Source organism: Streptomyces lasalocidi (genome assembly GCF_005280215.1).
GTDB lineage: Bacteria > Actinomycetota > Actinomycetes > Streptomycetales > Streptomycetaceae > Streptomyces > Streptomyces longwoodensis.
In genome coordinates this window covers 6331374-6790009 of record NZ_SZNQ01000001.1, presented here as the reverse complement: position 1 = coordinate 6790009, position 458636 = coordinate 6331374, and the positions used below count along the sequence as shown (strand labels likewise).

The window sequence follows — 458636 nt, the reverse complement described above, 5'->3', positions numbered from 1 at the left end:
CCAGATGACCTTGCCGCCGCTCGCGGTGTGCTCGACGTCGCACACCCCGCCGGCCTCCCGGGTGGTCTCGCGGACCAGCAGCAGGCCCCGGCCGCCGGTGGCGCTGTGCGGGTTCTCCAGCGCGGTCGGGCGGTAGGGGTGGTTGTCCTCCACCGACACCCGCACCCACTCCGCCCCGACGGCCACCTCCACGGCCAGCGTGGGCGAGAGCAGGGCCGCGTGGCGCACGGCGTTGGTCACCAGTTCGGAGACGATCAGCAGCAGCGCCTGCACCAGGTCGTCCGGGGCGGGCACCCCCTGACGGTGCAGCAGGTCCCGTACGGCGTGCCGCGCCTGGGGCACCGAGGCGTCCACGGCGGGGGCGGTGAACCGCCAGACGCCCTCGTACGGCAGCGGCCGGGGCACCGGGTCGCCCGCCGGACCGAGGGGTCCGCCCGTGCCGTCCTCCGGGCGTGGGCCGGGCCCTCGCCCCTGGTTGTCCATCGTCAGGTCGCCGCCCTCGCGCTCGGTTGTCACCACGTCTGAAGTGTTGGGAACGAGCCCCCGGCCCCCACCCGACTGAACACAAGTCAGCGGGTATCGAGCGTTTCCGATCTGCCCTGTCCGACCCGGTCGTTCCGGTGACTGCTTCTGTTCCCGGCGGGCGGTGTTCGCGATCTATTGCGGTGGTACGGGTTTGACGTGGGCGTCGCCCGGCCCGTCCGTGGGGTGGGTGTCCCCGGCGAGCCGCTCGGAGACCATGCCGACGATGCGCCGCCCGCCGTAGCCGGTGGCGACCAGGCCCAGGCCGTCGAACAGCAGGGCGAGGGAGAAGAAGGTGCCGATGACGTACTGGCTGCTGCTCGGCCAGTTCGCCAGCACCAGCACGCCGAGCAGCAGGTCGAAGGCGCCCAGCACCAGCGTCCAGCCGAAGTGGGTGCCGCGCACGACCAGGCTGCCCACCAGCCGGAACACCCCGGCGGACAGGAACAGTAGGGCGGCGAACATGCTGAGCGCGGCGGCCGTCGCGTCCGGGCGGCGCACGACGACCACGCCCGCGGCGATGTTCAGCGCGGCCACGATGACGCCGAGCCAGAAGAAGTTGGTGCCGCGCGCCTGGATCGCGTGCAGCAGGCCGACGAGGCCGCCGATGAGCAGCAGCCAGCCGAACAGCAGCATCGACGTGAGCGTGGCCACACCGGCGTAGACGAGCCCGACGAGGCCCGCGATCACCAGGACTGCGCCGAGCACGGCGAGCCAGCCGAAGCCCCGCTTGAGCTGGTTCGTCGTTTCCCCGTGCGGGGTTGCCGCGGTCATGGCGCACCTCCTGGCGTCGTCCTGCCCCTGCGGGTCCCCTGCCCCGCGGTGTCGTAACGCTCACATCGCCCGCCGTGATCGTCACCGCCCCTCGGCGGCTAGCATCCGGCCCATGGAGCCCCAGTTGCTGCACGGTGTCGCCGACTCGGTCGCCACCGTCGTCATCCACCACCCCGCCAAGCGCAATGCCATGACCGCCGGGATGTGGCGTGCGCTGCCGCCGCTGCTGGACGTCCTCGCCGCCGATCCCGGCGTACGGGCGCTGGTGCTGACCGGGGAGGGCGGCACGTTCTGCGCGGGGGCGGACATCTCCTCGCTCCAGGGATCGCCGGACGAGGCGCAGCGCCTGGCGCAGCGGGCCGAGGAGGCGCTGGCCGCGTTCCCCAAGCCGACCCTCGCGGCGGTCCGGGGCCACTGCGTGGGCGGTGGGGCGCAGTTGGCGGCGGCCTGCGACCTGCGGTTCGCCGAGGAGGGCGCGCTGTTCGGGGTGACGCCCGCGAAGCTCGGGCTGGTGTACCCGGCCGCGGCCACCCGGCGCCTGGTGACGCTGGTGGGTCCGGCGACCGCGAAGTACCTGCTGTTCTCGGGCGAGTTGATCGACACGCCGCGCGCGTTGCGCACCGGCCTGGTCGACGAGGTGCTGCCCGAGGGTGAACTCGGCAAGCGGGTCGCCGAGTTCACCCGTGTCCTGGTCTCGCGCTCGCAGTTGACGCAGGCCGCGGCGAAGGAGTTCGCCGACGGCCGCACCGACCGCGACGCCCACTGGGCCGACCAGGCCCGCGGCAGCGGTGACCCCGCGGAGGGCGTCACCGCGTTCCTCCAGCGGCGCGGGCCGCGCTTCACCTGGACGGTGCCGGGTCCCGGGTCAGCGTGAAGCGGCTGCGCGCGCGCATCCGTTCCACCAGGTGGGCGGGCGCCTTGTGCGGGGAGCCCGCGTCGTAGGGCGGCTGCGGGTCGTACTCGGTGAGCAGTTGGACCGCCCGGGCGTGCTCGTCGCCGGCGATCCGGCCGAGCAGGGTCAGGCCCATGTCGATGCCGGCGGAGACGCCGGCCGCGGTGACGTACTTGCCGTCGGTGACGACCCGTTCGCCGGTGGGTTCGGCGCCGTGGGCGCGCAGCGCGTCCAGGGCGAGCCAGTGGGAGGTGGCCCGGCGGCCCTGAAGCAGTCCGGCGGCGGCCAGCAGCAGCGAACCGGTGCACACCGAGGTCGTCCAGGTGCTGGTGGCGTCGGCGGTGCGCAGCCAGTCCAGCAGCGGGGCGTGCGTCATCAGCTCGGACTGCCCGGGGCCGCCCGGCACGACCACGATGCCGGGACGCGGCACCTCGGCGAGCGTCCGGTCGGCGGTCAGCGCCAGCGCCCCGGTGTCGGTGCGGACGGGGCCGGTCTCCTCGGCGACGAAGACGGTCTCGGCGTCCGGGAGGCGGCCCAGGGTCTCGTAGGGGCCGACGGCGTCGAGGGCGGTGAAGCCGTCGTAGAGCACGATCGCGATCTGCATGGGTGTCCCTTCCAAGGGGTGGCGTACGGGTCGGGTCAGTGGACGGAGGCGGGGCGGAAGCGGCGGCGGTACTCCGCCGGGGGCGTGCCGAGCGCCTTGACGAAGGCGCGGCGCATGGCCTCGGGGGTGCCGTAGCCGCTGGCGCGGGAGATCTCCTCGACGCCGTCGGCGGTGTCCTCCAGGAGCCGGCGCGCGTGCTCCAGGCGGACCCGGTCGACGTAGCGGCCGGGGGTCGTGCCGGTCTCGTCGCGGAAGGCGCGGGCGAAGTGGCGCGGGGAGAGGCGGGCGCGGGCGGCGAGCGCCTCCACGGACAGGTCGTCGGCGGGGTGCTCGGTGATCCAGCGCTGCACCTCCCTCAGGGGGTCGCGGCGGGCGGTCTGCGCGGCGAGCTGGGCGCTGAACTGGGCCTGGTTGCCCGGCCTGCGCAGGAACACCACCAGGTGGCGGGCGACGGTCAGGGCGGTGTCCCGGTCCAGGTCCTCCTCGACCAGGGCCAGCGCGAGGTCGATGCCCGCGGTGACGCCGGCCGAGGTGGAGACGTGGCCGTCACGGACGTAGACGGGGTCCGGCTCGACCGTGACGGACGGGTGGTCGCGGGCCAGCTTGGCGCAGTAGCTCCAGTGGGTGGTGACCCGGCGGCCGTCCAGCAGCCCCGCCCCGGCCAGCAGGATCGCCCCCGTGCAGACCGAGACCAGGCGCCGGGCCCGGGGGCCGTGCGCCCGCAGCCACGCGGTCAGCTGCGGGTCGGGGGCGCGGGTGCCCTCCCCGCCGGGCACCAGCAGGGTGTGCGGGTCGCGGGCCCCGGTCAGCGAGCCGTCGGGCACCAGGGTCAGCCCGCTGGAGGTGCGCACCGGAGCGCCGTCCAGGGAGGCGGTGCGGATGCGGTACGTCCCCGGGGTCTGCCGCTCGGCGCCCGCGAAGACCTCCAGGGGGCCGGTGACGTCGAGGCTCTGCACGCCGTCGAAGAGGACGAGGAGCACGGTTCGCTGGGGCATGCCCCGATTCTTCGGGCGGGGCGGTCATGGCCGCAATGACGGGTTCCCCACCTTTCCTGCCGTCGCCGCCGGGGCGTGGCGGCACCGGGGGCATGTCCGGCCCGGCGCGCGGTATGCGTAAAGGAGTACCGACCCACGGGAAGCCACGCAGAGAGGAAGTCCCATGTTCCGTGCGATCGCCGACGTCCTGCGCCAGATCGGCGGCGCGGTGGCCACCGTCGTCACGCTGCCCTTCCGGGCCCTGGGCCGCCTGTTCGGCGGCGCCTCGGACTCGACCCGCGGCCGCCGCGCCTAGGCCGGGCACGGCCTGGCGCCCGGCCCCTCGGACCGCCCGGCGCAAGGACCCGGCGCGGTCCGCCGCGCCGGGTCCGTGGCCTGGTCACGGGCTGTCGGTGGCGCCTGCCACAATTGCCGCGCAACCCCAGTGGAGAAGGCGGTACGGGATCGTGACGACACCCGGGTCCAGCGCAGGGTCCATCGAAGGCAGGATCGCCGAGGAGCTCGGCGTCAGGGAGCGGCAGGTCAAGGCCGCCGTCGAGCTGCTCGACAGCGGTTCGACGGTGCCCTTCATCGCCCGCTACCGCAAGGAAGCGACCGAGATGCTCGACGACGCGCAGCTGCGCACGCTCGAGGAGCGGCTGCGCTACCTGCGGGAGCTGGAGGACCGGCGGTCCGCGATCCTGGAGTCGGTGCGCGAGCAGGGCAAGCTCACCGACGAGCTCGAGGCGCGGATCCGTGGCGCGGAGACCAAGGCGCGCCTGGAGGACATCTACCTGCCGTACAAGCCGAAGCGGCGGACCAAGGCGCAGATCGCGCGCGAGGCGGGCCTGGAGCCGCTCGCCGAGGGGCTGCTCGGCGACCCGGGCGTGGACCCGGCGGCGGCCGCCACCGCGTTCGTCGACGCGGACAAGGGCGTCGCCGACGCGCAGGCGGCCCTGGACGGCGCGCGGGCGATCCTCACCGAGCGGTTCTCCGAGGACGCGGATCTCATCGGCGAGCTGCGCGAGCGCATGTGGGGGCGTGGCCGGCTCGCCGCGAAGGTCCGCGAGGGCAAGGAGGAGGCGGGCGCCAAGTTCGCCGACTACTTCGACTTCTCCGAGCCGTTCACCGCGCTGCCCTCGCACCGCGTCCTGGCGATGCTGCGGGGCGAGAAGGAAGAGGTCCTCGACCTCGTCCTGGAGCCAGAGGAGCCCACGGACGGGCCGTCGTCGTACGAGGGGATCGTCGCGCACCGCTTCGGGATCGCCGACCGGGGCCGGCCGGGCGACAAGTGGCTGCGGGACACGGTCCGCTGGGCCTGGCGCACCCGCATCCTGGTGCACCTCGGCATCGACCTGCGGCTGCGGCTGCGCACCGCCGCCGAGGACGAGGCCGTGAACGTCTTCGCGGCGAACCTGCGCGACCTGCTGCTGGCCGCCCCGGCGGGCACGCGCGCGACGCTCGGCCTGGACCCGGGCTTCCGCACCGGCGTGAAGGTCGCCGTGGTCGACGCGACCGGCAAGGTCGTCGCGACCGACGTCATCCACCCCCACGTCCCGGCCAACCGGTGGGACGAGGCGATCGCCAAGCTGGCCCGGCTGGCCGCGGAGCACGCGGTCGAGCTGGTCGCCATCGGCAACGGCACCGCGTCCCGCGAGACCGACAAGCTCGCCGGTGACCTCATCGCCAGGCACCCGGAGCTGAACCTCACCAAGGTGATGGTCTCCGAGGCCGGCGCGTCGGTGTACTCGGCGTCCGCGTTCGCCTCCCAGGAGCTGCCCGGCCTCGACGTGTCGCTGCGCGGCGCGGTGTCCATCGCGCGGCGCCTGCAGGACCCGCTGGCCGAGCTGGTGAAGATCGACCCCAAGTCGATCGGTGTCGGCCAGTACCAGCACGACCTGTCCGAGGTGAAGCTGTCGCGCTCGCTGGACGCGGTGGTGGAGGACTGCGTGAACGGCGTGGGCGTGGACGTCAACACCGCCTCGGCGCCGCTGCTCGCCCGGGTCTCCGGCATCACCTCGGGCCTCGCCGAGAACATCGTGGCGCACCGCGACGCCAACGGCCCGTTCCGCTCGCGCGCACAGCTGAAGAAGGTGCCCCGGCTCGGCCCCAAGGCGTACGAGCAGTGCGCGGGCTTCCTGCGCATCCGCGGCGGCGACGACCCGCTGGACGCCTCCAGCGTGCACCCCGAGGCGTACCCGGTGGTGCGCCGCATGGTGAAGACCACCGGCCAGGAGGTGGCCTCCCTCGTCGGCAACACCGGGGTGCTGCGCTCCCTGCGGGCCACGGACTTCGTGGACGAGACGTTCGGCCTGCCGACCGTGACGGACATCCTCAAGGAGCTGGAGAAGCCGGGGCGCGACCCGCGGCCGGCGTTCAAGACGGCCACCTTCAAGGAGGGCGTCGAGAAGATCTCCGACCTGTCGTCCGGGATGGTCCTGGAGGGCGTGGTGACGAACGTCGCCGCGTTCGGGGCGTTCGTCGACGTCGGCGTGCACCAGGACGGCCTGGTCCACGTCTCCGCGATGTCGAAGACGTTCGTGAAGGACCCGCGGGACGTGGTCAAGCCGGGCGACATCGTGAAGGTGAAGGTCCTCGACGTCGACATCCCGCGCAAGCGGATCTCGCTGACGCTGCGGCTGGACGACGAGGCCGCGCCACAGGGTCCGGCCGCGGGCGGCGAGCGTCCGCGGCGCGGTGGCGGCCGGCCCCCGCAGCAGCGGCAAGGCGGCGGCCGGGGCGGTTCGGGCTCCGGCTCCCGTCAGGCGCCCGCGGCCCCGGCCGGCGGCGCGATGGCCGACGCCCTGCGCCGGGCGGGCCTGCTCGACCCGAAGAAGGGCCGGGGCTGACACCCGCCGATGGGTCCGGGTCACGGCCCGGACCCGTCGGCGTCGCGCCCGTACAGTGGCCGTATGACCATCTCGCGCGTACTGACCTGGGACGTCACGGCGAGCAACGGGTACGAGACGGCCTGGGCGGAGGTCGGCGACGGTGAACTGCGGGCCCGGGGCCGGGCGGTGGGGACCGTGCCGGAGCCGTACTGGGTCACCTACGAGCTGGAGACGGGCCCCGGCTTCGTCACCCGCCGGCTGCGGGTCACGGTGGACACCGCGGCCCGCACCCGCTCCCTGGACCTGCGGCGCGGCGACGGGGGCGGCTGGACGGCCGACGGGGAACGGCTCCCCGGCTTCGACGCCGCCCTCGACTGCGACCTGGGGCGGTGCCCCCTCACCAACACCATGCCGGTCCTGCGGCACGGGCTGCACCGGCGCCCCGGCGAACGGCGGCTGCTGATGGCCTGGGTGTCCGTGCCGGCCCTGACGGTACGGCCGTCGTGGCAGACGTACACCCACCTCGGCGGCGCGGACCGCGGCACCCGGGTGCGGTTCGCCTCGGGCGACTTCCGTAGCGACGTGGTGTTCGACGCGGACGGGTTCGTGCGCGACTACCCGGACCTGGCGGCACGGCTCGACTGAGCGCGCGGCCGGGCTGAGTTGCGTGACCCGGCCGGGAAGCCGGGACGGGCTCCTCAGCGCTCGGTCACCTTGCCGTCGGCCACCTCCAGGCGGCGGGTCACGTGGACCGCGTCCAGCATGCGGCGGTCGTGGGTGACCAGCAGCAGGGTGCCGTCGTAGGCGTCGAGGGCGGACTCCAGCTGCTCGATGGCCGGCAGGTCGAGGTGGTTGGTGGGCTCGTCGAGGACGAGCAGGTTGACGCCCCGGCCCTGGAGCAACGCCAGCGCGGCCCGCGTGCGTTCACCGGGTGACAGACTGGCCGCGGGGCGCAGCACGTGGTCCGACTTCAGACCGAACTTGGCCAGCAGGGTGCGCACCTCGGCCGGTTCGGTGTCGGGGACGGCCTCCTGGAACGCGTCCAGCAGCGCGTCGGGGCCGTGGAACAGGGCGCGGGCCTGGTCCACCTCGCCCACCAGGACGCCCGAGCCGAGCGCGGCGTGACCGGCGTCCAGCGGGAGGCGGCCGAGCAGGGCGGCCAGCAGGGTGGACTTGCCGGCGCCGTTGGCCCCGGTCACCGCGATCCGGTCGGCCCAGTCGACCTGGAGGGACACCGGGCCGAACGTGAAGGCGCCGCGCCGCACTTCGGCGTCCCGCAGGGTCGCCACGACCGCGCCCGAGCGGGGGGCGGCGGCGATCTCCATGCGCAGTTCCCACTCCTTGCGCGGCTCCTCGACGACCTCCAGGCGCTCGATCATGCGCTGGGTCTGCCGGGCCTTGGCGGCCTGCTTCTCGCTGGCCTCGCTGCGGAACTTGCGGCCGATCTTGTCGTTGTCGTTGCCGGCCTTGCGGCGGGCGTTCTTCACGCCCTTGTCCATCCAGGACCGCTGCGTCTGGGCCCGGTCCTGGAGCGCGGAGCGCTTGTCGGCGTACTCCTCGTAGTCGTCGCGGGCGTGCCGGCGGGCGACCTCCCGCTCCTCCAGGTAGGCGGCGTAGCCGCCGCCGTAGAGGTTGACCGCCTGCTGGGCCAGGTCGAGTTCGAGGACCTTGGTGACCGTGCGGGTGAGGAACTCGCGGTCGTGGCTGACGACGACGGTGCCGGCGCGCAGCCCGGTCACGAACCGCTCCAGGCGCTCCAGGCCGTCCAGGTCGAGGTCGTTGGTGGGCTCGTCGAGCAGGAAGACGTCGTAGCGGGACAGCAGCAGTGAGGCGAGGCCCGCGCGGGCCGCCTGGCCGCCGGACAGGGCGGTCATCGGCTGGTCCAGGTCCACCCGCAGGCCGAGCGCGTCGGCGGTCTCCTCGGCCCGTTCGTCGAGGTCGGCGCCGCCGAGGCCGAGCCAGCGCTCCAGGCTCGTCGCGTAGGCGTCGTCGGCGCCCGGGGTGCCGTCCACCAGGCCCTGGGTGGCCTCGTCCATGGCGCGCTGGGCGGCGGCCACGCCGGTGCGCCGGGCGAGGAACTCGCGCACGGTCTCCCCCGGCCGCCGCTCCGGCTCCTGCGGCAGGTGCCCGACGGCCGCCGTGGGCGGGGAGAGCCGCAGCTCGCCCTCCTCGGGCGCGGACAGCCCGGCGAGCAGCCGCAGCAGGGTGGACTTCCCGGCGCCGTTGGCGCCGACCAGCCCGATCACGTCGCCGGGGGCGACGACCAGGTCGAGCCCGGAGAAGAGCGAGCGGTCGCCGTGGCCGGCGGCGAGGTTCTTGGCGACGAGGGTGGCGGTCACAGACGGTAGATCCTAGTGGGAGTCCCGACGGGCGGGGCACGTGGCCGGCAGGAGGCAGCGGCGATGAGCGGCGGAGTGATCGTGGTGGGCGGCGGGGTCATCGGGCTGACGACGGCCGTCGTGCTCGCCGAGCGCGGCCACCGGGTGCGGGTGTGGACCCGGGAGCCGGCCGAGCGGACCACGTCCGCGGTGGCCGGCGGCCTGTGGTGGCCGTACCACATCGAGCCGGTGGAGTCCGCGCGGGCGTGGGCGCTGCGCTCGCTGGAGGTGTACGAGGAGCTGGCCGCGCGGCCGTCACGGACGGGCGTTCGGCTGGTCGAGGGGGTGCTCGGCGAGACGGACCCGGCCGAGGTGGAGGCGTGGGCGGCCGGCCGGCTGCCCGGGCTGCGGGCGGCCACCGCCGCGGAGTACCCGCGCGACGGTGGCCTGTGGGCGCGGCTGCCCCTCGTCGACATGCCGGCGCACCTGCCGTGGCTGCGGGAGCGGCTGGTGGCGGCGGGCGGCACGGTGGAGGTGCGCGCGGTGGGCGACCTCGCCGAGGCGGACGCCCCGGTGGTGGTGAACTGCTCCGGCCTGGGCGCCCGAGAGCTGGCCGCCGACCCGGCGGTGCGGCCCGTGCGCGGGCAGCTGGTCGTCGTGGAGAACCCGGGGATCGGCACCTGGCTGGTCTCCACCGACGCGGACGGCGAGCCGACGTACCTGCTGCCGCAGCCGGGCCGGCTGCTGCTGGGCGGGACCGCCGAGGAGGACGCGTGGTCGACGGACCCGGACCCGGCGGTGGCCGAGGCGATCGTCCGGCGGTGCGCGGCCCTGCGCCCTGAGGTGGCGGGCGCGCGGGTGCTGGGGCACCGGGTGGGCCTGCGGCCCGCGCGGCCCGCGGTACGGCTGGAGCGCGGGACCCTGCCGGACGGGCGTCCGGTGGTGCACCACTACGGCCACGGCGGGGCCGGGGTGACGGTGGCGTGGGGCTGCGCCGAGGAGGCGGCCGGGCTGGTGGGCCCGGCCGCCTCCTAGGGAGTGTGGACCCGGCGGCTTTTCCCGGCCGGTGACCGGGCCGCCTCCTGGGACGCGCGTCCTACGGCACGCGGGGAGCGGTGCGCGGGTCCGCCACGCCGCTCGGCGCGACGGGTGCGGCCTGCTGCTTGCCCGACGTGGCGCGGGCGAAGGCGGCCGGGCCGCCGACCAGCGGGACGCGGGCCGAGGTGCGGGCCAGGTCCAGGGTGAGGGTGGGCCGGTCGGCGGGCGGGTCGATGAGGTCGCGGTCGGTGCCCGCGACGACCAGGGCGAGCCGGTGGCCCTTCGGCACCACGTGGTCGGTGGCCGCGAGGTCGACGGTCAGGGTGTACGCCCGGCCCGGCGTGAGCGGGACGCCGTGTCCGGGGTTGCCGGAGGTGCCGAGGTCGGCCCAGCCCCGGCTGACCACGGTGGCGCCGACGTCGACGGTCTTCGCCGCGGCCTCCTTGAAGCAGGCGCTGTCGCCCGGGGTGCTCGCGCCCCAGCAGGTGCGGTCGGTGAGGGTGGTGATGCCCTCGCCGCTCGCCGCGTAGTCGCGGATCGTGTCGGGGCCGACGTCGACCAGGACGGCCGAGAGGTGGGCGGTCGCCGTGGTGGGCGTGGCGGTGACGGTGACGCTCGGGGAACCGGCGAGGCGCAGGTCCCGGGTGAGCGGCGCGGTCAGGAAGCCGGCCTTCTCCGGGGTGGACCGGTCGAGGTGGGCGGCCCAGTCGGTCTCGTCGAGCGCCGGGTCGTCCGTGAAGGTCTCGGTGCCCGGTGCGCGGTGCAGGCCGAGGGTGCCGACGCCGGCCTCGCCGCCCGGGGCGGGGCGCAGGGTGGTGGCGGTGGTGCCGCGCGGCGGCCAGGTGGCGGAGGTGACCCACTGGTCGGGGTGGCGCTCGACGTCCGCCATCGGCTCGCGGTCGACGCCGTTGTCGTAGCCGAGCAGTTCGTGGTCGAACCAGCGGTGCAGGGTGTCGACCCAGGCGGCGCGGCGGAAGTCGAACGGGTCGACGTGGCCGGTCTGGGAGAGCCAGATCTTGCGCCGCACGCCGTGGTCGGCGAGGGCGTCCCACCACTGGCCGAGGTGCTTGGTGCGCACGTTGAGGTCCTGCATGCCGTGCACCAGGAAGACGCTGGCCCGGACCTTCGCGGCGTCCTTGACGTAGTCGCGCTCGGCCCACAGGGCGGTGAGGTCGCCGGTGCGCGGGGCGCCGTCGACGAGGCGCTGCTGCACGGCGGCGCAGCGGGCGCGGGCCTCGGGGCTGTCGACGTAGTCGGAGAGCCACTCGGGGCCGGAGTCGTACAGCGGGGCGCCCTGCTGGAAGTAGTAGTCGTACCAGGAGGAGATGGCGCTGATCGGCACGACGGTGCGCAGTCCGCGGACGCCGGTGGCGGCGACGCCGTTGGCGATGGTGCCGTCCCAGCTCTTGCCGATCATGCCGGTGCGGCCGTCGGTCCAGGTGGCGCGGGCCCGTTCGGTGCCGGTGCGCGTCGTGTACGCGCGGGCGCGGCCGTTCAGCCAGTCGACGACGGCCTTCGCGGACAGCACGTCGGAGCGGCCGCCGACGTCGACGCAGCCGTCGGAGCGGTTGGTGCCGGCGAGGTCGACGCCGACGACGGCGTAGCCGCGCGGTACGAAGTAGTTGTCGTAGAACAGCGGCATCTGCACGACGTGGCCGTCGGCGTCGTAGGTCTTCTTCTGGCTCTCGTTGCCGCGTCCGCAGCAGGAGTAGTAGGGGCTGGCGTCCATGATGACGGGCACCTTGCGGCCCTGTGCGGCGGGTTCGCGGGGGCGCACGATGTCGACGGCGACGCGGTCGGTGCGCCCGTCGCCGTCGCCGTCGAGGCCGGTGTCCACCCAGACGGCCTCGCGGACCGCGTCGGCGTAGGAGTAGCGGGGCAGGCTCTCGCGGGTGCGGGCGGTTCCCGCCGCGCTCGCGGTCGCCGGGGTGAGGAAGGCCGCCAGGAGGAGGGTGACGGCGGCGGTCGCGAGCGGTCTCCAGATCGTGAAGCGCGTGCGTGTCGGCATGCGCGGGACGCTACCGCCGTCAACTCCCGCGCAGAAGAGGGCATCCGGTGGGGCGCCGTGGGTCCGCCGTGGCCGGATCGCACCCCTGTGGGGGGTGGGCTCGTGACGGCCGAATGGCGATCGTGTGACAGGGGCGGCCGTGGACAGCCGGCGCGCACGGGGAGTCAATAGGCTTCGAACGGATCTGCTGTTCCGACGACTTGGAGCATTCGTGCACCGCAGACTCATCGCACCGGGCGCGCTGGCCGCGGCTTCCGTACTGCTGGCGATCCCGGCGTCGGCCGCGAGCTTCACCCCCGGCGCGCCGGGCATCGGCGACCCCTACTACCCGGCCTACGGCAACGGCGGCTACGACGTCCAGCACTACGACCTGCGGCTGAAGTACCAGCCCGCGACGGACGAGTTGGAGGGCACCGCGACCCTCCTGGCGAAGACCACGCAGGACCTGTCCCGCTTCGACCTGGACTTCCTGCTCGACGTGAGCGAGGTGCGGGTCAACGGCGTGGCGGCCGCCTTCTCCACCTCGGGCGAGCACGAGCTGGTGGTCACGCCGAAGTCGCCGCTGCCCAAGGGCACGGCCCTGACGGTCGTGGTGCGCTACCACGGGGTGCCCTCGTCCAAGCAGGCGTACGGCTTCACCAGTTGGCACCGCACCCCGGACGGCGGGATCGGCGCCAACGAGCCCGAGTCGGCCTGGTGGTGGTTCCCGAGCAACGACCACCCGCTCGACAAGGCGACCTACGACGTCTCCGTGCTCGTCCCGGACGGCACCCAGGCGATCTCCAACGGCACGCTGCAGTCGACGAGTTCGAAGCTGGGCTGGACGCGGTACAACTGGCGCGAGAACAAGCCGCAGACCACCTACCTCACCACGCTCGCCGTGGGCCGGTTCGACGTGACGACCGGCACCTCCGAGGGCGGCGTCCCGGTCATCAACGCGTACAGCAAGGACCTGGGCGACAACGACGGCGCGGCGCGCGCCAGCGTGGAGCGCACCGGGGAGATCGTCGACTGGCTCAGCGGCTACTTCGGGCCGTACCCGTTCAGCAGTGCCGGCGGCTACGTCCCGAACACCACGACCGGCTACGCGCTGGAGACGCAGACCCGCGTCTACTACAGCCCGCGGCAGTTCGCGAACGGCGCCAACACCTCGGTGGTCGTGCACGAGCTGGCCCACCAGTGGTACGGCGACAGCGTGTCGGTCAAGGGCTGGAAGGACATCTGGATCAACGAGGGCTTCGCGCGGTACGCGCAGTGGCTGTGGTCCGAGCACGAGGGCGAGGGCACGGCGCAGGAGCTCGCCGACTACGTGTACGCCTCGCACCCGGCCGACGACGCGTTCTGGACCGTGAAGCCCGGTGACCCGGGTCCGGAGAACCAGTTCGACGGCGCGGTCTACGACCGGGGCGCGCTGGCCATCCAGGCGCTGCGCAACGCGATCGGCGACGACGCGTTCTTCGCGGTCCTCAAGGGCTGGCCGCAGAAGTACGCCTACGGCAACGCGTCCGTGGCCGACTTCCAGCGGTACGCCGAGCAGGTGTCCGGCAAGCCGCTGGCCGCACTGTTCGACACCTGGCTGTTCCAGCCGTCGAAGCCGGCCGCGCCCGCGGCGCGCGCGGCGTCCGTCGCGCCGTCGGCCCGGGGGGCGGCGCCGGTGCAGCCGAAGTCCTACAAGCGGATCGCGGCGACGAACGACGTGCACGGCGCCGTCCGGTAGCGGCGCACGGAACGACCGGAGGGGTGGTCCGGGGAGCACGTCCCCGGACCACCCCTCCGGCATGGGTCCTGCTACCGGGTGAGGTCGGTCAGCTCCTCGTTCTCGGTGCGGGTGACCCGGCGGCGCACCCCGAACCAGCCCACGACCAGCGCGAGGGCGATCACGGGGATCAGCAGCAGGGTCTTGCGGCCCACCTCCGGGTCGTTGCCCATCATGCCGAGGCAGGCCAGGAGGAAGGCGATCGTGGCGATCTCCGTGACGGGGCTGCCGAACAGGCGGAAGTGCGGCCGGGTGACCTGGCCGGCCCGGGCGCGGCGGACGAACACCAGGTGGCAGACCATGATGATCACCCAGGTGCTGATGATGCCGAGCGAGGCGACGTTCAGCACGATCTCGAAGGCCTGACCGGGCACGAGGTAGTTCAGGCCGACGCCGAGCACACAGACCGCGCAGGTCAGCAGGATGCCGCCGTAGGGCACCTGGCTGCGGTTCATCCGGGCGGTGAACCGGGGCGCGGAGCCCGCCGTGGCCATGGAGCGCAGGATGCGGCCCGTGGAGTACAGGCCCGAGTTGAGGGACGACATCGCGGCGGTCAGGACCACCAGGTTCATCACGTCGCCGGCGCCGTCGACGCCGATCTTCGACAGCACGGTGACGAAGGGGCTCTCGTCGGCCGAGTACACCGAGCCGGGCAGGAGCAGCGCGAGCAGGACGACCGAGCCGACGTAGAACAGGCCGACGCGCCACATGATCGAGTTCACCGCGCGCGGGACGATCTTCTCCGGCTCGGCGGTCTCGCCCGCGGCGACGCCGACCAGCTCCAGCGCGGCGTAGGCGAAGATCACGCCCTGCATGACCAGGACGACCGGCATCACGCCGTGCGGCAGGACGCCGCCGTGGTCGGTGATCACGCTCATGCCGGGCGTGGTGCCGCCGACGTCGTGCTGCGTGGCCAGCAGGAAGATGCCGACCAGCATGAAGGCGACGAGCGTGGCCACCTTGACGATCGCGAACCAGAACTCCATCTCGCCGAAGATCTTCACCGAGATCAGGTTCACCGCGAGGACCACGGCGAGCGCGATCAGCGCCAGCAGCCACTGCGGCACGGGCGTGAACAGGCTCCAGTAGTGCGTGTAGAGCGCGATCGCGGTGATGTCGGCGATACCGGTGGTCGACCAGTTCAGGAAGTACATCCAGCCCGCGACGTAGGCGCCCTTCTCGCCGAGGAACTCGCGCGCGTACGACACGAAGGACCCGGACGAGGGCCGGTACAGCACGAGCTCGCCGAGCGCCCGGACGACGAAGAAGGCGAACACGCCGCAGACCAGGTAGGCCAGCGCGAGCGCCGGTCCCGCGGTGTGCAGGCGTCCTCCGGCGCCCAGGAAGAGTCCGGTGCCGATCGCGCCGCCGATGGCGATCATGTTGACGTGGCGGTGCTTGAGGTCCTTGCTGTAGCCGGCGTCGCCCGCGTCCGCGGGCGACGTGGCCGTCTGCGCGGGGGCAGCGGCCGGGGCCGTGTGCACGGCGTCCTTGCTCACGGGTCGTTCCACTCTCTGGTGTGCCCGGGCGGGTCACGCCCGGGTCCGTACAGTCGCGGCCCGCGGCACCCTGTGGGGGCACAGACCAAGGCAGCATTTTCCCAGACCTCGTGCCCCGCTCGCGGTGGCTCATGTCACAGAGCGTCGCTTCTCACACGCGGGGCGACGCCGTCACCAGGAGTGTCACAGCACCGGTGGGACAGCGATACTGCTGCACATGACGATCGAGACCGAGGAGCCGGCCCTCACCGTCGACGAGCTGGCCGCCCGCGCGGGCATCACCGTGCGCACGGTCCGCTTCTACGGCACCAAGGGCCTGCTCCCGCCGCCGGTGATCGGTCCGCGCCGGGTCGGCCACTACGGCCCCGCGCACCTGGCGCGTCTCGAACTGATCGAGGAGCTCCAGCGGCAGGGCATGACGCTCGCGGCGATCGAGCGGTACCTGCGCCGGCTGCCGCCGGACCTGACCGCGCACGACCTGGCCGTGCACCGTGCGGTGGTGGCGTCCTGGGCGCCGGAGGCGGCCGAGACCGTCGGGCGCGCGGAGCTGCACCGGCGGGCGGGGCGGGAGCTGACCGACGCGGAGGTGGCCCGGCTCGCCGCCATGGACGTGCTCACGCCCGACGGCGCCTCCTACCGCGTGGACGCCGGCCTGCTGCGGCTGGGCGTGGAGCTGCTGGACGTGCCGCTGTCGCAGGAGGTCGTCCTGGCGGCGCGGGAGGTGCTGCTGGAGCACTCCCGGGCGGCGGCGCAGGAGCTGTCCCGGCTGCTGCGGGACGCCGTCGCCGAACGCGCCGCCGAGGACGTGCGCTCGCTCTCCGCCCACATGCACCCGCTGGTGGTGCAGGCCCTGCTGACGACCTTCCAGCGGTCGCTGCGGCAGGAGCTGCGCGGCTGGCTGACGGAGTGAGCGGGCGGGCCCTAGGGAGTGTCTCCGGCCTGACCGACGAGACACTCCCTGAGCGGCGGGGTGCCGGGTCAGCAGCGCGGCACGGGTTTGCTGTAGGTCGTGCCGCTGGGCGTGGAGACGTAGTGGTCGCTGACGTAGTGGCCGTTGTCGAGCCGGTCCCAGACCTTGGTGCCGCCGACCGCCGTCCCGGACTTCTGGCAGGTCACCCAGGCCAGGGCACCGTTCGGCGCGGTGCCGAGCGCGGTGTACGAGGTGCCGGGTCCGGAGCGCTCGGTCACCCCGGTGGCCGAGGCGATCTGGTAGGGGTAGGCGCAGCGCGGCAGCGGTGGGCTCCAGCTGGTCGCGGAGGGCGTGTCGACGTAGTGGTCGGCCACGTAGGCGCCGGTGCTCAGCTTGTCCCAGACGGTCGAGGTGCCGACCTTCGGTCCGCTGGTCTGGCACACCGCCCGGACCGTGGCGCCCCGGGCGTACGACGTCACGGCCGTCGCGGTCGTGGTGGGCCCGGAGCGGGCGGTGACGGCGGCGGTGGTCCGGTACGGGTACGCGACCGTGGCGACGGGAGTGTCGAGCCGGTCGGTGTCGATGTTGACGCGCACCCCGCCGTAGGTCTCGTCGTGGCCGCCGCGGAACTGCTTGGCGCGCTGGTGGACCGCCCACTTGCCGTCGGCGACGCCGGCCCAGCCCTTGAGCGAGTCGACCGCGTCGTATCGGGCGACCCACAGGGCGTCGGGGCGGGCGTAGCCGGTGGAGGTATAGACGTCGGCGAGCTGCTTGGCGCCGAGATTGAGATTCATGTACACGCCGGACAGCCAGCCGAGGCGGTGCAGCTCCCTGGTCCAGCCGGAGAGGTAGCTCAGCACGCTGGTGCGGCAGGCGGCGTTCGTCTGGGAGTAGTTCTCGATGTCGTTGTACAGGGCGCTGCCCGGGAGCATGCCGAGCGCCTTGGCGGCGGTGACCGCCTGGGTGGCGGCGGCGGTGCCCTGGGAGCGTGCGGTGGTGGCGCTGATGCTGATCTTCGCGTCGCTCGCGCGGGCGCCGCAGTACGGTTGCAGGCCCTTGTGGATGGGCAGCAGGCGCCACTTCAGCGCGGACACGGAGGCCACCCAGGAGGCGGTCAGCTGCGGTTGCGCGCAGGTGCGGTTGACGCCGGAGAGGTACACGCCGAGGGCGCGGTACGGCGAGGCGGACCAGGCGCGGATCGTGGTGAGCGGTGGCGCCGTGCAGGCGTCGAAGGCGAGCCCGGAGTACCGGGTGGCGGTCGCGCCGGCCGGATAGGCGGCCGTGGTGGCCGGTTCGGCGGCGGCGACCGGGGCGATGGCCAGGACGGCGGCGACCGCGAGCGCGGCGGCCGAGGCCCAGGTGAGGAGCGCGGTGCGGGATCTGGCGGGACGTGAGTCGGGAAGTGGGTCCGGACGTGATGGCATGACGGCCCCCGAGCCGTGTGGGCTGAAATGCCCTCAGATTGGCGCTGTGTCCGGGTTTTGACAAGCCTTCGGGCGGGCGTGTCGCACAGCCGTCGGGGGCGGGCCGTCCGGTCCCGCCCCCGAGGGGTCGTCACATCGGGGCCTCAGTCGGTGAAGGTCTCGCCCTTCTCCGCCTTCTCGACGAGCAGCGCGGGCGGGGTGAACCGGTCGCCGTAGCGCTCGGCCAGCTCCCGTGCGCGGGCGACGAAGGCGGGCAGCCCCTTCGCCTCCCCGGTGGCGGGCTCGTAGCCGTTGACGTACTGCAGCACGCCGCCGGTCCAGCCGGGGAAGCCGATGCCGAGGATCGAGCCGATGTTGGCGTCGGCGACCGAGGTGAGCACGCCCTCCTCCAGCAGCCGGACGGTGTCCAGGGCCTCGGCGAAGAGCATGCGCTCCTGCATGTCGCGGAACGGGATCTCGTGTCCCGACCGGGTGAAGTGCTCGCGCAGGCCCGGCCACAGGCGGGTGCGCCGGCCGTCCTCGTAGTCGTAGAAGCCGGCGCCGCCGCTGCGGCCGGTGCGGCCGAACTCGTCGATCATGCGGTCGATGACCGCCTCGGCGGGGTGCGCGGTCCAGGTGCCGCCGGCCTCCTCCACCGCCCGCTTCGACTCGGCCCGGATCTTGCGCGGCAGGGTGAGCGTCAGTTCGTCCATCAGGGACAGCACCTTGGCCGGGTAGCCGGCCTGGGCCGCCGCCTGCTCGACGGAGGCGGGCTCGACGCCCTCGCCGACCATCGCCACGCCCTCGTTGATGAAGTGGCCGATGACGCGGGAGGTGAAGAAGCCGCGCGAGTCGTTGACGACGATCGGCGTCTTCTTGATCTGCCGCACCAGGTCGAAGGCGCGGGCCAGCGCCTCCTCGCCGGTGCGCTCGCCCTTGATGATCTCGACCAGCGGCATCTTGTCGACCGGCGAGAAGAAGTGCAGCCCGATGAAGTCGGCCTGCCGCTCGACGCCCTCGGCGAGCGTGGTGATGGGCAGCGTGGAGGTGTTGGAGCACAGCAGCGCGTCGGGCGCGACGACGGACTCGATCTCCTGGAACACCTTGTGCTTGAGCGCGGTGTCCTCGAACACGGCCTCGATGACCGCGTCGCAGCCCGCCAGGTCGGTGACGTCGGCCGTGGGCGTGATGCGGGCCAGCAGCGCGTCGGCCTTCTCCCGCGTCGTACGGCCCTTGGCGACGGCCTTGGCGCACAGCGTCTCGGAGTAGCCCTTGCCCTTGACGGCGGACTCCAGGGAGACGTCCTTGAGGACGACGTCGAGGCCGGCGCGGGCGCAGGAGTACGCGATGCCGGCGCCCATCATGCCGGCGCCGAGGACGGCGACCCTGCGGACCGTGCGGGGCTCGACGCCCTGCGGGCGGTTGGCGCCGGAGTTGACGGCCTGGAGGTCGAAGAAGAACGCCTGGATCATGTTCTTCGAGGTCTGCCCGGCGGCGAGTTCGACGAAGTAGCGGGCCTCGATGACCTGCGCGGTGTCGAAGTCGACCTGGGCGCCCTCGACGGCGGCGGCGAGGATGCGGGCCGGGGCCGGGTAGGGGGCGCCGGACGTCTGCTTGCGCAGGGTGGCCGGGAACGCGGGCAGGTTGGCGGCGAACTTCGGGTTCGCCGGGGTGCCGCCGGGGATGCGGTAGCCGGGGCGGTCCCAGGGCTGCTGGGACTCGGGGTGGGCCTCGATGAAGGCGCGGGCCCGCTCCAGCAGTTCCTCGCGGGAGTCGACGACCTCGTCGACCAGGCCGTTCTCCAGGGCGCGCCGCGGGGCGTACTGGGTGCCCTGGAGCAGCACCTTCAGCAGGGCGTCGGTGATGCCGAGGAGGCGGACGGTGCGGACCACGCCGCCGCCCCCGGGGAGCAGGCCGAGGGTGACCTCGGGGCAGCCGATCCTGGCGCCGGGGGCGTCCAGGGCGATGCGGTGGTGGCAGGCGAGGGCGAGTTCGTAGCCGCCGCCCAGCGCGGCGCCGTTGAGCGCGGCGACGACCGGCTTGCCCAGGGTCTCGATGCGGCGCAGGTGACGCTTGATCTCCAGGCCGCCCTCGAACAGCTCCTGGGCCGTCTCGGGGGTGACCCGGATGAGGTCGCGCAGGTCGCCGCCGGCGAAGAAGGTCTTCTTGGCGGAGGTGAGGATGACGCCGCGGACGGTGTCCTTCTCGGCCTCCAGGCGGTCGGCGACCGCGGCGAGGGAGGCGCGGAAGGCGGCGTTCATGGTGTTGGCGGACTGGTTCGGGTCGTCGAGGACGAGGGTGACGACGCCGGTGCGGTCCTGTTCCCAGCGGATGGTCGTGGGCTGAGTGCTCATGCGAGGGTGCTCCGTGTGATCCGTCGGGAGGGTGGTCAGATGCGCTCGACGATCGTCGCGATGCCCATGCCGCCGCCCACGCAGAGGGTGGCGAGGCCGTAGCGCTTGTCCTGGCGCTCCAGTTCGTCGACGAGGGTGCCGAGGATCATCGCGCCGGTCGCGCCGAGGGGGTGGCCGAGGGCGATCGCGCCGCCGTTGACGTTGACCTTGTCCAGGGACAGGCCCATGTCCTTCACGAAGCGCAGCACGACCGCGGCGAACGCCTCGTTGATCTCGACGAGGTCGATGTCGTCGATGGTCAGCCCGGCCTTGGCGAGCGCCTTGCGGGTGGCGGGCGCGGGGCCGGTGAGCATGATGGTCGGCTCGGAGCCGGAGACGGCCGCGGAGACGATGCGGGCGCGCGGGGTGAGGCCGTGGCGCTCGCCGACCTCCCGGGAGCCGATGGCGACGAGGGCGGCGCCGTCGACGATGCCGGAGGAGTTGCCCGCGTGGTGGACGTGGTCGATCCGCTCCACCCAGTGGTACTTCTGCAGGGCCACGGCGTCGAAGCCGCCGAGCTCGCCGATGTCGGCGAAGGAGGGCTTGAGCTTCGCCAGGGAGTCGGCGGTGGTGCCGGGCCGCAGGTGCTCGTCGTGGTCGAGGACCACCAGGCCGGCCCGGTCGCGCACGGGCACCACCGAGCGCTGGAAGCGGCCGTCCTTCCAGGCGGTGGCCGCCCGCTCCTGCGACAGGGCGGCGTACTCGTCGACGTCCCGGCGGGAGAAGCCCTCGATGGTGGCGATCAGGTCGGCGCCGATGCCCTGGGGCACGAAGTTCACGGCGAGGTTCGTCATCGGGTCGTTGAACCAGGCGCCGCCGTCGGAGGCCATGGGGACGCGGGACATGGACTCCACGCCGCCGGCGAGGATCAGGTCCTCCCAGCCCGAGCGGATCTTCGCGGCGGCCAGGTTGACGGCCTCCAGGCCCGAGGCGCAGAAGCGGTTCTCCTGGACGCCGGCGACCGTGTCCGGCAGGCCGGCGGCGATCGCGGCGATGCGGGCGATGTCGGAGCCCTGGTCGCCCACCGGGCCGACGACGCCGAGCACGATGTCGTCGACGGCCGCCGGGTCCAGGCCGGGGAAGCGGTCGCGCAGCTCGTGGATGAGGCCGACGACCAGGTCGATGGGCTTGGTGCCGTGCAGGGCGCCGTTGGCCTTGCCCCGCCCGCGCGGGGTGCGGATCGCGTCGTACACGTACGCTTCGGTGCTCACTGGGGGGCCTTTCCATGAGGGCTGCGGAGCAGGGGGCTTAGGTGGGTGCGGGGCTCGGTGGCGTCGGCGGGGGCCAGCAGGCCGGGTACGTCCCAGTCGCGGGCCACGGCCTCGGTGTCGGCGCCGGGCCGGGCGGGGCCGGTGCGCACGGTGGTGGGGGTCGCGGAGAAGCGGGGCGCGGGGGCCGGCTGGGTGAGGCCGCCGTGGTCGGTGAAGGTGCCGCGGGCGGCCAGGTGCGGGTGGTGCGGGGCCTCCCGCAGGGTCAGCACGGGCGCCACGCACGCGTCGGTGCCCTCGAAGCGGGCCGCCCACTCGTCGCGGGTACGGCTGCGGAAGCGCTCAGCGACGGCCGCGCGCAGCTCCTCCCAGCGGGCCGGGTCCCCGTGGGCGTCGGCGAAGCCGTCCAGGCCGAGGACGCCCAGGAACTCGGCGTAGAACTGCGGCTCCAGGGCGCCGACGGCCAGGTGGCGGCCGTCGGCGGTCTCGTAGGTGCCGTAGTACGGGCAGCCGCCGTCCAAGAGGTTGGCCCGGCGCCGGTCCTGCCAGGCGCCGGCGGCGAGCATGCCGTGCAGCAGGGCGGACAGGTGGGCGGTGCCGTCCACGATGGCGGCGTCCACGACCTGCCCGGTGCCGTGCACGCGCGCGTGGTGCAGCGCGGCGAGGACGCCGACGACCAGGTAGAGGGAGCCGCCCGCGAAGTCGCCGAGGAGGTTGGCGGGCACGGCCGGGGGCCGGTCGGGGTCGCCGATCAGGCCGAGGGTGCCGGTGAGGGCGATGTAGGCCACGTCGTGTCCGGCGCGCGGGGCGAGCGGGCCGTCCTGCCCCCAGCCGGTCATGCGGCCGTAGACCAGCCGGGGGTTGCGGGCGTGGCAGTTACCGGGGCCGACGCCGAGGCGCTCGGCGACGCCGGGGCGGTAGCCCTCGATCAGGACGTCGGCGCGCTCGGCGAGGTCGAGGACGCGGGCGGGCCCGTCGGGGGCCTTGAGGTCGACCACCACGGAGCGCTTGTTGCGGTTGGTGACGTCGTGCGCGGGGTCGAGGGCGAGTCCCGGGCCGCCGGGGCGGTCCACCCGCACCACGTCGGCGCCGAGGTCGGCCAGGAGCATGGCCGCGAAGGGGCCGGGGCCGATCCCGGCGAGTTCGACCACGCGCACGCCGCTGAGCGGGCCGTGCCCGGACGTCCGTGCCGTTGTCATCCAGCCCCCTTGCTGTGACACGACTGCTGTAACACCAGTGATGTTAGGAACGTGGCCCCGAGGACACAAGAAGTGAGCAAGCAAGCGCTTGGACAGCCTACGCCCGGGGGCCGCTCGGCGCCCCTCCGAAGGCGCCGGGCGACGGGCGCGGGGGCTCGTCGTCACCCCCGTTGCCCCCTCACGCTAGCCTCGGCCACCGACAGCGGCGCGGGCCGCGCGACCGAGGGGTGTCATGAGCAGGATGAAAAAGACGGACCGTCCCTACGACATCGTGCTGTTCGGGGCCACGGGCTTCGTGGGACGGCTCATCGCGCGCTACCTGGCCGACCACGCGCCCGAGGAGGTGCGCTGGGCGATCGCCGGGCGCAGCGAGGAGAAGCTCCAGCGGCTGCGCGAGGCGCTGCCCGGCGGTGCGCGGATCGGGGTGCTGCGGGCGGACGTCGCGGACCCGGCCTCCCTGCGCTCCCTCGCCGGGCACGCGCGGGTGGTGGCCACGACCGTCGGGCCGTACGTGCTCCACGGGGAGGACCTGGTCGCGGCCTGCGCCGACCTCGGCACCGACTACCTGGACCTCACCGGGGAGCCGGAGTTCGTGGACCTGGTGTACGTGCGGCACGACGCACGCGCGCGGGAGACCGGGGCGCGGCTGCTGCACGCGTGCGGGTTCGACTCGGTGCCGCACGACCTGGGCGTGTACTACACCGTGCGGCAGCTCCCGGAGGGCGTGCCGCTGACCGTGGACGGGTTCGTGACGGCGGACGCCGAGTTCTCGGGCGGCACGTTCGCCTCCGCGCTGGGCCAGTTCGCCCGCGGGCGGCAGATGGTCGCGGCGGCCCGGGACCGCGCCCGGCACGAGCCGCGCCTGGTGGGCCGGCGGGTGACCGCGCCGGTCGGCGCGCCCCGGTTCGCGCCGGAGGTGGGCGCGTGGGCGCTGCCGCTGCCCACGATCGACCCGCAGGTGGTGCGCCGCTCCGCGCAGGCGCTGCGCCGCTACGGCCCGGACTTCCGCTATCGCCAGTACGCGGCCGTGCGCCGGCTGCCCGTGGCGCTGGGCGCGGTGGCCGCCGTCGGCGCGCTCGCGGCGGCCGCGCAGGTGCCGGCCGCCCGGCGCCGGCTGTCGGACCGGCTGCGCCCCGGTGACGGGCCGAGCGCCGAACGGCGGGCGCGCAGCTGGTTCTCCGTGCGGTTCGTCGGCGAGGGCGGCGGCCGGCGGGTGTACACGGAGGTCTCGGGCGGCGACCCGGGCTACGACGAGACGGCCAAGATGTTCGCGGAGGCCGCCCTGTCCCTCGCCCAGGACCCGCTGCCCGAGACGTCCGGCCAGGTCACCACGGCGGTGGCGATGGGTGACGCCCTGACCGACCGCTTGGTGCGCGCGGGCGTCCGCTTCCGCGTGGCGGCCGTCCGCTGAGGGGCCGCCGACGGGACCGGCACCGTCACAGGGGCCAGGCGACCAGCGTGTAGACCATCCCCACGATCCAGCCCAGCCCCGCCAGCACCCCGAGGACCAGCGCCACGTTCACGGCGCGTTCCACGGGGCGGTGCGGATCGGTGAGGGGCTTGGCGGCGCGGTGAGTCGTCATGCCCCCACCTTCCCGCCGACCGGGCACGGGAACATCCGTACGGGTACTCAGTCCGCGTACTCAGACGGCGAGTTAGGTCCGGTACGGCGTCAGTCCTGGTGCGGCGTCAGTCCTGGTGCGGCGTCAGTCCTGGTGCGGCGGGGCGGGGTGCTCCGCGCCGGGGCCGACCGCCTCCCGCAGGGCCCGCCGGCAGAGGGCGTCGGCCCTGCGGGTCGTCTCGGGGAGGCGGTACGCCGGGGTCAGGGCGAGGGTGTGGGCGCAGGCCGTGGGGAGGGTCGTGCGGTGGCCCACCGAGACGAAGACCGGCTTGACGCCGGTGCGGGTGCGCAGGGCGCGGCCCACTTCCTCCGTGTCCGCGAGGAGGGGGGCCGACGCGCCGCGCTCGGCGGCGGGGGCGTCGTAGGTGAAGGTGAACGGGTTCTTCGCCACGCCGATCGTGGGCAGGCCGGTCAGGACGCCCAGGTGGCTGGCCAGGCCGAAGCGGCGGGGGTGGGCGAGGCCGTAGCCGTCGCAGACCACCAGACCCGGCGGGCGGGGCAGGGCGTCGAGCGCGGCGAGCACGGTGGGGATCTCACGGAACGCCAGCAGGCCGGGCACATACGGGAAGGAGATCCGGCCGACCGCGGTGGCCTCGGCGACGACGTCGAGGGTCGCCGCGTCGAGGACGACGGCGGCGGCCGCGACCACGTCGCGTGCGTCGTCGTAGGCGACGTCCACGCCCGTCACGTGGCCGGTGCCGGGCGGCGGTCCCGGTTCGTCGAGCACCACCCGGGCCCGCAGCTCGTCCTGGACGGCGCGGGCCTCGTCCTCGGTCGTGGGCCAGTCGGCGGGGATCGGAACGGTCGTCATGGTGCACCGAGCGTACGGGGGCCGCACCCACGCGCGCGGGGCCGGGGGTAGGCTCGCGATCATGTTCGTGCTGGAGCTGACCTACACCGCCCCGCTCGACGCCGTCGACGCCGTCCTCGGCGCCCACGTGGCGTGGCTGGACGAGCAGTACGCGCGCGGGGTCTTCCTCGCGTCGGGACGCAAGAACCCCCGCGACGGCGGGGTGATCCTCGCCGTCGCGGAGGACCGGGCGCGCATCGAGGAGATCACCGCGGGCGACCCCTTCGTGACCGCCGGGGTGTGCGCGTACCGCGTCACGGAGTTCGTCGCGACGAAGACGTCCCCGGAGCTGGCGCGGTACCAGGAGCCGGCCGGCTGACCGGCGGGCCCGTCAGTCCTTGCCCAGGGCGCGCTGGAGCTGGTCCTTGTTCATGTCCGAGCGGCCCTTGACGTTCTTCTTCTTGGCCTCCTCGTACAGCTGGTCGTACGTGGGCCCCTGGGAGCCCTTGCCCGACCGCTGACCGCCGCGCTTGCCGGAGGACATGTCCTCCGTGGAGGTGCGACTGGCCGTCTTGGACTCACCGGACCGGGCGCGTTCCTTGTTCACCGTGCGGGCCGCGATCTCCTCGGCCCGTCCGGTGCTCTCCCCACGGTCCTGCGCGCTCTTCTTGATGTGCTCGTACTGACGTTCCCGCTTGGGGCTGGAACCAGCAGGCATGGCGTTCGCTCCTTTCGCCTCCGGCCACCGGGTACCCGCCCCACGGGATTTGTCGCCTCCCCGTCGCCTCCCCGTCGCCTGCCCGCCGTCTGCCGGGGGCTCAGCGCTCCAGCCGGGCCACCCGGCCGTGCTCCCCGGCGGCCCAGCACACCGGGTCCGGGGCGCAGTCCACGGTGTCGTACGAGCCGGTGTCCAGGGCGCGCCAGGTGCGGCCGCCGTCGGTCGTCAGGTCGGTGCCGGTGGGGCCGACCGCGAGCGCGGCGACGCGGCTGTGCGGCAGCCAGGCGACACCGGAGCGGTAGGCCGGCGGCGGCGTCGCGGCGGGCCGCCAGGGGCGGCCCCCGTCGGCGGTGGGGGCGGCGGCCCGCGGGGAGGGCTGGTCGGCGCGGTAGTCGCCGCCGACGGCCAGCCCGTGCGCGCGGTCCCGGAAGGCGAGCGCGAAGACGCCGCGCGCCGGGTCGCCCGCGGGCACCGGGGTCGCGGCGGCGGTCCAGGTCAGACCGCGGTCGGCGGAGTGCAGCACACGCGCGTGGGCGGCGCCCCCGGTGGCCAGCCACACGTCGCGCGGCCCCGACGCGACCAGGCACTGCCCGCTCGCCGCGAACCCCGCCTCGCCCTCCAGGGCCGCCGGCATCCCCGCGTCGGGCAGGACGGACCAGGAGCGGCCGCCGTCACCGGTGGACAGGACGCGGAACTTCCCGTCCACCGGGTCGCTCAGGGCGAGGCCGTGGCGGCGGTCGAAGAACGTCAGGCAGTCGTAGAACGCGCGCGTGTCGGTGTTGCGGAACGACTCGGTCCAGGTGCCGCCGCCGTCGTCGGTGCGGTAGACCCGGGACGCCTCGCCCTCGCCGATGGCCAGCACGACGGCGTGCCGCGCGTCGAACGCCTCCACGTCCCGGAACTGCAGGTCCTCGGCGCCGGGGGGCGAGACGTCGCGCCAGGTCCCGCCGCCGTCCGTGGTGCGCAGCACCGTGCCGCCGGTCCCGGCGACCCACGCGGTGTCCCGGCCGACGGCGGCCAGGCCCCGGAACCGGACGTCCGGGGCGCCGGTGTCCTTCAGCTGCCAGTGCGGCGCCGGCCGGCCCGCCGGTGCGTGGGCCTGTGCGGGAACGGCGGTGAGCGCCACGAGGGCCGCCGCGCAGGCCGCTCCCACGGCCGCGATCCGCCCCGTCCGTCCGCCCGGTCCCCTCGTCGTCCCGCGTCGCGTACTCCCCAAGCGCCTCATGGCGGGCGAAGCTAGCCCACCGCCCGGACGGCGTCCAGAGGCCCTCCCCGGCCCGGCGGGCCGCCCTGCGGGCGGAGCACCGGCACGCGGCGCGGGGAGAGCTGGATCACTCGTGTGCATGAAGGCGGTGACCGAGGTCACTCTCACCACGTGTGCACGGATCGGCCGGTTCCGACGTCTCTCCCAGTGCCGGCCTCACCCGACCGGAGTTCGTCCCGCCGTCACGAGGGAGCAAGGCGTTGTCCACCGTCATCGAGCAGCCCGTGGAGGCGCGCCTGGTCGCCGCCGCGCCACGGATGCAGCACATCCCCGCCACCCTGCACTACGACCGCACCGACCCCTTCGCCGTGCGCATGACCTTCCCGGCCGGGGCCACCCTGGAGGGCGTCGACGTGTGCTGGACCTTCGCCCGCGAACTGCTCGCCGCGGGCCTGACCCGCGCCGAGGGCCAGGGCGACGTCCGGGTGCGGCCGTACGGGTACGACCGCACCGTGCTGGAGTTCCACGCGCCGGAGGGCACCGCGATCGTGCACGTGCACTCCTCGGACGTCCGCAGCTTCCTCGCCGCGAGCGGCGAGCTCGTGCCGGTCGGCCACGAACACCTCCAGCTCGACCTCGACCACGACCTCGCGGAGCTGATGCGGGACGCCTGCTGAGGCCGGCCCCGAGCCGACGCCCGCCGGGCGCTAACGCCCGCCCGCGAACAGGGTGTTGAGCTCGCCGTAGTCGAGTCCGCCGGCGAGCGACCCGTACGTCCCCGCGTCCAGCAGCTCCCGCGCGGCGCGGCGGACCAGGGCGTGGGCCGCCTGGGCGATGCCCGAGCCGACGCTCACGCGCGCGACGCCGAGTCCGGCCAGCTCCGCCACGGGCGGCGCGCCGGGCCCCGCCATGACGTTCAGGGGCGCCCGGACGCCCTCCACGAGCAGCCTCACCGTCCCCGGGTCGACGGCCCCGGGGACGAACACGCCGTCGGCGCCCGCCGCGACGAAGGCGGCGGCCCGTTCCAGGGTGAGGTCCACTCCCCCGGCCCCGCGCAGGAACGTGTCGATGCGGGCGTTGACGAACAGCGGCACACCCTGCGCGTCGGCGGCGGCGCGGGCGGCCGCAATGCGCTCGGCCTGCTCCGCGACCGGCCGCAGCGGCGCGTCGCCCTCGTGCAGGGCGTCCTCGATGTTGATGCCGACGGCGCCCGCCGCGAGCACCGCGCGGACGGTGTCGGCCACGCCCGCGGGGTCCGTCGCGTACCCGCTCTCGACGTCCGCGCTGACGGGCACCCGCACCGCCGCGACGACGTCCGCCACGGCACGCAGGGCGGCCTCGCGGCCGAGCCGGTCGCCGTCGGCCGCGCCGAGGGCCCAGGCCAGTCCGGCGCTGGTGGTGGCCACGGCGGCGGCGCCGGCGTCCTCGACGAGACGGGCGCTCGCGGCGTCCCAGGCGTTCGGCAGGACGAGCGGCCGTCCCGGCACGTGCAGGGCGCGGAAGGCCAGGGCGCGGTCGCGCAGGAGGCTGTGCTCGGGGTGCGTCATGCCGCCACTCAAGCAGCCGGGACCCGGGCGTAGCTGGCAGGAATCCGACCTGTGCGTGCCGCGCCGTAATCCGGTTGACCCCGGCCGCCGGGGCTCCTACCGTGGACGAGGTCCTGTTGCCGCCGATTGGAGAAGGACGTTGCTCCTCTGAGGTCATGAGACACCGCCGCACGCCCGTCGGGTGTGCGTGCCGCGTGCGACCTCGGCGTGTCGAGCCGTCCTCGTGCAACAGGGCCGGAGCAGGCCTCCTTCCCCTGTCCCCGGGTGGATCCTCCCGTGCCCCGCCGTCCTGCGGTCGCCCCCCCCCGGTGTCTCGATACGCGTTGCCCTGACCGCACTCCGCAACCGCGAGGCCCCACTTGACGCATACCGCTCATTCCATCGCCTGCACCTCCCTCTCCTTCGCCTGGCCCGACGGCACCACCGTCCTCGACGGGCTGGACGTCTCCTTCGGTCCCGGACGCACCGGGCTCGTCGGCGTCAACGGATCGGGGAAGTCCACCCTGCTGAAGCTGATCGCCGGGGAACTGACCCCCGTCGACGGCTCCGTCCGGGTCGCCGGGGACATCGGCCACCTCCCGCAGAACGTCACGCTCGACACCCGGCTGCGCGTCGACCAGGCCCTCGGCATCGCCGAGCGGCGGGCCGCGCTGCACGCCATCGAGGGCGGCGACGTGCGCCCGGAGCACTTCGAGGCCGTCGGCGACGACTGGGACGTGGAGGAACGCGCCCTGGCCACCCTCGGCGAACTCGGCCTCGGCCACATCGGCCTCGACCGCACGGTCGGCGAGGTCTCCGGCGGCGAGTCCGTGCTGCTGCGGCTGGCCGCGCTGCTGCTGCGCCGGCCCGACGTGCTGCTCCTGGACGAGCCCACCAACAACCTCGACCTGTACGCGCGACGGCGGCTGTACGCGGCCGTGGCGTCCTGGCCCGGCGTGCTCGTCGTGGTCAGCCACGACCGCGAACTCCTCGACCTGGTCGACCAGATCGCCGACCTGCGCGGCGGGGAGGTCGTCTGGTACGGCGGCAACTACACCGCCTACGAGGAGGCCCTCGCCGTCGAGCAGGAGGCGGCCGAGCGCATGGTGCGCGTCGCCGAGGCCGACGTGCGCCGGCAGAAGCGCGAACTCACCGACGCCCAGGTCAAGCTGGCCCGCCGCAAGCGGTACGGGCAGAAGATGTGGGAGCAGAAGCGCGAGCCCAAGATCGTGATGGGGGCGCGCAAGCGGGCGGCGCAGGAGTCCGCCGGCAAGCACCGCATCCTGCACGAGGAACGGCTCGCCGAGGCCCGCGATCGGCTCGACGAGGCCGTGGACGCCGTACGGGACGACGACGAGATCCGTGTCGAACTGCCGTACACCGCCGTGCCGCCGGGGCGCGGCGTCCTCTCCCTGCGCGAACTGCGGCTCGCGTACGGCACACCCGTGACGGTCTCCCTCGACCTGCACGGACCCGAGCGGGTCGCGCTGGTCGGGCGCAACGGCGCCGGCAAGACGACGCTGCTGCGCACCGTCGCCGGCGAGCTGGCCCCGGCGGCCGGCGAGGCGCACGCGCACGTGCCGCTGCGGTTCCTGCCGCAGCGGCTGGACGTCCTCGACGACACGCTGACGGTCGCCGAGAACGTGGCCCGGTTCGCGCCGGGCGCCACCAACAACCGTGTCCGCGCCCGGCTGGCCCACTTCCTGTTCCGCGGCGCGCGCGCCGACCAGCGGGCCGGGACGCTGTCCGGCGGGGAGCGGTTCCGGGCGGCGCTGGCGGCGCTGATGCTCGCCGAGCCCGCGCCCCAGCTGCTGATGCTGGACGAGCCGACGAACAACCTGGACATGGCGAGCGTGCGCCGGCTCACCTCGGCGCTGGAGTCGTACGAGGGGGCGCTGGTCGTGGCCAGTCACGACCTGCCGTTCCTGGAGTCGATCGGCATCACCCGGTGGCTGCTGCTCGACGGGGAGCTGCGGGAGACCTCGTGGGAGGAGCTGACGGAGGCGGAGTAGGCGGGGGTTTGGTCCTGGTGCCCCGGGGCTGCATGATGGCGGACCGGCGCGGCGCGAGCGGCGCCGCCCGGCCCACCGCCGGCACCCGCACCACGGGACGACGCGAGAAACACCAGTAACACCAGAAACACGGAACGACACGGAAGACACGGACGTGCCCAGCAAGAAGGCCCTCATCCGCCGCCCCGGCCCGCGCCTCGCCGAAGGGCTGGTCACGCACGTCGAGCGGGCGGACGTCGACGTGGACCTCGCCGTCGAGCAGTGGGAGGCGTACGCGCAGGCGCTGCGCGCGCACGGCTGGGAGACCGTCGAGGTCGAGCCCGCCGACGACTGCCCGGACGCGGTGTTCGTCGAGGACGCCGTGGTGGTGTTCCGCAATGTCGCCCTGATCACCCGGCCCGGCGCCGAGTCCCGTCGGGGGGAGACAGCGGGCGTCGAGGAGGCCGTGGCGCGCCTGGGCTGCTCGGTGAACTGGATCTGGGAGCCGGGCACGCTGGACGGCGGTGACGTGCTGAAGGTCGGCGACACGGTGTACGTCGGCCGGGGCGGGCGGACCGACGCGGCCGGGGTGCAGCAGTTGCGCGCCGCGTTCGAGCCGCTGGGCGCGCGCGTGGTGGCCGTCCCGGTGAGCCGGGTGCTGCACCTGAAGTCGGCCGTGACGGCGCTGCCCGACGGCACGGTGATCGGGCACATCCCGAAGGTCGACCGGCCGTCGCTGTTCCCGCGCTTCCTGTCGGTGCCGGAGGAGTCGGGCGCGCACGTGGTGCTGCTCGGCGGCGACCGGCTGCTGATGGCGGCGAGCGCCCCGCGCACGGCCGAACTGCTCACCGACCTCGGTTTCGGGGTGGTCGTGGTGGACATCAGCGAGTTCGAGAAGCTGGAGGGCTGTGTGACGTGCCTCTCGGTGCGGCTGCGGGAGCTGTACGCCTGACGGGGAACCCGGTGTCTCCGTCAGGTCCCGGACCTGCGCGAACCTGAGGCTTTTGGGGGGATCCGTCCCGGCCACGCCCGACCCGCCGGTGCCGCTCCGGCCGGGCTGATCAGCGGTCTTTACGGCGGCCTTAACCTACGGCTTCGTAACCTACGGGTACGTAGCCTACGCTTTCGTAAGTTCGGCACCGCTCGCCGGACCGTTCCGTTCTGTTCCCGCGTCCCCTGGAGTTCCCGTGACGATCACTTCCCCGCACCTCGGCAGCGCCGCCGGCTGGACCGACGCCCGGCTGCTGTACGCCTTGGAGGAAGTGGTCGAGAAGGAACTCAACCGGCACCTGACGGTCGCCAAGGACTGGATGCCCCACGAGTACGTGCCGTGGAGCGACGCCCGCAACTTCCCCGGCTTCTTCGAGGACGGCGAGGCCTGGCGGAAGGACCAGTCGAAGGTCACCGAGATCGGCCGGATCGCGCTGGTGGTGAACCTCCTCACCGAGGACAACCTGCCCAGCTACCACCACGAGATCGCCAGCCTCTTCGGCCGCGAGGGCGCCTGGGGCACCTGGGTGCACCGCTGGACGGCCGAGGAGGGCCGGCACGGCATCGTGATGCGCGACTACCTGCTCGCCTCGCGCGCGGTGGACCCGGACCAGCTGGAGCAGTTCCGGATGGCCCACATGAGCGAGGGCTTCGAGTCCGACAACCGGCACTCGATGCTGCACTCGGTCGCCTACGTCGCCTTCCAGGAGCTCGCGACCCGCATCTCCCACCGCAACACCGGCCACCAGTCGGGCGACCCGGTCTGCGACCGCATGCTCGCGCGCATCGCGACCGACGAGAACCTGCACATGGTGTTCTACCGCAACCTGCTCAAGGCCGCCTTCGAGCTCGCCCCCGACCTGACGATGCAGGCGGTGCGGGACGTGGTGGTCGACTTCCGCATGCCGGGCCACGGCATCCCTGGCTTCGAGCGGGCGGCCGCGCAGATGGCCATCGGCGAGGTCTACAACCTGCGCATCCACCACGACGACGTCCTGCAGCCCGTGCTGCGCTTCCTGAAGGTCATGGACATCGACGGCCTCGGCCCCGAGGGCCAGCAGGCCCAGGACGAGCTGGGCCTGTTCCTGGGCGGCCTGGACGCGGAGGCCGCGAAGTTCGACGAGCGCCTGGCGGCCCGCAAGGCCCGGATGGCGGCGCGGGCGGCGGGCTGAGCGAGGGGGCGGGAACGGCTCGCGCCGCGGTCCCGGGCGCACGCGCTGCGTGCGCGGAGGAGTCGGGAGTCAGGAGGGGGTGCGCCTCAGGTGGAGGCGTTCCTTCTCGGACAGGCCGCCCCAGACGCCGAAGCGCTCGTCGTGGGTGAGGGCGTACTCGAGGCAGGCGGAGCGGATCGGGCACAGGCCGCAGATCCGCTTCGCGTCACGCACCGAGCTGCCGGGCTCGGGGAAGAAGAAGTCCGCCCCGGTCTGCGCGCACAGCGCCTCCCGCTGCCAGGTGAGGTCGGGCGTGGTGATGGTGTCGGTGAACATGCCCAGGAGCGTGCCGGTCGCCGAAAAACGTTCACTCAACGACTGATCAACGCGGGCGGACAGGGCCCGGCCGTCCCGATGATGACCCCGCGCGGCGCCCCGGCGCACGGCGGCGCGCGGGGAAAACCGCGCAGCGGGCGCCGGCCCGGTGGCCGGCCGTGCGGACCGGCCCGGACGGGCGGTTCGGCGGCGCTTGTCGGTGGCGGGTGCCAGACTCGGCAGTACAGGCAACGGGATCCCTCGAAGGAGGGCGCAGATGCTCACCATCCGTGATGTCACCGGCTCGCCGAACTGGCTCGACGTCGGCACCCCCGACATCGACGGCGCCGCTTCCTTCTACGGCGGTCTGTTCGGCTGGGAGTACCGCCCCGGCCCGCCCGAGGCGGGCGGGTACGGCTTCTTCCAGCTCGCCGGGCGAACCGTGGCGGGCGGCATGCAGACCTCCGCCGAGCAGGGGCCGCCGTCCTGGACCGTGTACTTCCTGACCTCGGACGCCGATGCCACGGCGCGGGCGGCCGAGGACGCCCACGGCAAGGTGCTGACCGGGCCGCTGGACGTGCTGGACCGGGGGCGCATGGCGATCCTCGCCGACAAGGCGGACGTGCCGTTCGGCATCTGGCAGCCGGGCCGGACCAAGGGGCTGGACCTGGTCCAGGAGCCGGGCTCGCTGTGCTGGATCGAGCTGTACACGGCCGACCTGCCCATGGCCGCCTACTTCTACCGCGCGGCCCTCGGTCTGGAGACCTACGGCGTCGACTTCCCCGGCGGCACGTACACCACCCTGCTGCCGGGCGGGCAGGGCGAGGACGCCATGTTCGGCGGCATCGTCCCGCTGTCCGAGGACCCGCTGGAGGCGGAGGCCGGGGCCTCCTGGCTGCCGTACTTCGAGGTCGAGGACACCGACGCCGTGGTCGCCACCGCGCGGGACCTCGGCGGCACGGTCCGCAGCCCCGCCACGGACCTCCCGGGCGTCGGCCGCGTCGCCCGGCTCGCCGACCCCTACGGCGCCCGCTTCGCGGTGATCAGGAGCGCGCCCCGGCAGCCGGGGCAGGACGGCCCCGAGGGGGCGTGAGGGTCGACGGCAGCAGCGGCGGCCGCAAGGCCAGGTGGGTCGAGGCGGGGCCAGGCAGCGTCTCGTCGATCACGTCCGGAGCCAGACGAGTGCGTACAGGGCCGGGCCGCCGCTGAGAAGCCCCTGTGGGTCTGGGCGGATCAATACATATCAGCTCATGCCGCCTCCTACTGGATCGTCCTACCAGCCGGCCCGAACGCCGTCCGCGCGGTCCGGAAGGGCGCCCTCGCCCCGGCCGACGGGCCCGCCGACGGGCTGCGCACTGCCGTCCCAGCGCTCCAGTCCCACTCCGCCGGGCTCGCCGAAAAGGTTTTGACGCGCGGTGCGCTGTTCGCCGAAGGTGAGCCGGACGTTCGACGCGGGTCGTCCGAGCCGCTGTGCCGACGGCGGCCGCCTCGCGGTAGGGGAGTTGTGCATGATTGTCGTGTCGGCTGCTTCGGGAGCTTTCGGCAGGCTGGTCATCGACCGGCTGCTGGAACGGTGCCCCGCCGACCAAGTCACAGCCGCGGTGCGTGACCCGGGCAAGGCCGCGGATCTCGCCGACCGCGGAGTGACGATCCGTACAGCTGACTACGACGTGCCGAAGACGCTGCGTACGGCGTTCGAGAGCGCCAGCCGGCTGCTGCTGATCTCCTCTCCCGAGCTGGACCCCGTCCGGCGTGCCGCTCAGCACCGGGCGGCTGTCGACGCAGCACGCGATGCCGAGGTGGGCTCGATCGTCTACACCAGTTTCCTTGGAGCCGGCACCCAGGCTGACGGCGTCACCGCGGCTCATCACGCCACCGAGCGCCACCTGGCGGCGAGCGGGCTGCCCCACACACTGCTGCGTCACCCCTTTTACAGCGAGGCGTTCCTCCACCCGGGCCTGCGCGATGCCGTCGCTTCGGGCGAGCTGGCCGACGGCACCGGCGGACGCGGCATCAACACCGCCCTGCGCCGTGACCTCGCCGAGGCCGCGGCCCGTGTGCTGACCGAGGACGGCCACCTCGGCCGCGCCTACGACTTCACCGGCAGCTTGTGGACCTACGAGGACCTCGCCCACGCACTGAGCCGTTCCGGAGGCAGGCCCGTCGTGCGCCGGGACCGGCCCGACCGCGCGCCCGGCGCCCAGGGCTGGCTGGAGGAACAGGTCCGGAGCGGCGCTCTGGAGCAGCAGACCGGCGATCTGCCGCAGGTTCTCGGCCGCCCGGCCACCACCCTCGACGAGGCCGTCGCCGCCGTTCTTGCTCCGCACGCGTAGCTCAACCATGACGACTCCGGGACCCCGCCGCACACGTACGTCACGGAGCGCGCCCGCAGTACACCTGCGCCACGCGAACGCCCGCAAGTAGGCGAACGCGTGGACACCGACGGGGTGTGGTGGTGCCGGCCCGGGAACGAGCGCACCTCGAAGTCCCGCACGCACTCTCCCCTGGAGATTGCTCGGCAAGCGATCAGGCCCCACCGGAAGTTGGGTAGCTTGGATCGGCACGAACGTCCGTGCACGTGACGTGTGGTGACGCTCCGACCTGGGGGTGGGTTTGTGGTGAAGTGGGGCAGGCGCAAGGCGAAGGAAACGTCGGACACCGGGGATCGCCCGTCACCACCGGCTGACACCGCGGCAGCTGAACAGGCGGGCCGACGGGGGGACGCCGCCGAGGCCGTGAGCCGCTACGGAGCTGCGGTCGCCGAAGCGGCGCGACAATACGGGCCCGAGGCCGTCGAGACACTGGCGGTGCGCCATCAATTGGCGCACTGGACAGGAGAGTCCGGGCATCCCGAGCAGGCGGTGGAGCTGTTCGCCCGGTTGCTGGCGGACCGGGAGAGGCTCCAGGGACCGCACCACCCGGACTCCGAACTCGCCCGGCACCAGTTGGCGCACTGGTACGGCAGGGCCGGCCGGTTCCAGGAGGCCGTGAACCGCTACGAGATCATGCGACGGGTGGCCGTACAACAGGGCCGCCCCGAGACGGCATTGTCCATGATGTGCGAGGTCGGGTACTGGCAGCATCAGGCAGGTGACACCGCGGCCGCGCTGCGTACCTTCGCCGAGATGCTGCGCGGCGCACAGCAGGAACTCGGGCCGACACACCACCTGACCGGGATCGCCCGCCAACGCTATGCGGAACTCGCCGCAGGTCTGCCGTTCGGCAACGAGGGCGGTCACGACGGTCTGCAGAACCTCATCGCAGCAGCGGCAGAAGTTGAGGCCTCCGGTGACTTCCGCCGGGCCGGGCGCCTGTACGGCCAGATAGCGGCCCAGTCCGAGGACCTTTACGGACACGCCAGTGCGCAGACTCTCTCCGCGCTCGTCGCGCAGGCCAAGGCCGCGGTGAACGCGGGGGACCACGCGGAGGCGGCCGAACGCTTCGACGCGGTCCTCGCCTGCATGGCCCTGCAGGGACGCGGGCCGGGAACTCGCGAGCACGACATCCTTCTCGGCCAGCGCGAAGAGCTCGCCCGCAGCGCCGCGCACGTCACCTTCCGCATCGGGCAGCACACCGGAACGCTGTTGGGGCAGAAGGTGCAGGCCGCGCCCCAGACGGCGTGCGGTGTCCTGGCACGCCGGCCGGAAACCGCGCACGCCACGTGTGTCGCCGTCGTCCTCGACGAGACGGACAGCCGTGCGCCGGCCCAGATCCCCGCGGAGCAGTGGTCGGCGGTGATACGTCACCTGGCGAAGCAGCGGTGGGAAGCCACGGCGGTGTACTTCGCCCGCCCGGACCGTCGGCCCAGGGCCGCGGAGGCCCAGCTGTGCCGGCGTCTGGGGCTGCTGGGGGTGTACGTGTCGTGCATGGATTCCTCGAACGTCCAGGTCGAGGCCTACGCTTTCACCGGTTCCGAACCGGTGTACGCCCCCGTGGTCGTCGTACCGGAAGAGTCGGCTGCTCCGGAGCAGGCAACCGCACGGCTCGCAGCCGGTGGTGTGACGTTCCACCCGGGAGCCGAGGCGTTCGGGCAGTGGCGGGAGGTGGGCCGGGTGCGGCCCGCCACGGACACGGAGGGACCGTCCGCGTTCGGCGGGTACGACGTACTGGAGCGAGTGGGCCGGGGCGGCTTCGGCGACGTCTACCTCTGCCAGGACCCCGACGGGGTGATGGTTGCGGTGAAGACCCTGCACGCCCGGTACGCGAACGTTCCCAGCGTCAGACAGGGCTTCGCCCATGAGGTGCAGGCGGCCCAACGGGTCAGCGGACGGTTCACCGTGCCGGTGATCGCCGCCGACCCCGACGGCGACACGCCGTGGATGGCCGTGCCGTACGTGGCCGCCCCCTCGCTCCAGGAACTCCTCGAGCAGAGCGGCAGGCTCGACGAGCCGACCGTACGAGGACTGGGAGCCGGCATAGCGGCCGCTCTGAGCGCCATCCACGCGCAAGGGATCGTCCACCTCGATCTGAAACCGGGCAACGTCCTGCTCACGGCGGACGGGCCGCGCGTCATCGACTTCGGCATCGCACAGATCGAGCGGCTCACCGAGCCGCGTCGCGGCTTCGCCGGAACCTACACCTACGCGTCGCCCGAACAGCTGCGCGAGCAGCCTGTGTTCACCGCGGCCAGCGACGTGTTCTCCCTGGGAACCGTGCTGGCCCGACTGGCGCTGGGGCGCAGTCCCTGGGGCGGGGACACGGCGACCGCCGTCGCCAACATCCGGGCCGGCGCACCGGATCTGGACGGCCTGCCCTCCGCACTGCACGATGTGGTGCGCTCGTGCCTGCAGCTCGATCCGGCACGGAGGCCGACGCCTCACGAGGTGGCCGAGGCCCTGCAACCCGGAGTGGCAGACGGCGATCTCGGCCCTCTCCCCCTCTCGCAGGAGGCCCAGGAGCTCGTCGCCGCGTATGCCACGATGCCGGCCACCCGCTTTTACGAGACGCTCGCCGACACGAGGGCGAGGGCTGCTGCCGAGGGCGACGTGGCCCCGACGCGCGCGCTGTCGACCGGCGCGCTCACGGCGCCTGTCGCCGACAGCCTGGAAGGCGAGGGTGTCCGGCGTGCAATGCCCCTCCGCGACACGGCACCTGCACGTAGCACCGCCGCAGAGCTCGAAGCGCGGATCCATGCGTGGGAGCAGGAGGCCGAGAACCGGGAGATGGCGCAGACGCGTCACGAGTGTGGCGAGTTCATGCAAGAGGCGCGTACCCTCCTCGGCGCGGCGCACCCCCTGACGCTGCGACTGCGCGTCTCACACGCCATGCTCGGCTGCGACCAGCCCGGCGGGGTGGCCAACGCCGAACGGGTGGTCGGGGAGGCGGTCAAACACCTCGGTGAAGCGCATCCCACCGTGCGGGACGCGCGCGTACTGCTGGAGATGCTGAAATCGACCGGAGGAACGTGAGCTCCCGCGTCTGTGAGCACGGGTACGCAGGCGCTGAGTGCGCCCATGGCCCTTCTCGAGGTGAATGACCAGACCGGGCGGGAGTCAACAACGCCGGCGATCGCCTCACCTTGCAGCCTACGACGTCGTGATCCGTTGGACAGGCCCTGGGCAGCGTCTTGTCGATCGTGTCTGGGCTGCCACGGCCCGAACCGCTCCGGCAGATCCCTCCACGGCAGCCCGGTGCGGAACGTGGACACGATGCCCTCCAGCACCTGGCAGTGGTCCCGCCACCTTCCCCGAGCCAAGCCCGCAGGCCGCACTCACGCGGCGTCAGTCATCTCCCCATCCCTCACGACCAGCCCAATGATCGGAAAGACACTGCCTAGGCCGACGCGCGGCGGACCAGGGTGGTCGGCAGGACCACGCCGGCCCCGGCGTCGTCGGGATCGTCGGGCGCGGTGGGCGTGCCGCCCGGGCCGTCCTCGTCGGTCGCGCCCTGGCCGGTGCCGGGGCGGTCCAGGCGGCGCAGCAGCAGGCGGGCCATCAGCCGGCCCATCTCCTCGATGTCCTGCCGCACCGTCGTCAGCGGCGGGTCCGTCTGCTCGGCGACCGGCAGCATGTCGTCGAAACCGACGACGGCGACGTCCTCGGGCACCCGCAGCCCGCGCTCGCGCAGCACCCGCAGCGCCCCGGCCGCGGTGAGGTCGTTCGCGGCGAACAGCGCGTCCAGTGCGGGCCGGCGGTCGAGGAGGTCGCGCATCGCGCGCTCCCCTCCGGCCGGGGTGAAGTCGCTCTCGGCGACCAGCTCCGGGTCGGTGTCGCCCATGACGTCGCGGTAGCCGTCCAGCCGGTCGGCCGCGGAGGTCTGGTCGAGGGGGCCGGTGATGTGGGCGATCCGGGTGCGGCCGAGCGAGGCCAGGTGGCGCACGGCGTCCCGGGCCCCGCCGCGGTTGTCGCTGTCGACGTAGACCGTGGGCCCGGTGTCGGCGGCGCGGCCGTCGCTCCAGCCGGGCCTGCCGCCGAAGACGGTGGGGACGCCCGCGCCCTGGATCAGACCGGGCAGCGGGTCGTCGAGGTGCAGCGAGAAGACCAGCGCGCCGTCGACGTGTCCCCCGGCGAGGTAGCGGGCCACGCGTGCGTGGTCGTCGCGGCCCTCGGTGAGCAGCAGCACCAGCTGGTTGTCGTGCGCGGTGAGCTCCTTGCTGATGCCGCGCAGCTGGAGCGCGAAGAAGGGGTCGGCGAAGACCCGGGCCTCCGGCTCGGCGATGACGACGGCGACCGCGTCGTGGCGGCGCGTGACCAGGCTGCGGGCGGCCTGGTTGGGGACGTACCCCAGTTCCTCCACGGCCCGCCGCACCCGCTCCACCAGGGGTTCGCGCACCCCGTCGCCGCCGTTGACGACCCGCGACACGGTCGCCCGTGAGACACCGGCCCGCGCGGCCACGGCCTCCAGGGTCGGTCGTGGGGCGGTGTCGGTCACGGTGGAACTCCTCGTCGGCGGCTGCCGCTCAGGATAGCTCCGGAGGGGTGCCGGTTCCGGCCGAGGGCGGGGGCCGGGGCGCCGCGCCGGGGAGCCTCCGCCGACACGGGCGCCGACGCCGGGGCCCGCGGGCCGCCGCCCCCGTCAGCCGTGCCCCCCGTGGTCGTGCGGCTCGTACCCCGGGATCGTCCCGTCCGGCTTCTTCACCAGGAACAGGCCCACCATCCCCATGTCGGAGTGGCTCTGGACGTGGCAGTGGTACATCCAGGCACCGGCGCCCACCCCCTCCCCCGCGACCACCTGGAAGCCGAAGGAGTCGGCGGGGCCGACGATCTTGTTGTCGATCACCCGGCTGGGGTCGTCGGGGCCGGTCAGCAGGCCGGTGCGGTTGTCGGCCCAGCGGTGACCGTGCAGGTGGAAGGTGTGGTAGTACTCGCCGTGGGTGATCATCACGAACTCGACGCGGTCGCCCGTGGTCGCCTCGAAGTCGGGTCCGCCGTGGGCCGGGCGGTTGTTGATGAGCATGTCGTTGAAGACGATGGTGTACGTCCTGTCCGGCAGGACGTCGCCCTTGCGCCGGACGATCACCGGGCCGTAGAGCCCCTTGCGGATGCCGCCGGTGCCGTGCTCGGTGCCCACCACGTGGTCGTGGTAGTGCCAGTAGCCCGCGCTGCCCGCCCGCCAGGTGCCGTCCTCGCGGCGGCCCGGGGCGTGGGTGCGCCAGGTGTACGTGCGGGTGCCGCCCGGCTCGACGTCGCTGCCGGTGTGCCGGGTGCCGTCGTTGGTGATCTCGTAGTCCAGGCCGTGCACGTGCAGGCTCACGGGTACGTCCATCGTGTTCTCGAACGCGACGTGCAGGGTGTCGCCCTCGTTCAACTCGATCAGCGGGCCGGGGACGGTCGCCGCACCCTTCTCCAGGCCGTAGCCCATCTGCCCGTCCGGCAGCTTCTCGGCGTAGAGCCTGAGGTGCTTCACCTGGCCGCCGGCCGGAGCCGTGCGCACGGGCCCGTCGGCCGCGGAGGCGTCGGCGCCGGCCGCCGAGGACACCAGGGGTGCCACGGGTAAGGAGGCCGCGGCGACCGCGCCGCCCGCGAGCAGACGTCGGTTGAAGGTGCGTCGGTCCATGCCGAACTCTCCATCCGTTGGGGGAGGCTGGGGAGGCGTGGGCGGTGTTCGCCCGAGTGAAGGTACCGGCCCAGCCGTCGTTCATCCACACTCAGGACAAAGTCAGCCGGATCGCGTCCGTACCCCTTGGCGGGCGTGGCAAAGGGGTCTAGGTTCCATGGCGCTGCTGCCGAGACCGAGGAGGTGCCCATGCACTTACGAGGGTTGAGCGCGAGAAGACGAACCTGGGCGGTCACCGCGACCGCCGCGGTCGCCGCCGGACTGCTGTCCGCCCCGGCGGCCACTGCGAGGCCGGCGCCCGAACCACCCCTGACAACGATGTCCATCCCGTCGCCGCCCGGCTCCGCGGACGTACGGGTGCTGCTGTTCCACGGGTCCGCGGCGGAGGGCGAGGAGTCGCCGCTGGTGAACGCCGGCATCGAGGCCATCGAGCGGATCGGCCTCACCGGCCCGGCCGACCAGCGCTTCACGGTGGAGGCCACGGGCGACCCCGCCGTCTTCACCCGCGCCGACCGGCTCGGCCGGTTCAACGCCGTGGTCTTCCTGACCGGCGGCGGGGACGTGCTGGACCCGGAGCAGGAGGCCGGTCTGGAGACGTACATGGAGGCCGGCGGGGGCTTCGTCGGCATCCACGACGCGGCGCGCGCGGAACCGTACTCGGACTGGTTCACCGGGCTGATCGGTGCCCGTCCGTCACCCTCGAGCCCCACGGCCGTACAGCGGGCGGTCGTCGAGGTCGGGGACCGGCGGCATCCGGCCACCCAGGACCTGCCCCCGCAGTGGAAGCGGCCCGACCAGTGGCCGAACTGGGTGAAGAACCCGTCCGGGGACGTGCACACGGTCGCCCGGGTACGGGAGTCGACCTACCGGCCGGGGACGGGCGCGAACGGCTGGGACCATCCGATCAGCTGGTGCCGCGACTACGACGGCGGCCGCTCCTTCTACACCGGCATGGGCGGCACGGTGTCCTCGTACGACGAGAGCGACTTCCGCGTGCACCTGCGCGGCGCCCTGCTGTGGACGACGCGGCTGGTGCAGGCGGACTGCAAGGCGACCATCGCCGGCAACTACACGGCGCAGCGGCTCACCCCGCCCAACCAGCCGGGCCGCAACGACCAGATCGGCGAGCCGCACGGCCTGGTCACCGCACCCGACGGACGGGTGCTGTACATCGGCCGCGGCGGTGCCGACGCCTCGCAGCCGGTAGTCACCGACTGGAACGACCCCGCCGTCGGCAGGGGCACGGGGCAGATCCACGTCTACGACCCGCGGACCGGGAAGGTCACCCTGGCCGGGGAGTTGACGGTCTTCGGCAACAAGGGCGGCGGCGACGAGCTGGTCAAGGTGGAGGAGGGGCTGCTCGGCATCGAGCTGGACCCGGGCTTCGAGCGCAACGGCTGGGTGTACCTGCACTACACGCCCCACGCGCGGATCGACCGCGAGACGCGGATGGCCGAGCGGCGCGTCTCCCGCTTCACGCTCGACCTCGCGACGAACCGGCTCGACCCGGGCAGCGAGAAGGTGCTGCTGGCCTGGCCGGTGCAGATCCACAGCTGCTGCCACGCGGGCGGCGGGATGGCCTGGGACTCCCGGGGCAACCTGTACATCGCCACCGGGGACAACAACTCCAGCGGCTTCAGCGACGGTTACTCGGGCAACAACCCGCAGCCGAACTACAAGGGCGTGTCCTTCGCGGACGCGCGCCGCACCGCCGGCAACACCCACAACCTCAACGGCAAGATATTGCGCATCCACCCGGAGCCCGACGGGACGTACACGCTGCCGGAGGGCAACCTCTTCACGGGCCGGGAGACCGCGGAGGGCGGCGGCAAGACGCGCGGCGAGATCTACGTGATGGGCGTGCGCAACCCGGCGCGCATCTTCGTCGACAAGTCGACCGACGTCCTCTACGCGGGCTGGGTCGGCCCGGACGCCTCGGCGCCCTCCCCCGTCTGGGGCCCGGCCAAGTACGACACCTTCGCCGTCATCACCCGGGCGGGCAACCGGGGCTGGCCGTACTGCATGGGCAACAAGCAGCCCTACCGGGACCGCAACCTGCCCGACCCGTCGCGACCGCTCGGCTGGTACGACTGCGACCACCCGAAGAACGAGTCCCCGAACAACGACGGCCTGGTGAACCTGCCGCCGGTGACGGGCAACAACATCTGGTACTCGCCGCAGGGCGGCGGCCCGGACTACCCACGCGACGCCAACGGGGTGCCCACGTACCGGCCGGCGGACGCCACCTACCGGCTGCCGTGGCTCAAGGGCGGCGGCCAGGCCGCGATGAACGGCCCGGTCTACCGCTACGACGCCGCTGCGGGCCCGGCCAAGTGGCCGGCGTACTGGGACGGCAAGTGGTTCGTCGGCGACTTCTACGACGCGGACCAGCCGCGCAACGCCGTCCTCATGGACCCGGCGACCCAGGGCGACGGCGGCCTGCCGGTGCACGCGGAGTCGCTGAAGCGGATCGTGCCGGTCGGCAACGACGGCATCAAGAACCTCATGGACTGGAAGTTCGGCCCCGACGGCTCCCTGTACGTCCTGGACTACGGGCGCGGGTTCTTCACCTCCGACGCCAAGTCGGCGCTGTGGCGAATCACTTATACGGGCGGCGGTCCGACACCGGCCGCCGGCCTACTGGCGAGGGGAGCGGGACAGTGAGGGGTCACCGAAGAGTCCTGACGGCCCTGCTGGCCGGTCTCCTGCTGCTGCTCGGCCTGCCCGCGGCCGCCCAGGCGGGCCCGGAGACCCTCGGCGCGCCGGCGCCGGGGGTTCCCGCCGCGGCCCAGCAGGTCCTCACCTGGACGGCGGGCGACGACATCACCCGGTACGCGTCGGTGCCCGCGACGGCCGTCGCGGGTCCGGCGACGATCGTCTTCGAGAACAGCGCGGCCACCGGCAACACCACGGGCATGCCGCACACGTTGACGTTCGTGACCAGCGACCCCGAGTTCAACGGCGACGTGCAGCTCAACATCCTGGCCAACCCGAACGACGACCGGGGCGGGCGCCACACCGCCGAGGTCACGCTGAGTCCGGGCCGCTACCTCTACCACTGCACGATCCCCGGCCACGGACAGATGCAGGGCGTCCTCGTGGTGACCGAGGGCGGCGGCGAGGACACCACGGCGCCCGAGACGTCGGCGGCGGTGACCGGCTCGCGCAACGCGCAGGGCGCATACGTCGGTTCGGCTTCCGTCGCGCTCACCGCGACCGACGCGGGCGGCTCCGGCGTGGACCGCGTGGAGTACGCGCTCGACGCCGCGGACACCTGGCAGCCGTACACCGCGCCGGTCGTCGTCGACACGGTCGGCTCCCACACGCTGCGCCACCGGGCCTTCGACAAGGCGGGCAACGCCTCCGCGGAGAAGGGCGTGACGTTCACCGTCGTCGCCCCGCCCTCGGACGACACCACGGCGCCGGAGACCTCGGCGACCGTGACGGGCGAGCGGGACGCCGGCGGTGCCTACCTCGACATGGCGACGGTCACCGTGTCCGCCTCGGACACCGGGTCCGGCGTCAACACCGTGGAGTACGCGGTCGACAGCGGCTCCTGGCAGCCGTACACCCAGCCGGTGATGGTCCACCAGGTCGGCGCGCACACCGTGCGGTACCGGGCCACCGACAAGGCGGGCAACGCCTCCGCCGAGAAGAGCGTCGCCTTCACCGTGGTGGCCACGCCGCCGCGGGACACCGTGCCGCCGGTGACGGGCGCGACCGTGGAGGGCACGCGCGACTCCGACGGGGCGTACGTCGGCAGCGCGCGGGTCACGGTGGCCGCGACCGACAGCGGCGGGTCTGGGGTCGACCGGATCGAGTACGCACTCGACGGCGGCCCCTACCTCGCGTACGGCGGACCGCTGGTGGTCGACCGGGCCGGGGCCCACACGGTCGCGTACCGGGCCACCGACAAGGCCGGCAACACCTCCGCGGCACGCACGGTCGGCTTCACCGTGGTGGCCGGCGGCGGGGTCCCCGCGCCGCCCTGCCCCGAGCACGACGAGCGGCTGACGGTCGTGGTCGGCACGGTCGACTCGGGCGTGCGCAACCGGGTCACCGACAACCGGTGCCGGATCGGCGAACTCGTCGAGGACGAGAAGGAGTGGACGTCCCAGGCGCTGTTCCTCAAGCACGTCACGACCGTCCTGGACCGGCTGCTGCGCGAGGGCGCGCTCGACCAGCGCGAGTACGACGCCGTCCAGGACACGGCCCGCAGGTCCGGCATCGGCACGCCGGGCCACACCGAGGGCTACCGCACGATCCTGGACGCCACCCCGGAGTCCTTCGCCCGCTGGGAGCAGGTGGGCGGCGGCTCGTTCGCGCGGAACGCCGACGGCTCGATCACCAGCGGCACCACCGCGCCCGGCCTGGGCATGCTGTGGTACCCGAAGCGCAAGTACGGCGACTTCTCGCTCAAGCTCCAGTGGCGGGACGACGCGCCGGGCACCGGCAACGCCAACTCCGGCGTCTTCGTGCGGTTCCCCTGGGTCCACGACCACCCGGAGGAGCCGCGGCCCGAGTGGGTCGCCATCAAGTACGGGCACGAGGTGCAGGTGTTCGACCAGCCCGACGGTGACGCGTACAAGACCGGTTCCCTCTACGGATTCGACCGCGTGGGCCTGGCCGGCGCGGGCGTGACCCAGAAGGGCACCTGGAACGACTACGAGGTCCGCGTGGTCGGCCAGCACTACTCGGTCCACCGCAACGGCGTGCTGATCAACGAGTTCGACAACCTCGGCGGGCAGGAGTTCAGTCCGCCGCGCTCGGACGACCCGGGCACGGACGGGCGGCGCTTCGCCTCCGGCTACGTCGGGCTCCAGGTGCACAGCACGTCGGACGTGGTGTCGTACCGGGACGTACGGATCAAGGAGCTGTAGACGCGAGCGAGTTGTGCTCAGGAGTCCTTCTTTGCCCGGCTCGGCTGGACCCGCCGGGGCTCGCCCGGCATCTTCGGGTACTCCGGCGGGTACGGCAGGTCGCCCAGGCCGTGGTCGTGCTCGTCGCGGCGGGCCAGGTCGAGCAGGGACTCCAGCGAGTAGCGGTGGTCGTCCATGTCCGCGTGCACGTCGCCGAGTTCGGCGAAGCGCGCGGGCATGGTCGCGAGGTCGAAGTCCTGCGGGTGGGCGACGCCGACCTCCTCCCAGCGCAGCGGCGCGGAGACGGGGGCGTGCGGGCGGGGGCGCACGGAGTAGGCGGAGGCGATCGTGCGGTCGCGGGCCGTCTGGTTGTAGTCGATGAAGATCCGCTCGCCCCGCTCCTCCTTCCACCACTTGATGGTGACCCGCTCCGGCATGCGGCGTTCCATCTCCCGGCCGACGGCGATGGCGGCACGGCGGACCTGGGTGAAGGTCCAGCGCGGTTCGATGGGCACGAAGACGTGCAGGCCCCGGCCGCCGGAGGTCTTGGGAAAGCCGCGCAGCCCGCCGAACTCGTCCAGCACCGCCCGCAGTTCGTGGGCGGCGCGAGCGGCGTCGTCGTAGTCGGTGCCGGGCTGAGGGTCGAGGTCGATGCGCAGTTCGTCGGGGTGGTCGACGTCGTCGCGGCGCACCGGCCAGGGGTGGAAGGTGAGCGTGCCGAACTGGGCGGCCCACACGACCGCGCCCACCTCGGTGGGGCACATCTCGTCGGCGCTGCGCCCGCTGGGGAAGGTGATGTGCGCGGTGGGGATCCAGTCGGGCATGTTCTTCGGCGCCCGCTTCTGGAAGAAGTTCTCCCCGCCCACGCCCTCGGGGTAGCGCTCCAGGGTGGTCGGCCGGTCGCGCAGGGCGCGCAGGATGCCGGGGCCGACGGCGAGGTAGTAGCGGGCGAGGTCCAGCTTGGTGAAACCGCGCTCGGGGAAGAAGACCTTGTCCGGGCTGGACAGCCGTACGGTCCGGCCGCCGACCTCCAGTTCCACCGCGTCACCCATGCGAGCCACGGTAGGCGTACCCCGCATACCTCGCACATCGGGCGCAGACGGACGTACGGGCGCAGAATCGACGCATGGATCTGCCGGTGATGCCCCCTGTCCTGCCGATGCTCGCCAAGGCGGTCGCGTCGATCCCCGCGGACATGCAGTACGAGGCGAAGTGGGACGGCTTCCGCGCGATCGTGTTCCGCGACGGGGACGAGGTCGAGCTCGGCAGCCGCACCGGCAAGACGCTGACCAGGTACTTCCCCGAGCTGGTGACGGCGGTGCGGGAGCGGTTGCCCGAGCGGTGCGTGGTGGACGGGGAGATCGTGATCGCCCGGGAGGGGCACCTGGACTTCGATGCGCTGACCGAGCGGATCCACCCGGCCGACTCGCGGGTGCGGACGCTGGCGGAGCGCACGCCGGCGTCCCTCGTCGTGTTCGACCTCCTCGCCCTCGGGGACGAGTCGCTGATGACCGCCCCGCTGACCGAGCGGCGGGAGCGGCTGGAGCGGGAGCTGTCGGGGGTGACGGCCCCCGTGCACCTGGCGCCCGCGACCACCGACATCGAGGTGGCGCGGCGCTGGTTCGAGGAGTACGAGGGGGCGGGCCTGGACGGGGTGATCGCCAAGCCGCTGACCGTGCGCTACCGGCCGGACGAGCGCGCCATGTTCAAGGTCAAGCACGAGCGCACCGCGGACGTCGTGGTCGCCGGGTACCGGCTGCACAAGAGCGGGCCGGTGGTGGGCTCGCTGCTGCTCGGCCTGTACGACGACCGGGGCACGCTCCAGCACGTGGGCGTGTCCGCCGCCTTCACCATGAAGCGGCGGGCGGAGCTGGTCGAGGAGCTGGAGCCGCTGCGCCTGGACGACGTCTCGGGGCACCCGTGGGCGGCCTGGTCCGAGGAGTCCGCGCACGAGACGGCGCGCCTGCCGGGGGCGCCGAGCCGCTGGTCGGGCCGCAAGGACCTGTCGTGGGTGCCGCTGGCACCGGAACGGGTGGCCGAGGTGGCGTACGACCACATGGAGAACGGGCAGCGGTTCCGGCACACCGCCCGCTTCCGCCGCTGGCGCCCGGACCGGACCCCCGAGAGCTGCACCTACGCGCAGCTGGAGGAGCCGGTCCGGTACGACCTCGCGGAGATCCTGGGCACCTGAGCGCCCCGGGCGGCGCGGGGACTCAGGGCTGCATCAGCACCTTGACCGCGCTGTCCTGCTTGCGCTGGAACATCTCGTAGGCCTGCGGGGCCTCGGACAACGGCACCCGGTGGGTGGCGAAGTCGTCGACGCCGAGCGGGTCCTCGTCGGTGAGGTACGGGATGATGTCGTCGGCCCAGCGGCGGACGTTGGCCTGGCCCATCCGCAGCTGGATCTGCTTGTCGAACATGGTCAGCAGCGGCAGGGGGTCCGCCATGCCGCCGTAGACACCGGAGAGCGAGATGGTGCCGCCGCGGCGCACCAGTTCGATGGCGGTGTACAGGGCGGCGAGCCGGTCGACGCTGAAGCGTTCGGCCATCGGGCCGCTCAGCTTGCGCGGCATGACGGCGGCGGCGTTCTGCACCAGCTTGGCGATCGCGCTGCCGTGGGCCTCGGTGCCGACCGCGTCGATGACGGCGTCCGGGCCGCGGCCGTCGGTCTCGTCGCGGATCGCCTCGACCAGTTCCTTCTCACTGTCGAACGACCTGAGGTCGTACGTCTCCACGCCCCGCGCGCGCATCCTGCTCAGCCGCTCGGGCACCAGATCGACGCCGAACACCCGTCCGGCGCCGCGCAGTTGGGCGATGCGGCAGGCCATGTCGCCGATCGGTCCGAGGCCGAGCACGGCGACGCTGCCGCCCTGGGGGACGTCCGCGTAGGCGACCGCCTGCCAGGCGGTGGGCAGGACGTCGGACAGGTAGACGAACCGGTCGTCGGGCGGGCCCTCGGGCACCTTGATCGGGCCGAACTGGGCCTGCGGGACGCGCAGGTACTCGGCCTGGGCGCCCGGCACCGCGCCGTACAGGCGGGTGTAGCCGAACAGGGGCGCGCCCATGCCCTGGCTCCTGACCTGCGTGGTCTCGCACTGGGTGGGCAGTCCGGTCAGGCACATCCAGCAGGTGCCGCACGCGATCTGGAACGGCACCACCACCCGGTCACCGACCGCCAGGTCCGGCACCCCCGCGCCCACCTCCTCGACGATGCCCATGGGCTCGTGGCCGAGGATGTCGCCGGGGGTCATGAACGGCGTGAGCACCTCGTACAGGTGCAGATCGGATCCGCACAGCCCCGAGGAGGTGATGCGGATGATCGCGTCCGTCGGCTCCTCGATCTTCGGGTCGGGCACCTCCTCCACCCGTACGTCCCGCTTTCCCTGCCAGGTCACTGCCTTCATCGCGCCGTGCTCCCTCCACCGAGTCGGGGTCCGGATCACCGGATGCCGGGTGTCGCCGGGTACCCGCGGGCCCGGCCGCCGAACCGCGGCGGGCGCCGGCCGTGACCGCGCGCGCCGCGTCGGCACGCGGGGGCACGCGTGCGCCACGGATGCACAGCGCGGACGGCCCGGACAGCGCGGACGGCGTGCACGGCCGGTGAGCGATCACGACTGATCCGGTATGGCCAGGAACCGTCGCCCGAGCGCACAATCGACACCACGACCAACGGGGTGACGCCGGTGGACCAGGCACACGGACCGCGCACGCGGCGGGGCACGTTCGGGCCGGCCCTGCTGGCCGCGGCGGTGGCCCTCGGCCTGGCGGCCGGCTGCACCAGTTCCCGGGACGAGCCCGGCGGCGGCCGCTCCCCCGCCTCCAGCAACTCCGCGTCCAGCAGCCCCTCGCCGCGCACGCCCCCGCCCGGCCCGGTCCTGGCCGTGAAGATCGACAACGCGCCCGCCGCCCGGCCCCCGACCGGCCTGGACGCCGCCGACGTCGTCTACGCCGAGCAGGTCGAGGGCGGCCTGAGCCGGCTGATGGCGCTCTACGCGACGAAGCTGCCGCCCGCCGTCGGGCCCGTGCGCAGCGCCCGGGAGTCCGATCTGGAGCTGCTGCGCCAGTTCACCCGGCCGGTGCTGGCGTTCTCGGGCGCGCAGGGCAAGCTGCTGCCGCTGATCGACCGGGCCCCGCTGACCGCGGTGACCCCCGAGGAGTCCTCCGGCGCCTTCTACCGGGACGCGGACCGCGCCGCCCCGCACGACCTGTTCCTGCGGCCGAAGGACCTGGTCCCGTCACCGCCCGGCGCGGCCGCGCTGACCACCGGCTTCCGCTACGGTGCCGCGCCGCCCGGCGGCACCCCCGAGAAGGCCCGGAGCGTGCGCTTCCCGGCGGCGCGGTTCACCTTCACCTGGTCGCCGGACCGGGCCCGCTGGCTGGTGGCCATGGACGGCCGGGCGAGCGTCACCACCGGCGGACAGCGGGTGGCCGCGGCCACGGTGGTGGTGCAGTACGTGACGGTCCGCGGCTCCCGCTTCCACGACTTCCTCGGCAACACCACCCCGTACACCCAGACCGTCGGCTCGGGACGGGCCACGGTGCTGCGCGACGGCCGGGCCTTCGACGCGCGCTGGGAGCGTCCGGCGGCCGCGGACGGCACCCGGTTCACGACGGCGGACGGCGCGGCGATGACGTTCGCGCCGGGGCAGGTGTGGGTGGTGTTCGCGGCGGCGCCGGGCGGGGCGGTCCGGGACGGTTCCCGCTAGGGGGTGTCTCGTCGATCAGGCCGGGCTCGCGGCGTCTGGCACCGCGCCTCGCCGCGTTGTCGTCAGTCGCCGATGCTCCGCATCGACTCCCTCCTCCGCCTTGCGATGCACGGCACCAGACGCCGCTCCCTGATCCGGCCTGACCGACGAGACACCCCCTAGGACCTGGCCCTTCGACCTGTGTGCGGGATGGAGTGGGGATCAGACCTCGACGGAGGCGCATGCGGGCGCAGGCGCGCCGGTCACGTCGTCCGCGGGCTTGCGCAGACCGAAGGCGCTGATCAGGGCCGCGCCGAGTGCGGCGATCAGCGGTACGAACAGGGCCGCCTTGTGACCGTCGAGGAGTCACCCTGGACGACACGATCCAGGCGCTGGTGACCTGGACCGCGCAACACCAGGGGGATCGTGAAGGCCCGCGCCGCGTACGACCGGCGCGCGGAGGCCGAACAGGTTTCCTGAGGCGGGGCGGCCCGGCGCGGGAAGGCGTGACCGCGCCGGTCACCGGTGTTCCAGCGCCCCCAGTCCCGCCAGTGCTCGCTCCGCCTGGGCCGCGACGGCGTCGGCGCCGCACGAACGGGCCAGGGTCAGGCCCCGGTTGAGCTCCGCCGGCGACCGGGACAGGACGCCGTACTCGACGCGGGCCGCCGCGTGTTCGTACTGGCAGGGCGACGCCTCCAGGTAGGCCACCGCCTGGGCGGCCAGCCCGACCGCGCGCCGCCCGGTCTCCAGCGCGGCGGCACAGCGCAGCGCCTCGCCGATCGCGGTGTCGGTGCCGAACCGCTCGGCCTGCCGGCGGGCGTCGGCGGCGAGCCGCCCGGCGCGCTCGGGGTCCTCGACGGCGAGGGCCCGGGCCAGGTCGACGGCCCAGGGCACCACCACCGGGTTGAGGTGGCCGCGGGCGGCGGCCGCCTTCTCCGCCTCCTGCAGTTCGTCGATCCCCTCCTGGACGCGGCCGACGGCGAGCAGCAGCCGGCCGCGCACCGAGCGCGGGTCGGGCAGCACGATCGTGGACGGGTACGGCGGGGCGAAGCCCGACTGCTCGGCGACCTGCCAGGCCTCGTCGACGTGGCCGCGCGCGATCAGCGTGTCGACCAGGTTGCAGGTCGCCGACCAGTACAACGGCAGTCCGCGGCCGACGTGTTCGGCCAGTCGCAGCGCCTCGCGCAGGGACTTCTCGGCCGCCCGCAGCCGGCCGCGCCTGCGGTGTCCGAGGCCCACGTAGGCGTGGGCCAGGGCGAGGTGGCCGCCGCCCCAGCCGGCCGAGTCGTAGGCGCGCAGCGCGTCGGTGAACAGGGCCTCGGCGCGGTCCAGCCGGTCGGCGTAGGCGTAGGAGCTGGCCAGCATCATCGGCAGCTCCAGGCCCCACTCCTTGTCGGTCCAGTCGAGGCCGGGCGCCAGGCGGCCGTTGACGAGGGCCCGGTCGCACAGTTCGACGACCTCCTCGGCGCTCTCGCCGTGGGGCATGGCGTCGAAGCCGCGCAGGATCAGCAGCGCCCGCTCGGCGTTGTCACGGCCGGTGCAGGTGGCGGCCAGTTCGGCGAGCCGCTCGGAGCGGCCGGGGCCGCTGTTCTCACCGGCGTACAGGCCCTCCCACATGAACTGCACGGCCTGCAGCCGCATCCGCGCCGGTCCGGGCCCCAGGCGGGCGGCCTCCGCCTCGACGGTGCGGACGGCCTCCGCCAACTGGTCGTTGTGCAGCAGCGCCTGGGACAGGCGGTGCACGGCGTCGACCCGTTCGGGTCCGTCCAGGCCGGGCATGGACAGCGCGGCCCTGAGGTGGGCGATGGTCCGGGAGGGCGCGGTGAGCAGGGTGGCGCAGCCGAGTTCGAAGAGCACGCGGGCGTGGACGTCGGGCGGGGGCGGCTCGGCGAGGGCGCGTTCCAGGCAGCGCAGGGCCGCGTCGGGGGCGCCGACGGCGAGGTGTTCGGCGGCGGCCTCGCGCAGTTGGGCGACGAGTTCCTCGTCGCCGTCGGGGTGGACCTGGAGCAGGTGCCGGGACGCGGCGGCCAGGCCCTTGCCCGCGTCGGTGACGACCTGCGCGGCGATGCCGTGCATCGCGCGACACAGCGCGTCGGGCACGGAGTTGTAGACGGCGCTGGCGATCAGCGGGTGCACGAACACGAGGTCGCCGTCGTCGACCGGGCCGGCCGCGAGGTCGGGGGTGGTGAGGATGCGGGCGCCCTGCAGGAGTCGGGCGCAGCGGTGGGCGTCGTCGAGGCCCATGCCGGCCAGCAGGGCCACCTGCTCGACGGTGATCCCGGCGCCGAGGATGGCGGCCGCCCAGGCGAACCGGGTCGCGTCCACGCCGAGCCCCTCCAGGCGGGCGACGAGTCCGCCGCCGCGGGCCGACTTGTTGAGCGGGCGCAGTTCGGGCGCGGACGCCTCGGTCGGCTCCAGCTCGCTGTCCTGCACCTTGGCGAGGAGTTCGACGGTGTCGTACGGGTTGCCGCCGGTGACCGCCCAGACCTCGCGGCAGAACGGGGCGTCGGCGTGCTCGCCGACCGTGGCGCGGGTGAGCCCGGCGACCGCGTCGGGGGTGAGCGCGCTCAGGGCGGCCACGGACCGGCCGGCGACGGCCGAGACCGCATCGATGTGCCGGGCGCGCTCGCCCGCGGCCTCGCCGTTGCGGCAGGCGAGGACGACCAGGACGGACAGGTCGTCCAGGCGCTGCGCGAAGGCGGACAGCCAGCGCAGGGTCTCCAGGTCGGCCCAGTGCGCGTCGTCGATGAGCAGCACCAGCGGCCACTCGCGCCGGGCCAGCCGTCGTACGGCGGCGACCAGGCCGTCGGTGACGCCCTGCGGGTCGGGCGCCTGCTCGCCGGGGTCCGCTATGCCGAGGGCGGGACCGGCGATGTCGTACCAGTCGCCCAGGTACTCGCGGGCCTCCTCGGGGAGCATCGACAGCAGTGCGGGCTGGAGCAGTTGCCGGACGACGTTGAAGGGGACGGACTTCAGGGTCTCGCCGCCGCGCGCGGACCACACGGTGCAGTGGTGGGCCTCGGCGACGCGGTGGGTCTCGGCCAGCAAGGCGGTCTTGCCGAGGCCCGCGTCGCCGCGGAACACCAGCAGGCGGCCCGAGGACGACCGGTCGGTGCGCAGCTCCCGGACCGCCTGTGCGATGGCCGCGACCTCCGTGTCGCGCTCCCACAGGGAACCCGGGGCGGCCCCCGCGGGCCGTACCTCCGTCATCCCGCTACCTCCCCGCATCGCCCGAACGACGTACAGAACCCGAGGGTAGCCGCCCGGGGGTCCGGGCGGAGCACGGTCCGGCGAGGAGGTGCCTCGACGGGTGACATCGGCGCGGGCCGGCGGGGCCGGGGCCTGCGCGGGACCGCCGGCGTCGTCAACGCGGCGCGCGTGGCGCGGAATTGACGACCGGTCCGCCGTCCGGCACACCGGCGGCCGGAGCGCCGCCGCCGTCCGCCGGGCCGCGCCGACCGGCCCTCTCATCCGTCTTTCACCGACGCCTCATACGGTGGGGGCATGACGCAGGTGACTCCCCCCGGGTGGTACCCCGACCCCGGGCAGACAAGTGACGGTCCCGCCACCGAGCGCTGGTGGGACGGCAGGGCGTGGACGGACCGGACCCGCCCCGCGGGCGCGGCCGCCGCATGGGGTCCGCCGGCGCAGGTGCCGGCCGCGGGCGCCGCCCCCGACCACCCCACGGTCACGGCGTACCCGGTCCATCCGGGGTACCCCGCCCAGCCCGTGGGACCGGCCCCGAAGCGCGGACTGCGCACCGCCATAGCCGTGGCCGTCGCCGTGGCGGTGCTGGCGAGCATCGGGGTCGGCGTGTACGCGCTGACCAAGGACGACGGCGGGGGCTCCGGGCCCGGCACCGCGCAAGGACCGGGCGGCCAGGGAGGACCCGGCGGCCCGGGCGGTCCGTTCGGCGACCCGGGCGGATCCGGCGGGTCGGGCGGATCCGGCGGGTCGGGCGGCGACGGCGGTCCGGGGGGCGACGGCGGTTCGGGCGGCTCCGGGGGCGCGTCGCCCTCTCCGAAGGGGTCCGAGGCGCCGAAGCTCAAGAGCGGATCGGTGCCGGACGCGGTGAACGGGATCAGCATCCCGATCCCGGACGGCTGGACCGGGCAGCAGGTCGGGGCCGGCGCCCAGGTGACGTCGGACACGACGTACGACTGCCCCGGCGACACCGCCAAGTCCTGCACCAAGGGCGGCGTCTACTCCGCACCTGCCGAGCTGCTGAAGACGGCCGGCAGCACCGCCGAGCAGGTGGCCAAGGCGGACATCGCCGCCAACGCCGAGGAGTCCTACGGCGGCACCACCTACGGGAAGATCACCTCGCACCAGGTGCTCGCCTCCAAGGCCGTGACGGTGGCCGGGCAGAAGGGCTACCTGGTGCGCTGGAAGGCGGTCACCAGCAAGGGCGCCGACGGCTACGTCGAGTCGCTGGCGTTCCCCGCCCCCGCCGACAGCAGCCGGCTGGTGGTGCTGCGGTTCGGTCTCGACGCCGACCAGGAGGTGTCGGTCATCGACACGATCACCCGGGGCATCAAGGTGTCGAAGGGCGGGGGCGACGGCCGGACCGTCTGACGGCCGCCCGCCGGCCACCGGTCCCCGGCCGGAAAGGGTCCGGCCGGAAAGGGTCCGGCCGGGTGGGGTTCCCCTCCGCTCAAAAGGGAGCCCCACCCGGCCGGGTGGTGCGCGCCGCCCCCGTCCCCACGGTGCGGCGCGAGCAGGTCACCGTCCAGTCATCCCATGGACGGCGACCCGGTCTGGGTGAGGCCGAGCGCGGGGAGCACCGCGGCCTCCACGAACCGCTCCAGGAAGTCGGCGTCGGCGTACTTCCCGTCGAGCACGGGGCGCACGCGCAGGACGCCGTAGAACTGGGCGGGCACGAACTCCAGCGCCGGGTGGTCGGGCGGCACCTCGCCGCGTTCGACCCCGCGCCGCAGGATCTCCTTCAGGGCCGCGACCTCCGGCTCGACGAGCGCGTCGCGCAGCGCCCGCTGGAGCTCCGGGTCCTGCATGACCGCGTGGCCGAGGGCCTGGAGCAACTGGGTGTCGTTGCCGGCCCACTGGCCGCCCGCGCGCGCGGCCTCGCGCAGGTCGCCGGCCAGGCTGCCGGTGTCGATGCCGGCGAACCGCACCTGGCGGCAGGAGCGCAGGGCGGCGGCGACGAACTGCGGCTTGGTCTTCCACTGCCGGTAGAGCGTGGACTTGCTGCACCGGGTGGTGGACGCGACGCCCTCCATGGTGACGGCGTCGTACCCGCACTCGCGGATCTGGTCGAGGACGGCGTCGAAGAACTCCTGCTCACGCTCGGGCGTGAGCTTGGAGCGGCGCGACGCGGCGACCGAGTCCGGTCCGTCCGCGGCCTGCGACGTCATCGGTCTGTCTCCTCGCTGCTCGTCCGGTCCCGACCGGCGGCGGTCGCGCCGGTCGTCGTGCGTGCCTCCAGTGTGGCGCACATCAATCGATACGCCAGTGTACCGGTACCCGATCGTATCGGTACACTGGCGTATCGGTACGATCTCGTATCGATGATGCGGCACCACCGCACGCACCACCACACGCACCACGTCAGCGAAGGGGCCGGGGGATGAATGCCCGCACCGAGCCTGCCGCAGCGGAGTCCCACGCGACACCGCGGCCGCCCATAGTCCGAGAGCTCCTGCTGGTCGCGGGGCTCTTCCTCGTCTACAAGGCCGGCCGCGGGCTCGCGACCGGGCACACCGGCGAGGCGTACCGCAACGCCCATGACGTGTGGGACGCCGAACGATGGCTCCACCTGCCCGGCGAGGGTTCGCTGCAGTCGCTCCTGCTGCACGGCGACGCACTGGTGCACGGCGCGAACACCTACTACGCCCTGGTCCACTTCCCGGCCACGGCGGCCTTCCTGGTCTGGCTCTACCTGCGCCGCCCGGCCCACTACGTCTGGGCCCGCCGGGTCCTGGCCGCGGTCACCGCCGCGGCGCTGGTGCTGCACCTGACGTTCCCGCTCGCCCCGCCGCGGATGCTCGCCGGGGCGGGCCTGGTCGACACCGCGCGCGTGTACGGCCCCTCGGTGTACGGGCCGCCGCAGAGCGACCACCTGTCCAACCAGTTCGCGGCGATGCCGTCGCTGCACTTCGGCTGGGCCCTGATGGTGGCGATCGGGCTCGTCGTCGCCACCCGTTCCCGGTGGCGCTGGCTGTGGCTGCTGCACCCGCTGCTGACCCTGACCGTGATCGTGGGCACCGCCAACCACTACTGGCTCGACGCGCTCGTGGCGGGTGCCCTGCTGGGCCTCGCCCTCGCCGTGATCCGCCCGCCGCACCGCGCGGCGGCCGGCGTCGACGTCCCCCCGCGGACCCCCGAGCCGGCGGGCGCGCAGCCGGCCGAGGGGCGGACGCTCGTGGGGGCGGGGCGATGAGCGCCATGACGGTCGCCGTCGTCCTGTCGCTGTTCTCCGCCGTCGCCTACGCGGCCGCCGCGGTCGCCCAGGAGCGCCTGGCCTCCCGCTCCCCCGGCGCCGGCCTGGTCCGGATGCTGGCCAGCGGCGCGTGGTGGTGGTCGGTGGTGCTCAACGCCTGCGCCGCGCTGCTGCACGTGGTCGCGCTCAAGTACGGTCCGCTGACCGTGGTGCAGCCGCTGGGCGCGCTCACCCTGGTCGCGGCCGTGCCGCTGGGCGCCCGGGTCGCGGGCCGGCGGGTCGGCGCGGCCGAGTGGCGCGGCACTGCGTACACCCTGCTGGGCCTCGCCGTGATCCTGGTCGCGGCCTCGGGTCCGGCGCCCGACGACGTGCTGAGCGTGCCCGAGGCGATCGCGGTCGCGGGCACCACGGCCGCGCTGATCGGCCTGCTGGCCCGGCCCGGCGCGCGGCCCGGACTGCGGCACGCGACCGCGTCCGGCTTCGCCTCCGGCGTGGCCTCGGCGCTCACCCAGACGGTCACGGTGGCCGCCACGGACCGCTCCGGGTCGGTGCTGAGCCTCCAAGTGGTCGGCGTGGCGCTGCTGGTGGCCGCGTTCGCCGCGGGCGGGCTGCTGCTGTCGCAGACGGCGTACCGGGACGGGCTCGGTGCCCCGCTGGCCGTGGTCACGCTCGCCAACCCGCTGGCCGCCGCGGTGATCGGCCTGTCCCTGCTCGGCGAGCGGCTGCGCGGTGGCCCGACCGGCGTGCTGCTGGCCCTGGCCGGTGCGGCGTTCGCGTCGTGGGGCGTGGTGCTGCTGTCGCGTACGGCGCCGGAGCCGGTGCCGGACGGGGCGCGTGCCGTCGGGGCGGCCGGCGGGGGCGTGCTCGCCGCGGAGGACCGGACGGCCGCCGGCCTCGACGAGGAGCACCCCGTCGCCGCCGTGCTGGCGCTCGACGCCCGGTCCGCCCCGCCCGACCACGTGCCGATGCCCCGGCCCGCGACCGGACCGGGGCACCTCACACCGCTGTAGGCGGGGCCCCTCGCATTACCGGGGGCCCGGTCCTAGGGGGTGTCTTGCCGATCAGGCCGGATCAGGGAGCGGCGTCTGGCGCCGTGCATCGCAAGGCGGAGGAGGGCGGCGATGCGGAGCGGTGGGGGCCCCTCCCGCTCGAGCGGAGCCGAGAGTGGGGGAAACCGACGACAACGCGGCGAGGTGCGGTGCCAGGCGCCGCGAGCCCGGCGTGATCGGCAAGACACCCCCTAGGGCTCAGCCGAGGCCGCGGGAGTCCTGCTTGAGCGCGGTGTCGACGGTCAGGGCCGTGGCGACGACGAGGCTCAGCAGCGGTTCGGGCAGCTGGTAGTGGATCTGCAGGACGTAGTTGTCCGCGGTCGTGAACAGCGTCTTGGCGAGGCCTTCCCAGGTCTTGGTGATCCGGGCGACCTCGTTGTCCGCGTGGTCGACGATCGCGAAGTTCCAGGCCCGCCAGTTCTCCGCCTTGATCGCGCCGACCTGCTGTCCGTTCGCGGTCATCGCGAAGTTGATCTTCCCGAAGACGTTCTGCTGGACGATCTCGCCGACCGGCTGTCCGTCCGGCCGCTCCACGATCACCCGCGACTTCAGGAACTTCGCGGGCCGCGTCAGCCGCAGCACCGGCCGGCCGTGGGCGTCGCGGATCTCCAGCTTGTGCGTCAGGTACTGGTCGATGCTCGCGAGGAAGCGCACGACCTTGCGCAGGGCGCTCTGGCCGACCTGGACGACCGAGCCGAGCTGGTTGCCGTGCTGGTCCATGACCGTGTACTCGTTGGTCAGCTCGATCAGCTTGGCCTTCTGGTTCACCACCAGCACCGGCTCGCTGAACAGGCTGCCGCCGCCGGGGCCGCCCGCGGCGACCCCAGCCTGCTGCTGGACCTGGCGCTGCACCCGCGGGTCGGGCGCGGCGGGCTGGGCCGGGACGTGCGGCGCGGCCGGGGGCTGCGCGGGCGCGGCCTGCGCCTGCTGGTCGGCGTGGGTGTGGTCGGTCCACCGGGCGCCGTCCCAATAGCGCAGCGTCCGGGCGGCGCCGTGCGGGTCCGGGTACCAACCAGCAGGTGTGTTCGATTGCGTGGTCACCGGGGCACACTACCCCGGCCCGGCCGGATCTCCAGCGTGCTCCTCACTCGGTCACGATCGCGGGGTCGCTGACGCCCGGCCGGCCGTTCTCGACGTGTCCGGCGAAGCGCCGCACGAAGGTCGACTCGGCGTCGGAGGTGACGGTCAGGTCGTACCACCGCTTGCTCGCGGTGAGGTCGACGACCCGCTTCAGCACGTCCCCGGGCCGCACCCGGACCGTGGTACGGCGGCCCCGGTAGCCGTCCGTCACCGTCAACCGGGCCGTCTCCTTGCCCTTGTTGGTGAAGGTCAGCTCGACGTCGTCGCCGACGTGCCGTGCGACGACCTCGGCGCCCGCGGACCTGTTCGCCCCGGCGAAGGCGCGCACGAAGCCGTTGGGGCCGTGCACCGTCAAGTCGTACGCGCCGCCCGAGTAGGCGGAGTTCCAGGTGTCCGAGACGGTGCGGCCGGCCCCGGTGGTGTAACTCCACGGGCCGTCGGTGCGGTTGCCGGAGGTGACCAGGAAGGCGGCACCGGCGTGCGGGCCGGAGGCGAAGGTGAGGGTGAGCTTGCCGGCCGCGGCGTCGACGGTGGCGTCCACGGAGGGGACGTACCGCAGCGCCCGGGCGGGCCGCAGTCCGCGCTCCTGCTTGGGCAGCACGCCGTGCGCGGGCGGGGTGGGCACGTAGTCGGGGTGGCGCAGGCGGTCCGGCGGCCGGTAGCCGTCGGTGTCGGGCAGGGAGACCGGCCGGGTGTCGCCGCGGGAGAAGTCGAAGGCCGCGGTCAGGTCGCCGCAGACGGTGCGGCGCCACGGGGAGATGTTCGGCTCGTGCACGCCGAACCGGCGCTCCATGAACCGGATGATCGAGGTGTGGTCGAACGTCTCGGAGCAGACCCAGCCGCCCTTGCTCCAGGGTGAGACGACGAGCATCGGCACGCGCTGCCCGAGCCCGTAGGGGCCGGCGACGTGACCGGAGTCGCCCGCGAAGACGTCCGGGCCGACGTCGACCGTGGAGCGGCCCTGCGCCGCGGAGGCCGGCGGGAAGGGCGGGACGAGGTGGTCGAAGAAGCCGTCGTTCTCGTCGTACGTGATGAACAGGGCGGTCTTCGCCCACACGGCCGGGTCGGCGGTGAGCGCCTCGATGACCTGGGCGATGTACCAGGCGCCGTAGTTGGCGGGCCAGTTGGGGTGCTCGGTGAAGGCCTCGGGGGCGACGATCCAGGAGATCTGCGGCAGCCGGCCGCCGGTGACGTCGGCCTTCAGCCGCTCGAAGAAGCCCTCGCCGGTGCGGGCGTCGGTGCCGGTGCGGGCCTTGTCGTAGAGGGGGTCGCCGGGGCGGGCGTTCTGGTACTGGGTGAAGTACAGCAGCGAGTTGTCGCCGTAGTTGCCGCGGTAGGCGTCGGGGATCCAGCCCCAGGAGCCGTGGGCGTCGAGTCCGTCGCCGACGTCCTGGTAGATCCTCCACGACACCCCGGCCTCCTCCAGCCGCTCGGGGTAGGTCGTCCAGCTGTAGCCCGCCTCGTCGTTGCCGAGGACGGGCCCGCCGCCCTTGCCGTCGTTGCCGGTGTAACCCGTCCACATGTAGTAGCGGTTGGGGTCGGTGGAGCCGATGAACGAGCAGTGGTAGGCGTCGCAGATGGTGAAGGTGTCCGCGAGGGCGTAGTGGAACGGGATGTCGCGCCGCTCCAGGTACGCCATCGTCGTGGAGCCCTTCGAGGGCACCCACTTGTCGTACCGGCCCCCGTTGAAGGCGGCGTGTCCGTCGTTCCAGCCGTGCGGAAGGTCCTGGAGGAAGGCGAGGCCCAGGTCGTCCAGGTCGGGGCGGAAGGGCAGGACGTCCTTGGTGCCGTCGGACTGGTGCCACACCGAGGTGCCGTCGGGGCGCGTGACCGGGCGCGGGTCGCCGAAGCCGCGGACGCCCCTGAGGCGGCCGAAGTAGTGGTCGAAGGAACGGTTCTCCTGCATCAGGACGACGATGTGCTCGACGTCCTCGATCGACCCGGTGCGGTGGTTGGCCGGCAGGGCGGCGGCGCGCTCGATGCTGGCGTTGAGCGCGGTGAACGCCGTGGTGGCGCCCGCGAGCTGGAGGAATCGACGCCGGTTGACTTCGGGCATGGCTGGTGGACCTCTCGTCCTGGCGGGCTGCGAACCGACCGGGTTCTGACGGGATGCGCGCGCAAGGAGTGTTCCAGCGGCACCGAACGCCACGGAAGGGTGCGGTGGCGCGCGCGTGAAGACCGGCGGTACGCGAGGGGTGCGGAGCGACGGGATCCGGTCCGGTCGGGGGCACTGGGTCGCAGGTGCGGCGGTCGGTGGGACCGCCGTGGACGAGGGGAACATACGATGACGCGCCGGACGCCGCCCCGAACGGCCATGGGGCGGCTCCGGTGACACGGTGACGGTTCCGGCGGTCGGGCCGACCAGGACGACCGCCGGAACCGCTCCTCCCGCTCAGGAGGTGAGGTAGGCCTCCACCTCGCTGAACTGGCCCGCCGGCCAGCCGGTGTTGCCGGTGACCGTCAGGCGCAGGTGGCGCAGGTTCGTGCTCGCGGGCAGGGTGACGGTCGCCGTGTTGCCGGTCGCCGGGTCGAAGCGGTAGCCCTGTGCGCCGACGACCGTGCTGAAGGACGACCCGTCGGTGCTGCCGAGGACGGTGACCGTCTCGGTGCGGGCGCCCCACGCGGAGGACGGCGGCAGCTTCAGCACCAGCCGCCGGACGGCGTAGGTGGAGCCGAGGTCGACGGTGAGGGACTGGGGGAAGGCGTTGTTGGCGGATTCCCAGTAGCTGTTCGCGTCGCCGTCGACCGCCTTGCCGGGCGTGTAGACGTCCTGCGAGCCGGTGGCGGTGGCCGGCCGGCCCTTGGCGAGGTTGCGGTTCGGGTCGGGCTGGGGGTTGCTCTGGCCGGGCTGCGGCCAGGTCGAGCAGTCCGACCAGGTGCTGCTCCAGCCGGAGTTGCCGCCGCCGTCGGTGAGCGTGAAGGCGCCGGAGTTGGCCGGGTAGGGGCAGTTGTAGACGCCGGCCGCGCCGACCTGGGTGGCGGTCACGTCGCGGAAGGTCGCGGCGCCCTGGGCCTCGGCCTGCACGACGACCGTACCGGTGTTGCGGACGGTGGCGCCGCTCACGGTGACCCCGCGCACGGGGTAGCCCTGTCCCCCGCCGGAGACGAACTCGAAGGCGCTGTACGGGCTGTCGGTGACGGTGGTGTTGGTGATGTTCACCGTCGCGTTGATCGCGCTGTCGTAGGAGTCGACGCGCAGCGCGCCCATCGGGTGGTTCCAGTTGGGGTTGATCGCGCCGGTGCGCACGAGGGTGTTGCCGTCGACCGTGATGGTGCCGGCCAGCGGGGAGAACGGGTCGAGGAACTTCTGGTTGGAGATGGCGATGCCGCTGCCGAGGGCGTTGGTGTCGGAGACCAGGTTGTTGCGCACCGCGATGTCGGTGCCGCCGTAGACGGCGATGCCGTTGGCCAGGTTGGGCTGGGTGATGGTGTTGTTGTCGAAGCTGCTGTTGGTGTCGGGCGCGTACAGCGACCACATGGCGAGCGCGTCGTCGCCCTGGTTGCGCAGGAAGTTGTTGCGGACCCGGACGCCACGGGCGTTGCCGTTGAGGTTGAGGCCGTCGGCGGTGGTGTCGAGGATGCGGTTGTTCTCCACGACCAGGTTGTCGTTGTTGCCGGTCAGCCAGAGCCCGACCTTGAGGTGCTGGATCCACATCCCGGAGACCGAGGAGCCCGGGCCGAGCGAGCCGTTGACGAAGTTGTCGGGGTTGGAGTCGACGCGTTCGGTGACCTCGCCGATCACCGCGAAGTCCCTGATGCGGACGTTGCCGGCCGAGCTGGACTGGTCGATGAAGCGGGAGGTGTGCACGACGGAGTACCAGCTGCCGGCGCCCTGGAGGGTGACGTTCTGGACGCCGCTGAGGGACGACGTGATCCGGTAGTCGCCCGGCGGGATCCACACGGTGCCGCCCTGGGCGGCGGCGATCGCGTCGCGGAAGGCCTGGGTGGAGTCGCCCTGGCCGCTCGGGTCGGCGCCCCTGGAGGTGACGGAGACGGACCCGGCGGGCTGGCCCGCGGCGGCGGCGACCTGTTCGAAGTCGGCGACGTCGACGGTGACCTGGGTGCCGGTGGACTCCACGGCGACCTTGTCGCCCGGCTGGACGGTCTGCCCGAGCAGCAGGCGGGCGTTGTCGTAGAAGTGGTGGGTGCGCGAGCCCGCGATCCAGCCCGTGTCGACGTAGGAGTACTTCGAGGTGACGGCAAGGGTCCTGCTCAGCCGGGTGCCGTTGACGTAGACGTTGAGGGTGCCGGACTGGCCGTCCGGGACGCTGTAGGCGAGGTTCAGCGCGTTGGCCGTGCGCGGCACGGTGAACTCGACGCGCTGCCCGGCGGTGATGCGTACGGCCTGCCGCCCGGACGCCTCCGACGCGAGGGAGCCCTGGGTGTGGTCGGGCCCGATGCGGGTGCCGGTGGTGGTGGCGGACTCGGCCTCCACCGAGGTGAACGGCAGGGTGGCGCCGGCCGCCGCCTGCGCGGGCACCGAGCCGAGCGCGACGAGGGTGCCGGCCGCGAGGGCGACGGCCGCACCGGCGGACGTGAGGGCTGTCATGCGCCTGACATTCGAACGCGGGGAGTCATGAGGGGAGCGGGGCATGTGCTGGTCCCTTCGGGGTGGGGGTACGGACGCGCACGGGTGCGAGGGGTGGGATCGGGAAGGGGGTGGCCGCGACGGGCGACGCATACTCAAGCACCGGCGACAGGAGTCCGCAAGATGTCGCGTGAACTTTGTAATTTGCCGACAGTGAGCGGATGGTCGTGGACGCCCAGGCGCCAGGGGGCACACCGGCTCCGCCTATGTCGGGGACTTGCGCAAGGCGACGCATCGGGACCACAACACCGACGCAAGAAGCGCAAACGGCTTGCGCGGAGGGAGGGGTGCTCACCGGACGGCAGGCGCCGACCTAGGCGCCGTCGGCGACCTGAACGCCGACGGTGCCCGGTCAGCTTCCGGTGGCGGGCACCACCGTCAGGTGGCTCGCGCGACGGCGCGGGCGGCGGGCCCCCCGCCGGGCGGGGGCGGGGCGGGTCTCGCGCAGGACCAGGGTCAGCCGCGTGCAGCCCAGGGCCCGCAGGGCCGGCGGCGTCTCCTCGACGACCCGGCACTCGGTGGCGCCCCAGCGCGGATCGGGGTGCACCAGCGGGCGGACGGCGCCGTCGTGCTCCACGGCCGCGGCGCCGACCGCGCGGATCCAGTGCGGCAGGCCCTGCCGGTAGGCGGCCTCCATGATCGGGTCCTGCGCGATCTCCCGGCGGATCGCCTGGAGCCCGTGGTCGTGACCGTGCGTCTCCACCGCGGTCGCGAACTGCGCGAGCGCCGGCAGGAACCAGCTCGACTCGAACGCCCCGAGGACCCCGGCGGCGTCCGGGTGGAAGAGGACGAACCGGAGGAAGTTGTCGCCCGGCATGGCCGTCGGGTGGGGACCGACCTCGCGGAAAAGTGACTCGAAAGCGGTGTTCGCCAGGACGACGTCCCAGCGCTGGTCGAGCACGAGGGAGGGGAAGGGGACGGCCTCCAGCAGCGCGGCGTAGTCCTGGAGGTACGCCTCGGCCTCGGGGCTCACGGGGACGAGCCGCGGCGCGGGCCGCTGCTCACCTGCCTGATATGCCATCGGGAGGTCACCCCTCTTGCCTGATGCGGCCTTCTCGCGGCGCCCCGATCCTGCTGCCCCGACGCAAGGCATGTCAACTATCGTGGCATTCGACGCTTGTTGACGGCTGAAATTGGCCACAGTTGTGGCGAGACCTGGCTGTGGGTCGGGAACACCCGTTACTCTCCGGGCAGTTCACGGCGGCCGTCCGCGCCTGGCGCGTGCCGGTGAGCGGGTGGTGAGAGACGTAGGAGACCTGTCGGTGACGGATGACCTTGAGGTTCCGGACGCCACGGCGACGGCTTCGCTGTCGGCCGTCGTCACCCGTGTCACCGCGCTCGCCGACCGGCTCGGCGTGCCCCACGCGGAGGTCTTCGACACCGGCCGGCTGTCCGTCGCCTCCGGTGTGCCGGAGTCCGTGGTGAAGGCCCTGCTGAGCGGCCGGCCCGCCGGACAGCCCGACGTGCAGGCGCGCTTCCTGCAGCGGCTGGACCTGCTGCGCCGCACCCGGCTCAAGCCCAACGGGCGCAAGTACACCCAACAGGAGATCGCCGACGGCGCCGGCATGTCGCGCCAGCAGGCGGGCGCCCTCATCAACGGCGACCGCCGCCCCACCATGGAGCACTGCGACGCCCTCCAGCGCTTCTTCCGGGTGCACGCCGGCTTCCTCACCGCCGAGGACCCCGAGGCGCTGGCCGGCGCCCTGCAGCACACCGAACAGGAGCTGCTGCAGCGGCTGGCGGAGCGCGAGGGGGCCCCGGACGACCCGCTGGAGCGGCTGCTCCAGGACCACGGCGTGCGCGGGATCGCCTGGCGGGCCGCCCAACTGCCCACCGACCAGCACCGCGACAAGGTCGCCGAGTGGCTGGACATGCTCCTGGAGAGCGTGAAGCGGCCCGAGACGTGATCCGGGGGAGGACCGTGGGCATCGGCAAGGACATGCGCCGCCTGTGCGACGAGCTGGTCGCGGAGCTGGACCTGCCCGCGCCGGCACCCCCGGAGGCGCTCTACGGCGCGCTGTGCGCCGCGATGAGCCGGCGCCGCGGCCGCCCGGTCCACTTCCGTACGGCCGCCTTCCCGGCCGGCACCGCGAGCGGGCTGTGGCTCGACCTGACCGACCGGGACCTGGTCGTCGTCGAGGAACGCACCGCTCCCGACCACCAGTTGGTGATCCTCGGCCACGAGCTGTGGCACATGAAGGCCGGCCACCACGGGCACGACCTCGGGGGCGCCACGGTCGCCGCGCGCGGGGCCGACTTGGCCGACGAGGGCGCCCCAGGAGGACACCTGGAGGAACTGGCGGAGACCGTGCGCCGGGTCGCCGCCCGCACCCGCTTCGACCGGGCCGACGAGAAGGAGGCCGAGAGCTTCGGCCTGCTCCTCGCCAGCAAGTGCCGCACCTGGCTCACGGACTCGGCCCCGCGCGAGCGCGGCCGGCGCGACCACCTCGCGGGACGGATCGAGGCGTCGCTGGGGTACTTGGGCTGACGGCCCGGCGGCCCCTCGCCCCGGCGGCCGTTCGCCCCGGCCCCCCGTCCGCCACCCGGAGCCGCCGCACCCCCGCCTGCGCTCTGTTGCCCCCCTCACCTGCGGTTTCCGTCCGGTGGTGGCTGCGTCGGGCGGGTGAACCGACGCGTGCGCGAGGGGCATTGTCAGTGGGGGGCGGCAAGCTGGGGGTGCGCCGTCGTGCCGCGGCGTACGCGCCGTCCGGGCGCGTGGGAGCCGATGCCGACGCGGGGAGAGCCGACCGATGCCCACTGCCGTACTGACCGACCGCGAGCGGACCGCCGTCCAGGCCTACCTGCGCCTGCTGCACACGGTACGCGCCGCGTTCGGGGACACCCATGACGAGACCCAGGGGGGCGGCCGTACCGAGGCGTCCGACCCGCCCCAGTACCGACTGCCCCCCGTGGTGCCGCCCTCGGTGCTCGCGGAGGCCGAACAGGCACTGGAGCGAGCGGGCCTGACGGGCAACGAGGAGGCGTTCTTCCGGCTGCTGGGGAGCTGGTGCCCGGAGGGGTGACGGGGCAGGCGCTCAGGGCCGGGAGCACCTGGGCGCGCCCGTTGAGACGGGGGCGGTATCCGCTCGGCTAGCCGTGCGGCACGGTGATCGCCGTGGCGACCAGGCCCCGTCGGACCGTCCAGCGGCCCTCGAAGCGGTCGACGCGGTGGCCGCCGACCACCGGGCCGGGGACCAGCAGGCGGGCCCGCAGCGTGCCGTGCGGGGGGAGGCCGGGGGCCGCGCCGGGCGCCGGCGTGAGCTCTATGTCGGCCTCGGAGAAGTCCAGCCAGAGCCGGGTGAGCGGGAACCACGCCTTGTAGACGGACTCCTTGGCGCTGAACAGCAGCCGGTCCCAGTGGACCTCGGGCCGCTCGGCCGCCAGCCGGTCCAGCCGCTCGGCCTCGGCGGGCAGCGCCACGGCGGACAGGACGCCCTCCGGGAGCCGGTCGTGCGGTTCGGCGTCGATGCCGAGCGAAGCGAGGTCGGCGGCGCGCACCAGCGCGGCGGCGCAGTAGCCCTCGCAGTGGGTCATGCTGCCGGTCAGCCCCTGCGGCCAGGTCGGGGCGCCCCGCTCCCCCGGCAGCACGGGCTGCGGCGGCACGCCCAGCTTCTCCATGGCGCGCCGGGCGCAGGAGCGGACCTGGGCGAACTCGCGGCGCCGCTTGGCGACCGCCCGCGCCACCAGCGCCTCCTCCTCGGGGTAGAGCGCCGCCTCGGCGGGCACGCCGTCGACCTCACCGCCGTACGCCTCCACGGCGACGACGGACTCCGGCAGCAGGTCCTCGATCACGCGCGACCGCCGTCCGTGCGAGCGGCGTCCGGACCGTCCGCGGGGCCCCGGTCCGGTGTGTGGGGCAGGATGCGGCGCAGCCGTCCGGGCGGGCCGGGGCGCTTGCGCCACTCGCGGGGGTAGCCCACCGACACCTCCTCGAAGCGGATGCCCTCGTGCCAGGTGGTGCGCGGGATGTGCAGGTGGCCGTAGACCATGGCGGCGACGCGGAAGCGGCGGTGCCAGTCGGCGGTGAGCCGGGTGCCGCACCACATGGCGAACTCCGGGTACCAGAGCACCTCGGTCGGGTGCCGGTCCAGCGGGTAGTGGTTGACGAGCACGGTGGGCAGGTCGGCGGGCAGCGCGGCCAGCCGGGCCTCGGTCTGGGCGACCCGGGCCCGGCACCAGTCGTCGCGGGTCGGGTACGGGTCGGGGTGCAGCAGGTACTCGTCGTTGCACACCACGCCGGTGCCGTGCGCGTACGCCAGCCCCTCCTCCTTGGTGGCGCAGCCCGCCGGGAGGAACGAGTAGTCGTAGAGCAGGAACAGCGGGGCGACGGCGACGGGTCCGCCGGGGCCCTCCCAGATCGGGTACGGGTCCTCGGGCGTCGTGACGCCCAGGTCGCGGCAGACGTCGACCAGGTGGGCGTAGCGCTCGGTGCCGCGCAGGGTGACGGGGTCCTTGGGGTGGGTCCACAACTCGTGGTTGCCCGGCGCCCAGACGACCTTGCGGAAGCGGCTCGCGAGGGTCTTCAGCGCCCACCTGATGTCGGACACGGTCTCGGCGACGTCCCCCGCCACCAGCAGCCAGTCCTCGTCCGATCCCGGGCGCATCTCCTCGACCAGGGCCCGGTTCTCCGGATAGCCGATGTGCAGGTCACTGATGGCCAGCAGTTGTCCGGCGCCCACGCCCGTCGACCCCACCTCGCGCTCCCCCGCAGACGATCCCAGGCGCCCCGTGCGGGCACACGCATACCACCACGACAACACATCCACGGGCCCCGCCACAAGAGTGGATCAGGCCGGTACCCGGCGGGACGCCGCACCAAACGGCGGGTGGGACGCCGGGCCGATCCGTAACACACGCGTTGCACGCACACCGCTCGGGAAGTCGTATGATCGCCCCGACACCACCGCCTCCCGCTTCCTTCCCGCAGGCGGTTCGGTGCACCTCCACTTCCCCCTGCCCGGGCCGGGCCTGCTTCGCCCTGCCCGCCGACCGTGAAAGGCGGCCTGCATGGTCTCTCGCGTACGCGTCTGGCTCAACCGCACGTACGCGGAGAACGTGTTCTTCATGGATCAGCTGCGGAGGAATCCCAGCGATCGTGCGGTCGAGATCCACGCCACGCACGGCGACCCGGACTCGCCGGTGCTGGCCGCCGCGGACACCGCCGAACTGGAGCCGGAGGGCCTGTCCCCCGCCGCCTACGTCGAGTACGCGCTCGACCAGTGCCGGCGCCGCTCCGTCGACGTGTTCGTGCCCCGGCTGCACCAGGCGGCGATCGTCGCGCACCGCGCGGAGTTCGCCGCGGCCGGCACGGCCCTGCTCGCTCCCCCGCCGGAGGCCGTCGCGCTGTTCGAGGACAAGGTGATCGCCTACGAGGCCGTGCAGGCGATCGGGGTGCCGGTGCCGCCGTGGTGGCGGGTCCGGACCGTGGACGAACTGGTGGACGCAGTCGAGGAACTGGAGGGCGCCGGGCACAAGGCGTGCTTCAAGCCCGCGTCGGGCGCGGGCGGGGTGGGCTTCCGGGTGGTCACCCGCACCCCCTTCTCGCTCACCCACCTGACCGGCTTCCCCAGCCCGCACGTCCCGCTCGACCTGGTCGTCGAGGCGCTGCGGTCGGCCGACGAGCCGGTGAACTGGATCGTGATGCCGCGCCTGGAGCAGCCCGAGGTGTCGGTGGACTGCCTCACCGGCCGCGACAACGTGCTCCGGATGGCGATCGGCCGCACCAAGAACGGTCGCCGGCGCGGGTTCACGCTGCACGAGCAGTGGCTGGAGCCGGCCCGCCGCATTGCCGAGGGCTTCGGACTGCACCACCTGTCCAACATCCAGTTCCGGATGTACGGCGACCGCCCGGTCCTGATGGACGTCAACACCCGGCCGGCCGGCGGACTGCACCAGCTCGCCCTGTGCGGCGTCAACGCCCCCTGGGCCGCTGTGCAGTTGGCGCTCGGTGAGGATCCCGGCACCGTCGAGCCGCCGTTCCTCGGGCAGGACTACACCGTGGTCTCGGGCGCGCGCCCGCTGCGCCCGGTGACGCTGCCGCAGCAGCGGACGGCGGAGACCGGGACCCTGCTGCCCGCGGTGCCCGCGCCGGCCGACGCCGTGGAACCGGCCGCCCAGGCGCCGCTGCCGCTCTGATCCCGAGTACGGCTCAAAATACGCTTCTTCGGCACTTCGCCCACCGGTATGGACCAATCCCGTCGTGACGCTTGACACCGAGATTGGTCCATACCACTTTGGTTGCGCACCACTCGGCACGGCCCCCCGTGCCACCTCGCACTTCCGTGCACTCCCGAACCACCCCACTGTCTCCAGGGAGATCGCGTGCGCTCCATACCCCCTAGACGCCCCGTGCGCCGGATCCTCGGCCTGCTCGGCGCGGCCGCTCTCGCCGTCGGCGGCGCCGTGGCGCTGCCCGGCACCGCCCAGGCGGCCAACGTCCTGTCCAACCCCGGCTTCGAGTCGGGCGGTCTGTCCCCCTGGTCCTGCACCGGAAACCTCGGCTCGGTCGTCTCCTCCCCCGTGCACGGCGGCTCCAAGGCCCTCGCCGGAGCCGTCACGTCGAGCGACATCGCCCAGTGCAGCCAGACCGTCGCCGTCAAGCCCAACACCACCTACGCACTGACCGGTTGGGTGCGCGGCTCCTACGTCTACCTGGGCGTCGACGGCGGTGCCTCGACCTGGACGTCGTCGCCGTCGGCGTACAGCCAGCTGTCGGTGTCCTTCACCACCGGCGCCTCGCAGACCAGCGCGAAGATCTACGTGCACGGCTGGTACGCCCAGGGCACCTACTACGCCGACGACATCAGCCTCGACGGGCCCGGCGGGGGCGGCAGTTCCGACACCCAGGCGCCGACCGCGCCCACCGGTCTGACCTCCACCGGCAAGACCTCCTCCAGCGTCTCGCTGTCCTGGGGCGCGGCCTCGGACAACGTGGGCGTCACGGCGTACGACGTCTACAGCGGCTCGAACCAGGTGCTGAGCGTGTCCGGGACCAGCGCCACGGTCAGCGGGCTGTCGCCGAGCACGAACTACACGTTCTCCGTGAAGGCCCGCGACGCCGCCGGCAACACCTCCCCGGCGTCCAACTCCGTGACCGTGACGACCAACGCGGGCACGGGCGGCGGCACCGGCTTCAAGCAGGCGGCCCCCTACCTCTACGAGGGCTGGGGCGACCCGCCGAACCCGGCGACGGTGATGAGCGCCACCGGCATCAAGTGGTTCACCATGGCCTTCGTGCTCGACTCCGGCGGCTGCACCCCCTCCTGGGACGGCAGCCGGCCGCTGACCGGCGGCGTCGACCAGACGGCCATCAACCAGATCCGCTCGGCCGGCGGTGACATCGTCCCGTCGTTCGGCGGCTGGTCGGGCAGCAAGCTCGGCGCCAACTGCTCCTCCGCGAGCGCCCTCGCCGGAGCCATCCAGAAGGTGATCGACGCCTACGGCCTGAAGGCCATCGACTTCGACATCGAGAACACCGACGAGTTCGAGAACGAGGCCGTCCAGGCGAAGATCCTTACCGCGCTGAAGACGGTCAAGACCAACAACCCCGGTCTGCGGACCATCGTCACCTTCGGCACCTCGACGACCGGCCCGTCCTACTACGGCAACCGGCTCATCGAGCAGGCCAAGTCGCTGAACGCCGACATCGACGTCTTCACCATCATGCCGTTCGACTTCGGCGGCGGCGCGGACATGTACGGCAACACCGTCAACGCGGCGGAGGGGCTGAAGAACAAGCTGAAGTCCACCTTCGGCTGGGACGACGCCACCGCCTACGCGCACATCGGCATCTCCGGCATGAACGGCCTGTCCGACCAGCAGGAGAACACCACCACCGCGATCTGGACCCAGATCCGCGACTGGGCCAACGCGCACCACATCGCCCGGCTCACCTTCTGGTCCGTCAACCGTGACCGGCCCTGCCCGGGCGGCGGGGTGACCTCCAACTGCTCCGGCATCAGCCAGAACAACTGGCAGTTCACCTCCATCACGGCCGGCTTCACCGGCTGAGCCGGACCCCCTTCCCCGCACGGCGGTTCCCCCGGTCCCAGGGCCGGGGGAACTTTTTTTCGCGGAAGGTGTATCAGGGGCCGGGGCCGGTGCTCATAGGAGTGAAGAACACGGGGGAACCACGGGGGAACAGGTCCACGGGGGGCCTACGGGGGAACCACGGGGGACCAGGGGGAAGCACCACCCGGGGGGAACGGGGGACCGGGTCGGTCGGTCGCTGTCACGGGGAGCGACCGGCCGGCCCGGAGGTGCGTCCGCCTCCGGGCCGGCGCCGCACACCCCGCCCGGTCAGCCCTCGTCGGCGCGACGCAGGCGCAGCGTGAGGATCTGGAACGGGCGCAGGGCGATCGGGACCCCGCCGTCCTCCCCGGTCGTGACGTCCGCGCCGGTCTCGGCCTCGGGCAGCGGGCGCTCCAGCAGGTCGGTGACCTCGACGCCCGCGAGCGGGAACCCGGTGCGCAGGACGCCCCGGGCGCGGCCGCCGCGCGACTCGTAGAGCCGCACGACGACGTCTCCGGACCGGTCGTCGGCCAGCTTGACCGCCTCGACCGTCACCCCGTCCCCGTCCACCGAGACCACCGGTGCGGGGGCACCGGCCGCCTCGGCCACCCGCAGCGGCAGGTTGAGCGCGTAGCCCTCGGCGACGGCCTCCGCGATGCTCGCCCCGGGCAGCAGCGCGTACGTGAAGCGGTGGCGCCCCTGGTCGGCGCCCGGGTCCGGGATGCGCGGGGCGCGTACCAGGCTGAGCCGGACGGTGGTGGTCGTGCCGCCGTCCTCGCGGACCGTGCGGGAGACGTCGTGGCCGTACGTCGAGTCGTTCAGGACGGCGACGCCGTAGCCGGGTTCGCCGACGTGCACCCAGCGGTGCCCGGAGACCTCGAAACGGGCCGCCTCCCAGGTGGTGTTGGTGTGGGTGGGGCGCTGGACGTGGCCGAACTGGATCTCGGCGGAGGAGTGCGCGGCGCGCACGTCCACCGGGAAGGCCGCCTTGAGGATCTTCTCGGCCTCGTGCCAGTCGAGGTCGGTCTCCACGTCGATGCGGGGGCTGCCCGCGCGGACGGTGACCGTCTGGGTGATCCGGGAGCCCTTGCCGAAGGCGCGCTCCACGCGGACGGCGCCGACCAGCGGGTCCTGCTCGACGACGGTGACCGACTCGGCGTCCCGCAGGTCGGTGCAGCGGTTGCGGTAGTGCTTGTCGATGTCCCAGGCGTCCCAGTGGTTGGGCAGGTCGGTGTGCAGGCGCAGCAGGTTGCCGGCGCCGGCGAGGACCTCGCGCCCGGCCCGCAGGTCGTACACCGACGACAGGGTGCCGTCGTCGGCCACCCGCACGCGGACGAGCCCGTTGTCGAGCACCCGCCCGCCGTCCGTGACCGTGACGGTCACCGGCTGCGGCGGTTCGGCGTCGGTCAGCGGCGCGCTGCCGCTCGCGGGCACCTCGACGTATGTCAGAGCGCCGTCCGGGGTGCGGACCACCTCGGCGCGGTCGTACGGGCTGGTGTTGAACACCCGCGGGCCGCCCGCGCCGAGCGCCGCCAGCGCCTCGTCCGTCAGTGCCCGCAACTCCCCCGCGACGCGGGCGTACTCGGCCTCGGCCTCGCGGTGCACCCAGGCGATCGAGGAGCCGGGCAGGATGTCGTGGAACTGGTGCAGCAGGACCGTCTTCCACAGCCGGTCCAGCCTGTCGTACGGGTAGGCGTGGTCCGGGGCGTGCAGTGCGGCCGTGGTCGCCCACAACTCCGCTTCGCGCAGCAGGTGTTCGCTGCGCCGGTTGCCCTGCTTGGTGCGGGCCTGGGAGGTGTAGGTGGCGCGGTGCAGCTCCAGGTACAGCTCGCCGACCCACACGGGGGCGTCTGGGTACTCGGCGCGGGCCTTGGCGAAGAAGGCGTCGGGGTGCTCGATGTCGACCTTGGCGGAGCCCTCCAGGTCCCTCAGGCGGCGGGCTCGTTCCATGATCTCGCGGGTGGGGCCACCACCGCCGTCGCCCCAGCCGAAGGGCGCCAACGAGCGGTGGGCGGCGCCCTTCTCGGCGTAGTTGCGCACCGCGCGGGCCATCTCCTCACCACTGAAAGTGGCGTTGTAGGTGTCGACCGGCGGGAAGTGGGTGAAGATCCGGGTGCCGTCGATGCCCTCCCACCAGAAGGTGTGGTGGGGGAACCTGTTGGTCTGGTTCCAGGAGATCTTCTGGGTGAGGAACCACTCGTTGCCGGCGAGCCTGGCGAGCTGCGGGTAGGCGGCGGTGTAGCCGAAGGAGTCCGGCAGCCACACGCCCTTGGTCTCGATGCCGAAGTGCTCGAGGAAGAAGCGCTTGCCGTGGACCAGTTGGCGGGCGAGGGCCTCGCCGCCGGGCAGGTTGCCGTCGGCCTCCACCCACATGCCGCCGACCGGCGCCCACTGGCCCTTCTCGACCGACTCCCGGATGCGGGCCCACACCTGGGGGTAGTGGTCGCGCACCCACTCGTACTGCTGGGCCTGGGAGCAGGCGAAGACGAACTCCGGGTACTCCTCGGCGAGCGAGGTGACGTTGGAGAAGGTGCGGGAGGTCTTGCGCCGGGTCTCGCGGATCGGCCACAGCCACGCCGAGTCGATGTGCGCGTGGCCGACGCCGGAGACGACGTGCGCGCCGGCGTGGGCGGGCTTGGCCAGCACCGGCCGCAGGGACTCCCGCACGGCGGCCGCGGAGCCGGCCACGTCGTCCAGGTCGAGCAGGTCCATCGCGCGGTCCAGGGCGTGCATGATCTCGTGCCGGCGCGGGTCGTGCTCGCCCAGCTCCAGCATCAGTTCGCGCAGCACCTGCACGTCGAGGTCGAGGTGCCAGACGTCCTCGTCGAGGATGGCGAGGTCGGCCCGGCGGAAGGTGTACAGCGGGCGGTCGCCTGCCGTGAGCACGTCGCCGAGCGGGGTCGGCGCGGTGAAGCCGTTCGCCAGGATGTCGGGGTTGGAGGCCGCCTCCACCAGGTAGTCGACCGTCTCGCCGCCGGCCGCCGGGTGGGCGACCGGGACGTACTGGTTGAGCGGGTTGACCGCCTTCAGCGGGGTCCCGTCGGTGAGGTGGACCAGGGCCTCGGCCTGGCTGCCGGGCCAGTCGCCCACGAAGCCGAGGTCGATGACCGTCTCGACGCGCCGGCCGGCCCACTCGGCGGGCACGGTGCCGCGCATCCGGAACCAGGTGGTGCCCCACGGCGGTCCCCAGGGGGTGTCCATGGCGAACGGCTCGTAGGACGCGGCGGCGGCCTCCTCGAAGGGCACCGGCTCGCCCGGCGCCTGCCAGGCCCGCACCTCCAGGGGGACGGCGGCGGCGTGGATCGCGGGCTTGATGCGCTGCTGGTGGAGGCGCTCCACGCGCTGCTCGATCCGGCGGCGTTCGTCGTGCATGAGAGGTCTCCTGGGAGGTGGCGGCGGAGCGCCTCGGACGGGGAAGCGCTGTCCGGCGGGGCTTACTTCAGGTAGTCCAGCCCGGGGTGGACCGCCCGGTAGCCCTCGACCAGGCGGCGGGCGACGTTCACCGAGTCGACGAGCGGGTGCAGCGCGAACGCCTTCACCGCCGTGGCACGGGAGCCGGACTCGGCGGCGGCGAGCACCTCGCGCTCCACGGCCTTGACGGAACAGACCAGCCCGATGGCGTGGCCGGGCAGCGGTTCGACGGCGACCGGGTGGGCGCCGCTCGCGTCGACCAGGCAGGGCACCTCGATCACGGCGTCCGGGTCCAGGGCGGCCAGGGTGTGCCGGTTGCGCACGTTGAGGATGAGCGTGGTGCGCTCGTCGCGGGCGATGGCCCGCATCAGGGCGAGCGCGACCTTCTCGTAGCCGCCGGAGAGGTCGTCGGCGTCGCGCTCGCCGGCGCCGGCCGTCTCGCGGTTCTCGGCCATGTAGGTGGCCTCGCGCTCGGCGCGGGTGCGGTCCCACAGCTCCAGGGCGCTGGTGCCCCGGTTCCCGACCTCCGCGTAGAAGCGGGCCTGCTGGTCGCGCAGGAACGCGCCGCGGGTGCGCTCGGCCTGCTGGTAGGAGTGCACCGCCTCGCGGTTGAAGTAGTAGTAGTGCAGGTACTCGTTGGGGATCGCGCCGAGCGAGCGCAGCCAGTCGGCGCCGAAGAGCTTGCCCTCCTCGAAGGAGCCGAGCAGGGCCGGGTCGGCGAGCAGCCGCGGCAGTTCGTCCCGGCCCGCCACGCGCAGGCCGCGCACCCAGCCGAGGTGGTTGAGGCCGACGTAGTCGATCCACGCCTGCTTCGGGTCGGCGCCGAGCACCCGGGCGATGCGGCGGCCGAGGCCGACCGGGGAGTCGCAGATGCCGATGACGCGGTCGCCGAGGTGGCGGGACATGGCCTCGGTGACGAGGCCTGCGGGGTTGGTGAAGTTGATGACCCAGGCGTCGGGGGCGAGGCGGGCGACCCGCCGGGCGATGTCCACGGCGACGGGCACGGTCCGCAGGCCGTAGGCGATGCCCCCGGCACCGACCGTCTCCTGACCGAGCACGCCCTCCGCGAGGGCCACCCGCTCGTCGTCGGCGCGGCCCTCCAGGCCCCCGACGCGGATCGCGGAGAAGACGAAGTCGGCCCCGCGCAGGGCCTCGTCGAGGTCGGTGGTCGCCGTGACCCGGGGGGCGTCGCCCGTGGCCGAGGCCTGATCGGCCAGGACCCGGGCGACCGCGTGCAGCCGGCCGGCGTCGAGGTCGTGCAGCACGACCTCGGTCACCCGGCCCTCGCCGCGGTCGGTCAGCAGCGCCCCGTACACGAGCGGCACCCGGAACCCGCCGCCGCCCAGAATCGTCAGTCTCACGCCTGCACCTTTCCTGCCACGACCACCTCGACGCCCGCCTCCTCCAGGGAGGACCGGGTCGCCGCGTGCACCGGGGCGTTCGTCACCAGCACGTCCAGGTCCTCGGGACCGGACACCTTCCCGTCCCGGTACCCGGGCACTTCTTCGCCGCGTCCGCGAGTGCGGCGAGGGCGGCGCGCGCCGCTGTCGCGTCTGCCTCCGCCACGCGCGCCTCGGCCACCTCACGCCCTCGGCGGCCTGGGCGGCCTCGGCGACCTCGGCGGAGGGCAGGTCACCCTGTCCTCGTCCTGCCGACACGGCGCGAACACTACTCGTCACCTCCCTCGCCCCCACTCACTCCAACCCGAGGCTACGCAAGCGACCCGCTGCACCGGTCGACGTGACCGGGCCGGCCAGCGCGGACGGGCAACGGCGCAACAGCGCGCTCGCCGGCCCCTGGGCCGCCATCACGCCATCAGGTCCACCCCGGGCCTTCAGGGCGGCTTCATCCGCGAGTCGCGGGACCACGGCATCGTCCGGCGGGTGAGCGACGGAGGACCGGCCGGCCGCGCGGGGGCCCGACTGCACGGGGGCCGGGCCACCGCGCCGGTGCGCGTCGCGCTGTTCCGGCACGAGGGTGTGGTCGTCTCCAACCACCAGCACCTCCGGGGCCTGGAGTGGCTCACGGGCGAGTGGGAGCTGTGCCTCGCCGACGGCGGCACCCTCACCGCGCCCGCCGACCTGCCCGCCCTCGCCCCGGGCGAGACCCGGGTGGTGCCGCTGCCGTTCGAGGTGCCCCGGGACGGCGGCGAGGCGTGGCTGACGCTGCGGGTCCGCACCGCCGAGGACCTGCCCCGGGCGCCGCGCGGCACGGAGGTGTGCACGCCCCGGGTGCGGCTGCGCGGCCCGACGGTCACCGAGGACCCCAGCAGGGGGTGGAACAGGAGGTCGTAGGCGTCGACCTCCACGGATCCGGCGACGACCGCCTTCCCCGTCCGTTCACTCCGAAGGGGCAACGCCGCGCGGCCGTCAGGAGGTCGTCGGTCCGCTGTTGTCGCTCAGTACGGGGGCGCTGCGGATGAGGCGCAGTGCCGTGGTGAGCAGGAGGCCGCCGACGACGTTGCCGAGCACCGCCCAGGCGAGCCACTTCAGCCAGTCGGGGTAGCCGTAGGGCGCGCTGTCGGTGTGCAGGCCCGCGAAGGCGATGAGGGAGTCCAGCACCGAGTGCCACAGCCCGAGCCCGGCCAGTGCGAACGCGGTGACAACCGACGCGGTGATCTTCGCGGTCATCGACTCGCTGCCGTGGTGCATCCGGGTCATGAGCGTGATGACGCCGCCGCCCAGCACGGCGAGGCAGAAGGTGCCCAGGGTGTAGCCCCCGTCGACGAACTTCGCCCCCGTGGCGGCCGCGGTGCCGTGCAGCTCCGGGAAGGCCTGCATCACCAGCCACATGAACACCCATCCGCCGATCAGGTTCATCACCAGGACCGTTCCCCACATCCGCAGCAGGTCCAGCCAGGTGGCCGCGCCCGCGACGACCGTGGCGACCGGCACGAGGAACCCCTCCGTGAAGAGTTCGCTGTGCCCGAGCAGCAGGGCGATGAGCCCGGTGGAGAAGGCCAGTCCGGCCAGGAGTTCGCTGCCGGTCTCGTGCCGCACGAACAGCAGTACCATGACGCCGACACCGACGTCGATCCCGCCCAGCAGCGAGGTGGCGACCAGCGACGTCCAGGTGCGGTGCAGCCGTGGCCGGCCCTCGGCCACGATCCGTTCCGCCGCTTCGGCGACCCTCCGCTCGCCGGGTCCCTGCATGATCTGGTCGTCCGGGTCCATGGGGTCCTCCGGTCCTGGGCGTCACCGCGGGAACGTGCCCTTCGATTCTCGGTGGCGAAGGGCACGCCCGCCGCTCAGCCGCGCGGGACGGCCGGGGCGCCCCTTAGGGGGTGAAGACCTCGTCGAGGCGGTCGATGGCGCCGTCGGCGCCCAGGTGGTACTTGAAGACGAGCCCGGAGTTCGGGTTCGCCTCCAGCCAGTCGAGGAACTCCTGCACGCCGATGTGCTGGTTCTCGGTGCTCTCCACGATGGGGTTGGTCACCGTGACGTAGGCGGCCTGGTCCATCGGGATGAACGTCTCCTTGCCGACCGTCTCGAACGGCGGACCGTCGGAATCGGGCGATCCGCAGCCCCAGTTGCCGTGCTTGACGATCAGGCTGAGGGAGCCCCCTTCCGGGGTGTAGCGGTAGACCGCGACCTCGTCGGGCGAGATCGGCATCTTGTGGTCACAGCCGTCGTCGTCCGCGCCCGACCCCGCGGCGATGGGTGACGAGGTCGGGGCCGATCCCGGGGACTTGGCGGCGCCGCCGCCCGAGCCCGAAGTCGCCGCGCCGGCCGGCTTCTTGCTCGCCGCGGCGGATGCCGTCCCCTTGCCGCCACTGCCCGCCGTCCCGGTCGGGCTCGTGCCGGCGCCTCCCACCTTCGTCGGGCTCGCGCTCGTGTCCGCGCCCGCGTCCGTGCCCGCACCCGCCACGTCGTCGCCATTGCAGCCGGTGAGGACCAGCGCCCCCACCGCACAGGCGGCCAGTGCGGCCGCCCGGACGGCGCCCGGTCTACGGCGGCTCTTCTTCGGCGTCACGTTCATGATGGGTCCCCCCTGTGTCCCGGTACTGGTGTCCCAGTACCGGTGTGTCTCGACAGCTCGCCGCAAAGGACGACTTCCGGCCGTCGTCAGTTGCACGCCACGTGAGGTGTTCACGCCCCACGCGGCCATTCGACGGACATCGCCACGTACCGCAGGTCGCCTTCGCGTCCCACCGTGGCCTGTTTTCGCCCGCTGACCCTAGCGTGACGGCGCGGTCGTGTGGGGCGGGGAGCGGTCTTGTTCCACCCTGGGGGCCGCCAAGGGCACCGCGAGTGACGCGTGCGGGCAGGCCTCGGGAGAGTGTCAGGTCCATCATGCCTGCTCGGGGCGGGTTCCGGTAGGACGAAGGGCACGCCCCGACGGCCTTGTTGCGGGTGGTGGCGGGACCGCAGACTCGTCGTCATCCTCCCTCCGGCCCAGGTGCCGGCATCCGCCATCGGCTGCCGGCGCGTTCGCCGTGCTGTTCCGCCCTGGGACATGCGCCGGCCGGAGGGGGCGGGGACGAAGGGGATCGATGGACCAGGACATGGTGTTGCTGGCGAAGGTCAGGCTGCTCGGCGCCAACCGGCGAGTGGTACGGGGAACCGAGGGGCTGTGGGCCTACCGTCTGCTGACGCGGGTCGAGCCCGAGGTGTACGGATCGAAACTGGCGTACGTCCTGGTGGAGGAGAGCGGCTCACCCCTGGTGCGGGACGTGCCCGAGCGCCGACTGGCGCTGCTCGACGAGGCGGTGGAGGTGGCTGAGGCCTTGGACCCGGCGAACCCCTACCGGGAGAAGGTGCTGCGCAGGGCGCTGGCGGCGAAGGCCCGACTGGGGAAGTAGCCGAAGGGGCGGTCCGGCCGGGACCGGGGTCCCCGCCCGCGCAGCGGCCCCGCAGACAGGAGGTGCAGGGTTCCCCTGCTGGGTCTGCGGGGCCGGTGCAGGGCTCAGGTACCCCGCGGTGCGTCCGATACGCCCGATCCCTCCCGACGGGCGCGACGGAGTCCTTGCACGCGAGGGGCCCGGCCGTCTCCGGCCGGGCCCCTCACTCCGCACGATGCACGCGTGGCGCGCTCCTCGCGCCGGGCGTCGTCCCGCTACCAGCGGTACCAACGGCCCCTGCGGCCGCCACCGTCCGCGGAACGGACGACGAAGCCGAGCAGCCACACGACCAGGACGAACACCGCGATCCACCACAGGGCCTTCAGCGCGAACCCCGCGCCGAAGAGGATCAGCGCCAGCAGCAGTACCAGAAGCAAGGGAACCATCGTCATCAACCTCCTGGCCCACCAATGCCCTTGCCTGCGCACCACAAGCACGCAGGACACGGGTTAGTTGTCCGGGATCCCGGGCAGGTGCGGTCGGCCTCCGGCCGGCGCTCAGCGGTCGGTCACGCAGTGGGTCCGCGCCGTTCCCGGTCTACTTGCCGCCGGCGTCGGCGGGTTGGAAGGTGACGTCGATCCAGTCGTTGTCCGTCAGGCCGAGGCCGTCCCAGAAGGTGCCGTCGGCCAGGTCGATGCCGGCCGGGTTGGCGACCCTGCGGCCGAACTCGTCGAGGCCGCCGTTGTAGCCGGACTGGTAGGCCGCCTGCGACTCGGGAGTCCCCTGCGGCAGGTCGTACCACGTCTGACGCTGCGTGGACGGGTTCCAGTAGTCGTCCCGGGTGTTCCAGGGTCCGACGTCCCAGACGGGGGCCGTCTCGCACCGGCCGGTGCGGGCGTAGCACAGCCTTACCTGGTACTCGGTGCCGCCCTTGGAGGCCAGCATCCGCCGCGACGGCAGGGCCACGAAGTGGTCGCGGGACTGGATGACGTGGCCGTTGGCGGTGGTCTGCCCGGTCAGGCCCTCGCGGGTGGCGAAGAGCCGGTACGTCGCGGGCGCCGTGCCGGTCGTGTCCTCGGACGGCCGGGTGTCGGAACGGTCCGGTTCGGCGTGCACGGTGACGTCCGAGACGACCGGGGAGGCGGTGGCGCTGCCGAGCAGGGTGAGCCGCACCTGGAGGACGGAGACGACTTCCGGCAGCCGCAGCCGGCCGTCGGCGTCGGGGGTGCTCCACTGCGTCCACCGGCCCGGGTGGGCGCTGCCGCGCACCTCGGTGACCAGCTGCGTGCCCGGGGGCACTTGGGCCTGGCGGCTGACGGTGAAGACGTTCGCCTCGCGGCCGAGGCTCTGGGCCGGCGCGGTGTACACGGCGTACGCCTTGCCCGGGGCGGACCGGGTGCGCGCCCGGCGGTCGGCGATGGTGAGACCGTCCGCGTGGTGGCCGGTGTTGTGCTGGTCGGCCGTGGCGGCGTCGAGGTCCACGCGCCAGTCGTCCGCCGGCTGCGTGGCGGCGGGGGGTGCGCCGGGGCCGTCGGTGGCCCCGGCGGTGGCGGGCGGGAGGCCGCCGACGACGAGCAGGGCGCACAGTCCGCGTATGAGTCTGCGGGTGGTGGAGGGCACGAGGGATCTCCCCAATCGGGCTTCGCGGGAACGGATGGCTCTGATCGAAGCCCTACCGGGCGGGGTCGCGCGCTGCCATCCCGGGGCGTTCCGGATGCCGCCGTCCGGGTCATCACGGCTGCTCCTTGGGCCGTCCGCGCCACGGCCCCGGAGACGAACTGCCGTGCGTCTGCTACGACGCGTGGGAGGGCGGCCGACGGACTTGCACGACGGGAGGCATACCCGTGTCGTCCCGGGGCACCAGCACACCGACGGCTCGGCTCCCCCTCCGAGCGTTCCGGCCCCGCCACCTCCCCCCGTGGCGGGGCCACCCCCTTTTCCACGCCTTCCCCCCAGCACATGCGGACGGTCCCCGTCCTTCCAAGAGGGCGGGGACCGTCTGCGGCGGACGCAACAGGCACTGCGGTCAACCGGGTTGCCGACTGCCGTGCGGCGCGCCTGGAGCGCTCCGCGGGTGCTCCGCGGTTAAGGACACGCCAAGATCAGCGTTGCGCCACGCGAGTGACCGACGGGGACCGGCCTGAACACAGAGTGAAGCCGCGGGCATGACAAGTTCTGGGGGAGGTGTCCTCCTTGCCCCATCCTCAGGCCCAAGTGGTGGGCCCGGCACCGTGAGCCGTGAGCCGTTGACGCAGGGCGGAGCCAGTGGCCACGATGTCGCGGGATGACGACTGATGAGCTGGATGAGGGCGTGTCCGTGGCGATGACGGTGCGGCAGTGGCATCTCGTCGACGGTGGCGTGGACAACGAGGTCTCGATCGCGGCGGTGGACGGCCGCGAGGACACCGTCGAGGTCGGGAGAGCTGTCCGCGAGGCCGGCTGGATCCAGGTGGCGGGCTGGTCGGCCGAGGTGCCCGGGTCCGGCGGATGGCCCCCGGACGACGAACGGGCCACCGTGACATTGACCCGCGAGCAGTGGCGGTTCGTGGTCCGCGTCCTCGATGGGTGGGAGAGCGTCGAGGACGCCGAGGACGACGAGGAGTCCTGGCCGGAACTCCGGGAGGTCATCGTCGCGGGTGTGGGAGACGCGTCGGCGTAACGGGCAACGGTCCGCTCACCGGCAACCCCCGCTCCCCCGTCACGGGTTCATCCCGTCAGGGGCAGGCACTCCGTGAGCAGGTCCAGGACGTCGTGCCAGGCACGTTGTGCGTGGCGGGGGTGGTGGCCGACGCCGGGGAGCGGGCTCTGGTCGGCCTGCGGGTGGTGGAAGGCGTGCAGGGCGCCGCCGTAGACCACGAGGCGCCAGTCGACGCCCGCTGCCTGCAGGTCGGCGGTGAACGCCTCCCGTTGGGCGGCCGGTACGATCGGGTCCTCCGAACCGACCCCGGCCCACACCGGGCAGCGGATGCGGGCCGAGTCCCCCGGTCGGCCGGTGGTGAGCCCGTTGACCGTGGCGATCGCGCGCAAGTCGACGCCGGCCCGGCCGAGTTCCAGGCCGACGACGCCTCCGGTGCCGTAGCCGATGGCCGCGATCCGGTCGGGGTCGGTCCACGGCTCGGCGCACAGCACGTCGAGCGCCGCGCGGCCGATCTCCCTCAGCCGGTCGGGATCGGCGAGCAGCGGCAGGCAGCGCGCCAGCATCTCCTCCGGGTCGGCGAACCAGCGTCCGCCGTGCAGGTCGAAGGCCAGCGCCACGTACCCCGACTCGGCCAGCGCGTCGGCACGGCGCCGGTCGACGTCACTCAGCCCCGGCCCCTCGGGCCCGATCAGGACCCCCGGTGCGCGGCCGTCCCCGGCCGGGACCGCCAGGTGCCCGATCATGGTCAGTCCGTCGGCCGGGTACTCCACCGTGCGCGTCGTCACCGTCGTCACCGTCGTCATGCGAGCGACCGTAGCGATCGTCGGGACTGGCGGCACCGGTGTTCTGCCACGGGCAGAGCGCCGGTGTGTACGACGCCGGAGGGACCGCCTCCCGGTCGTCGGAGCGGGCGTGACTACAGGCCGCGGTGGGCCGCCCACAGCCTTCCGGCGTGGCCGGCCGCGTCGGCCACCAGGGCTGCCAGTTCCGGTTCGTCGGGGACCGGGAACGAGACGTAGGCGCCCCGCCCACCGGCGACCGGACGGCCGTACGCCTTCACGGCGAGGTGTCCGTCCGGGAGCAGCCGGACGTTGAGCGTGGTCAGTTGGAACTCCTCGCCACGGCGGGTGTCCGTCCAGCGGAGCGCCTGCGGGACGGTGACGTTGATCGCCAGTGCACTTACTTCCGGTGGATCCAGGTCGCCGCTCATGGACGGATCCTCTCACCCGGGCGCCGGCTCCCCCCGGGTGCCGGTGGCGGCCGTCAGGCGGTCAGGCCCAGTCGCGGGCCGCCCCCGTCGTGCAGGCGCCGGAAGAAGGCCAGCACGCCCGCGGAGCCGCCGGCCCAGGTGGCACTCGACCGGGCCAGGCCGGTGTCCGGGAACACGGGCCGGGACCAACTGCCGCCGCTGCGGCTCAGGATGAGCAGCGCGACGGCCCCGGCCGCCTCCCGGAACTCCTCGGACGCGGACGCCTCCGCGACGTCGATCATCAACTCGCCCACCCCGGCCAGTCCGCAGCACTGCGTGACCAGCGGCATCCGTGGTGCCAGTGCGGCGCAGGTGCGTGCGGCCCGCTGGGCGAGGTCGAGGTACCGGGGTTCGCCGAGGCGTTCGGCGGCCCGGACGAGTACGGTCCCGATGCCGGCCAGGCCCCGGCACCACGAGCCGTAGCGGCGGGTCGCCCCCGGCTCGGTGGCCGCCGCGACGATGTCCGGCGTCACGGCGGCCAGGCGTGCGGCGGCCTGTTCGGAGCGGCTGATCGCGTCGGGGTCCCCGGTCACGCCGCCGTACTCCAGCAGGAAACAGGTGACGCCCGCCTCGCCGTGGGCCAGTCCCTCGCCGAGTGCGGCCCTGCCGGCCGTGTCCGCGCCGGTGGCGGTCAGCCGGGCGGTGCCCGAGGCCAGCAGCCGGTCGCATTCGGCGGCAAGCGTGAGGTGCCGGTCCGCGGCATGCCGGTGACCTGCCCGAAGGGCGTGTCGGGCGAGCAGCAGCTGTCCGAGGCCGATCCCGGCGGCGCCCGCGATCAGGTCCGCCTCCGGCGGGCCGCCGTCCGGGGTGCGCTCCGGCAGGTCGGGGTGTCCGGGCCCCGCACCGACGTCCGTGACCGCGCCCGCACCTCCCGCCGACCCCGCCTCGGCGAGGAAGAGTTCGACGCCGGTGCGCCCCGTGTAGAACCCGGGCGGCAGGTTCCTCGCCTGGTCGGCCGTCCACCGCGCCAACGCCGAGACGGTCGCGCGCACTTCGGGCCGGTGCGCGTGGTGGAGGAGTTCGAGTCCCAGTCCCGAGCTGCCGCCGTAGACGTCGATCGAGGTGGGGACGGCCAGCTGGGCGGCCCGTACCGGGTCCACGATCGCCTGCGCCTCGGCGACGCAGAAGGCGGCCGTGTGCTCGACGACCTCCTCCAGCAGGTCGTCGTCGATCCGGGGACGCGCGGCCCGGCGGGCGGTGGTGACCGTGCCGCTGCGCAGGCGGTCGGCGGCGGCGGTCCGGACGGCCGGGTCGAGGTCCATGAGGCCGGTGACGCAGGACCGGATGTTCCGGTGGGCGCGGCCGGGCAGTGCCGCGGCCAGGCAGGCCAGGGTCCGGTCCCGGTTGACCCGGTGGTCGGCGTCGATGATCACCGGGTCCAGGCCGGTCGCGGCGAAGAAGAGGGTCGCGCCGAGGGCGTAGTGGTCGTCGGCGGGGGCGGCCGGTCCGGTGGCGGGCAGGACCGGCTCGCTGTACCCGGGGGTCGCCCCGCCCGGGCCCGCGCCGTCCAGTTCGCTGATCCCGAAGTCGATGAGGTGGCAGTGGCCGGGGCCGGAGTCGTCGAGCACGACGTTGTCGGGCTTGAGGTCGCGGACGACCACGTTCCGGTCGTGGATCGCGTCGAGGACGTGCAGGAGCCGGGACGCCAGGAGGGACAGGGCGCGCCCCGGCCGTGGGTCGTCGTCCCGGAAGGGGCCGTCGCGCAGGACCTCCCTGCGCAGGTCGCGGTCGCCGCAACTGGTCATCACCAGGTACTCGTCCGACCGGTGGGCGAAGTAGTCCAGTGCGCGGGGCACGCCGGTGACGCCGTCGAGCGCGGTGAGGACCGTGCGCTCGTTGCGCAGCCGGTGGCGGGCGTCGGTACCGGCTTCGTCCTCGCCCACGAAGGCCCTCGCCTGTTTGACCACCACCGGCCGCCCGAGGGTGCGGTCGAACGCGCGGTAGACGTTGCCCCGGGGTGAGCGCGTGATGCCGGCCGTGACCCGGTAGCGGCCACCGCCGAAGTCGCGGGCCGACGGCTCGTCGGCGGGCCCGGCGTCGTTCGTGAAGGGGTCCTCGGCCCAGGGCGGGCACCGGTAGCGGCCGACGGCCAGGCCGTCGTAGACCTGGCCGTCCGGCCCGGTCATGACGGATTCGAGCCGCCCGCTCCGGCCGGTGCGGTAGTCGCCCGTGAAGGGGCCGTAGCGGTAGTAGACCGGGGCGCGCGGGTCGACCCTGCGGTCGCTGACGATCCGCGGGCCCGGCCGGTCCCGCAGGACGGCGGCGAGTTCCCGGGCGACCTCGACCACGGTGCCGGCCAAGGGGTAGACGGTGATGGCCTTGCCCACGGCTCCGGGGCTCACCGCCCCGGAGTTGAGGCGGCGCAACGTGTCCGCGTCACGGACGAACTTGGCGTGGCAGACGTGCCGGTACAGCACCGGCAGGACGAGCCGGACCACCTCGTCGAGGTCGCCCGGGCGCGCCGAGACGTGCAGTTTCCAGCCGTGTTCCATCGCCGGCATCCGCGGATCGTTCAGGTACGACCAGGTGTCGTCGGACCCACCGCTGCGGCCGGCGAGGGACACGGTCACCGCTAGGAGTTCAGATCACAGGCGAAGCGGGTCGTGGCGGTCACCCAGGGGTCGGCGAGACACGCCGTGGGCTCGCGGTCCTCGCGGTCGTCGTCCTCGAACACGATCGCCTCGTCGTCGATCTCGAGCGGACCTTCGTCGCGGAACCGGTCGGCTTCCGGAAGATGCTGCACGGCTACGGGCATTGAGCGCCTCCATGGTCGGTCGTGCGCTGAGGAGTGGGACATGGCCGACGGGGGCGGCGGACCCCTGGCCAAGGACTCGCTGGACCAAGGTAGGGAGGGGGTCGAGTCACTGACAAGAGGTCAGATGACATTGGTCATGGGCGAGTTGGACCTGTCCGAGAACCGACTGTCGGCACCCGGCGGCCGATATTCGGCGTGGCAGGTACATGGCGGACGAGGAGAGGTGGGGCATAGCATCGCAGCGCCCCGGAGGGGCGGTCCACGCTGTCCGGCCCCCCACCGGACGCCCACGCCGCTCCTTCGCGCGCCCGGCCCCGCCGGGGCCGGACTCCCCCCACGGATGAAGGAGCAGCAATGCCCCTCGGCACTTGGCTCAGAGCAGGTACGTCCGCCGCGGCACTCGTCCTCGGCATGGCGGGCACCGCGACCGCCGCCCCCGCACCCGCCAGTACGGCGTCCACCGCACAGGCGGCGGTGGTCACCCTCCGCTACGACGACAGCCGCGCCGTCGGCTGGGAGTCCGCGATCGCGGCCGGAGTCGCCTCGTGGAACGCGAACGTGAGCAGCGTCCGCCTGGTGGAAGCGGCGCCCGGCTCCGCGGCCGAGATCGTGATCGTCGCCACCACGGGCTGGCCGCAGGCCACGCTCGGCCCCGTCCGTCCGGGCCGCCAGGTCCGGGTCGAACTCGGCAGCCAGGCAGTGGACCAGGGCTACAACAAGACCCGGATCGCCGCCCACGAGCTGGGGCACAGCCTCGGCCTGCCGGACACCAAGCCCGGCCCGTGCTCCCAGCTGATGTCGGGGTCGAGCGCCGGCACCGCCTGCACCAACGCCACACCGAACACCACCGAGCGCTCCCGCGTGCAGTCCACCTACGCGAGCGCCCTCGCCGCACTCGCGCCCACGAACGGACGCACCCTCGTCGACGCGCCCTGACCGCACGGCCGTCGAACGGACGCACGCCCCGGGGACCGCGAGCAGGCCCCCGGGGCCGTGGTGACCGTCGCGCCCGGCGCGGCGTGCCGCGCCGCAGGGCCGGGGCCCGGCGCGGCGGTGCCGGGGCCCAGGTCCGCGGCGAAGGACTTCTGGACGAAGGCCCCCGTGACCGCCCGCCGGTGGGTACTCGTCGATCATGACGCAGCACGGGCAGGCACTTCTGTACGTCACGCACGACCGGGCCGGGACGTCCGCGGTGCGCAGCATGGGCACGGCGGAACTCGGCGCCGGGGGCGTTCCCGTGGTGCTGGTGCCGGGGCTGGGCGCGCCCGGTTACCTGCTGCGGACGCTGGAGCGGTGCGCCCGGTCGGGTCCGGCGCGGCTGCTGGACGTCCCCGGTCACCGGGACCCCGCCGGGCGCGTCTGCGGGGACACGCTGGGGGCGCTCGCGGACACGGTGGCCCGGTGGCTGACGGACGTGCCCGGCGGGCCCGTGGTGCTGGCCGGGCATTCCACCGGCGCCCAGGTGGCCCTGCACGCCGCCGCGCTGCGCCCCGGACGCGTACGGGCCCTCGTCCTGATGGCTCCGACGTTCCCGCCCCGTCTGCGCCGTTTCGGCCCGCTGTTGGGCGCGGCGTTTCACACGGCCGTCCAGGAGGCGCCCGGTGTCGTACCGGCCGTGTTGCCGTCCTACCTCGCGGCCGGGCCCCGGCGGTTGCTGGCCTGTGCGCGCTCCGCGCAGGCGGACGCCCCCGAGGAGGTGCTGTCCCGGGTGACCTGCCCGGTGACCGTGGTGGGGGCCGAGCACGATGTCCTCAGCCCGCCCGGATGGATGCGGTACCTGGCCGGGCGGGCCGCCCGGGGCCGCGCCGTGGTCGTGCGCGGAGCGCACGCGTTCCCGCACCGTCACCCGGACGCCACGGCGGAGGTGCTGAACGGCGCGCGGTACGCGCCCCTCTGATGCCCCCCTCCGGTCGGCCGCTGAGCTGCTTCCCCGGTCGCGGGGAGGCGGGCGGTCGCACGCCGAGGGGGCCCGGCCGTGTCCGGCCGGGCCCCCTTCACGTGTCATGCGTGGCGCGCTCGTCGCGCCGGACGTCTTGCCTTTACCAGCGGTACCAGCGGCCCTTACGGCCTCCACCGTCCGCGGAACGGACGACGAAGCCGAGCAGCCACACGACCAGGACGAACACCGCGATCCACCAGAGCGCCTTCAGGGCGAAGCCCGCACCGAAGAGGATCAGGGCCAGCAGCAGAACCAGAAGCAAGGGAACCATCGTTATCAACCTCCTGGCCATCGCATGCCCTTACTTCGGCCCTACAAGCACACAAAATACGAGTTAGTTCCACGAGGTACGGGGCATATGCAGCCGGCCCGCTGAGCAGCGTTCCCCGGGTCCCGCCCCGCACGCACCCCGTCGGACGGTCAGCCGTCAGGGCGTCAGTTCGACGGTGCGCGACGGCTGCGGAGCGGGTCGCAGGACGCCGGCCGCGACGACGGCGGTCACGCAGAACAGGGAGAGCAGCAGGAAGGTGTGGTTGAGCGCCACGAGGTGGGTCGACCAGCCGATGACGGCGGGCCCCGCCAGCATGCCGATGTACCCCAGCCCGGCCACCCGGGAGACGTTGGTGCCCGCCGCCGCGGGGTCGGCGTGCCCGGCGGCGCTGAACAGCTGCGGGACGCAGCCCGACAGGCCCAGGCCGAACAGCGCCCAGCCGGCCAACGCGGCCCAGATCCAGGGGGACAGGGCGGCGACCGTGATGCCGACCGCGGCCAGCGCCGCACCGTTGCGGAGCACCGCGACCGGACCGAAGCGCCCGGAGATCCGGTCCGCCAGCAGCCGGCCGATGGTCATGGTGGAGGCGTACGTGCCGTAGGCGAGGGCGGCGGTGCTCTCCGGCGCGCCCAGCACGGTCTTGAGGTGCAGGACGCTCCAGTCGTTGGCGGCCCCCTCGCACAGCATGACCAGCAGGGCCAGGACGGCCAGGAGCCAGATGCGGCCGGGGACGGGCCGCTTCGACCGTTCCGGCCCCGCTGACCGGCTCTCGGTGCGGACCGGGGCGTCGGTCGCCACGGCGGGCAGGAGGCCGCGCGCCGCCGCCAGCGCGACGACGACACCCACGGCGGCGGCGACGCCCAGGGTCGTGGCCGGGGACCAGCCGATGCGGGTGAACGCGGCACCGGCGAGCGCCGCGAGGACGCCACCGACGGAGAACGTGGCGTGGAAGGCCGACATGACGGGCCGTTCGTAGGCCTTCTCGACCTGGACGGCGTGGGCGTTCATGCTGACGTCGAGGGTGCCGTTGCCGAAGCCGAAGAGCAGGAGCGCGGCCCCGAGGACCCATGGTTCCCGCGCCAGGCCGGGCAGCACGAGGGTGGCGCTGCACAACACCCCGGCCAGGGGGACGACGGTGCGGGTGCCGAGCCGGTCGGACAGGCGCCCCCCGACCTGCATGCCCACGAAGGCACCGGCCCCCAGCAGCACGAGGAACCCGCCCAGGGTGGCGTGGGAGATGCCGACGCGCTCCTCGACCGCCGGGATCTGCACCACCCACATGCCGAGCAGCGTGCCGTTGAGCACGAAATAGACAACCGTCACAGCACGGGCGACGCGCAGCGCTCTTTCCATGCACCCACCCTAACGAGCACCGTGCATGTTCGAAACAGCAGTACACGCACACTCATCATGTTTGCTTGAAGTGGTGTTGAATCACCCCATGAACACCGTCGAACGTCATCGGCTGATCACCCAGGCCGTCCAGGAGGCGGGCCGGGCGACCGTCACCGAGCTCGCGGAGCTGACGGCCGCCTCGGAGATGACCATCCGGCGGGACCTGGACCACCTGGCCGCCCAGGGCGTCCTGGAACGCTTCCGCGGCGGCGCGCGCACGCTCCTGCTGCGCGGCGAGGAGCCCCCCTTCTCGCTGCGCGCCCACGAGGCCGTCGAGGCCAAGCGCCGGATCGCGGCGGAGGTCGTCTCCCTCGTCTCCGACGGTGAGACGGTGCTGCTGGACAGCGGCACGACCTGCCTGGAGGTCGCCCGGCTGCTGCGGGGACGGCAGGTCACCGTGATGCCCCTGTCCCTGCAGGCGATCCACGTGCTCAGCGACGCGCCCGAACCCACCTCCCTCCTCGTGCCGGGCGGCCGGCCGCGCGCCGCCGAGGGGGCCCTCATCGGGCCGCTGACCCTCGCGTCCCTGTCGGCACTGCGCTTCGACACCGCCGTCCTCGGCTGCTGCGGCCTGAGCGCGGGCGACGGCCTGACCGCCTACGACCTCGACGAAGCGGTGGTGAAGAAGGCCGCCATCGCCTCGGCCCGCCGGGTCGTCGCCGCCGCCGACGGCAGCAAACTCGGCCGCACCGCCCAGGCCCACGTCGGCCCCCCGACCTCGGTGGACGTCCTCGTCACCGACGCCGACGCACCCTCCGACGAGATCACCGCGCTGCGGGACCACGGCATCACGCTGAAGCTCGTCTGAGCCGCACGGTCGGGGCGCCACCCGACGGCACCGGGACCACGCCGGACACCGTCAGTCGGGCACGCAGCGAGCCCGGCACCGACACCCCTGCTCGGGCCCGGCCCGGTGGGAGACGTGGACCGCGCAGCCGGTAGCGTCGCCGCGACACCGGCGTCACCGAAGGAGGCACCCGCTCGTGGACCTGGGCATCGTCGGGCAGGCCGTCGGGCTGTTCGCCGTCACCAACATCGACGACCTCGTGGTGCTGGCGTTGTTCTTCGCCCAGGGGGCCGACCACCGCGGCTCGGCCCGGCGTGTGGTGCTGGGCCAGTACCTGGGGTTCGCCGCGATCCTCGCGGTGGCGGTGGCCGCCGCTTTCGGGGCGACCTTCCTCCCCGAGACGGCCCTCCCCTACCTCGGGCTGCTGCCGCTCGCCCTCGGCCTCAAGGCCGCCTGGCGGGCGTGGCGGGACCGCCGTTACGGCGGCCCGGAGGAAGAGGACGAGCGGTCCGGGGCGGGCGGTCCCGGCCCGCTGGAGGTCGCCGCCGTCACGTTCGCCAACGGCGGCGACAACATCGGCGTCTACGTGCCGGTGTTCGCCACGGCCGGCACCGGCGGGATGAGCGTGTACGCCGTGGTCTTCCTCGCGCTGGTGGGGGTGTGGTGCGCCGCCGGCCGGTACTTCGCCACCCGCCCCGTCGTCGCCGCGGCCCTCGCCCGGTGGGGACACGTCCTGCTGCCCCTGGTGCTGGTCACCATCGGCCTGCTCATCCTCGTCGAGGGCGGCGCCTTCGGCCTGTGAGACCCCGGGCGCGGCGGGCCCGTTCGGCGGCGCCCGTCCCCGTCAGCTGTCGGCGGCGGTCAGCCGCGGACGTGCAGTGCGAACCCCGTGCGGCCGGTGGGCTCCAGGCCCTCCTTCAGCTGCAGTGAGGGGATCTCGTAGTCGCCGGCGTTCTGGCGCCGGAACGCGATCGGCTCGGTCGACTCCAGGGTGAGCAGGCGCTGTTGCCACGCCTTGGCGACGTCCGGGTAGGCCTCGTCGGTGATGCGGTCGGTGCCGTACAGCACGAACGGCGGGAGCACCTCGATGCCCGGGTAGTAGAGGATGCCGTGCTGGATCGGGAACAGCAGGTCGTCGATGGGGCCGTTGATCCCGCGAGCGGCGTAGTGCGACTCAGGGCCGCCGGTGGTGACCGACAGCAGGGCCCTCCGGCCCGCGAGGGTGCCCTCGCCGAAGCGGTCACCGTAGTGCGTGTCGCTGTGCTCGCCGACGCCGTAGGCGAAGTGGTAGGTGAAGACCCGGTCCACCCAGCCCTTGAGGATCGCGGGCATCGAGTACCACCACAGCGGGAACTGGAAGATGATCGTGTCGGCCCACAGCAGCTTCTCCTGCTCGGCGCGGACGTCCGGGGTGAGCGCCCCGGCGTCGAAGGCGCGGCCCGAGTCCCGGGCGACCTGCAACGGACGCGAGGCGTGCGGGCCGTAGTCCTCGGCGTCGACGACCGCCTTCCAGTTCATCGCGTACAGGTCGCTCACCCGCACCTCGTGCCCGGCGCCCTCCAGCGTGGACACCGCGAGGTCCTTCAGTGAGCCGTTCAGGGACCGCGGCTCCGGGTGGGCGTGGACGATCAGCGTCTTCATGGCAACTCCTTCGGATCGGACGCCCCCGATCCTGGACGCCACGGCGCCCGGCGTTCAGGGGCCGCCGTTCCGTCGGACGGGACTTCCTGGTAACGGCAGGACCACCTTCACGGGCGACGCCGCGGCCATACTGGGGACATGGACGATCTCGCGGGCTTCCTGCGGACCCGGCGCTCCCGCGTCGACCCGGCGGCCGTCGGCATCCCCACCGACAGCCGACGCCGGGTCCAGGGGCTGCGCCGCGAGGAGGTCGCGCACCTGTCGGGGGTCAGCGTCGACTACTACGTCCGACTGGAGCAGGGCCGCGCGACCCAGCCCTCCGACCAGGTCCTCGACGCCCTCGCGCGGGTCCTCGACCTCGACGAGACCGAACGCGAGCACCTGCACCGGCTCGCCTGCCAGCGCCGCCGCGCGAAGGTGCCGGGCGGGCGGGTCCGCCCCGAACTGCTGCGCGTCCTGGACCTGGTGGCCGACGGTCCCGCGCTGATCACGAACCACCGCCTCGACGTGCTCGCCGCCAACCGCCTCGCCGGGCTCCTCTACGGCCGGCCGGTGCCGGGCCTGAACACCGCACGGCACCTCTTCCTGGAGGAGGCCGAGCGCGGTCTCTACGCGGACTGGGAGACCTGCACCCTCGACGTGGTCGGGCACCTGCGCCTGGCCGCGGGGAAGTACCCCGAGGATCCCCGTCTGGCCTCCCTCGTCGGCGAGTTGGCGATGGGCAGCGAGCGCTTCCGCCGCCTGTGGGCCCGCGCGGACGTGCGCGCCCGCACCTACGGGCGCAAGGCGTACCGGCACCCGCTGGTCGGACTGCTGGAACTGCACCAGGAGAACTTCGCCCTGCCGAACGAGGCGGGCATGGAACTGGTCGTGCTGTCCGCGCCCCCCGGCAGCCCCGCCGAGGACGGGCTGCGCCTGCTCGCGAGCCTGGGCACGGCCGACGAAGCCAACACGGCCGACAGGACCGACACGACCGACGCGTCCGGCGCGCCCGCGCACCTGCACCCGGACCCGCACCCCCATCCCCACCCCCACCCCCACCCCCACCCGCAGTCCACGTGAAGGCACCGCCCCGCGAGTGACGCCCGCGACGGCGCCGCGGTGCCGCAACGGGTCGATACGGCACTTCATCGGGTGAACTCGCCCCGCCCTCATGCACTTTCCTTGTTTCAAGTCTTGACGACCGGCCCGTCGGGGAGCACATTGGCGTCGCTTTGAGAGCGCTCTCAATTCGCTCTCCGAGCCACCCGCGCACCTCACCCGTACCGGGAGGCACTCCCCATGTCCACAAGCCCCCGCACCCCCAGACGGCGGCGCGTCCTCGTCGCCGTGCTGTCCACGCTCGGCCTCGCGGCCGCCGTCGCGACCGGCGTCACGCCGTCCGCCAACGCCTCGGCGCCCACCCCGCCCTCGGGCTGGACGCAGGTCTTCCTCGACGACTTCAACGGCGCCGCCGGCACCGGTATCAACACCTCCAACTGGCAGTACGACCTGGGCACGTCGTACCCGGGCGGCGCCGCCAACTGGGGCACCGGCGAGGTCGAGACGATGACCAACAGCACCAGCAACGTCGCGCTCGACGGCAGCGGCAACCTGAAGATCACGCCGCTGCGCGACTCCTCGGGCCGCTGGACCTCGGGCCGCATCGAGACGGTCCGCACGGACTTCCAGCCCCCGGCCGGCGGCAAGCTCCGCGTCGAGGGCCGCATCCAGATGCCCAACGTCACCGGCACCGCCGCCGAGGGCTACTGGCCGGCGTTCTGGATGCTGGGCGCGCCCTACCGCGGCAACTACCAGAACTGGCCGTCCGTCGGCGAGATGGACATCATGGAGAACGTCCAGGGCCTCAACCGCGTCTGGGCGACCCTGCACTGCGGCACCAACCCCGGCGGCCCGTGCAACGAGACGACCGGCATCGGCAACAACGTCGCCTGCCCGAACACCACCTGCCAGTCCGGCTTCCACACCTACGCCATGGAGTGGGACCGCTCGGTGAGCCCGGAGGCGCTGCGCTTCTACGTCGACGGCGTCAACTACCACACGGTGACGGCCAACCAGGTGGACGCCACGACCTGGGCCAACGCCACCAACCACGGCTACTTCGTCATCCTGAACGTGGCGATGGGCGGCGGCTTCCCGGACGCGTTCGGCGGCGGCCTGGACAACGACACCCAGCCGGGCCACCCGATGGTCGTGGACTACGTGCAGGTGCTCCAGTCCGGCGGTGGTGGGAGCGGTACCACCCCTCCCCCGTCGGGCAACCGTGACGCCTACGGCACGATCCAGGCCGAGTCCTACGACAGCCAGTCCGGCCTGAGCACCGAGACCACCAGCGACAGCGGCGGCGGCCAGGACGTCGGCTGGGCGGCCAACGGCGACTGGGCCCTGTACAAGGGCGTCAACTTCGGCTCCAGCGCGGCACGGCAGTTCTCCGCCCGGGTCGCGAGCGGCGCCGCGAGCGGTGTCAGCGGTCTGGTCGAGGTGCGCCTGGACAGCCGCAGCAACGCGCCCATCGGCAGCTTCGCCGTGGGCAACACCGGTGGCTGGCAGACCTGGAAGACGGTCCCGGCCAACATCAGCGGGGTGACCGGTACGCACGACGTGTACCTGACGTTCAGCAGCGGCCAGCCGGCCGACTTCGTGAACGTCAACTGGCTCACCTTCGGCCACTGACGTCCCGCGGCCGACGTCGGGCCACCGACGCAGCGCCCCTCCCCGCGCCCTCCCCGCGCACCCCCGCACAGCGAACGGGCCCCGCTCATCGAGCGGGGCCCGTTCCGCGCGTGCGCGGGCCGTTGCGGCGGGGGGCGAGGGGGTGCCCTCAGCGCATCTCCGCGCGGAACTGCGCCGGCGTCAGATCCGTGTGCTGCTGGAAGAACTTGGAGAAGTTCGCCGGGTCGGGGAAGCCGACCGCCGCGCCGACCCGGCCGATCGGCAGGTCGCTGTGCGCGAGCAGACGCTTGGCCTCCAGTACCACCCGCCGGTCGATGAACGCCTTGGGGGTCAGCCCGGTCGCGGCGCGTACGGCGCGCACCAGGGTGCGCCGGGAGTAACCGAGCGCGTCGGCGTAGGCGCTGACGCTGTGGTTGGTGGGGAAGTCCTCCTCCACGGCCTCGCGGAAGAGGCTGAAGGTGGTGTCGGCGCGGCGCTCGGCCTCGGCGGAACTGGCCGCGAGGTGCGCTAGGCGCAGCAGCAGGGCCGTCAGGGCGTGCCGCAGGACGGCCGTGTGCAGGCTCAGCGGGAGGGTGGCGGTGTCCTCGTACTCCCGTTGCAGGTGGGCCAGGGCGGCCCGCAGTGCGGTGAGCTGGTCGGCGTCGGGGCGCAGCAGCGGCGGGAGGTCGTAGCGGTACAGGCCGGTCGCCTCGACGGTGGCGCGTGGCAGGAAGCCGGGTTGCATGGTCAGGACGGTTCCGCGGTACACGCTCCTGGAGAAGCGGTGCACCTGTCCGGGCCGGATCCAGAGCAGGTCCCCGGCGGTCGCCTCGTACTCGGCGAAGTCGACCATGTGCCGGACGGGTCCCGCGGAGAACAGCATGACGACGTGGAAGTCGATCCGGTGGACGCGGTCCGGTGCCGCGTCGGCGGCGCGCCAGGTGCGGCCGGTGCCCATCGGGCCGACGTGCATGCCGACGCCGCCGACGCTGAGGTCGGCCGGGAAGGGGAAGGTCCTGATCTCACCGTCAGGCGCGAGGCCGCCGGGCCGGGCCATCTCACGGGAGCCCGGCCTGTCCGCCATGTCCGCCATATCTGTTTCACGCTGCTTTCACGCCGCTCGTACCGCCCCGCACGGGCTCGGGCCGCCGTGCGGCCGGGGTCCGGGGGCGGGGGTGTCCCACTTTCACCACAGGCTGACACACCCCGACCTACCGAACGAAAAGTCTGACTTTTAAGGTCGAACGCGTCTGACCAGCAAGACGCACTGTTCCGCAACCTTTTGAAGGGGACTGCCTCCAGATGAGCACGCAGACGCCCGACACCCTGGAGTGGACCGATATCGACCGGCGTGCCGTCGACACCGCACGGGTGCTGGCGGCGGACGCCGTCCAGCAGGTCGGCAACGGCCACCCGGGGACGGCGATGAGTCTGGCCCCGGCCGCGTACACGCTCTTTCAGAAGGTGATGCGGCACGACCCGGCGGACCCGGAGTGGACCGGCCGTGACCGCTTCGTCCTCTCCCCCGGCCACACCTCGCTGACGCTGTACACGCAGCTGTACCTCGCGGGCTACGAGTTGGAGCTCGACGACCTCAAGGCGTTCCGCACCCACGGCTCCAAGACCCCCGGCCACCCCGAGTACGGGCACACCGCCGGCGTGGAGACCACCACCGGGCCGCTCGGCCAGGGCGCCGCCAACGCCGTCGGCATGGCGATGGCCGCCCGTTACGAGCGCGGCCTGTTCGACCCGGAGGCCCCGGCCGGCGAGTCACCGTTCGACCACATGATCTGGGCGATCGTCTCCGACGGAGACCTCCAGGAGGGCGTCTCCGGCGAGGCGTCGTCGCTGGCCGGCCACCAGAAGCTGGGCAACCTGGTCTTCCTCTACGACGACAACCACATCTCCATCGAGGGCGACACCGCCACCGCCTTCTCCGAGGACGTCCTCAAGCGGTACGAGGCGTACGGCTGGCACACCCAGCGCATCGAGCCCGCCGAGAACGGCGACATCGACGTGCACGCCCTGTACGCGGCCCTCACGGCGGCCAGGGCGGAGACCGGCCGCCCCTCGATCATCGCGATGCGCACGATCATCGCCTGGCCCGCCCCGAACGCGCAGAACACCGAGGCCGCCCACGGCTCCGCGCTCGGCGCGGACGAGGTCGCCGCCACCAAGCGCGTCCTCGGCTTCGACCCGGAGCGGTCCTTCGAGGTGGCCGACGAGGTGCTGGCCCACACCCGCCGGGCCCTGGACCGGGGCGCCGAGGCGCACGCGGCCTGGGACAAGCAGCTCGCCGGGTGGCGGGACGGCGAGTCCGAGCGCGCCCGCCTCTTCGACCGGGTCGTGGCCGGTCAGCTGCCCGAGGGCTGGGAGGAGTCCCTGCCGGTCTTCGAGGAGGGCGGGTCCGTCGCCACCCGGGCCGCCTCCGGCAAGGTCCTCCAGGCGCTCGGCCCGGTCCTGCCCGAGCTGTGGGGCGGCTCCGCCGACCTGGCCGGCTCGAACAACACCACCATCGACAAGTCCAGCTCCTTCCTGCCGGAGGGCAACCCGCTGCCCGAGGCGAGCCCGTACGGCCGTACGGTCCACTTCGGCATCCGCGAGTTCTCCATGGCCGCGGAGATGAACGGCGTCGCCCTGCACGGCAACACCCGGATCTACGGCGGCACCTTCCTGACGTTCTCCGACTACATGCGCAACGCGGTGCGCATGTCGGCGCTGATGCAGCTGCCGGTGACGTACGTGTGGACGCACGACTCCATCGGCCTCGGCGAGGACGGCCCGACGCACCAGCCGGTCGAGCACCTGGCCGCACTGCGGGCCATTCCGGGCCTGAACGTCGTCCGCCCGGCGGACGCCAACGAGACCGCGGCCGCCTGGGCCGAGATCCTGAAGAGGCACGCCACGCACCCGGCCCCGCACGGGCTCGCGCTGACCCGCCAGGGCGTGCCGACGTACGCGCCGAACCCGGACGCGGCCAAGGGCGGCTACGTGCTGCGCGAGTCGTCCACCGAGACCCCGGAGGTGATCATCGTCGCCACCGGTTCCGAGGTGCAGCTGGCGGTCGCCGCCCGCGAGCTGCTGGAGGCCGAGGGGACCGGCACGCGCGTGGTGTCGATGCCGTCGGTGGAGTGGTTCGAGGAGCAGCCGCGCGCCTACCGCGAGAGCGTCCTGCCGCCCGCCGTCCGGGCCCGCGTCGCGGTCGAGGCCGGGATCGGCCTGACCTGGTACCGCTACGTCGGCGACGCCGGCCGCATCGTGTCGCTGGAGCACTTCGGTGCCTCCGCCGACGCCAAGACCCTGTTCGCCGAGTACGGCTTCACCCCCGAGAACGTCGCCGCCGCGGCCCGGGAATCCCTGGCCGCCACCCGCGGTTGATCCGACCGCCGAAAGAAGATGATCACAGTGACCGAATCCACCGCGCCGAGCGCGGGGCCCCTGGAGCGGCTGTCCGCCGAGGGCGTGTCGATCTGGCTCGACGACCTGTCGCGCCGGCGCATCGAGAGCGGCAACCTCGCCGAGCTCGTCCGCACCGGCCACGTCGTCGGCGTCACCACCAACCCGTCGATCTTCCAGGCGGCCATCGGCTCCGGTGAGGGCTACGAGGAGCAGCTGGCCGACCTGGCGGCGCGCCGGGTCACCGTCGACGAGGCCGTCCGCATGATGACGACCGCCGACGTGCGGGCCGCCGCCGACGTGCTGCGCCCGGTGTACGACGCGACCGGCGGCCGGGACGGCCGGGTCTCCATCGAGGTCGACCCGCGCCTGGCGCACGACACCCGGGCCACGGTCGCCGAGGCCAAGCAGCTGGCCTGGCTGGTGGACCGCCCCAACGTGATGGTCAAGATCCCCGCGACGAAGGCGGGCCTGCCGGCGATCACCGAGGTCATCGGCCTCGGCATCAGCGTCAACGTCACGCTGATCTTCTCGCTGGAGCGCTACGGCCAGGTCATGGACGCCTACCTGGCCGGTCTGGAGAAGGCCGCCGCCCGGGGCCTGGACCTGTCCACGATCCACTCGGTGGCCTCGTTCTTCGTCTCCCGCGTGGACAGCGAGATCGACAAGCGGCTCACCGTCCTCGGCAGCGAGGAGGCCCTGGCGCTCAAGGGCCGTGCGGCCCTGGCGAACGCCCGCCTGGCCTACGCGGCGTACGAGGAGGTCTTCTCCGGGCCGCGCTGGCTCGCGCTCGCCGGGGCGAGGGCCACCAAGCAGCGCCCGCTGTGGGCGTCCACCGGGGTGAAGGACCCCGCCTACAAGGACACCCTGTACGTGGACGAGCTGGTCGCGCCCGGCACCGTCAACACGATGCCGGAGGCCACCCTGAACGCGGTCGCCGACCACGGTGTCATCAGCGGTGACACCGTCACCGGCGGTTACGCGCAGGCCCGCGCCGACCTCGCGGCCGTCGAGCGCCTCGGCATCTCCTACGACGAGGTGGTGCGGCGGCTGGAGGACGAGGGCGTCGCCAAGTTCGAGGCGGCCTGGCAGGAGCTGCTGGACGCGGTCACGAAGTCACTCGACAGCAAGGGAGTTGACGCGGAATGACCACCCCCGTGTGGACCAACCCGCTCCGGGACGCGCGCGACCGGCGGCTGCCGAGGATCGCCGGCCCGTCGGGGCTCGTGATCTTCGGGGTCACGGGTGACCTGTCCCGCAAGAAGCTGATGCCGGCCGTGTACGACCTGGCCAACCGGGGTCTGCTGCCGCCGGGCTTCTCGCTGGTCGGCTTCGCCCGCCGCGACTGGGCGGACCAGGACTTCGCGCAGGTCGTGCACGACGCGGTGCGTGAGCACGCGCGCACCGAGTTCCGCGAGGAGGTCTGGCAGCAGCTCGCCGAGGGCATGCGGTTCGTCCCCGGCGACTTCGACGACGACACCGCCTTCAAGCAGCTGCGCGACGCGGTCGAGGAACTGGACTCCTCGCGCGGCACCGGCGGCAACTTCGCGTTCTACCTCTCCGTGCCGCCGAAGTTCTTCCCCAAGGTCGTCGAGCAGCTGAAGAAGCACGGCCTGGCCAAGGGGCCGGAGGGCTCCTGGCGGCGGGCGGTCATCGAGAAGCCGTTCGGCCACGACCTGGCCAGCGCCCAGCAGCTGAACGCCATCGTGCACGACGTGTTCGCGCCCGACCAGGTGTTCCGCATCGACCACTACCTGGGCAAGGAGACCGTCCAGAACATCCTGGCGCTGCGGTTCGCCAACACGATGTTCGAGCCGATCTGGAACCGGTCGTACGTCGACCACATCCAGATCACCATGGCGGAGGACATCGGCATCGGCGGCCGGGCGGGCTACTACGACGGCATCGGCTCGGCCCGGGACGTCATCCAGAACCACCTGCTGCAGCTGATGGCGCTCACCGCGATGGAGGAGCCGGCCTCGTTCGACGCGTCCTCCCTGCTCACCGAGAAGCTGAAGGTGCTCAAGGCGGTGAAGCTGCCCGAGGAGCTGGGCCGGCACACGGTGCGCGGCCAGTACGCGGCCGGCTGGCAGGGCGGCGCCCAGGTGCCCGGCTACCTGGAGGAGGAGGGCATCGACCCGGCCTCCACGACCGACACCTACGCCGCCGTCCGGCTGAACGTGGACAACCGCCGCTGGGCGGGCGTGCCCTTCTACCTGCGCACCGGCAAGCGCCTGGGGCGGCGGGTCACGGAGATCGCGGTGGTCTTCCAGCGCGCCCCGCACTCGCCGTTCGACTCGACGGCCACCGAGGAGCTGGGCTCCAACGCCATCGTCATCCGGGTCCAGCCGGACGAGGGCATCACCGTCCGCTTCGGCTCGAAGGTGCCGGGCACGTCCATGGAGATCCGGGACGTGACGATGGACTTCGCGTACGGCGAGTCGTTCACCGAGTCCAGTCCCGAGGCGTACGAGCGCCTCATCCTGGACGTGCTGCTCGGCGACGCCAACCTGTTCCCGCGCCACCAGGAAGTGGAAGAGTCCTGGAAGATCCTCGACCCGATCGAGGAGTACTGGGCGACGCACGGCAGGCCGGCCCAGTACGCGTCGGGCAGCTGGGGACCCGAGGAAGCGGACGAGATGCTCGCACGAGACGGACGGAGCTGGCGCAGGCCATGAAGATCGACCTGACCGACACCACGGCAAGCAAGATCAACAAGGCGTTGGTGCAGGGCCGCCGTGCCATCGGCACCCCGGCCGTGGGCATGGTCCTGACGATGGTCATCGTCACGGACGAGGAGAACGCCTACGACGCCCTCAAGGCGGCCGAGGAGGCCTCGCACGAGCACCCCTCGCGCACCCTGGTCGTCATCAAGCGGCACGCCCGCACCTCCCGCGAGCGCACCGGGTCGCGGCTGGACGCCGAGGTCCGGGTGGGCTCCGAGGCGGGCACCGGGGAGACGGTGGTGCTGCGCACCTACGGCGAGGTGTCCGACCACGCCGACTCGGTGGTGCTGCCGCTGCTGCTGCCGGACGCCCCGGTCGTCGTGTGGTGGCCGGTGGACGCGCCCGAGGTGCCCTCCAAGGACCCGCTGGGCGCCCTCGCGCAGCGCAGGATCACCGACCTGTACGCGGTGGACGACCCGCTGCGCACCCTTCAGGACCGGGCCCGCTCCTACGCCCCCGGCGACACCGACCTCGCGTGGACGCGGCTCACCCCGTGGCGCTCGATGCTGGCCGCGGCCCTGGACCAGGCCCGGGTGCCGGTCGTCTCCGCCGCGGTGGAGGCCGAGGCGGAGAACCCGGCCGCCGAGCTGCTGGCCCGCTGGCTGGAGGCGCGGCTGCGGGTGCCGGTGGACCGGGTGGTCTCCGAGGGCCCGGTCGTCACCGCCGTACGGCTGGGCACCGCCGACGGCGAGGTCGTGATCGACCGGCCGGAGGGCCCGCTGGCCACGCTGTCCCTGCCGGGCCAGCCGTCGCGCACCCTCGCGCTGAAGGTGCGCTCCACCTCCGAACTCATCGCCGAGGAGCTGCGCCGCCTCGACGCCGACGAGATGTACGCCGTCGCCCTGCGCGGCGAGGCCCACGAGGAGACCCCCGCCCATGTCTGAGACCCCGTTGCTCACGCGCCGGCCCGAGTGGGCCGCCCTGGAGGACCACCGCGCGCACTGGCAGCCGCACCTGCGCGAGCTGTTCGCGGCGGACCCCGGGCGCGCGGAGCGCTACGTGGTGCGCGTCGGTGACCTGCGCATCGACTACTCCAAGCACCTGATCACCGACGAGACGCTGTCGCTGCTGCAGGAACTGGCCACCGCCACCGACGTGTTCGGGCTGCGGGACGCGATGTTCCGCGGTGAGAAGATCAACATCACCGAGGGTCGGGCGGTGCTGCACACCGCGCTGCGGGCCCCGGCGGGCGCGGTGGTGGAGGTGGACGGCGAGAACGTCGTCCCGGCCGTGCACGCGGTGCTGGACCGGATGGCCGACTTCGCGCAGCGGGTGCGCTCCGGGGAGTGGACCGGGCACACCGGCCGGCGGATCAGGAACGTCGTCAACATCGGCATCGGCGGCTCCGACCTCGGCCCGGCGATGGCCTACGAGGTGCTGCGCCCGTACACCGACCGGGAGTTGACGGTCCGGTTCGTGTCCAACGTGGACGGGGCGGACCTGCACGAGGCGACCCGTGACCTGGACCCGGCGGAGACGCTGTTCATCGTCGCCTCCAAGACGTTCACCACCATCGAGACGATCACCAACGCCACCTCGGCGCGCACCTGGCTCCTGGAGGGCCTGGGCGGCGACGAAAAGGCGGTCGCCAAGCACTTCGTGGCGCTGTCGACGAACTCCGAGAAGGTCACCGAGTTCGGCATCGACACGGCCAACATGTTCGAGTTCTGGGACTGGGTCGGCGGCCGGTACTCCTTCGACTCGGCGATCGGCCTGTCGCTGATGATCGCGATCGGCGCGGACCGGTTCCGGGAGATGCTCGACGGGTTCCGCATCGTCGACGACCACTTCCGCACCGCCCCGGCCGAGGCCAACGCCCCGCTGCTGCTGGGCCTGCTGGGCGTCTGGTACGGCAACTTCTTCGACGCCCAGTCGCACGCGGTGCTGCCCTACAGCCACTACCTGTCCAAGTTCACCGCCTACCTCCAGCAGCTGGACATGGAGTCCAACGGCAAGTCGGTGGACCGCGAGGGCCGCCCGGTGCAGTGGCAGACCGGACCGGTCGTCTGGGGCACCCCCGGCACCAACGGACAGCACGCCTACTACCAGCTCATCCACCAGGGCACCAAGCTCATCCCCGCCGACCTGATCGGCTTCGCCCGCCCGGTCGACGAGCTGGGCGACACCTTGAAGGCGCAGCACGACCTGCTGATGGCCAACCTGTTCGCGCAGGGCCAGGCCCTCGCGTTCGGCAAGACCGCCGACGAGGTCCGCGCCGAGGGCGTGGCCGAGGAGCAGGTCGCCCACCGCACCTTCAAGGGCAACCACCCGACCACGACCATCCTGGCCACCGCGCTGACCCCGTCGGTGCTCGGCCAGCTCATCGCGCTGTACGAGCACAAGGTGTTCGTCCAGGGCGCGATCTGGGACATCGACTCCTTCGACCAGTGGGGCGTGGAGCTGGGCAAGGTCCTCGCCAAGCGCGTCGAACCCGCCCTCACCGAGGGCGCCGACGTCCCCGGCCTGGACGCCTCCACCGCCGCCCTCGTGGCCGCCTACCGCGAACTCAGGAAGTGATCACGGACATGCAGCTCGGACTGATCGGTCTCGGCAAGATGGGCGGCAACATGCGCGAGCGGATCCGCCGCGCGGGCCACACCGTCATCGGCTACGACCGCAACCCCGACGTCTCGGACGTGGCGAGCCTCGCCGAACTCGTCGACAAGCTCGAAGCACCCCGCACCGTCTGGGTGATGGTGCCGGCCGGCGCCGCCACCCAGTCCGTCATCGACGAGCTGGGCGGCCTGCTGGAGAGCGGCGACACGGTCGTCGACGGCGGCAACTCCCGCTGGACGGACGACGAGAAGCACGCCGCGGAGCTCGGCGAGCGGGGCGTCGGCTTCGTCGACGCGGGCGTCTCCGGCGGTGTGTGGGGCCTGAAGAACGGCTACGCGCTCATGGTCGGCGGCGAGAAGGAGCACGTCGACCGGCTCCAGCCGATCTTCGACGCGCTCAAGCCGGAGGGCCCCTACGGCTACGTCCACGCGGGCAAGGTCGGCGCGGGCCACTTCTCCAAGATGGTCCACAACGGCATCGAGTACGCGATGATGCAAGCCTACGCCGAGGGCTGGGAACTGCTGGAGAAGATCGACTCCGTGGAGAACGTCCGCGAGGTCTTCCGCTCCTGGCAGGAGGGCACCGTCATCCGCTCCTGGCTCCTCGACCTCGCCGTCAACGCCCTCGACGACGACGAGCACCTCGACCGGCTGCGCGGCTACGCCGAGGACTCCGGTGAGGGGCGCTGGACGGTGGAGGCCGCCATCGACAACGCCGTGCCGCTGCCCGCGATCACCGCCTCCCTCTTCGCGCGGTTCGCCTCCCGCCAGGAGGACTCCCCGCAGATGAAGATGGTCGCCGCGCTGCGCAACCAGTTCGGCGGACACGCCGTCGAGTCGGCCAAGGAGTAGCACCGCCGGGGGACCCCGATCGGGGTCCCCCACGCCAAGGCGCGGGCCGCGCGCGGGCGTTGACAGGAGCGGCCCCGCCGGGTCGGATGGCCGCTGATGGAGAGCGACGAACTGACCCCGGCCGAACGGCGTGTCCGTGCGGCGTTCGCCACGGGCACACCGGTCGACCTGAGGGAGTCCCCCGGCGACGACCCCTCCCGCGACGGCCCGCTGTGGGGACCGGAGCGCACCGTGCGCGGCGAGGTGCTGCGCGCCCTGCTGCTGGACGCCCCGCCCCCGGGCGGTGGGATCCCGGCGCTGGACCTCGCGGGCGCCCGCGTCACCGGCCGGCTCGACCTGCAGTACGCGACGGTCGAGCACCCGGTACGGCTGCGCCACTGCCACTTCGCCGAGCCGCTGCGCTGCTACGCCGCCCGGCTGCGCGAACTCAACCTGAGCGAGTCCGCGCTGCCGGGCCTCGTCGCCCACGCCGTCCACGTCGAGGGCGTGCTCCGGCTGACCCGGACCCGCTGCACCGGGGTCGTGCGGCTCGGCGGGACACGCGTCGACGGCAGCCTGTACCTGGAGGGCGCGCAGGTCCTCGCACCCGACGCCGAGGAGCCGGTGCTCCAGCTCAACCAGGCGGTGATCGGCGCCGACGTGTGGGCCCCGGGGCTGCGCACCCACGGGTGGGTCCGGCTGAGCGGCGCCACCGTCGCCGGGTCCGTCAACCTGACCGACGCCCGGCTGACCGGCACCGGGGAGGCCGCCGTGGACGCCGAGGGCCTCGCCGTCGAGGGGCAGGTGCTGCTGCGGTCCGCCGAGGTGCACGGCTGGTTCGGGCTGCGCGGCGCCCGGATCGGGGGCCGCCTGGACCTGTCGTACTGCCGTCTGGTCAACCCCGGCGGGCCGGGGCTGCGGGCCGGCAGCGCCACGCTCGGTGAGCTGTGGCTGCGCAAGGCACCGCCGATGGAGGGCACCCTGAACCTGCGCCGGGCGCGGATCGGGATGCTGCTGCTGGAGCCGGGGTCGGTGCCCGCCGAGGTGATGGTCGCGGACCTCTCCTACACCTCCCTCGCGCCGCACGAGCCCGCCGGACGCCGGCTGCCCCTGCTGGCCCGGGACCGTGACGGGTACATCCCGCAGGCCTACGAGGAGCTGACCGCCGCGTACCGCCGGATCGGCGACGAAGGCGCCGCGCGGCTCGTGCAGCTGGCCAAGCAGCGCCGGCACCGCTCCACCCTGCCCTGGTACGGGCGGCTGTGGGGGCACGTCCAGGACGCCACCGTCGGCTACGGCTTCCGGCCGCTGCGGGCGCTGGGCTGGCTGCTGTCGCTGCTCGCGGTCGGCTCGGTCGCGTTCGCCGCGCACCACCCGCCGCCCCTGAAGGCGGGTGAGGGACCGCCGTTCAACCCGGTGTTCTTCACCCTGGACCTGCTGCTGCCGGTGATCTCCTTCGGCCAGGAGGGCGCCTTCGCCCCGGCCGGCGGGTACCAGTGGCTGTCGTACGTCCTCGTCCTGACCGGCTGGATCCTCGCCACGGCGGTCGTCGCGGGCGTGACCCGCGCCGTCAGCCGCCCCTGACCGCGTCCGTCCGGCTCAGCCCGCGGCCGCCGCGCCGTCCAGCAGGGGGGCCAGCTCCGCCACGACCGTCGTCAGGGCCCGGCTGTCCTGTTCGGCGCGGGCGATGAGGATCGCGCCCTCCAGGGCGCTGATCATGAGCGTGGCCAGGGAGGCCGCGCGGGCGGCGGGGACGCCCATGTCGGTCAGGGCCGCGGCGACCGGGGCGGTCCACGTGGCGAACGCCGTGGCCGCGGCCCGGCGGGTGTCCGCGTCCGTGGCCGCGCACTCCGTGGTCGCGGCGGCCACCGGGCAGCCCGTGCCGTACCCGTCGGCCTCGTACTCCTCGGTCCACTGCCGGACCATCGCCGCGAACAGCCCCGAGGGGGTGGGCGTCCCGGTACGGGACAGCTCGGCCAGGAAGCGGGCGACGCGGCGGCCGGCGTACCGTCCGGCCCAGCCGACCGCCTCCCCCACCAACTGCCGCTTGCCGCCGGGGAAGTAGTGCTGGAGCGAGCCGCGGGGGGCGCCGGCGTGCTCGGCGACCTCCCGCATGCCGGTCGCGGCGACGCCGTCGCGCCGGATGAGCTGGGCGGCGCTGAAGACCATCCGCTCGCGCGGTCCGCGTTCCGACGACCCGGGCATACGACCTCCTCGCACTCGCCGCCATCCTATGACCGGCGTCATAGAGGGCGCTACTATGACCACGGTCATAGCGGCCCGGGGACGAAGGCCCGGGGCGCCCGGAGCGGAAGGCGGACCCGCCGTGCACGTCGGTTTCCTCGGTCTCGGTGTGATGGGCACGCCCATGGCCCTGCGGTTCGCCCACGCCGGCACCCCCCTGCTGGTCTGGAACCGGACCCCCGCCCGCGCCGAACCGCTGCGCGCGGCCGGCGCCGAGGTGGCCGCCGACGCCGCCGAGGTGTTCGCGCGCACGGAGGTGGCGTTCCTGATGCTGGCCGACGAGGCCGCCGTGGACGCGGTACTGGCCCGTGACACGGCGGAGTTCGCCGGGCGGGTGCGGGGGCGGACGGTCGTCCACATGGGCACCACCTCGCCCGAGTACTCCGGCGCGCTGGCCGCCGACGTCCACGCGGCCGGCGGGAGGTACGTCGAGGCCCCCGTCTCCGGCTCCCGGGTGCCCGCGCAGCAGGGGCAGTTGGTCGCGATGCTGGCCGGCGACGACGACGCGGTCGCGGCCGTGCGGCCGCTGCTCGCGCCGCTGTGCCGGGAGACGTTCGTGTGCGGCCCGGCGCCCGGCGCGCTGCTGATGAAGCTCGCGGTGAACCTGTTCCTGATCACCCAGGTCACCGGCCTCACCGAGGCGTTCCACTTCGCGGACCGGCAGGGCCTGGACCGGGGGCTGTTCCTGGACGTCCTGGACGCGGGCCCGATGGCCAGCGCGGTCTCCCGGATGAAGGCGCCCAAGCTGCTGCACGGCGACTTCGCGGTGCAGGCGGCGGCCCTGGACGTCCTGAAGAACAACCGTCTGATCGCGGAGTCCGCCCGCGCCGCCCGCCTCGCCTCCCCGCTCCTGGACACCTGTCACGCCCTGTTCGAGGAGACGGTGAAGCTGGGCCACGGCGACGCGGACATGGTGGCCGTCCTGCACGCCCTGGAGGCCCGCACCGCCGGGACCCGCCCCTGACCGGGGGCCGGTTCAGCCCTGGTTCGCGCCCCGCGGGATGCCGTACGCCCGCTCGACGCGCAGCCGGACCACCAGGCGGCGGTCGCGGACCATCGCGGCGCGGTAGTCGTCCCAGTCCGGGTGCTCGCCGAGGACGTCCCGGTACAGGCGCACCAGCTCCTCCACCGTGTCGTCGTAGGGGTCCCGGGCCACCGGCGAGAGCTCCGCGGTGCCCTCGGCGACCGTGTAGGCGCGGTGGTCGGGCGCGGAGACGTGGTACGACGCGCGGGGGTCGCGGCGCAGGTTGCGGGTCTTGGCCCGGTCGTCGGTCACGGAGATCCGCAGGACCCCCTCGTCCGGGTCGTAGTGGTGGCTCACGTTCGACAACTGCGGCCGCCCGTCGCGCTTGAGGGTGACCAGTACGCCGTTGCGCCCGTCGGAGAGCAGCGCGAGCAGTGCGTGGTGCGTCGTGTCCTGAGTCATGTGGGGAGAACCCGCGCGGCGGCGGCGCGCATTCCTGCACCACCGCTGAAACGGTTCCGCGGCCGCGATCACTGCGCCACGATGACGTCTGAGGGGCGTCCGCGCGGGGTACGACGGATCGCACCTCGAGGAACGGGACCGGAGGAGAACGATGGCACGTCTGCGGCAAGAGGTGGACCCGAGCGAGGCCGGGCTGGACGAGAAGGCGCTGGACCGCCTGGACCGGCACCTCGCCCGGGAGGTCGACGAGGGCCGGCTGCCCGGCTTCCTCGTGGCCGTCGCGCGCGGCGGCCGCGTCGCCCACCTCACCACGCACGGACACCGTGACGTCGCCGCGGGGCTGCCGGTGGAGCCGGACACCCTGTGGCGGATCTACTCCATGACCAAGCCCGTCACCACCGTCGCCGCGCTGACCCTGGTCGAGGAGGGCCGGCTCTCGCTGGACGACCCGGTCGCCGACCACCTGCCGGCCTTCGCCGAGCCGCGCGTGTACGTCGGCGGCTCGGGGCCCGACCTGGTGACCCGGCCGGCCGACGGACCGGTCCTGGTCCGGCATCTGCTCACCCACACCGCGGGCCTGACCTTCGCCTTCTACCACTGCCACCCGGTGGACGCGCTGTACCGGGAGGCCGGCCTGGACTCCTCGGTCGCGCCGGGCGAGGACCTGGCCGGCACGGTCGACGTGTACGCCTCGCTGCCGCTGCAGTTCGAGCCGGGCACCCAGTGGAACTACTCGGTCGCCACCAACGTCCTCGGCCGGCTCCTGGAGGTGGTGGCGGGACAGCCGCTGGACGACGTGATCGCCGAGCGGGTGCTGCGCCCGCTCGGCATGACCGACGCCGGGTTCTGCGTCGACGACGCGCGGGCGGACCGGCTGTCGGAGCTGTACGGCGAGACCGAGGACGGCGGCATCACGCCGGTCGCGGGGCTGCCCCTGCGCGACGGCCGGCCGCGCTTCCTGTCCGGCAGCGGCGGCCTGGTGGCGAGCGCCCACGACGTGCACCGCTTCATGGAACTCCTGCGGCGGCGGGGGGAGGTGGACGGAGTGCGGCTGCTGTCGCCGGGCACGGTCGACCTGATGACCCGCAACCACCTCCCGGACGGCGCCGACCTCAGGTCCTTCGGCAGCCGCCCGGCCCACGACGAGCCCGGCAACGACGGCGTCGGCTTCGGCCTCGGCGTCTCCGTGGTCGTCGACCCGTCCCGCACCCGGGCCCCGGCCGGGCTCGGCACCTATGGCTGGAGCGGCGTGGCGACCACGACCTTCTGGGTCGACCCGACCCGCGACCTCACGGTCCAGTTCATGACCCAGGTCCGCCCCCGCTCCTCCCACCCGCTCTACCAGGACCTCAAGCGCCTGGTCCACGAGGCGGTCGTCGACTGAGGCGAGGGGCCTCCCGGCGGCGTGAGCCTGCTCCAGCACCGCTTCGACGAGGCTGGAGCAGGCGGCAGGGGTGCCGCCCGGCGCGCGTGGCCGGGCGGGGCGGTCAGGACCAGTGGGCCACCGCGTCCAGGTGGGGCAGGTGGTGGTCCATGCGCTCCCGCTTGGTGCGCAGGTAGGTGATGTTGTTCTCGCACGGCGGGATCAGCAGCGGCACCGTCTCCGTCACCTGGATGCCCTGGTCGGTGAGCGCCTCGCGCTTGCGGGGGTTGTTCGACATCAGCCGCACCGAGCGCACGCCCAGGTCACGCAGGATCTCCGCGGCCACGCCGTAGTCGCGGGCGTCCACCGGCAGGCCCAGCGCCAGGTTCGCCTCGACCGTGTCCAGGCCCTCCGCCTGCAGGGCCATCGCGCGCAGCTTGGCCAGCAGTCCTATCCCCCGGCCCTCGTGACCGCGCAGGTAGACGACGATGCCGCTGCCCTCCGCGACGACCGCCCGCAGCGCGGCGGCGAGTTGGTCGCCGCACTCGCAGTGCTGCGAACCGAAGGCGTCCCCAGTGAGGCATTCGGAGTGCAGCCGGGTGAGCACGTCCTCGCTGCCGATGTCCCCGTACACCAGGGCGACTTGTTCGTCACCGCGGTCGTGGTCCAGGTAACCGACCGCCTGGAACTTCCCGTAGACGGTCGGCAGCGGGGCGTTCACCACCCGTTCCGCGCCCGTGCGCTGGGGTGCCTTCGTGCCGAGTACGCCGATTTTTTCTGTCATGATCTGGTTCCTAAGCGTCAGACGGAGGGCCGGGAAGAGATGAGTGGTTCGCGGATGCGGTCGGTGGCGTACGGTCCGCTGCCGGCGGACACCACCGAGGACGTACGGGCGCTCGGGGCGGGCGCGGCACCGCGGGTCGCGGTCCTGCCGGTCGGCAGCTTCGAGCAGCACGGCCCGTACCTGCCGCTCGCCACCGACACCCTCGTCGCCTGTGCCGTCGCCGGGGAGATCGCCGGAGCGTACCCGGTGCACCTCCTTCCGCCCGTGACCATCGCCTGCTCGCACGAGCACGCGGCCTGGCCGGGAACCGTCAGCATTTCCTCCGTGACCCTTCACGCGGTGGTACGGGACATCGCGGCGTCACTGCGCCGCTCGGGCGTCGAGGCCCTGGTGGTGGTCAACGGGCACGGCGGGAACTACGTGCTCGGCAACGTCGTCCAGGAGGCTTCCGCCCGCGGCGAGCGGATGGCGCTGTTCCCGGCCCCGGAGGACTGGGAGACGGCGTGCGGGCGGGCCGGGGTGGTCACGTCCCTGCTCACCGACATGCACGCCGGGGAGATCGAGACGTCGATCCTGCTGCACGCCCACCCGGACGTGGTCCGGCCCGGGTACGAATCCGCCGACTTCGTCGCGGACGACCGCCGCCACCTGCTCACCACGGGAATGTCCGCCTATACCGATTCGGGCGTCATCGGCCGTCCTTCCCTGGGGTCCGCGGACAAGGGGAAGGACATCCTGGCGAGCCTGGCGGATTCCTTCGGCGCGTACTTCTCGCTGCTGACCGAGGGAGCGGAGTCCGCGGGGGGCGAGCGCGGATAACGGGCCTCGGGGGCGGGGCCGGGAACCGGTACCGCAACGGCCTCGGGGGTCACCTCGTGCCGGGGTGCCGTCGTCGCGGCGGTCCGCGTCCGCAGGCCCGCGTACCAGCGGGCGGCCAGGACGACGGCGCCCGGCAGCGCGGCCACGAAGCTCAGCACGCCGTACACGACGGCCACCGACAGTCCGGTGCCCGCGCCGAGTCCGGCCGCGCCGAACGCCCAGGCGGTGACCCCCTCGCGGGGTCCGAACCCGCCGACGTTCAGCGGGACGCCCATCGCGAGCAGCGCGAGCACGGCCAGCGGCAGCAGCGACAGCACCGGAGCGCCGGACCCGGCGACCCGGGCCGCGACGACGAACACCGCCACGTGCCCGGCCAGTACGACCAGCGACGACAGCGCGACGCCCGGACCGTTGCGGCGGGACAGCAGGCCCTCGCGTGCCTCGGCGAGCGCCGCCCGCAGCCGATGGCCCCCGGTGGGCGCGGGCGCGGCACGGTTCATGCGCAGGGCGACCAGCACGGCGAGCGCGCCGACGCCGGCCAGGGCGGCGAGCGGGACGACGTGCCGTACGTCCGCCCTGACCGGTGACGGCACGGTCAGCAGCACCGCGGCGCCCACGACGGCGAGGGCGATCTGCCCCGCGGCGCGCTCCAGGACGACGGTGCGCACCCCGCGGCCCACGTCGCCCTCGCTCTGCCCGTGCCGCACGGCCCGGTGGACGTCGCCGAGGATGCCGCCGGGCAGGGCCGCGTTGAGGAACAGCGCCCGGTAGTAGTCGGCGACGGCCGCGCCGAGCGGCAGCCGGATCCGCAGCCCGCGCGCCACCAGCGCCCAGCGCCAGGCGCTGAACACCGTCGTCACGAGCCCAATGCCGAGCCCGAGGAGCAGGGCCGTCGCGTCGACGCGCTCCAGTCCGTCCAGGAGGACGCCGGTGCCCATGCGCCACAGCAGCACGGCCATGATGACGACACCGGTGACCGTGCCGAGGTGCCGCCGCAGGACGGGCAGTACGCGCGGGGCCGTCGGGCTCGCCCCCGCGGTCGCCTCCCGCACGTCCGTTGGGTGCGTCTGCGAAGTCGCCGCCGACGGCGTCGTGTTCCGCGTGGCCGCGGTCATCGGTGGCCGCCCGTCGGGCGGGGCAGGGCGAGGAGGTCGCTGTGGTGGACGGTGACGTGGAGGTCGCCCGCGGCGCACGCGGCCAGGCGGGCGGCGAGGTAGCGCTCGGCGCGGGCGGCGAGTTCGGGGCGTTGCTCCACGGCGGCGCCGACCCAGCCGCGCAGCCACTGCGCCGTCAGGGCCGCCTCGGCGGGGCCGAGCCGCCAGGGGCTCGGCTGGATCTTGACCGTGGCGCCCCGGTCGGCGAACGCCTCGGCGGCCACGGTGACCGCGTCCGGGCCGAGCAGCCCGTCCCGCCGCTGGTGCGCGTTGAACGCCGCGGCGATCTCCTCGTCCAGCGGGTCGGCCGGGGCCAGTTCGACGCGGCCGGCGACGGAGAGGGTGAGCAGGGCCGGGCAGCCGGCGCCCGCGCAGGCGGCGGCCAGGGTCCCGACCTCCTCGCGGGTGAGGACGTCCAGCAGGGCCGAGGCGGTCACCAGGGACGCGCCGGCCAGCGCGTCCGGGGTGAGCCGGGCGACGTCACCGCGCCGGGTCTCCACGGTGACCCGGCTGCCGTCGGCGGCGGCGCGCGGGGAGGCCACGGCGGCGAAGTGCAGCAGGTAGGGGTCGCGGTCGTGCAGCACCCAGTGCTGGGCGCCGTCCAGGCGCGGGGCGAGCCAGCGGCCCATCGAGCCGGTGCCGCAGCCCAGGTCGTGCACGACGGCCCCGCCGGTGCGGCCGGGCAGGTTGGCGAGCCGGATGCGCAGCGGGTCCAGCAGGTCCAGGGCGCGCGCGGACGCGTCGGCGCCCTCGCGCAGCTGGAGCCACTCGGGCGCGTAGCGCGGCGGCTCGTCGGGGCCGGTCTCGCGCAGCCGTACGGTGGGCTGTTCGGGGCCGACGGGTCCGGCCCCCGGGATCACGGACCCCGGGTCGGTGGGCCGGGCCGGTGCCGCCGCGGACCGCGGGTCCGTCGGTCCGGCCGGTGCCGCCGCCGTCCCGGGGCCGGTCCGCGCGTCCGACACCACCGTGGGCCCCGGGCCGGCCGGCCCGTCCGGCGTCACCGCGGGCCCCGGGTGCCTGTGGCCGTCCTGTGTCACCGCGTCCACCTCCGTCAGGTTCCCGGCGCCCCGCGGCCCGGGCTGCGACGGTATGCGCCCGCCTCCCGCTCGTCGCGCGAGGTCCGCCGGTGTCGCCGTCGTCCTCCTCATGCGGCCCTCCGGGGTTCGCCGGGGAGCCGGCCGAGGACGCCGGCCAGGCTGCGGGCGGTGGACGCCCAGCCGTTCAGGGCCGAGCGGCGGCCGCGGGCGGCGGCCTTGAGCCGGCGCCGTACATCGGGTTCGCCGAACCAGCCGCGCAGTTCCGCCGCCAGCGCCGCCGGGTCCTCCGGCGGGACCAGGATGCCGGGCACGCCCCCGTCGGGGGCCCGGCCGACCGCCTCGGGCAGCCCGCCGACGTCGGTGGCGAGCACGGGGATGCCGCGCGCCAGGGCCTCGGTGACGGCCATGCCGTACGTCTCGGCGTAGGAGGTGAGGACCATCAGGTCGGCGGACGCGTAGCTGGCGTCGAGGTCGGCGCCGGACCGGGGGCCCGCCAGGTGGAGCCGGTCGGCGAGACCGTGCTCGTCGATCAGCCGCCGCAGGTGGGCGACGTACTCCGGGTCCTGGTCGAGCCCGCCGACGCACACGCAGCTCCACGGAAGGTCGCGCACCGCGGCCAGCGCCTCGACCAGCCGGTGCTGTCCCTTGCGCGGGGTCACGGCGGCCACGCACAGCAGGCGGGAGACGCCGTCGGTGCCGGAGGCGAGGGGCGCGATGTCGGCGCCGGGGGCGGCGACGTGGACGCGGTCGGGGGCCAGGCCGTGGTGGGAGACGAGGCGGCGGACCGCCCAGTCGCTGGTGCCGACGACCGCGGTGACCGCGCGCAGGACGGTCCGCTCGCGGGCGTCGAGGTCGGCGGCGACCTCGGGCGCGAGGCCCGTCTCGTCGCCGAGGGGCAGGTGGACGAGGACCGCGAGGCGCAGCCGTGCGGCCTCGGGGACGACGACCTCCGGGACGCCGCAGGCGACCAGTCCGTCGAGCAGGACCGCGGTGCCGTCGGGCAGGTCGGCGAGCGTGCGGGCGAGCGCGGCCCGGGCGTCGGCGCCGGGGCGGGGCCAGTCGCCGTCCACGAGGTGGCCGCGCACCTGCCAGCCGAAGCCGGGCAGGTCCAGGCAGACGCGTCGGTCGTAGGCGTTGCCGCCGCTCGGCCGGGACGGGTCGGCGACGCCGCCCGGCATCACGAAGTGCACGGTGCGCAGGGACATGGGGATGATCCCCCCGTTCGTCGGGGCGGCGGCCTGGGCGGGGACGTGGTCCAGCCGCTTCGGCGCGCGCAGGGTCGTCTCGGTCACAGGGCACGCTCGTAACTCGCCCACGCGACGTGCGACTCGTGGAGCGTGACGCTCAGGCCCGCGACGCCCCGGGCGCCCTCGCCCAGCGCGCCCTGGTGGATGCGCTCGGCGAGCCGGTCCGCGATGACCTTGGCCAGGAACTCGGTGGACGTGTTGATCCCGGCGAAGTCGGGTTCGTCGTCGAGGTTGCGGTAGTTGAGCTCGCTGACGACCGCGCCGAGTTCCTGGGTGGCCAGGCCGATGTCGACGACGATGTTGTCGGCGTCCAGCTGTTCCCGGCGGAAGGTGGCGTCCACGAGGAACGTCGCTCCGTGCAGGCGCTGCGCGGGTCCGAAGACCTCACCGCGGAAGCTGTGGGCGATCATGATGTGATCGCGGACGGTGACACTGAACAACGGACGACCCTCCAGGTGCGGCGCGTCTGGTCCGCCGGCCATCACCGCCGGCGGATGCCGTGTAGTACGGCTCATCGCTTCCCCGTGTTCAGCCGCTCCGCACTCTTTTCTCAGGTCAGGCGGTGCGGCGTCGCCCGGGGTCAGTCGTCGGACGGGTAGCGCACGCGGTGGCAGAGCGCGGGGATCTCCCCCGAGGCCAGCTTCGGCAGGACCGCGGGCAGTTCCTCGAAGGCGGACTCGCCGGTGACGAGGGCGTCCAGCGCCGGGTCGGCGAGCAGGTCGAGGGCGAGGGCGAGCCGGTCGGCGTAGCTGCGGCGGGCGCGGGCCGGGGAGACGGTGCCGACCTGGCTGCTGCGCACGGTCAGCCGCCGCGAGTGGAAGGCCTCGCCGAGCGGCAGGCTCACCCTGCGGTCGCCGTACCAGCTCAGTTCGACGACGGTGCCCTCGGCGGCGAGCAGCTCCAGCGAGCGGGTCAGGCCCTGTTCGGTGGCGCTGGCGTGGACGACGAGGTCGCAGTCACCGCGCGCGTCCCCGGGCAGGGCGAAGTCCACGCCGAGGGCCTCGGCGGTCTTCGCGCGGGACGGGTCGGCGTCCACCAACTGCGTGCGCACACCGGGGAAGCGGGCGAGCAGCGCGGCCACCGAGCAGCCGACCATGCCGCCGCCGACCACCGCGATCCGGTCGCCGACCAGCGGGGCCGCGTCCCAGAGCGCGTTCACCGCGGTCTCCACGGTGCCGGCCAGTACGGCCCGTGCGGCGGGCACGGCGTCCGGTACGACGGTGACGGCCTCGGCGGGGACGACGTACCGCGTCTGGTGCGGGTACAGGCAGAACACCGTGCGCCCGACGAGGGCGGCGGGCCCCTCCTCGACGACGCCGACGCTGAGGTAGCCGTACTTCACCGGGCCGGGGAAGTCGCCCTCCTGGAAGGGCGCCCGCATCACGGAGCGCTGGTTCTCGGGCACCCCGCCGCGGAAGACGAGGGTCTCGGTGCCGCGGCTGACCCCCGAGTACAGGGCGCGCACCAGCACCTCGCCCTCACCGGGTGCGGCGACCGGGGTGTCGCGGATCTCCCCCTCGCCCGGACCGGCGACCCAGAACGCGCGTGCGCTGCGCTTCATCCACGTCCTCCTGAACGATCTCCTGAACGATCGGCGACGTCTCCACGTACCGAGGTGTGCACAGGCCGCGCACAGTACGCGGCGCTGATCGACTTGTCACACGGCCGGAGGGTGTGCGGTGGCCCTGAACAACACGTACGACGCGAGGCTGGTCCAGCAGGAGACCGCTGTGGGAGCGGGCGCGCAGATCCTGTTGCTGGCCCTGCTCGGCTCGGCGACCGGCCTGGGAATCGCCGGCTGGCTGGCCGGGCTGGCCTTCGCGGTCGCCGGCTGGGCGGTGCTCTCGCGGGCGCTGCACCGTTCCCGGCTGCGCTCCTTCGGCCCCGCCAACCGGGTCACCCTCGGCCGGGCCACCCTGGTCGGCGGGGTGACGGCGCTGGTCGCGGACTCCTTCGCGGGCCGCCCGCCGGTGGCGCTGCTGGTGGTCCTCACCGCGGTGGCGCTGGTCCTCGACGGCGTCGACGGCAAGGTCGCGCGCCGCACCGGCACCTCGACGGCGCTGGGCGCCCGCTTCGACATGGAGGTGGACGCGTTCCTGATCCTGGTGCTCAGCGTGTACGTCTCCACGCAGTTGGGCCCGTGGGTGCTGCTGATCGGCGGGATGCGGTACGCGTTCGTCGCCGCGGCGCGGCTCGCGCCCTGGCTGAACGCGCCGCTGCCCCCGTCCGTGGCCCGCAAGACGGTCGCCGCGCTCCAGGGCATCTGCCTGCTGCTGGCCGGCTCCGAACTGCTGCCCCACCTCGCGGACTTCGGGATCGTGCTGCTCGCCCTGGGCTCCCTGCTCTGGTCGTTCGGCCGGGACGTGCTGTGGCTGTGGCGCACCTCGCGGGTGGCGCGGCGGGTGCCGGTGGCACGGATGCGCGAACTGGTGCCGGCCGGACGCTGAGGACGGGCGGCCGTCGGCCGCCTCAGGCGAGGAAGCGCTCGACGGTCGCGACGAACGCCGCCGGATCGTCCAGCCACGGGTGGTGGGACGCCCCGGCCTGTACGACCAGTTCGGCCGCGGGGAACAGCCCGGCGACCTCGGCCATGGCAGCGGGCGGCGCGGCGACGTCGGTCTCCCCGGCCAGGACCAGGACGGGCGCGGTGCAGCGGGCGAGCGCGGCGCGGGTCACGTCCGGCGCGAAGGCACCCTCACCGGCGAAGACGGGGATCGCGTCGTGGTTCTTCTCCACGGCGTCGGCGGCCTGCAGGGCCTGCGCGGCCTCGTCCCAACGGCCGTACCAGAAGGGGTTGATGACCTCCCACGCCTCAGGGGTCGCCCGCCCCTGGGTGATGCCCTCCAGCGCGCCGTGGGCCACGTCGAACCAGGGCTCGTCCTTGCGCAGCCGGGCGGCGGCGAGCCGGTCCTCCGGTGCGATGTCGACACCGACCGCCATGACACTGGGCGTCACCAGCACGAGCCGCGCGACCCGCCCGGGGTGCCGTTCGAGGTAGCGCAGGGCGAGGTTGGCCCCGGCGGAGTGCCCCAGCAGGTCGACCCGTTCGGCGCCGAGCGCCCCGCGCAGCGCCTCCACGTCATCCACGAGCCGGTCGCACCGGTACGACGACGCGTCCCGGGGGCGCTCCGACCCGCCCGTCCCCCGCAGGTCGAGCCGCACGAGCGGTCGCCGCGCGGCCAGTCCTCCGAGGTCGCCGAGGTAGGAGGAGGCCCGCATGGGCCCGCCGGGGAGGCAGACGAGCGGCGGCGCGTCCGCTCCCTCCCCCGCGTCTCCCAGGAGGTGGTAGGCGAGCCGGGTGCCGTCGGGGGCGGTGAAGGTGGGCATGGGGGCAGCGTGGCAGCGGCGGCCGCCGGACGCCAACCGGTTTCCGTACGGCCGCCGTCGGGCCGGAGGTCACCGGCTGACGCCGGGCCTGCCGCTCAGAGGCCGGCGCGTGCGAGCAGCAGGGGCAGGGCGGCCGGCTTCACCTTCTGTACCGAGCGGACCTGGCCCAGGCCGAGTTCGTCGCGGCCCACCGGGGTGCGGTACAGCGCCTGCGTCCCCTCGGCGAGCAGCGTCACCGGGACCAGGTAGGAGACGTCGGGGTCGTCGGGGTCCGCCCGCGGCTCCTCGTCGACCTCGCCCACGGCGGCGATCGCCGCGTCGGGGCTGGTGAAGAAGAACCAGACGCGGTCCCCGGGCACCATGCGGTTGCGCCGGCTGAGCCAGAACTCCGCCTCCGGATCCTCCAGCGCGAGCTTGAGGATCTTCTCCTTGTCACACGGCTCCTGGTCCAGGACGTCCCTGTGCGGGTTGAGGATGTAGATCCAGTCCGCCACGGTTTCCCCCTAGATCAGGACCACTTCGACCAGGACATGCGCCGCACGGCGCACCAACGCACAGTGCGGCGGCCCATGTTGCCAGGCCGACGCCCCTCGTGCGTACACATTTTCGCGCACGGCTCCTGACGGCGCCGCTCCGGGGTGCACCCCGCCGCTTCCGCTTCCCCGTCCGTCCGTCCCAGGGGCGGACGGACGGGTGATCCCCTGGCTCACCGCCGAGGCCCCCGCCTACCCCTTCCACAAGAGCTGCTGCGGTGGCCCCGGGTACCGCCCGCGCACCCTGCGGGAGGTGCGCGAGCGGTTGGCGTACGCCCGGCGGACGGGGGAGCCCTACGGGCGGGCGCTCACCCGTCCCGAGGTGCCCTGAGGGCCCGGAGACACTCGCGGGTGCCGGTCACCGCTTCTGTTCCACCCGCACCCAGTCCACCTCGGCCTGCACTCCCCCGCCCGCGATGCGGTCCACGCTGGACTGGGGCAGGCCCCAGTACGGGGTGGTGGCCTTGTTCCAGCCGGCCGGGTAGGCGCCGCCGAGGGCGAGGTTGAGGATGACGTACTGGTTGTGGTCGTAGACCCACTGGCCGCGGGTCGATTCCAGCACCGTGCGGGAGGTCTCCTGGACCAGGCGGTCGTCGACGTAGAAGCGCAGGGCCGTCGGGGTCCACTCCACCGCGTAGGTGTGCCACTGGTCGGCGCGGCCGCCGTTCGGGTAGGTCTGGCGGGCGCCGATGTTGCCGTCGGCGGAGTAGCCGGGGCCGTGCAGGGCGCTGCTGGTCCAGTCGGCGTAGCCGATGTTCTCCATGATGTCGGTCTCGCCGGAGGCGGGCCAGGACACCGACGGGTCGTCGACGTTGGAGCCGAGGAGCCAGAACGCGGGCCAGAAGCCGTCGCCGACCGGGAGCTTCATGCGCGCGCTCACCCGGCCGTAGGTGAAGTCGAACTTGGTGTGGGTGTCGATGCGGCCGGAGGTGAAGTCGTAGGTGCCGCCGCCCGCCTGGGTGCAGCCCTTGCAGTACTTGGCGCGCAGGATCAGGCTGCCGTTCTCCGTGCGGATGGTGTCCGGGGAGTCGACGTACGCCTGGGACTCGCCGTTGACCGGGCCCATTTCGGTGCCGGTGCGTACCACGCGCCACTTGGAGCGGTCGAGCGAGCCGGTCGTGAAGTCGTCGAAGAACGTGGTCTGGTAGGTGCCCTGCTGCTCGCCGGGCAGGGCCGGGTAGGCCGCCGCCGCGCTGCCGCCGGTGCCCCAGACCTGGAACTCGTAGAGCGAGTAGCCGAACTGGGCCGTCGCGGGCGCCGGGTTGTAGAACGAGCGGCGTTCCTTGCCGAGCATGCGGACGTAGCGGCCGGTGGCGGGTGACGGCAGGCGGACCGTGTCGTGCCGGCCGACCGCGTCCCCGGGGGACTTCACGTCGGCGCGGCGGGCGGCGACCTCGGACGCCGAGGGCTGGTACACCGTGCGCCAGGTGCGGTTGTCGTCGGAGACCTGGAGCTGGTAGTCGACGGCGTAGGCCGCTTCCCAGTAAAGGTCGACCGTGTCGATCGTCGAGGCCGCGCCCAGGTCGACCGAGACCCAGCGGTCCGCGTTCCAGTCGCTCGACCAACGGCTCGCGTCGTCCTTGAGGTTGGCCGGCCAGCCGCCGTCGGTGACGAACGCCGGGGAGACGCCCGCATGTTGGTAGAGGTTGGAGTAGGCGGGGTGGTTCAGGGCGAGGTTGGCGCGGGTCGTGGAGGCCGGGGCGGGCTCGCCGCCGTAGACCCGGAAGGACCACAGCGAGTAGCCGTAGGGCGTGGCGCGCTGGACGCCGCGCAGGCGGACGTAGCGGCCCGTCACGTCCTGCGGGTAGGTGTGGGCGGTCACCGTGCCGCCGGTGCCCGCGGTCTCGGTGTAGAACGGCGTCCAGTCCGTGCCGTTCTTCGAGACCTCCAGGACGTAGCGCTTGCCGTAGGCGGCCTCCCAGTCCAGGACCACCCGGTCGACGCGGATCGTCGTGCCGAGGTCCAGGCGGATCCAGGCGTCGTCGGCGAAGTTGCTGGACCAGCGGGTGGAGGCGTTGCCGTCGAAGGCGAGGCCGGGGGCGGTACCGGCGTTCTCGCTGCCGGAGGCGGTGACGGCCGCGGGGGTGGCGGCGTAGGCGGCGGCCGCGCGGTCGGTGTCCCAGGTGGCCGCGGCGGCGGTGGGCGCGGCGGCGGCCGGGGTGGTCAGGGCGGGGCCCGCGGCGAGCAGGGTGAGGGCGGCCAGGGCGGTCAGGAGGACGCGCGGGGTGCGTGGCGCGCGGGGGGTGCAGGGGATGCGGGTGGTCATGCGGCTCTCCTCTGGGTGGGGTGAGGCACAGCAAGCAAGTGACGCGTTCATGACATGCAAGGGGTGGTGCGGGGAGGGAGGGAGAGGTGTGCGGGGGTCCCTGGGGACGGACCCCCGCACGGGTCGTGGTGGGTGCCGGATCCCGTACCGGCGCCCACCACGACCGTGGCCCGGACGGCTGTCACCGTCCGGCCGCCGGGCTCGGGCGGTCGTCCACCGCCCGGTCGGCCGGGCTCGAGCGGCCCTCACCGCCCGGTCGGCCGGACGCGACCGGGTGTCACCGCCCGGCCAGGGCCTACGCGGCCTTCGCCGCCCGGTCCCGGTGGCTGCGGATGATGTCGGCGTACCGGTGGCCCGTGCCCTTGATCGTGCGGGCCTGGGTGCGGTAGTCGACGTGGACCAGGCCGAAGCGCTTGTCGTAGCCGTACGCCCATTCGAAGTTGTCCAGCAGCGACCAGGCGAAGTAGCCGGCCAGCGGGGCACCCCGGCGGGCCGCCGACGCGCACGCGGCCAGGTGGCCGACCAGGTACTCCTGGCGCTCGGGGTCGTCGATCGTGCCGTCGGGGCGGACGACGTCCGGGTACGCCGAGCCGTTCTCGGTGACGTACAGCCGGCGCGCGCCGTAGTCGTCGGTCAGGCGCATCAGCAGCGTCTCGATGCCGCTCGCGTCCACCTCCCAGTCCATGCCGGTGCGCGGGACGCCGGAGCGGCGCACGGAACGGACGTACGGGGCCGGGCCGTCGGGGTCGTCGGCGACCGTCTGCGGGAAGTAGTAGTTCAGGCCCAGCCAGTCCAGCGGCGCGGCCATGGTCTCCAGGTCGCCCGGCTGCTCGGGGAGGTCCACGCCGTACAACTCGCGCATGTCGGCCGGGAAGCCGCGGCCGTGCACCGGGTCGAGCCACCAGCGGTTGGTGTGGCCGTCCATGCGGTGCGCGGCGGCGACGTCCTCGGGACGGTCGGAGGCGGCGTGGACGGTGGAGAGGTTGTTGACGATGCCGACCTCGGCGTCCGGGACCGCCGCGCGCAGCGCCTGCGCGGCGAGGCCGTGGCCCAGCAGCAGGTGGTACGAGGCGCGCACGGCCGCCGTGAGGTCGGTCAGGCCGGGGGCCATCAGGCCTTCGAGGTGGCCGATCCAGGCGGAGCACAGGGGCTCGTTGAGCGTGGCCCAGTGGCTCACGCGGTCGCCCAGCCGCTCGGCGACGACGGCGGCGTACGCCGCGAAGTGCTCGGCGGTGTCCCGCTCGGGCCAGCCGCCGCGGTCCTGGAGTGCCTGCGGGAGGTCCCAGTGGTAGAGCGTGACGGACGGGGTGATGCCCGCCGCGAGCAGCCCGTCGACCAACTGGTCGTAGAAGTCCAGGCCCTTGGGGTTGGGCGGGCCGTCGCCGCCGGGCACCACCCGCGGCCAGGCGACCGACAGCCGGTAGGCGTTGGCGCCCAGCCGGCGCATCAGCGCGATGTCCTCGCGCCAGCGGTGGTAGTGGTCGCAGGCCACGTCGCCGTGGTCGCCGCCCGCGGTCTTGCCCGGGGTGTGCGAGAAGGTGTCCCAGATCGACGGCGCACGGCCGTCCTCGGCCACGGCCCCCTCGATCTGGTACGCCGATGTGGCCGTGCCCCACAGGAAGTCGTGCGGGAGTGCGTCGAGGTCGATGGTCACGGGAGTCCCTTCACAGCGAGGAGAGTCGGTCACTTCACGGCTCCGGCCGTCAGCCCGGCGACGAGGTAGCGCTGGAGCAGCAGGAAGCCGGCGACCACGGGCACGCTCACCACGAGCGAGGCGGCCATGATCTGGTTCCAGTACACGTCGTTGAGCGTGGAGTAGCCCTGGAGGCCGACCGCGAGGGTGCGGGTGGTGTCGTTGGTCATGACGGAGGCGAAGAGCACTTCGCCCCAGGCGGTCATGAAGGCGTAGACGGCGACGGCGACGATGCCGGGGATCGCGGCCGGCACGACGATGCGGAACAGCGCGCCGAGCGGCCCGCAGCCGTCCACCAGCGCCGCCTCGTCCAGGTCGCGCGGCACCGAGTCGAAGTACCCGATCAGCATCCAGATGGAGAACGGCAGCGAGAAGGTCAGGTACGTGAGGATCAGTCCGCCGCGCGAGCCGAACAGCGCGATGCCGGTGGCGTTGCCGATGTTGACGTAGAGGAGGAACAGCGGGAGGAGGAAGAGGATGCCGGGGAACATCTGCGTCGACAGCACGGTGACCGTGAAGACCCGCTTGCCGCGGAACTGGTAGCGGCTCACCGCGTAGGCGCTGAAGACGGCGATGACGACGGAGCACACGGTCGCCGCGCCCGCCACGATCAGCGAGTTGACGAAGTACCGCGCCAGCGGGACCGTCGACCAGATGTCGATGTACGGGCGGATGGTCAGGCTGCTCGGCAGCCAGCGGAACCGGCCGGTCACGTCGGCGAGCGGCTTGAGCGAGCTGGAGACCATCACGTACACCGGCACCAGGACGAAGCCGGTGAGCAGCGTGAGGAAGATCCGCCGCGACCAGAGGAACGAACGCGGCAAGGCCATCGGGGACTTGGCCACGGGCGGGCTAGACATCGGCGGCCCTCCGTCCGCGCGAGGTGACGGCGAGGTAGACGCCCGTCACGAGGAGCAGGAACAGCAGGAGCAGCACGGACATCGCCGAGCCGGTGCCGAAGTTCCAGGTGACGAAGGACGCCTGGTAGATGTGGACCGAGATGAGGTCCGCGGCCTCCGGGGCGGCCTTGCCGAACAGCACGTACGGCGTGTTGAAGTCGTTGAACGTCCACAGGAACAGCACGAGCACCAGGACCTGGTTGACCGGGCGCAGCGAGGGCAGGGTGATCCGGCGGATCTGCTGCCACACCCCGGCGCCGTCCAGCGCCGCGGCCTCGTACAGCTCGCGGGGGATGTTCTGCAGGCCGGCCATGACGATGAGGAAGGCGAACGGCCAGCCCTTCCACACCGAGACGGTCAGCAGCGCCCAGAAGCTGTTGTCGCCGATCAGCCAGAAGGACGGCTTGTCGGTGAGGTGCAGCTGGTCGTGCAGGACGTGGTTCACCAGCCCGTTGTCGTGCTGGAACATGAACACCCAGGTGATGACGGCCGCGTAGACCGGCAGCGCGTAGGGCACCAGGAACAGCGCGCGCAGCAGGCCGCGGCCGCGGAAGGTGTCCTGCATGAAGATCGCGGCGGCCGTGCCGATCAGCCAGCACAGGCCGACCGAGAGCAGGGTGAAGCCGACGGTGACGAAGAAGGAGTGGAGCAGCGCCTCCCCGACGGGGGCGTCGAAGTCCACCGACATGCGGTAGTTGTCGAAGCCGGACCAGGGCGCGGTGCCCCAGTCGCGGATGTAGAACTGGGTGAGTTCCTTGAAGCTCATCACGATGCCGATGACCATCGGCACCAGGTGGACGAGGAGTTCGAGGATCAGGGCGGGCAGCAGGAGCAGGTAGGGCAGTCCGATGCGGCGGATCCGCCCGGTGCGGCGGCGGGGGCCGCTCGCCGCACCGGGGGAGCTCTTGCGCACGGGGTGCTCGACCGCCTCCGGGGTGGTGGTGGTCATCGTGCTCACTTCGTCGGCATCTGCTGCTGGGCCTTCTGGAGCTTGGCCTTGACCGACTCCGTAGTCACCGTCCGGCCGGCGGCGACGTCGGCGAACAGCTCCTTGACGGCCGTGCCGACCGCGGTCTCGAACTGCGACTCGTCGGCGACCTGGGGAAGGGGCGCGGCGCTCTGCGCGAGGGTGTTCTTCAGCACCGCGTTGGCCTGGTTGTTGAAGGCGGCGTCCGCCTGGGCGCCCTTGACCGGCGGGATGGAGCTGTAGGCGGTGTTGAGGATCTTCTGCTCGGCGTCGCTGGTCATGAACTTCACGAACTTCGTGGCGCCGTCGAGGTTGCCGCTGTTCTTGAACACGGCGAGGTTGATGCCGGCGACCATGGAGTTGACCTGGGTGCCGGTGCCGGGGGTGCCGGACTGCACGGGGACGGGCGCGATGCCGTAGTCGGACTCGCTCAGGCCCTGCGACTTGAGGTTGGCGGCGGCGGACTGCCACAGCAGCATCGCGGTCTTGCCCTTGGCGAAGTCGCTGACCGACTGGTTCTGCGCGTACTCGGCGTTGCCCTTCGGGATGGCCTTGTCCTTGGCCATCAGGTCCACGTACTGCTTGACGCCCGCGACGGCGGCGTCGGAGGTGAAGTCGGGCTTGCCCTCGGGGGTGAAGAAGTCGGCGCCGTGCTGCTTGGCGAAGACGAAGACGTGGTGGATGTTCTCCGACACGTTCGCGCCCTCGGCGCCGATCACCTGCTTGCCCTTGGCCTGGATCTTCTTGCCGTCGGCGACCAGCTCGGACCAGGTGGCCGGGGGCTGGGTGATGCCCGCGTCGGCGAAGATCTGCTTGTTGTAGTAGAGGGCGTAGGCCATCGAGTACAGCGGGACGGCGGCCGGGTCCTTGCCCTGGGCGCCGGTGGAGCCGAGCGCGGAGTCCACGAAGCGGTCCTTGCCGCCGATCTTGGCGAAGTTGGCGGCGTCCCAGGGCAGCAGCGCGCCGGTCGCCTGCAGCGAGGCGGACCAGGTGTTGCCGATGTTCAGCACGTCCGGGCCCTGGCCGGAGGTGGTGGCGGTGAGGATCCGGTTGAGCAGGTCGGACCAGGGGACGACCTCCAGCTTGACCTTGATGCCGGTCTGCTTCTGGAACTTGTCGAGCTCCGGCTGGAGGACCTTCTTGTCGATCTCGATGCTGGCGCCCTGGTTGGAGGCCCAGTAGGTCAGCGTCTTGGGGTTGCTGTCGGATCCGCCCCCGTTCGACGATCCTCCTCCGCAGGCCGAGGCGGCGAGCGCGAGGGACAGGGTGACGGCGCCTATGGCCGCGGCTCGGATGGTGCGCATGGCTGGTGGTGTCCCTTCCCGGGGTCCCGTCATGGCTTAATTTAGGACGTGAGTTAAACCCCCGGAAGCAGAAGCGTCAAGGGTTTGGGCAGCAGGAGAGGAAGTCGTGACCCACATCTTGACGTGTCCGTTCACGCAGTGAAGCATCAGCGGCCGAGAGAGCGCTCTCAAGACCCTGTCCCCTTCTGTTCCCGAAGGTTCCCCGCACCTTTGGTTCCTGAAGGTTCCTGTTTCGTTCCCCGACCAGGAGAGCCGCCCCATGCCCGCTGTTCCCCCGCAGTCCCCCGACGCCGGCCGGCCCGCCGCCGGACGGCGCGCCCTCGGCCGCAGGACCGTGCTCGGCGCCGCCGCGGCGTCCGTGCCGGCCCTCGCCGCCCTGTCCACGCCGGCGGCGGCCACCCCCGCCCGCGCCTCCCGCCCGCTGCGCGGCGGCGGTGACCTCGGGCCGAACGTCCTGGTCTTCGACCCCTCGACGCCCGGCATCCAGGACCGCCTGGACGCGGTGTTCGCCGAGCAGGAGTCGGCGCAGTTCGGCACCGGCCGCTACGCGCTGCTGTTCAAGCCGGGCACCTACCAGGGCCTCACCGCCCGCCTCGGCTTCTACACCTCGATCGCGGGCCTCGGACTCTCCCCCGACGACACGACCATCAACGGGGACGTGACGGTCGACGCCGGGTGGTTCGGCGGCAACGCCACGCAGAACTTCTGGCGCTCGGCGGAGAACCTCGCGCTGGTCCCGGCCGACGGCACCAACCGGTGGGCGGTCGCCCAGGCGGCCCCGTTCCGCCGCATGCACGTGCGCGGCGGCCTCAACCTGGCGCCGAGCGGCTACGGCTGGGCGAGCGGCGGCTACATCGCGGACAGCCGCATCGAGGGCCAGGTCGGCCCGTACTCCCAGCAGCAGTGGTACACCCGGGACAGCGCGATCGGCAGCTGGCTCAACGGCGTGTGGAACATGGTCTTCTCGGGCGTCGAGGGGGCGCCCGCGCAGGGCTTCCCGAACCCGCCGTACACCACGCTCCAGACCACGCCCGTCTCCCGGGAGAAGCCGTTCCTGTACGTCGGCCGCGACGGGTACCGGGTCTTCCTGCCCGCCCTGCGCCGCAACGCGCGCGGGGTCTCCTGGGGCCACGGCACCCCGCGCGGCACGTCCCTGCCGCTGTCCCGCTTCTACGTCGCCCGCCCCGGCGACGACGCGGCCACGCTGAACCGGGCGCTCGCCCAGGGACTGCACCTGCTGCTGACGCCGGGCATCTACCGCCTGGACCGGCCGATCCGGGTGAACCGGCCCGACACCGTGGTGCTGGGCCTCGGTTACGCGACCCTGATCCCGGACCACGGCGCCACGGCGCTGAAGGTGGCCGACGTCGACGGCGTCCGGCTGGCCGGCTTCCTGATCGACGCCGGACCCGTCACCTCCGACACCCTGCTGGAGGTCGGGCCGAAGGGCGCCCACCGGGACCACTCCGCCAACCCGACCACCGTGCAGGACGTGTTCGTGCGGATCGGCGGTGCGGGCCCCGGCCGGGCCACCACCAGCATGGTGATCAACAGCCGGCACACCATCGTCGACCACACCTGGGTCTGGCGGGCCGACCACGGCGAGGGCGTCGGCTGGGAGACCAACCGCGCCGACTACGGCGTGGTCGTCCACGGCGACGACGTGCTGTGCACGGGCCTGTTCGTCGAGCACTTCAACAAGTACGACGTCCAGTGGTACGGCGAGCGCGGACGCACGATCTTCTTCCAGAACGAGAAGGCGTACGACGCCCCGAACCAGGCCGCGATCCAGAACGGCGCGGTCAACGGCTACGCCGCCTACAAGGTCGGCGACCACGTCCGCACCCACGAGGCGTGGGGGCTGGGCAGCTACTGCTTCTACAACGTCGACCCGACGATCGTGCAGCACCACGGCTTCGCCGCGCCCGAGCGGCCCGGCGTGAAGTTCCACGACCTGCTGGTGATCTCCCTGGGCGGCCAGGGCCAGTACGCGCACGTCATCAACGACACCGGGGCGCCCACCTCGGGCACCTCGACCGTGCCGTCCACGGTGGTGTCGTACCCGTGAGGCGGGGTCGCGCCCCGCACGCGAGCGCGTGCGGGGCGCGACGTCGCCCTCGGCGCCCGTCGCCTACCGGCCGGCCGGCACCGCGGGGGCCGGGGCGTACCCGGTGGGCCGGGCCGTGAACGTGCCCCGGCCCTGGGTGCGGCCGCGCAACCGGGCGGCGTAGCCGAACAGTTCGGCCAGCGGCACGGTCGCGGTGACCACCGCGGCGCCGGCCCGCACCACCGAGCCGGTGACCCGGCCGCGCCGGGCCGCCAGGTCGCCGAGGACCGCGCCGACGGCGTCCTCGGGCACGGTGACCGTGACCTCGGCGACCGGCTCCAGCAGGACCATCGCGCAGGAGCGCAGGGCCTGTCGGAGCCCGAAGCGGCCCGCCGCGCGGAACGCGGTGTCCGAGGAGTCCTTCACGTGGGTCGCCCCGTCGGTGAGGGTGACCCGCAGCCCGGTGACCCGGTGGCCGCCGAGCGGCCCCTCGGCGAGGGCGTCCCGGCAGCCGGCCTCCACGGCACGGACGTACTCCTGCGGCACCCGTCCGCCGACCACGGCGCTGCGGAAGGCGAACTCCTCCTCCCACGGCTCCACATCGAGCACCACGTGCGCGAACTGACCGGCCCCGCCGTCCTGTTTGACGTGCCGGTACGTCACCCCGGTCACCCCGCGCCCGACCGTCTCCCGGTACGTGACCCGCGGCCGGCCGACGGCGACCTCCAGCCCGAGGGTGCGGCGCACCTTCTCCACCGCCACCTCCAGGTGCAGCTCCCCCATGCCGGACAGGACCGTCTGCCCGGTCTCGTCGTCGGTGCGCACCACCAGCGAGGGGTCCTCCTCGGTGAGCCGGGCGAGCGCGGGCGCCAGCCGGCCGGCGTCGGCCCGGCGGCGCGCCTCCACGGCCACCGACACGACCGGCTCGGCGACCCCGGGCGGTTCCAGCACGACCGGGGCGTCCGGCGCGCACAGGGTGGTCCCCGCACGCGCCGACCGCAGCCCGACGACGGCCACGATGTCCCCGGCCACCGCCCGCTCCAGCGGGACGTGCCGGTCGGCCTGGACCCGCAGGACGCGGCCGACGCGCTCGGTGCGGCGGGCGGTCGGGTCCCACACGGTGTCTCCCTTCTCCAGCGTGCCCGCGTACACGCGCAGGTAGGTCAGGCGGCCCGTCGGGGTGGCGTTCACCTTGAAGGCGAGCGCGGCGAACGGGGCGCCGGGGTCGGCCGGCCGCCGCTCCTCGGCGCCGTCGTGACGGCCCCGCACGGGCGGTACGTCCTGGGGCGACGGCAGGTAGGCGACCACGGCGTCCAGCAGCAGCTCCACGCCGCGGTCGCGGTAGGCGGAGCCGCACAGCACGACCACGCCGTCCCCGCTGCGGGTGAGGTCCCGCAGGGCGCCCGTGAGCGTCGCGGCGGAGAGCGTCTCCCGGTCGCAGAACTCCTCCAGCGCCGCCGGATGGCGTTCGGCGACGCTCTCCTCCAGCAGGCGGCGCCTGCGCAGCGCCTCCTCCCGCAGCGCGTCCGGCACGGGACCCTCGGTCGCCGAAGCGTCGCCCCCGGCGCGGACCAGGGCGCGCATCCGCACGAGGTCCACGACGCCGACGAAGCCCTCCTCCGCCCCGATCGGCAGGTGCACGACCAGCGGGGCCGGGTGCAGCCGTTCCCGCAGGGAGGCGACGGCCGCGTCGAGGTCGGCGCCCGCCCGGTCCATCTTGTTGACGAACGCGATCCTGGGCACGCCGTGCCGGTCGGCCTGCCGCCACACGGACTCGCTCTGCGGTTCCACGCCCGCGACCGCGTCGAACACCGCCACGGCGCCGTCGAGCACCCGCAGCGCGCGCTCCACCTCGTCGGCGAAGTCGACATGCCCCGGGGTGTCGATCAGGTTGATGCGGTGTCCGGCCCAGTCGCAGCTCACCGCGGCGGCGAAGATGGTGATGCCGCGGTCGCGCTCCTGCGGGTCGAAGTCGGTGACGGTGGTGCCGTCGTGGACCTCGCCACGCCGGTGCGTGGTGCCGGTGGCGAACAGGATCCGCTCGGTGAGGGTGGTCTTGCCGGCGTCGACGTGGGCGAGGATGCCCAGGTTGCGGACGGCGGACAGGCGGGTGGACGGGGTGGTGGGCAGGGCGGGAGTGCGCATGGCCCTCGGCCTTTCGGGGTGATCCGGGAGTACGGGCTGCGCGATGCGCCCCGGCGCAACCACCCCGAGCCGTGCGGCGGACGCCGACACACCGGACGTCCGGCCTGCTCACGTCGGTTCGCGGCAGGCCCCGTTCGGGGGCTGGGGGTACGTCAGGGCATCCGGTGCCGGCCGCGCCGCGGGCACCGGACGGCCCAGGACACGAGGATCACCTCGGACCGCTGACGGGGAGCGAGGACGGCACTGTGCGCACGCATGGCCGGGCTCCCCTCGATCGTCACGGTACAGCGCGACCCCCCGTCGTGGGCGGCGCGATGGGGTGAGTGTAGGGAGGAACGGGCGTGCTGGGCGCGGGAATTTCCTCCGTCAGGCGTGCGGGGCGGCGTAGAAGGTGCGGCGCACCCGGCGCAGCCACGCCTCCGCCGGGGCCTCGTCGGGGGCGTCCGGCAGGGCGCTGCGGGTCTCGGCGAACGCCGTCTCGAAGCGTCGTAGCAGCGGCTCGGCGGCCCCGGGGTCGGCGGCGACCTGCTCGCCGAAGCGGTGGTAGGCGTCCGGGTCGTCCACCCGGATGGTCAACTCCCCGGTGCGGTACAGCTCGAAGCCCTGCTCGCACAGCCGCCTGAGGTGGCGGGCGTGCTTGGCGGTGCGTCCACGGGTCTGCGGCGGGGCCTGCGGCGGGAGCGGACCGGCGCTGCGCGAGACGAGCTTGCGGAACTGCTGGGTGGCGTAGCCCAGGTAGGCGTCGCGGACCCGGCCGGCGCTCAGGAAGGACGTGCGGATGCCGATGAGTTCCTCGCCGAGCGGGGTGCGGACCTCGTACAACGCGTCGGGCAGCCAGACGAGTTCCATGACCGTCGGGTTGCCGCCGAGGGCGAGGCGGCACCACTTGGCCGCCTCGTGCAGGGTGCGGTCCGGGGCGGTGCTGACGTGGGACTCGGCCGGCCGGTGCAGGCCGTGCAGGTCCTCGGTGGGCGCGGCGAACAGGCCGAGGCGGTCCACGTCGGAGCCCGCGCGAGCGAGTCCGTAGGCGGTCGAGCCGACGATGCCGGACAGCAGGACGTTGGTGACGGACATGGTGCTCCCCCTTGGTGCGGCCCGGCCATGATGCCGCGTCGGACGGGTCGGTCACCCGGAATTTCCAGGTCGTCGCAGGTCAGCCCTGCTCGGCGCCACCCGCCCCGCGAAGCTTTGGCCATACCCTCACCTCCATCGCAAGACCGTCCCGCTGTGATCCTTGTCGCCGATGTGTGGAGCGTGCGGAGAACCCCGCCTGGGCAGCCTGCCCGTGCGTGAGAGGTCGGTGTCGTTCCTGTGGGGGAATCCGTGAGTGTGTGCGTCATCGGTGCGGGCCTGTCCGGGCTGGCGGCGGCACGCGCCCTCAAGGCGCGGGGCGTGGAGTTCGTGTGCCTGGAGAAGTCGCCCGGGGTCGGCGGCATCTGGCGGGCGCCCGGCGCGGGTGAGCGCGGCCCGGGTTACCTGTCGCTGCACCTCAACTCCACGAAACAGCTGACCGGTTACGCCGACCACCCGATGCCGGCCGCCTACCCGGTCTACCCGCGCCACAGCGACATGGCCGCCTACCTGCGGGCCTACGCCGAGTGGGCCGGCGTGCTCGACCACATCGAGCTGGAGACCACCGTGGAGTCCGTGCGGCCGACGGCCGACGGCGCCTGGACGGTGGTCAGCCGGTCCGCGGACGGCGCGCGCACGGCCCGCGTCTTCCGCCAGGTGGTCGTCGCCTCGGGACACAACACCGAACCGTTCCTGCCGGCCCCGCCCCCGGGCGCGGAGACCTTCGAGGGAACGATCCTGCACGCCTACGACTACCGCGACGGCAGCGACTGGGCGGGCCGGCGGGTCGTCGTCGTGGGGCTCGGCGCCTCGGCGGTCGACATCGCCGCGGACCTCTCGCGGTACGCCGGGCGGACCCTGCTGTCGGTGCGCCGCGGGCTGCACATCCTGCCCAAGCAGCTCTTCGGCGTGCCCCTGGACGAGGTGGCCGAGGCCCCGTGGTGGACCGCCATGTCGCTGGCCGAACAGCGCCGCTTCATCGAGCAGGCGCTGCTGGTGGCCCGCGGCAAGCTCTCCGACTACGGGCTTCCCGAGCCCGACCATCCGGTGTTCGCCTCGGCCGTGACGCTCTCGGACGAGATCCTCAGCCGGATCCGCCACGGCGGTGTCGTGCCCAGGCCGGCGATCGACCGGCTCGACGGCGACCGCGTGCACTTCACCGACGGCAGCTCCGAGCGCGCCGACGCCGTCGTCTACTGCACGGGGTACCGCATGGCGTTCCCCTTCCTGCCCGACGGGTGCCCGCTCGGCCCCGAGGGCGCGGTCGAGCTGTACAAGCGGGTCGTCGCGCCCGACCACCCGGGGCTCTCCTTCATCGGGCTGGTCCGTCCGCACGGGTCGATCACCCGGCTCGTGGAGGCCCAGGCGGACTGGGTGGCGCGGCTGGCGACGGGCGAGGCGGTGCTGCCCGAGCCGGAGGTCATGCGCAAGGAGATCGCCACCTACCTGGGCGGCATCGCTGGGCAGTACGGTCGGCGTGAGGGCGCGTCGATCCAAGTCAACTTCGCCCCGTACCTGGAGGAGTTGCGCGAGCTGTGAGCCGACGGCCGGGACACCCGGCCGAGGGGTGCGGCCCCGGGGCGTGCCCGCCGGGCCCCCTGTGCGTACGGCCGGGGTGAGGCCGCGAGGGGAGCGCGACGACGACGTCGGCGTGCGACTCCCCTCGGATCCCTGCCCGGCCGGGGCGGCCTAGCGCACAGTCCGGGCGACCGCGGACCGGCCGAGCCGCGAGGGGGCGGGGGGACGGACGTGGTACGCCTCGGAGGAGAGGTACGTCGTCACCCGGGGCGGGTGCCCGGCCTGGTGGGCGGCGGACAGGTAGGCGACGAGGCCCACGCCGTCCTCGGGGCGGCGCGCGGTCAGGGCCCGGGTGGCCTCGTACAGGACGCCGTCGTCGATGCCGTGGCGGCCGAGCAGGGCCGTGGCGCGGGCCAGCGCCTCGCCGTCGTGCGCCGCGTAGTCCCGGACCGGCACGTGGAGGGTGAAGCCGCTGGGCCGTCCGGTGGCCGTCTCGGTGAAGGCGTGGCAGGACTGGACGGGGCGGCGGGCGAGCCGTTCGCCCCGTCCGGGGTCCGCCTCGTCACCGGGGGCGAGTCCGGCCGCGATGTGGAAAAACGTTTCCGTCTCCTCGCCCGGGGGGCCCGCGACGGTCCGGGACAGGGCTGCGGCCTCGGAGGCCGAGAGGTCCTGGTGGGCGAGGTAGACCTTCGCCCGCGGGGCGTCCCAGTCGCCGAGGTCCAGGGCGAAGAACAGGTGCCGGTCGGCCCCGGGCAGCGAGTCGAACGCCCGCTCGTGCCCGAGCCGCGCCAGTGCCTCCCGTACGGTGTCGGCGGCGCGATCGGCGCCGCGGGCCGCCGGGTTCAGGTACGCCTTGACCCGGGGCACGCCGCCGGGCCGCAGCTCGAGCGCGCACCACAGGGCCAGCGGCCCCTCGGGTACGGCCGGGAAGAACAGGTCCTCCAGTTCGTCGAGCCGGTCGGTCGGGAAGGCCCAGCGCCGCGCCGTCTCCCGCAGGAACCGCAGCCCGGTACGGCCGTTGTGGGCCAGGGTGCCTGCGCCGCACCCCGGCTCCAGCAGCACCCGCAGGGTCGGGGCGGCGTCCGGTACGAAGGACAGCGAGAACTCGACCGGCGTGTGGTCGTCGGAGAGGAAGGTCGGCTGGGCCGGCGGCAGGTCCAGCGGCCGCTCGGCCGCCGGGCCGAGGGCTTCGAGCAGGACGCGCGCGTACGCGGCGGCGTCGCTGCCGCCGAGGCCGACGACCTCGCACAGCCGCAGCAGCTGCCGCGCGGTGTGGCCGCCGAGCGAGCCGGCCTCGGGGAGCGCGGGCGTGCCGCCGCCGGGGGCTCTCACCAGACCTCCCGCCGGGGCACGGGCCGGGGCGAGCCCGCGACCCGGGGGCGGACAAGAAGATACCCGCCGTCGTGGGCGGGTATCGGGGGGAGCACGACGAGGGGCCTGGGTATGTGCACGGCGTCGGTGGAAACGGGGTCCACGACACCTCCTTCGACTCATGAGCAACACGGACGGGCCGCGTTGCTCACTACCCAAGAGGTTGAAACGTCATGCGACGGTGGAGAGTTGGTGGATGTTGCGTGAATCACCTGGTGAGCCAGTTGAGGAACTGGCTCCACATACCTCCGCGTTCGGTCCTGCCGTCCGTCGCGGCGGCCGGCTGCGGGCGCGTGACGGTCTCGGCCGGGGCGGCGGCCGGGGACCGGCGCGCGAGGTCGACCGGGGTGAACCGGGCGGGCAGGGTGGTCAGTCCGCGGTTGAACGGGCCGGGCCGCCAGGTCAGGCTGTCCGCGGGCACCGCGAGCTCCACGTCGGGCAGCTGGTTGAGCAGGTTCTCCACGGCGGTCACGGTGATCTGCCGGGCGGGCTCCTTGGAAGGGCAGGCGTGCGGGCCCGCGCTCCACGCGAGGTGCGCCCGGTTGCTGCCGGCCTGCCGGGCGGCGGTCAGCGCCGGGCCGGTGTTGGCGGCGGCGAAGCTGACCAGCACCAGGTCGCCGGCCTGCAGCCGGGTCCCGCCGAAGTCCATGTCGGCCACCGGGTAGTGCGGGGCCAGGTTGGACATGGGCGGGTTCTCCCACAGCGTGTCGTCGATCGCCTCGTCGATCAGCCCGCCCTGGTGGGCGTACGCGTCGTGGGTGAGCAGCCGGTGCAGGGTGTTGCCGATGAGGTTGCGCAGCGGTTCGTTGCCGCCCACCATCAGCAGCGCGACCTGGTGGACCATCTCCTCGTCGGTGAGCTGCGCCGGGTGCTGCATCAGCCACGTGGTGACGTCGTCGCCGGGCCGCGAGCGCTTGAGCGCGACCAGTTCGCCGACGGCCGCGAACAGCACGCCCATCGCCTTCTCGGCGTTGACGCCGTCGAACATGCCGGCGATGCCGAACACCACGCGGTCGCCGATGTCGGCGGGCACGCCGAACAGCTCGTTGAAGACGAACAGCGGCAGCTGCTTGGCGTAGTCGCCCAGCAGGTCGGCCGAACCGCGGCTGCCGAACTGGGAGATGAGGAAGTCGGAGACGCGCGCCGTGGCCTGGCTGACCTTGCGGGAGTCCACCTTGGCCATGCTGTCGGTGATCGCCTGCCGCAGCCTCAGGTGCTCCGCGCCGTCGGTGAACATGGCGTTGGGCCGGTACGCCAGCACCGGCGCGACCGGGCTGTCCGGCGGGACCTTGCCCTCGCCCAGGGCGCGCCAGCGGCGGGCGTCCTTGCGGAAGGAGGCGGAGTCCTGCAGCAGGTGCAGCGCGGTCGCGTAGTCGGTGACGAGGGTGGCCTCGACACCGGGGGCGAGCTCGACGGGCGCGGTGGGGCCGTAGTGGCGCAGGTAGGCGTAGTACGCCTGGGGGTCCGCGGCGAACTCGGCGCCGTACAGGGGCACTCGGGCACCGGAGTGGTGCGCCGGGCACCCCGGCGGGGGCACGGGGGTGGAGTGGTCGTCCAAGGGGGTGGCTCCTAGTGGGCGCGGTCCTGCAGGTGGCGGACGAGGGTGATGAGTGCTTCGGCGGAGGATCTCTCGTCGCGCGCGTCGCAGGTGACGATGGGGGTGTCGTCGAGGAGGTCCAGGGCCTCGCGCAGGGCGGACTCGTCGCGGGACGTGCTGCCGTCGAACCGGTTGACGGCGATGGCGTAGTCGAGGCCGTACTGCTCGATCAGGTCGATCACCGCGAAGGAGTCGGCCAGCCGCTCGGGGTCGACGAGCACCAGCGCGCCGAGCGCGCCGCGGGCCATGTCCTCCCACATCTGCACGAAGCGCTGCTGGCCGGGCGTGCCGAACAGGTAGAGCACGACGCGGTCGCTGATGGTGAGCCGGCCGAAGTCCATGGCGACCGTGGTGGTGGTCTTGCCCTGGACGCCCTTGAGGTCGTCGACGGACTCGGCGGCCCGGGTCATCGTCTCCTCGGTGGACAGCGGCTCGATCTCGGAGATCGCCCCGATGAACGTGGTCTTGCCGACCGCGAAGTGGCCGACCACGAGGATCTTGACGGCGGTCTGGGTGGCGCCGCCGCGGACGTACGCCGCCTCATCCAAACTTGGCCCTGAGACCATTCAGCACCTCCTCCAGGATGTCCCGGTCGGCGAGGGGAGCCCGCTGCACGGGCGGACGGGTGATGAGGTAGCCGCCCTCGGTGAGGGCCGCGAGGAGGATCTTCACCACGCCGAGCGGCAGCTGGGTGTGGCCCGCGATCTCGGCGACCGAGAGGTAGCCGGCCGAGCACAGCTCCAGCAGGTTCTGCTCCTCCGGTGACAGACGGGTCGGCCGTTGCCGGTGGTCGGCCGTCGCCGTGACCAGGGTGATCAGCGACAGCTGGTCCTCGGCGGGCAGCCCGCGCCCCTTGGTGATGACGTACGGACGCACTAATTCGGGCGTCTGCGGCTCCAGTTCGTCGTAGCCGGTCATGACCGCGTGCCCAGGTTCTCGCGCGGCGGCGTGGTGAGCGCCTTGCCGAGCTGGCCGACGAGCTGCTGCATGCGGAAGGTGATGTCCGCCATGTCGACGTCCGGGGAGGCGGACACGCCCAGGTAGGCGCCCTCACCGGCGGAGATCAGGAACACCCAGCCGCCGTCGAACTCCACGAGCGTCTGCCGCCACTGCTGGTTGACGCCCTCGCAGAAGAACCCCAGGGAGCGGCTGAGCGACTGCACCCCGCTCATCGCGGCGGCCACCCGGTCGGCGTTGTCCTTGTCGAAGTCCTTGGTGCGGGCCATCAGCAGGCCGTCCGCGGAGATCAGCACCGCGTGCAGGGCCCCGGGAATCTCCAGGGCGCTGTCCAGCATCCATGACAGATCGTTCACGAGATCTCATGCCCTTCACTGCTCGCACCACGGGTGCTGCTCGTCATGTCGGTGTCCGCCGGGGTGGCCCGGCCCGACTGCGTACCCCGCTGGAAGGCACCCATGATCGCCGCCGACTCCGCGCCGCTGCGCCGGGAGGTGCCGGCCGGGGCGGTGGGGGGCAGGGAGGGCGCGGGCGCGGCCGACGGCGTGCTCGGCACGACCGCCATGGGGCGCTTGCGGCGCCGCTTGGGCAGGCCGTCCGCGGTGGTGGTGCCGCCCAGGGCCGGTTCGGGACCGCCGAGGCCCGCCGTGGTGGTGACCGTGGGCAGGACCGGAGCGGGCTCCCGCTGCTCGGGCGCGCTGGTGAGCAGGTCGTGGGGCAGCAGCAGCACCGCGCGCACACCGCCGTACGGGGACGTGGAGTCGACGGAGACCTCGAAGCCGAAGCGCTCGGCGAGCACGCCGATCACCGCGAACCCGAACTGCGGCGGGTTGCCGAGGCCGGCGACGCCGGAGACGCGCTCGGTGGACAGCAGCTTCTCGGCGCGGACGCGCTCCTCGTCGTTCATGCCGACACCGGCGTCGTCGACGACGATGCAGATGCCCTTGGGCACGGTGCGGATGTTGATCTCCACGACCGTGTCGGGGCTGGAGTAGCTGGTGGCGTTGTCGAGCAGCTCGGCGAGGGCCAGCGCCACGGGCTCCACCGCACGGCTGGTGATGCCGAAGTCGACCTGGGAGAGGATCTCCACCCGACGGTAGTGGCGGATCCTGCCCTGTGCGCTGCGCACCACGTCGTAGACCGAGGCCACCTCGCGCTGCCGGCCGAGCCAGCCGTCGCAGAGCACGGCGATGGACTGGGCGCGGCGGCCGAACTGGGAGTTGGTGTGGTCGATCTCCAGCAGGTCCTGGAGGATGACCGACTCGCCGTACTTGGTCTGCAGCCGTGACACGATCAACTGCTGTTCGGCGGCGAGGCCCTGCAGGGTCCGCATGGCCGACTTCAGCACGGTCTTGGTCGCGTCGTCGGCGCGCTCCTGGGCCGCCTGGACCGACCGGGTGTACTGGTTCTCCAGCTCGGAGTAGTGGGAGCGGAGGCCGGCGATCTCCTGCCTTAGGGCGCGTGCCGCCCTGCGCTGGCGTACCACGAGCGCAATGGCGGCGATGGCGGCGGCAAGGAGAATCCCGGCCACCGGGTCCGGTATGTAATGCGTCATAAGACTCTCTTCAGGCGACTGACGGCCAGTTGCTGAATTTCCGTCAACGCGGGTGGACCGGCGGACCGCCCGCACCGGGGTCACCGCCCGGACCGTCCCCAGGAGTCGGGGATGTCGTCGTGCACCCATCCGCCCGCTCTACAAACGAGCGTGATCGTATCACCGCACGAACCGCTCACTGACCGTCAATACCCGTGCGGGGATGAACATTGACGGTCAGTCAGCTGAGATCGGCCTTACACACCGACAACGCAACCGATAAACGGGATTCCGCCGTATTGGGTCCTTATTCGGGCACGCTTCACCATGTCCTGAAAACGCCCGGCTGGGTCATTTCAGCGCGTCGGCCTCCAGGTCCTGCCCGACGACCAGGGTGACGGAGCCGGCCTGCGCGGAGGCGTCCTGCCCGGAGCCCGCCTTGGGCAGCCAGCCGGCCAGCACCGCGGCCTGCCGCTCCTGCCCGGCGGGGTACGACACCGTCGTCGTGGCCGACGTGCGGGGCGCGTTGCCCGTGCCGACGACGGTGAAGCCGGCCGCCCGCAGCTTCTCCGCGACGGCGGCGGCCCGCCCCTGCACACCGGTGGCGTTGAGGACCCGGACGCGCACGGCGGAGGCGTACACCGGGTTCTTCGTCCGCGCCGTCAACTGCTCCTTGCTGACTTCCCTGTCCCGGGCCAGCGAGGTGAACAGGTCACTGGCCTGCGGGTACTGCCAGACCACGTTGGCCTTGTCGGTCGGGACGTCCGCCTCGCGCGGGTAGTTGGGCACGGTGAGGAAGGCCAGCCGGTCGCTGGGGACGCCCTTGAGCTCGTCGGCCAGGCCGTACAGCGGCTGGATGCCGGCGAGGTCGGGGTCGGTGGTCAGCGACTTGGTCGCCGACTGCAGGAAACCGTAGAGGGCATTGGGGCTGGTGAGCTTGGACTTGGCCTTCTTCGCGAGGGCGTCCATGAACTCCTGCTGGCGGCCGATGCGGCCGATGTCGGAGCCGTCGCCCACGCCGTAGCGGGCGCGGACGTAGCCGAGCGCCTTCTCCCCCGCGACCGTCTGGCAGCCCGCGTCCAGGTCGAGCTTCGCCTTCTCGTCGTGGATGGCCTGCTTGGGGCAGACCTCGATGCCGCCCAGGGAGTCGACCATCCCCTTGAAGCCCTGGAAGTCCACCGACATGAAGTGGTCGATGCGCAGGCCCGTGTTGGCCTCGACGGTCTTGATGGTGCAGGCGGCGGCCGAGGCGACCTCGCCGGTGCTGCCGCCGAGCGCGAACGCCTCGTTGATCTTGAAGTGGTGGGGGTCGGAGGTGCTGCCGTCACCCTTGGCGCAGGCCGGGATCCGGACCCAGGAGTCGCGCGGGAAGGACACGACCGTGGCCCACTTCCGGTTGGCCGGCACGTGCAGCACCATCAGGGTGTCCGACTGCATGGTGGTCAGGTCCTTGCCGTACTTGGCGTTGGCGCCCTCACGGCTGTCGGACCCGACGACCAGGATGTTCTTCGACCCCGGGCTGAGGTTCTCCGGACGGTCGCCGCCGAGCTTGTCGTCGACGTCGGCGGAGGTGATGTTGTTGTTGAGGTCCTCGTAGATCCACGCGCCGACACCGCCCACGACGAGCAGCACGAGCGCGCTGACCCCGGCGCCCCACACGACGATCCGGCCGCGTCGGGTGAGCCGGGTACCGCCGGCGGCCCGTGCGCCCGCGGACCGTCCCGCCGCGGGGCCGCGCCCGGCACCCCGGCCGCGCCGGCCGTCGGCCGACCCGCGGTCGGCCCGTCCGGCGCCGCCCTGGCCGCCGCGCCCGCGCCCACCGGCGCTGCGCCCGGCACCGCCCTGTCCGGTCCCGGACGCGCCCGACCTCCGCCTGCCCGATCCGCCCACCCGCGCTCGCCCTCCGCCTCGGCCGTGTCGCCCCTGCACCTGCCCGGCCCCTGCGGCCCGGTCCCCGCCGAACGACCCGTCTCACCTGTCCGACGTCCCCGGGCTCCCGGAGGACCCCTGGTGACATACGTCCGGACCACCCGGACGTCTCACCTTCCTCAGACAGCGGTACGGGCCCCCTCGGTTGCCTGTGTCGCACACATACCCGGAAAGCTCCCGGTCATCGGGGACGGCGGGAGCAAGATCGAAAGCCTTCGATTCTCCCGGGCGGGAGCGCGGGGCCAGGGGTCAGGGGGCCGAGGGTCAGCCTCCGGGGACGCCGTGTGCGGCCCGCTCGACGGCGCCCTCCCCGTCCCTGCCCCCGGCGCCGTCCCCACCCCCGCCGTCGTCGGGCTCCCACCGCAGCAGGTCCCCCGGCTGGCACTCCAGCACCTCGCACAGCGCGGCGAGGGTCGTGAAGCGTACGGCCTTGGCACGGCCGTTCTTCAGGACCGCCAGGTTGGCGGGGGTGATCCCGACGCGTTCGGCCAGTTCCCCCACGGACATCTTCCGCCGGGCGAGCATCACGTCGATGTCGACGGCGATCGGCATCAGATCACCTCGGCCAGCTCGGCCCGCATGCGCGACGCCTCGACGTCTCGCGCGACGGCCTGGGCGAGGAGCACCCGCAGCACCAGCACGATCAGCGCGACCCCGAGGACGGCCAGTCCGGCGCCGCCGATCAGCAGGACGACACCGGGCGCGACGGCCTCACCCGGGGCGAGGACCACGCCGAGTGCGAAGACCAGCAGGGCGGCGGCCACGACGGCGCCGATCACGACATGGACGTACCGGAAGGCGGCGTACGAGAAGACGGTGCCCCGCCGCGCCATCGTCACCAGCCGCCAGACGCAGACCAGGACGGTCTGCACGGTGAGCATGCCGAGGACGACGATCGCGAGGACCGCCCGCACCTGCCCGGCGTCCGCCTCGACGTCGTCCAGGTCGGCACCGAGCAGGGGAACCATCACCGTCTGCACGAACAGGGTGCCCACGAGCAGCGCCGCCAGGACGGCACGCAGGGCGAGCACGGTCAGTCGGCCCATCACCTCTCACCTCTCCTCTCATCGAGTAACGATGGGAATCTATCGAAAATCGATAGCCATGGGAAGCGGGACACCGGGGACGCGGGGTGTCAGGGTCAACGGCGGGGTGGATCCACGGCGAACGAAAAAAGACCCCTGCGAACAGGGGCCTCTCCGTGGTGTCCGAGGGGGGACTTGAACCCCCACGCCCGATAAAGGGCACTAGCACCTCAAGCTAGCGCGTCTGCCATTCCGCCACCCGGACCAGGTGTGTGCCGCACGGGGCGGACCCCGCGGCGACACACACCACAATAGCAAGCTTTCGGAGCGGGTCTCACCCAAGTATGCGCAGGCAGGAGGCGCGTGGGGTGCTCCTACACCCTCGTCACCGTTCGTGTCGCCCGCGTCACCGGCGGCGCAGTGCGGCCAGGTTGCGGTAGCCGGTGGCCGCGTGCCGCAGGGACTGGGCCGGGTCGGTGGGGCTCGGCGCGTTGTCCTGCTCGACCATCGGGTGGTGGTGGGTGCGGTGGCCGACGCGGGAGAAGAACGTCGTGTAGTCGATGTCACCCGTGCCGAACGGCACCATGTCGTAGCCCATCCCGTTGGTGGTGTCGACGACGCCGTCCTTGGCGTGGAACAGCGGGTAGCGCCGGTCGTGGCGCCGGACCAGTCCCGCGGGGTCGAAGACGCGGGTGCGGGTGGAGCCGTCGTGGGCGGTGTAGGTGCGGAACTTGTACTGGGCGACGTGCGCCCAGAAGACGTCCATCTCGAGCCAGACCAGGCGGGGGTCGGTGATGGACAGGAAGTACTCCAGCTTGCGGATGCCGGAGCTGCGGGTGGGGCGGCCCTGGTCGTCGAGCGGGCCGCCGTCCAGGAGGAAGCCGTACGCCGCGTCGTGGTTGTGGGTGTAGAGCTTGAGGCCGGCGCGGCGGGCGATCTCACCGAGGGCGTGCCACTTGTCGGCGGCGACGTCCCAGTCGTCCTTGTGGGAGCTGCTCGTGGGGTCGCCGCCGGTGCCCACGTGGGGCATGCCGAGGATGTTGGCGATCTCCAGGTGCTTCTGGAAGGTGTCGAGGTCGGCGGTGGTCAGCGGCCAGCTGCCGGGGATGAAGCCGTGGTTGCCCTGGGCGCGCAGGCCGAAGTCGTCGAGCCAGCGGCGCAGCAGCCGGGCCCCGGCGACGGACTCCAGGTTCGCGCCGCCGGGGGCGCCCGCGTGCTGGCCGTAGCCGGCGAACTCGACCTGCCGGTAGCCGAAGCGGGCCAGCTGCTCGAGGACGGCGCGGAAGCCGGAGGGCAGCGTGGTGGAGGCCGGGTCGCGGCCGATGGCGTCGCGGACGGTGTAGAGGATGATGCCGCGCTTGTCGGCGGGGACGAGGGTGTGGCCCTTGCCGGGTGCGGCGTCGGGCCGCGGGGCCGCCGCCACGGGGCCCGTGCCGAGGACGGGGGCGGCGATCGCGCCGGCCGCGACGGCGGTGCAGGTGCTCAGGAAGCGGCGGCGGCCGATGCCGAGGCTGCGGCGCAGCCGGTCGTCGGGGGTGGGGTGTGTGTCGTGTGTGTCGTTCACGGATGCCTTTCCGTGGAGGGATCCCCGCCGAGGCCGGCGAGGTGGAGCAGGAGCGACTTCACGTCGGTGGCCGCCACGCGGTCGCCGACGGCGTGGGGGGTGGAGCACAACAGGAGCGGCCCGTCGTCGTCGCTCGTGGGGAGGCGGCCGTGGCTGCCCCGGATCGGTGAGGGGTCGAGGGGCACGACGGCCATCCGGTAGCGCAGGCCGAGCTTCTTGCGGGCCAGCGCGGTGGCCGCCTTGACCTTCACGTAGGGGTCCTGCGGGTCCATGAACAGCTCGACCGGGTCGTAGCCGGGCTTGCGGTGGATCTCCACCAGCCGGGCGAAGTCGGGCGCGCGGGCGTCGTCGAGCCAGTAGTAGTACGTGAACCAGGCGTCGGGCTCGGCGACGGCGACCAGTTCGCCGGAGCGGGGGTGGTCCAGGTGGTGGGCCTTCTTGCCCTCGTCGTCGAGGAGTTCGGCGAGGCCGGGCAGGCCTTCGAGGGCGGCGCGGGTGGCGGGCAGGTCCTCGGGGCGGCGGACGTAGACGTGGGCGATCTGGTGGTCGGCGACGGCGAAGGCCCGGGAGGTCATCGGGTCCAGGTACTCCATGCCGTCCTGGGTGTGCACCTCGAGCAGTCCGGCGCGGCGCAGGGCGCGGTTGATGTCGACGGGGCGGCTGACGTCGGTGATGCCGTACTCGGACAGCGCGACGACGGTGCGTCCCTCGGCGCGGGCGTCCGCCAGCAACGGGGCCAGGGCGGTGTCCAGTTCGGCGGCGGCCCGGGCCGAGCGGGGGTCGCCGGGGCCGTGGCGCTGGAGGTCGTAGTCGAGGTGCGGGAGGTAGCAGAGCGTCAGGTCGGGGCGGCGGGTGCGCTGGATGTGCCGGGTGACGTCGATGATCCAGCGGCTGGAGGCGATCCCTGCGCCGGGTCCCCAGAACTGGAACAGCGGGAACGTGCCGAACTTCTCGGTGAGTTCGTCGTGCAGCTCGGGCGGGCGGGTGTAGCAGTCGGGTTCCTTGCGGCCGTCGGCGTAGTAGACGGGGCGCGGGGTGACCGTGAGGTCGGTGTCGGCGCCCATGGCGTACCACCAGCAGATGTTGGCGACCGTGTAGCCGGGGTGGGCGCGGCGGGCGGCGTCCCAGAGCTTGTCGCCGGCGACCAGGCCGTTGTGCTGGCGCCACAGCAGGACGTCGCCGAGTTCGCGGAAGTACCAGCCGTTGCCGACGATGCCGTGTTCGGAGGGCTGGGCGCCGGTCAGGAAGGTGGACTGGGCGGCGCAGGTGACGGCGGGCAGCACGGTGCCGAGGTGGGCGCGGGAGCCGGCGGCGCCGAGGGCCCGGAGGTTGGGCATGTGGGCGAGCAGGCGCGGGGTGAGGCCGACCACGTCAAGGACGAGGAGCGGGGTGGGGGCGGTCATGGCAGCTCCTTCAGGCCGAGGTCGGTCAGCAGGTCGCGGGCGAGGGCGAGTTCGGCGGCGATGCCGTCGGTGAGCTGGGCCCGGTTGCGGGGGCGCTGGGCCGGCGGGAGGGCCTGCCAGGTGTAGGTCTCGACCTCGAGGTGGCGGGTGCGCGGGTGGGGTCCGCCGACGAGGCGGGCCAGGGCGTCGCGCAGGACGTCGTGGGTGGCGGTGAGCGGAGCGGCGGGTGCCGCGTGCAGCGGGACGTGGAAGTGGGCGCGCCACGGGGCGGCGGTGGGCAGGGCGTCGCCGTCGAGGGCCTCGCCGAGGTCGTCGGTGCCGCGCAGGCGTCCGGCGTCGACCGTGCGGGTCTGGTGCAGGAAGCGGGGCTCGGCGAAGGCGGCCAGGGCGGTCCGCACCTCGGGCCGGTCGGGCCGGTCGGCGTGCAGGGCGGCCGACAGCTGGGACTTGACGACCGGGACGCGGGCCTCGGCGAGGGCGTCCAGGGCGCCGGCGGGGTCCTCGAAGGAGGTCGCGAGGTGGCAGGTGTCGACGCAGACCCCGATGCGGGGGTGGTCGACGGCGGTGAGCGGGGCGAGGGCGTCGCCGGTGGTCTCCACGACGCAGCCGGGCTCCGGTTCCAGTCCGACGCGCACGGAGCGGCCGGTCAGCTCCGCGAGCGCGTCGAGGCGCTCGGCGAGCGTCACCAGGGCGCGGTGCCCGGCTTCCGCGCGGTCGTCGGTCCAGGCGGTGCGCCAGCCGAGCGGCAGGGTGGAGACGCTGCCTTCGGTGACGTCGTCGGGGAGCAGCCCGGCGAGGATCCGGGCGAGCGCGGTGGTGTACTCCAGGCGCTCGGTGTCGGCCCAGTCCGGCCGGTAGACGCGGTACTTGACCTCGTCGGCGCCGAACCCCTCGTAGGGGAAGCCGTTGAGGGTGACGACCTCCAGGCCGCGCCGGTCCAGCTCGCCGCGCAGGGCGCGCAGGGCGGCCGGGTCGGTGTCGAGGGTGCGGGCGGCGTCGCGGGCGAGCCACAGGCCGATGCCGAGGCGGTCGCGGCCGAGCCGGCGGCGCACCGGCTCGCAGTGGTCGCGGAGTTGGGCGAGGACGCCGTCGAGCGTCTCGGCCGGGTGGACGTTGGTGCAGTAGGCCAGGTGGACGGTCGTTCCGTCGGGGTGGCGGAAGCGCATCGCTCACTCCCCGCCGCGCAGGACCGAGTTGCCCTCGTGGGTGGCGTCGGGCGCGGTGACCTCCAGGTCGAGGCGGCCGCTGAGGCCGTAGAAGGCGACGGGGTTGCGCCACAGGACCTGGTCGACGTCGTCCTCGGTGAAGCCCTCGGTGAGCATCAGGTCGGCGACCTTGCGGGTCTTGAGGGGGTCGCTGCGGCCCCAGTCGGCGGCGGAGTTGACCAGCACCCGCTCGGGTCCGTACGCGCGCAGGATGGCGACCATGCGCCGCTCGTCCATCTTGGTGTCGGGGTACACCGAGAAGCCGAGCCAGCACCCGCTGTCCTTGGCCTCCTTCACGGTCGTCTCGTTGAGGTGGTCGACCAGGACGCGGTCCAGGGGCAGGGCGGACTCGCGGACCACGTCGAGGGTGCGGCGCAGACCGGTGAGCTTGTCGCGGTGCGGGGTGTGCACCAGGGCGGGCAGTCCGTGCTCGGCGGCGAGCTGGAGCTGGACGGCGAACGCCTTGTCCTCGGCCGGGGTCATCGCGTCGTAGCCGATCTCGCCGACGGCCACCACGCGGTCCTTGACGAGGTAGCGGGGCAGTTCGTCGAGGACGGGCGTGCAGCGCGGGTCGTTGGCCTCCTTGGGGTTGAGGGCGAGGGTGCAGTGGTGGGCGATGCCGTACTGGGCGGCGCGGAAGGGCTCCCAGCCGAGCAGCGCGTCGAAGTAGTCGAGGAAGGAGGCCGGCGAGGTGCGGGGCTGGCCGAGCCAGAACGCCGGCTCGACCACGGCGCGCACCCCGGCGGCGTGCATCGCCTCGTAGTCGTCGGTGGTCCGCGACGTCATGTGGATGTGCGGGTCGAAGATGCGCATCAGGAGTCCTTGCCGTGGGGGTGGTCCGTGCTGCGGTGGTCGGCGGCCGGGGAAGCGGCCGGGGAAGCGGCCGGGGAAGCGGCCGGGGAAGGGGCCGAGGAGGGGGCCGGTGCGGCGCCGGTCAGGGCGAGCACGTGCCGCAGGTCCGCGGGGACGGCCCGGCCGGCGGCGGTGCGCTCGGCGGCGTAGTCGGTCAGCATCCGGGCGAGTTCGCCGTCGCCGCGGGCGCGGTCGGCGACGCGGGCCACCGCGTCGACCGGGACGCCGGTGAACAGGCACTTCAGGACCGCGTGCCGCCAGGCGTGGGCGTCGAGGTGGCGGGCGGCGTAGGGGCCGACGGCGGCGGCGACCAGCCGGGTGTCGTTGGTGCGCAGGGCGTCCTCGACCAGGGGCAGGGCGTCGGGGCCCGGCACCAGGTGGGGCAGGGCGTGCAGGACGGCCCGGCGTTCGTCGGCGGTGCCCTGGTAGTAGACCCGGGTGAGGGCGGCGGCGTCGGCGCGGGCCGCGTGCAGCAGCAGGACCCGTACGGCGTCGGCGTGGCGGCTGCCGCAGCGGCGCCCGGCCTCGGCGAGGCGCAGTTCCCACACGGAGATCGGCCCGTGGGTGCCGGGGTGCGCGGCGGCCTCCTGGAGGGCGCGGTGGAACCAGGCGCGGGCGTCCTCGCCGAGACCGGCGTCGAGGTCGGCGCGCAGCACGTCCAGGGAGGCGGGTGGCGCGCCGACGGAGCGCAGGGGGGTCATACGGTGCTCCCTTCTGGGGTGGCGGAGCGGGGCGCGGGGGTGTCGGCCGTCGCTCGGCGCAGGAACGGCAGGGACCGCTCGGCGTGGTGCGGTCCGGCGTGCGAGTGGCGGGGCAGTTCGACGACGGTCAGGCCCCGGTAGCCGATGTCGGCGAGGGCCGCGAGCACGGGCGGGAAGTCGATCTCGCCCTCGCCGAACGGCAGGTGGTCGTGGACGCCGCGGCGCATGTCCTCGATCTGCGCGTGCCGCAGCCAGGGCGCGGCGGCGCGCACGCAGTCGGCGGGCGGGAGCGGTTCGAGGCACTGGCAGTGGCCGATGTCGAGGGTGAGGCCGAGCGGGGCCGGGTCGCCGAGCAGGCCGCGCAGGTGGTGGAAGTCGGCGAGGGTGGCGAGGAGGTGGCCGGGCTCGGGCTCGACGGCAAGGGGCACGCCCGCGGTGGCGGCGGCGTCCAGCACGGGGGCCAGTGAGGCGGCGAGGCGGTCCCAGGCCGTGTCCCGGTCCGTCCCGGGCGGGACGATCCCGCTGAAGCAGTGCACCGCGTGCGCCCCGAGGTCGGCGGCCACCCGGACGGCCCGCAGCAGCAGGTCGGTCCGGCGCCGCCGGTCCTCGGGCGCGGCGTCCAGGAGCGTGGGGCCGTGCTTGCGGCGCGGGTCCAGGACGTAGCGGGCCCCGGTCTCCACGGTCACCTCCAGACCCAGCGCGGCCAGCCGGTGCGCGAGGCGCCGGGTGCGGGCGGCGAGGTCGGGGGCGTACGGGTCGAGGTGCATGTGGTCGAGGGTCAGGCCGACGCCGTCGTACCCGAGGTCGGCGAGCAGGCCCAGCGCGTCGTCGAGCCGCAGGTCGGCGAGGCCGTTGGTGCCGTACCCGAAGCGCAGGGCACGGGGGTCGGCCGGGGCGGTCATGTGACGCTCACCCGCCTCGCGAAGGCGCGGGCGAGCGGGGCCAGGGCCGCCGTGCACAGGGCCGCGGCGGGGGCGCCGGAGCGGGCGGTGAGGGCGGCCTGCAGGGGGATGGTCGCCCGGATGCCGGCGCCCACGGCGCGCTGGGTGAGCGGCGCGGAGGGGTTGAGGGCGGCGTGCAGGTAGGGGCGGGCGGTGGTCAGGGCGTACCCGGCGGCGAGGGCCCGCGGCAGGGGCCCGGCGAGCGCCGGGGCCTGCGGCCGGTCCGCGGTGCGGCGGTGCAGGCGCCAGGTCAGCGCGCCCGTGGTGGCGAGGGCGGCCAGCGGGGCGAGCGGGCTGCCGCCGCCGGTCTCCTGGCGGGACACGGTGGTGACCGCGAGGGTGTGGGCGCCCAGCAGGGCCGCCGGGGGCAGGGCCGGGCGGACCTGTCCCGCGGTGGCGGCCGCGCCGAGCAGCAGGTCCAGCCCGCGGGCGGCCGCCATCGCGACCGGGCCGGCCGGTGTGCGCTTGAGGCCCAGGTCGTACGACCAGACGGTGGCCGCCAGCGGCACGGCGACCGTGAGCGCCGGCCGGCCCGCACCGGCGGCCAGGGCGAGCCCGGCGGCGGTGAAGGCACCGGCGGCGCCCAGCGCGGCGGCGGGGCGGATCCGCCCGGACGGCAGCGGGCGGTGGGGACGCTCGGCGGCGTCCTCCTCCCGGTCGGCCCAGTCGTTGAGGGCCATGCCGGCCTCGTACAGGCACAGCGAGGAGGCGATGCCCAGCAGGGTGCGCCCGGTGGGGCGCGTGCCCAGGGCGGCGGCCCCGGCGAGCGCGTCGCCGGGGACGGTGAACAGGGCGGGCAGCCGCAGCAGTTCCGCCCAGGCGCGCGACCGGCTCATCGCGTCTCACCCAACTGGCGGGCGAAATCGACCAGTTCGGCGTACTGCGCGGCGAGCGCGGCCGGTGCCGTGCCGACCGGGTCCTTGAAGAAGAACGCCAGCTCGCCCAGCGGGCCCGACCGGCCGGTCTCGTGCGCGCGGGCCACCAGCCGGGCCAGGTCGAGGACCAGGGGTGCCGCGAGGGCCGAGTCGCAGCCCTGCCAGGTGGTCTGCAGGACCATGCGGGTGCCGAGGAACCCGTCGAAGGCGATGTGGTCCCAGGCGGTCTTCCAGTCGCCGAGGGCCGGCACGTCGTCGATGTGGACCTCGCCCTCGGGGACGGTGCCGAGGGTGTCGGCGAGGACGCGCTCCTTGCCCGCGTTCTTGGCGGCGGCCGCCGCCGGGTCGGCGAGCGCGGCGCCGTCGCCGCCGCCGAGCAGGTTGGTGCCGGACCAGGCGCGCACCGCGAGCGCCCGCTGGGCGAACATCGGCCCGAGCGCGGCCCGCAGCAGCGTCTGCCCGGTCTTGCCGTCGCGCCCGGCGTACGGCAGTCCGCCGGCCGCGGCCCGTCCGGCGAGCGCGGGGTGGTGCAGGCCGGTCGAGGGGGTGAAGTTGACGTAGGGGCAGCCGGCGCGCAGGGCGGCCGCCGCGTAGAGGGAGCTGGGCGGCAGGTCGTCGCCGGTCGCGACCGGCTCGGTGGAGGCGACGTTGACCACGACCGCGCGGGCCAGGTCGTTGCGCCGGACGAAGCCGCGCAGGTCCTCGGTGAAGGCGGCGATCAGTTCCTCGGCGGTGCGGGTGTCACCGGGCAGCGGCCCGCCGGTGGTGATCTCCCGGTCGGCGGCGGCGAGTTCGGCGGCGACGGCCACGGGCAGCCGGTGCGGCATCACCCCGCCTGCGGCGAGTTGTTCGGCGCGCTTGGGCAGGGGGCAGTCGGTGGTGTCGTGGCCGCCGAAGACGAGGGACGACAGGGCGGGCAGGCCGCTGTCGGCGAACTCCGGGCCCTCGGTGACCAGGCCCGTCGGCGGGTGCAGGCCCGCGGTCAGTGCGGCGCAGCCCGCGACCACGGTGGTGGCGACGGAGCCGCGGGCTCCGATCAGCCAGACGCCGACGCGCGGGGAACGGGCGGGGGGCGCGGACATGGGCAGCCTCCTTGTCGTACGCGGACACCGGGATGGGGTGAGGAATGACGCGATACTTTCCGCGGCGGCTGGTGCGCGGGTGGGGCGCGGGTCGTGCGGAGCGACAACGGGTCGCGGACCGGTGGAGTCCGCCTGGAGTGGCCGGGGAGGACGGCGGGCGGGAGTCCGGCGTCTCCCGCCCGCCGCCGGTCAGCGGCCCCGGCCGGGCAGTTCCTTGATCCGCACGTCGCGGAGGGGCACCCCGTCACCGGCCCCGTGGTCCTGCAGACCGATGTGCCCGTCGGTGAGGCTGCGGGCCGCGGGGTGCGGTCAGGTGGAGAAGGCCGCGTCGAACGAGGCCGACGGCGGCTCGAAGTCGTACGCCTTGAGGTGCCTGAGTGCCTCGGGGGCGCCCTGGACGCGGTCCATGCCGGCGTCCTCCCACTCCACGGAGACCGGTCCGCGGTAGTCGATGGAGCGCAGCATCCGGAAGACGTCCTCCCAGGGCACGTCGCCGTGTCCGGCGGAGACGAAGTCCCAGCCGCGGCGCGGGTCGCCCCAGGGCAGGTGGGAGCCGAGGCGGCCGTTGCGCCCGTCGAGCCGCTTGCGGGCCTCCTTGCAGTCGACGTGGTAGATCCGGTCGCGGAAGTCCCACAGGAAGCCGACCGGGTCGAGGTCCTGCCACACGAAGTGCGAGGGGTCGAAGTTGAGTCCGAAGGCCGGCCGGCGGTCGACGGCGTCCAGGGCGCGCACGGTCGTCCAGTAGTCGTAGGCGATCTCGCTCGGGTGGACCTCGTGGGCGAAGCGCACGCCCTCCGCGTCGAACACGTCGAGGATCGGGTTCCAGCGCTCGGCGAAGTCCTCGTAGCCGCGGTCGATCATCGACTCGGGGGCGGGCGGGAACATCGCGACCAGGTGCCAGATGGCGGAGCCGGTGAAGCCGACGACGGTGTCGACGCCGAGGGCGGCCGCGGCGCGGGCGGTGTCGCGCATCCGGTCGGCGGCGCGCCGCCGCACCCCCTCGGGGTCGCCGTCGCCCCACACGTCGGCGGGCAGGATCGCCCGGTGCCGCTCGTCGATGAGGGCGTCGCAGACGGCCTGGCCGACCAGGTGGTTGGAGACGGCCCAGCACTTCAGGCCGTACTTGTCGAGCAGTTGGTGGCGGGAGTCGACGTAGCCGGGGTCGGCGAGGGCCTTGTCGACCTCGAAGTGGTCGCCCCAGCAGGCGAGTTCCAGGCCGTCGTAGCCGAAGTCGCGGGCCAGCCGGCAGACCTCCTCCAGCGGCAGGTCGGCCCACTGTCCGGTGAACAGGGTGAACGGGCGCGGCATGGGTGTGCCTCCTCAGTCCGCGATCGGGGTGTAGACGGAGTTCTTCTCGGCGCTCTCCTCCACGGCGGCCAGCACGCGCTGCACCTGGAGCCCGTCGGCGAAGGACGGGTCGGGGCGGCGGCCCTCGGCGACGGCGTGGACGAGGTCGCGGGCCTGGTGGACGAAGGTGTGCTCGTAGCCGAGGCCGTGGCCCGGCGGCCACCAGGCGTCGAGGTAGGGGTGGTCGGGTTCCGTGACGAGGATGCGGCGGAAGCCCGCCTCGGCGCCCGGGTCGGTGCCGTCGTGGAACCACAGCTCGTTCAGCCGCTCCAGGTCGAAGGCGAGGGAGCCGCGCTCGCCGTTGAGTTCGAGGCGCAGGGCGTTCTTGCGCCCCGTGGCGTACCGGGTGGCCTCGAAGGAGGCGAGGGCGCCGGAGGCGAAGCGGCCGGTGAACAGGGCGGCGTCGTCGACGGTGACCGTGCCGGTGCCGGTGCCGGTGCCGGTGTCCGTGCCGGTGCCGGTGTCCGTGCCGCCCGCCGGGACGGCGCTCAGGCCGCTGCCGCCGGTCCCGCCGGGCAGCGGGCGTTCCCGTACGAACGTCTCGGTCAGCGCGGACACCCCGGCCAGCCGCTCCCCGGCCAGGTGCTGGGCGAGGTCGACGATGTGCGCGCCGAGGTCGCCGAGCGAGCCGGAGCCGGCCAGTTCCCTGCGCAGCCGCCAGGTCAGGGGGAACTCCGGGTCCACGAGCCAGTCCTGGAGGTAGGTCACCCGCACGTGCCGCAGGGTGCCGAGCCGGCCGGCGGCGACCATCCGCCGGGCCAGCGCCGTGGCGGGCACCCGGCGGTAGTTGAAGCCGACCATCGCGATCTGCCCGCGCCCGTACGCCTCTTCGGCGGCCCGGGTCATCGCCTCGGCCTCGGCGACGGTGTTGGCGAGGGGCTTCTCGCACAGCACGTGCTTGCCGGCCGCGAGGGCGGCGAGGGCGATCTCGGCGTGGCTGTCGCCGGGGGTGCAGATGTCGACGAGGTCGACGTCGTCCCGGGCGATCAGCGCCCGCCAGGCGGTCTCGGTGTCCGCCCAGCCGTGCCGGTCGGCCGCGGCGCGCACGGCGGCCCGGTCCCGTCCGCAGACCACCGACAGCACCGGCCGGCGGGGCAGGTCGAACACCCGGCCCGCGGTGCGCCAGCCCTGGGAGTGCGCGGCACCCATGAACGCGTACCCGACCATGCCGACGCGCAGCGCAGGCCGGCCGGCCGGGGCCGGTGACGGCGTGGTCCGCCCGGGCGGGCCCGCCGGTGCGGTCCCCGCCGCCGCGCTGTCCGGCGGTGCGGTGTCCGCCTCCGGTTCCGCTGGCTGCTGCGGCTGTTCCATGCGGTGCTCCTCCTCTTCGTGGTGGCGCGGTGGCGGTGCGGGGCGGGGCGCCTCAGCGGAAGCCGGTGGGCATGTACTGGTCGACGTTGTCCTTGTCGACGACGGCCGAGTAGAGGGTGATCGACGAGGGGATCTCGAATTCGGCGAGCCCGCCGACGCCCTTGCCCTGGCCGAGCGCGCGGGCGAGGTCGATCGCCGAGGCGGCCATGGTCGGCGGGTACAGCACGGTCGCCTTGAGGACGCCGTTGTCCTGCTTGATGGCCTGGAAGGCGGACAGGGCGCCGGCCCCGCCGACCATCAGGAAGTCGTCCCGGCCGGCCTGTTCGATGGCGCGCAGCGCGCCCACGCCCTGGTCGTCGTCGTGGTTCCACAGGGCGTCGAACTTCGGCTGGGCCTGGAGGAGTTGCGCCATCTTGGCCTGGCCGGACTCGACGGTGAACTCGGCCGCCTGGCGGGCCACCTTGCGGATGTTGGGGTAGTTCTTCAGGGCGTCGTCGAAGCCCTGGGTGCGCTGCTTGGTGAGCTCCAGGTTGTCCAGTCCGGCGAGTTCGATGACGCGGGCGCCGGACTTCCCCTTGAGCTTCTCGCCGATGTAGTGGCCGGCGCTGAGGCCCATGCCGTAGTTGTCGCCGCCGATCCAGCACCGGTACGCCTGCGGGGTGTTGAAGATCCGGTCCAGGTTGACGACCGGGATGCCGGCGCGCATCGCCTTCAGGCCGACCTGGGTGAGGGCCTTGCCGTCGGCGGGCAGCACGACCAGCACGTCGACCTTCTTGTTGATGAGGGTCTCGATCTGGCCGATCTGCTGGGCGGTGTCGTTGGAGCCCTCGGTGAGCTCCAGGCTCACGTCGGCGTACTTCTTCGCCCGCTTCTCGGCGTTGTCGTTGATGGCGTTGAGCCAGCCGTGGTCGGCCTGGGGGCCGGCGAAGCCGATGGTGACGTGCTTGCCGGGCTTGTCGTCCGCGGCCGGCCGGGTGTCGGCGGCGGCCGACGACTCGTCCTTGGTGTCGTTGCTGGTGCAACCGGCCAGGAGTGCGCCGGCCGAGACGGCGGCGGTCCCGAAGAGCAGTCCTCTGCGACTGGTGGGGTGCGACATGGCGGGGAACCCTTTCCTCAGGTCGTGCTCGCGGTACGGCGCTGGACCAGCACGGCGGCGACGATGATCGCGCCCTTGGCGATCTGCTGGACGTCGCTCTGCAGGTTGTTCAGGGCGAAGATGTTGGTGATCGTGGTGAAGATCAGGACACCGAGCACGGAGCCGGTGATGGTGCCGCGGCCCCCGCTGAGCAGGGTGCCGCCGATGATCGCGGCGGCGATGGCGTCGAGCTCGTAGAGGTTGCCGTTGGTGTTCTGGCCCGAGCCGGACAGGACGATGAGCAGGAAGGCGGCGATGCCGCAGCACAGTCCGGACAGCAGGTAGAGGTACAGGCGCTGGCGGCGGACGTCGATGCCGGCCAGCCGGGCCGCCTCGGCGTTGCCGCCGACCGCGACGGTGCGCCGGCCGAAGGTGGTCCGGTTGAGCACCAGCCAGCCGAGGACCGTCACGAGTGCGAAGACCAGGACGAGCGGGGGGATGCCGAGGACGTAGGAGTCGCGCTCGCCGAGGGACAGGACGCCGTCGACGGTGACGATCTGGGTGCGGCCGTCGGTGATCTGCAGGGCCAGTCCGCGCGCCGAGGCCAGCATGGCGAGGGTGGCGATGAACGGCACCATCCCGCCGTACGCGATCAGCAGGCCGTTGACGAGGCCGCAGCCGAGGCCGACGAGGACCGCGGTGAACAGGATGCCGCCGAAGCCGTACTCCTGGGTGGCGACGGTGGTGGCCCACACGGAGGCCAGGGCGACGATCGCGCCGACGGACAGGTCGATGCCGCCGGAGGTGATGACGAACGTCATCCCGACGGTGACCACGCCGATCACCGACGCCTGGGTGAGCACCAGTTGCAGGTTGCGGATGTCGAGGAACTCGTCGGGCCTGGTGACCCCGCCGATGACGACGAGGGCGGCGAGCACGCCGAGCAGGGAGAGGGTGCGGACGTCGGCGCGGGCCCACAGGCCGCGCCAGGCGGGGGTGCGGCCGGCCGGGGCGAGGGTGTCGGCGCTGTCCCGCGGCGGGGAGGCGTGCTGCGTCATGACGCCGGGCTTCCTTCCATGACGAGGTCGAGGACGCGGTGTTCGTCGAGTGCGGGGGCGGGAGCGGTGTGCACCACCCGTCCCTCGCGGAGCACCAGCACGCGGTCGGCGAGGCCGAGGACCTCGGGGACCTCGCTGGAGACCAGCAGGACGGCGAGTCCTTCGTCCGCCAGGCGGCGGACCACCGCATACAGTTCGGCGCGGGCGCCGACGTCGACGCCGCGGGTGGGTTCGTCGAGCAGCAGCACCCGGCAGCCGCGCAGCAGCCAGCGGGCCAGGACGGCCTTCTGCTGGTTGCCGCCGGACAGGGTGCGCACGGGGACGGCCGGGTTGTCGGGCCGCAGCGACAGTTCGCGGGTGGCGGCGCGGGCGGCGGCCCGCTCGGCGCCGCGGTCGATCCAGCCGGCCCGGCCGAAGCGGGCGAGGGAGGAGACCGACACGTTGCGGGTGACGGACTCCAGCATCAGCAGCGCCTGGGCCTTGCGTTCCTCGGGGGCGAGGCCGAGTCCGGCGCGGACGGCGGCCCGTACGCTGCCGGGGCGCAGCGGCCGGCCGTCGACGAGCACCTGCCCGGCGGTGGGCCTGCGCGCGCCGTACACCGTCTCCAGGATCTCGGACCGCCCCGACCCGACGAGTCCCGCGAGTCCGACGATCTCCCCGGCGCGCACCTCGAGGTCCAGGGGCTCGAACTCGCCGTCCCGGGCCAGGCCGCGCACCTCGAGGACGGGTGTGCCGCCGGTACCGGGCGGCGGGGCCGGCCGCTCGGGGAAGACGTACTCGACGGTGCGGCCCGTCATCAGCGCGACGACCTCGCGGGTCGGCGTCGACCTGGCGGGCAGGCCGCCCGCCACCGCGCGTCCGTCCTTCAGCACGGTCACCCGGTCGCCGATGCGGCGGATCTCCTCCAGCCGGTGCGAGATGTACACGACGGCCACGCCGTCCGCGGTCAGGCCGCCGACGATGCGGAACAGGTTGTCGACCTCGTCGGGGTCGAGCGCGGCGGACGGCTCGTCCATCACGATGAGCCGCACGTCGTGCGACAACGCCCGCGCCATGGACACGATCTGTTGCTGGGCCGCCGACAACTCCCCTACCAGGCGCCCTGGTTCGATCTCCGGGTGCCCGAGCCGCCGCAGCAGCCGGCCGGTGGCCTCCCTGGCGGCCCGGCCGCGGACGATGAACCCCGCGGTCGTCGGCTCGTGGCCCAGGTGGACGTTCTCGGCCACCGACAGGTGCTCCACCAGGTCGAGTTCCTGGTAGATGGTGGCGATGCCGAGGCGCATGGCGGCGATCGGGGAGCGCAGGGTGACCGGCTCGCCGCGCCAGCGGATGACGCCGTCGTCCGGCTGGTGGGCGCCGGCCAGCACCTTGATGAGGGTGGACTTGCCGGCTCCGTTCTGGCCGAGCAGGCAGTGCACCTCGCCGGCCTGGACGTCGAGGTCGACGCCGTCCAGGGCCCGGACGCCGGGGAAGGACTTGGTGATGCCGGACATGCTGAGCAGCGGTGGTTCGGGTGCCATGTGGGTTCCCCTCGGCGGGCGTACGGGCCGGTTCAGGGTGTGCTCGCCCTCCCGACGGCGGTGGCGCGGGAGCGACCGGGCGGGGGCGGGCGGAGGGCGGTGGGTCCGGGGCGGGGGAGGCGGACTGGGCTGGGCGGGGCAGGGCTGGACTGAGCTGAGCTGAGCTGGGTTGTGCCGAGCGATGGTGCTGAGCGAGGTCGTGCCGAGCAGGGCAGGCCGAGGTCTGCGCCCGTGCGCCGGGCCGGGCCGGTGGCGCCGGTTACCGGGTCACGCGGGTGAGAACAGGTGGTCGCTGATCAGCCGGGCCCCGCCGATCACACCGGCGGTGGGGCCCAACTCCCCCAGGACGATGGGCAGGTTGCCGGTCGCCAGCGGCAACGACTGGCGGTAGACCTGGGTGCGGATCGCGGCGAGCAGGGTGTGGCCGAGGCCGGTCACCCCACCGCCGATCACCACCAGGCCGGGGTTGAAGAAGGAGACGAGCGCGGCGATGACCTGGCCCGTGCGGGCGCCGCCCTCGCGGATCAGGTCGAGGCAGGTGGCGTCGCCCGCGGCGGCCGCGGCGGCGACGTCGACGGCGGTGAGCGCGCCGTGCGTCTCCAGCCGTACCGCGAGCTCCGGCGACAGGCCCTGCTGGGCCGCCTCCACCGCGTCGCGGGCCAGGGCCGCGCCGCTGAAGTGGGCTTCCAGGCAGCCCCGGTTGCCGCAGGCGCAGGGACGCCCGTCGGGTACGGCCTGGATGTGCCCGATGTCGCCCGCGCTGCCGGTGGTGCCGCGGTGGACGTGACCGCCCACGACGATCCCGCAGCCGATACCGGTGCCGATCTTGACGCACAGGAAGTCGGCGACGGTCCGGGCGACTCCGGCGTGCTGCTCCCCCATCGCCATGAGGTTCACGTCGTTGTCGACCATGACCGGGCAGCCGAGTTCCTGGCTGAGCGCCTCCCGCACGGGGAAGCCGTCCCAGCCGGGCATGATCGGCGGGGCGACGGGGACGCCCTCGGGGAAGCGGACGGGTCCGGGGACGCCGATGCCGGCGCCGTCGAACCCTTCGGCCAGTCCGGTCGCCCGCAGCTTGGCGGCCATGGACAGGACCTGCTCGAAGACCGCGACCGGTCCCTCGCGCACGTCCAGGGGCTGGTTGAGGTGACCGAGGATCTCCAGCTCGGCGTTGGTGACGGCGACGTCGACCGAGGTCGCGCCGATGTCGACGCCGAGGAAGCGCAGGTCCGGGTTGAGCCGGACGTTGTGGGAGCGGCGGCCGCCGCGCGAGGCGGCGAGCCCGTCCGCCACCACCAGGCCCGTCTCCAGCAGGCGGTCCACCTCCACGGCCAGCTTGGACCGCGAGAGGTCGACCTGGTCGCCCAGCTGGGCACGGGAGTTGGGACCGCCGTCCCGCAACAGCTTGAGCAGGCGGGCCTGGTGCGCGTTCGCCGGTCGTGCCGTCATGCGTCTCACGCGCCCCTCCCCGCCTGGATCCGGCCACCGCTGTCGGGCTTTCGAAGGGAACGTAGCAGCGGCTGCCGAACCTGGGAAGAAGGTGTGCGGGGATTGCCGCAGACTTCTTCCACTCGCAGGACAAAGAGCGCGGTGGCGGGGTCGTGATCCGGCCGGTACGCCAAGTCAAGCTGGAGTCGGGCGACTTGGCCTACCCTGAGGTCCTCGCGTGCCGTGGCGACCGGGGGGAGCTCATGACGACACCGCAGACGGCGACGGGTGCCACGGAGTCCGGGTCCGACTACGCCATGGGCCTCGCGAACCGTTCCTACGCCTGGTACCAGCGGGCCGCGATGAGGGCCCGCCGCTACTACCGGATCACCGAGAGCCTCCAACTGCTGGTCTCCGCCGCGATTCCGGTGGCCGCCGTGCTCGCGCCGGACGAGGCGCGGGTACCGGCGCTGCTCGGCGGGGTCGTGGTGGTCCTGACCGGTCTGCGCTCGGTCTTCCACTGGCAGGACGACTACCTCAGGTTCAGCCAGGCCCGCGAGGCGATCGAGGCGGAGCGCAGGCTGTACCGCACGGGCGCCGCGCCCTACGACGACGAGGGCACCCGCGAGCGGGCGCTGGCTGCGGTGGTGACCAGGATCGAGCAGGGGGAGATGAGCGCCTGGGCCCAGCTGGTCAGCACCGGCAGCCGCGAGGAGCCGACGGCCACGCCCTGAGGGACCCCGGGGAGCGCCGCGTCGCCCCGGGCGGCCCACGCCGTCACGGACACCGCACGACCTGTCCGGCGTACGACAGGTTGCCGCCGAAGCCGAACAGCAGCACCGGGTCGCCGCCCGAGACCGCGCCCTGCTCCACCAGCTTGGACAGGGCGAGGGGGATGCTGGCGGCGGACGTGTTGCCCGATGCGGTGACGTCGCGCGCGACGACGGCGTTGACGGCGCCGATCCTCTCGGCGAGCGGTTCGATGATGCGCAGGTTGGCCTGGTGCAGCACCACCGCGGCGAGGTCCTCGGGCGCCAGACCGGCCCGCTCGCAGGTCTGGCGGGCGAGCGGCGGGAGGTGGGTGGTGGCCCACCGGTAGACGCTCTGCCCCTCCTGCGCGAACCGCGCGGGCTGCCCCTCGATGCGCACGGCGTGCCCCATCTCCGGGACCGATCCCCACAGCACGGGCCCGATGCCGGGTCCGGTGCCGGGCGGGCAGGCCTCGACGACGGCGGCCCCCGCGCCGTCGCCCACCAGGACACAGGTGCTGCGGTCGGTCCAGTCGGCCACCTCGGACATCTTGTCGGCGCCGATGACCAGCGCCCGGCGGGCGGCACCGGCGCGTACGGCGTGGTCGGCGGTGGCGAGGGCGTGGGTGAAGCCGGCGCACACCACGTTGACGTCCATCGCCGCGGGGTGGGGGATGCCGAGGCGGGCGGCGACCCGGGCCGCCATGTTGGGTGAGCGGTCGACGGCCGTCGAGGTCGCCACCAGCACCAGGTCGATGTCCTCCGGCGCGGTCCCGGCGCCGGCCAGCGCCTTGGCGGCGGCGTGCGCGGCGAGTTCGTCGACCGGCTCGTCGGGGCCGGCGATGTGGCGGGTGCGGATGCCCACCCGGCTCCTGATCCACTCGTCGCTGGTGTCGACCAGGGCGGCCAGGTCCTCGTTGGTCAGCACCTTGGCGGGCTGGTAGTGGCCGACCGCGGTGATGCGCGAGCCGTTCATCGGGTGGTCCCCCTCGTTGCCGTGGGTCGCGGATCCACCAGTCTGGTGAGTGACTCGCGGGTACGGCGGCAGGTGATGCGACAGGAAACAGCCGCCCGGATTGTCGGCTTCCCGCAGACCCTCGGACGCCCGAGGAGTCGTCGCACCCCCGCAGGAGTCCGACGGGCGCGCGGCGGGTACCCGGGACGGACACGCCGGACGGGACCACCGCCGTCCGCGCCCACCGCGCGGGCGGCCGCCACCCGGCGCCCCCGGTGCACGACAATGGGACCGTCGAGGTCACTTACAGAACCGGGGCTGATCAGGACATGGGACGCGTCACGGAACGTCGCAAGGTGATCCGCATCCGGGACGGGGCGGTCTCCGCCCGTCCGGACACCCTCGTCGCCGAGGAGCCACTGGAGATACGCCTCAACGGCAAGCCGCTCGCGATCACCATGCGCACGCCCGGTGACGACTTCGCGCTGGCCGCCGGGTTCCTGGTCAGCGAGGGGGTGCTGGCGAGGGCGGACGACCTGCAGAACATCGTCTACTGCGCGGGGGCGACCGCCGACGGCTCCAACACCTACAACGTCGTCGACGTACGGACCGCCCCGCACGTGACGCCGCCCGACATCACCCTCGAACGCAACGTGTACACGACGTCGTCCTGCGGTCTGTGCGGCAAGGCCAGCCTGGACGCCGTGCGCACGACCGCCCGCTGGACCATCGCCGACACTCCCCCGGTGCGCGTCGCCCCCGAGCTGCTCGCGAGCCTGCCCGACCGGCTGCGCGCCGCCCAGCGGGTCTTCGACCGGACCGGGGGCCTGCACGCGGCGGCCCTGTTCAGCGAGGAGGGCGAGCTGCTCGACGTCCGTGAGGACGTGGGCCGGCACAACGCGGTCGACAAGCTGGTCGGCCGTGCCCTGCAGAGCGGGGGCCTGCCGTTGTCCCGGGCGATCCTGCTGGTGTCGGGCCGGGCCTCCTTCGAGCTGGCCCAGAAGGCGGTCATGGCCGGCATCCCGGTGCTGGCGGCCGTCTCGGCGCCGTCCTCGCTCGCGGTGGACCTGGCCGCGGAGACGGGCCTGACCCTGGTGGGCTTCCTGCGCGGCACCTCCATGAACGTGTACGCGGGTGAGGAGCGCGTGGCCCTGCGGACCGCGGCCGCCCAGGGCTGACCCGGTTCCCCAGGGCACGGCGGCCCTGTCTCCCTCCCCGTCCCGTTCCCGCCCGCGTCCCCGCCCCAGTCCGGCGGATCACGACCCCGTGGCGCCGGTGCCCGCGCCGCCCAGTCCCCGTCCCCGTCCGGCGGCTCACGTCCCCCTGGCGCCGGTCCCCGCACGCCTCGCGATCTCCACGAACGCGGCGACCAGCGGCGTGGCCCGGCCGGCGTCCCAGGCGAGGAGCACCTCGTCGGGCTCGGCGTCGGGGACCGGCACGTAGCTGATGTCGGGGCGGGCGTACTGCTCGGCCACCGAGCGCGGCACCAGGGTGATGCCGGCGCCGCCGGCCACCCGCTCGAACTTCTCCTCGATGGTGCGGATCGGCACGTCACCGGGGCGCGGGTCGTGGTAGCGCAGCCAGGTCTCGCCGTCGAGGTCGGCCAGGGCCAGCTCCTGCTTGCCGGCGAGGCGGTGGTCGGCGGGCAGCATCGCCACCCGCGTCTCGCGGTGCAGCGGCAGCAGCGTGAGCCCCTCGTCGCGCACGGGCCGGCGCAGGAAGGCGACGTCGACGCTGCCGTCGCGCAGCAGGTCCTCCTGGTCGTCCCACTCGACCCGGCGGGCGTGGGTCTCGACGTCCGGGTGCACGGCCCCGAAGTCCCGCAGCACCGGGGTGACGACCACGCCCGCCCGGAAGCCCACCACGAGCCGGCGCGGGCCGAGCGCCGCACGCCGGACCCGCCGCCGCGCCCCCTCGGCGGCGTCCAGCAACTCCCGCCCGTCCTCCAGGAGTTGCCGCCCGGCGTCCGTCAACGCCACACCCCTGCTGTCGCGGACGAAGAGGTCGGCGCCCAAGTCCTTCTCCAGCGCCCGGATCTGACGGCTCAGCACCGGCTGGGCGATGTGCAGGCGTTCGGCCGCGCGCCCGAAGTGCAGCAGCTCGGCCACCGTGACGAAGTAGCGGACCTTGCGCAGGTCGAGATCCATGGCTCCCCTTCCGGGCCCGCGGCTGCGGCGATACCTCCAGGGTATCGCCGCAGGCGAAAGAGGTCTTGGACGGCCCGGTGGGGGCGGCAGCAGGCTGGACGACGTCAGCAAGGAACCCGGGAAGGAGTGGGCATGAGCCTGCGGGAACAGCGGATCGTCGTGATCGGCGGCACGTCCGGCATCGGACTGGCCGTCGCGGAGGCCGCCGCGGCCGAGGGCGCCGAGGTCGTCGTCGCCTCGCGGCGGCGGGAGAGCGTGGCCGGCGCGCTGGAGCGGCTGCCGGACGGCGCCCGGGGCCACGTGGTGGACGCCACCGACGAGGAGTCGGTCCGGGCGTTCTTCGCCGAGGTCGGCGCCTTCGACCACCTCGTCTACACGGCGGGCGAGTCGTTGCTGATGGAGAGCCTCGCCGAGCAGGACCTGGACCGCGCCCGGCGGTTCCTGGACACCCGGCTGTGGGGCGCGTACTCGGCCGTACGGCTGGGCGCCGGGTCGATCCGGCCGGGCGGCTCGGTGGTGCTGACCACCGGCACGGCGGCCCGTCGGCCCCTGCCCGGGACGACGGTCGCGGCGAGCCTGTGCGGGGCGATGGAGTCGCTCACCCGCGCCCTCGCGCTGGAGCTGGCGCCGCTCAGGGTGAACGTGGTGTCGCCGGGCGTGGTCCGCACCGACCTGTGGCGCGACCTGGCCGAGGCGGACCGGGAGGGCCTGTTCCGGTCGTCCGCCGGTTCCCTGCCCGTCGGCCGGGTCGGCGAGCCCGCGGACGTCGCCGAGGCGTACCTGTACCTGATGCGCGGCGGCTACAGCACCGGCTCGGTCGTGGTGGTGGACGGCGGCGGCCTGCTGGTGTGACGGGCCGCTCGGCCCGAGTGGACCACAGGGGGCCGCACCCGGCGCCCGTCAGGACCGCGCGAACGACACCTCCGTCGCCCGGACGACCGTCCCGAGCCGCGGGAAGTCGAGCCGTACCGACGCCTCGTGCTCGGCCCGGGTCAGCGCGGTCATCGCGTCCTCGACGAAGACGAGGTCGTAGCCGAGGTCGGCGGCGGCGCGGGCGGTGGACTCCACCCCGAGGTTGGTGGCGATCCCGCCGAACACCACGGTGGTGACGCCCCGCCCGCGCAGCACGTCGTCGAGCCCGGTGCCCTGGAAGGCGCCGACGGTGCGCTTGACGACCTCCACGTCCCCCGGGCGCGACAGGCCCGCCACGAGCCCGCTGCCGGGCGGCTGTTCGGTGACGCCGGGGCGTTCCACACGGACCAGGACGACGGGGGCGCCGGCCGACCGGAAGGCGTCGGCCAGCGTCTCGGCGGTGGCGAGCACGTCGGTGCCCTTGTGGGGCTCCAGGGGCAGCGCGACGATCCGGTCCATCAGGTCGACGAGGACGAGAGCGGTGCGGGCGGGGTCGAGGGCGTCGGGTGCGTCGGGTCGGCTCATGACGGAACGTTATCCCCCGTCAGCCGTCCGTACCGGAGATCCGGATCAACAGGGCCATGAACAGATCGCGTTCGGCGGCCGACAGCGGGGCGAGGAGTTCGTCGTTGGCGTCCCGGGCGACCCGTTCGCAGCGGCGCAGCCGGCGGGTGCCCGCGGGCGTCGGCGAGACGGCGTTCTTGCGCCGGTCGCGCGGATCGGGGGCGCGCACGACCAGCCCGGCGGCCTGGAGGTCGTTCAGCACGCCGACCAGGTCCTTGGGGTCGAGCCCGACGCTGCGCCCCAGGTCCGCCTGGGCGACGGGGGCCAGGTCGTGCACCGCGGAGAGGACCACGTGGTGCCACATCTTCATGTCCTCGGCGGCGAGCGCCTCGGCGACCAGGGCGCGCCCGCGTGCGGCGGCCCGGCCGAGCAGCCAGCTGGGCAGCGAGCGGATGGCGGGGAGGGGTGCGTCGGCCATGGCGGCCAGCCTAGCGAAAAGTCATTGGACGTCCCCACGACCCGCCCCATACCGTTGGGACTCCCAACGATCCGTGGAGAGAGCCGCGGACCGATCCGTGGAGGTGCGATGCGTCGTGTCCGGTACGACTCCGTCGGTGGCGCGCTGTTCCTGGAGGACGTCCCCGTGCCCGTGCCCGGCCCGGGTGAGCTCCTGGTCAGGACCGCCGCCGTCGGGGTGACGCTCCCCGTGGTCCGCAAGGTCACCGAGACGGCGGAGCCGATCCCGCTGGGCGGGGAGATCGCCGGCGAGGTCGTCGCGGTGGGCGCGGGAGTGAGCCGGTTCGCGGTGGGCGACCGGGTGACGGGGCTGTGCTTCGGCCACGGGTACGCCGAGGCCGCGCTCCTCGACGAGGCGATGGCCTCGCCCGTGCCGGAGGGCGCCTCGGCCGTGGAGGCGGTGGCCTTGGTGCGCAGCGGGCTGGTGGCCCTCGGGGCGCTGACCGCGGCGCGCCCGGAGCCCGGCGGGTCGGTCCTGGTCACGGCGGCCGCGAGCGGTGTCGGACACCTCGCCGTGCAACTGGCTCGCGTGCACGGAGCGTCGCGGGTGGTCGGGGCGGTGTCGGACCCGGCGAAGGCCGATTTCGTCCGTTCCCTCGGCGCCGACGAGGTCGTCCGCTACGGCGACGACGACTGGGGAGCGCCGGTCGACTGCGTGCTGGACGCGGTCGGCGGCGACCTGCTCGGCCGCGCGGTCGCCGCTCTCGCCCCGGGTGGGCGGCTGGTGGCGTACAGCTCGGGCGGCGGGACCGTGTCGGCGTACGACCTGCTCGTCGGCGCGAAGTCGGTGATCGGGTTCCAGATGGCGCGCATCGCGCACGAGCAGCCGGAGCTGTACGAGCAGTGGCGGCTCACCCTGTGGCGGCTGTTCGGGGAGGGCACGCTGACGCCGTCGGTGCACGGGGCGTTCCCGCTGGAGGCGGCGCAGCGGGCGCACGCGGTGATCGAGGCGCGGGCCAACCGGGGCAAGGTGGTCCTGGTGCCGTGACCGGCCGGGCCGCGGGGACGGGCGGGCGTTCTGGTACGACTTCCGGTACGACGGCGACGAGGCGGTCCGCCTGGACACCGTCGGGATCTCCCCCGCGCCTCCCCTCCGCCGGAGTCAGCCCGAGCGCGGCCCCGCGTCGACCGGCGACGGGTTCGCCGACGCGTCCTCCGACGCCGCCGGGCCCTGCTCGGACGCGGGATCCTGTGCGCGGCGGCGGGCGATGACCGCGCAGACCATGAGCTGCATCTGGTGGAACAGCATCAGCGGCAGCACCGCCAGCGAGGCGTGCGCGCCGAACAGCACGCCGGCCATGGGCAGTCCGGCGGCGAGGGACTTCTTCGACCCGGCGAACTGGATGGTGATGCGGTCCTCGCGGCCGAAGCGCAGTGCCTTCGCGCCGTACCAGGTCAGCAGGAGCATCACGGCGAGCAGCACGGCCTCCACGACGAGCAGTCCGCCCAGCCGGATGGGGCTCACCCGGTGCCAGATGCCCTGCACCACGCCCTCGCTGAACGCCGTGTAGACGACGAGCAGGATCGAGCCCCGGTCGACGTAGCCGAGGACCTTCTTGTGCCGGGTGACGAAGCCGCCGATCCATTGCCGCAGCACCTGTCCGGCCAGGAACGGCACCAGCAGCTGCAGCACGATCTTCACCAGCGAGTCGGCGGAGGGACCGCCCCCGCTGCCGCCCAGCAGCACCGCCGCGAGCAGCGGGGTCACGACGATGCCGACCAGGGAGGAGAACGAGCCCGCGCAGATCGCCGCGGGCACGTTGCCGCGGGCGATCGAGGTGAACGCGATCGACGACTGCACGGTCGACGGCACGAGGGTGAGGAACAGCAGGCCCTGGTACAACGGGTGGGTCAGGAGGACGGGCACCAGACCGCGGGCGGCCAGCCCGAGCACCGGGAAGATGAGGAACGTGCAGGCCAGGACGGTGACGTGCAGCCGCCAGTGGCGCAGCCCGTCCAGGGCCTCACGGGTGGACAGCCGGGCACCGTAGAGGAAGAAGAGCAGGGCGATCGCGGCGGTGGAGGCGCCGGCGGAGACGTCGGCGGCCGTGCCGCGCGCGGGGAACAGCGCCGCGAGGCCCACCGTGCCGAGCAGCAGCACGACGTACGGGTCGATCGGCAGCCGGACCGGCCGGCGCAGGCGTTTCACGGTGCTCCACGTGCTCTTTCGTCGTCGGTCGTGCCACGGGCTCCAGGAGGAACCTCCGAGGTCGCGGGTCCCCGCTCCTCACCACTCCATGGTCCTTCGCCGACGCGTGATCGGGAATCCGTCATACCGCACTGACTGTCATCACGACATGCGATGAGCACGTTACGGTGTCCCCTGTGTACGACCCCTCCCAGCTGCGGACCTTCCTCGCGGTGGCCCAGACGCTCAGCTTCACCCGGGCCGCGCGCCGGCTCGGGCTGCGCCAGTCGACGGTGAGCCAGCACGTGCGGCGGCTGGAGGACGCCACCGGGCGGACGCTGTTCGCCCGGGACACCCACTCCGTGGAGCTGACCGAGGACGGCGAGGCGATGCTGGGCTTCGCGCGCCGCATCCTGGAGGTGCACGAGCAGGCCACGGCGTTCTTCACCGGCACGCGGGTACGCGGGCGGCTGCGCTTCGGCGCCTCGGAGGACTTCGTGCTGACCCGGCTCCCGGAGATCCTGGAGGGCTTCCGGTACGAGCACCCCGAGGTCGACCTGGAGCTGACCGTGGAGCTGTCCGGCACGCTCCACGAGCAACTGGCCGCCGGGAAGCTGGACCTGGTGCTCGCCAAGCGGCGCCCCGAGGACCCGCACGGGGAACTGGTGCGCCACGACCAGCTGGTGTGGATCGCCGGGGAGCGCTGGCGCCCCGACCCGGACCGCCCGGTGCCGCTGATCGTCTACCCGCCGCCGGGCATCACCCGGGCCCGCGCCCTGGAGGCGCTGGAGCGGCAGGGCCGGGCGTGGCGGATCGTGTGCACCAGCGGCAGCCTCAACGGGCTGATCGCGGCGGCCCGGGCGGGGCTGGGCGTGATGGCCCACTCACGGGGGCTGATCCCGCCCGGCCTGGTGCGCGTCCCCGACCGCGCCGGGCTGCCCGAGCTGGGCCAGGTGGACTTCGTCCTCGCCCACGGCCACCGCCGCACCGCGGCCCAGGGCCCGGCGCACGCCCTGGCCGCGGCGATCCTCGCGAGCGGCGACCGACTGCACCGCGGTTGAGCCGGGCGTGTGTGATGAACTGTGGCCCGGTTTCGAGACGTTGATCTTGTCTCGAACAAGGAAGTGGGAGGGACCGTGGACCTCGCTGGGGGGACGTGGCGGCGACTGACCGCCGTGGCGCTGGTCATGGCGGTGGCGGCCGGGTGCACGGGGCAGGGCGGCGGGCACGACGTGGACCTGCTGCGCAACCACGACTGGACGCAGATGCCGGGCACCACCGCGCGGAACGACGTCCTGCGGGTCGGCGCACTGGACCGGCGCATCGTGGAGCAGGACTCCTCCGGCGGCCAGCCCAACCCCCCGCTGAACCTGGCCGGCCCGCACCTCAGGTCCGAGGGCGACTTCACCGTCACCGCGCGCATGTCCGGCGTGGGTGACGATGACGGCGGCTCGTGGCTGCGGCTGTACGGACGGGTGCCGGTCATCTATGACGAGTGGCGGCAGGAGCCGCCCTCGCTCCGCGTCGGCGTGACCGCTGACGGACGAGTGGAGGTTCAGACATGGGACGGCAAGGGCGATGAGCCGGCCGTCTCCGAGGACTTCGACTGCGGCTGCTCCGGGACGGTGACGCTCGCCGTGTCGAGCATCGGTGACACCTTCCGCGTGGAAGCCGACGGGCGGCGCCTGGGAACCGTACAGGACCCGGGGGTGTTCGCCGAGGGCACTGTCTGGTTCGGTCTGGAGGCGGACGCGGGCGGGGACGAGCGCCGCGGGGGATGGCGACTGACGCAGCTGACCGCGCGGCCGGAGAGCGGTGACGCGCTCCGCGTGGTCGAGGCGCCGCAGCTGCGCCAGGCGCAGTCCGACGACTCGCTGCGCGCGCGGGCCGCGGACGTGGGGCGGCCGTTCGACGTCGGCACCGCCCTGGCCGAGAACCCGCTGCTCACCGACTCACGCTACCGGGCGCTCGCGGGGAGCCAGTTCTCCATGCTCACTCCGGAGAACGCGTTCAAGCCACAGTTCCTCCACCCGCGCCGGGGCGTCTACGACTTCCGCGACGCGGACCTGCTCGTGCGCTTCGCCCGCGCGAACCACATGAAGGTGCACGCGCACACCCTCGTCTGGCACGAGGCCCTGCCCCAGTGGATGCGGGAGGACGACGACCCCGAGGAGGTGCGCCGGACCATGCTCCAGCACATCGCCACGGTCGCCGGGCACTTCAAGGGCGAGGTCGCGGAGTGGGATGTGGTCAACGAGCCCATGTCCGACGACCCGAAGAGCTACACCGACGGGGACCTCGGTCTGCGCTCCGAGCAGAGCCCGTGGTTCGAGGCCATGGGCGAGGAGTACATCGACGAGGCGTTCAGGGCCGCCCACCGGGCCGATCCGAAGGCACGGCTGTTCCTCAACGAGTACGGGGTCGAGGAGGAGGGCGAGCGGTGGGACGCCCTCTACGCCCTGGTCGAGCGGCTCAAGGAACGCGGCGTACCGATCGACGGCGTCGGTTTCCAGACCCATGAGTACGAACCCGGCGACCGCATCGACCCCGAAACCTTCCGCGGCCATGTGCGGGATCTGGCGGAACTCGGGGTCCAGGCGCGGGTGTCGGAGATGGACGTCCCCGTGGGCGAGGACGAGGAGGACGGGCGGCAGACCCAGGCCGATGAGATGGCGGGCAAGCTGCGGGTCTGCCTGGAGGAGCCGAACTGCACGTCGTTCTCCACCTGGGGCTTCACCGACCGGTACGGTTCCACCGCCGACACCGGGGTCTATCCTCCGCGCCCGGCCGATTCCCTGCCGTGGGACGCGGCCCTGCGGCCGAAGCCGGCGTACGAGCGCCTGCTCGCGGCCTTCGACGAGGGGTGAGGACCGGGCCCGTCCCGCTCGTCGTGGTCGGCCAGGGCCTCGCCCCCGGCGTACAGCGCGGCCGGCGCGGTTCGTGGACCTGCCGGTGAGCCTGTTGGGCGTCTGGCTGACGCTGCGGCTGGTGCCGGAGTCGAAGGGGCCGCGCGGGGTGCGGGTGGACCGGGCGGGTACGGCGGCGTGCGCGGCGTGCGCGGGCGGCACGACGTACGCCGTGGTGCGCGCCGGTGAGGACGGCTGGACCTCGGGCGCGACGCTGGGCTGGTTCGCCGGGGCCGCGGTGGCGCTGTGCTGCTTCGTCCTGGTGGAGCGGCGGGTCGCGCACCCCCTGCTGGACCTGTCGCTGCTGCGCCGGCCGGCGTTCGTGGGCGTGCTGCTGGGGGCGCTCGCCTTCAACGGGGTGGCGTTCGGAGTGATCCCGTACCTGTCGATCTGGATGCAGACGCTCCTCGGTCCCCGAGCACACGTTGCGGTCGGTGTTCGCCTCGGGCCTCGACACGGCGCTGGTGACGGCGGGCTGTGTGGGCGTCGTGGCCGGCGCGCTGGTCCTGTCCCTGGTCAAGACCCCGGCGGCACGCCCGGCCGGTGTGACGGAACCGGGCGCCGGGACGCTGGAGGAAGGGGCGGCCACCTCGCGCCGGTGAGCCGTGCGGGCGCGGTGCGGGGGCGGTCGGACGCCCGTCGTGCCCCGCTCCGTACCGGTGCCGGGGCGGCGTGCGGGGGGCGGGCAGATTCGGTGGAGATTACGGCACCGAACCTTACTCATCCGTCAGTTTTGTGTCCGACCCTTCCGCATGTGCGCCCATTTTCCTCCCCTGACCAGCACGGACGAGAACATCGCTCGCCTTTGCACCCCCTCCCGCCCCGTCCGCGCGTGGGGTAGCTTTCACGGCGCTGTGCGCCTAGGGAGCGGGGAGCGGTTTGCGCGAGTTCACCAGTCCGCCGTTGGCGTCGTCGCCGCCGCCGGTGGGCGGTCTGGCCGACGTCGTCTTCCAGCACGCCCTGGACGACCCGACCCGGGTGGCGCTCGGCCGCAAGGACGAGGCGGGCCGCTGGCGGGACGTGACGGCCGCCGAGTTCCGCGACGAGGTGCTCTCGCTGGCCAAGGGCCTCCTGGCCGACGGCGTCCGGTTCGGCGACCGGGTCGCCATCATGGCCCGCACCCGCTACGAGTGGACGCTGTTCGACTTCGCCCTGTGGACCATCGGCGCCCAGGTGGTGCCCGTGTACCCGACGTCGTCGGCGGAACAGTGCTTCTGGATGCTGTACGACGCGGAGGTCACCGCCGCCGTCGTGGAGCACGAGGACCACGCCATGACCATCGCCACGGTCATCGACCGGCTGCCGGCGCTGCGCCGGCTGTGGCAGCTGGACTCGGGCGCCGTGCAGGAGCTGTACGACGCGGGCGCCCACCTCGACGACGACGTGGTGCACCGGCACCGCGAGGCGGTCACGCCCGACTCGGTCGCCACCGTCATCTACACCTCGGGCACGACCGGCCGCCCCAAGGGCTGCGTCCTGACCCACGGCCACTTCATGTACGAGGCGGACACGGTCATCGAGCGCTGGGAGCCGGTGTTCCACTCGAAGAAGGGCGACGAGGCGGCGACCCTGCTGTTCCTGCCCCTCGCCCACGTGTTCGGGCGGATGGTGGAGGTCGCCGCGATCCGCGGCCGGGTGCGCTTCGGCCACCAGCCGCAGCTCAACGCGGCGGCCCTGCTCCCCGACCTGGCCGCGTTCCGGCCGACGTTCTTCCTGGCCGTGCCGTACATCTTCGAGAAGGTGTTCAACGCCGCGCGCCGCAAGGCGGAGCGGGAGGGCCGGGCGGGGCCCTTCGAGAAGGCCGTCGAGGTCGCCGTCGCCTACGCCGACGCGCTGGAGGCGAAGGCGTGGGGCACCGGACCGGGGCCGTCGGCGGGGCTGCGGATGCAGCACCAGTTCTTCGACAAGGTCGTCTACTCCAAGGTGCGCGCGGCGATGGGCGGCCGCGTCCGGCACGCCATGTCGGGCGGCTCCGCGATGGACCGCCGGCTCGGCCTGTTCTTCGCGGGCGCCGGCGTGCAGGTCTACGAGGGCTACGGGCTGACCGAGTCCACGGCCGCGGCGACCGCCAACCCGCCCGGCCGCACCCGCTACGGCACCGTCGGGCAGCCCATCCCCGGCACGACCGTGCACATCGCGGACGACGGCGAGGTGTGGCTGCGCGGTGACAACGTCTTCCAGGGCTACCTGAACAACCCCAAGGCCACCGACGAGGCCCTGCACGACGGCTGGCTCGCCACCGGCGACATCGGCGCCCTCGACGAGGACGGCTACCTGACCATCACCGGCCGCAAGAAGGAGATCCTGGTGACCTCCGGCGGCAAGAGCGTCTCCCCGGGGGCGCTGGAGGAACGGGTCCGCGAGCACCCGCTGGTCCACCAGTGCATCGTCGTCGGCAACGACCGGCCGTTCGTCGCCGCGCTGGTCACCCTCGACCAGGAGGCCGTCGAGCACTGGCTCACCATGCGCAACAAGCCCCGGATGACCCCGGCCGAGCTGGTGCGCGACGCCGACCTGGAGACCGAGATCCGCCGGGCGGTCGTCGCCGCCAACACGCTGGTGTCGCAGGCCGAGTCGATCCGCACCTTCCGCATCCTCGCGCAGCCCTTCACCGAGGAGCACGGCCTGCTGACGCCGTCGCTGAAACTGAAGCGCAAGGCCATCGAGAACGCCTACGCCCACGAGGTCGAGGCGCTGTACGGCACCTGACCCCGAATTCCCCGGGGGCAAAGGATCGTCGGGTCAGGAATGCACACGGCCCTGTGATCGTTCACCATGGACGGACAACCCGACGGACAACCGAAGGATCAAGAGCTCGTGAGCAGCAAGGTCCCCACGATCACCCTCAACAACGGCGTCGAGATGCCCCAGCTGGGTTTCGGAGTCTGGCAGGTGGCGGACGACGAGGCGGAGCGGGCGGTCGCGACCGCGCTCGAGGCCGGGTACCGCAGCATCGACACAGCGGCGATCTACGGCAACGAGGAGGGCACCGGCCGGGCCATCGCCGCGTCCGGCCTGGCCCGCGAGGACGTCTTCGTCACCACCAAGCTCTGGAACGGCGACCAGGGGTACGACGCGACGCTGCGCGCCTTCGACACCTCACTGGAGAAGCTGGGCCTCGACTACGTCGACCTGTACCTCATCCACTGGCCCCTGCCCCGGCGCGGCACCTTCGTGGACAGTTACAAGGCGTTCGAGAAGCTCCAGGCCGACGGCCGCGCGCGGGCCATCGGCGTGTCGAACTTCCTCCCCGAGCACCTGGAGCAGCTGATCGGCGAGACCTCGGTGGTCCCGGCGGTCAACCAGATCGAGCTGCACCCGCACCTCCAGCAGGAGGCGGCCCGCGCCTTCCACGCCGAGCGGGGCATCGCCACGGAGGCCTGGTCGCCGCTGGGCCAGGGCAAGGGCCTGCTCGAGGTCCCGGCGATCGTCGCCGTCGCGCGCAAGCACGGGCGCACCCCCGCGCAGATCGTGCTGCGCTGGCACCTCCAGCTCGGCAACGTCGTCATCCCGAAGTCCGTGACGCCGTCGCGGATCGAGGAGAACATCGACGTGTTCGGCTTCTCCCTGGACGACGAGGACCTCGCGGCGATCAGCGCGCTCAACGAGGACCGGCGGCTGGGCCCGGACCCGGCGACGTTCGACGTCGTCTGAGACCCCGCCGGGACCACCGGCACCCGGAGACGGACGGGGCGCGGCCGCGGTGGCCGCGCCCCGTCCGTGTGCCCGTCAGTTCGGCTGCCCGAGGGGCCGGACGACCACGGTGTTGATGTCGACGCCCTCCGGCTGACGGATCGCCCAGACCACCGAGTCGGCGATCTGGTCCGCCGTCAGCAGGTGCCCCGGCGGGAGGCTCCTGTAGCCGTCCCAGAACGGCGTCTCGACCCTGCCGGGCGCTATCAGCGTGACGCCGATGCCGAACTCGGTGACCTCGCGCCGCGTGTTCTCGGCGAGCCCGGTGACGGCCCACTTGGTCGCGCCGTAGAGGTTGCCCGGGGTGTGCACGAAGCCGGCCACGCTGCCGACCAGCACGATGCGCCCCCGCGTCTCCTTCAGCGCCTCCACCGAGGCGCGGATCAGCAGCGCGGGACCGAGGACGTTGGTGAGCACCATGTCCCGCCAGCCGGCCGGGTCGCCCGTGGCGACGGAGTCGTGGGTGGCGGTGCCGGCGTTGGCGACGACGGCGTCCAGCCGGCCGTGGGCGTCGAGGGTACGGTCGACCGCCGACCGCACGTGGTCGTGGTCGGACGCGCTGCCGACGACGGTCAGCAGCTCCTTCGGGTCGCCGAGCTCCGCCGCGAAGGCCCGCAGGCGGGCCTCGCCGCGCCCGGTCACGGTGACCCGGTACCCGGCCCCGAGGAGTTGCCGGGCGACGGCGGCGCCGATGCCGCTGCCGCCGCCGGTGATCAGTGCGACCGGACTGCCGGTGCCGTTGCTGCTGCTCATGACGGTCTCCCCCGTGCGTCGAATCGGACGACCCGGAGTCCATCACTTGGAGCGCTCTCGAAGTCAAGGCCGCGCGCGGGGCGGGGGCGGCTGGGGCGTCGGCGTGGACGGCCGGGCGTGCCGCCGTCATCGGGCGGCTGCGCCCCTACTGGGGACGGACCGCCGTGTGCACGGTGTGGGCGGCCAGGACGAAGACGTCCCGGCGCCGGTGCACGCTCGCCCCGTCCTCCGGGTCCAGCAGCCGGTCCAGGGTCGCGCGGTCCTCGGCGTCCATGTCCGCGCCGAGGGTGTCGCGCTGCCGGCCCAGGGAGGCGGCGACGTAGGCGCGGGCCCGGTCCGGGGCGGGGGCCGGCAGGTCGAGGAGGAAGCTGCGGCTGCGGGGGTGCTTCAGCCCGGCGGAGGTGAGCAGCGCGGCCCAGTCCTCGGTCTCGGCGACCGCGTCCGGCAGCTCGGCCCGCATCCGTGCGAACCACTCGGTCTCCAGTGCGTCCAGGCGCGCCTCGATGCCGGGGCGGCCGAAGCCGAGGTCACGGGGCAGGAAGCGGGGCGGCAGACCGCCCTCCATGATCGCCAGCGTGCCGCCGGGCGCGAGGCGCTCGGCGAAGGCGGCGAGGGCGGCGCGCTGGTCGCCCAGGTGGTGCAGGCTGCGGCCGGCCCACATCAGGTCGGCGGGATAGTCCAGCTCCTTCAGGGCTTCGGGGAGCTCTCCGAGCAGGGTGCCGAAGCGGTCGCCGTACCCCTGCCGCTCGGCCCGCTCGCGGGCCCGCTCGAGCAGCGGTGCGGACCCGTCGGCCGCGACCACCCGGGCACCGGGGAACACCTCGGCGAACAGGCACGACACCACGCCGGGACCACTGCCCACGTCCACGATCAGCCCCGGCTCGGTCACCTCCTTGCCCAGCCAGGCCAGCGCCCGCTCGTACAGGGGGGTGAACAGCTCGGCCTGGGACTCGAGGTGGTGCGCCATGTCGGCCCAGTCGATGTCGGTGCCGTGGCCGTGCGTGTGCCCGTGCGTGTGCCCGTGGCCGTGGTGCCCTGTCCGCTGGTCGTGCTGTTCGTGCGCCATGGTGGTCAGCCTCTCCTCCGGTCTGCCGACAGACTGCGCCGACGCACCGGGCGGGGGCCACCGCTGTTGCGGGGACGGCAAGAACGGGACGGGGAGGAACACGGAGGCGCGATCCGCCGGGGCTCGTGGCGGGGCGTCGGGTGACACCCCGGCGGATCGCGGGTTCAGTGCGCCGGGCGCGCCGGCCCGGTGGTCCGGACCGGCGCGTCCGGCGGACCGGCCGGACCGCGCAGGGCGGGCCGGCCGGTCCCCCGGGTCAGGAGACGGCCGGGTAGGCGTTCTGCAGCAGCTGCTGGAACTGGGCGGAGAACCACTTGCCGGCCAGCGGCGAGTTCGGCAGCGCCCCGGTGGGGTTGTTGCCGTTGCGGGCGTTGCCGCCGTACGTCGGGTCGCACATCCGGTCGAAGCCCTTGCCCTCGTCGTTGGCGATGGCCGAGCTCGCGCCGTCCGACTCCCCCGGGGGCTTCACCCACACGTAGGCGTCGATCCCGGCGGCCGGAGCCGACTTAGGCCGCTCACCGAGACCCGCGCCGCTCTGGTTGCACCAGTTGCCGGCGTGGATGCGCCGGTCGATGCGGCCGCCGTTGACGTAGGCGTCGACCGAGGTCGTCGGACCGGCGGCGGTGGGCCGCGCCGAGCCGCCCCAGCCGTTGCGGGAAGTGTCGACCAGCATGCCCAGACCGGAGTTGAAGCCGGCCGCGACGAGCTTGGTGCGCAGGGCCTGCGCGAAGGACTGCTCGTCCACGTACCAGTTCCAGTCGATCCACTTGGACTGGCGCACGGTCTGCCCGTTCACCGAGTCGCTGATCTTGACGAACGGCTCCGTCGTGGCACCGTAGTTGGCCGTGTTGACGATGAAGCCGGTGACGTCGTTCACGCTCGCGCCGTTGGTGGTCGCGACCTTGTAGAACTCCTGGACGGTCGGGTCGAAGTTGCTGTCCCAACCCAGCCAGGCGTGGTGGCCGGCGTCGATGTAGTTGTAGACGTTGGAGATGGCGCCCAGCTTGTCGAGGGCGTAGCTCACGCCCTTCTCGTAGTTGCCGTTGGCCTTCATGGTCGCGCAGGCGTCGGTGCTGCCCGCGGTGCCGCCGGCGTTGGTGACGAGGTTGGGCAGGGAGTCCGGCTCGATGACGGTGGCGATGCGCAGGCCCGCGTACTTGGAGTCGGACAGGATCGACGCGATCGGGTCGATGTACTGCGACTTGTACTTGTCGATCTCGGTCGGGCCGAGCTCGCCGTTGGAGGCCAGGGCCGCGCAGTCACGTCCGGGCAAGTCGTAGATGACCAGCTGGATGACGAGCTGGCCGGAGCCCTTCTGCTTCACCGCCTCGTCGAGGTGGGCGCGCAGGCCCATCCCGCCGTTGACGCCGTTGATGGCGGCGATCCGGTCCAGCCAGACCGCGGTGGACTGGTTGGCGACCTTGCTGCCGCCCGGCTCGGCGGCGGCGTGCGCCGACCACTCGGGGTTCACGTAGCCCTTGGCGCCCACGTAGGGGTTGTCGACCTTGCCGGTCGGGGTGCCCGGGTCGGTCGGGGTGCCCGGGTCGGTGGGGGTGCCCGGGTCGGTGGGCGTGCCCGGGTCGGTCGGGGTGCCGGAGCCGTTGTCGACGTTGCAGGCGACCCCGTCCAGGGTGAACGCCGTGGGCAGCGCGTTGCTGCCGCTGTAGGAGCCCTGGAACCCGAAGCTGACCGAACCGCCCGTCGCCAGCGCGCCGTTGTAGCTCTCGTTGGCGGCGGTGACGGCCGTGCCGGACTGGGTGACCTTCGCGTTCCAGCCGTTGGTGACTCGCTGGTTCCCGGCGTACGACCACTTCAGCGACCAACTCGTCTTGGCGGCCGAGTTGTTGGTGATGGTCACGTTGGTCGTGAAACCGGAGTCCCACTGGTTCTGCACCTTGTAGTCCACGGTGCAGGGGATCGCGGCGATGCCCGAGCTGCCGGGGACGACGGCGAGCGCCGTTCCCGAGGCCCCGGCGACCAGCGCCAGGGCAGCGAGAATCGCTGTTCTGCTACGGCTCATGAGTGCGGGTTTCCTTCTTTTCCGGTGCGGGTGGTGGGGTCATCCGTTCAGGGCGCGCAGGTGATCGCGCAGCCCGGTGCCGTACGCGGTGGGTGTCCCGTCGTAACTGCTGATCAGGGACGGGCCCGAGGCGCAGTCCCAGGTGTTCCAGGTCCAGCCCAGGTACGACAGTCCGTGGTCGTCGAACCACTTCATGACCTGGTCGACGAATCCGTGCGAGCAGGTGTTCTCCCCGATCTCCCCGGCGACCAGCGGCACCTGGGCCGCGACCGGGGCGAGGGTGGAGTTCCAGCAGCTCTCGCTCGCACAGGAGTTGAAGTTGTAGACGTGGTAGGCGGCGGCCAGATTGCCGGTGGGGTCGGTGGGGCGGTGGGTCAGCCACTGGCTCAGGTCGTTGGAGTACGCGAGCCCGCCGGCCAGGATCACGTTGCGCGCGCCGGTCGCCCGTACGGCGTCGACGAGGTCCTGCATGCCGGCGACCTCGTAGCCGATGCCGGGGCAGGTGCCGCCGTCGCGCCAGCACTGCCACGCCTGGGTGGTCGTGGCGGTGGCCCGGTCCGGGTAGGGCTCGTTGAACAGGTCGAACACGACGGCCGGGTCGTTCTTGAAGGTGCCGGCCACCGACGACCAGAAGGTCGGTGCGTACTGCTGGTCGGGCATGGGCTTCTGGCAGGTGGCGTGCACGTCCGTGCAGCCGGCCGAGTTGCCCGTGTACTGGCCGTAGGTCCAGTGCAGTTCGACGACCGGCGTCATGCCGTGCGCCTCGACGCGTGCCACCAGGTCCTTGACGGCGTTCACGTAGTTCGCGCCGCCGTACTCGGGCTTGATGCCGGCCAGGCCGAGCCAGCACTCCTCGTTCAGCGGGATGCGGACCGTGTCGGCCTTCCAGTCGGCGATCGCCCCGATCGCGGCGTCGTCGACGGGTCCGTCCCAGATGCCGCGGCCCTGCACGCACATGAACTCGCCGCCGGAGCGGTTCACGCCGAGCAGACGGTGTGCGGTGCCGCCGGCGTCCACCAGCCGGTTGCCCGCGACGTGCAGCGCGGGCGGTGCGCCCCCGCCGTCCGGCGGACCGGTCGGGGTGGGGGTGGGCGTCGGGGTGGGCGTGGCGGTGGCCGTCGCCGTCGGGGTGGGCGTGCTGCCGCTGTCGACGTTGCAGGTGGTGCCGTTGAGCCGGAACGTCGTCGGTACGGCGTTGGTGCCGGACCGGGACGCCAGGAACCCGGCGCTGACGCTCGCACCGGTGCCGAGCGCGCCGTTGTAGCTCTCGTTGACCGCGGTGACGGTCGTGCCGGACTGGGACCACTTGGCGTTCCAGCCCTGGGTGACCTTCTGTCCGCTCGCGAAGTCGAAGGTCAGTGTCCAACTGCTGAGCGCAGCCGAGTTGTTGGTGATCCGTACGGCGCCCTGAAAGCCGGCGTCCCACTGTCCGGTGACGGAGTACTCCACCGTGCAGAGGGGTGCTGCTCCCTGGGCCGTGACGACCGGCCAGGTGGCGCCCGCGATGAGGGCGACCGAGCCGGCGACGGCTAAAAGTACTGAACGCGGGGGGTGTCGCATGAGCGACTCCTTGCAGATCAGCGCGCCGTGACGGACGCGTCGACTGATGGAACCGCTCCCACTGGTGTCCATGAAGCTAGCGGCAAGCCTCGGCAAAGAACAAGAGAGCAACTGACATTGCTTCAACTTCCGGCGTCGAATCATTTCGATCCTTCGCACACCTTGACCGCTCGTACCCCCATCCTCACTATGGGAGCGCTCCCACTGGTTCAAGGCTTGTTGCTCCTCCCCCCTTCTCCCGAGCCGCATGGAGGAACCAGCACATGCATCCCCCACGCAGACGTCGCGGGACGCGGCGCCTGTGGACCGCCGCAGTGGCGGCCCTCGCGCTCCCCCTGGCCATGCTCAGCACCACGTCCACGCCCGCTTCGGCGGCGGCACTCCAGTGCAGCGTGGACTACAAGACCAACGACTGGGGCTCCGGCTTCACCGCGGACCTCACCCTCACCAACCGGGGCACCGACGCCATCAACGGCTGGACCCTGACCTACGCCTACACCGGCAACCAGAAGCTCTCCAACGGCTGGAACGGCAGCTGGTCGCAGTCCGGTACCGGCATCACGGTGAAGAACGCCTCGTACAACGGGACGATCGCCGCCGGCGGGGCGGTCAGCACCGGTGCGCAGTTCAGCTACAGCGGCACCAACACGGCCCCGGCCTCGTTCTCGGTCAACGGCACCCCGTGCAACGGCGCGCACCAGCCGCCGGTCACCGTGCTGACCAGCCCCACCGCGGGCGCGGTCTACACGCAGGGCGACCCGGTGCCGCTCGCGGCGACCGCCGCGGCCGCGGACAACGCGACCGTCAGCAAGGTGGAGTTCTACGACAACACCACGCTGCTGGGCACCGACACCAGCGCGCCGTACACCCTGTCGGCCTCCGGGTTGACCGTGGGCAGTCATTCGCTGCTGGCGAAGGCGTACGACAGCCTGGGCGCGTCGGCGGAGTCGACGCCGGTCGGCATCACGGTCGCCGCGGGTCCCTCCGTGGTGGCGTCGACCAACCAACTCGCGGTGCAGCAGGGCAAGTCGGCGACCTATGACGTGAAGCTCTCCACGCAGCCGTCGGCCAACGTGACGGTCACGACGGCGCGCACCGGCGGCAACACCGGCCTGTCGGTGAGCGGCGGGGCGAGCCTGACCTTCACCCCGTCGAACTGGAACACCGCCCAGAAGGTGACCATCGCCGCCGACGCCTCCGGCACCGGCGCGGCCACCTTCGAGTCGAGCGCCCCGGGCCTGGCGAAGGCGACGGTCACGGTCACCCAGATCGCGGCGACCAAGACCTACGACGCCCGGTTCCTGGACCTCTACGGCAAGATCACCAACCCGGCGAACGGCTACTTCTCCCCCGAGGGCATCCCGTACCACTCGGTGGAGACGCTGATCGTCGAGGCGCCGGACCAGGGGCACGAGACCACGTCGGAGGCGTACAGCTACCTGCTGTGGCTGCAGGCCATGTACGGCAAGGTCACGGGCGACTGGTCCAAGTTCAACGGCGCGTGGGGAATCATGGAGAAGTACATGATCCCGACGCACGCCGACCAGCCGACCAACTCCTTCTACAACGCGTCCAAGCCGGCGACCTACGCGCCGGAGCTGGACACGCCGAACGAGTACCCGGCCAAGCTGGACAGCGGAGTGTCGGTGGGTCCCGACCCGATCGCCTCCGAGCTGAAGAGCGCCTACGGCACGGACGACGTCTACGGCATGCACTGGCTCCAGGACGTCGACAACGTCTACGGCTACGGCAACGAGCCGGGCAAGTGCGAGGCCGGTCCGACGGCCACCGGCCCGTCGTACATCAACACCTTCCAGCGCGGCGTGCAGGAGTCGGTGTGGGAGACGGTGCCGCAGCCGACCTGCGACGCCTTCAAGTACGGCGGCAAGAACGGCTACCTGGACCTGTTCACCGGTGACTCCTCCTACGCCAAGCAGTGGAAGTTCACCAACGCGCCGGACGCCGACGCGCGGGCGGTGCAGGCCGCGTACTGGGCCGACCTGTGGGCCAAGCAGCAGGGCAAGGGCTCGGATGTCTCCGCGACGGTCGCCAAGGCCGCGAAGATGGGCGACTACCTGCGGTACGCGATGTACGACAAGTACTTCAAGAAGATCGGCAACTGCGTCGGTCCGAGCACCTGCCCGGCCGGTACCGGCAAGGACGCCTCGCACTACCTGCTCTCCTGGTACTACGCCTGGGGCGGTGCCACCGACACCAGCGCCGGCTGGGCCTGGCGCATCGGCTCCAGCCACACCCACGGCGGCTACCAGAACCCGCTGGCCGCCTACGCCCTCAGCAACAACGCCGACCTGAAGCCCAAGTCGGCGACAGGGCAGTCCGACTGGGCCAAGTCGCTCCAGCGCCAGCTGGAGTTCTACCGCTGGCTGCAGTCCAACGAGGGCGGCATCGCGGGCGGCGCCACCAACAGCTGGGCGGGCCGGTACGCCACGCCTCCGTCGGGCACGTCGACCTTCTACGGCATGTACTACGACCCGGCGCCCGTCTACCACGACCCGCCGTCCAACCAGTGGTTCGGCTTCCAGGCGTGGTCGATGGAGCGGGTGGCCGAGTACTACCAGCAGACCGGGAACGCCCTGGCGAAGCAGGTCCTCGACAAGTGGGTCGACTGGGCGCTGTCCAAGACCACGATCAACCCGGACGGCACCTTCCTGATCCCCTCCACGCTCCAGTGGTCGGGCCAGCCCGACACCTGGAACGCGACCACCCCCGGTGCCAACAGCTCGCTGCACGTCACCGTCGCGGACTACACCAACGACGTCGGCGTGGCCGCCGCGTACGCCAAGACGCTGACGTACTACGCCGCCAAGTCCGGTGACGCGGAGGCGAAGACCACGGCGAAGGCGCTCCTGGACGGCATGTGGAACAACAACCAGGACGCGCTCGGCATCGCGGTGCCGGAAACGCGCACCGACTACAACCGCTTCGACGACGCCGTGTACGTCCCGAGCGGCTGGACCGGCACCATGCCCAACGGTGACGCGATCAGCTCCTCCTCGACCTTCGCCTCGCTGCGGTCCTTCTACAAGAACGACCCGGCCTGGTCGAAGATCGAGAGCTACCTCGCGGGCGGTGCCGCGCCCGTGTTCACGTACCACCGGTTCTGGGCCCAGGCGGACATCGCCCTCGCCATGGGCTCGTACGCGGAGCTCCTCGAGTAGGCCCCGCTCTCGCTCCGCGTGGGGCGCCGGGCGGTCCCCCTCCCGCTGTGGGGACCGCCCGGTCGTCACGCCCGGCCCCGGGCCTCCCCCGCTCTCCCCCGCTCTCCCCCGCTCCCCCTCCCTCATGCGCGCATCCCTCCCTCACCCCCTCCCCCTTGGTTCACGAGGAAGGACCCCACCGTGCGAAGAACCCGCATCCTCACGGCCGTGCTGGCGCTCGCCGCCGGCCTGCTCGCGGGCACCCCACCGGCACTCGCCACCGCCGACGCCCCCGCGGCGCCGGCGCCGCTCGCCGCCGAGTCGTACACCTGGCGCAACGCCCGCGTCGACGGCGGCGGTTTCGTCCCCGGCATCGTGTTCAACCGCAAGGAGAAGAACCTCGCCTACGCCCGCACCGACATCGGCGGCGCCTACCGGTGGCAGGAGTCGAGCAGGACCTGGACCCCGCTGCTGGACTCGGTCGGCTGGAACGAGTGGGGCCACACGGGCGTGGTGAGCCTCGCCTCGGACCCGGTCGACCCCAATAAGGTGTTCGCGGCGGTCGGCACGTACACCAACGGCTGGGACCCCACCAACGGGGCGGTGCTGCGCTCCGCGGACCGGGGCGCGAGCTGGCAGAAGACGGACCTGCCGTTCAAGCTGGGCGGCAACATGCCGGGCCGGGGCATGGGCGAGCGCCTCGCCGTCGACCCGAACAAGGACAGCGTGCTGTACCTGGGCGCGCCGAGCGGCAAGGGCCTGTGGCGGTCGACGGACTCGGGAGTCACCTGGTCGCAGGTGACGAACTTCCCCAACGTCGGTACGTACGCGCAGGACCCGAGCGACACGAGCGGCTACGCCTCGGACAACCAGGGCATCGTCTGGGTCACCTTCGACGAGTCGACCGGCACCGCCGGCAGCGCCACCAAGACGATCTACGTCGGGGTCGCCGACCAGGGCAACGCGGTCTACCGCTCGACGGACGCGGGCGCCACCTGGTCGCGGCTCGCCGGGCAGCCGACGGGATACCTGGCGCACAAGGGCGTGCTGGACGCCGTCAACGGCTACCTGTACCTCGCCTACAGCGACAAGGGCGGTCCCTACGACGGCGGCAAGGGCCGGCTGTACCGGTACGCGACGGCGACCGGCACCTGGACCGACATCAGCCCGGTGGCCGAGGCCGACACCTACTACGGCTTCAGCGGGCTGACGGTGGACCGGCAGCACCCGGGCACGGTGATGGCGACCGCGTACAGCTCCTGGTGGCCGGACACCCAGATCTTCCGCTCGACGAACAGCGGCGGCACCTGGACGAAGGCGTGGGACTACTCCTCCTACCCCAACCGCGACAACCGCTACACCATGGACGTCTCCTCGGTGCCCTGGCTCACCTGGGGCGCCAACCCGTCCCCGCCCGAGCAGACACCCAAACTCGGCTGGATGACCGAGGCCTTGGAGATCGACCCGTTCAACTCCGACCGCATGATGTACGGCACGGGCGCGACGATCTACGGCACCGAGGACCTGACCAAGTGGGACAGCGGGGCCAAGTTCACCGTCCGGCCCATGGTGCAGGGCCTGGAGGAGACCGCGGTCAACGACCTCGCCTCGCCCCCGTCCGGCGCCCCGCTGCTCAGCGCGCTCGGTGACATCGGCGGGTTCCGGCACACGGACCTGACGAAGGTCCCCGCCATGATGTACACCTCGCCGAACTTCACCACGACCACCAGCCTGGACTACGCCGAGAAGGACCCGAACACCGTGGTCCGGGTCGGCGACCAGGACTCGGGCCCGCACGTGGCGTTCTCCACGGACAACGGCGCCAACTGGTTCGCCGGCACCGACCCGTCGGGCGTGAGCGGCGGCGGCACCGTGGCCGCGGCGGCCGACGGCAGCCGGTTCGTGTGGAGCCCGCAGGGCACCGGCGTGCAGTACACGACGGGCTTCGGCTCGTCCTGGTCGGCGTCGAGCGGCATCCCGGCGGGCGCGGTCGTCGAGTCCGACCGCGTCGACCCGAAGACCTTCTACGGCTTCAAGTCGGGCAAGTTCTACGTCAGTTCCGACGGCGGCGCGACGTTCACGGCGTCCGCGGCGACCGGGCTGCCCAGCGGTGACAGCGTCCGCTTCAAGGCGCTGCCCGGCACCAAGGGCGACGTCTGGCTGGCTGGCGGCGCGAGCGACGGGGCGTACGGACTGTGGCACTCCACTGACTCCGGCGCGACCTTCACCAAGCTGTCCGGCGTCGAGCAGGCCGACACCATCGGCTTCGGCAAGGCCGCGGCGGGCGCCTCGTACCAGACGCTCTACACCAGCGCGAAGATCGGCGGGGTGCGGGGCATCTTCCGCTCGACCGACAAGGGCGCGAGCTGGACCCGCATCAACGACGACGCCCACCAGTGGGGCTGGACCGGCGGGGCCATCACCGGCGACCCGCGGGTCTACGGCCGGGTGTACGTCGCGACCAACGGCCGCGGGATCGTCTACGGCGACACCTCCGACACCGGGGGCGGCTCCGGCGGGGGCGGCGGCACGGACCCGACGCCCACCCCGACGGGTGCCTGCACGGTGACGTACAAGGTCACCAACCAGTGGTCGGGCGGCTTCCAGGCCGACGTGCAGCTGACCAACTCCGGGTCGAGTGCCTGGACCGGCTGGTCGCTGGGCTGGACCTTCGCGGACGGCCAGAAGGTCTCCCAGGTCTGGAACGCCGAGCACACCCAGACGGGTGCGGCGGTGACCGTGAAGAACGTCGGCTGGAACGCAGGCGTGGCGGCCGGCTCCTCGGTGGGTTTCGGCTTCACGGGCAGCTGGTCGGGGACCAACACGAAACCGACGGCGTTCACGCTGGGCGACCGGACCTGCACGACCGGCTGACCACCGGGACGCCCCGACGGGGGGGAGGGCGCGTGCCACCAGCGGCACGCGCCCTCGGCGTTCCTACGGCGCCTGCGCGCCGTAGCGGCGGGCCAGTTCCGCGGCCGTGCGGGCGATCCGTTCGCGCAGTTCCGGCGGGTCGAGGACCTCGACGTCCGCGCCCAGGCGCAGGAACTCGCCGTGGGCGTGGTCCACGGACTCGATGGGCACGTCGGCGACGGTCCAGCCGTCGGCGTCCGTCCGCCCGTGGGCGCGGACCGCGGCCTGCGCGGGACCGGTCAGTCGCACGCCCGGGGCGAGCCTGACCCGGGCGCGGGTCCGGTACAGCCGGTCGTGGAAGTCGCGTCGGTACCCCGCCCAGTAGGCGGCCAGGTCGAAGGCGTCCGGCCGGGTGAACTCCTCGTCGGTGGCGGTGAGTTCGAGGATCCGGTCGACGCGGTAGGTGCGCGGTCCCGGTCCGGCGACGACGTACCAGCGGCCCGCCTTGAGCACCAGCCCGTACGGCTCCCACCGCCGCGTCACGTCGGTGGGCTCGCGCCAGCGCCGGTAGGTGACGCGTAGGACCCGGCCGTTCCAGACGGCGTCGGCGACGGCGGACAGGTGGGGGGTCGGGTCGGCGTCGGTGTACCAGCCGGGCGCGTCCAGGTGGAAGCGGCCGCTGATCCGGTCGGCGTGGGCGCGCAGCGCGGGCGGCAGCGCGGCGCGCACCTTGAGCTGGGCCGCGGCCAGGACCGGGCCGAGGCCCAGCTGGGCGGCGGGGCCCGGGGCGCCGGACAGGAACAGCGCCTCCGCCTCGTCGGCGGTCAGTCCGGTCAGCCGGGTGCGGTAGCCGTCGAGCAGCCGGTAACCGCCGGCGTGGCCCGCGTCGCCGTACAGGGGCACCCCGGCGGCGCCCAGCGCCTCGACGTCCCGGTACACCGTGCGCACGGAGACCTCCAGCTCCTCGGCGAGCTGGGCGGCAGTCATCCGGCCCCGGGTCTGGAGCAGCAGGAGGATGGAGACGAGCCGACTGGACTTCACTGACACAGGATGTCAGGGAAGGCGCCCTAGCGTCGCGGTCATGGCCTTCACCGAGAAACTGCTGACCGTGCCACCGCCGATCGAGGTGGCCGGGCGGCACATCAAGCGCTACCACGTCACCGCCGACCCGGCGGGGATCGCCCCCGGGGTGCAGGACGCCGCCCTCGCCCTCCTGCCGGCCCTCCTCCCGGAGCCGGACGGCACCCCGCCGGCGACGTTCGTCGTGCTGCACCGCGGGGGCGACGACGGCGCCTACCTCAACGTCTACAGCTGGGTCTGGGACAACGTCCTGCACTTCCGGGGCGCGGCGGCCGGCCAGCCCGTGCTGGGCTGCCCCGACCGCGACCCCACCCACTTCGTCCCCGTGGAGCGCCCCTGGATCGGCTGTGTGTGGGAGCTGCCGCCGATCCAGCACGAGCGCGACGCCTGGGTGCGTCACCTGCTCGCCCCCGACACCCCCGACCTGGACGCCTACCTCGTCGACAGCCTGGCCGAGGGCACGACGGGAGACCGCGCGTGAGCAGCCCGCACGACTTCGACTTCCTCCACGGCGACTGGCAGGTCCGCAACCGCCGCCGCACCGACTTCCTCGACCCGGACGGCGCCTGGGAGGAGTTCTCCGGCACGACCCGGTGCCGGCCGCTGTTCGACGGCGCGGCTAACATCGACGAGATCGACATGCCGCATCTCGGGCGGCGGGGCGCGACCCTGCGGCTGTTCGACCCGGCGGCCCGGCAGTGGTCGCTGTACTGGGCCTCCAGCGGCACCGGTCGGCTCTACCCGCCCGTCACGGGACGGTTCGAGGACGGGCGCGGCGAGTTCCACGGCGAGGACGTCCACGACGGCGAGGACGTGCGCGTCCGGTACGTGTGGTCGGGCACCTCCCCCACCACGGCCCGCTGGGAGCAGGCCTTCTCGGTGGACGGGGGCACGACCTGGGTGACCAACTGGATCATGGAGTTCACAAGGGAACCGGCCCAGGCGGACCAGGCGGATCAGGCGACCCAGGCGGCTCAAGTGGACCAAGTGGACCGAGCGGCCCGGTCGACTCACTCGGTCCAGCAACTCCCGCGGCCGGCTTCCGGAACGCCCGGAGCGTGAACACCGGGTCCGGCCGGGGCCGGTCCTGGTCGGGCAGGGCCGCGAGGCGCGCGGCGAAGACGTCGGCCAGGGGGTGACCGGGGGGCAGCGTCACGAACCAGCCCCGCCGCAGGTCGGCGATGGTCCGCCCGGGGCTGCGGCCCTGCCCCCGGCCGGTGAAGCGGGCCCGCCCCGCGGGCCGCAGGCCGCACTCCGCGCCGTACGCCCCCACGAGCGCGGCCGCGTCGGACGCCTCCCGGGGCGGCCGGGCGGCCAGGACGACATCGATGTCGCTGCCCACGTTGTGCGAGGCGCCCTTGTCGACGGTGGTCACGTAGACGCCGCCGGGGCGCAGGACGCGGGCGCACTCGGCGACCACGCGCCGCACGTCGTGGGCGTCGTCGAACAGGTGCAGCAGCCAGACGCTGCTGACCGCGTCGAACGCGCCGTCCGGGAAGGGCAGCCGGCGGCTGTCGGCGACCACGACCGCGCCCGGCAGCCGGGCGGCGGCCCTGCGCGCCATCCCGGGTGCGAGGTCGACGCCGGTCACCCGGGTGCGGGGCCGGGCGGCCGCCAGTCTCCGGGTGACGATGCCGGTGCCGCAGCCGAGGTCCAGCAGGCGGCGCGCGTCGTGCGGCACGAGGCCCAGTACGGCCGCGGCGGCCGCCTCGGCCCGGGGCTCACCGCCGCGCAGGCCGTCGTAGGCCGCGGCCTCCTCGTCGTAGTCGAGCACCCTGGCTCCCCCCGTCCGGCGCCGGTCCGCCGGGTCACTCCGCGCCGTGGCCGGGGGCCAGGGCGGCGACCCGGCGGGCCAGCTCGAAGTCCCGTTCCGTCAGGGCGCCCCCGGCGCTGTGGGTGTGCACGGCGAGGGTCACGGTGTCGTAGCCGAGGGTCAGGTCGGAGTGGTGGTCGAGTGCGTCCTGCACCTGCGCGACGTGGACGACCAGCGCCGTGGCGGCGAAGTGCGAGCCGAGGCGGTACGTGCGGGTGAGGCGGCCGCCGTCGACGGACCAGCCGGGCACCTCGGCGAGCCGGTCCTCGATCTCCTGCTGGGACAGCGGTTCGACGGCCATGGACAGGCTCCCTTTCCCGGGTGTCGCGTACCGTTCCAGCCTGCCACAGGCGGGACGCCACGGACCTGGTCCTCAAGGGGGGCCTCGCCGGCGGGGCCCGGGGAGCGGCCAGGTACGGCGGGCGGCGCGGGGGCGGCGGGCGGCGCGGGGGCGGCGGGCGGCGCGGGGGCGGCGGGCGGCGCGGGGGCGGCGGGCGGCGCGGGGGCGGCGGGCGGCGCGGGGGCGGGCCACGCACTACCGTCGTCCCATGACCACCGTCGCGACCGGCTCGACCGCCCCCGGCACCCCGGCCCCCGGCTCCGGCCGCCCCGCCGCCCGTGTCCCCGCGCCCGCCGTCCCGCCCGGGTCCGCCCCCGCCGAGCAGGGCGTGGGTCCGCTGCTGCGGGCCTGGCGGGAGCGGCGGCGGCTCAGCCAGCTGGAGTTGGCGCTGCGGGCGGACTCGTCGGCCCGGCACATCAGCTTCGTGGAGACCGGCCGCTCCCGGCCCAGCGAGGAGATGGTGCTGCGGCTGGCCGAGCACCTGGACGTGCCGGTCCGCGAGCGCAACGCCCTGCTGCTGGCGGCGGGTTACGCCCCGCACTACCCGCAGACCCCGCTGGACGACCCGGCGCTGGACGCGCTGCGCGAGGGCATGGAGCGGCTGATCCGGGGCTACGAGCCCTACCCGGCGCTGGTCGTCGACCGGCTGTACGACGTGCACGCCGCCAACCGGGGCATCACCCTGCTGCTGGAGGGCGTGCCCGAGTCCCTGCTGCGGCCCCCGCTCAACGCGATGCGCCTGACGCTGCACCCCGAGGGCCTCGCGCCGCGCATCCGCAACCTGCGGGCCTGGCGCGGGCACCTGCTGCACCAGATGGAGCGGCAGATCGCGCTGCACCGCTCCCCCGAACTGCGGGCGCTGTACGAGGAGGTGGCGACCTACCCGGTGCCGGAACCCCGGCCGGGCGAGGAACCGGACGAGCCGGTCGCGTACTTCGCGCTGCCGATGGTGATCGAGCACGGCGGCCGGACGCTGTCGTTCGTGTCGTCGATCTCCACGTTCAACACCCCCATGGACGTCACCGTCGCCGAGCTGGCCATCGAGACGTTCCTGCCGGCCGACCCGGCGACGGTGAAGTACCTCCACTCGCTCGGGAGCTGACGGAATGCCAGGGAACGACGCGGTCCGACGGCCGTCCTCCGGCCCTGTGAGACTGCCACGGGAACATGACACACTGCTCGCGTGTCCCGACACGTAGGGGAGACGTGGCGTGAGTGAACGGCGGCCCGCACCCACCGTGGGTCAGGTGGTCCTGGGCAGGCGACTCCAGGAGTTGCGCGAGGCGGCCGGCCTGGGCCGCGAGGAAGCGGCGGCGGCGCTGCGCGTGGCGCCCGCGACGGTGCGCCGCATGGAGACGGCCGACGTCGCGCTGAAGGTCCCGTACGTGCAGGTGCTGCTGGAGACGTACGGCGTGTCCGAGGACGAGGCGGCCACCTTCGTGGAGCTCGTCGAGGAGGCCAACCGGCCGGGCTGGTGGCAGCGCTTCCACGACGTGCTGCCGGAGTGGTTCAGCCTGTACGTGAGCCTGGAGGGCGCGGCCCGGCTGATCCGCTCCTACGAGCCGCACTTCGTGCCCGGGCTGCTGCAGACCCCGGCGTACGCGCGGGCCGTCCTGGAGGCGGGGACGATCGGGCAGACCTCCCCCGAGGCGATCGAACGGCACGTGACGCTGCGCATGGAGCGCCAGCGGCTGCTGGACGGGCCCTCCCCGCCGCACCTGTGGGTGGTGATGGACGAGACGGTGCTGCGCCGTCCGGTGAGCATGGACACCGCGGTGATGCGCGACCAGCTGGACCGGCTGCTGGAGTTCACCGAACGCGACCGGATCACCCTTCAGGTCGCCGAGTTCGACGACGGTCCGCACCCGGGGACGTCCGCGCCGTTCTCCCTGTTCCGCTTCGCCGAGCCCGAACTGCCCGACATGGTGGTCACCGAGTACCTGACGGGCGCGCTGTACCTGGACTCGCGCAAGGAGGTCTCCGCGCACCTGGAGGTCCTCGACCACATGACGACCCACGCCGCGTCGGCACAGCGCACCAAGGACGTCCTGCGCAAGGTCCGCGCCGACTTCTGACACCGGCCCGAGGCCCGCCGCCCAGCCGGACGAGCCACCGACGAGCCGATCCAGCCGATCCAGCCGACCCCAGGGAGTGAACCGCACATGTCCGGAACCGACGCCGCGCAGCCGGCCGTCGACACCAGCCGACCGCACCCGGCCCGGGTGTACGACTGGTGGCTCGGCGGCAAGGACAACTACCCCGTGGACGAGGAGCTGGCCCGCCGCATCCTCGCCGTCGACGGCACGGTGCTGCGCGGGGCGCGCGCCAACCGGCGCTTCATGCAGCGGGCGGTGCGCACGGTCGCCGAGGCCGGGATCCGCCAGTTCCTCGACATCGGCACGGGCATCCCCACCGAGCCGAACCTGCACCAGGTGGCCCAGTCCGTGACGCCGGAGGCGAAGGTGGTGTACGCGGACAACGACCCGATCGTGCTGCGCCACGCGGAGGCCCTGCTGCGCGGCACCCCGGAGGGGTCCACCCAGTACGTGCACGCCGACGTCCGGGACGTCGACACGCTGCTGTCGCGGGCCGCCGACGCGCTGGACCTGGACCGTCCGGTCGCGCTGTCCCTGGTGGCCCTGACCCACTACCTGGGGGACGACCCGGAGGGGGACGACGTGTACGGGCTGCTCGGCCGGTACGTGGACGCGCTCGCCCCCGGCAGCTACCTGATCCTGTCCCAGGTCACCCCCGACCTGAGCCCGGAGGCCATCGAGAAGGCCGCCGACAGCTTCCGCCGGTCCGGGACCCCGTTCCACCCGCGCTCCCTGAGCGAGTTCTCCCGGTTCTTCGCGGGCCTGGAGCTGCTCGGCCCGGGGGTGATCCCGGTGTCGGGCTGGCGCCCGGAGCCGGCGGACGTCGCGATCCAGGCGGAGGGCATCGTGCCCGTGTACGCGGGCGTGGCGCGCAAGCCCTGACCCGCCCCCGCCGGGTACCCGTACGGGTGCCGTGAACGGGTGCGCTCCCGCGCCCGCCCCTAGGTTGGCTGGGCAGGGGGGTGAGCGAGGGAGCGCACGTGACGGACACCCGGACACCGCCCACCGAGCCCGGCGCGGCACTGCTGCGCGCCGGGCGGTTCTTCCGGCCCGGCACGCCCGCCCCGGACCTGCACAGCATCGGTCTGGTCGGCGGCCGGGAGGCGGACGCCTTCTACCGCGACCGGTGGAGCCACGACAAGGTGGTGAACTCCACCCACGGGGTGAACTGCACCGGTTCCTGCCGGTGGCAGGTGTACGTCAAGGACGGGATCATCACCTGGGAGACCCAGCAGACGGACTACCCGTCGGTGGGCCCGGACCGCCCCGAGTACGAGCCGCGCGGCTGCCCGCGCGGCGCCGCGTTCTCCTGGTACACCTACTCCCCGACCCGGCTGCGCCACCCCTACGTGCGCGGGGTGCTGCTGGAGATGTACCGCGAGGCGAAGGAACGCCTCGGCGATCCGGTGCTGGCCTGGGCCGACCTCCAGTCCGATCCCGAGCGGCGCCGCCGCTACCAGCGGGCCCGGGGCAAGGGCGGCCTGGTGCGGGCGAGCTGGGACGAGGCGCTGGAGATCGCCGCCGCCGCGCACGTGCACACGATCAAGACCTACGGCCCGGACCGCATCGCGGGCTTCTCCCCCATCCCCGCGATGTCGATGGTGTCGCACGCGGCGGGCGCCCGCTTCCACGCGCTGATCGGCGCGCCGATGCTGTCGTTCTACGACTGGTACGCCGACCTGCCGGTGGCCTCCCCGCAGGTCTTCGGCGACCAGACGGACGTGCCCGAGTCGGGTGACTGGTGGGACGCGGCCTACCTGATCATGTGGGGCTCCAACGTGCCGGTGACCCGCACCCCGGACGCGCACTGGATGGCGGAGGCCCGCTACCGGGGGCAGAAGGTGGTGGTCGTCGCCCCGGACTACGCGGACAACGCCAAGTTCGCCGACGAGTGGCTGCACCCGCACCCCGGCACCGACGGCGCGCTGGCCCTGGCGATGGGCCACGTGGTGCTCAAGGAGTTCTTCGTCGACCGGGAGACGCCGTTCTTCCGGGACTACGTGCGCAAGTTCACCGACCTGCCGTTCCTGGTGACGCTCACCGAGCGGGACGGCGGGTACGTGCCGGCCAAGTTCCTGCGCGCGGCCGACCTCGGGCAGGGCGGCGAGGACGCGCGGTGGAAGACCGCGGTGCTGGACGAGGTCACCGGACGGGCGACCGTCCCGAACGGCTCCCTGGGGTTCCGCTGGACCGAGGAGGGCAAGGGCCACTGGAACCTCGACCTGGGCGGCTTGCGCCCGCAGTTGAGCCTGTACGGCAGTGAGGCCGCGGTGGGGGCGGAGGTCCTGCTGCCCCGCTTCGACACCGAGGGCGGCCCGCACGGCCAGGGGCGGGGGGAGGTCGTGCGGCGGGGCGTGCCGGCGACACGGCTCGGCGGCCCGGACGGACCGCTCGTGACGACCGTGTACGACCTGCTGCTGGCCCAGTACGGTGTGCCGCGGCCCGGGCTGCCCGGCACCTGGCCCGCCTCCTACGACGACGCCGGCTCCCCCGGCACACCGGCCTGGCAGGAGGCGCACACCTCCGTCCCGGCCGCCCGGTGCGTGCGCATCGCCCGGGAGTTCGCGCGGACCGCCGAGCGGTCCCGGGGCCGCTGCATGATCCTGATGGGCGCCGGCACCAACCACTGGTTCCACTCGGAGACCATCTACCGGGCGTTCCTCGCGCTGCTCCAGCTGACCGGCTGCCAGGGCCGCAACGGCGGCGGCTGGGCGCACTACGTGGGGCAGGAGAAGTGCCGCCCGGTGACCGGCTGGGCGACACTCGCCGGTGCCACCGACTGGTCCCGGCCGCCCCGGCAGATGATCGGCACCGCCTACTGGTTCCTGCACACCGACCAGTGGCGCTACGACCGTTTCACCGCCGACGTGCTCGCCTCGCCGCTGGCCGAGGGCCGCCTGGCCAGGCTGACGAACGCGGACTGCGTCGCGCTGTCGGCCCGCACGGGCTGGATGCCGTCGTACCCGACGTTCGACCGCAACCCGCTGGAGCTGGGCGAGGCGTTCGGCGACCCGGTGGCCCGGACGGTCGCCGAACTGCGCGCGGGTACGCTGAAGTTCGCCTGCGAGGACCCGGACGCGCCGCAGAACTGGCCACGCGTGCTGAACCTGTGGCGCGCCAACCTGCTCGGCTCGTCGGCCAAGGGCGCCGAGTACTTCACCCGGCACCTGCTGGGCACGCACTCCTCGCTGCGCGCCGAGGAGGCCCCCGAGGAGGTGCGGCCGCGGGACGTGACGTGGCACGCGCGGGCACCGGAGGGCAAGCTGGACCTGCTGCTGTCGGTCGACTTCCGGCAGACGTCCTCCACGCTGCTGTCGGACGTGGTGCTGCCCGCGGCGACCTGGTACGAGAAGCACGACCTGTCGTCGACCGACATGCACCCGTTCGTGCACGCCTTCACCCCGGCCGTCGATCCGCCGTGGCAGGCCCGCACCGACTTCGACACGTTCAAGGCGCTGGCGGAGCGCCTGAGCGAGCTGGCCGTGGACCACCTGGGCGTGCGCAGGGACCTGGTGGCCTCCGCGCTCCAGCACGACACCCCGGGCGAGACGGCCCAGCCGGGCGGGGTGGTGCGGGACTGGAAGCGCGGGGAGTGCGAGCCGGTGCCCGGGCGGACCCTGCCGAACCTGACGGTCGTGGAGCGCGACTACACGGCCGTCGGGGCGCGGTTCGCGGCGCTCGGCCCGCTGGTGGAGCGGCTGGGGCTGCCCGCCAAGGGTGTCACGCTGCGTCCCGACGAGGAGGTCGAGCGGCTGCGCGCGCTCAACGGCACGGACCAGGAGGGCCGTCCGTCGCTGGACACGGCGGTCAAGGCGTGCAACGCCGTCCTCGCCCTGTCCGGCACGACCAACGGCCGCCTCGCCACGCAGGGGTTCCGTGCCCTGGAGGAGCGCACCGGGCAGGCGATGGCGCACCTGGCGGCGGAGCACGAGGGCCGGCGGGTCACCTACGCCGACACCCAGGCCGCGCCGGTGCCGGTGATCACCTCGCCGGAGTGGTCGGGCAGCGAGGCGGGCGGCCGCCGGTACACCGCGTTCACGCTCAACACCGAGCACGCCAAGCCCTGGCACACCCTCACCGGCCGCCAGCACTTCTTCCTCGACCACGACTGGATCCACGAGCTGGGCGAGGCCCTGCCCGTGTACCGGCCGCCGCTGGACATGCACCGGCTGTTCGGCGAACCCCGGCTCGGGCCGGACGGCGCCCGGGAGGTGACGGTGCGTTACCTCACGCCGCACAACAAGTGGTCGATCCACTCCGAGTACCAGGACAACCTGTTCATGCTGGCCCTGTCCCGGGGCGGGCAGTCGATCTGGATGTCCCCGCAGGACGCCGAGGCGATCGGCGTCGCGGACAACGAGTGGGTGGAGGCCGTCAACCGCAACGGCGTGGTGACGGCGCGGGCGGTCGTCTCGCACCGGATGCCCGTCGGCACGGTCTACCTCCACCACGCGCAGGAGCGCACGGTGGCCGTGCCGACGGCGGAGACCACGGGGATGCGCGGCGGTATCCACAACTCCCTCACCCGGGTGCTGCTCAAGCCGTCCCACCTCATCGGCGGCTACGCCCAGTTGTCGTGGGCGTTCCCCTACCTGGGCCCGACCGGCAACCAGCGCGACGAGGTGACCGTGATCCGCCGTCGCGGTCAGGAGGTGGCGTACTGATGCGTCCGATGGCCCAGATCGCGATGGTGATGAACCTCGACAAGTGCATCGGCTGCCACACCTGTTCGGTCACCTGCAAACAGGCGTGGACCAACCGGCGCGGCATGGAGTACGTGTGGTTCAACAACGTGGAGACGCGCCCCGGGCAGGGCTACCCGCGCCGCTACGAGGACCAGCGGCGCTGGCGCGGCGGCTGGGAGCTGAACCGGCGCGGCGCGCTGAAGCTCGCCGCGGGCGGCCGGTTCCGCAAGCTCGCGGGCATCTTCTCCAACCCGCGGCTGCCGGAGATCAAGGACTATTACGAGCCGTGGACGTACGACTACCGCAACCTCACCGACGCCCCGCTCGGTGACGACTTCCCCGTCGCCCAGCCGGTGTCGCAGCTCGACGGCAAGCCGATGAAGATCGAGTGGTCGGCCAACTGGGACGACAACCTCGCCGGTGCCCCGGCGTACGGCGAGCTCGACCCGATGGTGGAGCGCACCCGGCAACGGGCCTCCGAGCAGGTGCGGTTCGCCTACGAGCAGACGTTCATGTTCTACCTGCCGCGGATCTGCGAGCACTGCCTGAACCCGTCGTGCGTGGCGTCGTGCCCCTCGGGCGCGATGTACAAGCGGTCCGAGGACGGCATCGTGCTGGTCGACCAGGACCGCTGCCGGGGCTGGCGGATGTGCGTGACGGGGTGCCCGTACAAGAAGGTGTACTTCAACCACCGCACCGGCAAGGCCGAGAAGTGCACGCTGTGCTACCCGCGCCTGGAGGCGGGCCTGCCGACGGTCTGCTCGGAGACGTGCGTGGGCCGGCTGCGCTACCTCGGGGTGGTGCTGTACGACGCGGACCGGGTGACCGCGGCCGCCTCGGTGCCCGACGACGAGGCGCTGTACGAGGCGCAGTTGGGCGTCATCCTCGACCCGGAGGACGAGGAGGTGCGGCGGGCCTGCGAGGCGGCGGGCATCCCGCACGACTGGATCGAGGCGGCCCGCCGCTCCCCGGTGCACGCGTTGGTCAGCCGCTACCGGGTGGCGCTGCCGCTGCACCCGGAGTACCGCACGCTGCCGATGGTCTGGTACATCCCGCCGCTGTCGCCGGTGGTGGACGCGCTGACGGGGACCGGCCACGACGGCGAGGACGCGGGCAACCTGTTCGGCGCGATCGACACGCTGCGCATCCCGCTGGAGTACCTGGCGGAGCTCTTCACCGCCGGTGACACCGGGCCGGTGCGGTCCGCGCTGGAGAAGCTCGCCGCGATGCGGGCGCACATGCGCTCCGTGAACCTCGGCGAGGAGCCGGACGCCTCGGTCGCGGCGGCGGTGGGGATGCGGCCGCAGGAGATCGAGGAGATGTACCGGCTGCTGGCGATCGCCAAGTACGAGGAGCGGTACGTCATTCCGACGGCGGGCGTGGGGGACGCGCGGCGCCTGGAGGAGGCGGCGGCGCGGCACGGGTGCGACCTGGACTTCGAGGGCGGGCCGGGCAGCGGCGGACTGGGGCCGCCCGGCGCGGACGGGCCGTTCGGCACGGACCACCCGTTCGACGGGGACGGCCCGTTCGGCGGGGACTCCGGCCGGCGGCGGCTGCCGCTGGTACCGGTGGAGAACTTCCACGCCCTGCGCCGGCGGCAGACCTCGGACGACCCCGACCTCCTCGTGCCCGACGACAGCAAGGAGCCGTGATGCCCTCGGACCAGGTGCTGTACCAGGCCGCCGCGCTCTGTCTGACCTACCCGGACGACGACTTCCACGCCCGGCTGCCCCTGCTGCGCGAAGCGGCGCCCCAGCTGCGGCAGTTCACCGACCACGCGGCCCTCACCCCGCCGCAGGAGCTGGCCGCGCACTACGTCGAGGTCTTCGACTTCAGGAACCGGCACAGCCTGTACCTGAGCTGGTGGCGGGACGGGGACACCCGGCGGCGCGGGATGTCGCTGGTGCGCTTCAAGGAGGTCTACCGGGCGTACGGCCTGGAGTTCAGCGGCGAGGAGCTGCCGGACTACCTGCCCGCGGTGCTGGAGTTCACGGCCCGCACCGGGGACACGCACCTGCTCACCGAGTACCGCGACGGGGTGCACCGGCTGCGCACCCGGCTGGCCGAGCACGGCACACCGTACGCGTCCGTCCTCGACGCGGTGTGCGCCACCCTGCCGACCGCAGGCACCGGAGGGCCCCGATGACCACGCTGCTGTGGGGCGCCCTGCCCTACGTCGCCTTCGCCCTGCTGGTCGCCGGGCTCGTCTGGCGCCACCGCTACGACCGGTTCGGCTGGACCACCCGCTCGTCCCAGGTCTACGAGTCACGGCTGCTGAACATCGCCTCGCCGGTCTTCCACTACGGCATCCTCTTCGTGCTGGCGGGCCACCTGGTGGGGCTGTTCGTGCCCGCGTCGTGGACGGGCGCGCTCGGCGTGAGCGAGCGCACCTACCACCTGTTCTCCCTGGTCGGCGGGACGGCGGCGGGTGTGCTGACCGTCGCCGGGATCCTGCTGCTCGTCTACCGCCGGCGCACCAGGGCCCCCGTCTTCCGGGCCACCACCGCCAACGACAAGCTCATGTACGCGGTCCTGCTCGCCGCGATCATCATGGGCATGATCGCCAAGCTCGCCCACACCTCGGGCGACGGCTACCCGTACCGCTCGACCATCGCCCCCTGGGCGCGCAGCCTGTTCACCCTGAACCCGCGGACCGACCTGATGACGGGCGTGCCGGTGACGTACCAGGTGCACGCGGTGATCGGGATGGTGCTGATCGCACTGGTGCCCTACACGCGGCTGGTGCACATGGTGAGCGCGCCGGTGCAGTACCTGTTCCGCCCGTACATCGTCTACCGCAGCCGGGACCCGCGGGAGCTGGGTCCCCGCCCGGAGCGCCGGGGGTGGGAGCGGACGGGGAGCTAGCGGCGGGGCCCGCGCGCCCGGCGCCCCTTCGCCCATGCCTCCGGACCACTCGCCTACATCTCTCGACTACTTGCCTATAGCCTGTAGGAAGATGCAGACTACGCATAGGCAGGCAAGCAGGCAGCGAGAGAGGAATCCCATGGCGCGCGTCGGACTCACCCCGGAGCGGCTCGCCCGGGCGGGCGCGGAGCTCGCGGACGAGGTCGGCTTCGACCAGGTCACCGTGTCCGCGCTCGCCCGGCGGTTCGACGTCAAGGCGGCGAGCCTGTACGCGCACGTGCGCAGCTCCCAGGACCTGCGGACCCGGATCGCCCTGCTCGCCCTGGAGGAACTCGCCGACCGCGCCGCCGACGCGCTCGCCGGGCGGGCCGGCAAGGACGCCCTGACCGCGCTGGCCGACGTCTACCGGGACTACGCCCGGGAGCACCCCGGCCGGTACGCGGCGGCCCAGCTGCGGCTCGACCCGGAGACCGCCGCCGCGAGCGCGGGCGTGCGGCACGCGCAGATGACCCGCGCGCTGCTGCGCGGCTACGACCTGACCGAGCCGGACCAGACCCACGCGGTCCGGCTGCTGGGCAGCGTCTTCCACGGCTACGTCAGCCTGGAACTGGCCGGCGGCTTCAGCCACAGCGCCCCCGACAGTCAGCAGTCCTGGACCCGCGTCCTGGACGCGCTCGACGCGCTGCTGCGCAACTGGCCGGCGCCCACGGCCCCCTAGCCGGCCCCACGCCCCACCCACCCGAGGCCCGTCCCCCGGTGGGCCCCCTTCGTCAACGGATCGAATCGACATGCCCACCGACTGGATCACCACTCCCCTCACCGCCGACCTGCTGCGCGGCGCCCTCGACCTGGAAAGCACCGAGGACGGCCTGCTGCCCCACCGGCTGCCCGCACGGGCCCGCGCACAGGCCGCGGACCCGCAGCTCGAACTGGCCGAGGAACAGCCCTCCGGCGTGCGGCTGGTGTTCCGCACCCGGGCCACCGCGGTGGAGCTGGACACCCTGCCCGTCAAGCGCGCCTACGACGGCGCGCCGGCCCGCCCCGACGGCGTCTACGACCTGCTGGTCGACGGCCGGCCCGCCGGGCGGGCCACGGTGGCCGGAGGCGACACCCTCACCGTGGACCTGACCAGCGGGGCCACCGCGTACCGCCGCGGCCCGGTCGGCACCGCCCGCTTCACCGGCCTGCCCGCCGAGGAGAAGACGGTGGAGATCTGGCTGCCGCACAACGAGATGACCCGGCTGGTCGCGCTGCGCTCCGACGCGCCCGTGGAACCCGCGCCCGCCGACGGGCGTCCGGTGTGGCTGCACCACGGCAGCTCCATCAGCCACGGCTCCGACGCGGCGAGCCCCAGCACCACCTGGCCCGCGCTGGCCGCCCGGCTCGGCGGCGTGGAGCTGGTCAACCTGGGGTTCGCCGGCAGCGCCCTGCTCGACCCGTTCACCGCGCGGGCGATGCGCGACACCCCGGCCGACCTGATCAGCGTCAAGATCGGCATCAACGTGGTCAACACCGACCTGATGCGGCTGCGCGCCTTCGGCCCGGCCGTGCACGGCTTCCTCGACACCCTGCGCGACGGCCACCCGGACACCCCGCTGCTGGTGGTCTCGCCGCTGCTGTGCCCGATCCACGAGGACACCCCCGGCCCCACCGCGTACGACTTCTCCGCGCTGGCCGAGGGGCGCCTGCGGTTCCGGGCCGCCGGGGACCCGGCCGAGCGCGCCGCCGGGAAGCTGACGCTGACCGTCGTACGGGAGGAGCTGTCCCGGATCGTGGCGCAGCGGTCGGCCGAGGACCCGCACCTGCACCACCTCGACGGGCGTGAGCTGTACGGCGAGGCCGACGCCGCCGAGCTGCCGCTGCCGGACGACCTGCACCCGGACGCCGAGACCCACCGCCGCATCGGTGAGCGCTTCGCGCAACGCGTCTTCACCGAGGGGCCGTTCGCCGGGCGGGGTGCCCCGCCGTCGGAGCGGTCCGGCAGCGCGGCGCGGCGTTAGGCGGCTCCCCCGCGGGCGGGGGGCCCCGCCGTCGGAGCGGTCCGGCAGCGCGGCGCGGCGGTAGGCGGCTCCCCCGCGGCGGGCCCCCCCCCGGGGGCCGGCCCGCCACGACGCGGTTCAGGCCAGCTTCGCCGACAGCGTGATCGGCACGGCCTTCAGGGCCTGGCTGACCGGGCAGCCCGTCTTGGCCTCCTCGGCGACGGAGGCGAAGGTGTCGCCGTCGATGCCGGGGACGGTGCCCTCGACGGTGAGGTGGATGCCGGTGATGCCCTCGCCCGGCTGGAACGTCACGTCGGCGGAGGTGACCAGCCGGGTGGGCGGGGTGCCGGCCTTGGCGAGCATGTTGGAGAACGCCATGGAGAAGCAGCTGGAGTGGGCGGCCGCGATCAGCTCCTCGGGGCTGGTCTTCCCGTTCGCGTCCTGGGCGCGGGAGGCCCAGGTGACGGGCTGCTCGCCGATGGCGCCGGAGGAGTCGAAGGTGACGACGCCGTTGCCCTCGAGCAGGTCGCCTTCCCAGACGGTGTGTGCGGAGCGCGTGGTAGCCACGATTCTTCCTTCTTTCCCTGGATCGTCGGTCGTCGGTCGATCTCCGGGTCCCGCCGTGGGGACCCGGACCCCATCCGATCACACTCGGGCCCCCGTACGGCGAACAGCCGGCCAACGTCCCGGTGGCCGTGCCGCCGGGCTCACCGGACCCGGAACACCGGCCCCGGCGGGCTCGAGGCCCAGCGACTCGGCGAACTCCCGCACCAGGGAGGACTTCCCGATCCCGGGGGCGCCGCACACGAACACGGGCCGCACGGTGGCGAGGCGGAGGAGTAGTTCGGGCATCCGGGAGGGCGTGACGGTGACGGCGGCCTGCAACGCAGGAGCTCCTTGCGGGGGTTCGGCGACGTGCGTTCCGGACCGGTGTGTGCGCGGGCCCCGGCCGACGCAGCCGAACTTCCCTCCGGGACGTGCGGGCGCAGCCCGGGTCAGGCCGCGTGTTCCTCCCGCTCCGCCTCCACCGTCCGGGTCGCCTCCACCGGCACCTCCGGCCCGTTCGACTCGCGCAGCCAGCGGCGCAGCACGCGGTGGACCTGCTCGGCCCCGGCCAGGTCCTCCCCGTCGGCCACCGGCGCGGACAGGGCCAGCGGGGAGAGCAGGAAGGGGCGGGCCTGCGCGCCGCCGAGGCCGCCGTGGGAGCCGATCTGCTCCTCGAACGCCAGGACCTCGCCGTCGGCCGGGTCGTGGAACGAGTTGATCATGATGTCGGCGGCGTGCGGGAAGGAGTGCGTGCGGCGCACCGCGTCGGCGGCGCCCGGTCCGAACGACGCGAGGGGCCCCTGTCCGTCCTCCAGTTCGTCCACCGGGACCTGCGCGCCGTGCGCGCCGAGCACCAGCCCGCCGTGCTCCTCGCTGCGCACCAGCAGGAAGCCGATGCCGGGGTGGTGGGCGAGGGTGGTGAGCAGGGCGGGGTGACGGGCGTCGATCTCCTCCTTGCTCATGCGGTGCGGCACGTCCGGGAAGGACACCAGGCCGAGGTTGCCGGAGGCCAGCACGACGGGCTCGGAGTGGCGGGAGGGCCGGTGGCGCTCCTCGCGTTCCCTGATCGGCCACCGGCGCAGGGCGGCGCGGACGGCGGCGCGGGCCTCGGTGCCGCTGCGGGTGCGCTCCGCCCGGCGCGGCACGGGCAGTCCGCAGCCGGCCCGCACCAGGTCGCCGAGGGACAGGCCGTAGCGGGCGCGGAAGGTCTCGCCGGGGCTCTGCCCGTGGTCGGACAGGACGACGACGCGGTACGGCCGGGGGGCGTGCTCGGCGACCTTCTCGATCAGGGCGAGCGAGCGGTCGAGGCGGGCGAGGACCTTTTCGGCGTCCCGGCTGAGCGGTCCGGAGTGGTGGGCGACCTCGTCGTAGGCGACCAGGTCGGCGTAGACGGCGGTGCGGCCGGCGAGCATGTCGCCCATGACGGCGGCCACCACGACGTCCCGCTCGACGACGGTCGCGAAGGCCCGCACGAACGGGTAGAGGCCGGCGCGGGAGACGCGCGGGCGGCGCTTCTCCAGGCGGGCCCGGGTGGACTGGCCGATCTCCCGGCCGACCTCGGCGACGAAGGACAGCGCGGTGCGCACGGCGTTGGCCGGGTCGGAGAAGTAGGCGAAGTAGCCGGCCCGGGAGCGGGTGTCGCGTCCCCGGCGGCCGATGGCTATGGACAGCACGAGGGCCTGCTCGTCGGCGCCGCCGCCGAAGAGGTTGCCGCGGCTGGCGCCGTCGGCGGTCAGCAGTCCGCCGTCGCCCGTGTGCGCCGTGGCGCGGCGTTGCAGTTCGGCGGCGCCGGTCGGCCGGTTGCAGACCATCACCTCGCCGCGGTCCTTCTCGTACCAGCGGAAGGCGGGGACGTCGTGGTTGGAGCCGTGCAGGATGCCGAGCTGGCTGGCGCCGGTCTGGCTGGACCAGTCGGTGCGCCAGGGCGTGAGCCGGTGGGTGGCGGCGGGCTGCCGCCGCACGGGCCCGTCGGGGTGGCCCAGCCAGCGGGCGACGGTGGGCATCAGGCCCTTGCCGACGGCCGTGAGCAGCACGTCGTGGCCGACGCCGTCGAGCTGGAGGAACAGGGTGCCGTGGGTGGGCGGACAGGCCGGCGCGGTGCCCCGGCGGCGGTCGGCGAGGCGGTACAGCCGGCGGCGGTAGCCGTCGTCGTCGCGCACGACCAGCGCACCGCCGGTCGCGGAGGCGACGGCGGACATCACGGCGGCGACGATGACGGCGGTCTCCGGTGCCGCCTCGCTCTGCCCGGACGGGTTCAGGCGCAGCGCGACCAGCAGCAGGGAGCCGTTGAGGAAGAACACCAGCAGGCCCAGCACCAGGGCCGGGACCAGCAGCAGGAGCCGGACGAGCAGCGGCCAGACGACCGCCGACAGCACACCGAAGACACCCGCGGCGACGGCGGCCGTCACGGCTATGGTGGTGGCGCTGTCGCCGTCGGCGGACTGCAGCCGGAAGTCCGGCAGGATGCCCGCCAGTACGAGCATCGTGACCGTCGAGACGCCCCACACCGCGGCGCTCCGTCCGATCTGGGACACGGCCCGCCGCCACCGCCCTCCAAGCACGCCCTGCCCACCTCGCACGTCCCCGGCCCGCCTGTCGAGGGGGCCCTGTTCACCACCCCCAGACTGTCACACCGGCCGGCGGGCACTGCGGCCCTCCCGGGACCCCGGGTTCCCACGACGCCGGCGTGCCGTCAGCGGCCGTCGCGGCCGGGCATCGGCACGCTGCGCCTCCTCGACTCCCGGGTCCCGCGGTGTCGGCGCGGGCTCAACGGCCGTCGTAGCCGGCCGTCGGCATCGACAGCCTGCGGTGCACCCGGGCCTTCATCTGCGCGTCGTACGCCGGTTCCGCGCCGCCCACGGTCTCCACCCGCACGCCCCGCCGGGTGCACTCGGCCGTGAAGTCGTCCACCGACGACAGCGCGCTCTCCAGCACCCGCCGGCTGGGCGCGACGAACAGGTCGACCCCGGGCCGCACGCCGTCCCAGAGCACGCAGTGGTCCGGCCGCAGCGCGCACACCACCAGCTCCCGCGCGACGACGTAGCCCCGCTCCTGCGCCCACCGCGCGCACATCGCGTGCTGGGTGCGGGAGTCCACCAGGAAGGGATCGGCGTCCAGCTCCTGCAGCGGCGTCAGACTCGCGATCGCCGTGACGCGGACCGGTCCCATGGCGTCCCCCTCACCTCCGGGTTTCGCCAGCGACCCTACTCCTGCCCGTAGGCTTCGGGGAGTCGCGCGAAGGAGGCAAAGAGGTGCCGGTGGAGATCACCTGGTGGGGGCACGCCACCTCCACGGTGGAGGACTCGAACATACGTGTGCTGACCGATCCCTTGTTCGCCCGCCGCCTCGCCCACCTGCGCCGCCGCCGGGGAGCGCTGCCCCCGCCCGTCGCCTGGCGGGCGGACCTGACGCTCGTCTCCCACCTGCACGCCGACCACCTCCACGTGCCCTCGCTGGCGCGCCTCGCGCCCGGCACCCGCGTGCTGGTGCCCCGAGGCGCGCCGCGCGCCGTCCCCGCGCTGCGGCGCCTCACTCACCTCGACCTGGCCGAGGTGGTCCCGGGTGACGAGACGTCCGTCGGCGACCTGCGGGTCCGCGTGGTGTCCGCCCGGCACGACGGGCGCCGGCTGCCGTTCGGACCGCACCGCTCCCCCGCGCTCGGCTACGTCCTGGAGGGCGAGGCCCGCACCTACTTCGCCGGGGACACCGGCCTGTTCGACGCCATGGCAGAGGAGGTCGGGCCGGTCGACGTGGCGCTGCTGCCGGTGGGCGGCTGGGGCCCGCACCTCGGCGAGGGGCACCTCGACGCCGAGCGCGCGGCCCAGGCGCTCGCCCGGCTGGCGCCGCGCAGCGCCGTGCCGGTGCACTACGGCACGTACTGGCCGATCGGCCTGGACGGGGTGCGCCCCCACGAGTTCCACGCGCCCGGCGACGACTTCGTCCGGCACGCCGCCGCGCTGGCGCCGCAGGTCGACGTGCACCGGCTCGGGCACGGGGAGAGCGTGCGCCTGGAGGTCGCCCGGTGAACTGGCTGGCCGTCACCGCGACGACGACCCTGCCGGCCCTGCCGACCCAGTCCACGCAGCAGGCGCTCGGCTACCCCTCGTTGTTCCTGCTGGTGCTGTTCGGGGCGCTGGTGCCGATCGTGCCGACGGGCGCGCTGGTGAGTTCCGCGGCGGTGGTGGCGTTCCACCAGACGGCGCCGTTCTCGCTGGCGCTGGTGTTCGTGACGGCGTCGCTCGCGGCGTTCCTCGGGGACGCGACGCTGTACTGGCTGGGGCGGCGCGGGATGAAGTCGAAGAACGGCTCGCGCTGGCTGGAGGCGATACGTTCCCGCGCGCCCGAGGACCGGCTGGAGCAGGCACAGGAGAAGCTGGCCGAGCACGGGGTGGCGGTGCTGGTGCTGTCCCGGCTGGTGCCCGCCGGGCGCATACCCGTGATGCTGGCCTGTCTGATGGCGCAGTGGCCGCTGCGGCGGTTCTCGCGGGGGAACTTTCCCGCGTGCCTGGCGTGGGCGGTGACGTACCAGGTGATCGGCATCCTGGGGGGTTCGCTGTTCCCCGAGCCGTGGGAGGGCGTGGTGGCGGCGATCGCGCTGACCGTGCTGGTCAGCGCGGTGCCCGGGGTCGTCCGACGGCTGCGGGGGGTGTCGCGGTAGCACAGCCGCGAGGGGTGACGCGGCGGCAAGGGGTAGCGCGGTGGCAGGGGACGCGGCGACGGGGTGTCATGGCGGCGTCCGTGGCGGGCGCGGATCAGCCCAGCACGCGGGAGCCTCCCACCGGCAGGTCCCACAGGTCCTCGCGGGCCAGGCCCGCCTGCTCCCAGGCCGTGCGCACCCGCGTCAGGGGCTCCAACACCGGCTCTGCCGACAGGACGAACGTGCCCCAGTGCATCGGGGCCATCCGGCGGGCGCCGAGGTCCTGGGCCGCGCGGACCGCCTCCTCGGGGTCGCAGTGGACGTCGCTGAGCCACCAGCGGGGGTCGTAGGCGCCGATGGGCAGCAGCGCCAGGTCGATGCCGGGGTAGCGGCGGCCGATGCGGGAGAACCAGTGGCCGTAGCCCGTGTCACCCGCGAAGTACACGCGCTGTCCGTCCGGTGCGGTGAGCACCCAGCCGCCCCACAGGCTGCGGCAGGTGTCGGTGAGGCTGCGCTTGGACCAGTGGTGGGCCGGCACGAAGTCGAAGCGGACGCCGGACAGTTCGGCCGCCTCCCACCAGTCCAGCTCGGTGACGCGGCTGAACCGGCGGCGCTGGAACCAGCCGCCGAGCCCGGCCGGCACGAACACCGGGGTGTCGCGCGGGAGTCGGCGCAGCGTGGGGGCGTCCAGGTGGTCGTAGTGGTTGTGGCTGATGACGACCGCGTCCACGGGCGGCAGCGACTCCCAGGGCACGCCGACGGGCGTGATGCGCGCGGGCGTGCCGAGGATGCGGCGCGACCACACGGGGTCGGTCAGCACGGTCAGGCCGCCCACGCGCACCACCCAACTGGCGTGCCCGGCCCAGGTGACGGCGACCGTACGGGCGTCGACGCGGGGCAGCGGCGCGGGTTCGTACGGCAGCCGGGGGATGTCGGCCAGGCCGTCCTTGCCGGGGCGAACGGAACCCTCGCGGGCGAACCGGGCGATGGCCTTGAGGCCGGGCAGCGGGGCGGTCAGCCGGTCGTGGAAGGTGCGCGGCCACACCCGTCGCTCGCCCAGCGGGCGGGGCTCGGCGAGCGGCGGGAAGGGCTGCGCGACGGGCTCGGCGGCGGCGGGGGGCGGAGTGTCGGTGCCGGGGGTGTCCAGGGCGTCGAGGGGGGCCATGGGGTCGAGTCGCGTGTCGAGGGGGGTGTCTGGGGGGACGGGGGGGTCGGGGGCAGTTCCCGTGACGGGCGTGGGGGCGGACGGTGACGTGGTCGGCGTGGGGGTGACCGTCGCCGTCGTCGTCGTTGACGGGGTGGTGGTCGTCCCGGACTGCTGCGTCATCGAGAGGGCTCCCATCGCTGAGCGTCGTCGCGGAGATCGTCGAAGACCGACCTCAGGTGGATCAACGCGCGGTGCACGTGTGGCAGTTCCAACGGTGCGGGGGACGTGAGGCATTCCGTGCGCTCGGTGTCCGTGGTGCCCAGCAGCGGGCCGGTGGACAGCCGTACGCGCAGCGCGCCGAGGTCGTCCCCGAAGCGGTGGCCGCCCGGCGCGGGCATGCCGAGCCGGGCGCCGAGGAGGTCCTCCAGGTCCTGGGCGTCGCCCACGCCCCGCGCGGACAGCGCGGAACGCAGCGGCGCGAGGTCGACGTACAGGTGGCGGCCGGCGCGCGGCGGCAGGGCCAGCGCGCCGGCGCCCACGACGGCGGCGTGCACGGCCTCGGCCACGCGCGCGTGCAGGCGTACGGCGGCGGCCACGCGCGCGGTGACGGGCTCGGGCTCCCCCAGCGCGTAGGCGGCGGCCGCGGCGACGGGGGCCGCGACGCGCGCGCCGAGCGCGGTGAGGACGTCCAGCACGCGCGCGTGGAGGCCGTCACCGGCCGGGCCCGCGGGGAAGCGGGCGACGGCGGCGGGCCAGCCGGGCGGCAGCAGCGCGCCGGCCAGGTCGGTGACCACGGTGACGTGCTCGGGCAGCATCTCGGCGGGGCTCACCGGCACGGTGTCGTGGACGTCGTGCAGGGTGTCGCGCCAGGTCTCGTCGCTCACGAGGTGCAGTCCCGCGCCGGCCGCCGCCTCGACGGCCTCGTGCAGCACGTCGGGCGGGGCGACGGTGGCGGTGGGGTCGTCGGCGACCGACAGCACCAGCAGCCGCGGGTCGCCGCCCTCGTCGCGCACCCGGCGCACGGTCTCCAGCAGGGCGTACGGGTCGGGCACGCCGCCGCACTCGGCGGGAGTGGCCACGTGGAAGACGGGCCGGCCCAGCGCACGCGCGTACGGCGTCCACCAGGCGGCGCACGGACGCGGCACCAGTACGTCGCCGCCAAGCACGGCGGTGAGCGCGAGCAGCAGGGCCGGGGCGCCCGGCCCCGCGACGATCCGGTCGGCGCCGGCGGGCAGACCGCGCCGCTCCCCGTAGCCGCGGGCGGCCTCCAGCAGGGCCGGTCCCCCGCCGACCGGCTCCGCGTCGGCGCGGTGCGCGGCGCGCGCGAGCACGTCGGCGAGTCCGGGGAGCACCGGGAGGCCGTCGGCGGGCAGTGGCGGCCCATAGCGGACGGGGCCGTGCCCTTCCGCTTCCGTCCGCCGCATCGGGTCCTCCGCGCAGTCCGTCCGTGGTGCTCCGGTGTGCCGCCGCCGCCCGTGGCGCACGGGGTCCGTGGTATCCGGTGCCTCCTGCGGGGCGCGTCGTGCCCCCGCTCTGTGAGTACCCCGCGCGGCCGCTGTCCATGGCCGCTGACGCGATCACGTCCGGCCGGTGCCGCCGCGCCGCCGCAGCCGGTGGACGGCGGCGCCCAGGGCACCGGCGATCAGCAGACCGCCGGCGGCCAGGGCGGGCACGGAGTCGGTGAACGTGCCGCCCTGTCCGGCGCGTACGCCGTGCTGGACGGGGGCGTCGCCGCAGGGGCCGTCCCAGCGGGTCCCGGGTGCGTCGGGGTCGACCGGCGTGACCGGCTCGGCCTGGTGGCCCGGCTTGGCGGGCTCGGGGGGCTCAGGGGGCTCGACGGGCGCGACCGGCTCGGGAGGCTCGGCGGGGTGCAGGGTGTCGAAGGGCTCCGCGGGGTCCTGTGCGCTGTCTCTCGGCTCCTTGGCCGCGGCTCCCGGGTCCTTGGCCGACGCTCCCGGCTCCGTGGCCGTCCCGGGCTTCAAGGGGTCGGCCGGGCGGTCGCAGGGGGTGGGCACGGGGTGCGGGGCGGGAGGGACGGGCCGGGTGGTCGGGGTGACCCCGCCGCAGGACTGTCCGGTGCCGCCGCCCGGGTGGGCGCACGGGGTCGTGGCGCCCGGGCCGGACCTGGCGACGTGCAGCGGGGCGCTCCAAGGGCTCGGCTGCCCGCCGGGCGGTGCCGGGCAGGTGCCGTCGACGCTCCAGGCGTCGTCCGCGTCGGCGCCGTCGCCGGCATCGGCGTCGGCGTCCTCAGCCGGGTCGTCGGCGGCCGCGCCCCCCGGGTCGTCCGCGTCCCCCGCGTCGTCCCCCGGTTCGTCGAGGTCCCCGGCCGGGGCGGCGACGCGTGCCGTGCCGCGGTAGGCGGGCCCGGACAGCTCGTCGCCGCTCCCGGTCACCTTGCGCAGGTGCGCGGTGCCGTCGGCGAACGCGTCCGACGTGGCGTCCAGGGTCTCGGGGGCCGGGGCGCCCAGGGGGTCGCAGGTGACCGAGACGGTCACGGTGCCGCCCGCGTCGACGCTCGCCGGGCCGACCTCCGCCGCCGGATCCGCCCGCGCGGCGGGACCGGTCACGAGGACGGCGCCGGTCAGCGCGGCAACGGACAGGACATGTGCGGTGCGCACCATGGGACGGCTCCTTCGGCCGACGGCTGCGGGACGGGGAGTGGTGCCCCAGGGCCCATCACAGCCCGGCGCGTGGAGCCACGCGCGCGACGGCCCCCCATTGGCGGCACCGGGCCGCCCGTCCGGGTGACGACCGGCCGCCCGCCCGTACGCCGTACGGCGCTAGGTGGTGCCCCGCACGGTCTGGTCGCGCGCTCGGGCTCGCTCCGTCTCGCAGCGTGCGTCGCAACTCCCTGGGGCGTGCTCCGGGTCCGACGGTCACCGTGGGGAGCGGGGAGCGGCCGGGTGCGGAGGTGGCCGTCGGGCCGCGCGGGCGGTCTCCACGGACGTGCCTCCGGTCCGGAGCACTGGCCTCCGCGTCCCCCTGGTCCCGGTGCCCAGGCACCGGGCAGGTTTTCGCGGGGGGCTGCGGGGTGACACGTGAAGGGCGGGTCGCGCACTCCGCCACGCCCTGCAGCCGTACCCCCAACGTTCTCCACCACCGGGAGGCCACACATGAGCACGAAGGTCGCCGACCACATCCTCCAGCGGCTGCGCGAGTGGGGGGTGGACCAGGTCTTCGGCTACCCCGGCGACGGTATCAACGGCCTGCTCGCCGCGTGGGGCCGGGCGGAGGACCAGCCGCGCTTCGTGCAGGCCCGGCACGAGGAGATGGCCGCGTTCCAGGCCGTCGGCTACGCGAAGTTCAGCGGCCGGCTCGGCGTGTGCGTGGCGACCTCGGGCCCTGGCGCCATCCACCTCCTGAACGGCCTGTACGACGCGAAGCTGGACCACGTGCCGGTGCTGGCGATCGTGGGACAGACGCACCGCACGGCGATGGGCGGGTCGTACCAGCAGGAGGTCGACCTGCACAGCCTGTTCAAGGACGTGGCCTCGGAGTTCGTGGAGACGGTGACCGTCCCGGAGCAGTTGCCGAACGTGCTGGACCGGGCGATCCGCACGGCGTACGCGCGCCGTTGCCCGACCGCGATCATCGTCCCGGGCGACGTGCAGGAGCTGGACTACTCGCCGCCCACGCACGCGTTCAAGATGGTGCCCTCCAGCCTGGGCACCGAGGAGTACACGGCGGTGCCGTCGCAGGAGTCGGTGGAGCGGGCGGCCGAGGTCCTCAACTCCGGTGACAAGGTGGCGATCCTGGTCGGGCAGGGTGCGGCCGGGGCCCGCGAGGAGGTCGAGACGCTCGCCGAGATGCTGGGCGCCGGGGTGGCCAAGGCGCTGCTCGGCAAGGACGTGCTGAGCGACGAACTGCCGTACGTCACCGGGTCGATCGGGCTGCTGGGCACGCGCCCGTCGTACGAGTTGATGCGCGACTGCGACACCCTGCTGACGATCGGGTCGTCGTTCCCGTACTCGCAGTTCCTGCCGGAGTTCGGCAAGGCGCGGGGCGTGCAGATCGACATCGACCCGCACATGGTCGGGATGCGGTACCCGTACGAGGTGAACCTCGTCGGCGACGCCAAGGAGACCCTGCGCCGGCTGATCCCGAAGATCCGGGCCGAGGAGCGCGGGCGCGAGTGGTACGAGACGGTGTGCGACAACGTCAGCCGCTGGCGCGACGTGATGGACCGGCGGGCGAACGTGTCGGCCGACCCGATCAACCCGGAATACGTGGCCCGCGCCCTGGACCCGCTGCTGCCGGCCGACGCGATCGTCACGTCGGACTCGGGCTCGGTGGCCAACTGGTACGCCCGGCACCTGACGTTCAAGCCCGGCATGCGCGGTTCGCTGTCCGGGACGCTGGCGACGATGGGCTGCGGCGTGCCGTACGCCATCGGCGCGAAGTTCGCGCACCCGGACCGGCCGGTGATCGCGCTGGTCGGCGACGGGGCGATGCAGATGAACGGGCTCGCGGAGATGATCACGGCGGCGAAGTACGCCGACCGCTGGGAGGACCCGCGCCTGGTCGTAGCCGTCTGGAACAACCGCGACCTCAACCAGGTGACGTGGGAGCTGCGCGCAATGGGCGGCTCCCCGTCGTTCCTGCCGTCGCAGGAACTCCCCGACGTGCGCTACGCCGAGTTCGCCCGCTCGCTCGGCCTGACGGGCATCCGGGTCGAGAAGCCGGAGGACGTCGAGGCCGGCTGGCGCTCGGCACTGGCGGCGAACGGCCCGGTGGTCCTGGAGTTCCTCACCGACCCGTCGGTCCCCCCGATCCCGCCGCACGCCTCCTGGGACCAGATGGAGTCGACGGCCGAGGCGATCCTCAAGGGCGACCCGGAGAGCGCCCACGTGATGAAGCAGGGCATCAAGGCGAAGATCCAGGAGTTCCTGCCGGGCCAGGACAAGTAGGCCCGGGAGGACGTCGGAACAGGAAGGAGCCGGGCGACGACAGCCGCCCGGCTCTTCTCAGCGTGGGGCCGCCGGGTCCGGGCCCAGCTGTTCGGCATGCGGCCTGACGAGGATCTCGTGGTCCTCCACGACCTCGCCGTCCACGACGTCCTCGTCCGCCACCCGGTGGTGCGACGGGTCCGCCAGGGGCAGGCCGGCGAGGTGCTTCTTGAGCCTCTTGGCCATCGGGAGGTAGGTCGCGAAGGTCAGCCCGCCCGACACAGCGGCCCCCAGGAGCGGGATGGCCTTCGAGACGGTGGTCGCGAAGGACTGCGTCGTCATCCTGACCCCGAGGTAGCCGGCGACCCTCTTCACGAGGGGATAGACGACCCCGTGCGTGAGCGCCCTCTGCGGCAGCTTCTTGGCGACCTGCTCGGCCATCATCCCGGCGACCTTGCCCACAGCAGCGTTGGCCGACTGGACGCCGAACATCACGCCGAAGAACAGCGTGAGGACCCCCTTGGTCGCGTCGTCCACGTCCTCGCCCTCGCCGGAGAACAGCTCGGGCCAGCTGTAGAGGTAGGCCAGCTTCTGCGCGATGCGCAGCATGTGGCCGACGTACTGCGCGAGGTCGGCGGGCACCGTGGCGGGAAGGGCGAGGATGCCGGGTATGCCGGCCGCGGCGGAAAGGGCGCTGACCTTGGCCGTCTCGTAGCGGATGGAGTCGTTGGCGACCTTGTCCAGGACCTCGACGGTGATGCCCGCCGCAGCCGGAGTCGTCTCCACCGCTCGCCGGACCTCGTCCTCGGAGCAGTGACGGGCCAGCGCGCTGCGCAGGTACGCCTCCCGCTGGACCCGCACCCCCGGGAGTCTCGCCGCCGCCAACAGCACCGTGAAGAAACGCGACTCGGGGTTCTCGACGTCTTTACTACCCTGCTTCATGGCAGGAACTTACAACAGCCCTGCGCGCAAGAGCCCCCAGCGGTCAGGTCCGTTGGCGCCTGCTCAAGCAGCCGGTTTCGACCCCTTCGCCGGCGGCCGCGTGACACCTGCCCGTTCCCGTTCGGTGTCCGGTGTCGGCAGGAGGGCGTCCTCGTAGCGGCCCAGGGCCAGTACGACGGCGAGCATCACGACCGGGACGAGCGCGGCGAGCAGCGCCATGACATGTCCTTCCCCAGCAGTCCATGTGGGGGGGTGAGGTCCGGGTCCCCGGGGGGCCGCGGGGCAAACCCGGGGGCGCGGCGCCGGGAGCCGTGCTTCGTTCGGGATGACCGGTGTCGGCCGCCGCTGCTCGGGTACGCGGGGGACTCCCGAAGCTCTGGAGGGAGACATGCAGCGAGGCAGTGACCGGCTGAGCGTCCACCGGGACGACGAGATGAAGCACGAACTGCAGGGTCTGCTGCGGTCGGGGCACCCCACCCGGTCCGAGGAGTGGCACGACCCCGAGCCCGGGGCCGACGACGACCCGCAGGTGTGGGGCGGCGGGCCGGCGCCCGGGGCCGCATCGCTCGAGACGGTCCGGCTGGAGCTGGCCCGGACCCTGACCCGCGGCGACTTCCCGGCCACCGGCAAGGCCGTGGTCAGCGCCCTGCGCCGGCACCACGCCCCCGACGCCCTGATCGAGGCGGTGGCGGAGCTGCCGCCGAAGAAGACCTGGCAGGGCGTCCAGGACCTGGCCGAGGCGCTCGTGGGCGAGCGCGACTGAATCACGGGACCCACCGTCCAGAGACCCACCGCAGGTACGAACCGACCGAGCGTGCAAAGGACTGAACATGCGTATCGCGTTTCTCACCGCACCCGAGGGAGTCGAGCAGGTCGAGCTGACCGAGCCCTGGCAGGCAGCGAAGGACGCGGGTCACGAACCCGTGCTCGTGTCGACGGACGCGGGCGAGGTCCAGGCGTTCAACCACCTGGACAAGGCCGACACCTTCCCCGTGGACGAGGTGGTCGGCGAAGCGACCGTGGACGCCTTCGACGGGCTCGTCCTGCCGGGCGGCGTCGCCAACCCCGACTTCCTGCGCACCGACGACAAGGCCGTGGCGTTCGTGCGGGGCTTCTTCGAGGCGGGCCGGCCGGTCGCCGCGATCTGCCACGCCCCGTGGACGCTCATCGAGGCCGACGTCGTACGCGGCCGGGTCCTCACCTCCTGGCCCAGCCTGCAGACCGACCTGCGCAACGCGGGCGCCACCTGGGTCGACGAGCAGGTGAAGGTCTGCGACCACGGCACCAACAAGCTGGTCACCAGCCGCAAGCCGGACGACCTCAAGGCGTTCTGCGAGACCTACCTCGAGGTGTTCGCGGCCGAGGCCGGCTGAGGAACCGGCTGAGGACGGCAAGCGGCCGGGCCGACCTCACGGGAGCGGCCGACCCCACGGCTCCCGTACGGCCCCCATGCGGGGCTCGGGGGGCCGTACGCGTTCCGGGGACTTTGCACGGGCTGGCCCGTACGCACGCCGAGGCGGGCCGTGCGCGTCGCGGGGGCCGTACGCGCTGTGTGGCTCCAGGCGGCGGTGGCTCCGGACGGCGGTCAGCGTCGGCCGGTGCCGCCGCCCGCGCCGCCCGGACCCCACTTGCCCACCGGCGCGCCCTCCTGCCCCTGGGGCCCGCTGTCGGCGGTGCGCTCGCGGGCGCCCTCGCGGGTGCGGCCGGGGGCCACGAAGCGGCGCGGGTTGCGCCGCAGGTACTCGCCCTCCAGGACGGCCATGCGGTCGTTGTGGGCCTTGAGCGCGTCGTTCGAGCCGTACAGCAGGGTGTCGTGACGGGTGCGGTGGATCGTCTCCAGCTCCTTCATGAGCTGCTGGTCGTCCAGCCGGTCCGGGTCGACTCCGGTCATCGTGGTGCCCCGCTCGTCGTGTTCGTCCATGCGGTCCGGGTACCCGCCCGGTTCACGGCCACCCTCGAACGGGAACCCGTGCAGGAACCGTGGAGCCGGCCTTCCTGCACCCACTGTACGAAGACTCCGCTCCCTCGGCCTCCGGGTAGGGGACCGGCGGCTACCGCGCCCGCTCCACCCGCCGCTCGTCCCACACCGGTTCGGCCGTCTCGCGGACCCGGCCGTCGCTGCCGAAGACCAGGAAGCGGTCGAAGGAGCGGGCGAACCAGCGGTCGTGGGTGACCGCGAGGACCGTGCCCTCGAACGCCTCCAGGCCCTCCTGGAGCGCCTCGGCCGACTCCAGGTCGAGGTTGTCGGTGGGCTCGTCGAGCAACAGGGCCGTGACGCCCTGGAGCTCCAGCAGCAGGATCTGGAAGCGGGCCTGCTGTCCGCCGGAGAGGCGGTCGAAGCCCTGCTCGGCCTGCTGGGTCAGCTCGTAGCGGCGCAGCCGGGACATGGCGGCGCCCCGGTCCTGGGAGTGGTCCTCCCACAGGATGTCGAGCAGGCTGCGGCCGCTGAGCTCGGGGTGCGCGTGGGTCTGCGCGAAGTGACCCGGCACGACCCGCGCGCCGAGCTTCCACCGGCCGGTGTGGGCAACGTCCTCACCGGCGAGCAGCCGCAGGAAGTGCGACTTGCCGGAACCGTTGGAGCCCAGCACGGCGACCCGCTCGCCGTAGAAGACCTCCAGGTCGAAGGGGGTCATCAGGCCGGTGAGCTCCAGCTGCTCGCAGGTGACGGCCCGCACGCCGGTGCGGCCGCCCTTGAGGCGCATGGTGATGTCCTGCTCACGCGGCGGCTCGGGCGGCGGCCCGGCCTCCTCGAACTTGCGCAGCCGGGTCTGGGCGGCCTGGTAGCGGGAGGCCAGCTCGTGGCTGATGCTCGCGGCCTGGCGCAGGCTCAGCACCAGCTTCTTCAGCTGGGCGTGCTTCTCGTCCCAGCGGCGGCGCAGCTCCTCGAAGCGGGCGAAGCGTTCGCGCCGGGCCTCGTGGTAGGTGGCGAAGCCCCCGCCGTGCACCCAGGCGTCGGCGCCGGCCGGGCCCGGCTCCACCGAGACGATCTTTTCGGCGGCGCGGGCGAGCAGTTCACGGTCGTGGGAGACGAACAGGACCGTCTTGCGGGTCTCCTTCAGCCGCTCCTCCAGCCAGCGCTTGCCGGGCACGTCGAGGTAGTTGTCGGGCTCGTCGAGCAGCAGGACCTCGTCGGTGCCGCGCAGCAGCGCCTCCAGCACCAGCCGCTTCTGCTCGCCGCCGGACAGGGTGCGCACCAGCCGCCACTGGGCCTGCTCGTAGGGGACGCCCAGGGCGGCCGTGGTGCACATGTCCCACAGGGTCTCGGCCTCGTAGCCGCGGGCCTCCGCCCAGTCGGCGAGGGCCTGGGCGTAGCGCATCTGGGCGGCCTCGTCGTCGACCGTCATCACGGCGTGCTCAGCCTCGTCGACGGCCTCGGCCGCCTCGCGGACGCGGGGCGGGGCGACGGACACCAGCAGGTCGCGCACGGTGGTCTCGTCGCGGACGGAGCCCACGAACTGGCGCATCACGCCGAGGCCGCCGCTGACGGTGACGGTGCCGCCGTGCGGCTTGAGCTCGCCGGAGATCAGCCGCAGCAGGGTCGTCTTGCCCGCGCCGTTGGGTCCGACGAGGGCCACAACGGCCCCCTCGCCCACCCGGAAGGAGACGTCGCCGAGCAACGCCCTCCCGTCGGGGAGGTAGTACTCGAGGTGCGCGGCTTCCAGGTGTCCCATGGGGAGGATTCTGCGTGGGCGGCGGGCAGCCGGGCAAACCCTTATGCGGGGCGGCTCAGGCCGTGCCGTCCAGCGCCCGTCCCGTCGGGCCGCCCTCGCCCGCGGGGACGACCGTGGCGCCCGCCCAGGTCAGGGCCTTCCAGCCGTCGTCGGGGGTGCCCTCCAGGACGACGACGCCGGTGTTCTCCAGGCGGTGGGCGGCGGCGAAGGTCACGTCGACGTTGTGGGCGCGGGCGGCGGCCCAGGCGCGGATGGCGGCGCCGTGGCTGACCATGGCGACCGTCCCGGCCCCGCTCGCGGCGGCCTCGGCCACCACGGCGTCGTAGCGGGCGAGGAACTCGGTGCCGGTCTCGCCGCCGGGCATGCGCAGGTCCGTGTCGCCGTCGGCCCAGGCGAACACCGTGCGCATGTAGCGCTCGCCGGCCTCGCTCAGGCCGGGCAGCATCTCCATGTCCCCCGCGGACACCTCGCGCAGCCCGTCGCGGACCAGGACCTCCAGGCCGCGGGCGGCGGCCAGCGGGGCGGCGGTGAGCTGGGTGCGGACCAGGGTGGAGGCGTACAGCGCCCCTATGTCCTCGCCGGCCAGGGCCTGGGGCAGCGCGGCCGCCTGCCGCCGGCCCAGGTCCGTCAGACCGGGGCCCGGGACGCCCGTGTCCAGCAGGTAGTCCACGTTGGTGGGGGTCTGACCGTGGCGGACGAGCAACAGGCGCATGCGGGAGGACCCTCCGGTCGGCTCGGGTGCCGTCCGCACGGGGGAACGGCCACTTCAGGGTACGGCAGGCCAGGGGACCGGATCTCGGTCCCACCGTCCGACCGTCCCCACTCCGGTCGCCACCGGACCCCGCCGCGACTGACGCCCCATCAGTCCGCATGGCGATACATATGGTCTCACGATGCGGCCACCGGCGTACCGTGAGGGCCATCGTCCCGGGCGTCCACGGCGCCCGGGGTCCGGTACGACGCGAAGGGGTTCAGTCATGCCGAAGGCGCAGGAGACCGCCGTCTACACGCACGGGCACCACGAGTCGGTGCTGCGGTCGCACACCTGGCGCACCGCCGCCAACTCCGCGGCCTACCTCATCGGTTCGCTCAAGCCCCACATGAAGGTCCTGGACGTCGGCTGCGGCCCCGGCACCATCACCGCCGACCTGGCCGCCCTTGTCCCCGACGGGCACGTCACCGGCGTCGACCACGCGGCGGGCATCCTGGACCGGGCCCGGGCGACGGCCGCGGAACGGGGGCTGGACAACGTGGACTTCGCCGTCGCGGACGTCCACGCCCTGGACTACCCGGACGACACCTTCTGCGTGGTGCACGCCCACCAGGTGCTCCAGCACGTGGGCGACCCGGTGCAGGCGCTGCGCGAGATGCGCCGGGTGACCAGGCCGGGCGGCTTCGTCGCCGTACGGGACTCCGACTACGCGGCGATGACCTGGTACCCGGAGTCGGCGGGACTGGACGACTGGCTGGACCTGTACCGGCGGGTGGCCCGGGCCAACGGCGGCGAGCCCGACGCCGGGCGCCGGCTGAAGGCGTGGGCGCTCGCCGCGGGCTTCACCGACGTCACCGCCACGTCGGCGACCTGGACCTTCAGCACGCCCGAGGAGCGGGAGTGGTGGAGCGGCCTGTGGGCGGACCGCACGGTGGCCTCGGCCTACGCCGAGCGGGCCACCGGGGGCGGCCACGCCACGCGGGACCGGCTGGCGGCCGTCGCGGAGGCCTGGCGGGAGTGGGGGCGGCGCGAGGACGCCTGGTTCGCGGTACTGCACGGGGAGGTCCTGTGCAGGAAGGACGCCTGAGAACCGGGCGTCCCGCCCGGGGTCACTCCCGGGGCAGCAACGGCCCGAGCGGCCCGAGGTCCAGGTTGAGGTCCTCGGGCCGCAGCCCGTAACGGTCCCGCAGCTCGGCCATCCGGTCGTCGAGCAGCATCAGGGTCAGCCCGATGCGCTCCTCCTGCTCCTCGCTGAGGTCGCCCTGGTCGAAGCGGCGCACGGCCTGCCGTTCCATGAGCTGGCGGAGCAGCTCGACCACGGTCAGCACGAGCTTGACCAGGTCGCGCTCGACGGTGTCCGGTTCCAGGTCCATGCGCCTGCGCGGCGGTGTCACGGCAAGTCTCCCCAGGGTGAGGGCACGTTCTCGTTGACGGAGCTGATGAGCGCGTTGAGGTCGATGCGGACCAGGTCCACGTCGGCGATGCGCAGGGTGATGTCGCCCGCGATGACCACACCGCCGGCCAGCAGCCGGTCCAGCAGGTCCACGAGCGCGATCTCACGGCGTTCGACGACGGTCACACGGCCTCCCCTGATGTTTCGTCCCGGTCGCCCGTCTCCCCCGCCTCGCCCGCACCGGGCCCCTCCGGGTCGACGAACGAATACGCCGCCCACGGGCCGGTGAGTTCCACGCGCATCCCGGGTTCCTCGTCCTTCGTGTGGTCGACGAGCTCCACGAACTCCTCGGAGTGGGCGCGCGGCACGAGATACGCCGCGTTGAGCACGTTGTGCCCAGAACCCCGGGTGAGCGCGGAGTTCTGCGGGGCGTGCAGACGTGAGTCCTCGGCGTGCGCGGCCAGCGTGCCGTGCAGCCGGGTGGCGAACCGCTCCGCCGCACGCCACTTGTCCTCGCGCTCCTGGACCCGGTTGCGCCGCTGGCGCAGGTAGTCCCGGCCCGAGGCCGGTTTCGCCGCGGGCGCCGCGGCGGCCTCGGCCTGCTCCTCGCCGCCCTCGATGTAGACCTTCACGCCCCACTCCACGCGGCCGTCGAGCCGGTCCAGCGTGCGCCGGAACGCCTCCTCGCCGGCCTCGATCATGACGCGCACCCCGCTGTCGTCGCGGAACACCGTGGCGAGCCGCAGCGGCAGCGGAGTGGTGACCGCGGTGAGCGCGTCGACGACCTGCTGGTGGGCCCGGGCGGTGGCGCCGAGCCAGTCCAGGTCCTCCAGGTGCTCCCGCAGCGGCGCCTCCGCGAAGTCGCCCTCCGGCACCGAGCTGACCACGGCGACCAGGCCGTGGTGGGCCAGCATCTTGACCGGAGCGCCGCCCACGCCCGTCAGCTGGGCCTGGAGCGGCGCGTCGAAGGGGCGGCAGACCGCGTAGACGTAGCGCAGTCCGGTCATGGGGCTTCCTCCTCGCGGACGCGACCCTGTTCCAGCTGCTCCAGCCGGGCCAGCCGCTCCCGCAGTTCGGCGTTCTCACGGGCGAGCTCGTCACGACGGGCGCCGGAGGACAACGACGGGTCGGACTCCCACCAGTCGATCCCCATCTCCTTGGCCTTGTCCACCGAGGCGACGATCAGGCGGAGCTTGATGGTGAGCAGTTCGATGTCGAGCAGGTTGATCCGGATGTCACCCGCGATCACGATCCCCTTGTCGAGGACGCGTTCGAGGATGTCCGCGAGGTTGGCGCCGCCGCCCGATCCGTACGGATCGGGCAGGCGGGAGGCCGTCGTCATCGCCGACTCCCCTCCTTGGCGGGCTCCTCCTCCGGCTCCTCCTCGGTCTCGTACTCGTCCTCGTACTCGCCCTCGGCCTCTTCCTCGCCCTCGGGTTCCTCGTCGTACTCGGCGTCGTCCTCGGCCGCGGTGTCGTCCTCGGCGTACTCGGCGTCGTCCTCGGGCTCCTCCTCGCCCTCGGCCTCCTCGTCGTACTCGGCGTCGGCGTCGTCCTCGGCGTCCTCGGCCCCCTCGCCGTCTTCGGCGCCCTCGGCGTCGGCGTCCTCGTCGTACTCCGCCTCGGCGTCGTCCTCGCCGTTTTCAGCGGCCTCCGGCTCGTCGCCCTCCTCGGACTCCTCGGGCTCCTCGCCCTCTTCGTTCTGCTCGTTCTCCTCTTCCTCCTCCGCCACGGCGTCGTCGTGGCTGCGCACCACTTCGCCGTCGCGGATCTCGCCGCGCCAGCCCTCCTGGGCCTCGCCCTTGAGGGTGACGAAGCGCGCGAAGTGCTTGAGGTCGAGACGGGCGCGGCGGCCCTGGGCGCGCCAGATGTTGCCCGTCTTCTCGAAGAAGCCCGAGGGGTAGTACTCGATCACGAGCAGCACCCGCGTCAGGTTGTCACCGAGCGAGTGGAACGTGACGACGCCCTTGGTGGAGCCCTTGGCGCCCTCCGACGTCCAGGCGATCTTCTGGTCGGGGACCTGCTCGGTCGTGGTCGCCTTCCAGCTGCGGCTGGACCACCAGATCTTCGCCTGCCAGTCGGAGTGGGTGTCGTCGGCGCGGTTCGCGCTCTTGACGCCCTTGGCGAAGGTGCCGAAGTCCTGGTACCGCGTCCACTGGTCGTACGCCGTGCGCAGGGGCACTCCGACGTCGATGTACTCCATGATCACGGTGGGCTTGTTGCCGGCCCCGCCCTTGCCCTTCTTGCCGCCCTTTCCACCGAGGTTCTTCAGGGCGCCGGTGACCTTGTCCTTGACGCGGGAGCCGCCGAGCTCGAGGGCGCTGCGCAGCGGGCCCTTGCCCTCGGCGATCTTTCGGCCGCCGTCCAGGGCCAGCTTGGCGAAGCCCGGGCTGTTGCCCTCGGCGATGTCGTTCAGCTTGCCCGTGGTCTCGCCGAGCTTGCGCCCGACACCCGTGAGAAGCCGTTCGGCCTGGGCGCCGAGGTAGGCCTGGGCCTCCTCCTTCAGGCGCTCCACGGCATCGCTGTTCATCAGGGAGCTCACGGGGCCGTCGCCGGACTGCGCGGAGTCCGTCGCGGACTTGGTCGCCGACTTCGCCGAGCCGGTCGCTGATCCCAGGGTCCCGGTCATCGGTCACCACCTCCAGCCGACCGGCCGCGGGACGCCGGCTTCGCGGCGGTCTTGCGGGCCGGCGTCTTCTTGGTCGCCGTCTTCTGCGTGGCGGCCCTCTTCACCGGAGCCTTCTTGGCGACCTTCTTCGCGGGGGCCTTCTTGGCGGGGGCCTTCTTGGCCGGAGCCTTCTTCGCCGCCGGCTTGCGCGGCGCCTCGGCCCGCTCGTCCCCGTCCTCGTCGTCCTCCTCGTCCTCATCGGAGTCCTCGGAGTCCTCGGAGTCCTCGGAGTCCTCCGGCTCCTCGTCCTGCTCGTCCTCGTCCTCGTCCTCGGCGCGACCCTCGTCCTCGTGGTCCTCGTCCTCGGGCTCGAGGTCGTCGTCCTCGCGGTCGTCGCGGTCCTCGGCCTCGTCCTCGTCGTCGGACCGCCCGCCGCCGGCCATCTGCTCGCGCATCTGGGCCGTACGGCCGTGCAGCCGGTCGGCGAGGCCGCTCAGCTGCCGCTCCAGCATCGCGCCGGAGGCGGCCTTGCCGGCCCCGCGCAGGTCCTGGCGCAGCGAGTCGCCGAGCTCCTTGAACTGCGGGTTGTCCTTGAGCTGCTGGGACAGCAGGTCTCCGATCGCCTTCGGGCTGAGCTTGAGCTTCTTGCCCGCGACCACGCTGCCCACCGCGATGGCCAGCTTCAGTTTCTTCGTCCGTCCCAGCAAGTAGCCGGCCCCTACCGCGAGGCCCAGTCCTGTTCGGTTCATCGTGCCGTCCCGTCGTCCGATTGCGTGCCCCGGCGCATGGCCGCCTCGAGCCGGTCGAGGAGTTCGTCCTCCTGGCTGTCGAACTCCTCGTCAGTGATCTCCCCGGCCTCCAGCCGTTCCTCCAGACGAGCCAGCTCGGCCCGGATGGCAGAGGGGTCGTAGTAGATCCGCTCCGCTTCGCGGAGCACCTGTCCCATCACCCATCCGCTGCCGCGCACCGGGGCGAACGGCAGCAGCAACACCTCCCCGATCAGTCCCACCTGTCTCGCCCCTCTCGCTGCTCGTCATGGATTGCGGTGCCTCAGTCCTGGGCCGCGGCCTCGGGCTGACCGGCCTGCTCGGCGTGCCCGGCGGGGCCGGGCTCGACGAAGCTGTACGGCGGCAGCGGACCGTTGGCCCGCACCTCCAGGTGGGGGTGGCTGCTGCGCAGCTCCTCCACGGCGGCCAGGAACTCCTGCGCGGAGTCCCGGGCGACGAGGAAGGACACGTTGGCCAGCCAGCCGGTGGACTCGGGGCCCACGCTGACGGCCGCCGCGAGCGGTTCCAGCGCCTGCTGTACCGCGACCGCGTCCTCACCCTCCTGGGCCTTGACGGCGGAGGCGACCATCTCGCCGAGCTGGAGCTTCTGCTCGTAGCTGCCGCCGCCGGCCTTGCGGTTGGCCTCGGCGAGGGACCTCACCTCGGCGTTGGTGGCCATCACGTGGTGCAGGACGGCCTCTTCGACGTGGGTCGCCTTGATGTTGTACTCGACCTTGCCGTCCAGCGCGCGCAGCCGCTCCAGGTAGTGCTCGGCCCGCTCGGCCAGCACCCCGGTCACGGAGGCGTCGTCGGGGGCGACGCTGCCGAAGCGCATCGGCAGCACGCACCCGGACGCCTCGGCCTGGGCGAGGACGTTCTGGTGGGCGAGCAGGTCCCTGCGCTTGGGCCGCAGGCCCTCCGGGGAGTCGCTGACGATCGCCGCGAGCTCGCCCTCCGTCAGGATGCGGATGGGCTCGGGCGGTTCCCCGACACCCGTGGTGCCGTCGGGTACCGCGGTGTGCGAGCGCGCGGTGATCCCGTAGACGTACGTGCTCACTCCTGCTCCTCCTTGCGGCTCACTCCTGCTCCTCTTCCCTCTTGCGCCGCGTGGTCGCGGTCTTGCGCGTGCGCCGCACGGGCTGGCGCTCCTCCTCGGAGCCCTCGTCGCGGGCCTGCTTGAAGGCGTCGGACACGGTCTGCGCCGCACCCGACAGGGCACCCTTGGACTTGCCGCGGGCGCCGGACTCGGTCACTTCGCCGACGATCTCCGGCAGGCCCGGGCTCTTGCGCGGCCCGGCCTCCAGGTCGAGTCGGTTGCACGCCTCGGCGAAGCGCAGGTAGGTGTCGACGCTCGCGACGACGACGCGTATGTCGATCTTCAGGATCTCGATGCCGACGAGGGAGACCCTCACGAACGCGTCGATGACGAGTCCTCGGTCTAGGACGAGCTCCAGTACGTCGTAGAGGCCGCTGCTGCCGCCTCCGCCGCCGGTCTGCTGTGCCGGGACAACGGACATGCCGACCGTGCCTCCTTGTCTCGTGTCGTTGCGTGTCGTCTGGTGCACGGGGTGTGCCGGCGCGCTGCTTGCCTCTGCCGGGCGCCGGTGGTGTCAGCCCCGCCGGTGGGCGTCGGAACGCCCCCGCTCGTAGCGCCGCACGCGCCGGTAGCCGGTGAGCTGTCCCTCGGGGTCGAGTTGGACTTCGTAGCTCGCCATCAGGCTCATGGTGTCGGGCACGCGTGACAGCTCGAGGACCTCGATCTCCAGTTGCCAGCCGTCCTCCGTCTGCTCGAAGGACGACACGTTCTCGGCGACCATTCCGGTGAGCTCCGCCAGCTGGGCGCGCGCCTGGCGCAGGACCTCCAGCGGGGTCATCCGGCTGTCCGCCGCGCTGTGCTCGTGATCGGGGTGTTCATCTCGTGCTTCCTGCGGCTGTGATGTGTTGTTTGTGTTCGACATGGCCACCTCGAACTTCGTGTGGCCGCACATGTCTTGGCCAAACCTCCACAACAACATGTATCAGCCACGTAGTGCGTCGAGCCGACGCCGGGCGGGCCCGAGCGCACGGCCTCGGCCCAGCAGCCCTGACCAGGGGTTCTTCCGCCCCTGCTCGGCCGCGTCGGCGATGGTCCAGCGGCGCGGGCCCAGCTCCGGATCGTCCAGCTGGTCCCACCCGACGGGGACCGCGACGGGCGCGCCGGGGCGGGCCCGCACGGTGAACGGGGCGACCGCCGTCTGGGCGTAGCCGTTGCGCTGGACGTCCAGGTAGAGGCGGGTGCCGCGGTCCTTCTTGCGGGCGGCCGTGGTGAGGTCGTCCGGGTGCTCGGCGGCGAGCAGCTCGGCGGCGTCCCGGGCGAAGGCGCGCACCTCGTCGAAGTCGTGGCGGCCGTTGAGCGGGACCACGACGTGCAGCCCGCGCGAGCCGGTGGTCATCAGCCCGGAGGGCAGCCGGAGCTCGTCCAGCAGCTCGCCCACCCACCGGGCGGCCCGGCGCACCGTCGTGAAGTCGTCCTCGCCGGGGTCGAGGTCGAACACCAGCAGGTCGGGCCGGTCGAGGTGGCCGGTCCGCGAGAGCCAGCGGTGCACGGTGAGGCAGGCCTGGTCGGCGAGGTACACCAGGGTGGCCGCGTCGTCGCAGACGGTGTGGCGGACGGTGCCGTCCTCCTTGGCGACCTCGACCCGGGTGATCCAGTCGGGATAGTGCTCGGGGGTGTTCTTCTGCATGAACCGGGGGCCGCCCACCCCGTCCGGGTGGCGCTCCAGCATCAGCGGACGGCCGCGCAGGTGCGGCAGCATGAACGCGGCGACGGAGCGGTAGTACGCGGCGAGGTCGCCCTTGGTGTACGCGGGGGCGGAGCCCTCGGCGGGGAACAGCACCTTGTCCGCCCGCCGGACCGGAACGCTGCGCCGGCCCGCGCGGACCGTCAGCTCGGTGTCGCCGCTCACGGCGTGATCGCCTGTTCCACCAGCAGCCGGACGGCGGCGGCGATCGACTCGGCGTCGATGCCCGCGGCGTGCAGCTGTTCCTCAGGGGAGGCGGAGCCCGGCACGGAGGTGACCGCGAGGCGCACCAGGCGGGGCACCGGGCGGCCGTCGAGGAAGGCGTCGAGCACGGCGTCGCCGAGACCGCCCTCGGGGTGGTGGTCCTCCACGGTGAGCAGGCAGCCGGTCTCCTCGGCGGCCCGGCGCAGGGTGTAGCGGTCGACGGGCTTGACCGAGTACAGGTCGACCACGCGCACCGGGATGCCCTGCGCGTCCAGGGCGTCCGCGGCGGCCAGCGCCTCGGGCACGGTGACGCCGGCCGCGACGATCGTCACCCGGTCGTCCTGGCCCAAGGAGCGCAGCACCTTGCTGCCGCCGACCGGGAACTCCTCGTCGGGGCCGTAGAGCAGCGGGCCGTCGCCGCGCGAGGTGCGCAGGTAGCGGACGCCGTCGAGACCGGCCATGGTGGCGACGAGCCGCGCGGTCTGGTGGGCGTCGCACGGGTACAGCACGGTCGAGCCGTGCACGGACCGCATCATCGCCAGGTCCTCCAGGCCCATCTGGGAGGGCCCGTCCTGCCCGATGGACACGCCCGCGTGGGAGCCGACGAGGTTGATCCCGGCGCCGCTGACGGCCGCCATGCGGATGACGTCGTGGGCGCGGGTGAGGAACGCGGCGAAGGTGGCCGCGTACGGCACCCAGCCGCGCGCGGCGAGCCCGACGGCGGCGGCGACCAGCTGCTGCTCGGCGATGTAGCACTCGACGTGGCGCTCGGGGTGCTCCTTGGCGAAGAACTCGGTCCGGGTGGAGTCGCCGACCTCGCCGTCGAGGGCGACGACGTCGCCGCGGGCGGTGCCGAGGGCGGCCAGGGCCTTGCCGAAGGCGTCCCGGGTGGCGGCCTTCTCGCCCCGCTCCCAGCGCGGCAGGTCGAGCCGGCCGCCGGGGACGGAGCGTGGGACCCCTTCGACGTCCGGGGTGTGGACCCTCACCCGCAGGTCGCGCACGCCGCCCAGCTCCTCGATCGCGGCGTCGGCGTCCTCCAGCGGCTTCCCGTGCAGGCCCTCGCGGTCCTCGACGTCGGCGACGCCCTTGCCCTTGAGGGTGCGGGCGAGGATCACACTGGGCTGGCCGAGGGTGGAGCGGGCCTCACCGTAGGCGCGGTCGATCGCGTCGACGTCGTGCCCGTCGATCTCGATGGTGTGCCACCCGAAGGCCCGGAAGCGCCGGGCGTGGGCGTCGAGGTCGTGGCCGTGCCGGGTCGGGCCGCGCTGCCCGAGCCGGTTGACGTCCACGATCGCGGTGAGGTTGTCGAGGTTCTCGTACGACGCGTGCTCGGCGGCCTCCCAGATCGACCCCTCGGCCAGCTCGCTGTCGCCGCACAGCACCCACACCCGGTGGCCGGAGCCCTCCAGCCGCTTGCCGGACAGCGCGATGCCGACCCCGACGGGCAGGCCCAGGCCGAGGGAGCCGGTGGCGGTCTCGACCCACGGCAGCCGCCGCGGGGTGGGGTGGCCCTCAAGGCGGCTGCCGAGCTTGCGAAAGGTCAGCAGTTCCTCGTCGTCGATGGCGCCGGCCGCCTTGTAGGCCGCGTACAGCAGCGGCGAGGCGTGTCCTTTGGAGAGCACGAAGCGGTCGTTGGCGGGGTGTTCGGGGCGGTCGAAGTCGTAGTGGAGGTGGTGGGCGAGCAGGACCGCCATGAGGTCGGCGGCGGACATCGAGGAGGTCGGGTGCCCGGACCCCGCTGCGGCCGACGCCCGGATGCCGTCGACGCGCAACTGCTGCCCCAGTTCGGCCAGTTCGGCACTGTCCATGGGTCTACTGATCTCCTTCGGAGGGGATGTCGGGGCGTTTGACGGGGCCGGGGGCGGGGTGCGCGGCCGGCGCGGTGCGGGGGCGGTCGCGGGCGGGCTCGCCGCCGGGTGCCTTCGCGGCGGGCTCGTCGCCCGGCTGGCTCCCGGCGGGTGCCTCGGGCATCCGCACGAGCTCCGGGGACGCCGTGTCCAGGGGCACGGACCAGGAGCGGACGAGGCCCAGCTGCACGGCCTGGCGCGGCAGTACGGCGTCCAGCAGCCAGTCGGCGGCGACGCGGACCCGGTTGCCGGGCATGGCGGCCAGGTGGTATCCGCGGGTGACCGCACCGGCCAGCGGGCCGGACAGCGGCACGCCGAGCGGGTTGGCGGCGGCCTGGACCCCGCCGAGGTCCACCACGAACCCCAGGTCCTTGTGCCGGTAGGACCGCAGCTCGCCCCCGGTCAGCGAGGCGGCGACGTTCTGCCCGGCGACCTTGCCCTGCCGCCAGGCGTGCTGGGCGGTCATCGGCGTGTACTGGCCGGGCTCGTCGAGGTCGGGGACGGCGGCGGCGTCGCCGCAGGCGAACACCTCGGGCCGGCCCGGGACCCGCAGCGTGGGCTCGACGAGCAGCCGGCCGCGCTCCATGGGCAGGCCCAACGACTCGGCGAGCGGGTCGGGCCGCACGCCCACGCACCACACCAGGGTGCGGGTGTCGACGAACTCCCCGTCGGTCAGCAGGACCCCGTCCCGGGTGGCCTCCTTCACGGAGGTCCCCGTGCGCACCTCGACGCCCCGCCCGCGCAGCACGCGGTCCGCGGTGTCCGACAGCCGCCGGTCCAGCTCGGGCAGCACGCGCCCGGCCAGGTCCAGCAGCAGCCAGCGGGGGCGCACGCCCCGGCGCGGGGGGTGCTTGCGGACCAGCGCGTCGGTGAGCAGCTGTCCCTGCGCGGCGACCTCGGTACCGGTGTAGCCCGCGCCGACCACCACGAAGGTGCACCGGGCGGCGCAGGTCGCGGGGTCGTCGCCCGAGGCCGCCAGCTCTATCTGGCGGGTGACGTGGTCGCGCAGGTACAGGGCCTCGGGCAGGCCCCGGAACCCGTGGGCGTGTTCGGCGACCCCCGGGATGGGCAGCAGCTTGTTGACGCTGCCCGCGGCGAGCACGAGCCGGTCGTAGGCGAGGGTGCCGGTCCCGCCCTCGGGGTCGGTGTAGTGCACGGTGCGCGCGTCCAGGTCGACGTGGCCGGCCTCGCCGAGGACGAGGCGGACGTCGCGCAGGGTGCCGCTGAGGGAGACGGTGACCCGGCGGGCCTCGAGGATGCCCGCCGCAACCTGGGGCAGCAGGGGGAGGTAGAGGAAGTAGTCGGTCGGGTTCAGCAGGGTGACGTCGGCACGGCCGCGCGCCGCCCGGCTCAGGGTGCGGGCCGCGCGGTACCCGGCGAAGCCGGCGCCGACGATCACGATGCGGGGTCGACTCACGGGTGCGCCTCCGGCGGTGTGGCGGTGGTGGTGCTCCTCGGCCGTGCGACGGTCCAGGGGTTCCGCGTCCCCTGGGGAGCCGGGGCCAAACCCGGGCCGGGGCGCGCGGCGGAGCACGCCGGTTTCCGCGCCGGGCTCCGGGTACCCGGGCGGCGACCGACTCGATCGCCCCACCCCCCGCGGAGGTACCCCCCATGCCCGAGTACGGCTACTTCCTGTCCTGCGAGGAGTTCGGCCCCGCGGAGCTCGTGGAGCAGGCGCGGATGGCCGAGCAGGCCGGGTTCCAGGCGCTGTGGATCTCCGACCACTACCACCCGTGGAACGACGCGCAGGGCCAGAGCCCGTTCGTGTGGTCGGTGATCGGGGCGCTGTCGGAGGCGGTGTCGCTGCCCATCGAGACCGCGGTGACCTGTCCGACGGTGCGGATGCACCCGGCGGTGGTGGCCCAGGCCGCGGCGACCAGCGCCGTGATGACCCAGGGCCGCTTCCGGCTCGGCGTCGGCAGCGGCGAGGCGCTCAACGAGCACATCCTCGGCGACGCCTGGCCGCCCGCGACCGTGCGCCTGGAGATGCTGGAGGAGGCGATCCAGGTGATGCGACGGCTGTTCACCGGCGAGGAGGTCACCCACTACGGCAAGCACTACACGGTGGAGAACGCCCGGCTGTACACGGTGCCCGAGGAGCCGGTCCCGATCGACGTCTCCGGCTTCGGCCCGAAGGCGACCTCGCTCGCAGCGCGCGTCGGCGACGGCTACATCACGATGATGCCGGACGCGTCGATGGTGGAGCAGTACCGCAAGGGCGGCGGCGGCAGCAAGCCGGTGAGCGGCGGCATGAAGGTCTGCTACGGCACCGACCGCGACGAGGCGGTCCGCACGGTGCACAAGCTCTGGCCGAACCAGTTCCTGCCGGGCGAGATGGGCCAGATCCTGCCCACCCCGAGCCACTTCGAGCAGCTGGAGCCGCTGGTGACCGAGGAGATGGTCGCCGACGGCACGGTCTGCGGGGACGACGTCGACCAGCACGTGGCGGCGCTGACCGAGTTCGCCGACGCCGGGTTCGACCGGATCTACGTCAACCAGATCGGCCCCGACCAGCAGGGCTTCTTCGACTTCTACCGCACGAAGGTGCTCCCCCGGCTGCCGTGAGACCCGCTTTCCGGGACGGGCCCGCACACGACGCGCCCCGGAGGACGTCCTCCGGGGCGCGTCCCACGTCCGCGGCCGCGGTCAGCCCGGGCGCCCGCTGCGGCGCAGGCCCGCGGTGAGCACGGCGCCGATGCCGCCCGCCAGGAGTCCGAGGCCCACGCGGGACCGGTTGCGCGAGGCCCACTGCTGGACGCTGCCGTCGGCCGACTCCTCGCCGAAGCGGCCGTGCGCGCCGAAGTCGTGGCCGCGCGGCCCGTCCAGGGGCGACCAGAGGTTGCCGTCCCGGGTGGGCGGCTCGCCCTCCTCCTGCTGGGAGTCGTACCCGGTGCGGCCCAAGTAGCGGTCCAGCAGACCCGGTACGACGGCGTTGGCGAGGAGGGTGGCCGCCGTGGAGCCGCCGACCCAGTACTCGCGCCGCCGGGCGTGCCCGGCCGCGTGCACGATGGCACGGGCCGCGACCTCCGGCTGGTAGACGGGCGCGACCGGCCGGGAGCGGCGCGGCATCCGGTCCAGCACCCAGTCGAACTGGGGGGTGTTGAGGGCGGGCATCTGCACCATCGTGGTGCGCACCCGGCTCCTGTCGTGCAGCAGCTCGCAGCGCAGCGACTCGTTGAAGCCCTGGATCGCGTGCTTGGCGCCGCAGTACGCGGACTGCAGCGGCACCCCGCGGTAGGCGAGCGCCGAGCCCACCTGCACGATCGTGCCCCGGTCCCGGGGCAGCATGTGCCGCAGCGCCGCGCGCGTGCCGAACACGTAGCCCAGGTACGTCACTTCGGTCACCCGGCGGAACTCCTCCGGGGTGATCTCGGTGAACGGCGCGAAGATGCCGGTGAAGGCGTTGTTGACCCAGACGTCGATCCGGCCGAACGCGTCCACGACCTGCTGGGCGGCGTCCTCGACGGCCTGGGCGTCGGCCGTGTCGACGGGGACGACCAGCGCCTCACCGCCCGCGCGGCGTACGTCCTCCGCCGCGGCGGCGAGGCCCTCGCGTCCCCGGGCCAGGAGGGCGACCCGGTCGCCGCGGGCGGCGAAGGCACGGGCCGTGGCCCGGCCGACGCCGCCGCTGGCTCCGGTCACCACGACGACCCTGCCGGTGGTGTCCTTCGGTGTCCATGGTGTCCGCATGATGCCTCACGCCCGGTGGTGCGGGCCCTCGGGGTCGACGTCGTCCCGGCTGGGCGCGGCGGGCGTGGTGCCCGGCACGGCCGGTCCGCCGGCCGCGGGGAAACCGGTCGCGCCGGCCGCGTTGCTCGGGGCGACCGGCGGCATGGGCGGCGCCGCGGGGGGCGTGGCCGGCGGGGTGCCGCCGGCGGCCGGGCCGCCGTGGCCCGCGTGTTCGAGCCCCTGCTCGGCGGTCGGGTGGGACGCGGCGGGCCGGGCGACGTTGCGCAGGAAGAAGGCGACGGCGCCGAGGATCACCGCGGTGATCAGTGCGGCCGCCCAGTCGGGCAGGCCGATGTCCAGGGCCAGCCCGACGGCGAGCGCGACGGCGGCGCCGGCGTAGAGGGCGACCGCGCCGGACGCGGCGTACAGCAGGGCGGTGCGGCGCTGCCGCCGGGTCTGCTCGCGCAGTTCCTCGCGGATGGTCTCCCGTGCCACCTGGGCGAGCTCGTCGACCAGGTGTCTGTCCAGATGCTCCAGGTGATCGATGCGGTCCATGCGCTGCGGGTACCCGCGGTCACCGGCGCGTAACGCCCCGGCGGGCCGGCCGGGCGGGGGTCGGGACGTGCGGGCGGTGCCCCAACTAGGCTCGTGCGCATGGAGATTCTGGGAGCGACACTGCGCGTCTGCGTCGACGACCTGGAGGCCGCGGTCTCCTTCTACGAACGCCTCACCGGCACCCCGGCGCTGCGCTTCGCGCGCGGTGGCGTCGAGGTGGCGGCCGTGGGCTGCTTCCTGCTGATGAGCGGGCCGCAGACCGAGCTGGAGGTGCTGCGGAGGGTCGCGGCGACCATCGCGGTCACCGACGTCGACGAGGCGCACAAGACCCTCACCGGGCTCGGCGCGGACATCGTGGCGGGTCCGGTGCCGACCCCGGTGGGCCGCAACCTCATCGCCCGGCACCCGGACGGCGCGGTCTACGAGTACGTCGACCGCAAGCAGGCCTGACCGGACGGACCGGGCGCCGGGCGGGCCCGCTCACCCGGTCACGTCCCTTCCGGGCGCATCCGGAAGTCGAGGCGGGCCGGCAGCGGGCCGTCCCCGGCGCGGGCCCACAGCCGGTCGATGTCGTCGGCGCCCTCGCGCAGGTCGGCCGGCTCCAGGTCGTCGTCGAGCACGGCCCGGGCCGCCTCCCGCCGCCCCTCGGCGAGCAGCAGCGCGGCCTCGGCCAGCCGGAACCGGCCGCGGGCGCGGATCTCGGGGCCCAGCCGCTCCCACACCGCGCGGGCGGCGGCCGGGCGGTCCGCGGCGAGCAGCGCCCCGATCGCCTCACGGCCGAGCGCGGCGCTCGCCGCGGTCCAGGCCTCGCCGTCGTCGCGGCGCTCGCGGCACAGGTCGTCGAACGCCTCGGCGTACCGGTCGGCGGCCCGCTCCCGGTGCCCGGCGAGCCGGTCGGCGACGGCCAGGCAGCGCAGCAACGGCCAGAGGGACGGGGCGAGTCCGAGGGCCCGCTCCCAGCTGCGGACGGCCTGTGCGTGGTCGCCGGCGTGCCACTGGGCGACGCCGAGGTGGTACTCGGCGGACGGGGTGGCCGGGGCGGTCTCCAGCATGTCCCGCCAGTGCGGGGCGACCAGACTCGGCCCCGGCGGACGTACCCGGCGCGGCTCGGGGTAGGACCCGGTGCGCAGCAGTTCCCGCCAGGGCTCCTGCTCCTCGCCGAGCGTCTCCTCGGGGAAGGGGGTGCCGGGCAGCTTCCAGCCGGCGCGCAGCACTTCGAGGGCGCCCCAGCCGGACCCGGTGGCCAGCACCTCGCCGGGGTCGGTGTCGGCGCGGGACTGCCAGGCGGCGTACGCCGCGTCGACGGCGGCCCGGGGCAGCGCGGCGGACAGGCGGGCCTCGGCCTCCCGGACCACGTCGGGCCAGGCGCCGTCGCGCGGGGCGTCCAGCGGGCCGTACGCCTCCAGCCAGGACACCTCGCTCTCCGCCTCCAGCCGGACGTGTTCGAGCTGGGTGCGGGCGAGGCCGGCCTGGATCTCGCAGTAGCCGCCGGTGCCGGGCTCGGTGAGCCACTCCTGCCAGCGCCGGCCGCCCGGTCCGGTGCCCCACACGAACAGCTTGCGCCCGCACAGCGCGTCGGTCGACGTGTGCACGAGCCCGTGCCCGTCGGCGTCCAGCGCGGCGATCCAGCGGCGCCGGCCGGCCGGGACGTCGTAGAACCAGTCCGCGGCGTGGGCGCTGTCGAGCGGGTGGCTGCGGTCGGCGCCGTCGTGGACGGGGACGGGGACCCGGCGCAGCCGGCGCTCGTACCCGAAGTGGTACGCCGCGTCGGCCGGGGCGAGGACGCGGCACTCCTCGGGCACCGCGATGTTCGACCACCAGTACAGCGGGCGGGGCCTCTCGTGCGGGTTGCGCACGCGGACGCCGACGTACAGGAAGTCGGAGCCGTCGGGCAGCCACAGGTCGACCTGGAAGGGCAGGTCGCGCAGCCGCTCCCACTCCCACAGGCGCAGCATCCCACCGCCGTCGGGGGCGGGGACGCGGGCGGCGTGCAGGGGTGAGCAGGACAGGGCGGTGTGGCCGGTGGCGCCGATGTTCCACTCGACGCCGCCGGAGTACCAGGCGCCGTTGAGGGCGAAGTTCGCCGGCTGGAACACCGGGTTGCGGTACAGCAGTTCACGGCCCGTCGGCGTGTGGCGCAGGGACGCGATGCGGCCGCCGAGGGACGGCAGGACGGTCACGGCCAGGCGGTCGTTCTCCAGGACCAGGGCGTCGACGTCGCGGGGCGCGCGCCGTCTGCCGTAGCCGTCGCGCACCCGCACGGGCAGCAGGCTGCGCAGCGGCTCGTACCTGATCTGCCTGACCATGTCCCGCGGCAGGTCCTCCAGGTCCCGGTCCTCCACGTGGTGGACCTCGTCGAGCGGGCTCAGCGGGGGCAGCGGGTTGTCGGGTCCCAACTCGGCGGCGGGCAGGGTCACTACGGCACGTCGGATGCTCGTCACGCCCCCATGGAAACCGCCGGGGGCGGGGCTGACCAGGGCCGCCGCAGGTCAGGATTGCGCAAAGGGGCGGATCCGGGCGCCGTCGCGACCGCCGGGCCGCGCGGGAAATCCCGTGGGCGCAGCGTCCGCGCCGCCGTAGAGTCGGGCCGGTCACGGCACGAGCGAGGAGCGCACACGATGACCGAGCAGCACACCTACCGGGTGATCGTCCGGGGCACCTGGGACGGCCTCACCGAGGAGGCCCGCGCCCGGCTGCTCGCGGAGGCGGACCGGCACGGGCTGGCGAGCATGCGGTTCACCGAGGAGGGGACGCTGACCTACGAGCCGCGCCCGCTGAAGCACTTCTCGATGCGCTACGTGGTGGTGTCGGACGCGGCCGACGGCGAGGAGATGGCGGGCGCCATCGCCGAGGACCGCGCCGAGTCGGCGCTGCGCGCGCTGGGGTACGGCTGGACGGCGCTGCGTTCGACCGTGACCGACCTGGACACCATGAAGGTCAACCGGAAGTCCGCATCTCGACGGTGAGCGCCCAGCGTTCGTGGTCGCGCCAGTCCCCGTCGATGTAGATCATCTTGGGCGAGAAGCCCTCCAGCCGGAAGCCCGCGGCGCGGGCCAGGGCGACGGAGGCGGTGTTCAGCGGCTGCACGTTGATCTCCAGGCGGTGCAGCCGCATCGGCCCGAAGGCGTGCCCGACGACCAGGTCCAGTCCCTCACGCATCAGGCCGCGCCCGGCGGCGTGGGCGAAGGCGCCGTAGCCGAGCGCGCCGCACTGGAAGCCGCCCTCGACGATGTTGTTGATGTTGATGAACCCCGCGATGGCACCGTCGTCCCGGGTGCACACCAGGAACCCGGCCTTCGACGGGTCCTCGATCAGCCGCGCGGCGTAGGCCGCGTAGGCCTGGGGCGTGGTGGGCGGGAACAGCCAGGGGTGGTGCAGGTCCTTGCTCTCCCGGGCCCGCGCGGTGAACTCGGCGGCGTCCTCGTGGGCGAAGTGACGTATGCCCACCCGGGGGCCCTCGGCGAGGAAACGGGACGGTGTGTGCGGCATCGGGCCAGGGTACGGCGCGGTCAGCGGCGCCGCCTCGCGAGGGTGAGGTAGGACCCGCAGAGCGCGCCGATGAGGCCGGTGGCGAGCAGGGCCACCCACAGGGGCATGGTCACCACGGGCACCAGCAGCCTGATCTCGGTGTCGGCCGTGTTCTCGAAGATGAAGACGAGGCCGAGGACGGCGAGGACCAGGACGGCGATCCGGGCAGGGCTGAGCGCACGGGTGCGTGACTCCCCGGTGCGCCGCTCGGAGGTCTTCGTGCTCACGCAACCAGGGTGCGCCCGACGGGCGCCGCCCGCACGCCGGGCCGGGCCCTTGCGGCCGAGGCAGGGCGGGCGCGCGGGCCGCGCCTCAGAGCAGGGCGGGCTCGTCCAGGGTCAGTGTGCCCGCGTCCGCGTCGAGTTCGGCGGCGGCGCCGAACGGCACGGTCAGCGCGCCCGCCCCGTGCCCGAACCCGAACTCCTCGGCGACCGGCACACCGAGGGCGCCGAGCCGGTCGGCCAGCACGTCGCGCACCCACTCGTAGGGCCCGCACTCCTCCCAGGAGCCCAGCAGCACCCCGCGCACCCCGTCGAGCCATCCGGCGCGCAGGAGTTGGGTCAGGCTCCGGTCCAGCCGGTACGGCTGCTCCCCCACGTCCTCCAGGCACAGCAGCCCGCCCCGCGCCGACGGCCGGGCGTACGGGGTGCCCAGGTCGGCCGAGAGCAGGCTGAGGCAGCCGCCGAGGAGGACGCCGCGGGCACGGCCGGGGACCAGGGCGCCGCCGCCGGGGGTCCCGGCGATCACCCGGGCCGTCTCCGGGGCGAACAGCGTGGCCCGCAGGTGGTCCTGGGCGCGGGCGTTCTTCAGGAAGTCGACGCCCGCCGCCATCGGTCCGTGCAGGGTGACCAGGCCGAGCCGGGTCGCGAACGCCTCGTGCAGCGCGGTGACGTCGCTGAACCCGACGAGCACCTTGGGCCCGGCGGCCCGCATCGCCTCCCAGTCGAGCAGGTCGACGACGCGCTGGGCGCCGTAGCCGCCCCGGGCGCAGATCACGGCGGCCACGGACGGGTCGCACCAGGCGCGCTGGAGGTCGGCCGCGCGGTCGGCGTCGGTGCCCGCCAGGTACGGGAAGCGCGGGTGCCGGTCCAGGACGTGGGGCGCGGCCACCGGGTCGAGGTCCCAGCCGCGCAGCACGTCGAGGCCGGCCTCCAGCCGCTCCTCGGGCACCGGGCCGCTGGGCGCGACGATCACCACCCGGGCGCCGGGGGCGAGCCGGGGCGGGCGGCGCAGGGGGACCTGCGGGTGGGGCGCGCGGTCCGTCACGGGGCGAGCTCCAGGGTCGGCACGCCGGGCGGCCGCAGGCCGAACACCTGCGCGTACAGGGAGAGTTCGGCCTCCAGGGCGCGCCGTACGGTCTCCGCGCGGCGGAAGCCGTGGCCCTCGCCCTCGAAGGCGAGGTAGGCGTGCGGGACGCCCCGGCCCTCCAGCCGGGCCAGCAGCCGCTCGCACTGGGCGGGCGGGCAGATCACGTCGTCCAGGCCCTGCAGGAGCAGGAACGGCACGTCGATCCGGTCGGCGTGCTCGACGGGCGAGCGCTCGGCGTACCGCCCGGGCACCTCGTCCAGCGGTCCGACCAGGCTGTCCAGGTAGCGGGACTCGAAGTCGTGGGTCTCCCCGGTCGCCCAGCCGGTCAGGTCCAGCACCGGGTAGATGATCGTGCCGCAGGCGTAGACGTCGGTGGTGGTGAGGGAGACGGCCGTGGTCCAGCCGCCCGCGCTGCCGCCGCGGATCGCGAGCCGGTCGCGGTCGGCGGTGCCCTCCTCGGCGAGGGCGAGGGCGACCGCGGCGCAGTCCTCGACGTCGACCACGCCCCACTGCTCGCGCAGCCGGTCGCGGTAGGCGCGCCCGTACCCGGTGGAGCCGCCGTAGTTGACCTCGACGACGCCGATGCCCCGGGTGGTGAAGTAGGCGATCTCCAGGTCGAGGACGAGGGGGAAGCGGCCGGTGGGTCCGCCGTGCGCCCACACGACGTAGGGCGGCCGCTCGGCGTCGGGGGCGGCGCAGCCGGGGTGGTGCGGCGGGTAGACGTGGGCGTGGATCTCGCGGCCGTCCGGTCCGGCGAAGGTGCGGATCTGCGGCTCGGGGTAGTGGGCGGGGTCCACCGCGTCCCGGTGGGCGGAACCGATCACCCGGGCGCGGCCGGTGCGGGTGTCCAGCTCGACCACCTCGTAGGCGCTGCGGGGGCTGGCCGCGACGGTGGCGATGCGCTCGCCGTGCACCGCGAGGGTGGAGGCGAACTCGGTCCACGGACCGGCCGCGTCCACGAGGTCGCCGGTCTCGGGGTCGAGCACGCCGAGGGCGGTGGTGCCGCTGCCGTGCACGACGGCGATCAGCCCGCTCTCCAGCGGGGCGAACCAGCGCTCCCCGAGCTTCCACAGGGCGCCGCCGAACTCCTCCTCGCGCCGGCACAGGGGACGGCCGTCGCGGTAGAGGTTCCACCAGCCGCTGCGGTCGCTGGAGTACAGCAGAGCGCCGTCCGGCGCCCACTCGACCTGCGCCAGCGATTCCTCGGGCCCGCCGGCCACCGTCCGCGGGGCGTCCAGGGTGCCGTCGGGGCGCACGTCGGCGACCAGCAGTTCGGTGCCGTCCCACGGCATCCGCGGGTGGTCCCAGGCGAGCCAGGCGGCCCTGCGCCCGTCCGGCGACAGCCGCGCCCCGGTCACGAACCGGTGGGCGTCGCCGGTCAGTTCACGGACGGCCGAGCGGTCCCCGGCTGCCGACCCGTCCAGCGGTACGGCGGCCAGGACGCGCCGCACGTCGGTGGGGCCGTCGCCGGTGAACTCCTCCAGCACGCACCACACTTCGTCCCGCTCGGGCCGCACCACGAGGTCGGCCCAGCGCAGCCCGCCGCCCACCGGCGAGAGCGGGGTGAGCGGCGTCGGCTCGCCGCCGCCGGGCTCGTACCGGTACAGCCGCTGGTCGGCGAAGTGCGCGAAGACCACCACGGGCCGTCCCCCGTGCACGGTGCCGTCCCAGGGGCGTCCGCCGTACTCCATGACCCGGCTGCGCACGTTCCACGGGGCGGGCAGCACCGTTTCCTCGGCGCCGTCCGCGCGCCGCCGCACCAGGGCGCGGCGGCCGCCCTCGGCGGGCCGGGGCGCGGTCCACCACACCTCGTCGCCGACGAAGCCCACGTACTCGGGCCGCCCGTCGTGGGCGGCGGCGGTCGCGGCGTCGACGGGCGACGGCCACGCGCCGTACGGCAGGATGCGCACGTTCTCCCCCACTCGCCTAAGCCGTCCGCAGGAACCGGTCGAGGACGCGGACGCCGAAGTGCAGCGCGTCGACCGGGACGCGCTCGTCGACCCCGTGGAACATGGCCTGGTAGTCGTAGCCCTCCGGCAGCTTCAACGGGGTGAACCCGTAGCCGGTGATGCCGAGCCGGGAGAACTGCTTGGCGTCGGTGCCGCCCGACATGCAGTACGGCACCACGTGCCCCTCGGGGGCGAACTCCCGTACCGCGTCGGCCATCCTGGCGTAGGTCGGGGAGTCCACCGGCGCCTGGAGGGCGACCTCGCGGTGGTCGAACTCCCAGTCGACGTGGGGTCCGGTCAGCTCGTCGAGCGTGGCCCGGAACTCCTCCTCGTGGCCCGCGAGGTGGCGTCCGTCGACGTGGGCGACCGCCTGGCCGGGGACCACGTTGACCTTGTAACCCGCGGACAGCATCGTCGGGTTGGCGCTGTTGCGCACCGTCGAAGCGACCAGGTCGGCGGCCGGGCCGAGCTTCTCCAGCAGGCCGTCGACGTCGCTCAGGTCGGTCTCGATGCCGTACAGCGCGGCCAGTTCGGTGAGCGCGGCCCGCACGGTCGGGGTGAGCCGCAGCGGCCACTCGTGCTCGCCGATCCGGGTGATCGCCGCGGCGAGCCGGGTGACCGCGTTCTCCCGGTTGACCTTGGAGCCGTGCCCGGCGCGGCCGCGGGCGGTGAGCTTCAGCCAGCCGGTGCCGCGCTCCCCCGCCGCGATCGGGTAGATCTGCCGGCCGGCGCCGTCGTGGAAGGTGAACGCGCCGGACTCGCTGACGCCCTCGGTGCAGCCCTCGAACAGGCCGGGGTGCCGGTCGGCGAGGAAGCCGGAGCCGTCCTCGGCGCTGGCCTCCTCGTCAGCGGTGAAGGCGATCACGAGGTCCCGCCGGGGCCGCACGCCCTGCCGGGCCCAGGCGCGCACGACCGCCAGGATCATCGCGTCCATGTTCTTCATGTCGACCGCGCCGCGCCCCCACACGACGCCGTCGCGGACCTCGCCGGAGAAGGGGTGCACGCGCCAGTCGGCGGCCTCGGCGGGCACCACGTCCAGGTGGCCGTGGACCAGCAGCGCGTCGGCGGACGGGTCGCTGCCCTCGATGCGGGCCACCACGTTGGTGCGGCCCGGGGTGTTCTCCAGGAGGACGGGTTCGAGGCCGGCGCCGGCCAGCTGTTCGGCCGCGTACTCGGCGGCGGGCCGCTCCCGGCAGTCCCCGCCGCCCCGGTTGGTCGTGTCGATCCGGATCAGGTCCGAGGTGAACCGCACGACCTCGTCCAGCGCCTGCCCGTCAGCCATACTGCTCCTCCACCGCGGCCGAGGCGATCGTGGTGACCGCCTTGAAGGTGCGGATCGCCTCGTACATCGTTTCGTGCGTGTAGGCGACCTTGCGCTCGCCGGTGCGGCCGACACCGGGGACGACCGTGACGGCCGTCGCCAGGTGTTCGGCGTCGAACTCGACGGCGACTGTATACGGTCCACCGCGGACCGGATCCCGGCGGCCCGCCAGCGCCACGGCCTGCTTCGCGGCGGCCCGGATGTCGGCGGCGGTGCGGGCCGGGGTCCGGCACACGGCCGCGTACCGCGACACGTGGTCCTTCACGGCCACCTTCAGCGCCTCCGGCGCGTAGCCGAGGGCGTCCTCGCAGGCCAGGTCGTCGCCGGTGACCAGCACGACGGGCACGCCGTACTCGGCGACGACGTGCGCGTTGAGCAGGCCCTCGCTGGCGCGCACGTCGTTCAGCCACACGCCGGTGATCTGGTTGGCGAGGTAGGTGTGGGCGAGGACGCCCTCCATGCCGGCGCCCGCGTGGTAGCCGATGAACGCGATGCCGTCGACGTCGCCGTGCTGCACGCCCTCCACCATGGACAGCGCCTTGTGCCGGCCGGTGAGCATCTGCGCCCGGTCGTCGAGGCGTTCCAGGAGCAGGTTGCGCATCGTCCAGTGCGCCTCGTTGATCAGCACCTCGTCGGCGCCGCCGTCGTGGAAGCCGAGCACCGCGGCGTTCACGTCGGAGGTGAACATCGCCCGGCACCGTTCCCACTGCGGTGTCCCCGGCAACACGTCGGCGGGCCAGGTCACGCCGGTGGCGCCCTCCATGTCGGCGCTGATGAGGAGTTTCATGCTGCGCACGTTACGCGGGGGGACGGGGGCCCGTCACGAAGGGGGCAGGTGGCGGGGCCCGACGAGCGCCGGCGACCGCGCCCCCGTCCCCCCGGCCCGCTCAATCCTCGCGTCCGGCGACGAGCCACAGGGACGGCAGGCGCACCGTGGTGCCGTCGGGGCCGGACTCGGTCGTGGTGAGCGGCGCCCGCCCCGAGGCGAGGACGCTCAGGCCGGCGGAGCGCAGGTAGCGCGGCACCGCGTCGTCGGCGACCTCGCCGGGCGCTATCCCGTGGCGGAATACGGTCGCCAGCTTCGGCGGCGGCCCCGACGGGCCCTGGGCCAGTGACCCGAGCACGGGCCGGGCGGCCTCGGACAGTTCGACCAGCAGCGCGCGTCCGCGCCGCCCCACCAGCGTGGCGATCCCGTCGGCCAGGGGCTGCCGGTCGTCGGGGTCGCACTGGTGCAGCACGCCCCGCAGGTACACGTTGGCGTCGCCCAGTTCGGCGTGCAGGGCCTGCGTCTCGCCCTTGTCGGCGGCGTTCAGCTGCCGGTACGCCGCCCGTCCGGCGGGGTCGGCGCGGCGGGCGTGGTCCAGCGCGGCGGCGGCCAGGTCGGCGCCGACCACGTGCGGGAAGCGGCCGGCGAGGAAGCGGGTCTGGGTGCCGTTGCCGCAGCCCAGGTCGACCAACGGCAGCCCGGCGTCGAGCAGGTGGGGGGTGAGCAGGGGCAGGTGGAGTTCCGCGGTGAGCGCCGGGTCCGCGTCCCAGAGCACCTCCCCGGGTCCGCCGGGCGCCTCGCGCCAGAAGCCCTCCCAGGCCTCCCGGTACCGACTGGTCACGCTCATGCCCGACTCCCCAGGACGCACGGCCGGTCCGTCGCAAGTGACGGTTCCGTACGGTCTATCGCCCCCGGGGGCGCGCGGACAAGCGCCCGGCGCACAACTTCACTTCCTCCACGCCCTGTTCGGACGCGGGCGCCACACGTCCCCGTGGCCTCAGCGACGCGGCAGGGTCAGCTCGAACCAGACCGTCTTGCCGGCGCCGGTACGGCTGGTGCCCCACTCGCGGGCCAGGGCGCTGACCACGCGCAGTCCGCGTCCGGCCTCCGCCTCGGGTCCGGCGTTCCTCAGGGTGGGCAGCTCGTGGTCGTCGTCGTCCACCTCGCACAGCAGCGTGTCGCCGCGCACCAGCCGGACCTCGACCGGGCGCGCGCGGGTGTGCCGCACGGCGTTGGTGACCAGTTCGCTGACCATCAGTTCCGCCGGGTCCGCGAGCCGGGGCAGGCCCCAGCCGTGGAGCTGCTCGCGCACGACGACGCGGGCGCGGCCGACCTGGGCGGGCTCGGGCGGGAAGCGCCACTCGGCGACGTCCTCGGGGGCGATGCCGTTGAGGCGGGCCATCAGCAGGGCCACGTCGTCCTTGCGGCCGCCGCGGGTGTTGAGGGCGCGGATGATGGTGTCGCAGGCGTCGTCCATGGAGGCCGCCGGGTGGGCGGCCGACGCGCACAGGGTCGCCAGGCCCACTCCGATGTCCTCGCCGCGCATCTCCACCAGCCCGTCGGTGCACATCACCAGCCGGTCACCGGGCTCGACGGGCACCCCGACCGACTCGAAGGGCACCCCGCCGACGCCGATGGGGGCGCCGGTGGGCAGCTCCAGCAGCTCGCTGCGGCCGTCCCCGGCGCGCACCAGCACCGGCGGGATGTGACCGGCGTTGGCGAGGTGGAGCACGCCCGCGATCGGGTCGTACACGGCGTAGAGGCAGGTCGCGAGGTAGCCGTCGCCGAGGCGCTGGGCGAGGTCGTCGAGGTTGCGCAGCAGCTGGGCGGGCGGCAGGTCGAGGGCGGCCATGGTCTGCACGGCCGTACGCAACTGGCCCATCATGGCGGCCGAGTTGAGGCCGTGGCCCATCACGTCGCCGACCACCAGGGCGGTGCGCGCGCCGGGGAGCTTCACCGAGTCGAACCAGTCGCCGCCGACCCGGCCGAGGAGCGTGCCGGGCAGATAGCGGGTGGCGATGTCGCAGCCCGTCCGGTGCGGCGGGATGTGCGGCAGCATGCTGTCCTGGAGGGTCTCGGCGACGCTCTCCTGGTACGTGTACATGCGGGCGTTGTCGAGGACGAGGCCGGCGCGGGCGGCGAGTTCGGCGCCGGTGACCTTGTCCATGTCGTTGAACTCGGCGCGCTCGGGGTGGCGCAGCAGGATCATGAAGCCGAGGACGACGTTGCGGGCCTTGAGCGGCACCACCAGCATCGAGCGGCCCGTGATCAGGGGCCGGATGTCGCGCTTGTCGAACTGCGAGGCGATGGCGTGGCCGAGCTGCTCGCTGATCCGCGGCACCAGGACGGGCTCGCCGGTCGTCATGCACTGGAAGAACGGGGTGTGCGCGGGGAACGGCATCGCCTCGCCGACGGGTACCACGTCGTCCCAGCGGCCGGGTTCGTCGGTGTGCTCGAGGGCCACCCGGTGCCACAGGGTGGTCGTGTCGGGCACGCCCTTCGCGAACCCCTCACCGGCGACGACCTGTTCGCGCAGGTAGGTGCCGGCGACGTCGGTGAAGCGGGGCACGACGGCCTTGCTGACCTCGACGATGGTGCGGGCGAGGTCGAGCGAGGTGCCGATGCGGCCACTGACCTCGTTGAGGAACTCCAGGCGCTCGCGGACGGCGGCGTACTCCAGGTCCTCGCCCTCGTCCGCGAGGTCGTCCGGTATCGGCAGCCCCTCGGCGGCGGCCCGGGCCGCCCGCTCGCGGCGCGCCCGGCGCTCCACCCGGCGCGAGACGCCCCAGTCCGGGGTGACCGGGACGCGCGCGTTCTGGCTGAACTCCAGTACCGGATAGCCCAGTTCGAGGACCTGCGAGACGATGCGGGCGCTCTCCCCCACGCTCATGCTGGGCAGGATCTCGGGGAGCCGGCCGGCGAGGTCCTCGGCGCCGGGGAAGTCGGTGTGCAGGGCGAAGCCGGGCGCGATCCGCTCCACCGCGAAGGGGTCGGCGGGGTCCTGCGCCCCGCCCGTGCCGTCACCGCCGTGGCCGTCGGCACCGCCCCCACCGTCCTGCTCGTGCAGTCCGGCCGCGTCGGCGGCGAGCACCAGCAGCCGCTCCCGGCCGGGTCCGACGAGCGGGTAGGCCCACCACAGCACGTCGACCCGGTCGCCGGGGTCCGGCCGGTCCCCGGTGGCGTACTGGGGCACGGTCAGCCGGGCGCGGCCGGCCGCCGGGTAGGACAGGCCGTGGTCGAGGGAGCTGCCGAGGCCGGGACCGAGCCCGTCGAGGGCTGCGTAGTCGTCGTACGGCAGGTCGTCGTCCACGTCGGGCAGCGCGCCGGAGACGGGCAGCAGGTCGACCGCGGGCTGTCCGACGGCCTCCTCCTTGGCGACGCCGAACAGGCGCCGGGCGCCGCTGCTCCAGTGCGACACCAGGCCGTCGCGGTCCACCACGACCACGGCCAGCGGGACGCGCCCCGCGTCCGCGGGGTCCCCCGGCCCTGCGGTGTCCGTTCCGCGGCGGGGAGGTGCTTCCCTCTCGGTGCCACGGTCCATGGCCCAGGCCCTCTCTCCCCAGAGCTGTGCAAGATCTGTTCCGCTGGGCCCACCGTACGGCCCGGGTGTGGCGTGTGTGCGTCAATCCCGGAATTGTTTCGACCATGGCCGGGAGGGGTAAACCGTGCCGTCCGCGCGCCTGCCGGGCCGGGCGGCGGGAGCGCTCCCGCCGCCCGGCGGCGTCAGTCCTCGTGGCCGAGTTGCAGGTCACGCTCGGTGCGGCCGCCGCCGGCGACCTGGAGCACGGTGGCGACCGGCGGGTAGCCGGCGGCGATCACGGTGTACTCGCCGGACGACAGGTCGACGAAGCGGAACGTGCCGTCGGGGCCCGTGGTGAGGGTGTCCACCACGTTGCCCGCCGCGTCCAGCAGCGTCACGCGCGCGTCCTCGACCGGCCGGCCGCCGCTCGCGCGGACGGTGCCGCGCAGCACGGCGCCCCCGGCGAGTTCGATGTCCTGGCGGGTCTCGCGGGAGGCCTGCACGCTGACCGGCAGCGCGGCCGGGCGGAAGGCGGGCGCGCTGGCCGCGAGGGTGTACTCGCCGGCCACCAGCTCGGTGATGACGTAGCCGCCCTCGCGCGCGCTGCGGGTGCTCGCGACGACCTCGCCGTGGACGTTGGTGAGGGTGACGGTGGCGTCGCGCACCGGGGTGCCGTCGGCGGTGACGACGCTGCCGGCGAGGCGTCCGGCGCCGCCGAGGACGACGTCCAGCTCGACGGGGCGCTCGCCGACGGTGACGGAGACGGCCTGCGGCTGGTGCCCGCCGGCGGCGGCGATCAGCACGTAGGACCCGGAGCCGGGTGCGGCCAGCGCGTACCGTCCGTCCTCGCCGCTCGCGCCGCGTCCGACCTGCTGCCCGGCCACGTCGATGAGGGTGAGGGCCGCGCGGGGTACCACGGTCCCGTCGGAGTGCTGGACCGTGCCGCAGACGGCGACGCCGGGCGTCTGCGGCGCACGGGACGCGACGGGGGCGCCGCCGGCCGCGGGGTGGGGGACGGTCTGCGGGTGCGGGGTGGTCACGGGCTCGGTCTCCGTCCCGGTGGTGGGCGTGTGGGCGGTCGCGGCGGCGGTGTTCACCAGGGGGGTCTCCTTGAGGAAGAAGGCGAGGAGCAGGCCGAGGAGGAGGACCGGCACCAGGTAGAGGAAGATCCTCGGCATGGCGTCGGCGTAGGCGTGGATGTAGGCGTCGCGCAGGGCCGGGGGCAGGGTGTGGACGAGCTGCGGGGTGATCGACTCGGCGTCGGGCAGCGCGGCGCCCGCGCGGGCGGGCAGCCGGTCGGCGAGGGCGTCGGCGAGCCGGTCGGCGAAGAGGGTGCCGAAGACGGCGGCGCCCACGCTGCCGCCGATCTGGCGGAAGTAGTTGTTGGCGCTGGTGGCGGTGCCGAGGTCGGCGGGGCGCACGGAGTTCTGCACGGCGAGGATCAGGACGGGCATCACCATGCCGATGCCGGCGCCGAGCACGGCCATCGACAGGCTGTACTGGAGCCGGGGGGTGTCGACCTCCAGGCGGGAGAGCAGCCACATGCCGGTCGCGGCGAGCGCCGAGCCGAGGATCGGGTAGAGCCGGTAGCGGCCGGTGTGGCTGATCAGCTGCCCGGAGACGATGGACGCGACGACGATGCCGCCCATCATGGGCAGCATCAGCAGCCCGGACTCGGTGGCGGTGGCGCCGTCGACCATCTGCAGGAAGGTCGGCAGGTAGCTCGCGGCGCCGAACAGCGCGACGCCGATGACGAGGCCCACCAGGCCGGTGACGGTGAAGACGGAGTCGCGGAACAGCCGCAGCGGCATGAGGGGTTCGGCGGCGAAGCGCTCGGCGACGAGGAACAGCGCGGTGGCGAGGACCGCGCCGGCGCCGAGGCCGAGGATGACGCGCGAGTCCCAGGCGTACTCGGTGCCGCCCCAACTGGTCAGCAGGACCAGGCAGGTGGAGGCGGCGGCGAGCAGCAGGGTGCCGACGACGTCGAACCGCGGCCGGGTGCGGGGCTTGGGCAGCTTCAGCACGGTGGCGACGACGGCGAGCGTGACCAGCCCGAAGGGGACGTTGACGTAGAAGCACCAGCGCCAGGACAGGTGGTCGGTGAAGTAGCCGCCGAGCAGCGGGCCGGCCACCGAGGCCAGTCCGAACGCGGCCCCGATGAGGCCCATGTACCGGCCGCGCTGCCGGGGCGGCACGATGTCCGCGATGATCGCCTGGACGCCGATCATCAGCCCGCCCGCGCCGACGCCCTGGACGGCGCGGAAGGCGATGAGCTGGTCCATGGTCTGCGCCCGGCCGGCCAGCCCGGAGCCGATGACGAAGACGACGATGGCGAACTGGAAGACGCCCTTGCGGCCGAGGAGGTCACCGAGCTTGCCGTAGACCGGGAGGCCGACGGTGGCGGTGAGCAGGTAGGCGGTGATCGCCCAGGACATCTTGTCCAGGCCGTGGAGTTCACCCACGATCCTGGGCAGGGCGGTCGCGACGATCATCTGCTCCAGCGCCGCCAGCAGCAGCGCGAGCATCAGCGCGAAGAAGACCAACCGCACCCGGCGCGCGCCGGGTTCGGGCGCCGGGGGCGCCGCGTCGGGCGGCAGCTCCACCGCGGCCACCGCGGCCGGTGGGGCCACTGCCCCGGTCGCCCCGGCCGCCTGGGCCGTCCCGGTGGCTGCCGCGGTCCCCGCGATCCCCGCCCCCGCGTCCGCGTCCCGCTCCAGCGTGCTCCCGCGCACCTGCCGCTCCCCTCGTCGCACCTGCCGCACAATTCCCGCGTAAAGCGACAACTCCGAGCAAGCACGACGAGTTACGGCGTCGAACCGGTCCGAAAGGAGAACCACTCGAACCGGTGACGGGGACCAGCGGGGCCCAACGCCCAAGGAACGGGCGGTGGTTACGCCGGCTTCTCGACCTCGGTGGCGAGCCGGGCGAGGATCGCGTCGTAGATCCGGCCGAGCCCCTTGGGCGCGAAGGTCTTCTCGAAGAAGCCGCCGATGCCGCCGGCGCCCTGCCAGGTGGTGGTCACCACGACCCGGGAGCGGCCCTCGCCCGCGGGCGTGACCCGCCAGGTGGTGACCATGGAGGAGTTGCGGTCCTTCTCGACGAGCTCGCCGTCGGTCGGCTCGCTGACCTCCAGCAGGCAGTCGCGCACCCGCTTGCTGGTGGCCTGGAGCTTCCAGTGCACCAGGGTGCCCTCGCCGTCGCCACCCTCGCGCACCTCGTACTCGCTGAACTGCTCGGGCAGCAGCTTGCCGCGCGTGCCGCTGTAGTCGGCGATCGCGTCGAACACCGTCTCCGGGTCCGCCGCGACGACCCGTTCCGTCGTGGCCTCGACCTGCGCCATTGAGTTCCTCCAGGTCCTGGTTTCTCGGGGCTGGGGCAAGCCAACCACCCCGGCCGTCGGCCGCCCAAATCGGGGCCCCGCAAGCGGCCGGCGAGGGCCCTCGCGGAGCAGCCGCCAAAGCAGTCGCACGATCATGGGAACAGATGTTCTATTGTGGGGTCTGCGCTACCGAGGAGGCGTCATGCGCTGGGAAAACCTCACAGTGGGACCCGCGGAACACGGGGCATCCGGGGAGCCGGCGGAGTCCGCGGGGTCCGGGGAATCCGCTCACGGCCGGGCCGACGCCGCGCTGTTCGGCGCGGACGCGGTCACCACCCGCACCTTCGACACGCCGGAGTTCCGCGGCATCACGTTCCACGAGATCCGGGCCCGCTCGATCCTCAACCGGGTGCCGGGCGCCTCGCGCATGCCCTTCGAGTGGACGGTCAACCCCTACCGGGGCTGCACGCACGCGTGCGTGTACTGCTTCGCCCGCAAGACGCACAGCTACCTGGACCTCGACACCGGGATCGGCTTCGACACCCAGATCGTGGTCAAGGTGAACGCGCCCGAGGTGCTGCGCCGCCAGCTGGCCTCGCCCCGCTGGCACGGCGACCACGTGGCGATGGGCACCAACGTCGACTGCTACCAGCGCGCCGAGGGACGCTACCGGCTGATGCCGGGCATCCTGTCGGCCCTGCGCGACCGGGCGAACCCCTTCTCCATCCTCACCAAGGGCACGCTGATCCTGCGCGACCTCGACCTGCTGCGCCAGGCCGCGGACGTCACCGACGTGGGCGTCTCCGTCTCGGTCGGCTTCACCGACCGCGAGCTGTGGCGCACCGTCGAGCCCGGCACCCCGGCCCCCGAGCGGCGCCTGGAGGTGGTGCGCGCCCTCACCGACCACGGGCTGGACTGCGGCGTCCTGATGGCGCCGGTGATCCCCTTCCTCGGCGACGAGCCCGCCCAGCTGCGCGCCACCGTGCGCGCGATCGCGGCCGCCGGGGCCACCTCGGTCACCCCGCTGGTGCTTCACCTGCGCCCGGGGGCCCGCGAGTGGTTCATGGCGTGGCTGGGGCAGCACCACCCGCACCTGGTGCGGCGCTACGAGCGGCTGTACGCGGACGGCGCCTACGCCCCGACCTGGTACCAGCGCCGGATCACCCGCCAGGTCCACGACCTCGCGCGGGAGTACGGCATCGGCCCCACGCGCGCGGGGATGCCCCGCCGGATCACGCCCCCGGAGCCGGCCGAGCAGCCGGAACCCTCCGGGCCGACCCAGCTCACCCTGCTCTGAGCCCCACCGGGCCGACCCGGCCCACCCTGCTCTAAAATCGAACGTGTGAACGATCCCGGTCCGTCGCGTCTCGCGCTGCTGCGCTTCCTCGAGCGCGTGCAGCTGCGCGACCTGGAGCGCACCCGCTGGTGGATCGCGCTGGAGGAGCGCCGGGAGGCCGAGAAGCAGCGGGGCGTCGAGGCCCGTCCGCCCGCACCCGAGTGGGTGCTGGAGCTGGGGCTGAACCGGGACGCGCCGGCGGCGTACGTCCACGCCGGCGACTGCTGGAACGCCGCCCGGCGCAGCCGGGGCATCAGCAGGGAGCAGGCGCTCCGTGCCCTCGCCGAGGGCGTGAGGGCCTGCCCGCACTGCCGGCCCGACAGCGCGCTCGGCTACCAGGAGGGCTGAGCGGCCGCACGCGGGGCCCAGGGGGGCGGAGCCGTCGGGCCCTCGGCCCTCCGATGCCGGGCCGTCACGCCGTCCAGTAGGGGCCGGAGACGACGCGGTGCAGCAGCCGTACCGGGCGGCCGTCCGGGGTGGTGGGCCGTACCTCGAACCACAGCCGCTTGCCGGCGGGGACCGGCACCGAGTGCGCGAACTGGTGGCCTCCCCCGCCCCGCCGGTCGACAGCCAGGTAGGCGGAGGCGTTGCGGTTGTTCAGGTCGGTCACGTAGAACCGGCCCTCGATCCTCGTCCCCGGGTCGGTGGCGTCGTCGACGTAGAGGTGGACCAGGGTGTCGTGGATGACCGGCCCGGTGTGCAGGACGCCGTCCCTGCGGAAGGCGAGCGCGGTCCACTCGCCGCTGGGCAGGTCGACGTCGACGGCATTGGCCTCGTACAGGCTGTTGGGCACTTCGTCCTCCTCCACGTGGGGCCAGCGGCCCGCCGGTTGTGCCAGGCACGCCTTCAGGTCGGCGCGGAACGTCGTCATCGAGAAGCCGCGCGGGTCCGGCTTCTGGTCGGACCACTCCAGGTGGCCGATGCCGGACTTCTCGCTCCAGCCGTGCGCGCGGCAGACGGCCGCGGTGGCCTTGACCATCGCGGTGTACTGCACCGGGGGCCAGGGGTCCCTGCCGTCGCCCCGGTTCTCGCACTCCCACCCGTAGAAGCGGGAGTTGCCGTCGACGGCGCCCGCGCTGCCCTCGTGCTCGTGCGGGGCGGGCGGCCGGGCGCCGTAGGACTCGTCGGCGACGGCCCTGAGCACCGCCGGGTCGCCGCCGCCGGCGTGGTTGGCACGGCCGTTGCCGACCAGGTGGACCGTGCCGTTCTTGGTGATGCACCCGGTGGCGAGCGGGCCGGGCAGGTCCGAACGCCCGTGGAAGATCATGCCCACCACGTCGGTGCCCGGACCGGTCACCGTGTGGTGGACGATCACGCCCTGGACCGGGCCCCAGGCGCCCTTCCGGTTGCGGTTGTTGGTGCGCCAGCCGGCCACCTCGTGGACGGTGCAGCCCTCGGCCTTGAGCGCGGCCACCAGCCGGTCCGCGCTGAGCGGTGTCGCCATGCCAGTCCTCCGATCACGGCCGGACGCTCCCGTTCCTGTTGTCCCGCCGTACGCGGCCTATTGCCCCGCCGGGGGCGGCCTACGCGGACCGGGCCCGCCGGGGTCGTGCGGTGACGGCCCGTCAACGGCCGTGCGTTCGAGGGCTTCCGGCGGCCCGATCGGGTCAAGAATCGGCGGAACGGGTTCGTCCGCGCCCCCGGTCCGGAACGATGCGGCGAGGGCCGTGACCCGCGCGGTCCGCTCACCCTCCGTCCTGGGAGGACCGGATGAGAAAACGCGCAGCCGTGCTGTGCGGTGCCGCCGCCGTCATGGCCGGGACCCTCACCGCCGTGCCCGCCGACGCCAGCCCGTCGCAGCCGCCGCAGACCGCCCGAGCGGCACAGCTCAGCTGGAAGAAGTGCGGCACCGACGACTACCCGACCCTGCAGTGCGCGTCCCTGAAGGTGCCGCTGGACCACGCGCGTCCGCGGGGCCGGCAGATCACCCTGGCGCTGTCCCGGGTGCCGCACACCTCCGCCACCTACCAGGGGCCCCTGCTGGTCAACCCCGGCGGGCCCGGCGGCAGCGGCCTGTCCCTCGCCGGGTTCGTCGCCTCCGCGCTGCCGAAGGCGGTGGCGTCCCAGTACGACGTCATCGGCTTCGACCCGCGCGGGGTGGGCCGGAGCACGCCCGCCCTGGACTGCCGGCCCGGCCACTTCGACCCGGTCCGCCCGGACTCGCTCCCGCTGACCGCGTCGGTCGAGCGGGCCAACGTACGGCGCGCCAAGGCCTTCGCCGCGGCCTGCGGCACCAAGTACGCGAGCGTGCTGCCGTACCTCGACACCCCGGACACGGCACGGGACATGGACGTGATCCGCCAGGCCCTGGGCGTGCGCCGGCTGAACTACTTCGGCTACTCCTACGGAACCTACCTGGGCGCCGTGTACGCCAAGCTGTACCCGCAGCGCGTGCGGCGCCTGGTGCTGGACTCGATCGTCGACCCAACCGGCGTCTGGTATGAGGACAACCTCGCCCAGGACCGTGCCTTCGACGACCGCCACCGCGCCCTGATGGCGTGGATCGCGCAGCACGACGCCACCTACCACCTCGGCACCGACCCGGCGCGGATCGAGTCCCGTTGGTACGCGATGCGCACGGCGCTGGCGAAGAAGCCGGCGGGCGGCACCGTGGGCGCGTCGGAGCTGGAGGACACGTTCCTGCCGGGCGGCTACTACAACGGCTACTGGCCGTACCTCGCCGAGGCGTTCGCGGCGTACGCCAACGACGGGAGGACCGAGCCGCTGGTGGAGGCGTACCGGAGCTTCGCGGCGGTGGACGCCTCCGGTGACAACGGCTACAGCGTCTACTCGGCGGTGCAGTGCCGGGACGCCGCCTGGCCGCGCACCTGGTCGCGCTGGCGGGCGGACAACTGGGCGGTGTACGGCAAGGCGCCGTTCATGACCTGGAACAACGCCTGGTACAACGCGCCCTGCGCGTTCTGGCCGACCTCCTCGCTGCGCCCGGTCGACGTCACCAACCGCAAGCTGCCGCCGGCGCTGCTGTTCCAGGCGACGAACGACGCGGCCACCCCGTACGAGGGCGGCGCGCTGGTCCACCGGATGCTGCGCGGCTCGAGCCTGGTGGTCGAACAGGGCGGCGGCAACCACGGCATCACCCTGAGCGGCAACGCCTGCCTGGACGACCACTTGGCCAGGTACCTCGCCGACGGCACGGTGCCGCGCGGCTCGGGCGGGGCCGACGCGGTCTGCGCGGCGCTGCCCGATCCGCAGCCGCTGAGCACCGCGGCCGCGGCCTCCGGTACGGCCCGCGGCTCCACGCTGCACCGCCTGCTGGGCTTCCGCGGCTGAGGAACGCCGGGGGCGGGGGCCGTCCGTCGGACCCGTGATCCATCATGGGAGGCATGAGCCGACCGACAAGGATCCCCGCCCCCGAAGGGGTCGCCCCCGCCGCCCAGTACGCGCACGTCGTGACGGCTACAGGCCGGCTCGTCGCGGTCTCCGGGCAGCTCCCGCTGGACGAGCACGGCGCGCTCGTCGGCGAGGGCGACCCGGCGGCCCAGGCCCGGCAGGTCTTCGAGAACCTCCGCCGCTGTCTGGCCGCCGCCGGGGCGACGTTCGACGACGTCGTCAAACTCACCTATTTCGTCACGGACATGGCCCACCTGCCGGCCGTGCGCGAGGCCCGCGCCGCGCACGTGCCCGACGAGCGCCTGCCCGCCTCCTCGGCCGTCCAGGTCGCGGCCCTGGTCCGCCCGGAGTTCCTGCTGGAGGTGGAGGCCCTGGCGGTGGTGGCCGCCTGACGCGACCGACCGCACCTCTGAGGGGGGTGTGTTCCTACCGCTGCCGCGGGATGCGCGCCAGCGCGTGCACCGCCGCCTCGGCGAGGGGCGGGTGGGCGAGGGCCTCGGTGAGGACCGGGCGGGCCCGGGTGTCGGCCAGGGCGCCGAGCCCCTCGACGCAGGCCAGGGCGACCCGCCGGTAGGGGTCGTGCGGGCGCAGGCGGCGCCGCAGGGTGGTGATCAGGGCGGGCACGGCCTCCGGGGCCCGCAGGTCGACCAGCAACCGCACCGGGTGCAGGGCGTAGGCCACGCGCAGTTCGTTGGTGGCGAGCGCGGCCGCGGCGCGGGCGGTGCGCGGGTCGCCGAGGCGGGCCAGGGCGTGGGCGGCGGAGGCGCAGCGCGGCGGGTCGCGGTGGTTGAGCAGCAGGACGAGGGTCTCGAAGGCCCGCCGGTCCCCGGCCGACCCCAGGCGGAACGCGGCCAGTTCGCGGGCCCACAGCGGCTGCGCCGGCGCGGTGAGCACCCCGGCCAGCACCTCGGTGTCGTCGGTGGCGGCGAGCCGCTCGAAGTCCGCCGTGCCGCCCGACTCCCGCCGTAAGCGCTCCGTGAGTGATCGCAACTCTTCGTCCATGACGCCGAGCGTAGGCGGCCCGCTCGGACCGCAGGAGGCAGATCACACACTTGGGTCGGGCTCGCATCCGGCTGGGGTCTGGCGCGCTCGTTACTCACCGGTTAAGCTCAGACGAGCGAGTCACCCACTCGCAGCAACGCCTCACGACGGCCTGGTGACGCAGCCGTCGGGAGCAGCAGTCGGTTCGGTGCCCCAGGTACCGCAGTACGGCCAGGCCCCGGGACAGGGCCGGCCGGATCCCCTTCCGTGCATCGGCCGGGCGTGTGCGCGCCCGCGGTGACGGCAGGACCGGGCGTGTGCGCTCGCAGCCCGAAGACACCCGCATCCCTCACGCACCCGGTGCGCCGCCTCGGCGCACCGGGGGGCGTTCCCAGTCGTCACCCTCATCCTGGAGTCCCGCGATGGCCACTCCCCAGTCCGACTCGTCCCAGTCCCCGCTCCGTACCGTCGCCGTGGTCGGCCTCGGCACCATGGGCACCGGCATCATCGAGGTGCTGGCCAAGGCCGGCCGCCAGGTGATCGGCATCGACATCAGCGGGGCCCAGGCCGCGCGGTCCGTCGCCGCCCTGGAGTCCTCCACCGCCCGCGCCGTCGAGCGCGGCCGGCTCACCGAGCAGGAGCGCGCCGGCGTCCTCGCCCGGGTGACCACCTCCACCGACCTGCGGGCGGCGGCCGACGCCGACCTGGTCATCGAGGTGACGCCGGAGTCGTACGAGATCAAGCAGCAGGTCTTCCGCGAGCTCGACGCGATCGTGCGGCCCACGGCCGTCCTGGCGACCGGCACCAACGCCCTGTCCGTGACCCGGCTGGCCGCCGACTCGGCCCGCCCGGAGCGGGTGCTGGGCCTGCACTTCTTCAACCCGGCGCCGGCCATGAAGCTGGTCGAGGTCGTCTCCTCCGTGCTGACCGCGCCGCAGGCCGTCGCCGCGGTCACCGACCTCGCCCTCGAACTGGGCAAGGAGCCCGTCGCGGTGGGCGACCGCCCCGGGTTCGTCGCGGACGGGCTGCTGTTCGGCTACCTCAACCAGGCCGCCGCGATGTACGAGGCCAAGTACGCCTCCCGCGAGGACATCGACGCCGCGATGCGGCTGGGCTGCGGCCTGCCGATGGGCCCGCTCGCCCTGCTGGACCTGATCGGCGTCGACACCGCCCGCACGGTCCTGGACGCCATGTACACCGAGTCGCGCGACCGGCTGCACGCCCCCGCGCCGATCCTGAAGCAGCTGAGCGAGGCGGGCCTGACCGGCCGCAAGGCGGGGCGCGGCTTCTACACCTACGAGGCCCCGGGCAGCGCCACCGTCGTGCCGGACGCGCTGACCCCGCGGGAGGGCGCCGCGGCCACGCCGGGCCGCCCGGTGCGCTCGGTCGGCGTCGCGGGCTCGGGCACCATGGCCTCCGGCATCGCGGAGGTGTTCGCCAAGGCGGGCTACGACGTGGTCCTGGCCGCCCGCAGCGAGGAGAAGGCCGAGGCGGCGCGGGCCCGCATCGGGAAGTCCCTGGCGCGCTCCGTCGACAAGGGCCGGATGACGGCCGAGGCGGCCGCGAAGACCCTGGACCGGATCACCCCGGCGGGCTCCTACGACGCCTTCGCCGACGTGGACCTCGCGGTCGAGGCGGTCGCCGAGGACCTGGACGTGAAGCGGCAGTTGTTCGAGGCGCTGGACAAGGTGTGCAAGCCGGGCGCGATCCTGGCCACCACCACTTCCTCGCTGCCGGTCGTCGCGTGCGCCCGGGCCACCTCGCGTCCCCAGGACGTGATCGGCATGCACTTCTTCAACCCGGCGCCGGCCATGAAGCTGGTCGAGGTGGTCCGCACCGTGCTGACCGCCGACGACGTCCACGCCACGGTCCGCGAGGTGTGCGGGACGATCCGCAAGCACGCCGTGGACTGCGGCGACCGGGCCGGGTTCATCGTGAACGCGTTGCTGTTCCCCTACCTCAACAACGCGGTCAAGATGGTCCAGGAGCACTACGCCTCGCTCGACGACATCGACGCGGCGATGAAGCTGGGCGGCGGCTACCCGATGGGCCCGTTCGAGCTGCTGGACGTGGTCGGGCTCGACGTCTCGCTGGCCATCGAGCGGGTGCTGCACCGCGAATTCCGCGACCCCGGGCTCGCCCCGGCCCCGCTGCTGGAGCACCTGGTGGCCGCGGGCTGCCTCGGCCGCAAGACCGGCCGTGGCTTCCGCGAATATGCCCGGCGCTGACCGCCCGCGCGGCCGGCTCCCGGCGGACACGGACTGGGGCGGCCTGCTGGGCCCGGCCGCCCCCGTCCCGCGCCCGCCGGCCGGGGGAACCGCCGGACCGGCGCACCGAGCTGCGGACATGCAGTACGTTCGGGTCATGTCCCAGCCCGCCAAGTCCTCACGTACCCCCGCCACGCCCGACGCCCCGGAGAGCGCCGCGGGCAGCCGCGCGGCCGCCCAGCGGCTCAAGATGCGCCGGGAACTGGCGGCCGCGGCGATGGAGTTGTTCGCGACCAAGGGGTACGAGGCGACCACCGTCGACGAGATCGCGGCCGCGGCCGGGGTCGCCCGCCGCACGTTCTTCCGCCACTTCCGCTCCAAGGAAGAGGCGATCTTCCCCGACCACGACGACACCCTGATCCGCGCCGAGGCGGTGCTCAACGCCGCTCCCGCGCACGAGCACCCGCTGGACACGGTGTGCCGCGGCATCAAGGAGGTCATGCGGATGTACGCGGCCCGGCCGGACATCTCGGTCGCCCGCTACAAGCTGACCCGTGAGGTGCCCACCCTGCGCGAGGCGGAGATCGCGTCGGTGGCCCGCTACGAGCGGCTCTTCACCCGCTACCTGCTGGGTCACTTCGACGAGCACGCGCACGACGACGACGCCAACGACGACCCGCTGCTCGCGGAGGTCGCCGCCTCCGCCGTGGTCACCGCCCACAACCACGTGCTGCGGCGCTGGCTGCGCGCGGGCGGCCAGGGCGACGTGGAGGCGCAGCTGGACCACGCCTTCGCGATCGTGCGCCGCACCTTCGGGACGGGCATAGGAGCGGGCCGTTCCACGGCCCCGAGGCCGGCCCCGGCGGCGGTCTCGGCGGAGGGCGAGGTGCTGGTGACCGTGGCCCGCACGGACGCGCCGCTGCACGAGGTGATGCGGACCATCGAGCAGGCCCTCAAGGAACGCTGAGGCGGCTCCCGCCGCGCTTTCCCACTGCACTGACAGCTGTGACGACGGCCACCCCTCGGGGTGGCCGTTTTGCCATGTCAGGAGCCTTTTCGGGGAGATTCACGACCCCGTTCGATCGATCATCGCTCATATGTCGCGTAAAGATTTCATCTGAGAGCAAGTTCTGGCACTGAGTGCCTTGCCAGGTGACACGGTGTGCCATACGTTGAAGGAGTCCGGGCGGCCGGCGTGCAGAGACCATGCGAACGCCGGCTGTCCCCGCAAGCCCCCTCCCGGGCTCGCGCGCCCGGACGCCTGCGTCACAGGCACCCTCCCGCGCCACCCGCGCCGCCGATCAAGTCCCACCCGCCGAACCGACGGCACACCCTCACCCAGCAGCACCGACGTAACCCTCAGCGCCCCTCCCTCAGGGCGCTCACCGCCGGAGGCAACACCGTGACCGTGAAGGACATCCTGGACGCGATCCAGTCGCCGGAATCCACCCCCGCCGACTTCGCCGCACTGCCGCTCCCCGAGTCGTACCGCGCGATCACCGTCCACAAGGACGAGACGGAGATGTTCGCGGGCATGGCGACCCGCGACAAGGACCCGCGCAAGTCGATCCACCTCGACGAGGTCCCCGTGCCGGAACTCGGCCCGGGCGAGGCCCTGGTGGCCGTCATGGCCTCCTCGGTGAACTACAACTCGGTGTGGACCTCGATCTTCGAGCCGCTGTCCACCTTCGGCTTCCTGGAGCGCTACGGCCGCACCAACGAGCTGGCCAAGCGCCACGACCTGCCGTACCACATCATCGGCTCCGACCTCGCGGGCGTCGTCCTGCGCACCGGCCCCGGCGTCAACGCCTGGAAGCCCGGCGACGAGGTCGTCGCGCACTGCCTGTCCGTCGAGCTGGAGTCCTCCGACGGCCACAACGACACCATGCTCGACCCCGAGCAGCGCATCTGGGGCTTCGAGACCAACTTCGGCGGCCTCGCCGAGATCGCCCTGGTGAAGTCCAACCAGCTCATGCCGAAGCCGGCCCACCTCAGCTGGGAGGAGGCCGCCGCGCCGGGCCTGGTGAACTCCACCGCCTACCGCCAGCTGGTCTCCCGCAACGGCGCCGGCATGAAGCAGGGCGACAACGTGCTCATCTGGGGCGCGAGCGGCGGCCTCGGCTCCTACGCCACGCAGTTCGCGCTGGCCGGCGGCGCCAACCCGATCTGTGTCGTCTCCTCGCCGCAGAAGGCGGAGATCTGCCGGTCCATGGGCGCCGAGGCGATCATCGACCGCACCGCCGAGGGCTACAAGTTCTGGAAGGACGAGACCACCCAGGACCCCAAGGAGTGGAAGCGCTTCGGCAAGCGCATCCGCGAGCTCACCGGCGGCGAGGACATCGACATCGTCTTCGAGCACCCCGGCCGCGAGACCTTCGGCGCCTCGGTGTTCGTCACCCGCAAGGGCGGCACCATCACCACCTGCGCCTCGACCTCCGGCTACATGCACGAGTACGACAACCGCTACCTGTGGATGTCGCTGAAGCGCATCATCGGCTCGCACTTCGCCAACTACCGCGAGGCGTGGGAGGCCAACCGCCTGATCGCCAAGGGCAAGATCCACCCGACCCTGTCGAAGGTGTACTCCCTGGAGGACACCGGCCAGGCGGCCCACGACGTGCACCGCAACGCCCACCAGGGCAAGGTCGGCGTGCTGTGCCTGGCCCCCGAGGAGGGCCTGGGCGTGCACGACCAGGAGATGCGCGCGCAGCACATCGACGCCATCAACCGCTTCCGGAACATCTGAGGACAGCGGAGGTCCCCCCATGACTGAGCGTCAGCCCGCCGGCCGGCGGGAGAAGGACCGGCCCTGGCTCATGCGCACCTACGCCGGTCACTCCACGGCGGAGGCGTCCAACGAGCTGTACCGGCGCAACCTCGCCAAGGGCCAGACCGGTCTGTCGGTGGCGTTCGACCTGCCGACGCAGACCGGCTACGACTCCGACCACGTCCTCGCCCGCGGCGAGGTCGGCCGGGTCGGCGTGCCGGTGGCGCACCTCGGTGACATGCGCCGGCTGTTCCAGGACATCCCCCTGGAGCAGATGAACACCTCGATGACCATCAACGCCACCGCCATGTGGCTGCTGGCGCTCTACCAGGTCGTCGCCGAGGAGCAGGGCGCGGACGTCACCCGGCTCCAGGGGACGACCCAGAACGACATCGTCAAGGAGTACCTGTCCCGCGGCACGCACGTGTTCCCGCCGGCGCCGAGCCTGCGCCTGACGACGGACATGATCGCGTACACGGTCTCCCACCTGCCGAAGTGGAACCCGATCAACATCTGCAGCTACCACCTGCAGGAGGCGGGCGCCACGCCGGTGCAGGAGATCGCGTACGCGATGTCCACCGCGATCGCCGTGCTGGACGCCGTGCGCGACAGCGGCCAGGTGCCGCAGGAGCGCATGGGCGACGTCGTCGGCCGCATCTCCTTCTTCGTGAACGCCGGCGTCCGGTTCGTCGAGGAGATGTGCAAGATGCGCGCCTTCGGCCGCATCTGGGACCAGGTCACCCGCGAGCGGTACGGCATCGAGGACCCCAAGCACCGCCGCTTCCGCTACGGCGTCCAAGTCAACTCCCTCGGCCTGACCGAGGCGCAGCCGGAGAACAACGTCCAGCGCATCGTGCTGGAGATGCTCGCCGTCACCCTCTCCAAGGACGCCCGCGCGCGGGCCGTGCAGCTGCCCGCCTGGAACGAGGCGCTGGGCCTGCCCCGTCCCTGGGACCAGCAGTGGTCGCTGCGCATCCAGCAGGTCCTGGCCTACGAGAGCGACCTGCTGGAGTACGGCGACCTCTTCGAGGGCTCGAAGGTGGTCGAGGCCAAGGTCGAGGAGCTGGTCGCGGACTCGCTCGCGGAGATCGAGCGGATCCAGGAGATGGGCGGCGCGCTGGCCGCCGTCGAGTCGGGCTACCTGAAGTCGCAGCTGGTCTCCTCGCACGCGGAGCGCCGGGCGCGGATCGAGTCCGGCGAGGAGAAGATCGTCGGTGTGAACATCTTCGAGGGCACCGAGCCGAACCCGCTCACGGCCGACCTGGACACCGCGATCCAGACCGTCGACCCGGCGGTCGAGGCCCAGGTGATCGCCTCGCTCCAGCACTGGCGCGACACCCGCTACCAGCCGCCCTTCAACCACCCGCGCCCCTGCAAGGCGCTGCAGAAGCTGAAGGAGGCCGCGCGCGGCACCGACAACCTCATGGAGGCCACCCTGGAGTGCGCCCGCGCCGGCGTCACCACCGGCGAGTGGGCCGGGGCGCTGCGCGAGGTGTTCGGCGAGTTCCGGGCGCCGACCGGTGTGTCCTCCGCGCCCGTGGCGGTCCCCGCCGAAGAGGGCTCCCAGCTGGCCGAGGTGCGCCGCAAGGTGGAGCTGACCGCCAAGGAGCTGGAGGTGGGCAAGCTGCGCTTCCTGGTCGGCAAGCCGGGCCTGGACGGGCACTCCAACGGGGCCGAGCAGATCGCCGTGCGGGCCCGCGACGCCGGGTTCGAGGTGGTCTACCAGGGCATACGGCTCACACCCGAGCAGATCGTGGACGCCGCCCTCGCCGAGGACGTGCACGCGGTGGGCCTGTCGATCCTCTCCGGGTCGCACGCCCAACTGGTGCCGGACGTGCTGGACCGGCTGCGTGTGGCCGGAGCCACAGACATCCCGGTGATCGCAGGTGGCATCATCCCTGGCGGTGACGCCGAACAGCTGCGGGCCGCCGGTGTGGCGGCGGTCTTCACCCCGAAGGACTTCGACATCACCGGCATCATCGGCCGCATCGTCGACGAGATCCGGACAGCGAACAAGCTCGACCCCCTGGAGGTCCCCGCATGACGACGCCTGTCAACCGTCTTCGCCCCCGGCGTTCCTGCCTGGCGGTGCCGGGCTCGAACCCCCGCTTCCTGGAGAAGGCGCAGGGCCTCCCGGCCGACCAGGTCTTCCTGGACCTGGAGGACGCGTGCGCGCCGCTCGCCAAGCCCGACGCGCGGCACACCATCGTCAAGTTCCTCAACGAGGGCGACTGGACGGGCAAGACGCGCGTGGTGCGGGTCAACGACTGGACCACCGAGTGGACGTACCGCGACGTCGTCACGGTCGTCGAGGGCGCGGGGCCGAACCTCGACTGCATCATGCTGCCGAAGGTGCAGAACGCCGAGCAGGTCGTGGCGCTTGACCTGCTGCTCACCCAGATCGAGAAGACCATGGGCTTCGAGGTCGGCCGCATCGGCATCGAGGCGCAGATCGAGAACGCGCAGGGCCTGAACAACGTCAACGCGATCGCGCAGGCCTCCCCGCGCATCGAGACGATCATCTTCGGCCCGGCCGACTTCATGGCGTCGATCAACATGAAGTCGCTGGTCGTGGGCGAGCAGCCGCCCGGCTACCCGGCGGACGCCTACCACTACATCCTGATGAAGATCCTGATGGCCGCCCGCGCCAACGACCTGCAGGCCATCGACGGCCCCTACCTGCAGATCCGCAACGTCGACGGCTTCCGCGAGGTGGCCGGCCGCGCCGCCGCGCTGGGCTTCGACGGCAAGTGGGTGCTGCACCCCGGCCAGGTCGACGCCGCCAACGAGGTCTTCTCGCCCTCGCAGGAGGACTACGACCACGCCGAGCTGATCCTGGACGCGTACGACTACTACACGTCCGAGGCGGGCGGCAAGAAGGGCTCGGCGATGCTCGGCGACGAGATGATCGACGAGGCCAGCCGCAAGATGGCCCTGGTCATCTCCGGCAAGGGCCGGGCGGCCGGCATGCGGCGCACGTCGGCGTTCGAGATCCCGGAGGCGTGAGCATGCAGTTCGGACGCACCTACGAGGAGTTCGAGGTCGGGGCGACGTACAAGCACTGGCCGGGCAAGACGGTCACGGAGTACGACGACCACCTGTTCTGTCTCCTCACCATGAACCACCACCCGCTCCACATGGACACGAACTACGCCGAGAAGACCACCGACTTCGGCAAGAACGTCGTGGTGGGCAACTACATCTACTCCCTGCTGCTCGGCATGAGCGTGCCGGACGTCTCCGGCAAGGCCATCGCCAACCTGGAGATCGAGTCGCTGAAGCACGTGGCGCCGACCTTCCACGGCGACACCGTCTACGGCCAGACGACCGTGCTCGACAAGTGGCCGTCGAAGTCGAAGGACGACCGCGGGATCGTGTACGTGGAGACCAAGGGCTACAAGCAGGACGGCACCCTGGTGTGCGTGTTCCGCCGCAAGGTGATGGTGCCCACCGAGACGTACATCAAGGAGCGCGGCGGCGAGCAGCCCGGCCGCCCGGAGCTGCGAGAGCAGGAGAAGTAGTCATGGCGCGACTCGCCCAGACCGCCGGTCTGACCGACGTCCAGCAGGAGATCCTCTCCACCGTCCGCGACTTCGTGGACAAGGAGATCATCCCGGTCGCGACCGCGCTGGAGCACCGCGACGAGTACCCGCAGCAGATCGTGGACGGGCTCAAGGAGCTGGGCCTGTTCGGTCTGATGATCCCCGAGGAGTACGGGGGCCTCGGCGAGTCGCTCCTGACCTACGCGCTGTGCGTCGAGGAGATCGCCCGCGGCTGGATGTCGGTGTCCGGCATCATCAACACGCACTTCATCGTCGCCTACATGCTCAAGCAGCACGGCACCCAGGAGCAGAAGGACCACTTCCTGCCCAGGATGGCGGCCGGCGACGTGCGCGGCGCCTTCTCCATGTCGGAGCCGGGCCTGGGCTCCGACGTGTCGGCCATCACGTCCAAGGCGGTGAAGGACGGCGACGAGTACGTCCTGAACGGCCAGAAGATGTGGCTGACCAACGGCGGCACGTCCTCGCTCGTGGCCGTCCTGGTCCGCAGTGACGAAGGACACCCCGAGGGCACCGCGCCGCACCGGTCGATGACGACCTTCCTGGTGGAGAAGGAGCCCGGCTTCGGCGAGGTCCGCCCCGGCCTGACCATCCCGGGCAAGATCGACAAGATGGGCTACAAGGGCGTCGACACCACCGAGCTGATCATGGACGGCCTGCGGGTGCCGGCCGACCGGGTGCTCGGCGGGGTCACCGGGCGCGGTTTTTACCAAATGATGGACGGCGTGGAGGTCGGCCGGGTCAACGTCGCGGCGCGCGGCTGCGGCGTCGCCCAGCGCGCCTTCGAGCTGGGCGTCCAGTACGCCCAGCAGCGCCACACCTTCGGCAAGCCGATCGCCCAGCACCAGGCGATCCAGTTCAAGCTGGCCGAGATGGCTACCAAGGTCGAGGCCGCGCATGCCATGATGGTGAACGCGGCACGCAAAAAGGACTCCGGGGAGCGAAACGACCTCGAGGCCGGGATGGCGAAGTACCTGGCCTCCGAGTACTGCAAGGAGGTCGTGGAGGACGCCTTCCGGATCCACGGCGGCTACGGCTTCTCCAAGGAGTACGAGATCGAGCGCCTCTACCGGGAGGCCCCGATGCTGCTGATCGGTGAAGGCACCGCCGAGATCCAGAAAATGATCATCGGGCGAAGGCTGCTCGAAGAGTATCGGTTCCAGGGCTAGATGTCCGGGTTGGGGGTGTTTTCTTCGAGAAGAAGATCACACCCCGTCAACCTTCCCCAGCCGCCGACTCGGCTTCCTGCCTTACCCAGTTGTAGCCGTTAACCGCTACGATCGGCGGAAAGCCGCCGTCCCCCCGTCGAAGCGCGGCACCATCCGCTACGAAGGTCATCCATGCCCCACAGCCAAACCTCTGCACCTCGCGACAGCCTCGCCGGCGTACGCCTCGCGCGCGGAGCATCGCCGTGGCTTCTGCCGACCGTCGCCACCGCGGCCGTCAGCCTGGTCCGCGCCCGCCGCTCGGGTGCCGCCAAGGCCGTCGCCGTGCCCGCCACCGCTCTCGCGGCGGGCATGCTGTGGTTCTTCCGCGACCCCGAGCGCGAGATCGCTCAGGGCAGGGTCATCTCCCCCGCCGACGGTGTGGTGCAGAGCATCATGCCGTGGAAGGACGGACGCACCCGGGTCGCGATCTTCATGAGCCCGCTGAACGTCCACGTCAACCGCGCCCCGCTGGCCGGCACGGTGACCTCGGTCGAGCACGTCCCGGGCGGGTTCGTCCCGGCGTTCAACAAGGAGAGCGAGAACAACGAGCGCGTCGTCTGGCACTTCGACACCGAGCTCGGTGACATCGAGATGATCCAGATCGCCGGCGCCGTCGCCCGCCGCATCGTCCCCTACCTGCCCCGGGGCACGAAGGTCGAGCAGGGCGAGCGCATCGGTCTGATCCGGTTCGGCTCGCGCGTCGACCTCTACCTGCCCGAGGGCGTGGAGGTCGCGGTCGAGGTCGGCCAGAAGACCGTGGCTGGGGTGACTCGCATTGACCGTGATTGACCCGGAGACGCAAGCGGGCTGGGTTCCCGAGGCCGACGACGCGGACGACGAGGAGATGCCCCTCTCGCTGCGGCTGTCGATAGCGGACACCCTCACACTGGGCAACGCCACGTGCGGCTTCATGGCGGTGTACTTCACCACCACGGGCATCCTGATCCCGCACCTCACGGGTGACCAGGAGGCCGGCATGGCCCGCCACAGCGCGGCCACGGCGGTCATCCTGATGCTCTGCGCGGCGGTCTTCGACCTCTTCGACGGGCTGGTGGCGAGGAAGCTGCGGTCCTCCCCCATGGGCGCGGAGCTGGACAACCTCTCGGACCTGATCAGCTTCGGTCTGGCCCCCGCCTACTTCGTCCTGGTCTACGGCATGGTCGCCGACGACGCGCACCAGCGGGTGGCGGCGGTCGGCGCGATCGTCGTGCTCCTCGCGGTGGTGCTCAGACTCGCGCGCTTCTCGTGCGTGACGCCGCCGAACGGCATGTTCCAGGGCATGCCCTCGCCGTTCGGCGCGCTGACGGTGGTCTCCATCGTGCTGCTGGAGCTGCCGTTCGTGGCGACGCTGCTCGCCATCATCGGCACCGCCTGGCTGATGGTGAGCCGGGTGGAGTACCCCAAGCCCCGGGGCCGCCTCGCCGGCGCGATGCTCGGCTGGATCGTGCTGTCGATGGGCCTGCTGGCGGCCTGGGCGTTCGACGCCCCGAGCGGTCAGCTGCTGCTCCAGACCGGTTGCGCGCTGCAGCTCGTCATGGGCGCGGTGATCCCGCTGTTCGCCACGGCCCGCCGGGTGAACACCTTCCGCGACAACCGCCGCGAGGCGCGGGCGGCCCAGCTGCCGTAGCGGCCGCCGTCGTACCACGCGAAGGGCCCCGGACCTGTTCGGTCCGGGGCCCTTCGCCGTGTCCGGACCGGGGGCCGTCCCATCCGGTGGGCGGTCCGGGGCGGCTCAGGGGGCCGTGGCGGGAGCGCCGAGCGCCTCCAGCCGCTCCTCGCTCGGGCTGCCGGGCTCGGCGTGGAAGACGACCAGGGTGAGCCCGTCGGTACCGTCGATCGACAGCTTGTTCGAGTGCAGGTCGAGGTCGCCGACCTCCGGGTGCCGGAGCCTGCTGAGCCGCCCGCGCCGGGGCCGCACGTCGTGCCGCTCCCACAGTTGCCGGAAGCGCTCGCTGGCCGCGGACAGCTCGGCCACCAGCTCCCTGAGCCGCGGCCCGTCCAGGTCGGGTCCGACGGCACCGCGCAGCACGGCGACGCCCTCCTCGGTCAGCTCCTCCCAGTCCCGGCGCAGCGCGCGCTCGGCGGGGTCGAGGAAGACGGCGCGCAGGAGGTTCACGCCGGGGGCGTAGTTCGGGGACAGGGCGGTCGCCAGCCGGTTGACGGCGAGGGCGTCGGCGTACCGGTTTTGGACGTACGCGGGGTTGCGGGTCCAGCCGTCGATGAGCCCGCGGACGCTCGCGGGCACCGCGTCGGGGGCCTCCGGGGCGGCCGCCGGGGGCGCCCCCGACGGCCGGGCCAGCGCGAGCAGGTGCGCGGTGGCGCCGGCGTCCAGGCGCAGCACGCGCGCGACCGAGCGCAGCACCTGGGCCGAGGGGTTGCGGTCCCGGCCCTGCTCCAGGCGCAGGTAGTAGTCGGAACTGATGCCGGCGAGCAGCGCCACCTCCTCGCGCCGCAGCCCCGGCACCCTCCGGATCCCCCCGCCGCGCAGCCCCACGTCCTCGGGGCGCACCAGCGCCCGCCGGGCCCGCAGGAACTCCCCGAGGGCGTTCGAGACATCCATGGGTCCACCGTACGGCGACGCCGGCCGGGGGCCGGAGGTGCCGGGCTCAGGTCAGGAAGTCGTGCCCGATGCGCTCGGCGACCCGCTCCAGGATCGGCCCGGCCTCCGCGATGCACCGCGCCACGTCGGGCTCGGCGTCGGTCAGCGGGTACGCGCGCCGGATCCCGGCCCGCCCCAGCGCCTCCGGCGGCAGCGCCAGCCGGCCGCACACGGCGACGACCTCCTTGCCGGCGGCCCGCGCGGCCGTCGCCACGCCCGCCGGAGCCTTCCCGTGCAGCGTCTGCTGGTCGAGCGACCCCTCGCCGGTGATCACCAGCTGGGCCCGCTCCAGCGCCGGCGCGAAGCCCAGCACGTCGAGCATGACCTCGATCCCGGCCCGGAACCGCGCGCCGAGCAGCAGCGCCCCGTACCCGATGCCGCCCGCGGCACCGGCACCCGGCGACCCGGCGTACTCGGCGGCGCGCGACCCGAGCGCCGCCTCCAGCACCTCCACGTAGCGCGAGAGCGCCGCGTCCAGGGCCGCCACGTCGTCCGGGGAGGCGCCCTTCTGCGGGCCGTAGACCGCCGGTGCGCCCTTGGGGCCGGTCAGCGGGTTGTCGACGTCGCTCGCGAGGACCAGGTCCACGGACGCCAGGCGCGGGTCGAGGCCCGACACGTCGGCCCGGGCCACCTCCGCGAGGCCGCCCCCGCCGGGCGGCACCGGCTCGCCCTCGGCGTCCAGGAAGCGCGCCCCGAGCGCGGACAGCATGCCCGCGCCGCCGTCGGTCGTCGCGCTCCCCCCGACGCCGAACACGATCGTGCGCACCCCGGCGTCCAGCGCGGCCCGCAGCAGTTCCCCGGAGCCGTACGTCGACGCCGTGAGCGGTGCGAACACACCCGCCGGCAGCCGCTGCAGGCCGCTCGCCTCCGCCATCTCCACGACCGCGGTGTCGCCGCGCAGCGCGAACGCGGCCGTCACCTCGTGCCCGAGGGGCCCGGCGACCCGCGCCTCACGGCGCTCGAACCCGGCGGCGACCGCCGCGTCCACCGTGCCGTCGCCGCCGTCGGCGACGGGCAGCGCCTCGACCTCCACGTCCGGCACGACCCGCCGCAGCCCCGCCGTGATCCGCTCGGCGACCTGCACGGCCGTCAGCGACCCCTTGAACTTGTCCGCGGCCACCAGCACCCGTCGGGTGCCGTGTCCAGAAGCCTCCGCCACCTGGTCATCCCCTTGCTCTCCGGGCCCCGCGCACGTCGGGGCCAGTCGCGCCGCAGTGACCTTAACCTCAGGACGCCCCCGCCGTCATGCCCTGCCCGGACCCTGGACGGGCGGCGGACGGGCGCCGTCCGCACGCCGCAGGCACGGGTGGGGCCGTACCGGGTACACCGTTCCCATGACCCCTGTGGGCACCGAGCCGGAGCTCGACGACCGCATCCTGGGGGGCTGGCTCGGCCGGATCGCGGGCAACATGCTCGGCAAGCCGGTCGAGCAGGGCGACCTGTGGACGCGCGACCGCATCGACCGCTACCTGCGCCGGGCGGCGGCCCTGCCGCTGACCGACTACCTCCCCGAACCCGCCGACGAGGGCCTGGCCGGCGCGCTGCGCCCGGAGTGGCGCCAGTGCGTGCGCGGCCGCATCCACGGCAGCTGCCGCGACGACGACGTCGACTACGCCATCCTCGGCCTGCACCTGCTGGAGACGCACGGCTTCGGCTTCAGCACCGAGCAGGTCGGCGACCTGTGGCTGCTGCGGCTGCCGTACCTGCAGACCTTCACCGCCGAGCGGGCCGCGTACCGCAACCTGGCGAACGGGCTCAAGCCGCCGCTGACGGCCACGTACGACAACCCCTACCAGGAGTGGATCGGCGCCCTGATCCGCGCCGACGCCTACGGCTGGACCTCGCCGGGCGACCCGCGCCGCGCCGCCGCGCTGGCCCGCCGGGACGCGGTGCTGTCGCACACCGGGAACGGCGTGTACGGGGCGATGTTCGCGGCCGCGCTGATCGCCGCCGCGTTCACCGCGCCGGGCATCCGCGACGCCCTGGAGCAGGCGCTCGCGGTGGTCCCGGCGAGCTGCCGCCTGGCCCGGACGGTCCGCCGGGTGGCCTCCCTGCACGCGACGCGGCTGCCCTGGGAGGAGACGCTGGCCACGGTCGCCGAGGAGACGGCCGGGCTCGGCTGGATCCACACGGTGCCGAACGCGGCCGTGCTGACCGCGGGGCTGCTGTACGGCGACGGCGACTTCACCCGCACCATCGCGCTCACCGTGCGCGGGGGCCTGGACACCGACTCCAACGGGGCGACGGCCGGCTCGGTGGCCGGGGTGCTCACCGGCGCGCGGGCCATCCCGGCGCAGTGGACCGACCCGCTGGAGGACACCGTGCGCAGCGCGGTGTTCGGCTTCGACGGGGTGCGGATCAGCGAACTGGCCGAGCGGACGGTGCGGTTGGCGCGCACCGGGGCGTAGGAGGTGATCGCCGCCGTACGGGAGCCGTGTGGGGGGCCGCCCGCTGGTTACCCTTCCGGGGTGACCAGTGAGAACTACGCCGCGTACATCGCCTCCCTGCCCCGTGTGCTCGTCGGGGCCGCCGCGCTCTTCCGGGACGCCGAGGGGCGGGTGCTGCTCGTGGAGCCCAACTACCGCGAGGGCTGGGCGCTGCCGGGCGGCACCGTCGAGTCGGACGACGGCGAGAGCCCGCGCCAGGGTGCCCGCCGGGAGACCCTGGAGGAGATCGGCCTCGACCGCCCGATCGGCCGGCTGCTGGCCGTGGACTGGGTGCCGGGCACGGACCGGCCGCCGCTGGTGGCGTACCTGTACGACGGCGGGGTGCTCGACGAGGACGACTTCAAGGCGATCCGCCTCCAGGAGGAGGAGCTGCTGTCCTGGCGGCTGGTGGCGCGCGAGGACCTCAGCGACCATCTGCTGGGCAGCCTCGGGAGGCGCGTCCTGGCCGCGCTGGACGCCCTCGCCGACGGCTCGGGCCCGGTGGAGCTGGAGAGCGGGCGGCCGGTCGGCTGAGACCGGGCGGGCGCGAGCGGCCGGGCTCAGCCCTCGACGTCGCGCGGCCTGAGGTCCACCTCGCGCAGTTCCTCGTCGCGGGCGGCGGTCCGCGCCTCCGTGCGGTGGCCGCGCTCGATGTAGTCGCGGACCACGAGTTCGACGGCGTCCTGGGGGTTGCCGACGCCGGCGAGGACCATGACCTCGACGACGAGCTGGGCGTCCAGGGAGACGGTGACCTTGGCCATGGCGGGACGGTAACACCCCATCACCACGGCCGGATATCCGTTCGCCGTCCCCGGACGCCCCGCCCTACGCTCGCCCCATGAGCAAGCCACTCGTGGCCCTGCTGAGCGGGGCGGGCATCTCCACCGACTCCGGGATCCCCGACTACCGCGGCCCCGGCGGACTGTGGCGCCGGGACCCGGAGGCGGAGAAACTCGTCACCCACTCCTTCTACATGGCCGACCCGGACATCCGGCGCCGCGCGTGGCTGATGCGGCGCGACGCGGGGGCGCTGGGCGCCGAGCCGAACGCGGCGCACCGCGCGGTCGCCGAGCTGGAGCGGTCCGGGGTGCCGGTGCGGGTGATCACGCAGAACGTGGACGGGCTGCACCAGCTCGCCGGGATGCCCGCCCGCAAGGTGCTCGAACTGCACGGCAGCGCCCGGAGCGTGGTGTGCACCCGGTGTCACGCGCGCGGCTCGATGCGCGACGCCCTGGCGCGCGTCGCGGCCGGCGAGGACGATCCTCCGTGCCTGGAGTGCGGCGGGGTCCTGAAGCCGGCCACCGTGATGTTCGGCGAGCGGCTCGACCCGGTCGTCCTCGGCGAGGCCGTCGCCATCACCAAGGCGTGCCAGGTCTTCCTCGCCGTCGGCACCAGCCTCCAGGTCCAGCCGGCCGCGGGCCTCGCCCGGGTCGCCGTCGACCACGGGGCCCGGCTGGTGGTGGTCAACGCCGAGCCCACCCCCTACGACGACCTCGCGGACCAGGTGGTGCGCGAGCCGATCGGCACGGCACTGCCCCGGCTGCTGCGGGAGCTGGCCGTGCAGGAGGTCTAGCCGCTCCTGGCTCAGGCGGTCGGGACGGTGCCGCCGTCGATGACGTACTCCGCGCCCACGATGGACGAGGCCCGGTCCGATACGAGGAAGCCGACCAGGTCCGCAACCTCCTGCGTCGTCGCGAACCGTCCGAGCGGCACCCCTCCGAGGGAATCCATCACGCTCTGCTTCGCCTCCTCACGGGTCAGTCCGTTGCCCTCGGCGAGCTGGTCGATGAAGCCCTCGTACGCCCCGGTCTGGATCCCCCCGGGGCTGACGGCGTTCACTCGCACCCCTCGTGGCGCCAGTTCGTTCGCGAGACCCTTGCTGTAGGTACGCAACGCACCCTTGGCTGACGCGTACGGCAACGTCGCGTCGTGCAACGGCATCTGACGCTGGATCGACGTGACGTGGACGACCACTCCGGATCCGGCCTCCACCATGGCCGGCAGCAGCGCTCGATCCAGTCGGACAGCCCCCAGGAGGTTCAGGTCGAGTTCCGCCCGCCAGTGGTCCTCGGTCGCTGCCGCGAACCCGCCAGGTGGGGTCGACGACCCTCCGACCACGTGCACCAGGATGTCCAGCGCACCTCCCTCGGAGATCTTGGACACCACGACCTCTGCACCGCCCACGGTGGAGGTGTCCGCCTCGATGAACCGGTCGGGGCGCTCGTGGCCGCCGGGCATGGTGCGTGCCGTGGTCCACACGTCGGCACCCATTTCTCGCAGTCTCTCCACGATGGCCCGGCCCGAGCCCTTCGAACCGCCCGTGACCAGCGCCCGGCGACCGTCGAGACGATCGCGATCCGAACTGAACATGTTTATCTCCACTGAAGATCGAGGTGGTGCGGGTTCGGTCAGGCCGGGTGGTTGGCGATGACGAGTTCGGCGATGAGGTCGTCCCGCAGCGCGAACCGGTAGTCGAGCTCGGCGACGCCCCCCGGGAAGGTGCCTTCGAGCCGCACGGTGACCACCCAGTGGGTGTCATCGACGCGGTGAGCACCGATCTGCTCGGTCGTGTACGCGAACTCGGACCCGGCGTCCCGCAGGAACGCGTAGGTCTCCTCTCGGCCGCGGAAGGTCTCGTCCTGGTCGACGATCACCGCGTCCTCGGCGAGGAACGACGAGGCGGTGTCGGCGTCGCGGACGATGTGGGCGGCGAAGAACGCGCGCACGGTGGTCGGGAGCAGATCGGACGGAAGATCGGTGTGGTGTGTCATGAGCCCACCGTGTGACCTCGCGGGGCGGGAGGGTCAAGCCGTGGACCCTCCCCCGGGGGGAATGTTTAGAGTGACGTGATGCTGACCATCGGAGAGTTCTCGCGGCTGACCCACTTGAGCGTCCGGACCCTGCGTCGGTATCACGAAGCGGCCCTGCTGGAACCTGCCGTGGTGGACGAGATCACCGGTTACCGCTATTACCGCGTCGACCAGATCCCGACCGCGCAGGTCATCCACCGGCTCCGCGAGCTCGACGTCCCCCTGAGCGATGTGCAGCAGATCCTGCGGACCCCCGACCCCGGTGTCCGCGCGGCCCTGGTCACGGACCACCTGCAACGCCTCGAGGACACACTCGACCGCACCCGCGCCGCGGTCGTGTCGCTGCGCCGCCTCCTGCGGCCCGACCCCGCGCCGATCGACGTCGAGCTGCGTGCCGAGCCCGCGCGGACGGTCGCGGCGGTGGAGGCCGTGGTCGGGCATCGTGACATCTCGACCTGGTACGCGGGCGCGATGGCCGAATTGGAGGCGGCCGTGGGCGCCGCCGTGACCGGGCCACCGGGCGGCAGCTACGACAACGCCCTCTTCGAGCAGGAGCGCGGTCACGCGCTCGTCTACCTGCCGACCGCTGCACCACCGCGCACCGGACGCGTGCACCCCACGGTCCTGCCGGCCGTGGAACTGGCCGTCACCACCCACACCGGCGAGCACGACGGCATCGAGGTCACGTACGGCGAGCTCGGGACCTGGGTGGTGGAGAACGCGATGTCGGTGGCCGGGCCGGTACGGGAGGTCTACGTCGTCGGCCCCCGTGACACGAGCGATCCCGCTGCGTGGCGCACCGACATCGGGTGGCCGGTCTTCCGTGTCACCTGAGGCGGTCAGTTCTGAGAGCGCCACCCCACGCAACCGGGAGCCGCGCGCACGAGGGCCGGAAGTCCTAGAACAACGCCGGTGTCGCGCCGCGTTCGAAGTCCAGCAGGCGGCGCTTGCGGTGCAGGCCGCCGCCGTAGCCGGTGAGGTCGCCGTTCGCGCCGACGACCCGGTGGCAGGGGACGACGATGCCGACGGGGTTCCTGCCGTTGGCGAGGCCCACCGCGCGGGAGGCGGTCGGCTGCCCGAGGAGGGCGGCGAGTTGGCCGTAGGTGCGGGTCTCGCCGTAGGGGATGGCGCGCAGGGCGGACCAGACGCCGCGCTGGAACGGGGTGCCGTGCAGCCGCAGTTCGAGGGTGAACTCGGTCAACTCGCCCGCTAAGTACGCCTCGAGCTGCTCCTCGGCCTCGGCGAACGGGGTGTGGTCGGGCGGGCCGAAGCTCTCCTCGGGCGGGCGGTGGCGCTGGTCGGTCATGTAGAGGCCGCACAGGACGCCGTCGTCGGCGACGAGGGTCAGCGGGCCGTAGGGGCTGTCGATGACGGTGTGGGTTTTCACGCGGGCGTCCTCAGGCGGGAAGGAAGTTGATCGGGTGGCTGTCGGTCGCCCACAGGTGCTGCACGGCGTAGGCCCGCCAGGGGCGCCAGGCCGCCGCGCGGGCGGTGAGCGCGGCGGGCGTGGCCGGCAGGCCGAGCCGGCGGGCCGCGGCGCGCACCCCGAGGTCGGTGGGCAGGAAGGCGTCGGGGTCGCCGAGGGCGCGCATGGCGATGACGTCGACGGTCCACGGCCCGAACCCGGGCAGGGCGAGGAGCGTGGCGCGGGCCTCCGCCCAGTCGCTCTCGACGCCCAGGTGCAGGCTGCCGTCGGCCAGCCGGCCGACCAGGCCGGTCAGGGTGGCGCGGCGGGTGCCGGGCATGGCCAGCGTGCCGGGGTCCACGGCGGCCAGCGCGGCCGGCTCGGGGAAGAGGTGGGTGAGGCCGCCCGCGGGGTCGTCGACGGGGTCCCCGTGGGCGGTGACCAGGCGGGCCGCGTGGGTGCGGGCGGCGGCGGTGGAGACCTGCTGCCCGAGCACCGCGCGGACCGCGAACTCGGCCTCGTCCACGGTGCGCGGCACGCGGCGGCCGGGCGCCTTGTCGACCAGCGGCGCGAGCAGCGGGTCGGTGCGCAGCTGGTCGTCGACGGCGACCGGGTCGGCGTCCAGGTCGAGCAGGCGCCGGCAGCGGCTGATGGCCACGGTCAGGTCGCGCAGGTCGCCGAGGGTGAGGCGGCAGTCCACGTGGTCGGGGGCCGGGGCGAGCGCGACGATGCCGTGGCCGTACGGCAGCCGCAGGGTGCGCCGGTACGCGCCGTCCCGCCACTCCTCGACGCCCGGTACGGCGGTCGCCGCGAGGTGCCCGAAGAGGTTGTCGGGGTGCAGCGGGGCGCGGAAGGGCAGCCGCAGCCGGAGCGTGCCGGGGGTGGCCGGGGCGGTGTGGTCGTGCCGCGGGAGCCGGGCGCGCAGCTCGGTCGGGGACAGCGCGAAGACCTCGCGCACGGTGTCGTTGAAGCTGCGCACGGAGGAGAAGCCCGCCGCGAACGCCACGTCGGCGAGCGGCAGCCGGGTCGTCTCGATGAGGACGCGGGCGGTCTGGGCGCGCTGGGCGCGGGCCAGGGCGAGCGGGCCGGCGCCCAGCTCGGCGCGCAGGTGCCGTTCGACCTGGCGGGTGCTGTAGCCGAGGCGGGCGGCGAGGCCGGGCACGCCCTCGCGGTCCACGACGCCGTCGGCGATCAGCCGCATGGCGCGGGCGACCAGGTCGGCCCGGCCGCTCCACTCCGGGGAGCCGGGGCTGGTGTCGGGACGGCAGCGCTTGCAGGCCCGGAAGCCGGCCTGCTGACAGGCGGCGGCGCTGGCGTAGAAGGTCATGTTCTCGGGCTTGGGCGGCACCACGGGGCAGCTGGGCCGGCAGTAGATGCGGGTGGTGAGGACGGCGGTGAAGAACCAGCCGTCGAAGCGCGCGTCCTTCGACTGCACGGCGCGGACGCAGTGCTCGCGGTCGGTGTGCATCCCGTTCTGCATGCGTCCAGCATCGGGTACCCGGCGGGGGCCTGGCTGGCAGGATTCCGACATCGACCTTCCGGGACCAGCGGCGCCCTCAGGTCCGGTCCCGGGTGACCACCAAAGCCCGGATCACGAACAGGTCCAGGCCCATCACCACGACCGACCACAGCGGCTCGTACGGCAGGAACAGGAACTGGGCGACCAGGCCGAGCGCGGCCAGGACGACGCCGGCCGGGCGGGCCCGCGCGATGCCCCTAAGGACGCCGACGCCGGTGAGCGCGAGGAGCGCGCCGAGGGTGAGGTGGATCCAGCCCCAGCCGGCCAGGCCGAGCCGGAAGGCGTAGGCGCCGGTGCGGGTGTAGACGTCGTCCCCGGCGACCGCGGCCACGCCCTGGAGCACGGCCAGGAGGCCGCTGCACAGCATCAGCACGGCGGCGAGCGCGGCGCCGCCGTCGGGGGGCGCGGGCGGTGGTGGCGGGGCGGGCGGCCGGGGTCCGCCGCGCGGGACCGACCAGGCGGTGCCGATCTCGCCCCGCGGCTCGCCGGGCGCGGGGTCCGGGCCGGAGGTCATCGACGGGCGCTCCCTTCCCGTGGCGCGTGGGGGGCTCCGTTGCAGGACATCCCGGGCGCGCGGCGGGGGCGAGCGCGGCGGGGCCGTTCGGGTGAACGGCCCCGCCGGCGGGCGTCACATGTTGATCATGTGGCCGGCCAGGCCGTGGACGGCCTCCTTGACGGCCTCGCCCAGCGTCGGGTGGGCGTGGACGTTGCGGGCGACCTCGTGCACGGTGAGGTCCCACTGCTGGGCCAGGGTCAGCTCGGGCAGCAGCTCGGTGACGTCCGGGCCGATGAGGTGGCCGCCGAGCAGCTCGCCGTACTTGGCGTCGCTGATGAGCTTGACGAAGCCGGTGGTGTCGCCGAGGCCGTGCGACTTGCCGTTGGCGGTGAACGGGAACTTGGCGACCTTGACGTCGTGTCCGAGCTCGCGGGCCTGCGCCTCGGTGTAGCCGAAGCTGGCGACCTGCGGCTGGCAGTAGGTGGCGCGCGGGATCATGGCGTAGTCCAGCTCCATGGTCTCGGCGTCGGCGATCGTCTCGGCGGCGATCACGCCCATCGCCTCGGCGGCGTGCGCGAGCATCAGCTTGGCGGTGACGTCGCCGATGGCGAACAGGTGCGGGACGGAGGTGCGGCAGCGGCCGTCGACGTCGATGGCGCCGCGGTCGGTGAGCTTCACACCGGTGTTCTCCAGGCCGTAGCCGGTGACGTTCGGGGCGAAGCCGATCGCCTGCATGACCTTGTCGGCCTCCAGGACCTGCTGGGAGCCGTCCTTGGCAGTGACGGTGACGCGGACCTGCGGCCCGGACTCGTCGATGCTCTCGACCCGGGTGGAGGTGAGCACGTCGATGCCCAGCTTGCGGTACTGGCGGGCGAGTTCGGCGGAGACCTCGGCGTCCTCCAGCGGGGTCACCCGGTCCAGGAACTCGACGATGGTGACCTTCACGCCGTAGTTGTGCAGGACGTAGGCGAACTCGATGCCGATCGCGCCGGCGCCCGCGATCACGATCGACTGCGGCAGGTCGTCGGCGAGGATCTGCTCCTCGTACGTCACCACGCGCGCGCTGCGCTTGGTGCCGGGCAGCAGCCTGGGCGTGGCGCCGGTGGCGATGATGCAGTGGTCGAAGCCGAGGGTGCGCGTGTCGCCGTCGTAGCCCGTGACCTGGAGGGTGTGGTCGTCGAGGAACGTGCCGCGGCCGTCGAACTCGGTGATCTTGTTCTTCTTCATCAGGTAGTGGACGCCCTTGACCCGGCCGTCGGCGACCTTGCGGCTGCGGCGGAACGCCTCGCCGTAGTCGAAGGAGACCTGTCCGTCGACCTTGATGCCGAACGTCTTCGCCTCGCGCGTGACGATGTGCGCCAGTTCGGCGTTGCGCAGCAGGGCCTTGGTGGGGATGCAGCCCACGTTCAGGCAGACGCCGCCCCAGTACTTCTCCTCGACGACCGCGACGCGCTTGCCCAGCTGGGCGGCGCGCACGGCGGCCACGTAGCCGCCGGGGCCGGCGCCGAGGACCACGACGTCGAAGCGTTCGTCCTGCTCGGCCATGGGTGGCTTCCCCTTCCCTCGGGATGTGGACCGGTCCGTTTCCCGTTCCGTGGTGGATTGTTCCGCTGTTCGGCACCCGCCGCCACAGAGATCATCCGGGCGTGCGGGGCATCACACGGAACGGGGAACGGAACCGGGCCCCCCGCTGTTCCCGGCGCCCTCGCGCTACCGCGCCGCGGTAGGCCTGCGCGAGGCCGCCATGGCGTCCGCCAGGTCCGTCAGCGGCCGCAGTCGGTAGGTGTAGGCGTAGGTGCGGTCGGCGAACAGCTTGTACTCGTCGTGGGTGTGGGCGCCCCAGCTGTTGTCGCCGCCGACGCCCATCTGCCGGTGGTTCACCCGGAGCACGACCGCGTCGCGGGGGGTGAGCTGGTAGTCGTGGCGGGCGCCGACCGAGAGGTCCTCCGGGGTGAAGTGGGAGGCGTTGACCTCCAGCAGCGGCTCGCCGCTGACGAGCAGGCCCCGTCCGTCGGCGTCGGTCAGCGCCGCCCAGCGCACGTCGGTCTTGTTGCCGTTCTCCTGCGGGCGCAGGTAGGGGCTCCACTGGGCGGCGACGGTGCCGGAGTACAGGCCCACGTCGGTGCCGTTGTTGCGGTCCCAGTGGTTCTCCTCGGGGCCGCGCCCGTAGTAGTGCAGGTGGTCCAGGCGGCGCGGCAGGAACAGCAGGGCACCGACCTCGGGGAGGTAGGGCAGGCCGGCGCCCGGGTGCAGGGTGTGGTCGACCTTGATCTCGCCGTTGCCGAAGACGGTGTACGTGGTGGACCAGGCGGACGCGACGGTGGTGGGCAGGGTGCCGGTCACCTCGACCCGTACGGCCCGGTCGCCCAGCGGGCCGACCCGGACGCCGGTGACGGTGCGGGCCGCTCCGGCGTCCCGCCAGGTCTGGTTGCGGGTGTGCTGGCCGTTGCCCCGGTCGTTGTCGGTCGGCGCCCGCCAGAAGTTGGGCACCGGGCCCGAGGTGACCAGCCGGCGGCCGCCCGCCTCGTACGACGCGAGGGTGCCGCCGCGCTTGTCGATGACCACCGAGAAGCCCCGGCCGGTGACCGTGACGGTCTTCTCCCGGTCCTCGTGGCGCAGCGCCGGGACGCTGTTCAGCGGTACGGGGGTCACGGCCGGGACGCGCGCGTCGAGCGGGAGTTGCTGCTTGGCCACCTCGAACCCGGCCTTCGCCCAGGGGGTGGCCTGCTTGGTGGTGAAGGACAGCTGGAGGAAGTACTCGGTGCCGGGCTTCGCGTCGCGCGGCAGCCGTACGGGCAGCGTGACGTCCTTGTGGGACAGCGGGGCGACGTCCAGCTGCTCGCGGGTGAGGCTGCCGCGCTGGACGACCTTGCCGTCGGCGACGAGGGACCACCGGCTGTCGAACCGGCGGAGGTTGGTGAACAGGTACTCGTTGGTGAGCCGGACCGCGCCGGGGCCGCCCGCGGCGGGGGTGGCGTGGATCGCCTGGTAGACCTGCTTGACCTCCGCGGCCTTGCCGGTGTGGCCGCGGTCGGCGGTGACGATGCCGTCGCCGGAGAAGGCGCCGTCGTTGGGGTTGTCGCCCCAGTCGCCGCCGTAGGCGTAGAAGGTCTTCGCGCGGGGCCGCTTCTCGGTGAACCGGACCGTGGCGGCGTCGAACCAGAAGCGCACCCCGTCGTCGCCGGGGCCGCGGCGGTCGGAGGCCAGTTCGGCGGCGCCGAGCGCGCGGGCGTACACGCGGGCCGCGCGGATCGTGCCGCTGAACTCCCGGGTGGGGTTGTCGACGTCGGTGGCCAGCGCGAGCGGGGCGGTGGTGCTGCCGGGCCGCCGGGTGGTCGCGCGGGTGGCGCGCACCACGCCGTCGACGTGCAGGGTGAGCGTGCCCGCGTCCGCGTCGAAGACCCCGGCGACGTGGTGCTCCCTGCCGGTCCAGTCGTCGGGCAGCGTCCAGCCGGCGGTGATCCACTGACCGTCGCCGTGGATGAAGAACTCCAGCGTCCCGTTCGTCTGCTTCAGCGCGTACTGGGTGTCGCCCTTGGCGAGGATCGGCTGGTGGTAGCCGGTGACGTGCGGGGTGACCCAGGCCTCCAGGGTGAGGGACCCGGTGAGGTCCAGCCGCGGGTCGCGGGCGAAGACGGTGCCGCCGAAGACGCCCCGGTGCCGGTCGAAGCCGCCGCTGGGGGCCATGACCTCGCCGCGCAGCCGGGCCGGGCCGCTCTCGGTGAGCAGCTTGCGGGTGGGCGTCGGCCAGCTGAGGGCCTGGTCGACGAAGTCCCAGATCCAGCCGCCCTGGAGCACGTCGTGGCGGCGCACGACGTCCCAGTACGTCTTGAAGTTGCCGTTGGAGTTCCCCATCGCGTGGGAGTACTCGATCATCACGTACGGGCGGGTGTCGGCGGTGTCCTGGGCGCGGGCCTCGACGCGGGCGGGGGTGTCGTACATCTCGGAGCGGATGTCGCTGATGCCGGGGCGGTCGTCGCCCTCGTACTGGATGACGCGGGTCGGGTCGTAGGAGCGGATCCAGTCGTGCATGGCGGTGAAGGTGCTGCCGCCGCCGGCCTCGTTGCCGAGCGACCAGATGACGACCGAGGCGTGGTTCTTGTCGCGGTGCACCATGTTCTGGGCGCGGGCCACGCACGCGCGGGTCCACTCCTCGTGGTCGCCGGGGTACTCGCCGCGGATGCCGTGGGTCTCCAGGTTGGTCTCGTCGACCAGGTACAGCCCGTACTCGTCGGCGAGTTCGAGCCACAGCGGGTTGTTGGGGTAGTGCGAGGTGCGGACGCTGTTGATGTTCAGGCGCTTGATGAGCGTGATGTCCTTCACCAGGTCCGCCCGGGTGAGGGCCGAGCCGCGTTCGGGGTGCATCTCGTGGCGGTTGGTGCCGCGGAAGGAGACCGGCTTGCCGTTGATGCGCATCAGTCCGTCCTTCAGGGCGAACTCGCGCAGGCCGACGCGGTGCGAGAGCGTCTCGGTCACCCGGCCCGCCGGGTCGCGCAGCTGGAGCACGGCGGTGTAGAGGTACGGGTCCTCGGCCGACCAGAGTCGGGGCGCGGGGACGGCGCGGGCCGCTTCGGCGGTGGCCTCGGCGCCGTTCGCGACGTCGAGGGACTGCTGGAGCGGGCGCGGCCACACGGCGTGGCCCCGCGCGTCGTAGAGCTGGGTCTCGACGGTGTACCGGCCGGCGCCGTGGCCGCCGTAGTCGCGCACGTGCGCGGTGACCTCCAGCTCGGCGGAGGTGTGGTCGTCGCCGAGGGGGGTCCGCAGCCGGAAGTCGCGCAGGTGCACGGCGGGGGTGGAGTAGAGGTGGACCGAGCGGAAGATGCCGCTCAGCCGGATCATGTCCTGGTCCTCCAGCCAGTCGCCGTCGGAGAAGCGGTACACCTCGACGGCGATCCGGTTGGTGCCCGGCCTGAGGTGGGCGGTGATGTCGTACTCGGCGGGCGTGTAGGAGTCCTCGCTGTAGCCGACCAGGGTGCCGTTGATCCACACGTAGTGCGCCGACTTCACGCCCTCGAAGTGCAGGAACGTCCGCCGCCCCGCCCAGCCGCGGGGCACGGTGAAGGTGCGCCGGTACTGGCCGACGGGGTTGAAGCGGGTCGGCGCGGCGGGCGGCTGGGCGTTCTCGCCCAGGCCGTTGGGGCCCCACCAGGGGTAGGTGATGTTGACGTAGATCGGGCGGTCGTAGCCGTGCAGCTGCCAGGCCGAGGGGACCGGGATCGTGTCCCAGCCGGAGTCGTCGAGGTCGGTGCGGTGGAAGTCGGGGTCGCGGTCGTCGGGGCGGTCGGCGTGGGCGAACTTCCACGTGCCGTCCAGGCTCAGGCGGTACGGCGAGCGGGTGCGGTCGGCGGCCAGGGCCTGGGCGAGGTCGGCGTAGGGCATGAGGGTGGTGTGCGGGGGCTGGGTGCCGACCCGGAAGAGGTCGATGCGGCCGTTCCACTCGGGGCCGGGCTCCGCCGCCCGGGCGGGCCGGCCGCCGGTCGGCGCGGACAGGGCGAGGGCGCCGAGCACGGCGGCGGACCCCTCCAGCAGACGGCGGCGGCTGACGGAACGGTGCACGGGTGACACGTGGGGGTGCGGCATGACCGTGGCCTTCCTCGGGGCGGACAGTGCGGCGGGTGCGGGGGTGCGGTATGCGGGGGTGCGGAGTGCGGGGGTGCGTGCGTCCGGGAGTGCAGAGTGCGGCAGGTCAGATCTTGTCCGATTGTGTTGATGAAACGACCATCAACGCGCCGACCTGACCTGATTTCAACTCTGTGCGCGCCACCGCGTCTTGGGGCCGCCGCACGCACGAGCGCCCCCGTCCTCCTGGTCACGGAGGCGGGGGCGCTGGAGTGGGGGTCCGGCGGCGTCAGGTCTGGCACTGGGAGGTCGCGGCGCTGCTCCAGTTGGACCAGGCGCCCCCCGCGGGCCTGATGTGCACGCGGATCTGGACCTTCACGTTGACCGGGCCGCAGACGCGGTCCGTGGAGCCGATGGCGAGCGGACCGACCGTGGACCGTCGCTGGACGACGGTGCGCCCGTTGCCGATCTTCACCCAGTGACCGCCCGAGACGACGCGGAAGTACGCCTCGTACTCGACCCCGGTGGCGTGCGGGCGGCTGTTCGTCAGGACCGTGTGCGCGGTGATGGTGCGGAAGAAGACGCGGCCGTCCTTCCACCGGTCCGCGCTGATGCAGCCGTTGCCGGAGACGCCCTGGGTCGAGACGGTCCCGCCGCAGGCGACGGCGGCGGCGTGGGCGTCGGCGGGGAGGGCGAGCGCGGCCACGGCGGCGGCGGCCACGACGGCTCCCGTGCGTTTCAGCATGCGGGTACTCCTTCGGACGGGGTGCGGTCGGCGCCCCGGTGGACGCCGTCCTCCGTCCTACAGCGGCGGGAGCCCCGTCGGCCGGGCCGACCGGGCCTCACCAGGCTTTCGAGTGAAGGAGCGTGCGTCTTGGCGTGTCCGGTCCGCCGCCGTCAGCCGGCCTGCCGGGCGAACGCGTCGTGGGCCCGCTGGTCGAAGAGGACGAAGCGGATCTCCTCGACGGCCGTGTCCGTGGCCCGTACCGTCCCGACGGCGATCCGGGCCCCGTCGTCCAGCGGCCAGCCGTAGACGCCGGTGGAAATGGCCGGGAACGCCACCGTGCGGGCGCCCAGCTCGTCGGCGACGCGCAGGGACTCGCGGTAGCAGGAGGCCAGCAGCCCCGAGCGGTCCTCGGTGTCCGACCAGACGGGGCCGACGGTGTGGATCACCCAGCGCGCGTCCAGGTTCCCGGCGGTGGTGGCGACCGCCCGGCCGGTGGGCAGGCCCCGGCCGTAGCGGGAGGCGCGCAGCCGACGGCACTCCGCGAGGATGTCGGGGCCGCCGCGGCGGTGGATGGCGCCGTCGACGCCTCCGCCGCCGAGCAGGGAGGAGTTGGCCGCGTTGACGATCGCGTCCACGGACTGCCGGGTGATGTCGCCCTGGACGAGGGTGAGGGTGGTCATGGGCCCTTTGTAGCCCGCGGCGCCCGGGAACGCCCGGGCTTTCTTGGACCCCCGGGATGCCTGAGGCCGCTCGGGCTTCCTCGGGGCCGCTCGGGCTTCCTGGCGGCCCAGGCTCTCCTGGCGCCGCTCGGGCCTTGTCGGGGCCGCCGTGGTGGTGTCGTCAGCCCTGCCGGCGCAGGTGCCGCCACACCGCCTTGGCCGCGTTGTGCCCGGACATGCCGTGCACTCCGGGGCCCGGCGGGGTGGCCGAGGAGCAGAGGAAGACGGCCGGGTGCGGGGTGCCGTACGGGAAGAGGGACAGCTTGGGGCGCAGCAGCAGCTGGAGTCCGGACGCCGCGCCGGAGGCGATGTCGCCGCCGACGTAGTTGGCGTTGCGGGCGGCGAGTTCGGCGGGGCCGGCGGTGGCGCGGGCGAGGACGCGGTCCCGGAACCCCGGCGCGAACCGCTCCAGTTGGGCCTCCAGGGCGTCGGTGAGGTCGCCGGTCCAGCCGTTGGGCACGTGGCCGTACGCCCAGAACACGTGCTTGCCCTCGGGGGCGCGGGTGGGGTCCACGACGCTGGGCTGCACGGTGATCATGAACGGCCGGTCGGGAGCGCGGCCCTCGCTGGACGCGGCGCGCAGGGCGGCGCCGATCTCCGCGCTGTTCGCGCCGATCTGCACGGTGCCCGCGGCGCGCGCCTCGGGCGCGGTCCAGGGGACGGGGCCGTCGAGGGCGTAGTCGACCTTGAAGGCGGCGGGGCCGTACCGGAACCGGTCGTAGTACCGGCCGAACCCGGCGATCCGGGCGAGTGCGGTGGGCGAGGTGTCGAAGACGTAGGCGCGGGCCGGGGGCAGGTCGTCGAGGCGCTTGACCTCGTAGTCCGTGTGGATGCTGCCGCCGAGGTCCGTCAGGTAGGCGGCGAGGGCGTCGGAGATCGCCTGGGAGCCGCCGCGGGCGAGGGGCCAGCCGCGGGCGTGCGCGGACAGCGCGAAGACCAGGCCGACGGCGCCGGTGGCGAAGCCGTTCAGCGGGGCCATGACGTGGGCGACCAGACCCGCGAACAGGGTCCGGGCCCGCTCGTCGCGGAACCGGCTGGTCAGCCAGGTCGACGGGGGCAGGCCGGCGAGGCCGAAGCGGGCGAGGGTCAGCGGGTCGCGGGGCAGCCCGCTGGAGGGCAGGGCCATGAAGTCCCGGGCCAGCGTGTCCCACTTGGCGAGGAACGGCTCGACCAGCCTGCGGTACGCCCCCGCGTCGCGCGGGCCGAAGGAGGCGGCCGTCTCGGCGACCGAGCGGGCCAGCACGGCGGCCGTGCCGTCCGGGAAGGGGTGCGCCATGGGCAGCTCGGCGTGCAGCCACCGCAGGCCGTACCGCTCCAGCGGCATCGCGCGGAACGCGGGCGAGTTGACCGCGAGGGGGTGGGCGGCCGAGCACGGGTCGTGCCGGAAGCCCGGCAGGGTGAGTTCCTCGGTGCGGGCTCCCCCGCCCACGGTGTCGCGCGCCTCGAAGAGGGCCACCGAGAATCCACGGCGGGCCAGCTCCACGGCAGCGGTCAGTCCGTTCGGCCCCGCTCCCACCACGACCGCATCGAGCATCGACGGCACTTGGACCCCTTCGTCAGCCGGTGGCCTCTGAGGGATCAGGATATGCCGGGGTCGGAACGGCACCGGCGGGGCGGGGGGCGAACGGCGCGCGCGTCCGCGTGCGGGGTGGGGAGCGGACGGCCGACGCCTCAGGACGTCGTCAGCAGTCCCCGTATCCGGCGGGCCGTGGCCTCGTCGCGGGCCGTGGTGAACGGCAGGGCGTTGCCGCCGGTGATGCGGAAGGGCTCGCCGGTGAGGGTGAGGTGGGCGCCGCCCGCCTCCTCGACGAGCAGCAGGCCGGCCGCGTGGTCCCAGGCGGCCTCCCAGGAGAACACGGTGGCGTCCAGCAGACCCCGGGCGACGGCGAGGTATTCCAGGCCGGCCGAGCCGCAGGGGCGGGGTGCCACGCCGTCGGTCCGCAGGCCGAGCAGGGCGCGCTTCTGCTCTTGGGTGGTGAAGTCGGGGTGGGAGGTGGCCACCTCCAGATCGCGGCCGGCCGCGGGCGGATCCGCGTGCAGCCGCTCGCCGTTCAGGAAGGCGCCGGCGCCCCGCACGGCGGTGGCCAGCTGGGCGCGGGCCGGGGCGTAGGTCCAGGAGGCGAGCAGCTCGCCGTGCCGGGCCAGCGCGACCAGGGTGCAGAAGCCGTCGTCGCCGTGCACGAACTGGCGGGTGCCGTCGACCGGGTCGACGATCCAGACGGGCGCGTCGCCCTGGATCGCGGCGTAGACGGCGGGGTCGGCGTGGACCGCCTCCTCGCCGACGACGATCGAGCCGGGCAGCAGGGCGCCGAGCACTCCGGTCAGGTACAGCTCGGCGTTGCGGTCGGCGTCCGTCACCAGGTCGTGCGGGCCGGTCTTCTGGTCGACCTCGTGCTGCGCGAGGTGCCGGAACCGGGGCAGGATCTCGGTCTCGGCCGCCGTGCGGACGGCGTCCTCGACGTCGGCGGAACGGCGGGCGAGAAACTCGTCGATGGTTTCCGTGTTCACGATCATGCCTCCATGAGAACACGGCCCACTGACAATCCCCGCCGGGCCCGTGTACACCGGGTGGAAAGCGCATGAACTCACGTCTTCGGCGCGTACCGGCGGTCCGGGCAGGCACCCGGCGCCCCGGAGGACCGCGCTCAGCGCCCGACCGCGTACCCCTGCATGCCCCGCGGGTTCGCCGCCGCCGACAGGACACCGCTCTCGGGGTCGCGGGCGACCGCGCACAGGCGGCCCTCGGACCAGGGGGGCCCGACGGTCACCCGGTGGCCGCGCCGCCGCAGCTCCTCGACGACGGCGGCGGGCGTGCGGGACTCGACGGTGAGGCTGCCGGGCCGCATCCCGCGCGGGTAGAACGAGCCGGGGAAGCCGTCGGTGTGCCAGTTCGGTGCGTCGATCGCGCCCTGGAGGTCGAGTCCCCCGCGCACGGGCGCGCGCCGGGCGACCTCCAGGAAGAAGTGCAGCTGCCACTGGTCCTGCTGGTCGCCGCCGGGCGTGCCGAACGCCAGCACCGGCACCCCGTCGCCCAGGGCGATCGAGGGGGTGAGGGTGGTGCGGGGGCGGCGGCGGGGGGTGAGGGAGTTCGGCAGGCCGTCCTCCAGCCAGGTCATCTGCAGCCGGGTGCCGAGCGGGAAGCCCAGTTCGGGCACGACGGGGTTGGACTGGAGCCAGCCGCCGCTGGGGGTGGCGGCGACCAGGTTGCCCCAGCGGTCGACGACGTCGATGTGGCAGGTGTCCCCCGCCACGCGCCCGTCGCGGGCGACCGTGGGCTCGCCGACGCCCATGGGGCTGAAGCCGGGGTCGTCGTCGGCCACCACGTGCGCGTGCGCGCTCAGCCGGGGCGCCCGCCCGCCGGGGCTGCCGGGCCGCAGCTCCAGCGACGCCCCGGCGCCGACCAGGCCCCGCCGCCCGGCGTTGTACTCCCGCGACAGCAGCTCGGCCAGCGGCACCGGCGCCGCGTCGCCGTACCAGGCCTCCCGGTCGGCCATGGCGAGCTTGCAGCCCTCGACCAGCAGGTGGACGTAGTCCGCGCTGCCGCGCTCGGGCAGCTCGCCGGGCAGCAGCGCCAGTTGCTGCAGGAGCGCGGGTCCCTGGCTCCAGGGCCCGGCCTTGCACACGGTCCAGCCGTTCCAGTCGTACGTCGCCGGCGTCTCGTAGGTCGCGGACCAGCCGGCGAGGTCGTCGGCGGTGAGCGTGCCGGTGTGCCGGGTGCCGCTGGTGTCGAGGGTGGGCCGCCCGGCCTGGCGGACCAGTGCCTCGGCGATGAACCCGGACCGCCACACCTCCCGCGCGGCCTCGATGCGCGCCTCGCGGTCCCCGGCGCCCGCGGTCTCGGCGAGCAGCCTGCGCCAGGTGGCGGCGAGGGCGGGGTTGCGCAGCAGTTGTCCGGGCCGGGGGCCCGTCCACCGGGCAGGTACAGCTCGGCGGACGACGTCCACTCGGTCTCGAACAGCTCGCGGACGGTCTCGACGGTGGCGCCGAGGTTCTCCACGGGCGCGTGGCCGTGCTCGGCGTAGCCGACGGCGTACTTCAAGACGTCGTCCAGGGAGCAGGTGCCGTGGTCGCGCAGCAGGACCATCCAGGCGTCGAAGGCGCCCGGCACGGCGGCTGCGAGCGGCCCGGTGCCGGGCACCAGGTCGAGGCCCAGGCCGCGGTAGTGGGCGACGCTCGCCCCGGCCGGTGCGACGCCCTGCCCGCACAGCACCCGCACCTGGCCGCCGGCGGGGGCGAGCAGGATCGGCACCTCACCGGCCGGGCCGTTCAGGTGCGGCTCGACGACGTGCAGCACGAACGCGCCGGCCACCACGGCGTCGTAGGCGTTGCCGCCGTCCTCCAGCACGGCCATCGCCGACTGGGAGGCCAGCCAGTGCGTGGACGAGACCATGCCGTGGGTGCCCTGGAGCGTGGGGCGGGTGGTGAACACGGGGCTGTCACCTCGCTGTGGTCGTGCGTCGGCCGGACCGGTCGCCGGTCAGGCTACCCGGCCCGCGCGGGCCCGCCGGGTCTCAGGTGCCGGCCCGGCCGCGCGCGGTGACCAGCCCCGACTCGTAGGCGAAGACGACCAGTTGGGCGCGGTCGCGGGCGCCCAGCTTGGTCATGGCGCGGCTGATGTGGGTCTTGGCCGTCAGGGGGCTGATGACCATGTGGGCGGCGATCTCCTCGTTGGTCAGGCCACGCGCGGCCAGCGCGGTGACCTCCCGTTCACGGCGGGTGAGGCACTCCAGGCCGGGGGCGTCGGCGCGGTCGGGGGGCCGGGAGACGAACTCCCCGATGAGGGTGCGGGTGACAGCCGGGGACAGCAGGGCCTCGCCGCGCGCGACGACCTCGATCGCCTGGAGCAGGTCGGCCGGCTCGGTGTCCTTCAGCAGGAAGCCGCTCGCGCCCGCGCGCAGGGCATCGAAGACGTACTCGTCGAGGCCGTAGTTGGTGAGGATGACGACCCGCACGCCGGCCAGCGCGGGGTCGGCGGCGATCCGGCGGGTCGCCTCGATGCCCGTCATCACCGGCATCTGCACGTCGATGAGCGCGACGTCGGGCACGGCGGCGCGGACCAGGTCCAGGCCGGCCCGTCCGTCGGCGGCCTCGCCGACCACCTCGATGCCGTCCTCGGCGTCCAGCAGGGCGCGGAAGCCCGCGCGCATCAGCGCCTGGTCGTCGACGAGGGCGACCCTGATCACCGCGGGACCTCGGCCGGGGCGGGGCGCCGGTCGTCCGGCACCCCCTCCTCCCCGCCGTCCAGGGGCAGTTCGGCGTGCACCCGGAAGCCGCCGCCCGCGCGGGGCGCCGCCTCCAGGGTGCCGCCGAGGGCCGTGACCCGCTCGCGCATGCCGGTCAGGCCGATCCCGGGGACCGGCGGGCGGTCCGGGTCGGCGACGCCGTCGTCCTCGACGCGGACCGTCAACCGGTCGTCGTGGTAGGCGAGGTGCACGGCGACCTCGGCGGACCCGGCGTGACGGGCGGCGTTGGTCAGCGCCTCCTGGACGATCCGGTACGCGGCCCGCTCCACCGGGGCGCGCAGGGGGCGTTCCCTGCCGGTCACGGTCAGTGCGGCCGCGAGTCCGGCGGCGCGGGCCCGCTCCACGAGCAGCGCGGGCGACCCGCTCGGCTCGTCGGTGCGCAACACCTCCAGGGTGGCGCGCAGTTCGCGCATCGCCTCACCGCTCGCCTCCTGGATGGCTAGCAGCGGGGCGGGCACCTCGTCGCCGCGCTTGCGGGCCAGGTGCACGGCGACCCCGGCCTGGAGCTTGACGATGGAGATGCTGTGGGTGAGCGAGTCGTGCAACTCGCGGGCGATGCGCAGCCGTTCCTCCCCGGCGCGGCGCAGGGCGGCTTCCTCGCGGGTGCGTTCGGCCTCCATCGCGCGCTGTTCCGTCTGGCGCAGGTAGGCCTGCCAGTTGCGGTCGGCGAGGCCGGTGACGACGGCGCACAGGAACCAGCCCGCCAGCAGCGCGGTGCGTTCGAGCACCGCGTGCGTGCCGGGGCCGGTCGCGACGCAGCCCGCGAGGAACACCGCGCCCGCGAGGGCCGCCAGGCCCCGGTGTCCGGCCCGGGCCGCGGTGTGCACGGCGCCGAGGACGGGCAGGGCGGCCGACGGGCCGGGGTGGGCGTGCAGGACGTGGGCGGTGCCGGCGGCGGTGGCGACGGCCAGCACGGCGCGGGGGGCGGTCCGGTAGCGGGCCAGCGCGGCGCAGGCGACGGCGAGCAGGACGACGTCGAGGGCCGTGGTGCCGGGGTCGGCCGCGGCGACGCCGATGGTCAGCGCGCCCACCACGACGGCGAGGGACGCGTCGGTGATCCGCTCCCTCGTCCTGCCCGTGACCTTCCTCGTCCGAAGCCCGCCCATGATGCCCACCCTAGGGGCCGTCGGCGGGGGCGGCGTCCGACCTGGGGACGGCTCCCGGACTACTCCCGGCGAAGTAGCCGGCGCCGTCCCGGCCTCCCCCGCAGCAGCGCCGATCCACTCCGGCCGTACGACGACCCGGGCCACCCCCGGGGCGCAGGCTGTGGTCCATGTCCACACGCTTCCGTTTCACCGCACCCCCGTCTCCCCGGGCGGCCACGGGCCGCGTCGCCGAGGTGTACGGGCAACTGGCCCGCGACTTCGGCATGCGGGCCCCGGACACCTTCGTCGTGCTTTCATCGACCCCCGAACTGCTCACCGGAGCATGGGCGTTGATGCGCGAGTCGCTGATCGCGGGCCCCGGGGACCGCACGGGCAAGGAACTGGTGGCGCTCGGGGTGTCCCTCGCCAACCGGTGCCCGTTCTGCGTCGACGCGCACACCATGCTGCTGCACGCCACCGGCGACCACGCCCTCGCCGAACGCCTGGCCCGCGGGGACCGCCCCGCCGACGAGGCACACGCGCGCGTGCTGGAGTGGGGCGAGCGGTCCCGGGTGCCGGGCGCCCTCGAGGACGGGCCGTACCCCTTCCCGCGCGCGGACCTGCCCGGGTACCTCGGCACGGCGCTGGCCTTCCACTTCATCAACCGCGTCGTCTCCGCCCTGGTCGGCGAGAGTCTGCTGCCGGGCGGCGCCCAGCGGCTGCGGCCGGTGCGCAGCCTCGGCGGGCGGGCGCTGGCGCGGACCGTGCGCCGCACCGCCCCGCCGGGCGACGCCCTGGCGCTGCTCGACGGGCCCGACCCGGGCGAAGCCCCCGCGTGGGCGGGCGGCACCCCCGTCGGCCTGGCGTACGCGGCGCTGCTGCGGGCGGCCATGGCGGGGGCGGGCCTGCTGGACACCGACGACCAGGACCTCGTGGAGGAGGTCCTGCACGCCTGGGACGGGTCGCACCCGCCGCTCGCCTCGCCGGGGTTCCCGGATCGGCGGGAGCGGCCGGGGGCGCGCCTCGCGCTGCTGGCGGCGCTCGCGCCGTACCGGATCACGGACGAGGACGTGGCGGCCTGGCGGCGGCCGGGGCACACCGACGACTCCCTGGTGCGCCTCGTGTCCTTCGGGGCCTTCCTCGCGGTGGACCGGCTGGAATCGGTCTTCGGCCGCACCTTCGGCCGCTCCCCGGCCCCGACGTTCCCCGCGACATAACCGGACAGACAGCCCGTCAGGGGCGGGGGGCCGTGACCGTGCGGGCACGGAGCGAGGTGACCCTTCCGCGCCCCGGTCAGTCGTGCTTCACTGGCGTCCACCTGTCCGCAGTGTGGACTGGCTCCGCACCCTCCCCCACGAAGAAGTGCGCCGTGCGTTCTCTCCCCCTGCCGCTCGCCCTGACCGCGCGCCTGTCACCGGTGGCCGTACTCGCCTGCATGGGCTGGGCCCTGTCCTCGGGGCCGCTCGCCCCGGCGAAGGACACCGGGGCCCGGGACGCGGGCGGACCGCAGGCGCAGTCGTCGTCCGCGCCCTCCTCCTCGACGGCCGCACCGAAGACGTACGCCGCCGCTCCCCCGCCCTGCGGGAGCGTCGCCGTGAAGACGGTGTCCGCGCTGGTCCCGGGGGCGAAGACGGCCGGCAAGGAGATACCGTCGACCGACGCGGACCTGCGCCGCACCTGCTCGTGGAACGCGCTCAAGGAGTACGACTACCGCTGGCTGGACGTCTCCTTCGAGATCATGGGCTCGGACGACGCGGCGGCCGGCTCGTACCGGGACCGGACCGCCGAGAAGAGCGGCGGCGGGGCGGTGCCGGGCCTCGGCGACGAGGCCTACTCGGTGGTGAACCTGACGACCGAGGACAAGCAGCAGACCCGGGAGGGCGTGGTGATCGTGCGCGCGGCCAACGCGCTGGTCGTCATCACGTACAACGGCAGCGACTTCGAGTCGAAGAAGGCGCCGAGCACGGACGAGATCAACAAGGGTGCGATCAAGGCGGCGAAGGACGCCGTGGCCGCGCTCAGGAGCGGCGCGGGGGCGGCGGCGGGCAGCAGCACACCGCCCGCCACCGACAGCTGACAGCCGACCGCTGACCGCTGACCGCTACGGCGCCTCCGCCGCGTTCGTCGCGTCCGTCGGCGCCGGTTCCCGTTCGCGGGACGCGCGCGGCAGCATCAGGAGCAGGTACAGGGCCATCGACGTGCCCAGGCCCACCGCCCAGCCGTAGTCGGCGAGCGGTTCGAGTGCCGGAATCGGGCGGCCGTCGACCAGCGGCTCGAAGCTGGCGCCGCCGATCGCGAGGACGCCGCCCACCACGAAGGCGACGACGGCCCGCCAGTTCCAGCCGCCCGCGTACCAGTAGCGGCCGCCGGCGCGGTACAGGTCGGCCAGGTGCAGACGGGCGCGGCGCAGCAGCCAGTAGTCGGCGATGAGGATGCCGGCGACGGTGCCGAGCAGGCCGCCGACCAGGCCGAGCCAGGTGAAGATGTAGCCCTGCGGGTCGGAGTACAGCTTCCACGGGCAGATCAGCACCGCGAGCACGGAGGTGACGAGCGCGCCGGCGCGGAAACTCACCTTGCGGGGCGCGACGTTGGAGAAGTCGAAGGCCGGTGAGACCAGGTTGGCCGCGATGTTCACGGAGAGCGTCGCCACCAGGACGGTCACCAGCGCGTACAGCAGGCCCACCACGTTGTCGGTCTTGGCGGCCAGTTGCACCGGGTCCCAGACGGGTTCGCCGTAGACGGCCTGGGAGCCGGAGGTGACGAGCACCGACAGGAAGGCGAACAGCGTCATCGTGGTCGGCAGGCCGAGGGCTTGGCCGCGGGTCTGCGCCTTCTGGCTCCGGCCGTAGCGGGTGAAGTCGGGGATGTTCAGCGAGAGCGTCGACCAGAAGCCGATCATGCCCATCAGCGACGGCCAGAACAGCTTCCAGAAGTCACCGCCCCAGCCGAGCCGGGAGGGCTGGTCGAAGAGCGGGCCGAGGCCGCCGGCCTCGGCGCTCATCCACCAAAGCATCACGAACGCGCCGACCAGGACGAAGGGCGCCGCCCAGTTCTCGAAGCGGCGGATCGTCTCCATTCCCCGGTGGATGATGGCCACTTGGAGCGCCCAGAAGAGTGCGAACGACAGCCACATCGTCCATGCGTAGCCGCCGATCCGGCCCGCGTCGGCCCAGCTGTCGCCGATCAGCTTGCCGGCGAGGAAGTAGATCGCCTCGCCGCCGATCCAGGTCTGGATGCCGAACCAGCCGCACGCCACCAACGCCCGCACGATGGCGGGCAGGTTGGCGCCGCGCACGCCGAAGGAGGCCCGGGCGAACACCGGGAAGGGGATGCCGTACTTGGGTCCGGCGTGGCCGGTGAGCAGCATCGGCACCAGGACGATCACGTTGGCGAGGGCGATGGTGAACACCGCCTGCTTCCAGTCCATGCCGACCGCGATGAGCCCGGAGGCCAGCGTCCAGGAGGCCGTGTTGTGGGCCATGCCGACCCACAGCGCGGAGAAGTTGTACGTGGTCCAGGTGCGCTTGTCGACGGGGACCGGGAGCAGGTCGTCGTTGGCGTAGGGGCCGCTGGGCGGCGGGGTGCCGGGGGCGAGCTCCACCCGGCCGTCGGAAAGGGTGACCTGTGCGGACGGCGGTATCGCCGTGGCAGCGGTGTCGGTCATGGGCAGGCCAATCAGGAGGTGGGACGGGAGAGGCCGTGCGGGCGTGAGGGGGTGCGCGCGTGGGGAGCGCCCTGTGCCCCCTTCCCGCCACGGGACGGGAAGGGGAGACCAACAGTGGGGGTCGGACAGCAGGGTGACGGGTGGTCAGGCGCGCAGGGCCGGGATCACCTCGGCGCCGTAGGCGTCGATGACCGCCTCCTGCGCGTCGTGCATGTCGTAGACGGCGAACTGGTCGACGCCCAGGTCGCGCAGGGCCCTCAGCTTCTCGACGTGCCGGTCGACGGGGCCGATCAGGCAGAACCGGTCGACGATCTCGTCGGGCACGAACCGGGTGTCCGGGTTGCCGCTGCGGCCGTGGTGGGCGTAGTCGTAGCCCTGGCGGGCCTTGATGTAGTCGGTGAGTTCGTCGGGGACGGCCGCCGAGTGCTCGCCGTACTTGGCGACCAGGTCGGCGACGTGGTTGCCGACCATCCCGCCGAACCACCGGCACTGCTCACGGGCGTGGGCGAGCGCCCCGGGCGAGTCGTCCGCGGTGACGTAGGCGGGGGCGGCGACGCACACGGTGACCTCGGACGGGTCGCGGCCGGCCGCCGCGGCCGCGTCCTTGACGGCCTTCACCATGTACTCGGTGAGGTAGGGGTCGGCGAGCTGGAGGATGAACCCGTCGGCCTCCTCACCGGTCATCTTCAGCGCCTTAGGGCCGTACGCCGCCATCCACACGGGCAGGTGGGCGCCCGGCTTGATCCACGGGAACCGCACGACCGTGCCGCCGCCGAGGTCGACCTCCTCGCCCCCGCCGAGGGCGCGGATGACCTTCATGGCCTCGCTGATGCGGGCCAGGGTGTTGGGCTTGCGGCCCGCGACGCGCATCGCGGAGTCGCCGCGGCCGATGCCGCACACCGTGCGGTTGCCGAACATGTCGTTCAGGGTGGCGAAGGTGGAGGCGGTGACCTCCCAGGTGCGGGTGCCCGGGTTGGTGACCATCGGGCCGACGGTCAGCCGCTCGGTCTGCGCGAGGATCTGGCTGTAGATGACGAACGGCTCCTGCCAGAGCACGGCGGAGTCGAAGGTCCAGCCGTACGTGAAGCCGTTGCGTTCCGCCCGCCGCATGAGGTCGACGACCCTCGATGCGGGCGGGTCCGTCTGCAGGACGAGTCCGAAGTCCATGGGCGCCGCTCCTAGGTGAGGTACTGACAGGTCGAACGCGGGGTGTAGGCGCCGTGGCCGGCGCGTCCGGTGTACTCCCGCTGGTCGATGACGAGTTCACCGCGCGACAGGACGCTCTCGACGCGGCCGGTGACGCGCCTGCCCTCGTACGCCGAGTAGTCGACGTTCATGTGGTGGGTCTCGGCGGACAACACCTGCTCGGCGTGCGGGTCGTAGATCACGACGTCGGCGTCGGCGCCCGGGGCCAGGGTGCCCTTCTTCGGGTAGAGGCCGAACATGCGGGCCGGGGTGGCGCAGGCGATCTCGATCCAGCGGCGCCGAGAGATGTGCCCGTCCACGACGGCCTGGTGGAGCAGGTCCATGCGGTTCTCGACGCCCGGCAGGCCGTTGGGGATCTTGGAGAAGTCGCCCCGGCCGAGCTCCTTCTGGCCCACGAAGCAGAAGGGGCAGTGGTCGGTGGAGACCACCTGGAGGTCGTTGGTGCGCAGGCCCCGCCACAGCCGGGCCTGGTGCTCCCTGGGGCGAAGGGGCGTGGAGCACACGTACTTGGCGCCCTCGAAGTCCGGTTCGGCGAGGTTGTCGGTCGACAGGAACAGGTACTGCGGGCAGGTCTCGCCGAAGACGTTCAGCCCCTCGTCGCGGGCGCGCGCCAGCTCGGCGACCGACTCCATGGCCGAGACGTGCACGACGTACAGGGGAGCGCCCGCGACCTGGGCGAGCCGGATGGCGCGGTGGGTCGCCTCGGCCTCCAGCAGGGCCTTGCGGACCTCGCCGTGGTGGCGCGGGTCGGTCTCACCGCGGGCCAGGGCCTGCTCCACGAGCACGTCGATGGCGATGCCGTTCTCGGCGTGCATCATGATCAGGCCGCCGTTCTCGGCGGAGCGCTGCATGGCGCGCAGGATCTGGCCGTCGTCGGAGTAGAAGACGCCCGGGTAGGCCATGAACTGCTTGAAGCTGGTCACGCCCTCCTCCACCAGGAGGTCCATCTCCTTCAGCGTCTCCTGGTTGACGTCGGAGACGATCATGTGGAAGCCGTAGTCGATCGCGCAGTTGCCCTCCGCCTTGGCGTGCCAGGCGTCCAGGCCCTCGCGCAGGGAGCGGCCGACGCCCTGCACCGCGAAGTCGACGATGGTGGTGGTGCCGCCCCAGGCGGCGGCCCGGGTGCCGGTCTCGAAGGTGTCGGAGGCGAAGGTGCCGCCGAACGGCAGCTCCATGTGGGTGTGGACGTCGACGCCACCCGGGATCACGTACTTCCCGGTGGCGTCGATGACGCGGTCGCCGGTCCAGGCCGCGGCGGCCGGGGTGCCGGAGGCGGCGAGGGCGGCGACACGGCCGTCCTCGATCAGGACGTCGGCGTGGATCTCGTCGGACGCGGTGACGACGAGGCCACCGCGGATCACGGTACGGCTGCTCATGCGGGACGCTCCGCTGGGTCGGGGTCGGCAGGACGCGGGGGTGTGGACGAGGGCGAGGGGGGTCCCCGCGTCCCCGCGGGCGCCCGGCCCGTCGGGGACGCGGGGGGATGTCCGGTGCGGTGCCCGGAAGGGCGCTCCGTGGGACGTCCGGGACGATCTGCGCGGCCGAGCCCGGCTACGGCGCGGTCAGCGGCTCGTACGCCTCCGGGCGGCGGTCCCGGTAGAACTGCCAGCGGTCGCGCACCTCGCGCAGCTTGCCCAGGTCCAGGTCGCGCACGACGAGTTCGGTCTCCTTGTCGCTCGCGACCTCGCCGACGAACTGGGCCTCCGGGTCGACGAAGTAGCTCGTGCCGTAGAAGTCGTTGTCGCCCAGGTCCTCCACGCCGACCCGGTTGATCGCGCCGACGAAGTACTCGTTGGCCGCGGCCGCCGCCGGCTGCTCCAGCTGCCACAGGTAGCGGGACAGCCCGCGCGAGGTGGCCGACGGGTTGAACACGATCTCGGCGCCCGCGAGGCCCAACGCCCGCCAGCCCTCGGGGAAGTGGCGGTCGTAGCAGATGTAGACACCGACCTTGCCGACGGCGGTGTCGAAGACGGGCCAGCCGGCGTTGCCCGGCTTGAAGTAGAACTTCTCCCAGAAGCCCCGCACCTGCGGGATGTGGTGCTTGCGGTACTTGCCGAGGTAGGAGCCGTCGGCGTCGATCACGGCGGCCGTGTTGTAGAGGACCCCGGGCTGCTCCTCCTCGTACACCGGCAGGACCAGGACGATGCCGTGCTCCCGAGCGAGGGCCCGGAAGCGCTCCACGACCGGCCCGTCGGGGACGCGTTCGGCGTACGCGTAGAAGGCCGGGTCCTGGACCTGGCAGAAGTACGGTCCGTAGAACAGCTCTTGGAAGCACAGCACCTGGGCGCCCTGGGCGGCCGCGTCGCGCACGGCCTGCTCGTGCACCTCGATCATCGACTCCTTGTCGCCGGTCCACGCGGTCTGGAAGACGGCGGCGCGGATCACTCTGCTCATCGGGACCTCCGGTCGCTCGGTGTGCTCGCTGAAGGAGCGTAGGAACCGGGGAGGTCGTCCTTGAGGTGCAGCGTGTCACGTCCGCACCCGTGCGGCATGTCACCGTGTCACGCTTGCGAGGGCTCATGTTTCACCGTCGTTTTCCCAGGTGGTTCGGTGTTTCAGCGCGGTTGCGCGGGCGCGGTGCCGCCCTGTTGGGCGTCGTGGGCGAGGAGCGCGATGTGGACGGAGGCCGCCTGTTCGAAGTCGTCGAGGTCGACGCCGAGGCGGGTCCGTATCGCCTCCAGGCGGCGGTACAGGGCGGGGCGCGAGACGTGGTGGAGCTGGGCGGTGCGCGACTTGTTGCGGCCGGTCGCGAGGTAGGTGCGCAGCACGGACAGCAGGTCGTCGTCGCCGGCCCGCAGCAGCCCGTCCAGCTCGCGCTCGGCGAAGGACTGCACGTGCGGGTCGTCGCGCAACAGCCGTACCAGGCCCCGCAGGTGGACGTCGCGCAGCCGGACCACGGGCGGCAGGCCGAGGGCGGCGGTGGAGCCGGCGACGGCCTCGGCGACGTGCCGGGCCTCGCGCAGCCCGGCCGGTACGTCGTCCCAGGCGGTGCGCGGTCCGGCCGCGGCGACGACGGGGCGCGGCTCGCCCGCCCCGGTGCGCAGCCGCGCCGCGAAGTGCGCGGCCATCGCGTCGGCGTCCTGGTCGCGGGCGAGGCTGAGCAGGACGGCGGTGGCCCCGTCGCCGAGGTCGGCGACCAGCCCGGGCAGGCCCAGCACGCGCAGCGTCCGGTCGAGCCGCGCGGGGTCGCCGTCACGGACGACCAGCGGGAGGAAGGCGCGGCGGTTCACGGGCAGCCCGGCCGCCCGTGCCCGCGGCAGCAGCTGCCGGGCCGGAACGGCGCCGGAGACCAGGTCGGTGAGCAGGCCCTGCGCGGACTGCTCCTCCCAGGAGGAGGCGGAGCCGCCGAGCATGCGGTGCAGCACGAGCGCCTCGGCGGCCCGGTCGGCGAGCAGCCGCCCGCCGGCGCCGTCGCCCCGGTAGCCGCACAGCGTGATGCGGCCCCACTGCTCCCCGCGCCCGCCCAGCTCGGCGCGGATCCAGCCGTCGCCCTCGCTGCCCCCGGCCTGGCGGGCGATGCGCTCCCAGTCGCGCAGCACGTCGTCGACGGCCGGCCGCTCCCCCGCCGTGGCCAGCACGCGGTGGGCGAGGTTGGTGACGACGACGGGGCAGCCGCTGTGCCGGGCGACCTCGTCGAGCAGCCGCTGCAGCGGGGCGCCGGCCGTGATCAGCCGGGTGAGGGCGGTGCGCACCGACTCCGACAGGCTGACGGCGGCGAACTTGCGCCGCACCAGCCGGGACTGCACCTCCTCGGTCAGCTCGGCGAAGGGGAACGGGCGGTGCAGGACGACCATGGGCAGCCCGCACCGCTCGGCGGCCCGGCGCATCGCGTCCGGCGGTGCGGGGAACGCCCGGCCGAGGCCGAGGACCACGGCCGCCGCCTCGGCGCGGTGCAGGGACCGCACGTACTCGGTCTGCCTGCCCTCGTCCCCGGCGAGCAGGACGCCCGTGGTGAGCACCATCTCGCCACCGCTGAGCATCACGCCGACGTCGGCGGCCTCGGCGACGTGCACCCAGCGCACGGGCCGGTCCAGCTGCGCCGCCCCCGCCACCACCTCCGGCTCCCCGGCCAGGACCCGCTCCAGGGACAGGACCTGACGGACCGACAGCGCGTCCAGCGGTTCGGCGCGTCCCCAGGAATCCGACGTGGCCGTCATGACGGTTCCCCTTCGCTTCCGTGGCCCGGTGCGCCCGCGGGGCGCCGGAGCCCGTGCCGCGCTACTGCGTGCTCCGCAGGGCGTCCTCGAGGATCGCGGCGCCCTCCTCGGCCTCCGCGACGGTCAGGGACAGCGGCGGCGCGACGCGCAGCGCGCTGGTGTCGTGCCCGCCGCCCTTGCCGATGAGCAGCCCGCCCGCGCGGGCCGCCTCCAGCACCGCGGCGGCCCGGTCCGGGTCGGCCCGGTCGGTGCCGGGCCTGACCAGCTCGATGCCGATCATCAGGCCGCGGCCGCGCACCTCGCGCACCCCCTCGACCTGCGCGGCGACGGCTCGCAGCCGCTCCAGCAGCAGCCCGCCGACGCGCCGCGCGTTACCCTGGAGGTCGTGCTCCAGCAGGTACGTCAGGTTCGCCAGGCCCGCCGCCATGGTGATCTGGGTGCCGCCGAAGGTGGAGATGCTGTTGGCGTCGAGGCAGTTCATGATCTCGGAGCGGGCGATGACGCCGCCGATGGACATGCCGTTGCCGATGCCCTTGGCGAAGGTCACGATGTCGGGCGGGCCGCTGCGCCCGTGCGCCTGCCAGCCCCAGAAGTGGTCGCCGGTGCGGCCCCAGCCGGTCTGCACCTCGTCGGCGATCCACAGCGCGCCCCGCTCGCGCAGCACCTCGCGGAAGGCGGCGTACAGGCCGTCCGGGGGTGAGGTGAAGCCGCCGACGCCCTGGACGGGCTCGGCGATCAGCGCGGCGGGCGGGCGGGTGTGGCCGAGCAGGTCGCGCAGGTCCTCGACGCAGGCGGCGGTGAACGCCTCGTCGTCGAGGTGGGCGTACGGGCCGCGGGTGCGGACGCCGCCGTGGACGTAGAGCGTCTGCAGCGGGGACAGCGAGGTGGGCGACCAGCCGCGGTTGCCGGTGATGCCGACCGCGCTGAAGGACCGGCCGTGGTAGCTGTTGCGCATCGCCAGGACCGTGTTGCTGCGCCGGTAGGTGGTGGCGAGCAGCAGCGCGGTGTCGTTGGCCTCGGTGCCGGAGGTGGTGAAGAAGACCCGGGCGTCGGGGATGGCGCTGATCTGCGCGACGCGCTCGGCGAGTTCCACCATCGGGCGGTTCAGGTAGAGGGTGGAGGAGTGGACGATCCGCCCGGCCTGTTCGGCGACCGCCTTGGTCACCTCGGGCAGGGCGTGCGCGGTCATCGTGGTGAGGATGCCGCCGAAGAAGTCCAGGTACCGGTTGCCGTGGGCGTCCCAGACGTACCGGCCCTCGCCATGGGTGATCTCCAGCGGGTCCTCGTAGTAGAGGGCCAGCCAGTCGGGCAGGACGGTGCGGTGGCGGGAGTACAGGTCGTTCACGGCTGCACCAGCCCCTCGTAGGCGTCGGGCCGGCGGTCGCGGTAGAACGCCCACTGCTGCCGGACCTCCTCGATCACGTCGAAGTCGAGGTCGCGGACCAGCAGTTCCTCCTTGGTGTCGCTGGCGGCGTCGCCGACGACCTGGCCGCGCGGGTCGACGAAGTAGCTCGTGCCGTAGAAGTCGTTGTCGCCGTAGATCTCCTGGCCGACGCGGTTGATCGCGGCGACGTAGTACTCGTTGGCGACGGCCGCGGCGGGCTGCTCCAGCCGCCACAGGTAGGACGACAGGCCGCGGTGCGTTGCCGACGGGTTGTAGACCAGCTGGGCCCCGTTCAGGCCGAGTTGGCGCCAGCCCTCGGGGAAGTGGCGGTCGTAGCAGATGTAGACGCCGACCTTGCCGACGGCGGTGTCGAAGACGGGCCAGCCGAGGTTGCCGGGCTTGAAGTAGTACTTCTCCCAGAAGCCGCGCACCTGCGGGATGTGGTGCTTGCGGTACTTGCCGAGGTAGGAGCCGTCGGCGTCGATCACGGCGGCGGTGTTGTAGTAGAACCCGGACTGCTCGACCTCGAAGACCGGGACCACGATCACCATTCCGGTCTCGCGCGCCAGCTCCCGCATCCGGCGCACGGTCGGACCGTCGGGCACCGGCTCGGCCCAGCGGTAGTGCTCCGGTTCCTGCACCTGGCAGAAGTAGGGCGCGTTGAAGACCTCCTGGAAGCCGATGACCTTCGCGCCCTGCCGGGCCGCCGCGCGGGCGTGCTCCTCGTGTTTCGCCACCATGGACTCGGTGTCGCCGGTCCAGGTGGCCTGGACCAGTGCGGCACGTACGACGTTGGCCATGAGCTGCTCCTTCGACGGGACCGTCAGAGCCTCTACGCCCGTAGAACAGGCCTTAGAGGGACGAACGTAAGCCTCTCGGACGGCCTTGCCAAGACCATCGTCGTCAACCCGGTGAGTCGATCGCGTTTCACACTCCGGTGGGTGAGCCGTGGGGCGTACGGCGTACGCACCGGTCCCGGCCGGCCGGCCCGGGCCGGGGCGTGCTCAGGTGCCGAGGCCCGCCACCCGGAGGGCGTGCACCAGGTCCCGGTACCGGGCGTCCGAGACGCCCCGGGCGGCCTCCAGCAGCAGTGGCGCCAGGGTGCGCGGCTCGGGTGCGGCGCTGCGGGCGGCCTCCTCGGGGGCGCGGACCCGGACGTACGCGTCGAGCAGCGCGCGCACCTCGCGGTGGCGGCCCTGGGCGGCCAGGTCCCGTACGGCCTCTCCCATCTCCTCGGCGGGGCGGCCGACGCCCTGCCGCAGGATCCGCTCGGCGTCGTCCGCGCGCCCGGCCGCGAGCAGCGCGTCCGCGGCCGCGACCAGCCGCTCGACCGGCAGCGACGCCGTCTCCCACAGCAGGGTCGCCCAGTCGGCGCCCAGTCCGGCGTGCTGGAGTTCCGCGGCGAGCAGCGGCACGCGGGCCGCCGGCCAGTACGCCAGCTCCACGAGCAGGGCGTGCGCCTCGCCGCTGAGCCCCCGTGCCCGCAAGGCCACCAGCCGCTCCACGGCCCCGGCCGCCTCCTGGCGCGCCCGGTCGTCCACCGGGCCGGTCTCCCGCGGCCGCGGGGCGGACGGCGCCTCCCGCTCGGCGGCGGCCCCGGCGAAGCGCGCGCCCCGCAGGCCCCGGCGGCCGGTGGGGGCGGGTGCGGGCCCGAGCCCCGGCAGCGCGGGTTCCCCCTCCCCCTGCGCCGGTACGGCCACGGCGGCGTCCTCCGCCATTCCGGCGAACCGGGCACTGCCCCGCCGCCGCTTGCGCTGCTTGGGGACGGTGGGGGCGGGGGGCTGCGCGGGGTCGGGGTGCGGGTCGGCGTGCGGGCCGGCGGGGTTTCCGTAGGGGCCGTCCGCGTGCGGGTCGGCGGGGTTTCCGTAGGGGCCGTCCGCGTGCGGGTCGGCGGGGTTTCCGTAGGGGCCGTCCGCGTGCGGGCCGGGGGCGTGGGCGGGGTCCCTGCGGGCGGGGTCCGGGTGTCCGTCCGCACTCGTCCAGCCGGGACCGGTGAGCGCGGGGCCTCCCCCGGCCAGCCGGTCGGCCGCGGTGACACCGTACTCGTGCGCGGCGACGCGATCGGTCCGGTCGGTCCGGTCGGTCCGGTCCGTCAGGTCCCCGCCGGCGGTGAAGTCGGCGACCGGGCCCGCTGGACCGCTCCGATCGGCCGGCCCCGTCGGGTCGGTGAAGTCGCCTGGGTGGGCGGGCCCGTCGAAGTCCGCCGCGACCACCGGGCCACCCCCGTCGAGCGGACCCGTCGGGACAGTGACGTCACCGCGGGCGAAGAAGCCCGTGAAGTCCGCCGCGACCGCCGGTTCGCCCGTCCCCGCCCCGTACGCCGGGTCCCTCGGTCCGCTCGCGGCCGGCGTGGCGCGCGGGCGGCCGGGGTCGGTCCGGTGCCGGGGGTCGGTGCGCTCCCTGGCGCGGTCGTCCCGGGCCGCCAGGCGGCGGCGCAGCTCGGCGCAGCGGGCCGTGGCGCGTGCGTGGTCGTCGTGGGCCCAGGCCAGGTCGAGGCGGAGGGCTTCGGTCTCCTCGGGGGTGCTCGCGGCGGCGAGGAGGCGGCCGAGTTCGGCCTGGCGCTCGGCGGCGTAGCGCTGCTCGCGGAGCATGACGTCGAGGCGGTCCTCCAAGGCGTCGCGCCCGCCGGGCCGGTCGTCGTGGGCGACGAGCGCAGCGGCGTGCAGCGGGCGGAGCCGCTCTGCCTCCTGCTCGGCGGCCCGGGCGCCGTAGGCCGCGGCGACGTCCTGGAGCAGCGCCTCCACCACGTCCCAGGGCGGCACCTCGCGCCCCTCCACGCACTCGCGCATGCCGTCGGGGTCGCGCCGCCAGAACACCCCGGCCCAGCCGGCGCCCTGGTCGACGCGCGCCAAGAGGCCGCCGAGGCGGTGCGCGAACTCCCGCGCCTCCTCCGGGAGCTGATCCACCGTCATCGCCGTCCCCCACCCGACCGGAACACTCAGCTCCGAGAAAACACCAACCGTGTTACGGACCGGCTACGGGGAGTTTTCGAAGGGGACGCGAACGCACCGGCGGGCCGCCCGGCCCGCACGCTCACACCCCCATGAACGCGCACCGCCCCGCCAGCTCGTCCATGGACAGGCCGAGGGCACCGGCCAGCGCGGCGACCGTGAAGAAGGCGGGTGTCGGGGCCCGGCCGGTCTCGATCTTGCGCAGGGTCTCGGCGGAGATGCCCGCGGCGGCGGCGACGTCGGCCATGCTCCGCCCACCGCGGGCCTCACGGAGGAAACGGCCGAGCCGCTCGCCGCGTTCACGCTCTTCGGGGGTCAAGGGGGTGCGCACCATGCCACCATTCTAATACCGGTATAGTAATTGGCATGGTGGAACTGAAGACGAAGACCTCGATCGACGCGATGTACGAGGCGGGCCAGGTCGTCGCCCGGGCCCTGACGGCCGCGCGCGACGCCGCCGACGTGGGCGTTTCCCTGCTGGAGCTGGACGAGCTCGCCCACGGGGTGCTGCGGGAGGCGGGCGCGACGTCCCCGTTCCTCGGCTACCGGCCGTCCTTCGCGCCGACGCCGTTCCCGGCGGTGCTGTGCACCTCCGTCAACGACGCCGTCGTCCACGGCGTCCCGACCGACTACCGGCTGCGCGACGGCGACCTGGTCTCGCTGGACTTCGGCGCCCAGCTGAACGGCTGGGCCGGCGACTCCGCGCTCAGCTTCGTCGTGGGCACGCCCCGCCCGGCGGACGCCCGCCTCGTCGAGACGGCCGAGCGGGCCCTGGCCGCGGGCATCGCGGCCGCCGTGCCGGGCAACCGCATGGGCGACATCGGCCACGCCATCGGCACGGTCTGCCGCTCGGCCGGCTACGGCATCCTGGACGACTTCGGCGGCCACGGCATCGGCCGTCGTATGCACGAGGACCCGCCCGTGCCCAACGAGGGCCGCCCCGGCCGCGGGCTCCCGCTGCACCCCGGCATGGTCCTGGCGATCGAGCCGATGCTGCTCGCGGGCGGCCGCGACGACTACCACGTGGCCCCGGACGGCTGGACGCTGCGCACCAACGACGGCTCGCGCGCGGCCCACGCCGAACACACGGTGGCGATCACCGAGAGCGGCCCGAGGGTGCTGACCGAGCGCCGCTGACACGCCCGGTGGACCGCGGCCGACGGCCTCCCACCAGGCAGGACGCGCCTTTCCGTACGTACCGTGCCATCGTGGTGTAAGTCCGGCACGGACCGGGCACCCGGCCAGCCCGCGCAGTCAACGAACGGAACGCCATGACCAGCGGCTTCACCAGCCCGGAGGGCTACGGCGACCCCTTCGGCGAGTTCCTGGCCCGCTTCTTCGGCGGGCCCCGCCCCGGCCCCCGGCAGATCAACATAGGCCAGCTCCTCAGTCAGCCCGCGAGGGAGCTGGTCCGCGGCGCCGCCCAGTACGCCGCCGAGCACGGCAGCCGCGACCTGGACACCGAGCACCTGCTGCGGGCGGCACTCGCCGCGGAGCCGACCAGGTCGCTGCTCAGCCGGGCCGGCGCCGATCCCGACTCGCTCGCCTCGGAGATCGACGAGCGCTCGGGCCCGGCGCAGCAGCCGCCGGCCGAGGCGCCCCCGCCCACCTCGCTGTCCCTCACCCCGGCCGCCAAGCGCGCCCTGCTGGACGCCCATGACCTGGCCCGGTCCCGTGGCGCGGGCCACATCGGCCCGGAGCACGTGCTGAGCGCGCTGGCCGCGAACCCGGACTCGGCGGCGGGGCACATCCTCAACCAGGCCCGGTTCGCGCCCGGTGGCCCCGCCGAGACGCCCGAGGCGCCGCCCGCGGCGGCGCGTGCCCAGGGGCAGCGCCCGACGTCCACGCCGACCCTCGACAAGTACGGCCGCGACCTCACCGACATGGCCCGCCAGGGACGCATCGACCCGGTGATCGGCCGGGACGAGGAGATCGAGCAGACGATCGAGGTGCTGTCCCGGCGCGGCAAGAACAACCCGGTGCTGATCGGTGACGCCGGCGTCGGCAAGACGGCCATCGTGGAGGGCCTCGCGCAGCGCATCGCGGACAACGACGTGCCCGACATCCTCGCCGGACGGCGGGTGGTGGCGCTGGACCTGACGGGCGTGGTGGCCGGCACCCGCTACCGCGGCGACTTCGAGGAACGGCTCAACACCATCGTCGACGAGATCCGCGCCCACTCCGACCGGCTGATCGTCTTCATCGACGAGCTGCACACGGTCGTCGGCGCGGGCGGGGGCGGCGAGGGCGGGTCGATGGACGCCGGGAACATCCTCAAGCCGGCGCTGGCCCGCGGCGAGCTGCACATCGTGGGCGCGACCACGCTGGAGGAGTACCGCCGCATCGAGAAGGACGCGGCGCTGGCCCGCCGCTTCCAGCCGATCCTGGTACCGGAGCCGTCGGTGCCGGACGCCATCGAGATCCTGCGGGGCCTGCGCGACCGCTACGAGGCCCACCACCAGGTGCGTTACGCCGACGAGGCGCTGGTGGCGGCGGTGGAGCTGTCCGACCGCTACCTGACCGACCGCCGCCTGCCGGACAAGGCGATCGACCTGATCGACCAGGCCGGGGCGCGGGTACGGCTGGGTGCCCGCACCAAGGGCACGGACGTGCGCGCCATGGAGCGCGAGGTCGAGCAGCTCACCCTGGACAAGGACCAGGCGGTCGCCGACGAGAGTTACGAGACGGCGACCCAACTGCGGGACCGCATCACCGAGTTGAAGCAGCGCATCGCGGACGCCGGCCAGGACGTCACGGTGGACGAGGGCTGCGACCTGGAAGTCACGGCGGAGGCCGTCGCCGAGGTCGTCTCGCGGCTGACGCACATCCCGCTCAGCAGCCTCACCCAGGAGGAGAAGGACCGCCTGCTGGGCCTGGAGGAGCACCTGCACCAGCGGGTGGTCGGCCAGGACGAGGCAGTGCGGGTGGTGTCCGACGCGGTGCTGCGCTCGCGGGCCGGGCTCGCCAGCCCCGACCGCCCCATCGGCAGCTTCCTGTTCCTCGGGCCGACCGGGGTCGGCAAGACCGAGCTGGCGCGGGCGCTCGCGGAGGCGCTGTTCGGCAGCGAGGAGCGCATGGTGCGGGTCGACATGAGCGAGTACCAGGAGCGGCACACGGTCAGCCGCCTGGTCGGCGCCCCGCCCGGGTACGTCGGCCACGAGGAGGCCGGCCAGCTCACCGAGGTGGTGCGCCGGCACCCGTACTCGCTGCTGCTGCTCGACGAGGTGGAGAAGGCGCACCCGGACGTCTTCAACATCCTGCTCCAGGTGCTGGACGACGGCCGGCTCACCGACGCGCAGGGCCGCACGGTGGACTTCACCAACACGGTCGTGGTGATGACGAGCAACCTCGGCTCGGAGGCGATCACCCGGCGCGGCGCCGGCATCGGTTTCGGCGCGGGCGGCGCCGACGCGGACGAGGAGGCGCGGCGCGAGCAGGTCCTGCGGCCGCTGCGCGACCACTTCCGGCCGGAGTTCCTCAACCGGATCGACGAGATCGTGGTGTTCCGGCAGCTGTCCACCGAGCAACTGCGCCGGATCACCGACCTGTTGCTGGAGAAGACGCGTCGGCTGCTGCAGGCGCAGGGCATCACCGCGACCTTCACCGCGGCGGCCGTGGACTGGCTGGCCGAGCGTGGCTACCAGCCGGAGTACGGCGCCCGCCCGCTGCGCCGCACCATCCAGCGGGAGGTCGACAACCAGCTGTCCCGGCTGCTGCTCGACGGCCGGGTCGAGGAGGGCGACCGGGTCACGGTGGACGTGGGGGACGCAGGGCTCGTCTTCCGCACCGACGAACCCTCCGTCCCCACGCCGGAGTTGTGACCGGCGGGTGCCCTACCTCGCCGGGCGCACCACCTGGGCGGAGCCGCCGCCGCGGCGCACGGTCTCGGCGGCGCCCACCCCCGGGCCGGCGGGGAGCCGCTGCACGCCGGTGGCCGCGCCGATCTCCGGGTTCGGCTTGAACGAGTGGCCGATCGCCTCCAGTCGCGCCCGCAGCGGGCTGTCGTAGAGGCCGGGTTCGAGTTCGGTCTGGGCGGCGTTGCGCTGGCTGGCGCGGGGGGCCGCGATGGCGTCGACGAGCGGCAGGCCGCGGTCGACGAACTCGGTGAGCACCTGGAGCACGGTGGTGATGATGGTGGAGCCGCCGGGCGAGCCGAGCGCGACGACCGGCCGGCCGTGGCGGTCCAGGACGATCGTCGGGGAGATCGACGACCGCGGCCGCTTGCCCGGGCCGGGCAGGTTCGGGTCGTGGACGGCCGGGTTGGCCGGGGCGAAGGAGAAGTCGGTCAGCTCGTTGTTGAGCAGGAACCCGCGTCCCGGGACGGTGATGCCGCTGCCGCCGGTCTGCTCGATGGTGAGGGTGTAGGCGACGACGTTGCCCCACTTGTCGGCGACGGTGAGGTGCGTGGTGTTCTCGCCCTCGTAGGTCGTCGGCGCCGCGGTGCCGCGGCCGGCGCAGGCCGCCGGGTGGCGCGGGTCGCCCGGGGCGAGGGGGCTGGTGAGCACCGCGTCGTCCTTGATCAGGCAGGCGCGCGAGTCGGCGTAGCGCTGGGAGAGGAGTTCCTTGGTCGGGACGTCCTCGAAGGCGGGGTCGCCGACCCAGCGCCCGCGGTCGGCGAACGCGATGCGGCTGGCCTCGATGTAGCGGTGCAGGTACCGCGTCTCGCTCGCCCTGGACAGGTCGGTCCGCTCCAGGATGTTGAGGGCCTCGCCGACGGTGGTGCCGCCGGAGGAGGAGGGCGCGATGGAGTAGACGTCCAGCCCGCGGTAGGCGGTCCTGGTGGGCGCCTGGAGCTTGGCGCGGTAGGCCGCGAGGTCAGCGGCGGTCAGCCGGCCGGGGCGGGCGTTCCAGCCCGACGCCGGGTCCACGGGCGGCTCGTTCACCGTCGCGACGACGTCCCTGCCGAGGTCGCCGCGGTAGAGGGCGGCGACGCCCTTGCGGCCCAGCTCCTCGTAGGTGCGGGCGAGGTCGGGGTTCTTGAAGGTCGAGCCGACCACCGGGAGCACCCCGCCGGGCAGGAACAGCTCCGCCGTGTCGGGGAAGGCGCGGAAGCGCGTCTCGTTGGCGGCGGTCTGGCTGCGGAAGGTGCCGTCGACGGTGAACCCGTCGCGGGCGAGGCGCTCGGCCGGCCGCAGCACGGTGCCGAGCTGCCTGCTGCCCCACTGCGACAGCGCGGTCGCCCAGGTGGCGGGCGTGCCGGGGGTGCCGACGCTCAGGCCGCTGGTGACGGCGTCGGCGAAGGCGAGGGGTTTGCCGTTCTCGGTGAACAGGTTCTGGTCGGCGCTCAGGGGCGCGGTCTCGCGGCCGTCGATGGTGTGCACGGTGCGGGACTTGGCGTCGTAGTAGACGAAGTAGCCGCCTCCGCCGACGCCGGCGGAGTAGGGCTCGGTGACGCCGAGGGCGGCGGCGGTGGCGACGGCCGCGTCGACGGCGTTGCCGCCCTTGCGCAGCACCTCGATGCCGGCCGCGGACGCGTCGGCGTCCACGCTGGAGACGGCGCCGCCGTAGCCGACGGCGACCGGGACCTTCTCCCCGGCGGTTCGCTGGGCGGCGGCTGGCGCTGCCGCTCCCACCGAGACGACGGCGGCCGAGACCGCCAGTACCGACAGTTTCCGCGCGACAGGGCGACGCAGACGCATCCGTACCTCCAGTGCAGGAACGTCAGCGCAGCGTAACGACATCGACCCCGGTCAGGACAGACCCTCCCGGGGCCTGTCATACGACCGCCACACGTCGAACACGGGTACGCCCGGGGCGTGGTCGCCCGCTAGCATGCGCGCCCATGAACGACGACGTGCGCAACATCGTGCTGGGTGTGGTGGCGGCGGGCATATCGGCCGCGCTCGGCTGGGTGGCCCGCACCTACCTGTGGAAGCGCAGGCTGCGGCGCAAGCAGGCCTTCTTCGGCCTGCCGGACAACGCCGAGTCGCTGCTGGTGGTCAACCGCGACGCGGGCGGCCCCGACCTCACGGTGACCCGCTTCGACGTCTTCGCCCTGCTCGAACTGGCCGCGCTGATCAAGGACTGCCGCGCGCACGCGCAGGTCGTCGCGCACGACGCGACCCAGCAGGGGTTCGGCGAGCGCACCGAGTTCTGCGTGGGCGGCCCCGCCTCCAACCGGCGGATGCTCGCCCACCTGGCGTCCCTGCTGCCGGGCGTGCGGGTCAACGTCGACCCCGAACCCGGCCCGGACCGCGGGGCGTTCCAGATCGGCGGCGAGCGGTACCGGATGGAGCCGGGGGTGAGCGAGTACGTACTGCTGGCCCGGCTGACGGCCGGTGAGCGGCGGGAGGCGCGGCCGGTGTTCCTGTTCTGCGGGCAGCGCGCGATCACCAACCAGGCGGCGACCCGCTATCTGGCCCGGCACCACGAGCGGTTGGCCCGCAAGTACGGCAACTCCTCGTTCGCCCTGCTGCTGAGGGTCGTCAACTCCCAGGCGTACGGGCCGGACGTGGTGGAGCTGGTGGCGGACGTGACCCAGGCGGCCCGTACCGCGCTGCCGGACCGCACGGCCGCCACGACCCGGGCCTCGCACCGGGCGTCCTGACGGCGCACCCCGGCGGCAACCGGGACGCTCCGTCGAGCGCAACCCGACCGGCGCGCGGCTGACCTTCTCCTCGCCGGCGGCGATCCGCCGTGTCCGACGGTCCCGCCACGCGAGCAGTGATCTCCGGCCGCGCGACCGGGCGGGTATGGCTCTCGTGAACTGCCGCCCCCCTGCGCGAGGGTCCCCTCCCCGGCGGCAGTCTCCCCGTCGCCCTTCCCGGGGGATCGGCGACATCACCCCCACCACAGGGATGAACGGCACATCCTAGTCGAGGCCCGGCACGACCATCCTGCTCGGGCGGACACCGGCAGCGGCGGCCCGCAGGCGCGGGCAGGGCGGGGCGACGGGCTCGGCCCCCAACTCGCTGGTGCGCGGGGAACGTTGGGCAGGGCGGCGGTACGGAACACCCGCGCGGTACGGATCGTGTGGGCGCACGCGCCCCGGACAGTGCTCGGGATGCGTGGTGCGGCGGTCCTCGATGTCGCCCGATGGCTCCCCGGAGTGCTCGTTGACGTCACGCGACTCGATCAAAGGATCGAAGGCCATGCCCAGCCCTACTCACTCTCAGCTGTGTCGTGGTGCCGCAAACTATCCAGCCCGGGGGGAGCCACGGGCACGACACGCACTTTTCGGGCATTAGCCGTATTTACACCGCAGGTCGGGCCAGGGGTTCACCGGCGCCCGCTTCCCCCGTGCCCGCACGGCGTCACGCCTCCGCGATCTCGGCGTACACCTGGAAGAGTTCGGGGCTGCCGGTCATCGCCCAGGTACGGCCCTCCAGGACCACGTCGACCTCCCGACCGGAGGCCAGCTGGACCACCGGGCGCCCCTCCGGCAGGATCCGCCAGCCGGCGCCGGGCACGGTGCGCACGACGACGGTCCCGAGGTAGAGGCCCGCGTCGTTGCCGAGCCAGGGCAGCATCTCCTCGTCGTCGCGCCAGCGCGGCACCAGTTGGTCCAGCGCCTCCAGCGAGGCCGGGGTGTCGTCGAGCCGGACCCCCGCACGGGACGCCAGGGAGCGCAGCAGTTCGCACTCGGCGAGCAGTGCGCCGTACCCGCCGCGCCCACCCTCGCCGCCCCCGTCGCCGCCACTGCCGCTGTCGCTGTCACTGTCCGGGAACACCGCGACCGCGGTGGCGGTCTCACGCCTCTTGCGCCACTTGGACAGGAAAGGGAGGTCCATGGATCCAGCGTGACATTCGTACCGCCGCGCACACCACAGGCGCGCGGGCCACGGTGCGCGCCCGGGGCGCGCGACACAGGATCCCCGGTGGGCCGGGCTCCACTTGGGGTGGACGCGGGGCCCTTGCCAAGGGAATGCACGGCTCGTAGAGTTCAACACGTAATGAGTTCAACGCCTGTTGACTTCATGCGGCCGGGAGGCAGCGCTCGTGCAGAAGATTCCCTTCCAGGTGAACGAGGGCGGCCTGGTCGCCCTCCTGCCGAACGGGCACGTCGAGTTCCTCGCCGCCTCGGCCGAGCCGCTGATCCACCGCCACAACGGCGGATCGCCGGTGCCCGCCGAGGAGTTGATGACGTACGCGCTGAGCGATCCGCTGGTGACGCTGGACCGGTTCCACCTGCCCGCCCCGGCCATCGCGTTCGTGGAGACCACGAACCTGTGCAACCTGCGCTGCCGGCACTGCTACGCGGACTCCGCGCTGAAGCGGCCGGACGAGATGTCCACCCCGATGATCACGTCGCTGCTGGACGACTTCGCCGACGCGGGCGTGCTCCAGGTGTTCCTGACAGGTGGTGAGATCTTCTCGCACCGCGACGCCGTGGAGATCATCCGGCACGCACGGAGCAAGCCGTTCAGCACGCAGATCTTCACCAACGGGCTGCTGGTCACCGAGGAGAAGCTCGCGGCGATCCCGCCGGGCCAGTCGTTCTTCATCAGCTTCGACACCGCCGACCCCGAGCGCACCGTGCGCGGTCGGATGGACTTCCCCAAGCTGAAGCGGGCGTTCGAGGCGATGCGGGCGCACGGGCACGTGTTCCGCACGGCGATCTCCGTGCACCGGCAGAACATCCAGGACGCCGAGGAGATCTTCGACTGGTGCGCCCGCAACGGCTATCCCCGCCCGCAGTGGCTGGAGACCCACCCCGTGGGCCGGGCCCTGCTCCACCCGGACATGCTGCTGCGGCCCGGGGACCTCGACGAGGTGTTCGCGGTCTACCGGCGCTGCATGGACCGTTACTCGGGCGAGCCCGAGGACGCGTCCGGCCCCGCCGGGCCGCCGGCCCCGGGCGGCCCGGACGCCCCCGTCGCGCGGCGGGCCGCCGACGAGATCCGCGGCGTGGACACCATCCAGTTCTGCCAGCGCCTCGAACGCGCCGTCGGCCAGGAGAAGTGCGGCCGCTCGGTGGTCTACGTGAACAGCCGCGGCGACGTCTACCCGTGCAGCAACTGCATGTCCGGCCAGCTCCACCGGGCCGGCAACGTCACCCGGCAGCCGTTCGCCGAGATCTGGGAGAACGGCTTCGACGCCTTCCGCGACATCCGCTTCGAGGACCACACCGTGTGCGGCACCTGCCCCGTCGCGCGGGAGGACATCTGGTGCCAGTTCCGCTGCCCGCCGCTCGCCCGCAACATCACCGGCGACGAGAAGGGCTGCGGGGCCACCGAGTACCTCCAGGAGTTCACCCTGCGGGCCGGCCGCTACTGGCGCGAACGCCGGGAGCGGGGTGTGCGCCTGACGCTCACCCCGCGGCCGGTGAACACGCCGTAGGCCGCAGCCGCGCCCGGCGACCGGCCGGGCGCCCAGCGCCCCCGCTCCCGACGACGTGAGCGGGCCCCTGTCCGGGCGGCACCACCCGTGCCGCCCCACCACGAAAGGGAACGAGCCATGCCCGAGGAGAAGAAGGTCATCCGCATCCACCTGGAGCCCGGCCAGGAGGGCGTGACGCTGAGCGCGGTGGGCGCCGCGTCGGCCACCGCGCCCGCCGAGACGCTGGTCGAGGCCACCAACATCACCGAGGCCACGGTCATCGAGGTCGAGGTCTGACGCGAGCTCGCCCCAGACTTCGCGGCCCGCTGAGGGACGGACCGTGAAGAGGCCGTCGTACGCCTCCGACCCCCCGTCGGCGTACGGCGCCTCCCTCCCGGCCCGCCTCCCTGGCGCGGGCCGGGAGGGCGACCGTCGCGCACAGCCCCGAAGGAGACGAGGTCGCGATGAGCACCACCGGCACCACCACCGCCGTGCGCCGCACCCCGGCCGCGCGCCCGGGAACCGGACTGGCGCGGCTGCTCCGGGAGAACCCCGCACTGCGCATCGACCAGGACGACTACAACATCAACGTCACCGCCAACTACGGCGAGCGGCTCTCCGAGGACGAGGTCGCCGAGGCCCTGCGCACCCACCCGGGCGCCGACCGGCCGGCCCACCTGTACTTCCACGTGCCGCTGTGCGCGTACGTCTGCCACTTCTGCAACTACGTCAAGCGCAAGGTGCCCGACGGCGCCGAGGGCGCGCGCGCCCCGCGGGTGTGGACCGACCTGCTGCTCGACGAGTCCGTCCGCCGCCTCGCCCACGCGCCCTGGCTGCGGCGGGCGTCGATCGAGTCGGTCTACCTCGGCGGCGGCACCGCCTCGCTGCTCGGCACCGAGCAACTGGCGCGGCTGGTCGTGCACTTGAGGGAGCACTACCAGCTCGGTGACGACTGCGAGATCTCCCTGGAGGGCAACCCCGACAACTTCCTCGGCGACGAGCTGGCCGAGGCGTGCGCGCTGGGCTTCAACCGGTTCAGCGTCGGCGTGCAGTCGCTGCAGAGCGAGGTCAACGCGTTCGCGGGCCGCGGGCACGACGCGGTGATGTCGCTGCGCGCGATCGAGAAGCTGCGGGCGACCGGGAAGCCGTACAACGTCGACATGATGTTCGGGCTGCCGCAGCAGACCACCGCGACGGTCGCCGACGACATCCGGCGGCTGATCGACCTCGGTGTGCCCACCATCACCGTCTACCGGCTGCGCAACGCGGACCGGGCCGGCATGGGCATCGGCAACCGGGCCGTGTGGAACGTGCCGAGCGTCAAGAGCCGCCTCGACGCGCAGTACGCCTTCCCGAGCGTGGGCGAGACCTACGCGATGCGCGAGGCGGTCGTGGAGCTGCTGCTGGACGCCGGGTACCACCCGAGCCCCTGCGGCTGGTGGAACCGGCCCGGTACCTACCCGGACGGCAACATCCCGCGGGTCTCGCGCAACAAGTGGCAGCGCCACGACACGATGATCGCCTTCGGTCCCGGCGCCTACGGCTGGCTGACCCGCGACGACGACACGGTGGTGCAGACCCACAACACCGCCGACATCACCGGCTACGCCCGGCGGATGAAGGCCGGCCCCGGCCTGCCCCTCGCGCCGGGACGCAGACTGACGGGTCATCAGGCCCTGGGGATGGTCCTCGGGTTCGCCTTCAAGGCCAACCAGCCGATCCGCGCCGAGCGCTTCCGCCGCCGGTTCGGCGTCGAGATCTTCCACGACGAGCCGTTCGCCTCCGTCTTCGCCGAGCTCGCCGAGCGCGGGTTCATGGCGCCGGTGCCGGGCGAGCCGGAGGCCGTGGTGCCGACGCTGGACGGCGAGGCCCTGCACGAGGAGATCATCAGCGTCTACTTCCACCAGCGCATCGGCGACTTCGCCGAGGCCGTCTGCCGCCGGTGAGCCGGTGAGCGCGCACCGGCGCCTGACCTGGCGCACCGACCCGGCCGGCACCGCCCACCGCCTGGGCCGGACCTTCCCGGCCGGACCGGCGTGCGCCACCGTGCTGCTCGCGGGCCCCGGCAGCGTCTCCGTCCTGGACGGCGACGGCCCGGACGACGTGCTGCTCGCCGGGCTGACGGACCGTCTGGTCGCCTCCGGCGCCCAGGTGCTCCAGTGCGACATGCCCGCCCGCGACCGGCGCGCCCCCGCCACCGAGGCCGACCGCGACGCCCGCGCCGCCCGGCTCGCCGGGCTCCTCGACGCGCACCGCCACCTCCAGACGGGCCCGCTCACCCTGATCGGCTTCTCGCTGGGCGGGCAGGCCCTGCTGCGGCTGCTGTGCGCCGGCACGCCGCCGCGGGCCGAACGCGTCGTGCTGGTCGGCACGGTGATCGAGGAGGACGCCTTCGTCACCTCCCACGTGGGCACCCTCGACCTCGTCTACGGCGGCCACGACCTGGTCGGCTACCTCGTCGACGAGGAGGACGGCACGCTGCCGCCCGCCGTCTTCGAGCCGCTGCTGTACGCCGACTGGTCGGCCCGCCGGCTGATCGGGCCCCGTCCGCTGGGCGTGCGCGTCCACGTGCTCCCGGGACTCGGGCACACCCTCCACCCGTGCGGTCCCGGTCCGGCCCGGGACCCGCTCACGACGCTCGCGGCCCTCGCGGGCGCCGCCACCTGAGATCCGGCCGGACGACGGAAGGGGACCCATGCCCGGCAGTGAGACGCTCTCCAGCAGGCGGTTCGACAAGATCGCCGCAAACTTCGCGACCAGCGAGGTGCACCGGTCGAGCCCGACGATGGAGGCGCTGCACGAGACGCTCGGCCCGCAGACCGGGGCCGCGATCTGCGACGTCGCCTGCGGAGCCGGCCACCTGGCGCTGTCCTTCGCCGCCGACGGGCCCGCCCGGCTGGTGGGCGTGGACCCGGCGCCCTCGATGCTCGACTCCTTCCGCGCGCTCGCCGCCGAGCGCGGCGCCGAGGTGGAGGCCGTCCGCGCCACCGTCGACGAACTGCCCTTCCCGGACGCCTCGTTCGACCTAGTGGTGTCGCGGCTCGCGCCCCACCACTTCCCCGGCCTGCCGCTCGCCGTCCGCGAGATGGCCCGGCTGCTGCGCCCCGGCGGCCGGCTCGCGGTGATCGACCTGGAGGGCCACGAGGACCCGGAGGTCGACGCCCTCAACCACGAGCTGGAGGTCCTGCACGACCCGACGCACGTGCGCAGCCACACCCTCACCGAATGGGTGGCCGCCCTGCACGGCGCCGGTCTCAACGTGCCCGTCGCGCGCGGCGGTCAGGCCGAGAGCCGCACCGGCGTGCCGGTCGCGCGCTGGTGCCAGATCGCGTCGTCCGGCGAGGAGGCCGAGCGGGCGATCCGCGCCCGGCTCGCCGCGGCGCCCGCCGCCCACCGTGACGCGCTCGGCATCCGTGAGGACGGCGGGGAGTTCCTGATCCCGGTGCGCACCTGCATGGTGATCGGCGTCAAGCCGCTGAACGGGGCGCGCTGAGATGCCGGTGATCAGGCTGTACTCGCCGGCCGCGGGACCGGGCGGCGCCGCCCTCGGCCGGCTCGCCGACGAGGTGACCGCGCTGCTCGGCCTGCCCGCCGGGCACTGCTGGGTGTGGTGGCACCGGCTGGACCCCGAGGAGGCCCACCGGCCCGAGTGGCGGGCCGGTTCCGCAGCCCCGGTCGGCTTCGTCACGTGCCGGGAGACGTACGGCACCGAGCAGGTCGGGGCGCTGCTGCGGCTGCTGCAGCGGCGGTTGGTCGACCTGCTCGGGGTCCGCCCGGAGGAGGTCTACCTGACCGTGCAGCGGGCCGCGGCGGGCGAGCTGCTGGTGCGCGACGAGATCCAGGCCGCCGGAACCCCTGCTCCCGACGCGATCACCGACGTGGTGCCCATCGGGTTCGTGCACAGCGAGCGGCGCGAACTCACCGACGACGACTGGGGCGAGGTCCGTTCGGTCATCCGGCTCGACGCGAGCCGGTTCACGCCCGAGGCGCTGCTCGGCCTCGACACGTTCTCGCACGCCGAGGTCGTCTTCCGCTTCCACCGGGTGCCGCCGCACAAGGTGCAGACGGGCGCCCGGCATCCGCGCGGCAACCCCGACTGGCCGCTGACCGGGATCTTCGCCCAGCGCGGCAAGAACCGGCCCAACCGGCTCGGCGTCTCGCGCTGCCGGCTGCTGAAGGTCGACGGACTCGACGTGCACGTCACCGGGCTCGACGCGGTGGACGGCACCCCGGTGCTCGACCTCAAGCCGTGGCTGCGGGAGTTCGGGCCGCGCGAGGAGGCCGTCCAGCCCGCGTGGGCGGACGAGGTCATGCGCCACTACTACTGACCGGCCGCGACCGGCACGGCGTACGCGGCAGCCACCCGGACGACAGGGAACGGAGGGGACATGAGGACCCCGGTGCGCACGACCGCGACGGCACTGCTCGTCGCGGTCTTCGTCGACGCGCTCGGCAGCGGACTGTACATGTCCGTCTCCGTCGTGTTCTTCACCCGCTACCTCGGCCTGGGCGCGGGCCAGGTGGGCGTCGGCCTGTCCGTCGCGGGTGCGGTGTCCTTCGCGCTGCTGGTGCCCACCGGGGTGCTGGCCGACCGGGTGGGGCCCCGCCGTACGCTCGTCGCCGCGCACCTGGCGCGGGCGGTGCTGCTCGCCTGCTACCCGTTCGTGCCCGGGTTCGGGTCCTTCCTGGTCGTGGTGGCGCTGCTGGCCGTCGCCGACCGGGCCGCCTCACCGCTGGTGCAGGGCCTGTTCGCGGTCGCGGTGGGCGAGGCGGAGCGGGTGCGGGCGATGGGCCGGGCGCGGTCTCTGCAGAACCTGGGGCTGGCCCTGGGCGGGCTGGGCGCGGGCGCGGCGCTGGTGCGCGACGCCGACGCCGTGTACGTGGCCGTCGTCCTCGCCAACGCGCTGTCGTTCGTGCTCGCCGCCGTCCTGGTCGCCCGGTTGCGCACCCCGGAGGGCGAACGGGCCCGCGGCGGGGGCCCCTTGCCGCTGCGGCGGCGGCTCGGGGTGTTCCGCGACCGCCGGTTCGCCGCACTGACCGCGCTCAACTCCGCCGTCAGCCTGCACGTGACCGTGCTGACGGCGGGCGTACCGCTGTGGGTGCTGTCGCACGACGCGCTGCCCCGGCCCGTGATCGCCTGGACGCTGGTGCTCAACACGGCGGTGGTGGTGCTGTTCCAGGTGCGGGCCACCCGGTCCACCCGCACCGCCGAGGAGGGCGGCCGGGCGCTCGGGCTGAGCGGGCTGCTGCTGGCCGTGTGCTGCGCGGGGCTCGCCCTGACCGGCGCGCTGCCCACGCCCGCCGCCGTGGCCGTCCTGCTCGTCGCCGTGGCGTTCCAGGCGTTCGCGGAGATGCATCAGCAGGCGGGGTCCTGGGCCATCTCCTACGACCTCGCCCCGGACGACCGCCGCCAGGTCTACCTGGCCTTCTTCAGCCTGGGCAACGCCGCCCGCAACACCTACGGACCGCTGGTCGTCACCTTCCTGGTGGTCCGGCAGGGCGCGCCGGGCTGGCTGCTGCTCGGCGCGCTGGTGCTCGGCGCGGGCGCCTGGGCGGCCCGGATCGGACGGGTGCCGGCCGCGCCCGTGGGGGCCGCCGCGCCGGCCCTGCCCCTGCCCGACGTCTCCAGGAGGAAACCATGACCACCGCTCCCGACCACTCCGTCATCGTCGTCGGGGCGGGGCCCACCGGCCTCACCCTGGCCTGCGAGCTGGCCGCCGCCGGCGTCTCCTGCACGGTGCTGGAACGCCGGCTCACCACCTCCGCGCAGTCCCGCGCGATGGGCCTGTACGCGCGCACGCTGGAGGTGCTGGACCTGCGTGGCCACGCCGACGCGCTGACCGCGCACGGACGCCCCGTGGGCCGGCTGCACCCCGCGCGCGGCGCCGTCGTCGACTTCACCGAGCTGGACACCCGCTTCCCCGCCCTGCACGTCGTGCCGCAGCACCGCACCGAGGAGGTGCTGCAGAAACACGCCCTGGAACTCGGCGTCACCCTGGTGCGCGACGCGGAGGTGTTCGGGCTGGAGCAGGACGACAGCGGCGTCACCCTCCAGGTCCGCGCGGGCGGCGAGGAGTGGGAGGAGACCGCGGACTACGTCGTCGGCTGCGACGGCGCGCACAGCGCGGTGCGCGAACTGTCCGGGATCGCCTTCCGCGGCCGGACGTACGACCTCGCGCCGGTCCTCGCGGACGTGCGGCTGCGCAAGCCGCCGCCCGTCGACGACGTGGTGGTGCTCGCCGGGAACGGCGCGGTGATGGTCACCGTGCCCTACGGCGACGGGCTGTACCGGGTGGCGGTCGCCCGCCGGGACCGGCCCTGGACCCGGGAGCCGGTGACGCTGGAGGAGCTGGGCGAGCTGATGTCCCTCTCGCTGGGCTTCGACCCGGAGCCGTACGAACCGGCCTGGCTGGCCCGGTTCAAGATCCACCAGCGGCTGGCCGACCACTACCGCACCGGGCGCGTGCTGCTCGCCGGGGACGCCGCGCACCTGCACTCGCCGCTGGGCGGCCAGGGGCTCAACCTCGGCATCCAGGACGCCGTCAACCTCGGCTGGAAGCTCGCCGCCCGCATCCAGGGCTGGGCCCCGCCCGGACTGCTCGACTCCTACGAGGCCGAGCGCCGCCCGCAGGCCGCGCGGATCCTGAAGGCCACCGACCGGGCCACCTGGATGGCCACCAGCCCCTCCCCCGCGCTCACCGCGCTGCGGCGCACCGCGCTGGCCCGGCTCCTCGGCAGCCGCCGCGTCCGCCGCGTCGCCGGCGAGGCGATCTCCGGGCTGCGCTCGGACTACGCCCGCCGCGGCGGCGGCCGCGCGCTGCGCGCCGGGCAGCGGGTGCCGGACCTGACGGTACGCCGCCCGGGCGCGACCCCGGTCCGCCTCTACGAGCTGATGCGCGACGGCCGTTTCCTGCTGCTCGACCTCACCCCGGCGGGCCGCGCGGCCGCGCTGGGCGAGGCGTGGGGCTCCCGCGTCTGCCCGGTCCGGGTCGAGGAGCCCCCCGCCCGGCTGGCGGGCCTGAGCACCCTGCTGGTCCGTCCCGACGGCTACGTGGCCTGGGCGGACGGCGAGGACGACGCGGAGGGCCACCAGGACCGTGTGCGGCGGGCCCTGCTCCACTGGTGCGGCGCGGAGGGCCCGACGGCGCGCGGCGCGGCACCGGCGGCGGTGCGGGTTCCCGAGCGGGCGGCGAAGGAGGACGGGGCGGGGGCCGCACCGGGTCCGCGGGCCGCCTCGGACGCCCTGGCCGCGACGCCCTACGTGGGCGAGGCTGGCGAGGGCGTGTGGGGCGAGGGCCCGCTCGAGGACAGCGAGGGGGCGTGGCAGACGGACCCCGTGGGGACCGTGGGCGCGCCCGAGACCGGGGTGCCGGTGGCCTCGGCCGAGGGCGCCGGGGATGCCGGGGGCGCCGAAGTCGTGGCGGAGGTGCGCCGGTTGGGTGCCGTCGAGGTGGCGCACGAGGGGACGGGCGGCGTGCCGGGACCGGCGGACGGTGCCCCGGAGCCGTCCGGCGCGGGCGCCCCGGCGGGCGAGGGCGCCCGGAAGTCCGGTGGAGCCGACCACGGGGAGACCCGGCGCCCCTGAGCGGGAGGGATACGACTGCGGCCCGGGAGGGGACAACCTCCCGGGCCGCAGTCATGACCACCCGCGTCGGCGGGGCGGGCGGACGCGGGGCTCAGTCGCGCCAGCTCACCGGTGAGCGGTAGGGGGTGGTGCGGGCGCCGGGGCCCTCCCACAGGGGGACGACGTTGACCGGCTCCTCCTGCGGTTCGCCGGCCGTCAGGGCGGCGGCCCGGGAAAGCAGCACCGCGGTGAGCGCGGCGAGTTCCTCGGCGGGCAGCGCGCCGCCGCGGACGACGCGGACCAGGGGCGCCCCCGGCCGTCCGGTGGCGGAGCCGTCCGTGTGCGTGACCGTGCTCGCCATGTGACGTTCCCTCACTTCACTTGTCATTGGGGCGGGTTGCCGTGTTTGCGGGCCGCCAGGTCGGCGTGCTTGGCGCGCAGCATGCGCAGGGACTCGACGAGGATCCGCCGGGTGTCGGCCGGGTCGATCACGTCGTCGATCAGGCCCCGTTCGGCCGCGTGGTAAGGGTGCATCAGCTCGGCCCGGTACTCCTTGACGAGTTGCCGGCGCACCGCCTCGGGGTCCTCGGCGGCGCGGATGCGGCGCCGGAAGACGACGTTCGCGGCGCCCTCCGCGCCCATCACCGCGACCTCGTTGGTGGGCCAGGCGTAGGTGAGGTCGGCGCCCACGGAGCGGGAGTCCATGACGATGTACGCACCGCCGTACGCCTTGCGCAGGATGACCGAGATCCGGGGGACCGTGGCGTTGCAGTAGGCGTAGAGCAGCTTGGCGCCGCGCCGGATGATGCCGTTGTGCTCCTGGTCGACCCCGGGCAGGAAGCCGGGCACGTCGACCAGGGTGACCAGCGGGATGTTGAAGGCGTCGCACATCTGCACGAAGCGGGCCGCCTTCTCGCTGGCGTCGATGTCCAGGACGCCGGCCTGCACCAGCGGCTGGTTGGCGACGAGGCCGACGACCTGCCCGCCGAGCCGGCCGAGCGCGCACACCACGTTGGCGGCCCAGCGCTCGTGGACCTCCAGCATCTCCCCGTCGTCGACGATCTCCTCGACGACGCGGCGCATGTCGTACGGCCGGTTGCCGTCGGCCGGGACCAGGTCGAGCAGGGCCTCGCACGGCCGGTCCACCGGGTCCTCGGGCAGCGCGGCCGGGGGCGTCTCGCGGTTGTTCTGGGGCAGCAGCGACAGCAGGTAGCGGACCTCCTCCAGGCAGGTCTCCTCGTCGTCGTGCGCGAAGTGCGCGACACCGGACACCTCGGCGTGCACGTCGGCTCCGCCGAGGGCGCCGATGGAGACCCGCTCGCCGGTGACGGCCTGGACCACGTCGGGGCCGGTGATGAACATCTGCGAGGTCTCGCGGACCATGAACACGAAGTCGGTCAGGGCGGGGCTGTAGGCGGCGCCGCCCGCGCACGGGCCGAGCATCACGGAGATCTGCGGGATGACGCCGGAGGCGCGGGTGTTGCGCTGGAAGATGCCGCCGTACCCGGCGAGCGCGGTGACGCCCTCCTGGATGCGGGCGCCCGCGCCGTCGTTGAGCGACACCAGCGGGGCGCCGGCGGCGACCGCGCGGTCCATGATGCGGTGGATCTTCTGGGCGTGCGCCTCGCCGAGCGCGCCGCCGAAGATGCGGAAGTCGTGGGCGTAGACGAACACGGTCCGCCCGTGCACGGTCCCCCAGCCGGTGATCACGCCGTCGGTGTGCGGCCGCCGGTCCTCCAGCCCGAAGCCGGTCGCCCGGTGCCGCCGCAGCGGCTCCACCTCCTGGAAGGTACCGGGGTCGAGCAGCAGCCCGATGCGCTCCCGCGCCGTCAGCTTCCCCTTGCTCCGCTGGGCGGCGGTCGCCCGTTCGTCGCCCTGCTCGACCCGCTCGCGCAGGGCGTGCAACTCGGCGACCCGGCCCCGCAGATCGGCGGCGGGAGTCAGGGGTGTGGCGTCGGCGCGGTCCGTCGTGCCCTCCTGTGTGCTCATGCGGCCGTCCCCCTTCACCGGCTCAGCGGCGAGAGCAGTTCGCCGGCCGGGACGGGGTCGGGGTCCGGCGCCGGGGCGGCCGGGTCGAGGGTCCAGTCCAGGAGGGCGGTGCCGAGGCTCATGCCGCCGCCGAACGCGGCCAGCACCACCAGGTCGCCGGCGGCCACCGCGCCCCTGCGGTCCATCTCGGCGAGTGTGACGGGGACCGAGGCCGCGCCGGTGTTGGCGTACCGCTCCAGCGTGAGGTGCAGGTCGGCGCCGCGCAGCCCGAGGTCCGGCCAGAGGTCGGCGAGCATCGCGCCGTTGGCCTGGTGCGGGACGAAGTGCCGTACGGCGTCAGGCGGTACGGCGGCCTCGCGCAGCAGCCGCTCGACCTCGCGCGGCAGGGTGCGGGTGACGAAGGCGCGCACGCCCCGCCCGTCCATCCGGAAGTAGTGGCCGCCCTCCGCCACGGTCAGCGGCGAGGCGGGGAGGCGGCTGCCGCCGGCCTCGACCCGGATCAGCCCGTGCGCGTCGCCGTGCGAGACGAGGGAGACGTGCCGCAGGCCGCGCCCGGCCGGGACGGGCCCGAGCACGACCGCGCCGGCCCCGTCGCCGAACAGCGCGGCGGTGCGGCGGTCGGCGTAGTCGAGGATGCGGGAGTACAGGTCGGCACCGATCACCAGTCCGTGCCGGGGTTCGCCGGGCGCGGCGGCGGCCAGCAGCTTCTCCACGGTCTTCAGGGCGTAGACGAAGCCGCTGCACACGGCGTTGACGTCGAACGCGGCGGCCCCGCGGGCGCCGATGCGGTCCTGCACGAGCGCCGCGGTGGCGGGCTGCGGGTGGTCGGGCGTGGAGGTGGCGACCACCACGTACGCCAGCTGGTCGGCCGTCAACCCGGCTCGGCGCAGCGCGCGTTCGGCCGCCGCCGCGGCGAGGTCCGAGGTGGCCTGGTCGGGTGCGGCCCGGCGCCGCTCGCGTATGCCGGTCTTGCGGACGATCCACTCGTCGGTCACGCCGGCCCCGTGCCCGATCTCCGCGTTGCTGACGATGGCCTCGGGCAGGTACGAGCCCACTCCGGTGATGCCGATGGACTGCACGATTCCTCCTCGGGCGGCGAACGCCGAATAACTCATCGAGTGTTGAAATCATTGCAGAGCCGCTTGACTAATTCAACAGAAGCAGACTTCACTGGAGAGTGAATTTCTGTCCGGACCCGCCGAGCACGCACGGGAAGGTGCCCACCATGACCGTCACCAGCGCAGTGGACGCGACGGAGGCGCGCGTCGAGGCCACCCAGGCCCTGGTCTCCGCGGGCCGCACCCTGTTCACCCGCAAGGGGTACCGCCAGACCGACTTCGCCGAACTCGCCGAGGAGGCGGGCCTGGGCCTGGCCCAGGCGCGCGAACTCCTCCCCGACAAGGCCGCCGTGCTCGGCGCCCTCATCGAACGCACGGTCAAGGTGGCGGGGTTGCTGCGCCCGGCGGTCGCCGAGGGCGTCGACGAGGACCTGCCCACCCGGCTGGCCCGGATCTACCTCGCCCTGTGGGAACCCTGCGAGGAGGAGGAGTCCCCGCTGGTCGAGCTGTACCGGATCGCCCTGTCCGACGCGGAGGCCTCCCGCGTGCTGCGCGGCCGCATGGCCGAGGCGCTCAACGCGATGGTCGACCACGAACTCCCGGGCGAGGACGCGGAGGTCCGCACGGCCCTGTTCGGCGCCCAGCTCGGCGGCGTCGCGCTCGTCCGGCACCTCATCGGGGTCCGGGCGGTGTCGGCCCTGGACGTGGAGACCCTGATCGCGACGATCGCACCGGGACTGCGGCGGACGCTGCTGGGGACGGAGGGTGCGGACGGGGTGGCGTGAGGCGCCGGGTAGCTGTGGGGGCCGGCCGGAAGGACGGTCCGGGTTCCGGTCGGTGCGGGGCGCTGGGAGATTCGGGGCCATGGGCCGGACAGGCGACTCGTATGCCGGTCGGTGCGGGGTGCCGGGACGTTCGGGGAGCCGGGAGGTTCGGGGGGCCGGAAGGTTCGGGGGCCGAAAGGGCACCCTGAGAATCCGGTAGGTGCGGGGCGCCGAGAGGTTCGGGGGCCGCGAGTGTGGCCCGGACTCCGGTGACCCGGCGGCACCAGGCCCGCCACGACCGCGCATCCCACTTCCACTTCGGTCGCGGCCCGCACCCCGGCAGGGCCACCCCTCCACCTCGACCCCGGCTGCACGCCGACGCTGGGCCTCCCGCCGACTTCCGGCCGGATTCCGGTTCCGCAGTATCTTTCCCCTCGGGGCGGGAAGCCTCCTGTCGACCAACGGGCCGCCACGGGCGGGTGATCCAGCGGCGTCATCCGTGGATGGACGCTCTCCGGTGCGCCTGCTACGATGTTTTCACTATGCGGTGAATTAATCGCTCGAACCCCCCGCGAAGTGCAGTGATTCCATGACATCCAGGCAGACATTCGACTCGACGAGTGCCCCCCGCAAGTCCGGGTCGGGCGGCCGTGCCGCCTCGGCGTCCGCCAAGGACACGCGCCCGCGACGCGCCCGCAGTGGTCGCCGCCCCGGCGACAGCGGTACCCGCGAGCAGATCCTCGAATCGGCGCTGCACCTCTTCGCCGACCGGGGGTACGCGCGCACCACCATCCGCGCCATCGCCGAGGACGCGGAGGTGGACCCGGCACTCGTCCACCACTTCTTCGGCAACAAGGAAGGCGTCTTCGACGCCGCCATCAACTCCTCGTTCAGCGTCTCGGCGAGCTTCGACAACATGCCGGGCACGAGGACGGACGCCAGCGAGGCGACGTGGATCGCCCAGACGTACTTCTCGTTCTGGGAACACGAGAGCACGCGCTACGCGATGACCGCCATCTACCGGGCGGGCCTCGCCGACAGTGCCACCTCGGACATCCTGCGCGAGCGCATCGAGGCCAGCACCAAGGCCTGGTCGCAGGCGTCCGGTTACCGGGAGCGCCCCGACGCCACGACCCGCGCGGCCCTGGCCTCCGGGCACCTCGCGGGGCTGGCGCTGATGCGCTACGTGCTCCAGATCCAGCCGCTCGCCTCGATGGACTTCGCCGAGTTCATCGACTGGGTGGTGCCGGCCCTGGAACTGCGGCTGTCCGCGACCCTGGAACCGCGCCGGCCGCACGACACAGCGGCGGACTGAACCGGCCCGGGCCATCCGCCAGTCGGCCCGGGCCCATCCGGCAGCCGGGCCGGGACACCCGGCATCCGGCCCGGGACACCGGGCAGTCGGCGAAGACACCCGGCAGGCGACCGTAGAGATGCGGCGCCCGACCGGGGATGCCCGCACCCCACCAAGGCGCCTGGCGGCCGACCTGCACCGCCTGCCGGCCCGCCGGTCGCCCGGCCGGGGAAGGGGAACCCCCTCCCCGGTGACCGACCGCGCGGGGACACCCCCTCGCGGCGGCCCGGCATTCCTCACGGCCGCCCGTCGGTCCGCCCGCGAAGCGCCCGCGCCTCGCGGCGCCGCACACCGCCGGCCGCACGCCCCACCCCACCCGCAGTCAGCCGTGCCACACAGCCCGGAGCGCCATCACCGACACGCCGGGGCCGACCGCGACCACGAGGCCCTGCGCGCCGTCCCGGGGCGGCTTGCGGAACGTGCGCTCCATGACCTCCAGCACGGAGACCGAGCCCACGTTGCCCACATCGCGCAGCGAGTCGCGGGCCAGTCCGAAGAGTTCGGGGTCGGCGTCGAGACCGCCCACGATGGCGTCGAGCACCTTGGAGCTCCCGGTGTGGGAGACCACGAACTCGGGTTCGGCGTCCTCGCCGGCGGCCCTCGTGCGCCGCAGCCACTCCTTCACCCGGGGCATGATCTCGGTGATCGTGGTCAGCAGGCGCCGTGAGTTGAAGGTGTGCAGCCCGTCGTCGTCGGTGACCGACCCCACGACGTCCGCGCTGCCGCGGTGCAACCACTCCCAGGAGTCGCGCAGTTCCAGGTGCGGGCCGCGCACGTCGGAGGCGACCACGCACGCGCCGGCCGCGTCCCCGATGATCCCCTTGAAGATCATGCCGTCCAGGCCGGTGTCACCCTCGTGCAGGTAGTGGCTGAACGCGTCGGCGCACACCACGAGGACGGTGCTGCCGGGACGCGCGGTGACCAGTTCGGCGGCCGTGGAGATGGCGAACACGCCGCCGCCGCAACCGAGTTGGGTGACGGGTATGCGGCGCACCGAGGGCCGCAGCCCGAGTCTGTCCAGGAGCCGGACGTCGAGCCCCGGCATGCTGTGGCCGGTGGCGCTGGCCACCACGACGGCGTCGACGTCCTCGGGGTGCAGTCCCGCCTCCAGGAGGGCGCCCCGTGCGGCCGACTCGGCCAGCGCGAGGGAGTCCTGGAGGTGCCGGCGCATGCGGTCCGCGACGGAGCCGTCCGTGCGCCACTGGTCGGCCAGCGGACGGGTGTACCAGCGGGTCCGTACGGTGGTGGCGCGGATGAAGCGCTTGAGGTGGGCGAGGCGCGGGTGCTCGGGGTAGACCTCCTCGATCCGCTCGAGTACTTCCTCGGTGGTGACCTGGTGACGCGGCAGAACGACCACGGGTGCGCTGACGACGGGCATGGGGTCTCCAAGGACTCTGTGACGGTGACGTGCGACCACGAGCCCGCGCCCGGCGGGCGGAACCGGCCGTCACGGCCCCGGACACCGGGCACCGCGCGGCGACGAGCAGCCCTCACCTCGGAAGTTCCCCGCACGCCGCGCACTCCCCAGTGCGCGGCCGTGCTCCCCCGTTGCGAGCGCCGTTTGACGGCGCGAACAAAAGACGTCGGACCGGCGGTGACGATGACCGCGGGCATGGACGTGACACTTCCGCCTGGGGCGCCCCAGCAGGCCGCGGCTGCGCGAGCCGGTGCCGGGCATGTCGGCGTCCCGATGCCCTCGCGGGCTTCGGCGGTGGCTTACGAAAGCGACGGTACGACAAGGGAGTTGACTCATCAAGGGTGAATTTCAACGCTCGTGGAATCCACTGGACCTGCACCGATCGTCCAAATCTCAACCACACTGTGGGCGCATATGCCGGACACCGGGATGTAACCCGGCAGGAACTCAACAAGCATTGAAATCATCGCTTGTTGACTTTATCGTGGGGTCAGATACGGCCGCCTTCCGTCGAGAAAGGGCCGACCGCCATGTACGCACCGGCACCACAGCGCGCGGGCACCGACCCCTGGGTGGAGCGCGCGGCCTGTCGTGACACCGACCCCGAGACCTTCTTCCCGTCCGCCGGCAGGTCCGGCGACCACGACCCCGAGGCGCCCGCCAAACGGGTGTGCGCCCGCTGCCCGGTCTCCCGCGACTGCTTGCGCGAGGCCCTGCGGCACGAGGAGAGCACCGGCATCTGGGGCGGCCTCAACGTCCGCGAGCGCCGCGAACTGCTGCGCATCGCGGCGTCGTTGGGCGCCGCCGACCCCGAGCTCGACGCCCTCCTCACGGACGACCGCCTCCGGCTCCGGCCCCAGCAGCGGGAGCGTCCGGCGTACGTGTGGTTCCTGCGCCACCACGGCTGGGGCCCGCGGCGCATCGCCGGCGCGCTCGGCATGACCTGCCGCCAGGTCGAACAGGCTTGGGAGCTCGCCGAGTTCGCCTCCTTGTGCACCCGCGGCCCGACCTCCCGCGCCGAACGGCCGCCGCGTCCCCGGGGACCTCGTGCCCGCGTCGCCGGCACCGACTCCGGACCGGCGTCGTGACGGCGCCCGCCCCGGCACGCCCCGGCACGCCCCGCACCGTGCACACCGACGACGGCGCGGACCTCGCGGTACGCGTCCACGGCCCCGCCGACGCAGGGGCCACCGTGCTGCTGTCGCACGGCTGGACCATGTCCGCGTGCGACTGGCGGCCCCATGTCGACGCGCTGGCCCGGCCCCGCCCCGGCTTCCCGGCGCTGCGCACGGTCACCTACGACCAGCGCGGCCACGGCGCCTCCGGGCGCGGCACCGCCCGGCTCGACATGGCCCTGCTCGGCGACGACCTCGCCCGGGTCCTCGACGCGACGACGACGTCGTACGGCGGCCCTGTCCTGCTCGTCGGGCACTCCATGGGCGGCATGGCGATCCAGCAGCTGGCCGCCCGGCACCCCGGCCTGTTCGGGACCCGGGTCGCGGGCGTCGCGCTCGTCTCCACCTGCCTGGACGGGGTGGGCGACGCCCCGCCCGCGTCCGCGCACCGCCTCGACCGCCGCCAGGCGCTGGCCCGGCGGCACACCACCGACGCGCTGCTGCGCTCGCCCCGCTGCGCCCGCGCCGTGCACCGGCTGCTGACCGGCCCGCTCTCCCACCCGACGACGGCCCCGCTGTGGCGGGCGCTGCTCGGCGGGGACGGGCGGGGCGCGGCCGCCCGCGCCGACGCGCGGGCGCTGCGGCACGTACCGGTGCTGACCATCGCGGAGTTCCTCGCCGCGCTCACCACCCACGACTGCGCCGGGCGCCTGGCCGCCCTGGCCCGGGTGCCCACCCGGGTCCTGGTCGGCACCCGGGACCGCTACACCCCGCCCGACCAGGCCCGCCGGCTCGCCCGTGCCGTCCCCGGGGCGGCCCTCCAGCTCGTCCCGGGCCAGGGGCACGACCTGCCGTACGAGCGACCGGTGCTCGTCGTGGAGACGGTGCACGCGCTGCTGCGCGAGGTGCGTCGGCTCGGGAGAGGAACGGCCGAGGCTCCGGACGGGCCACCGGCCGTGCGCCGAGCCGCCGTCGGCACCGCTGGTGCGCAGCCCGTGGTGAGCACCGTCGTGGACGGAGCGCCCGCGGCCGCCGCCCATGGGGAGGCCCCGGGGATGGACGACACCGCCGGAGCGCACCACGTTGCGGCACGGGGCGCCCCGACCGTGGAGCCCGCGACCACCCGCCGGGCAAGGCCCGATGCCGTGCACGACGCCGCAGGGACGTCTCCCGCACAGGAGAGTCCCGCCGCCGCGACCATGGCACCCGCCACCACCCGCCGGACGGGCACCGCAACTCCGCACGACACGCCCGCACCGCGCCCCGTACGCGAGGGCGCCGGCGTCGCGGCCGTGGACCACGACACCCCCCGCCCGGAGGCCCCCGCAGTCATGGACACCGTCAGCGCCCGCACGGGCGGACCGGCCCCGGATGCCGGCGTCGACGAACCGTCGGGCACGGCCGATCCGCTGGCGGTCCTGCGGTGACCGGGCCGACCAAGGACGTGCTGCGCGCCGACGTGCTGACGGCCCGTCGGATCGTCGTCAAGGTGGGGTCCTCCTCGCTGACGACCGCGGTCGGCGGGCTGGACTCCGACCGGGTGGACGCGCTGGTCGAGGTGCTCGCGCGGGCCCGGGCGGCCGGGACCGAGATCGTCCTGGTCTCCTCCGGCGCCATCGCCGCGGGCCTGGCACCGCTGGGCCTGGCCGAGCGTCCCCGTGACCTCGCCCGCCAGCAGGCGGCCGCCTGCGTGGGCCAGGGCCTGCTGGTGGCCCGGTACACCGCCTCCTTCGCCCGCCACGGGCTGCGCGTCGGGCAGGTGCTGCTGACCGCCGACGACGTGGGCCGCCGCACCCAGTACCGCAACGCCCACCGGGCGCTCAGCCAGGTGCTCGCGATGGGCGCGGTGCCCGTCGTCAACGAGAACGACACCGTCGCCACCGCCGAGATCCGCTTCGGCGACAACGACCGGCTCGCCGCCCTCGTCGCCCACCTGGTCCGCGCCGACCTGCTGGTCCTGCTGTCCGACGTGGACGGCCTCTACGACGGCGACCCGGGCCGCCCCGGCGCACGCCGGCTGGCCGAGGTGCGCGGGCCCGACGACCTGCGGGACGTCGAACTCGGCAGCGCCGGCCGGGCGGGGGTGGGCACCGGGGGCATGGTCACCAAGGTCGAGGCGGCGCGGATCGCCACCGACGCCGGGATCCCGGTCGTGCTGACGGCCGCCCGGCACGCCGCCGACGCCCTCGCCGGCCGGGGGACGGGCACCCTGTTCCACCGCACCGGCCGGCGCGCCGCTGACCACCTGCTGTGGCTGGAGCACGCCAGCACCCCGCGCGGTGCCGTACGGCTCACCGCGGACGCGGCCCGCGCCGTCGTCCAGGACAACCGTCCGCTCCTCGCGGCGGACGTCACCGGTGTCGAGGGCCACTTCGCGGCCGGCGACCCGGTCGAACTGCTCGACGAGGAGGGGCGCGTGGTCGCCCGCGGGCTGGCCGGCGTGGACGCCCGGGAGCTGCCGCGGACCCGGCCGTGCCCGCCGCGGGAGGTGGTCCACCCGGACGACCTGGTGCCGGTGGCCGGCCCGACGCGCGCGGTCGAGCGGACCGCGCAGGGGGACGGAACACCGGCCCGGCGGCGGACCGGGGTGCGCATCCGCGTCCTCCCGGCCTCGGCGGTACCGGGTCCCTGACACCGGCGGCGACGCCCCGGCCGTGGCCCGGTCGGGCCGTCGCCGGCCGCCACGGGCTCCCGACCAGGCAGGGCACGGACAGCCGAGTGGACGGGGGACGGCGTCCGACCGTATGTTCCAGTGCCCGCGTACGTCCTCGCACGCACGTCGGCACCAGCGCAGCCGCGCCGGTTCGGGGAGAACCGCGCGCCGGCCCGGATCTCGTCTTCTCGGGGGACTTCCTCATGACCACGCCCATGCCGGCTCCGCCGTACACCGCCCCTCCCGGCCCCCGGCTGCGCTCGCCGGCCGCGCTCGCGCGCGCCACCGCCGTGCTGCTCGGACTGGTCATCGCCACCGGCCTGTTCGCCTGCGGCACGGACCTGCTGGAGATGGACGTCGCCGGGGACGTGGCCGACGGCGGCACCGGCGCCGACCTGGTCGAACGCGCGGACCAGGCGGACACCCTGTTCGCCGCGGCCGGCACGGCGCAAGGTGGCGCGCTGGTGGTCACGGCCGTCGTCGCCCTGTGCTGGCTGTGGCGGATCCGGGTGAACGCCGAGGTGTTCGACGCCTCCCGGCACCGTCTGCGGCGTGGCTGGACCATCGGCGCCTGGTTCTGCCCGGTGGTGAACCTGTGGTTCCCGCGCCGGATCGTCGCGGACAGCTGGGACGCCAGCACTCCGTGGGGCGTGCGGTCCGGGCGCACACTGGTGAACGCCTGGTGGACCGTGTGGCTCGCCGACCTCTTCGTCGGCCGGTTCGCCGACCGCAGCCACCGTCGGGCCGGGACGGCGGACGAACTGCGGGAGGCCGCCGGGTCGATGCTGCTCTCCGACTGCCTCGGCGTCGCGGCCGCGGTCCTCTCCCTCGTGGTGGTCACCCGGCTGACCCGGTTGCAGGAGCGCAAGGTCCTCTCCGGCGAACTGCCGGCCTCCGCACGCGGTTGACGAACTCGGCCCGCGTCGCGCCGTACGGCGTGCGGGCGTTCAGTCGATGCCGCGCACGATGTGCGGCTCGGCGGGGTCGTCCTCGACGCCGGCCAGCCCCAGCCACGGCACGGGCAAGGCGAGCGGCAACTGGCGCCGCTCGGATGTCTCCTCCGCGTACAGCAGCCAGCCCGACGGCCGGGTCTCGGTGATGATGCGCACGTACATGGCCTGCCCTCCTGTTCACGCCTCCGGTACGGCGGCTCCGTCCCGGACATGTCCGTCACCCACCAGGACGTGGGTGGTGGTGGTCAGCGCGGCCAGTCCCATCGGGCCGCGCGCGTGGAGCTTCTGCGTGGAGATGCCGAGTTCGGTGCCGAGCCCGATCTGGCCGCCGTCCGCGAAGCGCGTGGAGGCGTTCACGGCGACGACCGCGGTGTCCATCACTGCCACGAAGCGCCGTACGGCGGACTGGGAGTCGCTGATGATCGCCTCGGTGTGCCCGGTGCCGTACCGGCGGATGTGCTCGACCGCCTCGTCCAGCGAGCCGACGACGGCCGCGGACAGCTCCGGGGCCAGGTACTCGCGGCCCCAGTCCTCCTCCGTCGCGGGCACCACCGCCGGGTCGTACGACCCGACCCGCGCGTCCCCGTGCACCAGCACCCCGTGCGCGGCCAGCGCCGTGAGCGCGCGGGGCAGGAAGGCGTCGGCGACGGCCGCGTGCACCAGCAGCGACTCGGCCGCGTTGCAGACCGAGGGCCGCCGGGTCTTGGCGTCGAGCAGGACGGCGAGGGCCTTGTCGAGGTCGGCGTGCTCGTCGACGTAGACGTGGCAGTTGCCCACGCCGGTCTCGATGACGGGGACGGCGGAGTCGCGGACGGTCGCCCGGATGAGGTCGTGGCCGCCGCGCGGCACCAGGACGTCCACCAGGCCGCGCAGCGCCATCAGGGCGCGTACGGAGGCGTGCGTGACGCCGGGCACCAGGCACACGGCGTCCACCGGCAGGCTGGTGTCGGCGAGCGCCGAGCGGATCACGGCGACGAGCGCCGCGTTGGTGCGCCGGGCGACGGAACTGCCGCGCAGCAGGACGGCGTTGGCGCTCTTGAGGCACAGGGCGGCCGCGTCGACGGTGACGTTGGGGCGGCCTTCGTAGATCATGCCGACCACGCCCAGCGGGACCCGGACGCGGCGCACCTCCAGGCCGTTGGGCATCACCCCGCCCCCGTCGACGCCGCCCACCGGGTCGGGTTCGTCGGCGAGGCTGCGCACGGTCGCCGCGAGGGCGTCGAGCCGGGCGCGGTCGAGGGCGAGGCGGTCCAGGACGGCGGCGTCGCGGCCGGCGGCGCGGGCCGCGGCCAGGTCCTCGGCGTTGGCGGCCAGCACGCCCCCGGTGTGCGCGGACAGCCGGTCGGCGATCAGACGCAGTGCGGTGGCCCGCTCCCCGCCGGTGCTCAGGGCGAGCCGCCGCGCGGCCCGCCGGGCGTTCTCAGCGACGGCACGGACGGCACCGGCCGCACCGGTCCCGTCGGGCTCACCGGCCCCAATGGGCTCGTCGGCCTCACCGGTCCGGCGCGGGGCGGCAGGAACGGTGGCCGCGGCGTCCGCGGTTCGTGCGGTGGTCATCGCTCGCCCGCCTCCCGTCCCGGGTCGGTGGAAGCGGCGTGGGCGGCGCGCGGGGCGTGGGCGGGAGGCCCGGCGGGCCGCGCGGAGGCGGGGCGGGCGGGCGAAGGGTGGACGGCGCGGCCCGCGAGACCGTGGCCGACGAGTTCGATCAGCATCGACCAGGCGAAGGCGTCGGCGGACTCCTCCGAGAGGACGGGGGCGGGGGCGGCGGGGGGCGACGGGTTCTCACAGGCCTGGTGGTTCATGGGCGGGTCCTTCGCTGGGGCGAGTGGGGTGGCGCGCGGGAACGGAGGCGTGGGGTGAACGGCGACGAGCGCCCGGCGGGACCGGCGCGGCGTCCTCAGCCGTACACCCGGAAGCCGGCGCCCGCCTTGCGGCCCACCCGGCCGGCCGCCACGAGGTGGCCGAGGAGCGGGGCCGGTGCCGAGGCGGGGTGGCGGTCGGCGGTGTGCAGGACCTGCTGGATGCTCAGGGACACGTCGAGGCCGATGACGTCGAGCAGTTCGAAGGGGCCGAGCGGGAACCCGCAGCCGCCCTTCATGATTTGGTCGATGGCGTCGGTGCTCGCGTAGTGGCTCTCGGCGAGGCGGACGGCGCCGTTGAGGTACGGGAAGAGCAGCGCGTTGACGACGAAGCCCGGCCGGTCCAGGCACTGCACCGGGTGCTTGCCGATGCGCCGGCACAACTCACGTGCGGCGGCGAGGTGGTAGGGCGCGGTCTCCAGGGAGGGGATCACCTCGACCAGCTTCATCAGCGGGGCGGGGTTGAAGAAGTGCAGCCCGATCACGTCGCGGGGGCGCCCCGAGGCGAGGCCGCACTCGATGACCGGGAGGCTGGAGGTGGTGGTCGCGAGCAGCGTGTCCGGGCCGCACAGGGCGCCCAGGCGGGCGAAGAGGGGCTTCTTTACGGCCAGGTCCTCGGCGACGGCCTCGACGACGAGGTCGCAGCCGGCGAGCCGGTCGAGGTCGCTGCCCGGCTCCAGCCGGCCGAGCAGCGCGGACTGGTCGGCCTCGGTCATCCTGCCCCGGCGCACGGCGCGGCCGGTGGAGGCGGCGACCGCCTCCCAGGCGGTCTTGGCGCGCTCGTCGCTGCGGCCGACGAGCAGGGTGGGGATGCCGTTGCGGGCGAGGACCTCCGCGATGCCGGCGGCCATGGTGCCGGTGCCGACGACGCCGGCCCGGCGGACGGGCAGCGGACGGGCGGTGTCCGGCCCCGCGTCGGCGCCGGTCCCGGCGGGCCGCGCCGGGTAGTCGTAGAAGCCGCGGCCCGTCTTGCGGCCGAGCAGGCCCGCGAGCGCCATGTGCCGGAGCCGGCGGGCCGGTCGCAGGGACGGCTCGTCCAGGCGGTCGGCGAGCGCGGTGAGGACGTCGCAGGCGGTGTCGGCGCCGATCACGTCGAGGAGTTCGAGCGGACCGAGGGGCAGTCCGCAGCCGTACCGCATGGCCGCGTCGATGTCGTCGCGCCCGACGACGCCCTGGTCGTACAGGGCGACGGCGTGGTTGAGGTACCCGAACAGCAGTGAGGCGGAGACCAGTCCGGCCCGGTCGCCGACGGTGACGGGGTCCAGGCCGAGGGCCCGGGCGAGGTCGCCGACCCGCTCGACGGCCCGGGCGTCCGCGACGACCGTACGGCCGACCTCGGCGACCTCGGCGGTGGGCAGGGCCAGGTGCAGCCCGACGACGCGGCCGGGGCGGCCGGAGGCCGTGGCGAGGCCGGTGAGGGACAGCGCGGACGCGGTGGTGGCCAGCACGGTGGCGGGCGGGCAGACCCGGTCGAGGGCGCGCAGCACCTCGATCTTGGCCTCGCGGCGCTCCGGCACCGCCTCCACGACGACGTCGGCGGACGCGAACTCCGCCCAGTCGGGCGTCAGTCGGAGGCGGCCGGCCGGCGCCGTGTCCCGGACGAGCCCGTCGAGGCGGGCGGCGGCGTCCGGGCGCGGGTCGAGGACGAGCACGTCGTACCCGGCGACCGCGGCCCGCCGGACGAGTGCCGAACCGATGGCGCCGAGCCCGACGACCCCGAGGACACGGGGCGGTTCGCCGGGAGCAGCACCGGGGCCGGGGGCCCGTTCCGCTCCCCCGCTCTTGCCGCCGGTGCCCGTGCCGGTGATCCGCGCTGCTCCCCCGCTCTTGCCGCCGGTGCGGGGCGCCCGTTCCGCTCCCCCGCTCATGCCGCCACCCCCGTGACCACGCGGTCCGTGACCGCGGTCGTGCGGAACCGGTTGATGGCGTCCTCGTGGCGGGCGCGCAGCTCCGGGTCGGTGACGCCCAGGCCCTCCGTCGGGGACAGGCACAGGACGCCGATCTTGCCGTGGTGCTCGTTGCGGTGGACGGAGTCGACGGCGCGGGCCACGTCCGTGAGCGGGTAGGTGCGCGAGAGCGTGGGGTGGATCCTGCCCTGGACGATGAGCCGGTTGGCCAGCCACGCCTCGCGGTAGTTCGCGCAGTGGGTGCCGATGATCCGCTTGAGGGACATCCACAGGTAGCGGTTGTCGTACTCGTGGACGTAGCCGGCCGTGGAGGCGCAGGTGACCACGGTGCCGCCCTTGCGGGTGACGTAGACCGACGCGCCGAACGTCTCGCGGCCGGGGTGCTCGAAGACGATGTCGACGTCCTCGCCGCCGGTCAGGTCGCGGATGCGCCGGCCGAAGCGCTTCCACTCCGTGGGGTCCTGGGTGTGCGGGTCGCTCCAGAAGCGGTAGCCCTCGGCGCTGCGGTCGATGATCAGCTCGGCGCCCAGGGACCGGGCGAGCGCGGCCTTCTCGGGTGAGGAGACGACGCAGATGGGGTTGGCGCCGCCGGCCAGGGCGAGCTGGGTGGCGTAGGAGCCGAGGCCGCCGACGGCGCCCCAGATGAGGACGTTGTCGCCCTGCTTCATGCCGGCGCCCTGGGGGGTGACGAGCTGGCGGTAGGCGGTGGAGTTGACCAGTCCGGGTGAGGCGGCCTCCTCCCAGGTGAGGTGGGCGGCCTTGGGCAGCAGCTGGGTGGCCTTGACGAGGGCGAGGTCGGCGAGGCCGCCGAAGTTGGTCTCGTAGCCCCAGATGCGCTGCTCGGGGTCGAGCATGGGGTCGCCGTGGCCCTCGGGGTCCTCCAGCTCGACGGACACGCAGTGCGCGACGACGCGGTCGCCGGTGCGCCAGCGCCGCACGCCCTGGCCGCACTTCAGGACGACCCCGGCGAGGTCGGAGCCGATGACGTGGTACGGCAGGTCGTGGCGGGCGGCGAGGCCGCCGAGACGGCCGTAGCGCTCCAGGGAGGCGAAGGTCGACACGGGGGTGAACAGGGCGCTCCAGACGGTGTTGTAGTTCACCGCGCTCGCCATGACCGCGACCAGCACCTCGCCGGGGCCGGGTTCGGGCGTGGGCACCTCCTCGACGTGCAGCGAGTCGGCGGGGCGCCGCTCGCGCAGCGGTACGCCGTCGAACAGGCCGGCGTCCGCCTTGTGCAGGACGGCGGCCCGGTAGGAGTGCGGCACCCCGAGGGCCGCCAGGTCGGCCGGCGCCGCGTCCGGGGACTCGATCGCCTCCACCAGTTCACGCATGGTCGGGCACCACCTTCTGCTCGAACAGGAACTCAACGTACAGTGAACTCAACAGTGGATGAGTTTTCCACCCGCCCGAGCGCCCGGCAACCCCCCAGGCAGCAGCCCCCACAGGCGTCCCGGCACCCCCGCAGGGGGCCGACCTGGCCCGGGAGGCCCCTTGTTCGGGTGTCGATCCGCGTGCAAAACTCATCAGCAGTTGAGTTCTTTGCTCGGTGAATTAATTCAACGCTCAACGCTCTAGGAGCTGCCGTGACCGCGCATCAACTGGAATCCTTACAGGCCACCGCCTTCGCCGGGATCGCCGTCATCCTGGTCACGGGCACCCTCCTCGCCCGGCTCTCGCGGCGCATACGCCAGCCCGCGGTGATCGGCGAGATCACCGCGGGCATCCTGCTCGGGCCGAGCCTGCTCGGACTGCTGCCGGGCGACCTGACGCACCGTCTGTTTCCCAACGAGGTACGCCCGTTGCTCTCGACCGTGGCCCAGATCGGGCTGCTGCTGTTCATGTTCACCATCGGCTGGGAACTGGACGGCGCCACCATGGGCCGCAACAAGCGCTCGGTGGCCGGGGTCACCGCGGGCAGCATCCTCACCCCGCTGGCCCTCGGCATGGGCGTCGCCGCGCTGCTCTACCACAACCACTCCGTGGTCGGCGGCGACGAGGTGCCCTGGTTCTCCTTCGTCCTCTACCTGGGCGTCAGCATGTCCATCACCGCCTTCCCGGTGCTGGCCCGCATCCTGAAGGACAACAACCTCAGCCGCACGAAGATCGGCGCGCTCGCCCTCACCAGCGCCGCGTTCGGCGACGTGCTCGCCTGGTGCCTGCTGGCCGGGGTGGTCGCGATCGTCACCGCGTCCGGGCCCACCGGGTTCACCGACACCCTCTGGATGTCCGCCGGGTACGGCGCCGCGATGATCTGCGTGGTCCGGCCGCTACTCGCCCGGGCCGTCCTCTGGATCGCCCGCCGGGGCTCCGGCGCCCAGCTGGCCGCGCTGGTCACCGCCGGACTGCTGCTGTCCGCCTACACCACCTCGAAGATCGGCATCCACCCCATCTTCGGCGCGTTCGCCTTCGGCCTGGTCATGCCGCGCACACCGCAGGCGATGCTCCAGGAACGCATGCTGCGCCCGCTGGAGCACGCCGGGGAGCTGCTGCTGCCGGTGTACTTCATCATCACCGGCCTGTCGGTGGACGTCGCCGGCGTCTCCGCGACCGGCTGGCTGGAACTGGCCCTGATCCTGGCCGCGTCCATCCTCGGCAAGGTCCTGGGCGCCGGGCTGCCGGCCCGCTCCTTCGGGCTGACCTGGCGCGAGGCGACCGGGGTGGGCGTGCTGATGAACACCCGGGGCCTGACCGAACTGATCATCCTGGGCGTCGGACTGAACCTCGGCGTGCTCGACGACAGCCTGTTCACCGAGATGGTCCTGATGGCCCTGATCACCACGGCGATGACCGGGCCCCTGCTGCCCTACCTCTTCCCGCGGGCGCGCATCGACCTGGTCCAGGCGCCCGCCCAGGACAAGCCCGTCGTCCGGTTCGCCGGCAAGGCCCCGGACCAGGCGCCCGACCTCGCCGGCTGACACCGGCCGGGGCGGGGTCAGCCGGCCGGCCGGCCGGTTCCCCCACTCCCGCTTCCCGCCACCCGCGACCCGGCGCGGGAAGCGACGTACAGACAAGGAGATGGCCCAGGTGCACCCCGTCATCAGCACGTTGTCCCGAGTCTTCGACATGCCCTCGGAGTTCATCGGGGACGAGTTGCAGCTACGCACCGTCAACAGCTGGGACGACCTCACGGCCGTGGAACTCCAGGTCCACCTGGAGCACGAGCTGGGGACCACGCTGGACGACCGGCTGATCGAGCGCATCGAGTCCGTGGGCCAACTACGCGCGTTCTACGACGAACGCCTCGCCGAACTGTCCGGGCTGAAGGCCCCCGAGGACGTCTCCTCGCTCGTCCCCGCCCTGCCCGCCCCGCCCGCCGAGCAGGCCCCCGCACCACCCGAGGCCGTGTCGGAGCTGGTGGTCGGCGAGACGGGCATCTCCGAGGTCGACCCCGTGCGCGGCCGGCTGGCCTACCGGGGCTACCCCATCGAGGAGTTGCTCGGCCGTACCACCTACGAGGAGGTCGTCCACCTGCTGCTGCGCGGCTGGCTGCCGGACGCCGAGGAGCTGGCCGCCTTCCGGGCCCGGCTCGCCGCGGCCCGCGACCTGCCCGTCGCGGTCGCCGCGAACCTCACGGCGAACGCGGCCTCCTCCCCCTCGTCGGTCCTGCGCACCGCCGTCTCCGCACTCGCCGTGGCCGCCGAGGCCGACGCCGACCCGGCCGCCCACATCGGCCTCGGGGAGCGGCTGATCGCCCGCATCCCCACGATCTTCGCCACCCAGCAGGCGGCCCGGTCCCGGCGCCCGCTGCCCCGGCCCCGCCCGGACCTCAGCCACGCCGAGAACATCCTGCACCTGCTGGGCCTGGACCGGGACCCGGAGCGGGTGCGGCTGGTCGACCTGTGCCTGATCCTCCAGGCCGAACACGGCTGCAACGCCTCGGCGTTCGCCGCCCGAGTCGCGGCCGGCACCGGCGCCGACACCTTCGCCACCATCACCGTCGCGCTCGCCACGTTCACCGGGCCGCTGCACGGCGGCGCCGCCCACCAGGTGATCGACCTGGCGAGCGGCGACACCAACCCGCAGACAGCGGCCGCCTACCTGCGCGGCCGGGTCGAAGCCGCCGCGGCCCGCCGCCCGGTGCCCTACGCCGAGGAGGACCCCCGGGTGCGGCCGCTGCGCGACGCGGCCCGGCGCTTCCGCGGCGACCCCGGCAGCGACCACGTGCTGCAGGTGCTGGACGCCGTGCGGACCGCCGCCCACCCCTCCAAGGGGCCCCGCCCCTACCTGACCGTGGACTGCTACGCGGCCGCGATCTACCACATGCTCGGCATGCCCTCCGACCTGTTCGTCCCCATGTTCGCGGCGGCCCGGGTGGCGGGCTGGCTCGCGCACGCCGAGGAGCAGCGCGCCCAGCAGGGCCGCATCCACCCCCGGCTGCGCTACGTCGGCCCGCGCAACCTGCGCCACGTGCCCGAGCAGCACTGACCCGTTGAGGTGAGGCGGGGACGGCCCCGCGCACCGCCCGACCCGGGAGGGCGTCCCCTTCCCCGTATCCCAGGAGCACACGTGGAGTTCGGCTGGAGTGACGGGCAACAGGCCCGCTACGACGAGGTGTTGGAGGCGACGCGGGCGGCCTTCCCGGACCCGCCCGGCGCCGGCTTCTACGACCGCAAGGACTGGCTGGCGCTCGGCGAGATCGGCGTGCTGGGCGCGCCGCTGCCGCAGGAGTACGGCGGTGGGGGCCTGGGCGCCCTGGACACCGCGCGCGTCGTGGAGGCGGTGGGCCGCGGCTGCCCGGACACCGGCCTGGTGTTCGCCGCCGGTGCGCACACCTTCGCCTGCGCCATGCCGGTCGTCGCCTTCGGCACGGACGCCGTACGGCGCCGGCTGCTGCCGGGCCTGGCCTCGGGCCGGCTGATCGCGGGCAACGCGATGACCGAGCCGGAGGCCGGTTCCGACTCCTCCGCGCTGTCCACGACCGCGACCCGCACGGACGGCGGCTGGCTGCTCAACGGCACCAAGAGCTTCGTCACCAACGGACCCGCCTCCGACGTGTACGTCACCTACGCGACCGTCAACCCCAAGGCCGGGTTCCTCGGCGTCACCGGCTTCGTCGTCGACCGGACGGCCCAGGGCGTCGTCGTGGGCCGCCCCTACGACAAGATGGGCATGCACTCCGTGCCCGCCGGGGCGGTCACCTTCGAGGACTGCTTCGTCCCCGACGAGCAGGTGCTCGGCGCGGTCGGCGGCGGCGCCGCGATCTTCCAGCACTCCATGGGCTGGGAGCGGGCCTGTCTGTTCGCCCTCTACGTCGGCCTGCTGGACCGGCTGCTCGGGCAGTGCGTCGACCACGCGCGCTCCCGCAGGCAGTTCGGGCGTCGCATCGGCGACTTCCAGGCGGTCTCGCACCGGATCGCCGACATCACACTGCGCCTGGAGAGCGCCCGGCTGCTGCTGTACCGGGCCTGCTGGTCGATGGACCGGGGCGAGCCGTCCGTGCTCGAGGTCGCCCTGTCGAAGCTCGCCGTCTCCGAGGGCGTGCTGGCGTCGGCCACCGACGCCGTGCGGATCTTCGGCGGGCGGGGCTACCTGCGCGAGGACGGCATCGAGGCCGCCCTGCGCGACGCGGTGCCCAGCACGATCTTCTCCGGGACCTCCGACATCCAACGCCAACTCATCGTGAAGGAGATGGGACTGTGAGGCTCCACCAGCTCGTCATCGACTCCGCCCGGCGCGCCCCGGACGCGCCGGCCGTCCGCTCGGCCCAGGGCGTCGCCAGCTACCGGGAGCTGGACGAACTCGCCGACCGCTACGCCGCCGCCCTGCACCGCCGCGGGGTCCGCCCCGGCGACCGGGTCGTGCTGTGGACGCACAAGACACTGGACGCCATCGCCCTGATGCAGGGCGCGCTGCGCGTCGGCGCGGTGTACGTCCCGGTCAGCGCCAACAATCCCGCCGCACGCGTGCGCCGCATCGCGGCGGGCTGCTCCCCGGCGCTGGTGGTCGCCGACGCCGACGGCATCCGGCGGGCCGGCGGGTCCGGCTGGGAGGCGGACCTGCCGCTGGCCGCGTTCGACACCGTCCGCGAGGAGGCACCCGCCTCGGCGGCGCCGCCCGTGCACGCCGGCGAGCCCGACGACCCGGCGTACATCCTCTACACCTCCGGCTCGACCGGGGAGCCGAAGGGCGTGTGCATCAGCCACCGCAACGCCCTCGCCTTCATCACCTGGGCGGTCGCCGAGGTGGGCGTGACCGCCACGGACCGACTGTCCAACCACGCCCCGTTCAACTTCGACCTGTCCGTCTTCGACCTGTACGCCGCCTTCCACGCGGGCGCGTCCGTGGTGCTGGTCCCGGAGGGCCTGGCCTACGACCCGCCGCAGCTGGTCGCGCTGTTGCAGCGGGAGCGGATCAGCGTCTGGTACTCCGTGCCGTCCGCGCTGATCCTGATGATGCAGCGCGGTGACCTGCTGGCCGGCGATCCGCCCGAGGCGCTGCGGGTGTGCGTCTTCGCCGGGGAGCCGTTCCCGGTCCAGCAGGTGCACGAACTGCGCAAGGCGTGGCCGGACGTGCGGATGTTCAACTGGTACGGCCCCACCGAGACCAATGTGTGCACCAGTTACGAGGTCACTGACCGCGACCTCGGCAGCACCCGTCCGCTGCCGATCGGCGCCCCGGCCTCCGGCGACCGGATACGGCTGCACCCGCCGCGCGCCCGCGAGGGCGAGATCGTGGTGAGCGGCCCGACCGTGATGCTCGGCTACTGGGGCCGCGAGCCGCAGAAGGGCGCCTACTTCACCGGTGACATCGGCCGGATGGGTCCGGACGGGATGCTGGAGTACGTGGGCCGGCGCGACCACATGGTCAAGGTGCGCGGCCACCGCATCGAACTCGGCGACATCGAGGCCGTGGTGAGCGCCCACCCGAAGGTCGCCGCCGCGGCCTGCGTGGTGGTGGGCGACGGCCTGGACGCCAAGATCCACGCGGTGGTGGTGCCCGAGGGACCGAGCGGCCCGGGACTGCTGGACCTCAAGCGGGACTGCGCGGACCGGCTGCCGCTGTACATGGTGGTCGACGCGGTGCACACCGTCCCCGAGCTGCCGCTGACGGCCAACGGCAAGACGGACCGTCCGGCCCTCGTCGAACGCATCACGAGCGTCGGGTGAGGTGCCGTGCCCACGGCGCCCGCCCTCTCCGTCCGCGACCCCCTGGCCCGACTCGGCCTGACCCGTGAGGATCCTGTGATGTCCGACCGACACCAGCCCGTCGAAACCCTGTTGGACCAGGTGGACCTGTCGACGTTCCGCTCCGTGATGGGCTCGCTGCCCACCGGGGTGAGCGTCGTCACCAGCGTGACGGCCGACGGCCAGCCGCGCGGCCTGACCTGCAGCGCGGTGTGCAGCGTCTCGGCGTCGCCGCCGCTGCTGCTGGTCTGCGTGAAGCAGCCCAGCGCCACCCTGGAGGCCATCCACGAGAGTTCGGCCTTCGCGGTGAACTTCCTGTCCTCCGGCATGGAGGACACCGCCCGCACCTTCGCCTCGCCGGTGCCCGAGCGCTTCTCGGACGTGCCGTGGAGCCCCGGCAAGCGCACGGGCGCGCCGATCCTGCCCGCCACCGTCGCGCACGCCGAGTGCGTGCTGACGAGCAGTCACCTGGCGGGTGACCACCAGATCCTGGTCGGCCGCCTGGTCCACGGCGACGTGAGTCCGGCCCGCACGCCGCTGGCGTACTGGCGGGCGCAGTTCTCCGAGGTGCAGCCGGCCGCCTGAACGCCCCGCCGGCCCGGTGGGCCCGGGTGACCGTTCCCCCTCCCCCGGCACGGCGCCGCCCCCGGTCCCCGCGGTTGCGGGGACCGGGAGCGGCGTGCGACGTCGCGCGGAGTCGCGGGGTGGGCCGTACCGGTGTCTCAGGCGCCCGGGAGCAGGCCGGTGCGGGCCACCTCGGCGTACCAGCGGGCGCTGGCCTTGGGGATGCGTGTGCCGGTCGGGTAGTCGACGTACACCGCGCCGAAGCGCTTGCTGTAGCCGTGGGCCCATTCGAAGTTGTCCAGCAGGGACCACAGGAAGTAGCCGCGCACGTCCGACCCGTCCTGGATCGCCCGGTGGACGGCTGCCAGGTGCCCGCGGACGTAGGCGATCCGGGCGGGGTCGTTGACCCGGCCCTCGGGGTCGGCGTAGTCGTCGAACGCGGCGCCGTTCTCGGTGATGACCAGCGGCAGGCGCGGGAAGTCGGCGGTGAGCCGGCGCAGCAGGTCGTACAGGCCGCTGGGGTCGACGGCCCATCCCATCGCGGTGGTCTCGCCGGGCGGCTGGTGGAAGGCGACCCGGTCGGCTGCCGGCCAGGGGCTGTGGGCGCTGTTGCCGTGTCCGTCGGAGGTGTGGGTGCCGCTGCCGTCGGCCTCGGAGACCACGGTCGGCGTGTAGTAGTTGACGCCGAGGAAGTCCAGCGGCTGGTGGATCCGGGCGAGGTCGCCGTCCTGGACGAAGGACCAGTCGGTGAGTGCGGCGGTGTCCTTGAACAGGTCCTCCGGGTAGGCGCCGGTCAGCATCGGGCCCGTGAACACCCGGTTGGCGAGGGCGTCGATCCGGCGGACCGCGTCCGCGTCGCCTTCCGACGCGGTGAGCGGGCGGACGTGGTGGACGTTGAGGGTGACCGAGACCTGGGTGTCGGCGCCGAGGCGGTCGCGCAGCGCCTGGGTCGCCAGGCCGTGGGCGAGGTTGAGGTGGTGCGCCGCGCGCAGGGCGTCGACCGGGTCGGTGCGGCCGGGGGCGTGCACTCCGGAGCCGTAGCCGAGGAAGGCGCTGCACCAGGGTTCGTTGAGCGTGGTCCAGGTCTTCACCCGGTCGCCGAGGGCGTCCGCGGCGAGGGCCGCGTACTCGGCGAAGCGTTCGGCCGTGGCGCGCTCGGGCCAGCCGCCGGCGTCCTCCAGTTCCTGCGGGAGGTCCCAGTGGTAGAGGGTGGCGACGGGCTGGATGCCGTGGTCGAGCAGGTCGTCGACGAGGCGCCGGTAGAAGTCGAGGCCCTTCTGCGCGGCGGGCCCGCGGCCGGTGGGCCGGATGCGGGGCCAGGCGAGGGAGAAGCGGTAGGCACCCAGGCCGAGTTCGGCCATGAGGGCGACGTCCTCGCTGCGGCGGTGGTAGTGGTCGGTGGCGGTGTCGCCGGTGTCGCCGTTGCGGACCCGGCCCGGGGTGCGGGCGTAGGTGTCCCAGATGGAGGGCGTCCTGCCGTCCTCGGCGGCCGCCCCCTCGATCTGGTAGGAGGCGGTGGCGGAGCCCCAGAGGAAGCCCTTGGGGAAAGCGCGGGCGGCGTCCGGGGCGGACGCGGTCTGCTGTGCTGCGGTGACCACGTGTGTCCTTTCGAGGTGTGATGGCGTGGGACGGGGCGCGGGCGATCCGGGGGGGGGAGGGCTTCGGACGGCCCGACGGAACGGCACGCGACCCGACTTGGGCGGGGGCGTGGCGGTCAGCCCTTGACGGCGCCCGCCATGATGCCGCTGACGATCTGGCGGCCGAAGACGACGAACATCGCCAGCAGCGGCAGGGTGCCGAGCAGGGCGCCGGCCATGATCAGCGACTGGTCGCGGACGTACCCCGCGCTGAGCTGGGTGAGGGCGACCGGGACGGTCGGGTTGGTCATGTCGAGCACCACGAACGGCCAGAAGAAGTCGTTCCAGGCGTGCACGAACGTGATCATGAACAGGACGGCCATCGCGGGGCGGGCGACGGGCAGCACGATGCTGAAGAAGATCCGCAGCGAGTGCGCCCCGTCCACGCGTCCGGCCTCGACGAGTTCGTCCGGCAGCGCCTCGGACAGGTACTGCCGCATGAAGAACACGCCCACCGCGCTCACCAGGGTCGGGAAGATGACGGCGGGCAGCTGCTGGGACCAGCCGAGCTCGGCCATCATCATGAACAGCGGTACGACGCCGAGCTGCGGCGGCACGAGCATGGTGCCGATGACCAGCATGAGCAGGGCGTTGCGCCCCTTGAACCGCAGTTTGGCGAAGGCGAACCCGGCGAGCGTCGCGAACAGCACGGTGGACAGGGCGATCACCCCGGCCACGATGAGGCTGTTGACCATGGCCTTGCCCATCGCCGCCTCGTCCCAGGCGCGGGCGAGGTTGTTGAACAGGTTCGGGCCCGGCAGGAACGGCGGCGGGGTCTGGCTGACACGGGTGTTGTCGGTCGAGGCGGCCACCATCGTCCAGTACAGCGGGAAGATCGACAGCACCGCCATGACGACGAGCAGGACGTAGGTGAGGGGGCCGGCGTGGTGCTGGCGGCCGGCGCGCTGGCGCAGCAGCCGGCGGCCGCTTAGGGGAGCCGCCTTCCCCGCTGAGGCCGGGCCCGCGGTGGCGTTCTGTGCCGGGAGACTGTGCAGGGTCATGGGGACTCCTGGTCAGGACGTACGGGAGCGGACGCGCTGGACGACGCGCTGCACGAGGAAGACGAGCAGGAGCAGCAGGAACATGGCCCAGGCGACGGTCGCCGAGCGGCCCATCTGGTAGTTCTTCCAGCCCTCCTCGTACAGCAGCAGTCCCAGGGTCTGGTACTGGTTGTCCGCGCCGCCGGTCACGCCGTTGGGTCCCTGGCCGAAGATCAGCGGCTCACCGAACAGCTGCGTGGCGCCGATCGTGGAGAGAACGATGGTGAAGACGATCGTGGAGCGGATCCCGGGGACCGTGACGTGGGTGAACTGCTGCCACCGGGAGGCGCCGTCGAGTGAGGCGGCTTCGTAGCGGTCGGCCGGGATGGCCTGCATGGCGGCGAGGTAGAGCAGGGCGTTGTAACCGGTCCAGCGCCAGATCACGATGGTGGAGATGGCCACCTGGGCGGGCCACTTGTCGGCCTCCCAGTCCACGTGGTCGATCCCGACCGAGCCGAGCGCCCAGTTGATCATGCCGAAGTCGCGCTCGAAGAGCATGGTGAACACGAGGGCGGCCGCGGCGACCGAGGTCGCGTAGGGCACGAGTGAGGCGACGCGGAAGAACAGCGAGGCGCGCATGCGGTAGTTGAGCAGGTGGGCCAGCCCGAGGGCCATCAGCAACTGCGGCACGGTGGAGATGACGCCGATGGTGATCGTGTTCTGCAGCGCGTTCCAGAAGCGGGAATCGCCCCAGAGTTCCACGTAGTTGTCGAAGGCCACCCACTGCATGACGTCGAGGGTGGCCAGCTCCACGTCGTGCAGGGAGATCCAGAACGTGTAGACGAGCGGGTAGAAGCTGAACGCGGCGAAGACCACGAAGAACGGCGCGACGAAGGCGTACGGGGCGCCCTTGAGGTCGAGCCGGTGCAGGAGCGCGCCGCGCCGCCGGGCGGTGCGTCGCTCCGGGGGCGGCCCGGCGGGCTCGTCCCCGGTCAGGGCCTGGGTGGTGGAGGTGGCCACCGGAGTTCCTTCCTGGGAGCGGACGGGTGAGCCGGCCGTCCGGGCCCGCCCGTGGCGGGCGGATCCGGACGGCCACGGGGGCAGGGGTCAGCCGACCGCCTTCTCGATGCGCTCCGCGGTGGTCCGCCACGCCTTGTCCCGGGCCGTGCCCTGCTGCTCGATCAGCGTCAGTCCCTGGGAGAAGGTGTCCTTGATCGTGCCGTCCTTGCGGCCCAGCACCTGCTTGTCGGGGATCTCCTGGGCCGCCGCGCCGAAGATCTGGCCGATGGGCGCGCCGCTGAAGTACGCGGACGTGGCGTTCTTGACCTCGGGGCTGTCCAGCGCCTGGCGCGAGGAGGGGATGTTGCCGATCTCCTTGAAGACGTGCGCCTGCTGCTCGGGGGCGGTCAGCCAGGCGACGAGCTTCTTGGCCTCCTCCTTGACCGGGCTCTGCTCGACGACGCCGAGGAAGGACCCGCCCCAGTTCGCGCCCTTGGGGGCCTTGGCCACGTCCCACTTGCCCTTGTTCGCCGGTCCGGCCTTCTCGCTGATGTGGCTCAGCATCCAGGCCGGGCACACGGCCGTGGCGAACGTGCCATTGGCCAGCCCCGGGTCCCAACCCGGCTGGAACTGACGGAGCTTTGCCGTCAGGCCGTCCTCCGCCGCGTCGGCGGCGAGGCCCCACGCCTCCTTGACGGCCGGGTTGCTGTCGTAGATCAGCTCACCCTTCTCGTCGTAGAACTGCTCGGGGCTGCCGTAGATCATGGCGTTGAACAGGCCGCTGGCCGCGTCCATGTAGGCGACCTTCCCGCCCTTGTAGTCCTTCTTGAAGGTGCGGCCCACCTCGACGTACTTCTTCCAGTCGCCTTCCCAGAGCTTCGCGACCTGGTCGCGCTCGGTGGGCAGGCCGGCCTTCGCGAAGTAGTCCTTGCGGTAGCAGACGGCCATCGGCCCGATGTCGGTGCCGAGGCCCAGCACCTTGCCGTCGGCGGTGGTGATCTGGGACTCCTTCCACGGCAGGAAGTGGTCCAGGCCCGGCACCTTGCTGAAGTCGGCGAACTTGTCCGACTGGGTGTCGGTGATCTCCTTGGCCCGGCCGACCTCGATGCCCTGGATGTCCTTCAAGCCCTTGCCGGCGGCGAGTCTGGTCTGCAGGGCGGTGTAGTACGTCTGCTCGTCACCGGCGATCTCGGCCTTGATCTCGACCCCGGGGTTCTCCTTCTCGTACTGCTCGAGGAGGCCGGTCTCCTTCAGGCCCATCACGCCGTACAGGCCCATGGTGATGGTGACCTTGCCGTCCTTCTTGCCGCCGCCGGTGGCGGAGTCGTCGCTGCCGCCGCAGCCGACCACGAGCGCCAGCGCGCCGACCGCCGCGGCCGCCGCCACCGCCCTCCTGCGCAACGAACCGGAAGTGGTCATGGGTCTCCTCCTAGCGACGGCACCGAACCGCCGACGGCGACGGGTCCCGCACGGATCACGGCAGAGCCGTGGTGATGGGTTTTGGAATGCTTTGGGGTGGTGGGAACGTGCCCACTTGTGGGTGGGCACGTTCCCACCGACGCATCGAAGACTCCTGGGGGCGGACCCGGTCTGTCAATGACTCGAACACAACTCGTCGGTCCCCCGACGGGGAGGCGCGGCCGGTCCCCTTGCCCCGGGCAGCGCCCCGGCGACGGCCGATCTGCAAGAATTGCGCAGGTCACCTCCGCGGCGGGACCTGCCGCCGCGGCGCGAGGGGGGAGCACATGACCGGCAACCGCCGTCCGACGATCAAAACGGTCGCCGCCCACGCGGGAGTGGGCCGCACGACGGTCTCCCGTGTCGTCAACGGCTCGGACCTCGTCAGTGCCGAGGCGCGCGCCCGGGTGCTCGCGGCCATCAAGGAACTCAACTACGTCCCCAACTCCGTCGCCCGCGGCCTGGTGACCAACCGCACCGACGCCGTGGCGCTCGTCATCCCCGAGTCGGAGAGCAGGCTCGGCTCGGAGCCGTTCTTCGCCGCGATCATCCGCGGCGTCAGCGGCGCGTGCGCGGAGAGCCGCACCCAGCTGCAGCTGATGCTCGTGCGGGACGAGGCCGAACGCGACCAGCTGACCGAGTCGGTGGCGACCCGCCGGGTGGACGGAGTGCTGCTGCTCTCCGTGCACTCCGGGGACCGGCTGCCGGGCATGCTGGAGGAGATGGGCCTGCCCACCGTGCTGGCCGGACGCCGTGGCGCGGACGAGCAGTTGAGCCATGTGATCGCCGACAACGCCGGCGGCGCCGCCGCGGCCGTGCGGCACCTGCTGGGCCGTGGACGGCGGCGGGTGGCGACGATCACCGGTCCCCTGGACATGGACGTCGGCCGCAGCCGGCTCGCGGGCTGGCACGCCGCGCACCGCGAGGCCGGCGTCGCCGCCCCGGACCTGCTCGTCGAGACGGGCGACTTCACCGAGGAGGGGGGTGCGCACGCGATGCGTTCGCTTCTTGAACGCGCCCCCGACCTGGACGCCGTCTTCGCCGCGTCCGACCTCATGGCGGTCGGCGCCCTGACCGAACTGCGCCGCTGGAGGAGGCGGGTGCCGGAGGACGTCGCCGTCGTCGGGTTCGAGGACTCCGTCCTCGCCCGCCACACCGACCCGCCGCTGACGACCGTGCGCCAGCCCGTGGAGGAGCTCGGCCGGACCATGGCCCGCGTCCTGACCGACATCACGCGGCACGGCGCGGACCGGCAGCGGATCACGCTGCCGACGGAGCTGGTGGTGCGGGCGTCCTCCTGACGCCTTGCGGCACCCTCATCCGGGCCCGACCCCGGCCGGAGGGACGGGCCCGGGCGTCGCGCCCTCAGACGACGGGCTGCGGCAGCCTGCGCAGCACCCCGGCGACGTAGCCCTGGAACGCCGGGTCGTCGAGCAGGAAGTGGCCGCCCGGGAGCCACTCCACGTGGACGTCGCCGTCGGCGTGGTTCTCCCAGTCGCGCAGGCCGGCGTCGTCGACCATCGGGTCGTCGGTGCCCGCGCTCACCCACAGGGGGCAGCCCAACGGCGGTCCGGGCAGCGGCGCGTAGGTCTCCGAGAGGGTGAAGTCGGCGCGCAGCACGGGGGTGAAGAGGGCGACGAGTTCGGGGTGGTCGAACAGCTGCGGCGGGGTGCCGCCGAGCCGCCGTACGCCGTCCAGGAAGGCGTCGTCGGGCAGCCCGTGCAGGTCGGGCAGGAGGGACCGCGCGGTGGGGCCGTTGCGGCCCACGAGCAGCACGGCGCGCGGCGGGCGGCCCAGCGCGCTCCAGTGGCGGGCCAGTTCGTAGGCGAAGGCGGCGCCCATGCTGTGCCCGAGCAGGACGTACGGCCGCGCGGTGTGGGCGCCGGTGGCGCGCACCAGGTCCTCCAGCACCCCGGCGAAGTCGTCCCGCACGGGCTCCCGCATCCGGGTCCCGTGCCCGGGCAACTCCAGGGCCACGGTGCGCGCGTGGGGCCCGAGCGCCTGACCGAGTCCGGTGAAGGCACGGGCGACACCGGCGGCGTGGGGGACGCAGAGGAGGGTGGGTGCGACGGGGTGGGAGGGCGAGGGTGAGGTCATGACGGTCTCCTTCGGGGCGTGAGGGGACGGGGGCGGGTCCGGCCGGTCACGGCAGCAGCCGTACGACGTCGCCGCCACCCGCAACGGCCACCGCGGCCCGGTAACCCGGGCCCACATCGAGCAGGTGCAGCCGCCACCGCCGGGGCGGACCGGGGGCATGGTGGAGCCGCACGGGACCGGAGCGGCGGGCGCCCGGGGTGACGCGCACGGCGGTCGGGTCGCCGGCCAGGCCCGTGCCCAGCGCCTTGAGGACGGCCTCCTTGCAGGTCCAGTGGGTCAGCAGGCCCTCGCACAGGGGACCGTCCCGCTCCGCTGGCCACAGCGCGGCCTCCTGGTCGGACAGCACCTGCCGGCGCAGGCCCCGCGGGTCCACGGGCCGCACCAGGCGTTCTACGTCCACGCCGACCGGGCCGTCCCGGCTCACGGCGATGAGGGCGAGCCCGTCGGTGTGGGACAGGCTGACCCGCAGCCCGGGGTCGCCGGCGACGTAGGGCTTGCCGGACGCGCCCCGACGGAAGGCGACCTGGCCGACGGGCCGACCGGAGAAGGCGGCCGTCGTGGTGCGCAGGGCGGCGTGGGCGGCGGCGTACAGCGCCCGCTGCGACGGCACGAGGTGGCGCCGGCGCTCCCGCTCGCCGTCGGTCAACAGGGCGACACAGCGCTGGAGTTCGTCGGCGTCCGACGGCTCCCGCACGACCCGGACGTGCACCTCGCCCGGCGGGGGTCCGTGTCGCTCCCGGCCCATGGGGTCCTCCCGTTCGCGTCGTCCGTCGGCCCACCGGGGCCGCCCGCTGACCTGCGACGACCGCTCCGGCCGGCCCTCGTGGCGCCCGACTCGACGCCCCCGCCGCCCAACCACCCGGCCGCTGGGGCGCCTTGGCCCCTTGACGAGTAATTCAACACTAGTAGAGTTCATCGAGCAATGACATCATCAGGCGTTGAAATCCACGAGTGCCGGGCTCTCCGCCGGCTCCCTCCCTCAACGCCCCTCCCGGAGGTACGCCGTGGCCAGTGACCGCGAAGAACTGCTCGAACAGCTCACCGAGTTCGTCCAGGAGCGCCTGCTGGCGGACCCCGGCAGCACGGAGATCAAGCCGGACACACCGCTGCTCGAGTGGGGGATCCTCACCTCGATCAACACCGCCCAGCTGCTCACGCACATCCGCGACGAGATGGGCATCAACGTCCCGCCGACCGAGCTGACCGGGACCAACTTCCAGAACCTCAACGCCATCACGGACCTGCTGCTGAGCCTGCGCTGACCCGCTGCCGGCGGCGCCGCCCCACCCACCACCACGACCCAGGAGACCACGTTGTCCGAGGCAACCGAGACCACCTACGACTACGACATCGGCATCATCGGCGGCGGCCCGGCCGGCTCGACGGCCGCCTCCTACCTCGCCAAGGCGGGCCTGTCCGTGGCGGTGTTCGAGGCAGAGACCTTTCCGCGGGAACACGTCGGCGAGTCCCTCGTGCCGGCCACCACCCCGGTGCTGCTGGAGATCGGCGCGATGGAGAAGGTGGAGGCCGCCGGCTTCCCGAAGAAGTACGGCGCCGCGTGGACCTCCGCCGAGGACCGCGACATCGACCACCTGGGCTTCCAGGGGCTCGACCACGACTTCCGCGCCGCCGAGGTGCTCTTCAGCGAGCGCGACCAGGCCGGCGTCGACCGCGACCACACCTTCCACGTGGACCGCGGCAAGTTCGACCAGATCCTGCTCCAGCACGCCGAGAGCCTGGGCGCGAAGGTCTACCACGGCATCCGCGTCAACCGCGTCGACTTCACCGACCGCGACCGCCCCGTCATCCAGGCGAAGGTCGGCAACCAGCAGCTCGGCGTCCCGGTCCGCATGGTGATCGACGCCAGCGGCCGCCGCACGATGATGGGCGGCCAGCTCAAGGTCAAGGAGCCGGACCCGGTCTTCAACCAGTACGCGGTGCACACCTGGTTCGACGACTTCGACCGCAAGGCGCTGGCCGTCAACAAGGACCAGGCGGACTACATCTTCATCCACTTCCTGCCGCTCGAGGACACCTGGGTCTGGCAGATCCCGATCACCGACACGATCACCTCGATCGGCGTGGTGACCCAGAAGGCCCGCTTCAAGGCCGCCAAGGACGACCTGGAGACCTTCTTCTGGGACACCATCGGCAGCCGCCCCGCGCTGCAGGACGCGCTGAAGAACTCGCGCCGCGTCAAGCCGTTCAAGGCCGAGGGCGACTACAGCTACGCCCTCACCAAGATCGCCGACGACTCCCTGGTGATGATCGGCGACGCCGCGCGGTTCGTCGACCCGATCTTCTCCAGCGGCGTCAGCGTCGCGCTCAACAGCGCCCGCCTCGCGACCGCCGACATCATCGCCGCCCACGAGGCCGGCGACTTCCGCAAGGAGCGCTTCGACACCTACGTCAAGACGCTGCGCGGCGCGGTGAACAACTGGTACGAGTTCATCCAGATCTACTACCGCCTGAACATCCTGTTCACGGCGTTCGTCCAGGACCCGCGCTACCGCCTGGACGTGCTGAAGATGCTCCAGGGCGACGTGTACGACGGCGAACCCGCGGCGCTGGCCAAGATGCGGGAGATCGTCGAGGTGGTGGAGAACGACCCCAACCACCTCTGGCACAAGTACCTGGGCACCCTCAAGGCCCCCTCGGCGGCAGCCAAGTTCTAGGGACCACCGTGCCCTGATGACGGTCCCGGGTGGCGCGGACGCCCCTCCCGCCACCCGGGCCGCCCGCCGCGGCGCGTTCCGCCGGCACCCACGCACCCGCCCGTCGCACTCCACCAAGGGGGACCCATGCCCGCCCGCAGCGCAACCAGCACCGACCCGGCCATCGCCCTCGTCGGCATCGGCTGCCGTTACCCGGGCGGGGTGGTCGACCCCGAGTCCTTCTGGCGCGTCCTGCGCGACGGCGTCGACGTCATCGGCGAGATCCCGCCCGAGCGCTGGGGACCGGAGTACGTCAGCGAGGACGGCTCCGCGCCCGGCACCGGCTACTGCCGCTGGGCCGGCGTCCTGCCCGGACTCGACGCGTTCGACGCGGACTTCTTCGGCATCTCCTTCCGCGAGGCCCGCGAGATGGACCCCCAGCAGCGGCTGCTGCTCGAGGTGTCCTGGGAGGCCCTGGAGCACGCCGGGCAGACCAAGCCGAAGCTGGCCGGGTCCCGTACCGGGGTGTTCTTCGGCCTGCTCGGCATGGACTACACCCTGCTGCACTCCAAGACCCGGGGCATCCGGACGATCGACCCGTACTACGCGAGCGGCAAGGAGTTCAGCTTCGCCGCCGGCCGCGTCGCCTACACCCTGGGCCTGCACGGACCGGCGCTCGCGGTGAACACCGCCTGCTCCTCGTCGCTGGTCGCCGTGCACCTGGCCTGCCGCAGCCTGGCGAGCGGCGAGGCCGACACCGCGCTGGCCGGCGGCGTCAACGTCCTCGCCAGCCCCGAGCTGTCGGTGTTCATGAGCAAGGTGCAGGCGCTGTCGCCGACCGGCCGCTGCAAGCCGTTCTCGGCCGCCGCCGACGGCATCGTGCGCGGCGAGGGCTGCGGTGTCGTGGTCCTCAAGCGCCTGGACGACGCGCTCGCCGACGGCGACCGGGTGCTGGCCGTGATCCGGTCCAGCGCCTTCAACCACGACGGCCGCAGCGCGGGCCTGACCGTGCCCAACGCCTCCGCGCAGGAGGCCCTGCTGCGCGACGCGCTGACCCGGGCCGGGGCGAGCCCGGAGCAGGTCGCGTTCGTCGAGACCCACGGCACCGGCACCCCGCTCGGCGACCCGATCGAGGCGTACGCCCTCCAGCAGGTGTTCGGCCCCGGCCGGCCCGGCGAGAGGCCGCTGCACATCGGCTCGCACAAGGCCAACTTCGGTCACACGGACGCCGCCGCCGGGGTCGCCGCGCTCATCAAGACCGCCCTGACCGCCCAGCACCGGCTGGTGCCGCCCCAGTTGCACCTCGGCACGCCCAACCCGGCGATCGCCTGGCAGGACGGCGGCCTGAGCATCTCCGCCGAGGCCGTGCCCGTCGAGGCGGGCGAGGACACCCTGTTCGGGGTCAGCGCCTTCGGCCTGAGCGGCACCAACGCGCACGTCCTGCTGTCCCCGGCGCCCCCCGGCCCCGCCGACGACACCCCCGACGCCGCCGCCGGACAGGGCCCCCGGGTGCTGCTGCTGTCGGGCTCCACCGAGACCGCGCTGCGCGAGCGGGCCCGCGACCTCGCGGACACCCTGGAGGGCGAGGAGCCGCTGGCCGACGTGCTGCACACCGCCGCGGTCCGGCGCACCCACCACGAGACCCGCGCCACGGTGGTCGGCGCCGACGCCGGGGAACTGCGCGCCTCCCTGCGGGCCCTCGCCGGGGGCGAACCCGACGAGCGGACCGTCACCGGTACCGCCGAGCCGCGCCGCCGGCACCGCACCGTGTTCGTCTTCTCCGGACAGGGCACGCAGTGGCAGGGCATGGGCCTGGACCTGTGGGACCGTGACCCGGTCGCCGCGGCCTCGCTGGAGCGCAGCGACGCGGTCCTGAGGGAGGCCGGTCTGCCCCCGCTGCGCGACCTGCTCGCCGAGGGCGACCTGACCGCCACCGATCTCGCCCAACCAGCGGTCGTCGCGCTCCAGTTGGCGCTCGCCGACGTGTGGCGGGCGCGCGGCCCGGCCCCGACCGAGGTGATCGGGCACAGCCTGGGCGAGATCTCCGCCGCCGCCTGCGCCGGCGCCCTCGACCAGCGCACCGCGCTGCGCCTGGCGGTGCTGCGCGGCCGGATCATGGCCGACGCCGCGGGCACCGGGCGGATGCTGGCGGTGGCGCTGCCCGAGGACGAGGCCCTGCACACCGCCGGGGGCACCGGCCGGCCGGTCACCGTCGCCGCCGTCAACGGCCCGGCCGCGACCGTCCTCGCCGGGCGCGAGGAGGACCTGACCGCGATCGCCGACCTGCTGCGCGAGCGCTCGGTGTCCGCCCGCTTCGTCCCCGGCGACTACGCCTTCCACAGCCCGGCCATGGCGCCGTACGCCGAGCTGCTGCGCGCCGAGCTGGCCGGCCTGCCGCCGGTCCCGCGCCCCGCGTCGTTCGTCTCCACGGCGGCGCCCGAGGACCCGCCCGCCGTGCTGGACGCCGACTACTGGGCGGCCAACGTGCTGCGCCCGGTGCGGTTCTGGCCGGCCGTGGCGGGCCTGCTGGCCGACCGGGGCGCCGACTTCGTCGAGATCGGCCCGCACCCCACCCTGGTGCGGCCGCTGAACGACGGGCTGGGCCGGCTGCGCCGCCAGGGTGTCGCGGTCGGTTCGCTGCGCCGGGACGCGGACGGCCCCGCCGCGCTGCTCGCCTCGCTCGCCGCGCTGCACTGCGCGGGCGCCGAGGTCCGCTGGGACGACCTGGTGCCCGGCCGGCTCACCGAGCTGCCCCGCCACCCCTGGCAGCACGAGTCGTTCTGGCTGCCCGGCATCACGCCCGGCACCCAGTACGCGCCGGGCGCGGTGCCCGACGGCGCGGTGCCGGCGGCCCGGCTCGCCTTCCAGCTCCTCGACCCCGAGGGACGTCCGGTGGGGCCCGCCCGGCAGGTGGACCTCACCGGCTCCCCCACCGACGGGCCGCTCCCGGGCGGCCCCACGACGCCGGCGGACACCCCCTTCGCCGCCGGTGACCTCCCGGCCACGGCCCCGGCCCCCGACGGGGCCGGCCGGGATGTCGACGCGTCCGCCGCCGACCCCGCCGGGAGGCGGAGCGGGGTCGCGGCGGACGTCTCCCCCACGCCCGCCGGACCGCGAGCGGACGCCTCCCCCACGGGCAACGGGCCCGCCCCGGTGTCGCCCGAGCGGCGGCGCCGCGCGCTGCTGCGGCGCACCTCCGAGGTGCTCGCCACGGTCCTCGGCCAGGACCCCGCCCGGCGCATCCCGCCCCGGCGCGGCTTCGCCGACCTGGGCCTGGACTCGCTGACCATCGTGGAGTTCGTGGACCGCCTCGGTCTCGAACTCGGCCTGGACATCCCGCTGTCGACACCGTTCGAGCGGCCCTGCCTGGACGAACTGGTCGACCACCTGCTGCCGTCGGTGCTGGAGCGGGAGGCGCGGGCGGCCGAGGCGGAGGCGGTCCCGGAGGCCGCCACCGCCGAGGCGGCAGCGGCCGCCGACGTCACCCCCGCCCCCGCCCCTGCCGCGGCCCCCGCGCCCGCCGACGACCCCATCGCCGTCGTCGGCATGAGCTGCCGCTTCCCCGGCAGCCCCTCCGTGGACGCCTACTGGCAGCTGCTCACCGACGGCCGCGAGGTCATCCGCGACGTCCCGCCCGACCGGTGGGACGGCAAGGCATTCCTCGCCGAGGGCGCCTGGACGCCCGGCACCATGACCTCACTGCGCGGCGGCTACCTCGACGACGTGCGCGGCTTCGACGCGGCGTTCTTCCGGGTCTCCCCCCGCGAGGCCCGCAGCCTCGACCCGCAGCACCGGCTCTTCCTGGAGGTCGCCTACGAGGCGCTGGAGGACGCGGGCGCCACCCGGGACAAGCTGCGCGGCTCGGCCACCGGCGTGTTCGTCGGGATGAACAGCAACGACCACTCCCAGCACGTCGGCACCCGGCTGGAGGAGGTCGACCTGTACTACGGCACGGGCAACTCCTTCGCGGGGGCGGCCGGACGGCTGTCGTACTTCCTGGGGCTGACCGGCCCCAGCATGGCCGTGGACACCGCCTGCTCCTCCTCGCTGACCGCCGTGCACCTGGCCGTGCAGAGCCTGCGCTCCGGGGAGAGCGACCTGGCGGTGGCCGGCGGGGTCAACGTGATCCTCAGCCCGGTCATCCCGGTGTCGGTGTCGGCGGGCGGCGCGCTGTCGCCGTCCGGGCACTGCCGCACCTTCGACGAGGCGGCCGACGGCTACCTGCGCGGCGAGGGCTCGGGCGCCGTCGTCCTGAAGCGGCTGTCGGCCGCCCTGGCGGACGGCGACCGGGTGTACGCGGTGCTGCCCGGCAGCGCGGTCAACCAGGACGGCGCGAGCAGTGGGCTGACCGTGCCGAACGGCACCGCGCAGAAGGCGCTGATCGAACAGGCCTTGCAGCAGGCCGGCCTGACGGGTCGTGAGGTCGGGTACGCCGAGGCGCACGGCACCGGCACCCCGCTGGGCGACCCGATCGAACTGCGGGCGCTGGCCGCCGCGTTGCGCCCGGGCGGTGCCGACGGAGCTCCGCTGGTGGTCGGTTCGGCCAAGCCGAACATCGGGCACCTGGAGGCGTCGGCCGGCATGGCCGGGCTGATCAAGGCGGTGCTGTCGGTCCACCACGGGCGGATCGCCCCGCACGTGGGCGTCACCACCCGGCCGACCGGACAGGTCGACTGGGACCGGCTGGGCCTGCGGATCGCGGCGGGCAGCGGGTCCTGGCCCGAGCCGGACCGGCGCCGCATCGCCGGTGTCAGCTCCTTCGGGTTCACCGGCACCAACGCGCACGTCCTGGTCGCCGAACCGCCCGCGCCCGCCGCCGTCGCGCCGGCCGCGCCGGAAACCGCCGAACCCCCGGAGCGCTTCGCGCTGCCGCTGTCCGCCGCCCACGACTCCGCGCTGCCCGCCGCCGCCCGGCAGTACCTGACGCTGCTGGAGACGGCGGGCGCGCGGGACCTCGCCGACCTGGCGTACACCGCCGGAGCGCGCCGCAGCCACCTGGAGCAGCGCGCGGTCGCCGTGGGCCGGGACGTCGTCGCGGTCCGCTCGGCCCTGCGCGCCCTGGCCCGCGGCGAGGAACACCCCGGGGTGCTCACCGGCACCGCGGACACCGCCCGGGGCTGTGTGTTCGTCTTCTCCGGCTTCGGCTCCCAGTGGGCCGGCATGGGCCGCGCCCTGCTGGAGAGCGAGCCGGTCTTCCGGGACGCGGTGCTGGCCTGCGAGGAGGAGATGCGCACCCGGATCGGCTGGTCGCCGCTGGCGTCGCTGCGCGGGGAACCGGACAGCCGGCCCTTCGACGAGGGCATCCCGCAGGAGCTGATCTTCGCCGTGCAGGTCGGCCTGGTCGCGCTGTGGCGCAGCTGGGGCGTGGAGCCGTCGGCGGTGGTCGGGCACAGCATGGGCGAGGTGGCCGCGGCCTGGGCGGCCGGGGCGCTGACGCTGGGACAGGCGGCGGAGATCCTGTGCCTGCGCTCGCGGCTGCTGGACAGCCTGGTCGGCACGGGCGGTTCGGTGGTCGTCGGCCTGGGCCGCGAGGAACTGGCGCCCTACCTGGTGCTGTACGAGGACAAGCTGGGCATCGCCACGGTCAACGGCCCCCGTACGACGGTCGTCGCGGGGGACGTGGACGCGCTGGCGGAGCTGACCGAGGAGCTCACCGAGGCCAACGTGTTCGTGCGCCGGGTGAAGGTGCCGGTCGCCCCGCACTCGCCGCTGATGGACCCGCTGCGCGTGCGGCTGGAGGCGGGCCTGGCCCACCTGGTGCCGTCCCCGGCGCGGATCCCGTTCTACTCGTCCGTCACGGGCGGCGAGGTGCCCGGCACCGAGCTGACCGCGGCCTACTGGGGCCGCAACCTGCGCGACACCGTGTGGTTCCAGGACGCGGTGGGCGCGGTCGAGGACGCCGACGAGCGGGCGTTCCTGGAGATCTCGCCGCACCCGCTGCTGGTGTCGGGCGCCGAGGAGTCCCTGGCGGCGGCCGGCGCCGGACGCCCGCTGGTGCTGCCCTCGCTGGTGCGCGACGAGGACGAGGTCGGTGCGCTGCTGACCACCCTGGGCGCGCTGCACGCGCACGGGGTGCCGGTCGACTGGGCGGCGTTCGCGGGACCGGGCCGCCGGGTCGTGGACCTGCCGCCGTACCCCTGGCAGCGCAAGGAGCACTGGCTGCCCGAGGCCCCGGCGGACCGACCGGACGCCCGTTCCGGTCTGGTCGGCGCGCCGGTCCGTCCGGCGCACGCCCCCTGGACGGCGCTGCTGCCGGTGACGGTGGACGGCACCCGCAGCCCCTGGCAGACGGCGTCCGACGGCTCCCGTACGACGGTGTCGGTGGCGGCGCTGCTGGAGGCGGCGCTCGCCGCGGCGGCCGCCACGGGATCGGCGGCGCCCGCCCTCGGCGGGGTGCGGTTCGGTCCGGCGCCGGACACGGACGGCGACGGCCGGACGGCGCTCCAGGCGGTGGTCGACACCCGGCAGGGCAGCCTGGTGCTGCGGGCGACGGCCGAGAACGCGCCCCACGAGGCGTCCCTGACGGCCGAGTTGGACGACGGCTTCCCCCAGGGGCTGCTGCGCGAGCCGGCCCGCACCACCTGGGCGGACCTCGCCGACGACGAGCCCCTGCGCGCCGAGCTGTCCGAGGCGCTGCCGGGCACGGTGATCGAGTCCGCGGGCAGCGGCCGGAGTGAGGCGGAGGCGGCCGTACGGCTCCCCGACGGCGCCTCACGCAACCGGCTGCCCGACCAACTCCTCAATCTCGCGGTGCGGTTGACGGCCGACAACACCCGGACACGGCCGGTCGCGCTCGCCTCGGTGCGGGTGCGGGCGGCGGTCGACGGCACCGTCCGCGTGCGTCGCGGCCCGCTGCGCACGGACGGCGACGGCACGGTCGAGGCGGACCTCGTGGTGCTGGACGCGGCCGGGCGGGCCGTGGCGGAGCTGACCGGCCTGCGGCTGGCGCCCGTGGAGCCGCCGCGCGCGGCGGACGCCGGGGCGGACCGGCTGGAGAGCATGCTCTACCGCATGGTGTGGCGGCCGGCCGAGCGCCACGCGCCGCCGCGCGACGACTCCCCGGCCGCGGCCCGCCGCTGGCTGGTGTGCGGCGACACCGACCACCTGGCCGGCGCGGTCGCGGAGCAGCTGCGCGCGGCGGGCTGCGACGTGCGGCGCGTGCGCTCCACGGCGGTCGGCACCGCGGGCGGCCCGCACGACCTGGTCGTCGACCCGGCCGACCGCGACGCCTGGGACACGCTGCTCGGCGTGCACGCCAACGAACCGACCAGCGCGCTGGTGGACCTGTGGCCGCTGGAGGACCTGGACTCGCGCCCCGAGGGCTGGCACGCCACGGTCGCGCTCACCGCGGCCCTGGCCGACGCCGCGGGCAGCGTGCCGCGGCTGTGGCTGGTCACCCGCAACGCCCTGCTGCCCACCGGGCACAGCGGCTACCCGGACGGCGCCCAGGGCGGCCACGCGGGGCTGGGCCGCACCCTGGCCATGACCCGCCCGGACGCCTGGGGCGGCCACGTCGACCTGACCCACGGCAGCGCGGAGGAACTGCGCACCCTGACCGACCGGTTGCTGGGCGCGCCCGGGGACGAGCATGTGCGCATCGAGCACGCCCGGGCCTGGACCGGCGCCCTGGTGCGGGCCGAGGCACCCGCGGCGACGACCCGCCGGACGCTGCCCGCGGACCGCTGGCACCTGGTGACCGGCGCGGACGGCCCGCTGGCCCCCGCGGTGGTGGACTGGCTGGCCGCGGCCGGGGCCCGGCGGATCGTGCTGGTGGACACGCGGCCCGAGCCGGCCGGCGAGCCCGACCGGCTCGCCGCCTGGCGCGCCGGGGGCCTCCAGGTCCGGCTCGCCGCCACCCACGGCACCCGCGAGGAACTCCTGTCACTCGTCGAGGTGTTGCGCGCCGACACGGGCATCGCGGGCGTGGTGTGCGCGGGCGCCCCGGGGGCGGCCGTACCGCTGGAGGAGACGACCACCGAGGTGCTGCACGCGGCGCTGGACCGGGCCGCGACCGCCGAACTGCTGCACCGCCACACCGCGAAGGACCCGCTCGGGCTGTTCGTGCTGCTGGGCTCGGTGCCCGGCACGTGGGGCGGCGCCGTGACCGGGGCGACCGCGCCGTCCGACTGGGCGCTGCGCGCGCTCGCGGCCCGGCGCCGGGCGGGCGGGCTGCCGGTGGCCCACCTGGAGCTGATGCCCCTCACCGGCGGCGAACTCCTGGACGAACGGACGACGTTACTGCTGAAGTCCAGCGGCATCGCCCCGCTGACCGAGCAGGACCTGGTGGCCGCGCTGGACCGGCTGGCCTGGGACCACACCGTGCACACCGCGGTCGCCGACATCGACTGGGGGCTGTTCCGCACCGCGCTGGGCGACGCCCCGCACCGGGAGCTGTTCGCGGCGGTGCTGGGCGGGCCGGCACAGGTCGACGGCACCGAGTTCGTGGCCTCGCTGGAGGGCCTGGACCCCGAGCGGCGCCGGGACCGCACGCTGGACTGGGTGTGCTCCCAGGTGGCCGCCGTGCTCGGCCTCACGGAGGACGAACTCCGCTCCGACCAGGGCTTCTTCGAGCTCGGCATGGACTCGGTGATGTCGCTGACCCTGCGGTTGCGGCTGGTGCGGGCGCTGGACGTGGAGCTGTCCTCGACGGTCGCCTTCGAGCACCCCACCGCCGACGCCCTCACCGCGCACCTGCTGGAACGGCTCGGCTTCCCGGTGGGGACGACCGAGGGGGCCGCCGCACCCGAGGACGCCCCGGACGCGCCCGCCGCGGCCGGCGGCCACGACGCACTCGACGAACTGGACGACGACGAACTGCTGCGCCAGTTGGAGGCGGAGATCTCCGACGCACAGAACTTCGGTCTTGAGGAGAGCTGATGACCAAGAGCCACGCCGAGCAGCCGAGCCAGGACGTCCTGCGCGGCCGGCTGAAGGACTCCCTCGGCACCATCCGCACCCTGCGGGCGCGGGTCGAGGAGTTGCAGCGCCCACAGCCGCTCGCGGTGATCGGGCTCTCCTGCCGGCTGCCGGGGGGCGCGAGCCCCGAGGAGTTCTGGCAGTCGCTGGCCGACGGCCACGACTCCACCGCGCCCTTCCCCGAGGAACGCCACCCCGTGGAGGGCTTCTACCACCCCGACCCCGACCACCCGGGCACCGCGTACACGCTGGCGGGACACTTCCTCGACGGCCCGGTGGACACCTTCGACCCGACGGTGTTCGGCATCTCGCCGCGCGAGGCGGCCGGCATGGACCCGCAGCAGCGCCTGGTGCTGGAACTGGCCTGGGAGGCCATGGAGAGCGCCTGCCTGCCGCCCACCGAGCTGGAGGGCAGCCGGGTCGGCGTGTTCCTCGGCGCGAGCACCAGTGACTACGTGCGGATGCGGCAGCAGAAGGGCTCGATGGCCGACGTCGACGCCTACCAGCTGATCGGCGAGCCGAGCTTCCTGGCCGGACGGGTGTCGTACACCTTCGGCTTCCAGGGCCCCAGCATGGTCATCGACACGGCGTGCTCGTCGTCGCTGGTCGCGCTGGAGCAGGCGGTGCTGTCGCTGCGCTCGCGGGCCTGCGACATGGCGCTGGTCGGCGGGGTCAACCTGATGCTGTCGCCGTACGGCTTCGTGCTGGTCAGCAAGTTGCGGGCGCTGTCGCCCGACGGCCGCTGCAAGACCTTCGACGCCTCGGCGGACGGGTACGCCCGCGGCGAGGGCGGCGCGATCTTCGTGCTGAAGCGGCTGGCGGACGCCGAGGCCGCCGGGGACCGCGTCCTCGCGGTGGTGCGCGGGGTGGCCACCGAGCACGACGGGCGCAGCAGCGGCCTGACCGTGCCGAACCCGGCCGCCCAGCAGAACGTCATCACCTCCGCGCTGAAGGACGCCGGGGTCTCCCCCGCCGAGCTGTCGTACGTCGAGGCGCACGGCACCGGCACCCAGCTGGGCGACCCGATCGAGCTGACCGCGCTGAACGCCGTCACGGGCCCGGGCCGCCCGCAGGGCCGGCCGCTGCTGGTCGGCTCGGTGAAGACCAACATCGGCCACCTGGAGCCGGCCGCGGGTGCGGCGGGCATGCTGAAGGTGGTCCTGGCCCTGCAGAAGGGCGAGCTGCCCCGGCACCTGCACCTGGACGAGCCGAACCCGCAGGTCCCGTGGGACGGGCTGAACCTGAAGGTGACCACGGAGAAGACCGGCTGGCCGTCCGGGCCGCGCGTCGCCGGGGTGAGCAGCTTCGGCGCGAGCGGCACCAACGCGCACACCGTGATCGCCGAGGCCCCGCAGCCGGCGCCGCGCGCCGGGACCCCGCGCGCGGTGGGCCTGCTGACGCTCAGCGCCAACACCCCGCAGGCGCTGCGGGCGATGGCGACGGCGTACGAGGAGACGGTGCGCGACGCCGACCCGCGGACCCTGTCGGACATCTGCTACTCGACGCACATCGGCCGCGCCCGGATGCGGCACGGCCTGTCCGTGACCGGTGACGCCGGGCAACTCGCCGAGGGACTGCGGGCGTTCGCGGCCGGGGAGCGGGCCGAGCAGGTGGGCGTGCACGGCCCGACGGGCGCCAAGGCCCGCCGGGTGGGCTGGATGTTCACCGGGCAGGGCTCACAGTACGCCGGGATGGCGGCCGGACTGGCCGCGTCGGAGCCGGTGTTCGCCGAGGCGCTCGCCGAGTGCGTGGCCGCGCTGGACGCGCACCTGCCCGAGCCGCTGGGCCCGGTCCTCGCGGGCGGCATCGACGACGAGCGGATCGACCGCACCGGGTTCACCCAGCCCGCGCTGTTCGCCGTGGAGTACGCGCTGGCGCGGATGTGGGAGGCGTGGGGCGTCCGGCCGGCCGCGCTGATCGGGCACAGCCTCGGTGAGATCACCGCCGCCTGCGTGGCTGGCGTGCACTCCCTGGCGGACGCGGCCCGGCTGGTCACGGCCCGGGCGCGGCTGATGGAGGCGCTGCCCGAGGGCGGCGTGATGGAGACGCTGGTGTGCGACGAGGAGACCGTGCGCGCCGCGCTCGCCGAGGCGGGCCCGCTGCCGGGCACCTCGGTCGCCGCGGTCAACGGGCCGACGGACGTGGTCCTCTCGGGCCCGTGGGAGGAGGTCGACAAGGTCGTCGCCCTGCTCGCCGGGCGGGGCGTCAAGCACCGCCGGCTGTCGGTGTCGCACGCCTTCCACTCCCCGCTCATGGCGCCGATGCTCCAGGAGTTCCGGGCGGTCACCGAGACACTGACCTTCCACGAGCCGAAGTACCCGGTCATCTCCGACGTCACCGGCCGCGAGTGGGGCCCCGAGCAACTGCGGCCCGCCTACTGGTCCGAACACGTCCTGGCGCCCGTGCGGTTCTACGCCGGCGTCACCGCCCTGTACGAGACGGGCTGCCGCACCTTCCTGGAGCTGGGCCCGGCGCCGGTGCTGCTGGGGCTCGGGGCGCGCTGCCTGCCGGAGGAGGGCGTGGCCTGGATCCCCTCGCTGCGCCGCGGCCACGACGACGCACACATCGTCGGCCAGGCCCTCGGCGCCCTGCACCACCGCGGGGTCCCGGTCGACTGGAACGCGGTGCACGCCGCCGAACAGCCGCGCCGCACCGACCTGCCGAGCTACCCGTGGCAGCGCGAGCGGTACTGGTTCAACGACGACGAGCAGGCGGGACCGCCCACGACGCTGCCCGCCGACGACGCGCCGGGCGCCCTGTTCGAGGGGCACCTGCTGTCCGGGCCGCCGACCTTCTCGCCCGACCTCGACGAGCTGCCCGAGGTGTTCACGCTGACCGGCCAGGACGGGCGGCGGCAGGTCTCGGCGGGCGGCTTCTGCAACTGGGCGCTGACCGGCGCCGCGAAGCTGCCCGGCGCCCAGCCGCGGCTGGTGGACCGGTTCGTGGTGGGCGAGCCGCTGCGCGTCGACCCCGGTCACCGGCCCGCGCGGATCCGGGTGTACGTGCTGCCGCAGGACGACGAGGGCCGCTCGCTGTTCCTGTGCTTCTCCCGGCACGGCGTGGAGTCCGCAGAGAGCGGCAGCTGGCGGCTGCACGCCCGCGGTGTCCTGGTGCGCCGCCCGCCGGCGGACGCGGGCGGCGACCTGGACGCCGTACGGGCCCGCTGCGCGCCCGTCGACCCGGCCGCGCTGAGCGTGCCCGAGTGGGCGGAGCCGGTGCTCACCGAGGTCTACCAGGGCCGCGGCGAGGTCCTGGCCGAGGTCAACCAGGCCGCCGAACGGCTCCCGCGCGGTGCCCTGCTGGACCTGACGCTGGGCCTGCTGCGCCAGTCCGAGCACGCCCCCCGGCCCGGTGCCACGCCCTCGCCGACCCCCGTGCCGTCGGGCACCCGCCGTTACGTCCACGGCTGGCTCGACCCGGCCGACGAGGACGGCGGGCTGCGCGGCGGCCTGGAGATCCTGGGCGCCGACGGCAGCGTGCTCATCGCGATGCGCGACGTACGGCTGCGCGCCTCGGCCCAGCCCGCGCCGGAAGTGCCGCGCACGGTGCGCGAGGAGACCGTCTGGCAGGAGGAGTGGCGGCCCGTCGACCCGGCCGGCTTCCAGGAGCGCGACCTGACCGGGCAGCGCGTGCTGCTCCTGGGCGGCGCGGACGCGGCCCCGGGCGCCGCCGAGCAGCTCGGGCTGCGCGGCGCCGAGGTGACGCTCGCCGCGGCCGCCGTGCCGTCCGTGGCGGACGCCGCGTCCTACGACCACGTCCTGCTGCTGTCCGCCCTGGACCTGCCGGCCGGGGACTGCGACGCCGGGGCCGTCGGGCGGGCCCGCGCGGACGGCGAGCACGTGTTCCTGGCCCTGCTGAAGGGGCTCGCGGCCGCCGAGGCCACGACCCGGGTGTGGGCCGTGACCCGCGGCGCCCAGTGGACCGGCCCCGAGCAGCACGCGCTGTGCCTGGCGGCCGGCCCGCTGTGGGGCCTGGGCAAGGTGGCCGCGCTGGAGCACCCCGAGCTGTGGGGCGGGCTGCTCGACCTGGACCCGGCCGGGTCCGCCGACGAGGCCGCGCAGATCGCGGCCCTGCCGGCCACCGAGACCGTGGAGGACCTCAGCGCCCGCCGCGGCGGCCGCATCCTGGTGCCCCGCCTGGTCGCGGTGCCCGCCGCGGACGGCGAGCGGCCGCCGCCGCGCCTGAGCGACCTCGGCAGCTACCTGGTCACCGGCGGCCTGGGCAGCCTCGGTCTGCTGGTCGGCGAGTGGCTGGCGCGTTCCGGCGCGGGCACCGTCGTGCTGGCCGGCCGGCGCGGGCTGCCGGAGCGCGCCCGCTGGGACGAGGCCGGGCTCGACGACACGACGGCCGCGCGCATCGCCGCCGTACGCCGCATCGAGGAGCAGGGCGCCGACGTCCGGGTGGTGGCGCTGGACGTCGCCGACGAGTCCGCCGTGCGCGCCCTCGCCGATCAACTGGCGCTCGCCGGTCGGCCGTTGCGGGGCGTGGTGCACGCGGCGGGGCTGTCCGAACCGCAGTTCCTGCGCGAGTCCGACCCGGAGACGTACGACCGCTGCCTGCACCCCAAGGCGGAGGGCACCTGGGCGCTGCACAGCGCCACCGCCGACGCGGAGCTGGACCTGTTCGTGTCGTTCTCCTCGATCGCCTCGGTGTGGGGCTCGCAGCACCTGGCGGGCTACTCGGCGGCCAACGCCTTCCTGGACTCCTTCGCGCACTGGCGCCGGCTGCGCGGTCTGGCCGCGACGACGGTGAGCTGGGGTCCGTGGGGCGCCCGTTCGGGGCTCGCCGACGACGAGGTGATGGCGTTCCTGCGGTCCATCGGCCTGCACCAGCTCAACCCGGAGCACGCGCTGGAGCTGCTCGGCGAGGCGATCGCCGACGACGTGGCGCACCGCACGGTGTGCTCGGCGGACTGGACGCTCTTCCGCGACCTGATGGAGGCCCGCCGGGAGCGGCCGATCCTGCGGGAGATCCGCTCCGCGCCGCCGGCGGACGCGCCCGCCGACGACGAACCGGGCGTCCTGGGAGCCAAGTTGATCGGCCTGGACCGGGCCGACCGGCTGGCGACGCTGAGCGAGTACCTGCGCGCGCAGCTCTCCTCGATCCTGCGCATGGAGCTGGAGCCGCTCACCGAGGACACCCGCCTGGCCGACCTGGGCCTGGACAGCCTGATGGTGATGGAGCTGATCAGCCGCTGCCGGGACGACCTGCGCCTGGAGATCAGCAGCCGCGACTTCTTCGCCTGCCCCGGCATCCACTGGGACGCGTTCCTGCTCGACCTGTTCGAGAAGGAGCACCCCTCGCGGGACGGCGCACCGCGGGAGACCGCTCCGGGGGCGGCCCACGTCTCCCCCGACGCGCCCGCGGACCGGCCGGCCGCCTGACCGGCCCGGGGTCCCGGCCACCGCGCCGGGGCCCCGCTCCTCCCCCCGCACGAAGGCCCCCCACGCGCGCACCACAGATCCGCCTCGACTCTGGAGGAACGAGCATCATGCAGCAGACGCCCGCGTCCGGCCCGCCCGGTCCGGCGGACCACGACGTCGCCATCCTCGGCGCCGGCATCGCCGGTTCCATCCTCGCCGCCATCCTGTCCCGTCACGGCGTGAAGACCGTGCTGATCGACGCGGGCACCCACCCGCGCTTCGCCGTGGGCGAGTCGACGATCCCGTACACCTCCGTGATGCTGCGCATCCTCGCCGCGCGCTACGACGTGCCGGAGATCGCCCACCTGAGCCACTTCTCCACGATGCGCTCGAAGGTGTCGTCCAACTCGGGGCAGAAGCGCAACTTCGGCTTCGTCTACCACCGCGAGGACCGCGCCCAGGACCCGCGCGAGATCAACCAGTTCGTGATCCCGGTGGCGCTGTCCACCGAGTCGCACATGTTCCGCCAGGACGTCGACGCCTACATGTTCAACGTGGCACTGCGGTACGGCACGACCCCCCGCCTCAACACCCGGGTCACCGACGTCGACATCGACGGCTCCGGCGTCACCCTCGGCGTGGCGGACGGCCCCGCGATCCGAGCCCGCTACCTGGTCGACGCGGGCGGCCACAACTCCCCGCTGGCCCGCACCTTCGGGCTGCGCGACGAGGTGCCGCAGCAACGCACCCACTCCCGCACCCTGTTCACCCACATGATCGGGGTGCGGCCGTACGACGACTGCCCGGCGGGCCGGAAGCACGACAACCCCAGCCCCTGGCACCAGGGCACGCTGCACCACGTGTTCGACGGCGGCTGGGTGTGGGTCATCCCCTTCGACAACCACCGGGGTGCCACCAACCGGCTGTGCAGCGTGGGCCTCACCCTGGACCCGCGCAAGCACCCGAAGACCGACCTCGCCCCGGAGCGGGAGTTCACCCAGTTCTTGGAGCGGTTCCCGGCGATCGCGCCGCAGTTCCAGGACGCGCGGGCGGCCCGCCCGTGGGTGTCGACCGGACGCCTGCAGTACTCCTCCAGCAAGGTCGTCGGCGACCGCTGGTGCCTGACCTCGCACGCGGCCGGCTTCGTCGACGCCCTGTACTCGCGCGGCCTGACCAACACCACCGACGTGGTCAACTCGCTGGCCTGGCGGCTGATCGACGCCGTCAAGGACGACGACTTCTCCGCCGAGCGCTTCGGCCACGTCGAGACGCTCCAGCAGGGCCTGGTGCGGGCCCACGACGACGTGGTGTCGTCCTCGTTCACGTCCTTCCGCGACTACGGCATGTGGAACGCCACGTTTCGCATGTGGGCGCTCGGCACGGTCCTCGGCACGCTCAACGCCCAGGACGCCCTGGTGCGGTTCCAGCGCAGCGGGGACCACCTCATCTGGCGCGAGCTGGAGGCCCAGCCGCACCCGGGCGCGCTGTTCCCGGCGAGCGTCGGCTTCAACAAGGTCACCGAGGCCGCGTGGGCGGCGTGCCGCGACGTCGAGGCCGGGCTGATGACACCGGACCGGGCGACGGGCGAGCTGTTCGACCTCCTCCAGGACGACAGCTACGCCCCGCCCCCGTTCGGATTGCACGACCCGGACAACCGCTTCTACAACCCCAGCCCGCCGCGCATGCTGCGCACCATGCGCTGGGCCCGCCACGGCTCGGCGGCCCCCGACACCGGCCCCATCGTCGCCGGCGCCCTCGGCGGCTTCCTCCGCTCCCGCCTGCACCGCAACGGCTGAGGGGTGCGGCGATGTCCGAGAACAGCAGCACAGTCGGACCGGGCGAAGGTCCGGGCGAGCCGACCGGGGTGAACGGCGGGTCGGCCGGGCGTCCGGGTGGGCCGGCCGGGGTGGACGGCGAGGGCGCGGGTGCTGGGCCGGGTGCGGGTGGCTCGGGCAAGAGCGCGGGAAGGGGTGCCGGTGCGAGCCCGGTCGCGGGCGTGCCCGCGCCGCGCGGTCGCCGCCGGGTGACGCCCAAGGACCTGCTCGCCCGGCGGGCACCGGCCGAGGTCCGCGCCCCCCAGCCCGCGGACCCGGGCCCCGCCTGGTGCGAGGGGGCGGAGACGGTAGGCACGGCGGAGTCCGCGCTGCCGCCGGACCCGGCCGAGGAGGCGGTGGGCGCGGCGTCGGGACCCGCACCGGCCCCGGCTGCGGCGGCCCGGGCGGCCGTCCGGGCCCCCGGGCGCCCGGACGGCTCCCACCCCGCACACATCAGCGGCGACCGGTCCACCCCCGCGCCCCCGGACAGCACCCGCTCCACCCGCGTACACCCCGCCGGCGACCGTCCCACCTCCGTCCGTACCGACGGCGACCGCCCCGCCCCCACGCACCCCGACGGCGACCGCCCCGCACCACCCACCGTGTCCGGCCCGGGCCCCGCACCGCGCCGGACGACCGCTTCCGATCCACAGGAAGGACCCCGTCCGATGGCGACGGCATCCCCCGAGCCACAGGCTCACGGCACCCGACCACCGGCCGGCGGGGCGCGGGCGTCCGCGCCGGCCCCCGGCGGCGCCCCGCGCCCGGCCCGCGCCCCCGGCACCGCCCCCGCGAGGTCCGTGCCCCGGCACAAGGTCGCCGTGCTCGGCGCCCACCTCGGCGGGGGCATGCTCGCCGCGATCCTGGCCCGGGCCGGCATCGACACGGTGCTCGTCGACTCGCCGCACGACGCCGACGTACCGGCGGGCGAGACGACCGTGCCGTACACCGCGGAGGTCTTCGAACTGCTCGCCCGGCGCTACGACGTGCCCGAGCTGTCGGCGCTCGGACACTTCGGGGAGCTGCCGGAGGACGTGCGCCGCACCTCGGGCGTGAAGCGGAGCATCGGCTTCGTCTACGCCCGCCCCGGCACCCGGGTGCGCCCGCACCAGGTCGTGCAGTTCAACGTGCCCAGCGAGCACGGCGAGTCGCACCTGTACCGGCCGGACGTCGACGCGTGGGTGCACCGCCTGGCCGTGCGGCACGGCGCGAAGGCGGCCCCGAACCGCCCCGTCCTCACCGACGTCACCGGCGAGGCGGGTGACTTCGTCGTCGAGCTGGCCGACGGCAGCGCCGTGGGCGCCGAGTTCGTGGTCGACATGTCCGGCCCCGACGCCCCGCTCCTCGACCGCCTCGGCCCCGAGCCGGCGCTGCGCCCGCTGCGGCACTCCTCGCGGGTCCTCACCGCGCACCTCAGGGGCGTACGTCCGCTGGAGCGGCGGGTGGACCCGGGCGCGGGCGGCACACCCTGGACGGGCGGCACCACGCAGGTCGTCTTCCCGGGCGGCTGGATGCAACTGGTGCCGTTCGGCGAGGACCGCACCGGGGAAGGCGCGCTGACCAGCGTCGCGGTGAGCCTCGACGCCAAGCAGTGGCCGCAGCGGTCGGCCTCCCCGGAGGAGGACTTCCAGCACCTGGTCCGCCAGTTCCCCGACCTGTCCTGGCAGTTCGCCGAGGCGAGCGCCGTGCGCCCGTGGGCGAGCGCCGAGTCCTGGCAGTACGCGGCCACCCGGACCGTGGGCGACGGCTTCGTCGTCCTCGACCGCTCCGCCGTGCGCTGCGACTTCACGCTCTCCCGGGACGTGACCCTGACCGCGGAACTCGTCCACGAGGCGGCCGCCCACCTGATCGCGGCGGCCCGCGACGGCGACTGGTCGGCCGAGCGGTTCCGTCCGCTGGAGACGTTCCAGGCGACGTTGATCGAGCACGGCGAGCGGCTGCTGCGCTCCGCCCTCACCGCGACCAGCGACTTCCGGCTGTGGAACGCCTTCTGCCGGGTGTGGCTGCTGCACTCGATGTTCGCGGCCCTCTCCCTCAAGCGCGCCCGCAACGACGCGCTGGCGACGGGCGACCGCCCCGACCAGTGGCGGGAGTTGGGGCGTCACCGGGGCGCCGGCCTGTGGTTCCCGGTCTACGCCGGCTTCGTCGCCCTGTTCGACGACACGGACCGCCTGCTGCGCCAGGTCGCCGACCAGCGGCTCGCACCGGGGGCCGCGGCGGAGCGGATCTTCGGCCAATTGCGCACGGCCTCGTTCGTCCCCCCGCTGTTCGGCTTCGGCGACCCGGCGGACCGCTACTACAACTTCACCCCGCTCAAGCGCCTCAAGGTGCTGCTGTGGGCGAAGCGGCGGGCGCCGCACCTGGTGCAGCGGGTGCTCACTCCGGGCGCCACCGTGCTGCCCAGCGTCGAACGCTAACCGACCGGTCGGCACGGAGCCGGGGCCGGCCGGGGTACCGGGGCCGCCGTTCCGCGCGTCACCATCCGGGCGCGCGGAACGGCGGCCGCGTCCGGCGGCGGCTCGCGCCCGTCACGGCGCGGGGGGCGGTCGGGATCCGGCCAGCCGCCCCGTCGCGCTCCTGGACACCCGCGCGGCCCACCGGAATGCTCCCTACCTGGCAGTCACCGCATGTGAGATGCTGATAGCGTAGATTTCCACGCACCATGAATTACATGTCGGAGCTAGACGTCGGAGGGCCCCCATGAGCTCGGAAGGCGGGATCCCCGACCCGCACCGCGACGCCGCCCGCGGCCGCGGCGCCCGGGGTCGCGGGCGACGGCCGACGCGTGGCGGCGGACGCCGGCCGGGGCAGAGCGACACACGGGAACAGATCCTCACCGCCGCGCTGGAACTCTTCGCCACCAAGGGCTACTCGGGGACCACCATGCGCGGGATCGCCAAGCAGGCCCGCGTCGACCCGGCGCTGATCCACCACTTCTTCAGCAACAAGGAGGGCGTCTTCCAGGACGCCGTCACCGCCCGTGTCGACATGGCCGCCCTCTTCGACTCCCTCGACGAGGAGAACCTCGACAGCGTCGCCAAGAGCCCCGGAGCCTGGGTCGCGCGGACCTTCCTCTCCTACTGGGAGGACGCGACGACCCGTCCGGCCCTGGTCGCGGTCTACCGCGCGGGCCTGTCCGACGAGGCCGTGGCCCACGTCTTCCGCGAGCGCATCGAGGACGCCTTCGCAACGTGCCTGCGCCGCATCGTCCCCCAACACGCCGACCGCGCCCCGGCGTTCGCCTCCCTGGTCTCCGCCCAGCTGGCCGGCCTGGTCATGCTCCGCTACGTCCTCCAGGTGGAGCCACTGGCCTCCCTGGACTTCGACGAACTCATGGACTGGCTCACCCCGTCCCTCGAGGTCCACTTCGACCGGGCGGCCCAGGAGGAGGGGGCGGAGGGCACGGACACGGAGGGCACGGAAGAGGACTGACGGCCCCGGCTCCGGAGCGAGTTGGCGGCCGACGGCCGCGGCGCGCGGGAGGAGTGCGAGTCCCTCAGCCCGGGCAGCCCAGGCAGCCCGGCGTACGGGCGGACGGGCACCGCGGGCCCGTGCTCACGAAGGCCCTGGCGCCGCCGCCGTGTCGGCCCCCGAGCCCGCCCTCGTACGGGGGCCGGGGGCGGACCCCGTGAAGGGACCTGCGGCCGGCTCGGCGGCAGGGGCGGGGACCTTTCGAAGGCCACCGCCCTCTGCCCGGCCCGTCTCCCGCCGCTCCTCCCCCTGGTCGCCCTCCCGGGCCTCGGCCTTGGCCAGGACGCACACCCCGCGCCCCGCGGCGACCGCCGCGACCAGCGCGGCGAGGGCGGTTCCCAGGTCCGTCGGGTAGCGGTCCCCGAAGACCACGCCGATGAGCGTGGCGAAGACCGGGTTGACCAGGGTGACGGTGGCGAGCGGCGCCTCCAGCCCGCCCCGGTAGCCGAGCTGGCACAGCGCCAGGCCCGCGGGCGCGAGGCAGACGACGCCCGCGCCGGCGAGCAGCGCCGGCCACGGCAGGCCGCCGTCGACGCGCCGCAACAGCCCGTCGCCGTCGGCCAGTTCCAGCACCGCGACCTGGGCCAGCGCGGACGCCGCCGCGAACGCGACCCCGGCCGCCGCCGCGTACCACAGGCTCGCGGCCGGTCCCCGCCGCGTCACCCCGGCCGCCGCCGTGGTCACGCCGAGGACACCGGCGGTCAGCAGGACCGCGCCGAGCAGCGCGCCCGTGTCCGGCGCCCGGTCGGAGCCGGCCGAGCGGGTGAGCACCAGCAGCCCGGCGACCCCGGCCACCGTCAGCGCGGTGCCCCGCCACTGCTCCCCGCTCATCGGGCTGCGCAGCAGGGCGGCCGACAGCACCGGCGCCGCGACCAGCGTGAGCACGCCCAGCATCTGCACGGCGACGAGGCTGCCGTAGCGCAGGGCGGCCGTATGGAGCAGCGCGCCGAGGGCGTTGAGAAGCAGGGAGGTCCACCAGATCCCCGAGCGCCGGTACCCGCGCGCCCCGGGCAGCGCGGTTCGCGCGGCCGCGCCGCGTTGTGCGACGGCCGCGGCGGCGTAGACGAGCGCCGACACCGTACCGAGCAGCAGAACGGCCATCACGGGCCTCAGCGTCCTTTCACCGGTTCACCGGTTCACCGGGGGGAAGGGGGCGCGGAACAGGGGCGGCGCGGCGGCCGGTACGCCGGGACGGGGCGCGCCGGGCCACGGCACACCCGCGCCCGACGGACCCGCCGTACTGCGGGTGCCCCGCCACCCCTCGTACACCCGTGCCGGGGCGCCCCGCCGACGAGGCACCCCGGCACGAGCGGGCCGGCACGGTCCGCCGGCGCTCACGCCCCGCCCGGGACGTCCTGGACGTCCTCGGGGCGGATCTTCGGCAGGGCGAGGACGAGCAGGCAGGACAGGCCGAAGCAGCCGATCTGCCAGTACACGACCTGCTCGAAGCTGTCGGAGAAGTTGGCCTTGCGGGCCTCGGGCACGGCCTTGGCGAGCACCGCGGTCTGCACCTTGTGCTTGACGTCCGCCGGCATCGGGTTGGTCGCGAGCTCCTTGTTGATGCGCGCGCAGCTGGCCGGCGTCCGGGTGAGGTCCTTCTGGTTCATCTTGTCGTGGAAGCAGGTCTGGAACCCCTGCGTGATCTGCCCCTGCTGCTCCTGCGGGACTCCGGCGGCCGCCAGGTCGGAGCGCAGCTGGGGCACCGCGGTGTCGCTGGCGCCGTCGGCGTTGGAGCCGAGCAGGCCGTAGAAGAGGATGCCCGCGACGGCGATGCCGATGGCGATGCCGACCTGCTGGACGGTGGCGACCATGCCGGACGCGGAACCGGCCTCGCGGGAGCGGATGCCGGCCAGGATGATCCCGGTGCACGGCGCGAGGAAGAAGCCGCCGCCCAGGCCCGCCACCATCAGCGACGGCACCAGCTGGTAGCCGTGCAGGTCCGTGCCGGCCCAGTGCACCGTGGCGATGACGCCGGACATGCCGACCAGCAGCAGGCCCGTACCGAGCGCGAGCGTCTTCGTGCCGAGCCTCTTGACCACCGCGGCGGACCGGGCGGAGCCGATCGCGATGAGCGCGGCGAAGCCCAGGCTGACCAGGCCGGCGGAGATCGGGGTGTAACCGAAGCCGATCTGCAGGCTCATGATGAAGGTCATGAAGAACGACGGGATGCCCGCGAAGAACACCACGCTGATGAGGAGCCCCACGGTGAACGACCGCTCCCGGAAGAGGCTGGTCGGCACCAGGGGCGAGCGGTCCGCGAGCTTGGACAGCTTGTTCTCGTAGACGAAGAACTCGGCCAGCAGCAGCGGGCTGAGCACCAGCAGCACCAGGCTCCAGCCCGGCCAGTCGTGCTCCCGGCCGATGACCAGGGGCAGGATCAGGCTGAACAGACCGGCGGTGAGGATGCCCGCGCCGGTGACGTCCAGCCGGCGGGCGCCGGGCGCCGAGGACTCGGGGATCTTGATCAGGCCGAACACCAGGGCGACCAGGCCGACCGGCAGGTTGACGTAGAAGATGGCCCGCCAGTCGGTGCCCATGATGTCCAGGTCGATCAGCCAGCCGCCGAGCACCGGTCCGAGGACGGTGCCGAGGCCGACCGAGGCGCCGTACATCGCCAGGGCCTTGGGGCGCTCCTCCTTGGAGAAGGTGACCTGGAGGATCGACAGCACCTGGGGGAACATCAGGCCGGAGCACAGGCCCTGGAACACCCGGGAGACGATCAGGAAGGTCGAGTTCGGGGCCGCGCCGCACAGCGCCGAGGCGATGGTGAAGCCCAGCATGCCGATCAGGAAGACCTTGCGGCGGCCGTGGATGTCGCCGAGCCGCCCACCCGTCACCAGGGTGCAGGCGAACGCGAGCGAGTAGACGGCGACGACGAGCTGGATCTCGGCGAAGGTCGCTCCGAGATCGCTCTGGAGCGAGGGCAGGGCGACCATCGTGATGGTCGTGTCCAGCATCTGCATGAAGATCGCGGACAGTGTGACCGCGAGGACCACCCAGCGAGCGGCGTAGGCCGCAGCCGGACCGGGCGAAGTGCCGGGCGGGTCAGCCGCCTTGGCGCCCACGTCGATCGATTCCATGTTTCCTCCTTGGGCCCGCTGCCCCTCTCGGCAGCGCCCATCCGGCTATTTCACTCTCCAATGAAGTCTACGAGCAATGAATTAAGTGTCGCAAGCCGAGGAGGACACGATCCGGACACCGAACGTCCGTTCAACATCACAGCGGGGAATGACAGTTGACCCGGCCACACCCCCCGGCCGCGCACAGCACCGCGGGCGGGGAGGCACCCCTCCCCGCCCGCCAGGACGTTCCAGCACCGCGCCCGCCCCCGGACGCCCCCGCCTCAAGCGTCGGGCCCGTCCGCGCCGAGCAGCGCCCCGACGACGGGAGCCAGTGCGTCGACGGCCGCCTCGCCGCCCTCCTTGAACAACGTCTCGTCCAGGAAACCCATGTGACGGGACGTCATGACGCCGATGAACAGACTGCTGACCAGCCAGACCCGGACCTCGTCGGACCCCGAGTCGGCGACGTCACGGGGCAGCAGGGCCCGGCTCATCCGCTCCATGGCCACCGGCAGGTCCAGCACCGAGCGCAGCACGCCGAGGATGCGCCGCCCCTGCACGGGGTCCTCCCAGTCGGCGACCGCGTGCCGCAGCAGCCACTCCGCCGCCCCGGCGTCCCCGCGGCGCAGCGCCTCCCGCAGGACCTCGGCCGGCCGCACGGTGTCGGCGATGACGGCACTGAAGAGCGCCTCCTTGGAGTCGAAGTAGTGCGGTACGAGCGCCGGGTCGCAGCCGGCGTCCGCCGCGATGGCGCGGATCGAGGTGTTGCGGTAGCCGAGTTCGGCGAACAGGTCCGCGGCGGACCTCATGATCGCCTGACGGGTGTCGGACAAGCCTTTCGCTTCTGCCACAGCGGAACTTCCTCTCGTTCCCGAGTCCCCCGCAGGACGCGTGCGCGCCCGGCATCGGCAAGGAGCCGCAGCGTGGCACCGCCCGCAGCGACCCCTCCGAGACAGGAATTCACCTTGGCGTGAACTCTACGCTCCGTGACTTCTGGGGTCAAAGCTTAGACACTCCGCCGCCACCCGGAACACCCCTCCTGAGCAGGCACGTTGTAGTTGAAACCCGGAGCCGTCCGCCGCACGCCGCCCGGGCGGTCAAACCCGCACGCACCAGACCCATGCAATTCAACGCCCATTGAAATCAGTCCGGGATCGCCCTACGCTCGCCGACGGGCGCCCGCCCCTTCGTCCACGTGACGACCGCGCGGCCGAGACGGCGCACGCGCATTCCGCCCACGGGAGAGGCACTTGCCGGTGACGTATCAGACACAGCAGCTCGGCCGGGTCGTCATTCGCTTCTCGGGCGACTCCGGCGACGGCATGCAGCTGACCGGAGACCTGTTCACCTCGGAGACGGCGTCGTTCGGCAACGACCTCGCCACGCTCCCCAACTTCCCCGCCGAGATCCGCGCCCCCGCAGGCACGCTCCCCGGGGTGTCGTCCTTCCAGCTGCACTTCGCCGACCACGACATCCTCACCCCCGGGGACGCGCCGAACGTCCTGGTCGCCATGAACCCCGCCGCGCTGAAGGCGAACATCGCCGACGTGCCGCGCGGCGGCGAAGTCATCGTCAACACCGACGAGTTCACGAACCGGGCCCTGCAGAAGGTCGGCTACGCCGCCTCGCCCCTGGAGGACGGCTCGCTGGACGGCTACCACCTGCACCGGGTGCCGCTGACGACGCTGACGGTCGAGGCGCTCAAGAGCTTCGGGCTGAGCCGCAAGGAGGCCGAGCGCAGCAAGAACATGTTCGCGCTCGGGCTGCTGAGCTGGCTCTACCACCGCCCCACGGAGGGCACGGAGAGGTTCCTGAGGACGAAGTTCGCGAAGAAGCCGGAGATCGCCGAGGCGAACATCGCGGCGTTCCGCGCGGGCTGGAACTTCGGTGAGACGACGGAGGACTTCGCCGTCTCCTACGAGGTGGCGCCGGCCGCGCAGGCGTTCCCGGTGGGCACCTACCGCAACATCTCCGGCAACCTGGCCCTGGCGTACGGGCTGATCACCGCCTCGCGCCAGGCCGACCTGCCGCTGTTCCTGGGCTCCTACCCGATCACCCCGGCGTCGGACATCCTGCACGAGCTGAGCCGGCACAAGAACTTCGGCGTGCGCACCTTCCAGGCCGAGGACGAGATCGCCGCGGTGGGTGCCGCCCTGGGCGCCGCGTTCGGCGGGTCGCTCGCGGTCACGACGACGTCCGGCCCGGGCGTCACCATCAAGCAGGAGACCATCGGCCTCGCCGTGTCCCTCGAACTGCCGCTGCTGATCGTGGACATCCAGCGCGGTGGCCCCTCGACGGGCCTGCCGACCAAGACCGAGCAGGCGGACCTGCTCCAGGCGATGTACGGCCGCAACGGCGAGGCCCCGGTCCCGGTGGTCGCCCCGAAGACCCCGGCCGACTGCTTCGACGCCGCCGTCGAGGCCGCCCGCATCGCCCTGACCTACCGCACGCCGGTCTTCCTGCTCTCCGACGGCTACCTCGCCAACGGCTCCGAGCCCTGGCGCATCCCCGAACTCGACGAACTGCCCGACCTGCGCGTCCAGTTCGCGCAAGGCCCGAACCACACCCTGGACGACGGCACCGAGGTCTTCTGGCCCTACCTGCGCGACCCACAGACCCTCGCCCGCCCCTGGGCCGTCCCCGGCACACCTGGCCTGGAACACCGCATCGGCGGCATCGAGAAACAGGACGGCACCGGCAACATCTCCTACGACCCCGCCAACCACGACTTCATGGTCCGCACCCGCCAGGCCAAGATCGACGGCATCGACGTACCGGACCTCCAGGTCGACGACCCGCACGGCGCCCGCACCCTGGTGCTCGGCTGGGGTTCCACCTACGGGCCGATCACCGCGGCGGTCCGCAGACTGCGCACCGCCGGCGAGTCCATCGCGCAGGCCCACCTGCGCCACCTCAACCCTTTCCCGCACAACCTAGGCAGCGTCCTCGCCCGGTACGAGCGCGTGGTCGTCCCGGAGATGAACCTCGGCCAGCTCGCCGGGCTGCTCCGGGCGAAGTACCTGGTCGAGGCACGGTCGCACACGCAGGTCAACGGCATGCCGTTCAAGGCGGAACAGCTCGCGCAGGCTCTCAAGGAGGCCCTCCATGCCCGTTGAGGCACTCACCCTCGTGCCGAAGGCCGAGGCCCGGCAGTCGATGAAGGACTTCAAGTCCGACCAGGAAGTGCGCTGGTGCCCCGGCTGCGGCGACTACGCGATCCTCGCCGCCGTCCAGGGCTTCATGCCCGAACTCGGCCTGGCCCGCGAGAACATCGTCTTCGTCTCCGGCATCGGCTGCTCCTCCCGCTTCCCGTACTACATGAACACCTACGGGATGCACTCCATCCACGGCCGCGCCCCCGCCATCGCCACCGGCCTCGCCGCCTCCCGCCGCGACCTCAGCGTCTGGGTCGTCACCGGCGACGGCGACGCCCTCTCCATCGGCGGCAACCACCTCATCCACGCCCTGCGCCGCAACGTCAACCTCAAGATCCTCCTCTTCAACAACCGCATCTACGGCCTCACCAAGGGCCAGTACTCCCCCACCTCAGAGGTCGGCAAGATCACCAAGTCCACGCCGATGGGCTCCCTCGACGCCCCCTTCAACCCCGTCTCCCTCGCCCTCGGCGCCGAGGCGTCCTTCGTCGCCCGCACCGTCGACTCCGACCGCAAGCACCTCACCGAAACCCTGCGCCAGGCCGCCGCCCACCCCGGCACCGCACTCATCGAGATCTACCAGAACTGCAACATCTTCAACGACGGCGCCTTCGACGCCCTGAAGGACAAGCAGTCCGCCGAAGAGGCCGTCATCCGCCTGGAACACGGCCGGCCGATCCGCTTCGGCGCGGACGGCGCGCGTGGTGTCGTGCGCGACCGCGCCACCGGAGACCTGGAGGTGGTCACCGTGACCCCGGACAACGAGTCCGACGTCCTCGTGCACGACGCGCACGCGGCCACGCCCACCACGGCGTTCGCGCTGTCCCGGCTGGCCGACCCCACGACGCTGAACCACACCCCCATCGGGGTGTTCCGCTCCGTCGCACGGCCCGTCTACGACACGTTGATGGCCGACCAGCTCGACACCGCGATCGAGCAGCACGGCAAGGGCGACCTCGCCCTGCTGCTCGCCGGCAACGACACCTGGACCGTGGAGAGTGCCTCATGACCTACGTCATCGCGCAGCCCTGCGTCGACCTGAAGGACAAGGCGTGCGTCGACGAGTGCCCCGTCGACTGCATCTACGAGGGTGCCCGCAAGCTGTACATCAACCCGGACGAATGCGTGGACTGCGGCGCCTGCGAGCCGGTGTGCCCCGTCGAGGCGATCTTCTTCGAGGACGACCTGCCCGACGGCTGGACGGACTTCCGCCGGGCGGACACGGAGTTCTTCGCCGGCCTGGGCGCACCCGGCGGCGCGGCCGGGGTGGGCCCGGCCGACCGTGACCACCCGGTGGTGGCGGAGCTGCCGGTGCCGGCGTCGTCCTGAGGGGGCGGGCCGGGGGGGGGACCGGCCCGCATCACCGGGCCGACGACGGCCCGGGCCTGGCTACACCTCCAGGTCGACGACGACCGGTGCGTGGTCCGAGGCGCCCTTGCCCTTGCGCTCCTCGCGGTCGACGTAGGCGTCCTTGACGGCCCGGGCGAACGGGGCGTTGCCGTACACCAGGTCGATGCGCATGCCGCGGTTCTTGGGGAAGGCGAGCTGGCGGTAGTCCCAGTAGGTGAAGGGCTGGTCGTACTTCAGCGGGCGCGGCACCACGTCGGCCAGGCCGGCCTCGCGCAAGGCGGTGAGGGCGGCGCGCTCGGCCGGGGTGACGTGCGTGGAGCCCTCGAAGGCGGCGGCGTCGAAGACGTCGTCGTCGGTCGGCGCGACGTTGTAGTCGCCGAGCAACGCGAACGGGCGGGAGCCCTGCGCGTCGCCCGCGACGGCGGCCCGCAGGGCCTCGAACCACTCCAGCTTGTAGGCGTAGTGCGGGTGGCCCACCTCGCGCCCGTTCGGCACGTAGACCGACCAGACGCGGACCGGCCCGCAGGTCGCGGAGAGCGCGCGGGGCTCCACCGCGCCGTCGTAGCCGGGGTCGCCGGGCAGGCCCTTGACGACGTCCTCGATGCCGACGCGGGAGAGCACCGCCACGCCGTTCCACCGGCCGGTGGCGTGGACCGCCGCCTCGTAGCCCAGCTCGCGCAGGGGCTCGAACGGGAACTGGTCCTCGGCGACCTTGGCCTCCTGGAGGCACAGCACGTCGGTGCCGCTGCTCTCCAGCCAGGCCAGCAGCCTCGGCAGGCGTGCGGTGATCGAGTTCACGTTCCAGGTCGCGATGCGCATGGTCACCAACCTACCCGGAGGGTCCGACAACGCGGCCTCACAGGTCGGCGGTGCCTCCGGGGGCGAGCCGCAGGTGCTCGGAGCCGCCCAGGTTGCCGAGGTGGGTGTCGTAGATCGGCCGGGCGAGGTCGGTCAGGAGCGCGTCGTGGACGTCGTAGACCCGGCGGGGCCCGACCTCGCGCACGTAGTCGATCACCTCGGAGATCTTGCTCCATGGTGCCTGCACCGGGACGAGCAGGGTCTCCACGGCGTGGCCGGGCACGGTGAGGGCGTCGCCGGGGTGGAAGACGAGGCCGTCGTCGACCAGGTAGCCGACGTTGGTGACGCGCGGCAGGTCGGGGTGGATGACGGCGTGCAGCTCGCCGTGGACCTGCACGTCGAAGCCGGCGGCGGTGAAGGTGTCGCCGTGGCCGACGGTGTGGACGCGGCCGGGGAACGCCGGGGCGAGCTGCTCGGCGACGGAGCGCAAGGCCCACACCTCGGCGGCCGGGTCGGCGTCGAGGGCGGCGCGCAGGCGGCCCTCGTGGAAGTGGTCGGGGTGCTCGTGGGTGACGAGGATCGCGTCGGCGCCGGCCGCGGCGTCCTCCTCGCTGAACCCGCCGGGGTCGAGGACGAGGGTGCGCCCGTCCTTCTCCAGCCGGACGCACGCGTGCGACATCTTCGTGAGCTTCATGGGTCCATCCTGCCGGGTGGGACGACGGCCGGCCGTGAGGCGGCGGGTGGGCCCCGCCGCACCCCTCGTGGAGGCGGCCGCCCGGCCCCCTGGCTCCGCGGGCCCCGGCTGCCTACTCCCGCGGGGTGGTCTCCTCGCGGATGACCTGCTGGGCGACCCGGAAGGCGTCGGTGGCGACGGGGACGCCGCAGTAGACGGCCGCCTGGAGCAGTACTTCCTTGATCTCCTCCGGGGTGAGGCCGGTGCGCAGGGCGGCGCGGATGTGGACGGCCAGCTGCTCCAGGTGCCCGCCCGCGACGAGCGCGGTGAGCGCCACGCAGCTGCGCGAGCGCCGGTCGAGGCCGGGGCGGTCCCAGACGTCGCCCCAGACGTAGCGGGTGAGGAACTCCTGGTAGTCCTCGGAGAAGGCGTCGGCCTGCGCCAGCTCCCGGTCCACGTGCGCGTCCCCGAGGACCTCGCGGCGGACCTTGAGGCCGGCGTCGTAGGCGTCGGCACGGCTGCCGCCGGGCGGTGCGGCCGGGGCGGGCGCGATCTCCGCGACGGGGGCGACGGGCTGCGGCGGGACGACGGGGGCGCGCGGGGGCATGGCGCCCATCGGCACCATGCCGGTCATGCCGGGCAGCGCGGTCTGGCCGGTGCTCACGTCGTAGGCGGGCTGCCAGGCGGTGGAGAAGTGCCGCACCAGCAGGTCGGTGACGGCCGCGGGCTGCTCCACGGGCACCAGGTGCGAGGCGCCGGGTACGACGGCCAGGCGGGCGTCCGGGATGCCGGCGACCAGCGTACGGGCCTCGGCGGGGCCGGTGACCTGGTCGTCGGAGCCGACGAGGACGAGGGTGGGCACGCCGACCCGGCCGAGCTCGGCGCGGACGTCGAAGGAGGCGAGCGCCTCGCAGGCGGCGATGTAGCAGCCGGGGTCGGTGGTGCGCACCATCTGCACGGCCCAGTCGGTGATCGCGGGCTGGGCGGCCGCGAAGCCGCCGGTGAACCAGCGGTCGGGCGAGCTGCGGGCGATCGGGTCGAGGCCGTTGGTGCGGACGATGACGCCGCGTCGGCGGAACTCGTCGGCCGAGCCGAACCGCGGCGAGGCCGCGATCAGCGCCAGCGAGGCGAGGCGGTCGGGGTGCCGGAGCGCCAGCTCGACACCGACCGCGCCGCCGAGCGCGCAGCCCGCGTAGCCGAACCGCTGAACGCCCAGCGCGTCCAGGGTGACCAGCAGCCGCGCGGTCAGCTCGGCGACCGACCCGGCGGGGTGGGCGGGGGCCCCGCCGTGCCCCGGCAGGTCGAACCGCAGGACGCGCCATTGCTGGGCCAGTTCGGGCACCTGACGGTCCCACATGTGCCATGTGGTACCCAGTGAGGGACCCAAGATCAGGACCGGAGCGTCTTCTGGCCCGTCAAAGCGGTATTGCAGGGTGTTCGGGGGTGTCTCACTCACGCCCCAGACCCTCTCACGTCTCACGAAATCTCACACGGCCAGGTGAACCCGGCGGCTCGTGACCCTCGCGGCGCGGCACGCCCGGCACCGCCGAGACCCTCATGGGTCCACGTACGGGTTCCTCGATGTGCACGCCTGACCGTGGGGACAGTGCGTCCTCCCGGCTCGCGCACCCTCCCAATCCCTGCGCCGCACAGCTTCCCACCCTCGGCACGGCTTCCAAACGGTCTGGTTTGCAGCAAAGCGTGTAGTGCCGTCCCCAAGGATCGGCATGACGCACCTGAGAACCTTCCGGGATTCACCGACGAACAGCCCGAACGCCACACGGCGGGCAAGCTCTCTGCCTTGCCTCGCAGGAGGGGAGACGTTGGCCGTAGCCTGGCCGCCCCTCCCCCTTGCCGTCGCTGGTCCACAGCCAGCAGCGGCTTCCGGGTTCACTCGATTTGACTGCCATACGGCTGGGCAGGTCGCTCAATCGGCAGGCCGCCTGAGTCACGCTTGCCCCTCCGTCGCAGCACCGTGCAGGCCATCCCACGTTGTGGCGGCTCCGCGGAGGTCCTCCACGTCCGGCTTCACGTACCACTTCTTGGTGGTCTTGACGTTCGTGTGTCCGGCCCACCGGGCAAGGATGTGATCCGGCACGCCTTTGTTGGCGAGGTATGTGAGGCAGGAGGAGCGAGCGTCGTAGAGGCGCACTCTGCGGAGTTCAAGGATCTCCATGAGTCGGTAAGCGCGCCTGCGGAGCTGTTTGATCGTGAAGGCTTCCCCGGTCTCGTGCACCACGACGTATCCGGAATCCGAGTAAGCCTCACCGAGGACGAGCTTCTCCTTGGCTTGGAGAGCCCTGAACGACTTGAGGGCAGCCAGCACCAGTGCCGGCAAAGGAAGATCCCGTTCCCCGGCCAGGGACTTGGTGTCCTTCTCCACAACGTACCGATTCCCCATCATTGTCCGCGTGTTGGCTATGGTGATTGTGGCGGCTTCCAAGTCCACGTCTTCCCATCGGAGTCCGCAGACTTCAGCCGGACGTAGACCCATGAGGGACAGCAAGAGAGCAGCGTAAAGCCGTTCTGTCCGGACACCGTGAATGAACGTCTGAATCTCCTGCACGTTCCACGGCTTCACCTCCTGCTTCTTCTTTCGCTCTTCTTTACGTGCCCTACGTGGGATGGTCACATGTTGGGCTACATTCATGGTTACTAGCCGACGCGTAACGGCTCGATTCAGGGCGTCCTTCAATCGGGCGAGACTCATCTCCACGCTGGTCACTCCAAGCGGAGTACCTGCTTTGTCACCGCGCACCCGCCCATGCTTCAACGCCCAGTGCATCCAATTTTCTACATCTTCCTCGGTGAGTTCTTGAAGCCGGATGCGCCCCAGCCTCCCTCGAACTCGATCGAGGGTAACCCGATAGTTGTAAATAGTGGTCTCTTCCAGATCCTCTGCCTTCATGGCCAGCCACTGATCAAGCCACTCATTTACATTTATCTGGTTGGGCGGTACGAACGTCCCTTCCTCGCGGCGGTTGGTGATACGCGCGTACTCAGCCTTCGCCTCCTTGAGAGTGGCGAACGTACGAGTCAGCTGTTTGCGCCTCCCGGTGGCAGGGTCGGTGCCTACGTCGACTACGAACCGGTAGCGCACCTGTCCCTTGGAGTTGGGTGGAAGCTTCCTGATCGGAACGGACAGGGGGTACTCACTCTCCTTCATGGGGACCTGCATGAGCAGGGCGCCGGATCATCTGGCTGGCACCAGACCAGTGCCATTCCGTTTCACGGGCTGCTGAGTTCGCTGCAGCTCCGCCGCCAAGCACAGCCGCGCATGTGAACGTCCTCAAGGAACCTCACGATCGCCGGTTTTGCTAACCGGCGATCGTCGTCTATGTTGCGCACCGCATCGCGAAGGCGGCATCTGCTTAGGCTCGCCGCAGCCAGGGCCAGCCGACACGTAACCAGGTGCGCGCCGTCCGTGGCGAGCACCAGCAGACCGTCATCGGTGAGGCGGTCGAGATTCCGGGCAGCGAGTCGCTCGTCCTCATGGCGAGTGCCACTTGCCGTGTTGCGGCGCCAAGACGTGCCGCACGGTATGCGAGGGCTGCACTGACGCCGCGATAGCCGGGTTGCAACAGGTCCTCGCCGAACAGGCCAGCCACGCAAAGGCAGACGTACAGCCCGGCGGAAAGGGTCCCGTAGTCGCCGGCTGCTTGGCTGTACCAGGCGTTCAGACGCGCCGCGCGTATAAAGAGCGGGTGCAGTGAAGCGAGCGGATCGAATAGCGGAGTCAGACAGGCGGACCTCCCCAAGTAGGAGCCTGCCAACAAGGCAGTCACACGGGTGCAGGATTCCAAGGCGTTTCGCAACCTGGGCCGCAGTGGAGCATCTGCACATCCTGGCCTGGTGTTTTCCGGGACGTTGTACGTTGACATGGTCCGGACGGAGGTATCCAGTCCTGTGGTCCTATTTCTCGTCTGCCGTGAGCGAATGGCCGCCGACAGCCAGCAAATCCTCCTGCGGTGGGCTTGCGAAGCGCACGGGCCCGGCGCCTGCATAATGCAGCCGCACGACCTCGTTGATGAGAACCTGCCACCGCGGTGCCGAAGCGACGCGCCACCCCGCATGGCCCACCGGCACCTGACTGGTACAGGCACGTGGTCGAGCCTCACTCGCCTTGAGGGGTGGCTACCAGCTTTCGGTGTGCTCGACGCAGCGGCCCGGGACCGGGCGTTCCGCTACTTCGCCGGCGCCGTCGAGGTGGCCCGAGCGTTCTACCTCTCCGCCCGCGCTAATACCACCGGGCCATCGCCCTCCCTGGCCACCACCGGCGCGAGGCAGAGCCCCCGGACCTGAGCGATGGCCAGCGGCACGACAGCAGCGGCAGCAATGATCAGGGCGCCCGCCGCCAGGGTCGCGCGGAGCCCGAACACCTGGGAGGCGGGACCGGCCAGGAGGTATCCGAAGGGCACGGGAAGGATTTGCCCGAGCGTCGAGAAGGACAGGGCCCGGCCCAGCCGGTCCGCCGGAATCCTCTCCTGCACCAACGAGGCCCACACGGTCATGCTGACCGCCAGCCCCGTGCCCGCCAACGCCGTGGCGAGGGCGAGCGCGAGCAGCGGCACGGCCGCCGCCATCGCGCCCAGCGGCACCGCCATCGAACCGGTGCCCGCACAGACCACGAGCCCGACCCGACGCGGCTTCCACATCAGGGCGAGCGCCGCCCCGGCCACCAGCCCCGCGGTGAAGCCGGACACCACCACGCCCCAGGGTGCGGCGCCGCCGAGAACCCGCTGCCCGTACACCGGTCCCAGGAGCTGGTAGCCGACCAGCCACACGGGAACGATCACGGCGGCCTGGCAGACCATCACCCACAACCAGCGGCGGGAGCAGAAGTCATCCCAGCCCTCGCGCAGGTCGGCGGTGAAGCCGGTCCGGACCTTCACGTTCTTCGCCTTCAGGCTGATCCGAGAGAAGAGCAGGGCCGAGGCGGCGAACGTGAGAGCGTCCCAGCCGAGGGCCCAGCCAGGGCCAACCACGGCGACCAGGACGCCGCCCAGGGCGGGCCCCGCCACCTTTACCGTGTTCTGCCCGATCTTCAGCAGGGCATTGGCCGCGTGCCGGAGTTTCGGCCGGGACGACCTCCACGACGATCCCGCCGGCCGCGGGCGTGAAGAAGGCCCCGGCCGCCCCGCAGACAGCCGACATCGCCACCAGGTGCCAGACCCAGGCCGTGCCCGAGAGGAGCAGGAGCACCACCGCCGCCTCCGCAGCCGCGCAGACGACGTTGGACCACACCATGACCCGCTGCCGGGGCAGCCGGTCCGCGACGACTCCACCGACCAGCAGCAGAAGGATCTGCGGTACGACACTCGCCGCGAGAACCACGCCCAACGCACCGGGTCCACCACCGATCTTGAGGACCGCGAAGGCCAGCCCGATGGGCGCCACGGCCGAGCCGGTCCAGGAAAGCAGGCGGGCGGCGAAGTGCAGCCTGTACGGTCTGATCGCTAAGGGGGCGACTGCCTCCCGGACCCGGGCCGCCCAGCCGATACGTGGGACAGGCTCCGCCGGATTCCGGTCGTGCAGCCGCGCCTCACGCAAGATCCAACTCCACCCAGAGAACACGAAATCCCGGCAGCTGGGCGCCGCCGGGAAGGTCGCCCCGACTCTAGAGCACCTCGAAGATCGTGTGTCGCAGACGCACCAATAGCAACCCGGATAGGGCGCAGCGCGAACGCGCCGTCGCACCACAAGCAGGGTTCACCAGCTGGCCTCTGACGCGTCTAAGAAGTTGTTGTCTTTCCGGGCTTGAGGTCTGCGTTTTTGCTGGTCGGGCGTAGGGTCGGCGATCTCGTGGGAGTGGTGGCCTGTCGTGTTGTAGCTCCCCGGGAGGTCGTGGATGCCGTCGGTTGTCGGACTGCTGCAACAGCACGAGCTCGCTGCTCGGCGTCGAGTCGACGGGTTGCGGGAGGAGGCCGATCGCATGCAAGCCGAGCTGGCCGCGGCTGAGCAGGAATGGCAGGAGTGGGTGATCGCCCGCAGGCGGGTCGGCACCGTGCTGGCTTTGGACGGCGACACCGCCGCCGTGGAGATCACCCCGGATCCGCAGGGTGCGGATGCGCAGGCAGTGCCCCGGGATGCGGCGAAGCCGAAGTCACAGGTGCCCATGTGGCGTGAAGGGCTGGCCTGGTCGGTGCTGTCGGCGCGGACTATCAGCGCATTCTCACGGTGCTCGTGGACCGGGCTCGGCTGCCTCAAGGACCGCTGACCTGCCAGGAGTTGGCCGCAGCGTTCGGCATGGACGTGGTGCCGGCGTACGGATGCTGCAGCACCCGACGTGGATCTCGTGGGGGCAGTTCATAACCCCAGGCGTGCGCAACCGTGAGCGAGATCTTGCTGTCATGATCGCAAACGCACTTCAACCACGTGAATACGTAAACGTTCAAATACTACGGACCTACTTGCGTTTTCTGCGTACGGAACTCGGCCTTTCCGGCGAGGACATCCTGGACGCCGAATTCCCAGAGCCCATGGCGTAGCCGACTGCCTTCACAAGTAGCTTTCCGCATTCGGGGGTCGCCTTCGTCTGATGATAGAGAAGGTGCATTAACCAAAGTATGCGTTCAATGCGGACATTGCACGCTCCGTGACGCTTGAGACGGTTCCGATGCCGGAAACAGTAACCAAGCGACGTTCGGCACCGTATTTCTGCACCACGCTTTCGGACTGCGTCTTCCAGACGTCCCACCGCATTGCGATGACCTTGCGACTGTCGTCGTCACGCAAGTAGAGGGGTCCGCCGCAGATGTCACAGATGCCAGGTTTTTGAGGGGGTCGCAACATGATGTGCGCAACGTGGGAGCTGTCGTTTTTGCATATCCGCCGCCCCACCAGGCGCCTGAAGGACTCATCGCGCTCAACCTCGAAGTTCAGCGCTGCGTCGATCTTCTCTGAATTCCTCGCCAACAGTTCATCTACCGCTTCCGCTTGATTGCGGTTTCTAGGGATTCCGTCAAGGATGAAGCCGTGCCGGGTGTCGGGGCCTTGCAGTCGACTTTCCAACATGCCCAGGGTCACCTCGTCGGGAACGAGTTCACCTCGGTTCATATATTCATATGCCCTCTGTCCAAGCGGTGTACGCCCTCTGATGTTGGTGCGGAATAGCTCCCCGATGTGCAGCACGGGAACTTCCAGTAGTTTACCTAAAAATACAGATTGTGTTCCCTTTCCGCTTCCGGGTGGGCCGACGAGGGCAATCCGGCAATGTTCCCGCATCTGCAGGCGTGCGGCGACAGGGGTTGTTCCGCGTTCGGTGGCATCGAGGAGTATCAGCGTCGCTGACGCTGTCATCTCATCGGCCTGAATCCGTGCCGCCTCGATGATTGACTCCGCCTCGGCTTGCGCGTCCTTGACGATGCGCTCCGCTTCGAAGCGAGCTGCTGACAGAACCTCCTGGTCGCTGCGGAGGAGTGGCTGGTCGGGTCCTCCTGGGATCTTGTTCCGTGCCCCAGACTGCTTTCGGTACGCGCTGGCCTGCCGCTGGTGGAGCTTGACTCGCTTCCACCGTTCGCGCCACTGCTCCCGCACCCCTTGATCAGCCCCGGCCAGCTGCCTGACCAGCTCAAGGGTGAAGTTCAGCGACGGAAGGCGCTTGCCGCTGATGGCTTCAGAGATGGCAGAGGAAGACAAGGACACACGACCCGCAGCCCCTGCTGCTGCCGCGATCTCCCGGTACGACGGTGATCCGCGGTCGACATGCAGGACGTGCAGAGCGTCCGCGAATGCCGCCAGTTCACGGGCATACGCGTCCGCGGCTCCCCGCTGGTCCTCGGTCTGATCGGCCACTCGTTCCCTCCTCGGCGATAAAGGCCCAGCGTAGGAGTGGTCCGTCGAACTTCGCCGACCATTGCCGAATGCCGCCGAACGATGGCTTGTTCAGCGCTGTCCTGTGCCGTACGCCCGATCGAGGCACTTCACGGGTTGCGTTCGAGTTTTTCCGGGTCTGCTCGCTCGGCTCACAGAAGACCGTTGCCAGTGGGTCTCATGGGTGCCACGTACTCGGATGTTCCGATTCCCGGAACCTGGACCGCAAGGAGCCCGCGACACCAATGCCGTTCCTCCAACCGATGAGTACTGCTTCTGCCGTGCCCGCCTACGTCCTGCTCGCCGCCTTAACGGTCATCGTTGCGCTGCTCACCGTGGTTGCAATCGTCGCCCGTGCAGTGGTGGCGAAGGCTAGGCCCGAGGACCTACCGCACATCCTTCCGGGCCTGGGTCAGGTCCTTGCCGCGCTGGCCCTGTTCCTCCCGTGGGGGCGCGGCACACGGGGCCCGACCGTCGCGCCACCGCGTCCCGGACAGCCCGAGCGCAGAGGAGGCCGCCGACGGGGCTGAAGCCGCGATCAGGCCGCCGGCGGCTGACCAGTGGGCGCGGCCTGGTCGGCGGGCTGGTCCAGCTGCTGCTGGCGGCGCCGCTGCTCGTTGCGGTGTTCTTCGACCCGCTGGGTGAACAGCTTCAACGCCTGCTGCTCTTGGGCGGCGTCGAAACCGCTGTAGGGGCCGACGCCAAGAGCGAAGGCGTTGGCCTCCTCCTCGATGGCGTCGGCGGTCTGGAGCAGGAAGTAACTGCGCTCGCGGTACTTGTAGTAGCCGGTGAAGGCGGCTGCCAGCGTGACAGTGAAGCCGATGGCAATGATCGTAATGTTCTGCCATGTGAACTGGTTGCGCGTGTCCAGGGCGGCGACGGTGGTCGTGGACGCAGCACCGATCATGATGAGGTTCTGCAGCATGTTGTGGATGAGCCGATATTTGCGGCTGTCCGTCCGGTGCTGCTCGATCACTCCGGTCACATCCTCGCGGTAGAGGCTGCGCCGCTCCTTCAGCGTCGGGTGGATGAGCGCGCTGAGGAACCGGAGGGCCTCACGGTTCGTCTCGAGCATGTCCTCCAACTGGGACAGGCTCAGGTGCCCGCGGGGAGGCGCGGCCACCCAGGTGGCCACGCCGGAGACCAGCGCCAGCACTCCGCAGGTGATGTCGACCCGGAGGAACCTGGAGGGGGAGCTCCACGTCAGCACCGTCCACAACAGGCCCGTCAGGACGGCACCGCTGGCGACGGTCAGGGCCAGGCCCACCGCGCGGACCCTCCTTCTTCGCCGCAGCAGGTCCCGCTCCGTCTGCTTCACGTCTCGCCGCAGCTTGCGCAGCGCGGCTCGTTCATCGGCTTCGGCCTGCCGTTGATCGGCACTCAGATGGTCATCAGCGTCGCTGATTCGGCGAGGCGCATCGTCGTCAAGACTGCGGGCCACGGCTTCGGTCCTCTCGTCTGAGCGGGCTCAGCGAGCGAACGCTTCGGTCAGGCTGATGCGGTAGCCGTCCTCTTCCATCAGCACGACAGTGACGCCGAACGGATCGGGGTGGTCCAGCTCGATCGGGGTGAAGGAGAAGTTCACCGCGGCCTGGATCGGCGGCACCAGTTCGCTACCGGGGTGCGGTGCGGGGGCCGGCCTCCAGTCCGGCGCGACCGACGCCCAGCCCTCGGAGCTGCGGGACAGAAGCTGCTCGCTGTAGGGGAACTGGTGCCGCACGTGCCCCTCCCGGGTGGCGACCACCATGTTCAGGCACGGCGCCGGACCGACGATCGGCAGCGCGCAGGCGGTGGAGACATCGCGGGTTTCCCATGCGAGGACGACCTCGTCCGCGCCGGCCGCCGCGGCGATGTTCGCGAGCTCCGCGATCCCGGCGAGCGCGTCCCGGCCGACCTTGAGCGGGCGCACCCAGATCAGCCCGACCAACTCGCCGCACACCAGCGGCATCATCAGCGGCCGCGGGACGACTCCCTCGCTCAGCGAGGCGGTGTACGTTTCCTTCGCGACGCCGACCAGGCCGTCCCACGTCCGCGCGTCCACGGAAGCCCCCTTATCTCAGCTGTTCGTGATCGCAGCCGACCCTGCCACGCGGAGTGATGCGGTGTCAGGGCGATGATCGGCCAGCCCCTTCAAGCGGCGGATGCTGGGCTGCTGAGAGGGGAGCGCCGCCAGACAGTGAGGTGTGGCGTGAATCACAGCGGGTGTCGGGAAATCGAGTGCCGGATCAGCTCTCCCCCGCCGCAGGTAGGTGAACAGACTTACCCAAGCAACAAAGGAGGCCCGAGATGCCTGCGGTTTCGACGCCGGACTCGGCACCCGAGGATGCCGCTCAGCGGCCTGCTGCAGCACCGTCCGACCCGACAGAAGCGCTGCTCGTTCCCTCAGCGGAAGGATGCAGCTCGCCCGGAAACGTGGCGCTCGACGAGCCGGGCGACGCGAGTCTCGCAGTGCCGATGGACGGGCCCGACCTGGACCACGGTGCCTTCCCGCCGCTTGACGATGCCGTCCTGAACTCCGGCAGCCTGGCTGATGTTGTGGAGACGGCTGCCTTCTGGTCCGGCGTCAGCAGCTCCTTCCAACCGCTGGTCGGCCTCAGCACGCTGCTCCGCGAGTTCACCGAGCAGGCGAACTTCGCGCTCGCCCCGGCGCTCGTCGGCATCGAGCTGGCAGTTCCCCGGCTTCCTAACATCGGAGAGATGGTCGGCCAGTCGCTGCTGGACGGACTGACGGCCCACAATGCCGCGCTGCCGGCGTTGGCCGGCATGCGGCCCCAAATCCTTCCCCTGTCCGAGACCGTGAACTCGGTACTGCCCTCCGTCGTAAACACGCTGGGGCTGCTGGACGGACTCAGCCCGGCCGGGGCGGTCTTGCCCGTAATCGAGCCGCAGGTCAACAGCCTGGCGAGCGTGCTGGGACCGGCCGCGCGTCTGTCGTCGATGGCTGACGCCTTCCAGCCGCTGGTTGGTCTCGGTGAACTCGTTCGTCCGTTGCACGTCGGCCTGGCCCCGGTGTTCGAAGGTCTCCTGGCTCTGAATCCCCCGCTGCCCAAGCTGGCAAAGATGGCGGGAACGCTCGCTCCGTGCTTCGCCATCCAGGTGGGAGTGCCGCGGATGATGCAGGAGGTCCTGCGCACCCTCCCCACGATGGCGGACATCATCGGTGGCCATATGGCCGCCCTCTTCGCCGGAGTCCGGTGTGTTACCGACTGGGCGAAGCGACTGAAGCCGTCCGTCCTTGCCGAGGCCCGCTACGCCTACGACGCGTATAAGAAGGGCGACACGGAGCCGATGAAGGACTTTCTGCGCCGTTGCCTGCGTCTGTGGCCGGTGCTGGAGGACCACTGCCAGGCCCTGGCTGTGGCGATGGTCGAGCGCGCATGGGAGCAGGAGGCCGACCTCACCGACGACCAGTCGGTTCGCAGGGTCCTGGTCCGGTACGCCCGCCAGGGCTGCGACTTCGAACGCGATCATCAGATCTGCGGTGCCTCGATCGGTTACATCCCGGAGGGTTGGGAGCAGCCGGACACCGTGCCCGGGCCGGAAGACCTGGTGATCCCCCGCCTCGTTCCCTGGGCCCAGCAGTTTGAGACCGCTCCGGTGCGCTACGTGGCAGGACAGCTCAACGAGCAGGAACAGACCCTGGTCCGTGTCTGGTCGGAGAACCACCCCATGACGTGGCCCAAAGCATCGGACCTGGTGCAGCAGGATGAGGCGCAAGGAGAGCGAGCCCGGCGCAAACTGCAGCGGCTTGGCAAGGAGTGGCGCAGGCGCGAGAACCTCCAGGAGTTGTCGTGAGTGCGCCGTCCGACCGGTCGCAGGAGCCGCTGATGACGGTGCGGGCCGCGGTGATCCTTATGCTGGGCACCCAGATCGCCGTGGCCGCCGGCGTGCTGACCGTGCTGGCAGGGAACGCATGGACTGTCGCGGTACTGGCTGCCGGGGGCGCCTTCGCGGGCACAGTCGCCTTTGCACGATCCGTGATCGGCTGAACTGTTCAGATTGCGCGAGGGCCGCCCCGGTCGGGGCGGCCCTCGCAGCGGTCATGCCAGCTCTTCCTTCTGCGTGCACTTGACCTGTCTGGCGGTCATCGGGCTGTCTGCACGCCGGTAGGCGGCAGGCGCTGCTGCTACGGGTGGTCCAGAGAGGCGGTGAGGCGAGCTGCCAGCTCGTCGTCATTCAGCGCCCTGCCTCCTGGGCGTCGTTTCGGAACTCGGAGATGGAGTCCACCCACTGTGAGTCGGCCAACTGCTGTGCTCCGGGCGGCTGTACGGCATTCTTCAGCGATGCAGCCCGATCCCGAACCCTGGTACACCACCACCCTCAACGTGTGGACGTTGGCGGGAGTGCTCGTAGCCACCTGGACCCTCACCAAGACGCTCACCGAGGGTTGGCGCCGCACCATCGGCCGCAGGCGCTACCTCACCACTCGCCTTCGGAAGATCGCCCCCGGTGTGCGGCACGACTATGTCGAATCCCTGCTGGGCGAGCCTAAGTGGCAGTCGACGATGGAATGCACCCGTCTCGTCGCCAACGAAGGCCAAAACACCGACGACTATGACAGGAAGGTCGAGATCACCGTACGGACCTGGCCCCTGTCACGGCTCGGCTACCTGGTCACATGGGGTGACGACGACACCGTGGTCATGTACGGGATCACCACGATCAGCTGGTGGTTCCGGCCTCGCGTGCTGATCGGCGATACGCGGATCCGGCTGGGGAAGACACCCTTTGCAGTTCTGGGTGAGCCGGGCGAGCACAGCGCCTGGCTCGGTAACCGCCGGTTCGGATACCGCGAGCACCACTATTTCGGCAATCCAGGCGGCTACCGATCGTGGTACGTCGGCGTCAACGACATCGGATACAACGCCGTCCATCCCGCCCTCGACTGGTTCGACGACGAGGACGACTCCCGCACGCGCCTTCTGCCCGACAGGCAAGCCGCCTACCGGGCGAGCGCACCGATCAACACCGTTGTCATCAGCGGTATCGCCCTATATGAGGAAGTGCAGGAGGGCGGCTTCTTCGGCATCTCCCTGGGAGTTGATCAGGACTTGGTCCGCTTGGCCGACCCTGAGTACCAGGTGATCGACAGCCGGATCAGCCGGGCCCACCGTCGTATCCGGGACTGGCGATGGCTGATGAACTACCGCCGCCGGGAGAGGAAGCTGCGCGCCCTGTACTGCCGTTGACGTTATAAGCTTCGGAGCGACTACCCGGAGGACAATGGCCACTCCCATTCAGAAGCGGTCGAGGATCCCGAGCTAGCTCCATGCTTCGGCGTCGCGAGCGCGACCACCTCGATCCGGTGCCGGGAGCGGCGGTACGCCACCGACGACGCACGAAAGTCGTCGGAGTCAGCGAGGGCGGACTCGACGACCGCGTCCAGGCTGCGGTCGCGGACGTACTGTTCGACGGCGGTCTGCCAGCGGCTGGTGTCCGGCCGGACCTTCGCGCCGGCGGTACGGACGTCGGACAGTCCTGGGGCACCGCGTCACCGGCGCGGTGACAGGCGCGCTGACGGCCGGGTTACCGGACGCGGCAGCGACACCGCTGATCGGGGTCGTTTCGCTACTCGCATGGACCGTCCTGTACGGAGGACGGATGGTCGGTACCGACCTCGTCGACGTCATGCGAGGACAGAGCCGCGGCTAGCGGGCAACAACGGCCAGCACGCCGGCACCACCACCGGTGTCCTGATCGGCACACCGGCCTACATGGCACCAAAGCACTCGCCGACACCTTCGATCACCGCTCCGACCTGTACTCGCTCGGCTGCGCGCTCTACGAGATGGTCACCGGCCGCCGGCCCTTCACCGGCACCTCCTGGCACTTGGTCAACCAGCACATCAAGGATCCCGCCCCGCTGCGCACCCTGCGCCGCGCCCGTGGACCTCGAACGGCTCGTCGACCGACTCCGTTGCGCTCGATCTGGGCGGCGGCGGCCAGGACGGCGAAGAACATCGCGCCCATGCCGTTGGGGTCGTAGATGCCGCTGAGCGGGCCGGTGAGCAGTTCGAGCTGGACGCCGGTAGTCTGGTGCTGGCCGGACAGCGTCATCAGCTCGGCGGCACAGCGGGCGAGACGCTTCAGCTCGAGGACAGTGAGGATGACCTCCTGTTCAGGGGCGGACTCCTTAATGTCGTACGCCAGCTTCAGCGCCTTCTCCAGCTCCGGCCGGGTCTTCACGCGCGTACTGATCTTCTCGGAGAAGATCCGCTTGCAGACCGGGGCGAGCGCATCGAGCTGGCTCTGGAGTTCCTGATGCGCGGTCGAGCAGCGCGCGTACCCGATCCGGATCGGCTGCAAGGTGGCGGCGGCCGGCGCGGCCTCGACGGGCGGGCCCGGCTGCCACGGTCGGCCGGGCCCGCGGTCCTCGGGTACCGGCACCTCCAGCTCCTCCCGCAACGCGGGCAGGAGTCACGTAGTGTCATCGACATGGCCGCGCGCAGGCGCGCGGCCATGTCGGCAGCCTCCTGCGGTGGCACGGACAGGACCCCGTTCTCAGTCATGAGCGCGTGGAACTGCTGCTGCTCGTAGGGGACACCTGCCGGCAGCGCAGCGATGTGCCAGTGCAGGTGCGCATTGCCCTGCTGACTGCCCAGGGAGTACAGGTATGTGCGCTCAGATCCGCAGACGCTCTCGACGGCCAGGGCGACCTCGCGGACGACCTGCATGAGACGAAGGTAGGCCACTTCGTCCAGGTCACGGACAACGTGCTCGATGTGCGCCTTCGGTGCGACGAGCACCTTCCCCCGCACGGTGGGCCACCGGTCGAGGAACGCCACATGGTCCTGGTCCTCATAGACCTTCTCGTGCGGGTAGTCCGGATGCCCGGCCAGGAACGAGCAGACGAAGCACGGCCCGCTTCGCGTGCGGGCCGTGTATGCCTCAAGGTCCATAGCCTGCCGGTCAGTCGACACCTGCACTCCTCTCATCTGTGGTGCGCCGTCGAAGCCTTTCAGGCGAAGCCAGGTGCCTGCCGACCACTGGGCAGCAGGCACCGCCGGACACTTGTCGTCGGCGTCGCCTGCGCGAGCTGGTTGTGCAGGCGCAGCGTCACTCTCCGGTTGCGCGCCCCGTGCTGCTCTAGAACGCGCAACAGCCGATCGTCCTTCTGCGGGCGGGAGGGTCGGACTGCTTCAGGGGTGCCGGTGAGCCATCTTGCGTGCGGCCTACACCGTTTCGTGGCACTTGCTTGCGCCATAGTCCGTCCTCGGCCGAGCGTTCTGCTGGGGATGTGGTTGACACCGGGACTTGCTGATCGGGGTGGTTGCGCAGGGGTCGTTTAGGTGGGGTCTTCAACATCAGCCGTGAGGGCCTTCTGGCCAATAGTCCCCCATGTCTGATCTCTGGTGGTCGTTGCGGAGAGTCATTGTGCAACCGTTGCGCAAGGATCCGAGCGGAACATACGTTGTGCAACGGATCTAGTGCATCGCTTCCCAGGAAATCGACGCTCCGGAGCCGAGAGCCGAGCAGAGTGCGTCATCCGACTCGGGTCCCGTCCGTGGTGGTCGGCGTCACTGAGTGCGGCTCTGCAAGATCACAGGGGCGGAGGCAGCTCATGCCGACTGCCTGAGCGCCAATCGACCGTATCCATTCGATAGACCAATGGAAGGACTGTCATGATCACGTCATCTCGTACTGCGGCCCGTACTGACATCCGAAACGCCCTGCGCCTGCAGGACGTGCTGGACGTCGCCTCGTCCGTGGGGATGGAGGAGGCGCTCCGGCGCCACGGCGAGTCGCTGCCCGCGGCCGAGCGGACGCTGCTGTCCAGCCTGTCCGTGGCCGAGGTCCGCGAGCTGCAGAACACCGTGCAGCTCCTCGGCGACCCCGACTGCGTCGCCATGGACAACAACATCTGATCTTCGCAGTCGGACGTCATGAAGCCCTGCGGCGGCCGGCCATCAGCCTGGCCGGCCGCCGCAGGCACCCTGCACGAAGCACCTGTGGATTCAGGACCGAGGAGTGAACCGGTATGACCGTGACAGTGGAGAGCCAGGTTGATCGCCTGGAAAACGAGCTGCGCCCCTACTACGGGATCCACAAGATCACGTGGCGTAATCTCATGTCCTCCCGTGGGGCCGAGGGCTTCTGGGGGACGCTGGGGCAGCTCTACCACGCGATGAACCTGGGCGTGCCGCTGATGCGGGCGGCAGGACGCAGGGCGTCCACCCTGGGGCCGGAGTACGCCGAGTTCGCCCACTGGTGCGAGCACCACGCCGATGAGGAGGCGCCGCACGTCGAGTGGCTGCTCAACGATGTCGCCAAGGCCGGCCGGGACCGGCAGGCGATGGTCGACGCCTTCCCCGAGCCCGAGATCCTCGCCTTCATGGGCACCCAGTTCGCGCTCGTCGAGCAGGTGGACCCCGTTGCCATCCTGGGCTACATCTACGTGGCCGAGGGCCATCCGAACCAGCCCGACGGGCTGCAGGCACTGGCCGCGCGCTTCGACCTGCCCCTGGAGGCTTTCGACACGCTCCTGTTCCACACCGAGGCCGACACTGAGCACGGTGAGGAGATCGCCGAACTCATCGAGCGTTACGCCACTTCCGAGCGCCGGCATCAGGCGCTCGTCGCCTCGGGCCGGGCCTTCCTGACTGGATGGAGCAGCTACTTCAGTCGGCTGAGCACTCAGTCTCCCGCTCAGAGCTGAAAGGCCGGTTCGAGTATGAGCAGCGCCCCAAAGCGCGATGCGGCGGATGTGAAATATCTGCTGGTCAGTCCGCCTCTCACGGACCCCACCACGCCGTACCACTCGATCTCCTACCTGATCGGCCCGGCGGCAGCGGCCGGCTTCACGGGCTTCAAAGCCTGCGATGCCAACGTCGATGCGCTCAACTGCCTGGCACATCCGGAGAACGTGCGGCAGACGCTGATTCTGGCCCAAGAGGTCCGAGCGTGTGCCGAAGCCAAGGACGCTCTCAGCAGGGACGAGCAACTGCGGTACCAGACGGCATTGCAGGGCGTCGGCCTGTCCGACACTTCCGTCGAGGCAGCCATCGGCGTCTTCAAGGACGCCGAGCAGTTCTACGACTACGACCGCTACCGCCAGGCGGTTATGGTCATCAGGCGGTGGATGGACCTCCTCGCCCTCGCCGGACCGACCGGCCTCCTGGACGGCTTCGAGATCCGCACCAAGGGCCCGGTCAACCTCTGCTCCATCAACGATGTGTCGGATGACCGGTTCCTCGACGCGGTCGAAGACGTCATCCGGCCGTATGTGCAGGGCCCCTTCGCTGCTCTGCTGGACCAGGAGCGGTGGGATGTCATCGGCTTCTCGGTCAGCTACCTCAGTCAGCTGCCCTTCGCACTGGTGCTCGCCCGGGCCGCCCGGGCCGCCTGCCCGGACGCCGTCATCGTCTTCGGCGGGACCGAGGTCTCCGACGACGTCAAATTCCTCCGCCGCATGCCCGACATCTGGAACCTCTACCGCCACGCCGACGTCATCGTCCCCGGAGAAGGCGAAAGCGCCTTCCTGGCCCTGCTCGAGGCCGTGCGCTCAGGCACTCCCCTCAGCCACGACCTGCGCGGTGTCATGGTCAAGGACGCTCCACGAGCTCCGCTGACCCCGCCCGTCGTTTACGAAGACGTGGCCGGCCTCGCGGGCCCCCGGTACGACATCTGGGACTGGGAGCAGTACTGGGCACCCGAGCCCGTCCTCCTCTACAGCCCCACGCGCGGCTGCTACTGGAACAAGTGCACCTTCTGCGACTACGGCCTCAACACCGACCGGCCGACCTCACCGTCCAGGGAACGCCCCATCCAGCGGGTGCTGGAGGACCTCAGCCGCGCTGCGGACATCGGCCGTACCGTGTACTTCGCGGTGGACGCCATGTCTCCCGCCTACCTCCGACGACTCTGCGAGGTCCTGGCCGACAGCCCGCTCAGCCTCCAGTGGAGCGGGGAGCTCCGTCTGGAACGCAGCTTCCCCAAACAAGGGATGGGCGCCAAGCTCCGGGCGGCCGGCTGTCTGGCGATCTCTTTCGGCTACGAGTCAGGCGTCCAGCGCATCCTGGACCTGATCGACAAGGGAACGCGGATCCGTGAAGTGCCCGGCGTGCTGCGGGAACTGGCCTCTGCCGGCATCGGTGCTCAGATGATGGGCTTCACCGGGTTCCCGACCGAGACTGCGCAAGAGGCGGGCCAGACCTTCCAGTTTTTGCTCGACCACGAGGACTTGTGGGCCATCGCCGGCATTGGAACGTTCGTCCTCACCCGGGGTTCGCACATCGCGCGGCAGGCGGAACGCTTTGCGGTGAAACCGCTGGAGAACCCGCCCGTCGACGACATCCTCCGCTGGGTTCCGTGGGAACCCCTGGAGAGCCCGCAGGGGGAGTCGCTGCTGGAGATCATGGCAGTCGAGGAGGAGAACAAGAAGCTCGCGCAGCGGGTGCTGCGGCTGGTCGACGATCGGCCGTTCGTCGGCGGGATCGACAGTGCCCACACCATGCTGTACTTCGCCCGGTACGGACGCCAACTGGTCCCCGACGACCAGACCCCATCACCACGGTGGGAACCGCTCGTCAGCGCCGCCGCCTACAGGACACCCTTCACCCACCTGGACACCTTCACCACCGTCGACGAACTCGAAGACTTCCACAGGCAATGCGCCTCCAACGACGGCGCGACGGCGGACAAGATCACCTCGTGGCTGCAGGAGGAAACCCGCGCTGAGCGGTCCGCCTCGGGCACCCGCCTCGACGTCTTCCCCTCCGGCCGTGCCATGCCCGCCGAGCCCTCAGTCTTCCAAGGCGGTACCGCCTACCAGGAGATGAAGCACCTTCTCCTGCGAGCCCGAGGCGTCGCCTGACAAGTTCAGAAAGGACTATTGCGAAAGAAGTCTTGCGCATCTAGCTTGGGGGATGTGACGACCACACCCCCCAGCGACGGCCTCCAGCCCCGCGCCCTTCGGGCCCTCGCGCACCCCGTGCGCATCAGACTGCTGAGCGAACTGCGCAGCGACGGACCCGCCACAGCCTCGGCGCTTGCCGAGGTGACAGGCGATGCTGTCTCGCTGATCAGCTACCACCTGCGGCAGCTGTCCAAGCATGGCTTCATCGAGGAAGCGCCCGAGCTGGCCAAGGACGCCAGAGAACGCTGGTGGCGCGTACGAGAGCAGATGACCAGCTGGTCCTCCGCCAACTTCCTTGCCACCGAAGAAGGCCGCGCCGCCGACACAGCAGTGAAGCAAGAAATTCTGCAACTCCATCACGAACGGCTGTCCGGCTTCCTGAACCAGCAACAAACCTGGACCGACGAATGGGTGGACGCCGCAGCCACAGACGACTACATGCTGAACCTGGACCCTGCCGGCCTGCATCAACTGCACGACGAACTCGCCACCGTCATCCGCCGCTTCCAGGAGCGAAGACCAGCCCGCCCGGCAAGCAGCGAACGCGTACAAGTACTGCTCTACGCCTTCCCCGTAACGAGGCGCCATGACCAGCAGCCGTGAGTACGCGACAAAGCCGCCGGAGGACACTCCGGCCATAAGCCACAATGCCGGGAACCTGACGCGCTACCTGGCCGCTCATGGCACGTCATTACTTGGCGATCAGATCTACTTCATCGCCCTGGCCTGGGCAGCGAAAGACGCAGCAGGCCCCAGTGGAGTGGGGACCGCCCTGGCCGCCGCATCCCTGCCCCGCGCCGTCCTCATGCTCCTCGGTGGCGTCATATCCGACCGCTACGGCGCCCGGAAGGTCATGCTGGGCAGCAACATCGCACGCACCATCCTCATCGGCCTCTCCTGCCTCTGGGCCATCACGCAGACCCCCAGTCTTACCGCCCTTTGCATCATCGCCGTTGCCTTCGGATCCGTGGACGGAGTCTTCTACCCCGCCAGCAGCGCCATGCCAGCGTTACTCATCGACTCAAGCAAGATCCCGCAGGCCAACGGACTGCGACAGGCCGCCCAACAAGGCGCACTTCTTCTCGGCGGCCCTCTCGGCGGAGTCGCCCTCGCCACCGGCGGATTGAAAGCAGCGCTCATCGCCAACGGCAGTGCCCTCATCATCTCCATAGCGTGCCTGCTGTTAACGCACACCAAAGAAGAGGCGGCAGGCGAAGTCAGCACCACCAAACTAAGTGTCTTGCAGCAGATGACTGAGGGGCTACGCTACACGGCCAGAAACCCTCTCATACTGCACACTATCCTCATTATCACTATCGCAGGATTCGGCTTCGCGGGTCCCGCGAACGTGGGTCTCCCCCTTCTTGCCGATAACCAGGGATGGAACGCTAGCGGGTACGGAATCCTGACCGGAGCCCTAGGCGCAGGAGCACTCATAGGAGCGCTGGCGATCAGCGCAGTCAAACGGATCCCGCGCCCCGGTACCACTGCAATGATGATGCTCATCATCCAAGCGTTATGCATGGCAGCCGCAGCCATCACCCCGCATCTCGCCCTCTCAGCGGTGCTGATGGCCATAACGGGAATCGGCCTGAGTGTCGCCAGCGCTATCACCATGAGCCTCGTACAGCTAAACACCGACATCGACCACCTTGGTCGTGTCATGAGTGTCATGACACTCGGAATGGTCGGCCTCGTACCACTTGCTTATATCATCTGCGGATGGCTCGTATCAGCCACGGGAGTAACGACGACGTTCGTCGTCTTCGCCCTCATGGAAATTGGTGCAGCAGCTATCGGAGTAGCGCTACCCGCCGTTCGGTCAGCTTCCTTCAGGGGAGTCAGTTAAAGCCAGCTTCCACTCCTCGGCGAGGATTCCGTGAACGACGGGGTCCCGCCACTGCCCGGCGCGCTGGATATGGCCCCGTATGACACCCTCTTCGACCATCCCTGCGGCGGTCATGGTGCGGGCGGAGCTGGCATTCAGCGGTGAGCGAGCGCCCCAGACACGGTGCAGGTTTAGGTCGGGCAAGGCCACACCCAGGAGCAGGTGGTGCGCGGGGCTCGAACGACGGGTGCTCTGTCGCCTCCGGGTTGCCGTAGATCGCGTGAACGCCGTCCACGTCGGCGATCTCGGCCTCGCGCAGGGCGAGGCGGGCGCTGGAGCGGCCGACGGGGTGCATGCCGGCGACTGTACCGGCGTGGTGCTCGATCGGGAGACGAGATGCCCTCTGGCGCAGGTAATGGAGATAGGCGACTGTGGACCACGATGCGGCGTGGCCCTCCCATCTTCAGCAGGGGAGAATCACGCCGCACCGTCCGGGCGCGGGTTTGAGGGAATCACACAGCGGCGGATTTCGCCGAAGCGACGAACGCCCCCCACGCGGCGGCCGGCACGACGAGCGCCGCACCAGACTTGTTCTTTCGAACACGTGGACGAGCCGTCGCGGCTTCAGCTGTCGGCGCGTGGTAGTCCAGCAGGCGACGGCGGCCCTGGAGCAGCTCGACGGCTGGAGCGCAGTGGAGGAGCGGCACCAGGGCGAGGAGATGCGGCCGGTCCGCCGGAGTGGCTGATCCAGCCCGGACTGAACCGCACGAACGTCGATACGGTGCACACGGGCGAGTGTTGGGCCGCGGCCAAGAGCGGCCGGTGCCGCCCCGCCGTCCGACAGCCTCTACGACCTACACACTGTCGACGGCGGTCACCAGTTCCACGTCCAGAGCCAGCAGAAGCGGCCCCAGATCAGCGCCTCCGCAGTGCTGGTAGGGGTTGCTGAGCGGGAGCTGGGCGACGTTATTCAAGAAACCAGATGCGTGCACGGTTTCGGCCACAGCCTTGTTTGTGTGATCGATGGTGATACAAGTGTTGTCGAATGCCGGGCTTCCGATGACACCGATACCCCCGGCTGCCGCCGGCTCGGCGCTAGCGATTCCAGCACCCATCGCAACAGCCGTCAGGCCCACCGCCACAGTGCCTCTGTATGTCTTCATGCTTCAGCCAACGACACATGCCCCTCCCAGTCACGGCGAGTAGTTGAGCAGCACGAAACCCCTCGAACTCGACATTTTCGCCGCGGCCGGCTCCGCCGGAGTGGCTGATCCAGCACGGACTGAACCGCACGAACGTCGATGCGGTGCACACCGGCGAGTGCTGGGCCGCGGCCAAGAGCGGACGGTGCCGCCCGGCCACCCGGCAGCAGGCCGTCGAGGCGCTGCGCCAGCAGGTTCCCGCGTGCGTCCACTGTTGGCCGGACACCGCTCTCGGCATCTTGGACTAGGCGCTACTGGGGTCTGCGTCCTGCGGGGGCGCCTGCGGGATCATCGAGGAGGGCGATGCGGACGGTGATGCGTTTGCCGACCGGTTCCATCTGGACCTCATAGCCCTGGGCGACCGCCATCACAATCTCCAGCCCGTGCTGCCCCACCCGCCCGGCGTCCGCGGCCTTGGCGACCGGCAGCACCGGCGCGGAGTCCCACACCACGATCTCGACCAGGTCGCCGACAATCCGCAGATCCATCATCACCGGACCCGGCGCGTACTTGCGGGCGTTGGTGACCAGCTCGCTGACGACCAGCTGGGTCACGTCCACGGCGCGCTGCGAGACGGGCAAGCCGTGCTGGGCCTGCACCTGGGTGAGAAACTGGGCGGCCAGGTGACGGGCCTCGGCAATGCTGGAACCGTCGCCCTCCAGGGCCACGGTGGTCTGTATGGCCTGCTCGTGCGGCGCCGTGCCGTCCTCACTCACCGGGACTGGTTCCACCACGGCAGCCTTTCGCTTCCCCGTTCATCCCGAACGGATACCCCCGCCCGTCCAGCACACACTTCACGCTCCCGCACGGCTCCCCCGCAGGCACCGCGGCACCGTCACCACGTGCAGGGCAGCACTTCAAGGAGCAGGTCTGGCTGTGCCAGTATCGCCCCTATGGCTGAGGGACAGATGACGGGCAGGGAGCAGGCCGCACACACGGGCAGACTGTCGGTCGTGGCCACCGCCACCGACGGTATCCGCGTGCTCAGCCTGGCCGGGGAACTCGACCACGACACCGGCGAGGCGCTGCGCCAGGCGCTGGACGTCACCGGCACCGCCCGTCCCCGCATCGTGGTGGACATGCGGCAGGTCACCTTCATGGACTCCACCGGCATCAACATCTTCGTCGCCGCCTACCAGGCCGTCACCCGGGCCAGCGGCTGGATCCGCCTGGCCGCACCCACCGAGGCCGTCCTGCGCACACTTCAGCTCGTCGGTGTCCACGACCTCATCGAATGCCGGCCCACCCTGCACGAGGCTCTCGCTACCTGAGTGGCGCTGCCAGCGTTCCGAGCGCGCGGGTGCACCAGCGGGCCCTGTGGAAAGCATCCGGGAATGCCCTGGACCCTGCCCGAGCCGATGCTGACCACCGCAGTGGACAGCCCGACCCTGCCTGCCGGGTGGGCTGCTGAGCCAAAGTGGGACAGCTTCCGCGCCCAGCTCGCCGTGCGGCCAGGCGAGCGGGTGCTGCTGCGCTCGAGGCAGGACACCGACATGACGGCCGCGTTCCCCGAAATCCGCGCCGCGGCCCTCGCGCAGCTGCCGCCGGACACCGGCTTGGACGGCGAGCTGGTGGTGTGGGAGCACGGTCGGCTCGCCTTCGACCGGCTCCAGCCGCGCCTCGCCCGGCGCGGGCGCGGCGCGGCGGAGGGGGCGGGCCGGTGGCCGGCGCACTACGTGGTCTCCGACCTGGTCCACGCGGACGGAACCGACCTGACCGGCTGGCCGTACGAGCGGCGGCGCGCGGCGCTGGAGGCCCTGTTCCGACCGCCAGCTGGCGGCGCCGCTGACGCTGTGCCCGTCGACCACCGATCCGGCTGTGACGCGAGGCTGGCTGGAGTGGACGGCCGCCAGGCTGGAGGGCCTGTGCTTCAAACGGCTGGACGGGCCCTACACCGGAGGTGCTCGGGCGTGGCGGAAGTACAAGGTGCGCACCGCCACCGAGGCCCTCATCGGTGCCGTCACCGGCACCCTTCAGGCGCCCAGGATGGTGCTGCTGGGCCGCTACGACACCGCGGGGCGGCTGCAGTACGCCGGCCCCGTCCGCGCGTCTCGGGCGGGCCCTGGGCGACGTCCCGGTCCGGCCGGCGCGCGTGCATCCGTGGGAGGGGTGGACGTTCTCGGCGGGCTGGGGACCACAGCGCACGCTGGAGGTGGTCCAGGGCCTGTCTCTGATGCGGTGACAAACGACACGGCTTGGCAACTTTAGTTTGCATTGACAGGATCGGAAACTATAGTTGTCGCATGACGCCCTCTGAAATCACCCCAGAAGAGCAGGCAGAGCTCGACAAGGCCCTGTACGACGCCTTGAACTCCCTGGCCTCGGCCATCCGCGCCCGGGAGACCGGGTTGTCCGCTGACCGTATGTGGGATGCGAGCCCCGTCGAAGTGGCGCTGTCCGTCCTGGCCGCGTGGAAGGTGATGGATGGCGAGGTCAAGCGGCTCACGGAGCGGGCGGCAGTGACCGCCGGCTCCTACGGCGCGAGTTATGAGCAGTTGGGAGCTGTCTGGGGTATCACTCGCCAGGGCGCGCGCAAGAAATGGCCCGATGCCGTCAGCCGCCCGGCATCCGCGAAAGCGGGCGCGCTTGCGCTGTTCGGAGGGACTGCCGAGCTGGTGCAGTCGTCTTCGGGTGGTTGGGGCTGGACTGGGCGAGGCGCTGATGGAGCATCCGGCACAGTCGCCGAGCGGGCGCCGTACGCGACCGCAGAAGAGGCAGCAGCCCACGCGGGCGCATTCCTCAAAGAACACGCCCTCGACTCTGACGACCAGCCCTAGCGAGCTGGTGCACGGTAGGCGGTGACGGGTCGGGATCCTGATCGTCGATCATGGTTGTGTGGTGGGGAACGCGTCTCGTGCAGCGATCGTCAGTGACCGGAAAATCACGGGCCTGTCGGCTGACGTGATCGCTGAACTCGTCGCGGAGGTGGGACCGTTGTGGCACGACCGACACCAGGCCAAGCTCGCCTCCAGGCCGCGGAAGCGGGCTGTGGGCGCGGGTGCGAAACACCGGCGACCGGCTCCTGGCCACGCTCGTGCATCTGCGCCATGCCGTCACTCATGACGGGCTGGCGTGCTGGTTCGATGTGAACCGCTCCACCATCACCCGTGCCATCGGCGAGGTGCGGCCACTGCTCGCGGAGCGAGGGTGCACGATCAGCCCGGATGTGCGGCTGCGGACACTGGCCGAGGTCGTCGACCACCTCGGAACCAGCGGGAAGACCGGCATCATCGACGGCACCGAGATCCGCGTCAGGCGCCCGGCCGCCGGGCGCAAGGACCGGGACAAGTTTATCTCCGGCAAAGAGCAAGCAGAACGCGGTCAAGACCATGGTCGTCACGGACGGCGACGGACGCGTCCTCTACTGCAGCCCGGCTCAGCACGGCAGCTGCGCAGACATCACCCACGCCCGCCAATTAGGACTGGTCAAGCTCCTGGACGGCGGGCCCGCACTGAAGATCCTCGCGGATGCCGGCTACCAGGGCCTGGGCGCCCAGACCGGCGGGCGCGTGGTGACGCCGCCGCACCTCAAATTCAAGAAGAACGCCCCGGACTGGTACGAGGAGATGCACGAACGCCAGCGCAAGGCGCACTCCTCACGCCGCATTCGCGTCCGGCACGGCATCGCCCACCTGAAGAATTGGCGGGCACTGGCCCGCCACCTCGGCCGCCGCGAGCACATCAGCGACACGGTCCAAGCCATTGCCGACCTACTGTCCCGCCAGCAAACCGCGGACCTGACCTCTGCCCGGCAGATGTAAACACTGAGTCCCGCCGCAGTCCTCGACGCATCCCCGCCTACCGTGCACCAGCTCGTAGAGAATCAACATGCTGATTTGATCTCGGTGGGGCTGCTGCTCGCGAGGAACGCGGCGATGTCGGCGGGCGTCCGGAATCTGGCTGTGGAGGGTGGAATGGTGTAGCCACGTCGGGCCAGGAGGGGCTGGACTTGGTGGACGGCCCTGGTGAGGGTGCTGGCGTTGACTCCGAAGAGCTGGGCGAGCAGTTCGCGGGTGCCGAGTTTGCGCTGGTAGAGCACGGTGGCCAGGACTCTGTCGCCGGTGGTCAGCTTATCCTTGGCCCCGGCGCCACGAGCACGGATGCGCTCGCCTCCTCGCTGCCGGAGCCGTCCCTGTTCGCGTAACTCGTCCAGATCCTGGGCCAGTTGGCTGATGAGTTCGTCCAGCGCCGACTCGGGCATGCCGGTCAGCTCCGGGTTGCGCAGACACCCGAGGCAGGACTGCGGAGACGTGCCGCCGGCTGGCCGCGGGTTGCTGGCTGACCTGGGGGTGTCGCGGGGTTGGGGGTGAAGGGTGTAGTTCCAGTCGCCGTGGAAGCGGTGCCGGTGCATGGGCAGGGCGTCGATATCGCTGTCGGTGACCTTGATGCCGGTGTCATAGGTGCCCGGGTCGAGTTCGGCGTGGACGGTCAGTCCGGTGCGGGTGGTCGCCGCGATGCTGTTCACGATGACGTCGTGGCTGGTGAGCGGGCGGCCGCGCCAGTTCATGGAGATGTGGGAGAACAGCCGGTGCTCGATCTTGTTCCATTTCGATGTGCCGGGCGGCATGTGGCAGACCGTGATGTCCAGTCCCGTCTCGGCGGCCAGGGCTGCGAGTTCGGTCTTCCAGGTGCGGGTGCGGTAGCCGTTGGACCCGCCTGCGTCCGCAGTGATCAGCAGGCGGCCGGCGGCCGGATAGTCGTGCCGGCCTCGGGCCTGCCACCAGCGGCGGATGGAGGCGACGGCGAACGCGGCGGTGTCGTGATCGGTGCCGACGCTGACCCAGCCGGTATTCGCGGCGATGTCATAGATCCCGTATGGGATCGCCTTGCCAGGTCCCTGCCTGTCCAGGAAATCGTGCGTCCTGACCAGGGCTGGCTCACCGGTCGGCCGCCACTGGCGGCCAGCGTTCTTGTAGTCGCCGACAAGCTCCTTCTTCTTCTTCGTGTCCACACTGATCACCGGCTGGCCGACGTCCATGTGCTGCCTGGCCTGGTCGTTGATGTAACGGAACTGGGCGTCACGGTCGGGGTGCTGCTTGCCTTCGATGGTCTTGGCACCGGCCCGCAAGCTGAAGCCCTCCTCACGCAGCAGATCCCCGACCGTGTCCGCGCTCACCCGGTGGCCCTGACGGGTCAGCTCGGCCGCGAGGCTCCTGGTCGACTTCACCGTCCAGCGCAGCGGCGACATCGGATCACCCCGCTCGTCAGGTTCCACGAGCGCCAGCAGCGCGCGCCGCAGACCCGGATCGAGGTCCACGGCTTTCTTCCGGCCACCACCGGTTTTGCGGACCCGGCCCAGAGGCTCCTCGCCGGCCTCCAGCTCGTCCACGCCCTTGCGGACCGTCGTCTCACTGACCTGGGCCGCCCGCGCAACCGCCCGGATACCACCATGCCCCAGGATCCTGGCCTCGGCCCCCATCAGCAGCCGCCGCTGCCGCTCGTCCAGATGCGGGAACAACACCCTGAACTTCACAGCAAGCTGGCCACGGACCTCGTCGGAGACGCTCATACCACAACAACGAGCCGCACCAAGGGAAGCAACACCTTGATTCTCTGCGAGCCCTAACGAGCTCGTGCACGGTAGGCAGTGAGGCGTCGAGCTCCTGATCGTCGATCATGGTCGTGTGGTGGAAAACGCGTCTCGTGCAGCGATCATCAGCGACCGGAGGATCACGGGCCTGTCGGCCGGCGTGATTGCTGAACTCGTGGCTGAGCTAGGCCCGTTGTGGCATGAACGGCATCAGGTCAGGCTTGCCTCCAGGCCACGGAAGCGGGCTATCGGTGCCGGTGCGAAACACCGGCTGGTCTTCGTCGACCGGCTCCTGGCCACCCTCGTGCACCTCCGCCACGGAGTCACGCACGACGTGCTCGCCTGCTGGTTCGGAGGGGACCGCTCCACCATCACCCGCGCTATCGGAGAGGTGCGGCCCCTGCTGGCCGAGCGAGGATGCACCCTCAGCTCGGGGGTGCGGCTGCGGACCCTGGCCGAGGTCATCGACCACCTCGGCGCGGGCGGGAAGACCGGCATCATCGACGGCACCGAGATCCGGGTCCGCCGGCCGGCCGCCGGACGCAAGGACCGGGACAGGTTCATCTCCGGCAAGAGCAAGCAGAACGCGGTCAAGAACATGGTCGTCACGGACGGCGACGGCCGAGTGCTCTTCTGCAGCCCGACCAGGCCCGGAAGCTGCGCGGATATTACCCACGCTCGCCAGTTAGGGCTGGTCAAGCTCCTGGCCGACGGGCCTGCGGTGGAGATTCTGGCCGATGCCGGCTACCAGGGCTTGGGCGCGCAGACAGGCGGACGGGTGATCACGCCTCCGCACCGTAAGTTCAAGAAGAACGCCCCGGACTGGTACGAGGAGATGCACGAGCGACAGCGCAAGGCGCACTCCTCGAGGCGTATCCGGGTCGAGCACGGCATCGCCCACATGAAGAACTGGCGTGCCCTGGCCCGTCATCTCGGTCGCCGCGAGCACACGAGCGACATAGTCCAAGCCGTCGCCGGCCTGCTGTCCCACCAGCAGACCGCGGACCTGACGTCGGCACCGCAGAGGTGAACAACCAGCCCCGCCACCAGACTCGACGCGTCACTGCCTACCGTGCACGAGCTCGTTATTAGGACCATGAGTACGAGACCGCTGAACTCGGCAGCGAGGTCTACGGGGCTTGAACCTGTTCGATGAGGCGCAGTAGGTCCTTGGTGGCCGTGAGGTCAGTCAGAACGTGGTCCGCTCCTGCAGCGCGTAGTTGCTCTTCTGCAGTGGTGCCTGACGCGACTGCGATGACCCTGGCGCCACCTTCCTGGCCGGTACGCACGTCTTCCAGCGAGTCACCCACGATCACGGTGTTGTTGCGGTTGAACCTGCCGCCGTGCTTCGTGGCTGCTCGGTTCTGTGCGATGCGGACGAGGGCCGGGCGGTGGGGATCGTCGGACGCGTAGCCACCGATGGTGGTGTCGAGGTAGCAGATAAGGCCCAGCGCGGCCAACTTGGTCTCGGCGCTGCCTCGGAGGTTGCCGGTAACGACGGTAGGGATCAGGTGCTCTGCCTGCTGGACTGCGGCGAGCGCGTCCACGGCTCCAGGCATGATGTTCCCGTCGCGCGCCAAGAACTCTCGGTATGCGGCGAGGCGTTCGGGCAGTTCGGCGACGATGCGCGCTGCGAGCGCCTCCACCTTCTGCTCAGGAACGTCGTTGACGCGCAGAAGCTCGCGGACGGCCATGGGCATGGTGACCCCAGTGCCACGGGCAGGCAGGGCTGTTGGGGGACGCCCGACGACACTGATGAAGGTCTCCTTGTAGACGCGCCGATCGATGTCACCGGTGTAGAGGAGAGTGCGGTCGATGTCCCACAGGACCAAGATCATGCGGCACGTTCCTCCATAACGATCTGACCGCGTTCCAAGAGTTCCCTGGCCGGCGCTGCCGAGGAGTAGCGGTGCGCCTCGGTGAGCATCGTGGCGAGGTTATCGTCCAAACGTGCGGAGCGGACTCCGGTTACGAGGGCCAGGACTTCGTGTCCAATGGCAGACCCGGCGTCGACGTTGCCAGCGCGCATCTGTGCGGTGGCAGCGCGGGAGAGGAACTGGGCGCGGGTGCGAACCTCGTCCGTGCTAAAGGCATTGCGGGCGTCGGTGAACGCCAGGGCGGCCTGGTCGGGGCGGCCCAGGTCGAGCAGGCAGCTACCCGTCTGGCCCATGATCTCTCCTGGGTTGATCCAGTACAGCCAGTGCGGGTCGTCCTCTCCGCGTCCCCGAGCGCACAGGGCCTGTGCCTCTTCCAGGGCGGCGAGGGCCTGTCGGTCTTCGCGTAGACGGGCGTGCCCGCGTGCCTGGCGTGTGAGAAGCATGGCGTGCAAAGCTGGCGCGTCTTGGTCGGCGATGACCTGGCGGGCGGTGCGCGCGGCGGTGACCGCGTCGCGGGGGTCGCCGACGGAGTACCCGTAAATGGCGAGGAAAGACAGCGCCCCAGCCCTTAGTCGACTGTCACCACTGGCATGGGCAGCACGCAGGGCTCCAAGAAGAAGGTTGCGGGCGGCGATATGAGCGCCGCTGTCGAAGTGGTACCAGCCAGTCTGGATTGCGGTGTCCGCAGTCACCGCCGCAAGGCGTCGGCCCGTCGCCTCGTTATAGTTCCCCTCTTGTAGGAGCCGAAGCAGGACCTTGAGGTGCGCTACTGCGGCTCGGGCAAGGTTGCCACTGCCGTGGCTGGCGTCGGCATGACGCAGGGCGTCAGTGGTGGACTGTAGGCTGTTGAGCAGCTGGTCGGAGACGCTGATGCCATTACGGGCGGCGGCGACGGCCTCGGGAGGGGCGACAGCTGCTTGCAGGATGTATTGCGTGAGACCGGCCCCGCCCAGAGCTGCGATCACGCTGCGGCGGTTCAATCCGTTCATGGCTCCTCCTACGGCCGCTTCCAGTGACGTCACCATACGAGCCGCCGTCCATGGCATAGCTGGGTCGATGGCATCGACGAGTCGCTGCGATTCGGTCTGGTTGAAGGGGACGAGGAGGAGCGGGCGGAGGTCGGGGGGAAGGCCAAGCCCGGTCAGGAGGTTAATAATCGTCTCGCGGCCGTTGACCTGTTTGAGGCCGCGCTCCAGGTCCGAGATGAAGCCCTGAGTGAGCCCGGTCAGCTCCCGTACAACCTTCTGCGATAGTCCGGACCGGCGCCGAACCACACGTACGACAGTAGCGAAATCCCAGGCAGCAAGGGCCCGGTGAACTTCCTCGTCGCGCCAGGCCCGGTCCGGGATCGTCGGTGTCGCGTCAGACCGGGCACAGGTGGAACAGCGTGTATCCGGGTTGTATCGGCTGACTGGCAGCCCGCACTGCACGCACGCGCGCCCTAGCCCTCTTGACATGTTCGCCTCGGCCCTCCGTGTCGCCACCCGTGCTCGCCCCAGCCGTGAGACCAGGCTAGGTGGAGATCGATATCGCTGCAGCGATATCGCTACAGCGATGCCCTTCACAGCCCACGCGCCTCCACACTCATGACACCGCACCGCCCACTCACCGTCGAACTGGGCTAGCAGCAGGCTGTCTTCGTTTGTCAGCCCAGGACGAGACGCCCGATGGGAACCGGACGCTCGCCGCCGAGCCCTGTTGGCCTGCAGTCAAGAGGAGTTGTCTCATGCGTCTTCCGCTGACTTCCGGTCGAGACACCCGCCAGCGCGATGCCGCAAGCGAACAGAGGGCCGTCGGCGCCAAGCCGGGCTTGCAGCGCGACCAGGCAGTGGCGGCAGCAGAAACGGTGGCGCTCGTGCTGGACGAGGAGTCACCGCTGCCCGAGAGCGCCGGCGACGTGGAGGAACTCGCGTGCCGCCTTCGTGGTCACATCAGTCAACTCGGGATCGTAGTACCGCCGGGGACGTCGGCTCTGCGCAGCGCGCAGCAGCTCGCTTCGGCGGGCGTCCCCGACGGATACATGCCCAGCCGGGTTCATTTGGTCAGGTTGGCCGAGGCAACGCAAGACCTCATTGCTGCCGTCCAAGCCCACGACGACTCCCCCGCGCCGCTGACGCTGATGCGGTGCTGGCGGAAGCCACGGGTCAACGTGCTGCGCGGGGCGGTCTTCGCTGTTGCCCTCGCATGCTTGGTCTGGGCTGCTTCGGTACCGCGGACATGAGGGGAACCGGAGCCGTCGTCATCGGGCTGATCCTCGTGCCGATGGCTTGGCTTGTTCTTCGCGGCGAGCGCGCAGCCGACCAGGCTGCGGCCGGCGAGGAGTCTCCGCCGTCTACTGTCCCCTCCTCCCCACCCCGGTGACGCCGGTGCCTCTCGTTCCTACCGTTCCCGGCCGCTGCGGCGGCCCCGAAGCCGACCCCGGAGTCGCGGGGCCTACGGAGATCCACACGATGAAGCGCCATCCGCGTATCGAGCAGTACGGCCTGATCGGCGACATGCAGACCAGTGCCCACGTCTGTGACGACGGTTCGATGGACTGGCTGTGCCTGCCCCGCTTCGACTCGCCGGCCGTTTTCGCCGGCCTGCTCGGCACACAGAAACACGGCACCTGGCGAATCGCTCCGACCGCTGCCGCCGGCCGTTCCAGCTCCGACGCAGTCGCCGAGCGCCAGTACCGCGGTGACTCCCTCGTCCTCGAATCGGTATGGCGCACTCAGACCGGATCGGTCCGCGTCCTGGACTTCATGCCGCCGCGCGACGGGGCACCGCAGGTGATCCGGATCATCGAGGGCCTGACCGGCGAGGTAGAGATGATCTCTACCATGCGCCCGCGGCCGGGATACGGCAGCGTCAGCCCGTGGATCCACGAGGTCGGTGGGCGCATGGTCGCAGAGGCTGGCGCGGACGCTCTGTGGCTCGACACCTGTGTGCCGCAAGCGGAGAAGGACGGCGTCGTCGTCAGCGCTTTCGCCATCAGCGCTGGGCAGAGCGTGGCGTTCGTGCTCAGCTGGTGCCCGTCCCACGCACCGGCTCCGGAGATCCCCGACCCGCACGCGGCGCTCACCGAGACGCTCGCATTCTGGCAGGACTGGACGCAGGAGTGCACCTACGACGGGCCCTACCGCGAGGCCGTCGTCCGGTCCTCGATCGCGCTGAAAGCCATGACCTATGGACCGAGCGGCGGGATCGTTGCGGCGCCGACCACGTCGCTGCCCGAGGAGGTCGGCGGCGGACGGAACTGGGACTACCGCTTTACCTGGCTGCGCGACGCTTCCACCACCTTGGCCGCACTGCTTGGGACCGGGTACCGGCAGGAGGCACAGGCATGGCGGCGATGGCTACTGCGCGCCGCGGCCGGTGACCCGGAGAACCTGCAGATCATGTACGGGATTACCGGGGAGCGTGACCTGCTGGAACGGGAGCTGCCATGGCTTCCCGGATACGAGGGCTCAAGCCCGGTGCGGGTCGGCAACGGGGCGGCAGACCAGCTGCAGCTCGACGTGTATGGCGAGGTGATCGAGACCTTGTACCTCGCGCACCAGAGTGGAGTCGCTCACTGCGCCGACACCGCGGTCCTGCACCAGCGGCTCATTGAGCACCTGGCGCAGCGCTGGCAGGAGCCCGACGAGGGCATCTGGGAGATCCGCGGGGCCCGCCGGCACTTCGTCCACTCCAAGGTGATGGCCTGGGTGGCGGTCGACCGCACCATCCGCCTGACCGAGGCCGGCGCGCTCGACATAAACCTGGCCCCTCTGGTCGAACTGCGGGCGGCGATCCACCGGGAGGTCTGTGACAAGGGCTTCGACCCGGTGCGCAACACCTTCACCCAGTCCTACGGCTCGAAGGAAGTGGACGCTGCCACGCTACTCATCCCCCGCACCGGCTTCCTGCCGCCCGACGACCCACGTGTCATCGGCACCGTGGATGCGGTCCGTCGTGAACTCTCCACGGGCGACGGGCTCGTGTACCGATACCCGACCTGCGGCAAGGACGTCGGGGTGGACGGCCTGACCGGCGATGAGGGCACCTTCTTCCTGTGCAACTTCTGGCTCGTCGACGGCCTCGCCCTGACCGGTCGCATCGACGAAGCCCGCGCCTTGTTCGAACGCCTCCTGACGCTGCGCAACGACCTCGGGTTCCTAGCGGAGGAGTACGACCCCGTCCAGCAGCGCCAGCTCGGCAACTTCCCGCAGGCATTCAGCCACATGGGCCTGATTCAAAGCGCCCTGCTCCTTCAGCAGATGGCGATGCACTCGCACTCCCGCCACGGTGCAGTCGCGCTTCTGGCGCCCCGCTCGGCCTCCCACAGCGCGCGCCAGCCCACCGCCGGCCTGACGCCGCAGCACGCATAGTCACCCCACCCCTGACGAGGATTCTCATGTCTGACAGCGCCTTCCCGGCACGGTCGGCCTCTGCCGGCCACCGCAGGCGGCGGCCCTCGCTCGACGCGAACACGCTGTACCTCGCTCGCCGCGCGATAGCACTGCCCCTGGTGCTCCTTGCCGCGGTGCTGGTCGCCCCGTTCGCTCTCGGTTCGGTGTCCGGAGTAGGCCCCGGCTGGGTTCTGGCCGGCCTGGTCTGCGGACTGGCGGGGGTCGCCGTGGTGGCGGCACGCTCAGCGCGCACCGTCGCCGGCGCCGTGCAGTCGGCCGTGGAGGATTCCCAGGCTGCGGCGCTGAAAGCGGTCGCAGGGGCAGCGGCGGCCGTCGAGAAGTCGGTGCTGTGGTCGGCGGACGAGCTGTGTCGCGGAAAACGTCCACCGTTGCCAGACCCGCAGATGCCGCAGTCGCCCACTCCGATCGCCGGGATCGACAACGCGCTCAGTGCCCTCCAGGCGCAGGCCATCGCGTCGTTGATCCGCGTGCACGACGAGTCCCAGTCGGTCGTCCTCCTGGAAGTGCTGCGCCGCCTGGCCATGCGGGAGCACGCCTTGGTCAGCAAGGCACTTGAGGCACTGAGCCGGCTGGAGATGCTGACCGACGACCCGGAGCTGCTGGCCAAGATTTTCGAGATCGATCACCTCGTGACGCGGATGCGCCGTCAGGTCGAGAGCACGGCGGTGCTGGGCGGGCAGTCCCTGCGCAGCGTGCGCCGGCCCGTTCCCGTCACGACGGCCCTGCGCGGCGCGGTCTCCGAGGTCGTGCAGTATCCACGGGTGGCCGTCGCCGCCGGGTCCGTGGGCGCCGAGCTGGGTTTGCCCGGCCATGTGGGTCCGGACCTGACGCACCTGCTGGCCGAGCTGATCGAGAACGCCTGCGAGTGCTCCGATCCGGCGACGCGGGTGATGGTGCGGGCGCAGCGGGTGCCACACGGGCTGGCCATCGAGGTCGAGGACCGGGCCATCCCCATGCACCCGCAGACGCGGGCGCAGATGAACCATCTGCTCAAGGCCCCGGACGAGGTCGACGTCAGCGGCCAAGTCCGGGCCGGACAGCTCGGTTTGCTGGTCGCCGCGAAGATCGCCCAGTCGCACGGGCTGTCCGTCCTCCTGCAGGAGAACGTGACGGGGGGCACCACTGCCCTGGTCGTCATACCGGCACGGCTCCTGGTAGCGATTCCATCGGTTGAGGATGCGGGCGCGCTGCCGCCCGAGGAGGCTCGCGTCTCCGGGCGGCAACCGCAGCAGGTGGCCGCGGCTCCTGCCGCCCCGGGGGTGGGCCGGATCGCACGCCCCGGCGCCGCTGGGGCGCCGACCACAGCGGGCCATTCGGCCGACGCGCCCGTTCTGCCCACGCGCACACGCCGGACCGAACCTTTCCATCCACCACACGAGCGGGAGCAAGCCCCGGCGTCCGCGGCAACGCCCGGGCTCGCAGCCGCCTTCCGCAACGGCCTCCAGGCCGGCGGCACCGCCAGTCCCCCTCCCGCACCGACAGAACACCCCACCCCCTGACCCGTCCTTCCGCGTTCCCGGTGGCCCGGTACACCCACTGGCCCTTCCCCTTACTGGAGCGATCTCCATGAGCACCCACCCCGCGATGAACAACGTGACCGGCGGCACGCCCGCATCCGCGACGACGACAAGCGGGCAGCGGGACAGCATGGTCTGGCTGCTGCGTCAGTTCGCCTCCGAGACGCCGGGCGTCACGCACGCCGTCCTGCTCTCGCGCGACGGACTGCGGCTGCTGGACAGTGACGTCGACAAGGACTGGGCGGATGAACTGTCGGCCGCCTTCAGTGGCGTTGCCTCCCTCGCGGCGAACATCACCGGCCCCAGCGGGAAGAAGAGGCCAGCGGGCCAGGTCGTCATCGAGCGAGACGACTGCCTGTTCTTCGTCCAGAGCGCCGGGCGCAGCGCGGCCTTCGACAACCACCCCGGCAACGAACGCGGTGAGGTGGACACGATCCTCGCCGTCATCGCTACCCGGGACTCCGACGCGGGCACCGTCGGCTTCGAGATGGGTCGGCTCGTGGCAAAGTTCGCTCCCTACATGGTGATCCCCGTCCGCGTCGGCACGGGCGGAGAGGTGCGGTGACCACATACGGCCGCACGGCCGAGGAGTCGGCGTTCGTGCGGACCTACACCCTCACGCGCGGGCGTACCAAGCCGCGGCACCTACTCGGTCTGGAAACCGTGCTGGAGGCGGGACCGGGAAGGCCCGGCCCGGCTCAGGCCGAGGAGTGTGAGGAGATCCTCGCGCTGTGCCGGGAGCGCCGACGGCCGGTGGTCGAACTGGCGGGCCGCCTCGGCCGGCCCGTGACCGCCGTCAAGGTCCTCGTCTCCGACCTCCTAGACGCCGACGCCCTCGTCGTCCCCCTGACCCAGCCCTATGCCGATACCGGTGCGGGGTCGGGTCCGTCTACCCAACTGCTGGCAGCCCTCTCCGCGGGCTTGAAGAGGAAGTGGCCTGATGCCGTCGCCTATCCACAGGCCGGATGACCCGGCCGCGGTGCCGCGTAATTCGCCGCACGCGTGCGCCGGCGCCGCGCCGACCGTGCTGAAGGTCGTGATCGCCGGGGGCTTCGGTGCGGGCAAGACCACCGCCGTGGGCGCCGTCAGTGAGATCACGCCGCTGAGCACGGAGGAGTACCTGACCGAGGCGAGCGCGGACGTCGACAGCCTGACGGGCCTGGAGTCCAAGCGGACCACCACGGTCGCCTTCGACTTCGGCCGCCTGAGCCTGTCCGACGCGCCGACGCCCCTGGAGCTGTTCCTGTTCGGCACTCCAGGCCAGGACCGGTTCGTCGACCTCTGGTACGACCTCTCCCGCGGCGCCGTCGGCGCGGTCGTCCTGGTCGACACCCGCCGTCTGGAGAGCAGCTTCACCCCCGTCAGCTTCTTCGAAGACATCGGTCTGCCCTTCGTCGTCGCCGTCAACCAGTTCGACGGAGCCCACCGCTACCACCCCGAAGAGGTCCGCACCGCCCTCGAACTCCCGGCCGCCATACCCGTGGTCACCTGCGACGCCCGCGACCCGAACCACGTCGCCGGCGTTCTGCTGACCCTCGTCGACCACGCCATGAACAACGCCACCACCAGCCGCGCTGGTCACGCCCCTTCCACCACCCTCCAGGACGCCTGATGTCACAGCACCCCAGCGACCTCTACCGCACGCCGCAGGCCGCCCCGCCCGCACAGTCCTTGCCGCGCCGCGACATGCGGGACGCCATCCGTAGCTCGGTCACCCCGCCCGCCGCCGCCCTCACCAGCCAGCCACCCCAGCAGTCGCTGGAGCTGGCGCAGCGCTATGAGCTGCTCAACCGCTTGGGCGTGCCCCCGGTGGCCCACGAGGACTTCGACGGCCTGGCCCGCGACATGGCCGAGCAGGCCGGGTTCCTGTACGGCTTCGTCAACCTGTTCCTGCAGGAGCAGACCTTCGTCGGACTGCACCAGCCGCCCGCGGACAGCGGTTACGTGATCGTCGGCCGCACCATGAGCCGGAACCACGGCTGGTGCCCGGAGGTCATGGCCCGCAAGAAGGCCCTCCCGCTGCACGACGTGCACGCGTCCCCGCGCTTCAGCGGCAACGCGGTGGTCGACGCCGTCGGGATCCGCTCCTACTTCGGCGCCCCGCTCGTCCACGACAGCGGCACCGTGCTGGGAACGGTGTGTGTCATCGACCCCGAGAAGCGGCCCCTGGCGGAGGCCCGCCGGCTGCGGGACATCGTCATCAACGCCAGTGCGCAGGTGATGGACCACATCACCCGCGCCCCCGTGCGCTAAGGCCGTTCCACACCCCCCCACCCGGGAGCCGTAGGCGATCCCCGGCCGCTCCGCGTTGCGACCTTCATCCAGGGAGAGGGAGACCATGTCCGCCACACCCACCACGCCGCCACCGGCGCTGCGTCCCTATCTCAGCGCACGCCACGATCTGCTGTGGCAGGAGGCGGACGCCTTCGCGGCCGAGCACGTCGCGCCGCGCGCCGCTCGTATGGAGGCAGCCCCGGGCAGGGTGGAGCGCAAGGTCGCCGATCTGATGGCCGCACGGCGCTGGTTCGCCGTCACCGTCCCGGCCGCCTTCGGCGGGCTGGGCGCCGGACACGTGGCCAAGACGATCCTGGTCCACCGCATCGCGCGGGTATCGGCGGCTGCCGCGGCCATCCTGCAGGCCACTCTCATCCCCGTCGGCGCCCTGCTGCACTTCGCCACCTACGAGCAGAAGGGTTACTGGCTGCCCCGCGTCGCGGACGGCTCGCTGCTGCTGTCGATCGCCGTGACCGAACCACAAGCCGGCGGACACATCGGCGGCATCGAAACCACCGCCGAACGCGCCGGCAACCAATGGGTGATCACCGGCAGCAAGATCCATATCGGCAACAGCCACCTCGCGGGAGCCCATCTCGTCATCGCCCGCACCGCCGAAGCGGGCGTGAGCACCTCCCAGGCACTGACCGCATTCATGGTCGCAGCCGACCGCCCCGGGCTCTCGGTCTCCGACCACCGCCCCGGCCTCGGCCTGCACGGCTTCTCCGCCGGCCACCTCGACCTCGACCACGTTCGCGTCCCCGAGGACCACATGGTCGGAGAGATCGGCCAAGGGCTGGCCGTCGCCCAGAGCAGCAGCATCCTGTACGGCCGCCCCAACCTGGCCGCCGTCAGCCTCGGCATCCACGAGGCGGTCGTGGACACCACCACCGCCCGCCTCAAGACCCGTCCCCGCTACCGGGGAGCCCTGTCCGACCTGCCCGTACTGCGGGACCGCATCGGCGGCATGGAGGCACGCCTGCGCGCCGGGCGAATCCTGGCCTACCAGTCGGTGCACCTCCTCGACCAGGGCCTGCCCTGCGACGCCGACCTGATCAACGCCAAATACCTCGGCCACCAGTGGGCCATGCAGTCCACCCAGGACGCCATGGAACTGCACGGCGCCCACGCCCTCGACCGCGACTACATCCTCCAACGCCTGTGGCGCGACATCCAGCACACCTACCCGCCCGCCGGCACCGGCGAAGTCCAGCGCATCCGTCTGGCCGACGCCGCCTTCGACGAAGACCACATCCAGTGGTCCGAACGCCTCGCCGCCGAAGCCGCCTGGGCACACCCCGACCCGACCGCCGCATGAGCCCCCGTGCGCGGCACCCCGTGACTCCCCACCGCCGCGCACGGGCCCGTGCCGCCGGCCCCCGACCCCCGCGGGGACCGGCGGCACCTCCCCCGGTGACCGTCCATACCAGCCGAGAAAGAGACACCGTGACCCCGCCCGCAACGACCAGCGCACCGATCACTCCGCTGACACCGGCCCTGCAGCGCGTCGCCCAACACCTCGCGAACGGCCTCACACCCGCGCAGATCGCCACGCAGACCGGGCTGTCGGCCGTGACCGTCCGCCAGTACGTCCGTGAAATCCGTCAGAGCCTCCACTGCCCGCCGCGCTGCAAACCCCCGGTGATCGTGCACCGCCTGTTCACTGCCCAGCTGGTGATCCCTCCCACGGCGGACAGGCCGGCGCCGAGGCTCAGCTCGGACCAGCTGCTGTTACTGCGAGCCGTCGCTGAGCACAGCGACGCCCGCGAGATCGCCGTAGCCGCCAAACTCGCCCCGGCTGACCTGCGCGCCGCACTCGACCAGCTCCTCGCCGACACGGGCGCACAGGACACCACCCAGCTCGTAGTCCTGGCGCACGGCTGGCACCTGCTGACGGCCGAGCCGACGCGGGGCGGAGCGAGCCAGTGAACGGGTACCCGGCCTCAACGGCCGACCAGGAGCGACCGTCTGCGGCACCGTTCAGCCCGGCGCCCCGGACCGCCGGCTACGAGATGCGCACGTTACGCACGGACGCCGAGCGCGAGGAGGCCGCCGCCCTCGTCCAGGACCGGCAGCGCTGGCTCACCCTGCGCGGTCTCGCGGTGCCCGCTCAAACCGACGTCCCGGCCCTCTTCCGCAACCCGCAGACGAGGCCGGCAGGACTGTTCGAGGACGGGAAACTGCTGGCCTGCATGATCCCCGAGCACACCCCCGGCCCCGATTCGGGCGAGAGCCCGTGCCTCTTCCTTGGCTGCGTCCACACCCTGCCCGACCAGCCCGACGACATCACCCGGCTGATCAGCCTGTGGGCATCCGACTTCGCCGCCCGGCAGGGCCTGCCCGTCGTACGGGCCGAGACCCTGGCCGGTCACCCCCTGAGCGCCGACCCCATCGCGGCCCTGTTGCGTCGGCTCACTGATATGGGCTGGATCATCCGGGGTTCCGGCACAGGACGAGAGGGTGACCGAGTCGCCCGCCTCGAACTCGCGGCCGAGCACCGGCCCAGGCTGAGTGCCTTCATCGGCTGCCGCGTCCACGCGCCGGAGACGGCCCCAAGCCACAGGGGCAGCGCGTGACGACCACCGAACCCCAGTGCCCCGACCTTGCCCGCGAACTGATCGCCCGTGCGGCCCAGTCGGCCGCGCACCGGGCGAAACGCAGGCGCCACCAGCTCAACGCCATCCAACTCGGACAGGGCCGGCACACCGACCACGCCAACACCAAGGTGCTGCGCCGCATCCTGGCCGAGCACGACTGGCCCGGCCACCGCCTCGTCGGCCCCGACGGGGCCCGCGCAGCCTGGAGCATCGCCCTGCACAGCGACGACGACCCCGCCTTCCAGCGCGCCGCCACCACCCTGCTGGGACGTGCGGTCCAGGCCAGCGACGCCCCGGTCCAGCACTGGGCGCACCTGCACGACCGTGCCCTCATCACCAGCGGGCGCAACCAGGAGTACGGCACCCAGCTCCTGCTGCGCACCGACGGCATCGAACTATGCCCTCTGCGCGCACCGGAGTCCGTAGACGCCCGCAGGGCCACCGTCGGTCTGCCGCCGATCGCCGTCGCGCTGAAGACAGTGCGCCGCCGGTACAGGCACGACGGCTCTGCCGACGAAGCCCCGCCCATCGTCCTCACGGGGGCCGCGTGAACAAGCGGAACCCCGGGTTCTCAACCAGTTGGCCTCCAGGCCGCAACTCTTCCCTGCGAAAGGATCGTTGACAGATGAAACTCACCACCGCCGTCCTCGCTGCCGGTGCTGCCCTCTCCCTCACCACCGCCGTGGTCGGAGCCACCCGGCTCAGGCAGGACGCGCGGCACCAGGCCGAGCGCAACGAGGCGTTCCTCACCCGCAACCAACTCGACTGGCTGGCACAAATGTCCACCAACCCCGACCTCGCCAAGCTCTGGACGCCCGAGGACATGGACGTCGAGGAGTACATGCAGCTGCTCAAGGCCAACCAGCTCATCTGCATCCTCAGCGTCCGCGACCGCCTCGGCTTCGTCCGTGACGGACAACTCCCCTTCTACGCCGCGAAGCTGATGGAGAGGGACGTCTGCCGCCGCTACTGGCAGCGCTTCGGCGAACTCCGCGCCCAGGAGGCCGAGGGCGACGAACAGGCCGAGCACTTCACCCGCGTGCTGGACCAGGCCGCGAAGAACCACCCGCAGGCGCAGCCCGCAGCAGCCTGAACGCTCCCCACCGACCCCGGACGCGCGACGGCTCAGACGATCTCGCCACCTGTCACCGTCCGGCAGCAGTCCCCGGGGCCCGGCCGGGCCTCGGCAGCCCGCACCATTAACGACCCCCAGGAGGCATGCATGACCGCCATCCAGGCCGAAAGGCCGACCGCCCCCGCGCAGGCGGACCTCGTGAAGACCGATGACGACCCGTTCGGGCTCGACATCACCTTCATCGAGGGCACGCCGGCGACCGAGACGGTCCTGATGTGCAGCACGGGCGACACCTGCGGCAGCTCCTGCCCCAGCGCCTGCACCACCTCGTAACCCGGGTCCTCCCACCGGCAGCGGAGGGGCCGGAGGGGGCTTCCCCGCCGCAGCTTCGCGTCGGGTTGGCCAGAACCCGGCGAACGGAGCCAGCCCTCCCACTACGCTCCGGCCGCCGCCTCTGGCAGCGCCACCAGTCAGCAACACCCGCGTATCAACTAGGAGTTGACATGACGCACAACATCGCGCAGAGCACCACCGGGGCCCAGGAGTCCGTGGCCCAGGAGGACGGGTTCACCCTGAACATCGGCCTGCTGGAGGTCTCCGACGCCGCCGGACTGACCAACCTGACCGACGACAACTGCGGCACCACCTGCGGCGCCTGCACCACCAACGTCGCCTGACCTGGGCCCTACCGGCCTGACCCTGGCTGGTGTCGCCACGCCGATGGTGTGGCGGCACCAGCCCCCATTCCTTCTCGGCTCCAGGAGGCATTCGTGACTGCACCACCGGCATTCCGGGCCGGGGGGATCGCCCTCGTGCGCGCCGTCGCACGACCGGCCACGGCCGAGACTCCCTGCCCGGACTTCGACGACCGGTCCCTGCGTGCCGCCGGTCAGGAAGACATCACCGTCGACCGGCTGGCGTGGGTGCGCGCTGTCTGGAGCGATTCGGCTCTGGCCGAGGCCGTACGGCACGCCAGCCCGGACCTGGGGGCCCAGGTCGAGGCTCTGTGCGCGTCCCGGGCTCCCTCCGAGCGCGACGTGCGGCGCACCGGCCTCTCCCTGGCCCGTTACCTGCTTCGGGCAGGGCACCGGGCCACGCCTTTCGGCCTGTTCGCCGGCGTCACCACCGCCGCCTTCGGCGATCGGACGGATGCCGTTTGGGGCGCGGACCATGTGGTCGTCGCGCGGGCCGGCGCAGAGTGGCTGTCCCGGCTGGTTGAGCAACTGGAGAAGAGCGAGGAGCTGCTGCCGCTGCTGTCCGTCGTCGTGAACGGCACGGCCTTCGTGCGGGACGGCCACCTGATCGTCCCGTACCAGGACGACGGTCGGCGGGCGGTGGAGGCGTCGATCGAGCTGTCCGCCCCGCTGCCCAGTGTCCTTGCCGCAGCGGGAACACCGATCCGGTTCGAGGACCTGGCCGAGAAGCTAGGCGCGGAGTTCCCCGGGGTGGTGCCCGAGCGGGTCCACGGGCTGCTGGCAGGGCTGATCCGGCGGCGCGTGCTTATCACGAACCTCCAGGCGCCGGCCACCGAGAGCTATGCCCTCTGTTACGTCCTCGCCCAGCTCGATGCCGCCGGGGCCGGCGCCCTCGCCCCGCTCGTCGGGACGGTCAGAGACCTCCGCGCCGTCCAGGCGGCGCTGCCGAAGTGTGCCTCGGCGGATGACCGGGAGGCGGTGGCTGCCCGGATGCGGCGGCTGGTGCCGGGCCTTCGCCGCCACCCGCTGGCGCTCGACCTCCGCCTCGACGCACGCCTCAGGCTCCCCGACGAAGTGGCGCGCGAGGTCGAGCGGGCCGCCACCGTCCTCACCCGGCTCAGCGCCCGCCCGTACGGGGGGCGCGGGCTGGGTGAGTACCACCAGCGGTTCTACGAGCGATACGGCATCGGCACGATGGTGCCCCTCCTCGATGTCGTCGCCGACAGCGGCATCGGCTACCCCGACGGCTACCCCGGGGCGCCGGCCGGCGCCCGCCGACGGCGGATCTCCCCTCGCGACGACGTCCTGGTCCGCCTCGCCCAGACCGCCGCGCTCGACGGGCACGACGAGGTGGTGCTCACCGACGAGATGGTGGACGCCCTGGACGTGGGGCCGAAGGACCCGCGGGTGCCGCCGCACCTGGAGATCGGCGTACGGCTGCACGCGACGAGCGTCGAAGAGGTACAGCGCGGCCGGTTCACCGTGGAGGTCACGAGCGTGTCCCGTGGCGCGGGGGTGAGCACCGGCCGCTTCGCCAGCGTCCTGGATTCCGCCGCGCGTAAGGCGCTGGTCACGGAGCTGGCAGACCTGCCCACCGCCGATTTCGGCACCGACCCCGCCCAGCTTTCCTTCCCACCCCTCCTTGCCGACACCGCGCACGTCACCCGGACCCCCCGCATCCTGCCGCTGCTGATCAGCCTGCAAGAGCACCGGCCGCCCGCCCCGGACGTGCTCACTCCGGCCGATCTCGCGGTGGCCTGCGACGGCCGCCGGATGTACCTGGCCGCCCCGGCTCTCGGCCGTCGCATCGAGGCCGTGGGCATGCACGCGCTCAACCTCGCCGAGCACACCCCGCCGCTGGCCCGGCTGCTCACCGAGCTCTCGCGCGGCCAGTGCGCCCAGGTGACCACCTTCGACTGGGGCGCCGCCGCGACAGCGCCGTTCCTCCCGCGCCTGCGCTACGGCCGCATCGTGCTCTCCCCGGCCCGATGGCGGCTGGAAGCGGCCGACCTGCCCGGCCGGGACCGTCCCACAGCGGAATGGAACCTGGCGCTCGGTGAGCGGCGCAGCCGCCGACGCCTGCCTCAGCACGTGCAGCTCGTCCAGGGCGACCGGCTCCTCCCCCTCGACCTCGCTCAGGCCGCCCACCGCAGTCTGCTGCGCCGGCACCTCGACCGCGCCTCGGCCGTGGTGCTCACCGAGGCGCCAGGGCCGCAGGCGTACGGCTGGAGCCAAGGCCGGGCCCACGACATCATCGTCCCCCTCAAGGCGACCCGGTCCGCCGCGTGGCCGCCGCTGCCCCAGCCCAGCCCGGCCCGCACCCTCACACGGGCGCAGACGCAGACGCCGGGCGCGTCCTCGGTGCTGCTGGCCGCCCTGTACGGGGACCTGCGCCGTCAGGACTCCGTGCTGGCCCGGCACGTCCCCGACCTCCTTGGCCGGCTCGGCTCTCCGCCGTGGTGGTTCATCCGCTTCCGAGACCCCGACCAGCATCTTCGCCTGCGCATGGCCCTGCCGGACCCGGATGGCTTCGCGGACGCCGCCCGTACGGTGAGCGCGTGGGCCGACGAACTACGCACGGCCGGGCTGCTGGCGGACCTGCGGTACCCCACTTCCTACCGGGAGATGGGCCGCTGGGGCTCCGGGAGCGCGTGGGACGCCGCCGAGGAGGTGTTCCGCGCGGACTCACGGGCCATCCTCACCCAGCTCTCCCAGCCCCGGCGCCCGCAGCAGCGCACGCTGGTGGCCGCCCACACCTTCGCGATCACCTCGGCGTTCCTCGGCAGCCCGCAGGCCGGCGCGCGCTGGCTGATCGACCACATCCCGCACCGGGCACCGGAGCCGCTCCCACGGCCGCAGTTCACCGAGGCCGTCCGCCTGGCCGACCCCCACGACGACTGGGCGGCGCTTCGGAGCGTCCCTGGCGGCGAGGCGATCGTGGCGGGCTGGGCCGGCCGTACCGCCGCGCTTGCCGCCTACCGCGAGCACCTGCCGGGCCCGGACACCGAGGGCATCGCCCTGGACGACGTCCTGACCTCCTTGCTGCACACCCACTTCGTGCGGCACGTGGCGGTCAACTTCCCCGAGGAGGAGCTCTGTCTCCATCTCGCCCGCGCCGCCGCCCTGGCCTTCAACGCCCGCCCCGGGAGGGCCCGGTGAACCACGACACCGTCCTCGGCCTGTCCGCGGGCATCGCCGACCGCCTCGACCACCCCGGCACCGGGCCCACCACGGTGAGCACGGAGGCCGCCCGGCAGCACCTTGCTCTCGGGCCGATCGGCATCGCTCTGCTTCACATCGAGCGGGCCGCAGCCGGCCTCGGGCCCTGGCAGCGCGCCCACGACTGGCTCGCGGCCGCCGCCCGCCGGCCGTTCACCAGCGGCGCCGACAGCCACCCCTTCTACGGCGCCCCCGCGCTCGCGCACGCCCTGGCCTGCGCCGCCCAAGGACTCCCCGGCGCCTACGAACGCGACCTCGCCCTGCTGGACCGGCAGATCCTCGACGACGTCCAACGCCGCCTGAACGCCGCGCACCGCCGGATCGACGCCGGGCAGCTCCCGGTGCTCGCCGAGTTCGACGCGATCCGCGGGCTGACCGGCCTCGGCGGCTACCTACTGCGCCAAGACCCGGCGGACCCGGCCTTGCGATCGGTCCTCGACTACTGCGTACGCCTGACCGAACCGATCACCCATGAAGGGGACACCCTGCCGGGGTGGTGGACGCTCACCGGGCCTTCCGGGCGGCCGGACGACCGTTTCCCCGGCGGCCACGGCAACTCCGGCATGGCCCACGGCATCGGCTCCGTCCTGGCCCTGCTCGCGCTCTGCGCCCGCCGCGGCACCACGGTCAGCGGCCACCACCAGGCCCTGCGCACCATCCTGGCCTGGCTCGACCGCTGGGCCACTGTCACCTCACAGAATCGGACCTGGCCGTACTGGGTCACCCGGGACGAGCTGCGCACCGGCCAGCTCGCGTCCGCCGGTCCCCGGCGCCCCTCGTGGTGCTACGGCACCGCCGGCGTGGCGCGCGCGCAGCAGCTCGCCGCCCTCGCGCTCGGCGATCCCGCCCGCCGAGCGGTTGCCGAGAACGCCCTCCTGGCCGCTCTCTCCGACCCTGCCCAGCTGTGGGCCACCACGGACGCCGGCCTGTGCCACGGCTTCGCCGGACTCGCCCATCTCACCGCCCGTACCGCCGACGACGCCGCACCCGAGACCGCGAACCAGTTCCGCGCCGTTCTGCCCGACCTGCTGGCCGCCCTGCTGCCACTCGGCTCGGAACCCGAGGAAGCAGGCGCGGCACTCGTCGACGGCCCCGCTGGCGCCGGGCTCCTCGACGGCGCCGCAGGCATCGGGCTCGGCCTCCTCGCTGCTTGCGGTACCGCCCCGCCCCACACCCACTGGGACGCCTTCCTGCTCGTCGCCTGAATCCGAGAGGACCCCGATGCCCGCCGGCCACTGGCAGCAGCACCAGATCACCTTCCCCGACCGGCAGACGGCGCGCGCCGCCATTGCCGACCGTCTCGCCCCCGTCCTGCGCGAGGCGGAAGCGACCCGGCAGCTCAGCGGCTGGTGGTTCATGAACAAGCAGCCCTGGCCACTGCGGTACCTGGCCGAACGCGCTGCCCCGGCCGTAACGGCGCTGCTGGACGATCTGGTCGCGGATGGCATCGCGCTCTCCTGGACGACCGGGATCTACGAGCCGGAGACGGACGCCTTCGGTGGCCGGCCTGCCATGGCGGCCGCGCACGACCTCTTCCACGAGGACAGCCGTCACCTCCTCGCGTACCAACCGGGCCCCGGTCACCTGGACCGTGCGGAGATGGCCGTTCTGCTGCTGAGCAGCATGATGCGCGCCGCGCATCTCGACTGGTTCGAGCAGGGTGATGTGTGGAGCAAGGCCGCCGCCCTGCGCCCCGGCACCGACGCCCCGCTAGCCGGCCTGTCCGAGAGTCTTCTGCCGGCGATGCGGAAGCTGATGACCACCGAAGCGCGCAGCCTGTGCCGGGCGGGCAGGCCGCTGGACGGCCACGCGCTGTGGATCGCCGCGTTCGAACGGGCGGGTGCGGCCCTCGCCCGCCTCGCCGCGCAGGGCGAACTGACCCGGGGTCTGCGCGCCGTCATCACCCACCACGTGATCTTTCACGCCAACCGTGCCGGCCTGCCTGCCGCAGACCAGCACGCCCTGTTCCATAGCACACGAGAGGTAGTCATGGGATCGAGTGACAACACCGCGTCCGCAGCGGCGAACGACTCCGGCGCCGATAGCGTCAGCGCGGTGACCACCGATACGCTCACCACACCCGACGCCGACGCCGAACGGCTGCGTAACGCCCTGGTCGACCAGATCAAGGCTGAAGGCCACGCTCGCACCCCCGAGGTCGAGAACGCCCTGCGCACGGTCCCGAGGCACCGGTTCGTCCCCGACGCGCCGCTCACCGACGCCTACGCCAACGCGCCGGTGAACATCAAGTACGACACCGACGGCACGTCGATCTCGTGCGCCTCCCAGCCCAGTGTCGTCGCCCTCATGCTCGACCAGCTCCAGGCCCAGCCCGGCGAGCGCATCCTCGAACTCGGCGCCGGCACGGGCTACAACGCCGCCCTCATCGCCCATCTCGTCGGCCCCGACGGACACGTCACCACCATCGACGTCGACGACGACCTCGTCGAAGGCGCCCGCGCCCACCTCGCCGACACCGGTTTCACCAACGTCCAGGCCCTCACCCGCGACGGAGCCCTCGGATACGCCGAAGGCGCGCCCTACGACCGGATCATCGCCACCGTCGGCGCACACGGCATCCCGTCCGCCTGGCTCGCACAGCTCGCCCCCGGCGGTCGGCTCGTCACCCCCCAGCGCCTCAAGGGCAGCGTCTCGCGCTCCATCGTCTACCAAGAGCGCGACGGCCGATGGGTCTCGTCCGGCTCCCAGATGAACACCTTCATGCCACTGCGGCGCGGCATCGCCGACGACGACCGCCGTGCCATCCCCCTCTCCAAGCAGAGCACCGTGCGCCTACAGGCCCCTGCCGGACAGCAAATCGACGCCGACGCCCTCGCCGGCGTCCTGGAACAACCGCGGACCGAGCAGTGGACCGGGATGAAGGTCCGCGCCATGGAAAGCCCGGAGTGGATGGAGCTCTTCGTCTCCTGCTCCCTGCCTTCCGGCCTGATCCGCATGCTGTTCCCCCAGGCCGCCAAGGGCACCGTGCTCACCGAGGACCCCTACCCCTCCTCCACGGCCGCCGTGGACAAGGGCGCGCTCACCTACCTCACCCGGCGCCTGCTCGACGAGAAGACACCCGAAGGCGGCAAGCTCTGGGAGTTCGGCGTCGTCGGCCACGGCCCCGGCAGCGAGGAACTCGCCTCCCAAGTCGCCGACGCCATCCGCACCTGGGACCGCGAGTACCGCGGCCGGGAAGCCGCCTTCGAGCTCCTGCCGCTCGACGCGCCCCCCATCGACCCGCGACCCGGCACGTTCGTCCTCGGCACCCCGCTCAACCGCGTCCTCGTCACCTGGCCGTAGCCCCCGGCGCGGGCCCGCCGACCGACGGCGGGCCCGCGCCCCCGCTCGCCGTTCCCTTCCCCGGGAGTCCCAATGGACCCGTACGCATCCATAGCCCGGCGCTTCCCCCTTATCTCTCGCTTCCGCCCCGCCTGCCTGCCGCTCCCGCAGCGTGTCCGCGCCTTGGTCGAGCTCTCCGCCACGGCCCAGACGAAGGCCGACCAGGGCCTGGCGTCAGCGGTCTACAACCAGGTCGCGCTTATCGCCTCCGACCTCGGCCTGCCCGACCTCGCCCGCCAGTGGTGCCACCAGCACGCTGCCGCCTACCTCCACGCCACCCCCCTCCCCGGCATGACCGCGATCCGAGCCCTCGAACCCGTCGTCAACCTGGCCCGCCTCCAGATCCGCGCCGGCAACACCGACGACGGCCGCCACCGCCTCCTCGACCTCTTCGACGCCGTCAGCAACGCCGCCACCGCCGAGTTCGAAGGCGTCCGCATCCCCGCAAAGCTGACCACCAGTGACACCGATCGCGACGAGGTACGCGCCTGGCTGTGGCGGGTGATCCTCGCCGACGGCACCCGCACCCTGACCACCGCCGGCCGCTGGACCGAGGCCCTGGCTCACATCGAGAAACACCACGGCCTCGGACTGCGGATGCTGGACGGCCGGCAGGTCGCCGTACTCGCCGCCCTCCACGGCGACCCCGACCACGCCACCAGTCTCATCGCCCACACGACACCTGGCGAACCCTGGGAAAACGCCGTCACCGCCTGCCTGGCTGTGATGTGCCACCGAGCCGCCCACCGCCCCGTCGACGACCTGCTCCCCGAGCTGGTGAACAGCTATGTGCAGCGCAAAGCCGACATCGGTACGACCGTCTTCGACACACGCCTCGGACTGACCGTCCTGGACCTCCTCGACCAGTCCGACAGCCCCGAAGCACCCCTCGTTGCCGAGGAACTGCACCGTCGGACCATGGCCGCGACCGACGGCTACGCCGCCCGCGAGTGCCTGGTCAACCCCCGGTTCACCAACCTGATCTCCGCCGGGAAAACGAACGCTGCACGAGACCTCGTCCACGCGTGCGGACTGGACGACGGAAGGCTACCTCCGACCTCGGCCGCCAGATTGGTCCATGCGCTTCGGACCAGTAGCGGAGTGATCCGAGAAAGCGTGGCTTCCCTCGGACCCGTACAGAAGACGCCCCAGAGCGAGGTGTCCCTCGACGAGAAGGGCGCCAGCCGATGAACGCCCCGCCGAACGGCTCTCGCTGATGGCCACAGTCAGGAGGCGCGTAAACGCTCCGTCCGCGGCCCACCGCCCTCACGAGCCTCGGCCCCACCTCCTGGTAGCCCAGGACTGTCCGAAGCGATGCAGCCGAATCGAGGGACCCTCCCCACACCCGACGCCGCGGCCTCGCCCGTTCAGGCATCACCACCGCCCCGCCACCCGCGGAGGCCGCAGCGCACGCAGCGCCCGGTTGCGGTCACGGTCCGGGAAGCCTGCCCGCGCGTAGGTCAAGGATGCATGAGCCCAGAATCTAGATGTGCTGTCCCGGGACGTTGGTGACACGCATGCTGGGTGCTTGAACGGGTGAGGGCCTTCTGGGTTCGGTGTGGATTGCGACATCTGCACCTGACCGCAGGAGGCCCTCGTGTCCCACCGTAATGCCCCGCTGACCGCGACCGGGAGGCTGCGTCTGGCCCGGTGTGTCGTGGACGACGGCTGGCCGCTGCGGCGGGCCGCGGAACGCTTCCAGGTCAGCCACACCACCGCCGCCCGCTGGGCGAGCCGCTACCGCAAACTGGGCCAGGCCGGCATGCACGACCGCTCCAGCCGCCCCCACCACAGCCCCCGCCAGACGCCCGCCGCGGTCGAACTGCAGGTCGTGCAACTGCGGCACGAGCATCGGATCGGGCCGGTGCGGCTGGCAGCCCGGACCGGCGTCGCCGCCTCCACCGCCCACCGCATCCCCGTCCGCCACGGCCTGCCCGCCCTGGCCGCCTGCGACCGGGCCACCGGCGAGCCCGTGCGCCGCTACGAACGCGCCCGGCCCGGGGAACTGGTCCACATCGGCGTCAAAAAGCTCGGCCGCATCCCCGACGGCGGCGGCCTGCCCTCCACCTGGTTCCCGCCGTTCCCGAGCATTGTCCATCGGGCACAGGGCCCGGGCACAGCTTGTGGTGTTCACTCATCACCGCGGCCAGCCGTATCCGCCGCCTCGTACAGGCGTAGGCCGACAACCCGTTCCAGCTCGTCATTGGGTCACGACGCGCTCCCGCCGACCTCCAGTCTCTTGGCACCCGCTGGCCGTTGGGACGGCGCCCGCCACAGCAATCGCGCGCGACTCGCGCCTCCCGTGCCAACCCGCCGCACGACCACGGCCGCCCACTCGACGGGCGCCTCTGTGCAATTGCAAGCCTTCCGGACCATCGCGCCGAAGCGCCGGACAGTCCTCGCCTGCGACCCGCGTCCCGCCCCGGTGACTCGCCCGCGGGAGGGGCCGGCTTCGGCCATTCTTTGAGGAGGCGGGCCGTCACTTACCGCATCAATATGCTTTTCGCATTTTTCTTTCTCCAGCACGTGAAAACACCCCTTCGAGGGACGGCGCGCACCCCTGGGAGATCGCTAGACTTTCACTCATTCACCTCTGACCGTGAAATTTTCACGGCCTCGGTGAAAACGGAGGAGTGAAGTCCAGACCGGCCGACGCGGGGAGTTGTCGCTGGTCACAACAGGAAGGCGGGCAAAGCATGGATGCGATTTACAACGGAATTAGCGCCGGCGAACTGAAGGAGGTGCACTGGATCAAGGCGTCCCGCAGCGACGGGGTCAACGAGTGCATCGAGGTGGCCGAGGTCGGCGAAAACATCGCCGTGCGCAACTCCCGGGACCCCCAGGGGCCCGCGCTGGTCTTCACGCGTGGCGAACTGTCCGCTTTCGCCGACGGAGTGCGCAAGGGCGAGTTTCGGCATCTGACCGACTGAAAACTCCTGGCCTGGACTTGCTCTGAGCTGATCGGGCGATTGATCCTGTTGCCGCTGCGGCGAAGGTGCCGCTCACGCAGAAGGAGTCCGCACCGTGTCCGCTCGCCTCTCCGCGCTTCCAGGGCCAGGAAGCAGGCCCCGGCCCGTGCCACACCCCGTGGCGCGGGCCGTCGGCGCGATGCTGAAGCAGCACCGGGATCAGATGGGCTGGACGCAGGCCGAAGCCGTCTCTCACGTCCCGGAGATGGGGTCGGTCCCCGCCCTGAGCAAGTACGAGACCGGGAAGCAGGCCCAGGACCCGGCCCGGGTCGACATCTTCCTCCGCGCCTGCGGCGCCACGGACGCCGTGCGGGAGGAGGCAGCGCGGTCCCTGCAGCGGATGCAGAACTCGCCGTCATGGGCCAACCCCTCCGACGTGGTCTCTGAGCCCCTGGCCGGCCTGTTCGCTCTGGAGGCCACCTCCAAAGTGATCCGGACCTACCAGGAGACCGGCGTCCCCGGCATGCTCCAGACACGCAGGCACGCCCGCGCCCTGATGATGGGCGTGGCCGACGCGCAGCCCACCGAGGAAGGCCGGCGCAACTACCGCAAGCTGGTGAAGCGGCGCCTGGAGATCCGGCTGCAGCGCCAGGCCCTCCTCGACGCGACGGACGGATCGGACGATTCCCTGATGTACGAGGCCGTCCTGTCGCAGGGCGTGCTCCACGCGCCGGTCGGCGGTCCGGCCGTGCACTGCGAACAGTTGCTGCACCTGTTCACTCTGGCGGCGACCCGGCCGAACATCCACATCCGCATCCTGCCGTGGAAGGCCAGCCACGAGGGCGTGGCCCTCCACACGTCCATGATGCTGCTCAAGCCGCACGAGAACACAGTCGGCCGTGCTTTGTACCTGGAGACCCGGAACAGCAGCGGCAACCTGCTGGTCGACGACGAGGAGATCGAGAAGTACCAGGCGTCTCTGGAGGACCTGTGGACGAGGGCCTTGTCGAAGACCGAGTCGTTGGACCTCCTTGAGGAGTACATCAAACCGCTTCTCGCAGAGTTCCGTCCGAAGCAGGAGGATGCCTAGACGATCCTGGCCACTCCGCCGTACTCGATCCATTCCTCCGTGCGCTGACGGGGGGCCAGGTCACTGTCGGGCAGCCAGCGTGAAACCTCTACGGGCTTTTCCGTCTCCAGCAGGTCGAGGCCGTCGAAAAACCTCTCCACCTCGTCTATCGACCGGACCTCTCCCCACTGATTGCCCGTAATCTCGGCCATGAAGTCGGTGATTTTCTCGCGAAGTTCTGGGTTGTCGCTGGCAAGCTGCGAGATGACCAGATAACTTCCGGCAGGAAGACGCTCGGCAACGCGGCGGACGAGAGCCCACGGATCATCCCGCCCGGGGATGCAGTGAAGGACCGATACGAAAAGGGCGGCGACAGGTTTGCCGTTCCGCAGCAGCCTCCGGACTTCGGGACTGTTGAAGATCGCCTCCGTATCACGCATGTCCGCGTCGAGGACTGCCGTGGTGGCCGGGTCCTCGGCGAGCATCATGCGCCCATGGGCAAGGACCACGGGGTCGTTGTCTATGTAGACGACTTCGCTCGATGGATCGACCGACTGCGCCACTTGGTGCACGTTGGGCCGGGTCGGCAGGCCGGAGCCGTGGTCAAGGAAGTGGCGCACTCCGCGCTCATGGGCCAGGTAGCGGACCGCCCGCACCAGGAACGCCCGGTTCACCAGGGCGAGTTCACGTGTGCTCGGAGCGATGCGGAGTAATTCTTCGCAGGCGTCCCGGTCGACCTGATAGTTGTCGGTTCCGCCGAGAAAATGGTCGTACATTCTGGCAACACTGGGCTTACTGACATCAATGATGAGCCGCTCCCCACACTCTGGGACACATATGTCCCCCTCGGATGCCACAGAACTCCGAGGACATGGGTGTCATGCTAGGAGGCCGGTCGCCCTGACTGCTACCCGCTCCCACCAACGAGCGAAACGCCATCGGAGCAGATCAGGAGGAACGACGGCCGAAATCCGCTCCGTCGCACCTCTTCCCGGTCAGACCGCAATCCCTCTTGGCATATTCAGCCCCCAGTCCAGCCGTGCCGCCTTCCGCAGAGCGTCGTGACGAAGCAGATCGAACACGCCCGCAGACACACCCATAGCACTGCCCGCCCGGGCTGCGGACAGCCCCACACGGTAGTGCAGTACCAGAGCATCCACCTCCTGCGGACGCAGAGCACACTGAAGCGACCTCACGGTAGACGTGCGGCGGAAGGCCGTGGCCGCGCGCAGCAGCACCCAGCCGAGAGCACACGGATCGGCGCTGCGCAGGGCGTGTGACCACTGAGCCCCCAGCTCCTGCAGCGCCGCGTCAGCGAGGGTCCGCCCCACGGCGGCATCGCCGGTCACCGCCCCCGCATAACGCCGGTAGACCTGAGCGTAGTCGCGGCAGAAGGCGGCGTACGCCTGCACGGCACCTGCATCGACCCCCGAGAGCGCGAATCGGTGGCTCGCGTGCTCGCCACGATGCTGATCGCCCCCGGGCCCGCGCTGGCCGGAACCCACCATAGTGATCACCTCACGGATAAACATCAACGACGAACGCAGAGAACGCGACAAGACGCACACCCGGCGTTGAGACAACGCCGGGTGGCTGCCGCCTCCAGGGAGGCGGCAGCCAGGCGAAAGCCCCGGCGAGCGTCAAAGAGTGCGGCGGACCCTGACATGCGTCAGGCTGCTGCGGTCCATCGCCGCTGCGGCCAGCACCGCGGCGAGAAGCCTCACCGGGAGGGACTCCGGCCATACGTGGACGCTCGCCACAGCAGCAGCCGACACAACGGTGCCCCAGCGCAAGGTCACCGCGGTGACGCTCTCGACTCCGGTTTCAAGGACGGTGGAAACCGGGATGCTAATCTCGGGGTTTGCCGGCAGGAGCTTTGCAACCCGCTGGCGAACGTGCTGAATCATGCTGCCTCCTCAGATGGGGTTTCGGTCCGGCACGTCGGGAAGGGCCCTGATGCTGACTCGACACCAACTCGGGGTCCTTCCCACTGCCGAGCAGCACGCTAATCGCACTTCCGGGCCTGCCTGGGGTGGGCGAAAACCGCGAAAGCGGATCCAGGCACTCCGCCACTGGAGATGGACGATCACCCCGAAGCACCGCCAGCACGACGGAATTTGTCCACAACACTTCCGAAGTTGATCAGATTCACTCGATACCTGAGCGATGGCTTTTCACTCGTGTGGCGAAAGTCCTCACTCGACACTCCCGCGCAATCACTCCTTCGAGTGAACTTCTGAGGCGCTGGCAGCCGAACGGCCCGCCAGCCGCTTCCGGTTGGCGGGCCGGCCCTTGTCTCCGTCGAGCGGGCAGCACCGCCGCGCGTCATGCGCCGCGGGGCGTGCCTGGTCGCCGCGGTCAGCGTTCGGCCTCGCGGGCGCCGGCAACTGGCCGCCCCTGAACATCGGCGGAAGTCGCCGAGCACAGCCGAACGGCGGCGCTTCGGCGCAGCACCGCGTGCAGGCGCCGGTACGCGGGCAGGATCCTCACCTCCGCGCCGCTGGGCTGCGCGCTGCCGTGCACCGTCACCTGGACTCCGCCCGTCAAGCGGGAGGCGAGGTTGTACAGGCAGGCGGCGCAGGTGGCCAGTGCCGTGCCGAGACCCACCTCGAGGGGCAGGGTGACGGTGAGGAAGGCCAGCCCCCACTTGAGGGAAGGCCCCGCCCCCGCCCCCGGGTCAAGGAGGCTGAGTCCCGTCCAGGTGAGCATGACGGCCACTGCCAGGCACACGCCCAGCCCCAGACAGACCAGGGCGCTGGTGGCCGCCACGGACCACAGATCGACCTGGATGATCTGCCTGCCCGGCCCTGCGGAGCCTGCCGCCGCGGACGGGGCCGCGACCGGCAGGGCCGCCTCCCCCTGGAAAGGGGCGGTGCCGGCCGGAGCAGGAGGCCCGGCGGCCGCGACCTGAGCGGCGGGGGCGGCGGGGGCGGCGGGCCCGGCGGGAGGGTTCGCATGGAGCGGCTGCCGGTCGTCGTGCGGGGAGGTCCGGCGGCCCGGGCCGGCGGACCTGCTGCGCGTGTTCCTCCCGCGGGCGCTCCTGGCGCGGCCCATGCCCGGCACCTTTCGTTTCGACACCCCGGACCGGCCCGTCACCGGTGGGACGCTTCGACGGTAGGAGCCCGCGCCGGACCCCGCATCCCAGCCCACGGCCGCCCTCGCAGCTGCGCGGCGGACCCGTCCCCGTACCGGTTGTGGGGTCACCCGAACGGCCTACACGCTTTCCCGCCGGACGAGCGCCGGCCCCTCATCCGGAGCAGTCTGGCAACGACGCTGAAGCGCCGCGTCCCCGACATCACCACCCGGCCGGGAGGCGTCATGATCGTCACCGTCCTGCTCCTGCCGGTCCTGCTCGTCCTCATGCTGTTCGGACTGGACGTTATGGAACACCGCATGTTTCCCCAGCCCACCGAACCGCCCCCAGCCGACGCGGAGGAACCGGCAGGCAGGTAGGAACTCTGAGGGCGTCCCTCTGGTTGCGTCCGGTCGGCGAGACGCGCCGCTGCGGGCGGGTCAGGCGGTGGTGAACACGTGAGCGGGGCCATCGCGCCACTCGACCCGCCGCGGATCATCCAGGGCAGCGTCCGCGTCGGCGATACCGGCGCCCTCGAGGAACACGACCAGGTCGTGGTCGCTGTAGGCGGTACCCAGAAACTGCTCCCGGCCATGACGGTACACGGTCACTCCCCGCCCGACGCAGAGGGCCGGTGCACGGTGATCGGCGCGCTGCTCATGCCCTCAGCCTGCCCCGCGGTCTGGCCGGCCATCCAGGCGCTGCGCGGCAAGCCCGCGTGAGTTCACTGCGGGCCGGATACAGCTCTCGGCATCATGCGCAGCAAGGCGCTACTGGGATGGGCGGCCTGGGAGGGCCCCTGCGGGGTCGTCAAGGAGGGCGATGCGCACGGTGATGCGTTTGCCCACCGGTTCCATCCGGACCTCGTAGTCCTCGGCGACCGCCATGACGATCTCCAGCCCGTGCTGCCCCACCCGACCGGGGTCCGCAGCCTCGGTCACCGGCAGCCGCGGTGCGGAGTCCCACACCACGATCTCGACCAGGTCGCCGCTGATCCGCAGATCCATCAGCACCGGACCGGGCGCGTACTTGCGCGCGTTGGTGACCAACTCACTGACGACCAGCTGGGTCACGTCCACGGCGCGCTGCGAGACGGGCAGACGTTGTTCGGCCTGGACCCGAGCGAGAAACCCGAGCGCGAAACCGTGCGGCCAAGTGGCGGGCCTCGGCGATGCTGTAACCGTCGCCTTCCAAGGCCACAGTGGTCTGTATGACCTGCTCTAACGGCGTGGTGCCGCCCTCGTACACCGGGACTGGTTCCATCTCGGCAGCCTTTCCTTCCCCGTTTTGCCGCCTGCGGGTACCCCCGCCCGGCCAGCACACGCGCATGCTTCAGGCTCCTGCACGGCATCCCCGCAAAACGCCGCGGCGCCGTCCAAGCGGGCGCGGCAGCTCTTCAGTTCTACGCGATCCGGCTTATCGAGGTGGCTCGTCAGCAATTTCTGCCGATGGCCCGCGACACGGCCCTCCATCCCGGGCAACGCCCCGACCGCGACCAGCGACTGCCCTGGACCGCGCCCGCGACTTGGCAGACATGACCTGCGGCCCGGGAAGACTGGGGTGCGGAAAGCTGGACCCGGGCTGTGGCACGGACCAGGCTGTGAGGATGAGCGACGAAGACGCTGTTCCCGCGGGCGACGACCGCGCGGCCAAGGTTGCCCTCTACATGGAAACGCTCCAGGCCCGGATGGACCCGGCCCAGTACGAGGCACTGGCCCAAACCGTGCACGAGACGTTCCGTCTGCTGCTTGAGGGCCGCGAGGGCATCATCAGCGGCAAGGACAGCCACTCCTTCACACCTGAGATGAATCGCGAGTTCGCGACCGTGGTGTCGATGATGCTCACCGGCAAGATGGACCAGCAGGTCATTGAAGTGCCCGGGACCAACGGCAACTACGGGTTCATCCTCATGGATCCCGAAGAGGCCGACGACCCCGCCCGAGTGCAGGAAGTACGGGATTTCATCGACCAGTGGACCGCCGAACGCCAGGCGATCGACCGCGAGCTGGACGGCATCGCCCGGGCCAGCAACCCGAACCCCGACAACTGAGTACCCGTGCGCCGCAGGTGTTCTGGTGGGCGCGGAGGCGTCCGAAAGAGGAAGGGCCCGGGCTCACTGACGAAGGCGCACCCAGGCCCTGATGTCGCGTATCCGCAGCGGGGACGACCGCGACAGCCATAACAACGACAAGGTGGTGAACAGGTCACGCGGCCGCGACCTGGGGAGCTGTAAGGCACACTGGGGCGGCACGTCTTGCAGGCGTTGCACCGGGCTCTGTCCTGTGTCTCCGTCCGCCGCGGACGCCGCAGGACAAGGCCCCCTATCGCGGCCTCGCCCACAGCATGAGCAGGCCCGGGACTGTGCCACGTGTGGCACGCTTTGGCGCGCCTGACCGGCGGCAGGCCAACGAGGCAGCCGCGCGACAGGACGTGCGGCACCGCTCCAGGCGTCCGACGTCAGCCGTGACCGCGAGGCACGACGTGGAGACGGGGTGAGCTGGGTGGGGCTTCTGGCTGCGGAGCGCGGACCCAGCCATGGGCGTGCATGGTTTCGGTCTCCCAGTCCTCGAAGAGCTTCGGGAGCGCCTCCGGGTCGCGGCCGGGGTTCCGGTGCCACTGGATGAACGCGCGGGCGGCGGGGCGGCGGGCGTCGCAGGCCGGGCAGAGTTCCATCCAGACGCCGGTCATCAGCGGGCCGTGCCAGTGCAGCAGCAGTTCGGTGCCGCAGCGCGAGCAGGGCCGGTCCGGCTGGTCGTCCTCGTCCCGCACGAACTGGAGCCGGGCGAGTTCTTCGTCGGGAACGTTGTCGAGGCTGCCGTCGAGGTTGCCGATGCGGCAGAAGGAGCCGTCGGGGCGTACGACGTAGCGCCAGGTGGACGACATGCATGGCCCCCTTTCGGGGTGGAGCGTTGACGCGAATGGCCACGATCCGCCCGCCCCCCGACCAGAGTCAAGAGAGCTGCACCGCAAGGGAAGCAGAGCCGACCGCGCTCGATGAGCCGTGACGGATTGCCGGGGCGCGGGCGCTGCAGTGCCGCAGGATGGTCATGCAGGGCACGTCTCTCGGCGCCCGAGCGATGGCCGGCCTATTCCGTGGGCTCCCGCTGTCTCTCCCAGGACGCCGAGAATCGCGCGCAAGGGGCTCAATCGGGGTGGCACAGCAGAAAGGGACGCCCCTGCTGCTGGTGGCACAGTCACCAGCAGCAGGGACAGAAAGCACACCGCCCGCCTGCTGAGTGGGGGCTCAGCCGGTGATCTCCTTGCGGCTTTCGCCGCCGCTGATGGCGATCTTGCGGGGCTTGGCCTGCTCGGCGACCGGAATCCGCAGCCGGAGCACGCCGGCCTCGTAGGAGGCGTCGATCCGGTCGGTGTCCAGGGTCTCACCCAGGAAGAGCTGCCGGCTGAACGTCCCCACGGGCCGCTCGGTGACCACCGTGTCGGTGTTCTCGCCGTACGTCGGCTTGCGTTCGGCCCTCACCGTCAGGACGTTGCGCTCGACATCAAGATCGATCGACTCCGGCGTCACCCCCGGCAGGTCCAGATCGACGTAGAACGTGTCGCCCTCGCGCCAGGCGTCCATCGGCATCGCCGCGGGCCGCGCAGCCGTCCCCCAGACCCGTTCGGCGAGTCGGTCGAGCTCCCGGAAAGGATCGGTACGCATCAGCATCTGCATCCCTCCTTAACACCCTCCTGTCTCGTGCGTTGCGCTACTTCTTATATACCCGGCACCCGGAAAGTTGACAACTCTCAACTCAACTTCCCGCAGTGGTAGCTTGTCATAGCCAGGGATGGGTCGGTATATCGAGAAGCGGGCGAGCGGGGGTGGAGGCTCTCGTATCGCCGGGCTGACCACGCTCGCCCCGCCGGCAACGAGCAACTGAAGAAGGAGGAGACGAACATGGATGCTCTGGCCTGGCTGCTTCCACCGCTGCTCACGAGCCTCGGAGCCAGTACCTGGGCCTGGTGCATCGGGCGACGTCGCCCCGCTCCGCCGACCCACGACACGTGGAGCGACCTTGATCGCTACCAGCGGATGCGCACGGCTCTGGGAGCCTGACCCGGCCAAGCTGACGGCCAACAGCTCACCGCGTTGGCCGGCCTCGGGCTGGAGCCGCTCTGACGCTGCCGGGCATACACACGAATTGAGCCCGCCAGGGCGTCACACTCTGTCCGACCAGACCGGCAGGCCTCCTTCCGGGCCGCCGCAGCACCTTAGGTCCCGGCTGCCTACCCCGGCGCAGCCGGGACCGGAAACCAAATGCCCTACCGGCGACGGCGCACCTCACGCAGGTAGACCTCCACCAGCTCCTGCCCCACCACGCAGCGCTGCGCCCCGCACTCACCACAGACCTCGATGTGAGCCACATACACGGCGTAGGCATCCGCCGCAGCCATGTTCAGGCCCTCGGCTTCCCCCGGGCCGCTCTCAACGCTCCAGCCCGGCCCGAACGGGCCCTCCTGGCCCGCCGTGCCGGACCCCACCCCGCAGGCTCCCTCCACCCGGTCCCGCTCCTGGAACATCACCGCTCACTCCCCCGCCGCATAACACCCCGCCCGAAGCGGCCTGACGCCGCTGCCCGGGCGGGACGCTGCTGCTGTCCCGATAACCGTGAAGCGCGGTGTACGCCACGCAGGCACGATTCAGCAAGCCACGCCGACACACCACAACACCGGCCCAGGACACGACACCCCGCGCCGGCCGCGCCGACCCCGGCATACGCGCACCCCTGTCAGCAGGTCAGCAACGCCTCGACAGACGGCGAAGGGCCGCCTGCCGCCCCCACCGCACGGCCGTACGGACCACCGCAGAACCCGGTCACCTGACCGGTCACATACGCCGTAACCTCCTCCGCCCGGGCCGCGTTGGGAAGAACACGCGTGCAGGAACATCCGAACCCCCGCGGATACGCGAGTGAGCCCCGGCCTGTGTTCCGGGGCTCACGGCTTTCCGGAGCCCAGCGGTGCCTCACCACCCGGTTGCTGGGATCGTGAGGCACACTGAGGCTGCGCGTCCTGCGGGACGTGCACCGACCATCCTGCGTTTCCGCCCGCCGCGGACGCTCAGGACAGGGCCCCTCCTCATCAGGTGCCGCGCGGACAGCGCCGGCATGGCATGCCGCCTTCCGGCCATCGGGGTGCTCCCTCGCCGGGGAAGCCACCCCACTCCGTCACCGCCAGCGCCCCAGTCGGCCTGAGCAGTTCCTCCCCGGCCGCGGCCGCCGCCACAGTCCCTTCGCCCGGTACGGACCACAGGTCAGCGCCTCGTAATCCCTCGGGCGAGATGGTGCTGTCGGACGCGGACACCGGACTTTGAGGCCCACACGCGCGGGGCCGGTCGAGCAGTCGGAGTAGGTCGTGGTTCCAGCAGGGAGAGCTGAACCATCAGACTTGGCTTGGTGACGGACTTTAAAGATATGGCCCTACTGAAGTCCGCCCTAGCAGTTGTGGAGGGCAGCAGGCAGGGATTTCCAACCATCCGACTGCCCGCCGGGTAGGCGGCGGAGCCAAAGTGGGACGGCTTCCGTGCCCAGCTCGCCGTACACCACGGCGGGCGGGTGCTCCTGCGCTCGAGGCAGAGCACCGACATGACCGCCTCGTTCCCCGAGATCCGGGCGGCGGTCCTCGCGCAGCTGCCAGCGGACACCGGCCTGGACGGCGAGCTGGTGGTGTGGGAGCACGGCCGACTCGCATTTGAGCGGCTCCAGCAGCGCCTGGCCGAACGCGGACGCGGCGCGGCGGAGGGAGCGGGCCGGTGGCCGGCGCACTTCGTGGTCTTCGATCTGGTCCACGCGGATGGGGCCGACCTGACCGGGTGGCCGTACGCGCGGCGGCGCGCAGCGCTGGAGGCCCTGTTCACCGACCACCGAGTGGAGGCGCCGCTGACGTTGTGTCCGTCGACCATCGATCCGGCCGTAGCGCGGGGCTGGCTGGAGTGGACGGCGGCCGGGCTGGAAGGCCTGTGCTTCAAGCGGCTGGACCAGCCCTGCATCGGGGGTGCCAGGACGTGGCGCAAGTACAAGGTGCGCACCACCACCGAAGCCGTCATCGGCACCGTCACCGGCCCTGCGGAGGCGCCCAGGACAGTGCTGCTGGGGGGTACGACACTGCGGGCCGACTTCGGTACGCCGGGCGCAGCACCACGTTGTCCGCGCGGTTCGGGCGGGCGCTAGTACTGCAACGGTGTCTACCGTGACTGCTGGGCAGCTCGGTCGTTGGTGTGGTTATGGGTGGGGACCTTGCTGATGTCAGGTTGTGGGCGGGTGAGCTGACTGCTCTGCATCAGCGGTTCGTGCACCGTTTCAACAGGTCGGAGCCGCGTGAGTCAGCTCTTGCCTACATGCGGGGGCTGATTGCTCCGCTGGAGCGCAAGAACGGCTGGACGCTGGCGGAGGAGGCCGGTCACGACGGCCCGGACCGGATCCAGCGGATGCTGAACCGGATCGAGTGGGACGCGAATGAGGTCCTGGACGACGTCCGCGACTACGTCGTGGAACACCTCGGCGACCGGGACGCCGTGCTCATCGTCGACGACACCGGCTTCCTGAAGAAGGGCCTGCGGTCGGCCGGGGTGCAAAGGCAGTACTCCGGGACCGCCAGCCGCACCGAAAACTGCCAGATCGGAGTGTTCCTCGCCTACGCCACCGCCCGCCGCACCCTGATCGACCGGCGGCTCTATCTGCCCACCTCGTGGACGGAAGACCGGGAACGCTGCCGCCGAGCCGGCATCGACGACAGTGTCGGCTTCGAGACGAAGATGGCCATGGCCAAGGCGATGGTCCGCAAAGCGATAGCGGATCGGATCCTGTTCGCCTGGGTGACGGCGGATGCCGCCTACGGCTACAGCAAGGGCTGGCGGTTCGAGCTAGAGCAGGCCGACGTCTTCCACGTCATGGCCACCACCCGGCACGACACCGTCGTCACCCGCTGGTCCATCGACCATCCCGTCCACGAGCTGTTTCCCGGCCTGCCGCGGCAGAAGTGGAAACGACGGTCCTGCGGTGAAGGGGCACACGGCCGGCGGATCTACGACTGGGCCCGTGTCGAGGTGCGGCCCTGGCACCGCGAGGACCGCCGCTACTGGGTCCTGGCTCGCCGCAGCGTCAGCAGGCCCGAGGAGATCTCCTATTACATCGCCTACTGCCCCACCGACACCACACTGGATGAGCTGATCCGCATCGCCGGCAGCCGCTGGGCTGTCGAGGAATGTTTCCAGACGGCGAAGCAGGGGTGCGGCCTGGACGACTACCAGGTCCGCCGCTATCCCGGCTGGCACCGCCACATGACCCTCGCCATGGCCGCCCACGCCTGCCTCACCGTCCTGCGAGCCCGCCAGCTGGATGCCGGGAAAGCAGAAACGGATCCTCCCAGCTCATCCAGTTGAGCCTCGCCGAGATACGACGGCTGATCACCCGCCTCACCGACCGCCGACCCACCCCCATCGACCACGTCCTGCACTGGTCGACATGGCGCCGACGACGCCAACACCAAGCACGCATCAGCCACTACAAACGACGCGGACACAGCCCCTGAGAACTGCCCAGCAATCAGGACAGACACCGTTGCAGTACTAGGCCCCCGAGGCTCTTCTACACCGACTAAGGGACTTCCGAGGCTTCTCGGAAAGTAGGGCATTAAGTGCGCCGGAAAGCTCGCGTACCTCATGCCCACTTTCATGGGATGTGACAGTCTCGAAACGCCAGCAACCTTCGGACCCGGTCACCACTGCCCGCATACCCCACGTTAGGACGATGCGGCTATCCGAACGCTGCGCTGATATTTTCAACTGCCCTTCACTTGACTGCCATGTGCGGGGTTCGCTCCAACTGCTCGATCTGTCAGTCAGTGACGAAACGAACTCTGCCAATCCATCACCATCCATCGTCCGAACCAGATCGCTGACGTCTACCCATGCACCTTTGGCCCGTACAGGGATGTCAAGTGCAGGGTCGTCTCCGTACGGCCGTGCCGGAGTAGAGAACAGCAGATGGACCCCTTGCCCCGGGTCTCCTACACGGAGGAGCTGTCCGCCGCGCGCATCACGAATGATCATTGAGCCATTATATTATCCCCTTCCCTTCCGTGAAGAGTGACGCTTGCCACGCTGTGTTGCTGCTGGCGCCAATCACTGGGTTGCGACAAGAGGCATTGCTCCTGTGACGACAGCAAGGAGTCTCTGCTGTGATTGCGGTGCAGCTCTTACCGAAGTGATGCTGGATTGCTGTGAGTTGGGACGAGTGGTGCGCAGGAACATCCGGGTAAGAGGCCGGAAGCGTAGGTTCGGTGCCCCTCAGGAAAACGGCCAGCGCACGGCTCCGCTGACAGTCATGCATGCCGGCCTAGCCCGAACCCGCCAGCGACCGAACAGACCGGGTGGAAATTTTCACCCCGGCTGAGATGCAACCTCACCACATCGAGAAGCAACGCCCTAACCAGACCGCGAGAGCAACGCGGCAATGAACGGGGACGGACGGCTTCAACCGCCTCGCCTGTGACCGGCAGGCCGAGCTTATGAAACCATCAACGTCCGATGGATCGCCAGTTGGCATACCGCGCGACGACGATAACCACAACAACGCGTTCCGGTTCGGCTTCTCAGCGGTGCCTGAAGACGTGTCCTGGGCCACTGTTGACCGCAGAGCTAGGAGCGCGCCTCAGCGCTCGGCGTCTCGACGAGAGACAGCCCGCCACGGCCGGATCACAGAAACCGTCACCCTGAACTCCTCGGGCAAAGCCTTATCGACAACGCCCGTCTGCGCAGGCGCGGAAGTCTGGGCGGACACTGATCCCGCACTGCCGACCGCCGCTGTTGATGAAGAGGGCCGCTGTAACGGGTTTCGTAGTCGATCGGCTGGCACCGGCGGGCTTGGGGCTGCCCGGCGGGCATGTTCTAACCGCGCCCTGAGTATCCGAGCGCCGGCGGAGGGATCGGTCGCCCTGCCGGGGCCGATCGCTTGGCTACCGGCTGTCCGTGTGCCCGCTGAGTCAGGATCGCCATGCGGCAACCAGGAAGACCGGCGGGGTGCAGAACGTGGGGGACCAATTCGGTCACCTGACCGGCGTAAAGCGGAAGCATCATCTGGAGTACGTGACCGTCATAGTGATCGGCGAAGTCGGCTGTGCCACGGGCCCACAGATCGCGCACGGCGGGGTTCTGCCTGGTGTCACTGATGAGCTGCTGAAGGTCTGCGTCGTCGGGACGGTCGACGGCCGCGTCGCGGAGCATGCGGATGCACACTTCCGCGTCGGACGTCCAGTTCAGGTGCTGGTCCCGCGCCTCATCACTGAGGAGCAGCCACCGCATCAGGTTGGCTTCGGGGGCGGTTGACCACGGGAACAGGGCGGCCATCGCCATGTTAACCGCCAGCACGTTCCATGTGGCGTCGATGACATAGGCGGGAAAAGGCTGCTGGTCTAGTAGGTAGCGCAGCTGGTCGCTGATGCGGGGTGGCTCCTGGACTCCTAGGCTGGACAGGCCCCCGCCGTGGCTGACGAGGAACAGAGCCCGTCGCTGGACCCGGTCCAGTCCGAGCAACGCGCCGATGATGTCGAGTTCGTGGCGGGTGAGGGCGCGGGTGATGGTTCCGCCTTCAAGGTCCCGATACCAACGTTCACTCCTGTGCAGTGCGTCGGCCACTTCTCTCTGGAGGATCGTGCGGCCGAGCGTGGTGCTGGCGGCAGCCCTGAAGGCGCGCAGCAGGGACCCGAGTTCGGCGGGTCCTGCTTCTCTGCTGTTATCCCTTGTGGCACCGAGCATGCCATGTTCCTCACAGTTCTCGTGTGCATGGTTGTGATCTCGGAGGATTGTATCCGGATCAAGTTGTGCGAACTCCCGCTGCAATGCGGGTAAGGCGCTGTTCTCTGCGTCACATGGGCGGTCAACGGGTGGCTCCGGGTGACCGGCAGAAGATTGCCGGTCACCGATTTTTGACCGACTTGTCCTATAAGCCGGAGGGCACCTCTCGGCATCGGCGTCACACAGGTCTCGCTAAGTTCGGCTAGCCGTAGGAAAGTTGAACAGCAATGGCTCCACCGGCCCTAGCGGAGGAGGCATTTCGTTACTTTGCTGTGACAGTTTGCATACATTGACGAATGATCCAGACCAAGCCCAAGATCTGGTTGTCCACGAGACGGGTCGCAAGCCACCGGGTGATCCGCCGGGGGGATGGCCAGCAAGGATGTCCTCTAGATCAGAGTGGACACTCGTAGTTAGACGAGACTTGGACTACCCCTGGCTGGCGGTTGGTGAGGCCGTTGCGGCAGGCGATACGAGGGAGGGTGAAGATCATCTGCGAGGACGTCGGGGCGGTCATGTGCCGTCCATGCCTCGGCTTTCCGTTTCCGTCAGCCAAGGCGCTTATACGTGCTCCAGGCGTTGCAGAAAGAGTCCTCCAGCAAGGTCTAGGGCCTAGCCCACATACCCTGTCCGTTCGTTCCCGCAATCGTGCACTCATTCGCATCCGAACAGATGGGGCGAGATATGCGCGGAGAGCGCAACATTGCCGGGCGGCACAGACCCGTATCGGCAGCGCCGACACTTAAGTGGCTTCAACTTTCTGACGGTGGACACGATTGGCATAACAGCCCCCGCAAGGTTGAATATCCAATCACCTTTGCTGCGCCCAGACCCTCAAGTCGGCGCACCAGCGGACCCTTCGCCAGGAGCGAGCATCTCGAGCCGACCGCCCTCGGCGGTCCGGCCGACGCTCGGTAGCTCCGGGCACACTCCGCTGGCATGCCGCTCGCTGGGCTGCGGTGGAAACCACTTAGTGACTCTCTGCAACCAGTACAGAGTTTAAAAACCAAGTCTGGATCTTGATACGGGTCCGTGCGTATGTTCGTCGTCCCCGGGCAGCCCGCCCGCAGCGACGGACATGAGGAGAGCACGAGAACGGACCGGACCGCGAAGGTCCACAAACAGCGACGGCGCCCGGGAGCGGTAACTCACGGACGCCGAACGCTAAGCGGCACACCCGCCCCGGCAAGGGCGGAGATTGCCCACCATCACCACACTGAGTCCTTCCAAGGGGCGCGTCAGCGTGGCAACACTGCAAAGGGGAGTATCGCATGTCTCCTGCCCTGCGCAAAAGGCCCTTCCGCCTGGCCTGCGCGGCAGCCATCTCCGCCTCGGCGCTTCAGCGCCCCGAGCCGGACCGCACCTTCATGGCCCCGCCAAGCCGCGGGACCCGCCCGCTCGTCGGGAGCTGCCGATGAGCAGCGAAGCCCGCGACTGGGTGTGGGAGCACAGTTGCAGCCGGGGGACGGCGCGTCTGGTCCTGCTGTCCATCGCCGACCGGGTGGGCGACGAGCAGTGCGTCTCCTGGGCCTCCCTGTCGAGCCTGGCCAAGCGCACCCGCGCCTCCGTCTCCACGGTCCGCGAAGCCATCGACCGTCTGGTCGACGCCGGTGAGCTGGAGCAGCTCGACGACCTCACCGGCCCGCAGCGCAGCACCGTCTACCGCCTCCCCCTCGCCGCCAAGGCCCTGGCAGAGACCGTGGACGACGAGGACCCCGACCAGACGCCGGCGGAGGGGACCGAGGCCACCCCGGCGCTCCGGATCTCGGCCCTGCGGCGCTACAACATCCGCCCGCGTGAGGTGCCGGAATCCCCTGCGAGGGCCCGGAAACCGGCAGTACCGGAATCCGGCAGGTCCCGACGGAAACCGGCACCTCGACGTACCGGAAACCGGCACAGCGATGTACCGGAATCCGGCACACAGAACCGTAGTGAACCGGATTTGAACCGGAGGTACAGCAGTGGTGATGCTGCCGTCCTCTCAGCTGCCGAGTGGCAGATCGAGCCAGCCAGCCACACCTGGGCCCGCCAGCAGGGACACCTCGACCGCCTCGGCGAGCAGGGCCTGCAGGCGGCCGACGCGAAGTGGCGTGCCCACCGCTCAGGCTTCAAGCCGAGGCCAGCGGCTGCCTGGGCTGCCGACTGGCGCTCCTGGGTTGCCCGAGAGCACCCCCCTGGCCGCCCGAACCTCTACGCCGTGCCCGGCACCGGTCCCGGCCAACCCGGCGGCATGACGCGGGCAGAGGCCCACACCGCCGCCCTCCTCGCCGCCCTGAACGAGCCGACCGGAACGGAGCAGTAGCCGTGGACCGCCGCGAAATCGCCGCCCTGCTGGCCTACATCGGCCGACTCGACCCCCGCACCATCCGCACCGACCAGGGCGAAGCCCGCGACCAGCTCGCCCAGTGGCACGAGCTGCTCGGCGACGTGCCGATGGCCACTCCGCATGGCTGGGACGCCCGCGTCGCCGCCCGACAGCACATCCGAATCTCGCCGTACCAGATCCTGCCCGCGGACGTGGCTCGCCCCTGGGAGAGCTACCGGCGCGACCGCCTAGCCCGGCACTCCGATCCCACACCGTCCGCCGACCCGGACGACCAAGCCGCCTGGACCGCCGAACTGGTCGGCACCCGCCGCGCCGTCGCCGCCGGCACCGCGCAGCCCGCCCAGGCCAGAGCCATCACCAGCGGTCGCGACCGCATCGACCCAAGGCTTGAGGCCAGGCTGCGGCAGATCGGCTCCTGCATACCGCCCGCCGCCCGCGCCGCCCTCGCCCCCTACCGGCCCGCCCGCGCAGCCCGCGAGGCCGCCGTCGCGCAGGGACTGCCCGACGCCCTGAGCGTGACGTGCGAGTGGTGCCTGGCCCAGCCCGGCGAGCCGTGTCGTCGCCGCCGGATCGGCCCCGACGACGGCGTACGCACGACCGCCCCGCGCGCCACCCCGCACCCCGGCCGCGTCGACCTCGCCGCCGCCCAGCAGGCCCAGCCGAGCGAGCAGGTCCAGCAGCCCGCCCTGGCCTGACCGGCGTATCGGCGCGTGCCTCCCGGTGCACCGCCGCCCCAACATCACCGTCCCGCCCCGGCTACGGCGCACGCCCGCGCGCCGTAGCCGGTACCCGACGCCGCGCCCAGCGCCAGCCCGGCCGGCCGACGCGGCAGCACATCGGAGACCACCCTTGCGTCACATCACCACGCATGACGCGCCGGCCACCGGCCTGCGCGGTATCGGAGACACCAGCTGGCACACCCAGGGAGCGTGCCACGGCATGGACGTCGAGGACGCTGACGCCGTCTTCTTCCCGCTCCCGCGGGACCACGAAGCCATAGCCGAGGCGAAGGAGCTGTGCGGCTGGTGCCCGGTACGCAGCGACTGCCTCAACTTCGCCCTGGAGAACGTTCTCAAGGAGGGCATCTGGGGTGGCCTCACCGAGGCCGAGCGGCGTCCCTGGCACGACGGACTGCACCAGCGCCTCGACTACCGACGCGTCACGTCCTTCTTCCTAGGACGCGACGTGCATCTGACCGAGGCCGAGCGGCAGGTCGTCATCGACCACGCCTACGTACGCGGCTGGCGGCCCGACCGGCTCGCCACCGCCCTGCAGATCAGCCACAAGCATGCCCGTGACCTGCTCCGGCAGGCGGCCAACAAGGTGTTCGACCGCGACCGCACCTACGGCGTGCCGCGGCCCAAGAAGAAGCGGAAGACCGCCCCAGCAGCAGGCGGCCCCGCGCCCGCCGCACCCGGCACACAGCAGCCGGCAGCCCGCCCGGCAGCGTCGACTCCGGCGCACGCCTCTCTCGGAAAGGCCGCATGACCCGCACCCTCCTGTCCCTCAGCGCCGCTCCGGACCTCCCTCTCCTCCTCGCCGCCCTCGTGCCCGCCGCCGTCGCGCTCGTGCTGACCGCTTGGACGATCCGGCGCCGAAGCACGCGCCCGCAGAAACGTCTCAGCGGTCCGGCGGTCAAGGTCGCTGCCCTTGCCGCCCTCGGCTGTACTTGCTACTCCGCGGACACGAGCTGGCGGTTCGCCGCCGACTACCTCGACATGGCCGGCGCCGCCGAGAGGGCCGGCATGTTCGCCGCGGCCGAGCTGGCGCTCTTCGCGACGGCGCTGATGGCACGGCAGAACCTGGCCACCGAGGGCGCCCCCGGTCTTCCGGGCACGCTGGTCTGGGTGATCACCACAGTGCAGGTGATCCCCGCCTATGCCGAGAGCGGTCCTATCGGCGGCACGGTAAGGGCCTTCGTCGGACCGGTCATGGCGGCGATGCTGTGGCACCTCGCGATGGGGATCGAGCTGCGCCTGCGCACCCCGGGTGCCGCCTCCCACGGACTGATCGCCGTCCTGGGGCGGGAAGCACGCGAGCGGCTGCTGTCCCGCCTCGGGATCGCCGCACGCGACCGCGACGCCGCGCAGATCACCAGGGACCGGGCCACCGCCCGCGCAGTCGCCCTCGCCGCCCGCCTCGCCGAACGCACACCCGAGCAGCAACAGAGCCGGCGCGGCCGGCGGCTGACGCGGCGCCTGTCGAAGGCGGTCGGCAGGGCCTCGGTCGGGACCGACGCCCGCCAGCGCGCACAGCTGCTCGACCAGCTCGCCGCGCGCCGACACGCACTCGCGCTCGTCACGGTCCCGCTGCCCTCCCCCTGGTCCCCGACGCACACCCCCTCGACGGCAGCCACGGTCCCCTCACAGCCGGCCTCGAAAGCGCCGGTCCCCATAGACGGATCCGACGAGTCGGTCGGGGACCGAGGACCGAGCGCTCCGAGGGGACCGGTCCCCGAAATCGCGGACCCCGAGGAGTCAGCTAGCGCGCGGACCGAGGGCGACGCGGGGACCAGGGTGGGGACCGAGGCCCCAGAAGCAGGTGCGGTCCCGGGGACCGGTCGCACCAATCCGGAAGCCTCGCAGGGAGACCCCGGAGGCGCGGGGACCGACCGAACTACGCGAGAAGTCCCTGCTCAGGGCCCGGATCCGCATCGGGGACCGAACGCCACCGAGTCGGGGACCGAGCCCACCGGGGACCGGGGACCGAACGCCACCGACACGGGGACCGAGCCCACCGGGGACCGGGGACCAAACGCCACCGACACGGGGACCGAGCCCACCGGGGACCGGGGACACAAGGCCCCACTCCGCCGGAAGACGACCACGAAGCCCCGGACTAAGACCAAGGGGAAGCGCACCCGGTCCCGCACCCAACAGACGCAGCGTCCGCCGCGCGAGCCGGAGCAGTCGGTGGACCAGCTCGTCCGGCAGGTCCGTCCGCACGTCCCTGCCCTGCTCGAACGGGACGGCAACGAGTCCGTCACCCGGGTCCAGCTGCGAGAGATCCTCCGCCGCGAGGGCCTGAAGGGCGGCCGGAACGACCGACTCAGCCTCGTCCTCCAGCAACTGCGGAGCGACGACACCACGACGACAAGGAGCACCGCCCCGTGAAGACCTGCCACCAGTTCGACACCGTCCGTGCGGAGTACGAGCGGGAGATCGGCTTCATGCTCGCCCACTCCAAGCGGCACGAGGGCAGGCCAGCGGCGAAATCCAGCGCGAAGCAGGCTGCATCGACGAAGCAGCGGATGGCACGGGCGCTCAACAGCCACGTCGGGCGCTGCGTCGAGTGCGGCTGAACCTGCAAAATCCCAGCTCAACACCCCTAATCGCAACCGGTGGCCCGGCTCCGTGCCGGGCCACCGCCCCCCTTGAGGAGACACGCTGTGATTGCGCGACCTGCTCGCTCATCCGAGCCCACGGTCGACGAGGCCGGCGCCTGGGCGGACGTCCTGGTCCGCCGGCGGCTCCTACACACCGCCGTCCTCACGCCGACCGGCCAGTGGCTCGTCCAGGACCAGCCCGACGGACCCGTCCGCGTCCTTATGGGACCGACCGACCTCCTCGCGCTCGCAGCGACCATCCAGCACCACACCCGCTCTACGAGGCCCGAATCCCGATGACGAACCCCACCCAGAACGGCACCACTCCGGAACCTGCTGCCGGCTCCAACTCGGTCTCGGGGCGAGCAAGTTGGGGCGGAAGCATAGCTTCCGCCTCTCCCGCCCCCGAGGGGGCGGGAGAGGCCCTGCACCGGGGGGCGCAGGTCCTTCGGGCTTCGACCGGGGGCGGATCGAAGCCGGGGCAGGAGGAGAAGCAGATCGAGCCGCCCGCCCGTCGACAGCGCGCTCGTCAGCCGCCAGCGAAGAAGCGCTTGCGCCAGCCCGCCACGCGATTCAACGAAGACGAGTACGCCCTGATCAAGTCCGCCGCCGCTCAGTGCAATCTGTCCGTCGCCGGGTTCCTCGCCCGCTCCGCGCTCTCCGCCGCCCGCGACCTGAGTCGTACCAGCGCTGAGATCGCCGACGAACGCGAAGTGATCACCGCCCTGTTCGACAGCCGGCGTCGGCTCGGGTGGGCCGGCAGCAACCTCAACCAGGCAGTCAAGGCACTCAACTCCGGCGCAGACGTTCCCCACCTCGAAGCGGCCATCGCCGCCGTACGGCGTGCCGCCGATACCGCCCATCAGGCCGCCACACGGCTGATCGAGCACCACGGCTCATGATCCCCAGCGTCAACCCGTCGGGATCCGACACCCGAGGTCTCCTCTACTACCTCTACGACACCGGCAAGCACGAGGACCACACCGACCCCCACCTCGTCGCCTCCTTCGACGGCATGTCCCCCGACCCGGGCCGCGACCCGAACGCCACGCTCACCGACCTCCAGCAGCTCCTGGACCAACCGATGATGGCCCTCGCCAAGCACGCCCGCCCGGCCAAGCACGTCTGGCACACCTCCGTGCGCGCAGACCCGGGTGACCGGATCCTGACCGACGAGGAGTGGGCCGACATCGCCCGCCGCATCGTCGCCGCCACCGGTATCGACCCCGGCGAGGGACAGTCCGGCTGCCGCTGGGTCGCCGTGCGCCACGCCGACGACCACATCCACATCGTCGCCACCCTCGTCACCGAGGACGGCCACCGCCCCGACGACTTCCGCTCCGGCGCCCGCGCCCAAGCCGAAGCCCGCCTCATCGAGAAGGAACTCGGCCTCCACCAGGTCGCACCGGGGGACGGCACCGCGGCGAAGCGGCCCACCAGCGCCGAACGCCACAAGGCCGAGCGGCAGGGCCGAGAGCGAACCGCCCGCGAGCAACTGCGTGAGTCCGTACGGCGTGCGGTGGCCGGAGCGAGAAGCGACGAGGAGTTCTTCGAGCGGCTCGCTGCCGCCGGCCTGCTGATCCGCAAGCGCGCCGCGCCCTCCGGTGACCGGCTCGGATACAAGGTCGCCCTGCCCGACGACCTGAACAAGGGCGGCGAGCCGGTGTTCTACCCCGGCGCGCGCCTGGCTCCCGACCTGTCCTTGCCTCGCATCCGCGAGCGGTGGTCCGGTGATGCGCAGGATGTGCCTGCGGCCCGGCGGGAGGAAGCGATTCGCACGGGGCCGGGCAGTCCGGCCTCCGCGCGCCGCGGAACGGCATCGGCCGTGTGGCAGGCCGTGCTCGTCGTCGAACACGGCGAGGACGGGGTCGCCGCCGCCCACATCGCCGCAGTCGGCGAGGTCCTGGACGCCCTCGCGAAGACGTCTGCCGCTCACACCCGCCGCGAACTGCGCGACGCTGCCACGGCTTTCGAACGGGCCTCCCGCTCTCACGTCCGTGCCGTGCGCGGGCACGATCGCGCCCTGCGGCAGGCCGCCCGCGACCTCGTCCAGGGCGGTCCGGCCCTCGGCCGGGGTGAGGACGGAGCCACCACGGCGATGGCGATCGACATGCTGTTCTTCCTGATCACCGCCACCGCGCACTGGCACGCCCGGAAGGGCCACGCCCAGCAGGCCGAGGCCGCCACCCGAGCCGCCGAACACCTGCGCGCCGCTTACCAGGCCGCCTCGGCCCAGCCGCTCGGTGTGCTCTACCAGCGCGGCCGGCGTCTGAGCCGGCCGGTGCTCCAGCGGCAAAGGGTGCTGCTGCGCGAGGCGCTCCCGGAACTGGCTGAGCAGATCCTCGCCGAACCCGGCTGGTACGCCCTGGCCGCGACCATCACGGAAGCCGAAGCCGCCGGCCACGACCCGGCCGCCCTCCTGTCCGACGTTGCCGCTCGGCGCGAACTGGGCACCGCGGACTCCGTCAGCGACGTGCTCGTATGGCGGATGCGGCGGACAGCCGACCTGCCCGCCGATGCCTCCCAGCTTCCCGAGACCAGCACCGCAGCGAACCGGTCCGCGACGCGCAGGGCGACGACCAGGCCCTCCGCGCCCGGCAGGCGGCGCAGCGGAGAGGCGTCACCGCGTCAGGCCCGATAAGTACACCGGACGGCACGCAGGCTCCCCGGATCGCCGCTGTGCCGTACCGAGACATGCGTCGTGGCCTCCTCGTCACCCAGGCAGCCGAGAGGCCACACCCGTGCTGACCTGGCCGAAGGGACTGTGGACGTTGTGAATTGAAACCGCCGACGGCGTGGGGCACGATCATGAAACGCGCAGGACGAGGTGCCGAGGTAGAGGAGGACGCCAGGGTGTTTCACCGGATACGCCGCAGGGCCAAGGGGCCGAGCGAAGCTCAGAAACGGTTCGCCGAGCTGCACGCGCGGATGCAGGGACAGGTCCCGCCCGGCATCGGAGTGCCGGCACCCGAGCCGCAGCCCGCCGAGCCGACCGCCATCGTGGACGACTTCCTCCCGCCGGAGCTGCGGGTGCCGAGCCACGACCAGGTCGAAGGCAAAATGATGCCGTGGAAGCAGCCACTGGTCCTCGACGGCGAGATGGCCACCTGCGCCGAGTGCGGCGCGTACCGGGACTGGCTCATCCTCTCCACCCGCGGTGAGATCTGGCTGCGCTGCCGGGCCGGACATCAGCAGCTGGAGACCCGCATCGACACCGCCTGGTACAACCGGCACTCCGGGCCGGCGGACTCGACGCACGCCACGTTCGAGGACTGCCTGCGCCACCTCGGGCACTGACCACCACTCCTACGACCCCACCGGGCCCGCGGGCCCGCACTGACCACCCGTCGCCTAGCACCAAGGGGTCAGTTCCGTCATGCGCGTTCGCGTCGCCACCACCGCACTCGGCATCACCGCCGCCCTCCTCGCCGTGCCCGCCTGCTCCACCGACACCACCGGGTCCAAGCACCGGACCTCCTCCTCCCGTACGGGAAAGCCGACCGACGCCGCCAAGGAGTCGGCCGCGCTCTCCTCGGCCGCGCTCGAGTCCCGCCTGCTCGGCCCGCGCGACCTCGGCAGCGGCTACCTTCCCAAGCCGCAGCGTCCGGCCCAGCACGACGACGTCACCGTCATCGGCTGCCCGGCCCTGAACGAGCTGGGCGGCGACGCAGCAACTGGCGGCACGCTCGCCTTCCCGCACGAGGCGAAGGCGGACTTCACCTACGGCGGCAGCTCCTCGGAGATCTCCGAGGAGCTGTACAGCGACAGCGTGAAAAAGCTCTCCGACGGCACCGGCCGGATCTTCGATGCCATGACAGGCTGCCCGGCCTATCAGGTCGTCGCCGGTGGCACCCCGGTCGACGTGACCTCGCAGAAGCTGCCCGCAGCCAGCGCCGGCGGTGATGAGCAGTGGAGCCAGCTCCTGACGTTCATCGCCGGGGGCCGGAGCACCGTGGTCAAGCAGACCGCGATCCGCGACGGCAGCCTGCTGCTGGTCCTCTCCGGCTCCCCGGCCCTCGTCGACCGCCACCTCGACAAGGCCCTCGCCAAGGCCACGGCCACGAGCTGACCTGCGTGCACGTCACGCTGCTGCCTCCGACCGTCGCGGGTCGGGGGCAGCAGTGCGTTATGGGCTAAGCACGGACGACCCGACCGGCCACTTCGCCCGGCAAACAAGAAAGTCCGACACCCCCAACTGGGAGGATGCCGGACTGCGATCGTCGAGAGGGGTGCGCGGGACGTTAGATGGCCGGCGCGCGCAGGAGGCGCTCCTGGGTGGCCTCGGGCAGGACCCGCCGCAGGACCGGTGCGGTCGAGCTGAGGGAGGCGGCGAAGGCAGCGACAAGTTCGTGCGGGACGCTGGCGGCGAACGAGGCCACCCACAGAAGCGGGGCGCCGAGTACGGGCTCGGCCCACGCCTGCCATCCGGCCGGTCCCGTCTCGTCGTCCTCGGCGGACAGGGCCCGTAGGTCGCCGTCCTGGATGAGGGGCGGCACCTCCCCCAGGCTGATGTGCGAGGTGAAGGTCGGGTCCGTCGCCACCGCCTGGGGTTGGTCGATGTCGCGGAGCCAGCCGTGGGCGGCGACAGCGTCAAGGACCAGGTCGGGGGCGGCGAGCGCCGAGGCAGGCTGGTTGCTTGCGTCGAGCGCGACGAGGAAGTCGACCACCGCCTCGCCGGGGACGTCACGGGTGAAGTAGGCCGACCACTGGGCGAGCGGGCTGCTCGCCTCGGCTCGGGCGGAGATCTGCCAGGCGACCGGCAGCCCACCCAGGTGGAACGGTTCGTCCGCCAGGCCCCACTGGGCCCAGCGCAAGGCGTCGGGGCTGATGTGCAGGACGGTGCTGCGCAGGACCTGGCGGTCCTCCGGTTCCTCGTCCGGCTCGTGCCGTCCGCGGACGATCGTCAGGCTCGTCCAGCCCAGGCCGGCGAGCGCGTCAGCGACGACGTCGTAGAGGCGTCCATCGTCACCGGCCAAGTGCCGGGGGCCGACCCAGAACGCGGGTTGACCGCCACGCGGGGCGGACTGGTCGAGCGGAAGGTCGGAGTACAGGGGCGCCTCCAAGGGCTCGGTGCGGGTCTAGTTGCCGCCGGCACGGCGGCGAGGGCGGCGCGGGGGCGCCTGGACGGGGCCCTGCCACGTCAGGGCGCTGGCAACCTCCGGCGGCAGGTGGCCGAGCTGCGCGTCCTCGTCCCGCCCTTCAGCGAGATAGACAACGGTCCGGCCGGTCTCATCGACCGACTGCAGGACCTGCGCCAAGCGGTGCGCCATCGGGAAGAACGGGTTCATGGCCTGGCGGACCGGAGCGCTCCGGTCGCAGCCGGACAACAGATCGATGAGATCGCCGACGGTCATCTCCGGGGACGTCACGGACAGCCTCCTGGGGTTCGGGGGAAACGGGGGCGGTGGAGCCAGGCCGGCCTACGGCACCGCCAGCGCTCACAGGGCGGGCGCTATGTATCGGTGGCCGCGCTGTCAGAGGCGGCGTGCGGTCTCCAGCACCCTCGCCACGGTGGCGGCGACGATGTCGGCCGGCGTCTCGGTGTCGAACGACATGTGGTAGCCGCGGACCTGGGCGGTGCCGGTGACAGCGATCTTCCACCCCTCGCCGTCCGTGCCGGGTCGGCCGTGCGGAAACCAACCGAGGTAGAACCGGCCGTCCTTGGAGCTGACGTGCACGTCCGCGCGATCATCAACGATCAGGTGGAAGTCCTCGGCCGAGAACTGGTCCAGGACCAGAGTCGGCTGACCGGGGCCGAGCTGCCACTCCCGCGGTCGCAGGGCCTCGACAGTGGTGGAGAAACCGGGGCCCGCAGGGGCTACGGTCACGAGCAATCACCTCTCTGACCTGGGGTTTCTAGCAAGGTCGTCTACGTTGACATGCTCTCGCGCCCGTTGGCCAGTCTTTCCGAGATCTTTCCTGTCTGCCCCCGGCGAACTGCCTGTCCTCTGACACTGAACCTGGATCAATTGCCATTGAAGTTGGACCAGTGACCGCCGCCCCGAGTTCCTCAATGGCTCTTTGGCATCCCTGGTCGTGCGGTCAGGTCGTCGGGATGCTGGTGGGCATGGCCTTGGGTGGGGTCCGCTGGGTGTACGCCCTGCGTGGCAGTGTGGGTGACGGCTTCGCCCGATGGCGCGTCAAGAAGCCGGGCGGCGCCTGGAAGACAAGACTTGCGTCACGCTGTAGTGACGACCGCTGCCGGACGAGGGCGCCACCTCGGAACGGATCGACCGTGCAGACGCCCCGGTCGGCCGGAGCGAACGACCCGTCGGCGTCGGGCACTTCCCCCAGGATCGGGATCTCGGTAGACAACGAGCTTTCTACCCTTTATCCACCAGAACGGGTGAATACCCGCATGGCAGCGATGCGGGCGGGAACGCCCCCATCGACGCCACAGCCACGTATGGAGGTTCACCCATGGCCAGCAATGGATTCCCCAGCGGCGATTTCTTCATCACCAATGTGCGGAGCGGTCTCGTCATCACTGCCGTGCCCGGCGGTGTGAAAACCCTCGGCTCCGCTAACAACAGGGGCGGTGACGAGATCACATACACCCGGACCGCCCACCCCCAGCCCCTCCTGACCACTCCGTTGCCCTCGGGGAAAAACGGCCTCCAAGGCTGGTACTACGACACAAGCGATTCAAGGAACCTACTGGTGTGCCGTACGAAGTTCGATGTCCGCGGCCGGTTCGTCCTTCAGGCTCAGGAAAACGACTGGCCCACGATGAAGGGGGCCGGCGCCAACGGACTCTCCGCCTGGAAGATGGAGGACGGGCTCATCTCGTCCGACACTGACGAACCGTACTTCCTGGTCGCCCGTTCAGACGAGGAAGACGGCACGTACACGCTTGATTGCGTGCAAAAGAGCAGGCTGTTCTGGCCTCAGTTCCACGAGAACACCAAATGGGAGGTCACGCCCTTCTCGTAGTCCGCGCTCTCCTGCGGCGCCCCCAGGACTGAACGGTAAGGCGTTCGCAGGCACTGTTACGCGCCTGTCCATCACCAGCGAACCGAGTCGCGCTGGACAGGACACCGCGGCTGTGTTGTCGCCACGAACCCAGAAGGATCACCGACTGTGCATTTTCCCAGTATCTCCGTACCTGGCTCCGGCCAGCTCCATGCCCGCGTGGTCACCTCGCTCGGCGACATCGTGATTCGCCTCGAAGAAGAGCGCGCGCCCAACACGGTCAAGAACTTCGCCGGCCTGGCAACAGGCGCCACCGACTGGAAGGACCCCAAGACGGGGACGCCGATGCGAGGCACGCCGATGTACGACGGCACCCGCTTCCACCGGGTCATCCCCGACTTCATGATCCAGGCCGGAGACCCCCTCAGCCGCTACCCCGACCAGGCCGACCGGTGGGGCACAGGCGGCCCCGGCTACAAGTTCGCCGACGAGTTCCACCCGGAGCTGCGCCACAGCGGTCCCGGCGTGGTGTCCATGGCTAACTCCGGTCTCGGCACCAACGGCTCGCAGTGGTTCATCACCCAGGGCGCGACACCCCACCTGGATAACAAGCACACCGTCTTCGGCCAGGTCGTCACCGGTCAGGACGTCGTCAAGACGATCGCCAATGTGCCCACCACGCGGGACCGCCCCGACTCGGACGTCGTTCTGCAGACAGTCGTTCTCTTCCGTCAGTAGGCCGGGCCGAGAGGGGCGCTCCTGGATGAAGCCCTGTATCCGGCGCGCCTCTTGTCTGGTGGTGGGTGAGATCGTGGCTGGTGCCGCGTTGACGTACGGCGGTGCCGATCTGTGTGGGCGCGGATGGGCAGGGCCATGACGGGGTGCCGGCCACCTCGGGCCGCATGGCAGGTCCCGGGGCGAGAGCCCCGGGACCTGGGTGTCACGGTGCCGGGAGCCGGCGCGAGCGGCTCGTCTCAAGGCCTGTGAGTCAGCGGATGGTGAACGCGAGGAGATACGCGCGAAACCGCCACTTCCTCTCCCCGGAGCCTCCTACAGTGGCCTCATGAACATTCGCTGGGGTGGCTCGGTCTGGGAACTGATGCTGGTGAAGCGCGCGGTCGGGACAGCCCTGTCGAACTCGGCGAGCGGCGGGTACAGCACGCTCCTGCGCGACGGCGCCCGGAACTTGGTCGGCCACGCGGACCTGCTCAACGGGAGACGAGCCGTCGCCGGGCTTGTCGCGGTCTCCGCGGTAGCGGGTGGTGCGCTCACCGTCGCCACCATGAGGGTGACGCCGCACCTCAAGACGAAGTTCCGCCCCGCGGCCCAGGACACGGCAGAGGGGGCGGCAGAAGCCACCTCCGACACCCCTGTTGAGGAGCCGGAAGCTCTCCAGGGGCCGCGGCTACGCGCTGTCTGACCATCGGGCGTATCTCCCCCAACGGCCTGCTAGGGGTGCCGGTAGCGATCAACCTTCGGTGACACACGCTCAAGGTTCGATGTCACAGGACAGCTGCTCCACGCCCGGCCGAAGTCCACGAGCTGGTCGCCAGCACCGCGGCCTAAGCACGCACGGAGGCCCCCGCACCCGGGAGGACGCTGTTGGCGGTCGCCAACAGGGTGTCTATCTGGGCTGCGGGGGCCCGTGCAGTGAAGAAGGGTGGGTGCAGTCAGCTCCCAGTGGAGTCTTCTGTGTGGCTGTTGGTGCGACTGCGGCGTGTCACGGCGAGGGCGCCTCCACCGGCCGCGATCAGGACGGCCGCTCCGCCGATCAGCCACGGCGTGGCGTCAGCGCCGGTGTGGGCGAGGGAACCCGTCGGCGTCTTCGGTGTGGAGTCGCCGGCCGGGGTGGCAGCCATGGTGGAGGAGCCGGGTTCCGGTGTGTCACTGTCCGACGCGGACGGCGTGGCCCTTCCCGTACCGCTGTTCGGTTTGCCTGGGCCGGCGGGGGTGTCGGTGGGCGTGTGCGTGGGCTTGCCCGAGGGTTCGGGCTTCGGGGTGGTGGTTTTGGCGTTGGTGACGGTCACGGTCACCGGGGCGCCGGGAGCCGCGGTGAACGTCTTGGTCGGCTTGTACAGGTGGTAGCCGGCAGGGGCTTTGATTTCCTTGACCCAGAACTGGGCCTTGCGGCTCGACATGGGCAGCTCTCCGGAGGCCGTGCCCTTGGCTCCCGTGGTCAGGGTGAGCAGCGTCGAGGTGCCGGTGCTGATGTTCACGGTTGCGCCGGGCAGGAGCTTGCCGGTCTTGTCGTCCTTGGCCTGCAGGAGGACCTTAGCGGCCTTGAAGGGGTCGGTGATCGTCAGCCGGGTGGTCGCGCCCGGGGTGACGATGACGTCCTGGTCGGCGACGACCTCGTGGAGCGGGCTGCCGGAGGCCGTCTCCTTGAGCCGGTAGACGCCGGGCGCGAGGTCGGAGAAGGTCAGCTTCCCCTGGGCGTCGGTCGTCCCGTGTCCGGCTTTCTGGCCGGCGGAGTCGAGCAGCAGGAACTCGGCGCCGGGCAGGGCGTCTCCGGCCGTGTCCTTGGTGGTGATCTCGACGCTGCCCGCGTCCGGGGCTGGAGTCTCGGCGGAGGCCAAGGGGGTCGGTTCGGAGGGCTCGGCGCTCGCGGCCGGCGCCCAGGTGAGGGTGCCGACCGCGGCGACGGCGAGGGCGGCGGCGGATCGGACGAGACGTGCGTGCACGAGGGAGAAGACTCCTTGATCGGTCGGGGTCAGCGGGTGCGGCCGGTCGTAGGGCCGGTGGGTGGGATCGCGGGGGTCGGACGGTTGGGTGGCTGCGGGGCCCCAGCGGGTGCGGCGTAGAGGTGACGGCGGGTGTGGAAGGGGATCTGTTTCACGGCCCGGTGCAGCGGTTCGGTGGAGATCAGCGAGGCGGTGAAGGCCGCGGCGAGGGTGGTGGGAGCGGCGGCGGAGAATTGGGCCTGCCAGTGGGGTTCGCTCGGGTATCCGCCCCAGGCGCGCCAGGTAGGGCCTTCGGGACGGGTGGTGGCGTACCGGTGGCGCACGCCGCCGAGGCCGTCCGGTGGGAGGAAGGTCTGTGTGCCGTCCGTTTTGACGCTGTGGCTCCAGCCGCGGGTGAGGAGCGGTGTGTACACCTCGTGCGGGGCCGTGGCGTCCTCGAACAGGTGGTTCTGGTCGTTGTGGCGGTCTTCGAGGTACAGGTCGAGCATCTCGGCGTGGACGTCGCGCAGGAGTTCGGCGGGGGTGGTGGCGTCGAAGGTGATCTCCCAGGCCCGTGGGCCGAAGGGGACACGGTCCATGCCGATGGTCCACGTTCCTTGGCTTCGCTCCTCGGGTTCGGGAGCGAAGCGGGTCCACAGCCGGGCGCAGGGGCTGATGGCGAACATCATCCCTTCGAGTCCCTGGTGAAGGTGCCAGCCCTCGTCGTAGGGGAAGGCCCAGATCGTCTTCAGGTCTGCTTGGCCGGGACCGGCCAGGTGACGCGGGAGGACCCTCACGGTCTGGGCGGGGTCGAGATCCTTGAAGGGGTCGGAGGGCGGATGGGGCAACACGAGGAGAGGCTCCTGCTGGGTGGCTGGCGCGGGGTGCGGGTTTCGGGATGAGGATCAGCGGGTGCGGGCCCCGGCGGGGGTGGTCGGCGGGGGCGGAGTTCTGCGCGGGGTTCGACCGGCCGCTCGCTTGGGCGCGGAGGCGGCCCAGGCGCCGGGGAACCAGACGGCCGTGTACTGCTCGATGGCATCGCGCAGCCCGCTGGTGACGGCCCCGTCCCACGGCGGGCGGCCGGGGCGGTGGTGGGTGTCGAAGGTGCCGTACTGCTTGGTGTTCGGACGGGTATTGGTGGCTTCGTCGCGGCGGTGGAAGGTTCCGTGGTCCAGGAAGCTGAGCGCCACCGCGTCGATCTCGCCGCGTTCCGGGTGGACGACTGCGACACGCAGCCCGCCATAGGTGTCCGCGTGGATGGTGCGGGTGAAGTCGATCCGCAGCCGTAGCGGCGTGCCCGGGACGGGAGTGGCGTAGTAGGTGTTGCCCACGACGGCGTGGTCGTGGAGTGGGAGGCACAGCTCGGTGAAGAACTCGGGGGCCTGCAGGGACACGAGGGTCTCCGGTCGGGGGTTGGGCTGGGGTCAGCGGCGTGGGCCGGGCAGGGCAGGTCGGCTGGTGGTGCTCCAGCGCGGGACGCTGGCCGCGGGAAGCGCGGCCGGACGGCGGGACGCGGTGGCCCGCCGGACGTCGAGGGGAGTGGGCGACGGCGGACGCGACGGGAGGACCGGGGAGAGCCGGGCGTGGTCCTTGACATAGCTGGAGGTGTCGCCCCGCCATCGAGGAAGGGGCGCGGGGTCGGCCACGGCCCCGGTCACGGCCCGCAGAAGGGCAGCGGGGGTGTCGGTGCTGGCCGTGAAGTACCAGAAGGGCCGGGCTGAGGAGGTGCCGGCCCACAGGTGCCAGCGCGCGTCGCGAGTGTCCAGTTCGATCGCCGGGTCGAGGTCGCCGGTGGTGTACTCCAGCGTGGCGAGCCCGTCGGGTGCGGTGATGGCGAAGGTGCTCAGGTGCGGGCGGTTGAACTGCCAGCCTCGGTTGATCAGCGGGTCGACGGCCAGGAAGGGGTCACGGTCGGCGCTTCCGGCGAGCGGGCGGGCAAGGTAGTGGTCCGGGCCCTGCCGGTACGCCTCGGCAAGGGCGGTGGTGAAAGCGGTGACGAACTCCGTGGGCGCGGCGTCGTTGAAGCAGACACCCCAGGCCGGCGGACCGAAGGCGTCCTTGTAGGCGTTGATGCGCCACAGTCCGTCGTCAGCGCCTTCGGGGAGATAGCCGAGGCGGACCTTGCCGTCGGGCGCCGTGAGGTAGGCGTTAGAAGTTACGTGGAATCACTTGCGAGGCTGGTGATGTCGCACGGGAACCCACGGACTGAAGGGATCAGCGATACCAGATGGTCGAGCTGAGGGAGAAGTGGCCGATACTCGGTCGGCACGAGCAGGCAGCGGCCTGGCTGCAGGTGTGGCAGGACCTGGGACGGGCGCCGACGACGATCGATGCCTACGCCCGGGGACTGGCAGAGTATTTGGAGTTGTGCGAGCGGGAGAGTGCGGATCCGGTACGGGCCACTCGAGCCCATGTCGCGCTGTACGTACGCGAGTTGAGCTCACGACCGAGCCGCCGGGGAAGCAACGTCGTAGCGCTGGACTCCGGTGCCGGGTTGTCGAACGCGACGCTCCAGCAGCGTCTGGTGTCGGTGCGGTTGTTCTACGACTTCCTGGTAGAGGAGGGGCTGCGCCAGGACAATCCTGTCGGCCGGGGACGCTACACGCCGGGGGCCCGTGGCAGTGGGCAGCAGCGGGGGCTGGTGCGGAGGCTGGTGAAGCTTCCTTGGATCCCCAGCGACCAGCAGTGGAAGGCCATCCTGGCGGTCGCCGCTGCCGAGCCGGTACGCACCCGGCTCATGCTGGCCTTGGCCTACGATGCGGCCCTGCGCCGGGAGGAGCTGCTCGCTGCGTACCGACGACCTGGACCCGGGTCGGCGGCTGGTGCGCGTGCGGGCGGAGACCACCAAGAGCCGTCGGGAACGCGTCGTGCCCTCCTCTGCGGCAACTGGACGGTGCGTCTTGGGACCGGACCCCGCAACTGAGCGCCGAGGAGCGAACGGTGCTGGTGCACGCCCGCCCGCGGCTGTTGCACTCCTCCCGGCTGACCAGGGCGGAACGCGCTGCGCTGGCGCGGCTGCTCGGCCCACTGGAGCAGGCGCGTTCCTGCCTGTGGATCCCGGACAAGGCCGGACACCACCGGTGGGTGGACTACCAGGTGGTCGGTATGCTGCTGGTGCGCGCCGCCGAGGCCGGTTCGGCGTGGTGGAGCTGGGACCAGAGCGCGTGGACTCGTGTGATCGGGCCCGACGCG

At 72.8% G+C, this 458636-nt stretch carries 391 protein-coding genes, 1 tRNA gene and 15 pseudogenes (2 of these 407 cut by a window edge); 191 read left to right on the top strand and 216 right to left on the bottom strand.

The genetic code is table 11. The features are described 5' to 3' along the window. Positions 1 to 483 carry the 5' portion of an ATP-binding protein gene (locus E4U91_RS30630; RefSeq protein WP_137311081.1) on the bottom strand. It extends 36 nt beyond the left edge of the window, so the window shows 483 of its 519 coding nt (coding positions 1-483); the start codon lies at positions 481 to 483; its stop codon lies off the left edge, out of view. 174 nt (positions 484 to 657) lie between these two features. Further along, positions 658 to 1296, bottom strand: a complete 639-nt coding sequence (locus E4U91_RS30625; RefSeq protein ID WP_137309811.1) for an HdeD family acid-resistance protein — start codon at positions 1294 to 1296, stop codon at positions 658 to 660. A gap of 112 nt (positions 1297 to 1408) precedes the next feature. Here E4U91_RS30625 and E4U91_RS30620 point away from each other — a divergent pair, with 112 nt between their 5' ends. Continuing rightward, positions 1409 to 2170: an enoyl-CoA hydratase/isomerase family protein gene (locus E4U91_RS30620; protein ID WP_137309810.1), complete on the top strand. Its 762-nt coding sequence runs from the start codon at positions 1409 to 1411 to the stop codon at positions 2168 to 2170. Here E4U91_RS30620 and E4U91_RS30615 read toward each other — a convergent pair. Next, the gene (locus E4U91_RS30615; RefSeq protein WP_137309809.1) at positions 2136 to 2792 is read right to left on the bottom strand and encodes a DJ-1/PfpI family protein; all 657 of its coding nucleotides are present in this window, start codon (positions 2790 to 2792) and stop codon (positions 2136 to 2138) included. The two genes, E4U91_RS30620 and E4U91_RS30615, sit on opposite strands and share 35 nt — an antisense overlap. 35 nt (positions 2793 to 2827) lie before the next feature. Further along, positions 2828 to 3787, bottom strand: a complete 960-nt coding sequence (locus tag E4U91_RS30610) for a GlxA family transcriptional regulator (protein WP_137309808.1) — start codon at positions 3785 to 3787, stop codon at positions 2828 to 2830. Positions 3788 to 3950: 163 nt separating this feature from the next. Between E4U91_RS30610 and E4U91_RS39660 the strand changes: the two genes are divergently transcribed. The 3 genes from E4U91_RS39660 (at position 3951) to E4U91_RS30600 (ending at position 7242) form a co-directional block, all read left to right on the top strand. Further along, positions 3951 to 4082 (top strand): LPFR motif small protein, encoded by a 132-nt coding sequence (locus E4U91_RS39660; protein ID WP_277755348.1) that lies wholly within the window; start codon positions 3951 to 3953, stop codon positions 4080 to 4082. A 151-nt stretch (positions 4083 to 4233) separates the two neighbouring features. Next, positions 4234 to 6615 (top strand): Tex family protein, encoded by a 2382-nt coding sequence (locus E4U91_RS30605; RefSeq protein ID WP_137309807.1) that lies wholly within the window; start codon positions 4234 to 4236, stop codon positions 6613 to 6615. 63 nt (positions 6616 to 6678) lie between these two features. Continuing rightward, positions 6679 to 7242, top strand: coding sequence for a putative glycolipid-binding domain-containing protein (locus E4U91_RS30600; protein ID WP_137309806.1), 564 nt, complete (start codon positions 6679 to 6681; stop codon positions 7240 to 7242). Positions 7243 to 7295: 53 nt separating this feature from the next. On the opposite strand, the gene E4U91_RS30595 is transcribed toward E4U91_RS30600, so the two are convergent. Further along, a complete protein-coding gene (locus tag E4U91_RS30595) occupies positions 7296 to 8936 on the bottom strand; it encodes an ABC-F family ATP-binding cassette domain-containing protein (protein WP_137309805.1) in 1641 nt (546 codons plus the stop codon). A 63-nt stretch (positions 8937 to 8999) separates the two neighbouring features. On the opposite strand from E4U91_RS30595, the gene E4U91_RS30590 reads away from it, so the two are divergent. Beyond that, complete coding sequence (locus E4U91_RS30590) at positions 9000 to 9950, top strand: FAD-dependent oxidoreductase (RefSeq protein WP_137309804.1); 951 nt, start codon at positions 9000 to 9002, stop codon at positions 9948 to 9950. Between the two features lie 61 nt (positions 9951 to 10011). On the opposite strand, the gene E4U91_RS30585 is transcribed toward E4U91_RS30590, so the two are convergent. Further along, positions 10012 to 11961, bottom strand: a complete 1950-nt coding sequence (locus E4U91_RS30585) for a Xaa-Pro dipeptidyl-peptidase (RefSeq protein ID WP_137309803.1) — start codon at positions 11959 to 11961, stop codon at positions 10012 to 10014. A 211-nt stretch (positions 11962 to 12172) separates the two neighbouring features. Between E4U91_RS30585 and E4U91_RS30580 the strand changes: the two genes are divergently transcribed. Continuing rightward, positions 12173 to 13678, top strand: coding sequence for a M1 family metallopeptidase (locus tag E4U91_RS30580; protein ID WP_168218195.1), 1506 nt, complete (start codon positions 12173 to 12175; stop codon positions 13676 to 13678). 71 nt (positions 13679 to 13749) lie between these two features. On the opposite strand, the gene E4U91_RS30575 is transcribed toward E4U91_RS30580, so the two are convergent. Next, positions 13750 to 15216 (bottom strand): amino acid permease, encoded by a 1467-nt coding sequence (locus tag E4U91_RS30575; RefSeq protein ID WP_137309802.1) that lies wholly within the window; start codon positions 15214 to 15216, stop codon positions 13750 to 13752. Between the two features lie 217 nt (positions 15217 to 15433). On the opposite strand from E4U91_RS30575, the gene E4U91_RS30570 reads away from it, so the two are divergent. Next, positions 15434 to 16126: a MerR family transcriptional regulator gene (locus E4U91_RS30570; protein ID WP_137309801.1), complete on the top strand. Its 693-nt coding sequence runs from the start codon at positions 15434 to 15436 to the stop codon at positions 16124 to 16126. A 68-nt stretch (positions 16127 to 16194) separates the two neighbouring features. On the opposite strand, the gene E4U91_RS30565 is transcribed toward E4U91_RS30570, so the two are convergent. The 4 genes from E4U91_RS30565 to E4U91_RS30550 form a co-directional block, all read right to left on the bottom strand. Beyond that, positions 16195 to 17550, bottom strand: a complete 1356-nt coding sequence (locus tag E4U91_RS30565; RefSeq protein ID WP_137309800.1) for a glycoside hydrolase domain-containing protein — start codon at positions 17548 to 17550, stop codon at positions 16195 to 16197. A 143-nt stretch (positions 17551 to 17693) separates the two neighbouring features. After that, positions 17694 to 19883, bottom strand: a complete 2190-nt coding sequence (locus tag E4U91_RS30560; RefSeq protein ID WP_137309799.1) for a 3-hydroxyacyl-CoA dehydrogenase NAD-binding domain-containing protein — start codon at positions 19881 to 19883, stop codon at positions 17694 to 17696. A gap of 35 nt (positions 19884 to 19918) precedes the next feature. Next, a complete protein-coding gene (locus tag E4U91_RS30555; protein WP_137309798.1) occupies positions 19919 to 21133 on the bottom strand; it encodes an acetyl-CoA C-acetyltransferase in 1215 nt (404 codons plus the stop codon). After that, positions 21130 to 22329 carry a CaiB/BaiF CoA transferase family protein gene (locus tag E4U91_RS30550; RefSeq protein WP_137309797.1) on the bottom strand — a complete coding sequence of 400 codons (1200 nt, stop codon included), beginning with the start codon at positions 22327 to 22329 and terminating at the stop codon, positions 21130 to 21132. Before E4U91_RS30550 ends, E4U91_RS30555 begins: the two co-directional genes overlap by 4 nt. Before the next feature lie 232 nt (positions 22330 to 22561). On the opposite strand from E4U91_RS30550, the gene E4U91_RS30545 reads away from it, so the two are divergent. After that, positions 22562 to 23740 (top strand): saccharopine dehydrogenase family protein, encoded by a 1179-nt coding sequence (locus E4U91_RS30545; RefSeq protein WP_174867879.1) that lies wholly within the window; start codon positions 22562 to 22564, stop codon positions 23738 to 23740. Between the two features lie 25 nt (positions 23741 to 23765). On the opposite strand, the gene mmpA is transcribed toward E4U91_RS30545, so the two are convergent. Further along, positions 23766 to 23912, bottom strand: a complete 147-nt coding sequence (gene mmpA / locus E4U91_RS38235; protein WP_168218194.1) for a morphogenic membrane protein MmpA — start codon at positions 23910 to 23912, stop codon at positions 23766 to 23768. A gap of 123 nt (positions 23913 to 24035) precedes the next feature. Further along, a complete protein-coding gene (locus tag E4U91_RS30540) occupies positions 24036 to 24761 on the bottom strand; it encodes an endonuclease V (RefSeq protein ID WP_137309796.1) in 726 nt (241 codons plus the stop codon). A 61-nt stretch (positions 24762 to 24822) separates the two neighbouring features. Between E4U91_RS30540 and E4U91_RS30535 the strand changes: the two genes are divergently transcribed. Further along, positions 24823 to 25119 (top strand): YciI family protein, encoded by a 297-nt coding sequence (locus E4U91_RS30535; RefSeq protein WP_137309795.1) that lies wholly within the window; start codon positions 24823 to 24825, stop codon positions 25117 to 25119. Positions 25120 to 25131: 12 nt separating this feature from the next. Here E4U91_RS30535 and E4U91_RS30530 read toward each other — a convergent pair whose 3' ends face one another. Both E4U91_RS30530 and E4U91_RS30525 read right to left on the bottom strand, forming a co-directional pair. After that, positions 25132 to 25458 (bottom strand): plasmid stabilization protein, encoded by a 327-nt coding sequence (locus E4U91_RS30530; protein ID WP_137309794.1) that lies wholly within the window; start codon positions 25456 to 25458, stop codon positions 25132 to 25134. Positions 25459 to 25558: 100 nt separating this feature from the next. Further along, a complete protein-coding gene (locus E4U91_RS30525) occupies positions 25559 to 26620 on the bottom strand; it encodes a WD40/YVTN/BNR-like repeat-containing protein (RefSeq protein WP_137311078.1) in 1062 nt (353 codons plus the stop codon). Between the two features lie 302 nt (positions 26621 to 26922). Between E4U91_RS30525 and ssgD the strand changes: the two genes are divergently transcribed. Continuing rightward, positions 26923 to 27339 (top strand): spore wall synthesis regulator SsgD, encoded by a 417-nt coding sequence (gene ssgD / locus E4U91_RS30520; protein ID WP_137309793.1) that lies wholly within the window; start codon positions 26923 to 26925, stop codon positions 27337 to 27339. Between the two features lie 30 nt (positions 27340 to 27369). On the opposite strand, the gene E4U91_RS30515 is transcribed toward ssgD, so the two are convergent. Next, positions 27370 to 28209, bottom strand: a complete 840-nt coding sequence (locus E4U91_RS30515; RefSeq protein WP_137309792.1) for an isocitrate lyase/PEP mutase family protein — start codon at positions 28207 to 28209, stop codon at positions 27370 to 27372. A 359-nt stretch (positions 28210 to 28568) separates the two neighbouring features. Here E4U91_RS30515 and E4U91_RS30510 point away from each other — a divergent pair, with 359 nt between their 5' ends. The 3 genes from E4U91_RS30510 (at position 28569) to E4U91_RS30500 (ending at position 32341) form a co-directional block, all read left to right on the top strand. Continuing rightward, a complete protein-coding gene (locus E4U91_RS30510) occupies positions 28569 to 30200 on the top strand; it encodes an ABC-F family ATP-binding cassette domain-containing protein (protein ID WP_137309791.1) in 1632 nt (543 codons plus the stop codon). 154 nt (positions 30201 to 30354) lie between these two features. After that, positions 30355 to 31131: a dimethylargininase gene (gene ddaH, locus E4U91_RS30505; protein WP_137309790.1), complete on the top strand. Its 777-nt coding sequence runs from the start codon at positions 30355 to 30357 to the stop codon at positions 31129 to 31131. Between the two features lie 235 nt (positions 31132 to 31366). Further along, complete coding sequence (locus E4U91_RS30500) at positions 31367 to 32341, top strand: acyl-ACP desaturase (RefSeq protein WP_137309789.1); 975 nt, start codon at positions 31367 to 31369, stop codon at positions 32339 to 32341. Between the two features lie 69 nt (positions 32342 to 32410). Here E4U91_RS30500 and E4U91_RS30495 read toward each other — a convergent pair whose 3' ends face one another. After that, a complete protein-coding gene (locus tag E4U91_RS30495) occupies positions 32411 to 32656 on the bottom strand; it encodes a WhiB family transcriptional regulator (protein ID WP_174863844.1) in 246 nt (81 codons plus the stop codon). A gap of 256 nt (positions 32657 to 32912) precedes the next feature. Between E4U91_RS30495 and E4U91_RS30490 the strand changes: the two genes are divergently transcribed. The 3 genes from E4U91_RS30490 (at position 32913) to E4U91_RS30480 (ending at position 38043) form a co-directional block, all read left to right on the top strand. Beyond that, on the top strand, positions 32913 to 33728 hold the full coding sequence (locus E4U91_RS30490) for a VOC family protein (RefSeq protein WP_137309787.1): 816 nt from the start codon (positions 32913 to 32915) through the stop codon (positions 33726 to 33728). 415 nt (positions 33729 to 34143) lie between these two features. Next, positions 34144 to 34968, top strand: a complete 825-nt coding sequence (locus E4U91_RS30485) for an NAD(P)H-binding protein (protein WP_174867878.1) — start codon at positions 34144 to 34146, stop codon at positions 34966 to 34968. Between the two features lie 402 nt (positions 34969 to 35370). Next, complete coding sequence (locus tag E4U91_RS30480) at positions 35371 to 38043, top strand: protein kinase domain-containing protein (protein WP_137309786.1); 2673 nt, start codon at positions 35371 to 35373, stop codon at positions 38041 to 38043. Between the two features lie 161 nt (positions 38044 to 38204). On the opposite strand, the pseudogene E4U91_RS39250 reads toward E4U91_RS30480, so the two are convergent. The 3 genes and pseudogenes from E4U91_RS39250 to E4U91_RS30465 form a co-directional block, all read right to left on the bottom strand. Next, positions 38205 to 38318 (bottom strand): annotated as a pseudogene (locus E4U91_RS39250) (transposase); the annotation flags it as partial. An 89-nt stretch (positions 38319 to 38407) separates the two neighbouring features. Next, entirely contained in the window at positions 38408 to 39505 is a 1098-nt protein-coding gene (locus E4U91_RS30470) for a LacI family DNA-binding transcriptional regulator (protein WP_137309784.1), read from the bottom strand. A 144-nt stretch (positions 39506 to 39649) separates the two neighbouring features. Continuing rightward, positions 39650 to 40630 carry a multicopper oxidase domain-containing protein gene (locus E4U91_RS30465; RefSeq protein ID WP_137309783.1) on the bottom strand — a complete coding sequence of 327 codons (981 nt, stop codon included), beginning with the start codon at positions 40628 to 40630 and terminating at the stop codon, positions 39650 to 39652. A 189-nt stretch (positions 40631 to 40819) separates the two neighbouring features. Here E4U91_RS30465 and E4U91_RS30460 point away from each other — a divergent pair, with 189 nt between their 5' ends. Both E4U91_RS30460 and E4U91_RS30455 read left to right on the top strand, forming a co-directional pair. Further along, positions 40820 to 43294, top strand: coding sequence for a ThuA domain-containing protein (locus E4U91_RS30460; protein ID WP_137309782.1), 2475 nt, complete (start codon positions 40820 to 40822; stop codon positions 43292 to 43294). After that, entirely contained in the window at positions 43291 to 45510 is a 2220-nt protein-coding gene (locus E4U91_RS30455) for an OmpL47-type beta-barrel domain-containing protein (RefSeq protein WP_137309781.1), read from the top strand. The genes E4U91_RS30460 and E4U91_RS30455 overlap by 4 nt, the downstream gene beginning before the upstream one ends. Positions 45511 to 45527: 17 nt before the next feature. On the opposite strand, the gene ligD (E4U91_RS30450) is transcribed toward E4U91_RS30455, so the two are convergent. Beyond that, a complete protein-coding gene (gene ligD / locus E4U91_RS30450; RefSeq protein WP_137309780.1) occupies positions 45528 to 46541 on the bottom strand; it encodes a non-homologous end-joining DNA ligase in 1014 nt (337 codons plus the stop codon). Positions 46542 to 46615: 74 nt separating this feature from the next. Here ligD (E4U91_RS30450) and E4U91_RS30445 point away from each other — a divergent pair, with 74 nt between their 5' ends. After that, positions 46616 to 47680 carry an ATP-dependent DNA ligase gene (locus E4U91_RS30445; RefSeq protein WP_137309779.1) on the top strand — a complete coding sequence of 355 codons (1065 nt, stop codon included), beginning with the start codon at positions 46616 to 46618 and terminating at the stop codon, positions 47678 to 47680. Positions 47681 to 47702: 22 nt separating this feature from the next. Here E4U91_RS30445 and E4U91_RS30440 read toward each other — a convergent pair whose 3' ends face one another. Continuing rightward, complete coding sequence (locus tag E4U91_RS30440) at positions 47703 to 48893, bottom strand: zinc-dependent alcohol dehydrogenase (RefSeq protein WP_137309778.1); 1191 nt, start codon at positions 48891 to 48893, stop codon at positions 47703 to 47705. 279 nt (positions 48894 to 49172) lie between these two features. Here E4U91_RS30440 and E4U91_RS30435 point away from each other — a divergent pair, with 279 nt between their 5' ends. Further along, positions 49173 to 50195 carry a DUF3048 domain-containing protein gene (locus E4U91_RS30435; protein WP_241678744.1) on the top strand — a complete coding sequence of 341 codons (1023 nt, stop codon included), beginning with the start codon at positions 49173 to 49175 and terminating at the stop codon, positions 50193 to 50195. A gap of 498 nt (positions 50196 to 50693) precedes the next feature. On the opposite strand, the gene E4U91_RS30430 is transcribed toward E4U91_RS30435, so the two are convergent. Continuing rightward, positions 50694 to 53384 (bottom strand): ATP-binding protein, encoded by a 2691-nt coding sequence (locus tag E4U91_RS30430; RefSeq protein WP_137309776.1) that lies wholly within the window; start codon positions 53382 to 53384, stop codon positions 50694 to 50696. 294 nt (positions 53385 to 53678) lie between these two features. Between E4U91_RS30430 and E4U91_RS30425 the strand changes: the two genes are divergently transcribed. Then, positions 53679 to 54749 carry a DUF2510 domain-containing protein gene (locus tag E4U91_RS30425; protein WP_137309775.1) on the top strand — a complete coding sequence of 357 codons (1071 nt, stop codon included), beginning with the start codon at positions 53679 to 53681 and terminating at the stop codon, positions 54747 to 54749. 158 nt (positions 54750 to 54907) lie between these two features. On the opposite strand, the gene E4U91_RS30420 is transcribed toward E4U91_RS30425, so the two are convergent. Then, positions 54908 to 55546: a TetR/AcrR family transcriptional regulator gene (locus E4U91_RS30420; RefSeq protein ID WP_137309774.1), complete on the bottom strand. Its 639-nt coding sequence runs from the start codon at positions 55544 to 55546 to the stop codon at positions 54908 to 54910. Between the two features lie 212 nt (positions 55547 to 55758). Between E4U91_RS30420 and E4U91_RS30415 the strand changes: the two genes are divergently transcribed. Then, complete coding sequence (locus tag E4U91_RS30415; protein WP_137309773.1) at positions 55759 to 56571, top strand: phosphatase PAP2 family protein; 813 nt, start codon at positions 55759 to 55761, stop codon at positions 56569 to 56571. Beyond that, a complete protein-coding gene (locus E4U91_RS30410) occupies positions 56568 to 57581 on the top strand; it encodes a DMT family protein (RefSeq protein ID WP_137309772.1) in 1014 nt (337 codons plus the stop codon). Before E4U91_RS30415 ends, E4U91_RS30410 begins: the two co-directional genes overlap by 4 nt. A 237-nt stretch (positions 57582 to 57818) precedes the next feature. Here the strand turns inward: E4U91_RS30410 and E4U91_RS30405 are convergent, their stop codons facing one another. The 4 genes from E4U91_RS30405 to E4U91_RS30390 all read right to left on the bottom strand — a co-directional run bounded on the left by E4U91_RS30405 (position 57819) and on the right by E4U91_RS30390 (position 64309). Further along, positions 57819 to 58661 (bottom strand): LURP-one-related family protein, encoded by an 843-nt coding sequence (locus E4U91_RS30405; RefSeq protein WP_137309771.1) that lies wholly within the window; start codon positions 58659 to 58661, stop codon positions 57819 to 57821. A 43-nt stretch (positions 58662 to 58704) separates the two neighbouring features. Beyond that, on the bottom strand, positions 58705 to 60756 hold the full coding sequence (locus E4U91_RS30400) for a phosphocholine-specific phospholipase C (protein WP_137309770.1): 2052 nt from the start codon (positions 60754 to 60756) through the stop codon (positions 58705 to 58707). Between the two features lie 336 nt (positions 60757 to 61092). After that, positions 61093 to 63249, bottom strand: coding sequence for a discoidin domain-containing protein (locus E4U91_RS30395; protein WP_206666913.1), 2157 nt, complete (start codon positions 63247 to 63249; stop codon positions 61093 to 61095). Between the two features lie 391 nt (positions 63250 to 63640). Continuing rightward, positions 63641 to 64309: an MmyB family transcriptional regulator gene (locus E4U91_RS30390; protein WP_137309768.1), complete on the bottom strand. Its 669-nt coding sequence runs from the start codon at positions 64307 to 64309 to the stop codon at positions 63641 to 63643. Between the two features lie 241 nt (positions 64310 to 64550). Between E4U91_RS30390 and E4U91_RS30385 the strand changes: the two genes are divergently transcribed. The 3 genes from E4U91_RS30385 (at position 64551) to E4U91_RS30375 (ending at position 66311) form a co-directional block, all read left to right on the top strand. Beyond that, positions 64551 to 65195, top strand: coding sequence for a helix-turn-helix domain-containing protein (locus E4U91_RS30385; RefSeq protein WP_137309767.1), 645 nt, complete (start codon positions 64551 to 64553; stop codon positions 65193 to 65195). A gap of 32 nt (positions 65196 to 65227) precedes the next feature. Further along, complete coding sequence (locus tag E4U91_RS30380; RefSeq protein ID WP_137311076.1) at positions 65228 to 65776, top strand: toxin-antitoxin system, toxin component; 549 nt, start codon at positions 65228 to 65230, stop codon at positions 65774 to 65776. A gap of 262 nt (positions 65777 to 66038) precedes the next feature. Continuing rightward, positions 66039 to 66311 (top strand): hypothetical protein, encoded by a 273-nt coding sequence (locus E4U91_RS30375; RefSeq protein ID WP_137309766.1) that lies wholly within the window; start codon positions 66039 to 66041, stop codon positions 66309 to 66311. A gap of 67 nt (positions 66312 to 66378) precedes the next feature. Here the strand turns inward: E4U91_RS30375 and E4U91_RS30370 are convergent, their stop codons facing one another. Both E4U91_RS30370 and E4U91_RS30365 read right to left on the bottom strand, forming a co-directional pair. Continuing rightward, a complete protein-coding gene (locus E4U91_RS30370; protein WP_137309765.1) occupies positions 66379 to 67080 on the bottom strand; it encodes a 4'-phosphopantetheinyl transferase family protein in 702 nt (233 codons plus the stop codon). Then, complete coding sequence (locus E4U91_RS30365; protein ID WP_137309764.1) at positions 67077 to 67982, bottom strand: metallophosphoesterase family protein; 906 nt, start codon at positions 67980 to 67982, stop codon at positions 67077 to 67079. Before E4U91_RS30365 ends, E4U91_RS30370 begins: the two co-directional genes overlap by 4 nt. A 313-nt stretch (positions 67983 to 68295) precedes the next feature. Between E4U91_RS30365 and E4U91_RS30360 the strand changes: the two genes are divergently transcribed. Together E4U91_RS30360 and E4U91_RS30355 are read left to right on the top strand one after the other, a co-directional pair. Next, positions 68296 to 69423 (top strand): ATP-grasp domain-containing protein, encoded by a 1128-nt coding sequence (locus tag E4U91_RS30360; RefSeq protein WP_137309763.1) that lies wholly within the window; start codon positions 68296 to 68298, stop codon positions 69421 to 69423. A gap of 213 nt (positions 69424 to 69636) precedes the next feature. Beyond that, positions 69637 to 71298 carry a carbohydrate binding domain-containing protein gene (locus tag E4U91_RS30355; RefSeq protein ID WP_371554943.1) on the top strand — a complete coding sequence of 554 codons (1662 nt, stop codon included), beginning with the start codon at positions 69637 to 69639 and terminating at the stop codon, positions 71296 to 71298. Between the two features lie 288 nt (positions 71299 to 71586). Here the strand turns inward: E4U91_RS30355 and E4U91_RS30350 are convergent, their stop codons facing one another. Continuing rightward, positions 71587 to 74670, bottom strand: a complete 3084-nt coding sequence (locus E4U91_RS30350) for an alpha-mannosidase (RefSeq protein ID WP_137309761.1) — start codon at positions 74668 to 74670, stop codon at positions 71587 to 71589. A gap of 62 nt (positions 74671 to 74732) precedes the next feature. Then, positions 74733 to 76070, bottom strand: a complete 1338-nt coding sequence (locus E4U91_RS30345; protein ID WP_137309760.1) for a 6-phospho-beta-glucosidase — start codon at positions 76068 to 76070, stop codon at positions 74733 to 74735. A 450-nt stretch (positions 76071 to 76520) separates the two neighbouring features. Between E4U91_RS30345 and E4U91_RS39245 the strand changes: the two are divergent. After that, positions 76521 to 76952, top strand: a pseudogene (locus E4U91_RS39245) (DUF4981 domain-containing protein); the annotation flags it as partial. 126 nt (positions 76953 to 77078) lie between these two features. On the opposite strand, the gene E4U91_RS30330 reads toward E4U91_RS39245, so the two are convergent. Continuing rightward, positions 77079 to 77882, bottom strand: a complete 804-nt coding sequence (locus E4U91_RS30330; RefSeq protein ID WP_137309758.1) for a formate/nitrite transporter family protein — start codon at positions 77880 to 77882, stop codon at positions 77079 to 77081. Between the two features lie 103 nt (positions 77883 to 77985). Continuing rightward, positions 77986 to 78687: a hypothetical protein gene (locus tag E4U91_RS30325; protein WP_137309757.1), complete on the bottom strand. Its 702-nt coding sequence runs from the start codon at positions 78685 to 78687 to the stop codon at positions 77986 to 77988. 514 nt (positions 78688 to 79201) lie between these two features. Between E4U91_RS30325 and E4U91_RS30320 the strand changes: the two genes are divergently transcribed. Beyond that, a complete protein-coding gene (locus E4U91_RS30320; RefSeq protein ID WP_137309756.1) occupies positions 79202 to 79510 on the top strand; it encodes a hypothetical protein in 309 nt (102 codons plus the stop codon). Positions 79511 to 79764: 254 nt separating this feature from the next. On the opposite strand, the gene E4U91_RS30315 is transcribed toward E4U91_RS30320, so the two are convergent. Then, on the bottom strand, positions 79765 to 79935 hold the full coding sequence (locus tag E4U91_RS30315; protein WP_137309755.1) for a hydrophobic protein: 171 nt from the start codon (positions 79933 to 79935) through the stop codon (positions 79765 to 79767). Positions 79936 to 80086: 151 nt separating this feature from the next. Then, on the bottom strand, positions 80087 to 81109 hold the full coding sequence (locus E4U91_RS30310) for an SH3 domain-containing protein (RefSeq protein ID WP_174867877.1): 1023 nt from the start codon (positions 81107 to 81109) through the stop codon (positions 80087 to 80089). Between the two features lie 664 nt (positions 81110 to 81773). Here E4U91_RS30310 and E4U91_RS30305 point away from each other — a divergent pair. Beyond that, positions 81774 to 82148, top strand: coding sequence for a hypothetical protein (locus E4U91_RS30305; protein WP_137309754.1), 375 nt, complete (start codon positions 81774 to 81776; stop codon positions 82146 to 82148). 47 nt (positions 82149 to 82195) lie between these two features. Here the strand turns inward: E4U91_RS30305 and E4U91_RS30300 are convergent, their stop codons facing one another. The 4 genes from E4U91_RS30300 to E4U91_RS30285 all read right to left on the bottom strand — a co-directional run bounded on the left by E4U91_RS30300 (position 82196) and on the right by E4U91_RS30285 (position 86131). Then, positions 82196 to 82921, bottom strand: coding sequence for a dienelactone hydrolase family protein (locus E4U91_RS30300; RefSeq protein ID WP_137311075.1), 726 nt, complete (start codon positions 82919 to 82921; stop codon positions 82196 to 82198). A 122-nt stretch (positions 82922 to 83043) separates the two neighbouring features. Next, positions 83044 to 83337, bottom strand: a complete 294-nt coding sequence (locus E4U91_RS30295) for a hypothetical protein (RefSeq protein ID WP_137309753.1) — start codon at positions 83335 to 83337, stop codon at positions 83044 to 83046. Between the two features lie 53 nt (positions 83338 to 83390). Next, positions 83391 to 85946 (bottom strand): class IV lanthionine synthetase LanL, encoded by a 2556-nt coding sequence (lanL, locus tag E4U91_RS30290; protein WP_137309752.1) that lies wholly within the window; start codon positions 85944 to 85946, stop codon positions 83391 to 83393. Between the two features lie 2 nt (positions 85947 to 85948). Further along, positions 85949 to 86131: an SflA family class IV lanthipeptide gene (locus tag E4U91_RS30285; protein ID WP_137309751.1), complete on the bottom strand. Its 183-nt coding sequence runs from the start codon at positions 86129 to 86131 to the stop codon at positions 85949 to 85951. Positions 86132 to 86485: 354 nt separating this feature from the next. Between E4U91_RS30285 and E4U91_RS30280 the strand changes: the two genes are divergently transcribed. Together E4U91_RS30280 and E4U91_RS30275 are read left to right on the top strand one after the other, a co-directional pair. Beyond that, a complete protein-coding gene (locus E4U91_RS30280; protein WP_137309750.1) occupies positions 86486 to 87067 on the top strand; it encodes a snapalysin family zinc-dependent metalloprotease in 582 nt (193 codons plus the stop codon). Positions 87068 to 87263: 196 nt separating this feature from the next. After that, entirely contained in the window at positions 87264 to 88028 is a 765-nt protein-coding gene (locus E4U91_RS30275; protein WP_137309749.1) for an alpha/beta fold hydrolase, read from the top strand. 142 nt (positions 88029 to 88170) lie between these two features. On the opposite strand, the gene E4U91_RS30270 is transcribed toward E4U91_RS30275, so the two are convergent. Both E4U91_RS30270 and E4U91_RS30265 read right to left on the bottom strand, forming a co-directional pair. Then, entirely contained in the window at positions 88171 to 88341 is a 171-nt protein-coding gene (locus E4U91_RS30270) for a hydrophobic protein (protein ID WP_067230707.1), read from the bottom strand. 156 nt (positions 88342 to 88497) lie between these two features. Continuing rightward, positions 88498 to 89694 (bottom strand): MFS transporter, encoded by a 1197-nt coding sequence (locus tag E4U91_RS30265; RefSeq protein WP_174867876.1) that lies wholly within the window; start codon positions 89692 to 89694, stop codon positions 88498 to 88500. 88 nt (positions 89695 to 89782) lie between these two features. Between E4U91_RS30265 and E4U91_RS30260 the strand changes: the two genes are divergently transcribed. Beyond that, the gene (locus E4U91_RS30260) at positions 89783 to 90544 is read left to right on the top strand and encodes a DeoR/GlpR family DNA-binding transcription regulator (RefSeq protein ID WP_137309748.1); all 762 of its coding nucleotides are present in this window, start codon (positions 89783 to 89785) and stop codon (positions 90542 to 90544) included. Between the two features lie 175 nt (positions 90545 to 90719). Next, on the top strand, positions 90720 to 91325 hold the full coding sequence (locus E4U91_RS30255; protein ID WP_137309747.1) for a cadmium resistance transporter: 606 nt from the start codon (positions 90720 to 90722) through the stop codon (positions 91323 to 91325). A gap of 59 nt (positions 91326 to 91384) precedes the next feature. Here E4U91_RS30255 and E4U91_RS30250 read toward each other — a convergent pair whose 3' ends face one another. Beyond that, positions 91385 to 92164, bottom strand: a complete 780-nt coding sequence (locus E4U91_RS30250; protein WP_137309746.1) for an NAD(P)H-dependent oxidoreductase — start codon at positions 92162 to 92164, stop codon at positions 91385 to 91387. A gap of 138 nt (positions 92165 to 92302) precedes the next feature. Here E4U91_RS30250 and E4U91_RS30245 point away from each other — a divergent pair, with 138 nt between their 5' ends. Beyond that, complete coding sequence (locus E4U91_RS30245) at positions 92303 to 93226, top strand: helix-turn-helix transcriptional regulator (RefSeq protein WP_137309745.1); 924 nt, start codon at positions 92303 to 92305, stop codon at positions 93224 to 93226. 219 nt (positions 93227 to 93445) lie between these two features. Continuing rightward, positions 93446 to 94837, top strand: coding sequence for a glycoside hydrolase family 16 protein (locus E4U91_RS30240; protein ID WP_137309744.1), 1392 nt, complete (start codon positions 93446 to 93448; stop codon positions 94835 to 94837). Between the two features lie 148 nt (positions 94838 to 94985). On the opposite strand, the gene E4U91_RS30235 is transcribed toward E4U91_RS30240, so the two are convergent. Continuing rightward, entirely contained in the window at positions 94986 to 95900 is a 915-nt protein-coding gene (locus E4U91_RS30235; RefSeq protein ID WP_404767872.1) for a helix-turn-helix transcriptional regulator, read from the bottom strand. Between the two features lie 218 nt (positions 95901 to 96118). On the opposite strand from E4U91_RS30235, the gene tkt reads away from it, so the two are divergent. The 7 genes from tkt to E4U91_RS30200 all read left to right on the top strand — a co-directional run bounded on the left by tkt (position 96119) and on the right by E4U91_RS30200 (position 105908). After that, positions 96119 to 98194 carry a transketolase gene (tkt, locus tag E4U91_RS30230; RefSeq protein ID WP_137309742.1) on the top strand — a complete coding sequence of 692 codons (2076 nt, stop codon included), beginning with the start codon at positions 96119 to 96121 and terminating at the stop codon, positions 98192 to 98194. A gap of 18 nt (positions 98195 to 98212) precedes the next feature. Beyond that, positions 98213 to 99361: a transaldolase gene (gene tal, locus E4U91_RS30225; protein WP_137309741.1), complete on the top strand. Its 1149-nt coding sequence runs from the start codon at positions 98213 to 98215 to the stop codon at positions 99359 to 99361. Further along, a complete protein-coding gene (zwf, locus tag E4U91_RS30220) occupies positions 99358 to 100890 on the top strand; it encodes a glucose-6-phosphate dehydrogenase (RefSeq protein WP_137309740.1) in 1533 nt (510 codons plus the stop codon). The genes tal and zwf overlap by 4 nt, the downstream gene beginning before the upstream one ends. Then, positions 100887 to 101822, top strand: a complete 936-nt coding sequence (gene opcA / locus E4U91_RS30215; RefSeq protein ID WP_137309739.1) for a glucose-6-phosphate dehydrogenase assembly protein OpcA — start codon at positions 100887 to 100889, stop codon at positions 101820 to 101822. Before zwf ends, opcA begins: the two co-directional genes overlap by 4 nt. Further along, complete coding sequence (gene pgi / locus E4U91_RS30210; protein WP_137309738.1) at positions 101815 to 103455, top strand: glucose-6-phosphate isomerase; 1641 nt, start codon at positions 101815 to 101817, stop codon at positions 103453 to 103455. The genes opcA and pgi overlap by 8 nt, the downstream gene beginning before the upstream one ends. 8 nt (positions 103456 to 103463) lie before the next feature. Next, positions 103464 to 104345, top strand: coding sequence for a phosphogluconate dehydrogenase (NAD(+)-dependent, decarboxylating) (gene gnd, locus E4U91_RS30205; RefSeq protein WP_241678743.1), 882 nt, complete (start codon positions 103464 to 103466; stop codon positions 104343 to 104345). A gap of 96 nt (positions 104346 to 104441) precedes the next feature. Further along, positions 104442 to 105908, top strand: a complete 1467-nt coding sequence (locus E4U91_RS30200) for a membrane-associated oxidoreductase (protein ID WP_137309737.1) — start codon at positions 104442 to 104444, stop codon at positions 105906 to 105908. 15 nt (positions 105909 to 105923) lie between these two features. Here E4U91_RS30200 and E4U91_RS30195 read toward each other — a convergent pair whose 3' ends face one another. Next, positions 105924 to 106529: a TetR/AcrR family transcriptional regulator gene (locus E4U91_RS30195; RefSeq protein ID WP_137309736.1), complete on the bottom strand. Its 606-nt coding sequence runs from the start codon at positions 106527 to 106529 to the stop codon at positions 105924 to 105926. Positions 106530 to 106650: 121 nt separating this feature from the next. Between E4U91_RS30195 and E4U91_RS30190 the strand changes: the two genes are divergently transcribed. Next, on the top strand, positions 106651 to 107532 hold the full coding sequence (locus E4U91_RS30190; RefSeq protein WP_137309735.1) for an NAD(P)-dependent oxidoreductase: 882 nt from the start codon (positions 106651 to 106653) through the stop codon (positions 107530 to 107532). Between the two features lie 12 nt (positions 107533 to 107544). Here E4U91_RS30190 and E4U91_RS30185 read toward each other — a convergent pair whose 3' ends face one another. After that, positions 107545 to 107994: a PPOX class F420-dependent oxidoreductase gene (locus E4U91_RS30185; RefSeq protein WP_137309734.1), complete on the bottom strand. Its 450-nt coding sequence runs from the start codon at positions 107992 to 107994 to the stop codon at positions 107545 to 107547. Positions 107995 to 108145: 151 nt separating this feature from the next. On the opposite strand from E4U91_RS30185, the gene E4U91_RS30180 reads away from it, so the two are divergent. Further along, complete coding sequence (locus E4U91_RS30180; protein ID WP_137309733.1) at positions 108146 to 109378, top strand: serine hydrolase domain-containing protein; 1233 nt, start codon at positions 108146 to 108148, stop codon at positions 109376 to 109378. A 103-nt stretch (positions 109379 to 109481) separates the two neighbouring features. Here E4U91_RS30180 and ribA read toward each other — a convergent pair whose 3' ends face one another. Beyond that, complete coding sequence (ribA, locus tag E4U91_RS30175; RefSeq protein WP_137309732.1) at positions 109482 to 110141, bottom strand: GTP cyclohydrolase II; 660 nt, start codon at positions 110139 to 110141, stop codon at positions 109482 to 109484. A 39-nt stretch (positions 110142 to 110180) separates the two neighbouring features. On the opposite strand from ribA, the gene E4U91_RS30170 reads away from it, so the two are divergent. Continuing rightward, a complete protein-coding gene (locus E4U91_RS30170) occupies positions 110181 to 110960 on the top strand; it encodes a creatininase family protein (protein ID WP_168218193.1) in 780 nt (259 codons plus the stop codon). Positions 110961 to 111151: 191 nt separating this feature from the next. Here E4U91_RS30170 and E4U91_RS39240 read toward each other — a convergent pair. The 5 genes and pseudogenes from E4U91_RS39240 to E4U91_RS30145 form a co-directional block, all read right to left on the bottom strand. Continuing rightward, positions 111152 to 111898 (bottom strand): annotated as a pseudogene (locus E4U91_RS39240) (lysylphosphatidylglycerol synthase domain-containing protein); the annotation flags it as partial. Between the two features lie 173 nt (positions 111899 to 112071). Continuing rightward, a complete protein-coding gene (locus E4U91_RS30160; RefSeq protein ID WP_137309730.1) occupies positions 112072 to 113262 on the bottom strand; it encodes a trans-aconitate methyltransferase in 1191 nt (396 codons plus the stop codon). Next, on the bottom strand, positions 113259 to 114443 hold the full coding sequence (locus tag E4U91_RS30155) for a glycosyltransferase family 4 protein (protein WP_137309729.1): 1185 nt from the start codon (positions 114441 to 114443) through the stop codon (positions 113259 to 113261). The genes E4U91_RS30160 and E4U91_RS30155 overlap by 4 nt, the downstream gene beginning before the upstream one ends. Then, a complete protein-coding gene (locus E4U91_RS30150) occupies positions 114440 to 114838 on the bottom strand; it encodes a 6-pyruvoyl trahydropterin synthase family protein (RefSeq protein ID WP_137309728.1) in 399 nt (132 codons plus the stop codon). Before E4U91_RS30150 ends, E4U91_RS30155 begins: the two co-directional genes overlap by 4 nt. Positions 114839 to 114978: 140 nt before the next feature. Further along, complete coding sequence (locus tag E4U91_RS30145; protein WP_137309727.1) at positions 114979 to 115959, bottom strand: zinc-dependent alcohol dehydrogenase; 981 nt, start codon at positions 115957 to 115959, stop codon at positions 114979 to 114981. Between the two features lie 118 nt (positions 115960 to 116077). Between E4U91_RS30145 and E4U91_RS30140 the strand changes: the two genes are divergently transcribed. Beyond that, positions 116078 to 116845: a CDP-alcohol phosphatidyltransferase family protein gene (locus E4U91_RS30140; protein ID WP_137309726.1), complete on the top strand. Its 768-nt coding sequence runs from the start codon at positions 116078 to 116080 to the stop codon at positions 116843 to 116845. 22 nt (positions 116846 to 116867) lie between these two features. On the opposite strand, the gene E4U91_RS30135 is transcribed toward E4U91_RS30140, so the two are convergent. Beyond that, entirely contained in the window at positions 116868 to 117725 is an 858-nt protein-coding gene (locus E4U91_RS30135; protein WP_137309725.1) for an alpha/beta fold hydrolase, read from the bottom strand. 95 nt (positions 117726 to 117820) lie between these two features. Beyond that, the gene (locus tag E4U91_RS30130; RefSeq protein ID WP_137309724.1) at positions 117821 to 118219 is read right to left on the bottom strand and encodes a hypothetical protein; all 399 of its coding nucleotides are present in this window, start codon (positions 118217 to 118219) and stop codon (positions 117821 to 117823) included. A gap of 238 nt (positions 118220 to 118457) precedes the next feature. On the opposite strand from E4U91_RS30130, the pseudogene E4U91_RS30125 reads away from it, so the two are divergent. After that, a pseudogene (locus E4U91_RS30125) lies at positions 118458 to 118589 on the top strand (deoxyxylulose-5-phosphate synthase); the annotation flags it as partial. Positions 118590 to 118616: 27 nt separating this feature from the next. Here the strand turns inward: E4U91_RS30125 and E4U91_RS30120 are convergent. From E4U91_RS30120 to E4U91_RS30100, 5 genes are all read right to left on the bottom strand, one after another. Continuing rightward, on the bottom strand, positions 118617 to 120524 hold the full coding sequence (locus E4U91_RS30120) for a discoidin domain-containing protein (protein WP_137309723.1): 1908 nt from the start codon (positions 120522 to 120524) through the stop codon (positions 118617 to 118619). A 295-nt stretch (positions 120525 to 120819) separates the two neighbouring features. Next, a complete protein-coding gene (locus tag E4U91_RS30115) occupies positions 120820 to 122178 on the bottom strand; it encodes a GH1 family beta-glucosidase (protein ID WP_137309722.1) in 1359 nt (452 codons plus the stop codon). A gap of 29 nt (positions 122179 to 122207) precedes the next feature. Continuing rightward, positions 122208 to 123047, bottom strand: a complete 840-nt coding sequence (locus tag E4U91_RS30110) for a carbohydrate ABC transporter permease (RefSeq protein WP_137311071.1) — start codon at positions 123045 to 123047, stop codon at positions 122208 to 122210. A gap of 22 nt (positions 123048 to 123069) precedes the next feature. After that, positions 123070 to 124065, bottom strand: a complete 996-nt coding sequence (locus E4U91_RS30105) for a carbohydrate ABC transporter permease (RefSeq protein WP_137309721.1) — start codon at positions 124063 to 124065, stop codon at positions 123070 to 123072. 5 nt (positions 124066 to 124070) lie between these two features. Next, complete coding sequence (locus E4U91_RS30100) at positions 124071 to 125387, bottom strand: ABC transporter substrate-binding protein (protein ID WP_137309720.1); 1317 nt, start codon at positions 125385 to 125387, stop codon at positions 124071 to 124073. Positions 125388 to 125646: 259 nt separating this feature from the next. Here E4U91_RS30100 and E4U91_RS30095 point away from each other — a divergent pair, with 259 nt between their 5' ends. Beyond that, the gene (locus tag E4U91_RS30095; RefSeq protein ID WP_137309719.1) at positions 125647 to 127455 is read left to right on the top strand and encodes a coagulation factor 5/8 type domain-containing protein; all 1809 of its coding nucleotides are present in this window, start codon (positions 125647 to 125649) and stop codon (positions 127453 to 127455) included. A gap of 63 nt (positions 127456 to 127518) precedes the next feature. Here the strand turns inward: E4U91_RS30095 and fusA are convergent, their stop codons facing one another. Both fusA and E4U91_RS30085 read right to left on the bottom strand, forming a co-directional pair. Continuing rightward, positions 127519 to 129579 carry an elongation factor G gene (gene fusA / locus E4U91_RS30090; RefSeq protein ID WP_137309718.1) on the bottom strand — a complete coding sequence of 687 codons (2061 nt, stop codon included), beginning with the start codon at positions 129577 to 129579 and terminating at the stop codon, positions 127519 to 127521. 366 nt (positions 129580 to 129945) lie between these two features. Then, the gene (locus tag E4U91_RS30085; protein ID WP_137309717.1) at positions 129946 to 130653 is read right to left on the bottom strand and encodes a nucleotidyltransferase domain-containing protein; all 708 of its coding nucleotides are present in this window, start codon (positions 130651 to 130653) and stop codon (positions 129946 to 129948) included. Between the two features lie 249 nt (positions 130654 to 130902). Here E4U91_RS30085 and E4U91_RS30080 point away from each other — a divergent pair, with 249 nt between their 5' ends. Beyond that, on the top strand, positions 130903 to 132189 hold the full coding sequence (locus tag E4U91_RS30080) for a flavin-containing monooxygenase (RefSeq protein WP_137309716.1): 1287 nt from the start codon (positions 130903 to 130905) through the stop codon (positions 132187 to 132189). Between the two features lie 150 nt (positions 132190 to 132339). Here the strand turns inward: E4U91_RS30080 and E4U91_RS30075 are convergent, their stop codons facing one another. From E4U91_RS30075 to E4U91_RS29955, 24 genes are all read right to left on the bottom strand, one after another. Then, positions 132340 to 133500 (bottom strand): tryptophan dimethylallyltransferase family protein, encoded by a 1161-nt coding sequence (locus E4U91_RS30075; RefSeq protein ID WP_241678740.1) that lies wholly within the window; start codon positions 133498 to 133500, stop codon positions 132340 to 132342. A 247-nt stretch (positions 133501 to 133747) separates the two neighbouring features. Beyond that, complete coding sequence (locus E4U91_RS30070; protein ID WP_137309714.1) at positions 133748 to 135097, bottom strand: cytochrome P450; 1350 nt, start codon at positions 135095 to 135097, stop codon at positions 133748 to 133750. Between the two features lie 11 nt (positions 135098 to 135108). After that, positions 135109 to 135702: a GTP-binding protein gene (locus E4U91_RS30065; RefSeq protein WP_137309713.1), complete on the bottom strand. Its 594-nt coding sequence runs from the start codon at positions 135700 to 135702 to the stop codon at positions 135109 to 135111. Further along, on the bottom strand, positions 135677 to 136054 hold the full coding sequence (locus E4U91_RS30060) for a DUF742 domain-containing protein (RefSeq protein WP_137309712.1): 378 nt from the start codon (positions 136052 to 136054) through the stop codon (positions 135677 to 135679). The genes E4U91_RS30065 and E4U91_RS30060 overlap by 26 nt, the downstream gene beginning before the upstream one ends. Continuing rightward, positions 136051 to 136431 carry a roadblock/LC7 domain-containing protein gene (locus E4U91_RS30055; RefSeq protein WP_137311070.1) on the bottom strand — a complete coding sequence of 127 codons (381 nt, stop codon included), beginning with the start codon at positions 136429 to 136431 and terminating at the stop codon, positions 136051 to 136053. The genes E4U91_RS30060 and E4U91_RS30055 overlap by 4 nt, the downstream gene beginning before the upstream one ends. Before the next feature lie 14 nt (positions 136432 to 136445). Continuing rightward, on the bottom strand, positions 136446 to 137648 hold the full coding sequence (locus E4U91_RS30050) for a sensor histidine kinase (protein ID WP_137309711.1): 1203 nt from the start codon (positions 137646 to 137648) through the stop codon (positions 136446 to 136448). A 330-nt stretch (positions 137649 to 137978) separates the two neighbouring features. Next, positions 137979 to 139286, bottom strand: a complete 1308-nt coding sequence (locus E4U91_RS30045; RefSeq protein ID WP_137311069.1) for an LCP family protein — start codon at positions 139284 to 139286, stop codon at positions 137979 to 137981. A gap of 534 nt (positions 139287 to 139820) precedes the next feature. Continuing rightward, entirely contained in the window at positions 139821 to 140108 is a 288-nt protein-coding gene (locus E4U91_RS30035; protein WP_241678739.1) for a helix-turn-helix domain-containing protein, read from the bottom strand. Next, positions 140108 to 140602, bottom strand: a complete 495-nt coding sequence (locus E4U91_RS30030; protein ID WP_137309709.1) for a DUF2975 domain-containing protein — start codon at positions 140600 to 140602, stop codon at positions 140108 to 140110. Before E4U91_RS30030 ends, E4U91_RS30035 begins: the two co-directional genes overlap by 1 nt. Before the next feature lie 156 nt (positions 140603 to 140758). Next, positions 140759 to 140846: transfer RNA gene (locus E4U91_RS30025), tRNA-Leu, on the bottom strand. 141 nt (positions 140847 to 140987) lie between these two features. Next, positions 140988 to 142145 carry a sugar phosphate isomerase/epimerase family protein gene (locus tag E4U91_RS30020; RefSeq protein WP_137309708.1) on the bottom strand — a complete coding sequence of 386 codons (1158 nt, stop codon included), beginning with the start codon at positions 142143 to 142145 and terminating at the stop codon, positions 140988 to 140990. After that, entirely contained in the window at positions 142142 to 143548 is a 1407-nt protein-coding gene (locus E4U91_RS30015) for an alkaline phosphatase family protein (RefSeq protein WP_137309707.1), read from the bottom strand. Before E4U91_RS30015 ends, E4U91_RS30020 begins: the two co-directional genes overlap by 4 nt. Continuing rightward, a complete protein-coding gene (eboE, locus tag E4U91_RS30010) occupies positions 143545 to 144714 on the bottom strand; it encodes a metabolite traffic protein EboE (protein ID WP_137309706.1) in 1170 nt (389 codons plus the stop codon). Before eboE ends, E4U91_RS30015 begins: the two co-directional genes overlap by 4 nt. 3 nt (positions 144715 to 144717) lie before the next feature. Continuing rightward, entirely contained in the window at positions 144718 to 145566 is an 849-nt protein-coding gene (locus tag E4U91_RS30005; RefSeq protein WP_067230574.1) for a TatD family hydrolase, read from the bottom strand. After that, complete coding sequence (locus tag E4U91_RS30000) at positions 145566 to 146306, bottom strand: EboA domain-containing protein (protein ID WP_174867875.1); 741 nt, start codon at positions 146304 to 146306, stop codon at positions 145566 to 145568. Before E4U91_RS30000 ends, E4U91_RS30005 begins: the two co-directional genes overlap by 1 nt. Further along, positions 146303 to 147208, bottom strand: a complete 906-nt coding sequence (locus E4U91_RS29995; protein WP_168218192.1) for a sugar phosphate isomerase/epimerase family protein — start codon at positions 147206 to 147208, stop codon at positions 146303 to 146305. Before E4U91_RS29995 ends, E4U91_RS30000 begins: the two co-directional genes overlap by 4 nt. Further along, positions 147205 to 148083 (bottom strand): SCO3242 family prenyltransferase, encoded by an 879-nt coding sequence (locus tag E4U91_RS29990; RefSeq protein WP_137309704.1) that lies wholly within the window; start codon positions 148081 to 148083, stop codon positions 147205 to 147207. Before E4U91_RS29990 ends, E4U91_RS29995 begins: the two co-directional genes overlap by 4 nt. Continuing rightward, positions 148080 to 149204 (bottom strand): inositol-3-phosphate synthase, encoded by a 1125-nt coding sequence (locus E4U91_RS29985; protein WP_137309703.1) that lies wholly within the window; start codon positions 149202 to 149204, stop codon positions 148080 to 148082. Before E4U91_RS29985 ends, E4U91_RS29990 begins: the two co-directional genes overlap by 4 nt. 309 nt (positions 149205 to 149513) lie before the next feature. Beyond that, positions 149514 to 150512, bottom strand: a complete 999-nt coding sequence (locus tag E4U91_RS29980; RefSeq protein WP_137309702.1) for a sugar phosphate isomerase/epimerase family protein — start codon at positions 150510 to 150512, stop codon at positions 149514 to 149516. Between the two features lie 12 nt (positions 150513 to 150524). After that, positions 150525 to 151862, bottom strand: coding sequence for a Gfo/Idh/MocA family protein (locus tag E4U91_RS29975; protein ID WP_137309701.1), 1338 nt, complete (start codon positions 151860 to 151862; stop codon positions 150525 to 150527). Between the two features lie 52 nt (positions 151863 to 151914). Then, a complete protein-coding gene (locus tag E4U91_RS29970) occupies positions 151915 to 152958 on the bottom strand; it encodes a substrate-binding domain-containing protein (RefSeq protein WP_137309700.1) in 1044 nt (347 codons plus the stop codon). 17 nt (positions 152959 to 152975) lie between these two features. Beyond that, a complete protein-coding gene (locus tag E4U91_RS29965; protein ID WP_137309699.1) occupies positions 152976 to 153995 on the bottom strand; it encodes an ABC transporter permease in 1020 nt (339 codons plus the stop codon). After that, on the bottom strand, positions 153992 to 155515 hold the full coding sequence (locus tag E4U91_RS29960; protein WP_137309698.1) for a sugar ABC transporter ATP-binding protein: 1524 nt from the start codon (positions 155513 to 155515) through the stop codon (positions 153992 to 153994). Before E4U91_RS29960 ends, E4U91_RS29965 begins: the two co-directional genes overlap by 4 nt. Before the next feature lie 267 nt (positions 155516 to 155782). Further along, entirely contained in the window at positions 155783 to 156964 is a 1182-nt protein-coding gene (locus E4U91_RS29955; RefSeq protein ID WP_137309697.1) for an ROK family transcriptional regulator, read from the bottom strand. Between the two features lie 242 nt (positions 156965 to 157206). Here E4U91_RS29955 and E4U91_RS29950 point away from each other — a divergent pair, with 242 nt between their 5' ends. Next, the gene (locus E4U91_RS29950; RefSeq protein WP_137309696.1) at positions 157207 to 157677 is read left to right on the top strand and encodes a DUF4231 domain-containing protein; all 471 of its coding nucleotides are present in this window, start codon (positions 157207 to 157209) and stop codon (positions 157675 to 157677) included. A gap of 43 nt (positions 157678 to 157720) precedes the next feature. Here E4U91_RS29950 and E4U91_RS29945 read toward each other — a convergent pair whose 3' ends face one another. Next, on the bottom strand, positions 157721 to 158668 hold the full coding sequence (locus E4U91_RS29945) for a beta-ketoacyl-ACP synthase III (protein ID WP_137309695.1): 948 nt from the start codon (positions 158666 to 158668) through the stop codon (positions 157721 to 157723). Positions 158669 to 158976: 308 nt separating this feature from the next. On the opposite strand from E4U91_RS29945, the gene fdhD reads away from it, so the two are divergent. Continuing rightward, positions 158977 to 159825, top strand: coding sequence for a formate dehydrogenase accessory sulfurtransferase FdhD (gene fdhD, locus E4U91_RS29940; protein ID WP_137309694.1), 849 nt, complete (start codon positions 158977 to 158979; stop codon positions 159823 to 159825). Between the two features lie 135 nt (positions 159826 to 159960). On the opposite strand, the gene E4U91_RS29935 is transcribed toward fdhD, so the two are convergent. Beyond that, on the bottom strand, positions 159961 to 160794 hold the full coding sequence (locus E4U91_RS29935; protein ID WP_137309693.1) for a LysR family transcriptional regulator: 834 nt from the start codon (positions 160792 to 160794) through the stop codon (positions 159961 to 159963). Between the two features lie 132 nt (positions 160795 to 160926). Between E4U91_RS29935 and E4U91_RS29930 the strand changes: the two genes are divergently transcribed. Further along, complete coding sequence (locus E4U91_RS29930) at positions 160927 to 161646, top strand: SDR family oxidoreductase (protein WP_137309692.1); 720 nt, start codon at positions 160927 to 160929, stop codon at positions 161644 to 161646. 48 nt (positions 161647 to 161694) lie between these two features. On the opposite strand, the gene E4U91_RS29925 is transcribed toward E4U91_RS29930, so the two are convergent. After that, a complete protein-coding gene (locus E4U91_RS29925) occupies positions 161695 to 162231 on the bottom strand; it encodes an isochorismatase family protein (RefSeq protein ID WP_137309691.1) in 537 nt (178 codons plus the stop codon). Between the two features lie 19 nt (positions 162232 to 162250). Beyond that, the gene (locus E4U91_RS29920) at positions 162251 to 162688 is read right to left on the bottom strand and encodes a MarR family winged helix-turn-helix transcriptional regulator (RefSeq protein ID WP_137309690.1); all 438 of its coding nucleotides are present in this window, start codon (positions 162686 to 162688) and stop codon (positions 162251 to 162253) included. Between the two features lie 108 nt (positions 162689 to 162796). On the opposite strand from E4U91_RS29920, the gene E4U91_RS29915 reads away from it, so the two are divergent. Further along, positions 162797 to 163714, top strand: coding sequence for a quinone oxidoreductase family protein (locus tag E4U91_RS29915; protein WP_137309689.1), 918 nt, complete (start codon positions 162797 to 162799; stop codon positions 163712 to 163714). Between the two features lie 114 nt (positions 163715 to 163828). Here E4U91_RS29915 and E4U91_RS29910 read toward each other — a convergent pair whose 3' ends face one another. Beyond that, the gene (locus E4U91_RS29910; protein WP_137309688.1) at positions 163829 to 164875 is read right to left on the bottom strand and encodes a bile acid:sodium symporter family protein; all 1047 of its coding nucleotides are present in this window, start codon (positions 164873 to 164875) and stop codon (positions 163829 to 163831) included. Positions 164876 to 165051: 176 nt separating this feature from the next. On the opposite strand from E4U91_RS29910, the gene E4U91_RS29905 reads away from it, so the two are divergent. The 6 genes and pseudogenes from E4U91_RS29905 (at position 165052) to E4U91_RS29885 (ending at position 171414) form a co-directional block, all read left to right on the top strand. Continuing rightward, a complete protein-coding gene (locus E4U91_RS29905) occupies positions 165052 to 165915 on the top strand; it encodes a LysR substrate-binding domain-containing protein (RefSeq protein ID WP_137309687.1) in 864 nt (287 codons plus the stop codon). 75 nt (positions 165916 to 165990) lie between these two features. Beyond that, positions 165991 to 167721 (top strand): endo-1,4-beta-xylanase, encoded by a 1731-nt coding sequence (locus tag E4U91_RS29900; protein ID WP_137309686.1) that lies wholly within the window; start codon positions 165991 to 165993, stop codon positions 167719 to 167721. A gap of 70 nt (positions 167722 to 167791) precedes the next feature. Beyond that, positions 167792 to 168172, top strand: a pseudogene (locus E4U91_RS39225) (MFS transporter); the annotation flags it as partial. A gap of 22 nt (positions 168173 to 168194) precedes the next feature. Beyond that, positions 168195 to 168362, top strand: coding sequence for a hypothetical protein (locus tag E4U91_RS38230; RefSeq protein ID WP_168218191.1), 168 nt, complete (start codon positions 168195 to 168197; stop codon positions 168360 to 168362). 277 nt (positions 168363 to 168639) lie between these two features. Then, positions 168640 to 170469 carry an AMP-dependent synthetase/ligase gene (locus tag E4U91_RS29890; protein WP_137309685.1) on the top strand — a complete coding sequence of 610 codons (1830 nt, stop codon included), beginning with the start codon at positions 168640 to 168642 and terminating at the stop codon, positions 170467 to 170469. A gap of 108 nt (positions 170470 to 170577) precedes the next feature. Continuing rightward, complete coding sequence (locus tag E4U91_RS29885; protein WP_137309684.1) at positions 170578 to 171414, top strand: aldo/keto reductase; 837 nt, start codon at positions 170578 to 170580, stop codon at positions 171412 to 171414. A gap of 75 nt (positions 171415 to 171489) precedes the next feature. Here E4U91_RS29885 and E4U91_RS29880 read toward each other — a convergent pair whose 3' ends face one another. From E4U91_RS29880 to E4U91_RS29865, 4 genes are all read right to left on the bottom strand, one after another. Beyond that, on the bottom strand, positions 171490 to 172206 hold the full coding sequence (locus E4U91_RS29880) for an SDR family oxidoreductase (protein ID WP_137309683.1): 717 nt from the start codon (positions 172204 to 172206) through the stop codon (positions 171490 to 171492). 145 nt (positions 172207 to 172351) lie between these two features. Next, positions 172352 to 173272, bottom strand: coding sequence for a class I SAM-dependent methyltransferase (locus E4U91_RS29875; RefSeq protein ID WP_137309682.1), 921 nt, complete (start codon positions 173270 to 173272; stop codon positions 172352 to 172354). 256 nt (positions 173273 to 173528) lie between these two features. Continuing rightward, entirely contained in the window at positions 173529 to 175292 is a 1764-nt protein-coding gene (locus E4U91_RS29870; RefSeq protein ID WP_137309681.1) for a glycoside hydrolase family 6 protein, read from the bottom strand. A gap of 39 nt (positions 175293 to 175331) precedes the next feature. Next, a complete protein-coding gene (locus E4U91_RS29865) occupies positions 175332 to 176852 on the bottom strand; it encodes a cellulase family glycosylhydrolase (RefSeq protein ID WP_137309680.1) in 1521 nt (506 codons plus the stop codon). A 263-nt stretch (positions 176853 to 177115) separates the two neighbouring features. Here E4U91_RS29865 and E4U91_RS29860 point away from each other — a divergent pair, with 263 nt between their 5' ends. Continuing rightward, positions 177116 to 180031, top strand: coding sequence for a glycoside hydrolase family 48 protein (locus tag E4U91_RS29860; protein ID WP_137309679.1), 2916 nt, complete (start codon positions 177116 to 177118; stop codon positions 180029 to 180031). Between the two features lie 180 nt (positions 180032 to 180211). Then, positions 180212 to 182884: a cellulose binding domain-containing protein gene (locus E4U91_RS29855; RefSeq protein WP_137309678.1), complete on the top strand. Its 2673-nt coding sequence runs from the start codon at positions 180212 to 180214 to the stop codon at positions 182882 to 182884. Positions 182885 to 182947: 63 nt separating this feature from the next. Here E4U91_RS29855 and E4U91_RS29850 read toward each other — a convergent pair whose 3' ends face one another. Then, on the bottom strand, positions 182948 to 183904 hold the full coding sequence (locus E4U91_RS29850; protein WP_137309677.1) for a helix-turn-helix transcriptional regulator: 957 nt from the start codon (positions 183902 to 183904) through the stop codon (positions 182948 to 182950). A gap of 40 nt (positions 183905 to 183944) precedes the next feature. On the opposite strand from E4U91_RS29850, the gene E4U91_RS29845 reads away from it, so the two are divergent. Together E4U91_RS29845 and E4U91_RS29840 are read left to right on the top strand one after the other, a co-directional pair. Then, complete coding sequence (locus E4U91_RS29845) at positions 183945 to 184424, top strand: hypothetical protein (protein WP_137309676.1); 480 nt, start codon at positions 183945 to 183947, stop codon at positions 184422 to 184424. Then, positions 184421 to 184873: pseudogene (locus E4U91_RS29840) on the top strand (hypothetical protein); the annotation flags it as partial. The gene E4U91_RS29845 and the pseudogene E4U91_RS29840, both read left to right, overlap by 4 nt. On the opposite strand, the gene E4U91_RS29835 reads toward E4U91_RS29840, so the two are convergent. Continuing rightward, positions 184866 to 185717, bottom strand: coding sequence for a class I SAM-dependent methyltransferase (locus tag E4U91_RS29835; protein WP_137309675.1), 852 nt, complete (start codon positions 185715 to 185717; stop codon positions 184866 to 184868). The pseudogene E4U91_RS29840 and the gene E4U91_RS29835 sit on opposite strands and share 8 nt — an antisense overlap. Before the next feature lie 34 nt (positions 185718 to 185751). Next, a complete protein-coding gene (locus E4U91_RS29830) occupies positions 185752 to 186057 on the bottom strand; it encodes a 4a-hydroxytetrahydrobiopterin dehydratase (protein WP_137309674.1) in 306 nt (101 codons plus the stop codon). Positions 186058 to 186304: 247 nt separating this feature from the next. Here E4U91_RS29830 and E4U91_RS29820 point away from each other — a divergent pair, with 247 nt between their 5' ends. From E4U91_RS29820 to E4U91_RS29780, 9 genes are all read left to right on the top strand, one after another. Beyond that, positions 186305 to 187198, top strand: a complete 894-nt coding sequence (locus tag E4U91_RS29820) for a helix-turn-helix domain-containing protein (protein ID WP_137309672.1) — start codon at positions 186305 to 186307, stop codon at positions 187196 to 187198. A 109-nt stretch (positions 187199 to 187307) separates the two neighbouring features. Then, positions 187308 to 188171, top strand: a complete 864-nt coding sequence (locus E4U91_RS29815; RefSeq protein ID WP_137309671.1) for a helix-turn-helix domain-containing protein — start codon at positions 187308 to 187310, stop codon at positions 188169 to 188171. 87 nt (positions 188172 to 188258) lie between these two features. After that, complete coding sequence (locus tag E4U91_RS29810) at positions 188259 to 189074, top strand: SAM-dependent methyltransferase (protein ID WP_137309670.1); 816 nt, start codon at positions 188259 to 188261, stop codon at positions 189072 to 189074. 98 nt (positions 189075 to 189172) lie between these two features. Further along, positions 189173 to 192856, top strand: a complete 3684-nt coding sequence (locus E4U91_RS29805) for a nitrate reductase subunit alpha (RefSeq protein WP_137309669.1) — start codon at positions 189173 to 189175, stop codon at positions 192854 to 192856. Beyond that, positions 192856 to 194529: a nitrate reductase subunit beta gene (gene narH / locus E4U91_RS29800; RefSeq protein ID WP_137309668.1), complete on the top strand. Its 1674-nt coding sequence runs from the start codon at positions 192856 to 192858 to the stop codon at positions 194527 to 194529. Before E4U91_RS29805 ends, narH begins: the two co-directional genes overlap by 1 nt. Further along, positions 194529 to 195023 carry a nitrate reductase molybdenum cofactor assembly chaperone gene (gene narJ / locus E4U91_RS29795; RefSeq protein ID WP_137309667.1) on the top strand — a complete coding sequence of 165 codons (495 nt, stop codon included), beginning with the start codon at positions 194529 to 194531 and terminating at the stop codon, positions 195021 to 195023. Before narH ends, narJ begins: the two co-directional genes overlap by 1 nt. After that, positions 195020 to 195742, top strand: a complete 723-nt coding sequence (gene narI, locus E4U91_RS29790) for a respiratory nitrate reductase subunit gamma (RefSeq protein WP_137309666.1) — start codon at positions 195020 to 195022, stop codon at positions 195740 to 195742. The genes narJ and narI overlap by 4 nt, the downstream gene beginning before the upstream one ends. Positions 195743 to 195881: 139 nt before the next feature. Continuing rightward, the gene (locus E4U91_RS29785; RefSeq protein WP_137309665.1) at positions 195882 to 196460 is read left to right on the top strand and encodes a TetR/AcrR family transcriptional regulator; all 579 of its coding nucleotides are present in this window, start codon (positions 195882 to 195884) and stop codon (positions 196458 to 196460) included. Between the two features lie 70 nt (positions 196461 to 196530). Beyond that, the gene (locus tag E4U91_RS29780) at positions 196531 to 197742 is read left to right on the top strand and encodes an SGNH/GDSL hydrolase family protein (protein ID WP_137309664.1); all 1212 of its coding nucleotides are present in this window, start codon (positions 196531 to 196533) and stop codon (positions 197740 to 197742) included. Positions 197743 to 197859: 117 nt separating this feature from the next. Here the strand turns inward: E4U91_RS29780 and E4U91_RS29775 are convergent, their stop codons facing one another. The 3 genes from E4U91_RS29775 to E4U91_RS29765 form a co-directional block, all read right to left on the bottom strand. Then, a complete protein-coding gene (locus E4U91_RS29775; RefSeq protein ID WP_137309663.1) occupies positions 197860 to 198288 on the bottom strand; it encodes an OsmC family protein in 429 nt (142 codons plus the stop codon). Between the two features lie 428 nt (positions 198289 to 198716). Then, entirely contained in the window at positions 198717 to 200828 is a 2112-nt protein-coding gene (locus tag E4U91_RS29770; RefSeq protein ID WP_137309662.1) for a phage holin family protein, read from the bottom strand. A 205-nt stretch (positions 200829 to 201033) separates the two neighbouring features. Further along, positions 201034 to 201435 (bottom strand): hypothetical protein, encoded by a 402-nt coding sequence (locus tag E4U91_RS29765; RefSeq protein WP_137309661.1) that lies wholly within the window; start codon positions 201433 to 201435, stop codon positions 201034 to 201036. Between the two features lie 83 nt (positions 201436 to 201518). Between E4U91_RS29765 and E4U91_RS29760 the strand changes: the two genes are divergently transcribed. Continuing rightward, positions 201519 to 202292: an MBL fold metallo-hydrolase gene (locus E4U91_RS29760; RefSeq protein WP_137309660.1), complete on the top strand. Its 774-nt coding sequence runs from the start codon at positions 201519 to 201521 to the stop codon at positions 202290 to 202292. Then, the gene (locus E4U91_RS29755) at positions 202289 to 202924 is read left to right on the top strand and encodes a DedA family protein (protein WP_137309659.1); all 636 of its coding nucleotides are present in this window, start codon (positions 202289 to 202291) and stop codon (positions 202922 to 202924) included. The genes E4U91_RS29760 and E4U91_RS29755 overlap by 4 nt, the downstream gene beginning before the upstream one ends. Before the next feature lie 94 nt (positions 202925 to 203018). Here E4U91_RS29755 and E4U91_RS29750 read toward each other — a convergent pair whose 3' ends face one another. The 3 genes from E4U91_RS29750 to E4U91_RS29740 all read right to left on the bottom strand — a co-directional run bounded on the left by E4U91_RS29750 (position 203019) and on the right by E4U91_RS29740 (position 206671). Continuing rightward, a complete protein-coding gene (locus tag E4U91_RS29750) occupies positions 203019 to 204230 on the bottom strand; it encodes an MBL fold metallo-hydrolase (protein ID WP_137309658.1) in 1212 nt (403 codons plus the stop codon). Further along, on the bottom strand, positions 204227 to 205474 hold the full coding sequence (locus E4U91_RS29745; RefSeq protein ID WP_137309657.1) for an aminotransferase class I/II-fold pyridoxal phosphate-dependent enzyme: 1248 nt from the start codon (positions 205472 to 205474) through the stop codon (positions 204227 to 204229). The genes E4U91_RS29750 and E4U91_RS29745 overlap by 4 nt, the downstream gene beginning before the upstream one ends. A 153-nt stretch (positions 205475 to 205627) precedes the next feature. Continuing rightward, positions 205628 to 206671: a hypothetical protein gene (locus tag E4U91_RS29740; protein ID WP_137309656.1), complete on the bottom strand. Its 1044-nt coding sequence runs from the start codon at positions 206669 to 206671 to the stop codon at positions 205628 to 205630. A 492-nt stretch (positions 206672 to 207163) separates the two neighbouring features. On the opposite strand from E4U91_RS29740, the gene E4U91_RS29735 reads away from it, so the two are divergent. Next, positions 207164 to 208957 carry a thiamine pyrophosphate-requiring protein gene (locus E4U91_RS29735; protein ID WP_137309655.1) on the top strand — a complete coding sequence of 598 codons (1794 nt, stop codon included), beginning with the start codon at positions 207164 to 207166 and terminating at the stop codon, positions 208955 to 208957. A gap of 57 nt (positions 208958 to 209014) precedes the next feature. Here the strand turns inward: E4U91_RS29735 and E4U91_RS29730 are convergent, their stop codons facing one another. Both E4U91_RS29730 and E4U91_RS38225 read right to left on the bottom strand, forming a co-directional pair. Then, the gene (locus tag E4U91_RS29730; protein ID WP_137309654.1) at positions 209015 to 209878 is read right to left on the bottom strand and encodes a hypothetical protein; all 864 of its coding nucleotides are present in this window, start codon (positions 209876 to 209878) and stop codon (positions 209015 to 209017) included. A 63-nt stretch (positions 209879 to 209941) separates the two neighbouring features. Next, positions 209942 to 210097 (bottom strand): hypothetical protein, encoded by a 156-nt coding sequence (locus tag E4U91_RS38225; RefSeq protein ID WP_168218031.1) that lies wholly within the window; start codon positions 210095 to 210097, stop codon positions 209942 to 209944. Positions 210098 to 210266: 169 nt separating this feature from the next. Here E4U91_RS38225 and E4U91_RS29725 point away from each other — a divergent pair, with 169 nt between their 5' ends. Both E4U91_RS29725 and E4U91_RS29720 read left to right on the top strand, forming a co-directional pair. Next, positions 210267 to 210641 carry a DUF2795 domain-containing protein gene (locus tag E4U91_RS29725; protein WP_137309653.1) on the top strand — a complete coding sequence of 125 codons (375 nt, stop codon included), beginning with the start codon at positions 210267 to 210269 and terminating at the stop codon, positions 210639 to 210641. 67 nt (positions 210642 to 210708) lie between these two features. Continuing rightward, positions 210709 to 211251: a type 1 glutamine amidotransferase domain-containing protein gene (locus E4U91_RS29720; protein WP_137309652.1), complete on the top strand. Its 543-nt coding sequence runs from the start codon at positions 210709 to 210711 to the stop codon at positions 211249 to 211251. A 212-nt stretch (positions 211252 to 211463) separates the two neighbouring features. Here E4U91_RS29720 and E4U91_RS29715 read toward each other — a convergent pair whose 3' ends face one another. From E4U91_RS29715 to E4U91_RS29705, 3 genes are all read right to left on the bottom strand, one after another. Next, complete coding sequence (locus E4U91_RS29715; RefSeq protein WP_241678738.1) at positions 211464 to 211799, bottom strand: DUF6158 family protein; 336 nt, start codon at positions 211797 to 211799, stop codon at positions 211464 to 211466. Positions 211800 to 211929: 130 nt separating this feature from the next. Continuing rightward, a complete protein-coding gene (locus E4U91_RS29710) occupies positions 211930 to 213549 on the bottom strand; it encodes an ABC-F family ATP-binding cassette domain-containing protein (RefSeq protein WP_137309651.1) in 1620 nt (539 codons plus the stop codon). 55 nt (positions 213550 to 213604) lie between these two features. Next, positions 213605 to 214261: a histidine phosphatase family protein gene (locus tag E4U91_RS29705; protein WP_137309650.1), complete on the bottom strand. Its 657-nt coding sequence runs from the start codon at positions 214259 to 214261 to the stop codon at positions 213605 to 213607. Between the two features lie 265 nt (positions 214262 to 214526). Here E4U91_RS29705 and E4U91_RS29700 point away from each other — a divergent pair, with 265 nt between their 5' ends. Continuing rightward, positions 214527 to 215348: a class I SAM-dependent methyltransferase gene (locus E4U91_RS29700; RefSeq protein ID WP_137309649.1), complete on the top strand. Its 822-nt coding sequence runs from the start codon at positions 214527 to 214529 to the stop codon at positions 215346 to 215348. Between the two features lie 22 nt (positions 215349 to 215370). On the opposite strand, the gene E4U91_RS29695 is transcribed toward E4U91_RS29700, so the two are convergent. From E4U91_RS29695 to E4U91_RS29635, 13 genes are all read right to left on the bottom strand, one after another. Beyond that, entirely contained in the window at positions 215371 to 215634 is a 264-nt protein-coding gene (locus tag E4U91_RS29695) for a gas vesicle protein K (RefSeq protein WP_067230442.1), read from the bottom strand. Between the two features lie 17 nt (positions 215635 to 215651). Continuing rightward, on the bottom strand, positions 215652 to 215840 hold the full coding sequence (locus E4U91_RS29690) for a gas vesicle protein (RefSeq protein ID WP_137299029.1): 189 nt from the start codon (positions 215838 to 215840) through the stop codon (positions 215652 to 215654). Beyond that, the gene (locus E4U91_RS29685; RefSeq protein ID WP_137309648.1) at positions 215837 to 216661 is read right to left on the bottom strand and encodes a GvpL/GvpF family gas vesicle protein; all 825 of its coding nucleotides are present in this window, start codon (positions 216659 to 216661) and stop codon (positions 215837 to 215839) included. Before E4U91_RS29685 ends, E4U91_RS29690 begins: the two co-directional genes overlap by 4 nt. Next, complete coding sequence (locus tag E4U91_RS29680) at positions 216658 to 216996, bottom strand: gas vesicle protein (protein ID WP_137309647.1); 339 nt, start codon at positions 216994 to 216996, stop codon at positions 216658 to 216660. The genes E4U91_RS29685 and E4U91_RS29680 overlap by 4 nt, the downstream gene beginning before the upstream one ends. Continuing rightward, positions 216993 to 218282: an SRPBCC family protein gene (locus E4U91_RS29675; protein ID WP_137309646.1), complete on the bottom strand. Its 1290-nt coding sequence runs from the start codon at positions 218280 to 218282 to the stop codon at positions 216993 to 216995. The genes E4U91_RS29680 and E4U91_RS29675 overlap by 4 nt, the downstream gene beginning before the upstream one ends. Further along, positions 218279 to 219010: a DNA primase gene (locus E4U91_RS29670; RefSeq protein ID WP_137309645.1), complete on the bottom strand. Its 732-nt coding sequence runs from the start codon at positions 219008 to 219010 to the stop codon at positions 218279 to 218281. The genes E4U91_RS29675 and E4U91_RS29670 overlap by 4 nt, the downstream gene beginning before the upstream one ends. Beyond that, positions 219007 to 219270 carry a gas vesicle protein GvpG gene (locus E4U91_RS29665; RefSeq protein WP_137309644.1) on the bottom strand — a complete coding sequence of 88 codons (264 nt, stop codon included), beginning with the start codon at positions 219268 to 219270 and terminating at the stop codon, positions 219007 to 219009. The genes E4U91_RS29670 and E4U91_RS29665 overlap by 4 nt, the downstream gene beginning before the upstream one ends. Positions 219271 to 219311: 41 nt before the next feature. Continuing rightward, a complete protein-coding gene (locus tag E4U91_RS29660; protein ID WP_137309643.1) occupies positions 219312 to 220085 on the bottom strand; it encodes a GvpL/GvpF family gas vesicle protein in 774 nt (257 codons plus the stop codon). Positions 220086 to 220104: 19 nt separating this feature from the next. Then, entirely contained in the window at positions 220105 to 220545 is a 441-nt protein-coding gene (locus tag E4U91_RS29655; protein WP_137309642.1) for a gas vesicle structural protein GvpA, read from the bottom strand. A 93-nt stretch (positions 220546 to 220638) separates the two neighbouring features. Beyond that, a complete protein-coding gene (locus E4U91_RS29650; protein WP_079083947.1) occupies positions 220639 to 220986 on the bottom strand; it encodes a gas vesicle protein GvpO in 348 nt (115 codons plus the stop codon). 60 nt (positions 220987 to 221046) lie between these two features. After that, positions 221047 to 221973 carry a non-homologous end-joining DNA ligase gene (ligD, locus tag E4U91_RS29645; protein WP_137309641.1) on the bottom strand — a complete coding sequence of 309 codons (927 nt, stop codon included), beginning with the start codon at positions 221971 to 221973 and terminating at the stop codon, positions 221047 to 221049. Beyond that, positions 221970 to 223820 (bottom strand): transketolase, encoded by a 1851-nt coding sequence (locus tag E4U91_RS29640; RefSeq protein WP_137309640.1) that lies wholly within the window; start codon positions 223818 to 223820, stop codon positions 221970 to 221972. Before E4U91_RS29640 ends, ligD (E4U91_RS29645) begins: the two co-directional genes overlap by 4 nt. Positions 223821 to 223824: 4 nt before the next feature. Then, positions 223825 to 225276, bottom strand: coding sequence for an NAD(P)/FAD-dependent oxidoreductase (locus E4U91_RS29635; protein ID WP_137309639.1), 1452 nt, complete (start codon positions 225274 to 225276; stop codon positions 223825 to 223827). A gap of 194 nt (positions 225277 to 225470) precedes the next feature. Between E4U91_RS29635 and E4U91_RS29630 the strand changes: the two genes are divergently transcribed. Then, a complete protein-coding gene (locus E4U91_RS29630) occupies positions 225471 to 226424 on the top strand; it encodes an LLM class F420-dependent oxidoreductase (protein WP_137309638.1) in 954 nt (317 codons plus the stop codon). Positions 226425 to 226505: 81 nt separating this feature from the next. Here E4U91_RS29630 and E4U91_RS29625 read toward each other — a convergent pair whose 3' ends face one another. After that, on the bottom strand, positions 226506 to 227549 hold the full coding sequence (locus E4U91_RS29625) for an SDR family oxidoreductase (protein ID WP_137309637.1): 1044 nt from the start codon (positions 227547 to 227549) through the stop codon (positions 226506 to 226508). Positions 227550 to 227555: 6 nt separating this feature from the next. Next, positions 227556 to 228083 carry a phage holin family protein gene (locus E4U91_RS29620; RefSeq protein WP_137309636.1) on the bottom strand — a complete coding sequence of 176 codons (528 nt, stop codon included), beginning with the start codon at positions 228081 to 228083 and terminating at the stop codon, positions 227556 to 227558. A 99-nt stretch (positions 228084 to 228182) separates the two neighbouring features. Between E4U91_RS29620 and E4U91_RS29615 the strand changes: the two genes are divergently transcribed. After that, on the top strand, positions 228183 to 228533 hold the full coding sequence (locus tag E4U91_RS29615) for a VOC family protein (RefSeq protein WP_137309635.1): 351 nt from the start codon (positions 228183 to 228185) through the stop codon (positions 228531 to 228533). 38 nt (positions 228534 to 228571) lie between these two features. Here the strand turns inward: E4U91_RS29615 and E4U91_RS29610 are convergent, their stop codons facing one another. Further along, complete coding sequence (locus E4U91_RS29610; RefSeq protein ID WP_137309634.1) at positions 228572 to 230524, bottom strand: DUF5107 domain-containing protein; 1953 nt, start codon at positions 230522 to 230524, stop codon at positions 228572 to 228574. Between the two features lie 177 nt (positions 230525 to 230701). Here E4U91_RS29610 and E4U91_RS29605 point away from each other — a divergent pair, with 177 nt between their 5' ends. Continuing rightward, the gene (locus E4U91_RS29605; RefSeq protein ID WP_137309633.1) at positions 230702 to 231049 is read left to right on the top strand and encodes a DUF6204 family protein; all 348 of its coding nucleotides are present in this window, start codon (positions 230702 to 230704) and stop codon (positions 231047 to 231049) included. Here E4U91_RS29605 and E4U91_RS29600 read toward each other — a convergent pair. The 10 genes from E4U91_RS29600 to E4U91_RS29555 form a co-directional block, all read right to left on the bottom strand. After that, positions 231021 to 231572, bottom strand: a complete 552-nt coding sequence (locus E4U91_RS29600) for a GNAT family N-acetyltransferase (RefSeq protein WP_137309632.1) — start codon at positions 231570 to 231572, stop codon at positions 231021 to 231023. The genes E4U91_RS29605 and E4U91_RS29600 overlap by 29 nt on opposite strands. Positions 231573 to 231592: 20 nt before the next feature. Continuing rightward, positions 231593 to 231838 carry a LapA family protein gene (locus E4U91_RS29595; protein WP_137309631.1) on the bottom strand — a complete coding sequence of 82 codons (246 nt, stop codon included), beginning with the start codon at positions 231836 to 231838 and terminating at the stop codon, positions 231593 to 231595. Positions 231839 to 231923: 85 nt separating this feature from the next. Next, on the bottom strand, positions 231924 to 232877 hold the full coding sequence (locus tag E4U91_RS29590; RefSeq protein WP_168218190.1) for a S66 peptidase family protein: 954 nt from the start codon (positions 232875 to 232877) through the stop codon (positions 231924 to 231926). Continuing rightward, entirely contained in the window at positions 232874 to 234841 is a 1968-nt protein-coding gene (locus E4U91_RS29585; protein ID WP_137309630.1) for a dipeptidyl-peptidase 5, read from the bottom strand. The genes E4U91_RS29590 and E4U91_RS29585 overlap by 4 nt, the downstream gene beginning before the upstream one ends. Before the next feature lie 4 nt (positions 234842 to 234845). Beyond that, the gene (locus E4U91_RS29580; RefSeq protein WP_137309629.1) at positions 234846 to 236150 is read right to left on the bottom strand and encodes a M20/M25/M40 family metallo-hydrolase; all 1305 of its coding nucleotides are present in this window, start codon (positions 236148 to 236150) and stop codon (positions 234846 to 234848) included. Beyond that, a complete protein-coding gene (locus E4U91_RS29575; protein WP_137309628.1) occupies positions 236143 to 236976 on the bottom strand; it encodes a M55 family metallopeptidase in 834 nt (277 codons plus the stop codon). Before E4U91_RS29575 ends, E4U91_RS29580 begins: the two co-directional genes overlap by 8 nt. A 100-nt stretch (positions 236977 to 237076) precedes the next feature. Continuing rightward, entirely contained in the window at positions 237077 to 237802 is a 726-nt protein-coding gene (locus tag E4U91_RS29570) for a methyltransferase domain-containing protein (protein WP_137309627.1), read from the bottom strand. A 150-nt stretch (positions 237803 to 237952) separates the two neighbouring features. Continuing rightward, complete coding sequence (locus E4U91_RS29565; protein WP_137309626.1) at positions 237953 to 240496, bottom strand: ATP-binding SpoIIE family protein phosphatase; 2544 nt, start codon at positions 240494 to 240496, stop codon at positions 237953 to 237955. 182 nt (positions 240497 to 240678) lie between these two features. Continuing rightward, positions 240679 to 243207 (bottom strand): MFS transporter, encoded by a 2529-nt coding sequence (locus E4U91_RS29560; RefSeq protein WP_422070916.1) that lies wholly within the window; start codon positions 243205 to 243207, stop codon positions 240679 to 240681. Positions 243208 to 243365: 158 nt separating this feature from the next. Continuing rightward, positions 243366 to 243815 (bottom strand): SRPBCC family protein, encoded by a 450-nt coding sequence (locus E4U91_RS29555; protein ID WP_137309625.1) that lies wholly within the window; start codon positions 243813 to 243815, stop codon positions 243366 to 243368. A 181-nt stretch (positions 243816 to 243996) separates the two neighbouring features. On the opposite strand from E4U91_RS29555, the gene E4U91_RS29550 reads away from it, so the two are divergent. Together E4U91_RS29550 and E4U91_RS29545 are read left to right on the top strand one after the other, a co-directional pair. Next, positions 243997 to 245091, top strand: coding sequence for an Rv2578c family radical SAM protein (locus E4U91_RS29550; protein ID WP_241678737.1), 1095 nt, complete (start codon positions 243997 to 243999; stop codon positions 245089 to 245091). A gap of 45 nt (positions 245092 to 245136) precedes the next feature. Further along, positions 245137 to 245478 (top strand): DUF6233 domain-containing protein, encoded by a 342-nt coding sequence (locus E4U91_RS29545; protein ID WP_137309624.1) that lies wholly within the window; start codon positions 245137 to 245139, stop codon positions 245476 to 245478. A gap of 64 nt (positions 245479 to 245542) precedes the next feature. Here the strand turns inward: E4U91_RS29545 and E4U91_RS39220 are convergent, their stop codons facing one another. Then, positions 245543 to 246574, bottom strand: coding sequence for a peptidoglycan recognition protein family protein (locus E4U91_RS39220; RefSeq protein ID WP_168218189.1), 1032 nt, complete (start codon positions 246572 to 246574; stop codon positions 245543 to 245545). A 266-nt stretch (positions 246575 to 246840) separates the two neighbouring features. On the opposite strand from E4U91_RS39220, the gene E4U91_RS29535 reads away from it, so the two are divergent. Beyond that, complete coding sequence (locus E4U91_RS29535) at positions 246841 to 248421, top strand: alpha/beta hydrolase (protein WP_137309623.1); 1581 nt, start codon at positions 246841 to 246843, stop codon at positions 248419 to 248421. Between the two features lie 53 nt (positions 248422 to 248474). Next, entirely contained in the window at positions 248475 to 248873 is a 399-nt protein-coding gene (locus tag E4U91_RS29530) for a RidA family protein (RefSeq protein ID WP_137309622.1), read from the top strand. A 34-nt stretch (positions 248874 to 248907) separates the two neighbouring features. Here E4U91_RS29530 and E4U91_RS29525 read toward each other — a convergent pair whose 3' ends face one another. After that, positions 248908 to 249483, bottom strand: coding sequence for an adenylosuccinate lyase (locus E4U91_RS29525; protein ID WP_137309621.1), 576 nt, complete (start codon positions 249481 to 249483; stop codon positions 248908 to 248910). 401 nt (positions 249484 to 249884) lie between these two features. Between E4U91_RS29525 and E4U91_RS29520 the strand changes: the two genes are divergently transcribed. The 9 genes from E4U91_RS29520 to pssA all read left to right on the top strand — a co-directional run bounded on the left by E4U91_RS29520 (position 249885) and on the right by pssA (position 260831). Next, the gene (locus E4U91_RS29520) at positions 249885 to 251690 is read left to right on the top strand and encodes a 3-hydroxyacyl-CoA dehydrogenase family protein (protein ID WP_137309620.1); all 1806 of its coding nucleotides are present in this window, start codon (positions 249885 to 249887) and stop codon (positions 251688 to 251690) included. Between the two features lie 136 nt (positions 251691 to 251826). Further along, the gene (locus E4U91_RS29515; RefSeq protein ID WP_241678736.1) at positions 251827 to 252636 is read left to right on the top strand and encodes a TetR family transcriptional regulator; all 810 of its coding nucleotides are present in this window, start codon (positions 251827 to 251829) and stop codon (positions 252634 to 252636) included. Between the two features lie 441 nt (positions 252637 to 253077). Continuing rightward, positions 253078 to 254415: a crotonyl-CoA carboxylase/reductase gene (ccrA, locus tag E4U91_RS29510; protein ID WP_174867955.1), complete on the top strand. Its 1338-nt coding sequence runs from the start codon at positions 253078 to 253080 to the stop codon at positions 254413 to 254415. 19 nt (positions 254416 to 254434) lie between these two features. Then, on the top strand, positions 254435 to 256480 hold the full coding sequence (locus E4U91_RS29505) for a protein meaA (RefSeq protein WP_137309617.1): 2046 nt from the start codon (positions 254435 to 254437) through the stop codon (positions 256478 to 256480). Further along, entirely contained in the window at positions 256477 to 257442 is a 966-nt protein-coding gene (locus E4U91_RS29500) for an HpcH/HpaI aldolase/citrate lyase family protein (RefSeq protein ID WP_137309616.1), read from the top strand. The genes E4U91_RS29505 and E4U91_RS29500 overlap by 4 nt, the downstream gene beginning before the upstream one ends. Before the next feature lie 2 nt (positions 257443 to 257444). After that, positions 257445 to 257957 (top strand): MaoC family dehydratase, encoded by a 513-nt coding sequence (locus E4U91_RS29495; RefSeq protein WP_137311065.1) that lies wholly within the window; start codon positions 257445 to 257447, stop codon positions 257955 to 257957. A 2-nt stretch (positions 257958 to 257959) separates the two neighbouring features. Further along, positions 257960 to 259165, top strand: a complete 1206-nt coding sequence (locus E4U91_RS29490; protein ID WP_137309615.1) for an acyl-CoA dehydrogenase family protein — start codon at positions 257960 to 257962, stop codon at positions 259163 to 259165. Positions 259166 to 259336: 171 nt separating this feature from the next. After that, a complete protein-coding gene (locus E4U91_RS29485) occupies positions 259337 to 259993 on the top strand; it encodes a phosphatidylserine decarboxylase (RefSeq protein WP_137309614.1) in 657 nt (218 codons plus the stop codon). Further along, positions 259980 to 260831 carry a CDP-diacylglycerol--serine O-phosphatidyltransferase gene (gene pssA / locus E4U91_RS29480; protein WP_067230354.1) on the top strand — a complete coding sequence of 284 codons (852 nt, stop codon included), beginning with the start codon at positions 259980 to 259982 and terminating at the stop codon, positions 260829 to 260831. Before E4U91_RS29485 ends, pssA begins: the two co-directional genes overlap by 14 nt. Positions 260832 to 260936: 105 nt before the next feature. On the opposite strand, the gene E4U91_RS29475 is transcribed toward pssA, so the two are convergent. Together E4U91_RS29475 and E4U91_RS29470 are read right to left on the bottom strand one after the other, a co-directional pair. Next, the gene (locus tag E4U91_RS29475; protein WP_137309613.1) at positions 260937 to 261764 is read right to left on the bottom strand and encodes a helix-turn-helix domain-containing protein; all 828 of its coding nucleotides are present in this window, start codon (positions 261762 to 261764) and stop codon (positions 260937 to 260939) included. Between the two features lie 46 nt (positions 261765 to 261810). Continuing rightward, a complete protein-coding gene (locus E4U91_RS29470; RefSeq protein WP_137311064.1) occupies positions 261811 to 262929 on the bottom strand; it encodes a glycerate kinase in 1119 nt (372 codons plus the stop codon). Positions 262930 to 263137: 208 nt separating this feature from the next. Between E4U91_RS29470 and E4U91_RS29465 the strand changes: the two genes are divergently transcribed. Both E4U91_RS29465 and E4U91_RS29460 read left to right on the top strand, forming a co-directional pair. Further along, complete coding sequence (locus E4U91_RS29465) at positions 263138 to 264211, top strand: ADP-ribosylglycohydrolase family protein (protein ID WP_137309612.1); 1074 nt, start codon at positions 263138 to 263140, stop codon at positions 264209 to 264211. Positions 264212 to 264271: 60 nt separating this feature from the next. Next, positions 264272 to 264763, top strand: coding sequence for an NUDIX domain-containing protein (locus tag E4U91_RS29460; protein WP_137309611.1), 492 nt, complete (start codon positions 264272 to 264274; stop codon positions 264761 to 264763). A 26-nt stretch (positions 264764 to 264789) separates the two neighbouring features. Here the strand turns inward: E4U91_RS29460 and E4U91_RS29455 are convergent, their stop codons facing one another. Beyond that, on the bottom strand, positions 264790 to 264990 hold the full coding sequence (locus tag E4U91_RS29455) for a type II toxin-antitoxin system VapB family antitoxin (protein ID WP_137309610.1): 201 nt from the start codon (positions 264988 to 264990) through the stop codon (positions 264790 to 264792). 77 nt (positions 264991 to 265067) lie between these two features. On the opposite strand from E4U91_RS29455, the gene E4U91_RS29450 reads away from it, so the two are divergent. Next, positions 265068 to 265802 carry an SIR2 family NAD-dependent protein deacylase gene (locus E4U91_RS29450; protein WP_137309609.1) on the top strand — a complete coding sequence of 245 codons (735 nt, stop codon included), beginning with the start codon at positions 265068 to 265070 and terminating at the stop codon, positions 265800 to 265802. Between the two features lie 11 nt (positions 265803 to 265813). On the opposite strand, the gene E4U91_RS29445 is transcribed toward E4U91_RS29450, so the two are convergent. Together E4U91_RS29445 and E4U91_RS29440 are read right to left on the bottom strand one after the other, a co-directional pair. Beyond that, positions 265814 to 266599, bottom strand: coding sequence for an SDR family oxidoreductase (locus tag E4U91_RS29445; protein ID WP_137309608.1), 786 nt, complete (start codon positions 266597 to 266599; stop codon positions 265814 to 265816). A 38-nt stretch (positions 266600 to 266637) separates the two neighbouring features. Then, on the bottom strand, positions 266638 to 267000 hold the full coding sequence (locus tag E4U91_RS29440) for a nuclear transport factor 2 family protein (protein ID WP_137309607.1): 363 nt from the start codon (positions 266998 to 267000) through the stop codon (positions 266638 to 266640). Between the two features lie 78 nt (positions 267001 to 267078). On the opposite strand from E4U91_RS29440, the gene E4U91_RS29435 reads away from it, so the two are divergent. Continuing rightward, positions 267079 to 267873, top strand: coding sequence for a MerR family transcriptional regulator (locus E4U91_RS29435; protein WP_137309606.1), 795 nt, complete (start codon positions 267079 to 267081; stop codon positions 267871 to 267873). A 64-nt stretch (positions 267874 to 267937) separates the two neighbouring features. Here the strand turns inward: E4U91_RS29435 and E4U91_RS29430 are convergent, their stop codons facing one another. From E4U91_RS29430 to E4U91_RS29375, 12 genes and pseudogenes are all read right to left on the bottom strand, one after another. Continuing rightward, on the bottom strand, positions 267938 to 268426 hold the full coding sequence (locus tag E4U91_RS29430; RefSeq protein ID WP_137309605.1) for a methylated-DNA--[protein]-cysteine S-methyltransferase: 489 nt from the start codon (positions 268424 to 268426) through the stop codon (positions 267938 to 267940). A gap of 10 nt (positions 268427 to 268436) precedes the next feature. Beyond that, positions 268437 to 269924, bottom strand: coding sequence for an AlkA N-terminal domain-containing protein (locus E4U91_RS29425; RefSeq protein ID WP_277755347.1), 1488 nt, complete (start codon positions 269922 to 269924; stop codon positions 268437 to 268439). Between the two features lie 76 nt (positions 269925 to 270000). Next, positions 270001 to 270477 carry a DUF7144 family membrane protein gene (locus E4U91_RS29420; protein ID WP_137309604.1) on the bottom strand — a complete coding sequence of 159 codons (477 nt, stop codon included), beginning with the start codon at positions 270475 to 270477 and terminating at the stop codon, positions 270001 to 270003. Between the two features lie 114 nt (positions 270478 to 270591). Next, positions 270592 to 272004, bottom strand: coding sequence for a dihydrolipoyl dehydrogenase (lpdA, locus tag E4U91_RS29415; protein ID WP_137309603.1), 1413 nt, complete (start codon positions 272002 to 272004; stop codon positions 270592 to 270594). A 165-nt stretch (positions 272005 to 272169) separates the two neighbouring features. Next, positions 272170 to 276039, bottom strand: coding sequence for a glycoside hydrolase family 2 TIM barrel-domain containing protein (locus E4U91_RS29410; protein ID WP_137309602.1), 3870 nt, complete (start codon positions 276037 to 276039; stop codon positions 272170 to 272172). A 268-nt stretch (positions 276040 to 276307) separates the two neighbouring features. Next, positions 276308 to 276763, bottom strand: a complete 456-nt coding sequence (locus tag E4U91_RS29405) for a hypothetical protein (RefSeq protein WP_137309601.1) — start codon at positions 276761 to 276763, stop codon at positions 276308 to 276310. A gap of 152 nt (positions 276764 to 276915) precedes the next feature. Continuing rightward, the gene (locus tag E4U91_RS29400) at positions 276916 to 277425 is read right to left on the bottom strand and encodes an O-acetyl-ADP-ribose deacetylase (RefSeq protein ID WP_137309600.1); all 510 of its coding nucleotides are present in this window, start codon (positions 277423 to 277425) and stop codon (positions 276916 to 276918) included. Positions 277426 to 277585: 160 nt separating this feature from the next. Next, the gene (locus tag E4U91_RS29395; RefSeq protein ID WP_137309599.1) at positions 277586 to 278998 is read right to left on the bottom strand and encodes a phytoene desaturase family protein; all 1413 of its coding nucleotides are present in this window, start codon (positions 278996 to 278998) and stop codon (positions 277586 to 277588) included. Between the two features lie 137 nt (positions 278999 to 279135). Next, entirely contained in the window at positions 279136 to 279978 is an 843-nt protein-coding gene (locus E4U91_RS29390; RefSeq protein ID WP_137309598.1) for an inositol monophosphatase family protein, read from the bottom strand. Positions 279979 to 280109: 131 nt separating this feature from the next. Then, positions 280110 to 281893 (bottom strand): annotated as a pseudogene (locus tag E4U91_RS29385) (gamma-glutamyltransferase family protein). A gap of 82 nt (positions 281894 to 281975) precedes the next feature. Further along, positions 281976 to 282647 (bottom strand): response regulator, encoded by a 672-nt coding sequence (locus E4U91_RS29380; RefSeq protein ID WP_137309597.1) that lies wholly within the window; start codon positions 282645 to 282647, stop codon positions 281976 to 281978. Beyond that, positions 282644 to 283813: a sensor histidine kinase gene (locus E4U91_RS29375; protein WP_137309596.1), complete on the bottom strand. Its 1170-nt coding sequence runs from the start codon at positions 283811 to 283813 to the stop codon at positions 282644 to 282646. Before E4U91_RS29375 ends, E4U91_RS29380 begins: the two co-directional genes overlap by 4 nt. A gap of 167 nt (positions 283814 to 283980) precedes the next feature. Here E4U91_RS29375 and E4U91_RS29370 point away from each other — a divergent pair, with 167 nt between their 5' ends. Then, a complete protein-coding gene (locus E4U91_RS29370) occupies positions 283981 to 285009 on the top strand; it encodes a carboxymuconolactone decarboxylase family protein (protein ID WP_137309595.1) in 1029 nt (342 codons plus the stop codon). A 152-nt stretch (positions 285010 to 285161) separates the two neighbouring features. Beyond that, a complete protein-coding gene (locus tag E4U91_RS29365; RefSeq protein WP_137309594.1) occupies positions 285162 to 285869 on the top strand; it encodes a hypothetical protein in 708 nt (235 codons plus the stop codon). A 24-nt stretch (positions 285870 to 285893) separates the two neighbouring features. Here the strand turns inward: E4U91_RS29365 and E4U91_RS29360 are convergent, their stop codons facing one another. The 9 genes from E4U91_RS29360 to E4U91_RS29320 all read right to left on the bottom strand — a co-directional run bounded on the left by E4U91_RS29360 (position 285894) and on the right by E4U91_RS29320 (position 297488). Continuing rightward, entirely contained in the window at positions 285894 to 287456 is a 1563-nt protein-coding gene (locus E4U91_RS29360; RefSeq protein WP_168218188.1) for an NCS1 family nucleobase:cation symporter-1, read from the bottom strand. A gap of 144 nt (positions 287457 to 287600) precedes the next feature. Further along, entirely contained in the window at positions 287601 to 288623 is a 1023-nt protein-coding gene (locus E4U91_RS29355) for a TIGR03842 family LLM class F420-dependent oxidoreductase (protein WP_137309592.1), read from the bottom strand. 11 nt (positions 288624 to 288634) lie between these two features. Next, the gene (gene hydA / locus E4U91_RS29350; RefSeq protein ID WP_137309591.1) at positions 288635 to 290038 is read right to left on the bottom strand and encodes a dihydropyrimidinase; all 1404 of its coding nucleotides are present in this window, start codon (positions 290036 to 290038) and stop codon (positions 288635 to 288637) included. 175 nt (positions 290039 to 290213) lie between these two features. Then, positions 290214 to 291056 carry a nitrilase-related carbon-nitrogen hydrolase gene (locus E4U91_RS29345; protein WP_067230305.1) on the bottom strand — a complete coding sequence of 281 codons (843 nt, stop codon included), beginning with the start codon at positions 291054 to 291056 and terminating at the stop codon, positions 290214 to 290216. A gap of 161 nt (positions 291057 to 291217) precedes the next feature. Then, positions 291218 to 292819, bottom strand: coding sequence for a PucR family transcriptional regulator (locus E4U91_RS29340; protein WP_137309590.1), 1602 nt, complete (start codon positions 292817 to 292819; stop codon positions 291218 to 291220). A gap of 61 nt (positions 292820 to 292880) precedes the next feature. Next, entirely contained in the window at positions 292881 to 294164 is a 1284-nt protein-coding gene (locus tag E4U91_RS29335) for an aspartate aminotransferase family protein (protein WP_137309589.1), read from the bottom strand. Next, entirely contained in the window at positions 294161 to 295003 is an 843-nt protein-coding gene (locus E4U91_RS29330) for a nitrilase-related carbon-nitrogen hydrolase (RefSeq protein ID WP_137309588.1), read from the bottom strand. Before E4U91_RS29330 ends, E4U91_RS29335 begins: the two co-directional genes overlap by 4 nt. Positions 295004 to 295207: 204 nt before the next feature. Continuing rightward, a complete protein-coding gene (locus E4U91_RS29325; RefSeq protein WP_137309587.1) occupies positions 295208 to 297115 on the bottom strand; it encodes a hypothetical protein in 1908 nt (635 codons plus the stop codon). Between the two features lie 121 nt (positions 297116 to 297236). Beyond that, positions 297237 to 297488 carry a helix-turn-helix domain-containing protein gene (locus E4U91_RS29320; RefSeq protein WP_137309586.1) on the bottom strand — a complete coding sequence of 84 codons (252 nt, stop codon included), beginning with the start codon at positions 297486 to 297488 and terminating at the stop codon, positions 297237 to 297239. Between the two features lie 32 nt (positions 297489 to 297520). Here E4U91_RS29320 and map point away from each other — a divergent pair, with 32 nt between their 5' ends. Further along, complete coding sequence (gene map / locus E4U91_RS29315) at positions 297521 to 298291, top strand: type I methionyl aminopeptidase (RefSeq protein WP_137309585.1); 771 nt, start codon at positions 297521 to 297523, stop codon at positions 298289 to 298291. 134 nt (positions 298292 to 298425) lie between these two features. Then, positions 298426 to 300975: an ATP-dependent Clp protease ATP-binding subunit gene (locus E4U91_RS29310; protein WP_137309584.1), complete on the top strand. Its 2550-nt coding sequence runs from the start codon at positions 298426 to 298428 to the stop codon at positions 300973 to 300975. Positions 300976 to 300987: 12 nt separating this feature from the next. On the opposite strand, the gene ggt is transcribed toward E4U91_RS29310, so the two are convergent. Beyond that, entirely contained in the window at positions 300988 to 302787 is a 1800-nt protein-coding gene (gene ggt / locus E4U91_RS29305; RefSeq protein WP_137311062.1) for a gamma-glutamyltransferase, read from the bottom strand. A 149-nt stretch (positions 302788 to 302936) separates the two neighbouring features. Here ggt and E4U91_RS29300 point away from each other — a divergent pair, with 149 nt between their 5' ends. Beyond that, the gene (locus E4U91_RS29300) at positions 302937 to 303701 is read left to right on the top strand and encodes a hypothetical protein (protein WP_174867873.1); all 765 of its coding nucleotides are present in this window, start codon (positions 302937 to 302939) and stop codon (positions 303699 to 303701) included. A gap of 706 nt (positions 303702 to 304407) precedes the next feature. Here E4U91_RS29300 and E4U91_RS29295 read toward each other — a convergent pair. After that, on the bottom strand, positions 304408 to 304884 hold the full coding sequence (locus E4U91_RS29295) for a DUF6278 family protein (protein WP_137309583.1): 477 nt from the start codon (positions 304882 to 304884) through the stop codon (positions 304408 to 304410). Positions 304885 to 305092: 208 nt separating this feature from the next. Between E4U91_RS29295 and E4U91_RS29290 the strand changes: the two genes are divergently transcribed. The 8 genes from E4U91_RS29290 (at position 305093) to E4U91_RS29260 (ending at position 313997) form a co-directional block, all read left to right on the top strand. Continuing rightward, a complete protein-coding gene (locus E4U91_RS29290; protein WP_137309582.1) occupies positions 305093 to 306433 on the top strand; it encodes a radical SAM/SPASM domain-containing protein in 1341 nt (446 codons plus the stop codon). Positions 306434 to 306550: 117 nt separating this feature from the next. Further along, entirely contained in the window at positions 306551 to 306709 is a 159-nt protein-coding gene (locus tag E4U91_RS38215; RefSeq protein WP_158690554.1) for a hypothetical protein, read from the top strand. Between the two features lie 167 nt (positions 306710 to 306876). Continuing rightward, positions 306877 to 308358, top strand: coding sequence for a coproporphyrinogen-III oxidase family protein (locus E4U91_RS29285; protein ID WP_137309581.1), 1482 nt, complete (start codon positions 306877 to 306879; stop codon positions 308356 to 308358). A 4-nt stretch (positions 308359 to 308362) separates the two neighbouring features. After that, positions 308363 to 309079, top strand: coding sequence for an alpha/beta fold hydrolase (locus E4U91_RS38210; RefSeq protein WP_168218187.1), 717 nt, complete (start codon positions 308363 to 308365; stop codon positions 309077 to 309079). Between the two features lie 28 nt (positions 309080 to 309107). Further along, complete coding sequence (locus tag E4U91_RS29275; protein WP_206666912.1) at positions 309108 to 309905, top strand: class I SAM-dependent methyltransferase; 798 nt, start codon at positions 309108 to 309110, stop codon at positions 309903 to 309905. Positions 309906 to 310293: 388 nt separating this feature from the next. Then, positions 310294 to 310740 (top strand): SAM-dependent methyltransferase, encoded by a 447-nt coding sequence (locus E4U91_RS39215; RefSeq protein ID WP_241678906.1) that lies wholly within the window; start codon positions 310294 to 310296, stop codon positions 310738 to 310740. A gap of 60 nt (positions 310741 to 310800) precedes the next feature. After that, on the top strand, positions 310801 to 312054 hold the full coding sequence (locus E4U91_RS29265; RefSeq protein WP_137309579.1) for an MFS transporter: 1254 nt from the start codon (positions 310801 to 310803) through the stop codon (positions 312052 to 312054). Continuing rightward, positions 312051 to 313997, top strand: coding sequence for an FAD-dependent oxidoreductase (locus tag E4U91_RS29260; protein ID WP_137309578.1), 1947 nt, complete (start codon positions 312051 to 312053; stop codon positions 313995 to 313997). The genes E4U91_RS29265 and E4U91_RS29260 overlap by 4 nt, the downstream gene beginning before the upstream one ends. Positions 313998 to 314088: 91 nt before the next feature. On the opposite strand, the gene E4U91_RS29255 is transcribed toward E4U91_RS29260, so the two are convergent. The 3 genes from E4U91_RS29255 to E4U91_RS29245 are packed head-to-tail and all read right to left on the bottom strand — an operon-like array spanning position 314089 to position 317044. Then, a complete protein-coding gene (locus tag E4U91_RS29255) occupies positions 314089 to 314337 on the bottom strand; it encodes an acyl-CoA carboxylase subunit epsilon (protein WP_168218186.1) in 249 nt (82 codons plus the stop codon). 23 nt (positions 314338 to 314360) lie between these two features. Continuing rightward, entirely contained in the window at positions 314361 to 315965 is a 1605-nt protein-coding gene (locus E4U91_RS29250; protein ID WP_137309576.1) for an acyl-CoA carboxylase subunit beta, read from the bottom strand. 14 nt (positions 315966 to 315979) lie between these two features. Further along, positions 315980 to 317044 carry a 3-oxoacyl-ACP synthase III family protein gene (locus E4U91_RS29245; protein WP_241678735.1) on the bottom strand — a complete coding sequence of 355 codons (1065 nt, stop codon included), beginning with the start codon at positions 317042 to 317044 and terminating at the stop codon, positions 315980 to 315982. Positions 317045 to 317190: 146 nt separating this feature from the next. Between E4U91_RS29245 and E4U91_RS29240 the strand changes: the two genes are divergently transcribed. Then, entirely contained in the window at positions 317191 to 317808 is a 618-nt protein-coding gene (locus tag E4U91_RS29240; RefSeq protein ID WP_137309574.1) for a TetR/AcrR family transcriptional regulator, read from the top strand. A gap of 568 nt (positions 317809 to 318376) precedes the next feature. Next, complete coding sequence (locus E4U91_RS29235) at positions 318377 to 319102, top strand: TetR/AcrR family transcriptional regulator (protein WP_137309573.1); 726 nt, start codon at positions 318377 to 318379, stop codon at positions 319100 to 319102. Positions 319103 to 319463: 361 nt separating this feature from the next. On the opposite strand, the gene E4U91_RS29230 is transcribed toward E4U91_RS29235, so the two are convergent. Next, positions 319464 to 320519, bottom strand: coding sequence for a beta-ketoacyl-[acyl-carrier-protein] synthase family protein (locus E4U91_RS29230; RefSeq protein ID WP_137309572.1), 1056 nt, complete (start codon positions 320517 to 320519; stop codon positions 319464 to 319466). A 569-nt stretch (positions 320520 to 321088) separates the two neighbouring features. Here E4U91_RS29230 and E4U91_RS40125 point away from each other — a divergent pair. From E4U91_RS40125 to E4U91_RS29210, 4 genes and pseudogenes are all read left to right on the top strand, one after another. Then, positions 321089 to 321346 (top strand): annotated as a pseudogene (locus E4U91_RS40125) (WhiB family transcriptional regulator); the annotation flags it as partial. 296 nt (positions 321347 to 321642) lie between these two features. Then, a complete protein-coding gene (locus E4U91_RS29220; protein ID WP_137309570.1) occupies positions 321643 to 323100 on the top strand; it encodes an alpha/beta fold hydrolase in 1458 nt (485 codons plus the stop codon). Next, the gene (proB, locus tag E4U91_RS29215; protein WP_241678734.1) at positions 323097 to 324305 is read left to right on the top strand and encodes a glutamate 5-kinase; all 1209 of its coding nucleotides are present in this window, start codon (positions 323097 to 323099) and stop codon (positions 324303 to 324305) included. Before E4U91_RS29220 ends, proB begins: the two co-directional genes overlap by 4 nt. Positions 324306 to 324529: 224 nt before the next feature. Then, the gene (locus E4U91_RS29210; protein WP_137309569.1) at positions 324530 to 325234 is read left to right on the top strand and encodes a DUF4328 domain-containing protein; all 705 of its coding nucleotides are present in this window, start codon (positions 324530 to 324532) and stop codon (positions 325232 to 325234) included. Between the two features lie 39 nt (positions 325235 to 325273). Here E4U91_RS29210 and E4U91_RS38205 read toward each other — a convergent pair whose 3' ends face one another. The 5 genes from E4U91_RS38205 to ccrA (E4U91_RS29190) all read right to left on the bottom strand — a co-directional run bounded on the left by E4U91_RS38205 (position 325274) and on the right by ccrA (E4U91_RS29190) (position 330376). Continuing rightward, on the bottom strand, positions 325274 to 325441 hold the full coding sequence (locus E4U91_RS38205) for a hypothetical protein (protein ID WP_168218185.1): 168 nt from the start codon (positions 325439 to 325441) through the stop codon (positions 325274 to 325276). A 15-nt stretch (positions 325442 to 325456) separates the two neighbouring features. After that, on the bottom strand, positions 325457 to 326836 hold the full coding sequence (locus tag E4U91_RS29205; RefSeq protein WP_137309568.1) for a glutamate-5-semialdehyde dehydrogenase: 1380 nt from the start codon (positions 326834 to 326836) through the stop codon (positions 325457 to 325459). Then, positions 326833 to 327081, bottom strand: coding sequence for a hypothetical protein (locus E4U91_RS29200; RefSeq protein ID WP_137309567.1), 249 nt, complete (start codon positions 327079 to 327081; stop codon positions 326833 to 326835). The genes E4U91_RS29205 and E4U91_RS29200 overlap by 4 nt, the downstream gene beginning before the upstream one ends. A gap of 95 nt (positions 327082 to 327176) precedes the next feature. Next, positions 327177 to 329006, bottom strand: a complete 1830-nt coding sequence (locus tag E4U91_RS29195; protein WP_137309566.1) for a 3-hydroxyacyl-CoA dehydrogenase family protein — start codon at positions 329004 to 329006, stop codon at positions 327177 to 327179. Continuing rightward, a complete protein-coding gene (gene ccrA, locus E4U91_RS29190; RefSeq protein WP_137309565.1) occupies positions 329003 to 330376 on the bottom strand; it encodes a crotonyl-CoA carboxylase/reductase in 1374 nt (457 codons plus the stop codon). The genes E4U91_RS29195 and ccrA (E4U91_RS29190) overlap by 4 nt, the downstream gene beginning before the upstream one ends. A 252-nt stretch (positions 330377 to 330628) precedes the next feature. Between ccrA (E4U91_RS29190) and E4U91_RS29185 the strand changes: the two genes are divergently transcribed. From E4U91_RS29185 to E4U91_RS29165, 5 genes are all read left to right on the top strand, one after another. Then, positions 330629 to 331960 (top strand): cation:proton antiporter, encoded by a 1332-nt coding sequence (locus tag E4U91_RS29185; RefSeq protein ID WP_137309564.1) that lies wholly within the window; start codon positions 330629 to 330631, stop codon positions 331958 to 331960. Between the two features lie 100 nt (positions 331961 to 332060). Next, entirely contained in the window at positions 332061 to 333470 is a 1410-nt protein-coding gene (locus E4U91_RS29180; RefSeq protein WP_137309563.1) for a citrate/2-methylcitrate synthase, read from the top strand. 81 nt (positions 333471 to 333551) lie between these two features. Then, the gene (locus tag E4U91_RS29175; protein ID WP_137309562.1) at positions 333552 to 334685 is read left to right on the top strand and encodes an acyl-CoA dehydrogenase family protein; all 1134 of its coding nucleotides are present in this window, start codon (positions 333552 to 333554) and stop codon (positions 334683 to 334685) included. Further along, positions 334682 to 336151, top strand: coding sequence for an amino acid adenylation domain-containing protein (locus E4U91_RS29170; protein WP_137309561.1), 1470 nt, complete (start codon positions 334682 to 334684; stop codon positions 336149 to 336151). The genes E4U91_RS29175 and E4U91_RS29170 overlap by 4 nt, the downstream gene beginning before the upstream one ends. Before the next feature lie 78 nt (positions 336152 to 336229). Next, positions 336230 to 336754: a flavin reductase family protein gene (locus tag E4U91_RS29165; RefSeq protein ID WP_137309560.1), complete on the top strand. Its 525-nt coding sequence runs from the start codon at positions 336230 to 336232 to the stop codon at positions 336752 to 336754. Positions 336755 to 336891: 137 nt separating this feature from the next. Here the strand turns inward: E4U91_RS29165 and E4U91_RS29160 are convergent, their stop codons facing one another. The 4 genes from E4U91_RS29160 to E4U91_RS29145 all read right to left on the bottom strand — a co-directional run bounded on the left by E4U91_RS29160 (position 336892) and on the right by E4U91_RS29145 (position 341768). Next, positions 336892 to 338331 (bottom strand): GH1 family beta-glucosidase, encoded by a 1440-nt coding sequence (locus tag E4U91_RS29160; RefSeq protein ID WP_137309559.1) that lies wholly within the window; start codon positions 338329 to 338331, stop codon positions 336892 to 336894. A 116-nt stretch (positions 338332 to 338447) separates the two neighbouring features. Then, complete coding sequence (locus E4U91_RS29155; RefSeq protein ID WP_137309558.1) at positions 338448 to 339371, bottom strand: carbohydrate ABC transporter permease; 924 nt, start codon at positions 339369 to 339371, stop codon at positions 338448 to 338450. A gap of 12 nt (positions 339372 to 339383) precedes the next feature. Further along, positions 339384 to 340370, bottom strand: coding sequence for a carbohydrate ABC transporter permease (locus E4U91_RS29150; protein ID WP_137309557.1), 987 nt, complete (start codon positions 340368 to 340370; stop codon positions 339384 to 339386). A gap of 87 nt (positions 340371 to 340457) precedes the next feature. Beyond that, positions 340458 to 341768: an ABC transporter substrate-binding protein gene (locus E4U91_RS29145; RefSeq protein WP_137309556.1), complete on the bottom strand. Its 1311-nt coding sequence runs from the start codon at positions 341766 to 341768 to the stop codon at positions 340458 to 340460. Positions 341769 to 342094: 326 nt separating this feature from the next. Between E4U91_RS29145 and E4U91_RS29140 the strand changes: the two genes are divergently transcribed. Continuing rightward, positions 342095 to 343108, top strand: coding sequence for a LacI family DNA-binding transcriptional regulator (locus E4U91_RS29140; RefSeq protein ID WP_137309555.1), 1014 nt, complete (start codon positions 342095 to 342097; stop codon positions 343106 to 343108). Between the two features lie 64 nt (positions 343109 to 343172). Here the strand turns inward: E4U91_RS29140 and E4U91_RS29135 are convergent, their stop codons facing one another. After that, on the bottom strand, positions 343173 to 343904 hold the full coding sequence (locus E4U91_RS29135; RefSeq protein WP_168218184.1) for a thioesterase II family protein: 732 nt from the start codon (positions 343902 to 343904) through the stop codon (positions 343173 to 343175). Between the two features lie 46 nt (positions 343905 to 343950). Continuing rightward, positions 343951 to 344649: a 4'-phosphopantetheinyl transferase family protein gene (locus tag E4U91_RS29130; RefSeq protein WP_168218183.1), complete on the bottom strand. Its 699-nt coding sequence runs from the start codon at positions 344647 to 344649 to the stop codon at positions 343951 to 343953. Positions 344650 to 344908: 259 nt separating this feature from the next. Between E4U91_RS29130 and E4U91_RS29125 the strand changes: the two genes are divergently transcribed. The 7 genes from E4U91_RS29125 (at position 344909) to E4U91_RS29090 (ending at position 366083) form a co-directional block, all read left to right on the top strand. Further along, on the top strand, positions 344909 to 345166 hold the full coding sequence (locus E4U91_RS29125) for an acyl carrier protein (RefSeq protein ID WP_241678733.1): 258 nt from the start codon (positions 344909 to 344911) through the stop codon (positions 345164 to 345166). A 51-nt stretch (positions 345167 to 345217) separates the two neighbouring features. Further along, entirely contained in the window at positions 345218 to 346579 is a 1362-nt protein-coding gene (locus E4U91_RS29120) for an NAD(P)/FAD-dependent oxidoreductase (protein ID WP_137309552.1), read from the top strand. A gap of 126 nt (positions 346580 to 346705) precedes the next feature. Continuing rightward, entirely contained in the window at positions 346706 to 355435 is an 8730-nt protein-coding gene (locus tag E4U91_RS29115; protein ID WP_137309551.1) for a type I polyketide synthase, read from the top strand. Beyond that, positions 355435 to 360858, top strand: coding sequence for a type I polyketide synthase (locus E4U91_RS29110; RefSeq protein WP_137309550.1), 5424 nt, complete (start codon positions 355435 to 355437; stop codon positions 360856 to 360858). The genes E4U91_RS29115 and E4U91_RS29110 overlap by 1 nt, the downstream gene beginning before the upstream one ends. 107 nt (positions 360859 to 360965) lie before the next feature. Beyond that, entirely contained in the window at positions 360966 to 362633 is a 1668-nt protein-coding gene (locus tag E4U91_RS29105; RefSeq protein ID WP_137309549.1) for an NAD(P)/FAD-dependent oxidoreductase, read from the top strand. Between the two features lie 11 nt (positions 362634 to 362644). Continuing rightward, positions 362645 to 365068, top strand: a complete 2424-nt coding sequence (locus E4U91_RS29095; protein ID WP_168218182.1) for an NAD(P)/FAD-dependent oxidoreductase — start codon at positions 362645 to 362647, stop codon at positions 365066 to 365068. 283 nt (positions 365069 to 365351) lie between these two features. Continuing rightward, positions 365352 to 366083, top strand: a complete 732-nt coding sequence (locus E4U91_RS29090; RefSeq protein WP_137309546.1) for a TetR/AcrR family transcriptional regulator — start codon at positions 365352 to 365354, stop codon at positions 366081 to 366083. Between the two features lie 123 nt (positions 366084 to 366206). On the opposite strand, the gene E4U91_RS29085 is transcribed toward E4U91_RS29090, so the two are convergent. From E4U91_RS29085 to E4U91_RS29070, 3 genes are all read right to left on the bottom strand, one after another. Continuing rightward, on the bottom strand, positions 366207 to 367226 hold the full coding sequence (locus E4U91_RS29085; RefSeq protein ID WP_137309545.1) for a DMT family protein: 1020 nt from the start codon (positions 367224 to 367226) through the stop codon (positions 366207 to 366209). A 230-nt stretch (positions 367227 to 367456) separates the two neighbouring features. Continuing rightward, positions 367457 to 369202 (bottom strand): MFS transporter, encoded by a 1746-nt coding sequence (locus tag E4U91_RS29080; RefSeq protein WP_137309544.1) that lies wholly within the window; start codon positions 369200 to 369202, stop codon positions 367457 to 367459. A 263-nt stretch (positions 369203 to 369465) separates the two neighbouring features. Further along, positions 369466 to 370017, bottom strand: a complete 552-nt coding sequence (locus E4U91_RS29070; protein ID WP_137309542.1) for a TetR/AcrR family transcriptional regulator — start codon at positions 370015 to 370017, stop codon at positions 369466 to 369468. 417 nt (positions 370018 to 370434) lie between these two features. Between E4U91_RS29070 and E4U91_RS29065 the strand changes: the two genes are divergently transcribed. Genes E4U91_RS29065 through fdxA form a run of 3 tightly spaced genes read left to right on the top strand, consistent with a single transcriptional unit; the run spans position 370435 to position 373668 of the window. After that, entirely contained in the window at positions 370435 to 372300 is a 1866-nt protein-coding gene (locus E4U91_RS29065) for a 2-oxoacid:acceptor oxidoreductase subunit alpha (RefSeq protein ID WP_338326692.1), read from the top strand. Then, positions 372290 to 373348 (top strand): 2-oxoacid:ferredoxin oxidoreductase subunit beta, encoded by a 1059-nt coding sequence (locus tag E4U91_RS29060; protein WP_137309541.1) that lies wholly within the window; start codon positions 372290 to 372292, stop codon positions 373346 to 373348. Before E4U91_RS29065 ends, E4U91_RS29060 begins: the two co-directional genes overlap by 11 nt. Next, complete coding sequence (fdxA, locus tag E4U91_RS29055) at positions 373345 to 373668, top strand: ferredoxin (RefSeq protein WP_137299138.1); 324 nt, start codon at positions 373345 to 373347, stop codon at positions 373666 to 373668. Before E4U91_RS29060 ends, fdxA begins: the two co-directional genes overlap by 4 nt. Before the next feature lie 60 nt (positions 373669 to 373728). Here the strand turns inward: fdxA and E4U91_RS29050 are convergent, their stop codons facing one another. From E4U91_RS29050 to E4U91_RS39645, 6 genes and pseudogenes are all read right to left on the bottom strand, one after another. Further along, positions 373729 to 374508 carry an exodeoxyribonuclease III gene (locus E4U91_RS29050; RefSeq protein WP_137309540.1) on the bottom strand — a complete coding sequence of 260 codons (780 nt, stop codon included), beginning with the start codon at positions 374506 to 374508 and terminating at the stop codon, positions 373729 to 373731. Between the two features lie 37 nt (positions 374509 to 374545). Next, complete coding sequence (locus tag E4U91_RS29045; protein WP_137309539.1) at positions 374546 to 375181, bottom strand: MBL fold metallo-hydrolase; 636 nt, start codon at positions 375179 to 375181, stop codon at positions 374546 to 374548. Positions 375182 to 375293: 112 nt separating this feature from the next. Then, entirely contained in the window at positions 375294 to 376616 is a 1323-nt protein-coding gene (gene pcaDC / locus E4U91_RS29040; RefSeq protein WP_137309538.1) for a bifunctional 3-oxoadipate enol-lactonase/4-carboxymuconolactone decarboxylase PcaDC, read from the bottom strand. A gap of 492 nt (positions 376617 to 377108) precedes the next feature. Then, entirely contained in the window at positions 377109 to 378326 is a 1218-nt protein-coding gene (locus E4U91_RS29035) for a tyrosine-type recombinase/integrase (protein ID WP_137309537.1), read from the bottom strand. 1054 nt (positions 378327 to 379380) lie between these two features. Further along, entirely contained in the window at positions 379381 to 380181 is an 801-nt protein-coding gene (locus tag E4U91_RS39650) for an MFS transporter (protein WP_277755346.1), read from the bottom strand. Positions 380182 to 380293: 112 nt separating this feature from the next. Continuing rightward, a pseudogene (locus E4U91_RS39645) lies at positions 380294 to 380734 on the bottom strand (MFS transporter); the annotation flags it as partial. A gap of 274 nt (positions 380735 to 381008) precedes the next feature. Here E4U91_RS39645 and E4U91_RS29020 point away from each other — a divergent pair. After that, a pseudogene (locus E4U91_RS29020) lies at positions 381009 to 381424 on the top strand (hypothetical protein); the annotation flags it as partial. Positions 381425 to 381715: 291 nt separating this feature from the next. Here E4U91_RS29020 and E4U91_RS39820 read toward each other — a convergent pair. The 3 genes from E4U91_RS39820 to E4U91_RS29005 form a co-directional block, all read right to left on the bottom strand. Next, complete coding sequence (locus E4U91_RS39820; protein WP_338326691.1) at positions 381716 to 382954, bottom strand: nucleoside monophosphate kinase; 1239 nt, start codon at positions 382952 to 382954, stop codon at positions 381716 to 381718. A gap of 556 nt (positions 382955 to 383510) precedes the next feature. Further along, entirely contained in the window at positions 383511 to 384413 is a 903-nt protein-coding gene (locus E4U91_RS39200) for a DUF4231 domain-containing protein (RefSeq protein ID WP_241678730.1), read from the bottom strand. 27 nt (positions 384414 to 384440) lie between these two features. Beyond that, entirely contained in the window at positions 384441 to 385013 is a 573-nt protein-coding gene (locus E4U91_RS29005) for a hypothetical protein (RefSeq protein WP_137309535.1), read from the bottom strand. Positions 385014 to 385258: 245 nt separating this feature from the next. Here E4U91_RS29005 and E4U91_RS29000 point away from each other — a divergent pair, with 245 nt between their 5' ends. The 3 genes from E4U91_RS29000 (at position 385259) to E4U91_RS28990 (ending at position 388161) form a co-directional block, all read left to right on the top strand. Further along, the gene (locus E4U91_RS29000; RefSeq protein ID WP_137309534.1) at positions 385259 to 386767 is read left to right on the top strand and encodes a hypothetical protein; all 1509 of its coding nucleotides are present in this window, start codon (positions 385259 to 385261) and stop codon (positions 386765 to 386767) included. Beyond that, positions 386764 to 386961 carry a hypothetical protein gene (locus E4U91_RS28995; protein ID WP_137309533.1) on the top strand — a complete coding sequence of 66 codons (198 nt, stop codon included), beginning with the start codon at positions 386764 to 386766 and terminating at the stop codon, positions 386959 to 386961. The genes E4U91_RS29000 and E4U91_RS28995 overlap by 4 nt, the downstream gene beginning before the upstream one ends. Positions 386962 to 387255: 294 nt before the next feature. Beyond that, on the top strand, positions 387256 to 388161 hold the full coding sequence (locus tag E4U91_RS28990) for an ETEC_3214 domain-containing protein (RefSeq protein ID WP_137309532.1): 906 nt from the start codon (positions 387256 to 387258) through the stop codon (positions 388159 to 388161). 20 nt (positions 388162 to 388181) lie between these two features. Here E4U91_RS28990 and E4U91_RS28985 read toward each other — a convergent pair whose 3' ends face one another. The 3 genes and pseudogenes from E4U91_RS28985 to E4U91_RS39190 all read right to left on the bottom strand — a co-directional run. Continuing rightward, positions 388182 to 388448: a zeta toxin family protein gene (locus E4U91_RS28985; protein WP_241678904.1), complete on the bottom strand. Its 267-nt coding sequence runs from the start codon at positions 388446 to 388448 to the stop codon at positions 388182 to 388184. 305 nt (positions 388449 to 388753) lie between these two features. Further along, positions 388754 to 389359: a recombinase family protein gene (locus tag E4U91_RS39195; RefSeq protein WP_241678729.1), complete on the bottom strand. Its 606-nt coding sequence runs from the start codon at positions 389357 to 389359 to the stop codon at positions 388754 to 388756. Positions 389360 to 389505: 146 nt separating this feature from the next. Continuing rightward, positions 389506 to 389871: pseudogene (locus E4U91_RS39190) on the bottom strand (HIT family protein); the annotation flags it as partial. Positions 389872 to 390594: 723 nt separating this feature from the next. Between E4U91_RS39190 and E4U91_RS28965 the strand changes: the two are divergent. The 5 genes from E4U91_RS28965 (at position 390595) to E4U91_RS28945 (ending at position 395676) form a co-directional block, all read left to right on the top strand. Further along, entirely contained in the window at positions 390595 to 390837 is a 243-nt protein-coding gene (locus E4U91_RS28965) for a hypothetical protein (RefSeq protein ID WP_137309531.1), read from the top strand. A gap of 113 nt (positions 390838 to 390950) precedes the next feature. Then, complete coding sequence (locus E4U91_RS28960) at positions 390951 to 391628, top strand: iron-containing redox enzyme family protein (RefSeq protein ID WP_137309530.1); 678 nt, start codon at positions 390951 to 390953, stop codon at positions 391626 to 391628. A gap of 15 nt (positions 391629 to 391643) precedes the next feature. Further along, complete coding sequence (locus E4U91_RS28955; RefSeq protein ID WP_137309529.1) at positions 391644 to 393785, top strand: B12-binding domain-containing radical SAM protein; 2142 nt, start codon at positions 391644 to 391646, stop codon at positions 393783 to 393785. A gap of 54 nt (positions 393786 to 393839) precedes the next feature. Further along, positions 393840 to 394430 carry an ArsR/SmtB family transcription factor gene (locus E4U91_RS28950; protein ID WP_168218181.1) on the top strand — a complete coding sequence of 197 codons (591 nt, stop codon included), beginning with the start codon at positions 393840 to 393842 and terminating at the stop codon, positions 394428 to 394430. Then, positions 394414 to 395676 carry an MFS transporter gene (locus E4U91_RS28945; RefSeq protein ID WP_137309527.1) on the top strand — a complete coding sequence of 421 codons (1263 nt, stop codon included), beginning with the start codon at positions 394414 to 394416 and terminating at the stop codon, positions 395674 to 395676. Before E4U91_RS28950 ends, E4U91_RS28945 begins: the two co-directional genes overlap by 17 nt. Before the next feature lie 833 nt (positions 395677 to 396509). Here E4U91_RS28945 and E4U91_RS38200 read toward each other — a convergent pair. Further along, positions 396510 to 396797 carry a hypothetical protein gene (locus E4U91_RS38200; RefSeq protein ID WP_168218030.1) on the bottom strand — a complete coding sequence of 96 codons (288 nt, stop codon included), beginning with the start codon at positions 396795 to 396797 and terminating at the stop codon, positions 396510 to 396512. Positions 396798 to 396922: 125 nt separating this feature from the next. Here E4U91_RS38200 and E4U91_RS39180 point away from each other — a divergent pair, with 125 nt between their 5' ends. Further along, positions 396923 to 397105 (top strand): DUF6233 domain-containing protein, encoded by a 183-nt coding sequence (locus tag E4U91_RS39180; RefSeq protein ID WP_338326708.1) that lies wholly within the window; start codon positions 396923 to 396925, stop codon positions 397103 to 397105. Between the two features lie 3 nt (positions 397106 to 397108). Here the strand turns inward: E4U91_RS39180 and E4U91_RS28920 are convergent, their stop codons facing one another. Continuing rightward, entirely contained in the window at positions 397109 to 397588 is a 480-nt protein-coding gene (locus tag E4U91_RS28920; protein ID WP_241678727.1) for an ATP-binding protein, read from the bottom strand. A 162-nt stretch (positions 397589 to 397750) separates the two neighbouring features. Between E4U91_RS28920 and E4U91_RS28915 the strand changes: the two genes are divergently transcribed. The 5 genes and pseudogenes from E4U91_RS28915 to E4U91_RS38640 all read left to right on the top strand — a co-directional run bounded on the left by E4U91_RS28915 (position 397751) and on the right by E4U91_RS38640 (position 400618). Further along, positions 397751 to 398128, top strand: a complete 378-nt coding sequence (locus E4U91_RS28915) for an STAS domain-containing protein (RefSeq protein WP_137309525.1) — start codon at positions 397751 to 397753, stop codon at positions 398126 to 398128. Between the two features lie 63 nt (positions 398129 to 398191). Continuing rightward, positions 398192 to 399031: an ATP-dependent DNA ligase gene (locus E4U91_RS28910; protein WP_338326690.1), complete on the top strand. Its 840-nt coding sequence runs from the start codon at positions 398192 to 398194 to the stop codon at positions 399029 to 399031. A 69-nt stretch (positions 399032 to 399100) separates the two neighbouring features. Beyond that, on the top strand, positions 399101 to 399634 hold the full coding sequence (locus E4U91_RS28905) for a hypothetical protein (protein ID WP_168218180.1): 534 nt from the start codon (positions 399101 to 399103) through the stop codon (positions 399632 to 399634). A 221-nt stretch (positions 399635 to 399855) separates the two neighbouring features. Next, positions 399856 to 399948 (top strand): annotated as a pseudogene (locus tag E4U91_RS39815) (transposase family protein); the annotation flags it as partial. A 238-nt stretch (positions 399949 to 400186) separates the two neighbouring features. After that, complete coding sequence (locus tag E4U91_RS38640; RefSeq protein WP_206666911.1) at positions 400187 to 400618, top strand: transposase family protein; 432 nt, start codon at positions 400187 to 400189, stop codon at positions 400616 to 400618. Positions 400619 to 400680: 62 nt separating this feature from the next. On the opposite strand, the gene E4U91_RS28895 is transcribed toward E4U91_RS38640, so the two are convergent. Continuing rightward, complete coding sequence (locus E4U91_RS28895) at positions 400681 to 402366, bottom strand: ISAzo13 family transposase (RefSeq protein WP_137309524.1); 1686 nt, start codon at positions 402364 to 402366, stop codon at positions 400681 to 400683. A gap of 115 nt (positions 402367 to 402481) precedes the next feature. On the opposite strand from E4U91_RS28895, the gene E4U91_RS28890 reads away from it, so the two are divergent. After that, positions 402482 to 403417, top strand: a complete 936-nt coding sequence (locus tag E4U91_RS28890; protein WP_168218179.1) for a transposase family protein — start codon at positions 402482 to 402484, stop codon at positions 403415 to 403417. 100 nt (positions 403418 to 403517) lie between these two features. Here the strand turns inward: E4U91_RS28890 and E4U91_RS28885 are convergent, their stop codons facing one another. Then, positions 403518 to 404225, bottom strand: coding sequence for an HAD family hydrolase (locus E4U91_RS28885; RefSeq protein ID WP_137309523.1), 708 nt, complete (start codon positions 404223 to 404225; stop codon positions 403518 to 403520). After that, positions 404222 to 405721: an NsdA family TPR-like regulatory protein gene (locus tag E4U91_RS28880; RefSeq protein ID WP_137309522.1), complete on the bottom strand. Its 1500-nt coding sequence runs from the start codon at positions 405719 to 405721 to the stop codon at positions 404222 to 404224. Before E4U91_RS28880 ends, E4U91_RS28885 begins: the two co-directional genes overlap by 4 nt. 269 nt (positions 405722 to 405990) lie before the next feature. On the opposite strand from E4U91_RS28880, the gene E4U91_RS28875 reads away from it, so the two are divergent. The 21 genes and pseudogenes from E4U91_RS28875 to E4U91_RS28775 all read left to right on the top strand — a co-directional run bounded on the left by E4U91_RS28875 (position 405991) and on the right by E4U91_RS28775 (position 427376). Next, on the top strand, positions 405991 to 406485 hold the full coding sequence (locus E4U91_RS28875; RefSeq protein ID WP_241678725.1) for a DUF6415 family natural product biosynthesis protein: 495 nt from the start codon (positions 405991 to 405993) through the stop codon (positions 406483 to 406485). A 229-nt stretch (positions 406486 to 406714) separates the two neighbouring features. After that, positions 406715 to 408616, top strand: coding sequence for a glycoside hydrolase family 15 protein (locus tag E4U91_RS28870; protein ID WP_137309521.1), 1902 nt, complete (start codon positions 406715 to 406717; stop codon positions 408614 to 408616). A 26-nt stretch (positions 408617 to 408642) separates the two neighbouring features. Next, on the top strand, positions 408643 to 410157 hold the full coding sequence (locus E4U91_RS28865) for a sensor histidine kinase (RefSeq protein WP_137309520.1): 1515 nt from the start codon (positions 408643 to 408645) through the stop codon (positions 410155 to 410157). Between the two features lie 67 nt (positions 410158 to 410224). After that, positions 410225 to 410740 carry a roadblock/LC7 domain-containing protein gene (locus E4U91_RS28860; RefSeq protein ID WP_067230177.1) on the top strand — a complete coding sequence of 172 codons (516 nt, stop codon included), beginning with the start codon at positions 410225 to 410227 and terminating at the stop codon, positions 410738 to 410740. Then, on the top strand, positions 410737 to 411144 hold the full coding sequence (locus tag E4U91_RS28855; protein ID WP_067230174.1) for a DUF742 domain-containing protein: 408 nt from the start codon (positions 410737 to 410739) through the stop codon (positions 411142 to 411144). The genes E4U91_RS28860 and E4U91_RS28855 overlap by 4 nt, the downstream gene beginning before the upstream one ends. A gap of 55 nt (positions 411145 to 411199) precedes the next feature. Then, a complete protein-coding gene (locus tag E4U91_RS28850; RefSeq protein WP_168218287.1) occupies positions 411200 to 411787 on the top strand; it encodes a GTP-binding protein in 588 nt (195 codons plus the stop codon). Continuing rightward, the gene (locus tag E4U91_RS28845; RefSeq protein WP_137309519.1) at positions 411787 to 412428 is read left to right on the top strand and encodes a GAF domain-containing protein; all 642 of its coding nucleotides are present in this window, start codon (positions 411787 to 411789) and stop codon (positions 412426 to 412428) included. The genes E4U91_RS28850 and E4U91_RS28845 overlap by 1 nt, the downstream gene beginning before the upstream one ends. A gap of 85 nt (positions 412429 to 412513) precedes the next feature. Further along, the gene (locus E4U91_RS28840; RefSeq protein WP_137309518.1) at positions 412514 to 413767 is read left to right on the top strand and encodes an acyl-CoA dehydrogenase family protein; all 1254 of its coding nucleotides are present in this window, start codon (positions 412514 to 412516) and stop codon (positions 413765 to 413767) included. Between the two features lie 128 nt (positions 413768 to 413895). Then, the gene (locus E4U91_RS28835; protein ID WP_241678724.1) at positions 413896 to 414378 is read left to right on the top strand and encodes a LuxR C-terminal-related transcriptional regulator; all 483 of its coding nucleotides are present in this window, start codon (positions 413896 to 413898) and stop codon (positions 414376 to 414378) included. 83 nt (positions 414379 to 414461) lie between these two features. Beyond that, positions 414462 to 415025 (top strand): hypothetical protein, encoded by a 564-nt coding sequence (locus E4U91_RS28830; RefSeq protein WP_137309516.1) that lies wholly within the window; start codon positions 414462 to 414464, stop codon positions 415023 to 415025. Then, positions 415022 to 415597, top strand: coding sequence for a DUF6624 domain-containing protein (locus tag E4U91_RS28825; RefSeq protein ID WP_067230166.1), 576 nt, complete (start codon positions 415022 to 415024; stop codon positions 415595 to 415597). Before E4U91_RS28830 ends, E4U91_RS28825 begins: the two co-directional genes overlap by 4 nt. 74 nt (positions 415598 to 415671) lie before the next feature. Beyond that, a complete protein-coding gene (locus E4U91_RS28820) occupies positions 415672 to 416139 on the top strand; it encodes a DUF6082 family protein (RefSeq protein ID WP_067230163.1) in 468 nt (155 codons plus the stop codon). 129 nt (positions 416140 to 416268) lie between these two features. Next, the gene (locus E4U91_RS28815) at positions 416269 to 416454 is read left to right on the top strand and encodes an FxLD family lanthipeptide (protein WP_067230160.1); all 186 of its coding nucleotides are present in this window, start codon (positions 416269 to 416271) and stop codon (positions 416452 to 416454) included. A gap of 170 nt (positions 416455 to 416624) precedes the next feature. Beyond that, positions 416625 to 416798 (top strand): FxLD family lanthipeptide, encoded by a 174-nt coding sequence (locus E4U91_RS28810; RefSeq protein WP_137309515.1) that lies wholly within the window; start codon positions 416625 to 416627, stop codon positions 416796 to 416798. A gap of 237 nt (positions 416799 to 417035) precedes the next feature. Beyond that, positions 417036 to 419975, top strand: coding sequence for a lantibiotic dehydratase (locus E4U91_RS28805; protein WP_137311048.1), 2940 nt, complete (start codon positions 417036 to 417038; stop codon positions 419973 to 419975). Beyond that, positions 419972 to 421240, top strand: coding sequence for a lanthionine synthetase C family protein (locus E4U91_RS28800; protein WP_137309514.1), 1269 nt, complete (start codon positions 419972 to 419974; stop codon positions 421238 to 421240). Before E4U91_RS28805 ends, E4U91_RS28800 begins: the two co-directional genes overlap by 4 nt. 16 nt (positions 421241 to 421256) lie before the next feature. After that, on the top strand, positions 421257 to 423338 hold the full coding sequence (gene fxlM / locus E4U91_RS28795; RefSeq protein ID WP_137309513.1) for a methyltransferase, FxLD system: 2082 nt from the start codon (positions 421257 to 421259) through the stop codon (positions 423336 to 423338). 72 nt (positions 423339 to 423410) lie between these two features. Then, positions 423411 to 424568 carry a hypothetical protein gene (locus E4U91_RS28790; protein ID WP_137309512.1) on the top strand — a complete coding sequence of 386 codons (1158 nt, stop codon included), beginning with the start codon at positions 423411 to 423413 and terminating at the stop codon, positions 424566 to 424568. Between the two features lie 406 nt (positions 424569 to 424974). After that, positions 424975 to 425433: pseudogene (locus E4U91_RS28785) on the top strand (leucine zipper domain-containing protein); the annotation flags it as partial. Positions 425434 to 426073: 640 nt separating this feature from the next. Then, on the top strand, positions 426074 to 426307 hold the full coding sequence (locus E4U91_RS28780; RefSeq protein WP_137309511.1) for a DUF397 domain-containing protein: 234 nt from the start codon (positions 426074 to 426076) through the stop codon (positions 426305 to 426307). A gap of 145 nt (positions 426308 to 426452) precedes the next feature. Further along, positions 426453 to 427376, top strand: a complete 924-nt coding sequence (locus E4U91_RS28775) for a helix-turn-helix domain-containing protein (RefSeq protein WP_137309510.1) — start codon at positions 426453 to 426455, stop codon at positions 427374 to 427376. On the opposite strand, the gene E4U91_RS28770 is transcribed toward E4U91_RS28775, so the two are convergent. From E4U91_RS28770 to E4U91_RS28755, 4 genes are all read right to left on the bottom strand, one after another. Then, positions 427373 to 428161, bottom strand: coding sequence for an SAM-dependent methyltransferase (locus E4U91_RS28770; RefSeq protein ID WP_137311047.1), 789 nt, complete (start codon positions 428159 to 428161; stop codon positions 427373 to 427375). The genes E4U91_RS28775 and E4U91_RS28770 overlap by 4 nt on opposite strands. A gap of 189 nt (positions 428162 to 428350) precedes the next feature. Next, positions 428351 to 428914: a hypothetical protein gene (locus E4U91_RS28765; RefSeq protein WP_137309509.1), complete on the bottom strand. Its 564-nt coding sequence runs from the start codon at positions 428912 to 428914 to the stop codon at positions 428351 to 428353. 81 nt (positions 428915 to 428995) lie between these two features. Then, the gene (locus E4U91_RS28760; protein ID WP_137309508.1) at positions 428996 to 429262 is read right to left on the bottom strand and encodes a hypothetical protein; all 267 of its coding nucleotides are present in this window, start codon (positions 429260 to 429262) and stop codon (positions 428996 to 428998) included. A 451-nt stretch (positions 429263 to 429713) separates the two neighbouring features. Then, positions 429714 to 430409 carry a DUF3566 domain-containing protein gene (locus E4U91_RS28755; RefSeq protein ID WP_137309507.1) on the bottom strand — a complete coding sequence of 232 codons (696 nt, stop codon included), beginning with the start codon at positions 430407 to 430409 and terminating at the stop codon, positions 429714 to 429716. 264 nt (positions 430410 to 430673) lie between these two features. Here E4U91_RS28755 and E4U91_RS39640 point away from each other — a divergent pair, with 264 nt between their 5' ends. Continuing rightward, the gene (locus E4U91_RS39640; RefSeq protein WP_277755341.1) at positions 430674 to 430808 is read left to right on the top strand and encodes a hypothetical protein; all 135 of its coding nucleotides are present in this window, start codon (positions 430674 to 430676) and stop codon (positions 430806 to 430808) included. Positions 430809 to 430886: 78 nt separating this feature from the next. Further along, positions 430887 to 431150: a hypothetical protein gene (locus E4U91_RS38195; RefSeq protein ID WP_168218178.1), complete on the top strand. Its 264-nt coding sequence runs from the start codon at positions 430887 to 430889 to the stop codon at positions 431148 to 431150. 48 nt (positions 431151 to 431198) lie between these two features. Here E4U91_RS38195 and E4U91_RS28745 read toward each other — a convergent pair. Further along, positions 431199 to 431691, bottom strand: a pseudogene (locus E4U91_RS28745) (ATP-binding protein). Positions 431692 to 432034: 343 nt separating this feature from the next. Here E4U91_RS28745 and E4U91_RS28740 point away from each other — a divergent pair. Continuing rightward, positions 432035 to 432478: a hypothetical protein gene (locus E4U91_RS28740; RefSeq protein ID WP_241678722.1), complete on the top strand. Its 444-nt coding sequence runs from the start codon at positions 432035 to 432037 to the stop codon at positions 432476 to 432478. A 407-nt stretch (positions 432479 to 432885) separates the two neighbouring features. Here E4U91_RS28740 and E4U91_RS28735 read toward each other — a convergent pair whose 3' ends face one another. The 3 genes from E4U91_RS28735 to E4U91_RS28725 form a co-directional block, all read right to left on the bottom strand. Next, positions 432886 to 433311, bottom strand: a complete 426-nt coding sequence (locus tag E4U91_RS28735) for a DUF6300 family protein (protein ID WP_137309506.1) — start codon at positions 433309 to 433311, stop codon at positions 432886 to 432888. A 361-nt stretch (positions 433312 to 433672) separates the two neighbouring features. Next, positions 433673 to 434095: an Hsp20/alpha crystallin family protein gene (locus E4U91_RS28730; RefSeq protein ID WP_067230971.1), complete on the bottom strand. Its 423-nt coding sequence runs from the start codon at positions 434093 to 434095 to the stop codon at positions 433673 to 433675. Positions 434096 to 434691: 596 nt separating this feature from the next. Then, complete coding sequence (locus E4U91_RS28725; RefSeq protein ID WP_137309505.1) at positions 434692 to 434949, bottom strand: hypothetical protein; 258 nt, start codon at positions 434947 to 434949, stop codon at positions 434692 to 434694. 1034 nt (positions 434950 to 435983) lie between these two features. On the opposite strand from E4U91_RS28725, the gene E4U91_RS28720 reads away from it, so the two are divergent. Continuing rightward, positions 435984 to 436598 carry an ATP-dependent DNA ligase gene (locus tag E4U91_RS28720; protein WP_241678721.1) on the top strand — a complete coding sequence of 205 codons (615 nt, stop codon included), beginning with the start codon at positions 435984 to 435986 and terminating at the stop codon, positions 436596 to 436598. Between the two features lie 53 nt (positions 436599 to 436651). Beyond that, positions 436652 to 437809 carry an IS701 family transposase gene (locus tag E4U91_RS28715; protein WP_137309504.1) on the top strand — a complete coding sequence of 386 codons (1158 nt, stop codon included), beginning with the start codon at positions 436652 to 436654 and terminating at the stop codon, positions 437807 to 437809. Positions 437810 to 437995: 186 nt separating this feature from the next. Here E4U91_RS28715 and E4U91_RS39170 read toward each other — a convergent pair whose 3' ends face one another. Together E4U91_RS39170 and E4U91_RS28705 are read right to left on the bottom strand one after the other, a co-directional pair. After that, positions 437996 to 438478, bottom strand: coding sequence for a DUF6228 family protein (locus tag E4U91_RS39170; protein WP_241678720.1), 483 nt, complete (start codon positions 438476 to 438478; stop codon positions 437996 to 437998). Between the two features lie 837 nt (positions 438479 to 439315). Continuing rightward, the gene (locus tag E4U91_RS28705; protein WP_137309503.1) at positions 439316 to 440182 is read right to left on the bottom strand and encodes a helix-turn-helix transcriptional regulator; all 867 of its coding nucleotides are present in this window, start codon (positions 440180 to 440182) and stop codon (positions 439316 to 439318) included. A gap of 1453 nt (positions 440183 to 441635) precedes the next feature. On the opposite strand from E4U91_RS28705, the gene E4U91_RS28700 reads away from it, so the two are divergent. From E4U91_RS28700 to E4U91_RS28655, 9 genes are all read left to right on the top strand, one after another. Beyond that, on the top strand, positions 441636 to 442523 hold the full coding sequence (locus tag E4U91_RS28700; protein ID WP_137309502.1) for a helix-turn-helix domain-containing protein: 888 nt from the start codon (positions 441636 to 441638) through the stop codon (positions 442521 to 442523). A gap of 2 nt (positions 442524 to 442525) precedes the next feature. Then, a complete protein-coding gene (locus E4U91_RS28695; protein ID WP_137309501.1) occupies positions 442526 to 443242 on the top strand; it encodes a zinc finger domain-containing protein in 717 nt (238 codons plus the stop codon). Between the two features lie 154 nt (positions 443243 to 443396). Then, entirely contained in the window at positions 443397 to 444035 is a 639-nt protein-coding gene (locus E4U91_RS28690; RefSeq protein ID WP_137309500.1) for a WhiB family transcriptional regulator, read from the top strand. Further along, positions 444032 to 445660, top strand: a complete 1629-nt coding sequence (locus tag E4U91_RS28685; protein WP_137309499.1) for a collagen-like domain-containing protein — start codon at positions 444032 to 444034, stop codon at positions 445658 to 445660. Before E4U91_RS28690 ends, E4U91_RS28685 begins: the two co-directional genes overlap by 4 nt. After that, positions 445657 to 445848, top strand: coding sequence for a hypothetical protein (locus E4U91_RS28680; RefSeq protein ID WP_137309498.1), 192 nt, complete (start codon positions 445657 to 445659; stop codon positions 445846 to 445848). The genes E4U91_RS28685 and E4U91_RS28680 overlap by 4 nt, the downstream gene beginning before the upstream one ends. 575 nt (positions 445849 to 446423) lie before the next feature. Further along, positions 446424 to 446774 carry a plasmid mobilization protein gene (locus E4U91_RS28670; protein ID WP_241678719.1) on the top strand — a complete coding sequence of 117 codons (351 nt, stop codon included), beginning with the start codon at positions 446424 to 446426 and terminating at the stop codon, positions 446772 to 446774. Further along, a complete protein-coding gene (locus E4U91_RS28665) occupies positions 446771 to 448513 on the top strand; it encodes a relaxase/mobilization nuclease domain-containing protein (protein WP_137309496.1) in 1743 nt (580 codons plus the stop codon). The genes E4U91_RS28670 and E4U91_RS28665 overlap by 4 nt, the downstream gene beginning before the upstream one ends. 212 nt (positions 448514 to 448725) lie before the next feature. Next, the gene (locus E4U91_RS28660) at positions 448726 to 449169 is read left to right on the top strand and encodes a hypothetical protein (RefSeq protein ID WP_168218176.1); all 444 of its coding nucleotides are present in this window, start codon (positions 448726 to 448728) and stop codon (positions 449167 to 449169) included. 79 nt (positions 449170 to 449248) lie between these two features. Next, the gene (locus tag E4U91_RS28655) at positions 449249 to 449941 is read left to right on the top strand and encodes a hypothetical protein (RefSeq protein WP_137309494.1); all 693 of its coding nucleotides are present in this window, start codon (positions 449249 to 449251) and stop codon (positions 449939 to 449941) included. Positions 449942 to 450113: 172 nt separating this feature from the next. Here E4U91_RS28655 and E4U91_RS28650 read toward each other — a convergent pair whose 3' ends face one another. From E4U91_RS28650 to E4U91_RS28640, 3 genes are all read right to left on the bottom strand, one after another. Further along, positions 450114 to 450935, bottom strand: coding sequence for an SPDY domain-containing protein (locus E4U91_RS28650; protein ID WP_137309493.1), 822 nt, complete (start codon positions 450933 to 450935; stop codon positions 450114 to 450116). A gap of 15 nt (positions 450936 to 450950) precedes the next feature. Beyond that, positions 450951 to 451241, bottom strand: coding sequence for a hypothetical protein (locus E4U91_RS28645; RefSeq protein WP_137309492.1), 291 nt, complete (start codon positions 451239 to 451241; stop codon positions 450951 to 450953). A gap of 105 nt (positions 451242 to 451346) precedes the next feature. Beyond that, positions 451347 to 451700 (bottom strand): SPDY domain-containing protein, encoded by a 354-nt coding sequence (locus E4U91_RS28640; RefSeq protein ID WP_137309491.1) that lies wholly within the window; start codon positions 451698 to 451700, stop codon positions 451347 to 451349. A 592-nt stretch (positions 451701 to 452292) separates the two neighbouring features. Between E4U91_RS28640 and E4U91_RS28635 the strand changes: the two genes are divergently transcribed. From E4U91_RS28635 to E4U91_RS28625, 3 genes are all read left to right on the top strand, one after another. Further along, a complete protein-coding gene (locus E4U91_RS28635) occupies positions 452293 to 452805 on the top strand; it encodes a hypothetical protein (RefSeq protein ID WP_137309490.1) in 513 nt (170 codons plus the stop codon). 198 nt (positions 452806 to 453003) lie between these two features. Further along, on the top strand, positions 453004 to 453522 hold the full coding sequence (locus E4U91_RS28630; RefSeq protein ID WP_277755339.1) for a peptidylprolyl isomerase: 519 nt from the start codon (positions 453004 to 453006) through the stop codon (positions 453520 to 453522). Between the two features lie 325 nt (positions 453523 to 453847). Next, positions 453848 to 454204 carry a hypothetical protein gene (locus E4U91_RS28625; RefSeq protein ID WP_137309488.1) on the top strand — a complete coding sequence of 119 codons (357 nt, stop codon included), beginning with the start codon at positions 453848 to 453850 and terminating at the stop codon, positions 454202 to 454204. Between the two features lie 250 nt (positions 454205 to 454454). Here E4U91_RS28625 and E4U91_RS28620 read toward each other — a convergent pair whose 3' ends face one another. The 4 genes and pseudogenes from E4U91_RS28620 to E4U91_RS28605 all read right to left on the bottom strand — a co-directional run. Beyond that, positions 454455 to 455465 (bottom strand): SpaA isopeptide-forming pilin-related protein, encoded by a 1011-nt coding sequence (locus E4U91_RS28620; protein ID WP_137309487.1) that lies wholly within the window; start codon positions 455463 to 455465, stop codon positions 454455 to 454457. 29 nt (positions 455466 to 455494) lie between these two features. After that, positions 455495 to 456295, bottom strand: a complete 801-nt coding sequence (locus tag E4U91_RS28615) for an SPDY domain-containing protein (protein WP_137309486.1) — start codon at positions 456293 to 456295, stop codon at positions 455495 to 455497. A gap of 54 nt (positions 456296 to 456349) precedes the next feature. Then, the gene (locus E4U91_RS28610; RefSeq protein WP_137309485.1) at positions 456350 to 456838 is read right to left on the bottom strand and encodes a hypothetical protein; all 489 of its coding nucleotides are present in this window, start codon (positions 456836 to 456838) and stop codon (positions 456350 to 456352) included. Positions 456839 to 456868: 30 nt separating this feature from the next. Continuing rightward, positions 456869 to 457594: pseudogene (locus E4U91_RS28605) on the bottom strand (SPDY domain-containing protein); the annotation flags it as partial. A 77-nt stretch (positions 457595 to 457671) separates the two neighbouring features. Between E4U91_RS28605 and E4U91_RS39160 the strand changes: the two are divergent. Both E4U91_RS39160 and E4U91_RS28595 read left to right on the top strand, forming a co-directional pair. Continuing rightward, positions 457672 to 458367 (top strand): site-specific integrase, encoded by a 696-nt coding sequence (locus E4U91_RS39160; RefSeq protein ID WP_241678718.1) that lies wholly within the window; start codon positions 457672 to 457674, stop codon positions 458365 to 458367. Positions 458368 to 458384: 17 nt separating this feature from the next. Then, positions 458385 to 458636, top strand: partial view of a tyrosine-type recombinase/integrase gene (locus tag E4U91_RS28595; protein ID WP_241678717.1) — the 5' portion only. The gene runs 1968 nt beyond the window's last position; 252 of the gene's 2220 nt are visible here — the first part of the coding sequence; the start codon lies at positions 458385 to 458387; its stop codon lies beyond the right edge, outside the window.

What these genes read in the sequence shown, in the direction of transcription:
- E4U91_RS30625 (WP_137309811.1), bottom strand. Translation starts at nt 1,296, where the DNA reads ATGACCGCGGCAACCCCGCACGGGGAAACGACGAACCAGCTCAAGCGG.
- E4U91_RS30620 (WP_137309810.1), top strand. Translation starts at nt 1,409, where the DNA reads ATGGAGCCCCAGTTGCTGCACGGTGTCGCCGACTCGGTCGCCACCGTC.
- E4U91_RS30615 (WP_137309809.1), bottom strand. Translation starts at nt 2,792, where the DNA reads ATGCAGATCGCGATCGTGCTCTACGACGGCTTCACCGCCCTCGACGCC.
- E4U91_RS30610 (WP_137309808.1), bottom strand. Translation starts at nt 3,787, where the DNA reads ATGCCCCAGCGAACCGTGCTCCTCGTCCTCTTCGACGGCGTGCAGAGC.
- E4U91_RS39660 (WP_277755348.1), top strand. Translation starts at nt 3,951, where the DNA reads ATGTTCCGTGCGATCGCCGACGTCCTGCGCCAGATCGGCGGCGCGGTG.
- E4U91_RS30600 (WP_137309806.1), top strand. Translation starts at nt 6,679, where the DNA reads ATGACCATCTCGCGCGTACTGACCTGGGACGTCACGGCGAGCAACGGG.
- E4U91_RS30590 (WP_137309804.1), top strand. Translation starts at nt 9,000, where the DNA reads ATGAGCGGCGGAGTGATCGTGGTGGGCGGCGGGGTCATCGGGCTGACG.
- E4U91_RS30585 (WP_137309803.1), bottom strand. Translation starts at nt 11,961, where the DNA reads ATGCCGACACGCACGCGCTTCACGATCTGGAGACCGCTCGCGACCGCC.
- E4U91_RS30570 (WP_137309801.1), top strand. Translation starts at nt 15,434, where the DNA reads ATGACGATCGAGACCGAGGAGCCGGCCCTCACCGTCGACGAGCTGGCC.
- E4U91_RS30565 (WP_137309800.1), bottom strand. Translation starts at nt 17,550, where the DNA reads ATGCCATCACGTCCGGACCCACTTCCCGACTCACGTCCCGCCAGATCC.
- E4U91_RS30560 (WP_137309799.1), bottom strand. Translation starts at nt 19,883, where the DNA reads ATGAGCACTCAGCCCACGACCATCCGCTGGGAACAGGACCGCACCGGC.
- E4U91_RS30550 (WP_137309797.1), bottom strand. Translation starts at nt 22,329, where the DNA reads ATGACAACGGCACGGACGTCCGGGCACGGCCCGCTCAGCGGCGTGCGC.
- E4U91_RS30545 (WP_174867879.1), top strand. Translation starts at nt 22,562, where the DNA reads ATGAGCAGGATGAAAAAGACGGACCGTCCCTACGACATCGTGCTGTTC.
- mmpA (WP_168218194.1), bottom strand. Translation starts at nt 23,912, where the DNA reads ATGACGACTCACCGCGCCGCCAAGCCCCTCACCGATCCGCACCGCCCC.
- E4U91_RS30540 (WP_137309796.1), bottom strand. Translation starts at nt 24,761, where the DNA reads ATGACGACCGTTCCGATCCCCGCCGACTGGCCCACGACCGAGGACGAG.
- E4U91_RS30535 (WP_137309795.1), top strand. Translation starts at nt 24,823, where the DNA reads ATGTTCGTGCTGGAGCTGACCTACACCGCCCCGCTCGACGCCGTCGAC.
- E4U91_RS30530 (WP_137309794.1), bottom strand. Translation starts at nt 25,458, where the DNA reads ATGCCTGCTGGTTCCAGCCCCAAGCGGGAACGTCAGTACGAGCACATC.
- E4U91_RS30515 (WP_137309792.1), bottom strand. Translation starts at nt 28,209, where the DNA reads ATGACGCACCCCGAGCACAGCCTCCTGCGCGACCGCGCCCTGGCCTTC.
- E4U91_RS30495 (WP_174863844.1), bottom strand. Translation starts at nt 32,656, where the DNA reads ATGTTCACCGACACCATCACCACGCCCGACCTCACCTGGCAGCGGGAG.
- E4U91_RS30490 (WP_137309787.1), top strand. Translation starts at nt 32,913, where the DNA reads ATGCTCACCATCCGTGATGTCACCGGCTCGCCGAACTGGCTCGACGTC.
- E4U91_RS30485 (WP_174867878.1), top strand. Translation starts at nt 34,144, where the DNA reads ATGATTGTCGTGTCGGCTGCTTCGGGAGCTTTCGGCAGGCTGGTCATC.
- E4U91_RS30465 (WP_137309783.1), bottom strand. Translation starts at nt 40,630, where the DNA reads ATGGACCGACGCACCTTCAACCGACGTCTGCTCGCGGGCGGCGCGGTC.
- E4U91_RS30460 (WP_137309782.1), top strand. Translation starts at nt 40,820, where the DNA reads ATGCACTTACGAGGGTTGAGCGCGAGAAGACGAACCTGGGCGGTCACC.
- ligD (WP_137309780.1), bottom strand. Translation starts at nt 46,541, where the DNA reads ATGGGTGACGCGGTGGAACTGGAGGTCGGCGGCCGGACCGTACGGCTG.
- E4U91_RS30445 (WP_137309779.1), top strand. Translation starts at nt 46,616, where the DNA reads ATGGATCTGCCGGTGATGCCCCCTGTCCTGCCGATGCTCGCCAAGGCG.
- E4U91_RS30440 (WP_137309778.1), bottom strand. Translation starts at nt 48,893, where the DNA reads ATGAAGGCAGTGACCTGGCAGGGAAAGCGGGACGTACGGGTGGAGGAG.
- E4U91_RS30430 (WP_137309776.1), bottom strand. Translation starts at nt 53,384, where the DNA reads ATGACGGAGGTACGGCCCGCGGGGGCCGCCCCGGGTTCCCTGTGGGAG.
- E4U91_RS30425 (WP_137309775.1), top strand. Translation starts at nt 53,679, where the DNA reads ATGACGCAGGTGACTCCCCCCGGGTGGTACCCCGACCCCGGGCAGACA.
- E4U91_RS30420 (WP_137309774.1), bottom strand. Translation starts at nt 55,546, where the DNA reads ATGACGTCGCAGGCCGCGGACGGACCGGACTCGGTCGCCGCGTCGCGC.
- E4U91_RS30415 (WP_137309773.1), top strand. Translation starts at nt 55,759, where the DNA reads ATGAATGCCCGCACCGAGCCTGCCGCAGCGGAGTCCCACGCGACACCG.
- E4U91_RS30410 (WP_137309772.1), top strand. Translation starts at nt 56,568, where the DNA reads ATGAGCGCCATGACGGTCGCCGTCGTCCTGTCGCTGTTCTCCGCCGTC.
- E4U91_RS30400 (WP_137309770.1), bottom strand. Translation starts at nt 60,756, where the DNA reads ATGCCCGAAGTCAACCGGCGTCGATTCCTCCAGCTCGCGGGCGCCACC.
- E4U91_RS30395 (WP_206666913.1), bottom strand. Translation starts at nt 63,249, where the DNA reads ATGACAGCCCTCACGTCCGCCGGTGCGGCCGTCGCCCTCGCGGCCGGC.
- E4U91_RS30390 (WP_137309768.1), bottom strand. Translation starts at nt 64,309, where the DNA reads ATGGCATATCAGGCAGGTGAGCAGCGGCCCGCGCCGCGGCTCGTCCCC.
- E4U91_RS30380 (WP_137311076.1), top strand. Translation starts at nt 65,228, where the DNA reads ATGCGCCGCCTGTGCGACGAGCTGGTCGCGGAGCTGGACCTGCCCGCG.
- E4U91_RS30375 (WP_137309766.1), top strand. Translation starts at nt 66,039, where the DNA reads ATGCCCACTGCCGTACTGACCGACCGCGAGCGGACCGCCGTCCAGGCC.
- E4U91_RS30360 (WP_137309763.1), top strand. Translation starts at nt 68,296, where the DNA reads ATGGTCTCTCGCGTACGCGTCTGGCTCAACCGCACGTACGCGGAGAAC.
- E4U91_RS30350 (WP_137309761.1), bottom strand. Translation starts at nt 74,670, where the DNA reads ATGCACGACGAACGCCGCCGGATCGAGCAGCGCGTGGAGCGCCTCCAC.
- E4U91_RS30330 (WP_137309758.1), bottom strand. Translation starts at nt 77,882, where the DNA reads ATGGACCCGGACGACCAGATCATGCAGGGACCCGGCGAGCGGAGGGTC.
- E4U91_RS30325 (WP_137309757.1), bottom strand. Translation starts at nt 78,687, where the DNA reads ATGAACGTGACGCCGAAGAAGAGCCGCCGTAGACCGGGCGCCGTCCGG.
- E4U91_RS30320 (WP_137309756.1), top strand. Translation starts at nt 79,202, where the DNA reads ATGGACCAGGACATGGTGTTGCTGGCGAAGGTCAGGCTGCTCGGCGCC.
- E4U91_RS30315 (WP_137309755.1), bottom strand. Translation starts at nt 79,935, where the DNA reads ATGGTTCCCTTGCTTCTGGTACTGCTGCTGGCGCTGATCCTCTTCGGC.
- E4U91_RS30305 (WP_137309754.1), top strand. Translation starts at nt 81,774, where the DNA reads ATGACGACTGATGAGCTGGATGAGGGCGTGTCCGTGGCGATGACGGTG.
- E4U91_RS30295 (WP_137309753.1), bottom strand. Translation starts at nt 83,337, where the DNA reads ATGAGCGGCGACCTGGATCCACCGGAAGTAAGTGCACTGGCGATCAAC.
- E4U91_RS30285 (WP_137309751.1), bottom strand. Translation starts at nt 86,131, where the DNA reads ATGCCCGTAGCCGTGCAGCATCTTCCGGAAGCCGACCGGTTCCGCGAC.
- E4U91_RS30280 (WP_137309750.1), top strand. Translation starts at nt 86,486, where the DNA reads ATGCCCCTCGGCACTTGGCTCAGAGCAGGTACGTCCGCCGCGGCACTC.
- E4U91_RS30275 (WP_137309749.1), top strand. Translation starts at nt 87,264, where the DNA reads ATGACGCAGCACGGGCAGGCACTTCTGTACGTCACGCACGACCGGGCC.
- E4U91_RS30270 (WP_067230707.1), bottom strand. Translation starts at nt 88,341, where the DNA reads ATGGTTCCCTTGCTTCTGGTTCTGCTGCTGGCCCTGATCCTCTTCGGT.
- E4U91_RS30265 (WP_174867876.1), bottom strand. Translation starts at nt 89,694, where the DNA reads ATGGAAAGAGCGCTGCGCGTCGCCCGTGCTGTGACGGTTGTCTATTTC.
- E4U91_RS30260 (WP_137309748.1), top strand. Translation starts at nt 89,783, where the DNA reads ATGAACACCGTCGAACGTCATCGGCTGATCACCCAGGCCGTCCAGGAG.
- E4U91_RS30250 (WP_137309746.1), bottom strand. Translation starts at nt 92,164, where the DNA reads ATGAAGACGCTGATCGTCCACGCCCACCCGGAGCCGCGGTCCCTGAAC.
- E4U91_RS30245 (WP_137309745.1), top strand. Translation starts at nt 92,303, where the DNA reads ATGGACGATCTCGCGGGCTTCCTGCGGACCCGGCGCTCCCGCGTCGAC.
- E4U91_RS30240 (WP_137309744.1), top strand. Translation starts at nt 93,446, where the DNA reads ATGTCCACAAGCCCCCGCACCCCCAGACGGCGGCGCGTCCTCGTCGCC.
- E4U91_RS30235 (WP_404767872.1), bottom strand. Translation starts at nt 95,900, where the DNA reads ATGGCGGACAGGCCGGGCTCCCGTGAGATGGCCCGGCCCGGCGGCCTC.
- tkt (WP_137309742.1), top strand. Translation starts at nt 96,119, where the DNA reads ATGAGCACGCAGACGCCCGACACCCTGGAGTGGACCGATATCGACCGG.
- tal (WP_137309741.1), top strand. Translation starts at nt 98,213, where the DNA reads ATGATCACAGTGACCGAATCCACCGCGCCGAGCGCGGGGCCCCTGGAG.
- zwf (WP_137309740.1), top strand. Translation starts at nt 99,358, where the DNA reads ATGACCACCCCCGTGTGGACCAACCCGCTCCGGGACGCGCGCGACCGG.
- opcA (WP_137309739.1), top strand. Translation starts at nt 100,887, where the DNA reads ATGAAGATCGACCTGACCGACACCACGGCAAGCAAGATCAACAAGGCG.
- pgi (WP_137309738.1), top strand. Translation starts at nt 101,815, where the DNA reads ATGTCTGAGACCCCGTTGCTCACGCGCCGGCCCGAGTGGGCCGCCCTG.
- gnd (WP_241678743.1), top strand. Translation starts at nt 103,464, where the DNA reads ATGCAGCTCGGACTGATCGGTCTCGGCAAGATGGGCGGCAACATGCGC.
- E4U91_RS30200 (WP_137309737.1), top strand. Translation starts at nt 104,442, where the DNA reads ATGGAGAGCGACGAACTGACCCCGGCCGAACGGCGTGTCCGTGCGGCG.
- E4U91_RS30195 (WP_137309736.1), bottom strand. Translation starts at nt 106,529, where the DNA reads ATGCCCGGGTCGTCGGAACGCGGACCGCGCGAGCGGATGGTCTTCAGC.
- E4U91_RS30185 (WP_137309734.1), bottom strand. Translation starts at nt 107,994, where the DNA reads ATGACTCAGGACACGACGCACCACGCACTGCTCGCGCTGCTCTCCGAC.
- E4U91_RS30180 (WP_137309733.1), top strand. Translation starts at nt 108,146, where the DNA reads ATGGCACGTCTGCGGCAAGAGGTGGACCCGAGCGAGGCCGGGCTGGAC.
- ribA (WP_137309732.1), bottom strand. Translation starts at nt 110,141, where the DNA reads ATGACAGAAAAAATCGGCGTACTCGGCACGAAGGCACCCCAGCGCACG.
- E4U91_RS30170 (WP_168218193.1), top strand. Translation starts at nt 110,181, where the DNA reads ATGAGTGGTTCGCGGATGCGGTCGGTGGCGTACGGTCCGCTGCCGGCG.
- E4U91_RS30160 (WP_137309730.1), bottom strand. Translation starts at nt 113,262, where the DNA reads ATGAGGAGGACGACGGCGACACCGGCGGACCTCGCGCGACGAGCGGGA.
- E4U91_RS30145 (WP_137309727.1), bottom strand. Translation starts at nt 115,959, where the DNA reads ATGAAGCGCAGCGCACGCGCGTTCTGGGTCGCCGGTCCGGGCGAGGGG.
- E4U91_RS30135 (WP_137309725.1), bottom strand. Translation starts at nt 117,725, where the DNA reads ATGCCCACCTTCACCGCCCCCGACGGCACCCGGCTCGCCTACCACCTC.
- E4U91_RS30120 (WP_137309723.1), bottom strand. Translation starts at nt 120,524, where the DNA reads ATGACCACCCGCATCCCCTGCACCCCCCGCGCGCCACGCACCCCGCGC.
- E4U91_RS30110 (WP_137311071.1), bottom strand. Translation starts at nt 123,047, where the DNA reads ATGGCCTTGCCGCGTTCGTTCCTCTGGTCGCGGCGGATCTTCCTCACG.
- E4U91_RS30105 (WP_137309721.1), bottom strand. Translation starts at nt 124,065, where the DNA reads ATGACCACCACCACCCCGGAGGCGGTCGAGCACCCCGTGCGCAAGAGC.
- E4U91_RS30100 (WP_137309720.1), bottom strand. Translation starts at nt 125,387, where the DNA reads ATGCGCACCATCCGAGCCGCGGCCATAGGCGCCGTCACCCTGTCCCTC.
- E4U91_RS30095 (WP_137309719.1), top strand. Translation starts at nt 125,647, where the DNA reads ATGCCCGCTGTTCCCCCGCAGTCCCCCGACGCCGGCCGGCCCGCCGCC.
- fusA (WP_137309718.1), bottom strand. Translation starts at nt 129,579, where the DNA reads ATGCGCACTCCCGCCCTGCCCACCACCCCGTCCACCCGCCTGTCCGCC.
- E4U91_RS30085 (WP_137309717.1), bottom strand. Translation starts at nt 130,653, where the DNA reads ATGTCCGTCACCAACGTCCTGCTGTCCGGCATCGTCGGCTCGACCGCC.
- E4U91_RS30065 (WP_137309713.1), bottom strand. Translation starts at nt 135,702, where the DNA reads ATGGTCTCAGGGCCAAGTTTGGATGAGGCGGCGTACGTCCGCGGCGGC.
- E4U91_RS30060 (WP_137309712.1), bottom strand. Translation starts at nt 136,054, where the DNA reads ATGACCGGCTACGACGAACTGGAGCCGCAGACGCCCGAATTAGTGCGT.
- E4U91_RS30055 (WP_137311070.1), bottom strand. Translation starts at nt 136,431, where the DNA reads ATGCTGGACAGCGCCCTGGAGATTCCCGGGGCCCTGCACGCGGTGCTG.
- E4U91_RS30050 (WP_137309711.1), bottom strand. Translation starts at nt 137,648, where the DNA reads ATGACGCATTACATACCGGACCCGGTGGCCGGGATTCTCCTTGCCGCC.
- E4U91_RS30035 (WP_241678739.1), bottom strand. Translation starts at nt 140,108, where the DNA reads ATGCCGATCGCCGTCGACATCGACGTGATGCTCGCCCGGCGGAAGATG.
- E4U91_RS30030 (WP_137309709.1), bottom strand. Translation starts at nt 140,602, where the DNA reads ATGGGCCGACTGACCGTGCTCGCCCTGCGTGCCGTCCTGGCGGCGCTG.
- E4U91_RS30015 (WP_137309707.1), bottom strand. Translation starts at nt 143,548, where the DNA reads ATGACCGCCCCCACCCCGCTCCTCGTCCTTGACGTGGTCGGCCTCACC.
- eboE (WP_137309706.1), bottom strand. Translation starts at nt 144,714, where the DNA reads ATGCGCTTCCGCCACCCCGACGGAACGACCGTCCACCTGGCCTACTGC.
- E4U91_RS30005 (WP_067230574.1), bottom strand. Translation starts at nt 145,566, where the DNA reads ATGCGCATCTTCGACCCGCACATCCACATGACGTCGCGGACCACCGAC.
- E4U91_RS30000 (WP_174867875.1), bottom strand. Translation starts at nt 146,306, where the DNA reads ATGACCCCCCTGCGCTCCGTCGGCGCGCCACCCGCCTCCCTGGACGTG.
- E4U91_RS29995 (WP_168218192.1), bottom strand. Translation starts at nt 147,208, where the DNA reads ATGACCGCCCCGGCCGACCCCCGTGCCCTGCGCTTCGGGTACGGCACC.
- E4U91_RS29990 (WP_137309704.1), bottom strand. Translation starts at nt 148,083, where the DNA reads ATGAGCCGGTCGCGCGCCTGGGCGGAACTGCTGCGGCTGCCCGCCCTG.
- E4U91_RS29985 (WP_137309703.1), bottom strand. Translation starts at nt 149,204, where the DNA reads ATGTCCGCGCCCCCCGCCCGTTCCCCGCGCGTCGGCGTCTGGCTGATC.
- E4U91_RS29980 (WP_137309702.1), bottom strand. Translation starts at nt 150,512, where the DNA reads ATGCCGCGCCCGTTCACCCTGTTCACCGGACAGTGGGCCGACCTGCCG.
- E4U91_RS29975 (WP_137309701.1), bottom strand. Translation starts at nt 151,862, where the DNA reads ATGGAACAGCCGCAGCAGCCAGCGGAACCGGAGGCGGACACCGCACCG.
- E4U91_RS29970 (WP_137309700.1), bottom strand. Translation starts at nt 152,958, where the DNA reads ATGTCGCACCCCACCAGTCGCAGAGGACTGCTCTTCGGGACCGCCGCC.
- E4U91_RS29965 (WP_137309699.1), bottom strand. Translation starts at nt 153,995, where the DNA reads ATGACGCAGCACGCCTCCCCGCCGCGGGACAGCGCCGACACCCTCGCC.
- E4U91_RS29960 (WP_137309698.1), bottom strand. Translation starts at nt 155,515, where the DNA reads ATGGCACCCGAACCACCGCTGCTCAGCATGTCCGGCATCACCAAGTCC.
- E4U91_RS29955 (WP_137309697.1), bottom strand. Translation starts at nt 156,964, where the DNA reads ATGACGGCACGACCGGCGAACGCGCACCAGGCCCGCCTGCTCAAGCTG.
- E4U91_RS29950 (WP_137309696.1), top strand. Translation starts at nt 157,207, where the DNA reads ATGACGACACCGCAGACGGCGACGGGTGCCACGGAGTCCGGGTCCGAC.
- E4U91_RS29945 (WP_137309695.1), bottom strand. Translation starts at nt 158,668, where the DNA reads ATGAACGGCTCGCGCATCACCGCGGTCGGCCACTACCAGCCCGCCAAG.
- fdhD (WP_137309694.1), top strand. Translation starts at nt 158,977, where the DNA reads ATGGGACGCGTCACGGAACGTCGCAAGGTGATCCGCATCCGGGACGGG.
- E4U91_RS29935 (WP_137309693.1), bottom strand. Translation starts at nt 160,794, where the DNA reads ATGGATCTCGACCTGCGCAAGGTCCGCTACTTCGTCACGGTGGCCGAG.
- E4U91_RS29930 (WP_137309692.1), top strand. Translation starts at nt 160,927, where the DNA reads ATGAGCCTGCGGGAACAGCGGATCGTCGTGATCGGCGGCACGTCCGGC.
- E4U91_RS29925 (WP_137309691.1), bottom strand. Translation starts at nt 162,231, where the DNA reads ATGAGCCGACCCGACGCACCCGACGCCCTCGACCCCGCCCGCACCGCT.
- E4U91_RS29920 (WP_137309690.1), bottom strand. Translation starts at nt 162,688, where the DNA reads ATGGCCGACGCACCCCTCCCCGCCATCCGCTCGCTGCCCAGCTGGCTG.
- E4U91_RS29915 (WP_137309689.1), top strand. Translation starts at nt 162,797, where the DNA reads ATGCGTCGTGTCCGGTACGACTCCGTCGGTGGCGCGCTGTTCCTGGAG.
- E4U91_RS29880 (WP_137309683.1), bottom strand. Translation starts at nt 172,206, where the DNA reads ATGAGCAGCAGCAACGGCACCGGCAGTCCGGTCGCACTGATCACCGGC.
- E4U91_RS29875 (WP_137309682.1), bottom strand. Translation starts at nt 173,272, where the DNA reads ATGGCGCACGAACAGCACGACCAGCGGACAGGGCACCACGGCCACGGG.
- E4U91_RS29870 (WP_137309681.1), bottom strand. Translation starts at nt 175,292, where the DNA reads ATGAGCCGTAGCAGAACAGCGATTCTCGCTGCCCTGGCGCTGGTCGCC.
- E4U91_RS29865 (WP_137309680.1), bottom strand. Translation starts at nt 176,852, where the DNA reads ATGCGACACCCCCCGCGTTCAGTACTTTTAGCCGTCGCCGGCTCGGTC.
- E4U91_RS29860 (WP_137309679.1), top strand. Translation starts at nt 177,116, where the DNA reads ATGCATCCCCCACGCAGACGTCGCGGGACGCGGCGCCTGTGGACCGCC.
- E4U91_RS29845 (WP_137309676.1), top strand. Translation starts at nt 183,945, where the DNA reads ATGGCCTTCACCGAGAAACTGCTGACCGTGCCACCGCCGATCGAGGTG.
- E4U91_RS29830 (WP_137309674.1), bottom strand. Translation starts at nt 186,057, where the DNA reads ATGGCCGTCGAACCGCTGTCCCAGCAGGAGATCGAGGACCGGCTCGCC.
- E4U91_RS29820 (WP_137309672.1), top strand. Translation starts at nt 186,305, where the DNA reads ATGACCACCGTCGCGACCGGCTCGACCGCCCCCGGCACCCCGGCCCCC.
- E4U91_RS29810 (WP_137309670.1), top strand. Translation starts at nt 188,259, where the DNA reads ATGTCCGGAACCGACGCCGCGCAGCCGGCCGTCGACACCAGCCGACCG.
- narH (WP_137309668.1), top strand. Translation starts at nt 192,856, where the DNA reads ATGCGTCCGATGGCCCAGATCGCGATGGTGATGAACCTCGACAAGTGC.
- narJ (WP_137309667.1), top strand. Translation starts at nt 194,529, where the DNA reads ATGCCCTCGGACCAGGTGCTGTACCAGGCCGCCGCGCTCTGTCTGACC.
- narI (WP_137309666.1), top strand. Translation starts at nt 195,020, where the DNA reads ATGACCACGCTGCTGTGGGGCGCCCTGCCCTACGTCGCCTTCGCCCTG.
- E4U91_RS29785 (WP_137309665.1), top strand. Translation starts at nt 195,882, where the DNA reads ATGGCGCGCGTCGGACTCACCCCGGAGCGGCTCGCCCGGGCGGGCGCG.
- E4U91_RS29780 (WP_137309664.1), top strand. Translation starts at nt 196,531, where the DNA reads ATGCCCACCGACTGGATCACCACTCCCCTCACCGCCGACCTGCTGCGC.
- E4U91_RS29765 (WP_137309661.1), bottom strand. Translation starts at nt 201,435, where the DNA reads ATGGGACCGGTCCGCGTCACGGCGATCGCGAGTCTGACGCCGCTGCAG.
- E4U91_RS29750 (WP_137309658.1), bottom strand. Translation starts at nt 204,230, where the DNA reads ATGACGCAGCAGTCCGGGACGACCACCACCCCGTCAACGACGACGACG.
- E4U91_RS29745 (WP_137309657.1), bottom strand. Translation starts at nt 205,474, where the DNA reads ATGCGGCGGACGGAAGCGGAAGGGCACGGCCCCGTCCGCTATGGGCCG.
- E4U91_RS29740 (WP_137309656.1), bottom strand. Translation starts at nt 206,671, where the DNA reads ATGGTGCGCACCGCACATGTCCTGTCCGTTGCCGCGCTGACCGGCGCC.
- E4U91_RS29735 (WP_137309655.1), top strand. Translation starts at nt 207,164, where the DNA reads ATGAGCACGAAGGTCGCCGACCACATCCTCCAGCGGCTGCGCGAGTGG.
- E4U91_RS29730 (WP_137309654.1), bottom strand. Translation starts at nt 209,878, where the DNA reads ATGAAGCAGGGTAGTAAAGACGTCGAGAACCCCGAGTCGCGTTTCTTC.
- E4U91_RS38225 (WP_168218031.1), bottom strand. Translation starts at nt 210,097, where the DNA reads ATGGCGCTGCTCGCCGCGCTCGTCCCGGTCGTGATGCTCGCCGTCGTA.
- E4U91_RS29725 (WP_137309653.1), top strand. Translation starts at nt 210,267, where the DNA reads ATGCAGCGAGGCAGTGACCGGCTGAGCGTCCACCGGGACGACGAGATG.
- E4U91_RS29720 (WP_137309652.1), top strand. Translation starts at nt 210,709, where the DNA reads ATGCGTATCGCGTTTCTCACCGCACCCGAGGGAGTCGAGCAGGTCGAG.
- E4U91_RS29715 (WP_241678738.1), bottom strand. Translation starts at nt 211,799, where the DNA reads ATGGACGAACACGACGAGCGGGGCACCACGATGACCGGAGTCGACCCG.
- E4U91_RS29710 (WP_137309651.1), bottom strand. Translation starts at nt 213,549, where the DNA reads ATGGGACACCTGGAAGCCGCGCACCTCGAGTACTACCTCCCCGACGGG.
- E4U91_RS29705 (WP_137309650.1), bottom strand. Translation starts at nt 214,261, where the DNA reads ATGCGCCTGTTGCTCGTCCGCCACGGTCAGACCCCCACCAACGTGGAC.
- E4U91_RS29700 (WP_137309649.1), top strand. Translation starts at nt 214,527, where the DNA reads ATGCCGAAGGCGCAGGAGACCGCCGTCTACACGCACGGGCACCACGAG.
- E4U91_RS29695 (WP_067230442.1), bottom strand. Translation starts at nt 215,634, where the DNA reads ATGGACCTGGAACCGGACACCGTCGAGCGCGACCTGGTCAAGCTCGTG.
- E4U91_RS29685 (WP_137309648.1), bottom strand. Translation starts at nt 216,661, where the DNA reads ATGACCGGACTGCGCTACGTCTACGCGGTCTGCCGCCCCTTCGACGCG.
- E4U91_RS29680 (WP_137309647.1), bottom strand. Translation starts at nt 216,996, where the DNA reads ATGACGACGGCCTCCCGCCTGCCCGATCCGTACGGATCGGGCGGCGGC.
- E4U91_RS29675 (WP_137309646.1), bottom strand. Translation starts at nt 218,282, where the DNA reads ATGACCGGGACCCTGGGATCAGCGACCGGCTCGGCGAAGTCGGCGACC.
- E4U91_RS29670 (WP_137309645.1), bottom strand. Translation starts at nt 219,010, where the DNA reads ATGAACCGAACAGGACTGGGCCTCGCGGTAGGGGCCGGCTACTTGCTG.
- E4U91_RS29655 (WP_137309642.1), bottom strand. Translation starts at nt 220,545, where the DNA reads ATGTCCGTTGTCCCGGCACAGCAGACCGGCGGCGGAGGCGGCAGCAGC.
- E4U91_RS29650 (WP_079083947.1), bottom strand. Translation starts at nt 220,986, where the DNA reads ATGTCGAACACAAACAACACATCACAGCCGCAGGAAGCACGAGATGAA.
- E4U91_RS29640 (WP_137309640.1), bottom strand. Translation starts at nt 223,820, where the DNA reads ATGGACAGTGCCGAACTGGCCGAACTGGGGCAGCAGTTGCGCGTCGAC.
- E4U91_RS29630 (WP_137309638.1), top strand. Translation starts at nt 225,471, where the DNA reads ATGCCCGAGTACGGCTACTTCCTGTCCTGCGAGGAGTTCGGCCCCGCG.
- E4U91_RS29625 (WP_137309637.1), bottom strand. Translation starts at nt 227,549, where the DNA reads ATGCGGACACCATGGACACCGAAGGACACCACCGGCAGGGTCGTCGTG.
- E4U91_RS29620 (WP_137309636.1), bottom strand. Translation starts at nt 228,083, where the DNA reads ATGGACCGCATCGATCACCTGGAGCATCTGGACAGACACCTGGTCGAC.
- E4U91_RS29615 (WP_137309635.1), top strand. Translation starts at nt 228,183, where the DNA reads ATGGAGATTCTGGGAGCGACACTGCGCGTCTGCGTCGACGACCTGGAG.
- E4U91_RS29605 (WP_137309633.1), top strand. Translation starts at nt 230,702, where the DNA reads ATGACCGAGCAGCACACCTACCGGGTGATCGTCCGGGGCACCTGGGAC.
- E4U91_RS29600 (WP_137309632.1), bottom strand. Translation starts at nt 231,572, where the DNA reads ATGCCGCACACACCGTCCCGTTTCCTCGCCGAGGGCCCCCGGGTGGGC.
- E4U91_RS29580 (WP_137309629.1), bottom strand. Translation starts at nt 236,150, where the DNA reads ATGGCTGACGGGCAGGCGCTGGACGAGGTCGTGCGGTTCACCTCGGAC.
- E4U91_RS29575 (WP_137309628.1), bottom strand. Translation starts at nt 236,976, where the DNA reads ATGAAACTCCTCATCAGCGCCGACATGGAGGGCGCCACCGGCGTGACC.
- E4U91_RS29570 (WP_137309627.1), bottom strand. Translation starts at nt 237,802, where the DNA reads ATGAGCGTGACCAGTCGGTACCGGGAGGCCTGGGAGGGCTTCTGGCGC.
- E4U91_RS29565 (WP_137309626.1), bottom strand. Translation starts at nt 240,496, where the DNA reads ATGGACCGTGGCACCGAGAGGGAAGCACCTCCCCGCCGCGGAACGGAC.
- E4U91_RS29555 (WP_137309625.1), bottom strand. Translation starts at nt 243,815, where the DNA reads ATGGCGCAGGTCGAGGCCACGACGGAACGGGTCGTCGCGGCGGACCCG.
- E4U91_RS29550 (WP_241678737.1), top strand. Translation starts at nt 243,997, where the DNA reads ATGCGCTGGGAAAACCTCACAGTGGGACCCGCGGAACACGGGGCATCC.
- E4U91_RS39220 (WP_168218189.1), bottom strand. Translation starts at nt 246,574, where the DNA reads ATGGCGACACCGCTCAGCGCGGACCGGCTGGTGGCCGCGCTCAAGGCC.
- E4U91_RS29535 (WP_137309623.1), top strand. Translation starts at nt 246,841, where the DNA reads ATGAGAAAACGCGCAGCCGTGCTGTGCGGTGCCGCCGCCGTCATGGCC.
- E4U91_RS29530 (WP_137309622.1), top strand. Translation starts at nt 248,475, where the DNA reads ATGAGCCGACCGACAAGGATCCCCGCCCCCGAAGGGGTCGCCCCCGCC.
- E4U91_RS29525 (WP_137309621.1), bottom strand. Translation starts at nt 249,483, where the DNA reads ATGGACGAAGAGTTGCGATCACTCACGGAGCGCTTACGGCGGGAGTCG.
- E4U91_RS29520 (WP_137309620.1), top strand. Translation starts at nt 249,885, where the DNA reads ATGGCCACTCCCCAGTCCGACTCGTCCCAGTCCCCGCTCCGTACCGTC.
- E4U91_RS29515 (WP_241678736.1), top strand. Translation starts at nt 251,827, where the DNA reads ATGTCCCAGCCCGCCAAGTCCTCACGTACCCCCGCCACGCCCGACGCC.
- E4U91_RS29505 (WP_137309617.1), top strand. Translation starts at nt 254,435, where the DNA reads ATGACTGAGCGTCAGCCCGCCGGCCGGCGGGAGAAGGACCGGCCCTGG.
- E4U91_RS29500 (WP_137309616.1), top strand. Translation starts at nt 256,477, where the DNA reads ATGACGACGCCTGTCAACCGTCTTCGCCCCCGGCGTTCCTGCCTGGCG.
- E4U91_RS29495 (WP_137311065.1), top strand. Translation starts at nt 257,445, where the DNA reads ATGCAGTTCGGACGCACCTACGAGGAGTTCGAGGTCGGGGCGACGTAC.
- E4U91_RS29490 (WP_137309615.1), top strand. Translation starts at nt 257,960, where the DNA reads ATGGCGCGACTCGCCCAGACCGCCGGTCTGACCGACGTCCAGCAGGAG.
- E4U91_RS29485 (WP_137309614.1), top strand. Translation starts at nt 259,337, where the DNA reads ATGCCCCACAGCCAAACCTCTGCACCTCGCGACAGCCTCGCCGGCGTA.
- E4U91_RS29475 (WP_137309613.1), bottom strand. Translation starts at nt 261,764, where the DNA reads ATGGATGTCTCGAACGCCCTCGGGGAGTTCCTGCGGGCCCGGCGGGCG.
- E4U91_RS29465 (WP_137309612.1), top strand. Translation starts at nt 263,138, where the DNA reads ATGACCCCTGTGGGCACCGAGCCGGAGCTCGACGACCGCATCCTGGGG.
- E4U91_RS29455 (WP_137309610.1), bottom strand. Translation starts at nt 264,990, where the DNA reads ATGGCCAAGGTCACCGTCTCCCTGGACGCCCAGCTCGTCGTCGAGGTC.
- E4U91_RS29450 (WP_137309609.1), top strand. Translation starts at nt 265,068, where the DNA reads ATGAGCAAGCCACTCGTGGCCCTGCTGAGCGGGGCGGGCATCTCCACC.
- E4U91_RS29445 (WP_137309608.1), bottom strand. Translation starts at nt 266,599, where the DNA reads ATGTTCAGTTCGGATCGCGATCGTCTCGACGGTCGCCGGGCGCTGGTC.
- E4U91_RS29440 (WP_137309607.1), bottom strand. Translation starts at nt 267,000, where the DNA reads ATGACACACCACACCGATCTTCCGTCCGATCTGCTCCCGACCACCGTG.
- E4U91_RS29435 (WP_137309606.1), top strand. Translation starts at nt 267,079, where the DNA reads ATGCTGACCATCGGAGAGTTCTCGCGGCTGACCCACTTGAGCGTCCGG.
- E4U91_RS29425 (WP_277755347.1), bottom strand. Translation starts at nt 269,924, where the DNA reads ATGCAGAACGGGATGCACACCGACCGCGAGCACTGCGTCCGCGCCGTG.
- E4U91_RS29420 (WP_137309604.1), bottom strand. Translation starts at nt 270,477, where the DNA reads ATGACCTCCGGCCCGGACCCCGCGCCCGGCGAGCCGCGGGGCGAGATC.
- lpdA (WP_137309603.1), bottom strand. Translation starts at nt 272,004, where the DNA reads ATGGCCGAGCAGGACGAACGCTTCGACGTCGTGGTCCTCGGCGCCGGC.
- E4U91_RS29410 (WP_137309602.1), bottom strand. Translation starts at nt 276,039, where the DNA reads ATGCCGCACCCCCACGTGTCACCCGTGCACCGTTCCGTCAGCCGCCGC.
- E4U91_RS29405 (WP_137309601.1), bottom strand. Translation starts at nt 276,763, where the DNA reads ATGCTGAAACGCACGGGAGCCGTCGTGGCCGCCGCCGCCGTGGCCGCG.
- E4U91_RS29400 (WP_137309600.1), bottom strand. Translation starts at nt 277,425, where the DNA reads ATGACCACCCTCACCCTCGTCCAGGGCGACATCACCCGGCAGTCCGTG.
- E4U91_RS29395 (WP_137309599.1), bottom strand. Translation starts at nt 278,998, where the DNA reads ATGCTCGATGCGGTCGTGGTGGGAGCGGGGCCGAACGGACTGACCGCT.
- E4U91_RS29390 (WP_137309598.1), bottom strand. Translation starts at nt 279,978, where the DNA reads ATGATCGTGAACACGGAAACCATCGACGAGTTTCTCGCCCGCCGTTCC.
- E4U91_RS29375 (WP_137309596.1), bottom strand. Translation starts at nt 283,813, where the DNA reads ATGGGCGGGCTTCGGACGAGGAAGGTCACGGGCAGGACGAGGGAGCGG.
- E4U91_RS29370 (WP_137309595.1), top strand. Translation starts at nt 283,981, where the DNA reads ATGTCCACACGCTTCCGTTTCACCGCACCCCCGTCTCCCCGGGCGGCC.
- E4U91_RS29360 (WP_168218188.1), bottom strand. Translation starts at nt 287,456, where the DNA reads ATGACCGACACCGCTGCCACGGCGATACCGCCGTCCGCACAGGTCACC.
- E4U91_RS29355 (WP_137309592.1), bottom strand. Translation starts at nt 288,623, where the DNA reads ATGGACTTCGGACTCGTCCTGCAGACGGACCCGCCCGCATCGAGGGTC.
- hydA (WP_137309591.1), bottom strand. Translation starts at nt 290,038, where the DNA reads ATGAGCAGCCGTACCGTGATCCGCGGTGGCCTCGTCGTCACCGCGTCC.
- E4U91_RS29345 (WP_067230305.1), bottom strand. Translation starts at nt 291,056, where the DNA reads ATGAGCAGAGTGATCCGCGCCGCCGTCTTCCAGACCGCGTGGACCGGC.
- E4U91_RS29340 (WP_137309590.1), bottom strand. Translation starts at nt 292,819, where the DNA reads ATGACGGCCACGTCGGATTCCTGGGGACGCGCCGAACCGCTGGACGCG.
- E4U91_RS29330 (WP_137309588.1), bottom strand. Translation starts at nt 295,003, where the DNA reads ATGGCCAACGTCGTACGTGCCGCACTGGTCCAGGCCACCTGGACCGGC.
- E4U91_RS29325 (WP_137309587.1), bottom strand. Translation starts at nt 297,115, where the DNA reads ATGACGGTGGATCAGCTCCCGGAGGAGGCGCGGGAGTTCGCGCACCGC.
- E4U91_RS29320 (WP_137309586.1), bottom strand. Translation starts at nt 297,488, where the DNA reads ATGGTGCGCACCCCCTTGACCCCCGAAGAGCGTGAACGCGGCGAGCGG.
- map (WP_137309585.1), top strand. Translation starts at nt 297,521, where the DNA reads ATGGTGGAACTGAAGACGAAGACCTCGATCGACGCGATGTACGAGGCG.
- E4U91_RS29310 (WP_137309584.1), top strand. Translation starts at nt 298,426, where the DNA reads ATGACCAGCGGCTTCACCAGCCCGGAGGGCTACGGCGACCCCTTCGGC.
- E4U91_RS29300 (WP_174867873.1), top strand. Translation starts at nt 302,937, where the DNA reads ATGAACGACGACGTGCGCAACATCGTGCTGGGTGTGGTGGCGGCGGGC.
- E4U91_RS29295 (WP_137309583.1), bottom strand. Translation starts at nt 304,884, where the DNA reads ATGGACCTCCCTTTCCTGTCCAAGTGGCGCAAGAGGCGTGAGACCGCC.
- E4U91_RS38215 (WP_158690554.1), top strand. Translation starts at nt 306,551, where the DNA reads ATGCCCGAGGAGAAGAAGGTCATCCGCATCCACCTGGAGCCCGGCCAG.
- E4U91_RS29285 (WP_137309581.1), top strand. Translation starts at nt 306,877, where the DNA reads ATGAGCACCACCGGCACCACCACCGCCGTGCGCCGCACCCCGGCCGCG.
- E4U91_RS29275 (WP_206666912.1), top strand. Translation starts at nt 309,108, where the DNA reads ATGCCCGGCAGTGAGACGCTCTCCAGCAGGCGGTTCGACAAGATCGCC.
- E4U91_RS29265 (WP_137309579.1), top strand. Translation starts at nt 310,801, where the DNA reads ATGAGGACCCCGGTGCGCACGACCGCGACGGCACTGCTCGTCGCGGTC.
- E4U91_RS29260 (WP_137309578.1), top strand. Translation starts at nt 312,051, where the DNA reads ATGACCACCGCTCCCGACCACTCCGTCATCGTCGTCGGGGCGGGGCCC.
- E4U91_RS29255 (WP_168218186.1), bottom strand. Translation starts at nt 314,337, where the DNA reads ATGGCGAGCACGGTCACGCACACGGACGGCTCCGCCACCGGACGGCCG.
- E4U91_RS29250 (WP_137309576.1), bottom strand. Translation starts at nt 315,965, where the DNA reads ATGAGCACACAGGAGGGCACGACGGACCGCGCCGACGCCACACCCCTG.
- E4U91_RS29240 (WP_137309574.1), top strand. Translation starts at nt 317,191, where the DNA reads ATGACCGTCACCAGCGCAGTGGACGCGACGGAGGCGCGCGTCGAGGCC.
- E4U91_RS29235 (WP_137309573.1), top strand. Translation starts at nt 318,377, where the DNA reads ATGACATCCAGGCAGACATTCGACTCGACGAGTGCCCCCCGCAAGTCC.
- E4U91_RS29230 (WP_137309572.1), bottom strand. Translation starts at nt 320,519, where the DNA reads ATGCCCGTCGTCAGCGCACCCGTGGTCGTTCTGCCGCGTCACCAGGTC.
- E4U91_RS29210 (WP_137309569.1), top strand. Translation starts at nt 324,530, where the DNA reads ATGACCACGCCCATGCCGGCTCCGCCGTACACCGCCCCTCCCGGCCCC.
- E4U91_RS38205 (WP_168218185.1), bottom strand. Translation starts at nt 325,441, where the DNA reads ATGTACGTGCGCATCATCACCGAGACCCGGCCGTCGGGCTGGCTGCTG.
- E4U91_RS29205 (WP_137309568.1), bottom strand. Translation starts at nt 326,836, where the DNA reads ATGACCACCGCACGAACCGCGGACGCCGCGGCCACCGTTCCTGCCGCC.
- E4U91_RS29200 (WP_137309567.1), bottom strand. Translation starts at nt 327,081, where the DNA reads ATGAACCACCAGGCCTGTGAGAACCCGTCGCCCCCCGCCGCCCCCGCC.
- E4U91_RS29195 (WP_137309566.1), bottom strand. Translation starts at nt 329,006, where the DNA reads ATGAGCGGGGGAGCGGAACGGGCGCCCCGCACCGGCGGCAAGAGCGGG.
- ccrA (WP_137309565.1), bottom strand. Translation starts at nt 330,376, where the DNA reads ATGCGTGAACTGGTGGAGGCGATCGAGTCCCCGGACGCGGCGCCGGCC.
- E4U91_RS29180 (WP_137309563.1), top strand. Translation starts at nt 332,061, where the DNA reads ATGGCCCAGGTGCACCCCGTCATCAGCACGTTGTCCCGAGTCTTCGAC.
- E4U91_RS29165 (WP_137309560.1), top strand. Translation starts at nt 336,230, where the DNA reads ATGTCCGACCGACACCAGCCCGTCGAAACCCTGTTGGACCAGGTGGAC.
- E4U91_RS29155 (WP_137309558.1), bottom strand. Translation starts at nt 339,371, where the DNA reads ATGACCCTGCACAGTCTCCCGGCACAGAACGCCACCGCGGGCCCGGCC.
- E4U91_RS29145 (WP_137309556.1), bottom strand. Translation starts at nt 341,768, where the DNA reads ATGACCACTTCCGGTTCGTTGCGCAGGAGGGCGGTGGCGGCGGCCGCG.
- E4U91_RS29140 (WP_137309555.1), top strand. Translation starts at nt 342,095, where the DNA reads ATGACCGGCAACCGCCGTCCGACGATCAAAACGGTCGCCGCCCACGCG.
- E4U91_RS29135 (WP_168218184.1), bottom strand. Translation starts at nt 343,904, where the DNA reads ATGACCTCACCCTCGCCCTCCCACCCCGTCGCACCCACCCTCCTCTGC.
- E4U91_RS29130 (WP_168218183.1), bottom strand. Translation starts at nt 344,649, where the DNA reads ATGGGCCGGGAGCGACACGGACCCCCGCCGGGCGAGGTGCACGTCCGG.
- E4U91_RS29115 (WP_137309551.1), top strand. Translation starts at nt 346,706, where the DNA reads ATGCCCGCCCGCAGCGCAACCAGCACCGACCCGGCCATCGCCCTCGTC.
- E4U91_RS29110 (WP_137309550.1), top strand. Translation starts at nt 355,435, where the DNA reads ATGACCAAGAGCCACGCCGAGCAGCCGAGCCAGGACGTCCTGCGCGGC.
- E4U91_RS29105 (WP_137309549.1), top strand. Translation starts at nt 360,966, where the DNA reads ATGCAGCAGACGCCCGCGTCCGGCCCGCCCGGTCCGGCGGACCACGAC.
- E4U91_RS29095 (WP_168218182.1), top strand. Translation starts at nt 362,645, where the DNA reads ATGTCCGAGAACAGCAGCACAGTCGGACCGGGCGAAGGTCCGGGCGAG.
- E4U91_RS29090 (WP_137309546.1), top strand. Translation starts at nt 365,352, where the DNA reads ATGAGCTCGGAAGGCGGGATCCCCGACCCGCACCGCGACGCCGCCCGC.
- E4U91_RS29080 (WP_137309544.1), bottom strand. Translation starts at nt 369,202, where the DNA reads ATGGAATCGATCGACGTGGGCGCCAAGGCGGCTGACCCGCCCGGCACT.
- E4U91_RS29060 (WP_137309541.1), top strand. Translation starts at nt 372,290, where the DNA reads ATGCCCGTTGAGGCACTCACCCTCGTGCCGAAGGCCGAGGCCCGGCAG.
- fdxA (WP_137299138.1), top strand. Translation starts at nt 373,345, where the DNA reads ATGACCTACGTCATCGCGCAGCCCTGCGTCGACCTGAAGGACAAGGCG.
- E4U91_RS29050 (WP_137309540.1), bottom strand. Translation starts at nt 374,508, where the DNA reads ATGCGCATCGCGACCTGGAACGTGAACTCGATCACCGCACGCCTGCCG.
- E4U91_RS29045 (WP_137309539.1), bottom strand. Translation starts at nt 375,181, where the DNA reads ATGAAGCTCACGAAGATGTCGCACGCGTGCGTCCGGCTGGAGAAGGAC.
- E4U91_RS29035 (WP_137309537.1), bottom strand. Translation starts at nt 378,326, where the DNA reads ATGAAGGAGAGTGAGTACCCCCTGTCCGTTCCGATCAGGAAGCTTCCA.
- E4U91_RS29000 (WP_137309534.1), top strand. Translation starts at nt 385,259, where the DNA reads ATGCCTGCGGTTTCGACGCCGGACTCGGCACCCGAGGATGCCGCTCAG.
- E4U91_RS28990 (WP_137309532.1), top strand. Translation starts at nt 387,256, where the DNA reads ATGCAGCCCGATCCCGAACCCTGGTACACCACCACCCTCAACGTGTGG.
- E4U91_RS28965 (WP_137309531.1), top strand. Translation starts at nt 390,595, where the DNA reads ATGATCACGTCATCTCGTACTGCGGCCCGTACTGACATCCGAAACGCC.
- E4U91_RS28960 (WP_137309530.1), top strand. Translation starts at nt 390,951, where the DNA reads ATGACCGTGACAGTGGAGAGCCAGGTTGATCGCCTGGAAAACGAGCTG.
- E4U91_RS28955 (WP_137309529.1), top strand. Translation starts at nt 391,644, where the DNA reads ATGAGCAGCGCCCCAAAGCGCGATGCGGCGGATGTGAAATATCTGCTG.
- E4U91_RS28945 (WP_137309527.1), top strand. Translation starts at nt 394,414, where the DNA reads ATGACCAGCAGCCGTGAGTACGCGACAAAGCCGCCGGAGGACACTCCG.
- E4U91_RS28915 (WP_137309525.1), top strand. Translation starts at nt 397,751, where the DNA reads ATGGCTGAGGGACAGATGACGGGCAGGGAGCAGGCCGCACACACGGGC.
- E4U91_RS28910 (WP_338326690.1), top strand. Translation starts at nt 398,192, where the DNA reads ATGCCCTGGACCCTGCCCGAGCCGATGCTGACCACCGCAGTGGACAGC.
- E4U91_RS28905 (WP_168218180.1), top strand. Translation starts at nt 399,101, where the DNA reads ATGACGCCCTCTGAAATCACCCCAGAAGAGCAGGCAGAGCTCGACAAG.
- E4U91_RS38640 (WP_206666911.1), top strand. Translation starts at nt 400,187, where the DNA reads ATGGTCGTCACGGACGGCGACGGACGCGTCCTCTACTGCAGCCCGGCT.
- E4U91_RS28895 (WP_137309524.1), bottom strand. Translation starts at nt 402,366, where the DNA reads ATGAGCGTCTCCGACGAGGTCCGTGGCCAGCTTGCTGTGAAGTTCAGG.
- E4U91_RS28885 (WP_137309523.1), bottom strand. Translation starts at nt 404,225, where the DNA reads ATGATCTTGGTCCTGTGGGACATCGACCGCACTCTCCTCTACACCGGT.
- E4U91_RS28880 (WP_137309522.1), bottom strand. Translation starts at nt 405,721, where the DNA reads ATGTCAAGAGGGCTAGGGCGCGCGTGCGTGCAGTGCGGGCTGCCAGTC.
- E4U91_RS28875 (WP_241678725.1), top strand. Translation starts at nt 405,991, where the DNA reads ATGCGTCTTCCGCTGACTTCCGGTCGAGACACCCGCCAGCGCGATGCC.
- E4U91_RS28870 (WP_137309521.1), top strand. Translation starts at nt 406,715, where the DNA reads ATGAAGCGCCATCCGCGTATCGAGCAGTACGGCCTGATCGGCGACATG.
- E4U91_RS28865 (WP_137309520.1), top strand. Translation starts at nt 408,643, where the DNA reads ATGTCTGACAGCGCCTTCCCGGCACGGTCGGCCTCTGCCGGCCACCGC.
- E4U91_RS28860 (WP_067230177.1), top strand. Translation starts at nt 410,225, where the DNA reads ATGAGCACCCACCCCGCGATGAACAACGTGACCGGCGGCACGCCCGCA.
- E4U91_RS28845 (WP_137309519.1), top strand. Translation starts at nt 411,787, where the DNA reads ATGTCACAGCACCCCAGCGACCTCTACCGCACGCCGCAGGCCGCCCCG.
- E4U91_RS28840 (WP_137309518.1), top strand. Translation starts at nt 412,514, where the DNA reads ATGTCCGCCACACCCACCACGCCGCCACCGGCGCTGCGTCCCTATCTC.
- E4U91_RS28830 (WP_137309516.1), top strand. Translation starts at nt 414,462, where the DNA reads ATGCGCACGTTACGCACGGACGCCGAGCGCGAGGAGGCCGCCGCCCTC.
- E4U91_RS28820 (WP_067230163.1), top strand. Translation starts at nt 415,672, where the DNA reads ATGAAACTCACCACCGCCGTCCTCGCTGCCGGTGCTGCCCTCTCCCTC.
- E4U91_RS28815 (WP_067230160.1), top strand. Translation starts at nt 416,269, where the DNA reads ATGACCGCCATCCAGGCCGAAAGGCCGACCGCCCCCGCGCAGGCGGAC.
- E4U91_RS28810 (WP_137309515.1), top strand. Translation starts at nt 416,625, where the DNA reads ATGACGCACAACATCGCGCAGAGCACCACCGGGGCCCAGGAGTCCGTG.
- fxlM (WP_137309513.1), top strand. Translation starts at nt 421,257, where the DNA reads ATGCCCGCCGGCCACTGGCAGCAGCACCAGATCACCTTCCCCGACCGG.
- E4U91_RS28790 (WP_137309512.1), top strand. Translation starts at nt 423,411, where the DNA reads ATGGACCCGTACGCATCCATAGCCCGGCGCTTCCCCCTTATCTCTCGC.
- E4U91_RS28780 (WP_137309511.1), top strand. Translation starts at nt 426,074, where the DNA reads ATGGATGCGATTTACAACGGAATTAGCGCCGGCGAACTGAAGGAGGTG.
- E4U91_RS28760 (WP_137309508.1), bottom strand. Translation starts at nt 429,262, where the DNA reads ATGATTCAGCACGTTCGCCAGCGGGTTGCAAAGCTCCTGCCGGCAAAC.
- E4U91_RS28755 (WP_137309507.1), bottom strand. Translation starts at nt 430,409, where the DNA reads ATGGGCCGCGCCAGGAGCGCCCGCGGGAGGAACACGCGCAGCAGGTCC.
- E4U91_RS39640 (WP_277755341.1), top strand. Translation starts at nt 430,674, where the DNA reads ATGATCGTCACCGTCCTGCTCCTGCCGGTCCTGCTCGTCCTCATGCTG.
- E4U91_RS28740 (WP_241678722.1), top strand. Translation starts at nt 432,035, where the DNA reads ATGAGCGACGAAGACGCTGTTCCCGCGGGCGACGACCGCGCGGCCAAG.
- E4U91_RS28735 (WP_137309506.1), bottom strand. Translation starts at nt 433,311, where the DNA reads ATGTCGTCCACCTGGCGCTACGTCGTACGCCCCGACGGCTCCTTCTGC.
- E4U91_RS28730 (WP_067230971.1), bottom strand. Translation starts at nt 434,095, where the DNA reads ATGCTGATGCGTACCGATCCTTTCCGGGAGCTCGACCGACTCGCCGAA.
- E4U91_RS28725 (WP_137309505.1), bottom strand. Translation starts at nt 434,949, where the DNA reads ATGTTCCAGGAGCGGGACCGGGTGGAGGGAGCCTGCGGGGTGGGGTCC.
- E4U91_RS28715 (WP_137309504.1), top strand. Translation starts at nt 436,652, where the DNA reads ATGGGTGGGGACCTTGCTGATGTCAGGTTGTGGGCGGGTGAGCTGACT.
- E4U91_RS39170 (WP_241678720.1), bottom strand. Translation starts at nt 438,478, where the DNA reads ATGATCATTCGTGATGCGCGCGGCGGACAGCTCCTCCGTGTAGGAGAC.
- E4U91_RS28705 (WP_137309503.1), bottom strand. Translation starts at nt 440,182, where the DNA reads ATGCTCGGTGCCACAAGGGATAACAGCAGAGAAGCAGGACCCGCCGAA.
- E4U91_RS28700 (WP_137309502.1), top strand. Translation starts at nt 441,636, where the DNA reads ATGAGCAGCGAAGCCCGCGACTGGGTGTGGGAGCACAGTTGCAGCCGG.
- E4U91_RS28685 (WP_137309499.1), top strand. Translation starts at nt 444,032, where the DNA reads ATGACCCGCACCCTCCTGTCCCTCAGCGCCGCTCCGGACCTCCCTCTC.
- E4U91_RS28665 (WP_137309496.1), top strand. Translation starts at nt 446,771, where the DNA reads ATGATCCCCAGCGTCAACCCGTCGGGATCCGACACCCGAGGTCTCCTC.
- E4U91_RS28655 (WP_137309494.1), top strand. Translation starts at nt 449,249, where the DNA reads ATGCGCGTTCGCGTCGCCACCACCGCACTCGGCATCACCGCCGCCCTC.
- E4U91_RS28635 (WP_137309490.1), top strand. Translation starts at nt 452,293, where the DNA reads ATGGCCAGCAATGGATTCCCCAGCGGCGATTTCTTCATCACCAATGTG.
- E4U91_RS28625 (WP_137309488.1), top strand. Translation starts at nt 453,848, where the DNA reads ATGAACATTCGCTGGGGTGGCTCGGTCTGGGAACTGATGCTGGTGAAG.
- E4U91_RS39160 (WP_241678718.1), top strand. Translation starts at nt 457,672, where the DNA reads ATGGTCGAGCTGAGGGAGAAGTGGCCGATACTCGGTCGGCACGAGCAG.